The sequence below is a fragment of the Pedobacter sp. SG908 genome (assembly GCF_011759615.1).
Taxonomy (GTDB): Bacteria; Bacteroidota; Bacteroidia; order Sphingobacteriales; family Sphingobacteriaceae; genus Pedobacter; species Pedobacter riviphilus.
The window spans coordinates 576,716-987,296 of the sequence record NZ_JAAOYY010000003.1; the positions used below are offsets into that span (position 1 = coordinate 576,716).

329 protein-coding genes and 5 tRNA genes (1 of these 334 only partly in view) are annotated in these 410,581 nt (G+C 38.1%); 155 read left to right on the forward strand and 179 right to left on the reverse strand.

Features of this window, described 5'->3' with window-relative positions:
• From FHT21_RS23135 to FHT21_RS23155, 5 genes are all read left to right on the forward strand, one after another.
• On the forward strand, nt 1-505 hold the 3' portion of the coding sequence (locus FHT21_RS23135) for a hypothetical protein (RefSeq protein ID WP_167297073.1). It extends 470 nt beyond the left edge of the window; 505 of the gene's 975 nt are visible here — the last part of the coding sequence; the start codon falls outside the window, past its left edge; it ends in the stop codon at nt 503-505.
• Nucleotides 506-516: 11 nt separating this feature from the next.
• Entirely contained in the window at nt 517-867 is a 351-nt protein-coding gene (locus FHT21_RS23140; protein WP_167297074.1) for a glyoxalase/bleomycin resistance/extradiol dioxygenase family protein, read from the forward strand.
• An 87-nt stretch (nt 868-954) separates the two neighbouring features.
• Nucleotides 955-1,572 (forward strand): hypothetical protein, encoded by a 618-nt coding sequence (locus FHT21_RS23145; protein ID WP_167297075.1) that lies wholly within the window; start codon nt 955-957, stop codon nt 1,570-1,572.
• 37 nt (nt 1,573-1,609) lie between these two features.
• Nucleotides 1,610-2,164 carry a hypothetical protein gene (locus FHT21_RS23150; RefSeq protein WP_167297076.1) on the forward strand — a complete coding sequence of 185 codons (555 nt, stop codon included), beginning with the start codon at nt 1,610-1,612 and terminating at the stop codon, nt 2,162-2,164.
• Nucleotides 2,165-2,192: 28 nt separating this feature from the next.
• Nucleotides 2,193-2,474: a hypothetical protein gene (locus FHT21_RS23155; protein WP_167297077.1), complete on the forward strand. Its 282-nt coding sequence runs from the start codon at nt 2,193-2,195 to the stop codon at nt 2,472-2,474.
• 363 nt (nt 2,475-2,837) lie between these two features.
• Here FHT21_RS23155 and FHT21_RS23160 read toward each other — a convergent pair whose 3' ends face one another.
• The 5 genes from FHT21_RS23160 to FHT21_RS23180 form a co-directional block, all read right to left on the reverse strand.
• Nucleotides 2,838-3,200: a hypothetical protein gene (locus FHT21_RS23160; protein WP_167297078.1), complete on the reverse strand. Its 363-nt coding sequence runs from the start codon at nt 3,198-3,200 to the stop codon at nt 2,838-2,840.
• A gap of 106 nt (nt 3,201-3,306) precedes the next feature.
• Nucleotides 3,307-5,754: an outer membrane beta-barrel family protein gene (locus FHT21_RS23165; RefSeq protein WP_167297079.1), complete on the reverse strand. Its 2,448-nt coding sequence runs from the start codon at nt 5,752-5,754 to the stop codon at nt 3,307-3,309.
• A gap of 137 nt (nt 5,755-5,891) precedes the next feature.
• Complete coding sequence (locus FHT21_RS23170) at nt 5,892-8,345, reverse strand: outer membrane beta-barrel family protein (protein ID WP_167297080.1); 2,454 nt, start codon at nt 8,343-8,345, stop codon at nt 5,892-5,894.
• 169 nt (nt 8,346-8,514) lie between these two features.
• Nucleotides 8,515-10,257 carry a PspC domain-containing protein gene (locus tag FHT21_RS23175; RefSeq protein WP_167297081.1) on the reverse strand — a complete coding sequence of 581 codons (1,743 nt, stop codon included), beginning with the start codon at nt 10,255-10,257 and terminating at the stop codon, nt 8,515-8,517.
• A 17-nt stretch (nt 10,258-10,274) separates the two neighbouring features.
• Nucleotides 10,275-10,610 (reverse strand): PadR family transcriptional regulator, encoded by a 336-nt coding sequence (locus FHT21_RS23180; protein WP_029275299.1) that lies wholly within the window; start codon nt 10,608-10,610, stop codon nt 10,275-10,277.
• Nucleotides 10,611-11,148: 538 nt separating this feature from the next.
• Between FHT21_RS23180 and FHT21_RS23185 the strand changes: the two genes are divergently transcribed.
• Together FHT21_RS23185 and FHT21_RS23190 are read left to right on the forward strand one after the other, a co-directional pair.
• Complete coding sequence (locus FHT21_RS23185; protein ID WP_167297082.1) at nt 11,149-12,597, forward strand: amino acid permease; 1,449 nt, start codon at nt 11,149-11,151, stop codon at nt 12,595-12,597.
• 213 nt (nt 12,598-12,810) lie between these two features.
• Nucleotides 12,811-12,975 (forward strand): hypothetical protein, encoded by a 165-nt coding sequence (locus FHT21_RS23190; protein WP_167297083.1) that lies wholly within the window; start codon nt 12,811-12,813, stop codon nt 12,973-12,975.
• A 15-nt stretch (nt 12,976-12,990) separates the two neighbouring features.
• On the opposite strand, the gene FHT21_RS23195 is transcribed toward FHT21_RS23190, so the two are convergent.
• The 3 genes from FHT21_RS23195 to FHT21_RS23205 all read right to left on the reverse strand — a co-directional run bounded on the left by FHT21_RS23195 (nt 12,991) and on the right by FHT21_RS23205 (nt 15,572).
• Nucleotides 12,991-13,887 (reverse strand): NAD(P)/FAD-dependent oxidoreductase, encoded by an 897-nt coding sequence (locus FHT21_RS23195; RefSeq protein ID WP_167297084.1) that lies wholly within the window; start codon nt 13,885-13,887, stop codon nt 12,991-12,993.
• 74 nt (nt 13,888-13,961) lie between these two features.
• Nucleotides 13,962-14,588, reverse strand: a complete 627-nt coding sequence (locus tag FHT21_RS23200) for a class I SAM-dependent methyltransferase (RefSeq protein WP_167297085.1) — start codon at nt 14,586-14,588, stop codon at nt 13,962-13,964.
• Nucleotides 14,589-14,672: 84 nt separating this feature from the next.
• Nucleotides 14,673-15,572, reverse strand: coding sequence for a hypothetical protein (locus FHT21_RS23205; protein WP_223833420.1), 900 nt, complete (start codon nt 15,570-15,572; stop codon nt 14,673-14,675).
• A 167-nt stretch (nt 15,573-15,739) separates the two neighbouring features.
• On the opposite strand from FHT21_RS23205, the gene FHT21_RS23210 reads away from it, so the two are divergent.
• Nucleotides 15,740-16,156, forward strand: coding sequence for a VOC family protein (locus FHT21_RS23210; RefSeq protein WP_167297087.1), 417 nt, complete (start codon nt 15,740-15,742; stop codon nt 16,154-16,156).
• A 205-nt stretch (nt 16,157-16,361) separates the two neighbouring features.
• On the opposite strand, the gene FHT21_RS23215 is transcribed toward FHT21_RS23210, so the two are convergent.
• From FHT21_RS23215 to recO, 3 genes are all read right to left on the reverse strand, one after another.
• Nucleotides 16,362-16,439, reverse strand: a tRNA-Val gene (locus FHT21_RS23215).
• Between the two features lie 52 nt (nt 16,440-16,491).
• Nucleotides 16,492-16,569: transfer RNA gene (locus FHT21_RS23220), tRNA-Val, on the reverse strand.
• A 94-nt stretch (nt 16,570-16,663) separates the two neighbouring features.
• Nucleotides 16,664-17,389, reverse strand: a complete 726-nt coding sequence (gene recO, locus FHT21_RS23225; RefSeq protein ID WP_167297088.1) for a DNA repair protein RecO — start codon at nt 17,387-17,389, stop codon at nt 16,664-16,666.
• Nucleotides 17,390-17,508: 119 nt separating this feature from the next.
• Between recO and FHT21_RS23230 the strand changes: the two genes are divergently transcribed.
• Together FHT21_RS23230 and FHT21_RS23235 are read left to right on the forward strand one after the other, a co-directional pair.
• On the forward strand, nt 17,509-19,860 hold the full coding sequence (locus FHT21_RS23230; RefSeq protein WP_243854082.1) for an MMPL family transporter: 2,352 nt from the start codon (nt 17,509-17,511) through the stop codon (nt 19,858-19,860).
• 65 nt (nt 19,861-19,925) lie between these two features.
• A complete protein-coding gene (locus FHT21_RS23235) occupies nt 19,926-20,321 on the forward strand; it encodes a hypothetical protein (protein ID WP_208399021.1) in 396 nt (131 codons plus the stop codon).
• A 239-nt stretch (nt 20,322-20,560) separates the two neighbouring features.
• Here the strand turns inward: FHT21_RS23235 and FHT21_RS23240 are convergent, their stop codons facing one another.
• The 8 genes from FHT21_RS23240 to FHT21_RS23275 form a co-directional block, all read right to left on the reverse strand.
• A complete protein-coding gene (locus FHT21_RS23240; RefSeq protein WP_167297089.1) occupies nt 20,561-22,417 on the reverse strand; it encodes an STN and carboxypeptidase regulatory-like domain-containing protein in 1,857 nt (618 codons plus the stop codon).
• A 6-nt stretch (nt 22,418-22,423) separates the two neighbouring features.
• Complete coding sequence (locus FHT21_RS23245; RefSeq protein ID WP_167297090.1) at nt 22,424-23,374, reverse strand: FecR domain-containing protein; 951 nt, start codon at nt 23,372-23,374, stop codon at nt 22,424-22,426.
• 4 nt (nt 23,375-23,378) lie between these two features.
• Nucleotides 23,379-23,945: an RNA polymerase sigma-70 factor gene (locus tag FHT21_RS23250; protein ID WP_167297091.1), complete on the reverse strand. Its 567-nt coding sequence runs from the start codon at nt 23,943-23,945 to the stop codon at nt 23,379-23,381.
• Nucleotides 23,946-23,994: 49 nt separating this feature from the next.
• Nucleotides 23,995-24,786, reverse strand: coding sequence for an SDR family NAD(P)-dependent oxidoreductase (locus tag FHT21_RS23255; RefSeq protein ID WP_167297092.1), 792 nt, complete (start codon nt 24,784-24,786; stop codon nt 23,995-23,997).
• A gap of 143 nt (nt 24,787-24,929) precedes the next feature.
• Nucleotides 24,930-25,934, reverse strand: a complete 1,005-nt coding sequence (locus FHT21_RS23260) for an NAD-dependent epimerase/dehydratase family protein (protein ID WP_167297093.1) — start codon at nt 25,932-25,934, stop codon at nt 24,930-24,932.
• A gap of 1 nt (nt 25,935) precedes the next feature.
• Nucleotides 25,936-26,601: a DUF6134 family protein gene (locus FHT21_RS23265; protein WP_167297094.1), complete on the reverse strand. Its 666-nt coding sequence runs from the start codon at nt 26,599-26,601 to the stop codon at nt 25,936-25,938.
• Nucleotides 26,602-26,938: 337 nt separating this feature from the next.
• Complete coding sequence (locus tag FHT21_RS23270; RefSeq protein ID WP_190326640.1) at nt 26,939-27,211, reverse strand: isoleucyl-tRNA synthetase; 273 nt, start codon at nt 27,209-27,211, stop codon at nt 26,939-26,941.
• A complete protein-coding gene (locus FHT21_RS23275; RefSeq protein ID WP_113947778.1) occupies nt 27,208-27,396 on the reverse strand; it encodes a hypothetical protein in 189 nt (62 codons plus the stop codon). Before FHT21_RS23275 ends, FHT21_RS23270 begins: the two co-directional genes overlap by 4 nt.
• Before the next feature lie 84 nt (nt 27,397-27,480).
• Between FHT21_RS23275 and ileS the strand changes: the two genes are divergently transcribed.
• From ileS to FHT21_RS23295, 4 genes are all read left to right on the forward strand, one after another.
• Nucleotides 27,481-30,882 (forward strand): isoleucine--tRNA ligase, encoded by a 3,402-nt coding sequence (ileS, locus tag FHT21_RS23280; RefSeq protein ID WP_167297095.1) that lies wholly within the window; start codon nt 27,481-27,483, stop codon nt 30,880-30,882.
• 30 nt (nt 30,883-30,912) lie between these two features.
• Nucleotides 30,913-31,296 (forward strand): TraR/DksA C4-type zinc finger protein, encoded by a 384-nt coding sequence (locus FHT21_RS23285; RefSeq protein WP_025144123.1) that lies wholly within the window; start codon nt 30,913-30,915, stop codon nt 31,294-31,296.
• Complete coding sequence (locus FHT21_RS23290) at nt 31,296-31,898, forward strand: lipoprotein signal peptidase (protein ID WP_167297096.1); 603 nt, start codon at nt 31,296-31,298, stop codon at nt 31,896-31,898. Before FHT21_RS23285 ends, FHT21_RS23290 begins: the two co-directional genes overlap by 1 nt.
• A gap of 487 nt (nt 31,899-32,385) precedes the next feature.
• The gene (locus tag FHT21_RS23295) at nt 32,386-33,066 is read left to right on the forward strand and encodes a DUF1080 domain-containing protein (RefSeq protein ID WP_167297097.1); all 681 of its coding nucleotides are present in this window, start codon (nt 32,386-32,388) and stop codon (nt 33,064-33,066) included.
• A 58-nt stretch (nt 33,067-33,124) separates the two neighbouring features.
• Here FHT21_RS23295 and FHT21_RS23300 read toward each other — a convergent pair whose 3' ends face one another.
• From FHT21_RS23300 to FHT21_RS23315, 4 genes are all read right to left on the reverse strand, one after another.
• Complete coding sequence (locus tag FHT21_RS23300) at nt 33,125-33,514, reverse strand: DUF2809 domain-containing protein (RefSeq protein ID WP_167297098.1); 390 nt, start codon at nt 33,512-33,514, stop codon at nt 33,125-33,127.
• Nucleotides 33,515-33,613: 99 nt separating this feature from the next.
• Nucleotides 33,614-34,843, reverse strand: a complete 1,230-nt coding sequence (gene odhB, locus FHT21_RS23305; RefSeq protein ID WP_167297099.1) for a 2-oxoglutarate dehydrogenase complex dihydrolipoyllysine-residue succinyltransferase — start codon at nt 34,841-34,843, stop codon at nt 33,614-33,616.
• Nucleotides 34,844-34,918: 75 nt separating this feature from the next.
• Nucleotides 34,919-37,714: a 2-oxoglutarate dehydrogenase E1 component gene (locus tag FHT21_RS23310; protein WP_167297100.1), complete on the reverse strand. Its 2,796-nt coding sequence runs from the start codon at nt 37,712-37,714 to the stop codon at nt 34,919-34,921.
• A gap of 187 nt (nt 37,715-37,901) precedes the next feature.
• Nucleotides 37,902-39,176 (reverse strand): DASH family cryptochrome, encoded by a 1,275-nt coding sequence (locus tag FHT21_RS23315; protein WP_167297101.1) that lies wholly within the window; start codon nt 39,174-39,176, stop codon nt 37,902-37,904.
• A 170-nt stretch (nt 39,177-39,346) separates the two neighbouring features.
• Here FHT21_RS23315 and FHT21_RS23320 point away from each other — a divergent pair, with 170 nt between their 5' ends.
• Nucleotides 39,347-40,249: a TIGR01777 family oxidoreductase gene (locus FHT21_RS23320; protein WP_167297102.1), complete on the forward strand. Its 903-nt coding sequence runs from the start codon at nt 39,347-39,349 to the stop codon at nt 40,247-40,249.
• Nucleotides 40,250-40,375: 126 nt separating this feature from the next.
• Nucleotides 40,376-41,677, forward strand: coding sequence for a deoxyribodipyrimidine photo-lyase (locus FHT21_RS23325; RefSeq protein ID WP_167297103.1), 1,302 nt, complete (start codon nt 40,376-40,378; stop codon nt 41,675-41,677).
• On the opposite strand, the gene FHT21_RS23330 is transcribed toward FHT21_RS23325, so the two are convergent.
• The 8 genes from FHT21_RS23330 to FHT21_RS23365 all read right to left on the reverse strand — a co-directional run bounded on the left by FHT21_RS23330 (nt 41,667) and on the right by FHT21_RS23365 (nt 50,456).
• Nucleotides 41,667-42,533 (reverse strand): FKBP-type peptidyl-prolyl cis-trans isomerase, encoded by an 867-nt coding sequence (locus FHT21_RS23330; RefSeq protein ID WP_167297104.1) that lies wholly within the window; start codon nt 42,531-42,533, stop codon nt 41,667-41,669. The two genes, FHT21_RS23325 and FHT21_RS23330, sit on opposite strands and share 11 nt — an antisense overlap.
• Before the next feature lie 3 nt (nt 42,534-42,536).
• Nucleotides 42,537-43,025: an FKBP-type peptidyl-prolyl cis-trans isomerase gene (locus FHT21_RS23335; protein ID WP_243854083.1), complete on the reverse strand. Its 489-nt coding sequence runs from the start codon at nt 43,023-43,025 to the stop codon at nt 42,537-42,539.
• Nucleotides 43,026-43,085: 60 nt separating this feature from the next.
• A complete protein-coding gene (locus tag FHT21_RS23340) occupies nt 43,086-43,532 on the reverse strand; it encodes an FKBP-type peptidyl-prolyl cis-trans isomerase (protein WP_167297105.1) in 447 nt (148 codons plus the stop codon).
• A 298-nt stretch (nt 43,533-43,830) separates the two neighbouring features.
• Nucleotides 43,831-45,624, reverse strand: coding sequence for an acyl-CoA dehydrogenase family protein (locus FHT21_RS23345; protein ID WP_167297106.1), 1,794 nt, complete (start codon nt 45,622-45,624; stop codon nt 43,831-43,833).
• Between the two features lie 133 nt (nt 45,625-45,757).
• Nucleotides 45,758-46,108, reverse strand: coding sequence for a four helix bundle protein (locus FHT21_RS23350; protein ID WP_167297107.1), 351 nt, complete (start codon nt 46,106-46,108; stop codon nt 45,758-45,760).
• Nucleotides 46,109-46,213: 105 nt separating this feature from the next.
• Nucleotides 46,214-47,389: an acetyl-CoA C-acyltransferase gene (locus FHT21_RS23355; RefSeq protein ID WP_108198048.1), complete on the reverse strand. Its 1,176-nt coding sequence runs from the start codon at nt 47,387-47,389 to the stop codon at nt 46,214-46,216.
• Between the two features lie 152 nt (nt 47,390-47,541).
• Nucleotides 47,542-49,947, reverse strand: a complete 2,406-nt coding sequence (locus tag FHT21_RS23360) for a 3-hydroxyacyl-CoA dehydrogenase/enoyl-CoA hydratase family protein (RefSeq protein ID WP_167297108.1) — start codon at nt 49,945-49,947, stop codon at nt 47,542-47,544.
• A 74-nt stretch (nt 49,948-50,021) separates the two neighbouring features.
• Nucleotides 50,022-50,456 (reverse strand): MarR family transcriptional regulator, encoded by a 435-nt coding sequence (locus FHT21_RS23365; protein WP_167297109.1) that lies wholly within the window; start codon nt 50,454-50,456, stop codon nt 50,022-50,024.
• A gap of 110 nt (nt 50,457-50,566) precedes the next feature.
• Here FHT21_RS23365 and FHT21_RS23370 point away from each other — a divergent pair, with 110 nt between their 5' ends.
• Nucleotides 50,567-51,544 carry a hypothetical protein gene (locus FHT21_RS23370; RefSeq protein WP_167297110.1) on the forward strand — a complete coding sequence of 326 codons (978 nt, stop codon included), beginning with the start codon at nt 50,567-50,569 and terminating at the stop codon, nt 51,542-51,544.
• A gap of 236 nt (nt 51,545-51,780) precedes the next feature.
• Here FHT21_RS23370 and FHT21_RS23375 read toward each other — a convergent pair whose 3' ends face one another.
• The 5 genes from FHT21_RS23375 to FHT21_RS23395 all read right to left on the reverse strand — a co-directional run bounded on the left by FHT21_RS23375 (nt 51,781) and on the right by FHT21_RS23395 (nt 61,195).
• The gene (locus FHT21_RS23375; protein ID WP_167297111.1) at nt 51,781-53,103 is read right to left on the reverse strand and encodes an OmpA family protein; all 1,323 of its coding nucleotides are present in this window, start codon (nt 53,101-53,103) and stop codon (nt 51,781-51,783) included.
• Between the two features lie 385 nt (nt 53,104-53,488).
• Nucleotides 53,489-55,198, reverse strand: coding sequence for a DUF885 family protein (locus tag FHT21_RS23380; protein WP_208399022.1), 1,710 nt, complete (start codon nt 55,196-55,198; stop codon nt 53,489-53,491).
• Nucleotides 55,199-55,306: 108 nt separating this feature from the next.
• Nucleotides 55,307-57,643 (reverse strand): GAF domain-containing protein, encoded by a 2,337-nt coding sequence (locus FHT21_RS23385; RefSeq protein WP_167297112.1) that lies wholly within the window; start codon nt 57,641-57,643, stop codon nt 55,307-55,309.
• Nucleotides 57,644-57,726: 83 nt separating this feature from the next.
• Complete coding sequence (ggt, locus tag FHT21_RS23390) at nt 57,727-59,448, reverse strand: gamma-glutamyltransferase (protein WP_167297113.1); 1,722 nt, start codon at nt 59,446-59,448, stop codon at nt 57,727-57,729.
• Entirely contained in the window at nt 59,420-61,195 is a 1,776-nt protein-coding gene (locus tag FHT21_RS23395; RefSeq protein WP_167297114.1) for a long-chain fatty acid--CoA ligase, read from the reverse strand. The genes ggt and FHT21_RS23395 overlap by 29 nt, the downstream gene beginning before the upstream one ends.
• Before the next feature lie 254 nt (nt 61,196-61,449).
• Here FHT21_RS23395 and FHT21_RS23400 point away from each other — a divergent pair, with 254 nt between their 5' ends.
• A complete protein-coding gene (locus tag FHT21_RS23400; RefSeq protein ID WP_167297115.1) occupies nt 61,450-61,914 on the forward strand; it encodes a hypothetical protein in 465 nt (154 codons plus the stop codon).
• A 131-nt stretch (nt 61,915-62,045) separates the two neighbouring features.
• Here the strand turns inward: FHT21_RS23400 and FHT21_RS23405 are convergent, their stop codons facing one another.
• On the reverse strand, nt 62,046-63,824 hold the full coding sequence (locus tag FHT21_RS23405) for a PDZ domain-containing protein (RefSeq protein ID WP_243854084.1): 1,779 nt from the start codon (nt 63,822-63,824) through the stop codon (nt 62,046-62,048).
• Nucleotides 63,825-64,249: 425 nt separating this feature from the next.
• Between FHT21_RS23405 and FHT21_RS23410 the strand changes: the two genes are divergently transcribed.
• The 8 genes from FHT21_RS23410 (at nt 64,250) to htpG (ending at nt 74,423) form a co-directional block, all read left to right on the forward strand.
• Entirely contained in the window at nt 64,250-65,347 is a 1,098-nt protein-coding gene (locus FHT21_RS23410) for an efflux RND transporter periplasmic adaptor subunit (protein ID WP_167297117.1), read from the forward strand.
• Nucleotides 65,348-65,358: 11 nt separating this feature from the next.
• Nucleotides 65,359-65,739 (forward strand): efflux RND transporter permease subunit, encoded by a 381-nt coding sequence (locus tag FHT21_RS23415; RefSeq protein ID WP_167297118.1) that lies wholly within the window; start codon nt 65,359-65,361, stop codon nt 65,737-65,739.
• Nucleotides 65,739-68,849, forward strand: a complete 3,111-nt coding sequence (locus FHT21_RS23420) for an efflux RND transporter permease subunit (RefSeq protein WP_167297119.1) — start codon at nt 65,739-65,741, stop codon at nt 68,847-68,849. Before FHT21_RS23415 ends, FHT21_RS23420 begins: the two co-directional genes overlap by 1 nt.
• 1 nt (nt 68,850) lies before the next feature.
• On the forward strand, nt 68,851-70,161 hold the full coding sequence (locus tag FHT21_RS23425; protein WP_167297120.1) for a TolC family protein: 1,311 nt from the start codon (nt 68,851-68,853) through the stop codon (nt 70,159-70,161).
• Nucleotides 70,162-70,177: 16 nt separating this feature from the next.
• Entirely contained in the window at nt 70,178-71,062 is an 885-nt protein-coding gene (locus FHT21_RS23430) for an N-acetylglucosamine kinase (RefSeq protein WP_223833426.1), read from the forward strand.
• Nucleotides 71,063-71,157: 95 nt separating this feature from the next.
• Nucleotides 71,158-71,550, forward strand: a complete 393-nt coding sequence (locus FHT21_RS23435) for a response regulator (RefSeq protein ID WP_167297121.1) — start codon at nt 71,158-71,160, stop codon at nt 71,548-71,550.
• 104 nt (nt 71,551-71,654) lie between these two features.
• Nucleotides 71,655-72,392 carry a DUF4241 domain-containing protein gene (locus FHT21_RS23440; protein WP_167297122.1) on the forward strand — a complete coding sequence of 246 codons (738 nt, stop codon included), beginning with the start codon at nt 71,655-71,657 and terminating at the stop codon, nt 72,390-72,392.
• 144 nt (nt 72,393-72,536) lie between these two features.
• On the forward strand, nt 72,537-74,423 hold the full coding sequence (gene htpG / locus FHT21_RS23445; RefSeq protein ID WP_208399023.1) for a molecular chaperone HtpG: 1,887 nt from the start codon (nt 72,537-72,539) through the stop codon (nt 74,421-74,423).
• Between the two features lie 161 nt (nt 74,424-74,584).
• On the opposite strand, the gene FHT21_RS23450 is transcribed toward htpG, so the two are convergent.
• The gene (locus tag FHT21_RS23450) at nt 74,585-75,061 is read right to left on the reverse strand and encodes a type I restriction enzyme HsdR N-terminal domain-containing protein (protein WP_167297123.1); all 477 of its coding nucleotides are present in this window, start codon (nt 75,059-75,061) and stop codon (nt 74,585-74,587) included.
• Nucleotides 75,062-75,089: 28 nt separating this feature from the next.
• Nucleotides 75,090-75,464, reverse strand: coding sequence for a hypothetical protein (locus FHT21_RS23455; protein WP_167297124.1), 375 nt, complete (start codon nt 75,462-75,464; stop codon nt 75,090-75,092).
• A 379-nt stretch (nt 75,465-75,843) separates the two neighbouring features.
• Here FHT21_RS23455 and FHT21_RS23460 point away from each other — a divergent pair, with 379 nt between their 5' ends.
• The gene (locus FHT21_RS23460; RefSeq protein ID WP_167297125.1) at nt 75,844-76,587 is read left to right on the forward strand and encodes a LytTR family DNA-binding domain-containing protein; all 744 of its coding nucleotides are present in this window, start codon (nt 75,844-75,846) and stop codon (nt 76,585-76,587) included.
• A 54-nt stretch (nt 76,588-76,641) separates the two neighbouring features.
• Here the strand turns inward: FHT21_RS23460 and FHT21_RS23465 are convergent, their stop codons facing one another.
• A complete protein-coding gene (locus tag FHT21_RS23465) occupies nt 76,642-76,782 on the reverse strand; it encodes a hypothetical protein (RefSeq protein ID WP_167297126.1) in 141 nt (46 codons plus the stop codon).
• Between the two features lie 50 nt (nt 76,783-76,832).
• A complete protein-coding gene (locus FHT21_RS23470) occupies nt 76,833-76,982 on the reverse strand; it encodes a hypothetical protein (RefSeq protein WP_167297127.1) in 150 nt (49 codons plus the stop codon).
• 145 nt (nt 76,983-77,127) lie between these two features.
• On the opposite strand from FHT21_RS23470, the gene FHT21_RS23475 reads away from it, so the two are divergent.
• Nucleotides 77,128-78,243 carry a sensor histidine kinase gene (locus tag FHT21_RS23475; protein ID WP_167297128.1) on the forward strand — a complete coding sequence of 372 codons (1,116 nt, stop codon included), beginning with the start codon at nt 77,128-77,130 and terminating at the stop codon, nt 78,241-78,243.
• Here FHT21_RS23475 and FHT21_RS23480 read toward each other — a convergent pair.
• The 4 genes from FHT21_RS23480 to FHT21_RS23495 all read right to left on the reverse strand — a co-directional run bounded on the left by FHT21_RS23480 (nt 78,232) and on the right by FHT21_RS23495 (nt 97,810).
• The gene (locus FHT21_RS23480; protein ID WP_167297129.1) at nt 78,232-81,036 is read right to left on the reverse strand and encodes a lantibiotic dehydratase; all 2,805 of its coding nucleotides are present in this window, start codon (nt 81,034-81,036) and stop codon (nt 78,232-78,234) included. The genes FHT21_RS23475 and FHT21_RS23480 overlap by 12 nt on opposite strands.
• A 268-nt stretch (nt 81,037-81,304) precedes the next feature.
• A complete protein-coding gene (locus FHT21_RS23485) occupies nt 81,305-83,305 on the reverse strand; it encodes an OmpA family protein (RefSeq protein ID WP_167297130.1) in 2,001 nt (666 codons plus the stop codon).
• 8 nt (nt 83,306-83,313) lie between these two features.
• Nucleotides 83,314-84,315: a PorP/SprF family type IX secretion system membrane protein gene (locus FHT21_RS23490; RefSeq protein ID WP_167297131.1), complete on the reverse strand. Its 1,002-nt coding sequence runs from the start codon at nt 84,313-84,315 to the stop codon at nt 83,314-83,316.
• A gap of 37 nt (nt 84,316-84,352) precedes the next feature.
• Nucleotides 84,353-97,810 carry a putative Ig domain-containing protein gene (locus FHT21_RS23495; protein WP_167297132.1) on the reverse strand — a complete coding sequence of 4,486 codons (13,458 nt, stop codon included), beginning with the start codon at nt 97,808-97,810 and terminating at the stop codon, nt 84,353-84,355.
• Nucleotides 97,811-98,049: 239 nt separating this feature from the next.
• On the opposite strand from FHT21_RS23495, the gene FHT21_RS23500 reads away from it, so the two are divergent.
• Complete coding sequence (locus FHT21_RS23500) at nt 98,050-100,641, forward strand: hypothetical protein (RefSeq protein ID WP_167297133.1); 2,592 nt, start codon at nt 98,050-98,052, stop codon at nt 100,639-100,641.
• 479 nt (nt 100,642-101,120) lie between these two features.
• Here FHT21_RS23500 and FHT21_RS23505 read toward each other — a convergent pair whose 3' ends face one another.
• The 26 genes from FHT21_RS23505 to FHT21_RS23630 form a co-directional block, all read right to left on the reverse strand.
• Nucleotides 101,121-101,960: an OmpA family protein gene (locus FHT21_RS23505; RefSeq protein WP_167297134.1), complete on the reverse strand. Its 840-nt coding sequence runs from the start codon at nt 101,958-101,960 to the stop codon at nt 101,121-101,123.
• Between the two features lie 107 nt (nt 101,961-102,067).
• The gene (locus FHT21_RS23510) at nt 102,068-102,727 is read right to left on the reverse strand and encodes a DUF2461 domain-containing protein (protein ID WP_167297135.1); all 660 of its coding nucleotides are present in this window, start codon (nt 102,725-102,727) and stop codon (nt 102,068-102,070) included.
• Between the two features lie 143 nt (nt 102,728-102,870).
• Nucleotides 102,871-103,272, reverse strand: coding sequence for a DUF983 domain-containing protein (locus FHT21_RS23515; RefSeq protein ID WP_167297136.1), 402 nt, complete (start codon nt 103,270-103,272; stop codon nt 102,871-102,873).
• 4 nt (nt 103,273-103,276) lie between these two features.
• Nucleotides 103,277-103,549 carry a hypothetical protein gene (locus FHT21_RS23520; protein WP_167297137.1) on the reverse strand — a complete coding sequence of 91 codons (273 nt, stop codon included), beginning with the start codon at nt 103,547-103,549 and terminating at the stop codon, nt 103,277-103,279.
• A gap of 117 nt (nt 103,550-103,666) precedes the next feature.
• Complete coding sequence (locus FHT21_RS23525) at nt 103,667-105,019, reverse strand: DUF4302 domain-containing protein (protein ID WP_167297138.1); 1,353 nt, start codon at nt 105,017-105,019, stop codon at nt 103,667-103,669.
• 10 nt (nt 105,020-105,029) lie between these two features.
• A complete protein-coding gene (locus FHT21_RS23530) occupies nt 105,030-106,415 on the reverse strand; it encodes a substrate import-associated zinc metallohydrolase lipoprotein (RefSeq protein WP_167297139.1) in 1,386 nt (461 codons plus the stop codon).
• A gap of 5 nt (nt 106,416-106,420) precedes the next feature.
• Nucleotides 106,421-107,890, reverse strand: coding sequence for a RagB/SusD family nutrient uptake outer membrane protein (locus tag FHT21_RS23535; RefSeq protein WP_167297140.1), 1,470 nt, complete (start codon nt 107,888-107,890; stop codon nt 106,421-106,423).
• A gap of 12 nt (nt 107,891-107,902) precedes the next feature.
• Nucleotides 107,903-111,526: a SusC/RagA family TonB-linked outer membrane protein gene (locus FHT21_RS23540; protein WP_167297141.1), complete on the reverse strand. Its 3,624-nt coding sequence runs from the start codon at nt 111,524-111,526 to the stop codon at nt 107,903-107,905.
• 349 nt (nt 111,527-111,875) lie between these two features.
• Nucleotides 111,876-113,036 (reverse strand): FecR family protein, encoded by a 1,161-nt coding sequence (locus FHT21_RS23545; RefSeq protein ID WP_167297142.1) that lies wholly within the window; start codon nt 113,034-113,036, stop codon nt 111,876-111,878.
• A 61-nt stretch (nt 113,037-113,097) separates the two neighbouring features.
• On the reverse strand, nt 113,098-113,697 hold the full coding sequence (locus tag FHT21_RS23550) for an RNA polymerase sigma-70 factor (RefSeq protein WP_167297143.1): 600 nt from the start codon (nt 113,695-113,697) through the stop codon (nt 113,098-113,100).
• A 208-nt stretch (nt 113,698-113,905) separates the two neighbouring features.
• Nucleotides 113,906-114,451 (reverse strand): DUF420 domain-containing protein, encoded by a 546-nt coding sequence (locus FHT21_RS23555; RefSeq protein ID WP_167297144.1) that lies wholly within the window; start codon nt 114,449-114,451, stop codon nt 113,906-113,908.
• 66 nt (nt 114,452-114,517) lie between these two features.
• Nucleotides 114,518-115,213, reverse strand: coding sequence for an SCO family protein (locus FHT21_RS23560; RefSeq protein ID WP_167297145.1), 696 nt, complete (start codon nt 115,211-115,213; stop codon nt 114,518-114,520).
• Nucleotides 115,213-115,566: a cytochrome C oxidase subunit IV family protein gene (locus tag FHT21_RS23565; protein WP_167297146.1), complete on the reverse strand. Its 354-nt coding sequence runs from the start codon at nt 115,564-115,566 to the stop codon at nt 115,213-115,215. The genes FHT21_RS23560 and FHT21_RS23565 overlap by 1 nt, the downstream gene beginning before the upstream one ends.
• A 25-nt stretch (nt 115,567-115,591) precedes the next feature.
• Nucleotides 115,592-116,305 carry a cytochrome c oxidase subunit 3 gene (locus FHT21_RS23570; protein ID WP_167297147.1) on the reverse strand — a complete coding sequence of 238 codons (714 nt, stop codon included), beginning with the start codon at nt 116,303-116,305 and terminating at the stop codon, nt 115,592-115,594.
• Nucleotides 116,306-116,336: 31 nt separating this feature from the next.
• The gene (locus FHT21_RS23575; RefSeq protein ID WP_167297148.1) at nt 116,337-116,903 is read right to left on the reverse strand and encodes a cytochrome c oxidase subunit 3; all 567 of its coding nucleotides are present in this window, start codon (nt 116,901-116,903) and stop codon (nt 116,337-116,339) included.
• A gap of 15 nt (nt 116,904-116,918) precedes the next feature.
• Nucleotides 116,919-117,827 (reverse strand): heme o synthase, encoded by a 909-nt coding sequence (cyoE, locus tag FHT21_RS23580; RefSeq protein WP_167297149.1) that lies wholly within the window; start codon nt 117,825-117,827, stop codon nt 116,919-116,921.
• Between the two features lie 12 nt (nt 117,828-117,839).
• Complete coding sequence (locus FHT21_RS23585; RefSeq protein WP_167297150.1) at nt 117,840-118,898, reverse strand: COX15/CtaA family protein; 1,059 nt, start codon at nt 118,896-118,898, stop codon at nt 117,840-117,842.
• A gap of 81 nt (nt 118,899-118,979) precedes the next feature.
• Nucleotides 118,980-120,860, reverse strand: a complete 1,881-nt coding sequence (locus tag FHT21_RS23590; protein WP_190326685.1) for a cbb3-type cytochrome c oxidase subunit I — start codon at nt 120,858-120,860, stop codon at nt 118,980-118,982.
• 23 nt (nt 120,861-120,883) lie between these two features.
• The gene (locus FHT21_RS23595) at nt 120,884-122,113 is read right to left on the reverse strand and encodes a cytochrome c oxidase subunit II (protein ID WP_167297151.1); all 1,230 of its coding nucleotides are present in this window, start codon (nt 122,111-122,113) and stop codon (nt 120,884-120,886) included.
• Between the two features lie 69 nt (nt 122,114-122,182).
• A complete protein-coding gene (locus FHT21_RS23600) occupies nt 122,183-123,406 on the reverse strand; it encodes a quinol:cytochrome C oxidoreductase (RefSeq protein ID WP_167297152.1) in 1,224 nt (407 codons plus the stop codon).
• 14 nt (nt 123,407-123,420) lie between these two features.
• Nucleotides 123,421-124,026: a cytochrome c gene (locus FHT21_RS23605; protein WP_167297153.1), complete on the reverse strand. Its 606-nt coding sequence runs from the start codon at nt 124,024-124,026 to the stop codon at nt 123,421-123,423.
• On the reverse strand, nt 123,998-124,534 hold the full coding sequence (locus tag FHT21_RS23610) for a DUF3341 domain-containing protein (protein WP_090498415.1): 537 nt from the start codon (nt 124,532-124,534) through the stop codon (nt 123,998-124,000). The genes FHT21_RS23605 and FHT21_RS23610 overlap by 29 nt, the downstream gene beginning before the upstream one ends.
• 2 nt (nt 124,535-124,536) lie before the next feature.
• A complete protein-coding gene (gene nrfD / locus FHT21_RS23615) occupies nt 124,537-126,009 on the reverse strand; it encodes an NrfD/PsrC family molybdoenzyme membrane anchor subunit (RefSeq protein ID WP_167297154.1) in 1,473 nt (490 codons plus the stop codon).
• A 26-nt stretch (nt 126,010-126,035) separates the two neighbouring features.
• Complete coding sequence (locus FHT21_RS23620; protein ID WP_167297155.1) at nt 126,036-129,068, reverse strand: TAT-variant-translocated molybdopterin oxidoreductase; 3,033 nt, start codon at nt 129,066-129,068, stop codon at nt 126,036-126,038.
• 48 nt (nt 129,069-129,116) lie between these two features.
• Entirely contained in the window at nt 129,117-130,412 is a 1,296-nt protein-coding gene (locus tag FHT21_RS23625; RefSeq protein ID WP_167297156.1) for a c-type cytochrome, read from the reverse strand.
• A gap of 255 nt (nt 130,413-130,667) precedes the next feature.
• On the reverse strand, nt 130,668-131,648 hold the full coding sequence (locus FHT21_RS23630; RefSeq protein WP_167297157.1) for a deoxyhypusine synthase family protein: 981 nt from the start codon (nt 131,646-131,648) through the stop codon (nt 130,668-130,670).
• A 621-nt stretch (nt 131,649-132,269) separates the two neighbouring features.
• Between FHT21_RS23630 and FHT21_RS23635 the strand changes: the two genes are divergently transcribed.
• Nucleotides 132,270-133,400 carry a BamA/TamA family outer membrane protein gene (locus FHT21_RS23635; protein WP_167297158.1) on the forward strand — a complete coding sequence of 377 codons (1,131 nt, stop codon included), beginning with the start codon at nt 132,270-132,272 and terminating at the stop codon, nt 133,398-133,400.
• A gap of 285 nt (nt 133,401-133,685) precedes the next feature.
• Here FHT21_RS23635 and FHT21_RS23640 read toward each other — a convergent pair whose 3' ends face one another.
• The 6 genes from FHT21_RS23640 to FHT21_RS23665 form a co-directional block, all read right to left on the reverse strand.
• Complete coding sequence (locus FHT21_RS23640; protein ID WP_167297159.1) at nt 133,686-136,061, reverse strand: outer membrane beta-barrel family protein; 2,376 nt, start codon at nt 136,059-136,061, stop codon at nt 133,686-133,688.
• 5 nt (nt 136,062-136,066) lie between these two features.
• The gene (locus FHT21_RS23645; protein ID WP_167297160.1) at nt 136,067-138,331 is read right to left on the reverse strand and encodes a M56 family metallopeptidase; all 2,265 of its coding nucleotides are present in this window, start codon (nt 138,329-138,331) and stop codon (nt 136,067-136,069) included.
• 12 nt (nt 138,332-138,343) lie between these two features.
• Nucleotides 138,344-139,903 (reverse strand): N-acetylmuramoyl-L-alanine amidase, encoded by a 1,560-nt coding sequence (locus tag FHT21_RS23650; protein WP_167297161.1) that lies wholly within the window; start codon nt 139,901-139,903, stop codon nt 138,344-138,346.
• Nucleotides 139,900-140,268, reverse strand: a complete 369-nt coding sequence (locus FHT21_RS23655; RefSeq protein ID WP_167297162.1) for a BlaI/MecI/CopY family transcriptional regulator — start codon at nt 140,266-140,268, stop codon at nt 139,900-139,902. The genes FHT21_RS23650 and FHT21_RS23655 overlap by 4 nt, the downstream gene beginning before the upstream one ends.
• Before the next feature lie 688 nt (nt 140,269-140,956).
• Complete coding sequence (locus FHT21_RS23660; RefSeq protein WP_167297163.1) at nt 140,957-141,628, reverse strand: DUF1345 domain-containing protein; 672 nt, start codon at nt 141,626-141,628, stop codon at nt 140,957-140,959.
• A 3-nt stretch (nt 141,629-141,631) separates the two neighbouring features.
• Nucleotides 141,632-142,414 carry a class I SAM-dependent methyltransferase gene (locus FHT21_RS23665; RefSeq protein WP_167297164.1) on the reverse strand — a complete coding sequence of 261 codons (783 nt, stop codon included), beginning with the start codon at nt 142,412-142,414 and terminating at the stop codon, nt 141,632-141,634.
• A 44-nt stretch (nt 142,415-142,458) separates the two neighbouring features.
• Between FHT21_RS23665 and FHT21_RS23670 the strand changes: the two genes are divergently transcribed.
• Both FHT21_RS23670 and FHT21_RS23675 read left to right on the forward strand, forming a co-directional pair.
• Nucleotides 142,459-143,322 (forward strand): transglutaminase-like domain-containing protein, encoded by an 864-nt coding sequence (locus tag FHT21_RS23670; protein WP_167297165.1) that lies wholly within the window; start codon nt 142,459-142,461, stop codon nt 143,320-143,322.
• 18 nt (nt 143,323-143,340) lie between these two features.
• Complete coding sequence (locus tag FHT21_RS23675) at nt 143,341-144,465, forward strand: glycosyl hydrolase family 18 protein (RefSeq protein ID WP_167297166.1); 1,125 nt, start codon at nt 143,341-143,343, stop codon at nt 144,463-144,465.
• On the opposite strand, the gene FHT21_RS23680 is transcribed toward FHT21_RS23675, so the two are convergent.
• From FHT21_RS23680 to prfB, 5 genes are all read right to left on the reverse strand, one after another.
• Nucleotides 144,460-144,942: a CAP domain-containing protein gene (locus FHT21_RS23680; RefSeq protein WP_167297167.1), complete on the reverse strand. Its 483-nt coding sequence runs from the start codon at nt 144,940-144,942 to the stop codon at nt 144,460-144,462. The two genes, FHT21_RS23675 and FHT21_RS23680, sit on opposite strands and share 6 nt — an antisense overlap.
• A gap of 68 nt (nt 144,943-145,010) precedes the next feature.
• Complete coding sequence (locus FHT21_RS23685) at nt 145,011-145,838, reverse strand: glycoside hydrolase (RefSeq protein WP_208399024.1); 828 nt, start codon at nt 145,836-145,838, stop codon at nt 145,011-145,013.
• A gap of 343 nt (nt 145,839-146,181) precedes the next feature.
• Nucleotides 146,182-146,982 carry a DUF4595 domain-containing protein gene (locus tag FHT21_RS23690; RefSeq protein ID WP_167297168.1) on the reverse strand — a complete coding sequence of 267 codons (801 nt, stop codon included), beginning with the start codon at nt 146,980-146,982 and terminating at the stop codon, nt 146,182-146,184.
• Nucleotides 146,983-147,023: 41 nt separating this feature from the next.
• Entirely contained in the window at nt 147,024-147,938 is a 915-nt protein-coding gene (locus tag FHT21_RS23695) for an alpha/beta hydrolase (protein ID WP_167297169.1), read from the reverse strand.
• A gap of 10 nt (nt 147,939-147,948) precedes the next feature.
• Nucleotides 147,949-149,023, reverse strand: a protein-coding gene (gene prfB / locus FHT21_RS23700; RefSeq protein WP_167297170.1) for a peptide chain release factor 2 whose coding sequence is annotated in 2 segments (ribosomal slippage) — nt 147,949-148,962 and nt 148,964-149,023 — 1,074 coding nt in all. Because the reading frame shifts where the segments join, the coding sequence is not laid out codon by codon here.
• A 275-nt stretch (nt 149,024-149,298) separates the two neighbouring features.
• Here prfB and FHT21_RS23705 point away from each other — a divergent pair.
• Both FHT21_RS23705 and FHT21_RS23710 read left to right on the forward strand, forming a co-directional pair.
• Nucleotides 149,299-150,561: a 6-bladed beta-propeller gene (locus FHT21_RS23705; protein WP_167297171.1), complete on the forward strand. Its 1,263-nt coding sequence runs from the start codon at nt 149,299-149,301 to the stop codon at nt 150,559-150,561.
• 13 nt (nt 150,562-150,574) lie between these two features.
• On the forward strand, nt 150,575-153,400 hold the full coding sequence (locus FHT21_RS23710; protein WP_167297172.1) for a TonB-dependent receptor: 2,826 nt from the start codon (nt 150,575-150,577) through the stop codon (nt 153,398-153,400).
• 18 nt (nt 153,401-153,418) lie between these two features.
• Here the strand turns inward: FHT21_RS23710 and FHT21_RS23715 are convergent, their stop codons facing one another.
• Nucleotides 153,419-154,723 carry an amidohydrolase gene (locus tag FHT21_RS23715; RefSeq protein WP_167297173.1) on the reverse strand — a complete coding sequence of 435 codons (1,305 nt, stop codon included), beginning with the start codon at nt 154,721-154,723 and terminating at the stop codon, nt 153,419-153,421.
• A gap of 50 nt (nt 154,724-154,773) precedes the next feature.
• On the opposite strand from FHT21_RS23715, the gene FHT21_RS25090 reads away from it, so the two are divergent.
• Nucleotides 154,774-154,905, forward strand: coding sequence for a hypothetical protein (locus FHT21_RS25090; RefSeq protein ID WP_279590029.1), 132 nt, complete (start codon nt 154,774-154,776; stop codon nt 154,903-154,905).
• A 54-nt stretch (nt 154,906-154,959) separates the two neighbouring features.
• On the opposite strand, the gene FHT21_RS23720 is transcribed toward FHT21_RS25090, so the two are convergent.
• On the reverse strand, nt 154,960-155,466 hold the full coding sequence (locus tag FHT21_RS23720; RefSeq protein ID WP_167297174.1) for a hypothetical protein: 507 nt from the start codon (nt 155,464-155,466) through the stop codon (nt 154,960-154,962).
• Between the two features lie 156 nt (nt 155,467-155,622).
• Here FHT21_RS23720 and pgi point away from each other — a divergent pair, with 156 nt between their 5' ends.
• From pgi to FHT21_RS23755, 7 genes are all read left to right on the forward strand, one after another.
• The gene (gene pgi / locus FHT21_RS23725) at nt 155,623-157,269 is read left to right on the forward strand and encodes a glucose-6-phosphate isomerase (protein WP_167297175.1); all 1,647 of its coding nucleotides are present in this window, start codon (nt 155,623-155,625) and stop codon (nt 157,267-157,269) included.
• A gap of 258 nt (nt 157,270-157,527) precedes the next feature.
• Nucleotides 157,528-158,841, forward strand: coding sequence for a pitrilysin family protein (locus FHT21_RS23730; RefSeq protein ID WP_167297176.1), 1,314 nt, complete (start codon nt 157,528-157,530; stop codon nt 158,839-158,841).
• Nucleotides 158,842-158,874: 33 nt separating this feature from the next.
• Nucleotides 158,875-160,953: an insulinase family protein gene (locus tag FHT21_RS23735; RefSeq protein WP_167297177.1), complete on the forward strand. Its 2,079-nt coding sequence runs from the start codon at nt 158,875-158,877 to the stop codon at nt 160,951-160,953.
• A gap of 286 nt (nt 160,954-161,239) precedes the next feature.
• Complete coding sequence (locus FHT21_RS23740) at nt 161,240-161,608, forward strand: cytochrome c (RefSeq protein ID WP_167297178.1); 369 nt, start codon at nt 161,240-161,242, stop codon at nt 161,606-161,608.
• 48 nt (nt 161,609-161,656) lie between these two features.
• On the forward strand, nt 161,657-162,199 hold the full coding sequence (locus tag FHT21_RS23745) for a YceI family protein (RefSeq protein ID WP_167297179.1): 543 nt from the start codon (nt 161,657-161,659) through the stop codon (nt 162,197-162,199).
• A gap of 6 nt (nt 162,200-162,205) precedes the next feature.
• Nucleotides 162,206-163,153 (forward strand): DUF5777 family beta-barrel protein, encoded by a 948-nt coding sequence (locus FHT21_RS23750; RefSeq protein ID WP_167297180.1) that lies wholly within the window; start codon nt 162,206-162,208, stop codon nt 163,151-163,153.
• Between the two features lie 32 nt (nt 163,154-163,185).
• Nucleotides 163,186-163,638 carry a Rieske (2Fe-2S) protein gene (locus tag FHT21_RS23755; RefSeq protein ID WP_167297181.1) on the forward strand — a complete coding sequence of 151 codons (453 nt, stop codon included), beginning with the start codon at nt 163,186-163,188 and terminating at the stop codon, nt 163,636-163,638.
• A 60-nt stretch (nt 163,639-163,698) separates the two neighbouring features.
• On the opposite strand, the gene FHT21_RS23760 is transcribed toward FHT21_RS23755, so the two are convergent.
• Genes FHT21_RS23760 through FHT21_RS23770 form a run of 3 tightly spaced genes read right to left on the reverse strand, consistent with a single transcriptional unit; the run spans nt 163,699 to nt 166,932 of the window.
• Nucleotides 163,699-164,841: an ABC transporter permease gene (locus FHT21_RS23760; protein WP_167297182.1), complete on the reverse strand. Its 1,143-nt coding sequence runs from the start codon at nt 164,839-164,841 to the stop codon at nt 163,699-163,701.
• Nucleotides 164,841-165,977, reverse strand: a complete 1,137-nt coding sequence (locus FHT21_RS23765) for a glycosyltransferase (RefSeq protein ID WP_167297183.1) — start codon at nt 165,975-165,977, stop codon at nt 164,841-164,843. Before FHT21_RS23765 ends, FHT21_RS23760 begins: the two co-directional genes overlap by 1 nt.
• A complete protein-coding gene (locus tag FHT21_RS23770) occupies nt 165,955-166,932 on the reverse strand; it encodes a lysylphosphatidylglycerol synthase domain-containing protein (protein WP_167297184.1) in 978 nt (325 codons plus the stop codon). Before FHT21_RS23770 ends, FHT21_RS23765 begins: the two co-directional genes overlap by 23 nt.
• A gap of 41 nt (nt 166,933-166,973) precedes the next feature.
• Between FHT21_RS23770 and ruvC the strand changes: the two genes are divergently transcribed.
• Nucleotides 166,974-167,561, forward strand: coding sequence for a crossover junction endodeoxyribonuclease RuvC (gene ruvC / locus FHT21_RS23775; RefSeq protein WP_167297185.1), 588 nt, complete (start codon nt 166,974-166,976; stop codon nt 167,559-167,561).
• 404 nt (nt 167,562-167,965) lie between these two features.
• Here the strand turns inward: ruvC and FHT21_RS23780 are convergent, their stop codons facing one another.
• The 3 genes from FHT21_RS23780 to FHT21_RS23790 form a co-directional block, all read right to left on the reverse strand.
• Nucleotides 167,966-168,856 (reverse strand): DUF4349 domain-containing protein, encoded by an 891-nt coding sequence (locus tag FHT21_RS23780; protein ID WP_167297186.1) that lies wholly within the window; start codon nt 168,854-168,856, stop codon nt 167,966-167,968.
• 1,014 nt (nt 168,857-169,870) lie between these two features.
• Nucleotides 169,871-170,089 (reverse strand): hypothetical protein, encoded by a 219-nt coding sequence (locus FHT21_RS23785; RefSeq protein ID WP_029278686.1) that lies wholly within the window; start codon nt 170,087-170,089, stop codon nt 169,871-169,873.
• 57 nt (nt 170,090-170,146) lie between these two features.
• Nucleotides 170,147-170,914: a 5'-nucleotidase, lipoprotein e(P4) family gene (locus FHT21_RS23790; RefSeq protein WP_167297187.1), complete on the reverse strand. Its 768-nt coding sequence runs from the start codon at nt 170,912-170,914 to the stop codon at nt 170,147-170,149.
• 172 nt (nt 170,915-171,086) lie between these two features.
• Here FHT21_RS23790 and FHT21_RS23795 point away from each other — a divergent pair, with 172 nt between their 5' ends.
• Entirely contained in the window at nt 171,087-171,794 is a 708-nt protein-coding gene (locus FHT21_RS23795) for a hypothetical protein (protein ID WP_167297188.1), read from the forward strand.
• Between the two features lie 290 nt (nt 171,795-172,084).
• Here FHT21_RS23795 and atpG read toward each other — a convergent pair whose 3' ends face one another.
• The 8 genes from atpG to FHT21_RS23835 all read right to left on the reverse strand — a co-directional run bounded on the left by atpG (nt 172,085) and on the right by FHT21_RS23835 (nt 178,203).
• On the reverse strand, nt 172,085-172,981 hold the full coding sequence (atpG, locus tag FHT21_RS23800) for an ATP synthase F1 subunit gamma (protein WP_167297189.1): 897 nt from the start codon (nt 172,979-172,981) through the stop codon (nt 172,085-172,087).
• An 87-nt stretch (nt 172,982-173,068) separates the two neighbouring features.
• Nucleotides 173,069-174,643, reverse strand: a complete 1,575-nt coding sequence (atpA, locus tag FHT21_RS23805) for a F0F1 ATP synthase subunit alpha (protein WP_167297190.1) — start codon at nt 174,641-174,643, stop codon at nt 173,069-173,071.
• A 141-nt stretch (nt 174,644-174,784) separates the two neighbouring features.
• Entirely contained in the window at nt 174,785-175,324 is a 540-nt protein-coding gene (gene atpH / locus FHT21_RS23810; protein WP_167297191.1) for an ATP synthase F1 subunit delta, read from the reverse strand.
• Nucleotides 175,325-175,385: 61 nt separating this feature from the next.
• Entirely contained in the window at nt 175,386-175,880 is a 495-nt protein-coding gene (locus FHT21_RS23815) for a F0F1 ATP synthase subunit B (protein ID WP_086547936.1), read from the reverse strand.
• An 87-nt stretch (nt 175,881-175,967) separates the two neighbouring features.
• Nucleotides 175,968-176,180 carry an ATP synthase F0 subunit C gene (gene atpE, locus FHT21_RS23820; protein WP_025144011.1) on the reverse strand — a complete coding sequence of 71 codons (213 nt, stop codon included), beginning with the start codon at nt 176,178-176,180 and terminating at the stop codon, nt 175,968-175,970.
• A 42-nt stretch (nt 176,181-176,222) separates the two neighbouring features.
• The gene (atpB, locus tag FHT21_RS23825) at nt 176,223-177,356 is read right to left on the reverse strand and encodes a F0F1 ATP synthase subunit A (RefSeq protein ID WP_167297192.1); all 1,134 of its coding nucleotides are present in this window, start codon (nt 177,354-177,356) and stop codon (nt 176,223-176,225) included.
• 14 nt (nt 177,357-177,370) lie between these two features.
• Nucleotides 177,371-177,601: a hypothetical protein gene (locus FHT21_RS24995; protein WP_243854085.1), complete on the reverse strand. Its 231-nt coding sequence runs from the start codon at nt 177,599-177,601 to the stop codon at nt 177,371-177,373.
• 377 nt (nt 177,602-177,978) lie between these two features.
• A complete protein-coding gene (locus tag FHT21_RS23835) occupies nt 177,979-178,203 on the reverse strand; it encodes an AtpZ/AtpI family protein (protein ID WP_167297194.1) in 225 nt (74 codons plus the stop codon).
• A gap of 110 nt (nt 178,204-178,313) precedes the next feature.
• Here FHT21_RS23835 and FHT21_RS23840 point away from each other — a divergent pair, with 110 nt between their 5' ends.
• The 3 genes from FHT21_RS23840 (at nt 178,314) to uvrC (ending at nt 185,399) form a co-directional block, all read left to right on the forward strand.
• The gene (locus tag FHT21_RS23840) at nt 178,314-181,079 is read left to right on the forward strand and encodes a gliding motility protein (protein WP_167297195.1); all 2,766 of its coding nucleotides are present in this window, start codon (nt 178,314-178,316) and stop codon (nt 181,077-181,079) included.
• Between the two features lie 104 nt (nt 181,080-181,183).
• On the forward strand, nt 181,184-183,403 hold the full coding sequence (locus tag FHT21_RS23845; RefSeq protein WP_167297196.1) for a transglycosylase domain-containing protein: 2,220 nt from the start codon (nt 181,184-181,186) through the stop codon (nt 183,401-183,403).
• A 193-nt stretch (nt 183,404-183,596) separates the two neighbouring features.
• Nucleotides 183,597-185,399: an excinuclease ABC subunit UvrC gene (uvrC, locus tag FHT21_RS23850; RefSeq protein WP_167297197.1), complete on the forward strand. Its 1,803-nt coding sequence runs from the start codon at nt 183,597-183,599 to the stop codon at nt 185,397-185,399.
• 103 nt (nt 185,400-185,502) lie between these two features.
• Here uvrC and gldN read toward each other — a convergent pair whose 3' ends face one another.
• From gldN to FHT21_RS23880, 6 genes are all read right to left on the reverse strand, one after another.
• On the reverse strand, nt 185,503-186,417 hold the full coding sequence (gene gldN / locus FHT21_RS23855; protein ID WP_167297198.1) for a gliding motility protein GldN: 915 nt from the start codon (nt 186,415-186,417) through the stop codon (nt 185,503-185,505).
• A 7-nt stretch (nt 186,418-186,424) separates the two neighbouring features.
• Nucleotides 186,425-187,957, reverse strand: coding sequence for a gliding motility protein GldM (gldM, locus tag FHT21_RS23860; protein WP_167297199.1), 1,533 nt, complete (start codon nt 187,955-187,957; stop codon nt 186,425-186,427).
• A gap of 42 nt (nt 187,958-187,999) precedes the next feature.
• Complete coding sequence (gene gldL, locus FHT21_RS23865; RefSeq protein ID WP_167297200.1) at nt 188,000-188,803, reverse strand: gliding motility protein GldL; 804 nt, start codon at nt 188,801-188,803, stop codon at nt 188,000-188,002.
• A 40-nt stretch (nt 188,804-188,843) separates the two neighbouring features.
• Nucleotides 188,844-190,169, reverse strand: coding sequence for an SUMF1/EgtB/PvdO family nonheme iron enzyme (locus FHT21_RS23870; RefSeq protein WP_167297201.1), 1,326 nt, complete (start codon nt 190,167-190,169; stop codon nt 188,844-188,846).
• A 224-nt stretch (nt 190,170-190,393) separates the two neighbouring features.
• The gene (locus tag FHT21_RS23875; protein WP_167297202.1) at nt 190,394-191,164 is read right to left on the reverse strand and encodes a uroporphyrinogen-III synthase; all 771 of its coding nucleotides are present in this window, start codon (nt 191,162-191,164) and stop codon (nt 190,394-190,396) included.
• A gap of 14 nt (nt 191,165-191,178) precedes the next feature.
• Nucleotides 191,179-192,156: a DUF4271 domain-containing protein gene (locus FHT21_RS23880; RefSeq protein ID WP_167297203.1), complete on the reverse strand. Its 978-nt coding sequence runs from the start codon at nt 192,154-192,156 to the stop codon at nt 191,179-191,181.
• Nucleotides 192,157-192,337: 181 nt separating this feature from the next.
• On the opposite strand from FHT21_RS23880, the gene FHT21_RS23885 reads away from it, so the two are divergent.
• The 9 genes from FHT21_RS23885 (at nt 192,338) to FHT21_RS23925 (ending at nt 200,657) form a co-directional block, all read left to right on the forward strand.
• Nucleotides 192,338-192,592 (forward strand): hypothetical protein, encoded by a 255-nt coding sequence (locus tag FHT21_RS23885; protein ID WP_167297204.1) that lies wholly within the window; start codon nt 192,338-192,340, stop codon nt 192,590-192,592.
• A 72-nt stretch (nt 192,593-192,664) separates the two neighbouring features.
• Nucleotides 192,665-193,798: a radical SAM family heme chaperone HemW gene (gene hemW / locus FHT21_RS23890; RefSeq protein WP_167297205.1), complete on the forward strand. Its 1,134-nt coding sequence runs from the start codon at nt 192,665-192,667 to the stop codon at nt 193,796-193,798.
• 78 nt (nt 193,799-193,876) lie between these two features.
• Complete coding sequence (locus FHT21_RS23895) at nt 193,877-194,659, forward strand: SDR family oxidoreductase (RefSeq protein ID WP_167297206.1); 783 nt, start codon at nt 193,877-193,879, stop codon at nt 194,657-194,659.
• A gap of 316 nt (nt 194,660-194,975) precedes the next feature.
• Complete coding sequence (locus FHT21_RS23900) at nt 194,976-195,527, forward strand: fasciclin domain-containing protein (protein WP_167297207.1); 552 nt, start codon at nt 194,976-194,978, stop codon at nt 195,525-195,527.
• Between the two features lie 257 nt (nt 195,528-195,784).
• Nucleotides 195,785-196,666 carry a cupin-like domain-containing protein gene (locus FHT21_RS23905; RefSeq protein ID WP_167297208.1) on the forward strand — a complete coding sequence of 294 codons (882 nt, stop codon included), beginning with the start codon at nt 195,785-195,787 and terminating at the stop codon, nt 196,664-196,666.
• 58 nt (nt 196,667-196,724) lie between these two features.
• Nucleotides 196,725-197,510 (forward strand): DUF3050 domain-containing protein, encoded by a 786-nt coding sequence (locus FHT21_RS23910; protein WP_167297209.1) that lies wholly within the window; start codon nt 196,725-196,727, stop codon nt 197,508-197,510.
• Between the two features lie 128 nt (nt 197,511-197,638).
• The gene (locus tag FHT21_RS23915; RefSeq protein ID WP_167297210.1) at nt 197,639-198,517 is read left to right on the forward strand and encodes a cupin-like domain-containing protein; all 879 of its coding nucleotides are present in this window, start codon (nt 197,639-197,641) and stop codon (nt 198,515-198,517) included.
• Between the two features lie 103 nt (nt 198,518-198,620).
• Nucleotides 198,621-199,235, forward strand: coding sequence for a sugar O-acetyltransferase (locus FHT21_RS23920; protein ID WP_208399025.1), 615 nt, complete (start codon nt 198,621-198,623; stop codon nt 199,233-199,235).
• Between the two features lie 54 nt (nt 199,236-199,289).
• Complete coding sequence (locus FHT21_RS23925; RefSeq protein WP_167297211.1) at nt 199,290-200,657, forward strand: S41 family peptidase; 1,368 nt, start codon at nt 199,290-199,292, stop codon at nt 200,655-200,657.
• Nucleotide 200,658: 1 nt separating this feature from the next.
• Here the strand turns inward: FHT21_RS23925 and FHT21_RS23930 are convergent, their stop codons facing one another.
• Nucleotides 200,659-201,084, reverse strand: coding sequence for a nuclear transport factor 2 family protein (locus FHT21_RS23930; protein ID WP_167297212.1), 426 nt, complete (start codon nt 201,082-201,084; stop codon nt 200,659-200,661).
• A gap of 93 nt (nt 201,085-201,177) precedes the next feature.
• Here FHT21_RS23930 and FHT21_RS23935 point away from each other — a divergent pair, with 93 nt between their 5' ends.
• The 5 genes from FHT21_RS23935 (at nt 201,178) to FHT21_RS23955 (ending at nt 207,178) form a co-directional block, all read left to right on the forward strand.
• Complete coding sequence (locus FHT21_RS23935) at nt 201,178-202,059, forward strand: carbohydrate kinase (RefSeq protein ID WP_167297213.1); 882 nt, start codon at nt 201,178-201,180, stop codon at nt 202,057-202,059.
• Nucleotides 202,060-202,368: 309 nt separating this feature from the next.
• Complete coding sequence (locus tag FHT21_RS23940) at nt 202,369-203,466, forward strand: VWA domain-containing protein (RefSeq protein WP_131030386.1); 1,098 nt, start codon at nt 202,369-202,371, stop codon at nt 203,464-203,466.
• 153 nt (nt 203,467-203,619) lie between these two features.
• The gene (locus tag FHT21_RS23945) at nt 203,620-205,107 is read left to right on the forward strand and encodes a magnesium chelatase (protein WP_167297214.1); all 1,488 of its coding nucleotides are present in this window, start codon (nt 203,620-203,622) and stop codon (nt 205,105-205,107) included.
• 6 nt (nt 205,108-205,113) lie between these two features.
• Nucleotides 205,114-205,860: an AAA family ATPase gene (locus FHT21_RS23950; protein WP_167297215.1), complete on the forward strand. Its 747-nt coding sequence runs from the start codon at nt 205,114-205,116 to the stop codon at nt 205,858-205,860.
• 55 nt (nt 205,861-205,915) lie between these two features.
• Nucleotides 205,916-207,178 carry a metallophosphoesterase gene (locus FHT21_RS23955; protein ID WP_167297216.1) on the forward strand — a complete coding sequence of 421 codons (1,263 nt, stop codon included), beginning with the start codon at nt 205,916-205,918 and terminating at the stop codon, nt 207,176-207,178.
• A gap of 99 nt (nt 207,179-207,277) precedes the next feature.
• Here FHT21_RS23955 and FHT21_RS23960 read toward each other — a convergent pair whose 3' ends face one another.
• From FHT21_RS23960 to FHT21_RS23970, 3 genes are all read right to left on the reverse strand, one after another.
• A complete protein-coding gene (locus FHT21_RS23960; protein WP_086547960.1) occupies nt 207,278-207,967 on the reverse strand; it encodes a response regulator transcription factor in 690 nt (229 codons plus the stop codon).
• An 89-nt stretch (nt 207,968-208,056) separates the two neighbouring features.
• Nucleotides 208,057-209,730, reverse strand: coding sequence for a HAMP domain-containing sensor histidine kinase (locus tag FHT21_RS23965; protein WP_167297217.1), 1,674 nt, complete (start codon nt 209,728-209,730; stop codon nt 208,057-208,059).
• Nucleotides 209,731-209,733: 3 nt separating this feature from the next.
• Nucleotides 209,734-211,617 carry a prolyl oligopeptidase family serine peptidase gene (locus FHT21_RS23970; protein ID WP_167297218.1) on the reverse strand — a complete coding sequence of 628 codons (1,884 nt, stop codon included), beginning with the start codon at nt 211,615-211,617 and terminating at the stop codon, nt 209,734-209,736.
• 228 nt (nt 211,618-211,845) lie between these two features.
• On the opposite strand from FHT21_RS23970, the gene FHT21_RS23975 reads away from it, so the two are divergent.
• Nucleotides 211,846-213,669 (forward strand): tetratricopeptide repeat protein, encoded by a 1,824-nt coding sequence (locus tag FHT21_RS23975; RefSeq protein ID WP_167297219.1) that lies wholly within the window; start codon nt 211,846-211,848, stop codon nt 213,667-213,669.
• A gap of 221 nt (nt 213,670-213,890) precedes the next feature.
• Here FHT21_RS23975 and FHT21_RS23980 read toward each other — a convergent pair whose 3' ends face one another.
• Together FHT21_RS23980 and FHT21_RS23985 are read right to left on the reverse strand one after the other, a co-directional pair.
• The gene (locus tag FHT21_RS23980; RefSeq protein WP_167297220.1) at nt 213,891-214,547 is read right to left on the reverse strand and encodes a hypothetical protein; all 657 of its coding nucleotides are present in this window, start codon (nt 214,545-214,547) and stop codon (nt 213,891-213,893) included.
• A gap of 31 nt (nt 214,548-214,578) precedes the next feature.
• Nucleotides 214,579-215,142, reverse strand: a complete 564-nt coding sequence (locus FHT21_RS23985; protein WP_167297221.1) for a GNAT family N-acetyltransferase — start codon at nt 215,140-215,142, stop codon at nt 214,579-214,581.
• 390 nt (nt 215,143-215,532) lie between these two features.
• On the opposite strand from FHT21_RS23985, the gene FHT21_RS23990 reads away from it, so the two are divergent.
• Complete coding sequence (locus FHT21_RS23990; RefSeq protein WP_167297222.1) at nt 215,533-215,844, forward strand: DUF4286 family protein; 312 nt, start codon at nt 215,533-215,535, stop codon at nt 215,842-215,844.
• A 45-nt stretch (nt 215,845-215,889) separates the two neighbouring features.
• On the opposite strand, the gene FHT21_RS23995 is transcribed toward FHT21_RS23990, so the two are convergent.
• The 3 genes from FHT21_RS23995 to dtd form a co-directional block, all read right to left on the reverse strand.
• Nucleotides 215,890-216,219: a nucleotide pyrophosphohydrolase gene (locus tag FHT21_RS23995; RefSeq protein WP_167297223.1), complete on the reverse strand. Its 330-nt coding sequence runs from the start codon at nt 216,217-216,219 to the stop codon at nt 215,890-215,892.
• Nucleotides 216,209-217,750 carry a glycosyltransferase family 39 protein gene (locus FHT21_RS24000; RefSeq protein WP_167297224.1) on the reverse strand — a complete coding sequence of 514 codons (1,542 nt, stop codon included), beginning with the start codon at nt 217,748-217,750 and terminating at the stop codon, nt 216,209-216,211. Before FHT21_RS24000 ends, FHT21_RS23995 begins: the two co-directional genes overlap by 11 nt.
• 89 nt (nt 217,751-217,839) lie before the next feature.
• The gene (gene dtd / locus FHT21_RS24005; RefSeq protein WP_167297225.1) at nt 217,840-218,292 is read right to left on the reverse strand and encodes a D-aminoacyl-tRNA deacylase; all 453 of its coding nucleotides are present in this window, start codon (nt 218,290-218,292) and stop codon (nt 217,840-217,842) included.
• Between the two features lie 30 nt (nt 218,293-218,322).
• On the opposite strand from dtd, the gene FHT21_RS24010 reads away from it, so the two are divergent.
• Together FHT21_RS24010 and FHT21_RS24015 are read left to right on the forward strand one after the other, a co-directional pair.
• Complete coding sequence (locus tag FHT21_RS24010) at nt 218,323-219,348, forward strand: hypothetical protein (protein ID WP_243854086.1); 1,026 nt, start codon at nt 218,323-218,325, stop codon at nt 219,346-219,348.
• Nucleotides 219,314-221,770 (forward strand): hypothetical protein, encoded by a 2,457-nt coding sequence (locus FHT21_RS24015; RefSeq protein ID WP_167297227.1) that lies wholly within the window; start codon nt 219,314-219,316, stop codon nt 221,768-221,770. Before FHT21_RS24010 ends, FHT21_RS24015 begins: the two co-directional genes overlap by 35 nt.
• A gap of 237 nt (nt 221,771-222,007) precedes the next feature.
• Here FHT21_RS24015 and FHT21_RS24020 read toward each other — a convergent pair whose 3' ends face one another.
• Nucleotides 222,008-223,054 (reverse strand): beta-ketoacyl-ACP synthase III, encoded by a 1,047-nt coding sequence (locus tag FHT21_RS24020; RefSeq protein ID WP_167297228.1) that lies wholly within the window; start codon nt 223,052-223,054, stop codon nt 222,008-222,010.
• Between the two features lie 159 nt (nt 223,055-223,213).
• Between FHT21_RS24020 and FHT21_RS24025 the strand changes: the two genes are divergently transcribed.
• Nucleotides 223,214-223,495 carry an ATP-dependent Clp protease adaptor ClpS gene (locus tag FHT21_RS24025; RefSeq protein WP_029274160.1) on the forward strand — a complete coding sequence of 94 codons (282 nt, stop codon included), beginning with the start codon at nt 223,214-223,216 and terminating at the stop codon, nt 223,493-223,495.
• Between the two features lie 172 nt (nt 223,496-223,667).
• On the opposite strand, the gene FHT21_RS24030 is transcribed toward FHT21_RS24025, so the two are convergent.
• The gene (locus FHT21_RS24030) at nt 223,668-224,267 is read right to left on the reverse strand and encodes a thioredoxin family protein (RefSeq protein WP_167297229.1); all 600 of its coding nucleotides are present in this window, start codon (nt 224,265-224,267) and stop codon (nt 223,668-223,670) included.
• Nucleotides 224,268-224,584: 317 nt separating this feature from the next.
• On the reverse strand, nt 224,585-225,370 hold the full coding sequence (rsmA, locus tag FHT21_RS24035) for a 16S rRNA (adenine(1518)-N(6)/adenine(1519)-N(6))-dimethyltransferase RsmA (protein ID WP_167297230.1): 786 nt from the start codon (nt 225,368-225,370) through the stop codon (nt 224,585-224,587).
• A gap of 157 nt (nt 225,371-225,527) precedes the next feature.
• Here rsmA and pdxA point away from each other — a divergent pair, with 157 nt between their 5' ends.
• The 15 genes from pdxA (at nt 225,528) to ade (ending at nt 242,424) form a co-directional block, all read left to right on the forward strand.
• Nucleotides 225,528-226,607, forward strand: coding sequence for a 4-hydroxythreonine-4-phosphate dehydrogenase PdxA (gene pdxA, locus FHT21_RS24040; protein WP_167297231.1), 1,080 nt, complete (start codon nt 225,528-225,530; stop codon nt 226,605-226,607).
• Between the two features lie 220 nt (nt 226,608-226,827).
• Complete coding sequence (locus FHT21_RS24045; RefSeq protein WP_167297232.1) at nt 226,828-228,009, forward strand: MFS transporter; 1,182 nt, start codon at nt 226,828-226,830, stop codon at nt 228,007-228,009.
• A 59-nt stretch (nt 228,010-228,068) separates the two neighbouring features.
• A complete protein-coding gene (locus tag FHT21_RS24050; protein ID WP_167297233.1) occupies nt 228,069-228,914 on the forward strand; it encodes a sulfurtransferase in 846 nt (281 codons plus the stop codon).
• A 244-nt stretch (nt 228,915-229,158) separates the two neighbouring features.
• On the forward strand, nt 229,159-229,689 hold the full coding sequence (locus FHT21_RS24055) for a DUF177 domain-containing protein (protein WP_167297234.1): 531 nt from the start codon (nt 229,159-229,161) through the stop codon (nt 229,687-229,689).
• 15 nt (nt 229,690-229,704) lie between these two features.
• On the forward strand, nt 229,705-229,896 hold the full coding sequence (gene rpmF / locus FHT21_RS24060; protein ID WP_025143959.1) for a 50S ribosomal protein L32: 192 nt from the start codon (nt 229,705-229,707) through the stop codon (nt 229,894-229,896).
• A 101-nt stretch (nt 229,897-229,997) separates the two neighbouring features.
• Nucleotides 229,998-230,936, forward strand: coding sequence for a phosphate acyltransferase PlsX (gene plsX, locus FHT21_RS24065; protein ID WP_167297235.1), 939 nt, complete (start codon nt 229,998-230,000; stop codon nt 230,934-230,936).
• Between the two features lie 18 nt (nt 230,937-230,954).
• A complete protein-coding gene (locus FHT21_RS24070) occupies nt 230,955-231,953 on the forward strand; it encodes a beta-ketoacyl-ACP synthase III (protein WP_167297236.1) in 999 nt (332 codons plus the stop codon).
• 172 nt (nt 231,954-232,125) lie between these two features.
• Complete coding sequence (accB, locus tag FHT21_RS24075; RefSeq protein ID WP_167297237.1) at nt 232,126-232,602, forward strand: acetyl-CoA carboxylase biotin carboxyl carrier protein; 477 nt, start codon at nt 232,126-232,128, stop codon at nt 232,600-232,602.
• A 136-nt stretch (nt 232,603-232,738) separates the two neighbouring features.
• A complete protein-coding gene (gene accC / locus FHT21_RS24080) occupies nt 232,739-234,079 on the forward strand; it encodes an acetyl-CoA carboxylase biotin carboxylase subunit (protein ID WP_167297238.1) in 1,341 nt (446 codons plus the stop codon).
• A 70-nt stretch (nt 234,080-234,149) separates the two neighbouring features.
• Nucleotides 234,150-235,031, forward strand: a complete 882-nt coding sequence (gene tatC / locus FHT21_RS24085; protein WP_167297239.1) for a twin-arginine translocase subunit TatC — start codon at nt 234,150-234,152, stop codon at nt 235,029-235,031.
• Nucleotides 235,032-235,076: 45 nt separating this feature from the next.
• Nucleotides 235,077-235,514 (forward strand): ribose 5-phosphate isomerase B, encoded by a 438-nt coding sequence (gene rpiB / locus FHT21_RS24090; RefSeq protein ID WP_167297240.1) that lies wholly within the window; start codon nt 235,077-235,079, stop codon nt 235,512-235,514.
• 27 nt (nt 235,515-235,541) lie between these two features.
• Nucleotides 235,542-237,176: a M28 family peptidase gene (locus FHT21_RS24095; RefSeq protein WP_167297241.1), complete on the forward strand. Its 1,635-nt coding sequence runs from the start codon at nt 235,542-235,544 to the stop codon at nt 237,174-237,176.
• Between the two features lie 151 nt (nt 237,177-237,327).
• Nucleotides 237,328-238,716 carry a LutB/LldF family L-lactate oxidation iron-sulfur protein gene (locus FHT21_RS24100; RefSeq protein WP_208399026.1) on the forward strand — a complete coding sequence of 463 codons (1,389 nt, stop codon included), beginning with the start codon at nt 237,328-237,330 and terminating at the stop codon, nt 238,714-238,716.
• 30 nt (nt 238,717-238,746) lie between these two features.
• Complete coding sequence (locus FHT21_RS24105; RefSeq protein WP_167297243.1) at nt 238,747-240,723, forward strand: alpha-ketoacid dehydrogenase subunit alpha/beta; 1,977 nt, start codon at nt 238,747-238,749, stop codon at nt 240,721-240,723.
• 63 nt (nt 240,724-240,786) lie between these two features.
• The gene (gene ade, locus FHT21_RS24110; protein WP_167297244.1) at nt 240,787-242,424 is read left to right on the forward strand and encodes an adenine deaminase; all 1,638 of its coding nucleotides are present in this window, start codon (nt 240,787-240,789) and stop codon (nt 242,422-242,424) included.
• A gap of 165 nt (nt 242,425-242,589) precedes the next feature.
• On the opposite strand, the gene FHT21_RS24115 is transcribed toward ade, so the two are convergent.
• The 3 genes from FHT21_RS24115 to FHT21_RS25095 form a co-directional block, all read right to left on the reverse strand.
• Nucleotides 242,590-243,198 (reverse strand): SprT-like domain-containing protein, encoded by a 609-nt coding sequence (locus FHT21_RS24115; protein WP_167297245.1) that lies wholly within the window; start codon nt 243,196-243,198, stop codon nt 242,590-242,592.
• A gap of 46 nt (nt 243,199-243,244) precedes the next feature.
• Nucleotides 243,245-243,622 carry a GxxExxY protein gene (locus tag FHT21_RS24120; RefSeq protein WP_167297246.1) on the reverse strand — a complete coding sequence of 126 codons (378 nt, stop codon included), beginning with the start codon at nt 243,620-243,622 and terminating at the stop codon, nt 243,245-243,247.
• A gap of 67 nt (nt 243,623-243,689) precedes the next feature.
• Nucleotides 243,690-245,957, reverse strand: coding sequence for a helix-turn-helix domain-containing protein (locus FHT21_RS25095; RefSeq protein ID WP_167297247.1), 2,268 nt, complete (start codon nt 245,955-245,957; stop codon nt 243,690-243,692).
• 463 nt (nt 245,958-246,420) lie between these two features.
• Between FHT21_RS25095 and FHT21_RS24130 the strand changes: the two genes are divergently transcribed.
• Nucleotides 246,421-248,004 (forward strand): peptide chain release factor 3, encoded by a 1,584-nt coding sequence (locus tag FHT21_RS24130; protein WP_167297248.1) that lies wholly within the window; start codon nt 246,421-246,423, stop codon nt 248,002-248,004.
• Between the two features lie 129 nt (nt 248,005-248,133).
• Here the strand turns inward: FHT21_RS24130 and FHT21_RS24135 are convergent, their stop codons facing one another.
• Together FHT21_RS24135 and FHT21_RS24140 are read right to left on the reverse strand one after the other, a co-directional pair.
• Nucleotides 248,134-249,648 carry a glycoside hydrolase family 32 protein gene (locus tag FHT21_RS24135; protein WP_167297249.1) on the reverse strand — a complete coding sequence of 505 codons (1,515 nt, stop codon included), beginning with the start codon at nt 249,646-249,648 and terminating at the stop codon, nt 248,134-248,136.
• 47 nt (nt 249,649-249,695) lie between these two features.
• Nucleotides 249,696-250,748 carry a WYL domain-containing protein gene (locus tag FHT21_RS24140; protein WP_167297250.1) on the reverse strand — a complete coding sequence of 351 codons (1,053 nt, stop codon included), beginning with the start codon at nt 250,746-250,748 and terminating at the stop codon, nt 249,696-249,698.
• Between the two features lie 1,063 nt (nt 250,749-251,811).
• Here FHT21_RS24140 and FHT21_RS24145 point away from each other — a divergent pair.
• The 4 genes from FHT21_RS24145 (at nt 251,812) to FHT21_RS24160 (ending at nt 256,218) form a co-directional block, all read left to right on the forward strand.
• Entirely contained in the window at nt 251,812-252,909 is a 1,098-nt protein-coding gene (locus FHT21_RS24145) for a slipin family protein (protein WP_167297251.1), read from the forward strand.
• A 118-nt stretch (nt 252,910-253,027) separates the two neighbouring features.
• On the forward strand, nt 253,028-253,732 hold the full coding sequence (locus FHT21_RS24150) for a nucleotidyltransferase domain-containing protein (protein WP_347878505.1): 705 nt from the start codon (nt 253,028-253,030) through the stop codon (nt 253,730-253,732).
• Entirely contained in the window at nt 253,722-254,783 is a 1,062-nt protein-coding gene (locus FHT21_RS24155; protein WP_167297252.1) for a nucleotidyltransferase domain-containing protein, read from the forward strand. The genes FHT21_RS24150 and FHT21_RS24155 overlap by 11 nt, the downstream gene beginning before the upstream one ends.
• Before the next feature lie 10 nt (nt 254,784-254,793).
• Nucleotides 254,794-256,218, forward strand: coding sequence for an RtcB family protein (locus tag FHT21_RS24160; RefSeq protein WP_167297253.1), 1,425 nt, complete (start codon nt 254,794-254,796; stop codon nt 256,216-256,218).
• Between the two features lie 365 nt (nt 256,219-256,583).
• On the opposite strand, the gene FHT21_RS24165 is transcribed toward FHT21_RS24160, so the two are convergent.
• From FHT21_RS24165 to argH, 3 genes are all read right to left on the reverse strand, one after another.
• Nucleotides 256,584-256,790, reverse strand: a complete 207-nt coding sequence (locus tag FHT21_RS24165) for a DUF2683 family protein (protein ID WP_167297254.1) — start codon at nt 256,788-256,790, stop codon at nt 256,584-256,586.
• Nucleotides 256,791-256,931: 141 nt separating this feature from the next.
• Nucleotides 256,932-258,185 (reverse strand): aminotransferase class I/II-fold pyridoxal phosphate-dependent enzyme, encoded by a 1,254-nt coding sequence (locus tag FHT21_RS24170; RefSeq protein WP_167297255.1) that lies wholly within the window; start codon nt 258,183-258,185, stop codon nt 256,932-256,934.
• 1 nt (nt 258,186) lies between these two features.
• Nucleotides 258,187-259,518, reverse strand: a complete 1,332-nt coding sequence (gene argH / locus FHT21_RS24175; protein ID WP_167297256.1) for an argininosuccinate lyase — start codon at nt 259,516-259,518, stop codon at nt 258,187-258,189.
• Between the two features lie 189 nt (nt 259,519-259,707).
• On the opposite strand from argH, the gene FHT21_RS24180 reads away from it, so the two are divergent.
• Complete coding sequence (locus FHT21_RS24180) at nt 259,708-262,551, forward strand: prolyl oligopeptidase family serine peptidase (RefSeq protein ID WP_167297257.1); 2,844 nt, start codon at nt 259,708-259,710, stop codon at nt 262,549-262,551.
• A gap of 45 nt (nt 262,552-262,596) precedes the next feature.
• Here the strand turns inward: FHT21_RS24180 and FHT21_RS24185 are convergent, their stop codons facing one another.
• The 9 genes from FHT21_RS24185 to FHT21_RS24225 all read right to left on the reverse strand — a co-directional run bounded on the left by FHT21_RS24185 (nt 262,597) and on the right by FHT21_RS24225 (nt 271,596).
• Nucleotides 262,597-263,667, reverse strand: a complete 1,071-nt coding sequence (locus FHT21_RS24185; protein WP_167297258.1) for a M20 family metallo-hydrolase — start codon at nt 263,665-263,667, stop codon at nt 262,597-262,599.
• A gap of 118 nt (nt 263,668-263,785) precedes the next feature.
• Nucleotides 263,786-264,598, reverse strand: coding sequence for a pyrroline-5-carboxylate reductase (gene proC, locus FHT21_RS24190; protein WP_167297259.1), 813 nt, complete (start codon nt 264,596-264,598; stop codon nt 263,786-263,788).
• Nucleotides 264,599-264,959: 361 nt separating this feature from the next.
• The gene (gene argB, locus FHT21_RS24195; RefSeq protein WP_167297260.1) at nt 264,960-265,790 is read right to left on the reverse strand and encodes an acetylglutamate kinase; all 831 of its coding nucleotides are present in this window, start codon (nt 265,788-265,790) and stop codon (nt 264,960-264,962) included.
• Between the two features lie 106 nt (nt 265,791-265,896).
• On the reverse strand, nt 265,897-266,871 hold the full coding sequence (locus FHT21_RS24200; RefSeq protein WP_167297261.1) for an acetylornithine carbamoyltransferase: 975 nt from the start codon (nt 266,869-266,871) through the stop codon (nt 265,897-265,899).
• Between the two features lie 111 nt (nt 266,872-266,982).
• On the reverse strand, nt 266,983-268,113 hold the full coding sequence (locus FHT21_RS24205; RefSeq protein WP_167297262.1) for an aminotransferase class III-fold pyridoxal phosphate-dependent enzyme: 1,131 nt from the start codon (nt 268,111-268,113) through the stop codon (nt 266,983-266,985).
• Between the two features lie 93 nt (nt 268,114-268,206).
• On the reverse strand, nt 268,207-268,563 hold the full coding sequence (locus FHT21_RS24210) for a four helix bundle protein (protein ID WP_167297263.1): 357 nt from the start codon (nt 268,561-268,563) through the stop codon (nt 268,207-268,209).
• Nucleotides 268,564-268,633: 70 nt separating this feature from the next.
• Entirely contained in the window at nt 268,634-269,614 is a 981-nt protein-coding gene (gene argC, locus FHT21_RS24215) for an N-acetyl-gamma-glutamyl-phosphate reductase (protein WP_167297264.1), read from the reverse strand.
• Between the two features lie 94 nt (nt 269,615-269,708).
• Nucleotides 269,709-270,896 (reverse strand): argininosuccinate synthase, encoded by a 1,188-nt coding sequence (argG, locus tag FHT21_RS24220; protein ID WP_167297265.1) that lies wholly within the window; start codon nt 270,894-270,896, stop codon nt 269,709-269,711.
• A 1-nt stretch (nt 270,897) separates the two neighbouring features.
• Nucleotides 270,898-271,596 carry a GNAT family N-acetyltransferase gene (locus FHT21_RS24225; RefSeq protein ID WP_167297266.1) on the reverse strand — a complete coding sequence of 233 codons (699 nt, stop codon included), beginning with the start codon at nt 271,594-271,596 and terminating at the stop codon, nt 270,898-270,900.
• Between the two features lie 581 nt (nt 271,597-272,177).
• On the opposite strand from FHT21_RS24225, the gene FHT21_RS24230 reads away from it, so the two are divergent.
• The gene (locus FHT21_RS24230; RefSeq protein ID WP_167297267.1) at nt 272,178-272,879 is read left to right on the forward strand and encodes a DUF4397 domain-containing protein; all 702 of its coding nucleotides are present in this window, start codon (nt 272,178-272,180) and stop codon (nt 272,877-272,879) included.
• A gap of 118 nt (nt 272,880-272,997) precedes the next feature.
• Here FHT21_RS24230 and FHT21_RS24235 read toward each other — a convergent pair whose 3' ends face one another.
• Genes FHT21_RS24235 through FHT21_RS24250 form a run of 4 tightly spaced genes read right to left on the reverse strand, consistent with a single transcriptional unit; the run spans nt 272,998 to nt 279,421 of the window.
• The gene (locus FHT21_RS24235; RefSeq protein ID WP_167297268.1) at nt 272,998-273,981 is read right to left on the reverse strand and encodes a DUF5007 domain-containing protein; all 984 of its coding nucleotides are present in this window, start codon (nt 273,979-273,981) and stop codon (nt 272,998-273,000) included.
• Between the two features lie 17 nt (nt 273,982-273,998).
• The gene (locus FHT21_RS24240) at nt 273,999-274,685 is read right to left on the reverse strand and encodes a hypothetical protein (protein WP_167297269.1); all 687 of its coding nucleotides are present in this window, start codon (nt 274,683-274,685) and stop codon (nt 273,999-274,001) included.
• Nucleotides 274,686-274,711: 26 nt separating this feature from the next.
• Nucleotides 274,712-276,229, reverse strand: coding sequence for a RagB/SusD family nutrient uptake outer membrane protein (locus FHT21_RS24245; RefSeq protein ID WP_167297270.1), 1,518 nt, complete (start codon nt 276,227-276,229; stop codon nt 274,712-274,714).
• Nucleotides 276,230-276,241: 12 nt separating this feature from the next.
• Nucleotides 276,242-279,421, reverse strand: a complete 3,180-nt coding sequence (locus FHT21_RS24250) for a SusC/RagA family TonB-linked outer membrane protein (protein WP_167297271.1) — start codon at nt 279,419-279,421, stop codon at nt 276,242-276,244.
• Nucleotides 279,422-279,882: 461 nt separating this feature from the next.
• On the opposite strand from FHT21_RS24250, the gene FHT21_RS24255 reads away from it, so the two are divergent.
• From FHT21_RS24255 to FHT21_RS24285, 7 genes are all read left to right on the forward strand, one after another.
• Nucleotides 279,883-282,321 carry a TonB-dependent receptor gene (locus tag FHT21_RS24255; protein ID WP_167297272.1) on the forward strand — a complete coding sequence of 813 codons (2,439 nt, stop codon included), beginning with the start codon at nt 279,883-279,885 and terminating at the stop codon, nt 282,319-282,321.
• A 65-nt stretch (nt 282,322-282,386) separates the two neighbouring features.
• Complete coding sequence (locus tag FHT21_RS24260; protein ID WP_167297273.1) at nt 282,387-283,115, forward strand: DUF4198 domain-containing protein; 729 nt, start codon at nt 282,387-282,389, stop codon at nt 283,113-283,115.
• A gap of 75 nt (nt 283,116-283,190) precedes the next feature.
• Nucleotides 283,191-284,396 (forward strand): PepSY-associated TM helix domain-containing protein, encoded by a 1,206-nt coding sequence (locus FHT21_RS24265; RefSeq protein WP_167297274.1) that lies wholly within the window; start codon nt 283,191-283,193, stop codon nt 284,394-284,396.
• 23 nt (nt 284,397-284,419) lie between these two features.
• Nucleotides 284,420-285,358 (forward strand): DUF6607 family protein, encoded by a 939-nt coding sequence (locus tag FHT21_RS24270; protein ID WP_167297275.1) that lies wholly within the window; start codon nt 284,420-284,422, stop codon nt 285,356-285,358.
• Nucleotides 285,359-285,747: 389 nt separating this feature from the next.
• Nucleotides 285,748-286,887 (forward strand): M28 family peptidase, encoded by a 1,140-nt coding sequence (locus tag FHT21_RS24275; protein ID WP_167297276.1) that lies wholly within the window; start codon nt 285,748-285,750, stop codon nt 286,885-286,887.
• Nucleotides 286,888-287,043: 156 nt separating this feature from the next.
• The gene (locus FHT21_RS24280) at nt 287,044-288,120 is read left to right on the forward strand and encodes a DUF5694 domain-containing protein (protein ID WP_167297277.1); all 1,077 of its coding nucleotides are present in this window, start codon (nt 287,044-287,046) and stop codon (nt 288,118-288,120) included.
• A gap of 283 nt (nt 288,121-288,403) precedes the next feature.
• Nucleotides 288,404-291,178: an outer membrane beta-barrel protein gene (locus FHT21_RS24285; protein ID WP_167297278.1), complete on the forward strand. Its 2,775-nt coding sequence runs from the start codon at nt 288,404-288,406 to the stop codon at nt 291,176-291,178.
• A 120-nt stretch (nt 291,179-291,298) separates the two neighbouring features.
• Here FHT21_RS24285 and FHT21_RS24290 read toward each other — a convergent pair whose 3' ends face one another.
• The 4 genes from FHT21_RS24290 to FHT21_RS24305 form a co-directional block, all read right to left on the reverse strand.
• Nucleotides 291,299-292,300 (reverse strand): LLM class flavin-dependent oxidoreductase, encoded by a 1,002-nt coding sequence (locus FHT21_RS24290; protein ID WP_167297279.1) that lies wholly within the window; start codon nt 292,298-292,300, stop codon nt 291,299-291,301.
• A 71-nt stretch (nt 292,301-292,371) separates the two neighbouring features.
• A complete protein-coding gene (locus FHT21_RS24295) occupies nt 292,372-293,058 on the reverse strand; it encodes a methyltransferase domain-containing protein (RefSeq protein WP_167297280.1) in 687 nt (228 codons plus the stop codon).
• 101 nt (nt 293,059-293,159) lie between these two features.
• Nucleotides 293,160-294,560 (reverse strand): MBL fold metallo-hydrolase, encoded by a 1,401-nt coding sequence (locus FHT21_RS24300; protein WP_167297281.1) that lies wholly within the window; start codon nt 294,558-294,560, stop codon nt 293,160-293,162.
• A gap of 63 nt (nt 294,561-294,623) precedes the next feature.
• Nucleotides 294,624-294,851 carry a YtxH domain-containing protein gene (locus FHT21_RS24305; RefSeq protein ID WP_167297282.1) on the reverse strand — a complete coding sequence of 76 codons (228 nt, stop codon included), beginning with the start codon at nt 294,849-294,851 and terminating at the stop codon, nt 294,624-294,626.
• 225 nt (nt 294,852-295,076) lie between these two features.
• Here FHT21_RS24305 and FHT21_RS24310 point away from each other — a divergent pair, with 225 nt between their 5' ends.
• From FHT21_RS24310 to FHT21_RS24330, 5 genes are all read left to right on the forward strand, one after another.
• Nucleotides 295,077-295,661, forward strand: a complete 585-nt coding sequence (locus tag FHT21_RS24310) for a sigma-70 family RNA polymerase sigma factor (RefSeq protein ID WP_167297283.1) — start codon at nt 295,077-295,079, stop codon at nt 295,659-295,661.
• 87 nt (nt 295,662-295,748) lie between these two features.
• A complete protein-coding gene (locus FHT21_RS24315) occupies nt 295,749-296,921 on the forward strand; it encodes a FecR family protein (RefSeq protein WP_167297284.1) in 1,173 nt (390 codons plus the stop codon).
• Nucleotides 296,922-297,180: 259 nt separating this feature from the next.
• A complete protein-coding gene (locus tag FHT21_RS24320; protein WP_167297285.1) occupies nt 297,181-300,501 on the forward strand; it encodes a TonB-dependent receptor in 3,321 nt (1,106 codons plus the stop codon).
• A 2-nt stretch (nt 300,502-300,503) separates the two neighbouring features.
• Complete coding sequence (locus tag FHT21_RS24325; RefSeq protein WP_167297286.1) at nt 300,504-302,345, forward strand: RagB/SusD family nutrient uptake outer membrane protein; 1,842 nt, start codon at nt 300,504-300,506, stop codon at nt 302,343-302,345.
• 16 nt (nt 302,346-302,361) lie between these two features.
• Nucleotides 302,362-303,318, forward strand: a complete 957-nt coding sequence (locus FHT21_RS24330) for a discoidin domain-containing protein (RefSeq protein ID WP_167297287.1) — start codon at nt 302,362-302,364, stop codon at nt 303,316-303,318.
• Nucleotides 303,319-303,416: 98 nt separating this feature from the next.
• Here the strand turns inward: FHT21_RS24330 and FHT21_RS24335 are convergent, their stop codons facing one another.
• Nucleotides 303,417-305,087, reverse strand: coding sequence for a DUF6600 domain-containing protein (locus FHT21_RS24335; RefSeq protein ID WP_167297288.1), 1,671 nt, complete (start codon nt 305,085-305,087; stop codon nt 303,417-303,419).
• A 278-nt stretch (nt 305,088-305,365) separates the two neighbouring features.
• On the opposite strand from FHT21_RS24335, the gene FHT21_RS24340 reads away from it, so the two are divergent.
• Both FHT21_RS24340 and FHT21_RS24345 read left to right on the forward strand, forming a co-directional pair.
• Nucleotides 305,366-306,067, forward strand: a complete 702-nt coding sequence (locus FHT21_RS24340; RefSeq protein WP_029274984.1) for an SAM-dependent methyltransferase — start codon at nt 305,366-305,368, stop codon at nt 306,065-306,067.
• A 239-nt stretch (nt 306,068-306,306) separates the two neighbouring features.
• Nucleotides 306,307-306,486, forward strand: coding sequence for a hypothetical protein (locus FHT21_RS24345; protein ID WP_086548038.1), 180 nt, complete (start codon nt 306,307-306,309; stop codon nt 306,484-306,486).
• Nucleotides 306,487-306,576: 90 nt separating this feature from the next.
• On the opposite strand, the gene FHT21_RS24350 is transcribed toward FHT21_RS24345, so the two are convergent.
• Nucleotides 306,577-307,101, reverse strand: coding sequence for a DinB family protein (locus FHT21_RS24350; RefSeq protein ID WP_208399027.1), 525 nt, complete (start codon nt 307,099-307,101; stop codon nt 306,577-306,579).
• 345 nt (nt 307,102-307,446) lie between these two features.
• Between FHT21_RS24350 and FHT21_RS24355 the strand changes: the two genes are divergently transcribed.
• A complete protein-coding gene (locus FHT21_RS24355) occupies nt 307,447-308,208 on the forward strand; it encodes a M57 family metalloprotease (RefSeq protein WP_167297289.1) in 762 nt (253 codons plus the stop codon).
• A gap of 79 nt (nt 308,209-308,287) precedes the next feature.
• Here the strand turns inward: FHT21_RS24355 and FHT21_RS24360 are convergent, their stop codons facing one another.
• Nucleotides 308,288-308,959, reverse strand: a complete 672-nt coding sequence (locus tag FHT21_RS24360; protein ID WP_167297290.1) for an NAD-dependent epimerase/dehydratase family protein — start codon at nt 308,957-308,959, stop codon at nt 308,288-308,290.
• Between the two features lie 102 nt (nt 308,960-309,061).
• Entirely contained in the window at nt 309,062-311,194 is a 2,133-nt protein-coding gene (locus FHT21_RS24365; RefSeq protein ID WP_243854087.1) for a S9 family peptidase, read from the reverse strand.
• Nucleotides 311,195-311,566: 372 nt separating this feature from the next.
• Here FHT21_RS24365 and FHT21_RS24370 point away from each other — a divergent pair, with 372 nt between their 5' ends.
• Complete coding sequence (locus FHT21_RS24370) at nt 311,567-312,430, forward strand: DMT family transporter (protein WP_167297291.1); 864 nt, start codon at nt 311,567-311,569, stop codon at nt 312,428-312,430.
• A 48-nt stretch (nt 312,431-312,478) separates the two neighbouring features.
• Here FHT21_RS24370 and ppsA read toward each other — a convergent pair whose 3' ends face one another.
• On the reverse strand, nt 312,479-315,100 hold the full coding sequence (ppsA, locus tag FHT21_RS24375) for a phosphoenolpyruvate synthase (RefSeq protein ID WP_167297292.1): 2,622 nt from the start codon (nt 315,098-315,100) through the stop codon (nt 312,479-312,481).
• Nucleotides 315,101-315,397: 297 nt separating this feature from the next.
• Here ppsA and FHT21_RS24380 point away from each other — a divergent pair, with 297 nt between their 5' ends.
• Both FHT21_RS24380 and FHT21_RS24385 read left to right on the forward strand, forming a co-directional pair.
• Entirely contained in the window at nt 315,398-316,201 is an 804-nt protein-coding gene (locus FHT21_RS24380; protein ID WP_167297293.1) for an SDR family oxidoreductase, read from the forward strand.
• A 60-nt stretch (nt 316,202-316,261) separates the two neighbouring features.
• Entirely contained in the window at nt 316,262-317,170 is a 909-nt protein-coding gene (locus FHT21_RS24385) for a helix-turn-helix domain-containing protein (protein ID WP_167297294.1), read from the forward strand.
• A gap of 20 nt (nt 317,171-317,190) precedes the next feature.
• Here the strand turns inward: FHT21_RS24385 and FHT21_RS24390 are convergent.
• From FHT21_RS24390 to FHT21_RS24405, 3 genes are all read right to left on the reverse strand, one after another.
• A tRNA-Ser gene (locus tag FHT21_RS24390) sits at nt 317,191-317,275 on the reverse strand.
• Between the two features lie 437 nt (nt 317,276-317,712).
• Complete coding sequence (gene pyk / locus FHT21_RS24400) at nt 317,713-319,143, reverse strand: pyruvate kinase (RefSeq protein WP_167297295.1); 1,431 nt, start codon at nt 319,141-319,143, stop codon at nt 317,713-317,715.
• A 151-nt stretch (nt 319,144-319,294) separates the two neighbouring features.
• Nucleotides 319,295-319,714 carry an IPExxxVDY family protein gene (locus FHT21_RS24405; protein ID WP_057931852.1) on the reverse strand — a complete coding sequence of 140 codons (420 nt, stop codon included), beginning with the start codon at nt 319,712-319,714 and terminating at the stop codon, nt 319,295-319,297.
• A 158-nt stretch (nt 319,715-319,872) separates the two neighbouring features.
• On the opposite strand from FHT21_RS24405, the gene FHT21_RS24410 reads away from it, so the two are divergent.
• From FHT21_RS24410 to rnc, 3 genes are all read left to right on the forward strand, one after another.
• Nucleotides 319,873-320,109, forward strand: coding sequence for an acyl carrier protein (locus FHT21_RS24410; RefSeq protein WP_008508386.1), 237 nt, complete (start codon nt 319,873-319,875; stop codon nt 320,107-320,109).
• Between the two features lie 21 nt (nt 320,110-320,130).
• On the forward strand, nt 320,131-321,384 hold the full coding sequence (gene fabF / locus FHT21_RS24415) for a beta-ketoacyl-ACP synthase II (protein WP_167297296.1): 1,254 nt from the start codon (nt 320,131-320,133) through the stop codon (nt 321,382-321,384).
• Nucleotides 321,385-321,478: 94 nt separating this feature from the next.
• Entirely contained in the window at nt 321,479-322,207 is a 729-nt protein-coding gene (rnc, locus tag FHT21_RS24420; protein WP_086548051.1) for a ribonuclease III, read from the forward strand.
• Nucleotides 322,208-322,343: 136 nt separating this feature from the next.
• Here the strand turns inward: rnc and FHT21_RS24425 are convergent, their stop codons facing one another.
• Together FHT21_RS24425 and FHT21_RS24430 are read right to left on the reverse strand one after the other, a co-directional pair.
• Entirely contained in the window at nt 322,344-323,054 is a 711-nt protein-coding gene (locus FHT21_RS24425; RefSeq protein WP_167297297.1) for a hypothetical protein, read from the reverse strand.
• Between the two features lie 6 nt (nt 323,055-323,060).
• Complete coding sequence (locus tag FHT21_RS24430) at nt 323,061-323,777, reverse strand: hypothetical protein (protein ID WP_167297298.1); 717 nt, start codon at nt 323,775-323,777, stop codon at nt 323,061-323,063.
• A gap of 224 nt (nt 323,778-324,001) precedes the next feature.
• Between FHT21_RS24430 and FHT21_RS24435 the strand changes: the two genes are divergently transcribed.
• The 8 genes from FHT21_RS24435 (at nt 324,002) to FHT21_RS24470 (ending at nt 330,043) form a co-directional block, all read left to right on the forward strand.
• Nucleotides 324,002-324,730: a lysophospholipid acyltransferase family protein gene (locus FHT21_RS24435; RefSeq protein WP_167297299.1), complete on the forward strand. Its 729-nt coding sequence runs from the start codon at nt 324,002-324,004 to the stop codon at nt 324,728-324,730.
• A gap of 362 nt (nt 324,731-325,092) precedes the next feature.
• Nucleotides 325,093-325,956, forward strand: coding sequence for a YicC/YloC family endoribonuclease (locus FHT21_RS24440; protein ID WP_167297390.1), 864 nt, complete (start codon nt 325,093-325,095; stop codon nt 325,954-325,956).
• A gap of 58 nt (nt 325,957-326,014) precedes the next feature.
• Nucleotides 326,015-326,581 (forward strand): guanylate kinase, encoded by a 567-nt coding sequence (gene gmk, locus FHT21_RS24445; protein WP_167297300.1) that lies wholly within the window; start codon nt 326,015-326,017, stop codon nt 326,579-326,581.
• 36 nt (nt 326,582-326,617) lie between these two features.
• Nucleotides 326,618-326,821 carry a DUF2281 domain-containing protein gene (locus FHT21_RS24450; RefSeq protein WP_167297301.1) on the forward strand — a complete coding sequence of 68 codons (204 nt, stop codon included), beginning with the start codon at nt 326,618-326,620 and terminating at the stop codon, nt 326,819-326,821.
• On the forward strand, nt 326,821-327,204 hold the full coding sequence (locus FHT21_RS24455; protein ID WP_167297302.1) for a type II toxin-antitoxin system VapC family toxin: 384 nt from the start codon (nt 326,821-326,823) through the stop codon (nt 327,202-327,204). The genes FHT21_RS24450 and FHT21_RS24455 overlap by 1 nt, the downstream gene beginning before the upstream one ends.
• A 9-nt stretch (nt 327,205-327,213) precedes the next feature.
• The gene (gene nadD / locus FHT21_RS24460) at nt 327,214-327,786 is read left to right on the forward strand and encodes a nicotinate (nicotinamide) nucleotide adenylyltransferase (RefSeq protein ID WP_167297303.1); all 573 of its coding nucleotides are present in this window, start codon (nt 327,214-327,216) and stop codon (nt 327,784-327,786) included.
• Between the two features lie 139 nt (nt 327,787-327,925).
• Nucleotides 327,926-329,626, forward strand: a complete 1,701-nt coding sequence (locus tag FHT21_RS24465) for a glycoside hydrolase family 3 protein (RefSeq protein ID WP_167297304.1) — start codon at nt 327,926-327,928, stop codon at nt 329,624-329,626.
• Nucleotides 329,627-329,839: 213 nt separating this feature from the next.
• Complete coding sequence (locus FHT21_RS24470; RefSeq protein WP_167297305.1) at nt 329,840-330,043, forward strand: hypothetical protein; 204 nt, start codon at nt 329,840-329,842, stop codon at nt 330,041-330,043.
• A gap of 83 nt (nt 330,044-330,126) precedes the next feature.
• On the opposite strand, the gene FHT21_RS24475 is transcribed toward FHT21_RS24470, so the two are convergent.
• Nucleotides 330,127-330,660, reverse strand: coding sequence for a thioredoxin family protein (locus FHT21_RS24475; protein WP_167297306.1), 534 nt, complete (start codon nt 330,658-330,660; stop codon nt 330,127-330,129).
• Between the two features lie 192 nt (nt 330,661-330,852).
• Here FHT21_RS24475 and FHT21_RS24480 point away from each other — a divergent pair, with 192 nt between their 5' ends.
• From FHT21_RS24480 to FHT21_RS24540, 13 genes are all read left to right on the forward strand, one after another.
• A complete protein-coding gene (locus tag FHT21_RS24480) occupies nt 330,853-331,512 on the forward strand; it encodes a TatD family hydrolase (protein ID WP_147224512.1) in 660 nt (219 codons plus the stop codon).
• Between the two features lie 119 nt (nt 331,513-331,631).
• Entirely contained in the window at nt 331,632-332,426 is a 795-nt protein-coding gene (locus tag FHT21_RS24485; protein WP_167297307.1) for a tRNA threonylcarbamoyladenosine dehydratase, read from the forward strand.
• Between the two features lie 79 nt (nt 332,427-332,505).
• Nucleotides 332,506-335,724: a UvrD-helicase domain-containing protein gene (locus FHT21_RS24490; RefSeq protein ID WP_167297308.1), complete on the forward strand. Its 3,219-nt coding sequence runs from the start codon at nt 332,506-332,508 to the stop codon at nt 335,722-335,724.
• A gap of 7 nt (nt 335,725-335,731) precedes the next feature.
• Complete coding sequence (locus tag FHT21_RS24495; protein WP_167297309.1) at nt 335,732-338,587, forward strand: PD-(D/E)XK nuclease family protein; 2,856 nt, start codon at nt 335,732-335,734, stop codon at nt 338,585-338,587.
• Nucleotides 338,588-338,808: 221 nt separating this feature from the next.
• Nucleotides 338,809-339,366 carry a GNAT family N-acetyltransferase gene (locus tag FHT21_RS24500; RefSeq protein ID WP_167297310.1) on the forward strand — a complete coding sequence of 186 codons (558 nt, stop codon included), beginning with the start codon at nt 338,809-338,811 and terminating at the stop codon, nt 339,364-339,366.
• Nucleotides 339,367-339,389: 23 nt separating this feature from the next.
• Nucleotides 339,390-339,746 carry a VOC family protein gene (locus FHT21_RS24505; protein WP_167297311.1) on the forward strand — a complete coding sequence of 119 codons (357 nt, stop codon included), beginning with the start codon at nt 339,390-339,392 and terminating at the stop codon, nt 339,744-339,746.
• A gap of 196 nt (nt 339,747-339,942) precedes the next feature.
• Nucleotides 339,943-340,929 carry a pyruvate dehydrogenase complex E1 component subunit beta gene (locus tag FHT21_RS24510; protein ID WP_167297312.1) on the forward strand — a complete coding sequence of 329 codons (987 nt, stop codon included), beginning with the start codon at nt 339,943-339,945 and terminating at the stop codon, nt 340,927-340,929.
• Between the two features lie 487 nt (nt 340,930-341,416).
• Nucleotides 341,417-341,836: a hypothetical protein gene (locus FHT21_RS24515; protein ID WP_167297313.1), complete on the forward strand. Its 420-nt coding sequence runs from the start codon at nt 341,417-341,419 to the stop codon at nt 341,834-341,836.
• Between the two features lie 78 nt (nt 341,837-341,914).
• Nucleotides 341,915-342,289, forward strand: coding sequence for a DUF1801 domain-containing protein (locus FHT21_RS24520; protein ID WP_167297314.1), 375 nt, complete (start codon nt 341,915-341,917; stop codon nt 342,287-342,289).
• A 91-nt stretch (nt 342,290-342,380) separates the two neighbouring features.
• Complete coding sequence (locus FHT21_RS24525; RefSeq protein WP_167297315.1) at nt 342,381-343,721, forward strand: DUF4419 domain-containing protein; 1,341 nt, start codon at nt 342,381-342,383, stop codon at nt 343,719-343,721.
• 112 nt (nt 343,722-343,833) lie between these two features.
• Nucleotides 343,834-346,122 (forward strand): Tex family protein, encoded by a 2,289-nt coding sequence (locus tag FHT21_RS24530; RefSeq protein ID WP_167297316.1) that lies wholly within the window; start codon nt 343,834-343,836, stop codon nt 346,120-346,122.
• Nucleotides 346,123-346,350: 228 nt separating this feature from the next.
• Nucleotides 346,351-346,962: a nicotinamide riboside transporter PnuC gene (gene pnuC, locus FHT21_RS24535; RefSeq protein WP_243854088.1), complete on the forward strand. Its 612-nt coding sequence runs from the start codon at nt 346,351-346,353 to the stop codon at nt 346,960-346,962.
• A 78-nt stretch (nt 346,963-347,040) separates the two neighbouring features.
• The gene (locus tag FHT21_RS24540) at nt 347,041-347,574 is read left to right on the forward strand and encodes an ORF6N domain-containing protein (protein WP_167297318.1); all 534 of its coding nucleotides are present in this window, start codon (nt 347,041-347,043) and stop codon (nt 347,572-347,574) included.
• A 41-nt stretch (nt 347,575-347,615) separates the two neighbouring features.
• Here FHT21_RS24540 and FHT21_RS24545 read toward each other — a convergent pair whose 3' ends face one another.
• Entirely contained in the window at nt 347,616-348,410 is a 795-nt protein-coding gene (locus tag FHT21_RS24545; RefSeq protein WP_167297319.1) for a DUF4595 domain-containing protein, read from the reverse strand.
• A 403-nt stretch (nt 348,411-348,813) separates the two neighbouring features.
• Between FHT21_RS24545 and rplM the strand changes: the two genes are divergently transcribed.
• The 4 genes from rplM (at nt 348,814) to tsf (ending at nt 351,474) form a co-directional block, all read left to right on the forward strand.
• Entirely contained in the window at nt 348,814-349,257 is a 444-nt protein-coding gene (rplM, locus tag FHT21_RS24550) for a 50S ribosomal protein L13 (protein ID WP_010602007.1), read from the forward strand.
• A gap of 3 nt (nt 349,258-349,260) precedes the next feature.
• Nucleotides 349,261-349,647, forward strand: a complete 387-nt coding sequence (rpsI, locus tag FHT21_RS24555) for a 30S ribosomal protein S9 (RefSeq protein WP_167297320.1) — start codon at nt 349,261-349,263, stop codon at nt 349,645-349,647.
• 18 nt (nt 349,648-349,665) lie between these two features.
• On the forward strand, nt 349,666-350,499 hold the full coding sequence (gene rpsB / locus FHT21_RS24560) for a 30S ribosomal protein S2 (RefSeq protein WP_057931874.1): 834 nt from the start codon (nt 349,666-349,668) through the stop codon (nt 350,497-350,499).
• A gap of 129 nt (nt 350,500-350,628) precedes the next feature.
• Nucleotides 350,629-351,474, forward strand: a complete 846-nt coding sequence (gene tsf, locus FHT21_RS24565; RefSeq protein WP_167297321.1) for a translation elongation factor Ts — start codon at nt 350,629-350,631, stop codon at nt 351,472-351,474.
• A gap of 142 nt (nt 351,475-351,616) precedes the next feature.
• On the opposite strand, the gene FHT21_RS24570 is transcribed toward tsf, so the two are convergent.
• Complete coding sequence (locus tag FHT21_RS24570; RefSeq protein WP_167297322.1) at nt 351,617-352,822, reverse strand: metallophosphoesterase; 1,206 nt, start codon at nt 352,820-352,822, stop codon at nt 351,617-351,619.
• An 85-nt stretch (nt 352,823-352,907) separates the two neighbouring features.
• On the opposite strand from FHT21_RS24570, the gene nagA reads away from it, so the two are divergent.
• The 6 genes from nagA (at nt 352,908) to frr (ending at nt 361,532) form a co-directional block, all read left to right on the forward strand.
• A complete protein-coding gene (gene nagA / locus FHT21_RS24575; protein WP_167297323.1) occupies nt 352,908-353,999 on the forward strand; it encodes an N-acetylglucosamine-6-phosphate deacetylase in 1,092 nt (363 codons plus the stop codon).
• 10 nt (nt 354,000-354,009) lie between these two features.
• Nucleotides 354,010-354,972 carry a 3',5'-cyclic-nucleotide phosphodiesterase gene (locus FHT21_RS24580; RefSeq protein ID WP_167297324.1) on the forward strand — a complete coding sequence of 321 codons (963 nt, stop codon included), beginning with the start codon at nt 354,010-354,012 and terminating at the stop codon, nt 354,970-354,972.
• A gap of 55 nt (nt 354,973-355,027) precedes the next feature.
• Nucleotides 355,028-358,300: a TonB-dependent receptor gene (locus tag FHT21_RS24585; protein ID WP_167297325.1), complete on the forward strand. Its 3,273-nt coding sequence runs from the start codon at nt 355,028-355,030 to the stop codon at nt 358,298-358,300.
• A gap of 166 nt (nt 358,301-358,466) precedes the next feature.
• Nucleotides 358,467-360,089, forward strand: coding sequence for a hypothetical protein (locus FHT21_RS24590; protein ID WP_208399030.1), 1,623 nt, complete (start codon nt 358,467-358,469; stop codon nt 360,087-360,089).
• 135 nt (nt 360,090-360,224) lie between these two features.
• On the forward strand, nt 360,225-360,929 hold the full coding sequence (pyrH, locus tag FHT21_RS24595; RefSeq protein ID WP_167297326.1) for a UMP kinase: 705 nt from the start codon (nt 360,225-360,227) through the stop codon (nt 360,927-360,929).
• A gap of 39 nt (nt 360,930-360,968) precedes the next feature.
• Nucleotides 360,969-361,532 (forward strand): ribosome recycling factor, encoded by a 564-nt coding sequence (gene frr / locus FHT21_RS24600; RefSeq protein ID WP_167297327.1) that lies wholly within the window; start codon nt 360,969-360,971, stop codon nt 361,530-361,532.
• A 59-nt stretch (nt 361,533-361,591) separates the two neighbouring features.
• Here frr and FHT21_RS24605 read toward each other — a convergent pair whose 3' ends face one another.
• Together FHT21_RS24605 and FHT21_RS24610 are read right to left on the reverse strand one after the other, a co-directional pair.
• Entirely contained in the window at nt 361,592-362,608 is a 1,017-nt protein-coding gene (locus FHT21_RS24605; RefSeq protein WP_167297328.1) for a LacI family DNA-binding transcriptional regulator, read from the reverse strand.
• Nucleotides 362,609-362,756: 148 nt separating this feature from the next.
• Nucleotides 362,757-362,901: transfer RNA gene (locus FHT21_RS24610), tRNA-Asp, on the reverse strand.
• Between the two features lie 346 nt (nt 362,902-363,247).
• On the opposite strand from FHT21_RS24610, the gene FHT21_RS24615 reads away from it, so the two are divergent.
• The gene (locus tag FHT21_RS24615) at nt 363,248-363,724 is read left to right on the forward strand and encodes an Lrp/AsnC ligand binding domain-containing protein (protein ID WP_025145395.1); all 477 of its coding nucleotides are present in this window, start codon (nt 363,248-363,250) and stop codon (nt 363,722-363,724) included.
• A gap of 461 nt (nt 363,725-364,185) precedes the next feature.
• On the opposite strand, the gene feoB is transcribed toward FHT21_RS24615, so the two are convergent.
• The 6 genes from feoB to gcvH form a co-directional block, all read right to left on the reverse strand.
• Nucleotides 364,186-366,300 (reverse strand): ferrous iron transport protein B, encoded by a 2,115-nt coding sequence (gene feoB, locus FHT21_RS24620; RefSeq protein WP_167297391.1) that lies wholly within the window; start codon nt 366,298-366,300, stop codon nt 364,186-364,188.
• Nucleotides 366,301-366,305: 5 nt separating this feature from the next.
• Nucleotides 366,306-366,521 (reverse strand): FeoA family protein, encoded by a 216-nt coding sequence (locus tag FHT21_RS24625; protein WP_167297329.1) that lies wholly within the window; start codon nt 366,519-366,521, stop codon nt 366,306-366,308.
• Between the two features lie 97 nt (nt 366,522-366,618).
• The gene (locus FHT21_RS24630; protein WP_167297330.1) at nt 366,619-369,390 is read right to left on the reverse strand and encodes a TonB-dependent receptor; all 2,772 of its coding nucleotides are present in this window, start codon (nt 369,388-369,390) and stop codon (nt 366,619-366,621) included.
• Nucleotides 369,391-369,564: 174 nt separating this feature from the next.
• A complete protein-coding gene (locus FHT21_RS24635; protein WP_167297331.1) occupies nt 369,565-372,375 on the reverse strand; it encodes an outer membrane beta-barrel protein in 2,811 nt (936 codons plus the stop codon).
• Between the two features lie 323 nt (nt 372,376-372,698).
• On the reverse strand, nt 372,699-373,124 hold the full coding sequence (locus FHT21_RS24640) for a VanZ family protein (RefSeq protein ID WP_167297332.1): 426 nt from the start codon (nt 373,122-373,124) through the stop codon (nt 372,699-372,701).
• Nucleotides 373,125-373,134: 10 nt separating this feature from the next.
• Nucleotides 373,135-373,515 (reverse strand): glycine cleavage system protein GcvH, encoded by a 381-nt coding sequence (gcvH, locus tag FHT21_RS24645; RefSeq protein WP_167297333.1) that lies wholly within the window; start codon nt 373,513-373,515, stop codon nt 373,135-373,137.
• 252 nt (nt 373,516-373,767) lie between these two features.
• Here gcvH and FHT21_RS24650 point away from each other — a divergent pair, with 252 nt between their 5' ends.
• Nucleotides 373,768-374,232 carry a hypothetical protein gene (locus FHT21_RS24650; RefSeq protein WP_167297334.1) on the forward strand — a complete coding sequence of 155 codons (465 nt, stop codon included), beginning with the start codon at nt 373,768-373,770 and terminating at the stop codon, nt 374,230-374,232.
• A gap of 226 nt (nt 374,233-374,458) precedes the next feature.
• Here FHT21_RS24650 and sprA read toward each other — a convergent pair whose 3' ends face one another.
• From sprA to FHT21_RS24715, 13 genes are all read right to left on the reverse strand, one after another.
• Nucleotides 374,459-381,658 (reverse strand): cell surface protein SprA, encoded by a 7,200-nt coding sequence (gene sprA, locus FHT21_RS24655; protein ID WP_167297335.1) that lies wholly within the window; start codon nt 381,656-381,658, stop codon nt 374,459-374,461.
• Nucleotides 381,659-381,669: 11 nt separating this feature from the next.
• A complete protein-coding gene (ruvA, locus tag FHT21_RS24660) occupies nt 381,670-382,254 on the reverse strand; it encodes a Holliday junction branch migration protein RuvA (protein WP_167297336.1) in 585 nt (194 codons plus the stop codon).
• 6 nt (nt 382,255-382,260) lie between these two features.
• Nucleotides 382,261-384,582 carry an NADP-dependent malic enzyme gene (locus tag FHT21_RS24665; protein ID WP_167297337.1) on the reverse strand — a complete coding sequence of 774 codons (2,322 nt, stop codon included), beginning with the start codon at nt 384,580-384,582 and terminating at the stop codon, nt 382,261-382,263.
• A gap of 270 nt (nt 384,583-384,852) precedes the next feature.
• Entirely contained in the window at nt 384,853-386,256 is a 1,404-nt protein-coding gene (locus FHT21_RS24670) for a lytic transglycosylase domain-containing protein (RefSeq protein ID WP_167297338.1), read from the reverse strand.
• 211 nt (nt 386,257-386,467) lie between these two features.
• Nucleotides 386,468-387,886 carry an Asp-tRNA(Asn)/Glu-tRNA(Gln) amidotransferase subunit GatA gene (gene gatA / locus FHT21_RS24675; RefSeq protein WP_167297339.1) on the reverse strand — a complete coding sequence of 473 codons (1,419 nt, stop codon included), beginning with the start codon at nt 387,884-387,886 and terminating at the stop codon, nt 386,468-386,470.
• 18 nt (nt 387,887-387,904) lie between these two features.
• On the reverse strand, nt 387,905-388,105 hold the full coding sequence (locus tag FHT21_RS24680) for a twin-arginine translocase TatA/TatE family subunit (protein ID WP_029986031.1): 201 nt from the start codon (nt 388,103-388,105) through the stop codon (nt 387,905-387,907).
• Between the two features lie 10 nt (nt 388,106-388,115).
• Entirely contained in the window at nt 388,116-388,475 is a 360-nt protein-coding gene (gene tatA, locus FHT21_RS25015; protein WP_243854089.1) for a twin-arginine translocase TatA/TatE family subunit, read from the reverse strand.
• Between the two features lie 47 nt (nt 388,476-388,522).
• A complete protein-coding gene (locus FHT21_RS24690) occupies nt 388,523-389,818 on the reverse strand; it encodes a peptidoglycan DD-metalloendopeptidase family protein (RefSeq protein ID WP_167297340.1) in 1,296 nt (431 codons plus the stop codon).
• Nucleotides 389,819-390,004: 186 nt separating this feature from the next.
• Nucleotides 390,005-390,796: a DUF4292 domain-containing protein gene (locus tag FHT21_RS24695; protein WP_167297341.1), complete on the reverse strand. Its 792-nt coding sequence runs from the start codon at nt 390,794-390,796 to the stop codon at nt 390,005-390,007.
• The gene (locus tag FHT21_RS24700) at nt 390,774-392,471 is read right to left on the reverse strand and encodes a tetratricopeptide repeat protein (RefSeq protein WP_167297342.1); all 1,698 of its coding nucleotides are present in this window, start codon (nt 392,469-392,471) and stop codon (nt 390,774-390,776) included. The genes FHT21_RS24695 and FHT21_RS24700 overlap by 23 nt, the downstream gene beginning before the upstream one ends.
• A gap of 53 nt (nt 392,472-392,524) precedes the next feature.
• Nucleotides 392,525-392,956 carry a dUTP diphosphatase gene (gene dut, locus FHT21_RS24705; protein ID WP_167297343.1) on the reverse strand — a complete coding sequence of 144 codons (432 nt, stop codon included), beginning with the start codon at nt 392,954-392,956 and terminating at the stop codon, nt 392,525-392,527.
• Nucleotides 392,957-392,989: 33 nt separating this feature from the next.
• Nucleotides 392,990-394,471 carry an oligosaccharide flippase family protein gene (locus FHT21_RS24710; protein ID WP_167297344.1) on the reverse strand — a complete coding sequence of 494 codons (1,482 nt, stop codon included), beginning with the start codon at nt 394,469-394,471 and terminating at the stop codon, nt 392,990-392,992.
• Between the two features lie 77 nt (nt 394,472-394,548).
• Complete coding sequence (locus tag FHT21_RS24715; RefSeq protein ID WP_167297345.1) at nt 394,549-394,821, reverse strand: acylphosphatase; 273 nt, start codon at nt 394,819-394,821, stop codon at nt 394,549-394,551.
• A 341-nt stretch (nt 394,822-395,162) separates the two neighbouring features.
• Between FHT21_RS24715 and FHT21_RS24720 the strand changes: the two genes are divergently transcribed.
• The 3 genes from FHT21_RS24720 (at nt 395,163) to FHT21_RS24730 (ending at nt 397,797) form a co-directional block, all read left to right on the forward strand.
• Nucleotides 395,163-395,528 (forward strand): hypothetical protein, encoded by a 366-nt coding sequence (locus tag FHT21_RS24720; protein WP_167297346.1) that lies wholly within the window; start codon nt 395,163-395,165, stop codon nt 395,526-395,528.
• 283 nt (nt 395,529-395,811) lie between these two features.
• Nucleotides 395,812-396,714 carry a helix-turn-helix domain-containing protein gene (locus tag FHT21_RS24725; protein ID WP_243854090.1) on the forward strand — a complete coding sequence of 301 codons (903 nt, stop codon included), beginning with the start codon at nt 395,812-395,814 and terminating at the stop codon, nt 396,712-396,714.
• Nucleotides 396,715-396,795: 81 nt separating this feature from the next.
• The gene (locus tag FHT21_RS24730) at nt 396,796-397,797 is read left to right on the forward strand and encodes an aldo/keto reductase (RefSeq protein ID WP_167297348.1); all 1,002 of its coding nucleotides are present in this window, start codon (nt 396,796-396,798) and stop codon (nt 397,795-397,797) included.
• Nucleotides 397,798-397,919: 122 nt separating this feature from the next.
• On the opposite strand, the gene FHT21_RS24735 is transcribed toward FHT21_RS24730, so the two are convergent.
• The 3 genes from FHT21_RS24735 to FHT21_RS24745 all read right to left on the reverse strand — a co-directional run bounded on the left by FHT21_RS24735 (nt 397,920) and on the right by FHT21_RS24745 (nt 400,243).
• Entirely contained in the window at nt 397,920-398,876 is a 957-nt protein-coding gene (locus FHT21_RS24735; RefSeq protein ID WP_167297349.1) for a nitronate monooxygenase, read from the reverse strand.
• A 4-nt stretch (nt 398,877-398,880) separates the two neighbouring features.
• A complete protein-coding gene (locus tag FHT21_RS24740) occupies nt 398,881-400,047 on the reverse strand; it encodes an amidohydrolase family protein (protein WP_167297350.1) in 1,167 nt (388 codons plus the stop codon).
• 123 nt (nt 400,048-400,170) lie between these two features.
• Nucleotides 400,171-400,243 (reverse strand) — tRNA-Thr (locus tag FHT21_RS24745).
• Nucleotides 400,244-400,537: 294 nt separating this feature from the next.
• On the opposite strand from FHT21_RS24745, the gene FHT21_RS24750 reads away from it, so the two are divergent.
• From FHT21_RS24750 to FHT21_RS24765, 4 genes are all read left to right on the forward strand, one after another.
• Nucleotides 400,538-400,852, forward strand: a complete 315-nt coding sequence (locus FHT21_RS24750; RefSeq protein ID WP_167297351.1) for a hypothetical protein — start codon at nt 400,538-400,540, stop codon at nt 400,850-400,852.
• A 79-nt stretch (nt 400,853-400,931) separates the two neighbouring features.
• Entirely contained in the window at nt 400,932-401,243 is a 312-nt protein-coding gene (locus tag FHT21_RS24755) for a hypothetical protein (RefSeq protein WP_167297352.1), read from the forward strand.
• A gap of 79 nt (nt 401,244-401,322) precedes the next feature.
• Nucleotides 401,323-401,637, forward strand: coding sequence for a hypothetical protein (locus FHT21_RS24760; protein ID WP_057931901.1), 315 nt, complete (start codon nt 401,323-401,325; stop codon nt 401,635-401,637).
• 70 nt (nt 401,638-401,707) lie between these two features.
• Nucleotides 401,708-403,039 (forward strand): sigma-54 dependent transcriptional regulator, encoded by a 1,332-nt coding sequence (locus FHT21_RS24765; RefSeq protein ID WP_167297353.1) that lies wholly within the window; start codon nt 401,708-401,710, stop codon nt 403,037-403,039.
• A gap of 2 nt (nt 403,040-403,041) precedes the next feature.
• Here the strand turns inward: FHT21_RS24765 and FHT21_RS24770 are convergent, their stop codons facing one another.
• Complete coding sequence (locus FHT21_RS24770; RefSeq protein ID WP_167297354.1) at nt 403,042-405,516, reverse strand: ATP-binding protein; 2,475 nt, start codon at nt 405,514-405,516, stop codon at nt 403,042-403,044.
• Between the two features lie 139 nt (nt 405,517-405,655).
• On the opposite strand from FHT21_RS24770, the gene FHT21_RS24775 reads away from it, so the two are divergent.
• The 6 genes from FHT21_RS24775 (at nt 405,656) to FHT21_RS24800 (ending at nt 410,504) form a co-directional block, all read left to right on the forward strand.
• A complete protein-coding gene (locus FHT21_RS24775; protein ID WP_167297355.1) occupies nt 405,656-406,345 on the forward strand; it encodes a YafY family protein in 690 nt (229 codons plus the stop codon).
• Between the two features lie 72 nt (nt 406,346-406,417).
• Nucleotides 406,418-406,978, forward strand: coding sequence for a DinB family protein (locus FHT21_RS24780; RefSeq protein ID WP_223833434.1), 561 nt, complete (start codon nt 406,418-406,420; stop codon nt 406,976-406,978).
• Between the two features lie 119 nt (nt 406,979-407,097).
• A complete protein-coding gene (locus FHT21_RS24785) occupies nt 407,098-407,619 on the forward strand; it encodes an NADPH-dependent FMN reductase (RefSeq protein ID WP_167297356.1) in 522 nt (173 codons plus the stop codon).
• A 27-nt stretch (nt 407,620-407,646) separates the two neighbouring features.
• Nucleotides 407,647-408,621 carry a 23S rRNA pseudouridine(2604) synthase RluF gene (gene rluF, locus FHT21_RS24790; protein WP_167297357.1) on the forward strand — a complete coding sequence of 325 codons (975 nt, stop codon included), beginning with the start codon at nt 407,647-407,649 and terminating at the stop codon, nt 408,619-408,621.
• 89 nt (nt 408,622-408,710) lie between these two features.
• Complete coding sequence (gene rlmN / locus FHT21_RS24795; protein ID WP_167297358.1) at nt 408,711-409,766, forward strand: 23S rRNA (adenine(2503)-C(2))-methyltransferase RlmN; 1,056 nt, start codon at nt 408,711-408,713, stop codon at nt 409,764-409,766.
• Nucleotides 409,767-410,327: 561 nt separating this feature from the next.
• Entirely contained in the window at nt 410,328-410,504 is a 177-nt protein-coding gene (locus FHT21_RS24800) for a hypothetical protein (protein ID WP_167297359.1), read from the forward strand.
• Nucleotides 410,505-410,581 lie beyond the last annotated feature (77 nt).

The following is a 410,581-nucleotide window of genomic DNA, read 5'->3' on the forward strand; positions in this document are numbered from 1 at the left end:
TTGGTTTTGGCATCCTTGGGACGCTATCAAAGTATTCGATATTGAGAAATGTATTCAAATACCCAAATTACTCGATGAATCTGAAATTTATCCAAACGTTGGGGTAGAAATCGCTACCGCAAGTTTTATTGACGATCACAAAGTGTTATTGGGTTCTTCTGATGAGGAAGCAGTTAATGATGAACTATTGGAAAATCTGCCACCAAAACACATTGCCATTTGGGACATCACCTTAAACCAAATTTCTAAACCAGTTAAAATGAATGTTGAGTTTGGAAATCTTTTTGCAGTTAATGATCAGTATGCCTGGGACATATATGCTTTCCCGAAAATTATAAATCTGGTAACAGGAGAAGTGATTGACCAAGACGAGACTCTACCAAGCGGATTACAAAATTCATCAATCATTCATCACCTTAAAGAGCTTCCGAAAGTAGCTTTTAACCAACAGACTAAACAACTGGCAATAACGAACGGTGATAACGTTGAGATTATCGGGCAATAAAAGATAAAAACATGGATATCCGATTACTGGTACTACGAACTAGGGATACAAAACTTCTGGCTGATTTTTACAGTTTACTTGGAATTCAATTTAAATATCACAAACATGGTAATTCACCGTACCATTATTCGGCTACAATTGGGGTAACTGTTCTTGAAATCTATCCCTTAGCTAAAAACCAGATTGAAGCAGACAAGAACTTACGTTTAGGGTTTGGTATAGAAAATTTTGAAAAAGTAATGTATGAATTAAATATATTGCAAACTGGTTTTGTTCAAGAGCCAACCCAAACAGCATTTGGTTTTATGGCAATAATCATTGATCCCGATGGCCGGAAAATTGAATTGTATAAAAACAGTTAATTGGTTTTCTTTAAAAGAAATGGATTAATTAACAGCATGTTTTTATTTTGTCTAAAACAAAGTTTGTAAACATAAAATTCAATCTAAATGACTTCTCCTTTACAAATATTAAATTGGCTAACCATTGGCTTCGAACAGCCAACTGGTAGTTTGACTGAGCATTTTTACTACGATAAGCAAGATTCAGAATTTTTCTCAATCTTATTTACCGACTATTTTATGCTTGATGAAGATTTTAATTTAGCTAGTAATGTAACAACCAATTACTCAAAACAAGAAGAAGATTATGTTGTTAGCAAAATAAAAAGAATTGAAGAAAATGATCCCACCATAATTTCAATTCCAAGGATTACACTAGAAGATAGGAAAAATTTCATGCAACAATTCGCAGATACATTGTCTGACGAAAAATTAGTTGCCGTATTAAATCAAAGAATTAAAAATCACGACTATAACAATAAGTTCGACTTTTATTTTGGAAATGAGGTAGATGAATTGACAAAGGTGAAATGGGAAGAGACTAAGAATATGTTTTTACTGCAGCAGGTCGAAACATTTTTAAATCTTAATAACATAAATCTCAACAAAACATCCCTGTGGCTTGCAGACGCAAATGGTTCTGTTTCAATAGACTTAAGAAATGAAAATAACACTAAAAATTTTAAAAAGATCAAATCGAAAAAATCATGGTGGAAACTTTGGTAGTCGTGTAGCACGCTAAGTACATTCAGAATTTATAAATATGGAAATAACTATCGATAGCCTATCCATTCAAGAATTGGAGCTATACAACTATACTATGTCTCTACAAGAAATGACAGATATAGATAATATAGACAAGAAACTCAAAGAGGATGGCATTTTCAGCCAATATCGACACATCCACAAAAGCTATCTCGATTTATTCTTTAATACAGAACATAAAGAAACGAAACTTGAAATCCTGAAACGCCTCGTGTTTTTGAACTGGTACGGCATAATTGAGCCGAGTTGTTTCACTGGTATTCAAGACCTAGACAGTTCAATTATTTCCGAGTCGTACTCAATTTTAAATGAGTACCTAGTCAGAAATAAAATCGATGAAGAATTTAAGTGGATGTTATCCTATTATTCAAGTTGGGATTTCGCCATACTTCCCTTTTCAGAAGACAATTTGAGTGCATTAACAAAATTTGTCAAAGAAGTAGATACAACCATTTCTGCGTGCCAAAAAAAACAATTGCCCAAAGGAATAATGAATAACAGAGGTCAAATGGGTCTTTATTGGACAAGCTGTTCGGTTAAAAAAGATGAATAAATAAAACATAAATTATTGAAATAGTACAATGGATAAGCATCAAATAAAATATTTTATAGAAACACACAATATATCCGATACTTTCATCAAATCTTTCAGCTCATTATTGGATCAAAATACGTGTGCAGATTTAGACATTAGTAACAAGAATATTTCTATAGAAATCGAAAAACTTGATTTTGAACTGCTTGATGGAGATGCGATTGCTTTCAAAAGCCAAATCGATCAGGATGGAAATAAAATAGGTTATTACAGATTGGTTTTTGCCTTGAATGGGGCATTAATAGATGATTTTTTTGTGATTTACTAATATAACAAAGACAACATTACAACTTTTGTTCTGCTCTCCAACTTTGCGTCCTCTGCGACTTTCTCTTTGTGTACTTTGCGGTTAAAAAGCCATGGAAGCGCACTGAAACAACTAAAACTAACATTAGCTTCGCTGAACACTACAGGGTTCCCACCTGCTCAGAAATAACCATCGCCTTTAACCTCTGCACCCATCACCCTAAATCTGCGGGAGAAAAACCAAGAACATCTTAATCATTTCCCGCAGATCACACAGATATCCGCAGATATTTCTTTATAAATTGTCAGGATGAGCGTAGTAGAAAACCATCCAGCTTTGCACGCTCTGCGTCTTCTCTCTGTGATCTTTGCGGTTAAAACACGATTATTCTGTTAATTTCTGCTTAATCCCTTCCGTAAGTTTTTTCACTTTCATATAACCTGCCAAAGAGCTGTTCCGTTTATCAAAGTCGATCACTAACCAGCCTTTTTTGGCTTTAAGGTTAAACTTATCGCTGCCATTTAAGTTCACAAAAAGGTCGATATTCTGATCCAGTGGTAGTTCATTGTTTAAAGCACTGTCCAGGTATTTTTCCAGCTTGCTTGTTTTAGCTTCAGCATACTTTGCTTCAAATTTGAAGTCGCTATTGGTATCTGTAGCACTTATTGATAAATAACCGCCACTATTATGGCATCCATAACCTAAAGTGGTAAATAAAATCGCGATACTGTATACTATATTTTTCATTGTTTTTTGGTTAATTGTTTGAAATGGTTAACTGTATAAACTGGTTATAATTGGGGATTTACCACCCAGACCTCGGACTTCTGACTCTAGACTGAGGACTAAAAAACTACCCCCCTGCTCTACCTTTAATATCATCGGTAGCTGTATTCCTTGACCGGGCCGATTTCACATTCTGGTTTCCGAAATTGTAGCTAATGCTGAAATTTGCTCTTCGGCTGGTGTAACGGTTCACTACGTTCATATTAATGTTCTGATAAACCAGTTTCCCTTCCCAATGGTTGGTGAGTAAAATATCATCCATGTTTAAACGCAATTTAAGCTTTTTATCCATTAAAGTTTTCTGGATTCCGGCATTTAAAGCACCTTGATAAATGGTGGTTTGTTCTACTCCTGAAATCCTTGGTGAGTTTAGCCATGCACTAATTTCGATGCTAAAATTTTGAGGCAAGGTAAAAGAGTTGGAAGTAAAAATATTTACCGCAGCTTTACCTGCATTATAAGCAGCCCCTTCGATGTTACCGTCATTAAATTTACTGTAATAAACGCTTACATTGTTCTGCAGGTTCCACCACTTTGCAATCTTTACCGGAAAATACAAGTCGGCAGAATAGTTCTGGAAACGGCCCAGGTTCTGGCGGATTACACTGATCACCCGGGTAGCATCATCCTGCTTACTAATTTGTGTAATCATATCACGGGTATTCGAATAGCTCAACGACAAAGAAGCTTGTTTATAACTGTAACTGATCTGATAATTATCAGTAAACTGAGGCTTCAGATAAGGATTTCCCTGATCGACCGCCAAAGGGTCCATATAAAATACAAATGGATTAAGCTGTTGATAATTCGGACGGTCTACCCTTCTGCCATAAGAGTAACGGATATTATGGTTTTCACTGATCTTTTGGTTTACAAAAACAGTTGGGAATACCGAAAGGTAATTACGGTCTACTTCTTTCTGGTCGGTTACAGAAGTGCCATTAGAGTGTGTATGTTCCGCCCTTAAGCCCAGCTGAATCTGCCACACCTTCCATTCTTTAGAGAAGCTACCATAAATGGCGTTAATATTCTCTTTGTACACAAAATTGTTCGATTTACCCAGATCATTTTGCCACAGCCCTCCAATCAGCTGTTCAGAAATAAAATCGTTTTTCGTAACTACGTAGCTGCTTTTTAAACCGGTTTCAATCTTCATTGTTTTAGAAATTGGCAAAGTGAAATCCGTTCTGGCGGCATACACGTTAATCTCAGCATCCGTATTATTTCTTAAACTGGTTTTGTTGGTCGAACTGCCACCTGCATTTAAATAATTGGCTAAAAAATTTTCATCTTTTTTATTGCTGAAACCCGAATAATCTACATCGAAAGTAAGGCCCTTGCCTTTTTTATCGAAATCGTGTTTAATGTTAAAGTTTGCCGTTAAATTACCCACAGGAGAGCTCGAATTGGCATCCTGCAGAATATAACTCAGATTGGAAGCACCATTTTGCACCGCATTAATATTGGTATTGCTAAAGTTCGTCAGCCTGGTATTTACCGTATTGGCATCTAACATTACCCCAAAAACGGTTTTCTCAGAAGCATAATAATCTGCACCTAATTTTCCCTGAAAACCGACCCCTTTATTTTTGCGGTCGAAATTTTGCGTAAGTGTACTGGCCAAACCTTCAGATAAGGTGGTACGGGTTAAAAAGGTATTGTTAAACTGGGCCTTGCGTGCCACAGCACCATTACCGAAAATATTCCATTTCCCCTGTCTGTGGTTTAAGTTCAGGTTTACCCCAGCGCGGAATAAATCGCTGGGCGAATCGGGCATAATACCCTGCCCGGTGTTTAATGAAACTGTACCATTAGTGCCATAAGCCTTATTACGTTTTAGTTTGATGTTGATGATCCCGGCATTTCCGGCAGCATCGTACTTGGCAGATGGATTGGTAATGAGTTCGATGGTAGCAATCTGATCGCTGCTCATATTACTCAACAAAGTGGTAACATCAGCACCAGAGAGGAAATTCGATTTCCCGTCAATCATTACCATTACACCGCTTTTGTTATTCAGTTTAATCTTATCGTTTTGGCGGTCGATCTGCACGCCTGGGGCTTTCTCCAATACTTCTAAAGCTGTTCCCCCAGTTGCTATAATGCTATTTTCTACATTCAGTACCGTCTTATCAATCTGATGTTCAATAAAAGGTTTTTTGCCCTGAATGCTCACTTCTTTTAATTGTTTGCTTAAACTTTCGATGGTGATAGTCGGCAATTTTAAATCGCCATTGACTGAAAGGTGATCCGTCTTTTTACTTTTAAAACCAACAATCGAGATCGACAGTATATACTCGCCACTTTTTAACTGGTCGATTGTAAAAGTACCTTCGATATTGGTGGATACACTTTTAACCACAGTGGTATCAGGATAATTTAAAACCCGAACAATGGCAAACGATACCGGAACAGTCTTTTCATCGACGATTTTCCCCGTCAATGTATTTAATTTTTGGGCAAAAGAAGCCCCACATGCTATTAAGCATGCAACTAGCGTAAGTAATGTTTTCATGGTTTCTTCTTTTTAGGCGTTCTATTTTTAATACTGAGACAAATCTGTTATCGCAAGGCACAGTCTTTCCGGAACTTCTGCCTCCAAGCTTAGCCCCTGGACTCTGGACTGATGACTTTAGACTGAGGACTAAAAAATTACCCTCCAGCTCTTCCCTTCACATCATCAGCCGCCGTTTTCCTGTCCTGGTTTGATTTTAAATTCTGATTACCAAAACTATAACTGATGCTGAATGTCGCTCTTCTGCTTATATAATTGTTCTGCACCCTTAAATTCACATTCTGATAGTCGAGCGTTCCTTTCCAGTAGTTGCTTTGGAAGATATCATCAACATTTAATCTAAGTTTTAAAGCTTTGTTTAAGAAACTTTTTTGTACGCCCATATTTAAGGCCTTTTGGTAAATTATGGTGCGTTCTATCCCGCGCACACGCGGCGAATTTAGCCAGAAATTGGTTTCTAAAGTCCAGTTATCGGGTAAAGTTATAGAACTGTTAATGTTAAAATTGTACATTACTTTACTCAATGTAAAAGGGGCTCCTTCCAGGTTATCGTCTTTAAATTTATTATAAAAAAGATTAAAATTGTTTTGAAGGCTCCACCATTTAGCAATGGTAAGCGGAAAATATAAGCCTGCTGTATAATATTGTCCGCTGCCTATATTGCCCTGTCCAACCGTAACAATCCTGGTGCTATCGTTTTGTGCAGTTTTACTGTCTAAAATAAGATCTTTAGTTTTTGAATAACTTAAAGAAAATGACAATCCACTTTTATAATTATAACTCACTTCGAAATTATTGGTAAACTGAGGCTTTAAATAAGGGTTTCCTTGCGCAATGGTATAAGGATCCATATAAAAATTAAATGGATTTAATTGCTGGTAATTTGGCCGATCTATCCTCCTGCCGTAGGAATAACGTAAATTACTGCTCTCCGAAATTTTCTGACTAACAAAAACAGTTGGAAATAACGATAAATAATGCTGTTTTACCGATGTATTATTGGTTACCGATGTTCCTGTAGATTGGGTATATTCTGCCCGTAAACCTGCCTGAACTTGCCACTTATCCCAATCTTTTGATAAATTGGCATAAGCTGCATTTACGTTTTCTTTATAAATAAAGTTATTGCTTTGCCCTACAACATTTTGCCATTCATTATTGACCAATGCCGATGATAAAAAATCGTTATTGGTTTTAACATAAGCGCTTTTCAAACCGGTTTCTATCTTTGCAGTTTTCGAAATCGGCCAGGTAAAATCAGTTTTTGCGGCATAAATATCAATAACTGTTTTACTATTATTTTTAATCACTGTATTATTATAAACAGCACCTTTATCATCGTAAAAATTGGTGTTAAAATTTTCCAGTCCCGAATAATCAAAGCCAGAGTAATCGGCATCAAAGTTTAAACTTGCGCCTTCTTTTTTAAAATCATGTCTGATATTAAAATTTGCACTATAATTTTTGTTTGGGGTATTCGCATCCGAATATTGGATTAACGAATTATTGCCGGCAACTGCCCCCTTAATTTCGCTTATAAACGTTTGAGAGAAATTATCCAACTTACGCGTATTCGTACTGCCATCAAGCATAATACCAATGGTTGTTTTTTCACCTGCGTAATAATCGGCCCCGAGTTTTGCGGCTAACCGCGATCCTGTATATATTTTCCGAAAATTCTGATTAAAGTTACTCTGTAAACCATTGGCATTGGTACTCCGTTCTAAAAATAAATTCGAAAAATTATTGTTCTTTGAAGCGTTGGCATTGGTGAAAAAATTCCACTTTTCTACACGGTGATTTAGGTTGAAGTTAAGCTCCGATCCGTAAATATTGGTGGGTAAGTTAGCCCTTATTGCATTACGATAGGTTGATGAAACACTTCCGTTAGTACCAAATGCCTTATTCTTTTTTAGTTTGATATTGATGATACCAGCATTGCCAGCAGCATCATATTTAGCCGATGGGTTAGTGATAATTTCAATGGTAGCAATCTGGCTGCTGCTTAAGCCATTTAGATAAACCGTTAAATCGGCACTCGATAAAAAGTTGTTCTTTCCATCAATCATTACCATTACACCCGATTTATTGTTCAATAAAATCTGGTCATTTTGCCTGTCTAACTGTACACCTGGCGCCTTCTCTAAAATTTCGAGCGCCGTACCGCCTGTTGCAATAATGCTGTTCTCTACGTTAAGTACCATTTTATCAATCTGATGTTCAATAAAAGGTTTTTTGCCCTGAACGCTCACTTCTTTTAATTGTTTGCTTAAACTTTCGATCGTGATGGCCGGTAATTTCAAGTCTTCGCTAAGCGCAAAGTGATTAGTCTTTTTACTTTTAAAACCCACTATTGAGATAGATAACACATATTCACCACTTTTCAACTGATCGATTGCAAACTCCCCTTCAATATTGGTCGATACACTTTTAATCATCGTGCTATCAGAATAATTTAAAACCCGAACAATGGCAAACGACACCGGAACAGTCTTTTCATCAACAATTTTCCCTGTAAGTTTATTTAATTTTTGGGCAAAAGAAGCCCCACACACCATTAGGCATGCAATTAGCGTAAATAATGTTTTCATGGCTTCTTCTTTTTTAGGCGTTATTTTTTACGGAGATAAAATCAGTGATTGTCAGCTTTTTCACAGCAACGTGATCGTCTTTCCCGCGCAGGCGGGAACCACGTAGTGTTCAGCGAAGCTAATCTTAATGCCAATTTGCATGGGAATGATTAGGCTTCGCCGTTCAGGATTATTGCTCAGGCTCAATACCCAACTCTTTTCTAACTTCCTTAATCCGGTTTGAAACAGAATCCTGATAAAGGGTATCATTAGGTTTATCTTTGTGCAAATGGTCTAAATCACGTAACTCTTGCTCTAACTGTTCCTTTTTTAGCGCCTCTTCTTTCAATTTTGCAACACATTTCAAACCATCATCTGTCATCACCCATATACTAGAATCGTTATGATCATTTTCGCTGTCGTTACATTCCCAGGTCCAATAATTATTAACGTAACGGTAAGCATCCTGCTTTAAAATTAATTTTGTACCCACCGGAATTTCAAGATTTAACCTTACTTCCTGGTTTCGCCAGATGGTTCCCTTTCTCAATTGAAACCTCGGACTAAAAATCAGTTCCGAATCTTTCATTACATAATTGTAGCTAATGTTCTGTGCATTTTGTAAGGCACTTTGAAAGGTTTTGCCCTGCGATTCATATTTCTGTGTTAAACGGGTAACACCAGTTTCGCTTTTATTAATATCAATACGGATACGGTTCGGCGAAACAAACGGTCCGTCTTCAAAATCATCAACTACAATCTGGTGGCGGTTGTTCGCATCAATGTGGTAAGCCACGCTATCCTCTTTACTGAAATATTTACTTTTATCGATATTGATGGTGTACACCGGATAAGCTTTCAGGTCAGTGGTTTGTGTTAACTCTGCGTGTTGTTTAAATTCTGATGATATTTTTGCTGCCTGATAGCCTGTTATAGCTACACCGGCCAACCAAATAATTAACAGGGCAAAAGAAAGTGTTTTGTTAATGGCCTGTTTGTTAAAAGCTACCCTGATCGAGAATAATACTAAGGCTAAAATCGGTACAAAAAGCACCACAAATGCGCCAAATAAAATTATCCCTCTATTGCCTTCATTAATAATAGAAAAAGGGAAATATTCGTAAATACTGGCATCCCAAAATCCCTGAAAAGCAGCAGTACCAATGATTAAAGTAATTAAAAAGAGTACACCAAACACAACAATGAAACCCGCAATAATCTTAAAAATAACCTTTCCGGCGCCTGAAATAAACCGGCCAAGCCATTCGAAAAACTCACCGATAAAATTCCCCAAACGGGCAAATATCGGTTGCGCATGTTTATTTACTTCTCCCAAACGCTCCTTAACTGCCAGCAATTCTTCATCCAGGTTCTTTTGAAAACCCTGAAGGTTGGCCGGCTCGCCTTTCATTTCCATACGCTCAATACGCGATTTGGCCTTCGGCATGATGATCCAAAGTAAGGCATACACTAAAATACCCGATCCACCTAAGAAAAAAGTAAGCACCGTTGCCACCCTGATCCATTTTGGATCGGCGTTTACATAATGTGCTATACCTGCACAAACGCCTGCTACTACGCGGTCGTCCATATCGCGGTATAATTTTTTCTCGGCATACTGGTGCTGATAAGTATTATTGATTACAGGCTCTTCTTCACCTTCTTCTACTGTATCAAAATCCTTTACCTTGCCCATTTGCGCAATAACAGAATTTACGTTGGCCGAATCTACCACTTGTTTTTTCTGCTCTTCCAATTGCTCGGTTAATAGTTCGGCAATCCGGTTTTCAATATCCGTTACAATTTCAAGATCGTCTGCATGGTTGGCAAAATATTGCTTTACTTCGTTTAGGTAAGCCTTTAAGAGCTCGTAAGCACTTTCTTCAATGTGAATAATCGTGTTTCCTATATTGATGATGATGGTCTTTTCCATTTCCTTTTTACTAATGATTATGAATTGGCTCCTTTTTGTGAAATACCTACAGCATAAGCCAGCTCCTGCCAGGTTTGATCTAGTTGAGATAAAATGCCCCGACCATCTTCGGTTAAGGTATAATATTTACGCGGCGGGCCTGAGGTAGATTCTACCCAGTTGTAGCTTAACAAACCGTTGTTTTTAAGCCTTGTTAATAATGGATATAATGTGCCCTCAACCACCAATAGCTTTGCCGTCCTTAATTCGGCAATAATATCCGAAGCATATATTTCGCCCCGGGAGATGATTGATAAAACACAGTATTCCAGAATTCCCTTCCGCATTTGTGTTTGCGTATTTTCTGCTATCATAATACAAAGATATATGTTTTATATACTACCATGCAATACATAGTACTAAAATAAATCAAAGTAAATTTATAAATCACTGATTATCAACGCAATAATTTTAAATAAAATTTTGTATTTTGGAAATAATTCCTTAAAAGCTGAAAATTTTTGATGTTTTTTTAGAAAAGCAAGGCTTTGTAATGCTTCGGTTCCGATAGTCCTGCTATCACCTATAGTCCCGATTTAGATAACCTTTAAATATAAAATATTCGATAAAATCGGGAGCTATTTGGTTCTATCAGGTTTAAGATGGAGCGGGTTGGTATTACTATTTATGGTTTTGGAACAGTCCCCTGTAAATAAACCCCACAGAGCGGGACTGCTGTACCCATGAAAAGCAGCACGTGGGTTTCCTAAAAAGAAGAAATTCATCTAACCGTTTAGATTTTTGAAATCGGCCCGTACACACGATACCTAAACTTTATATTATCCTCTATAATATATAAATACTATAGATTTAATATATTTTAATAATTTTGCAGCGTCTTAACTTATTTTCATGAAAAAATCTATTGCCAGCATTGTTGCTGAGACAAACGAAAGCGGCGAAGGAACGCTCAAAAGAACTTTAGGCCCTATCAATCTTATTTTAATTGGCGTAGGCCTAACGCTTGGTGCAGGTTTATTTTCGATTACAGGCTTGGCAGCGGCCAATCACTCTGGGCCAGCAGTTACATTATCTTTTGTAATCGCGGCATTGGGCTGTGGTTTTGCGGCCCTATGTTACGCTGAATTTGCATCCATGATTCCGGTTGCGGGCAGTGCCTATACCTATTCTTATGCAACCATGGGCGAACTTTTCGCCTGGATTATAGGCTGGGATTTAGTATTGGAATATTCTGTAGGCTGTGCTACTGTCGCCATTAGCTGGTCACAGTATTTAACCAAGTTTTTAGCCAGCTTGCATATTTATCTCCCTCCACAATTAACCTTATCCCCTTTCGAAACTGCTAAACTTGCCGATGGCTCTACCGTTAATGGTATTATTAACATCCCCGCAGCATTGGTGGTGGTATTAATGACGGCCATATTAATCCGTGGTACCAAAGGATCAGCCATTGTAAATGGAATTATTGTATTTCTTAAAGTTGGTGTAGTATTGGTTTTTATTGCGCTGGGCTGGCAATATATCGATCCGGCAAACTACCATCCATACATCCCCGAAAATACCGGAACGTTTGGTCAGTTTGGATGGAGTGGTGTTCTACGTGGTGCGGGTTTAGTGTTTTTTGTATTTATAGGCTTCGATGCTGTAGCAGCTTCGGCACAGGAAACAAAGAATCCAGCGAGAGATTTACCAATCGGTATTATTGGATCATTAGTTGTTTGTACGGTTTTATTCGGGCTGTTTGGGCATGTAATGACGGGCCTTGCCAATTATAAAGAATTTGCCAACAGCGGTGCCCCGGTAGCCATTGCCATCGAAAAAACACCTTACGCCTGGTTAAGTCAGGCTATTATTCTGGCTATTTTGATCGGTTATACTTCAGTAATTTTAATTGATTTAATGGCACAGTCGCGAATGTTCTACTCCATTAGTAAGGATGGCCTACTGCCAAAAATGTTTTCTGATGTACACGCAAAATTTAAAACGCCGTACAAATCGAACATTATACTTTGTGTATTTATTGGACTTTTTGCGGCATTTGTCCCCATGAATGTGGTCGGCGAAATGACAAGCATTGGTACATTGTTGGCTTTTTTAATGGTTTGTATTGGCATCTTGATCTTAAGAAAAACAAATCCCGAAGCTAAACGCCCATTTAAAGTTCCTTTTGTACCATTAATCCCTATTTTAGGCATTTTAACCTGTATTGCCATGATGGTATTCCTACCTTGGGAAACCTGGTTGAGGCTGGCCGTATGGTTAATTATTGGCTTAGCCATTTACTTTTGGTACGGTAAAAAGAATAGCAAATTAACAGCACTGAAAGATAAGACAGAATAACAGGTAATAAACTCATTATTAAATACATAGCATGATTAAACTGTTTGATTTTCTAGACAGCTTAACCATCTGTTTCTCCTCTAAATTGTATTGATAAACTTATAAATATCAGTTGAATAACAGAAAAATGTAAGTTATTAACAATTCAACATTTTTCTTGATTTTTGGCTTGGGATTTGTCTTAAGAAAATTAACCTTATTAAACTCATCTCTATGCTTATTAAATTAGACACATCCGTTTTCAGGCTTTCCAGGCACAAAGCAGAAACGATAAAAAAAAGTGTTACACCACTTACTAGAGCGCAATGGATCACGGCCGATAGAATTGTGATTGCAGCTATATTTATTGCTACTATTGTTGGTGCGATCTTATTTTAAATTTCCGATGATTGATCAAAAATCTTCAGAAATCATTTCCTTATTCATGACCACTGCAGCCATTGTTCCTGCAGCTGTTACGATAGATAGCGACCTGAATAAGGTTGCACAATCTCCTGCGGCATAAACGCCTTTGGCAGTGCTTTGCTGCTGCTCATCTACTTTTATTGTTTTAAAATCTGTTAATTCAAATCCAAGCTGCTCGCTGAAGTTGTAATGTTGTTCAACATCCGATTTAACGTATATCGCCCTTAAGGCTATTTTTTCACCATTTTTAAAAACAACATGGTCGAGATAACCATTGTTGTGCAGTAGTTCAACAACTTCATCTTCTATAATGATGATGGATTTAGATCGCAGTTTTTCAGTCTGTTCGGCACTTAACTGCGATTTACCATTAGTTAAAATTGTTAAGTCTTTATTCCAAAGATGTAAATTTTTGGCCATCTCAAACGCATGGTCACCATTCATTAACAGGCCTATTTTTTCATTCTTCACCTCGTAGCCGTGGCAATAAGGACAGTGTATTGCAGAAATGGCCCAACAATCAGCTAACCCCTTAATATTAGGCAATACATCTTTTAAACCAGTAGCCAATAATATTTTCCGTGCCGTAAAACTTCCGGTATTTTCTACACCAATACTAAAACCTCCATCTATTTGCCTGGCCAAAATAGCTTTTCCTTCCAAAAACCGCGCTGTTGGATATTTTAGTACTTCTGCTTTTGCAGTATTAGCAATATCGGCAGGTTTATCGCCATCGTGCGTTAAAAAATTATGTGAATGTGGGGTCTGCCTGTTGCATGGTTTGCCAGCATCAATTATCAAAACGCTTCTGGTGGCCCTACTCAAAGCTAAAGCAGCAGATAAACCAGCGTAGCTCCCACCAATTATGATTACATCAAAATCCATATCTAAATCTTTTCATGCAAAGATCTAAAACGAATTATTAAACGCAACATTATTGCATTAAAATAAAGTCATTTTTATTTCCTGAAAATTGTTGCCTTGATAAAACCGCTATAATAGAGCCTTTCCTCAACAATCTGATAATTAGCTTTGAAAAAATAAGGGGGCATATCGATCAGTTTATCTGCCTCTACAATACCCAGCAATTTAAAAAAGCTATACATCAATCCGAACATCAGTCTCTTCCACCAGTTTCCATTGACTTTATTGAGCGAAAAATCGACCAGAAACCATAGTCCGTCTTTCTTTAAATATTCATTTAACTGTCTAAACACCTTTGCAGCACGTTGCTCAGCAAAATTATCAAATAGAAAAGGTGTTAAAATTATATCAAATAACATGTCAGTTTTAAAATCCTCTATGCCGACATTCATAAATTCGACCTGGTTGTCTTTATAGTTACGTTTTTGAGAAAGCGCAATCATTTTAGCAGATATTTCTACATAAACGATCTTTAAGCCATTGGTATAAATCTTCGCGAGTTCTTCCAAGATCCACCCGGTTCCACCACCTACAATTAGTACACGGCTATTTTCCTGAATGTACGGGAGTTGATTGATCTGTGCATTAACCTGGGATTTAAAAAACACCAAACGACTTAAAGTATCGTAATGATTGGCTATTTTATCGTAGTTGTTAAGCATAGTATCGGGTATTGAGTATCAAGTATTCAGAATTAGGTATCAAGACAGAGCTTTCAAATATAAAATTTGCTTAGGTCTTTCAACCTACTGTACAAACTGCATCCCGATTATTCCACAGATGGCCTTAAACAGGATCAATCCATCAATTACCATCAGATAATAAAGGATATTTTTTCTGCGGTGCATGGAATAGGCCACGTAAATGGTCAGGATGAATGGTAACACATTAAATAAAACCTGTGGCACCCCAAATCCTTTGTAACTGGCAAATATACCTAAAGAAACTAAACCTATAATCAGCAATGGAATGAGGATACTGAAAATTGTTCTGCGCAAACCATAACGTACTACAAAGGTTCTTAAATGTTTATTCGCATCGGTCGGGTAATCTTTAATATCAAAAATGATTGCATTAACCGTGCAGAACATCCAATTTTTAATAAATAGCCAAGTCCACAATACAGAATCATGGTAACCCACTCCTGTCTCAATTTTAAGCATAATTAGCGGTAACACATTGGCACAACAGGCCCATACAAAACCGATTACAAAAGCTTTTAACCAGCCCGTATTCCGAAGATTAAATTTGAGGAAAGATCTGGGCAATAAACCGTAGTATAACCCTCCTGCAGTGATGATAATCAATATCGCTATCCAATAACTGAGCGGAAGGGCCAGAATATGCTGAAAGTTTTGGTAGAGCAGATTAATAGCCAACAGCATACAGCTTACAAAAAGTATTGCCTGGCTCCAATTGATAAATTGCTTATGCTTGAAATACCATTGGTTGCGGGGATTGGTTGAGGATGGTGCTGTAGAAACTTTATTGTAGGCGTAAGTATAATAGATGGTTGGAGCCAGAAAAAGCAATAGATAGTAATTTAATGAATTAAATGGTAGCCTTAGTTGGAAGGTAGCTTCGAGTGTTAAGGCAACAGCCAGAATACCCACGAAGTAGTTTCCAAAAAAAACGAATCTGATCATTTTACCCAACATTTGCTACTGTTTATCGACAGGCAATTTCGGATATATAATTGAATAAGGTAAATAATAAAGTTGATTTTCTATTATCTTAGAGTTAACAACAAAAGCGATTAATAAATAGCTATTGCCAATTGGTTAAATTTATAATTCAAAAAGCTAACAACGATATGGAAGATTTAAAAAACTCAACTTCAACTGCCGATACCACCCCAAAAGTAACAGGGATTGGTGGCATTTTCTTTTTCTCAGACAATCCAAAAGAAACAAAAGACTGGTATGCGAAAAACTTAGGGGTAGAAGTTAACGCATGGGGATCAGTGAGTTTTGACTCCAGGAATATCAACAGCCCTGATGAAGTTGAAACCTTGCAGTGGAGTCCGTTTAAAAAAGGGGATGAATATTTTTCGCCATCAAAAAAGGAATTCATGATCAATTATCGTGTTCAAAATCTTGAGGCGCTATTGGAGAAACTTAAAGAAAACGGTATAACCATACTCGATGAAGTTGCCACTTATGATTTTGGAAAATTTGTCCATATTATGGATGCAGAAGGCAATAAAATTGAGTTATGGGAGCCTAGATAACGCATTTAATCCATTTTGTCCTCTGATTGGATAGCTATCTGTTAAACCCAGCATTGCAAATAGGGAGTGAATGTATGTTGAACTATTGGCTTTGAGTGGAAAATGATCACAATCTGAACAACGCTCCATGCGTAACTCAGCACTCGTAAACAAACTCAGTTAATTTTTTGGATATAAAAAAAGTCTTCCAATAAATTGAAAGACTTGGTGGGAAATGAGGGGTTCGAACCCCCGACCCCCTCGGTGTAAACGAGGTGCTCTGAACCAGCTGAGCTAATTTCCCTTTTTTGTATATGTAAGTTTGATAAAAAAGCCCTTCAGTTTCCTGAAAGGCTTGGTGGGAAATGAGGGGTTCGAACCCCCGACCCCCTCGGTGTAAACGAGGTGCTCTGAACCAGCTGAGCTAATTTCCCTTTTTATATTTGTCAAACTTAATGCCCCATCCTCCGTTTGGGAATGCAAATATAGCGCTATAAAACTGTTCTGCAAATCTTTTTTTCTTTTTTTTCAACTTAACAAAGTTTCGAGGATTTTATGCGATTGTACTACCCCGAATGAGGCAGTATGTAAGGTATAGAATACCAACACCTTATCTAACAAAAACCGGCGTTGTGTATTGCTCATTTTTATTTCGGAAATTTTTTCGAGTGGTGTATGAAAAAGCGAAATAAACCCGATAGCATCTTCCAGTTGAAGGTAATTGGAATGAATGGGCAGTCTGGAGGTAAACTCTCCCTCCTGCAGATCGAAATAAATCTGGTCATTTCTTCTTTTCTCATTAGGAGAAAAACCTAAAAACCGGGTAAGTTTCAATAAAAACGACAGGTGAAAATTCGGATTGATCTCTTCAACTTCATCAAACCAGGCGATAGAATTAAAAATATAATCGAATAAATGCTCATCGGCCGATTGTTGCCTGATACTTTTATACAGTACCTCATTTAAAAAAATAACGATACTGGTTTTAATCATATCATAAGGGATACTTTTAAAAACTGGCGTTTGCCTAACTTCGGATACCCTTTGAATGTTGGTATTTGCTTTATGATAAACTACCATATCCAACAAATGGAGCGATTGCAGCATATTCATCTTAATCTTCGCCTTTGGTTTTTTAACACCATTAATGAGGTAAGACTGCATACCAAATTTATCGGTAAGCACCTGCACTACCACACTGCTTTCGCTGTAGTTTGTAGTCTTTAAAACAATGCCCCTAACTTTGTGCAACATCCAATCAAAACAATTTTTTCAAAAGTATGTTATTTGTGCAAATTTAATTGTGCAAAAAGTAATCACGTTTTACAAATAAGATTAGTTTTGCCATTAATATTATTAAAACTAAGCTGCACATGTGGGTTAAGCTATCGAGATTTATTCTTCAGAACCGTATCGCAATCATCGTATTTTTCGTATTAGGAACAATTTTTATGGCTTATCAGGCCAAAAATGTAAAACTCTCCTACACCGGGAGCAAAATCCTGCCTGTTACCGATAGCGCTTTCATCAAATACAACGCCTTTAAAAAAACTTTCGGAGAAGATGGAAGTGTGATGGTGTTAGGGATACAATCGCCTGATATTTTTAAAAAAGAAGTTTACAACCAATGGGTTCAGCTTTCGAACGAGATCCAGAAATTAAAAGGCATTAAGCAGGTTTTATCTTCAGGAAGGATTTTTCAACTGGAAAAAGACACTGTAAACCAAAAATTTATTTTAAAACCTTTACCTGGTGGCCTGGTTAAAACCAATACTGAGATGGATTCGATTAAGAATACCATTTATAGCAATCCTTTTTTTGAGGGGCTGGTTTACAACCGTCAGAATGCCACTTTAATGGCCATCACTTTCGATACTAAAATTTTAAATACTGCTGAGCGTAACCCTATTTTAAAAGAGATTGAGGCAAAGGCAAAGGCTTTTCAAACGACTACAAAAATTCAGGTGCATATTTCGGGCCTACCTTATATCCGCACTGCTGTAAGTAAACTGGTAAGTAACGAATTTGTGTTGTTCTTAGGTTTATCAATCTTGGTTTCTGCCCTGATCTTATTGTTTTTCTTCAAGAAATTCTATGCGGTGTTCTTTCCTATTTTAGTGGTAGTAATGGGGGTAATCTGGAGTATTGGCTCATTGGTACTGTTTGGTTTCGAACTTACTATTTTAACAGGGTTGATTCCACCACTTATTGTAATTATCGGTATTCCAAACAGTATTTTGTTGCTAAATAAATATCAGAATGAGCTCAGAAAGCATGGCGATAAACAAAAAGCTTTAAGCATAACCATCGAACGGATTGCTATTACCACGCTGATTGCGAACATTACTGCGGCTATCGGATTTGGGGTATTATATTTTACCGGAAGTGAACTTTTGATGCAATTTGGTAGTGTAGCCTCTATTAACGTAATGGTTACCTGGTTAATGTGTTTATGTTTGATCCCGATTATTTTTAGCTACTTACCAGCGCCCAAACTTAAGGCGCAAAACCACGTTGAAGAAGGCTTTTTGCATAAATTATTAGTCAAAACCGACACGCTTGTTCAGCACAAAAGTGGATTGATCTATATCGGAACGATTATCATCTCTATCATTGCTTTTATTGGCGTGATGAAGATCAATGTTAATGGCTATGTGGTTGATGACCTCCCTAAAAACTCGGAGATTTTAACGGATTTGAAATTCTTTGAGAAAAATTTCGAGGGCATTTTACCCTTAGAAGTAAGCGTAGATACCAAGAAAAAGAATGGTGTTTTCAATTTAACCAATCTGAAAAGAATGGAAAAACTGGAAAAAATGATTTCTTCCTATCCGGAGTTTTCGCGTTCTATTTCGGTAAACATGGGCTTAAAATATGCCACTCAAGCCTTCTACAATAACGATTCTACCTTTTTCCGTTTGCCAGATAATTTAGAAAAGAATTTTATTTTGGCCTATATTGCCAATGGCGGCAAAGGAAATGCAAGTTTGTTAACCAACTTTATCAGTAAAGGAAATCAAAGTACGAGGATCAGTTTTCAAATGGCTGATGTTGGCTCGAAACGTTTAGACGCCATAATGGCCGAGTTAAAACCGCGTATCGATAGTATCTTACCTCCATCTAAATTTGACGTAGAGCTTACTGGCTCGAGCATTATCTTCTCGAAAGGGACTGATTATATGTTAAGGCATTTAGTAGAAAGCATTGCACTTGCCATTGTATTAATCTCTCTTTTAAGACTGGCACAGTTTAAGAGTTTGGGCATCATGTTTATTTCGCTATTGCCCAACATTGTTCCTTTAATTATTACCGCAGGGATTATGGGTTATTTTGGAATCTCCTTAAAACCTTCTACTATATTAATTTTTACCATCGCCTTTGGTTTAGCGTCCGATCAGACCATTTATTTCTTAACCCGTTATCAGCAAGAATTAAACCTGACCAATTTCAGTGTACCAAAAGTAATTACCGATACCATTACCGAAACAGGCGTAAGTATGACGCACATCGCCTTAATTTTATTCTTCGGCTTCGGAATATTCACCGCCTCTACTTTCGGAGGAACGGTAGTACTGGGCCTGCTCCTATCCATAACCCTATTGGTGGCCTTAATTTTCAATTTAACTTTATTGCCAGCACTGGTATTATGGTTAGACAAAAAGAAAGTAAGGAAACTGGTATCTGATGAAGAATCCGCAAAAAATATTGGTGAGTTTGACCACTAGGTGATTTTAAATCCTATAAGGTTTCGAAAACCTTATAGGATTGTTATATTTATAAAAAAATTGCCATGAAATATTTTGATAAATTTCATCCCGACAATTTTTACCATATTTATAATCACGCTGTAGGAAACGAGAATCTGTTTAGAAAACATGATAATTTTATTTTTTTCTTAAGCAGATATGATAAATACATATTCCCTATTGCAAAAACATTTAGCTACTGTTTGATGCCTAATCATTTTCATATATTGATGCAAGTGAGAGACGAGAAGGCAATTAGATTCTTAGCAAAAAACGATGATGATGAATTTGATTTCCATAAATTCATTATGCAACAACTCAGCAATTTTCTAAATAGTTATGCCAAAGCATTCAACAAACAACATAATAGAAGAGGGGCTTTATTTTTAGATTTCACGCGAAGAAAACAAATTAAGGATGAATTTATTTTTCTAAATTAATTAACTATATCCACCAAAATCCAGTGCATCATGGCTTTTGCAAAGCTGCATCAGAGTGGGATTATTCTTCTTATAACTCAATAATTTCAGTTAATAAAACTTCAAAAATTGAGAGAAATACTATTTTTAATTGGTTCGGAGGAATTGAAGAATTTGTAGAATTTCATAAAAAAGAAAAGTTTATAGATTTAGAAATCTAGACCTATAGGGTTTTGAAAACCTTATAGGTCTGTTAGGATTTACAAAACCAACAAGCCCACATTCCATCCTAGCCATCCTGTATATCTCGAATCGTTGAACGTGAAATCTTTATGTTTTTCCTGCAATAGTCCAAAATCACCAATTTTCGTATTTTGTTTGGTATGGTAAACATTAACCGATGGGCCACCCTGAATGGCTATCCATTTATTTAACCTGATGTTTATCGGGAATTCAAATTTGTTGAGCAGATTAATATAATCCCAGCTGCCTTGGTATACAAATTGGCAGCTGATTTCGGGATTTAAGGAAACACTATTGAACAATTTCATTTCTTTTCCAAAACCCAGTCCACCGGTGTATATTTTTTCGACAGATTTTTTGTTCATACCGAACATCAGCATATTGTACAAACGTTTACTACCTCCTTTGTAGGTAAAGTTGTAAGTGGTACTTTCATTGGTGCCAACACTAAATTTGTGATAGCCCTTTAATGCAACATTAATGAGCCCAATTGAATAGCCATCATTTTGATTTGAAATATTAAAAACTCCAAGCTGAACACCTTTTAAATTTTTAGCGTAATTGATTGCACCTGTTTGTAATCCACTTGCGGTATTTGCAGTATAATTTCCGAGTCCTGCTATATTTAATCCATTAGATTCTTTATTCAAGTTGACTATTCCGGCAATCTGCATACCATGCGATTCTCCGTTCACGATATTGCTGGCAAGCCCAATTTGAACGCCTTCCTGTTTTTCAGGGATAAGGTTTAGCGTCCCAATCTGAAAGCCATTAAAGTTTTTGCCAATATCATTTAAACCTAATGACACCTGCATCCCCCTGAAATCCTGATTCACTTTATTATAAATCCCACCTATCTGAAAGCCTTCAAAACTCTTGCCTACACGGTTATAAGCTAAAGCAATCTGAGCGGCCTGGACATCGCCTATTACATCATTAAAAAAACCAGCAATCTGCACTCCACGAACATTTCCACCAACCAAATTAAAAGCTCCGGCAAACTGAAAATACTGCACATTGCTTTTGTTGATATTGAAAATAAAACCAATTTCCCCTCCGTCTACCCCTGCGCTGTAAGCACCAAGAACATTAAGCGAAAATTTATTTACCACCTGACCGCTCAATGAGCCATGTGAATTTAAACTAGGAATAAGCGAAAACTGAAACGGGGCTTTAGAGATAAAACCACCGATATTAATCGACTGGATTTTCTGTTGTGCCGTAACCAAAGTATTACCCAACCAGGTCCTTTCTACATCGCCCAAATTGCCACTCAAAAATCTTTCGTCAGGGTCTTCCTTTCTATTGGTAATGTTCACTTCAGCCAGGAAATGAGTAACAGTAGACTTATAATTTTCTTTACTTACCGTTAATGATATAGGCTGTGTGATGTTTTTTAACCGCATCAAAAAATAACCGTTCCCATCCGATATTTCGGAAACCAACAGATTTCGCTCGTAAATACTAGCATCTCGGATTGGTTTATTGGTCTGTTTATCTACCACCTGGCCCGTAATGGTATAATGCTCGGGGTTACCAACCGATTCGTTAACCAACAAAACCAGTTCGAGCGGCGCATACCTGATAATCACAAAATTACCAGATTGGCGGTATTCGAACTTATGATTTAATATTTTATCGAGCGTTTCGGCAATATTTAAGTTGTTTTCGTGAATACTGATTAAACTGTCTACAGGTAATATATTACTGTTGTAAGAAAATCTGAATCCGCCTCTCTCCTCTATCATCGCCAATACTGAACCTAGTTTTTGCTGCTCGATATTGAGGGAGATATTTCTGGATAAATTGGATTGTGCTTTTATATTGGAACTGAAAAAAAGGAGAAAAATAACAGTGATTTTGAGCGTACGCATTGGTTTTTACTTAAGTTTAATTATGCCCTGTCCGTATTCTATCTTAATCTTAAAAGTTTCGGCAATTACATTCAGGATTTCTTTAAGCGATTCGTTTTTAAATGTTGTACTGATTGGAAGCGACTTTAATGCAGGATTTACAATAACAATATTGGATTTAAATTTTTCATTAAGCACAGCCACAAGATCGTTAAGCGGCGTTCCATCGCAAACCAATTCATTCGAATAATAGTAATTGTACAATTTGCCCTGATTTTCTCCCTTAGATAAATGCCGTTGATCTTCACTAACCTCTACCCGCTCTCCGGCAGTTAAACGTACACTATCATTTTGATTATTTACCTTAACGATCCCACTTTCTACAATTACTATAACATCTTTTCCGTTACTTTTCACATTAAACGCCGTACCTACAACAGTTACCTGAACATCGTTAACGCTGATGATAAAAGGCTTCGATTTGTCGGCACTGACCTTAAAAAAAGCCTCTCCTTTTAATTTCACGTCACGGGTTTTATTAAAAAATCCACCTACAAAAGAAAGTGCAGATTGTTTATTCAGTATTGCGGTAGAACCGTCAGGCAGCGCTTGCGTTAAAGTGCTTTCTCCACTATTTACATTTATTTTATTAGCGATTAAATTGTTGTAGAAAAATAAGCCGGCACTAAAAAATATAAATACCACAGCCACCCAACGTAAAATAAATGTATAACTGATTGTTTTTTTTTCGGTTTCTAAACGAGCATTTAATCGCGCTAAAGCCTGCTGTTCGTCAATTTCAGGATCGATCTGAAGTTTGCTTTTCTCCAGTATTGTCTTAAAATCCTCTAGCTGCTTACGGTTATCCAGATTTGATGCTGCCCAAGCTTCAACCTGCTCAATTTCGGACACAGTAGCTTCTCCGAGCAAGTATTTTGCCAGTAAATCATCATTAATATTTGTATAATTTTTATCCATAAGCTTATTTCAATAAAATAAAAATGAGGATCAGAAAATCTACTACCCTAAGGCGCAAAATCTTTAAGGCTTTCCCCATCTGGTTTTCTACCGTTTTGATAGAAATATTTAGTGCATCGGCGATTTCCTGATATTTCATCTGGTCGAACCTGCTTAACTGAAATACATTTCTGCATTTTTCGGGCAGCTCGTTTATTGCCGAATGGATATTCTTTTCCAGTTCTGTAGCCACAATCTCTGTATTTAAGTTTCCTATATCGTTTTTCACAGCATCGGCATAATGAATGTTAAAATTTGATCTTACTTTTTGATGTTTCAAATAATTTAGGCTTTCGTTATGCACCGAACGGTAGAGAAATGATTTTAAAAACCCATCTGTTTTAAGTTGCGCTCTTTTTGTCCATATGCGCACAAACACGTTTTGAACGATCTCTTCAGCATCATCTTTTTCTTTAATTATGGTAAAAGCATAGGCATGCAGGCTTTTGAAATGCTTCAAAAACACTTCGTCGAAAGCCTGTTTATTACCGCTTTTAATTAATCCGATAAGATGGGTATCGTTACTCTCCATAAAGCTAAACCTGCAAGATTTTTAAACCTTACAGATTTGGGGTTAAAATCTAAGTTATTAAAATCGATTTCAATTTACGTCTAATTATAATTTCTTTTAAAAAGGCTGGTATAATTTTATCCAACACCAATAAAAAACGATTGGCCAACCCCGGTATAATTTCTTTCTTGCCTTTCAGCATACCATCCATGGCTATCTGGGCTACATAATCGGCTTCCAAAATTGTAGCTTTGGCAAAACCTTTCAGCTCATTGTTCATTACCAATAATTCTGGCTTGGTATTAATTCCGCCAGGACTAAGCAAACTGATGTGCACATTAGTGCCACTTAATTCAAGTTGTAAACAACGGGTAAAATAACCTATAAAAGATTTGGTAGCTCCGTAAACCTGTTTTTTTGGAACGATAAAATGTCCACCTAAACTACCTACATTTAAAATATAGCTTGCCTCACTTTTATCGATATGGTTTAAAAATAACCGTGTAAGCAAAACTGTATTGGTAATATTAAGCTCGATCTGTGTTCTATAAAAATCGACATTTTTATCTTCAAACCAGCTCCAGTTTCCTAAACCTGCATTGTTGATCAAAACATTAACCTCGATGTTGTTTACCTTTAATTTCTCAAATATTTCGGCAGCAGAAGTACTTTTAGTTAAATCTATTTCGATACAGAATACCTTACTGTTAAAGTTTACACGCAGATAATTTGCTAAATGTTCCAGTCCACTATTGGGCAAAGAGACTAATACCAAGCCAAGTCCGCGTCTGGCAGATTCGATGGCGAAAGACTTACCCAACCCCTCACTTGCACCGGTAATTAATGCTGTTAATTGTTTCATTTTTATATTTTCTATATATCGTCCCCCTTTGTAATGGGGATGTAGGAGAATGTCGATTGTATCGACTTTTAATAATCCTATAATCCACATTACAAATGTGGCTCTCAACCACCCTCGTTACAAACGAGGATGATAATTTTAACCTAATTAGATTTAAAGTGATTAATGGTTTTACCTAAACCTATTGCAAAAGGTGTTATCCGATAATTTAGTTCAGTAATGGCTTTATTGCTCGAATATTGTTGATTGCATTTCAACCTATCGGCAAACTCTGGCAGAAAAAATGGACTAAGATTAAAGAGTTTCGATTTTAAATATTCAAGCAAACTATACGTTTTAATAATGCTTACGGGAATTTTATACAAATTTCTTTTTTTACCCGTGATCTGTCTTAACATGCCGAAAAACCCATTAAAGGAAACATCAGCACCACCCAAAATGTATCGTTCGCCATTCCTGCCATATTGCATGGCTGCAATGTGCCCATCCACCACATCATCTACAAAAGCATAGTTGGCAATTGCTTTTCCATCGCCCGGAATAAAATGCCACGTACCCTTTATATAACCCGTAACCATTTTACTCACCGTATTACTATCCGTAATTGGTCCATCACCATATACTCTTGATGGGTTTACAATTACCACTTCCAATCCCTTTTTCACAAATTCTTTCACCTCTAACTCAGCCAGGTATTTTGTACGTTCATAACTGATGGGAAAACCAACTGCCCTTGGGTCGTTCTCCGAAATCGGTAAATTTAATGTTGGGCCCCATACACCACAGGTTGAGGTATGCACTACCCTTTCTACGCCTACTTTCAATGCACAATTGAGTACATTTCTTGTCCCAATTACATTTACATCGTAGAAATCCTGTTCGTTTCTGCACCACATTTTAGCCATCGCCGCGGTATGATAAACCTGATAACAATCTTTCATTGCTTTTTCTAAGCTTTCAGGATTTAAAACATCACCTTTTACAAACTGGATATTTCTGTGCTGAATAAGAAACGGATGATTGATATCTCTACAAAGGGCCACTACATCGTAACCCATTTCTGCCAGGGCAAAACTTAATTTACGGCCGATAAAGCCTGATGCACCCGTAACCAAAACCTTAAGGTATTTATTTGCTACTGTTTCCATACTAAACCCTTTCCATTCTAATGGTGTACAATGAATGATTTACAACGACCAGTTTGCATATTCCGTTTTCGAAATAGTAATCGTTATAATTCCCGTCCGGAAGATTGACCCTGTACTGGTGGGCTCCATTTTTTTGAATGGGAATAAAACACTGAAAATTATCTGAATAAATTTCGGGGATATTAACTGGTTCTTTAACATATAAAAGCATCATATTATAACTGATGGGTTGGGTTATTATACTTGCTTTATCGCCTGTTTTAAGCTGATAAACATTATTTACCCAACTTGTTTTCTTAGCTTCTTTGGTATTGCCATTTACCACTCTATTTACATTTGAGCTGAGCAGCTTGCCATTCTTAAAATGTGCCAAATCTTCTGTTTCTACATTAATTTTGATTAGAAATCGGGTTTGAACCTTTGAAGTTATTTTTAGATAAACATCATCTCCCTCATCTTTCTGCTGAAAATGCATCTGACCAATTACTTCGCCATTGCGCTTAATGTTAAATTTACTTTGCTGTGCAAAAGCCGATGAAAATGAACAGATAAGAAAGAGCACCGAAGCAACACTTTTTGGATTGATTAGGCTTTTGGAGGAGAATGTTTTGTAGGTTTTTGGAGCAAAATATTTCTTGCAAAGCCAAATAATTAATGCAGGAATCATAGTTATCTCTATTTGTTATTTAGAGCTAATACAACTCACAGGAAATTTACCCCTACGTGGATTTTATTTTTTTTTAAAACATTTAATTGGCTTTGGAAAGGAGTACCTTTATTTCTTACACAGGCCCAAGTTCCCTAACCTGATGGTAGCGACAACCCCGAAGCATGAGGGCTACAGCGTACAGCAGGGCGAACATCAAAATAAATGCAGGCCTTGCTTTACAAAACCTCTCTCTATCCAAGTTAGTGGTTAAACGCAGAAACTACATCTCCTTCTCCTTGAGGAGAGGGCTGTAAGAGATAGATGATAAAGCAAAAAAGCGTAGATAGGGTGAGGTTTATTCTGTAGCAGGTTTTTTCTCCTCTTCATCTACCGGAACTTCTACTGTTGGATCGGTAATGATTTCTGCATTGCCATCGTTATCTTTTTTGGCAAATAAAATTGGATATAACAGCCACAACGCACCAATAATAATCAGCACGCCCGCCAGCATTTGAAAATAGATACTTCCTTTTACCTCATTTGCATCTAAAATCTTGTAGGCGATAAAAGAAAGTACGCCAGCGATGAGGATGAAAACGGCTTTCTGCAATTTTAAGAGCTTAATCATGGGTTCTTTCTTTTAAGTGTAACAATATGTACTAAAACAAAGATGAGCCCGATTAGTTCGAGCAGGCCGCAGAAATAAAATGCATAAAGTACAAAATCGCGGTTTGCCGGACTGATCACCGCAACAATTGGCAGCGCAATTACGGCCACAATCATCAATGCAAGCCCGATATTAAATAATTTCACGTTAAAAGTATTTACATCAAAACTACCAAAATTCAGGCAAATCTGTTAACTTTGCAACCTTTAATTTTTTGAGGTACTTGATTGATGTATAGCGAATTTAAACAATTGGAACTTGCCAAAATAGGGCAAGAAATACTGGATTTTTGGAAAAAGGAAAATATCTTTGAAAAAAGTATTTCATCCCGTCCTAAATCTAATCCGTTTACTTTTTACGAAGGACCACCGTCTGCTAATGGCATGCCGGGCATCCACCACGTAATGGCGCGTGCAATTAAGGATATTTTTTGCCGCTATAAAACAATTAAGGGTTATCAGGTTAAAAGAAAAGCTGGCTGGGATACCCATGGTTTACCTGTTGAGCTTGGCACTGAAAAGGAATTAGGAATTACTAAAGAAGATATTGGTAGAACCATTTCAATTGAAGACTATAACGAAGCCTGTAAAAAAACAGTAATGCGCTACACTGACGTGTGGAACGACCTGACTGAAAAAATGGGCTATTGGGTAGATATGGATGATCCGTATATTACCTACAAATCGAAATATATGGAGTCGGTTTGGTGGCTTCTGAAACAGATTTACGATAAAGGGTTAATCTATAAAGGTTACACAATCCAGCCCTATTCTCCAAAAGCCGGGACAGGGTTGAGCTCGCATGAGGTAAACCAGCCTGGAGCTTACCGGGATGTTACAGATACAACGATTGTTGCTCAATTTAAAGCACTAGCCGATACGCTACCAAGTTTCTTACAGGGATTTGATGATATTTATTTATTGGCCTGGACAACAACACCCTGGACTTTACCATCAAACACTGCTTTAACGGTTGGACCAAAAATTGACTATGTTTTAATCAAAACGTTTAACCAATATACATTCTTGCCAACAAATGTAATTTTGGCAAAAAACCTGGTTGGAAAGCAGTTTAGTAAAACTTTCTTCGAAAGCAATGAAGCTGAAGATTTTACAAATTTTAAAGCTGGCGATAAAAAAATCCCTTATCAAATACTTGCCGAATGCAAAGGAAGTGAGTTGGTTGGAATTAAATATGAACAACTATTAACTTATGCATTGCCATATCAAAATGCTGAAAATGCATTTAGAGTAATTTCCGGAGATTTCGTAACTACTGAAGATGGTACCGGTATTGTTCATACCGCCCCTACTTTTGGTGCAGATGATGCTAAAGTAGCTAAAGAGGCCATTCCGGAAGTACCGCCAATGTTGGTATTAGATGAGAATGATACCCCCGTTCCATTAGTAGATTTACAGGGTAAATTCACTAAACATGTTGGTCCTTTTGCAGGCAAATATGTGAAAAACGAATATTACAATGCTGGCGAAGCACCTGAAAAATCGGTTGATGTAGAAATTGCTATTTTATTAAAAGAAGAGAACAAAGCTTTTAAAGTAGAAAAATATGTTCACAGTTACCCACACAGTTGGAGAACTGATGAACCACTTTTATATTATCCTTTAGATTCGTGGTTTATTAAAGTTACAGATGTTAAAGACAGAATGTTCGACCTTAATGAAACCATTAACTGGAAACCAAAATCAACTGGTGAAGGGCGCTTTGGAAACTGGCTAAAAAACGCTAACGATTGGAATTTATCACGTTCGAGATACTGGGGAATTCCTTTGCCGATCTGGAGAACTGAAGATAAAAAAGAGGAAGTGTTAATTGGTTCTGTTGAGGAACTTTATAACGCCATTGAAAAATCTATAGCAGCAGGTTTCCAGAAAGAAAATCCTTTTAAGGGATTTGAAATCGGGAACATGTCTGAAGAGAACTATGATTTGATCGACTTACATAAAAATGTAGTCGATAAGATTGTTTTGGTATCTCCATCAGGCAAACCGATGAGCCGCGAAAGTGATTTAATTGATGTTTGGTTCGACTCTGGTGCTATGCCTTATGCGCAGTGGCACTATCCTTTTGAAAACAAAGAAACCATCGACGGAAATGAAGATTTTCCGGCAGATTTTATTGCAGAAGGTGTTGACCAAACCCGTGGTTGGTTTTATACCCTACATGCGATCTCTACATTGGTTTTTGATAAAGTAGCGTACAAGAATGTAGTGTCTAATGGACTGGTACTAGACAAAAACGGACAAAAAATGTCTAAACGTTTGGGCAATGCAGCCGATCCGTTCCAGACCATTAATGAATATGGTGCTGATGCAACGCGTTGGTACATGATTTCTAATGCAAATCCTTGGGATAACTTAAAATTTGATATTGATGGTATTGCTGAAGTGCGCCGTAAATTCTTCGGAACACTTTACAACACCTACGCTTTCTTTGCCCTGTATGCCAATATCGATAAATTCGAGATCGATAAAAACAACCTGAGCAAAGTTGAAGACAGGACTGAATTAGACCGCTGGATTTTATCGTTATTGCAAACCTTAATCAACGAAGTTGATGAAAGTTACAATACTTACGAACCAACGAAAGCTACCCGCGCTATTCAGGCTTTTGTTGATGAACATTTGAGTAACTGGTACATCAGGTTAAGCCGCCGTCGTTTCTGGAAAGGCGAAATGACTGATGATAAACGTGCAGCTTACGAAACATTATATACTTGTTTAGAAACCTTAGCACAGTTGATGAGTCCGGTGGCGCCTTTCTTTGCCGACTGGTTATACAGAAACTTAACGATTACCGATGCACATGCGGAACAATCTGTCCACTTAACCTTATGGAAAGAGGCTGATCAAAGTTTGATTGATACCGATTTGAATGAGCGTATGGTTTACGCCCAGGATATTTCATCGATGGTTTTATCGCTGCGTAAAAAATCGGGCATCAACGTGCGTCAACCACTTGAGAAAATCTTAATCCCATCTTTAAGTGGCGATTTCGAACAAAAAATCTCAAAAGTTGCCGATTATATCCTTTCTGAAACGAATGTAAAACATATCGAGTTCATTACCGATACACATGGCATTGTGAAGAAAAAGTTGAAACCGAACTTTAAATCGTTGGGTAAAAAAGTTGGAAAAGATATGAGCCTGGTTAAAGCGGCTTTAGAAAATTCAAATCAGGATGATATCCAACGTTTAGAAAATGATGGCTTCATCATCGTAGTTGGCAATAATGGTGAAGAATTTACCATCAATTTAAATGATGATGTAGAAGTTTTTGCGGAAGATATTCCCGGATGGCAGGTAACTAACCTAGGCAGCTTAACCGTTGCTTTGGATGTTACCATTACCGAAGAGCTGAAACAGGAAGGTATTTCGCGCGAACTGGTTAACCGTATCCAAAATTTAAGGAAAGAATTAAATTTTGAGGTGACCGATAGGATTAAAGTTTCGTTACAAAATGATAACTTGGTGGCCGATGCAGTTGCAAAAAACAAGGGTTACATTTGCGCCGAAATATTAGCCGACGAATTTGAATTAACAGATACTGTAAATAATGCAAACAAAATCGTGATCGATGATGTTGAGTTAAGCATTTCAGTAACTAAAATATAAATCCATATATTAGAAAATTAGAAAAAGAACATGGAAAACAGCAACAAAACACGCTACTCAGACAGTGAATTACAAGAATTTAAAGAATTAATTCAAGATAAATTACGCATGGCGAAAGAGGAACTGAACTCTTTAACCACTTCTTTAAGTAATCCAAATGCCAATGGAACAGAAGATACTTCAGGTGCATACAAAACCTTAGAAGACGGTTCTGCAACAATGGAAAAAGAGCAAATCAATCAATTAGCTGCCCGTCAGAAAAAATTTATTGATAACCTGGAGAATGCATTAGTACGTATCGAGAACAAAACTTATGGTATTTGCCGTGAAACAGGTAAATTAATTCAAAAAGAGCGTTTACGTGCTGTACCTCATGCAACGTTAAGCATGGAAGCTAAATTAAAGCAAAGTTAATGAAAGGCTATACAAAACCTTTAATTGTTATCTTTTTAGTTTTACTGGCCGACCAGCTGGTTAAAACCTGGGTTAAAACACATATGTACCTTGGCCAGGAGTTTCATATCATTGGTAAATGGTTTATCATCCATTTTACCGAAAATAATGGGATGGCTTTTGGGATGGAGTTTGGTGGTGAATTTGGTAAATTAGCTTTATCACTTTTTCGTATTGCCGCCGTTGCAGGAATTGGTTATGGCTTACATTATCTAATTAAGCATAAATATCACCGGGGTTTAATTCTAAATGTTGCACTGATCTTTTCTGGCGCACTTGGAAACATTATAGATTCTGTATTTTACGGAAAGATTTATGGTTACGAAAGCTGGTTTCATGGGCGTGTGGTAGATATGTTCTATTTTCCAATTGCAGAAGGCCACTTCCCTACTTGGGTACCAATTTGGGGAGGCGAAGAGTTTGTTTTTTTCAGACCTGTTTTTAACCTTGCAGATGCTGCCATTTCAGTTGGCGTGATACTCATACTCATTTTCCAGAAAAACTACTTTAAAGAAGATGTAAAGGATGATGTAAGCATCAACAGTGAGATTGTAGAAGATTAAATAAACACTTCGTCATGCTGACTTGTTTCAAGCGGCCTTTGTACGAACAGATCTCTCCATTCTATAGTGTTCCAGTAGAGATGACGATGCTTCTTATTAAACACTGTCATTCTGAGCTTATTGAAGGACAATAAAACTTCATAAAACATGACCCATTTCTTAACTGAAATGGGCTTTTTTTTGTAAGATTATTACTGAAATTTGATTCCTACTGTTATTTTGAACGCAGTGAAGAATATACCTATCTATCCGTAGAGTTCCGAAGGGCTCTACGGATTACAGCATGGAAAAGAGTCTCCGACTCGCTGTTGAGTTGCAAAATTTAATTCAACAATCCTCATTCTGAACGTAGTTTAGAATACAAGATAAAGAAAATACAAGCATCCGAAGTATAGAATAAAGATCATTCATTCCTTCAAGATCACAACCATCACTATGGTTTTCTAATTTTTTAAAATATATTTGGATACGAAAAACCAAATATATCATGAAACGCTATTATGCCTTTTTACTGCTATTTATGATTAGCAGCTCAACATTTGCACAAAAAAGCCTTTTTAACGGAAAAAATCTAAACGGCTGGCATGTAGATGTACCTGCAATGGACAAAAAGCCTGATACCATTAATCCGTTTATTGTACGCAATGGTATGCTGGTGAGTTTAGGTACACCAGGCGGGCACTTAATAACCGATAAAATTTATAAAAATTACCAATTAACTGTACAATACCGTTTTGCTGGTAAACCAGGTAATTGTGGCGTTTTAGTTCATGCATCAACACCAAGAGCATTGTATGGCATGTTTCCAAAATCGCTGGAAGTTCAGATGCAACATAAAGATGCTGGCGATTTCTGGTGTATCGAAGAAGATATTACAGTACCCGATATGCTTGCCAGACGCGGACCTCAAGAAAACTGGGGTATAAATGGGAATAAACTCCGCAGGATAAAAAATTTAACAGACGACAGTGAAAAACCTGTTGGCGAATGGAATACCATGATCATACAATGCCTAAATAACGAAGTTAAAGTTTGGGTAAACGGTACATTGGTAAACTATGGCACCAATTGTACAGCAAGTAGCGGGCAGATTGCCTTACAGGCAGAAGGTAGCGAGGTAGAGTTTAAACAGCTGGATCTAAAACCAATTAAAGCGTTGTCTAAATAGCTTTATTTCTTTTAATTTATACTTATTTAGTCCAATGCGATCGTCATGCTAAATTTATTTAAGCATCTTTCCTGCTAGATAGCCCCTGAAATGAATTCAGCATGACGACCACTAAATAGCCTACAAAATAAGCGAGCAGATCATAAGCGCTAAAGGAAGTACCCAATATGGTGCGCATTAATTTGTTGTTTTCCCAACCAAACCAGGAAACATAATTTGCCTTTTGGAGAAACTCGATTGCGAAAGAAAAAATTAAGATGCCTAAAGCTAACTTCTTATTATCTGTTTTAAGGAAAATCCTAAAAAATACGTAAATCAAGATAACAACCAATACGTCGCCACCAAATGGGCGAATAAATGCATCATGAAGATATTTTGCGATTAAGATCTCAGTTAAGAATATCGCAAGAAAAATAAAGAGGAATTTTGAGTTAAACGTTAATTTCATTTTTCGGGTATAAAAAAGAAGTCAAGTTTTTATAGCACTGGCCATTAAAACTTGACTTCTTTAATAAATATATCTAAGTCCCTTTAGGGATTTAGGAGTCTAGACACCTAATAATAATCTAGCTGGATCTTCTAATAGTTGTTTTACACGAACCAAGAAACCAACCGACTCACGTCCATCAATAATTCTGTGATCGTAAGATAAGGCAACGTACATCATCGGACGGATTACCACTTCACCTTTTTCAGCTACCGGACGCTCAACGATGTTGTGCATACCTAAAATAGCCGATTGTGGCGCATTAATAATCGGTGTAGACATCATCGACCCAAATACACCACCATTAGTGATGGTGAATGTTCCGCCAGTCATTTCTTCGATAGTTAATTTGCTATCACGTGCTTTCAAAGCCAATTCTAAAACTGATTTTTCAATCTGAGCTAAAGTCATGCTTTCTGCATTACGGATTACCGGAACGACTAAACCTTTTGGTGCAGAAACAGCAATCGAAATATCAGCAAAATCATTGTAAACCAATTCTTCGCCTTCAATACGGCCGTTAACCGCAGGAAAATCTTTCAGAGCTTCGGTAACTGCTTTAGTGAAAAAGCTCATAAAACCTAAACCAACACCAAATTTTTCTTTAAACTGATCTTTATATTTTCCGCGTAAATCCATAATCGGCTTCATGTTAACCTCATTAAAAGTGGTTAACATTGCTGTTTCATTTTTAACAGCAACTAAACGTTTTGCAACCGTTCTACGTAGTGGAGACATTTTCTCACGACGCTCGCCACGGCTACCTGCAGGAGCAGCTGCTGCTGCAACCGGAGCACTCGCTTTTGGTGCTTCTGCTTTTTTACCAGCCTCTGCTTTAACAGCATCATCTTTGGTAATTCGGCCATCAACGCCAGTACCTTTTACAGCGCTAGCTTCAATCCCTTTTTCTGCAAGAATTTTACCGGCAGCAGGAGAAGGAGTTCCTGTAGCATAGCTTTCGCCTGATTTTTCGGCAACCGGAGCTGCAGTTTTATCTTCAGCAACAACAGCCTTTTCTTCAGTTTTTGGTGCATCAGCTTTCGCTGGAGCAGCGCCACCATCTTCAATTTTACAAACTACTGCACCAATGGCTAAAGTATCGCCTTCGGCTGCTATGGTTTTTAAAGTTCCAGCTTGTTCTGCAGTTAATTCGAATGTCGCTTTATCCGATTCTAATTCGGCAATAACTTCATCCATTTCAACAACATCGCCATCGTTTTTTATCCAACGTGATAAAACAACTTCGGTTATTGACTCACCTACAGGTGGAACTTTTATCTCTAAACTCATTTTTGTAATGTTATGTTTTTTATCTTCTAATAATCAATATCAAACGCTATGCGTCAAACGCTTAGCACAATGCACTTAATCGATCTGAACTAATTTTTTTGTTGCTTTTTTGGCAATATCCTTTACATCATCCGTTACCGAAATCTCTAAAGCTTTTGCTAAAATATAAGCCTGTTGGTTAGCATGTTGTTTTGCAAAACCTGTTGCGGTACTGCTGCTTTCTCTCCTCGAAATTACATCAATGCCCTTTAAAGCCGTTTTGTACAACTTGCGGAACAGATATGGCCATGCCCCCATGTTTTCTGGCTCTTCTTGTACCCAGAAAACTTCTTTAGCGTTTTTATATTTCTTCTGGATGGCCTCCATCTGATCAACCGGAGTTGGGTACAACTGCTCTACACGAACCAAGGCTACGTGTTTCAATTTATCAGCCTGTTGTTTCTCTAATAACTCGTAGTAAATTTTACCGCTACAGAAGACAATACGTGTTACATCTGTAACTTTAACATTTACATCGTCAATTACTTCTTTAAAGCCACCTTCAGTAAATTCCTCTAATTTAGAAACACAGGCCGGGTGGCGCAATAAACTTTTAGGAGTAAATACAACCAATGGTTTACGGAAATCACGTTTAAACTGGCGACGTAAAACGTGGAAGAAGTTTGCCGGAGTTGTACAGTTGGTTACCTGCATGTTGTAATCGGCACAAAGCTCCATAAAACGCTCAATACGTGCTGATGAGTGCTCTGGTCCCTGGCCTTCGTAACCGTGAGGCAATAACATAACCAAACCGTTTTCGCGTTGCCATTTGGTTTCGGCACTTGCAATATACTGATCGACAACAATCTGTGCTCCGTTAAAGAAATCGCCAAATTGTGCTTCCCAAATGGTTAATGCGTTTGGATTTGCCATAGCATAGCCATACTCGAAACCTAAAACGCCGTATTCTGATAAGTGTGAATTGTAAATATCGAAAGCAGCTTGTTGATCTGAAATGTTTGCCAACGGTACATATTCTTCCTCACTATCTTCTAACGTTAGTACCGCATGACGGTGAGAGAATGTTCCTCTTTCTACATCCTGACCGCTTAAACGAACACGTTTACCTTCTGATAACAAAGTACCATAAGCCAACTGCTCGCCCATTGCCCAGTCGAAAACATGTGTTTCGTTAACCATTTTGGTCCGCTCAAGAAATAATTTTTCAATTTTCTTGAAGAACTTTTTATTTGATGGTAAAGTAGTAATGCGTTTACCGATTTCTAATAAAGTAGATTTTTTAACCGCAGTAACCGGTGAAGATTCGAAATCTTTAGGTGTAGCCATACGCAAATCTGCCCATGCACCGCCAAATTTAACTTCGGCATTACCTGCAACAAATTCTTTAGCTTCGTTTAAACGTTCCTGCAAAATATTACGGAAATCTTTTTCCATTTCTTTTGCCAAACCAGCTTCTAATTTACCTTCTTTGGTTAACTGATCGATATAGATTTCCCTTGGATTAGGGTGTTTTTCGATGGTTTTGTATAATAATGGCTGCGTGAACTTAGGTTCATCAGACTCATTGTGCCCGAAACGACGGTAACAAAGAATATCAATAAAAACATCATTTTTATATTTCTGACGGTATTCCATTGCCAGGTTAATTGCATAAACCAAAGCCTCAGGATCATCACCATTTACGTGGAAAACCGGAGATAAAGTTACTTTAGCAATATCGGTACAATAGGTACTGGTACGGGCATCTTTATAATTGGTGGTAAAGCCAATCTGGTTATTAATTACCAAGTGAATAGTTCCACCAGTTTTATAACCTTCAAGACCTGCCATCTGAATTACCTCGTAAACAATACCTTGTCCGGCAACTGATGCATCGCCATGAATCAAAATTGGTGCTAAACGACTATTATCGCCACCATATTTGAAATCGATTTTCGAGCGGCTCATTCCTTCTACCACACCGTCAACCGTTTCTAAGTGTGATGGATTAGGGCATAAACTTAAGTGAACGCTTTTGCCCGAAACGGTAGCAACATCTGTAGAATAACCTAAGTGATATTTCACATCGCCACCAAATGGGGTATCTGGATTGTAGCTTTTACCTTCAAACTCAGCAAAAATATCTTTGTATGTTTTCTGCATGATATTGGCCAACACGTTTAAACGACCACGGTGTGCCATACCAATTACAAATTCTTCAATTCCCAGTTCAGCACCTTTTTCAATTACTGAATCTAAAGCAGGAATTAAAGCTTCTGCACCTTCTAATGAAAAACGTTTTTGGCCCAGAAATTTTGTACCCAAGAAATTTTCAAAACTTACTGCTTCGTTTAATTTCCGAAGAATACGTTTTTTCTCATCGATCGAGAAATTAGGGGTATTACGCGCACTTTCCATTTTTTGCTGAATCCAGTTCAACACTTCAGGTGTACGTAAAAACTTAAATTCGGCTCCGATAGAACCTGCGTATGTTTGTTTTAAAAAGGCTACAATATCTTTCAATTTTGCTGCACCGATACCAATTTCCACACCAGAGTTGAAAACGGTTTCCAAATCGGCATCAGATAATCCAAAATTTGCCAGATCTAATGTTGGTAAATGTTTACGTCTTTCGCGAACCGGATTGGTATGTGTAAATAAGTGACCGCGGCTGCGATAGCCATCAATCAGATTTAAAACATTAACCTCTTTTAAAAATTGTTCAGGAGTTTCTGCTGTTACTGCAGGGGCTTCCGATCCTCTTCCAAAATCGAAACCTTCGAAAAATTTCTGCCAACCAAATTCAACAGACTCAGGATCTTGTTGATAGGATTGATATAAAGATTCTATATATTCGGCGTTTGCGCCATTAAGATAAGATAATTTATCCATTATTAACTGTTTACTATAAGCATTACAAAATTAGAATTTTACCTTATATAAATGGCAAAAATCTCGATTAAAATGAGAATTATTGAGTGAGAGAATTATTGAATAAGAGAATGATAAAAATATGACTTGTATTAATCGATAAAATTTCAAATTCATTCATTCAGTGCTCAATCATCAATCATTACAACTATGATGCCCAAGTTAAGGAGTAATTGCCTTTTGGGTCGAGATTTTTGATATTTTTATCAAGGTCGAAAACACTTTTTGATTTCTGATCGTTACCTACACCGGCTACATTAGCCCAGTTCCCCCAATTACTTGCCGGGTTGTAATCGATCAGTTTTTCTTCGAAATATGCTGCACCAAAAACCCAGCTTACCTCTAAATTATTGATCAGATATAAAGCTGCTGTTTGCCTGGCGATATTCGAGATGAAACCGGTTTGATTTAGCTCTGTCATCACCGCATCTACCACAGCAAAACCTGTTTGCGCATTCTTCCATTTACTAAAGTTATCCTGCTCATTTACAACATCAATAAGCCCCTGGCTACCAAATCCATCCGGACTAAAAAACGTATTACCATATTTCTTAAACATGAAACGGAAGTAATCTCTCCAAAGCAGACCTAATAAAATATGATTGAACATGGCCTTGGTATTGGGCACACCTTCCATTTTTTTAATTTCCCAGTACACTTTTCGTGGCGATAAACTGCCCATGGCCAGCCATGCCGATAGTTTTGAAGCCAGAATTAAATTCTTGGTTGTTGCAGCCTGTTGCATGGCTACAATCACTTTTTGAAGATGAGCCAAACCCTCGGCCTCGCCACCAACAAATTCAAAATCAGCACGCTGATCTTTTTGTTGTGGCAAAAGGTTAAGTTCTTCTAGCGATGACAATACCCCCCAATCAATCACTTCGGCTACATTAATGCGGTCGGGCGCAGCAAAACAAGGTTTGATAATCGAATCGCGCTCAATCTTTTTCTTAAACTGATTAAAGGCATCTGGAATATCCTTAATTGGAAAAGGTAAATCTTCTTTATTATATAAGGTATGACCGATAAAATGTTTCAGGTTGATGCGTAATTTCCAAAGTGCATTCTCTACCAAAGTTGAAACATGCGTTTCTTCCCTTGCAACTTCGCGGTGATGGTAAACTTCGGTAATTTCATATTCCTGAGCAAGTTGCGGAATAATATCTTCAGGATTACCTTCGGCGATAAGCAAGTTACCCCCAATCTGCTTTAACGAACTGCGTAAACTTAAAACACTTTCTATAATAAACTGCGCTCTAATATTACCCGTTTTTAGCGTACCGTATTTTGTTTCGCCAAAAGAACGGCGATCGAGAATGTAAACAGGTAAAATCGAATCAGACTTAGCAATCGCCTCAACCAGCATTTCGTTATCATGCAAGCGAAGATCATTTCTAAACCAGACTAAAATTTTTTTGGACATCTTTTATCGAAAAGGGTGTAAGAACGCGTTTACAAATTTATCTTATTTTTCTTCTTCATCAAACCCCTAAATAATTCTTTACAAATAGGTAACAAAAAAATTAGAACCGAATTAATATCGTTTTAAATGATAGCATAAAAACCCTTTTGTATCTTTGGTGTTTTAAAAAGATGGCAAAGAAGATTCTGATTACCGGGGCTACAGGACTTGTGGGTACTGCGCTGAAAAAACATCTGCTAAGCAAAGGTTATGAGGTGAATACACTTTCGCGAAAGAAAGACAACAATCCGAATAATTTTGTGTGGGATGTTTACAAAGGAACGATTGATGCTGATTGTTTGAATGGTGTAGATGCCATTATCCATTTAGCGGGAGAACCAGTAGTCGATAAAAAATGGACCGATGAACGCAAAAAACAGATCATCGATAGTCGCGTAAAATCAACCGAATTACTCTTTAAAATCATAAAATCTAAACCCGACCATCAGCTAAAATCGTTCATTTCTGCCTCGGCAGTTGGTTTTTATGGCGATTGCGGCGATGAAATTTTAACAGAAGAAAGTTTAAACGGTTACGGATTTTTAGCCGAATGCTGTAAACTTTGGGAAGATGCAGTAGATCAGGGCAAAAAACTAAGCCTCCGGATTGTAAAACTCCGTACGGGAATCGTTTTAAGTAATCATGGAGGGGCTTTACCACAGCTTGATAAACCGGTAAGGTTATTTACTGGAGCCGCTTTAGGTACGGGCAAACAATGGACGCCCTGGCTGCATATCGATGATATGGTAGAAATGTACATTGAGGCCATTGAAAATCTTAAAATGGAGAATTCATATAATGCTTGCGCGCCTTTTCCCGTAACCAATAAAGCGTTAACCAAAGCCATTGCCAAAAGGCTACACCGACCTTTTTGGCCTGTTAAGGTACCCAAAAAAGCATTGGAATTGTTATTAGGAGAGCGTGTTGAGGCCGTATTAATGAGCAATAATACTTCAGCCCAAAAAATTCTAGATGCGGGATTCAAATTTAAATTCACACATCTGGAGGATGCGTTGAAAGATTTATACAAATAGCTTAAATTGGATAACTGGCCGTCATCCTGAACTTATTTCAGAATCTTATCTCTATAACTGTACTATTATAAAAGATGCTGAAACAAGTTCAGCATGATGTAAATCATTAATTTGTAATCCCCCTCAATGACTTCAATATCAATTCTATGGTTCCGTCGCGATTTACGTTTAGCAGATCATGCTGCATTATATCATGCCCTTAAAAGCGATTATCCTGTTCTTCCGCTTTTCATTTTTGACCAGCATATATTAGATAAACTCCCAAAAGATGATGCCCGCGTAACTTTCATTTATCAAACCATTGAAGATTTAAAGAGAGAACTTCAGCAATATGGATCAGATTTATTGGTGAGATATGGCAAGCCCGAAAAAATATGGCCTGAAATTTTAAAGGAATACGATGTTAAGGGCGTATATACCAATCATGACTATGAGCCTTATGCCTGCGAACGTGATGATAACATGGCCGAATTTTTAACCAGCGAAAAAATAATATTCAAAACATATAAGGATCAGGTTATTTTTGAAAAAAACGAAATTTTAAAAGCCGATAAAACACCCTACACTGTTTTTACTCCTTTTTACAAACAATGGCATGCCAAGTTAAACGATTTTTATGTAAAGGCCTATCCGACTAAAAAATATCTCAAAAATTTATTGCAAATCAAACATCTACCTTACCCAGGTTTGTATGAAATGGGCTTTGAAAAGAGTAAGCTGGATTTTCCGAAAATCAGTTATCAAAACAAACTTGATGATTATGCAAAAAAACGTGATTTCCCTGGACTTGATGGCACCACCCATATCGGACTGCATTTACGTTTTGGAACGTTAAGCATTAGGAAAGCGGTTAAGGATGCATTGGAAGCTAAATCGGATGTCTGGCTTTCTGAATTGGCATGGCGCGAATTTTATATGACCATACTTTGGCATTTCCCTCACTCAGCTTCCAATTCGTTCAAAAAGCAATATGATAAAATTAAATGGCGAAACAACGAAGATGAATTTAAAGCCTGGTGCGAAGGCAATACTGGTTACCCTATTGTAGATGCCGGCATGAGGCAGCTTAACCAAACCGGCTGGATGCACAACCGTGTACGCATGATTGTGGGCAGTTTTTTAACCAAACATTTACTCATCGACTGGCGTTGGGGAGAAGCTTATTTTGCAGAAAAGTTATTGGACTACGAAATGGCAAGCAACGTGGGCGGCTGGCAATGGGCTGCAGGATCAGGGAATGATGCCGCACCTTATTTTAGGGTTTTTAACCCTGAACTCCAGACTAAAAAATTCGACCCTAAGTTCGAATATATTAAAAAGTGGGTGCCAGAATTTGGAACAAAAAAATATGCCCAACCAATAGTTGAGCATACTTTTGCAAGGGAAAGGGTTTTAAAAGTTTTTAAAGAGGCTTTATCTAATTTGTAACCTTTACAATTTCTATGTCGAAGTCTAAAGGAGTTCCGTTAGCTAAATCAGAAGGAATAACCAAACGAAGTTTTCCCCCAGCAGTTACCTTTCCTGGTAATATTAACTGCCAACCTTTATATAAATTACTCAAAACATCGCTAAAAGTTCCATCTGTACTACTTTGTAAAACCGTTCCGTCTAAATGACGCACAGTGTAGTTTGCAACGATTGTAGAATTCAGGTTAATCACATCTGTTCCTGTTCCAGGAGTAGTAATGCTATAGCGCGCTCTTGAAGGATCTTTAATTAGTGTTAAATTATTATTGCTAATGAATTTATTGATTTCAAATTCATCTATTTCGTGTCTTTTCGATTCAGCGTAAATACCCAAATCAACAAGAATATTTTCATTTGATCCAATATTCAAAAAACTAACCCCATTCTTACCAAAAGCCATACTAGAAGGCATAATTAATGTTGCCTTGCCACCTCTTTTTAATTTGGTTAACACTTCTCTAATTGGCGTAAATACATACGATACGTTATTAATGGTAAATCGATCAGTATAACCCAAAAAGGTACCTGGAATCATTAAATCAGATGTTTGATTTAACACCTGGCCAGACAAGGTTTTAAAGGTATACGAATAATAAACCGAATCTTGGTTTTTAACAACATCACCAGTGCCAGATGTAATGATTTTATAGTAGTAGCCTTTTGGATCCTTATCGAAGCTAAGATTATTCTTTTTAAGATAAGCTTGGATAGCGGCATCATCTACACTTTCAATAGACTCATATTCCTTTTTACATGAGCTGAAGATTGTAGTAGCCAGTAAAAGTGCAAACAGGCTAAGTTGAGTAAATTTGTTCATTTATTATTGTACGTCTGTAAGTGTTATGGTAAAATCAAGCACTGAATTTGCCGGAATTAATGCGGATGGCGACTGTGTTCCGTAAGCGAAGTAAGATGGGATAATTAACCTGATCTTTCCTCCTTTTTGTATTTTTTGAATCCCAAACTGCCATCCTAAAATTACATTTCCTAATTTAAAAGAGGTTGGGGTTCCTTTGGTGCTATCGAAAATAGTACCGTTTAATAATCTGCCTTCATAATCTGCAGTAATCACTGTAGAGGTGAGATAACTTACGTTTCCCGTCCCAGGAGCTATAATCTGATAAAAAATACCACTAGCATCTTTTGTTGCCGGGATATTATTGGTCTTAACAAAAGCGCTTATTGCAGCAGTATCGGCCTTAAATTGTGGAGTAGGATCGTAATCATCTACCGGCACATTTTTTTTACAGGCTGCTAAACATCCTGCAAGGCATATTATAAGTATAAAATATTTAAACTTAACCATCATCCGCAAAAATAAGCTTTTAATACGGATGCTACAATTTTTAACCTATTTTAACAAATAAGCCTATTGTGTATTCGAAAGCTGAATTGTAAAATCCAATACCGAATTACCTGGAATAGAGCCTACAGCACCACTTACATAACCCAAGCTAGGCGGAACGATCAACCTGATTTCGCCACCTTTTTGAATTTTAGGAATACCGATTCTCCAGCCTGAAATTAGTTCGGCAAGATTGAAGGTCTGCTCTTTGCCATCGCCATTATCAAATATAGTTCCGTCTAACAACCTGCCTTCATATTTAATGGTTATTTTGGTATTATTTGGATAAGTGAACGACCCCGAACCCGGTTTAATGATCTGATAGTATAAACCAGAGTTATCTCTAACTGCATTAATATTATTTTGTTTGATGAAATCGGCAATCTGTTTTTCAGGATCCTCATCCTTTTTACAAGATGAAAACGCAGCTAAACATAAAAAGAGTATGGTAAGAAATCTAAATTTAAACATGTGCGAAAATAGGATTTTAATAACATAAAGCTAATGGGTTATGTTTTTTTTGAAGCGCAATCTTCTACTGCTTGGGATGCGGTAGTCCTGCTTTGCACTTTTATCTTTTTTGTAGAATTATGTATAAAGAAAATTTCCATCTACAAAAAAGGATAACGTTTCAATCAGGGCTAATTAGGCAAGTTCCGTGGTGCTGTTAACTTACATCGCCCAAACCTCATTTCACAAAACAAGAAAAGGGTTTAAAATCTGGATTATACACCCAAACCTTAAACCCTCAACTTTTTAAGCTTTACGCTTAAAAAATATACTTATTTGCCTCAATAAGCTGTTGGGCAACTCTTTGACGGGCATCTTTAACATTAAACGGTTCCACTTTTGTAAAACGGCGTAAACCAACCAACATCATACGCTGCTCATCTCCTTCTGCGAAAGCCCAAAGTACTTCTTTACCAGCTTTAGCAATACCATCAACCGCCTCTACCAAATAAATGCGTAATAAATCCAGCTGACCTGCTGATGCTTCTTCTCCACGGGTGTGCACTAACTTTTCTGTCCTTAATAAAGCCGATTCAAGCACATAAACATAACTGGCCATATCGGCGATGTTCATTAAAATTTCCTGTTCTTTACTTAAGGTCATCATCAATTTTTGAACCGCAGCCCCAGCCACCATTAAAGTCGCTTTTTTCAAATTCGAGAGTACCTTTTTCTCTGCAGCAAATAAGGTGGTATCTTCTTCGCCAAAATCAGGAATGCTCATCAGTTCAGCTGCAACTGCTGTAGCAGGGGTCATTAAATCCAGTTCGCCTTTCATCGCACGTTTCAGCATCATATCAACGGTTAACAAACGGTTAATTTCGTTTGTACCTTCGAAAATCCGGTTAATACGCGCATCACGATACGCCCTATCCATTGGTGCATCGGCACTAAAGCCCATACCACCGTAAATCTGTACACCTTCATCTACAGTATAATCTAAAGCTTCTGAGCCCCATACTTTTAAAATGGCACACTCTACTGCGAATTGTTCAACAGACTTTAATCTCGCTTTACCAGATTCCATTCCACCTGCAACCAGTTGATCGTAAGTATCATCAATATTTTGTCCCGCACGATAGTTCGCTGAATCAACAGCGTAAAGTTTAGCGGCAATTTCTGCAATTTTAAAACGGATAGCACCATATTTGGAAATCGGGCGGCCAAACTGGATCCGTTCATTCGAATAATTAATCGCCGTATTTAGAGTTGCTTTTGAAGCGCCAATAGCTGCTGCTGATAATTTAATACGGCCGATATTTAAAATATTAACCGCGATTTTGAAACCATTTTCCCTATCACTCAACATGTTCTCAACGGGTACTGGGCAATCGTTAAAGAAAACCTGACGGGTTGAAGAGCCTTTAATACCCATTTTATGCTCTTCCGGATTCATGGTGATGCCACCGAAATCTTTCTCTACAATAAATGCGGTTAAGTTTTTATCATCATCAATTTTCGCAAAAACAATAAAAACATCGGCAAAGCCGCCATTGGTAATCCACATTTTCTGACCAGTGATGATGTAGTGTTTACCATCATCGCTCAGCTTAGCTTTGGTTTTACCAGAGTTGGCATCCGAACCGGAGTTTGGTTCGGTTAAGCAATAAGCAGCCTTCCATTCACCCGAACCGAGTTTAGGAATATACTTTGCTTTTTGTGCTTCGTTACCATAATATAAAATTGGCAATGTACCAATTCCAGTATGGGCAGAAAGCGCAACAGCAAAAGAGTGGCCTGCACCTACCACATCTGCAACCAGCATGGAAGTATTGAAGTTTTTGCCAAAACCTCCGTATTCTTCAGGAACCGAAACGCCTAAGATACCCAGTTCGCCAGCTTTGGTTAAAAGTGTTGGCATGAGCTCTGGGTCTTCCTGCTTATCAATTTTATCTAAATTAGGATAAACTTCAGCCGCCAGAAAATCGCGACAGGTTTGCGCAATCATCTGCTGTTCTTCATCAAATTCTTCAGGGATAAATACTTCCTGATAAGTGGTATCCTTAATTAAGAATTCACCACCTTTAATTGTCTTTTTTTCAGTTGTTTCCATTTTAATAGTATCTAGTAGCGAGTATTAAGATTTGAGTATCAAGACATCAGTATCAAGACAAAGTCTATATCAAAAAAATTTACTATTGTATAATCCAATCTTGATACTCACATCTTTCTTCCTAATACCCACATCAAATTAATTTTCTTTCCAGGGCATAAATCATTTTTTGAACTTCAGTAACTTTCTCAATTAATCCCGTTGACAAGATGTCCTCTAATAACCCAAGTTGATTTGATATAATTAGCTGTGTTTCCAACTCGAATGCTGAACCTTGACTAATCGTTAAAAAATATTTAAACTGGGGACCACTCCCTCTACCAGCCCCCTCAGCAATATTCGAGGCAATTGAAACTGAACATCTTTTCATTTGTGAAATCAGCCCAAATCTTTCATCACCAGGCAAAAACGATGTCGCTTTATAAACTTCAACAGCTAAGTCGATTGATTTTTGCCAAACTTTTAGTTCTTTAAAATTATGCATATATATTAGTATTAGTGACTGAGTAATATGTCGGGATGATTTTATAAACTGGTTTATTCGCCTGCTATTAAATCTTGATACTATATACTCATATCTCGATACTAATTAAAGTAACTCAAAAATCCCCGCTGCACCCTGCCCTGTTCCTACACACATGGTTACCATTCCGTACTTTTTGTTCTGTCTTTTAAGTTCGTTCATGATTTGCACCGTAAGTTTTGCACCTGTACAGCCCAGCGGATGCCCTAATGCAATTGCACCTCCGTTTACATTAATTACATCCGGATTTAAATCCAATGTTCTGATTACAGCTAACGATTGTGAGGCAAAAGCTTCGTTCAGTTCGATTAAATCGATATCTTCTTTTTTCAAACCCGCTTGTTTCAATGCTTTTGGAATCGCCTCAATCGGACCAATACCCATAATGCGCGGCGGAACACCTGCAATGCCATAACTTACCAACCTGGCAATCGGTTCTGCATTTAATTCTTTCATTTTCTTTTCAGACACCACCAAAACAAAAGCTGCTCCATCAGATGTTTGCGATGAGTTACCCGCTGTTACACTTCCAACCGCATCGAATACGGGTTTCAGTTTCGCCAATTTATCTAAGGTAGTATCTGCACGGGGACCTTCATCGGTATCAACCACGTAAGAACGGGTTTTCTTTTTCAGGTTGGCATCAAGATAATTTTCGTTTACCGTGATTGGCAGAACACCATCTTTTAAGTGACCATTTTTTATAGCATGAATGGCTTTCTCGTGAGATTTTAACGAAAAAGCATCCTGATCTTCACGGCTCACATTATACTCTTTAGCTACTGCTTCTGCGGTTAAGCCCATGCCCCAATACCAATCTGGATTGTTTTTTGCAACTTCTGCATTTGGCACGAGTTTCCATCCGCCAAAAGGCATTCCGCTCATAACCTCTACGCCACCGGCGATAATACAATCGGCCATGCCTGCTTTAATTTTAGCAACTGCAGTGGCAATGGTATCTAAACCCGATGCACAATAGCGGTTTACGGTAACCCCTGGTACTTTATCGGTATCCAAGCCCATTAATGAGATCATACGGCCAATATTCAGCCCCTGTTCTGCTTCTGGTGTAGCGTTACCCACAATTACATCATCAATTTGTTCGTTATCTAAATTCGGAACCGATGCCACTAAAGCCCTGATTACTTCTGCGGCTAAATCATCAGCTCTTGTAAAACGGAATACGCCCCGGGGTGCTTTGCCCACTGCTGTACGATATCCGGCTATAATATATGCTTCCATTCTTTTAGTATCTAGTAGTTAGAATCAAGTATCGAGACTTAATTCTAGCATTATTATTTTATTTGTTATTTACTATGAGTCATTTTTTTCGACAATCATATCTTGATACTTGATACTCTTATCTTGATACTCATATCTAAATATTTAACTCACTAATTCCTCAACGGTTTCCCCTTTGTAATAATACTTTGAATCCTTTCTAAACTCTTCCGCTCACCAGCAAGTGATAAAAATGCTTCTCTTTCCAGATCCAATAAATATTGTTCGGTTACTTCTGTTGGATAAGATAAATCGCCGCCACACATTACATAACCTAATTTTTCAGAGATTTTTTTATCATGCTCGGAGATGAAATGCCCCGCATACATGCTATTTGCACCTGCATAAACAATTCCCAATCCTTGCTTGCCTAAAACCTTGATGTCGTTACGCTGAACGGGTTTGGTATATCCTGCATCGGCCAGTTCAATAGCTTTGGCTTTTGCATCGGCCAATAAACGGTTGCGGTTCATCGAAATCGAGAATTTATCTTTTTGCAGATAACCCAGTTCGTAAGCCTCGTAACCTGACGTAGAAACTTTGGCCATTCCGATAGTTAAGAAACGGTCTTTCAGTGCATTTTGCACAATCTGATCATCCTTAAATTCATCAGATGCGCGCAAAGCAAATTCTTTAGTACCGCCGCCACCAGGGATTACACCTACACCAAACTCTACCAAGCCCATGTAAGTTTCGGCAGAAAGCTGTACATGATCGGCATGTAAGCTAAACTCGCAACCACCACCTAATGTTAAATTATGCGGAGCTACTACAACCGGGATAGAAGAATAACGGATGCGCATCGAAGTATTCTGGAACATACGGATCGCCATGTTCAATTCATCCCACTCCTGTTCTACGGCCATCATAAAAATCATTCCCACATTTGCGCCGGCAGAGAAATTTGCACCATCGTTGCCGATTACCAAACCACGGTAATCTTTTTCGGCCATATCAATTGCTTTATTAATGCCCGAAATCACATCACCGCCAATAGTATTCATTTTGGTGTGGAATTCTACATTTAGAATGCCGTCGCCCAGATCGATAATCGAAACACCTGAATTTTTCCAAAGGGTTTTATTTTCTCGAAGGTTATCCAAGATGATGAACTCATTGGTTCCAGGTAAAGCTTTATAACTTTTAGAAGGGATGTCGTAATATTTTTTAACGCCGTTTTCTACTTTATAGAATGAAGTATTTCCAGCATCGAGCATTTCATGCACCCAAGCCGCAGCTTTATTGCCATACTGCTCCATTCCTTCAATGGCTTCTTTTACGCCAACAGCATCCCATAATTCGAAGGGACCAAGTTCCCAACCAAAGCCTGCACGCATCGCATCATCAATACGGTACAGCTCATCAGAAATTTCAGGGATTCTATCTGATACATATTCAAATAAACCAAATGAAGAATGGCGGAACAATTCGCCTGCCTTATCTTTTCCTTTGGCAAAAATCTTCATACGCTCGCGAAGGTTCTCCACCGGCTTAGTCATTTCTAAGGTAGCCGATTTCACTTTTTGCTGAGGTTTATATTCCAGGGTTTTTAAATCTAACGCCAAGATTTCGGTTTTACCGTCGGCTGTTTTCGTTTTTTTATAGAAACCCTGCTTCGTTTTATCGCCAAGCCATTTGTTCTCTTCCATTTTTTGCACATATGCAGGAAGTTTAAACAAATCGTGTGCTTTATCATCTGGGCAGTTATCATAAAGCCCTTTAGCCACTTTAATCATGGTGTCTAAACCTACCACATCGGATGTGCGGAAAGTAGCCGATTTTGGTCTACCCAATGCTGGCCCTGTAAATTTATCAACCTCCTCTACAGTTAAATCTAATTTTTCGACCAAATGCAAAAGTGCCATAATCGAATAAACCCCTACCCTATTTGCAATAAAAGCCGGGGTATCTTTACATAAAACGGTTGTTTTTCCTAAAAATTTATCGCCATAGTGCATCAGGAAATCAACAATTTCTGGCTGCGTATGCGGCGTAGGAATAATTTCCAATAATTTTAAATAACGCGGTGGATTAAAAAAATGTGTTCCACAGAAATGTGATTTAAAATCATCACTTCTTCCCTCAGCCATTAAATGAATAGGAATACCAGAAGTATTTGAAGTGATTAAAGTACCAGGCTTACGGAATTGCTCTACCTGCTCGAAAACTTTTTTCTTGATATCAAGATTCTCGACCACGACTTCAATTACCCAATCATAACCGGCAATTTTCGACATATCATCGTCGAAGTTTCCGGTTTTGATTTTATTTAATACTTTTTTGGTATAAACCGGCGATGGATTTGTTTTCACAGCCGTTTGCAAAGCTGTATTCACAATCCGGTTTTTTACAGCTGGGTTATCCAGTGTTAATCCTTTTGCCTGCTCTTCAGGGCTTAAGTCTTTTGGGGCAATATCCAACAGCAAAACCTCTACGCCAATATTGGCGAAGTGGCATGCAATACGCGACCCCATAATACCTGAACCTAAAACAGCAACTTTATTAATGCTTCGTTTCATTACTTTATATATTTTTCTTTAGGCCTGATTAAACCTGTACAAAGTGAATTTATTTTGCCTCAGATTACATCCTGTTAATCAACAGTATAGGCTACCGTGATCTCATTTAGTTTTATCAATAGATTAATGAATGTTTCTTTTTCTTTTTTGGTAAAGTGCTCATCCAGGTATTCATTAAATTTTCGAACAACCCCTTTGGCCAATTGTTTTTTCTCTTTACCAAAATCAGTCAGGAAAACTTTTACCGAACGTTTATCGCCTGCAGATGTTTCACGGTAAATGAGGTTGGCCTCTTCCATATTATTTAACATACGGGATAAACTGGTTGCCTTAACTCCAAGCAAGCCAGCTAAATTTGAAACCGCAGTTCCCTCAGCATCATCTATATTAATAAGCATGTAACCAATAGCCTGTGTAATCCCAAAACCGGATGCCATTTGATTGTACTTATTAAACATATTTTGCCAGGCAAACTTAACGTGGTAATCTATGGTTTGTTGTTGTTTCATTTTCACTAATTTATTATGCTTGCATAACAAAGCTAACGAATGTATTTTGTTAATGCAATAGAAAAATTCAAAATATTTGTCAAATTTTTCTTATCATAGTCATACACAAAATGAAAACACTCGATATGTTAACAGTAAAACAAATACTCTTGTTTAGTCTATTTATTTTATGGGCTACGATTTGCCAAAGTCAGGTATCGTATTTCGGGGCTGCTCTTTTAAACAGTCAAAAATTAGCAGTTTTCAAAAAAACAACTACCTTATTTACATTACAATATACTGATTATGCCGAATTGGAGAAATTTGATCAGGCTATTAAAAAAAGCTGGACAGTTACACCTTATAAAATTATTAAGCCCGAAGAGCTTGCGCGCTACGACACAGTAAAAAACTATTCTTTTTTTTATTTCGACAGTTATGCAGAGAAGTTAGACAGTACAACTAACGTAAATGTGGTTTATGCACTAAAATTAATAACGCCATCTAAAAACCCTAAGCTAAAAGAAGAAAGTATATTGGCAACAGTTGCACTTTTTGCTGATCCTAACACCAATCTGTTGGTCAGAACGCAAGATCAACAATATGGCAGCAAAAGAAGTGTAAGAAATAATATTTTATCATATTTCTATAACAAGTCTAATTTCTTCAACTGGTCGCCCGGCTTTTTAACAGGTTATTTAAAACAGATTAATGATGGATTGCTTGCAAATGAAAATTGCAATATAGACTACCAATTTTATAATAAGGTACGCCTACCCGAGATGGCTAAGGAAACGCTATACATACCTGAATACATTAAGCAGGTGTTTTCTTCGAGATTAGCGCTTCTGCCACAATCGGGCATAATTTCTGAACCTTATAATTACAAACTCAAATTTGTATCATACAAAGTACTCGATAGTTTAATTCTAAACAAATCCACTAATGTTAAATATGTGGTTTACACGCAACGATCTGGAGATAAAATAATCAGTGTATACGATAGTAAAGACGATAAAATTATTTATCAACGGTTTTATCCTCAATCACTAAATTTTGAGATGAATGACTTAAGTGAGATTAAAAAGGTAATTGTTTCACTTAAATAAGCGGAGTTAGAATTATAACTATTGCACTGTCATTCTCAACGCAAGATCAATTGGTCTGGTCATTTTAGAAGCCTATTGCACCAAAATCAATCTAACAAAGATCCTTCACTGTGTTCAGGATAACAAATCCGCTTTATGAATATTAGCTAAATAGTAGTCAGCTTTTAGAACAAAACCTCTTAAACTAAAAAAGTCCCGATTTTCATCGGGACTTTTTATAATATGATTAAAACAGACTAGTAAAGTGTAAACTCTACACGACGGTTTTGTTGACGACCAGCCGCTGTTTTGTTAGTAGCAATTGGTTGGCCCATGCCATAACCTGTAGCTTCAATACGTGATGCATTTGCACCTTGAGAAACTAAATAAGCTTTTACCGATTCTGCTCTATCTTTTGATAAACGCAAGTTTAATTCTTTTGAACCTGTATTATCTGTATGACCAGCTAATTTTAAGCTAAAGTTTTTCTGAATCAACAATGCTGCAACTCTATTTAAAGAAGCATAAGATTTAGAACGGATAGTTGCTTTACCTAAATCGAATTCTAAGTTTTTAATCGCTTCGTTAACAACTTTACGATCTTCTTCTGTTACGATTACTTTTTCTACAACTTTTTCAGGAGTTTTTAATGGACAACCAGAACCATCAACAACAGTACCTGCTGGTGTATCAGGGCATTTATCTAATTTATCTGCAACACCATCACCATCTGAATCTTTTAAGATATCATTTAGTTCTGAACGTAATTTTGCATTATCAGCTTTTTGGGCATTTAATTCAGATTTTAAACCTTCTGCAGTTTGTTTTGCTTTTAAAGCTTCATCATAAGTTAAAGCTACCGGATTATGGAAAGCCAATTGTTTTCCGCTACCTAAGGCAAACTCTAGACCAGCATAAGCATAATTGTATTTATCGTTTCCATTTTTGTAATAACCATCTAAATTATCACCATCAACAAAATTGATGGTCCAACCTAAATCGAAATTAACCGCATCAGAAATTTTAAATTTTGCACCTAAACCTACAGGAATAATTAATTCGTGGATGTTATCGCCACCACCAAATGTTGAAGTTCCTGCTGCTGTAGTAATAGTCGGTTTATAGGCTGCAATACCTGCTCCGGCAGAAGCATAAAGCTGCAAAGTATTCTCTTTTTTAAACATATCAATGTTGAACATGTTTACCACGGCATTTAAACTTCCTGAATAAGACAAATCTGTATCGAAGGATTTTACAGGAGAGTTGTTTACCAAACCACTTTTATAAGGCTCGGTATTATCTCCTTTTAATTTACCACGAACTCCATCTAAACGAAGAGAGAAATAAGGTGTAAATTGTTTTTTAATGTAAAGGCCGTAACCTAAACTTGATTTGTTATTACTGAAATCATTTTTTCCACCCAATGGAGACAGTGGAGTAAGTACACCGGCGTTTACACCGATAGACCATGTTCTTAATGTTGTTGATGAAGTTGCCGGGCTTTCCTGAGCTGAAGCAACCGACCCGATGAGTAAACCAGCGAGTGCAACTGGGAGTGTTTTAAATAGCTGTAATTTCATAAATTTTCTATTAACGTTGAATAAGCGTTTTCCAAGTATTACAATAGCCATACCAAAAATACAGGCTTGTAAAAATACTTATCAACTTTTCAACACTAATACCTAACGTAATACATCAGACAAACTAAAAAATACGTTAGAACATAGTGAGCGCATCTCTTTCAATCCGTTTAAGCTAATTCTTCCAAAATCAGATTTTTAAGTTTGGGCTTCAATATACTTTTTCATGTTAATATTTGCGAATGAAAAAATTGTCAGTATTGCTCTTTAAAATAGGTCAATGCCAACTTATCAGGTGGATAAGCTCTTCTTGCGAATCATGGAAAAAGCCCCGTTTTGGATCATTCATTTCATAAAGTTATAAATACATCTGCCAAATATTCTACTATTTAATATCGCCGGCAAATTTCCATCGGGTGCCGAAATTTTCGGGCAATATTTGGTTGGTTAACAAAGCTCTTACCATTTCTACTGGCATGTTGTTTTCGTGTAATATACGATCGTGAAACTGAATATTAGTCATCTTGCCGCTTTCTACCAGCTCTTTGTGCAATGCTCTAAACTGCAATCCACCCAACATGTACCCGATTTGATACAATGGGCCATAACCTCCGGTAAACGATCTACGTACCTCAGCTTCTGCATTGGCACGTTCAAATCCCACACGGTCTACTAAAAAGTCTATACACTGCTTGGGCGTCCAATTCCCCAAATGGTAGTTCATTGAAAAAATAATACGTGCACAACGGTGCATACGCCAAAAAAGCATACCAATTTTATCTTCCGGAGATTTCGCGAAATTTTGGTCCCACAATAACATCTCCCAATACAACGACCAACCTTCCGTCCAGAAAGGTGTACCAAATACTTTTCGGTAAGGTTTGTAACGGCTTTGCATAAAATATTGAAGGTTGTGTCCCGGAATAAGTTCATGAAAAACTACAGCTCTAGAAAAATGCCTGTTATTGCCGCGAAGGGTCATCATTTTGGCATCCTCGGTCATGTCTTCTGTCGGATAGGCAATTAATACCGATTCACCACCCAGAAAAAATGGTGCAAACAATTGTTCCTGCGGGCTTAACATGCGCATACGCCAGCCTTCTTTGGCCAGGGACGGAATAGCGATGAGTTTATTTTTCTCTACAAAATCTATGGCCTCATTGGCCAATTCATAAACCAGTTCGGGCTGTTTTCCCAATTCAGGATAATCGGTTTTAACCTTTTCCAATGCTTTTTTCCAATCGTTGCCAAAGCCCATTTGTTGCGAGGCTTTAAGCATTTCGGCATCACACCAGGCAAACTCCCTCATGGCAATAGCCTCAATCTGCTCAGGTGTATAGGCAATCATCTCATCATTTAAATTGCTCAGCAAAGCAGTTCTCCCAATCGGATTACCAATAATACCACTTCCATCGTCTTTCGCATTTGAGGGTTTAGCTATTTTGCCCAGTACAGCAGCATAATCTTTTATTGCATCTACTACATCGGGGTAAACTGCTTTTGTGGCTTTGGTAAATTGCGGATCGTAGCCATCATAAAATTTATAGGCTTCAGTAAATACAGATAAGTACTGATTAACAGTTTTCTGTGCCCAAGAAGCCTGTACCGGTGTAACAGCTAAATCTTTGTTTTCCACTGCCTTTGTGGTTTTCTGAATATTCGCTTTAAGTTGTTCGAATTGTTCTTGGGTGGTTTTACCGTCTTGCTGTTGGCCAATTCTGCGCTTCGCCTCAAAATCTAATAATGTTTTGGCAAAAGGCAACATAAAAATACTGCTTTTAAATTCGGAATATTGCTGTTGTAAACTTGCAGAATCTGACCGAATATCGCGTTTAAGCAAAATATAATCTACCCTTTCATTTACAGTTAGCTTGTTAAAAGTCAAGTCCTTTAATTGTTTTTGCCAGTCTGTATAAAATCGTTCCATCCGTTTAAAATATTCCTCAGATCGCTTGAGTGCATATTTTCGGTTAAGCATGGTCTCGTCTGATTGGTATTGATTAATCAGCGGACTCACGAGGCTGGCTTCATTAGTTTGAGCGTGTAATTGTACTGTAACTGTTAGCAACAAAAACAGATAAAATAGTTTGCGCATAGCGATTGGGGCATTTTGAATTAGTTGACGCAATATAGCTAACCATTAAGTATTTGCTGTAGGGTACCTGTGTAACTTATTGAAGATATTAGATTAAAGGTAGCACATTTATAAAATAGTTAAGCGCAATGCCTTTAATCCGCTTAGTCCCTGTAAATCTTCCAAATCAAGATCCTCGGTTTCTGGCTTCAACACCCCTGTTTCCTGCAAATATTTTACAAATGGAAGGTAATCGTCAATATCCCTTTTATTGAAATAGATTAATGCCAGTTTATCGGGTTGGGTAAGGCGCTCCTGCGAATTGCGAATGAGTATCTTATCGATCCTTTTTTTGATCATCTGATACCTGATATTGTAAGCTCCTTCTACATCGAACTTTCGCTCATCGATCCTAAAGCTAATGTCTATTGGATGGTTGTGAATAAAGATAAGTTGTGTAGTGGCCAGCTTAACGGCCAAATCGGGCTGGAGTTGCTGAACCATTTTGGCAATCTCAGCCATTGACGATAGTTGCCATAACCTTAAGTTTTTAAGATGGAAGTGATTAAAAATCCGATCTGGCGCAATAGACTGCCCAATATAAATATCGTATTCAACACCATCCGTCCTGAACTTCTCAAAATAACAGGGATAAGAATCTTGTAGTTTTTCGCGTTCGGTTTCAAAATAATTGTTAATGGCAGTATTAATTAGCTGCATGGATGTTTCCAAAGCCTGGCGATGCTTATATACCTCGCCATGAGGTGCTGAAATGCAATCTAGATATTTATTGATTATCTTTTGAGTATTAGGGTGCGATTGGGAAATGAGCCTTAGGTAATCACTGGTTTCTTCTTTAAGGAAAATATTGAGGCTGTTTTCATCAGTTGTATTTAGTTCGTCGCCCTGTAAAATATCGCTCCATTTATTGCAGTTAAAAATGATTTCCACCAACAATGCATCGCTATAAGTTTTGCCCAGCTCTTCTAGCGTTTCACGAAACAGGCTTAGGTGAAAGCTTAAATCGGCTTTACTGGCTACATTGCGTTCTGCTGTAGAATTTCTAATATCTATTGCGCCATAAAAAGGGTAAACATCTGCAAAACTTATATCCTCATTACGCTGTGGCAAATTCTTTTTCTTATTGTAAAGATGATGCCAGGCTGCTTCATTAAACTTCCACTGTACCGCTGGTTGGATAGAGGTATATTTTTCTTTAATGATATTTTCGATTTCGAGATTAAACTCATCTATATATACCTGTAAGAGTTGAGCAATAGGTGCTAAAACAGGCTCCAATAAGGTAATTTTCTTTTCATCGAAAGTTTCGCCAACCCAGGTATGCATGCCCAATACGCCAACTAAGATCTGGTTATGAAATACTGGTATAAGCGCCATCGATTTTACGTTTAACTCCCTAAATCTGTCTAACCAGGGAAACATCTCTTTGCTTTCTGCCCAAATATCGGGCGAGTAAAAAGAATTAGGGTTCGCGGCATAACCTTCGGCAATCTGCTGAAAGGCTTCGGGGCTCAAGGTTTCTTCGCCCCACACCGAAAACAGTAGGCCACTGCCTCCTTTTACATAGCCATAAACCATTTTGTTGTTTACCCTTACGAAAGGGAAAAGATCGAATTGGATATTGGCATTTTGCACCAGCACTTTTAACGATTGTATCACTTCTCCATAAGCGACACTCTCGCTGCCTGGTATGCGGCTCAACCTTACATTTTTAATATTTTCTACTGCCTGTTTAGCGGTAACATCAGTAATGGTAAGCACAGAAATACCGTTAAGCTCAAAAAGCGACAATGGCAACACCTGTTGAAGTTTATCCAATCCAGATTCTTCACTCAAATATTGTTGTAACTCGCGGTAGCTAAGATCTGGTAACGGCTGTTTCACCTTAACTTCGATGAAACTGGCATTTACGCCAATATGGAAATAACCCGGCAAACCAGTATCTGCATTGATACCCGAATGGTATTTTTCTTTTAAAGGTGAGTGGAACGCATATAATTCGTTAAGAATGAAGGAATAGATAAAATAAAGGTGATCATGTTCACGTTGTTCCAACGTTTTTGAACCAACAAAACTGTTCTGGTCTTTTTCTTCGTGCTCGAGCAGCTCGTACATCAGCTCCGTTCCATAAAAAGTAATGGGCTGCATTGGTGCACAAAGCCCCCAAGCCTGATGCTCTTCTGTCAAAAGCGCAGGCGAAAGACAGGCATACATATGCTCCAACAGTAACTCGTGCTGGTAAATATCATCTATAGCGATAGCCTGGTCATCAATTCCCTGTTTTTTAAATTCTTTTAAGGCATTCTTATAAAGGATAGATTTTACAGTCTGTTCTTCTTTAATTTTTCGCTGCAGGTATTTGATAAAAGGACCAAAAGAGATTGCTGAATTTACCTTTGGTAAATCTGGATAATTTTGGGCAAGATTAAATATGCGCTTCTCCATCTCTTTAAACTTTGAATTAGAAAAACTAATTGAATGGCAAAAGATTGACTACTGCTAAGATAAAAAAATAGATTGAGAAGTTGCTACCAGCCGATGGCCTTATCATCTCCCCTAGGATCGGCGCCCCCCTGATAATTGCCCCACTTGGTTTTTAAGATGGCATCTACCCGGCCAATTGGGCCTCTAGGCACGATTTTATAGCCTTTTGCTTTTAATTTTTCTATTGTTAAACTATCGATGGCATCTTTTTCTACATACACCTCATCTGGTAACCATTGGTGATGAAACTTTTTAGCAGCTACAGCCGATTGCATAGACATATCGAAATCGATTACATTAATAATAGTTTGAAATACAGATGTAATGATGGTTGAGCCGCCCGGTGTACCTACCACCATAAATAATTTTCCATCTTTCTCTACAATACTCGGTGTCATAGAGCTTAACATTCGTTTATTGGGTGCAATGGCATTGGCTTCGCCACCAACTAAGCCATACATATTGGGCGCTCCAGGTTTAACAGAAAAGTCATCCATTTCGTTGTTCAACAGAAATCCAGCTCCTTTCACTGCAACTAACGATCCGTAAGAACCATTTAAAGTAGTAGTAATTGAAACGGCATTCCCATCGCGGTCTACAATAGAGAAATGTGTGGTTTCTTCGTGCTCTGCTCCTTTTATTTCGCCGGCCAAAACAGCACTACTTGGTGTTGCTGCTGCCCAGCTAAAGTTTGCCATGCGGTTTTTGTTATAATCGGCATTCAACAGCTGTTGTTGTGGAACAGCATAAAAATCAGGGTCGCCTAAATGTGTTGCCCGGTCGGCATACACTCTTCTTTCGGCTTCTACAATTACCTGAACTGTAGAATCTGCATTATGTCCCCATTTTTTTAAAGGATAAGGCGCTACAGATTGGAGCAATTGGATCAGGGCAATACCTCCACTCGAAGTAGGTGGCATGGTAATAATTTTGTAGCCCCTATAGTTACCTGTTATGGGTTTACGCCAGGTTGCGTGGTAATTTTTTAAATCTGCTCTTGTAATGAGTCCTTTGCCCCGCTGCATTTCGGCCACCAGCGAATCGGCTACGGCGCCTTCATAAAAACCTGCCCTACCTTTTTCCTGTATTAGTTTTAACGTATTGGCCAACTCTTTTTGAACAAGCACATCATTTTCCTGCCAGGTGCTTTCCAAATTTACAAAAGCAGTTCCACCAGGGTTAAATTCCATAAATTTACGATGCAAACTATTCAACTCCCCAGCTTGTCGCTTGGTGATCTTGAAACCGTTTTGAGCGAGGTTTATCGCTGGTTGCAATACCTGTGCCCAGGAAAGCTTTCCATATTTTTTGTGAGCCTCTACCATGCCATCTACTGATCCTGGCACGCCTGCAGCTAAATGGCCATAAAGGCTTTTATCAACAATTGGATTGCCAACAGCATCCAGATACATATCTCTGCTGGCTGCCGCAGCTGCTTTTTCTCTAAAATCTAAGGCATTTATTTCGCCGTTTGTACCACGATATACCATAAAACCACCCCCACCAATGTTCCCCGCGTTAGGGTAAACTACGGCAAGCGCAAACTGAACCGCAACAGCAGCATCAACGGCATTCCCCCCCTTTTTTAAAATATCTATTCCTACTTGCGACGCTTCTGGATGGGCAGAAACCACCATCCCATTTTTATATTCGCCACTGTTGTTTTTACCCAATTGTCCGGTTACGCAACCAGCCAATAACAGTACAACACTTAAGTATATTAACGATTTTTTAAGGTTATTGAGGGGCTTTATAGCTTTCTGCATCTTTATATATTTTTTCGATTACCTCGTTATTTTTTTCGGTTATCACTTTTCTTTTCAAACTTAATTTTGGGGTAAGCTCACCGCCATCTATGCTCCACTCTTTAGGTAACAATGCAAATCTTTTTACCTGTTCCCACTTACCAAAGCCCACATTTGCAGCTTCGATAACCTCGTTGTATTTAGCGAGCACCTGTTCATTTTTAATAATCTCTTCGTTCGAGTTAAAAGTAATGCCTTTTCTGCCTGCCCAGGTTTTTAAGGTTTCGAAATTTGGAACAATCAGTGCAGACGGGAATTTCCTGTTCTCGCCCAAAACCATAATCTGTTCAATAAAAATCGATTCTTTATATTTATTCTCGAGCATTTGTGGGGCAACGTATTTACCACCAGCAGTTTTAAACATTTCTTTTTTACGGTCGGTAATTCTTAAAAAGCGGCCATCAACCAATTCACCAATGTCTCCGGTATGAAACCACCCTTCTTTATCTACCGCCTCATCGGTTAAATCAGGTCGGTTATAATAACCTTTCATTACCTGATGTCCCCGGGTTAAAACTTCGCCATCTGGTGCAATTTTAACTTCTACACCTTTAATTACCTCGCCAACAGTACCGAACATGGTTCCGCCGAAATGATTAACAGTAATTACCGGTGAGGTTTCTGTTAGTCCATATCCTTCAAAAACAGGCATACCCGCAGCCCAGAAAATTCTGGCCAAACGCGGATTTAGCGCTGCTCCTCCTGATACGATCACTACAATTTCGCCGCCCAGCGCTTCCTGCCATTTTTTAAAAACCAGTTTACGGGCAATTCCGAGTTTGAAGTTATACCAGGCGCCCGCATTAATTGTATATTTCTCAGCTAAAGCTACCGACCAGAAGAAAATACCTTTTTTAATTCCTGTTAATGCTTTTCCTTTCTCCATGATCTTATCGTACACTTTTTCGAGAAGCCTTGGAACGGTAGAAAACACATTGGGTTTTACATGCTGAATATCGGCTACAATGGTTTCCATACTTTCGGCATAATAAATTCCGGTATAATTAAACAGATATAAATAAATGATCATCCGCTCGAAAATGTGCGAAAGCGGCAAAAAGCTTAAGCCTTTTTTAACGCCTTCGGGTATTACCACAGCAGAGTTAACAAAATTTGCAACCAGGTTATTATGCGTTAGCATTACACCTTTTGGCGTACCCGTAGTGCCAGATGTATAAATTAGGGTTAATATATCTTCGGGGGCAACTTTAGCACGATGTTCTTCCAAATCAATGTCTGTACTCGCTTTGCCTAATTCAATTAATGTATTCCAGTTTTCGGCTTCTGCAATTTCATTAAAACTGTAAATCTTAATGGCTGAATTAATTGCATCAGCACAAGGCTTAATTTTTCTATACAAATCTTCGTCGGCTACAAAAATAATGGCGATTTCTGCATCTTTCAGGATAAACTGAATATCGTGTTCAGCTAAGGTTGGATATAAAGGAATCTGATAAGCGCCAATCTGGTTGGCCGCAAAATCGGCAATATTCCATTCAGGCCGGTTATGCGACATTACAGCAACCCTGCCTCCTTTGCCTATGCCTTGTTTAATTAATCCACGGCTTAGGTTATCTACAGCGGCACAAAAATCGGCTGTACTATAATTTATCCATTTTCCGTTAATTTTTCCGCTGATGAATTCTTGCTTAGGATTTTCGAGGCTGTATTTCAAAAGATCAAAAACCCGTTTAATTTCTGCCGCCATATGAATTGTATATTATTTGGTTAAGTTAAAAAATCAAACATAAAGATTAACATCTATATGCCTTTTTAATGAAAATAATACCACGTAGTTAATAAAACGCTGTATTTACTTTCTGTAAAAAATATTTAAATAAACTTAGCAATTACAAAATTACTATGCAAGCATTGTTTTTTATCCTAACGGATTTTTACCAAAAAAACAGAAACGGCATTAAAGTTGTTAAGCTGATAATTATTTTACAAAACATTTAAATTATGAAAAAGTTATTTACAATTTTAGGATGCATTGCATTGTTTGCCCTTACTACAACAACCGTTAAAGCTCAAAACTATAAAACCGGACTTGGTTTAGGTATTGACTTTGGAGATGGCGCTACATTGGTAGGTCCATCTATCAGACACCACTTTAGCCCAAAAGCAGCTATTCAAGGCGATGTATTATTTGGTGGAAACTCTACTATTATCCAAGGCTTCCTTCAATACAATTCATCAATTCCAGGTGCCAGAGGTTTAGATTGGTATCTTGGTGGTGGTCCGTCAATCCAATTGTATGATGGAGGTTCTAACTTTTTCCTGGTTCCGATGGTTGGTTTGGATTATAAATTTAGCGGTGCGCCATTGGCTTTGGCTTTAGACTGGAGACCAAGAATTTATTTGGGCAGCAACGACAGCGATTTTAACGCTGGAAGATTCGGCCTAGGTTTTAGATATACCTTCTAGACAAAGCGTATGGCGCTCGGCGCGAAGCGTAAACTTAAAAAACATAAAAAATCCCATAAGATTAATCTTATGGGATTTTTTATGGAGTTTTAAAATTAACTGCAAATTGAAAATTTTTAACTGCGAACTGACTAAACGCCCGTCCATTTTTTTAACACTGCTTTTTGAGCTGGTGTTGCATTTTCGCTTACAGTTGCTTTTAAGCGTACATTTGGATTTTCTTTCAGACTTAAAGAAATTTCTTTTTCAAGTCCATCGCGAATCACCCTAACGGTTAGCTGATCGCCAATTTTTTTATCGGTAATGATGGGTAAAATATCTAATGAAAATTTCGGTTCTTTTAGTTTCACATTTTTCAGCACATCACTCAATGATGAGCCATCAATCAGAACAATTACATCGTTAACATTTAAACCACTTACCCAAGCGGCTGAGTTTCTGGCAACCGAAGTTACTTCTAAACCCTTAGTAGCCAATTGAACCGCTGCACCAGTAACCGGTTTACCAGGAGTTGCATTTTCTGTAGAAACATCAACACCTGCATACGCGAAATATTTTACATAATCTACGTCATCTACGCCGTTAACATATTTTGCCCAAAAGTTAGTAAAGCTAATTCCTGATATCTTTTCAACCATGGCTTTAAATTCTGCATCAGTATAACCACGTTTTAAGGTTTTGCACTGCAAATACATGGCTTTCATTACATCGTCTAAACTTTTGGCACCTTTAGTGGCATTTATGATTTCGAGATCCATTAGAATACCAATCACTTCTCCTTTATTGTAGTAAGAAATGGAATTGTTTTTTGAGTTTTCATTCGGGCGGTAACCAATAATCCATGCATCATAACTGGATGAAGCAGCCGACTGATATTTCGCACCAGGCGTATTCAACACCGTACCTACACCGTCAGCAAGATCTTTCAAAAATTCATTTACATCAGTAAAACCTGCTCTATGCAAATACTTATTTTCGTAATACGAAGTAAATCCTTCAGCCACCCAGAGGTTGGTCGTGTAATTTTCGTTGTCATAATCAAAAGGGCCTAGTGCTATCGGACGTAAGCGCTTAACATTCCAAAGGTGGTGATACTCATGAGCAACCAGGCCTAAAAAGCCTTTATAACCTTCAGCTGTATTGTATGCATTTCTGGTTGCACCTAAGGTTGTAGAGTTTAAGTGTTCTAAACCACCGCCACCTTTTAAGAAATTATGGACAATAAAGAGATAATATTTATTAGGATTTTCGCCATAAACTGCAGTTTCTTTTTCTACAATTTTAGCCATATCTACTTTTAGTTTTTCCTTATCGTAATTACCGCCACCGTACATGGCTACCTCATGGCGAACACCAGCAGCTGTAAATTCGAAAATATCCTGATTACCCACCTCAATAGGGCTATCATAAAGAATGTCAAAATCGGTAGCTTTATAGGTAAACTGCTCACCCACAACCGGAGTTAACCCGGTAGAAACTTTGGTCCAGGTATTAAAAGGAACAATTTTTACAGTACTTGGCGATTTGATCATGCCATCAGGATGCATAAAAATTCCTGTTGGAGATAAGAATGCGTGAGATTCGTCGATAAAAGGCGTACGCACCGAGATTTCGAATGCATAAACACGGTAATTGATCTGGATATTGGCAGCCTTAGCTGAGAAAATCCTCCAGGTGTTTTTCCTTACTTTTTCAACTTTTACGGCTTTACCAGCTGCAGTAGCCTTAAATTCTTCTACACTTTTTTCAAACTCGCGAACCAAATAAGAACCCGGTGTCCAAACTGGCATTTTTACATCTACATAATCTTTTGCCAAGCCAGAAATATTCATCTGAACTTCGGCATAGTGTGCCTGTGGCTCTTTAAAAGAAACCTCAAAGCCTATTTTTACCTGCGCCTTCGCTGCCATAATACACGTTAGTAGTAAAACTAAACTTAAAATTGATTTTTTGTTAAACATATTGATATTGACTGTGTTTTGCTGCAAATTTAGATTTATTGATGGGGTTTTAGAACAAAATAGCTAAATGTGGTGTAAAATAGTTGTTTCCGTTTCATTGGTTCATGGCTGATGGCTGATGGTTTTTACGCTAACTAAACCCAAAAATAAATTTGCTTTCGCATCTTTAATTGAGTTATGAGGATATAAAAGCTAGTAATATTATATCTTCAGACAGATTTACTCAAAACTGAAAGCTGTCCGTTCCAAACTGAAAATCGGTAACATCCTTAATACAACAAATTTAGGACTAAACTATTTGAATATTTTTACGCTCTAATTCTAAACATTAATTTCGTTTTAATGTTGGAATACGCACAACACAAATAATAAACATGAAGAAAAGGTATATTATCTATGCTGTTTTAGCTATAGGCTTGGCTTATTTGGTCTATTACAGAATTAACGCAAATAAAAAACTCGAAGGGAAAGGCGGTGCATCTGGGGCGGGAAAAGGCAAAGGTGATGGTAAGGGAAGTGCTTCTGCTCCATTGGTAGTTGATGGAATTGTGGTAAAACCAGTATCGTTTGATAACGATTTGGAAGTAACCGGCGCCATTGATGCCAACGAATCGGTTGTATTGAAAAGTGAAGTATCGGGATTGGTTACCGGAATTTATTTTCAGGAAGGTACAACAGTATCAAAAGGAAGTGTATTGGTAAAAGTAAACGACAGAGATATACAGGCACAATTACAGGATGCACTAACCAAGCAAAAACTTTCATCAACAAATGAAAACCGTGCAAAACAGCTTTTGGCCAAAGGCGCTATTAGCCAGGAGGAGTACGATACTGCTCTGGCCGATTTAAAATCCCTACAGGCGCAAGCACAATTAATTCGGGCGCAACTCGCCAAAACCACTATCCGTGCACCTTTTACCGGTAGAGTAGGCTTGCGTAGCATCTCGGCCGGAACCTATTTAACACCAGCAACTGTAATAGCCAACCTAGTAAGTACCAATCCGGTTAAAATTACTTTTTCCGTTCCGGAGAAATATGCGGGACAGATTAAAGTAAATTCAGAAATTATATTTACGACCGATGGCTCTTCCAAAGAAAATAAAGGAAAAGTTTACGCAATAGAACCGGGGATTAATGCGGCTACCAGAACGTTACAGATTAGGGCTTTGGCACCTAATGCAGATAATGCTTTATTACCAGGTTCTTTTGCCAAAATTAAACTGGCTTTAAATACGGTACAAAATGCCATATTAATTCCTAACGAAGCCGTAATACCTGTGTTAAAAGGCAAAATTGTTTATGTACAAAAAGACGGAAAAGCGCAGGAAGTAAAAGTAGAAGCAGGTACCCGTACCGATGAAAATATTGTAATTACGTCAGGATTAAAAGTTGGCGATACGGTTTTGACAACCGGGTCGATGGCATTGAAGAAAGATGCCCCGGTAAAAGTTCATTTGGTTAAACAATTATGAGTATCTCAACCATGGGTTTAAAAAAAGTAACCTTTATTGCCGTCGCGACTATAGTCTTTGGCTTCGTTGGCTGCAAGCAAAGCCCTAAAGAGCGTGCCGTGATGCAGGTATATGTATCCTATAAAGAAGCCGATTCGGCTACAGTAATGAAAGTTTTAGATCCTTTGCAAAAAGAAATTTCAAAGATCAGCAATATCCATAAAATATCAACATCATCCCAAAAAGGTGCTGGCAATATTATAGTTGAATTTAATATGGATAAAAATATAGATAGTGCGGCTATTGAAGTACAAAACAGACTAACTATAGCTAACACCGGTTTACCAAAAGAAGCCAAAATATATTGTTTTAGAGTGAACAACGAGCATAAAAAAAATAAATACAATCAATAATGAGTATTTCAACCACGAGTATAAAAAGGCCGGTTTTGGCCATTGTGATGAACTTATTGATTGTCCTTTTCGGGATAATCGGCTATACCTTTTTAGGTGTGCGCGAGTACCCATCTATCGACCCAACGGTGGTTTCGGTAAGAACTTCCTATCCTGGTGCCAACTCAGATATTATCGAATCGCAAATTACCGAACCTTTAGAAAAATCGATCAACTCCATTGATGGGATCAGGAATATTTCTTCATCAAGCAACCAGGGAACGAGTAACATTACCATAGAGTTTAACCTTGATAAAAATATAGAAGAGGCCGCCAATGATGTGCGTGACAAAGTATCGCAGGCTGCCCGTACCTTACCTAAAGATATTGACGGTTTACCGGTAGTAAGTAAGGCTGATGCCAACTCTGACCCTATTTTATCGATGACGATCCAGAGCGATAAACGCAATACACTGGAATTAAGTGATTTTGCTGAAAACGTAATTGCCGACCGCATCCAAACCATTCCGGGGGTAAGTAGTGTACAAATCCAGGGCCAAAGGAAATATGCCATGCGTATCTGGATGGATCCAAATAAACTAAGTGCTTACGGCTTAACCTCGCAGGATATTGTTACTGCATTAGACAATGAAAACGTAGAGCTTCCATCAGGAAAAATCACCGGCGCTACTACCGAACTAACAGTTAAAACCCTGGGGAAATTAACCAACGAAAGCGAGTTTAATAACTTAATCTTAAAAGCCGACAGCAATCAGGTAGTTAAACTAAAAGATGTTGGTTATGCGGTTTTAGGACCAGAAAACGAAGAAACCATTCTACGTGAATCGGGCAGACCGATGGTGGCCATTGCCATTATCCCTCAGCCCGGAGCCAATTACCTCGATATCAGTAAAGAGTTTTACAAACGTTTTGATAAATTAAAAGCCGATATCCCACAGGATATTAAATTGAAAGTTGCATTAGACAACACCCTTTTCATCAAGCGTTCGGTAACCGAAGTTGCCGAGACTATTGGTTTATCACTGGTATTGGTAATTTTGATCATATATCTCTTTTTCAGAGATTGGGCCATTGCTTTTAGACCTTTAATCGATATCCCGGTATCTTTAATTTTTACTTTCTTCATCATGTACGCCTTCGGCTTTTCAATCAATGTATTGAGTTTATTGGCCATTGTACTGGCTACAGGATTGGTGGTAGATGATGGTATTGTGGTTACCGAAAATATATTTAAAAAGGTTGAAGAAGGCATGTCGCCTTTCGAGGCAGCCATTAAAGGATCAAATGAAATCTTTTTTGCTGTAATTTCGATTTCCATTACCCTTGCGGCCGTATTTTTACCAGTAATTTTCTTACAGGGCTTTGTGGGCCGTTTATTTAGAGAGTTTGGCGTGGTAATAGGTGCCGCGGTACTGGTATCTGCCTTTGTATCACTTACTTTAACACCGATGTTAAATGCCTACCTGATGAAAAAGGGTGGACATAAACCATCCAGGTTTTACAACTGGACAGAACCCTATTTTATAAAATTAAATGATGCATACGAATCTAACCTGAACAAATTTTTGGATAAAAGATGGCTTTCCATTCCAATTATTATAGTGTGTATGGGGCTTATTTTCTTATTCTGGAAGGTTTTACCAAAAGAAACCGCCCCTTATGACGATAGAAGTGCAATCAATATCAGTGCAAGCACTCCTGAAGGTGCCTCCTTTGCCTATACGGATCAGTTTATTATGAAACTGAATCAGTTGGTAATTGATTCAGTTCCCGAAAAAAACGTAAACATTACCATTACTTCGCCAAGTTTTGGTGGTTCGGGTGCGGTAAACTCTGGTTTTGTAAGAATGGGTTTAACAGATCCCGAAACGCGTAAACGTTCGCAAAAAGACATTGCCGATATGCTCACCCGGGTAACCAAAAAATATACCGAAGGTAAAACCATTGTGAGCCAACAGCCAACCATTTCAGTAGGTCGCCGTGGCGGATTACCCATCAGTTATATTATCCAGGCCCAAAATTTCGAAAAACTAAGAGAGAAAATCCCTTTGTTTATGGATGCGGTTTCGAAAGACCCAACATTCACCGTATCAGACGTAAACCTGAAATTTAACAAGCCTGAAATTAACTTGACCATCGACAGGGATAAGGCCAAAAATTTAGGTGTTTCTATATCTGCTATTGCACAAACCTTAAATTTAGGATTAAGTGGTCAAAGGTTTTCGTATTTCTTCATGAATGGAAAACAATACCAGGTAATTGGTCAGTTCGATCGTGGAGACCGGAAGGATCCATTAGATTTAAGTTCTGTTTATGTACGTAATGATAAGGGTGAGTTGGTTCAGCTAGACAATGTGGTTACGGCTAAAGAAGAAAGTAGTCCGCCACAGCTGTACAGGAACAACCGCTTTATTGCGGCAACTGTTTCGGCAGGTTTAGCACCGGGAAAAAGTATTGGCGAAGGTATAGATGCCATGGATGCTATTTCTAAAAAAGTATTAGACGAAACTTTCTCTACCGATTTAAGTGGAGAATCGCGGGATTTTAAAGAAAGCTCTTCAAATACCTTCTTTGCATTCGGTTTGGCGCTCCTTCTGGTTTATTTAATTCTTTCGGCACAGTTTGAGAGCTTTAAAGATCCCATTATCATCATTTTAACTGTACCCATGGCCGTTGCCGGTGCATTTTTATCGCTCTGGTTATGTGGACAAAGCTGGAATATCTTCAGCCAGATCGGTACCATTATGCTTATTGGTTTGGTAACCAAAAATGGTATTTTAATTGTTGAGTTTGCTAACCAGCTAAAAGAAAAAGGGATTGCGATTCCCCAAGCTATACGTGAAGCTGCTGTTTCGCGTTTGCGCCCAATTTTAATGACCAGCTTAGCCATTGCGATTGGAGCTTTACCAATTGCCCTTGCTTTAGGTGCCGCTGCAAAAAGCAGAATGAGTATGGGAACCGTAATTGTAGGTGGAACATTGTTCTCTTTGGTTTTAACCTTATTTGTAATCCCAGCCATTTACTCTTACTGGGCCAAACCGTACAAACCGAATAAAGAATTAAAAGAAGCCCATCGTTTTGAACAAGAAGCTTTACATACAGAAGAATAAGATGAGCAGGAAATTAAAAATATTTATCCTGTTGGTAAGTTTATCTCTTTCGGGCTTTGCTCAGGAAAAACTGAGCTTACAGGAGGCGATAACTGTTGCTTTACAGAACAATTACGATATCAAAATCAGTAAAAACCAGATCGATATCGCAAAAAACAATGCCAATATTGGCAACGCGGGTATGTTACCTAATTTAACGGGAAGTTATACCAATGGTGGAAGTATCCAGAATACCAGGCAAACCCCTGCAACTGGTCCTGATCGGGTAATTACAGGTGCAAAAAGTACCAATAACAGTTATGGTACGGAATTAAACTGGACTATTTTTAATGGTTTTAGCATGTTTGCCAATTATGATCGCTTAAAAGAGTTGCAAAAACAAGGCGAGTTAAACGCCCGGTTAACCATTTTAACTACAGTTGCTGATGTAATTACGGCTTATTACGACATTGTAAGGCAACAACAATTGGTTATTGCAGCCGATAGTGCAATGGACGTTTCTGTATTGCGTACCAATATTGCGAAAACAAAATTACAACTTGGCCGTGGCTCTAAATTGGATGTGTTAACCGCACAGGTTGATTACAATACCGATACATCAAACTATCTGCAAACCAAAAATGCCTTACAGGTAGCTAAAGTGCACTTAAACCAATTGATGGTGAGAGATATCGGTACTTCGTTTTCTGTAGACAACCACATTGATGTAGATAAAGGTATCCTGTTCAGTAAAATGGCCGAAATGGCTGAGCAGCAGAATCCTAATGTGCAGAATGCATTTATTAATCAACGTATTGCTTCCTTAAATTTAAAATCTATCCGTGGGGCAAGGTATCCATCTGTAAGTTTAAACTCTGGCTACAGCAGGGCAAACAGTACCAGCCCTACCGGCTTTAACCAAAAATTTGCTGCGAATGGATTTACTTATGGCGTTACGGCAAGTATAAATTTATTTAATGGTTTTTTACAGCGCCAACAAGAGCGTAATGCAAAAATAGAGATCGACAACTCGGCTCTTAATCTGAACAAAACCAAGCTGGATGTAAATTCGCAATTGCTTACTGCTTATCAAAATTACAGCACCTACCTGGATCTGATTAAATTAGAGCAGCGAAATGTAGATATTGCAAAAGAAAACTTAGATATTACTCTAGCAAAATACCGTTTAGGCAGCATAGCCCCTTTAGAACTAAGAGAAGCACAGCGTAATGCTATTGATGCACAAAACCGTTTCATCGAAATGCAATATCAAGCAAAAATAGCCGAAACTACACTGAAAGAAATCAGTGGAAATATAAATTTATCTAATTAATTTTTATATTTAGTCCATGATACTTGTTGCAGATAGTGGCTCATCGAAAACCGATTGGATGGGCTATCATAATGGCGAAACCATTAAATTTAGCACTCCTGGAATAAACCCTTATTTCTTAAGTGAGCAAGAAATTACAAAGCTGATTTCTAAAAATGAATCCTTATTACAATACGCTAATGAGGTAAAAGAAATCTACTTTTTTGGAGCTGGTTGCTCTTCACCTGATAAACATGAAGTAGTCTCAAATGGCTTGTCGGCCGTTTTTGGTAATGCTTTTATTTCAGTAGACCACGATCTTCTGGGCTCGGTATATGCTACCTGCGGAAATGCAGAAGGCTTAAACTGTATTTTAGGCACCGGATCTAATATCTGTTATTTCGATGGAAAGAAAATCCACGATGGGCATCATGGCTTAGGCTACGTTCTTGGCGATGAAGGTTCTGGTACTTTCTTTGGAAAGAAAGTACTTCTAAGTTATTTGTACAATAAAATGCCATCAACCCTAGCTGCAGAATTTAAAAAGTCTTTCCCGGCAGAAAAAGAACAGATTATTACCAATGTTTATCAAAAACCTTTCCCAAATATCTATTTAGCAGGCTTTAGCCGCTTCATGGCCAGCCATAAAGACCATCCATTTATTCAGGACATTTTAAGAACAGGCTTTCAGGAGTTTGTAGATACCAATGTTAAAGATTATCCTAAACACAAAAGTGTTCCATGCCACTTTGTAGGCTCTATAGCCTATTATTATCAGGAAACATTAATTTCAGTGTTATTAGAAAATGGCATTGAACCCGGAAAAATATTACAGAAACCTATTGAAGAGCTATTTAATTTTATTTTAAACAAAGAAGGGATAGTACCAACAAGTGAATTAAAATCGAAGTCTATTTTTTAGCTACTATAAATTTATTGTTAAAATATTCTTAAGATTGTAAACATAACAACATAAACTTTTGTTATATTCTTAATGGCATATAAATGCACACACATATGAAGAGAATACTGGTAGTAGATGACGATATTGAGGTTTTAGAAACCATACAATTAATACTGGAAATCGGAGGATTTAAAGTTTCTGCACTGAATGATGGTGAGGAGATTTTTAACAGAATTGAAAAATTTAGGCCTGATTTAATCTTACTAGACATTTCTCTGGGACACATCGATGGGCGTGTATTATGCGAACAGTTAAAATCGATTGAAAGCACCTCTAAAATTCCAATTTTGCTTATTTCTGGTTTATATGATCCAAAAGATTTTACAACCTTAAACTACGGACAGGACGATTTCTTATCGAAACCATTCCAAATGGACGTGTTACTTAAAAAGATCACTAAAATTCTTTCACTGGAAGAAGATAAACCAAGTTTTCTTTTAAATTAATTAAGCTGACATTAAAATAACGAGCCAAGAAGACCTTTAAATTTTCTTGGCTTTTTTATTTTCATAAGAATAAAAAAGCCTCTCTATCGAATAAATTAATGATAATGATACCAAGCACTGAATGGTTAAAAACCTGGAACGAGAAACGTGCTTTATTGGCCTGCCCCAATAACTTGAATGATTATTTTGAGGAAACAGCAGTAGCTGGTAAAAAGATAGATCACTTAGAACTAGGAAGTGTTTCTATTCCAACAGGAGAAATTTTGGTTAGAGATCCGCTTGTATATATCCAAAAAGATGCCGAGCCCTATTTAATTAAAGTTCCTAAAGGCGAATTCCCGGTAACTACAGCTGTAGTAGTTCCTGACGATGAAGATGGTGCCAGATACGCCGCTGTTAAAGTGCAATTTACAGCTTATGATGCCATACGCTTTGAAGAAGCGTTAATCGGCACAGAAGACCTTATTGATTTTAACGAAGGAGAGTTTTTTGGTTTCAATGTAGATGCAGGCTTAGCTTGCGTGCTGGATAAAGAAACCTTAAATCATTTTTGTGCATTTCAAGAGTCATTTAATAAAGAACATCCAGGCAAAAATTTATACGATGATTATTTCGCGGCACTTTTTGCAAGTAATTATGCTGAAAACCCCGATTATCAACGTGAAGGTGGCGATTGGATTAACTGGAAAATACCTGGAACCGATTACCATATTCCATTTTTTCAAAGTGGTTTTGGCGATGGCACCTACCCGGTTTATTATGGCTTTGATATTGAAGGCAATATCTGCTCTCTAATTATTCAGTTTATCGATATTGAACTAGCCTACGGAGCAGGGGAATAGATAATGATTATCGGATGTCCTGCTAGAACACAGACCACGGAATCACACAGCCAATAACAACTCACACATCTGTCATTTTGGCAAACAAATTCTTTTGGAACAACCCTTGTTATGCAGGATGTAGATTAAACAATTTATTTACATATGAGCATACAGGAAAAAGGAAATATTTCCATACACACTGAGAATATTTTCCCGATAATTAAGAAGTTTTTATACTCTGATAACGAAATTTTTCTTCGCGAGTTGGTTTCTAACGCAGTAGATGCAGTCCAGAAAATTAAAAGACTAGGTTCATTAGGTCAGTTTAATGGCGAAGTTGGTCAACCATTGGTGCAAGTTGCGGTTGATAAGGATGCAAAAACCATTACCATTAGCGATAACGGTTTGGGGATGACTGCCGAAGAAATTAAAAAATACATTAACCAGGTTGCCTTTTCTGGCGCAAGTGAGTTTGTAGAGAAATTTAAAGATGCTAAAGATGCCAATGAAATCATCGGTAAATTCGGTTTAGGTTTCTATTCGGCCTTTATGGTTGCAGATTTAGTGGAAATTCAAACCTTATCATACCAGGATGGCGCTGAGCCTGCACGCTGGGTTTGCGATGGCAGTACAGAATTTGAAATTACTGAAGGCACTAAAACCACACGTGGTACCGATATTATCCTCCATGTAAACAAAGATTCGGAAGAGTTTTTAGAAGAAAGCAAACTGCAGGACATCCTTGATAAATACGCTAAGTTTTTACCTGTTCCGATTAAGTTTGGTACGAAAACAGAATCAGTTGAAGATGGCGTAGATGAAGAAGGTAAAACAAAATATAAAGATGTTGAAGTTGATAACATTGTTAACACCACCAACCCGATCTGGACAAAAGCCCCTGCAGATTTGTCAGACGAGGATTATTTAAACTTTTACCGTGAATTGTATCCATTTAGTGAAGAACCATTATTCTGGATCCACTTAAATGTTGATTACCCTTTTAATTTAACAGGTGTATTGTATTTCCCTAAGTTGAAAAACGACTTCGAAATGCAGCGCAACAAAATCAAATTATACTCACGCCAGGTATTTATTACCGACGAGGTTAAAGATATTGTTCCTGAATTTTTGATGTTATTACATGGTGTAATCGACTCTCCTGATATTCCTTTAAATGTATCGCGTAGTTTCTTACAGGCCGATAGTAACGTTAAAAAGATCAACAATTACATTACTAAAAAGGTTGCTGATAAATTAGGTGAGTTATTTGCTAAAGACCGTAAAGCTTACGAAGATAAATGGAAAGACATTGGTCTTTTTGTTAAATATGGCATGATCAGTGAAGAGAAGTTTTACGATAAAGCCAAAGATTTTGCTTTAGTAGGCAATACTAAAAATGAGCTTTTTACACTTCCTGAGTACAAAGAGAAGGTAAAGGCTTTACAAACGGATAAAAATGGCACTGTGGTTTATTTATATACCAATGATGCTGCTAAACAAGATGCCTTTATCCAATCGGCCAATAAAAAAGATTACGATGTTTTAGTACTGGATTCGCCAATTGACAATCACTTTATTAATCAATTGGAGCAAAAATTAGAGAAAACATCAATTAAACGTGTTGATTCGAGCGTTGCGGATAAATTAATTGAGAAAGATGAGCAGAACGAGCATGTTTTAACTGAAGATCAGGTAAAAGAAGTAACTGCGATTTTTGAAAAAGCCATTACCAAACCGGGTATGCATGTAGAAATTGTGGCTTTACATCCGGAGGAATTACCAGTTACTATTACCATGGATGAATTTATGCGCCGGATGAAAGATATGGCTGCAATGGGTGGTGGAATGGGCTTTTACGGTCAAATGCCCGACAATTATAAAGTTGCCATTAATGGAAACCATAAATTGGTAAGTAAAATTTTAAAAGCTGAAGGAGAAGAGCAAAGCAACCTGGCTAAACAAGCAGTAGATTTAGCGCTTTTAGCGCAAGGCATGTTAACTGGTGCAGAATTAACAGCTTTTGTAAGCAGAAGTGTAGAATTAATTTAATCAGGAGAAATCCTGTTATAGTTTAAAGGGAGAAACCGAATTGGTTTCTCCCTTTTTCTTTTGCGAGAGGGCATAAAAAAAGTCTTGATCAGATCAAGACTTTTAGATAAGAATTTTTCGGGAACTCTTAGATCAAAATTAATATTATTAGCCTATTGCTACTATATGGTTTTATGATCTACATTGAAATAATCTTTGTGATCTTCAATCATTTTAGCAATGGTAGCAGCTTTGGTATCGGTTATTTTAAACTCGAATAATGGCTCTTGGTTTTTCTTTGATCTCACCATTTTCTCTGTGTAAAAGCGGTATACTAAGCCATTGGTTAATAAACCATATTTAGCTTTTGTTTTACGGAAGTATTTAGATAGGCGTGAATCATGAATATCTAAATTATCGTTGTGGTGTTTACATTCAACAAGGATTGTTGGTTCGCCATCTTTCATAATGGTGTAATCAACTTTTTTACTTTTTTTAACCCCGAAGTCTAGAACAGCTTCAGATTGAACTTCAGAAGGGTCAAATCCTAAGATTTGGATAAAAGGCATAACCAACGCATTCCTTGTTAAATCCTCAGATTGAACTTGTGGAAGCATTTTCTTAATTCTTACGGCAAACTGCCCGATTTCGTCTTTCAATTCCATGTTGTTATCTATTATTAGGTCGTTAGTTTTTTAAATTGTATTGGTTAAACACCGAATTTGCAGTGATAATAATTTGATCTAAACTTTGTTTATCAAAAAAGTTTCTGTTCAACATATCAACCATATAAGTTAATTTGTTGATATCAGTAGCGCGCATAGTAAACTGGAAACTTTTCATACCATCTTTAATAGCTTGCTGAACATAATTACGCACAACTAAAAAAGATTTTCTGAATGCGTATTCGCCATCTAATTGGCCTTTAACAGGATTCTGTCCATCAAGATTGCTATATTCATTTTGCATTCTCTGATACATATCAGCGTTGATTCCTTGATTTTTTAGAACTCCCTTGTAGTAGATTTTATTAAGTAAATATTCGTATTCGTTGTTTTTCATGTTGAGGCTTGGTAGATGTAGGGGAATATTTCTTTGCTTTTCGGTATTTTTTGTTTTTTTAGTTTTTGTAATCTTACCCAGTATTGTATGGCCTGTTTTTAATTTTATTTATCTACAGGCTACACAAGATTGGGCAGGCAGATGTTTTTCACAATTAGTAGTTTTCACTGCTAATTATTTTGTTTTTGGCAAACAGTATAAAGATTATAAAAAGAAGGGGATCAGATAATTTTTTTACATCAACTACCCAGAATATTACACGAAACCCTGGTTTTTTTTAGACGAAACCTGAGATAAGTTTTTTTTGATGCAATTGTTAATTCAATTCATTTTTATTTAACTTGCATTCAAATCAAATAAAACAAACATATTTATACTCATGAATCTAAAATGCGTTGTTATAGACGACGAGCAGCATGCAATTGAAGTATTAACTGACCACATTGCGGAAATGCCTGGTTTAACAGTTTTTAAAACTTTTACCAGTCCGGTCCAGGCACTTACTGAGATAAGTACCGAAGACGAAATTGATTTATTGTTTATGGATATTGATATGCCAGGCATAAATGGATTGGAACTGGCTAAAAATATCAGAGAAAAAGCAAAATATTTGATTTTTACTACTGCACATCCTGATTATGCCTTGCAAGCATTTGATGTACAATCGGATCAATATCTACTTAAACCTATTTCATTTGCAAAATTCGCATTGGGCATAGACCGAATTTTAAAGAAAGAGGCCAATGCAACAAAAGCGACTCCTAAAGAAACTGACCAGGTTGCGGCACTTTATATTAAAGGCGACCATAAATATGCTTTTTCTAACATCGCTATTGATGAAATACTTTACATCAAAGCATTACAGAATTATATACAGATTATTACTAAATCCGAAATCCACACTACCTACCTTACACTTAAGGAAATTGAAAAGGCCTTAGAAAACCACGCATTTATCCGTGTTAATAAATCGAACATTGTGGCTAAAGCGGCAATTAAAAAAGTAGATGGGAATATAATCCGTTTGGTAAATAACGAGATGATCCAAATTGGCGAAGGTTATAAAGAAGCCTTCTTCAACTATGTACAGAGCAGTTTATTAAAATCGAACCGGAATCACTAATTGATAATATCGAGCCGACTTTTCGTTACCCAGAGTAATAATGAGTTCAAAAAACTACAATCCAAAAATAAAGCTGGTCATTACAGTGTGACTTTGATCTCCTGTTGGATTAGTTTCATAGCTGCTTTGAGCTTTAATGTTTTTATAAACAAAAACAGTTTTTTTGGCAAGTTTGGTTGTATGTTGCGCTTTCATTATAATTATGTTTAAATATGATGATATAATATTAAAATAAGTTATACGAATTAAAACTCCATAATAAAACTGGTCATTACGGTGTGGCTTTGATCTCCTGTTGGATTAGTTTGATAGCTGCTTTGAGCTTTAATATTTTTATAAACAAAAACAGTTTTTTTAGCAAGTTTTGTAGCAGGATTTGTGTGTTGAGCTTTCATAATATATAGTATTAAATTTTTTGTTATTATCGTTATAATTAATTTTCTGTAAAGATGCACCTCAAAATTAGACTCGACCACTTTTTTACACAAACCCCTGCTTTTGGGAGATAAAAACCCCATTTTAATAGATTAAAAGAAAAAAATGAGCTTTTTACATTTAAAAAAATTCTACGAAAGGTATAAGTTTCACTTATTGGTATGGAGTCTTTACATCATTTATGAGGTATTTATTCTAGGTTTAGCTACCCATAAATTTCGAGAACCCGGAGCTTACCTGCTGGTTTATATTGTTAATATCCTGACCTTCTACATATATGGTTTTTTTCTTAAAAAAATAATCAAAACCGGGTCTATACCTATAAAAATCTTAAAGATCGTTGCACTCATTGCCATAATGATTTTTGCATACGTAATTTCTACATTTCTTCTTATTCTCCTATTCGAGCAAATTAGATTACTTGAAATAAACTCATCCAGATCTTTCGATAGAGAATTCATATTGCCTTGTATCTATCGCTCAATACTATATATTGGTTATTCTACTGGCTACATATACGTCGTTAAATCATTTCAAGACCAGAAGAAAGTAGAAGCGTTAGAACGGCAGAACCTGGTTACCCAAATAGAAAAACAGGCTTTAGAAAACGATCTGGTTCAATCGCAAAACAATTATCTACGCAGCCAGATCAATCCACACTTTCTATTTAATACGTTAAACTTTATTTATAACGATGCCCGCAAAAAGGCACCCATGGCAGCAGATGCAATTATGAATCTGGCTGAAATGATGCGTTACGCACTAAAACGTCCTGAAGCATCAGAAATGGTTCCGCTAAGTGAAGAAATTGAGCAGATTGAGCACTTGATCAACCTCCATAAACTCCGAACGGCGAACAACATTAATCTGGAACTTGAAGTAACGGGCGATATGTTCGGATTAAGATTTCCACCGCTTATATTACTAACTTTGGTTGAAAACATCTTTAAACACGGAAATGTTTCGCACTCTACGCAACCGGCGTTTATTAAAATTGCTTACGAAAAAGACAAGCTTAATATCAGCACCATAAACATGATTAATGATAATAAAGGCAAACAAACTGAAAGCCATCATGTAGGGATTGATAATATTGGCAAGCGCCTTAATAGTTTTTATGGTAACGACTATATATTCAAATATTACAAAGATCCGCTAAACCGCTATATTACTGAAATAGACGTAACTGTTGTTAATCCATTGGCCAGGTTAAACCGCTAAATTCGTTGCATTTTGACGCTGAATATCTTTTAGCAGAAAATAGTACATTACCATTTCATTCGTTCGCTGATCTTTGTTAAAGAGTCGGTTTACGTGCATATGTATTAAATCGGTTAATAGCTTTAGTGCATTTTCTGGAGCGCATTGTTTAAGAATTTTGATAAACGAGGCCGAAAACAAGCTAAACCCTTGCTCCTGCTCTACAGTTAACGTTGCCCATTCTGTTTTTCGGAATTCCTGATAATGAATATTTAATTGTTTAAAGTCAGCTGGATCTAATCGATGCTCTTCATTAAAATTATCAGACATTAATCTCACGATCTTATTAACAGCCAGCTTATCTATAACGCCAGATCCGATAATCTTTGAAACCAAAAGACTACACAGCTTATATTTATTGAAATCGTCGGTCTGGGTTTCTAAAAGCGATAATACAAATTCACTATCTGTAGCAAAATGCTGTTCAACATCTTCGATCAAGTTGCTGCCATAACGCTCTAACTCGCGTTTATAGGTTTTAATCTGCACATCTGATACCAAACCTGAATTTAAAAACAATTCTAGCTCATTCATGAGTTCAGATATTAACAACTGCCCATCCCTTGGGTTGTTTAGCTGAATCCTAAACCGAATGTGGTTTCCATTTTCATTGTAACGGATAAAAAACCATGTTTTTACCTGATCTGTATGAGTGGTTAGAAAGGGTGCAATTACTTCTGTCAAAATCTGATCGCTCCGTTGCTGGTGACAATAAATTTCGAAATACAGCCATTCTTTACCTGGCAGGAAAGATCGCGTTACCCCGGTTTCTGTTGGTGTTTTAGCTAAACCGCGATAAATTTGTTCGTTATGACCGATGCTTAAAACAAACTGCGCTAAATAAGGCTTAGCTGTTTCATCAACTACGATACTATTTTGTGGCATTAACATCTCTTCAATGTAAGTATTGCCATGTTTTTGCACGTATTGGAGAAAAGCATTTATATCATCGTCGTTTTGTAGGGCAAAGCATAAAGTTTGATCGGACATACCTGCTTTAAAATATTCGCTAACACCTAAATTGTTTAGGTATGATCTACATTCGGCGATGGATAACAACTTTTGACCAGGCCCTAAAAGGGCTTCCTTTTTAATTTTCCATTTACTCCTACTTAGAATTATATTTTGATATTGTAACCTTGGATAATAATCCAGATCAGGAAAAATAGAATCTAGCGAAAAGGAAAGATTTGTTTGTAAGCCTTGATGTTGTAAATCGCAAAGTAACCTAAATACAGAAAGATCTGAGCGAATATAGTTGTAGGCAGAAGCCATTCTTGGCACCAACCGCTTATTTAAGTGCTTAGAACGAAGGATAATCTCTATGCCCCGAACTGAAATCTGTATATCATTTAAGGCAAGTGGCGATGCTGAGGTATCAAAATTTAAGATTGACAATTGATGCCCATAAATCAGTTTGCGCCTGTTTACATTATCTACATTCGCCTCTACCATATAGGCCACATCAAAAAACAGAACCTCTGGATTTGCTTGTTGTTCTGCCTCTGCAATATCTTTAGCATATTGTGCTACATCATCGGCTGCCATTGTAAACCTTCCGCTTAATGCATTTGATGTTGCTCCACCGATCTGTTCGATAAAAATCAAATCGTCATGAACAGACATTACCATGCTAAATGAATTAGGTAAGGCGGCTAATTTCTGATTCGGCGTCAAGGTAAGTTTGTTCAGATAAACAGTTTTACCTTTTTCGAATTTTTGTTCCCTCAGGAAGGTTTTTAATGCCGTTTTAATATTTTCTGTCTCCGCTTTTTTAGGCGGCTTATTATTGAAGCGTGTGATAAACTCGCTGTTTTGACCGGCTTGTTCCAACTCATCATAGCCTATACCCATTTCTGGATCTAATGCCAATAGAAGCGGTACTTCCTGATCTTCAAATTTCTTCTTAAACCTAGCACTGAATTGGCTAAGGGCATCACGATCTTTCGCAGGCATTATAGCATGGAGTGTATTGATCAAGCCTGGAATAGCCTGAAGCGAGCGTTCATTAATATTACCTGATAAAACCGTACGTTGCGCAATAAGATATTTTGGTAGCTCAGCGGTAACAGGGAGGCCTAAACGTTCAAAATAATCATCTCCTATAATATTGGGATCGTAGTTCGTAAAAACAAGCTGTAAATCGTGCATATCCTGCAGCAAACCAAACAGATTCCCGGTTTCAGCATCATTTAATTCTAATTGTTTTACCAGATCGTTAAACCTAATCGGTTTTAAGCAGGCGGCTAATATTTGTTGTACAAAATCATCTTGATCTAACTCGGCCAGTTCGAAAACACCATCGGTACAGGCTATATAACGGATACTATTGGGTGTTAAATAATAACTGCTATTACTAAATAAGAGACAGTTTTTTTGCAACAGATCTGCCAATGGCAATTGAATATTATTTTTATAAGGCCAATCAACCAGTTGGCGTACGCTTTGGGCTTCTTCAATTACTATTCTGCTTTCAGCTGGCTTAATGGCATTATTTAACAAACTAAAACCAGCAAAGGTACCATAAGGGGTTGACCGAAATTTCGCACGGTTAAAATATTTCCAGATGGTAAAATAAACCTTAGGTGGAAGATCTTTGAGTTCGCTTGCCTTTACTTCTTTTATGGTTTCATAAAAAGCAGCGGAAGATATTGAAATGGCTAGCTTTAGTTCCTCCCAACAATCTACAAGTTCGGATTGATATGAAAATTTAGGTGTTCTAAAAATTACGGTTGGTTGGATATTCAGCTTCATTGCATTTATATGAGAAGCGAAAATTACAAAGATTAATTTAAAAAAATTATCAATTGGCAGTTTTCAGTTTTCAGCAGCCAATTTCATGCATGCAATGCTGCGGTGACCTGGGATTTGTAATCCGGTCTAAATGAACTAAGGGTTTTCAATCCTTTAATCGTAGATTAAAAATCCCCAGTATAATAGCTCGGGATTACAGACCTGGCCAACATACAAAAAAAGCCATCTTCCTAAAAAGAAGATGGCTCACCGGGATGTTAATTGTATTTTATTTTTTGGTTACTTTAAATTCAGTTCTTCTATTTTTTGCTCTTCCTTCCGGATTATCTTTTTTCTTGCGTTTTACTATGATTTCGTTTGGTGCAATTGGCATCGATTCTCCATAACCTTTTGAAGTTAACCTGGCAGCAGCAATCCCTTTACTTTCTAAATAATCGGTACAAGATTTTGCTCTTCTGTTCGATAGATCTAAGTTATACTCATCTGTTCCGATGTTATCGGTATGAGAGCCCAATTCGATTTCCATTTCAGGATTATCTTCCATAATAGGGATCAGGAAGTCTAATACTTTTTTAGAAGGCTCGGTAAGTTCGGCACTATTAAATTCATAATAAACATTCTCTAAAGCTATTGGAATACCCAATTTGAAAGGACTTAAGCAATAATCTTTATAAATTAAGGTATCTGCTTTTGCCAGTTCTTCGTAAGGATAGTTTTTGGTAATTGCGAAATAATTATCTTTTGCAAAAAGCAATTTGATCGGTCTTTTCGAGTCTACTTTAAATCTGTAAATACCATCCGTACCTGTAGTCATTTTCTGTGGTCCTTCGGCATTGGTTAAAGTTACATCGGCACCTGCTAAAGGCAATTTAGTTTTACAATCTGTTAAAAGCCCTGCAATAGAAAGGTATTCTTTTTTCACTTCAAACAATTCTAAACAGCAAGATGATTCGCGATCAGAACTAATGTATCCTTTTGTTCCTTTATCATCAGTTGCAGTAAAGTAAAGGTCATCTTTTGATGAGTTGAATGGATAACCCAGATTTTTAGGGCTAGACCAATTTACTAAATCGCCTTCTGACTCAAAGAAATCGAGGCCACCAAAACCTATTCTGCCATCGGTACTAAACAATAATTTTTTGGTTAGTGTGTTGTAGTAAGGTGCACGCTCATCATCTTCGGTATTAATTGCTGGGCCAAAATTTACTGCCTGACCTAATGATCCATCTTCCCGCACGGCACAATACCAAAGATCGTACTTACCATAACCACCGCTTCTATCAGAGGAGAAAAGCAGGAATTTACCATCGCTGGTTACAAATGGTTGAGTTGAATTAAAATCTTTACTATTTACCTGTAAACCAACAGGCTGTGGATCTGACCATTTATCGCCAGTTTTTTTAGAAGAATAAATGGCATATTTTTCTTTATTCTTCCAGGCCGTAAAGTAAACTGTATTTCCATCTGGAGTAAAAGTAGCAGCAGCAACTTCCATACTTTTAGGGAAAATAATATCGATTTTTCTTACTGCAATATCAGCTGACGTTAATTCGCCTTTGGCTGCATAAATATTATTAATGAATGGATTTGTTTTAGTTGATACCTGAACCTCTCCAGCATCGGTTTTAACCATATCTTTTTTACTCCCTACAGCAATCGGACGAGATGAAGTAAAATACAACTCGTTGTTGATTTTAACAGGAGCATAATTAGATCCTAATCCATTTACGTTAGCTGGCATTTTTTTAACTTGAACCATACGTGGGAAACGCATTTCTTCGATCGCAAATTTGCACGACTCAATTTCTTTTTGCGCATCTTTAGCTAAAGCATCGCCTGGATTTCTCTGGATAAACTGCTGAAAAGCATCGATAGCCAGGTTAAATTTTTTATTTGCTCTTAAGCTTTCTCCGTAATAAAATAGCGCCTTTCTAAAACGTGTATTGGTAAAGGTGATCGCTATGCCATAATATTTTTCGGCCTCGTTAAATTCCCTATACAACCTACTAGATTCAGCAAGGTTATAAATCGATCCTTCATAATCGTCTATCACTTTATCATCAGTCGCTGATTTCCTTTCCATACCGTAAGGTAAAATGGCCTGGGTACTGTCTCCAGTAATTTTTAAGGCTTTTTTATAAAAAGTAGATGCTGCGTAGTAATCCTTATTTTCGAAATAAGTATCTGCTACTTTTTTATAATTCACCACATACTGTGCGTTTGCAAAACCGCCAAATGCCACTAACAAAAAGAGTAATATTTTTTTCATTTGATTAATTATAAACGTGGACAAAAGAAGTTTGGACCAATAAGACCGTTACGGCCAATTAAGGAAATCGAAAGCTCTAAACCACCGTTACTGTTAGAAGCGCGATTAAAAGTAGAGGTATTAATATCGTAACTTAATCCGAACACCATATTCTTTAACTGTAGGCCAACAAAGGCAATTGCAGCATCTTTATTACGGTAGTTACCACCAAACAAAATGTTGGCAGATGGATTAACGTTAAGCTGTGCATAAGCACCTAACGATAGCTCGTTTGTGTTACCCTGGTACATAAACAATGCATTGGGTACAATATCCAATAACTCCGAAGCCTTAATCCGCGCACCGCCATGTGCAGTAAAACGAACAGGGATACGTGAATTTGAACCAGAGAAACGATCCATAGGCCTGGTTAAATGCGCTGCACTTGCGCCTAAGAAAACATTTACGCTCTTATTGGGATTACCATCAAAAAACATGATACCAGCATTTACATCAGGAACCAAAGATGATTGAGATGAAACTGTTTCGCCGCTCATCATACCGCCATCATAACCTGAAATTGGATTAAACTGGTTACCAAACCTGGCCTGAGAGAAATCGAAACTACGGTTAATTATGCCGGCCTGTAAACCAAAGCTCACCATCTGCAAGCCTTCGGCACCAAACCTCAAACGGTACGAGCCCGATACTAGGGCAGACAGGTAGTTAAAATCTAACTCCCCTGCCCTTTGGTTTAAAATGGTTGCACCAAATGCGAAGTTCTTTTTGGGAGCCATATCGAACGATGCTCCACCTGTTAAGAAAGAACTGTTTAATGCACTCCATTGCTGTTTAAAGTTTACAGTTGCACGGTAATCGCCGTCTATTACCCCTGTTAAAGCCGGGTTAAGATATAACGGGTTTGCATAATACTGCGAAAAATGCGGATCAGTTTGTGCAAAGGACTTAGCTGTACACAGCAGTAGCCCTAACACTGCAACATATATTTTTAAAGCCGATAGTATTTTCATGGTCTTTGATTTTATCTGTTTATTATTAATCCTCTTCTTATCTAATCAGCGTTACTGTGCCTTTTCTTAATGATGTTGTTCCATTTGTGAATGTAATATCAACCATGTACACATATACACCGATCGGTTGATTTACACCTTTAAAGGTTCCATCCCATCCATTTGCCACATTATCTGATTGGAATATCAATTGACCCCATTGCGTGTAAATACTCATTTTCGCACTTGATATGGTATTACCATAGATTAAGAAGGTATCATTCTTACCGTCGTTATTCGGTGTAAATGCATTTGGTATGTAAACTTGATCTCCAAAAGGATTAGCTGCTTTACCCGTTACCGGAGTAGAATTTGCGCTGGTTTGGCACTCAAGCTGTCCTCTGGCTCTTACAACAATGGTTACACTTTGATCTGGTTTCAAGCCTGTTGCTAAGTAGGTTGTTCCAGTTGATCCGCTTGTTGGATTGATCCAGGTTAAACCGTTGTCTAACGAAACTTCGTAAGCTGTAGCACCTGTAACCGCAGCCCATGCAAAGGTTACACTGTTTGGCGTTGTGCTTTGTACTACAACTACTGGTTTTTCTAATACTGGCAGTACATTAACTGTTACGCTTGTTCTTGTTGGACTTGCACAACCGCCCACTGCTATTGCCTCTACGTAATAGATTGTGGTAGCAGTTAAGTTTGGTGTAGTAAAGGTTATACCTTCTGCCAATACAGAACCACCAGAGCTTGCAGCATACCATCTGTAAACTAATCCTGTTACCGGATTATTAACCGTTAATATAGTTGAGCTACCTGAGCAAAGCGTTCCATTTGCTGCTGTTACCGATGCTGGCGCAACTGGTACTGGCAGTGCAATTACATTTACTGGTGTTCTGGATGATGAGATACAAGTTCCGTTTGCTCCTTCAACATAGTAAGTGATGTTTGCATTAACTGCAGGTGTTGTAAAGCTTACACCTGTTCCTGCTAACGTTCCACCTACTGCTGCAGTGTACCAATTGTATGTTACACCTGTTTGGGGACTTGTTACTGTTAATACAGCTGAACTTCCTGTACAAACATTAACAGATGTTGCTGCTACTGTTGGCACTGTAGGTTTCGCATTTACAGTTACTGTTACTTTAACACGACCACCGTTGTTGTTACAACCACCTGTTCCGATTGCTAAAATGTAGTAATCTGTTGAGGCACTTAAAGCAGTAGTATTATATGTTGTACCAGTGAATAATAAATTACCAGCAACTGCTGCATTGTACCATTCGTAGGTAACTCCAACCTGTGCATTAGTTACAGTTAGTGTAGCTCCATCGCCTGCACAAATACCACCATTCGGACCAGACACTACTGGATTGTTTGGTAATGCATTTACCGTAACGGCAACGGCCCTTGCTGTTGCAGCGCTATTTTCGCATTTGTTATCACCTTTAACTGTTACATAATAGGTTGCGTTTGCGGTTAATACCGGTGTAGTAAACACTGAACCAGTAAATACAACTGTATTTAAAGTAGCATCACTATACCAGGTAAATATTGGGTTGGTAACTGTTGTGCTTGTTGCAGCCAATGTTGCGGCTGTACTTGCACAAACTGAAGTTGATCCATTTACAGTAATATCTGACGCTACAGCACTTGGATTAACAGTAACCGTTACTGTTTTCGCATTAGCTGCAGTGTTTTCACACTTGTTGGTTCCTTTAACAGTTACATAATAAGTTTTAGTAGCTGTTAATATTGGTGTGGTAAATATTGGTCCGGTAAAGGCCACGCTAGTTAATGAAGCATCGTTATACCAGGTAAATACCGGATTAGTTACGGTTGTTGAGCTTGCATTGATTACTGCAGTTCCAGAACCACACACCTTAGCTGGAGTAGATAATGTGATATCCGCTGCTGTTGCAACTGCATTTACATTAACGGTAACTACTTTAGCATTTGCAGCAGAACTCTCACATCTGTTATCACCTTTTACAGTTAGGTAATATTTGGTGGTTGCAGTTAATGCTGGTGTGTTAAAGGTTGCTCCAGTAAATACAGGTGTTGTTAAAGCAGCATCACTGTACCAGGTAAATATTGGATTGGTTACGGTTGTGGTGCTGGCCACTAAGCTGGCCGATGATCCTGCACAAATGTTTGCATCTGCCGCTGTAACATCAGTTGCCGAAGCTACAGAGTTCACTACAATGTTAACAGATTTAGCTGTGGCAGCACTGCTTTCACATTTGTTATCGCCTTTTACAGTAACGTAATAAGTGGTGTTTGCTGTTAATGTTGGGGTGGTAAATACTGCACCAACAAAAGCTACATTGGTTAAGGTTGCATTGGTGTACCAGGTAAATACCGGGTTAGTAACTGTTGTGCTACTTGCTGTTAGTACAGCTGCAGATCCGCCACAAATATTTGTTGATCCATTTACAACAATATCACTTGCAACTGCTATCGGATTAACTTTAATGGTTACTGTTGCTGCATTTACCGCAGAGCTTTCGCATTTATTGGTTCCTTTAACAGTTACGTAATAAGTTGTAGTAGCTGTTAATACTGGTGTGGTAAATATTGGTCCAGTAAAGGCCACGCTGGTTAATGAAGCATCGTTATACCAGGTAAATACCGGATTAGTTACGGTTGTTGAGCTTGCATTGATTATAGCTGTACCCGATCCACACACCAGTGTTGGTGTAGATAAAGTAACATCTGCAGCTGTTGCACCCTGGTTCACATTAACCGTTACCACTTTAGCTGTAATACCCGAGTTTTCACATTTGTTATCGCCTTTAACCGTAACATAGTATTTAGTTGTTGCAGTTAATACAGGTGTAACGAATGATGTACCTACGTAAGCTACTGAAGTTAAAGCAGCATCGTTGTACCAGGTAAATGTTGGATTAGTAACTGTTGTTGTACTTGCGACCAAGGTAGTACCAGATCCAGAGCAGATTGTTGCATCAGCAGCAGTTATGTCAGCAGCAGTAGAAACAGGGCTAACCGTTATGGTAATTGCCCTGGCAGTACCTGGTGCATTCTCACATTTATTATCTCCTTTTACGGTTACATAATAAGTTGTGGTACTGGTTAAGGCCGGTGTAGTATATGTTGCGCCAATGAAACTTACATTGGTTAATGCCGCATCACTATACCAGGTAAATACTGGGTTGGTTACTGTTGAAGATGTTGCAGTTAATACTGCTGATGATCCTGCACAAGCAGTTGTGCTTCCGTTAAGAATAATATCAGTACTAGTTGCCAACGGATTAACAGTTACTGTTACCGCTTTGGCATCTGCAGCACTGTTTTCACATTTGTTGGCACCTTTAACACTTACATAATAAGTAGTGGTGGCAGTTAAACCAGTTACTGTGAAAGTTGGACCGGTAAATACCACACTTGTTAATGATGCATCGCTATACCAAGTAAATACCGGTTGAGTAACCGTAGTACTCGAAGCCATTAACATTACGGTAGAACCTGAACAAATTTGAGCATTGCTTACTGTAATATCTGCAGATGTTGCAAAATCTTTAACTGTTACCGTAACAACCTTAGCATTTGCAGCTAAACTCTCACATTTATTATCACCTCTTACGGTTACATAATAAGTAGTGGTTGCGCTAAGTGCAGGCGTAGTAAAGCTAGCACCTACATGAGCAACTGTAGTTAAAGCAGCGTTGCTGTACCAGGTAAATACAGGGTTAATTACTGTTGTTGTTGACGCAGACAGTGTAGCTGTAGATCCTTTGCAAATAGAGGTAATACCATTAACGGCAATATCTGAATCAGTAGCAGCAGGATTAACCGTAATGGTAATCGATTTTGCGCTTGCTGCCGTATTCTCACATTTATTATCGCCTTTAACAGTTACATAATAAGTGGTTGTTACATTAAGTGCAGGAGTAATAAAGTTGGCTCCTGTAAAAGCTACTGTAGTTAAAGCCGCATCGCTGTACCAGGTAAATACCGGGTTGGTTACGGTTGTACTTGTTGCATTTAAAGTAACAGAAGAGCCACCGCAAATAGTACTTGTTCCTGCTAAGTTAATATCAGCTGAGGTAGCAACCGGATTTACCGTTACAGTAACCTCTTTTGCATTACCTGCTGTATTTGCACATTTATTTGTTCCGCTAACGGTAACATAGTATTTGGTAGTTGCGGTAATGGCTGGTGTATTAAATACTGCACCAACAAAAGCAACTTGTGTTAAAGCAGCATCGCTGTACCAGGTAAATACCGGACTAGTTACTGTTGTACTGGCTGCCGTAAGTACTGCTGTACCTGAAGCACATAATGATGTTGTTCCAGTTACAGTTAAATCAGTTGCTAATGATGATGGATTAACAGTGATCGAAACTTTGGTACGTGTTGGGTTTGAACAACCTGTTCCACTTACCGCTTCAACGTAATAATCGTATGTTCCTGCTGCAAGTGATGCCGGCGTAGTAAAGCTACTATTGTTGGTTACCAACATGTTTCCGCCAGAAGCAGCATCGTACCAGTTATAAGTGATACCTGCTACTGCCTGTACACTTAAGGTAGCAGGTGAGCCTATACAGGTTGTAACCGGATTGGTTGTTGATGGAACCGGTACTACTGCTGGAGGTAAAATAGTTACCACTACTTTGGTTCCTAAAGTCTCACAACCATTAGCTGTTGCCGTTACCGAATATGTATAAGTGCCCGCTGTTAAAGCTGGATCTGTTGTGAAAGTTGCTCCATCTTTTCCTGCCTGATAAGTTGAGCCTAAGTACCATTTGTACACTACGCCTGCTTGTGGGTTCTGTACATTTAATGTTGCAGATGAACCTTGACAAGCACTTGCTGTAGCAGCTGTAACAGTTGGTGTGGTGATTACACGCTGTGCATAATCTAAATTAACAGATGTTAATGCCCCTAAAAGACCTGAGCTTAATCTCAATTCTGCTCCATCAAATTTACTGGTTGGAACGAAAGTTAATATAGCAGAAGTACCGCCAGATAATAATTTTAAGCTGATTAATGGGTTAGATATAGAAACCGCATCGTTATTGCTGGTCGTGCCTTGGAAAGTAGTTACCGTTAAATTGTTTAACACCCCTACCGAAAGCAGTACACCTGGGGTGGTAATTTTCACTCTTAGCGTATCGCCAACATTTGATAATCCTGTAAAACCAACCTGGTGATAAACAGATGCACCAAGTAATCCCACTGGGATAACTAAACTAGATCCTGTGTTGATATCGTTATCAACCGCAAAAGTTGGGTTGTAAACTCCGGCCAATACAGCTACTCCAGTTACGCCGCTCGCCACTGTTGTTGTAGCCGCTCCACAAGGTGTAGTTACTGGGGTACCGTTAGGAATTACCGTAACCGTTACGGTTGCCCTGCTTGTTGCAGTACACCCTCCCGGAACAGTTGCTTCTACATAATAAGTAGTAGTTGCGGTTAATTGTGGCGTTACATAAGTTTCGCCAGTAAATACCGGAGTTACTCCATTTGGAGTAGTGTACCAGTTAATGGTTGCACCAGCAGTACTTGATGTTGCTTTTAATACCGCAACAGAACCTTCACTAATGGTAATTGACGGTGGTGTAATAACCGGAACATCAATGGTTCCCAATATAATTTTACCTTCTGTTCTGGTTGATGACGAACCACAGCCATTAACTGCTGCTACAAAATAACTGGTATTTGCAGTAATTAAAGGTGTTGTAAAATTATCGCCTGTAAATACTAAGTTCCCACCTGTTGCAGCATCGTACCAGTTATAAGTTGTACCCACAATTGGGTTTTTAACCTGGAAAGTAACAGATGTATTCGGACAAGTATTAACAGATGCTGATAATAGATCTGGTGCTACCGGTGCTGGGTTTGTAGTTACATTAACTACTGTTTTATAGCTCACACAACCAGTTGCAGAAACTGCGGCAACATAGAATTTAGTATCACCTGTTAATACTGGTGTGGTAAATATGATACCGTCTTTACCGGTTAAATAAGTGCCTGTAGCATCGTACCATCTGTAAGTTAAACTTGCCGATGGATTACTTACTTCAAGCTGGGCAGTCTGGCCTACACACGCTGTAACATTTGCTGATACTACAGTTGGTGCCACCAAAATACGTTGTGCGTAATTTAAGTTGATCGATGTTAAAGCACCCAATAAACCAGAATTTAACCTTACTTCTACCCCATCGAAAACATTCGTTGGTACAAAAGTGATCAGCGCCTGGGTATTACCGCTTAATAATTGAATATTGATTAAGTTATCATTTAACAATCTCGAATCACCATTGCTGTTGGTTCCAACATAAGTAGTAATTGAAGCGTTTCCTAATAGTGAAAGTGATAACAGTTTTCCTGGCGACGAGACTAAAACACGTACGGTATCGCCAACTTTAGATAATGAACCAAAACCAACCCTCTGATAAACAGATGCACCAAGCGCTCCAACTGGCATTACCAATGAAGATGCAGTTTGTGTATCGTTATCAATAGCTAATGTTGGATTAAATACGCCTGATAATAAAGCTACACCCGTAACGCCATTAACTTGTGTTGTTGCCGCCTCGCATGGTACGGGATTTGGAGATCCATTTCCATCAACTGTGATGGTAACCTGAACTCGGCTTGCTGAAGTACAACCATTAGTAGAAACAGACTCTACATAATAAGTTGTAGTAGCCAATAGTGGCGGTGTAACATAAGTAGCACCTACATAAACAGGAGTAGTTGATGTGTTAGAAGTATACCAATTGAAAGTATTGGTTGGATCTGCTGAACTAGCTGTTAAAATTGCAGTTTGTCCTGCACTTACTGTTGATGAACTTGCAGTTACTACAGGTAAAACCGGACGAGGATTTACAGATACTGCCGCAGCAGCACGTGCAGTACTTGTACAATTTCCTTGAGAGGCCTCTACATAATAAGTAGTAGCTGCCGTTAATACTGGTGTTGGGAATACTGCGCCTGTGAAAACCAGGTTTCCACCTACTGCAGCATCATACCATTTATAAGTTACTGCAGCATCTGGATTAGCAACCGATAAAGTTGCTGATGATCCCTCGCAAACATTGGCAATTGTTGCCAATACTGGCGTTGGTAATGCTGGGGTAACGGTTACTGTTACCGGAACTCTTGTTGTATTCGGGCAACCCGCTTTGCTTACCTGAATATAATAAGTTGTAGTAGCTGTTAAAGCTGGTGTAGTAAATGTTTCGCCAGCGGCCAATTGCGTACCACCTGTTGCTGCATCGTACCAGGCCAATGTTGTACCGCCGTTTGCAGTTGCGGTTAATGTTGCCGTGCTTCCTGCACAAATAGTCTGAGAACCAGCAGTTACTGTTGGGTTAGGATAAATTACGGTTGCGCCATAAACATCCAAGCTGGTTAAAACTGTAGCTAATGCACCGAAACTAACCTGCACCCTATCGTATGCACCACCTGCCAATATAGTTGCAGTGAAACGGTTACCTGATAACAACCGCAGATTTAATAGTCCGCCGTTTAACTGTACTGTTTTTACAACTGTAGTACCGTTTAATACAGTAACTGTTACATTGTTTAATAAACCAACATCTGCTAAACCCGTTGGTAATGCTAAGTCTAAACGAAGACTATCTGTAGCTGTTCCAGCAGTAGGGAAAATTAATTGTTGGTAACCCGATCCGCCTACACCTACTGCAAGAGATATTCTTGTAAAGTTAGAAGGATCAGCATCGGTAGAATTTCCTGCGCCAGTTATACCGCACAATAAACAAATTCCGTTTATACCAGAGTTTTGCGAGTTAGCAGCGTTACATGCCGTACCACCACCATTATTTAATACAGTTACGGTTACTGGTACACGGCTTGCACTTTTACAACCGCTTGCATTTGTAGTTTCTACATAATAAGTTGTAGTAGCCGATAATGTTGGGGTAGTAAATGAAGTTCCTGCCCCTACCTGTGTTCCACCTGTAGCAGCATCGTACCATTGAATGGTATTTCCAGCATCAGCCGTTGCCAATAAAGTGGTAGACTGTCCGGCGTTAATTACCTGGCTGTTGGTGGTTACCGTGGCTGCTGTTGCTGGTGGGTTAACCGAAACATTAACTGCAGTTCTTGAACTTACAGCCGTTCCTGATACCGCTTCAACATAAAATACTGTTGGAGCAGTTACAGCAGGCGTTACAAAAACACCTGTATTATTCGTAGCCAATGGTGTACTTCCGGTAGAAGCATACCAATTATACGTTACACCAGCTTGCAAATTGCTAACGCTTAATGTAGCTGGGCTTCCAGAACATACCGTAGCTGCTGCAACCACTGGTGCATCAACCGTTACAGTTAAGTTATAAGCTGTTGTTGCTTTATTTCCGTTTGCGTCTGTTGCAGTTAAAGAGATGGTAAAAGTTCCACCTAAAGTTGGTGTTCCTGTAATTTCTCTTGTTGCCGTATTAAAACTCAATCCTGGAGGAAGGTTTGTAGCTAAATAAGTGTATGGCGCTGTTCCACCCGTTACCGCTGGCAAAGTTTGCGTTGGGTAAGGTGTACCTACAGTGCCGTTTGGTAAAGTTGCACCAGGTAATGATAATACCCCTATCACTTTAAGGGCATAAGTATTACTTGCTGTTCTGCCCTCACTATCAGTTGCAGTTACACCAATCGAATAATTACCGGCCTGTGTAGGTGTGCCCGAAATTCCCCTTGTTGCCGGATCAAAAGTTAGTCCCGCAGGAAGATTAGTTGCTACATAAGTATATGGACCAACACCACCAGTTGCCGAAGGCAAAATTTGAGTGGCGTAAACCGTTCCTTCTGTTCCATCTGGCAAGGTTGCTGCTGGTAACAATAAAGGATCAACCACTATAATTGTATAGTTATTAGTTGCTGTTTTTCCGTCAGCATCAGTAACCGTAACCGGTACAGTAAATGTTCCAGCCTGTGTTGGTGTACCTGAAATTGCTCTTGTAGCCGGATCAAAAGTTAATCCTGGAGGAAGACCAGTTGCGGCATAAGTATAAGGTGTTGATCCACCTGTTGCAGAAGGAATAGTTTGTGTAGGATAAACAGTTCCTGTAGTTCCATTAGCTAAAGTTGCCGCAGGTAAAACCAAAGGATCGGTTACTTTAAGCGTATAGTTAGCTGTAATGGTATTGCCATTAGCGTCTGTTACGGTTACCGGAATAGTAAAGGTTCCGATTTGTGTTGGCGTACCAGTGATTTCTCTTGTTGCAGGATTAAAGGTTAATCCTGGAGGAACACCTGTAGCCGAATAAGTATATGGACCTGTTCCACCTGTTGCAGCTGGAATTCCGTTTGTAGTATAAGGAGTGCCTGTTACACCGTTAGGCAATGCACCAGGTGCTAAAGCTAAAGCAGGCGTTACGGTTAATGTAAAAGTTGAAGTTGTACTACAGCCTTTAGTATCGGTTGCCACAACATCGAACGTTGGGCTACCAGTTGCAGTTGGTGTTCCGCTTACCAAACCACTTGATGATAAAGTTAAACCAGCTGGTAAAGTACTACCAGCAGCTAAAGCATAAGTATAACCTGGTGTACCGCCAGTAGCTACAGGAAGCTGTTTGCTATAAGGAGATGCAATGGTTGCATTGGTTAAAGTTGTTCCTGCAAATACAATTGCCGGGTTAACGGTAATAACCACCGGAACCCTTGTTGTATTTGAACAAGTTCCCTTAGTTACCTGAACATAATAAGTTGTTGTTGTTGTTAATGCCGGAGTAGTGAAGTTTGCTCCTGTACCCACCTGTGTTCCACCTGTTGGTGCATCGAACCAGGTTAAGGTTGTACCACCATTTGCGGTTGCACTTAATGTAGCTGTACTGCCTGCACAAATAGATTGGGCACCAGCAATAAATGTTGGATTAGGATAAACTACGGTTGCACCATAAATATCTAAGCTAGTTAAAGCAGAAACTAATGCGCCAAAGCTAACCTGAACCCTATCGTATGCACCACCTGCTAAAACAGTTGCAGCAAAACGGTTACCCGATAAAAGTTGAAGATTTAATAATCCACCGTTCAATTGTACTGTTCTTACTACTGTAGTACCATTTAATACGGTTACGGTTACATTGTTTAAAAGACCAACATCAGCTAAACCAGTTGGTAAAGCTAAATCTAAACGGATGCTATCAGTTGCAACACCTGTAGATGGGAAAATTAATTGTTGGTAACCTGTTGCTGCAACACCTACAGCTAGAGAAATTCTGGTGAAGTTGTTCGCATCAGCATCAGTTGAGTTACCTGCACCATTTATACCGCATAATAAACAGATACCATTAATACCTGTATTCTGGCTATTAGCTGCATTACAAGCGGTTGCTCCTCCACCGTTAATTACGGTTACAGTTACAGGAACGCGACTTGCGCTTTTACAGCCATTGCTGCTTGTAGTTTCTATATAGTAAATTTTGGTTGCTGTTAAAGCTGGTGTAGTAAATGATGTTCCTGTCCCAACTTGTGTTCCAGCTGTTGCGGCATCAAACCAGGCAATGGTATTTCCAGCATCAGCGGTTGCAGTTAATGTTGTGCTTTGTCCGGAATTAATTACCTGGTTGTTGGTTGTAACCGTAGCTAAAGTTGCAGGTGGGTTAACCGAAACACTAACCGATGTTCTCGAACTAATTGCTGTTCCAGAAACAGCCTCAACATAAAACACCGTTGCCGAATTTACAGCAGGTGTTACAAAAGTACCGTTGTTACCGGTTGCTAATGGAGTGCTTCCTGTTGATGCATACCAGTTATAAGTTACACCAGCCTGAAGATTGCTTACTGTTAAAGTAGCAGTGCTTCCGGCACATACTGTAGCTGAAGCCACAACCGGGGCATTAACCGTTACAGTTATTGCATAAGTGGTAGTAGCTTTATTATTGTTAGCATCTGTAGCTGTTACAGAAACATTATAGGTACCACCTTGCGTTGGTGTTCCGGTAATTTCTCTTGTAGTTGGGTTAAACGATAATCCCGGAGGAAGATTCGTAGCGGCATAAGTATATGGAGACGTTCCGCCAGTTACCGCAGGTAAAGTTTGTACCGGATAAGCAGTACCAACAATTCCGTTAGGTAAAGTTTTGGTTGGCAAGGTTAGCGTACCATTTACTTTAATTGGATAAGTGTTGCTTGCTGTTTTACCTTGACTATCGGTAACTGTAACATTTATCGAATAATTACCTGCCTGAGTTGGTGTACCAGTAACTTCTCTTGTTGTTGGATTAAATGATAATCCTGCAGGAAGGTCAGTAGCTACATAAGTATAAGGACCAACACCGCCTGTTGCGGCTGGTAGAACTTGTGTAGCGTAAGCCACATTTTCAGTTCCATCTGGCAAAGTTGCCGCTGGCAATACCAATGGGTTATTTATGGTGATGCTATAATTTGTAGTTGCCGTTTTTCCATCAGCATCTGTAACCGTAACTGGTACGGTATAAGTTCCCGGTGTTGTTGGTGTACCAGTAATGGCTCTGGTTGACGGATTAAATGTTAAACCCGGAGGAAGACCTGTTGCAGAATAAGTATAAGGTGTTGTTCCACCGGTTGCACTAGGAATAATCTGCGTTGGATAAGCTGTTCCCGTGGTGCCATCAGCCAGGGTGGCGGTTGGTAACAATAAAGGATCAGTAATTTTTATAGTATAATTTGAAGTAATAGTATTACCGTTTGCATCAACAACAGTAACTGGTATAGTATATATTCCAGGTTGCGTTGGTGTTCCGGTAATTTCTCTTGTTGTTGGATTAAAGGTTAAGCCTGGAGGAACACCGGTTGCAGTATAAGTATACGGCCCAGTTCCACCAGTTGCTGCTGGAATAGTCTGTGTTGGATAAACCGTTCCTGTTAAACCATCAGGAAGTGTACCTGGCGTAAGCACCAATGAAGCTGTTACCGTTAAACTATAAGTTGCAGTTGCCTTACAACCTTTACTATCAGTGGCTACAACATCGAATGTTGAATTACCAGTTACAGTTGGTGTTCCGGTAATTGCACCGGCTGATGATAAAGTTAAACCTGCTGGTAAGGTACTGCCCGCAGCCAAAGCATAAGTATAACCAGCCGTTCCACCTGTGGCTACATCCAATTGTTTAGAGTAGGCAAAACCTGGTGTGGCGTTGGGCAATGTTGCACCGTTAAAAATAATTTGTGGGTTAACTGTAATTACAACAGGAACCCTTGCCGATTCTGCCGTACAGCCTAATCTTCTCGCAGAAACATAATAAGTTTTAGTTGCGGTTAATGCTGGCGTAGTATAGGTGCCATTGTAGGCAACCGTTTGTAGTGCTGTGCCACCTTCTACTGCATCATACCAAATAAGCTCGTTGGTATTGGGCGTAGTTGCGTTTAGAGCTACTGTACTATTATAACATGCAGCAATTGCAGTGTTTGCTGGCGTTGGCCTGCCTGCTGAGCGGGTTACACCATAAACATTAATAGTTTGTGTGAGGTTTAAAGTAAGTACCGAACCGAGGGTAACCTTAACGCGATCGAAAGGTACACCCGGAGAAAATGGTATCGATGCGGCTTGTCCGCTATTTAATAAGCCGAGTAAATCTAAATTTAATAAGTTTGATACCGATGAGGTGTAAACCTGGGTGCCGCCGTTATAAGCTGTTACTGAAATATTTTGTAAAACACCAGCGGTTAAAAGTGCTGGAGTAGAACTCAGTCTTAGGTTGAAATCATCACCGGCATTTGATGGTGTTGTAAAATAAAAATTTTGGCTAATGGACGAAGTCACGCCAAGTATACCTAAACTTAGTTGAGAATAATTATTTGGATCTGCATCAATAGCTCTTTCACTATTGGTAACGCCCGAACTGCCCAATTGCAATGCATCGAGTGTAATACCTGTGCCCTCATAACCTGTAGTAAATGCCTGCGCACAAGGATCAGTTCCTGAAGTATAAAATGAATAATAAACCTTTGTACTATTAGCAACTGAAAGCAAAAGCGCATTGGTTACATCTTTTATAAACACCCTATCGTAAGCCTGTGTAGGGGTTATTGCAATGTAAAAGAAACCATTTGCATCTTTTACTAGTCGTAAATTATCTGAAGAAAATCCGTCTACACTATTTCCGCCTGTTGGGGGTACTGCAGTAGCACCGTTTCTGGCTCCAACCTGGAACGAATGGTTTCCAAGAACTACGGTTCCGCCTACATTAGCCAATAAAGTACCCAAACTCCCCCCCAGTAACCTGTTTAGGATATCTCCATCAAAATCTATCCTGATATAGGAGGTAACTCCCGCAGCAACTGAAGCCGGATATTTTAATTCCAACTCACCACTAAACGACCCTATACCAACAGCAATTCCACCATACGAATTAACTGTAGCAAAGCTATTGTTGTTTAATGTTGCATTTGTTGCATTATCAACATGATCTGATTTAGTAACAGTATTTGCAAAAATTTTAGTTTGCGCATACGATTTAGCGGAGAAGAGCGTTAATACAATGATGATTGCAATACAAGCATTGCGAATTATCCCTATTCGGGACGAGGAAGTATGAGTTTTCATCATGTCAGGCGTTATTTAGGAGACTTACTATGTGTAATGCTGCTGTGGTAAATGTTTTTCAGGGGCATTATATAATTATGACAAATCTAAATCTAGATTAGCATCCTATCCTATCCATTACTATTCATTTTTATGCAATCCATTTCATTCATTTTATTCATACAGGGCTTTCTTCATGAATAGATTTCCTCAATTGTGAAATTATGATGACATTAGCGCTAGTCATCCCCATCTGTTAATTAATGAATGCTAACGATCTCCTTATCGAACTCAGGAAGTTTGTCCTCATAAAATCTGGTTTGAGAAATATCGACCCTGCTCATTGTAAGATTATTTCTGAATATGTATTTCAAGAAACCAAAAATTATGTAAGTGAAACAACTATCAAGCGATTCTTTGGCTTTGCGAACACTCTACATAAATTCTCTTTATTTACTTTAAATAGCCTATCACAATATATAGGTTATAACGATTGGGACACATTTTGTAAAGACAAAGAAAATCAGACAATCTCTGTTCAAAGTATCTGGCAGGATTTAAAGCTAAAAGCACATGCCATTACAGAAGTATCGTTAATTGCCAGTAAAAATAATTCGGGCGTTCCGTTTAATGCTACCGCCAACAGAAGTTTTTTTTACCCTGATTTTGATTATTTCCTAAAAAACAATTATCAGTTTACAACTATAAGCGCGCAGCCAGGCCAGGGGAAATCGATATTACTGGCACATATGGTAGAGTATTTTTTCTTTTCAGAAAATGCCCTCTACAAAAACGATATAGTTTTATTGATTAACTCTACCAGTATCAATACCATTATCCAAAATGGAAATACTTTAAAAGACTGGTTTTTAAAAGAATTTAAATTCGGAAGCCTTACCGAGTTAATCAGTTTTTTTAAAAAAAATCCCGAAAAGAGAGAAGGGCGTTTTATTGTTATTGTTGATGGTATTGATGAACATTTAGCAAGAAGTAATTATTTTAAAACTTTTATCGACTTTTTATATAGCATAGAAGAAAACAATTTTGTTAAGCTTGTATTTGGATTGCGGACTGATAGCTGGATCAATCTTCAGCCTGCTATTTATGGTTCTGCATCTTTAACTAAAGCCTGGTATACGGGCTTGTTTTATGATGAAGAAACCCTAAGTAATGTACCATCCCTAAATGTTGATGAGGTACTCTATACCTTAAGCCATATAGAAAATAAAATTATCAACCGGACAGATGTAAGTCCGCCGCTGTTAACCCAGTTTAAAACACCATTCTGGTTACAGGTTTATTTCAAGCTCAAAGATGAGCACCACCATCTTGAGCTGAATAATCCCCTGTTATGTTATGAATTAATTAGCTATTTCTTAGAAAGGCGCGTATTTCTGGCAAAAAAAAGCACCGAGAAAATATTCCTCCTCAAAAAAATAAGCGATTGCATTTCAGAAGGAAACAAAAAATTAAGGGTTTCTAAAGAAAAAATTCTGAGCTATATCAATTGCTATCCCGATGCATACGAAGAACTTTTACATGCAGGTATTATCATCGAAGAAAAAAGGTTAAGTACAACCATTCCTACAGAAATTGTCCGTTTTTTAAACGACGATATTTATACCTATTTCCTATTTATACAGATCACCGATAAATTTGAATATAGACCCTGTAAATCATTTTTCGAACACATCTTAAACAGTTTCCCTGGTCAAACCTCCCGAAGAGATCATATTCTTAACTGGTCGATCAGATTCTGCATCAACCGGAACGAAATTGCTGCTTTAAAAAACATTTTCAGACTGCCATTTTCCAACCGTGAAAAAAACAGTGCTTTCGATTTTATCTGTTATGTATCGAAATACGAGCTGGGCAAACCCAATTCCAACTTCAATAAATTGAGCATCGGTATAGATTTTATCGATATTATGGCTACAGGGCGAACCATGAGCAGCCTATATAAAGAAACCATCAAAACCATATCTGAGAATGTACTAAATGAAGACGTTCAAATTATGCTGCACGTAATTGAATGTAATGTTAATCTTATTGACGTAGATAAAGTGGCTTTAGCCAATACCATGCAGCTGTTAAAGAGAAATTATAAAAGATTAAACGAACTGTTTCCTATTAACCCTTACGATTTACTCCTTTATTTTCACAATAACCTGATTAACAAACCTAACGAGAGCAAAAGCCTTGAAGATAAAATAATAAAACTCTGCCAGGAGATTGATCGGAGTAAACCACAGAAAAACGAAGAAATCACGTCAGCCGAAATACTCTCTTACAGATTGGTACTGATTACTTTATTTTCTCAAAAAAATTACGCAGAATGCCATCGTTTTATTATGGCTATACTGACTAAATACCCCAATATCTTTTACGTAAGACATTCGGTTTTCTCTCCTTTTTTGTTGCTTCATTTAGGTCAAACCTACATCAAACTCAATTATTTTAAAAAGGCGCAGCGCATTATACAATTCGTAGATAAAATCATCAGCAGCGATTATACCTATTATACCAATTTTATATCGGCTAGCTTTAGTATTTTTAAAGCCAACTTTTACAATGCCACAAATAATTACGAACAGGCGCTTATAGAAACCAATATTGGTTTGGATATTACTAAAAAGAATGATTTTAAGATATTCGAAATAGCCTTATTATTAAGTAAGATCGATACCCTAAAACATACCGAAGAATCGGAAGAAGTATCAAACGTGATTAAAGAACTGCTAAACTTTTTAACAGTGCATAAACTTTCTATGCCCGATTATTCTAATCTAAGCAGCCATGAGTTCGAGCATACCTTTAAGATTTTAAAATCTTATCGCCGGCATCAAAACCTGTAAAAGAGGTTGTATTTTTTAAATTCGATTCGTCTTGGTTACATTAAGCCATTTTTAGGGTTTGCCAGGTGCAGAAACCTTTGTTCCTAAACCCGATTGCAATGGAAAGCCCGCAGTGCAACGAGGACTTGTAATGGAAAGCGGGACCAACGGCCTCGAAGAACCACAGGCCGCTCATTTCCAAATTTTCACGCTTTTACGCTTCGCTGCCTTGTTGCTGCAGGGTAATGCCGCAACTGCCCGCCGGCAAGGGACTAGGTGGCACAGCTTTATTTCATTTTTAGGGCTTGCCAGGTGCAGAAACCCTTGTTCCTAAACCCGCTGAAATGTAAAGTCCCCAGCGCAGTGAGGAATTGTTAGGCGAAGCGGAACCGAAGCTGCCAAGAATTACAGAACGCTCATTTCCCAATACTAAAAAACTTTCTGCTTTTGGGAGCAGGCCTGTAAAAAATAAGCCAGTCCCTTTACCTAAACATTGTTATTTATTTAATCAGATTATAAAGTTCATCCAACTTAGGCGAAAGTACAATCTCTATCCTTCTGTTTTTGCTTCTTCCGTCTGCATTTGCGTTGGTGCCCAATGGTTGAAATTCTCCTTTGCCTGTAGCCGTCATCCTTACACTTTCTACCTTCTCATTCTCTGTTAAATAACGTACAACCGAAGTAGCCCTTAACACACTTAAATCCCAGTTATCTTTAATCTGCCCCAGGTTATTTATTTTCTGGTTATCGGTATGGCCCTCAACAGCAATATTAATTTCAGGCTGCTGTTTTAGTACATTTGCCAATTGAGTAAGGGCCTGTTTTCCTTTTTCATCAATAATAATACTTCCTGAAGGGAATAACAGTTTATCGGTTAGCGAAACATAAACCTTACCATTTTTAATTTCTACGGTTAAACCACTTTTGGTAAAGCCCAATAAGGCCTGTTGTAGTTTTTCTTTGAGTGAGTTGGTGGCTTCATCGCGTTTGCGCAGCACCTCTTCTACTTCTTTTAAACGTTTCTCGCGGGCAGCTAAATCGCCTGATAATTTGGTGATCTCACTTGAAGAATTGTTTTTAAGTTTTTTGTAGTTTGCATCAACGGTATTGTAACTATTTTGCAGGTCGCGAAGCTCTTCTGCCATTAATGTGGTATCTTTTTTAAGTTTACTGACCTCCTTTTCTAGGTTTTCAATCTTAATTAAGCCTTCGTTAAAAGCAGTATACAGCGAATCTTTAGTGCCCAATAAAGCTTTGTATTTTTTAGGCGAAAGAACAACACAAGAGCTAATTGAAGAGATAAACAAGAGAAGCGCAAATGCAAAAAAGGTATTTTTCATATTTATTGTCAAGATTTGAGTATCAAGTATCAAGACCTTTATAGTCTGAACATTGACTATCGGTTATTGATTATTTTGGGTATTGGTCATTGAAAATTAACAGTTGGTTATTGCTCAATGGCATTCCGTAAAAATGCAACTAAAGGTTGTACTGTTTTAAAAGAACTTATCAACTTATTAACGAGGTTTGGTTTTAAAAATTCTTCATCGTCGATTTTTGTAGTAGCCTCGAAGCTTTTCAACTTTAAAAATTCGATGTTTGGATCAGCCGGATCATAACCTTTAGGTGCATTTTTAAGTGCGTTATCAACACCTAATTTAAAGTTTTTCTTAAAATCCTTTCCGTTGATAATTTCTTTAAAATCGCTTATATTATAATCAATCTCTTGTCTAATCAATTTTAAATGCGGTGCATCCGGCATCCAATATCCGCCGGCAATAAAGCTTTTCTCTGGTTGAATATGCAGATAATAACCAGGCTCGTTTCCTCCTTTTTTAGTAGAGAACCATATACCGAAATTATTTTTATAAGGGTCTTTGTTTTTACTGAAGCGCACATCGCGATAAATGCGTAAAAGACACTTTTTTGGATCCATTTCTGCCGGAAGCATTGGGTCTACCTTAGCTAACTCTGGGATAATACGGGCTACAAGTTCAAGTACATCAGCCTTTGCATTTTCATAAACTTCTTTGTTGGCGGCAAACCATTCGCGGTTGTTATTTTCGGCAACGTTTTTTATAAAATTTAAGGTTTCTTTTTTTAACATATCCTGAGGTTCATTCGTTCACTGAGCATTAGTTTATTGGTAATTGTAAACTACAAATTGGTTCATTGTTTAATCGTCGCCAAACACGTATCGTTAAACACCAAACCAACAGTTAACCGATTTATACAGTTTATACAGTTAACCTAATTCTTATCGTAATATGGCTTATACTTAATGTTCGGCGATAAAACATGGAGTAGTATAATTCTCGAATATCGATAGTTAAATGGGTACAGGATAAAACAACCTGCAAAAATAACAATCAGATAAGGCCAGAATGTTTCATCGGTAAGCGGTCCGAAAACTAAATAGGTGATAAAACTGGCGATTAGCATCTCTATCACATTCATGGCATAGCTCACGTACATGGCTGCGTAAAAATAACCGGGCTCAATCTCGATCCGCTGTGCACAATGGCCACAAATTTCTTTGGTATGCTGTATATTCCAGCCATACATGCTACCTGTAAAAATATCACCCCTACGACAATGCGGACATTTACAATGCACAATGGCGTAAACCTTTGAGGTAGTTTGATCAGACATGCTTTTAATTTAAATTAAAAGGTTCTTTTTTCATATTGAGGTGAATATTCTTTTTGCGGTATTTTTTATACCATACCACACCTACAATAACAGCCATTAAATAAGGAAGAGATAAAAGATACAATACGCCTGTATTTAAACCTGCTGTTTGTGTATTACCATTTTTAACACCTTGCTCGGCATTAATGGTACACATAGAACATTGGGCATTAACATTGGGGCTTACTGCAAATGTTAGTACCAATACAAACAGGATAAAAATTGTTTTCTTTTTCATTCGTCACAAATATAAGCATAAACGCTTGGAGGGGTTTAAAAATTATGTCATAAAAAAACCCTTGCTTTTTAGGGCAAGGGTTACGGGAGAGATGGATTAAAATTTAGATTCTAATAATTATAATGTTCCATATATAAACGAACTGGCATCAGCGGTGCGATAAAGGCCGCCAAGTGTAGGGCTATTCGGGTTAGTACTGGAAACCCAATCAATTTTAAATGGCCCGGAGACTATATAATCTGCTAATGGTTTTACCTGAACCGCTCTTGTTGTCCAGTTATTGTCAGATGTTACCACAGGTATATTATCTAGGGTAATCACATCCCCGTTGCGTGTATAATTAAAATTAACTGTAGCTGTAAAAGCCGATGTTCCAGACATATATGCCACAGCTACCGAAAATGTAGTGTTACTAGCCAAAGAAAATGTAGTAGAAACAACAGATCTTCCGCTTGCAGTAAACAATGCCAGCATTTGATTATATGCCGCATTAAATCCAGAGGTAACCCCTGTAGCCAAGCCTGAAGTAGGTATGGTTATTTTTTTATATGGGAAAGTAGTTGGAAACCCGAACAACAATGATAGTGGCGTTAACGGAATCGGGCTCGATTTAATAATGTATTCTTTTCCGGTATTATCGTAAAATGCCAATGTATTTGCGTCTTTCCAACCCATTTTTACAAAGGTTGTTCCGTTATATACTAAACCAGCGCCCAGTAAATCAGCTCCATCGAGCTTAAACGCAAATTTTGCAGTACCCGACGCGGTAGAAGTACCATCGGCTAAAACCCCTGTAAAACTAACTCTTTTACCTGCGGCTAAATTATTAGAGAAGTTTAAAGACATACCGGCTTTTAACGTATTACTTCCATCAGCAACCTCAACATACGGATTTTTGATATTTGCAAAAAAGGCTTTTATTTTATCCATAGATGCCTTTAAACCAGCGGCTTCATATGCCGTTTTTTGTGCAGCAGTAGCTTTAACCAATTTAAATGGCTGCCTATATTTTTTCCCAATAAAAACAATACTGTCGCCGCTCATTCTATCGTATGTAAATTCTATATCACTACTATATCCTATTTTAGAAGCACCTCCAAGTATTGCCGCATTTGGATCGTCTAGCATTGAGATATAGTTATAGGTATCGAAAACAAGCTCTGTACCAATATCCTGCTTAACCCGGTAATTTGATGTGCCTACTACCGATGCCGATTGATCTGTCAAATCACCATACATTGTCGTATTTTGCTGATTATCAAAAGTTATATAAAAAGAATAACCACCGCCTGCTAATGTTGGTAACGTTGCGATCCAACCATTAGTAGCTGATGTAAGGGTCGATGAAACCAAAGCTATCTGCTCACCAGTCCTTTCTTGGGGAGTTTTCTCAAACACCGCTACATATGATGTCTTTTTGCAGCCTATAAGCGTTGCCAACACTGCAATTAAAAATAATATTTTTTTCATTTTCAATAATTTAGTAGGCTAATGATCCATAAAAATAATTTGTTGCAGCATTTTTTACTGAAAAACCACCATATTTCATGTAGTTGGCTGCATTTATACCAGTAGGCATCCAATCTGCAATAAAAGTTTTACCCGTTAGGTACGCTTGCAACGAATTCGTAAAAGCTGTTGTAAAGAGAGCCGCATTTGCATAGGTCCCTGTTGTACCTGCCTGTGCTACCTTAGTAAAGGTTACCTCACCGGTTGCAGCGTTTACTGTATAAGTAAAAGTATAATCAGCATTAAATTGAGTTCCTCCAGCTGCAGCCGTAAAAGGAATTCTTACAGTAGCCCCCGTTTGTGAATCGAAGAGAATCTGCATGTTATCCATATGATATTTTGCACTGCTACTATAGGCTAAAATTGCTGCTTTCATTTGATTGTAAGGAGTCTTAAAATCATCAGAAATTCCGTAATTAGCGTAAAGATCAGATTCTAAATTAATTGTTAACGACGAAAATTGCTTTCTTCCTAACCAATATGGGAATCTTGATTCATTCAGGTTAATTCCTTTCATATACAATTGAATCTCTCTTTGTAACTCTTTAAAATTTACGCCCAAATTATTGAAGTAATTAATTACATTAAGTTCTTTTTGTATCAATCTGTTTTTTCCGTCTGCCGATGCGGTATTAGCCCAGTTATCGTACCACACCTGTCCGTTTATTAATAACCAGCTAATGGTTTCTGCGTAATCTTCTGTTGGCTGTCCACTTGCATAACTGGTAACAAATCCATTCTGATGAGCGGTTTCTGTTGGTGTATCAGTATAAGGTTGTTTATAAAAACCTTTTGAGATACTTTCCCAATCAGTTGGAATCGGAATGATTTGATTTAAGATATGTCCAAATTCATGGTGCATAATCCTCTGCCTGTCCCAGGCAAAAAACTGACCAGCCGGAAGCGGCTGATATTCATTTACCCCATATAGCGTGATTCTACGTCCTCCTGAGGCTGTACCCGCTACTCCGGGATCACTAGTATTCGCATAAGAATAAGATCCAAACAAAACCCACTCCTTAGGCATGTAAGTTTTGGAGAATGTTGAGCCAGCCACTTTCCGGTAAGGGCCAATAAATCCATCCAAAACGATCTGCATAGTTGGCTGGATATTTTCAATTTTGCTTGGCACTACATTAGCAGTATTCCCATGATAATACCGATTGTAACGATAAATTACATCAATATTATATTCATCCAAAAAATTCGATTTTAACCACTGATCCAACGCTGTGTTGGTTCTTGGATCGTCAGCATTAAAGCTGCTATAATCTACATTGAGTGTTTCAGTTTTACGACAAGAAAAGGACACACAAATAAGAAGAATAAGTATGTTAATTTTAAATATATTTTTCATCTTAATTATCTTGGATTTTGTTCAACGCCTGACAATTTAACTTCTACCGGTAACTGAAAAATTCGATGCGGATCCCCAGGCTTTAGTTCTGCAAAAGTTTCAACAGCAGTAATATCTATTGTATTATGAACAACAGTTAAATCACGACGGATAATATCAAACCATCTTAAGCCTTCCTGTAAAAATTCGGCTTTTTTAGCGTCTAAAATAGTCTTAATCAGGCCTTGTTTTGGACTGGAAATACTTGGATAATAATTAGCAATTTTTGTTAAGTTAATTGCATCGTTAGCCGGGCTATATCCCACTATTCGCACACTGTAAAAATCGTTGATATCCTTCAATGCCTGATCATTCATACCCAGTTCAGCATAAGCCTCAGCTCTGTTCATCAAAGCTTCATCTGTTGTAAATGCTGCAAATGTGAGATAAGGGTAACCTATATCAGGGCTTGTATAAAAGAAATTTTCTTTAAATTTATACATGGTATAGTTTGGTACACTATACTGTAATATAGAATTGGCCAACGTTTTACCTGTAATATTCCCTGCCGCAGAAAACATTTTCTGCAATTTTGCACCAAAGCCATGGCGTGGACTAGTAAAACGGGCATAGGTAGAGTAAGTCCCAATTAACAACAGATTATATTTCTGTCCGCTACCCATATAATTTGTCCTGTGTTCTTCAGCTGTATAGGTTCTTAATGTAGTAGAAACCGGGCGTATATTGTTTACGAAATCATTAGCAGGCACACACAAAGTAGCGTGATCAATAACTTGTTGCCATTTGCCCATAAACAAATAGAAACGAGCAGCAAAAGCATGTGCAGCGGCTGGTGTAAAATGGTATTTTGGAACTTTATAAGCTGATGCTGAAAGTAATTTCATTCCAGTTTCCAAATCTTCCTTAATCCTCGCGTAAGTAGTGGCAACAGTACCTCTGCTATAGGGCTGTATTACTTTTGTTTCTGGCTTGTCAACATAAGGAATACCCGGAGAATCATTTGCTCCATCAATTTGATAAGGCTTCGCAAACAAATTAACCAGCATAAAATGTGCGTAAGCTCTACAAACTAAAGCTTCACCTTTATAAGGTAATGCTCCTGCACCAAGATTATTAGTTTCAATAGACTCCAAAGCCTGATTAGCAGATGCAATTGCTTCATAACATGCATTCCAATATGCAGTAGATGTATTGGTCCCATCACCAATTAAATCTTGCCAAGCATAAGGGATATCAATAGCATCATTAGTAGTACCAATACCAGCTCCCTTATCTTCAGCATTATCTGAGGAAGCTTCTGTAAATGTCAAATAATCTCTTGATGGATAGGCAGTTGAAACCAACTGAGACAGCTTCTCAACAGTATTAATTTCTGCACGATTATCTGGGACTTGTTCTAAATATTTTTTGCACGATGGCATTGAGAACAACAATGCAAGGGCAACTATACTGAGTGATATTTTATTTAATTTCATAATTTCCTTCAATTAAAACCCAACTTTTAATGATAAGGTGTATTGTCTGGCAACTGGTAAGGCTACACCACCTGAATTATAGAATTCAGGATCCTGACCATTTAATTTTTTATCTGAATAAAGCAGCAATAGGTTATTACCTACAAGCGAAACTGAAGCTGCAGACATGCCGAGTTTAGAATAAATACTCTTAGGCAGGTTATAACTTAAAGATATTTGTCTTAGTTTGATATAATCTCCTTTTGCTACACGCTCGGTCGAAAAGTTATATAAATTATAAGGGTATCTTACATCAACTACAGCACCTTTAGAATCTACAATTTTAGAAGCAGAAAGCGGATCTAAGATGGCAGGAACAGTAGTAAACTTTTCATCGCCTGGCATTACCCATCTGTTCAGTTCATCACGGCTCATCGCAGATATATCGTTAAAATTGCTTTTTACATTAGGATTTAACCTGATCACATTTCCGGCAGAAAATCCAAGTAAAGCTGATAATGTTAAATTCTTATAAGAAAACTGGTTATAAAAACCTCCTGCAAATGTCGCATCTAAAGGTCCTTCATATTTTAGCTGAAGTAAGTTATCATCCTGTAAATTCACATAAGTTGTAGGTTTACCATCGGTGCCCAAAAACATTGGATAACCATAATCATGGTTTAAACCAGCAAACTGGATAGAGAACAAACTGCGTTGCGGGTAGTTAAGTACCGCCGAACCATTATTAGAGACAGATTTGAAAATACTTGGATCGATCTCCAGGTCTTTTACTTTGTTTTTGTTGATACCGAAATTAAAATTGGTTGTCCATTTAAAATTTGGATGATCTATTGCCTTACCCATAATGGCCAATTCAAAACCTTGGCCAGACATGGCTCCATAGTTAGCAATTTTGGTGTACTCCCCCCCAATACCCGAGGTTTGTATCGCACCGATTAAATCATAAATATTCCTTTTATAATATTCGACAGTGAAATTAATTCTGCTTTTTAACAAAGCTAAATCTAAACCGATATTTAAATCCTTAGCTTTTTCCCAGGTTAACTCTGAGTTTTCCAAATTAGAAATAAAAATCTGCGCTTCCTGATCTCCTAAACTAGGTCTTCTTGAAACCTGATTATAAAACACTGCTGCAGAGTTTGTGGCATTACCAATACTCGCTACTAAACCATATGATCCGCGTAATTTAGCACCTGATAGGATATCGCCTTTTGGCCAAAACTTCTCATCGCTAATATTCCAGCTGGCCGATACATTCCAGGTTGGTAACCATCTTGCTGTAGCTGTCCTACCCAACTTATTTGAACCATCATACCTTCCTGAAAATTTTACGGTGTATTTTTCATCATAGGTGTAAGCTGCATTACCGAAAAAAGCACTATATCTTTCAAATTCGTTGCCCATACTAAAGTAAGGTTTACCTTCTTCGGCAGCCTCTTTAAAATATTTGTAATATGGCGTTACCAAACCCCCGTTATCAAACTGATAGCCCACCCCATCAAAAGCTTCTCTTTGACGATCGATATAACGAACTTCCATGGCACCAAAAGCTACAAAATTATGCTTGGCGTTAAAGGTTTTATTAAACAAAAGGTTTTGTCTGAAATAATAACTTTTTAAGTTGTCGGTTGAAGTTTTGTAAAAACCACCACTCGGTAAAACACTAATTGGTAAACTTCCTGGTAAATCCGGGTCCGTATAAAGATTTCCATTACTTTGCGAAGAGGTAGCATCATCAACAGTTCTAAAAGAGGTAGCCATATTTGAGCTTTCCAAAATAGAAATCTGCGATTCAGACTTTACAAAGCGGTAAGCACCATTAACCGAATAGGTTAAGCTAGGAAGGATTTTATAATCGATATTTCCCTGAACTTTAAAATCTAATACACCTAGTTTTAGGTAATTGGTATTTAATTCGTTTAGTATGCTAAAAGGAGCGCTGTTTTGTCTAAAATATTCATAATTACCATTTTCATCAAAAGCCGTAAGCATCCTACTGGTATTTAAAGCGTATGAATAAGGATTAATATCAAAATTGCGGAAATAATTACCATAAACAGGGTCAGATTGTAGCGCTGTTGCGCCCGGTGCTTGTTGATTACGTACCGAACCAGTACTTAAAAGCTCTGCACTCAATTTATCTGTTAAATTAAAGTTTGCACGATAGTTTCCTGTAAACCTACTTACACTATTACCAATTGTTACGCCATTATCTTTCGTAAAAGAGGTAGAAGCATAACTTTTAAACTTTTCGGTACCTGAGTTTATACTTAAAGAATGTTCTTGTTGCAGTGAATTTTTAAACAATACATCAAACCAATCAGTATTGGCATTAGCATACCTGCTTAAAAAAGCGATCTTATCGGCACTGGTATTTTTTAAGGCAAATGAATTGGTTGCCGGATTATAATCATACAACATGTTGTACATTTTATAAAATGGACCACCGTTAACTCCTCTCGATGCCTCTGGTATCTGATAATACCCTTTATTTTGCATCTCAATTAGAACAGCCATCTGATCGGCTGAATTCAGGATATCAAAATCAGCATAACTTGGTTTTGCATAGGTTGTGAAGTTACCTCTATAGCTGATTTTTGCTGCTCCTTCGGTTAACTTACCTTTTTTAGTCGTTACTACAATCACCCCATTCATAGCCCGGGCACCGTACATACCAGTTGCAGCTGCATCCTTCAGAATGTTGAAACTTTCAATATCATCAGGGTTTAAACCTGCCACAGATGATCCGATTAGTGTACTTGCATCTCCTGTAGTCAAAGCTTCGTTTGAAATATTAACCACATCTTCTAAAATAATCCCATCAACCACCCAAAGCGGCTTATTATCACCTGAAAATGAGGTTGCGCCACGAACACGGATTTTAGGGGCGGCTCCAAAAGTACCGGAAACATTTTGTATCGTTACCCCAGCTACCTGGCCCTCCAGCATCCGGCTTACATCTGTAACCCCGGCTCTTTCGGCATCTGCAGCTTTGATTAGTGTTGAAGCTCCGGTAAAAGTTTTCTTCTCAAGCGTTTGGTAACCGGTTGAAACTACATTTACCTCCTTAAGCTGAGCAGCATCCTCCTCCAAAGTAACATTGATAACGGTTTTGGAACCGATCGGTACCTCAAGCGTTTTATAGCCAATATAATTGAAGGTTAAAACAGCCCCCTCTTTTACCGAAATGGTATAATCACCCGCCGCATTAGTTGATACCGCATTGGCCGCACCTTTTTCTCTAACACTTACGCCCGGAATCACAGCACCACTTTTATCACGTACCTTACCCGAAACTTTTACCGCAACAAAATACCCAATCACTTTATCTATTAACGATTTGTCTTTGGGCTTAATTAAAATGGTTTTATCTTCAATGGTATAGGTTAAATCATTTCCTGCAATAATTTTGGCCATTACTTCCTCAATGGTCGAATTGCTAAAATTTGCATTAAAGGTAGTGCTACTGCTTATTTTATTGGTAGAGAGCAGTACATCATAACCAGATTGCTGTCTGATTTCCCTGAACATTTTCTCTAATGTCACATTTTTTTCCTTTAATGTAACCAGCTGGCCAAATGAAGCTGCACTTACCTGCATTAACGAGGCAAGCAATATGACCGTAACTAACTTCATAAGCAATAGCAATTTAGGTATGTAGCGTCGATGCGTACATAAAATTCTAATATAAATTTTGTACATTTAATAGTCTGTTTTTGTGCGAAGCGCAATAAAGTTTAGACGCCAAAAAGCGTTTCGCGGTTATCCAAGAAATAATTGATTTTTAATCGATTCCGGTTTACGGAATAGCTAAACAGATAATAAAGGGGGTGTTGCAAGCACTCCTTTTTTATTTATTCAACTTTTGATCGTCAGGAGTTTTGTCGAAGTATATTCATTAGTTGTTAGTGGTTTTTAGGTTATTGTTGATTAATTAGTTTTGTTTTTAGAGATAAAGGTTAGTTACGTCTTCATCTTTTTTCGGTTATTCTTTATAGACAATAACTTTATTGCCTTTAATATCAAAGCGTACTTCACCAGTTTGTTCAAATTTGGTTAGCACTTTCGATATTTTCTCGAAACGGCTTACCGTTCCGTAGTACATTACATTTTTTGCATCTGCATCTGCATATTCTATTTCTACATTATACCAACGGGCAACTTTACGTAAAATACTTTCTTGCCTTTCATTGTTAAACATAAAATAGCCTTTTTTCCATGCTATTGCTTCATCAACATTTACTTCTTTTATCGCTATCCCCGAAACAGATACCAGCGATTGTTCTCCAGGTTTAAGCACCTCATGCTCATTGGTCGCATTATGCGAAACACGTACACTTCCTTCGAGCAAAGTGGTTTTAGTTACCTTTTCATCTTTATAGCTATTAATATTAAAGTGCGTACCCAATACCTCAACAGACTGTTTATCGGTTTCTACAATAAAAGGATGTGTTGCATTTTTAGCTACTTCGAAATAAGCTTCTCCATCTAATTTAACTACACGCTGTTTAGCGGTTCCGATATTTAACGAATATTGGATAGAAGATGCTGCATTTAACCAAACCGTAGAACCATCGGGTAACTGAATCTGCCACTCGCCACCATTTGGAGTCGAAATGGTATTTAATCTGGTATCATTCACATTTTCTGATCCGGCAACATTATACACCAATTGTCCATCGGCAGTTTTAGTAATAGAGAAACCAGCCTCTTTAACCACATCGCCTTTCATCGCGTCTGAAAGTGAAATTTTCTTTCCATCTGCCAGGGTGAGAATAGCTTTATTTTTTCCCGGCGCCACGTCGGTAGCAAAAACATGCTCTTTCTTTTTCTGTAGAGAGAGGTAAGCCGTAAATGAAAACACAATAAAAACAACTGCAGCTGCAGCCCATTTTAAGCTGTTCATTAAAATCCGTTTAGGCGATGCGGTTGGTTTGTCTACCGCCAGAATTTTATTTAGAACCGGATTCCATTTTTCATCAACAACATTAACCGCATGTTCTTCCTCCTCGATAATCATTTTCACGATTTCGTCAGAAAGCAATGAAGTGCTATCTTCCGCCAAAACTAAAAGTTCTTCCCTTTCGGCCTGGCTTAAGGTCTTAGCGGTAAACTGTTGTAAGAGATAATGTATACGTTCTTCCATAAAGATTCTGATACTAAGAAGCAGCAAAAGAAAATTAGGACTACTCGGATATTATTTTTTTTTATTTTATTTTCAAAAAGAAAAAAACAATTGGGAAAAAGAATACGATTCCGTGTTGATCGAGGTGTATACGTATCGATTTCAATGCAATTACAAGGGCATTTTTAACCGTATTAGGTGAGATATTGAGTATTTCTGCAATTTCAGGTATAGTTTTACCATCGCGCCTGCTCAATTGGTATATATTTTTACGTTGATCAGGCAGTTTTTCGACAGCAATAGCAATAATTTTCGTTACCTCATTTAAATTAATCGTTTCTACAGTATTGTTATGGCTATTTTGTTGCTTGGCCACAAATACATCAACAACTCTATCTTCTTTTAATTTTTTGCGTAGGTAGCTTAAACATTCGTTAGAAACATATTTATATAGATAAGCTTTCACATTATCCACTTCTGCTAGTTTATCGCGATTTAGCCAAACCCTTAAAAATGAATCTTGAATAATTTCCTCTGCTGCATCATCAGATTTAGTAAACTTAGTAGCAAAGACCTGGAGTACAGGAAGGTATTTAAAGAAAAGAACAGAAAAAGCCTGCTCATCACCTCCTACGATTTTATCAATCAGGGCACGTTCTTTATCCACATTGCTTACTGCCATAAATTAGTTTCATCATAATTGCCTTGTATTTCATTTTCCGAGGCGTAATAGATAAATTAATAGAAAACTAAAACTATTTAGTTTAACCATAATACAACTTTATAACCAAATATACAGATTAAGAAATTTTGCGCGCCAAAAAAATGTATTAAAAATAAAAGCCTTACTTTTAAGATAAGGCTTCATTTATTGTTTAATGCTTCTAAAGCTATTGGTATTGATAATACGGCGAAATCATCAGATAAACCACTACACCGGTTACTGCAACATAAAGCCATAGTGGAAAAGTAATCCTGGCAATTTTTCTATGACGGTCGAAACGCGCTGCCAGTGCTCTTACATAAGTAACCAATACCAATGGAATAATGGCTATCGACAACAGGATGTGCGTTAACAAAATAAAGAAATATACGTATTTAATTGTACCCTCTCCACCGAATTTGGTAGATGGGGTAGTCATGTGATAAGCAATGTACATCACCAAAAATAACAAAGAGCAAGCAATAGCTGTTTTCATTAAATTTTGATGCAGGTTTATTTTGCCGTTTTTAATTGCCCATACGGCCACTACTAATAAAACGGCTGTTATCCCATTAATGGTAGCATATATAGGCGGCAAAAAAGGCAGGGGTGGCGCATCGATACCAAGATCTTTTAGCTTTACCACAAATAAAAATGCTACTGCAACAGGAATAAAAATGGATAGGATAATGATCCATTTACTGTATTTTTTCTCAATCGGGCTATTTTCCATGAGTTTTTTAATCTCTCTTATATTATTATTTTATGTATCGACTTCGGAGTCTGAACGCTAAACCAATTACCTACCGTCTTTAACATTCCTTAGATATTCGGCTATAAGCACTTTTATTTCATCTTCCAACCTAGCATTTGCTTCAGCACTATCTGCATCATAAATACCCCTTATACGGTGTAAATTATCGATAAGCACTATTTTATTGCTAAAGATGAAATTTGTTTTATCTTTCGTTTCATCTGCAACTACATCGAGTAACAAACCTTTTCTAATTAGCGGATAGGTTTGAATGGTATCACCTACCAAAAAATCCCATTTTCCAGCTTTTGCCTTAAACTGTTCGGCAAAATCCCTTATTCTACTTCCATCAAGTGGATCAACAGACAGACTTAAAAACTTAACCAAAGGTTTCTGCTCATAGCCATCAGCTAGTTTTTTAAGGTAGTTACTTGTTCCTTGATTGTTTGCGCCGGTATAAAATATATTCAGCACCACTATCTTGTTCTCCAGCGATTTCCAGGTAACAGTATCCTTATGCTGGTTTACAAGTTTAAAATCAGGAACCAGGTGATAAATGGTATCAGGAATTTTCTTCCCTTTTACACTATGGAAAGTTGACGCTACTATCTTTTCACCAAAGATTGGTAAACTCTTATACCGGTTTTTAGCGAAGTGTGGCAATAAGTAAAAAAACAAAAATCCCGGTATAGCTAAAATGCTTACCAGGATTATTACCTTTTTTATAGGACTTCTTTTCATTAATGATTCATCATGTGGATATTTAAGAACCCACCTTCTGTTAACATTAAAACAATAAAGTAAATAATGAAAATAAATGATACCGTTAATGCAAGCTGTAAGCCTAATTTCTCATATTTTAAGTGCATAAAGTATGCTACGATATAAAATGCTTTTAATAGGGTTAATACGATATATACATAGTTACCAATATGCTGGGTCATATATCCTTTTGGGATTAATACGAGTGCAATGATAAACTCAATTACGGTGATTAATAAAAGTATACCGAAAACTTTCCAGATTTTACCTTTTGATAAACCTGCGTGATCGTCGTGCCCGTGTTCTTCTGTTGTGTGTGTGTGCTCTGACATAAAAATATTTTTATAATATGATAAATTAAACCAAATAGAAGAATGTAAATACGAACACCCATACTAAATCTACGAAGTGCCAGTATAAACCAACTTTTTCTACCATTAAATAATGTCCTCTCTTCTCGAAAGTTCCATTAATAGTCATGATTAAGATAATGATGTTAATGATTACTCCACTAAATACGTGGAAACCGTGGAAACCTGTAATGGTAAAAAATAAGTTTGCAAATTGTTGTGCAGCAACTAAAGATACATCTTCTGGCTTAAGGAAAAAGTGTTTTAATTCTTCTGCCGAAGGAATATGTCCCCACCAGAAACCATCGTGGTGTAAGTGAGTCCACTCAATTGCCTGACAGCCTAAGAACATGAAACCACCAATGATGGTTGCAATCATCCAGCCGATAACTTCTTTTTTAGAACGTCTGTGACCTGCCTCTACAGCTAAAACCATAGTTACCGAACTCATGATTAAGATAAACGTCATGATACCTACGAAAACCAATGGAGCGCCATGTTCTGCAATACCTGGGATAGATTGGAAAACCTTATCTGGAGCTGGCCATGTTAATTTAGAAAAACGCTGAGCGCCGTAGTAGATCAATAAAGATGAAAAGGTAAAAGCATCTGACAAAAGGAAAAACCACATCATGATTTTACCATATTCTACCGACCACGGAGAACGACCACCATTCCATGGTCCGGTTTTAACTTGATCTAATTGTGATACTGCATTCATTTGGAAATAGTATAATAGTTTGTTAACAAATTTAACGGTTCAAAAGTAAAAAAACATACAGATATATCCATAATATATCTATAAAATGCCAAAAAATAGAAGCGATTTGCATTCTATACTGGACTTTGGCAACAGGAAGGCCTTTATAGCTACCTGCTAAAGCATTAATAATAAGGCCAACCCCTGCAATAATATGCAATAAGTGCATACCCGATACCACATAAATAAAAGAAATGGCGGCATTATTACCTACTAAGGTAGCCCCTGTTCTTACCATGCTTCCCCATGCATTAAACTGCATTACGCCAAAAGCTATGGCCAATATAACGGTAACCCAAAGCAGGTTACGCTGTAAGCTAAAATTAAGTTTGCGTAGCGCCTTAGCCGCTAAAAACAGGGGTATACTGCTTGCTATAATCACCATGCTCGAGTAAATAAATGCGTCGGGCAATACTAAACCATGCCCTTTACCTTTAGATGCGGCAAACACCAGGTAATAACTGGTAAAGCCCCCAAACATAATGCTAGATGATACTACAAATAGCCAAACAATAAACTTTCTGGGTTTTGGATCAAATGTATCCTGGATTTTTTCCATTGTGATAACCATAAGTTATTTTGCTATAAAATTTAATAATAAACCCAACTGTACGGCCGGGATGTAAAAAAACGAACAGAACATCACTTTCTTTGCATCAATCAGTTCTCTGTTCATTAAAAGTTTAAAAGCCAGCCAGCTAAATATCAATCCGGCTATTAAGGATAAACCTGCAATGTAATAACCGCCAAAACCATAAATGGTTGGCAATAAACTTACCGGAATTAAAATCAGCGTACTTAAAAAAGTAAGCAATGCCGATGTTTTATCTCTTTTTTTGGTTGGTAACAACCTGAAACCAGCTTTTTTATAATCATCATCCAACACCCAGGCAATGGCCCAAAAATGAGGGAACTGCCATACAAACTGGATCAGGAATAAAATAACGGCAATATTGTAGTCGATTGCATAAAACATTTCAGACTTTAAACTACCAAAGGCAGCTAAATAACCGATAAGTGGTGGCAAAGCTCCGGGTATTGCACCTACAAAAACAGCAATCGGCGATTTTCTTTTCAATGGTGTATAGGCAAAAGCATATAACAGGATCGAAAATACGGATAACAGACCGGTTTCGAGGTTTAAATGTCCCAATAACCAGGTACCTAAAAATGCCATAAACACGCCTAAAATTAATCCTTGTCCAGTAGTCATTCTACCTGCTGGCATAGGACGGTCTTTAGTCCGCGACATTAACTTATCCAGGTCTTTCTCTATAATTTCGTTAAAGCAGTTTGCAGCAGCGGTTACTAAAAAACCACCAGCAATTAAGATTAACCAGTTTCCCCAATCAATAGTAGGAATATGACCTCTCCCTACCTGCATTTTCTGTCCGATCAAAAAAGAGATGGATGCCGAAAACACTACCGTAAACGATAGCCTGAATTTGATAAGTTTAGAAAAATCTGAAAGATATTGTTTCAATTTTCTTAAATATTATTGTTTATATGTACTTGTTCGGTAAACCAATAAGTACAGGTAAAACTGTAAACTAAATAACAGCGTAGAGAACAAAATATGCAATGCCTGCGCTGCCGATGGAAAAGCTATATATGCTAATGCAAAACCACTTAATAACTGTATGAGGAGCGTTATTAACATAAACCTTGCGGTTAACAACGGTGCAGCTTTACCACTAAAACGGTCGATAACCATTTTATACACTACTGCATTGGCAATTACTACGAGAATAGCTAAATCACGGTGATAAGAGAATACTTCTCCTACTTTCGAAATCCATGTATGCTTGCTTCCGTAAGAAAGCGATTTTGCAATCACATCTACCGCTTCTCTAACCTCGGTTCCTAAAACAATTTGAACGATACTAATTACAAGGGTAAAGAACAAAAATCCCTTTAGCCACGCTATACGGTACATAATTACAGAAGGCGCTTTGTTTAATTGCTTTGCGTAATTATAGGTATAAATAGATATCGCTAAAATAACTAATGCCAATAACATGTGTACAGTTACCACCCATTGCGTTAGGTTGGTAGAAACTACTATCGAACCTAACCAACCTTGGTAGCCTACTACAAAAAGATTTAAAATACTGAGTACAATAATGCGTTTGGCTGTTTTACGGTAGGCAAAAGAATAAACTACTGTTAAAAACAGGAATATTCCAGCTGCTACCCCAGCCAATCTGTTCAAGTATTCAGTCCAGGTTTTAGTTGGATTAAACTCTTCAGGTACGGTTATACTTTTATCGTGCCTAATACTATCAGCTAAGGCTACTTTACCCATACTTTCCAAGTATTTGGCAAATTTCTCATTCTTTTTTAACCTACCTGCAACGTATTTTTCTTTATAGTTAGCAGGAAGCTGCGATACATCAGTTGGCGGGATATAACGATCGAAACATTTTGGCCAATCCGGACAACCCATACCTGATCCGGTACTGCGTACAATACCACCGGCAAGTATAACCAATAGTGTAACTACGATGGTTATCAGATTAATGCTAATGAAACGTTGTTCTGATCTGCTGACCATATATCTATTAAGATGAAAAGGGTATCCGGATAAGCAGAAACTTAATCAGATACCCCTTTTAAAATTTTATTTTAGCTTAAACTAGCCTTTGTTTTCTGCAACAGGGTTAGCTAATTCCCAATCCTGCTGTATTTTTTCCGCTTCTTCATTTCCTTCAAAATCGTGAGGTAAATTAGAGCTCATCGTTTGAGAGAAAGGAACAGTTTGAGGGATAAAGTCTGCATCATGTCCTGGTTTACTATAATCGTAAGGCCATCTGTAAACAGTTGGGATTTCTCCTGGCCAGTTACCATGTAAGTGTTCAACTGGTGCAGTCCATTCTAATGTATTAGCTTCCCAAGGGTTTTGAGGAGATACTTTTCCTTTGAATATTGAGTAAAAGAAGTTAAATAAGAACGCTACCTGAGCAAGTGCTGCCATAATAGCTGCCCATGTTACAAATACGTTAACCGTTAACCATTTTTTCATAAACTCAAATTCGGTAAATGCATAGTAACGACGAGGTACACCATCTAAACCTAAGAAGTGAAGTGGGAAGAATACCAGGTAAGCTGCAATAAAAGTTAACCAGAAGTGTAAATATCCTAATTTAGCATTCATCATTCTACCGAACATTTTAGGGAACCAGTGATAAACACCTGCAAGCATACCGAAGATTGCTGCAGATCCCATTACCAGGTGGAAGTGAGCAACAACAAAATAGGTATCGTGTAAGTTAATATCTAACGATGCATTTCCTAAGAAGATACCAGTTAAACCACCAGAGATAAAGAATGATACCAAACCGATAGCGAATAACATTGCTGGAGTGAAACGGATGTTACCACGCCATAATGTTGCTAAATAATTAAAGGTTTTTACTGCCGATGGTACTGCAATGATCAACGTAGTAATCATAAACACACCTCCCAACAATGGGTTCATACCGGTTACAAACATGTGGTGACCCCAAACGATGAACGATAATACTGTAATACCAATTAATGAGTAAACCATTGCATGGTAACCGAAGATCGGTTTACGCGAGTTTACAGAGATAACCTCAGATGAAATACCCAATGCCGGCATAATTACGATATATACCTCAGGGTGACCTAAGAACCAGAATAAGTGTTGCCATAAAATTGGAGAACCACCTTCGTTTGGTAAAATATCAGTACCCATTACAATATCCGACAAATAGAAACTAGTTCCAAAACTACGGTCGAATACCATTAATACCACACCAGCTACAAGAACAGGGAATGATAAAATACCTAAAATAGCAGTCAAAAAGAAAGCCCAGATGGTTAATGGCATTTTCCAAAGGTCCATACCTTTAGTACGCATGTTTAAAACTGTACTTACATAGTTAATACCACCCATTAAAGATGATGCTACGAAAAGTACCATACTCACTAACCACAAAGTCATACCCAATCCCGATCCTGGCATTGCCTTGGCAACAACAGATAACGGTGGATAAACCGTCCAACCACCAGATGCAGGACCTGTTTGGATAAAGAATGATGACATCATGATCACACAGGCCATAAAAAAGAACCAGTATGAAAGCATGTTTAAGAATGGCGAAGCCATATCTCTTGCCCCAATTTGAAGTGGAATAAGTAAGTTACTAAATGTACCACTCAACCCGGCGGTTAGTACAAAGAATACCATAATGGTACCATGAATGGTTACCAAAGCAAGGTAGAAATCGGGTTTAATACGACCACCTTCAGCCCATTTACCTAAAAATGTTTCTAAGAATGGGAAGTTTTGATCTGGCCATGCCAATTGAATACGGAATAAAATTGATAAGCCCATTGCTATTACCGCCATGATAATACCGGTAATCAAAAATTGCTTAGCAATCATTTTATGATCCATACTAAAGATATACTTTGAAATCAAAGTCTCTTTATGATGCCCATGATCAGCGTGATCGTGATTGTGTTCGTCGTGTAATGCTATTGTTGACATAATTCGTTCGCTCCTGCTTAATATTATTTATTTAAAGCCATTTGGTTAGTTTTTACAGCTGCTGAATCTTTAGCTGCTGAATCTGCTACTGATTTTACAGCTGCAGGTGCCACTGGCAAATTAAATTGTTTTCTTAAATCATCGTTTAAGTATGTTTTCTGTTCAGCTATCCAAGTTTTATACTCGGCCTCAGAAACTACACGTACAACCTTTTGCATATTGTAGTGACCAGATCCACAGATTTTAGCACAGAAGAAAAGGTACTTGAAGTTAGGATCGTTAGTTTCTTGCTGCATTTCTGCAGTAGTTTTTGTAGGCGTAAACTCAAAGAAAACCCGCATACCCGGTACTGTGTTTAACTGTACTCTGAAGTGTGGCATGTAAAAACTGTGAATTACATCTTTACTGGTTAAAATCAGTTTAACCGGTTTACCAACAGGAATCACCATCTCATCAGCCATTTCGTCATCACGAGAGTTGATATCTTTAAAATCAATACCCAATGGGTTAGTAGCTGTAGTTAATTTGTAGTTTTTGTTCCCAACTATACCATCTGCTCCAGGGTAACGGATAGACCATTTAAACTGCTCAGAAGTAACTTCTATCTGTAAAGGCTTGTGGTTTGGATCTTCGACTTTGAAGAAAATAGATCTCCAGGTTAAGAAACCCATTAATACCAAAACAGTTAATACTAAAGCCGGAATAATCGTCCAGATTTTTTCAATTGTATTATTGTGTGGATAGTAGTAAGCTTTTCTTTTAGCAGAATATTTATAGATATAAGAAAATCCGAACAATAAGATATGTGTAACGACAAATACAATAGTGGTAATGATTAATGTTAAATTAAACATCTTATCAATTTTCTTTCCGTGCTCAGATGCTGCATCAGGAAGTAACATTGACCCATGCACTGTATATTCCCAATATACACCATACAAACCGATCACCAAAAACAGCGCAAATAAACTTGCGTGAACCCTGTTCCAGTTAATGCCAACAGGTTTGCCTTGTGCTTCGCGGCTTAACTCATACACTTTTATTGCTTTACCAATAATTGCAATGAATAAGCATACAGCAAGGAAAACCAGAATATAAAATATTACCGATTTATAAACCTCGCCCATATCAACTTTCGGTGCCGCGGCAGCACCTGCTGCATCTTGCGCAAATACGCTAGTGTTTGCAAAAACAGTAATCAATACTGCTAAAGCTGCGGTCGTTTTATTCGTTATAAACTTTCTTAAACTCATTTTCTTAAAAGTAGTACGCTGTACTGCTAATTATAATAATAATTAAATATTTGCTTTATCTTATCACCTCTACAGTTGATGATGCAAACTTTCTTGTAATAATGGGTGGTTCTTTGCAATTAAAGGTTTTTTGCTTAATGATGTTAAAACCGTAAAGGTAAACAATCCTACGAAACCTAATGCAGTACCTATTTCAATGATACCGAAACCATTATGCCCTTCTTCTACCGTTCCTGGCATAATCATTTGGTAATAATCTACCCAGTGACCTAACAATACCACGATAGCAACGAACAATAATTTTGCATCTGTTCTTTTGTTATCTCTATCCATTAATAATAATACTGGTGCTAAGAAGTTCATGGCAAGGTTTAAGAAAAACCAAAACTTGTAGTACTCAAAGCGCTTGTAGAAATATACCGTTTCTTCAGGCATGTTTGCATAGTAGATCAATAAGAATTGAGCAAACCATACATATGTCCAAAAGATAGAGAAACCAAAAATAAACTGGCCTAAATTGTGCAAGTGGCTATTGTTAACCCATTGCATATAACCCGCTCTTCTTAATAAAATAAGAATAATTGCAATAGTAGCTAAACTGCTTACCCACATAGCGGCGAAGTTATACCAACCGAACATGGTTGAGAACCAGTGTGCTTCTAACGACATGATAGTATCAAAGGCAAATACTGGAGTGGTAAAACCATAAATTACCAGGAAGATACAAGCGTTTTTAAAGCTTTTTCTGTACGAATTTAAACCACCTGCTAAATCTTCATTATAAGAAAACTTAACAAACATGATCGAAAATATACTGTAGATACCTAAGAACACCACTTGGCGGCCTAAGAAGAAAGGCACATTTAAGAATACCGATTTACCAGCAATAATGGCATCGTAATTAGGGCTACCCTCTACGGTTAAACCCTCTGCATGCCAGTGGTGGTATAAGTTATGTGTGTACAAACCTGCCGAAATTACGACAATGAGTATTACAGCTGCAATAGGCAAAGTTTTTGCCATAGCCTGCGGTACACGTAAAATTGATGCAGACCAACCTGCCTGAGCTACATATTGAACAGCCAGGAAAAATGTACCCGACATACAAACGCATGCAAAGTAATATGCCATAAGCAACAGGTTAGCAAAAGTACGCTCGTGCATCACTTTATCCCCAGCTAAAAACCCATAAGCAATAGCTGCGATACCTAGTGCGATACCAACGATGCTTAATGTTTTTACTTTACCTGTAAACTCAAACTGTTCACTAAAATTAATATTGTGAGTTCCCATTTATATTTGCTTTACTATTGTCCTTTTTGTAATTGTTGAACATACATCACCACTTTCCAACGATCTGTTGGTGAGATTTGCGAAGCATGCGAGCCCATGTTATTTACACCATAAGTAATGGTATGGTAAATTTTACCTGCGGTAAGATCGGCCATGTTACCACCTCTAGATGAGGAACCTGTCTGATAAGCAGGTACACCACTAAATTTCTCAATTTTAACTAAGTGTCCCTGTCCATCGCCTTTTTCTCCGTGGCAAGGGCTACAGAAAACGGTAAATAAGTGTTTACCCTGAGCTAAATTAACAGTATCTACTGGTAAAGGGTTAACCATGCTCACACCTGCTGCCTCATATCCTTCTTTTGTATTAGGATACTCATCATATTCAGTAAAACCTACCGGTTTAGTATGTGCAGGTGGCAACTGGGCTGTTTTACCATCTTTAAAATTTTTGTTTGGTTGGTCCGGATTGTAAGCAATCGGATCATACATGTTTCTGGCATATTCTAAGCCAGTACTGCGTTTATCTTTACAAGCAGAAAAGGTAGCTGCAAAAGCGATAGCTAAAAACGCTGTGTAAACAAATTTATTCTTATTCATAGCTAATGTACTTCCTTTCATTATACTTTATTTCTAAAGCACCTGCATCTTTTAATAATCCATCAATTACAGTATGTTCTACATTGTCTTTTGCATCAACTGCAATAACAAAACGATCATCAGTAGCACGTAAATCCATTACTCTTGGTGCTCTTCCTGGAAATAAGTGAGTAGATGCATAATAAGTTAACACCATACCGAAAGCACAGAATAATACTGTAAGCTCGAACATTATCGGAATAAAATCCGGTAATGCAAATGATGGTTTACCGCCTATGTTTACTCTCCAATCGATAACTGCGCAGAAATAAATCAAAGCGAATGCACAGCAAGTACCGGTAATACCAAAGCAAAATGCTGCGATATCGATTCTAGATCTTTTAATTCCTAATTTGGCTTCTATTCCGTGTATAGGCATTGGTGTGTATACATCATAAATGCTGATGTTATTTTCCTGAAGTTTTTCGATGCCATGCATCATTTCGTCAGGATCGCCAAAGCTGCCTAAAATATATTTGATATCACTCATTGTTATATTTTTGCGTAATCTTCTTGTTTAACACTATCAAATTTTTCTAAAGACTCTACGTATTCTGCAACGTATTCTTTATTCTCATGCCCTTCTTTAATCTGTTTCATTTTGGCTTGCTCACTTGCAGTTTTTAATAATAATTTAACCTCTGCTATAGCGATTGATGGCAATACTCTTAAGAATAATAAGAATAAGGTAAAGAATAAACCAATTGAACCTACGAATACACTGATATCAACCCATGTTGGATAGAACATTGCCCAACTTGATGGAATGTAATCGCGGTGTAATGAAGTAACGATAATTACGAAACGCTCAAACCACATACCTACGTTTACTACGATTGATAAAATCCAGGTAGCTTTAATGCTTAAACGGATCTTTTTGAACCATAACAACTGTGGAGAGATTACGTTACAAGTCATCATCATCCAGTACGACCACCAGTAAGGACCAGTAGATCTGTTGATAAATGCGTATTGCTCATACTCAGAACCTGAATACCAAGCGATGAAGAACTCAGTTAAATAAGCCACACCTACGATTGATCCGGTTAAGATGATGATTTTATTCATCGACTCGATGTGGAACATGGTGATGTAGTTTTCTAATCCCAATACTTTACGTGCAACCAACAATAAAGTTAATACCATCGCAAATCCTGAGAAGATCGCTCCCGCCACGAAGTATGGAGGGAAGATGGTAGTGTGCCATCCTGGAATTACCGATGTTGCAAAGTCCATTGATACAATGGTGTGTACCGAAAGTACAAGTGGCGTAGAGATACCTGCTAAGATTAACGACACCGCTTCGAAACGTTGCCAGGTTTTAACACTTCCACTCCATCCAAAAGAGAAGATAGAATAGATTTTTCTACGTGTACCCACTGCACGGTCGCGGATGGTAGCGATATCTGGTAATAAACCTGTGTACCAGAATAATAATGATACAGAGAAGTAAGTAGAGATCGCAAACATATCCCATACCAATGGCGAGTTAAAGTTTACCCAAAGTGAGCCGAATTGGTTTGGTAAAGGTAAAACCCAATAAGCTAACCATGGACGGCCCATGTGCGATACCACATAAGTAGCGGCACAGATAACGGCGAAGATAGTCATCGCCTCTGCCGAACGGTTGATGGAGTTACGCCAGTTCTGACGGAAAAGTAATAGTACTGCCGAAATTAGTGTTCCAGCGTGACCGATACCTACCCACCATACGAAACCGGTGATATCCCAAGCCCAACCAACTGTTTTATTTAAACCCCATGATCCGATACCATTCCAGAAAGTGTAGCTTACTGCTACTACCCAAAGTAAAGCACCTAATGCGGCAACGATGAAACCAATCCACCAAGCCTTGTTTGGCTTGTTCTCTACCGGACTTAAAATATCATCTGTAATTTTTGCATACGTGATGTTATCTCCGGTAATTAATGGTTCTCTAAGTATTGATTCGTTATGTCCTGACATAATTTGTATTTTCTTTATACTAAAGCTTACGCTTGCACTGTTGTATCTGTATTTCTAATTTTTGTCATGTAGCCGATACCCGGTTTCACATTGATCTCTTCTAATACGTAGTAGATACGCTCAGAACGTAATGCTTTTGAAACCTCTGAATTTGGATCGTTTGCATCACCAAATACAATTGCATTTGCTGAACAAGCTTCCTGACAAGCCATTTTAATATCGCCATCTTTTAATGGACGTTTCTCCAATTTAGCTTGTAATTTGCCACCTTGTATACGTTGAATACACATAGAGCATTTTTCCATTACCCCTCTAGAACGTGTAGTTACATCAGGGTTTAAAACTAATTGAGTAAACTCGTTATTTAAATAGTTATCGAAACGTGAATCGTTCCAGTAGTTAAACCAGTTGAAACGACGCACTTTGTACGGACAGTTATTTGCACAGTAACGTGTACCTACGCAACGGTTATAAGCCATGTGGTTTAAACCATCACTTGAGTGTACAGTTGCCAATACCGGACAAACTGTTTCGCAAGGTGCGTGATCACAGTGTTGGCACAACATTGGTTGGTGAACAACAGAAACGTGATCTAAGTCTTCTAACTTAGCAATTTCTTTCTCTCTCGTTACATCACCATCCTTAGTTTCGTAGCTATAGTAACGGTCGATACGGATCCAGTGCATTTCGCGACGACGGCGAACCTCATCACGGCCTACAACAGGAATGTTATTTTCTACGTTACAAGCAACAATACAAGAACCACAACCTGTACAGGCATTCAAATCGATTGCCATAACCCAGTTGTTACCTGGTTTTTCATATTGATCCCAAAGATCGTAATCTTTATGCTCGCCCTTTTCGTTGCCCGCTCCAGGATTTTTCAGGTACTCCTTAAAGGTAGCCTCTTTAATCACTGCACGACCTTCGAAAGAGTGGTGAGTTTGTGTTTGAGCCAATTCGTAGTATCCACCTGTTGGAGTGATGGTTACCGAAGTAGCGTATTGCATTGTTCCATTAACAAAAGAAACAAAAGGGAAAGCATTTTTACCTACATCGTTACCGGCTTTACCAGTTTTGGTACGGCCATAACCTACGGCGATAGATGCAGTTCCTTGTGCTTGTCCTGGTTGGATCAATACCGGAAGATCTACTGAATATCCGTTGCTGGCTTTAACAGTTACAACATCAAATTCTTTAACCTTTAATTTTTCAGCAAATTTTGGTGCAATGGCAACAAAGTTATCCCAGGTTACTTTAGAAACTGGATCAGGTAACTCTTGCAGGAACGCGTTGTTGGCATTCTTACCATCACGCATCGGGATGTTTTCGTAAACCTGTAACTCTACTTCTTTAGCCAAAGCTTTGCTGCTATTGGTAATTGAAGTAGCTACTGCAGCTAACGATAAAGTGAAGCTGTAAGCAGCAGCAGCTTTTGCAGCTGTTGTAACCACACCTTTCTCTAACACCTCTTCCCATTTCAAACCTGCAGCTGGTAATACTTTAGCTTCCCAGTTGCTGCGAACAAACTGATAGTAATCTTTAACAGGAGCATCAGCCCAGGTTAATAAACTTTCTTCTGCCTGACGGCTATTGAAAACTGGGTTAATGGTTGGCTGAACGATAGAATAATATCCTTCGTAAGCGTTTGCATCACCCCATGATTCTAAGTAGTTGTGGTTAATGGCAATTGCATCACAAAGCGTAGCCGTTTCATCAGCACGGTCTGAGAATGAAATTTTTGCCGGAACTTTAGCTAAAGCATCAGTAAATGCTTTCGGGTTTGCAGCATCGTAAGCAGGGTTGCTGTTTAAGAATAAAACTGCACCAACTTCGCCACGACCCATTTCAGCAACTAAACCATTAAATTCGGCATCGTTACCAGCATATAAGTAGCAAGGATTATCTAAATCGATAGTAATACCATAACTTCCGATAGCGGCGTTAATGGCATTTACTAAAATTTGTGTAGAAACATCGTTCGAACCACAAACTACAAGGCCTTTACCTTTAGCTTGCAATAATTCTTTAGCAACCAATTTAATTACTTTATCAGCTGTAGCATTATTACCTAATGTTCCTCCAGGTAAAGCCTGACCAGTAATTGCGTTGTATAAAGCGATTAATGCAGGACCTTCTTCTGATAATTTAACCGGAATACGGGTATCTGCATTGGTACCTGTTAAGCTCATTCCACTTTCGAACTGAATGTGGCGGCTCATTTTTTTATTTGCTAACGATTTGTAGTTACGGTTAGCTGTATATTGAGCAGTAAACTCTTCTCCGCTAATCCATGTACCTAAGAAATCGGCACTGAAACTTACAATTAAATCGGCCTTATCAAAATTGTATTTAGGTAAAACGGCTTTACCAAAACTGTTTTGGTTAGCCTGGATAATACCAGTATAAGAAACCGCATCATACTGAACCAATTTAGCAGCAGGGTATTTGGTCACAAACTGTGCAATTACTGCATTAGTTGATGGGCTATTTACCGTTGATGCTACAATACGGATTTTCTTTCCACCAGCCTGTGCTTTTGCCAACTCGCCTTTTACATAGCTGTCGATTTTTGCCCAGGTAGTTTCTTCAACCTGCCCACCTTTTACTGTAGCAGGTGCTTTTAGTTTAGATACATCGTATAAATCTAATACAGAAGCCTGCGCTCTTGCATCGGTACCGCAGTTAAACTGACCCGCATTAGGATTTGGTTCAATTTTAATCGGACGGCCTTCTCTTGTTTTAACCAAAATACTCTGGCCATTAAAGCTAGAAGTATAATAGTTAGGAATACCTGGAGTTACTTCTTCAGGTTTTACCAGATAAGGAATTGATTTTTTTAACGGTGTACTTTGGCAGGCAGCTAATGTAACCGCACCTAAACCAAAACCTAACGCCTTTAAAAAGTCGCGGCGTGGGGTAACGGTACTTAACCCTGCTTCATTTAAAACATCTTCTATTGGAAGTGGCTCGGCGAATTCGTTTTTGTTATTCTTAACAAAATCGGGTGTATTGTTATACTCCTCTAAGCCTTTCCAGTATTTTTTATTGCTTTCCATTTAAGCTATATTACTGTTTATCGAACGTTCTTACTAAACTCTAATCTATTAATAGTGGCATTTACCACACTCTAAACCACCCAATAAAGCTGGTGTAATTTTCTCGCCTTTTTTAATTTTTTCGTGCGCTTGGATAACCTTAGCGTAGAAAGCATTGTTTTTCTGACCAGAAATATCTGTTTCTTTATGGCAGTTAATACACCATTTCATGGTTAATGGAGAATATTGGTAAATTTCTTCCATGGTATTAACCGGACCGTGACAAGCGAAACACACAGGCTCGTTTGGTTGTAATCCTTTTGCTTTACGGATTGCATCTTCAGCAACAACTACGTGCTGAGAGTGGTTGAAGTAAGCAAAATCAGGTAGATTGTGTACACGTACCCACTCCATTGGTTTAGCTTTACTTTCATCATATTTCTGTGTTTCCGGATCGTAACCTAAAGCATTGTAGATTTTTTTGATCTCAGGAGAAATCTCACCATCATATTTATCTCTTGCCTGTACCGCTTTATGGCAGTTCATACAAACATTTAATGATGGAATAGATGCATTTTTAGATTTGAATGCTCCAGAGTGGCAATACTGACAATCGATCTGATTGATACCTGCGTGCAACTCGTGCGAGAATTTAATTGGCTGAACTGGTTGGTAACCGGTATGAACACCAGTATTCCACATGCCCATCCAACCGAACGAACCTAAACAGATGATCAAACACAAAATAAAGAACATTACGAACTTCTTGTTTTTGAACATTTTGCGCACACCAACTTTTAATGGCACATCTTCTTCAATCTCGATACCTTGTTTTTGTAGAATTAAACGCTCTAATAATTTAGATGCACGACCTAAAATTACTAAAATAACAATCGCTAATACAACAATGGCTACAATACCAGCAATTGATAAACCCGAAGTTTTATCCTCTTTTGGTGCTGCAGAAACTGCTGCATCGCCAGCTGGCTTTGGCTCGCCTTCTTTAATGTAAGCTAAGATATCTTTTACTTTCGCCTCATCTAACTCAGGGAAGGTAGTCATTGCTACTTTACCATTATCGTTAAATAATTTAACAGCAGCCGGATCACCTGCAGCAATCATTGCCGCGTTGTTCGGGATCCATTTTAACAAGAATGCTTCAGGGTGACGATCGCTTACTCCAGTTAATGCCGGACCAACAACTTTGTGATCTAACGCGTGACACGAAGAACATTTTGCTTTGAAAAGCGTTCTTCCTTCTTTAGCATCCTGCGCATTTACGGTAGAAACCGCTATTACGGAAATTGCTGAAAACACGAATAACGACTTCCAAACGCTTTTTAAAATCATCGAGATATCTCTCATAATGAACACTTTATACTTATTTAATTTACTTTTTGTTGTGAAATTGATGCTGAACTAGGGGTAGCTCCACCAAAACTTGAACAAAAGTATAACTTATTAATAAATCCCATGACATAATAGTGACTGGAAATACAATTTATAATCATTCTAAACAAATGTTATTTCAAGCCACTAAACCAATAAAAATGCCCATTTTTGATAGGTTATCTCAAATGGGCATACCAAAAACCAATTTGGTTTATTTATTTCTTGCAATTATTGTTTTAATATCCACGCAAACATTAGCGGTGCTACAATTGTTGCATCACTTTCTACGATAAATTTTGGCGTGTGGATATCCAGCTTACCCCAGGTAATCTTTTCGTTCGGTACGGCACCAGAGTATGAGCCATAAGAAGTAGTCGAATCTGAGATCTGACAGAAATAACTCCAGAAAGGAATATTTTCCATTTCCATATCCTGATAAAGCATTGGTACCACACAGATCGGGAAATCGCCGGCAATACCACCACCAATCTGGAAGAAACCAATTCCTTTCCCTCCACTGTTTGCAATATACCAATCGGCCAACCAGCCCATATATTCGATACCGCTTTTCATTGTACTGGCTTTCAATTCATTTTTCATTACATATGAGGCAAAAATATTACCCATAGTAGAATCTTCCCATCCAGGTACCACAATTGGTAAATTCTTTTCTGCCGCAGCAAGCATCCATGAGTTTTTAGGATCGATTTCGTAATATTGCTCCAAATCGCCGCTTAAAAGCATTTTGTACATAAACTCATGCGGAAAATATCTTTCGCCAGCAGTGTCTGCATCTTTCCATATTTTATGGATATGTTTCTGTAAACGACGGAAAGCCTCTTCTTCAGGGATACAAGTATCTGTAACACGGTTGTAATGGTTCTCTAAAAGGTCCCATTCGTCTTGCGGACTTAAATCGCGATAGTTTGGTACACGTTTATAATGTGAATGTGCTACCAGGTTCATAATATCTTCTTCAAGGTTTGCACCAGTACAAGAAATAATGGCCACTTTATCCTGGCGAATCATCTCTGCAAGTGAAATTCCCAATTCTGCAGTACTCATAGCACCAGCAAGTGTGATCATCATTTTACCACCCTCGTCTAAATGCGTTTCGTATCCTTTAGCTGCATCCATCATTGCCGCTGCATTAAAATGGAGGTAATTACGCTCCATAAACTGAGATATTGGTCCTCTTGTATTGCTCATTTCGTTTTGTATTATTTGCCGCAAAAATAGGTATTTAGGCCGAAAGGTGAAAACGTAAAAGCGATTGTATTAGTCCACCGTCCCGAGTCGGCATCCCTTAGTTAGTTATACCAGATAAATTTTCTCCCACGATTGTCATCCTGAGCATAGTCGAAGGATCTTCATGCAAATAAACAATCACATCTATTTTTTTGAAAAGCAATAACAGTAGCTATTATTAAAGGTAGTCCGGCTTTCTGGTACAAGTCCTCGGTTCGTGCCTCACCTGTGGGCTTTTCCCGTCAATCCGGTTTAGGTGGGCCATGTTGTGTTACTACTAAACTTCCCTTACCCCATCCTCAATAAGCTGTATCATGATACGCTACAAGCTCCAATAGCATGAACAAGCCAAGCCACCTAAACCCAACAGTAGCGAGATGCTCCCTGTCTGTTTTATTTTTTACTGTGTACCTGCTTGTTTTACAGGTTTCATTGGAGCAGAAGCGGAGGCGGGACTGTATAACCCCAAATGTTACTGTACCCGCATAAACACTAACCATAATTAATATAGTTGGCAGTTACCAATGAACAAATGACCAGTGAACGAATGAACTATAACTAAATTTCCCTTTCTTTGCCTTGATGAAAAAATACTGTCTAATTATTTTACTTGCGCTCATTTCAGGAAGTTCATTCGCACAGATGAAACTGATCAGGAAAATGCTCTCAAACGAAAAAGATACTACACGTAAAGCGAGCTTTTTACCATTACCGGCCTTTGGTTATAGTCAGGAAACAGGATTTGAATTTGGTGTCGGGGCTATTTATTCATTCTATATAGACCGGAAAGATACATTGAACCGCAGTTCCAATTTCGCTTTAAACACAACTTATTCTACTAAAAAGACGGCTAATTTTATGCTTAAGGGCGATATGTGGACAAAAGGGAACAAATACCACTTTATCGGTGATATCCGCTTTAAAAACCAGCCCTTTAATTTTTATGGCATTGGCAACAGCGCTACAAAGTCTGATGAAAACAAATTAGATCAAAGGGTTTTTAAAACACTTTTCGATGCCGAAATGAATACTTTGCCCAAAGCTTATACAGGTATTTCATTAGGTTTTGAGAATTATCATTTTATAGACAGACAGCCTGGAGGTATTTATTCCACTAGCCCACAAATTTTAGATAAAGACGGTGGCTCGGTAGCATGGATCGGCGCATCTCAAAGTTACGATACTCGTAACAGCAATAACTATCCCACCAAAGGTTTTTTCGGTAGGGCAACCTATCAATATGCACCAGATTTTTTTGGCGGGGAAAATTTCAATGGCTCACAGATTAAGCTCGATCTTCGTGGTTTCTTTAGTTTAGCCCCGAAAGTGGTTTTGGGTATACAGGGAATTTATTATACCATACAGAGCAAAAGCACACCATTTTATTTATTGCAGCAATTAGGGAACGACCAAATGATGCGTGGTTATTATAGTGGCCGCTACCGCGATGAAAACTTAATGGCTGCGCAGGCCGAAATCCGTTACCGTTTTATGAACCGCTTTGGCATTGTAGCTTTTGCGGGTACCGGCAAAGTATTTGCAAACAGCCAGTTTAATGGCGATGGATTAAAACCAAATTTTGGGCTTGGCGGCCGCTACTTTTTCGATCCGGCAAAAGGTTTGAGCGTTCGGTTAGATTATGGTATAGGAGAAAAATTGCCAAATGAAAAACGCCAGGCAGGATTTTACATCAGTTTAGCAGAAGCGTTTTAGCGGATGGGTGATTGAACATTCGCCCAGGCTTGTCAATCTGAACGCAGTGAAAAATCTTTATAATAAGATAGGTGCTGAAAAACAAGTTACCAATAACAGAGTACAAGGAATGGTCGTCTTTACCGCACAGGCGGGAATCTTAATGCAAGCGACAAACCCTACTAAGGCATTACGATTCCCAATCAAGTTGGGAACGACGATTCACCAAGCACCTTTTCTCCTAAAAATCATCTGGTGTATTAACAGATTGCCCCTATTCCATCATACATTTCACATCCTCCATCCCTAATTACTCCTCTTCCGCTCCTCTTCATTCCCAGGTTTCCTATCCTGCTGTTTAATTTTTTCATTTCCGAAATTATAACGGAAAGTAATCCGCAGCTGCCGACTATCGTAATAATTATTATACTCCTGCCTGATGTTATTAACCAAACTGCTAGAACGGTATCGGTTTGTTTTTAGAATATCGCTGGTAGTAATGGCCAATTGTATTTTTTTATGGAGTAACAAAGCTTTAATGCCCAAATCGAGATTATACTGTTTTTTATTTTTATTCAATCCATCAACTGTTGGAAATTGGTACCAGAAACTTACTTCACCCAAAATGGTTTTCGACGGGTTAAAAACGAATTGGTTAAGCGTAGAAAAATAAGCGCCAAATCCATTTAAACTGCCCAGGGTTTGGGCGATGCTGGAATTGGATGCATTGTAAAAAACATCAAACTGGTTAATCGTTTCCCACCCCTTCGCGATGTTAAAATTAATGGCATTACTTAACTGATAATGATAGCCTGTTATAAAATTAACCGGTTGAGCAGCCTGGGTATTCGTAGCCGCATCAATAAAATTCACATCATTAAATCCATTTGTGGTTTTGCTGAAAGATAGCGATGTAGTATATATATTATAGGTGTACGAGAGTTCGACGTTATCGTTATAGGATGGCTGCAAAAATGGATTACCCTCGGTATAAGCATATTGGTTACTGTACCAACGGAAAGGATTTAATTTACGGTAGGCAGGACGGTTGATCCGGCGGCCATAATTAACCAAAAAAGTGCTTTTATCATTTGTACGATAAATAATGTAAAGTGTAGGGAAAAGACGAAAATACTCATTCCGATTTTGTTCATTAACCGATAATCCATCAATCTGTGTATACTCTCCCCTTAGTCCTACCTGAAAATCCCACTGTTTTATTGTCTTGCCGAAATTAACATATAAAGCCTGGGTATTTTCCTGATAGTTGAAAAGGTTGGTTTGGCCGGGGTCTAATTCGTAAACCGCATTACGGGCTTTGTAAAAAGCAAGATCACTTTGGTTGTTGATAAAGCTCAGTTTTATACCGAAGGATAGTTTAAAGGTTTTATAGGGCAAGTCTACATCAGCCTTTAAGGTAAAAAAATCTATATTTTGTTTGCTGGTTGATAGGTATTCAGCAAAGGAGTGCGGAATAATCTCTCCATTTTGAAAATAGCTCGTATTGTTAAAAAATCTGTTTTTATCATCACTATATTTAAACCAATCGCCGTTAATGGTCAGTTGTTTCCCTGTAGAATCTAAGGCTTGTTTTAAATAAACATTGGCTGAATGATAATGAGACCTGATTTTGGCATTGGCATCAGAATTTAAAACCGAATCTAAATTACCTGTTTTGCTATAAACTGTGGTTTTAATATTTTCTTCAGAATGGAAGCTGGTTAGGCCACCATTGTACGATAAACCCAATACTGTTTTTTTGGTGGCCTGATAATCAATTCCGATCTGCCCACTGGGCACCGTTCTAAAATTCCGGTCCTTATTTACAATATTCCAGGTTTGTGCGGGATAAAAAACATCACTTTGTTCAAACGGTACAAGAGATCCTTTTCTAATGTTGAAATTAGAAGAAAGTGTGATCTTGTTCCTGCGATAATTTAAGTTTCCACCTGCAGATGCGGTTATATAATTTGCCTGCGTTAAAGCCGTATTTACCGAACCTTTAAAACCTTCGGCAGTAGCTTTCTTCAATACAATATTAATCAAGCCATTATTTCCCTGGGCATCATATTTTGCCGGCGGATTGGTAATCACTTCAATCTTGGCAATGATGCCTGATGGAATTGATTTTAAATAATTCGCCAATTCATCTACCGACAAAGGCACCAGTTTATCGTTAATCATCACATTAACCTCACCTTTGCCCACCAGCGAAACCTTATCGTTCAAAACGCGTACACCAGGAACTTTTGAAAGCAGTTCCAAAGCATCTGTCCCGATTGCGGAAATACTATTTTCTACATTAAAAACAGTTCTGTCGATCTTTTTTTCGATCAATGCTTTTTTGGCATTAATCTGAATGTCGGCAAGGGTATTCGGGTTACCCAGGAGTTGAACATTGATTGTAGTATCTTTTATTAAGGTAAATAACTGATTAATGGCTTTAAAATTGAGCGCAGAGAAAACAACAGAATGTTTTCCGGCTTGTAGATTTTTAAAAGTGTAAAAACCTAAACTATCTGTTTGGGTATAATTTACCCGGTTTTGAGGACCAGAAATTTTAACCGTAACAAAAGGCAAAGCTTTATACTCTTGATCGGCTACCTTGCCTGAGACACTAAACTGTGCTTTGCAATTGATGATAATAAAAAAGAGAGCGAGAAAGCCTAATGTCTTTATCATTCAAACTATTTATTGTCCTGCCAAACCTCAGCTTTTCCATTAATATCAAATTCACCATAAGAACCAAGCATTGTTATTCCAGTTACTTTATTACGGAGGGTAAGATTTTTTGCTGTTATTTTTTCTGTATTTCTATTATAGGTAGCTTCATCTGCTGAGATGCTAAAATTCTTATAATCCAATTTTGCTTTCCCATAAAGCGTAACAATTGATTTATCCCTACTCATTTTAATAGAATCCCGGGCACTATAACTTACACTTGTTTCCACTTTATTATCTGTCTTTGTTAAAGAGTCTCTCATTCTCTGCAACATCTGGTGGTCAGAACCAAGTCCTTTAGAAACTTTAGTCGCCCCAGTACTATTTTCTGCACTATAGCTTCCATTTCTCAAATTAAAAACAATTATTTTAGCAGTTACAGATCCGCCCTCATTGGCTTTTAATACTGCATTTTTGGCGATCATTTTACCATTAAGCTGATCCAATTCTACATATTCAGCTTCTAATCTACAGTTTACAATATCAATAACTGCATTTTCCAGGTAAGAAACCTTATGCTTTACATCACCCGTTATTTTTTTGAAGGAAATGATTTTGGGCTTAACGGGGCTATCTACTTTTTTTGTAGAATCCGTTATTCCAGTTATACCATTATTCTGGTATTTGGCGTAAAGTGTTTTAGCTTTAAAAGCGTATTTATTTTGGCGCGAATGTAATTCGACTACCTGATTGGAAAAGTAGGTATCCGGTGCAATCAACTTTTCGCCTATAAACTGCACACTGATTTCGTCGCCAACTCGGATGTTGTTACTTACAAATTTCTCTATTGCAACATCAAGTATTATGGTGTAGCTATTGTGCTTTAAAGTAATTCTTTTGATATGGTTTGCATCCTGATCAATGTTCGCGATTCTCGAAAAAATAAATCTAAGGCCATTCGTACCATATAAAAATGGTGGTTTTTTAAATGATCTTTCATAAAGCACACGTCCTTCGGAAGTAGAAATTTTATTTGTCCACAACCTCATTTCATTATAGGGTTCAGGCACAGAAAATCCATTAATTTTTATTTTTAAACTGTCTCCTATTTTAACAGCAGAGAGCTTACCTAAATTTATAGCTGCATCAAATGAATAAACTTTATTATGATAGCTAATATCTCCCAAAACTCCTTTTTTTGAATCCCGAAAACCAAGAAACTTAACATTAAGTTGTTTACCAATCATTGCGTTATCCATATTAATATTTTCAGCATACCTTGCTCTTAAATCTTTGGCAACATTAATGGTATCATCTAACAATGATTGTCCAGGCTTGATAAAACCCTTTTGAGCTTTCTGAAATGTACTTTCAGGAGAAATCTGCTTACCTGCATACACAAACTTAACGGCAAATATCCACAATAGACTCAAAGCCATAGGTAAAACCAGAAAATAGGCATTTTTTTTCCTGTTGTCAGATTTTGAACTAAACAACATTTTTATCCGGTCTTTAATGGGGCTTTTCAAAAAGTTATGAATCAGTGCATTGTTGGTTTTGGTTACCGCAAGCTGAAGTAATAGACTGGCATAAGCCCGATTACCAAAACTGGCCGAAGTAATTTCATCGGCTTCGTATTCATGCACCTGCTCTAAAGCTTTATCATATAGGTAAACTATGGGGTTAAACCATAAAACAGCTTTAAAAACCATTAAAATAATTTTATCTATCGAATGGTATTGCTTAACATGCACCTGCTCATGTTTAAGCAAAACGGATAAATCCGCCGTGCTTAAATCGTTGTGATTTATAAAAACATAATTAAAAAAGGAACAATTGGTAAAGCCTTCGGTTTTGCTGATCAGCTTTAGACCATCGCCATTTTTGGTGTAGCTACCGGTATACTTAAGCAAACCCAACAGTTGCCATAGGCAGGCCAACAATAAAAGTGAAGCAGTGCCACCATAAATAAAATACATCACCACCATCCAATCGATTTTAGACTCTACTTCTGGCTGGTACTCCAACATCATGGGCCGAATAAGTTGAACAGGTTCTTGAGCAGCGGGTTTTATTTCAGGTATTCTAACCGGAGCCTCAGTTTCCACTACTGTTATTTCGCGCTTAATTTCAAGATGCAAAGCCGGAATAATAAAACTCAACAATAACGTAACCAGCAAATAAAATCGGTTGATTTTAAAAAAAGTGAGCTTCCTTAAAACCACCAAGTAAAACCCAAAGAACAACACCGTACAGGCGGTAACTTTAAGCAGGTAGGTTAACCATTCCATAGCTATAATTTATTAGCAACCACGTTTCGAAAAAGCTACAAATCCATCTAAAATCAAATTACTGATCCTTCGGATATTTTTCTCCTGATTGATATATTCCAGTGTTTTACCATCCGAAATATTTCCAAGTTCGATTAAAACAGCAGGCACTTTAGATTCGCGGAGCAATAACAGGTTTGCGTTTTTTAACGAATCTCTTACTTCAAGCCCATTTAGCTGTTTCAGCTTGCTTAAAATACCAGCACCTAGATCTTCCGCTGTTTTAATATTACTGTTCTGTTTCGAAACATAAATTTCAATTCCGCCGAAAGGCACAACTGCATTTGCAAGTGTTGCATTATGGTGAATGGAAATAAATGCCATGGCTTCTTGTTTAGGCAAGCGATCTCTAAGTGAAATGAACTGGTCAGCATTTCTTGTTAATATTATTTTAATCCCTCTTTTTGCGGCCTCTTCTTTCAGTATTTTCACCGCTCTTAAGTTCAGGTCTTTTTCTTTTTGTCCATCAAGTGCCGCAACCGTTCCATCTTTTCCTCCATGACCGGCATCAACAACCAATACAGGTTCTATTTCTCTAAATGCAGGCTTTGCATTTGGGTTAAACTTAATATCACTGCTTAAATACCTCATGGCATAAACATTCGGTTTAATTGGCGCATCTGCCGAAGCCTGGTTTCCAGCTAATGTTTTCTCAACAATAATTTCTTTGCGGTTTATAAATGCCATACAGCAAATCATTAACACCGGAATAATAGCTAAATAAGCAAGCTTTTGTAGCTTTGTATTGGGTTCTTTGTACAACATCATGATTCTATTTTTTAGTGGAAGTTTACTAAAACTATTAATGGCTAAATTTTGGAATGGCATAGCCAGATCTAAAAGTAAAGAAGCATAAATCTTCTTATCTACAGCTTTTGAAGTCTCGCGATCGGCCAGAAATTCATGATTATGATCAATGGCATTCCGCCAGAAATAAATAATGGGGTTAAACCAAAGGACGGCAGTAACGAAATTGACTAAAAGTTTGTCGACAGCATGCAGTTGCTCAACGTGAACCGATTCATGTTTTATGACCAGATTCTTTTCTTCATACTGCAAAGAGGAGTCGACAATAATCTGGTTAAAAAAAGAACAGTTTTTTATGCTTGATTTCGCATCCACCAAGATAATGCCACCACATCTATCAATAGCATGTTTACGCAATTGCATCTGAATGCGCGCCATCATAAAAAGCATTCTAAAAATAAGGGTCGCTAAAATGGCGCAATAACTGTATATGAGCAATTCATCCAAGTTTAGGTTATGGTTAACAGAGCTGCCTTTGTCTACAAAATCCTGCTCAACAAAACCATCATTGCTATATGCTATTTTTGAGGGAATCTCTTTGGTGGCTACCGTTACTTCGTGACGGTTTTCGATGGTAACCGCCGGGATACCAAAACTCAGCACCAGCATCATTAATAAATAAGCACGGTTCAGGTTAAAAAATGTGAGCTTAGCCAACAATAACTGATACGCAGCAAAAAATATCAGCGTACAGGCAGAAACCTTTAACAAATAGATTAAAATCATGGCTTCGAATCTTGATTAATGATTTTCTTAATTTCTTCGATATCCTTTTCACTCAACTTTTCTTCTTTTACCATAAAGGATAAAAGACTGCTTGGAGAGTTATCAAAATAACCTGAGAACAATTTGGAGAAAGTGGTTTTGGCATATTCATCTTTGCTAATGGCCGGAAAGTACTCGTATGTTTTTCCATAAGCCTTGTACTTAACATAACCTTTCTTTTCTAAAAGCCTAACGATTGATGAAATGGTGTTATAGGGCGGTTTAGGCTCCTCTTCCAGTTCATCAATAATATCTTTCACAAATGCTTTTTGCAGTTTCCATAAAATCTGCATAATGCGTTCTTCTGCTTTAGTTAATTCTTCCATACTCAAATCTATAACTTACTTTTCAGTTTTACAACTAAAAAACAAGTTATATTACTGAAAAATCAGTTTAAAATCATAAGAGTCTGATTATAATATAAATATATTTATTTAAAATACAGTATTGCTTGGTAATTGAGATCCTGTCATACGCTTTACTTCGTTACATTACGTGCTTGCTGCTGTAGATTTATGACCGAACAGCTTGCTCCAGGCATGTGCCCAAAAGCATTTAACCTTTGTTACTAAACCCGATCGAAGTGGTTCCGGTTCTTCACCGGAAGGAACGAAGAGCGGGACGGAAGCCCGCCAAAAGTAACGAACTGTTCATTTTCTAATTCTTAAAAACATTAACCTTTTTTTGAAAACGAACGGCTTGTGGTGCTTGGCCATTGTAGCCTCGCCATCCGCTTTACTCCGTTGCACTCCGTGTTCGCTGCTGTCAGGTTTATAACCGAAGGGCCTGCTCCCGGCATGTAGCCAAAGGCGCTTATCCACTGTAACTAAACCCGATCGGAGCGAGATGCAACCGATTTTTCATCGGGTGCAGAAGCGGGAGCGGGACTGAAGCCTGCCAAAAGAAATGGAACGCTCATTTTCAAAAAGCCACTATTACTAAAGAATCAACCAAACTTATGAAGTTCTCGTTCGCTCAGGCCTTTCTAAGCTTTGTAAGTTTTCCAAAAAGAAATTATTTGCTTAGTCCTGCTAATGCATTAATGGTTAATGCCACAATTACGGTATTAAATATAAAGGCGATTAAACTGTGTAAAAGGGAAAGCCTTCTAATCTCCCTGCTCGAAATTTCGACATCCGAAACCTGGAAAGTCATGCCCAGAACAAAAGAAAAGTACGCAAAGTCGATAAAATCGGGTTCATCGTTACCTGGAAACTCCAATCCCGAACCACGTTTTTCCGATTTTTCTTTCCGCTTGTCGCCATAATACAAATGGGCATAACGCATGGTAAAGGTGGTATGCACTAAAAACCACGATAAAAACATGCCCAGTATGGCAACGATTAAATCGATCGGCTCTATATCTTTATTAATTAATAGTAGAATTACCGCAAGCAAGCCCGCAAAGGTAGATACTACAACAATGGCAAAAATTTCGCCACGGGTTTCATCCTGCATTTTGGCTTTAAGATGCGTTTCAGCGGGAGAGGTATGAAAAAACATATACCAATGTAGAGTAATCAGCGCTAAACAAAACGCATCCCAACCTAACATGATATGCGTAAGCACATCCATTTCAATAAAAAGCGACACCAAATAAAAAGCAACTCCAAAAAATAAACTAACCAACAAAATAAACAACGCCGATCGTTTCTGAATACCTTCTAACTTGGGTTCTACATTCATCTTTTAAAATTTAAGTTTAAAGTGCTCTTTAGCTTGCCCTTTTTTAAAATAAACCAAACCAATCCAGAATAAATCTACTGTTACGGTAACATCAGGATGGTTTTTAATTTCTGCCCAGGCTTCTTTCATCCCTTCGCTCCAGTAAATATCGTCAAAAATCAGCAGCGAATTTTCATTAACTTTTGGCAAACACCATTTAAAATAATTCAGTGTTGCATCTTTACGGTGGTTACCGTCAATATAAACGAAATCTAAACTGGGCTGTCTGGCAATAATATCGGGCAGGATTAAATCAAAGTTGCCTACATGAAGTTCAATATTCTCTAAATTTAGATCCTGGAAATTTTTTCTAGCTACTTCCGCTGTTTGCGGACAGCCTTCTATAGTAATAACCTCAGTCTCAGGATCTGTTTTTGCTAAATAAGCAGTAGTAATCCCCAAACAGGTACCCAACTCGATCGCACTTTTCGCTCGGGTATTTTTAGCTAACCGATAAATAAGCTTGGCTAACCTTGGGCTTTTTAACGCATTCTTGGCAATCTGACTGACCTTCTTTATGCGGTTTTTATTAAGGTGAGACCCTGCTCCAAGGTCTGTAACAGTGATTATCGAATCGTCATTAAAAAGTTTTTTTCGCTGTTCTTCTATGTTTTTGTATTCAGATTTGTCGGTAAAATCGTAAATTACCTCATCAGCGAGCTTGTACACGAATGGTGAGTGCGTTCCATGTCGGCTTTTTGCTGTTAAACGGTGTTTAAGGTAATCTGTAATAAATTGAAATAGCATAATATTGCAAAAGTAATTAAACACGGCAAACGTAGGTATGTTTTATGGAAAATAACGCAGAGATAAGTGCTTTAGTAAAACTGTTGGATGATCCAGACGAGGAAGTATTCCATCATGTAGAGAAAAAGCTGCTTGAATATGGCGGCGAGGTAGTACATTTTTTAGAAAATGCCTGGGAACAGTCTTTTGATGGCTTGTTGCAGGAGCGAATTGAAAATATTGTTCATCAGATCCAGTTTAAAACGGTTAAAGAAGATTTAAACTTATGGTATTTAAGTGGTGCTTTTGATTTATTGCAGGGTGCATTAATTATTAACCGGTACCAATATCCTGATTTAGATGAGCAAAAGGTAATTAACCAACTGGAAGAAATTAAAAGAGATATCTGGTTGGGCCTTCAATATGAAATGAGTTCGGTTGAAAAAGTAAAACTGATCAACCACGTTTTGTATCAACAGTATGGTTTTGGCGGCAATACCAAAAACCACCACGATCCGCAGAATTCTTATTTAAACCAGGTACTGGAAAGCAAAAAAGGCAACCAGATTTCGCTGGCCATTATCTATTCTACCCTGGCCCAGAAATTAGACCTGCCCGTTTATGGCATCAATTTACCGCAACATTTTATTTTAGGTTATATCGATGATAGCAAACAGGAAGGAACCGAATACGGTGTACTTTTTTACATCAATGCCTTTAACCGTGGTAATATTTTCGGTAAACATGATGTTGATCAGTTTCTTCGTCAGCTTAATTTAGAGGCCCTGCCCGAATACTATAGACCATGTAGTAATACCGATATTATCCGCCGTGTAATCAGGAACCTGATTTCGGCATACGAAAACGCTGGTGCAACGGAAAAAGTGGCAGAACTAACCGAATTACAAAATATTATTGCCGAAAAATAACCGTTTTAATTTTAGTCCGTGCATAAAAGGAATATCTACTACACCACCGCTACATTCAGAATTATTGCTTTTGTAATACTGGGCCAGCTATTAAGTTTTAATGTAAAAGCACAAAAAACAATAAAACCCAATGTAATTGCATATTATACAGGGCAAAATACAGTGATAGACAGCTTCCCAATTGAAAAATTGAGCCACCTGATTTACAGCTTTGGGCACTTAAAGGGCGATAGTCTGAATATCCGATCGGCTAAGGATTCTGCACTGATTTCGAAAATGATCAGTTTAAAAAAGCGTAATCCCGATTTAAAGGTAATGATTGCCATGGGCGGCTGGAGTGCTTGCCAAAACTGTTCTGAAGTATTCAGCAGGGCTAACGGGCGGAAAACATTTGCTAAAACCACTAAAGAAATACTCAACTTTTTCCATGCCGACGGAATAGATATTGATTGGGAGTACCCGGCGGTGTTAGGCTTTCCAGGGCACAGGTATACGGTAGAGGACAAACACAATTTCACTTTATTAATTAAAGAATTACGTAAAAAATTGGGCAAAAAGGCAGAAATTAGCTTTGCTGCCGGTGGTACAAAAAACTGCATCGATTCTTGTTTCGAATGGGACAAAGTCATGCCTCTGGTAAACCGGGTTAATGTAATGAGTTACGATCTGGTAAGCGGGTACGCAACACTAAGCGGTCATCACACCCCATTGTATGCTACCGCAAAACAACCTTTATCAGGCGATTATGCAGTAAAAACACTAATCGATTTAGGCGTACCCACTCAAAAAATTGCACTGGGCGCAGCATTTTATGCCCGTATTTTCGAAAATACTACGGATGCAGGCCAGGGCTTGTATCAGCCAACAAAATTTTTAAAAGGTGTTTCTTTTAAGGATTTCAGCAAACAGTTTGCAGCAGAAAATGGCTATACCTATTATTGGGATGAGACAGCCAAAGCGCCATATTACTATAATCCACAAACAAGGTATCTTGCTACTTTTGATGATGCTAAATCAATTTCATTAAAAACCAAATATGTAATTGATCAAAAATTAAATGGCATCATGTTCTGGGAATTAACTGATGATGCTTATAATAATGGCTTACTGGATGTGATTGACAAAACAATTAAAGGATTATAAGGAGCCACCAAAGGTTACTACCCAATAATTTTGTGCTGTACCTGCACCTGCCGCTTTACTTTTAGCATCCATCATGGCTTTACAATGGCTTACACTATTTTTCCACGCGGTAATAACCAGATCAACCTCACTATATCCCTTGGCCAAATTTTCGCCCCTAAAATCGCCTGTGTAACCCGCACCCAATGCGCGCTCGGCAGGGGTACCACCATCAGGAGATAAATGATCAAAATAGTTTTGTTGTGCCATATCTTTCGCATGGCTTATTGCAGCATTTTGCAATTGGATATTTAAAGATAAATCAGGCACTGGCGGCATATATTCAGTACCACAATTACATCCGCGCTGTCTTAGTAAATTAATCTTATCAATCAGTAAACTAGCATTACTTTCTGGTACCGTTATTTCATCCTTTTTGCACTGCACCAATAAAACGCAGAGCAACATACAGGCTAGCATGATTAGGTATTTTTTCATATTTTATTTTACACTGCAAATGGAGGCAGCTATAATGCTACCCCCAAATTAAATATCTGTTTAATAAACTAGAAAGCCCTTTCTCTACCCAGGTAAATGTTTTTACCTGTATAAAAAGTATTACCAGATGGACCAGGCGAACCGCTATCACCTTCCATTTGCATGTTGATGATCAGCCACATGGGTTTGTTTACAGAATTGCTCATGGTATGCTTAGCCACCCAAACATTATCAATATAATAATGGCAGTCTACATCCGTTGCACTTACTTTATTGTACCAGCATTTGTAGTTATGATACGAGCCCGCATTAGAAACCGCTGTAAGTTTATTCTCCCAGCCGCCATCGTAAGTATTCTGCCAATTGGTGTTGTTGCCTTTAAACTCCATAATATCACTTTCAGGTGGCCACGAATTAACGCCGGTAATCCAGAATGCAGGCCAGGTGCCTTTACTCGTTGGTACGGCAAAATCGCCTGAAATGGTATAACTAGGAAACTGATCGTTAATTAGCACCTGTTGCTTGGCATGGCATGCGCCAGAATTATACCAAATAGCCACATTGGTAAAGCCGTTAGCTGTACTATTTCCAGGGGATGAAGCTAAGCGGGTAGCTTTAATGGTTAATACTCCTCCGCTCAACGAGATCTGGTTATGATTGGTACTACTGCCCACCATACGGGCAGATCCGTTATGATCGGTGCCCCAGGGATAATTATAATTCCATTGTGCCTCGAAATTAGTGTAATCGGCGAAAGAGGCGCCATCAATCAATGTTTCCCAGGCTTTAACCTGACCTTTTTCTGCTTTAACTTCAGTCTTATCTTTCTTACAAGATAAAAGCCCGATAAATAGGCATACCAATAGCAGAGACCATTTCATTGTTTCTTTTCTCATTTTTTTGATTTTAGGTAAATATTTGGTTAATTGTAAAAGCTTTATGCTTGATCTTAACTTCATAAAAACCCGAAATACAACCACATTTACAATCAAAAAACTGTAAACCGACTTGTACTTAATTAGGTAATTTGGTTAGATCACTTGCAGCACATCAAGATTAAAACCGACATGCATGTAAGCAAATTTATACATACCTTTACTAAAAAATAAGGGGCTAAATCGTAAAAATAGAGTGGTAAAATGGGAGTTGTATTTCGTTTCCTGAAAAAACTGTAAAAACCATATAAAGCAAAAGCCTGGTCACAAAATTGTGATCAGGCTTTTGCTAGTTGTTTAGAATCTATTTACAGTTATAAACTAAACTCAAAGTAGTTGTAGTTGTATCGTTTGCACTTCCACCGTTATTAATGTGGCTTTTGATCACGATCGAAGTTGCATTGCCTTTAGCATCAAAAACATAAGAATATTCCTCTGTCTCTACATTAATCAAGTCGCTCGAAATTGTAACTGATTTTTTAAGTACGTTTTTGGATGCTTTTCCAAAATAATTACCCGGAATGTAATCCACTATAGTAGAAATTGGATCAACCATCTGGCAAGCATTTACCGCAATCTCGCTCGAATATTCATAATTGGTTGTTTCTATACTTCCATCTTCGGCATAGGTTACTTTGATCTGTGTTAAATTACCCCCTGTATAGCTAAGTTCGGCAGTAGAATTCAGTTTATTCAGTAAATAGCTTTTAATTACTGTTACATAACCATCAGCATTATAAGTGTAAGTTCTTGTTGCGCTTACACCCGGAAAAAAGTCAGATAAATAACTGGATACCGCCTTTCCATTCGCCAGGGTAAGTTCTGTTTTTTCACCACTTGGGAGCATACCCGTAATTTTTGTAGCAGAGTAGGTATAAACCATCGTTTCATTATCGCTGGTTGCACTCACTAACTTACCAGAAGCATCATATTTATAGCTGATGGCAACTTCGCCCAATGCACCGAAATTAGTCTTTAAGCTCATGAGCTTACAGCCATTTCCATCAGGATCAGGCTTGGCATTCCAATTAATTTCTTTTTTACAACCCGCTATTGCAATGATTGCAACCAAGGTTACCATAACATGTTTAATTGTTTTTTGCATTAAAATTTCCGGTTAAGAGGTTAAAATATTTATCAAAGATATTAAAATTTCTCTTTTTTCATCCAGGCTGCCAACAAGTTAAACCAATCTACATCAGAAGTTTTGTTAATTAAACCAAAACCATGACCACCTTTTTCGTAAAGGTAAATATCGGTATCTACCTTATTCTTTTTCAGTGCCTCGTTCATGAGTACACTATTTTCATAAGGCACGGTTTTATCATCTTTAGCATGTACTAAGAAAGTAGGAGGCGTTTTTTTGTTCACATTTTTATTGGCAGAGAAATAATGTTTTAAACTATCAGCAGGATTTGGTCCCAACAAATTCTTCATGGTACCAGTATGTACTGATTCTTCAAAACTGATTACAGGATAAATTAATGCAGCAAAATTTGGCCTCAGCGCTATCTTTTCAGGATCGGCAATTTTAAGATCGTTATAATGTGCAACCAAAGTAGAAGCAAAATGCCCTCCGGCAGAAAAACCCATAATTCCGATCCTATTGGCTTTAATTCCATATTTTTTTGCATTTTTTCTAATCAGATAAATGGCTTGTTGCGCATCCTGTAAGGGGCCATAAGTTTTATCAACCATAATCTGATCGCTTGGTAACCGGTACTTCAATACAAAAGCAGTAACCCCAATCGCATTAAATCTTTTGGCTACATCGGTTCCTTCATGACTAAATGCCAAAGCACCATAACCTCCACCTGGGCAAATGATTACCGCGGTTCCTGTAGCGATATTTTTAGGTGCTTCGAAAACCGTAAACGTAGGTACCGATACTTTGGTAACACTCAAGGTCCCATTTGCACGTACTTCTGTATTTTCTACATAATCAGCAGGTGTGGTTTTAGCTCCGGGAATTTCTCCTGAATACAAGGGCACAACTTCTTGTGCATTAACATAATGAATTGCCATAAGCAACAAAATTACAATGATGGATGATTTTGCCATTATTTTTATTTTAAAATTCCATTAAATATGCTTTTAAAAACCCGTTAATATCGCCATTTAAAACCGCATCAGGATTGGAGGTTTGATAATTGGTCCGGTGATCTTTTACCCTTCTATCGTCGAGCACGTAACTTCTGATCTGCGAGCCCCATTCAATTTTCTTTTTCGATCCCTCTACCGCAGCAATAGCTTCATTACGTTTCCGTTCTTCAATTTCATATAATTGAGATTTTAATAAACGAATGGCATTCTCTTTATTCTGCAACTGCGATCGCGACTCCTGGTTTTTAATAATAATGCCCGAAGGTTTGTGGTATAAACGCACAGCTGTTTCAACTTTGTTTACGTTTTGTCCGCCTGCTCCACCAGCCCTAAATGTTTCGAATTCTATATCAGCAGGATTAATATCAATCTGTATGCTGTCGTCAACCAAGGGGTAAACATAAACAGAAGCGAAAGATGTATGCCTGCGGGCATTCGAATCGAATGGAGAAATCCGAACCAAACGATGCACCCCATTTTCGCCTTTTAGGTAACCATAAGAAAAATCGCCATCAAACTGGAGTGTTACCGATTTTATGCCCGCAACCTCCCCTTCCTGGCTGTCCTGTTCGGTAATTTTATAACCGTTCTTTTCGCCCCACATCATATACATGCGCATTAACATATAAGCCCAATCACAGCTTTCAGTTCCACCGGCTCCGGCAGTAATCTGTAAAACGGCAGAAAGCTGGTCTTCTTTGCTACGGAGCATATTTTTAAGTTCCAGCTCTTCTACGGCAGTTTTACTGATTTCGAACTGGTCTTGTAATTCTTTTTCAGAAGCATCTCCCGATTGAAAAAATTCGAACATTACTGCAGCATCTTCAACCGCATTATTGGTTTGGTTAAAGCCATCCGTCCATTTTTTCTTTGAACTGATTTCGGCAAGAATTTTTTCTGCTTTTTTAGGGTCATCCCAGAAATCGGGCGCCATTGTTAATTTTTCTTCTTCGCGGATGGCGTAAAGTAGCTCATCAACGTCAAAGATACCTCCTCAGCGACGTTACTCTGTCCCTTAAATCTTGAATATTTTCTTTGGTCATGGCAACAAATATAGCAATAATGAGATACTCCGAGGGCTAAAACTAAATTACTTGTATTTTAACCATAGGCACTTATAAATTAACTCATCTTGTAACTTAGCTGTTAAAACTTGTTAAAATCAAAAAACGAACCATCAACTAACTATTTAATTGATTAATTTTCGAGAATATTTATCAGATCGACCGGAATTTAAATTGTAGGCTATTAATGGAGTAGCGCAGTTCAAATCAATCTGTTTATATCCAAACTAATATTAACATCTTAACCAACACAAATGAAAATGCTCTTTTTTATTTTGGGGTATTTGTTTTTCTGTACGGCAACATTTGCTCAAACAGGTAAAATAGATAGCTCTAAAATGGTTACTCTGCGTATTGATCCTCAAACTGCACGCGGCGCAGCTGTTTCTCAGGTTTTTAGCGAAGTAGAATTTATCCCCCTCGAAACTACTAAAGAAAGTCTTTTTGGCAATATTAGCCAGCTAAAAATCGTAGATGATAATTATGTAATTTTTGACTATGATACCAAGGCAATCTTGATTTTTACTAAAGATGGCAAGTTTCGCTCAAAAATTAACGCTAGTAAAATAGAACAAGAAGATAAAAGCAACAAAGACAAGACAGTTTTTTATGGCTTTACCACCAGAAAGGAGAATAATGCCGAATTTATAGTTATTTCCGCACGTCCCAATGCCTTTTACTTCGATCTAAATGGCAAGCAGATCAAAAAGATACCACTCAAAGAGCATAATAAACAGGGCAATAACCGAGACATCAAACTGGCCAATCAAACTACTCTAGTAAGACCCGATTTTATTGTAAAAACGGGGAAGGATAGTACTTATTACGAAGTGGGAATAATTAACAAGGGTAAAGATTCAATTGGTTATTTCCCTTATAGCCCAAAAAGGTACGAAACAGATGAATTTATAGGTTCGGGTTCATCGTTATATCAATATGGATCAGAAAATGAATTGTTTTTTTTAACCTATTATTCATACGATATCTTCAAGGCCAGTCCCACTAAGCTATCGCTTGCCTACCATATCATACTTCCTGCAGTAAATTCCTTTCCTTCTGATTTCAAAACCAATCCCATTTACGTTAAAAAGCGATTAGAGTATTTTAGAAACAATCCAAAGGTTTTTTACGATTTAAGTAAGCCTTATTTGGTAGGTGATAATCTTTACCTCCAAATGAACAATTTTGGCTGGGATCCAAGCGTTAAAAAAGCGATTATTTACAACCTAAAAACCAGTGAACTAACCTCGATACAAGATCTGGAACCTGATTCGCTTTCCTCTTTTTTACCCGTTACTGATGCCAGTGGTAATTTTTATGATTTTAAAAACCGTGGCTTTCATATGTACGAAAACGGTTATTTATACACCAACTATTCTTCGTTGGCCATGTTCACCTTTAAAGAGCAAAGCGAAGGCAAAACGACAAAATACCCGCCTAATTTAGAAGCTTACTTTAAAACCCAAAATAAAAAGAGTAACCCCATTATTATTAAACTTAAACCTAAACAAAATTAATTTCCCCATCTAAATGCGCCATACCTTACGCTACCTCATCGTATTTTTAATCTTATTCAGTTCTTACAATTCAAAAGCCCAGCAAGCTAATCCTACTCAAATTGGTGCAGTAAAGGGCGTCATTAGAGATACTACACACAACTACAATTTAAAATCGGCAACAGTATCGTTATTTAAAGGCGATAGCACTTTAGTTAGTTACCAATTGAGTAATAATTATGGCGAGTTTAGCTTTAAAAGCTTACCCCTTAATGCTAAAATGTATATCGAAATAAGTCATGTTGGCTACCAGCTACTTCGAAAAAGCTTCACCATTATTGACGGGAAAAGTACGCTGGATTTAAAAACCTTGATTATTGCGACAAAAGACAACAATTTACAGGATGTAGAAATTAGAGTGGCACCTATTACCATGAATGGTGATACCTTAGAATTTAATGCTGCTGCTTTTAAACTGGATAGCAATGCTGTTGTGGAAGATCTTTTACGCAAAATACCCAACGTAACTCTGTGGGGCGATGGACAGATTACGGTTAACGGCCGTGAAGTAAAAAGTTTACTGGTTAACGGAAAGCAGTTTTTTGGTGGTGATTTTAAAATGGCTACCCAGAACATTGCTAAAAATGCATTAGATAAAGTACAGGTTTACCGGGAACGGAATGAGAGCAATCCCTTAGATAGTACCTTAACTGTGAATTTAAAATTAAAAAAAGGCAAGGACATTGGCTACTTTGGTAAAATTGGAGCAGGCTACGGTACAACCAAAAAATACGAATCAGATGCAAATTTTAATATGTTTTCGCCCAAAATGCAGCTGGGTATTATAGGTGCGAGTAACAATATTAATAAAACAGCAAATAGCATAAGATCATTAACTGCGAACAGCACTTTTAAAGGCCTAAACACTAATGTAGAGTATCAGCCTGATTTTAGACAGACCGGCATTAACCAATCTAACGTGGGTGGCTTAACCTTTAATTATAATTTTATCGAAAAGCCTGTTTATGATAAAAAAAGTACCCTTGGTGCCAACTATTTTTTGCAGAATAAAAATTTCGATAATTTAAGTGAGATACAAACTACCACCTCTATCAATTCAACCGAAAAAATATTTGAAAAAAACATCTCCAATAACAGTTCTGTATCAACCAATCAAAATTTCGATTCGAGTTTCGAATTTGCCAGAAAGAATCACCGTTTAAATATTAACCAGTCGATGTCTTTAAATAATGGTACAACTGATAATGATATACAAAGAAGTGCCTATAACAGTCAAAATGTGTTAACCAGTACCAATAATACCAAAGGCCAAAATTATTTTAACAATAAGGGATTTAACCTGGCAATCAGGTATAACCTATCGCCCAATTATATTACCCAAAGAAAACATCGCTTCAATGGCTTTAACGCTAACTATATGCTTTCTATAAATGATAACGATAGCCAAAGATCAGATTTAACATCATTTAGATCTTTTGTAAACGCAGCATCAAATACCGATTATAATAGAAGATATAATACGCAAATGCAAGCCTATAGCCAGACTTTACAACTTGAAATACCCAACTTGAGATCTTTATTGTTTGGTTACAAAAGACTTACTGGTTTCGATCTGTCCATTAAAAACAATCTGCAGCTTAAAAACAACACGAATAATAATCAGGTAGAGGATTTAAAAGGAAATATTTATGCTCCAAACACCTATCTGAGCAACCATACTAAAACCGATATAATTGATGAAACCCCTGGTCTAACCTTAAGCAAATCTTTCCGTAAAAGTTTATCAAACCGATTTGACAAGGTCTTGAGGATTGAAGCTTCAGCAAAACAGCGTTTCATTTTGCAGGACAATAAGTCAGATAGGGCTTTGCAGAACATTTATAGAACATATAACAGATTTGTACCAGAATTTAGTATGAACTATAGCAATTACCAATATGGCGAATTCTATAGATCAATGATATTAACCTACAAAACCAATATAATAATCCCGAGTTTACAACAACTGGCCCCTTTAACAGATAGTACCAATTTATACAATCTGCAGATGGGCAATATTAAATTACGAGAGGCTATAGACCGGTCTATCAATTTTAGCCTCAACCATGATGACCAAAAAAGCAAAAACACTTTAAATTACAACTTTAACTTAGCTGTAGGGATAGTTGATGATGGGATAGTTGATAGTATTTATATCGATAGCCAGAATAAACGCACCATTTATTTAACCAATGCAAATGGCAATAAATATCTTAATGCTAATGGCCATTTAAAAAAGGCATTAAAACTGAAAACTTCGGAGCTCCAATTTACGCTAGGTGGTGGCATAAATATAGCTAAAAGCGCAGGTTATTTAAATAGCGTATTTAGTTTTTCCAATACTTTAAACACAAATTCGCAGCTTAGTGTAAATTATACTTATAAAGATAAGCTTGCCACCGAAGTGGAGCAAGAATTTAATACCTATCGATCAGAGCAGCAGGCTTTCAACACTAAATATAGTGGGATAAATTTAGCTACCACGGTAAGTACCATTTATAACATCACCAAAAAATTCACTTTAAGCAGCAATATTAGTTTTAATTCTAGCAAATCTAATAACGCTGATAATATTAATTTTGCCATCTGGAATGCCAGTGCTACCTATCGGTTTTTGAAGGGGAACAACGCAGAGTTTAAGTTCTCTGCTATGGATCTTCTTCACCAAAATACCAATATCGTTAACTATGGCGGTGCCAATAGCTTTACTTTGGGTAGGCAAAATGTATTACAGCAATATTTTATGGCCACTATCTCATACTACCCTAGGCAGTTTGGCAAAAAGCCAGTGAAGAAATAAGATGATTATTAAATCATCTTATTTCTTCATCGACATATAATCTAAAGTAAGATTAGAAAGTAATTTAACACCCAATACGAAGCCACTTTCATCAAGATAAAAATCGGGGGTATGGTGCGATGGCGCTTTTAAAGGATCTTTACCCTTTGGCATTCCTCCTAAAAATACAAATAAGCCTGGTACCTTTTCCTGAAAGAAAGAGAAATCTTCTGCGCCAGTAACGGGAGGTTTTAATTTCACATGGTCCTTACCTGCTGTAGCCTCCATACTTGGCAACATTTTTTCGGTTAGCGCAATATTATTAAAGGTAACGGGATAATGATTACTGTAGGGGATTTTAACTTCGGCTGTAGCTCCACCTGCTTCGGCCGTTTTGGTAGCAATGGTTTTTATACGTTCGATAAACATGGCCTCATCTTCTTTACTAAAGTTGCGTACCGTGCCTAACATTTCTACCTTTTCGGGAATAATATTCGACCGTACACCACCATTAATAGCGCCTATGGTAACTACACCCGGGTTTTCGGTCACATTTAAATTTCTACTTACAATGGTTTGAAGGTTATTGATAATCTGGGCCGAAACCACCACTGGGTCGATACTGCTCCATGGGTAAGCTCCATGTGCCTGTCGGCCGGTAACGGTAATTTTCATATCGTTTACAGCAGCCATTGTTCCGCCCGGACGGTAAGTTACGTCGCCAACCTCGGTTTGAGAATTGATGTGTAAGCCAAAAATTACATCAACCTTAGGGTTTTCAAGTACGCCCTCCTTAATCATTAACGCTGCCCCACCTTCATCTCCAGCAGGTACGCCCTCTTCAGCAGGTTGAAATATGAATTTCACCGTGCCTTGAATATCTTTTTGCATTGAAGCCAGCACTTCTGCTACACCCATTAAAATAGCCACGTGGCTATCGTGCCCACAGGCATGCATTACGCCTACCTCTTGTCCGTTGTACTGTGTTCTCACTTTCGATGCAAATGGAACATCTACCCGCTCGGTAACCGGCAAACCATCCATATCGGCACGCAAAGCCACTACAGGTCCAGGTTTCCCTCCTTTTAGCACACCAACTACTCCTGTTTTGGCTACACCTGTTTTTACCTGTATACCCAACGATTCTAAGTGTTTTGCAATAATACCAGCTGTTCTTACTTCAGTATTTCCCAATTCAGGGTGTTCGTGAAAATCGCGTCTCCAGTTAATTACTTTTTGTTCTATGGCATCAGCTTTGTTCGAAACCAATGGTCTTAAATCTGATTTTTGGGCAAAAGAATTTAATGCCAGTAGCGAAAAACCGATCAGGAATATTTTCTTCATAAATGAATGATTTAGTTTAGGTGCCCTAAGCTAAACAATTTTAAGGAGAGATGGAATTTGATCTTACCGGAACAGATAATAACAGTAACTCTGCAGGTATCGAAGCTAAAGTTTACAAAATAGATTTTAGAGTTGTCAACTTTAATGGCCTTTTGCTATTAAAAGTCGACAACTCTTCTTAAGTATATATTTACTGGTAAATCTGAAGGAAATAAATCCTAGAAGTCAGTAAATATTTAATTGAACATTCCCTTCAGCTTATCCATAATGCCACCACCTGTTTGGCCAGGTTGTTGCGCTTGTCCGCCGCCATTAAACATCCCGATTATATCACCAACATCAAATTTACCATCATCGCCGCCCAAACTTCCCAAAACATCTTTAAGATTAAAAGAGCTATCGTTCGGATCGTTTGTTTTTTGGGTAAACTTGGCAATCAAACCCGGAATAATGCTTGCAGCCAAAGACTTTGCCGTATCGGCATTAATGCCCAAGCCACTCAATTTATCCACAAAACTCCCCGAAGCCTGCTCAGCAACCTGGGTACCTTCCGCTTTGTTACCATTAAATATATCGGTTAATGCACCAATATTACCTGATGATACCTGATCTTTCAGCGTATCGAAAATAGAACCAGATGCAGCCTGGATTACGGCCTCATTTTGTTCATTCGGAATAGCTGTATTGTTTACAACACTTTCCTGTACGTTTTCACGCACCATTTCATTTAAATTTTCTAACATGACGTAGAATTAAAGGTTAAAATAATCAATGTACTAACAGGGACGTTGTATTAAAGTTACAGTGTTTAATCGACATTAAAAATTCTTATTGATTTAGAACATTAAAAAGACCATTTTAAATTTTTGCTTTATTACTTTTACAAAAAAACAAAGATTATGTTACCTAAAGTAAATTTCACAGAAACTAAGGCCTACAAGTATTTAGCCGATCATTTTATAGATATTAATCAAAAAAGCATTAAAGATCTTTTTGCTGAGGATGCAGATCGTTTCAATAAGTTTTCTGTTTTTTTTGAAGACATTCTGCTGGATTACAGCAAAAACCGCGTCAGCGATGAAACATTAGCACTATTAATTCAACTGGCACGCGAGTGTAAATTAGATGAAGCGATAAAGTCGATGTATAATGGCGATAAAATTAATGAAACCGAAGACCGTTCGGTGCTTCATATTGCCTTACGTAATTTAAGCAATACCCCGATTTTAGTTGATGGTAAGGATGTAATGCCAGAAGTAAATGCAGTATTGGCTAAAATGGAGAAATTTAGCAATAGCATCATTAGCGGTGAATGGAAAGGTTATACCGGCAAAGCTATTACAGATGTGGTCAATATTGGTATCGGTGGATCAGACTTAGGTCCGGTAATGGTTACCGAAGCTTTAAAACACTATAAAAACCATTTAAATATTCACTTTGTTTCGAATATTGATGGCACACACATCGCCGAAACATTAGCAGATTTAAATGCAGAAACAACATTATTCCTGGTAGCTTCAAAAACTTTTACTACACAAGAAACTATGACGAATGCACACTCTGCCCGTACATGGTTTTTAGAAAAAGGCGGTAAAGAAAGTGATATTGCTAAACACTTTGCAGCATTATCTACCAATGCTAAAGATGTTTCTGCTTTTGGTATCGATACCGAAAACATGTTTGAGTTTTGGGATTGGGTTGGCGGCCGTTACTCTCTATGGAGTGCAATCGGCTTATCTATCTCATTAAGTATAGGTTTCGACAATTTTAAACAACTATTGGCTGGTGCACACGCAACAGATAACCACTTTAAAGCTGCCGAATTTGAAAGTAACCTGCCTGTAATTTTAGGTTTGTTAGGCGTTTGGTATATCAATTTCTATAATGCAGAAACACAGGTTATTTTACCTTACGACCAATACTTGCACCGCTTTGCTGCTTATTTCCAACAGGGAGACATGGAAAGCAATGGTAAACATGTTGATAGAAACGGTAATGAGGTTGATTATGAAACCGGGCCGATTATCTGGGGCGAACCAGGTACAAATGGTCAACATGCCTTTTATCAATTAATTCATCAGGGTACCCGGATCACTCCTGCCGATTTTATTGCTCCGGCACAGAGCTTAAACCCATTGGGCGATCATCATCCAATTTTGCTATCAAACTTCTTCGCACAAACAGAAGCTTTAATGAATGGTAAAACAGAAGAAGAAGTAACAGCCGAATTAAAGAAGGAAGGTAAATCTGATTCAGAGATTAAAAAAATTGCGCCGTTTAAAGTATTCGAAGGCAATCGTCCGACTAACTCAATATTATTAAAAAAAGTAACCCCATATACTTTAGGCAGCTTAGTAGCCATTTATGAGCATAAAATATTTGTTCAGGGAATTATCTGGAACATCTTTAGTTTCGACCAGTGGGGAGTAGAACTGGGCAAGCAATTGGCCAAAAAGATTCTTCCAGAGCTGGCGGGCAACGAAAAAGTTTCGAGCCACGACAGTTCTACCAACGGCTTAATTAACCAATACAAGGCCTGGAGATAAAATATTATTAAAAAAGCGAGTGTAAATACTCGCTTTTTTTGTTTAAATCTTATATTTTAGGCCATTCTTATTATTCTTCACGCTAGTGAAAAATCCAAATTAACTTATTAATGAAATAATTGCCCGCTTTCGCCTTTGATTATTTCTAATCATTAAAAACAAATTATCTATGAAACCATCATAAGCATGTTAATTATAAATAACAAAAAAATATGCTAATGATAGCTTCATAAACCATTAAAAAACAATTATAAACTTATGAAAAAAAGAATTCTTTTTGCTTTGGCCATCTCCGGTCTGTGCTTAAGTGCTTCTGCCCAAAAAGTACAGTTTACCGAATTCGACCTGGACAATGGTCTCCATGTTATCCTCCACCAAGACAAAACCGCTCCCGTTGTTGCCGTTTCAGTAATGTACCATGTTGGCTCTAAAGACGAAGAAACTCAACGCACAGGCTTTGCTCACTTTTTCGAGCATTTGTTATTTGAAGGTTCTGAAAATATTAAAAAAGGAGAGTTTATGAAGCTGGTGAGCAGTAATGGTGGACAAAACAATGCCAATACTACTCAAGACCGTACTTTTTATTATGAACTTTTTCCATCAAACCAATTAGAACTCGGTTTATGGTTAGAAAGCGAAAGAATGTTGCATCCGGTAATTAACGAAAGTGGAGTAAAAACGCAAAATGAAGTCGTAAAAGAAGAAAAACGTTTACGCATAGACAACGCGCCGTATGGAAAATTTACCGAGAAAATTTTCGCTCATTTGTTTGATGGTCATCCATACCGTTGGCAACCGATTGGATCAATGGAGCACTTAGATGCTGCAAAACTGAGCGAGTTTATTGCTTTCTTTAAAAAATACTACGTACCTAATAATGCAGTTTTAACCATTGCCGGCGATTTAGATATAGACAAGACTAAAGCTTTGGTAAAATCTTACTTTGCCGAAGTGCCTAAAGGTGCACCAGTTGTTCGTCAAGAATTCAAATTACCAGAAATCACCAAAGAAATTATCGATACTGCATACGATGCCAATATCCAGATCCCCGCTATCTTTGCAGCTTACCGCGTACCAGGTATGAAAAGCAGAGAGAGCAAGGTTTTAGGGATGATCAGCTCTATTTTATCAGAAGGCGGAAGCTCGAGGTTAAGTACCAAAATGGTTGATCAAAAAAAGACAGCATTACAGGTTGCTGCTTTTAACTATTCGCTTGAAGATTACGGTGCTTATATCACCCTGGCCTTACCCAATAAAAATACTCCGCTTAACGATTTATTAAAAGATATTGACGAAGAAGTTTTACGCCTTCAAACCGATTTAATTAGCGAAAGCGACTATAAAAAACTTCAGAATAAATTCGAAAACAACTATGTAAGTGCAAACAGTAAAATGCTGGGCGTTGCAGAAAACCTGGCGAATGGATATACTTTCCATGATAAGGATGCAAACGATATTAACAAGGAGTTAGAGGTAATTAGATCTATTACCCGCGAGGAGATCAGAGACGTTGCTAAAAAGTACCTGAACAAAAACCAAAGAGTTGTATTGTATTACTTACCTAAGAAATAAGCAGATTGCTTTTTCATTTTAATTATTAAAAACATGAAGAAATTATTTATTATAGCTGCAATTTCCTTATTGGCTCAAGGTATTTCAGCACAAACAATAGATCGAAGCCACAAGCCAAAACCGGGTCCAGCACCTGTTATTACCGTTGGCGATCCTGTTATTTATAAGTTAGCGAATGGCATCACTGTTTTGGTTGTAGAAAACCATAAATTGCCAAAAGTATCAGCAAGTTATAGTATCGATGCAGGTCCTATTACCGAAGGTGCAAAAGCGGGCGTTGTTGGTTTGATGGGCAATATGCTAAACGAAGGAACCACAACTAAGACCAAAGCACAATTTGATGAGGCAGTAGATCAGTTAGGTGCCGATGTAGGTGCTGGTTCTTATGGCGGCAGTGCTTCTGCTTTAACCCGTTATTTCCCTCAGGCATTCGCTTTAATGGCCGAGAGTATCCGTAAACCTGCTTTTCCGGCAGAATCTTTCGAAAAACTAAAATCGCAAACCATTACTGGGTTAAAATCTAACGAGAAAAGTGCAAAAGCTATTTCAGCACGTGTGGTAAATGCATTGGCTTATGGCAAAAACCATCCTTATGGAGAATTTGAAACCGAGGCTTCTATTACGGGCATTACTTTAGACGATGTAAAAGCGGCTTACAAGAAATACATTACCCCATCAAGGGGTTATTTAACTTTTGTAGGCGATATTAAACCAGAAGCTGCCAAAGCTTTGGCAGAGAAAGCCTTTGGCGATTGGAAAGGCACTGCCTTAACTTTACCAGTACTTACTAAAGTTGCTAATCCTGCCAAAACAGAAGTAGACATCGTTAATGTGAGCAACGCAGTTCAATCTGAAATTACGGTTGTGAACTTAATCGACCTGCCAATGAGCAGCCCTGATTATTTTCCAATATTATTGGCGAACCAGATTTTAGGTGGTGGCTCTGAATCGAGATTATTTGATAACCTCCGCGAGAAACATGGCTTTACTTACGGTGCATACTCAAGCACAGGCTCAGGCCGTTTCCAATCTAAATTTTCGGCTACCGCAGCAGTTAGAAATGAGAAAGTTGATAGTGCAGTAGTAGAATTTTTAAGAGAAATTAACACCATCCGCACGACAAAGGTTACTGCTGATGAATTACAGAATGCCAAAAATCTTTTTAATGGATCGTTTGCGCTAGGCTTAGAAAACCCGGCACGTACTGCAGGCTTCGCTAGTAATATCTTAATTAACAACTTACCAAAGGATTTTTACCGCACTTATTTACAAAAGATTAATGCCGTAACTACCGACGATATTTTAAGAGTAACTAAAAAATACTTTAACCATGATAATACACGTATTGTAATTGTGGGCAAAACGGATGCATTTGCAGCTGGCTTAGCCAAAGCAGGTTTTAAAACACAGGTTTATGATAACTATGCAAATCCGGTTAAAGCAACCGAAACTGCTACTGTGCAAACAGCTGCACCTGCAGAAATTATCAAAAACTACATCAAAGCCATTGGCGGTGAAGAGGCTATTAAAAAAATAACTTCATTACAGCAAAATGGTGAAATGGAAATGCAAGGTCAAAAGCTTGCGGTCACCATTAAAAACATGGCGCCTAACTTAAGCAGCATGGAAATTTCTATGGGGGGCCAAACCGCTATGAAACAGGTTTATAATGGCAAAACAGGTTATACCTTGCAAATGGGCCAAAAGGCTGAATTAACTGGCGATGACCTGGCTGAAAAGAAAGATGATAAAGGCTATGGAGCTCAAGTGTATTATGCAACAGATGGAACGAAAATTGAAGCAGCTGGAACAGCAAAGGTAGGTACTGCTGATGCCTTTAAATTAAATATCACCTCTCCCTCAGGCAAAAAGAAAACTGAATATTACGACACCAAATCAGGCTTACTTTTAAAAGACGAGAGTACCACGACCAAAGGTGGAACAGAAATAAGTCAATCTACTGAATATTCAAACTACAAGAAAGTTGGCGATGTTTTATTTCCGTTTACTTTAACTCAATCGGTGGCAACCCCACAAGGTTCTCAGGAGTTTTCAGTTGTAATTATAGATATTAAAGTTAATCCGCCATTAAAGGCCGAAGATTTCAACTAGGTTTTAGATATAATCTATCTCGAAAGCCGTTCCGATGTAAAATCGGAACGGCTTTTTTATTTTTTTTTTTATTGCGGGCAACCATTACCGATAAAACTACGTAACGATTAAGATTTCAGTAGAAATTACATAACCATGATTATTAAAAAAACTGTTATGCTTTCAAATAAACAGAACATACATTGAAAAAATCGGCCATCGCCACAAAAAATTTCAGTTGCACCGCAATCAGACATGAGGATATAGAAATGAATCTATCACCAATTTTAATCTTAATTAAATACCTATGAAAAAACAAAATTCAATCTTTTTATTAGCCGCTATTACCGCCTTGCTTTTTGCCTGCTCTAAAAAACAAGCAGAAGAATTAAAGCCAGAAACACCAACACCCAATGGCCCAGCGCCTGTAACCACAACGAATGTAACCTACTCAAATTTTGCCGGGGCATTGTTTCAAACCAAATGCAACAGCTGCCATGGGCCTAATGGAGGAGTGAAAGGGGTATGGGCATTAAATGGTTTAGCTTCTATAAAAAATGATGCACGTGTAGCTAATTCTGTCCTGGTTACCAAAACAATGCCAAAAGGCGGATCACTAACTGTTAGCGAAAGAGAGTTATTACAAGCCTGGGTTGATAAAGGCATGCCAGAATAAGCAATCGAAATTGACGCCGGTTTTATTAAGGACTTAAATACATTACAGATGCAAAAATTATTTTTCACATTAACAGCCCTATTTTTATGCACAGGCATAAAAGCCCAGATTTGGGTAAGTAAAAGCGTTAATTCTTCGTTTTTTTCTTCAACACCTGTAGAAGATATCGATGCACAGAGTAAAACAGGTGCTTCGGCACTTAATACCAAAACCAACGATATCATTTTCAAAATCAATAATACTTCTTTTCAATTTAAGAAAAAACTGATGCAGGAGCATTTTAACGAAAATTATATGGAAAGTGATAAGTTCCCTACTTCTGATTTTAAAGGGAAAATTGTAGAACAGATCGATTTTTCGAAACCAGGTACTTATCCTGTTACGGTTAAGGGCAACCTGCAGATCCATGGCGTAACCAAAGAGTATACGACAAAAGGATCCTTGGTAATTACCGGCGATGAAGCAAAAGCCACTTCTACATTCAATGTAAAACTGGCCGATCATGATATCAAAATCCCAACGATCGTTTTTAAACAGATTGCAGAAATCATACAGGTAAAAATGACTGCTATTTATCAACCTAAAAAATAAAATTTCATGAAATATCATCTAAAATCTCTGTTATACCTATTTGCGATCTGTTTGCCGTATTTGGCATCTGCACAAGATTCGCTTGAGAATGCTTTACAGCTACCCGCCGAAAAAAAGAATGTACAGGCTACTTTTAAGGCTACCAAACTGATCAACATCCAAACCAATGAAACCATTTATAAAAATGAACTTGATTTTAGGGTAGATCACCGTTTTGGCGATATTGCAGGTAGCGCAGGTGGTACCAAAAACTTTTTTGGACTGGATCAGTCAACAGATATCCGTATTGGTTTTGAATACGGAATCAGTGATAGACTTTCGGTAGGTTTATCAAGGGCAAAAGGAGCCGGTGTAGTAACACAGCTTTACGAAGGAAACTTAAAATATCGTTTGCTGGAGCAAACCGCTGATGATAAGGTACCTGTTGCGGTAACTTTATTTGGCAGTACTACCCTTTCGGCAGCGAAAGCCTCAACAGACCCTACTGCAGCAAATGCATTCAGCGAATTCCAGGACCGTTTGACCTACGTGGTGCAAGCCGTAATTGCCCGTAAATTTAATTCAAACTTCTCGGTATTGTTAATGCCATCGTACGTACACCGCAACTTTACTGTTTTTGGCGATCAGAACGACATGCTCGCGCTGTCGGTTGGTGGTCGTATCAAAATTACCAAACGTATGGCCTTTGTGGCCGATTATACCATTCCGTTCAGGGATAAAAATAAAGAGGCTTATCTCGAAAGCACATTAGGGACACAGTATTATAAGACACTTGGTGCCGGACTGGAGTTTGAAACTGGAGGCCATATTTTCCACCTTAATTTCACCAACGCCACAGCTATACAGGAGTCGCAATTTATTACCGATACTAATACTTCCTGGCTTAAGGGACAATACCGTTGGGGCTTTAGTATTGCCCGAAGGTTCTCTTTCGATAAGAAGAAAGCAAAGTAGATCAAAAACCAACCAATAAAAACTAAATCATTATGGAACGTAACGAATTTATCAAATCATTGGGACTAGGTGTTGCTATGGTTTGTACCGGAGCTTGTTTTTCTGCTTGCGGTAAAAAAAGTGATGCACCAGAACCCAGCAAACCAAACGGTGGCGGTGTTCCTTCCGGAACTACTGCTAGCGTAGATCTGAGCACACAATTACTAACAATTGGTGCATCGCTCACCGTAAACAGCATATTGTTTATCCGTACCGCTGCAGGGAATACCACTACCTCATTTGTAGCCACACAAGCGGTTTGCCCACACCAGGGCGGTGCATTAAGTTTCATCCAGGCCAGCAACTACATTCAATGTGGCTTGCATAGTTCGAGGTATAGCACTTCGGGAAGCATTTTAGCCCAACCAAATGATGGTGGCACCACGAGTGCACTAAAAGTTTATCCGCTTACTGTTTCAGGAAATACACTAACCGCAACAGCCTAAGCTTTTGTTTTTAAGGGTAAAGCAGTATCGTAATTGGTACTGCTTTTTTTATGATACTGATTAAACCGTTACATTTTGCCCTTTTACATCGAAGGCATCTCGTAAGCCTATGGCCAGTACATTAAAAGCATAAACGGTAAGCATAATAGCTAAACCAGGCAAAATGGCAAGATAAGCGGCGTCCATAATGATATAACCATAATGTTCTTTAATCATACTCCCCCAACTTGGCATGGGTGGCTGCGCACCAAAACCTAAAAAGCTTAGTCCGGTTTCTAGCAATATGGCCGAAGCAAAATTAGATGAGGCTACCACTAAAATTGGCCCTGCAATGTTCGGTAATATATGTTTGATAATGGTTCTGCTTGTACTAAAACCCAGGGCTCTTGCTGCTTCTACAAATTCGACCTCTTTTAAAGCCATTACCTGCCCACGCACCAATCTGGCAACATCTACCCAGGTAGATAAACCTACCGCAATAAATATCTGCCAAAAACCTTTACCCAAAGCAAACGATATAGCAATAACGAGCAGTAGGGATGGTAGCGACCAAACAACATTCATAAACCAGCTAATTGTAGCATCTACACGCCCGCCAAAATAGCCAGCTATTGCACCCAAACTTACACCAATAAAAAGGGAGATCAGAACAGCCATTAAACCTACAGATAACGAAACTCTGATACCTAAAATTAACCGGCTTAATAAATCGCGCCCATAAATATCAGTTCCCAGCATATAGCTTTGTTTATAAATATTGTTTTTCTCGAAAAGAATCTGCGGAGTGCCGGCTTTTGAAGGTAAAACACAACTGGGGCATAAATCTTTTAATCTGTATACTGTTTCTTTGGCTTTTTCGTCGTCGCCAATATATTCTTGCACAAAAACTGCCTGATCTTTGATCTTGTAAGAAGTTATCGGGATACTTTTAAAAGTAGGTGTTTGCCCATGGAGCATTCTCTCGAAAAAGTTAACTTTTTCTACATTGGGGTTCCGGTTGATGATTAAGAAAATAAAAGTACTGCCAGGTTTCTTTTTGTTTAACTGGAGGGTTTGCACATTCGCATTTGGAGAATCATCAGGCATAATTAAATAACCCAAAATACCCATTACCATCAAAAGTAAAATAAAGGCCAATCCGCCAAAAGCAAATTTATTCCGCTTAAATTTTAACCATACTTTTTTCGATGGGCTACTATCCATTATCTAACCATTCTGCCTTTCCAATTGTATTTTCCACTGTTTCCAGCAATGCCGATGTACACCATATAAAGCACATGCAACACATTTAAAACAGGGATTAAAATGAGTAAACTGCGCCTTTTTGCAAAGCCGGTTACATCCCATAAAAATAAGGTTTCTAAAACCATTTTAACCAATAATTGATAAAATGTGATCGCTAAAAACCCTGGAATAAAAAGTCCGGTGATAAAGTTTGCCAGAATAGTGAGGTTAAAGATCCAAATCAGTACCCCCAACACAATAATGGCTTTGTTTTTATAACGGGTGCTCTTCGAGGCCCAGCGTTTACGCTGTTGTATAAATGCACTTAAAGTTTCTTTTGCATGGGTGTATACAATGGCTTCCCTATTTTTGAGGAAACCGATCTGATCTGGATATTTGGCTGCAATTTTATGCAACAGTAGCTCATCATCGCCCGATGCCAGATCATCTATTCCCTGGAAACCACCAACCTCATAAAAAGTTATTTTTTCATAGGCCAGATTTGCACCGTTACAAGTTGACGGTTGCTTGTTTCCAATGGTAGAAGCCCCTAAACCAATAAGATAAAGAAATTCTAAAGATTGCAATCTTTCAAAGAAACTTTTCTCCTGAAAATAAGCTACTGGCGAAGAGATCATTTTATAGTTTTTCTGTTCGTATAAATTTACAATGGTTGCCAGCCAAGCGGGGCCCATCCTGCAATCTGCATCAGTGGTAATAATCAGATCGCCAGAGCAGCTACCTATTGCTGTTTGAATAGCTTTCTTTTTGTATGAATTTAAGGCCCTGTCTTCATTTAGTTTGATCAGTTTCACATTCCTATCCGCGTAACTCAATACAATTTCACTAGTACGATCAGTAGAGTGATCATCAATAATAATAATCTCTGTTAAAGCTTTAGGATATTGCTGTGCAATCAGATCATCAATGGTTTTGGCGATATTCGCTTCCTCATCCCTTGCCGCAACAATAATAGAAACTTTGGTTTGGGGATCTGACTTTTGTGGCCTAAAATAGACCAGGTTATGCCATCCTCTAATGAAATTAAGCACCAAAAAACCATAAATTAAGGTTAGAGCAGCAGATATAAGACTAATTAGATTTAAGATTTCCAAAAAAATTGAGTTTAAAAACGAAATAAGTGCCTAAGATAGCAGGAATTATAATATTTATGAGCCATATACTTGCAGTACATGCAATAACAGCCACATGTTGATCGGTTACATGTTTAAATAATTCAACGGCGGTAACACTCCGTATACCAACATCAAAAAGATCTAAAGATGGCAATGCCGATTGAACCAAAAAGAGCAAACAGGTCATCATAATGATATCTGCATAATGCAAACCTGGTATCAACCAGATAAACAGAATGAAATATTGCGAGCTAAATACCAGATAACGGGCAAAACAATAAGTGATGATTTTAAACAACTCTCTTTTTCGGTAACGACCTAAAATGCTGTAAAACTTCTTGTATTTCCTGGTGAATTTAATAGAGAGCAGAATCCCGTTTAACCAACGGATATTAAAGTAGAAGATCAGAAAAAAAAGGCAAAAAATTACCGCAAAAAATACAAGAGCAATAAATAGTACAGGATCGATAGGGATAAAACGGTATACAAAAAAGCAGACTGCAATGGCTCCAAAAACATTGGTCAGCACTAACTGACCGATACTGCCTACACTCATGGCCACAATACCCACAATCCTTCTTTTGGGCGAAAGGAAAAATACCCTCCCTCCATACTCTCCTAATCTGTTAGGCGTAAAAATGGCCAATGTTAATCCGCAAAATACCGATTCGATAGCACGATAAAAGCTGATAGGCTCGATGTGGCTCATTAAGTATTTCCATTTACCCGCCTCTAAAAACCAGTTTACAAACATAAGGAGCACTACTATCCCGATTATTGTGATAATTTCTATCTGAGGGATATCTTTTAATAAAGTACTGAAATCGTGCAGATTTTTATTCGCAACCAGCTTATGGTAAATAAACCAAAAAGCAAATATTACAATTGCAGCTTTGATGAAGATTGATAATATTTTTTTGTTCTTGCCTGTCAAGATTATCTTTTTAGTTTGCAAATATGCTTAATATTGCTGTAATGTTGAACGAAAAAAAGGAACGGGTTATTATGGGCATAGACCCCGGCACTGCGGTGATGGGTTATGGCGTAATTTTAGAGAAGGGAAATAAAACAGAACTGATCAGTTTAGGCGTGGTAAAGATGACCCATTTAGATGATCCATTCCTAAAACTTCAGCGGATATTCGAAAAAACAGTGGTTTTGATCGATCAGTACAAGCCCGATGTTCTGGCCATCGAAGCACCGTTTTATGGAAAAAATATTCAGGTATTGTTAAAACTGGGTCGGGCGCAGGGCATTGCCATTGCAGCTGCACTCTCCAGAAATATCTCGGTGACTGAATATTCTCCACGTAAGATCAAACAATCGATTACGGGTAGCGGAAATGCCACTAAAGAGCAAGTGGCAGCCATGTTGCAACGCTTGTTAAATTTTAAAGAAACGCCAGAATTTTTAGATGCTACTGATGGGTTGGCTGTAGCCGTTTGCCATTCCTTTCAAAAAATTACCTCAGGAGGGAAATCCAAAACCTATTCGGGCTGGGAATCTTTTGTAAGTGATAACAAAACCAAGGTTAAAGGTACCACGGTTAAGGCAAAAAAATAGTTCTCATTTCCAAGTTCCCGTTACCCTGAATTTATTTCAGAGTCTATTTAGCAGGAAAGATGCTGAAATAAATTCAGCATGACGATTGCGTTAGTCAGTTGCCCATAAATAAAAAAACTTTATAAAAAAATGGTTCGTGCGAACACGAACCATGGAGAGCGTTGGTGAGCCACCATAATGTTATTGAGTAGATAAATTAAAAACGATGTCATCCTGGGGTACCGGGGTATCGTCATTCCCAACTTGATTGGGAATCCTAATGCTATAAGCTTTAAGATTCCTTCATACGCGGGAATGACGCCCAATTTTAGAATCTATCATTGATAGCCTCGAAAGACGGTGTTGATCTACTACACGTAATGGCCTTCGACTAGGCCCAGACTGACAATTGATAGAACAGATGATTATTGCCGAGCCCGATCAATCATATTTTTAGTCGCTTCATCCATTGCTAATTTATTCTTACGGATAAAATATTTTATAGTAAAGAAGATTACAATCCCTATCAATATCAACATCCATAAATTGGAAATTGCGATGATGATTTCTTTAAAAATTGTCCAGCCATTTACAATACCCAACCAAAGTCTGTTCATAAATGCCGGACGGTAGTCGTACAGATTGTCATTGGCAACAATCATCGTTTTAACGGTATTATCCTGATAAAAATTAAGGGTAATGGTACTGAATTTTACGCGATTATCGATTTGCATATTCTCGATTCTCTTGTCTACATAATCGTCTTTGATGTAAAGAGAAGATTCCACATTGGCACTTTTCTTCGAGGCTACTTTATTGATCTTTTCAATCGCATCGACCCGATTCTGTGCTTTTAGCTTATTGGATAAATAGGCGATACTTTGATCGTCCATCTTCATCGATTGGTTATCCACAAAAACCGCCATTTTTGCAATGGTATTCGTAAATTCATCCAATTTCTCCGACGGAACTTTTGCTACCAGATAACCCTGAGTGCGATAAGAAGTAATTTCTTTAAGCGAATCGGTAGATTGTTTAACCTTATCAGTTTCTTGGATGGTACTTTCGATCGAGAATTCGGCAACAGTCCCCCCTTCGACTTTAATGGTTTTACTGAGCTGTTCTTTGGTATTTTGAACATCTTTTACCCTAAAACGCATATCTGCAGTTTTGATAATCTTAGCTGTACTTGTACTATCTGTAAGCACTCTTAATTCATTCGCGACGATAGCTTCGGAGCTGGCATACTTTTCATTCGATTTTTGGCAGCCAAAAATTGTTAAAACTATGGCTATAGCAATTATATTCCTTTTCATGATTCAGTGGTTCTAAAAAATTAATCATTTTAAATATCTGCTTCAAATGGCCATTAGAAGTTTTGCGTTTTGGGTTGGTTTGTAACGCTCTTTTCACTTAATACTACAAAGTGATTTAGGTAACCCAAAAAACAAATTGTTTATATAGAGATGTTATATAGCCTACATTTCCATAAAGTAAAAAGGCAAAAACAAAAATGGCAGTCACAATGTAAAACCGAAAGCCGCAGAACTGTCGGGTTTTGGATAGGAAAGGTTTGCCTAAGTAATTTAAACCTGGCAGTAGCGGGCACCGAACGAAGGGAGGTAAAGCGGATGGCAGGACTATCGGAACCGATAACTACAGGACCCTACTTTTCAAAAAAAGAAGGCTACATTTCCAGCAAAACAGCCATTGGTACCAGAAAACCTATTTTATTTTTTTGAAAAGCAAATACAGAAGCAGTTGGGTTATAGCAGCCCCGCCATTTGCTTTAGCCCCGATGAAGAATCGGGGGCTGCCGCGGCTGTCGGGTTTAGGATAGAAAGGCCTGCCTAAGTAATTTAAACCTAACAGGAGCGAGCACCGAACGCAGGGAGGTAAAGCGGATGGCAGGACTATCGGAACCGATAACCACAGGACCCCTGCTTTTCAAAAAAAGAAGGTTACATTTCCAGCAAAACAGCCATTGGTACCAGAAAACCTATTTTATTTTTTTGAAAAGCAAATACAGAAGCGGTCGGGTTTAGTGCGGAAAGGTTGACCCAAGTAACTTAAACCGCGTAGAAAGTTTGTAACACAGAACTGCTGGTATTAAACCTGATAAAGCGAAAAGCCCACAGCGAGGCACGAGTGAGGACTTGAAGCGATAGCAGGACTACAGGCCGCCATTAACAGATTACCGAACGTTTCCAAAAAAATATTTTATTCTTTATCCTAACCATGTAAACTTCTCAGATTTTGACAGGGCAGATAAAACAGAAAAGCCGGTGATGAATGAACATAACCGGCTTTATATTTTGATAGTAGAACGCTTAAGCGTCTAATATTTTGAATACACCTTTAATGGCAATAATTGCACCGATGAACAAAACAATCCAGGATGCTAAAGATACTTGCCACGAATCGTAAGCGAAACGCGCGTAAGTACCTACCATGCAAACCAGTACACCAAAAATCATTAATTTATAAATTCCTGGCTGGTTAGCCGTTTTCATACTTTCTGTATTGTGCTTTAATTCGTTGTTCTCCATAATATTTATTTTTATGATGTTGCAAAAGTAATACTTATTGCTGAATAATTATAAAACTTAGTAACTTTTTAATCGTTCTAATCTTTGTTTCGCTTTATCTTTATCACTAAGTTTTTCTCCCTGATACAAAGGCTTTTCCCAATCGCCATACATGGGGTTTGGCAATACGATATACTTTGTCCCAAATAGGTTCTGATTTGCATTTACCTCTTCAAAGGTATTTTTATTTTCTCGATAAAAAATGTTGTTGAAATCGCTTAAATTATCGCCACATAACAGAAGGATATTATGCGTTTCCGTAATTTTTTGGCGGCGAGGTTCTTTATTTGAGGTTCCTTTCGAGACTACCAAATGTGCATCATCTGCATAAGGAAAGCCAAAGTGTTGCAGGTTTTTCAATGTTGCTGTATAATCTTTTTCATCGCGGTTACTCACATAAAAGGTTTCGATATGCTTTGATGCTGCAAACTTTAAAAAAGCCAAAGCCCCAGGAACGGTATCGGCCTGGGCCAGATTCGTCCATTCGGTCCAATCTTCTGGCACATAACTTAATCCTTTTTTAATTTTATGCCCCTGAAAAGCCGAGTTGTCCAAAACCGTCTCGTCTATATCAACGATCACACAATTTGGCTTCTTACTCGTATCAGCCCATAAAGCTTCCTTTAATGATAAACGGGCAAAGTTGTAAGCTTGGAAACATAAGGCCCTGTATTCGCCCGAGCTTTGTTGCCAAAGCACAGCATTGGTATAGTCTCTCGCAGGATTTTGGGCCACAGCAGCAAATGGCAGCACAAACGATATAATGATGAATAGGTATTTTTTCATGATTTGGAATTAAAATTCAAAGATATAAACTCTTATGATGCAGAATTCATTTAAACATCATTTAAATCATATTACGATAAATTCACAACAAAAAATCACTAATAGCTCACCTATTAATTTTTTAGTTATAGAAATTTATTAGTTTTGAGTACACACAAATAAAATCATTATTATGAAATCTAAAAGCTTATTAGGGCTAGCTATTGCCCTATTTTTTCTTGCAGCCTGCAAGAAGGATAACCCGATTATTGAACCTCCGGTAGTTATCGAAAAAGAAGACCCTTTAGAATATGCTCACGACAGCATTTCTTACAGTATTGATGGAATCACTTATAAGCTGTCTAAATATTCCAGTTTATCTGGAGCCAGTAACAGACAGCCGTATTCAAAAGTAGATTCAATTGTCAACTACGGTTATTATATATCTGGTATTAAAGATTCGGTTTTATATTCAAGGATATATGGAATATATAGTGACCAGCAAAAAGTAAACGTAATATTTATTAAAACTTATAACAAAGCATCAATGTTGCAATCACTTGTTTTGAGGCCAAAAGATATTATGGATTTATTTACAGTCGGGCAGAGAAATTATGCGTTGGATTATGGTAGAGATAATATACAAAATGGTGTTGCAATAAGCATCTCTGATGGATTTAAGACATATGGTTCAGATTCATTTAGAACACCACCACAATTAAGTGCTGATGCTCAAAAGAATTCAAAATTTGAAATCACAAGCTTAAAGAAATTAAAGTCTGGCACATATGTTTTAGAAGCTAAATTTAATGCAATGGTTTACAACGAAAAGAATGTGAGTAAAAAATTAGAAAATGGATATCTGAGATTAGTTATGAGTAAATATGACTTAATCTTATAAATAACCAGGATGTCCATTGCAATTTAAGAATGCCCCTATCCGCTTTAGATAAGATCAGTGTTTCTGCTTCAGGATAAGCTTGTATAAAAAGTTAAATGGATTTATTTTTACCCCTTTCCACTTAGATTCAGCGGCCAAAAATTCTTGCTTCTTTTTTTCAATAATCCATAAAAAACATAATTATTCTGGATTAATATTAACAACAAAAAGCCCATTTCAGTTAAGAAATGGGCTTTGTATTTTATATAACCAGTACTGCTAACTCAAAACTGTGAGCTGCAAACTAAATGTTATCCGTTCAATGCTGCTGCACCACTTACAATCTCAGTTAACTCCGTTGTAATTGCTGCCTGACGTGCCTGGTTATATGAGAGTTTTAAGGCTTTCAATAATTCGCCAGCATTTTCAGTTGCTTTATCCATTGATGTCATACGTGCACCATGCTCAGAAGCATGAGAATCTAACACGGCTTTGTACAACTGGATTTTAATTGATTTAGGAATTAACTGCTCTACAATTTCTTCTTGAGAAGGTTCTAAAATATAATCAACGTTTGTTGTTTTCTTATCAGTTTTTAGATCCGCTGGCGTTTCTTCTGCTTTAGGCAGAGGCAACAACTGCTCAGTAGTAATAAATTGCACTGCTGCGTTTCTAAAACGGTTATAAACTACTTCTACTTTATCAAACTCACCTTTAATAAAACCGGCCATAATCGCATCCGTAATTTTGGTTACGTTTTCGAAAGTTAAAGCCGAATACACTTCGTTATTGTTGCCAATAACGTTGTATTTACGCTTTTCATAAAAGTCTTGAGTTTTCTTACCGATAGAAATAATGCTCACATTACCGTTTTTCAACTGTTCGCTATATTTTTCGGCAATTAAATTGTTGGCCGCTTTAATTACGTTCATGTTAAAAGCACCAGCCAAACCACGATTTGATGATACAGTAACAATTAAAACCTTATTGGGCTCACGTTCCTGGATAAAAGGTGATGAAGAGCCTTCTAAACTTGCTGATAGATTACCTAAAATCTCTTTCAGTTTAGTTGCATAAGGGCGTAAAGCGATAATTGCGTTGGTAGCACGTTTCAACTTAGCCGCCGAAACCATTTTCATAGCTTTGGTGATTTGCTGTGTTGATTGTACCGATGCAATCCGGTTTCTTACTTCTTTTAAATTAGCCATTTTTTAAGTATCGAGTATTAAGTGTCAAGTATCAAGAATGGATTCGTTTATCTGTCTTGATACTTGATACTCATTACTTGTATCTAATTAGTATTTACTTGAAATCTCTTTTGCTACTGTATCTAAAACACCAGTAATGCTATCATCAAATTTACCAGCTTTTAATGCCGCTAAAGTTTCTGGATGACGTAATTCCAATTGGGTCAAAAATTCAGTTTCAAATTCTTTAACCTTGTTAACCGGAACACTACGCATTAAGTTTTTAGTACCAGCGTAAACAATTGCAACTTGTTTCTCAACAGTAAACGGAGAGAACTGTGCTTGTTTCAACATTTCTACGTTACGTGCACCTTTATCTAATACCGATTTAGTTGCAGCATCTAAGTCAGAACCGAATTTAGAGAAAGCCTCTAACTCGCGGTATTGAGCCTGATCTAATTTTAAAGTACCTGCTACTTTTTTCATCGATTTGATCTGCGCATTACCACCCACACGTGATACCGAGATACCTACGTTAATAGCCGGACGGATACCTGAGTTAAACAAGTTAGACTCTAAGAAGATCTGACCATCGGTAATCGAAATTACGTTGGTTGGGATATACGCTGATACGTCACCTGCCTGAGTTTCGATAATTGGTAAAGCTGTTAATGAACCACCACCTTTAACGATGTGTTTAATCGACTCAGGTAAATCGTTCATGTTTTTAGCGATATCATCGTTAGCGTTGATTTTTGCAGCTCTTTCTAACAAACGACTGTGTAAGTAGAAAACGTCTCCTGGATAAGCTTCACGGCCCGGTGGACGACGAAGTAATAAAGATACCTCACGATAAGCAACAGCTTGTTTAGATAAATCATCATAAACAATTAAAGCTGGTTTACCAGTATCGCGGAAAAATTCGCCAATTGCAGCACCTGCAAACGGCGCATAGAACTGCATTGGAGCAGGATCTGCAGCTGAAGCAGCAACAACAACTGTATATGGTAAAGCACCGTTTTCCTCCAGTGTACGTACAATGTTAGCTACAGTAGAGTTTTTCTGACCGATAGCTACATAAATACAGAACACAGGCTGCCCTGCTTCATAAAATTCTTTTTGGTTGATAATGGTATCGATACAAACGGCAGTTTTACCAATCTGACGGTCGCCGATAACCAACTCACGTTGACCACGACCGATTGGAATCATTGCATCAATTGCTTTAATACCAGTTTGTAAAGGCTCGTTTACCGGCTGACGGTAAATTACACCTGGTGCTTTGCGCTCTAAAGGCATTTCGTAAGTTTCACCTAAGATTGGACCTTTACCATCTAAAGGCTCACCTAAAGTGTTCACTACGCGGCCAAGCATACCTTCACCAACTTTAATAGAGGCAATTTTTTTGGTACGTTTAATGGTATCTCCTTCTTTGATCTCGTCTGAAGCACCCAAAAGTACCACACCAACGTTATCTTCTTCAAGGTTTAATACAATACCTTGCAGGCCGTTTGCAAATTCAACTAATTCTCCCGATTGAACTTTAGTTAAACCGTAAACACGGGCAATACCGTCGCCCACTTGCAACACGGTACCAACTTCTTCCAGTTCGGTTTCTGATTTGAAGCCCGCCAATTGCTGTCTGATAATTGCCGATACTTCGTCTGGTCTTACCTCTACCATAATTTTACTTTATATCTTTTTGTAAATGTTTAGTGCTTAGCGCATGGCGCTTGGCATTTATTTGCCATCCGCTTATCGCAATATTTTTTTGTTTGGCGTTTGTCGCATGGCGTTTTCCGCTATACGCTTATGGCCTCGCGCTTACTGCGCAAATTCTTTTTTTAGTTTACTTAAACCGCTGGCAATACTTGCATCAAATTGCTTATCGCCAACTTTTAATATAAAACCACCGATTAATTTTTCGTTAATTTTTTCGTTAACAATAACCTGATTGGCGTTTAATTCTCTTTTTACAATTGCAACAATCTGCTCTTTAGCAGCAGGGCTTAGTGCACTTGCAGTAGTTACATCAGCAGTAACAATACCCTTAATTAAGTTATATTGTTGAACGAACTGTTTAGCGGTGGCAAATAAAATCGCCGAACGGCCTTTGTTTACTACAATCTTGAAAAACGAGATGGTTAGTTTATTTACTTTATCAGCAAAAATACCGTTCAAAATACCAGTCTTTTTATCTAAAGGTACAATCGGGTTTTTTAATATTGCTTCTAGTTCAGGGGTTTCATCAACCACTTTCTCAAACAAAACCATATCATTATAAGAAGCTTCTAACGCATTGTTTTCAACGGCTAGGTCTATTAATGATTTGGCGTATCTGCTTGCAACTTTAATTTCTGACATATCTTTTGGGTTGGCGTTTAGCGGCTGGCGTTTAACATGCTTATCGCTTTACGCAATACGCTTAGTTTAATTCAACGTCTTTTAACAAGTTAGCTACTAAAGTTTCTTGTTTTGCTTTATCATCTAATTGCGTACGTAAAACACGCTCTGCAATTTCTAATGATAAAGAAGAAACCTGGTCTTTAACTTCAGCTAAAGCTGCTTTCTTTTGGTTCTCGATTTCGATTTTAGCTTTCTCGATCAATTTAGCACCCTCAACCTGAGCTTGTTTTTTAGCTTCGTTTAAGATACCATCCTTTAAGGTTTTCGCTTCCTTTAAAATCTCATCGCGTTCTGCACGGGCCTGTTGCATCAAATCCTGGTTCTGGCTGGTTAAACGAGCCATTTCCTGCTTCGCTAATTCAGCTTTGTTAAGGGCCTCATCAATGCTTTGCTCACGTTCGTGGATTGCACCTAAAATTGGTTTCCATGCAAATTTCCTAAGTAAGATCAATAAGCAAATGAATGCTAACGACGTCCAAAAAACCAATCCTATGCTTGGGGTTACTAATTCCATTTTTATCTAATTTTTAAAACAATCTTTTTAATAGGGCTGGGTAAATAACCAATCGTTAAATACCCAACCTAATTTCTTCAGTGATTATTAACCGTTTAAGCCTAATAATGCAACTACTACACCGAATAAGGCAGCACCCTCAATAAGGGCAGCAGCGATAATCATTGCAGTCTGAATTTTTGATGCAGCTTCTGGTTGACGAGCAATACCTTCCATTGCTTTACCACCTACTTGACCGATACCGATACCTGCACCGATTACTGCTAAACCGGCACCAATTGCCGCGATTGAACCTACCATAACTAATTTAATTTATATTAATTTGTAAAAAATAGTTTTCTATTAATGATGTTCTTCAACTGCCATACCAATAAATAAGGCAGTTAATAATGTAAAAATAAAGGCTTGTAAAAACGCTACCAGTAACTCCAATACATCCATAAACAATACGAACGCAACTGAAACTGGAGCAATAGCCAATGTTTCGAAAATAAATATTAAGGAAATTAAACTCAATACGATAATGTGACCTGCAGTAATGTTTGCGAACAAACGAACCATTAAAGCGAACGGCTTAGAAATGATACCAATTAATTCAACAGGGATCATAATCGGATACAACCAAAAAGGAACATCTGGTTTAAAAATGTGTTTCCAGTAGTATTTGTTACCATTAATATTTACGATGATTAAAGTTCCAAGTGCCATTACAAAAGTCAAGGCAATATTACCCGTAACGTTAGCGCCACCTGGGAAAATTGGAATTAAACCAAATAAGTTGTTGAATAAGATAAAGAAAAACGTAGTCAATAAATAAGGCATAAACTTAGCATATTTATGACCGATGTTCGGTTTGGCAATATCATCTCTTACAAAAACAATAATTGGTTCTACAAAAGATTGCAAACCTTTTGGTGCCTTACCTACACGTTTACGATAAGAAGCTGCCACTGAAATAAATATTACAAGTATTACAAAAATCGCAACGAACATTGCCGCAACGTTTTTAGTAATAGAGAAATCTAAAACAGATTTACTCGCTTCCTCGTCGATTTTTCCATCAGCACCAACCACTTTAATGTGATCTTCCTCTAAACGATAGTTATTGTATTTACCGTTATAATCATGTTCTCCATGATGGAAATGACCTGAAGAGAATACCTCTAAACCATTAGCCGTATATAAAATTACTGGAAGAGGCAATGAAGTATGCCCCCAAAGGTGCCACATATGTGAATCGGCAATGTGCTCCATGATCACTTTAGTTGGCTCGAATTTTTCTTCACCATGTTTAGCATCAGCTCCGTGCTCGCCAGAAACTGCATGAGCAGACTCGGCAACAGCACTATCAACAGGTACAACAGCGCTATCAACCTGAGCGAAAGTATCAATTTTGATAGATAAAAACGCGATTAAAAGCGTAAAAACAATAGTTAGCCTTTTAACTTTAGACACAAAAACTCGGTTACAATCCATTTATTGGCAGTTTTTTACTTTAAATTTTGGTGGCGCAAGTTACGTAACAAACAGTAAACTTCAAAGACCGAAAACAATAAATATAAAGAAAAAAAATTAAGCAGAAATACAAGCCCAATTCCCTTTGCTTTTATACTGTAAATCAGCACAAAACCCATACAAAATAACATCTTCACTGCAATTGATCCCATAATAGCCATAATACCCACTTCAGGATCTCGTTTTATCCCTATATCGACAACCATGTAGGCTATATAAGTAATACCAGCCAAAAAGCCGAACATTACCCAAAAGTTATTTACAAAAAGCTGTGTATTGGGGAATAATAAAGGTAAAACGGCGATAACGCCTATTAATAAGCCTACGAAAATGAAATAGATACTGGTAAATTTGGCTAGAGTCAATGGAATAATTTCTTAGCAAATGAAAACTTTTGCAAAGATAAGGTTTTTAGTATCAAGTAACTAATGAAGATTGCTTAATTGTTATTATTGTTTTATTGCTAGATTGTTAGGCGCTTTCGACCAATAATAAAACCATTGAGCAATTTAACAATTGTTTGAAAGTTGCCCTATACATTATTTAATCTTACTTGGGTTAACTGAAAACTGCCAACTAAAAACTAATCCCTCGTAGCTTGCCTAATGGCCTGGTACAATGCAATTCCTACCCCTGCCAAAGCAAAAGCAGCAGTAATTAAATTGGTTTTACTGTTTCTATGCTCATCGATCTTGTAACCTATAAAAGTAAGCAAACCAATGGTAGCAATCATTTGGAAGCCAATAGCAGAATATTTAGCAGCGGCATTTACCTTTTTCTTTGTATCTTCTTCTTTCTGATTTTCCATTTTTTAATGCAATAATTAAATTAACTTTGAATAATTAAAATTTGTTGCCAAATAAAATATTTTTCTACATATATTGTTTATTGTATATCCACCTAAGAGATTTATCATACTTGAAAAATTACGCTAACAAAAACTTAAATCCCTTCTTCATCTTTTTTAGTGCCCTCCTTATATATGGCTGTGTCGCAAATAAAGATACAGCAATAGATCGTAGGTTTCAGAACTTAACGGCACGGTATAACTATATTTATAACGCTAATGTTTTATTAACCGAGTATAATGAGAGCCTATTGCAAAGTTATGCAGATAATTATGAAAAAACCCTGTCTGTTTACCTCGATCCTGAGCCCCAGATAAACTTAGTGCTTACACCAGGAATAGCGAATAAACAGCTTGATGATGTGATTGCCAAAGGGCAAACCGTTATAAACGATAAAAGTTTTAGTAATTATATTGATGATGCCTATATGCTTTTGGGCAAGGCTAATTACTTAAAAGGCAACTATTTTATCGCAACAGAATACTTTGATTATACAGCTAAAACCTATAACAATGATCTAAAAACATTTATTATGGCCATGAACTGGAAAGTACGTAGCCAAATGCAATTAAACAATATGGTGCTGGCCGATAAAATTCTCGATACCATGTTGCGTGCTTCTGATGAATTAAAAAAAGACCTGGCAGAACCTTTGGCTACTGCTGCTCAGATGCGCATTTATCAGAAACGGAATAAAGAAGCTATTTTATTTTTAGAGTCGGCCATTGCACTCCCAGCCGAAAAACAGCTTCGTATTCGCTGGCGCTTTATTTTGGCTCAGTTACAGGAAAAAGAAAAGAATCTTCAGGATGCCTATGCTAACTTCACCAAGGTAGAAAAAAGCAATGCCCCTTTCGAAATGTATTTTCATGCCAATTTAAACCGTATTAAACTACGTGCACTTTTAAGCGGCGTAAAACTGAACAAGGAAGAACAGCTTCTGGCTTTATTAAAAGATGATAAAAATTTCGATTATACTGATCAGATCTATTATCAGGTTGGTGAGCTTTTCTCTGCGGAAGGAAATTTTGTAAAAGCCGAAGAAAACTACCATAAATCAGTTGCAAAGAGTACAAGAAACCAAACCCAGAAAGCATTGTCTTATTTAAAGATTGCAGATTTAAACTTTAAAGAGTTTAACAACTACATTAAGGCAAAACTGTACTATGATAGCACAGTAATGATTTTACCTAAAAATTTTCCTGATTACGATAACATTGTTAAAAAAGCCAACAATCTTCAATATTTAACCGATCGATATACTATTATCGCCAAAGAAGATACTGCGCAAGCCATAGCAAAACTTCCGGCAGGTGAGCGTGAGGCCAAGGTTAAAGCTTACTTAACACCAAAAGTTGAGGTTAGCAGTATCGGAGGAGTAATTAGCAACCAGTATTTAAACGACCCTGATTTCCCTAATCAATCGTTAAATGCTTCGAACAAAATTGCCGGAAATACCTTCTATTTTAACAATAACACAGCAATTAGTAACGGTTTTGGTGATTTTAAAAAGCGCTGGGGCAATAGGCAGCTCGAAGATAACTGGAGGCAAAGTACCCGATCTTCCGCTCAGGAAACCAATCAGGTTTTGGCAGGAGGAAATGTAGCTACTGAAATAAAACCTGCAAATGGAGCACCCAATCAAGCAGCTACTGACCAGACATCATTGGAAAAACAGTTTTTAGATGCCTTGCCTACCACACCAGCACTATTGGCTATATCTGATCAAAAGATTATTGACGCTTATTTCGAGATCGCAAGCTTTTATCAACAGGAGCTGAACGATAAATCAGAAGCAAACAAGATATATCTCGAACTGATTAAAAGATATCCTGAAAATAATCACCTGGTCGCCATTTATTACAGTTTATATCTCAATTATAAAGGTATTGATGAAGCAAAATCAGATCAGTACAAACAGTTGGTACTAACAAAATTCCCTGAATCTAATTTTGCGAAAAACATTTTAGATCCGTCCTACTCTGCCAAACAGACCCAGATGGAGAACATTGCTATTAACAATTACAATGTGGCCTTTGATGCCTATGCGAAAAAAGATTATGCTAATGTGATAAAACAAGCAGATGATAACATTGCTGCTTTTCCTAATAATGATCTGGCACCTCAATACGCCTATTTAAAAGCAATTGCTATTGGCCGTACAGCAAAGGTTGATCCCCTGCTTAACGAATTTAACCAGATTACCACACTTTATCCAAATGATAAAATTATTACCCCATTGGTGCGCGATCATTTAAAATATATAGAAGCAAACCTTGAGGAATTTAAACAAAGACCGCTTGCCCTTATCGATTTCGATGCCAACGCACCACGTTTTGTAGGCCAGGCCACACCGATTGCCGTTACAACAAAACCTTTAGTAACAGATAATGCTGCTAAAAAAACTGTTGAATCTGCCCCTGTTGCTAAACCCGTTGAAGTTAAGCCAGTTGATCCGACAAAGCCTGTCAGTATTTTTAGTGCAGCAAAATCAGAAGAATATTATTACGTAATCGACGTGGCCGATGCCACTTTAACCCTGAGTTCATCACGTTTCGGTATAGGCCAATTTAACCGCGGAAATTATCCTGACAATGATTTGGTACATAAATTGGTAGAACTGGATAATGATCAACTGATTTACATCACAAGTTTTGTCGATCTTGAAGATGCAAAAATTTATGAAGCAAGTATTATCGGCCAATTAAAGAACATTATGAAAGTTCCGGCCAGCTTATATAAAGGTTTTATCATCAGCAAAGAAAACTTCGAAAAGCTAACAGACCGTTCGCGTATTAACGAATATCTGGAGTTTTTAAAAGACAATTACAAATAAGGAACATGGTTTAAGCTTGCTGCAAAAAACCTATTCTATAAAAAATTAATAAATTTGCATCCAAAATCTTCTATTCTGGAGATTAATGGAAAATACAACACAAAATGAATAAGTCTCTTTCTGCACAAGAAACAAAAAGATATAGTTTAATCATCTGGAAAATACTGATTGGGGGAATAGCCTTATTTGCGATTTTCATTTCGATGATCGGTTTGGGCCTTTTTGGTGCACTACCTTCTTTCAGGGATATTGAACACCCGAAAAGTAATCAGGCTTCAGAAATTATTGCCGAAGATGGTCGTCCACTAGGAACTTATTTTGTTCAGAACAGATCGAATGTTACTTATAAAGATATTTCCGAAAATGTAATTAACGGTTTAATTGCAACAGAAGATACCCGTTTTAAAGAGCACTCCGGTATAGATTTTAAACGTACTTTTTCTATTATCGGCTACAATTTAATCGGCAAAAAACAAGGGGCAAGTACCATTACCCAACAATTGGCTAAAAATCTTTTCCCGAGGGAATCGAATCTTAATTTTTTCTCGTTGGTGCTAACCAAGTTTAAAGAGTGGATTGTTGCGGTTAAATTAGAACGCAATTACACCAAGGAGGAAATTATTACCATGTATTTAAATACGGTCGATTTTGGTAACCAGGCTTATGGTATTAAATCGGCAGCAAGGGTTTATTTCAATACCACTCCCGATAAATTAACTTTAACACAGGCAGCAACCTTAGTGGGTATGCAAAAAGGGATCACCATGTATTCGCCAACACGCCACCCTGAGCGATCCAGAGACCGCAGAAATACAGTAATGGCCATGATGGTTAAATCTGATCTTTTAACTCAGCAACAGTTTGATGAAGAAAAAGACAAACCTTTAAACCTGCACTTTAATGCCGCAACCGTTAACGATGGTATTGCACCATATTTCCGTTCGGTGTTGAAAAATGATATCAAAAATATTTTTCAGGAGCAATCGATTACCAAACCTGATGGTACACCTTACGATTTAGACCGAGATGGTTTGAAAATTTATACCACGTTGAATTATGACATGCAGATATATGCAGAAGAGGCACAAAAGGAATACATGAAGATTCTACAGGCGCAGTTTATTGCCAGCTGGAAAGGCAGAAATCCTTTCAAGGACAAAGCTTTACAGATTGAACAAGGCATTAAACGATCAGACCGTTATAAATCGTTAAAACTGGAAGGTAAATCGGAGGATGAAATTAAGGACGATTTTAACACCAAAACCGAAATGACCATTTTTACCTGGAAAGGTAATATTGATACAGTAATGAAGCCGATTGACTCTGTTCGTTACTACAAAATGTTGTTGCGCAATGCCATGATGACGATGGATCCAACAAACGGACATGTGAAAGCATGGGTTGGGGGGATTAATTATGAGCATTTTAAATACGACCAGGTTAAAATGGGAACCAGGCAGGTAGGATCTACAGCAAAACCATTTACCTATGCCGTAGCCATTGAAAATGGTTATTCGCCATGTTACACCGTACCAAATGTACCTGTAACGATAGAAGGTTATGGCGAACCATGGACGCCTAGAAATTCTGGTAAACCATTACCAGGAAGCATTACCTTACAAAAAGCCCTTGCTTACTCTCAAAATTATGTTACCGCCTATTTAATGAAACAGGTTGGTCCGGTTGCCGTATCTACTTTAGCGACCAAAATGGGCATCCCTAATGTTCCGGCATTTCCATCTATTTGTTTGGGAACATTCGATTCATCAGTTTATAATATGGTGGGTGCTTACGGTGCTTTCGCGAATAAAGGAACTTACACCAAACCGATTTATTTATTAAGAATTGAAGATAAAAATGGCGTAGTATTGTTTTCTCAAAAGGAAATACCGAAACCAATTATGAGTGAAGAAGTTGCATATGTAATGACCAGAATGCTAAAGGGAGTAGTAATCAACGGAACCGGATCGAGATTGAATTATAAATACCATGTAAATGCACCGATAGGTGCCAAAACAGGAACCACTCAAAATAACTCAGATGGTTGGTTTATGGCCATTACGCCACAGTTAGTAACAGGTATCTGGACTGGTTGCGAAGATAGGGCATTCCACTTTATCAGTACTAACCAGGGTGAGGGTGCCAATACCGCGCTACCAATTTTTGCAGGTTTTATCAAAAGGGTATATGCCAATCCAGCTTTAAAGATTAGTCATGCGGATTTTGAGCCGCCAAAATCTGGTGTTTCGATTACCTATGATTGTAACCAATACCAACAACAGGAAGAAGGCAGCAGCGAATTGGATGAGAAGCTAGGGTTTTAATACACGAGGGTTTATGTGAAGGATAGCAGTGAAAATCCTTTTGTTGCAAAGTCCAGCGCAGCCGAGACGTAACAAAAGATTGTAACGGAAAGCCTAGCCTTTCGAGCAGCTTAGGGGGCAAGCCTAAATTATAAATACAGCAAATCGGAACATTTAATCAGAATTTCCATCTCGAATATTATTTTTGTTAATAATGAGCAGTTTCGACCATAAAACAGCATTAACCGCAATTCCACATAAACCCGGTGTTTACCAATATTGGGATGCTGATGGGAAGCTCATGTATATTGGAAAGGCAAAAGACCTCCGCAACCGCGTGGGTTCTTATTTTAATAGCGACAGAAATCAGTTTAATGGCAAAACAAGGGTGCTGGTATCCAAGATCCGTAAAATTACTTTCACTATTGTTGATACGGAGATTGATGCCTGGCTACTTGAAAATAGTTTAATTAAAAAACATCAGCCTAAATTTAACATCAACCTAAAGGACGACAAAACGTATCCCTGGATTATTGTTAAAAATGAGAATTATCCCCGCATTTACTGGACGAGGAAAGTGATTAAAGATGGCTCTACCTATTTTGGCCCTTATGGTTCGATAGGCATGATGCATACTATTTTGGATCTGATTAAGGAAACCTATCCGCTGCGTACCTGCAGTTTGCCCTTAACAGAGAAAAATATAGCCGAAGGAAAATTTAAAGTTTGTTTGGAGTATCAGATCGGTAACTGCAAGGGGCCTTGTCAAAATTACCAGACCGAAACCGATTACGATAAAAACATAGGTGAGATCAAAGAGATCCTGAATGGTAAAATCGGAAATGTAATCCGCGAGGTTAAAGGGATTATTAAATCGGCATCAGAAAACCTGAATTTCGAACTGGCGCATCAATACGCAAGGAGATTGGAAGTACTTGAAAAGTACCAGAGCAAATCGACCGTGGTAAATAGCGCCATTACCAATGTGGATGTTGTAAGTATTGCATCAGATGAGCGTTATGCTTTTGTAAATTACCTGAAGGTGATGAACGGAACGATTATCCAAACGCAGACTATTGAGGTTAAAAAACAACTGGATGAGAGCGACGACGAGATTTTAACCCTGGCGATGTTAGAGTTCAGAACAAAATTCAGCAGTACATCAAAAGAAATTATTGTTCCTTTTGAACCTTCATTGGAAGATGAAAGTTTAAAATTTACAGTACCTAAGCTGGGCGAAAAGAAAAAACTCTTAGAACTTTCGCAGAAAAATGTATTGTTCTTCAAAAAAGAGAAACTAAATCAATACGAAAAGTTAAATCCCGATTTACGCACCGACCGCATTTTAACGACCATGCAGAAGGACCTTCGTTTAACGCAGCTTCCAAAACACATAGAATGCTTTGATAACTCCAACTTTCAAGGAAAATATCCGGTTTCGGCAATAGTTGTCTTTAAAGATGCTAAACCTTCTAAAAAGGACTACCGCCACTTTAATGTGAAAACAGTTGAGGGTCCTAACGATTTTGCTACTATGGAAGAGGCCGTTTTCCGTCGTTATAGGAGAATGTTAGATGAAAACCAAACCTTACCTCAACTCATTATCATTGATGGCGGTAAAGGGCAGCTTTCGTCGGCTGTGAAGAGTTTGAAGTTATTGGGCATAGAAAACAAAGTTACCGTAATTGGCATTGCTAAACGTTTGGAAGAACTGTTTTATCCAGGTGATTCCTATCCTTTGTATCTGGATAAAAAATCGGAAACCTTAAAAGTAATACAACAGTTACGTGATGAGGCCCACCGTTTTGGAATTACCTTCCACCGTAAAAAACGCGATCAAGGGACACTTAAAACAGAACTCGAACAGATTGAAGGTATCGGTAAAACTACTGCGGATAAATTGCTAACCCATTTTAAATCGGTTAAAAAAATTAAAGAAGCAACAGAAAAAGAGCTGGCAGAAGTACTGAATAAAAAACAGATAGTTACACTTCAAGCTTATTTTAGCCAGGAATAAGAGGAATTAAGATTTCTACTCCGAAAGAGTTCCTTTGCAAGACCAGGGTAAAAATGACGATATAGCAAAAAGGCTCCGATAAAATCGAAGCCTTTTAATAAGGTTAGTATTCCCAAAGACCTTGTTCGTAATCAAGAACAGATTTTTTAATCCTTTCTGATTCGTACAACCTTTCTCTAGGATCGGTAATAATATCTCTGATTTTATTGTCTCCAGGATTTGACTCTTTTACAATATAGCTGCTAAATAAGCGGCGGATAAAGAAATCATCAAAACTCAAAGAAGAAGCATCGTTATTGGTATTAATTAAACGTTTCTTCGTTAAAATCTCTCTAGCCTCCGGATAATAAACCCAAAATACCGGTTGCCATTGTTTAGAAACTTCATTGTATTTTAATGGTGCAATACCTACAATACGTGGTTCGAAAACAGAGCGTTTGGTATCAAAAATCCAGTCTTCCTTAATTCTGAATTTCAAGAATAACTCTGGGTTAAAATCATTCACTACAGTAGTAACCGTTCCGGTTTTATTGTTCGAAACCTCTGCTGTTCCCAAAGCCGATTTAGAAGCAGAATCTGCCGACATAGGATTAAGAAAAGCATCATCTTCGTTCAATGCACTATCAATTGGCGAGTATGCGGTTAGTTCGTCTTTCTTAATTGCTGCAATTAGTACATCAATTAGTCGCGATTTAGGCGATTTTAAGACTGAGTTAACCGTATCACGTAAATCAATCTCTCTCCAGATCCGTTTGGCATAAAAAACATCTTCTTCTCTCACATCAGCCAAAGGAACCATCTCAGTACTGTCAATATCCTTACGGGCATAGAAACCGTCTTTAGGTGGTACCTTAAGCTTCTTTTTAGCTGTTTTAACAGGCGCTTTAACCGTATCTGCCACAGGAGGTGCGGCAACTACTGGTGCAGCTTTCTTTGGTGCTAACTTGGTTGGCTTTTTTTGTGCAAAAGCAAATGTGGTTAACAAAACTAAAATGGCAATACTTAAAATCCTTTTCATCTTCTTTTTATTTTACACTAAACGCTAATGAAGGCAAAATTTTCTGACGGCCGTCTGGTCCTACAGAAACAATATCTTCAAAAAACACTCTTGTACCAGGTGTAATCGAGTTTATTGCACCTTTAACCGCACCAGCGAAACTTCCACCACTGCCCGGAATGGTAACGGCATCAGAACGCGGTTTGATAATTGTTAATTTATAACGCAGTATTTTAAACTTAACATCGAAAGGGAAATCATCCAGATCGGCTTCAATTTCGGTTTCGCTTTTTAGCTGTACCGAAGCCACATCTCCTCCAGCGCGACCACCAACTTTAGCTACCGGAGCAGGGATACCTTTCACTCTGAATTTTTGCGAGCCTAAGCTAACGGTTTTGCCAGCATTACTTGCCGATACATTGATGGATACTTCCTGACCAACCATACTTCCTGGAACATTAACATTATAGTTTCCGTTACCACCAGACATTGAACCCCCAGAAATGGAAGCACGAATACTTTCTAACGGGAAACCTGCTGCTGATACTGTAAATGGATTAGGAATACCCGCATAAATTACATTCAGTTTTGTTGAAGAAACAGATGCTGACGGTTTTGCAACTTGATAAGTTTGTGGTTGAGTTTTGTATTCCTTTACCTGACCATCAGTTTGGCGAACACGAACCGTACCAACCCATGTAAACTGACCAACACTACTTGTACCACCGGTATAAGTTCCTTTACCATCTTTAACGGATAATTTACTTCCATTAACAGTAATATCAGGAGTTGATCTCGAATCGCTGGCTGTTAAAAATACTTCAGCAGTATAAGGTTGCCCTTGAATTACATAAGAAGTAGGTGCTACTGCAACTGCCGCAAACTGATCCAAATTAACCTGTGCTTTATCCATATTTCCGAATAATTTCTTAACCACCTCTGCTTCAGCATTTTTAGTATCTGTTTGCAGTTTTGTTAAAATCGTCATTGCAGCAGTTAATGGCGTGCCCTCACCAAAGTAAGTTTCTTGCCAGTTTCCTTTTCTTTTTCTTGCAGGATCTTTAGCTTCAAGAGAGAATGAAACATTCGCTCTATCATTTTTGTCTAACAAAGAGATTAATTTTTCGCGTGTGGCATTAATTCTCTTTTTTAATTCATCTGCTTTTTTTTGATTAATCATGATATTCTGTGCAATATCCTGATTTGATCTATTTACCAAATCTTCAGTTTCTGGATCAATTCCATCACCTGCCTTGGTAAATTCTTTTTTAATGCTTTCAATATAATTATTTAAGTCATCAGCGGCCTTCTGTGCTTCTTTTGCCTTATCGTAAATTGGCTGTGCACGGGCTGGCTCTTCTTTCAACTTCGAATTTTCGAAGGCAGAAAATAACTGATTAATGCTTGTATTTACATTGTTTTTAGAAGTATCCAAACTATCATTGATATTTTTGAATGCATCTAAAATGGTATCTGATACGTTTAAGGCGAGCATGGCCAACAATACCAAATACATGATATTGATCATCCGCTGCCTTGTTGTTTCTTTTCCGCCTGCCATGTTTGATGTAGCTTTTCCTTTAAAAATTAAAAACTAAACAAATTATACACGTGGGCCGTTCATAGCCGATAACATATTGCCATAAATTGCATTAAGCGATGATAGGTTTTTAGCCAACTTATTCACCTCTTCTTTAAACTGTTTCGAATCTTCCATCGATTCGTTAAAGTTTTGCATGGTTAATGATAAGTTTGAATAAAATTTATTCATCGATTTTAGATGCGCGCTAGAATCTTGCAATTCTAATTCATATACGGCATTTAATGCTGATAAATTTTTAGCTAAATTACTAACCTGATCATGGTAGGCCTGAGAATCTACACTGCTCTCGCCCATTGCTTTCAAATTAGCTGTAGCTTTATCAAAAGATGCACTTAAATTATCGAAACCAGCAGAAGCAGTTTTAATTTTTCCTGTAAATTCGTTGGTTGCTGTAGATGCATCTGCAACATTAGAAATTGTTGCTACTTTATCGCCAAAAGTACGCAAACCAGAGCCTAAACTTTCGATCAATTCAGGACCGATTTTAGCATCTGATAACATTTTATCTAAAGCAGCTGTATTAGATGCTGTTGCTGCAACTGGTCTTGCTGATGCAGTTGGCAATTCCCCTTTAAAATCTGCTTTTAGTTCAGGATAAACTCTTTCCCAAGCTGGTTCTGGCTCTGGCGGAAAAAATCCTGTTAAAAAGAATAAAAATGCCTCTACACCAAGACCAAGACCGATCATATAGTTACCCATAATTCCACCAATGTGTAGAATTTTAAATAACGCTCCAATAATTACAATACTTGCTCCCCATGAAATCGCTACGTGTAACCAGCCTGGTTGTTTCTTTGCTGCCATAAAATTTTGATGTTTTTCTTTAGTTTTTAGTTTGTTTGGTTTAATGTCTTAAGTCGGTACCAGGATAAGATGAAACGCATCTGAAACCAATATATGATCTTTGTGTATCCTGATATTCGTATGTTGATACTGCATTTTGTAGAAAATAGCCAGTATCTTTCCATGAACCGCCTTTTACTACTTTACGCTTTTTGTATTTGCTATCAGTTGCACCGGCATCATAAGTAAAATTCGGGTTTAAATCATGCAATAATGGGCTTGCACCTTTATTATAAGCCGTTAATGTCCATTCGGAAACATTACCTGCCATGTTGTACAAACCATAATCATTAGGGAAATACGACCTTACACCTACTGTATAAATACCACCATCGCTCGAATAATCGCCACGGCCTGGCTTAAAGTTAGCCTGTAAACATCCTTTGGTATTTCTGATATAAGGACCTCCCCAAGGATATTTGGTTTTGGTATTGCCACCTCTTGCAGCATATTCAAATTCAGTTTCAGCTGGTAGTCTATAATCTGATCTAGATCCTGCAGGCAATTTTCTTGCTGTAGCAACACCATCATATAACCTTGTTCTCCAATGCGAGAATGCTTTTGCCTGCTCCCAGCTTACACCAACTACAGGATAATCGTCATACGAAGGGTGGTTATAATAACCACGCACCATTGGATCGTTTTGTGAATAAGAATAATCTGTTTTCCATACCATTGTATCAGGATAAATAGCAATGGTATAACGATCGATATAATCCTGGCGTTTGCTGTTCGGATCTTTATGTCCGGCAGCAGCTTTCTCCATGTTTAATTCGGCATAAGAGTATACGAATTTACGTACGTCAAGTTCTTTTTTCCCCGGAAGTGCATCAAGGCCCGAATAATACATGCCATCTAACTGGCTTACCTGAGCGGCAGCGGCACCTTTACCCTTATTTCTCCAGATATTTGCACCATTAGGTCCAACTTTCTTCCAGTCGATGTATTTATCTCCGCCAACGGCATTTGCAGCATTTCCCTTTGGTGTAATCATAAATTGTTGCGGGTTGCCCATCATTCCGATGGCAATCGAATCACGTACCCAGTTGGTAAACTGGCGGTATTCTGCATTGGAAATCTCGGTCTGGTCCATAAAGAACGCACTGATCGTAACCATTTTACTTGGCCCATTCTGCGAGAAAGTAATATCTTCATCCGATCCTCCCAGCGGCGTATGCCCTGGTGGCACATAAACCATTCCTAGTGGGATTCTATCGTTTTTAAATTTTCGGTTATAAGCACCAACCAGCTCGCCTTGGCCGCCATGGCCACAGCTTGCTAGCATTACAGTTATACCTACAATAGCTAGAAAGTAGATTTTCTTCATATTTTTATAGTGTGCACAGCACGATTAGGAGCAATTTTATCAAAAATCACTGAAATTATCTACAAAAGCAAATATTTTACGTTAAATCATTACTTAAAGGCAATTAAAGTTAGATTAACAATTTTCTAACAACCTTATATTTTGTTCAACAATATGCGTAACTCTCTTACTAACAGTAAAGTTACGCATTTATTGTATTGACTTAGAATAAATTATTTATCGTATTATTTATTAGATATTTTGATATAATTTTCGATGGCCATCGTCATCGATGGAACGCCTGGGGTTGGCGCCGCAATATCCACTATCAGATCCATATCGGTACAAGCCTTACTCGTGTTGGTTCCAAAAGCAGCAATTCGGGTATTATTTTGTTTAAAGTCGGGGAAATTTTTAAATAACGACTGGATACTTGACGGACTAAAAAATGCGATAACATCATAGAACACCTCTGCTAGATCAGAAAGATCGCTCACTACTGTTCTAAACAAAACGGCAGGAGTAAAATTATATCCACTTTTTTCCAAAAACTTCATTGTATCTTCGGTAGCCATATCAGAGCAAGGGTATAAAAACTTCTCGTTTGCATGTTTCTTTAGCACCTCTGCTAAATCTGCTGCAGTTTGCTTACCAAAAAAGATTTTACGCTTCCTATACTGAATATACTTCTGTAGGTACAAAGCAATGGTCTCAGACAGACAGAAATATTTCAGCTCTGCTGGCACTTCATAACGCATTTCCTCACAGATTCTAAAAAAATGATCTGCTGCATTGCGGCTGGTAAAAATTACTGCTGTAAAATCGGCCAGGTTAATCTTATCCTTTCTAAAGTCTCTTGCTGGTACACCTTCAACGTGAATAAAAGACCTAAAATCAACTTTTAAATTGTGTTTTTTGGCCAAATCGTAATAAGGAGATTTTTCTGTTTCAGGTTTTGGTAGAGTAACCAAAATACTTTTTACTTTGCGGATTCTAGAGTCGTTCGTTTCTTGCATTTTCCTTTTTCCTGCTACAGCCCTATCGTTTTAATTAGTATTAGAATAGGGCATATTTCGAGGGCGCAAAAGTACAAAATTAAATGCATTCTAGAAAACTTATTATTAGAAAGTATTGTAATTCCTGCCCTTAATAATTGAAATGCAAAAATTATGCCTAACAGTAAGAATGCCAACACGATATATATTGCACCATATTTAAGTGGCGATAGCGCAAAAGCAACAACCAGGGGGATAAATAGCAGTGAAGCATTGAAGTAACTGAGGTACAATATAGAGATGTATTCGCCCACTGGTTTCTGTACATTAAACAAGTATCCCAAAAAGCGCAAAAGAACCAGTTTTAGAGCATAAAAAACAATTATAGTAATGGATATACTGAAAAAAAACTTAAACCCATCTTTAGCCTGATACATATCATTCCACTGCGCAACCAGAAAAAAGAACATTCCAAAAACGAAACCAAACTGCACAAAAAGCAACAAAAATGGCCACGAACTAAACAAGTTATCCTCTTTGTTAATATTATTCAAAATCCTGTTGCTAAAAAACGATTGAACGATTGCCGATAATTGCTTAGAAAAAGCATTTTTTAGAATCGCAAAGATGATGAGCATACCAAAAATAAATCCCAGCAAACCAACATTGCCTTTTGGGATTTTTGTACCAAGCTGATACGGATTCGCCTTTTTCTTTAGGTGCTGGTATTTCTTTTGCCAAGCCAGTAAATCGAGTTTAGGAAAAAGATATTCCTTTTCAATGGTATCGAGCAAAGCCCCCTTATTAATTAAGCTATCAGGAAGCACCCAGGTGTGATGAACAAGCGAATCGGTCGAAAATTTCTGTCTGGCAAGTGTTGCCGAATCGGGCCGGTACCTTCGATACTGATATTGATTTACAGCTACGCTATCTGTTTGAACAGGAATTTCTTGTGCCGCTACAAAATGAGCAGACCATATAAACGCGAACAAGAAGAAAATAAATTTCGGCATGCTGTAAATCAAAACTTAAGGATGCAAAAGTAGTTGAATAATCATTGTTTACCTAAAGAAAATAAATGGATTGATGAATAACTTTAGCAACTATGGAAAAATAGCACGCATTCAATAATGTCCAATTCAAAAAAGAAAACGTCAATATTTGGAATAACAACTGTAACTTCAGAAAAGTTAGATGAAAGGCGATGGAATAAAACCTTTAGAAGGAACGCAAAAATCCAGATTGCTAAACAGAAAGAGTTTCCGCATAAAATTTCGGCTGTTACAAAAGTTTGGGATGGAGATAAAGATGAAAAAAGATATTAAAAAAACTATAGCAGCAAAGAAATGCGAAAGTAATTTCATTCATTTAAGCATTACCGCAAGTAAAGCAATAGCTTTACCTTATCAACTAAAAAGTAAAGCTATTACTTTACTATATTTAAAATAACCTACGCACGCTGGCTAACTCATATTTTATTTATAACAATAAAGAAAATTTAACTTCGCTATCTTTGCTCCAATGTCTGGTATCTATATCCATATCCCTTTTTGTAAAAAGGCCTGCCACTATTGCGATTTTCATTTCAGCACTTCTTTAAAATATGCTGATGAAATGGTTGATGCGATCTGCAAGGAGATCAAAATGAAAAAAGATCGGATCAGCGGACAGGTTGGAAGCATTTATTTTGGCGGTGGAACACCTTCTATTTTATCGCAGACGGCTTTGCAAAAGATTTTCGATGCCATTAACCACACTTTTTCGGTTGATGCAAATGCTGAAATTACCATCGAAACCAATCCTGATGATTTAACGGCTCAGAAATTAAAAGAACTGAAACAATTGCCCGTTAACCGCTTTAGCGTGGGTATTCAATCTTTTTATGATGAAGATCTGATCTGGATGAACCGGGCACACCAGGCCCAAGAAGCGGAAGATGGCATCAGAAGAAGTCAGGATGCCGGTTTTGAAAACTTAACCCTCGATTTAATTTATGGCTATCCTTTACTTACCGATCAAAAATGGCTAAACAATATCCAAAAAGCAATTGAGCTTGAGGTTCCACACATTTCGGCCTACGCCCTAACAGTAGAACCCCGGACAGCTTTAGCTCATGCCATTAAAAACAAAAAACAAACTCCGGTAAACGATAACCAAAGTGCTGCTCAGTTTGTAATTTTGATGGAGAAACTGATGGATGCCGGATTTGAACACTATGAAATTTCAAATTTCGCCAAGCCAGATCATTATGCAGTGCATAATACCAACTACTGGAAAGGAATAGATTATATTGGTATTGGCCCATCAGCCCATGGCTTTAATGGCCAGAACCGCTATATGAACCCCGCCAATAACGCCATGTATATGGAAACATTAGGCCATAACAAACTTCCGGAAATTGTTGAAGAACTCAGCCTGAACGATCGGTTTAACGAATATATAATGACTTCGCTCAGAACGATGTGGGGAACTGATTTACAAAAAATAAATACCGATTTCGGGAAAGACTTTTTAACAGAAACAAAACACAACCTTAAAAATTTCGAAGATAAAGATTGGCTAGTGGCTGACGGAGATAACATTTGTCTAAGTCAAAACGGAAAATTATTTGCCGATCATATTGCTTCGGAATTGTTTATTATTGAGAATGATTAAAGGAACGAATTAGAGAATGAGTGGATGCTTTTTAAGAGTTTATCATTCAATCATTCTCTAATTCAATAATTATATATTATGTCGAAAATTGTATGGATTACAGGCGCATCATCAGGTATTGGCGAGGCCTTGGTATATGAATATTTTAAAGCTGGTAACAAACTGATCATCTCGGGAAGGAATCGCGATGAACTGTTCAGGGTAAAAGGAAATTGCCAAAACTCTTTTAATATACATGTTTTACCATTCGATTTGAGCGAAACAACTACACTGGACAACAAAGCTGCTGACGCGATCCGTATTTTTGGAAAAATAGATTTACTGATCAATAGCGGTGGTGTAAGTCAGCGGAGTTTAGCATTAGAAACCAATCTGCAAACGGAGCAACAGATTATGGATACCAATTTCTGGGGAACGGTTGTACTGAGCAAAGCAGTTTTACCTTTGATGATTGCCAATGGCGGTGGGCAGATCGTTGTAATTAGTAGTCTTGTTGGGAAATTTGGCACAAAATTCCGTTCCACCTATGCAGCATCAAAACATGCGCTGCATGGTTATTTCGATTCGCTCCGATCGGAAGTTTACGATAAAAACATCGACATCACCATCATCTGCCCAGGTTTTATCAAAACAAATGTAACCTACAATGCACTTACTGCAGATGGTAAGCCCTTAAATAAAATGGGTGATGCACATGAAAATGCCATGACACCTGCTGAATGTGCAAAACAAATTGTACTGGCTGTTAGCAACAAAAAAGAAGAGGTTTATATTGGCGGAAAAGAAACCAGGGCAGTATTATTGAAACGCTTTTTCCCTAAAATTTTTTCTAAAAAGGTAAGAACGGCGAAGGTGAACTAGCACTGCGTTTTGAGGTTGGCGTTAAGCTTAAAACACAAAGTTTATGAAGGATGCAACTAAGGGACGAGCCCAATTTATCTAAACCCGGTTGCAGCGATATCCTTTTGGCATAATTCTGAGCGTAGTCGAAGAACAGCCAAAAGATTAAGCGAAAAACGGGACTAGCCGACCCGAAGTAACACTACCGTATCTTTACAAATAAAAAAATAAAACACTAACAATCAGAACATTGCAATTTTTTTTTAATTTCTAAAAACCAAGTATCTGTAAGCCATCGTAAATGGAACCAAATAACAGAAACTTAAAATTAGAAATAATGAAAAATTTAATCTTATCCGCATTTGCCGTAATTACAATGGCATTCACTACTCAAGTTTACGCTCAAAAAAACCCGATGGTTGGAGGAGCAGCAATGTATGCAACTAAAGATATTGTAGACAATGCCGTAAATTCAAAAGACCACACTACATTGGTGGCAGCAGTAAAAGCCGCAGGCTTAGTAGAAACCTTAAAAAGTGCAGGTCCTTTTACCGTTTTTGCACCAACCAATGCTGCATTCGATAAACTTCCTGCCGGAACGGTAGACAATCTTGTTAAACCAGAAAATAAAGCAACTTTAACAACTATTTTAACTTACCATGTTGTTGCCGGTAAAATGGACAGCAAAGCAATTGCAAAAGCAATTAAAGCTGGCGGTGGCAAAGCTGAACTTAAAACTGTGCAAGGTGGTAAACTTTGGGCTTGGATGGAAGGCAAAAAATTAGTGTTAAAAGATGAAAAGGGCGGAACAAGCACCGTAACCATTGCAGATGTTTACCAAAAAAATGGGGTAATCCATGTTGTTGACACCGTTTTAATGCCAAAATAAAATTTATTAGATATCCTTTTAATCAGTATAAAACGTTCTGGCAAAAGTCAGAACGTTTTTTCTTTTATAAAAAATCATCTTTTAAAAATCAGGGATTATAATACAAATCTCCATTCACAAACTTGGTAGCATTTTTTTTAATTAAACGTACTTTCTGACTTTTTCTGATGAATTGTCAGTTTTTTCTCAAGTTTTCGCATTTGTAATGTATAGTGTTTTTTAACTATTTAATTTTACTGCATTAATAGTTTTTTAACATGAAATTCAATTTATCTCCGATAGATGTAGTTGAAGACATATCTAAATCAGATTTCGAACTGAACTACCTTAAACCACGTAAACCTTTGGTAATAAAAAATATGGCCAAAAAATGGCCTGCTTACCAAAAATGGACAATGGAATACTTGAAAGAAGTTGTTGGCGATAAAACTGTTCCGCTTTACGACAGTTCTAAAGCCGATCCTTCTAAACCGATAAATGCATCTGCAGCCGAAATGAAATTTGGCGATTATATAGACCTGATTAAAGAAACACCAACCGATCTGCGTATCTTTTTGTTCGATCCAATAAAATTTGCCCCGAAGATACTCGAAGATTACATCGCACCAAAAGATTTAATGGGTGGTTTTTTGGATAGCTACCCCAATATGTTCTTCGGCGGTAAAGGTTCGGTAACCTTTTTACACTACGACATTGATTTGGCGCACATTTTCCATACGCACTTTAATGGACGAAAACATGTGATCTTATTTGATTATAAATGGAAAGAACGTTTGTATCAAATTCCATATGCCACTTATGCCTTAGAAGATTATGATGTGGAAAACCCCGATTTTGATAAATTCCCTGCATTAAAAGGCGTTCAGGGCGTTGAAGCTTTTTTAGAACATGGCGATACCTTATTTATGCCAACCGGATACTGGCATTGGATGAAATACCTGGATGGTTCTTTTTCTATTAGCTTAAGGGCATGGGACAAAAGCTGGGCGGTAAAAGCAAAAAGCTTGTATAACTTAACTTTACAGCGTAAATTTGACGACTTTATGAAAGCAAACTACCGTGAAAAGTATATGCACTGGAAAGAAGAACTTGCAGTTAAAAGAGCGAGCAGAGCACTAGAGAAGAATTTACCAAAATAAGAATAAAAACTAACGATAGGATGAGGTTTGAAAGCCAATGCCCTAACGCAAAATCAATATGCACCATAACATTATAAAAATTCAGCAAGAGATAGAACCACTAAGGCAAGAAATTATTAGCCATAAAGTTTATTCGGCCATTAGTGAAATAGAAGATCTTCGGATTTTTATGGAACATCATATTTTTGCTGTTTGGGATTTCATGTCGCTGCTTAAAGCCTTACAAATTAATTTAACCTGCACTACCTTGCCTTGGTTTCCGGTAGGCGATCCTGTTACCCGACAATTGATCAATGAAATTGTGGCAGGTGAAGAATCGGATGTGGATGCTAATGGAGCCATAAAGAGCCACTTTGAACTCTATCTGGATGCAATGGAGCAATGTGGCGCAAACACAAAACCTATCAATATCTTTTTACAGGAACTAAAAAACGGGAAAAGCTTTAATGAGGCTTTCGAAATTGCAAAGGTACCTGCAACTGCAAAAGATTTTGTTAATGCTACTTTCGAAACCATTAACAGTGGAAAAACACATTTACAGGCAGCAAGTTTTACTTTTGGTCGCGAGGATTTAATTCCAAACATGTTTTTTAGCATGGTAAACGACCTGAATAGCGCCCAGGCTGATAAAGTTTCGATCTTTAAATACTACCTAGAGCGCCATATCGAAGTAGATGGCGATCACCATAGCCATTTAGCGCTCTCCATGACGGAGAAACTTTGCGAAAAAGATGAAACCTTTTGGGCCGAAGCAGAAAAAACCGCAAAGCAGGCGCTACAAAAAAGGATAGACCTGTGGGACGCTGCCTATGCCGAAATTGTTAAAAATAAAGTTGAGGCGTAATTATTAAATTGTTAAGTATTTACTAATTTTAGATTACGTGATTTTAGTCACATTTACCTGTTAGCATCAATTTTATAAAATAAAATTTACACATTTGTTGTTCGGCACAAATAACCGATTTTAAGCGCATGAGTTTCATTTTAAAACCTGTTGATATCGTTGAGAGCATTACTCCCGAAGATTTTAAGAAAAATTATCTGAAAACTAAACGTCCTTTAGTAATCAGGGGCCTAACCAAAGACTGGCCTGCCAGAGAAAAATGGACGACTGAATATTTAAAGGAAATTGGAGGCGAGCTTGAAGTTCCACTTTACGACAACTCTAAAGCTGATCCATCAAAACCGATTAATGCAGCTACGGCGCATATGAAATTTGGCGATTACCTTGACCTAATTAAACGCGAGCCAACGGAACTGCGCATATTCTTTTTTAATCTGTTTAAAAAAGTACCGAGTTTAATCAATGATGTAAAAATCCCGAAAGATTTAATGGGCGGCTTCATCGAAAGCATGCCTGCAATGTTCTTTGGCGGCTCTAACTCCGTAACCTTTTTACATTACGATATTGATTTACCGCATATTTTCCATACACACTTTGGCGGCAGAAAACATATTGTTTTATTCGACAATAAATGGAAAGACAGATTGTATTGCCTGCCAAATGCAACTTATGCTTTAGAAGATTATGATGTGGCCAACCCTGATTTTGAAAAATTCCCGGCGCTGAATGGCGTAGAAGGTTATGAAGTTTTCTTAGAGCATGGCGATACTTTATTTATGCCAACCGGAATGTGGCACTGGATGAAATACCTGGATGGTTCATTCTCTTTAAGCTTAAGGGCATGGGACCAATCGATTTCGCGTAAAGTGGCCAGTGTTTGGAGCTTATTTACCCATGGCGCAATAGATAGCCTGATAAAAATGACCTTCAAAGAAAAATATGCCAACTGGAGAGAGAAAAAAGCAGTTAAAATTGCCGAAAGGGCTTTAGCCAAAGGCAGGCCGTAAAATTTAAAAAGATAAAAATACAACGGGGCATCGGTTACGATAGCCCCGTTTTTTATTATTATTGCGTTTAAACACCGAAAATTAAAAAATCAGATAACTAAAGATGGAAAACAATATCCTTAGCGAAAAACAAAAAATGCTGGCAGGAAAAGCATACCAGGCAGGTGATGCAGAGCTGGCAAAAGAAAGACTGAAAGCCCGCGAAATTGTTTTCGAGTTTAATAACCTGGCTCCAAAATTTATTAAACAGCGCAAGGAATTACTGAAAAGACTTTTCGGCAAAACAGAGAAGATGTTTTATGTAGAACCTCCATTTAGATGCGACTATGGTTACAATATCGAAATCGGCGATAATTTTTACGCAAATTTTAACCTCGTTATTTTAGATTGTGCCAAAGTGAGTATTGGTAACAACGTTTTTATTGCACCAAACGTAGCCATTTATACGGCAGGACATCCTATCCATGCACATTTACGTGATCAGGAGTATGAGTGGGCGCAGGAAATTACTATTGGCAACAGCGTTTGGATTGGGGGCAACGTGGTAGTTAATCCGGGAGTAAAAATAGGCTCAAATGTGGTCATCGGGTCGGGAAGCGTGGTTACAAGGGATATTCCGGATAATGTTTTCGCAGCTGGAAACCCATGCAGGGTAATCCGCCAGTTAACCGATGCAGATAAAGATTATTATTATAAGGATTTTAAACTGGGCGAATAGTTTTTCAATGCAACCTTAACTATTTTTATTCCGTCTTTGTTATAAATTAATGTAATGAAGACCGCCTTACCTTTTTTATTTCTGTTTTTTCTTTTCTCTTCAGTCTTTGCACAGCGAATTTCTAAAGCAGAAGCAATTGAAGATATAGAACTTCTTGATAAAACGATAAGGGCGGTTCATTATAATCCGTTTTTATTTACTTCATCATTCAAATACCTGCAAAAAGTAAATGAGCTAAAACGTTCACTTCCTGATTCGATTGAGACAAGACTTCTCACTTTAAAACTTGGAGAAATTACAGGCATTATTAATGATGCCCATACGGCACCAAGCATTATACAATCTATTTTTCAGGCAGATTTCAGGAAACCAGTCTTTTTACCGCTGACCTTTGTTGCCGATAAAAATGGTAAAGCTTATTCAGATGGAAAATCTTCTCGGGATATTATTCCTGCAGGTGCTGAAATCATTTCGGTAAATGGAATATCGGTTTCAGAATTTTATAAGGCAAGTGCATTGCGCGTAGGCGGGCTTCAAACTTACCGAAATGAGATTGCAGTTAAAATGATGGGCTACAACCTTTATCTTTCAGGAATAAGGCCACCTTTCAAAGTTGTTTATCGGCATCAGCAGAAAAAAGTGATCAAAGAAATAGAAAAAGGTGCGATTTTACGTGATATAATAGGTGATGCATTCCCAAATCTGGTTAATAAACCTTATGCTTTTAACGTATTGAATAATAAAGTTGCACATATCGAATTAAATACCCTGGCTGGCGATTATCACCCCTACCTCAAATTTTTCGATTCATGCTTTACTATAATAAAACAAAAAAACATTAAGGCTGTTGCCATCGATATTAGAAAAAACACGGGAGGCAATTCCATCAACGCAGATTTACTTTTAGGCTTTTTTAACTCAAAGAGATATATGCTCTCTACCGGAAAAAACTGGAAAATAAGCCAGTTGTATAAAGATAAACTGATGAAACAGGGTGATAGCAGCAATCAATATCTGAAAGAGCAAAACAACAGCATTTGGCAGATCAAAACCTGCGAACCTTATGCACCGAAATACACTAGTGAAGATGCATTTTTTAAAGGCCAGGTTTACCTAATTACTGGCCCGATGACATTCTCCAGCGCGAACAGGTTTGCTGATGGCGTAAAACAATTTAAGCTGGCTACTTTGGTGGGAGAATCTACCGGCGAAAATACAAACGACTTTGGTGAAGGCTATCGCTTCCAATTACCAAACAGCAAAATCAGTGTCAGCGTTTCTACCAGTTTAGATTTTGGGGCAAATTGTAACGACAAAACCAAACACCCGGTAATACCCGACCGATATATTGAAACAAGCTATCTTGATCAGATCAAGGGTATTGATCCTGTTCTTCAATATATTAAGGCATTAAACAATTAAATTAACTGCTATGATCGGCGATCACCTTCCATTCGCCCTTAATTTTTTTGATCAAAAGCGTAAAATATCCTTTTAATTCGTCCTTTTCACGCTTAACATTCCAGCTGCCCAGCACAAAAGCCAGATCGGGTTTCAAAAATTCGACCTTTTTTATACCAAACACCAAAAATCCCATGGCAGATTTATCGGGGTAACCTTTTTTATAATTATCCAATGTTTTTTGCCAGCCATAAGTTGGTCCGTTTTTACCTACAAAAAGTAAACTGTCTGATTTTTCATAACCCTGCATAAAGGCTTCAACATCACCTTTGTTCCAATCTGTTCGTTGTTTTTCGAGTAAATTAAGTATGGCTTGCTTCTCTTTCGCATTTTGAGCAAAAGCGCTAAAGGAAGTTAAAAATAATGCAATTACGAGTATTCTTTTCATGGTTATTTAAGTTGAGGTAAAAATTAAAGATATGAAACAAATTATTTTGTTCCATGCGTAAAAATTCTTTATTTACATATCTATAAATCTGCTATGCAAAATAAAGTAATCACTATTGGCGAAATACTCTGGGATGTTTTCCCGGAAGGTAAAAAAGCTGGCGGCTCGAGCATGAACGTTGCCCTTAATTTACACAAACAAAGTATAGAGAGCAGCTTTATTAGCGCCATAGGCAATGATGAAAACGGAAAAGAGTTATTCAATTTTCTAGCCAGCAATCATTTTGCCACTAATTTGATTCAAGTAAATACCGAATTACCAACCAGTACTGTTGTTGTGCAGCTAGACGAAAATCATCAGGCCACTTATACCATTAAACAACCTGTGGCATGGGATAGTATCAAAATCACCGACGAAAATATAGCAGCCGTAAAACAGGCAGATGCATTGGTATATTGTAGTTTAACCTGCAGGGAAGAAAAATCTAAAAAAACCATTCTTGCGCTTTTAGAAAATGCGAAGATTAAAATATTCGACATTAACCTCCGCGCCCCATTTTATAGCAAAGAATTAATTGATGAGCTTTTGGCCAAAGCGGATATCTTAAAAATAAATGAAGACGAAATTTTATGGGTGAAAGAATCTTTTGGCTTAAGCGGCAATACAGATGAACAACTTTTAAAGCAACTTTCTAATCGGTTTAACATTGAAATGATCTGCCTTACACTTGGCGATAAGGGTGCCTGTATTTTAAAAGACGGAAAGTTATTTAAACACGCTGGCTATAAGGTACAGGTAGCCGATACCGTTGGTGCAGGAGATGCCTTTTTAGCCACATTTATTGCGTGTTACCTACAAGGTTACCCCATGGAAACCACTTTGGATAATGCCTGTAAGGTTGGTGCTTTTGTAGCTTCGCAAGCTGGTGCAAACCCTGATTATAATAAGAAAATTTACCATATGGCACTGGGGTAATTATCTCTGACCTTATAGGTTTTAAAAACCTATAAGGTCTTATAAATTTATTTTTAAACGGAGGGTTTTGCGTTAGGGATTGTAAGGGTTCAGTGCCGATCCTTCATCGGCACCGGAGCGCAGCGCAGCCCTGAAAAGCCCGCCCCTTGCGCAGCTTGGGGAACGCCCAGATCAATTTGACAGTTTGCAATTGGCAATTTTCACTTCAATCCGTTTCCTGTTTTGGTCGCTCGGTCCTTAAATATGACACCGCGCTTAAATTTATACAAAGCGAAACTTTTATCTTCGATAAATCGTTAATACAAACACATGAGAGGTTTTCGTTTTTCTGATTATAAGCCGGGCGATACGCCAAAGGGTGGGTTCGATGAGTTGCTGAAATTATTTAGCGAACTGCTGAATTATACAGCTGGAGATGCGGCAGAGGCTTTAAGCTGGCTGAACGAGCTCGACAAACAATATAAATTAACCAATAACGATTATGGTATTGGTAATTTTATCGATGACCTGAAAGACAAAGGTTACCTAACTGAAGATAATCAATCGGGAGAATTTAAAATTACAGCCAAAACTGAACAGACGATCCGTAAATCGGCCCTTGATGAAATTTTCGGAAAACTAAAAAAATCAGGGCGCGGAAATCACAATAGTAATCAATCAGGCGTTGGTGAAGAAAAAAATGCCGACAGACGTGAATACAGTTTTGGAGATAGTTTGGATCAGATTGATATGACAGCCTCTATCCACAATGCGCAGATTAACCATGGTATTGGCGACTTCACTTTAACAGACCGCGATCTGGAAGTAGAGGAAAAGGATTTTAAAACTTTAACCTCTACTGTATTGATGATTGATATTTCGCACTCGATGATTCTGTATGGTGAAGACCGGATTACCCCTGCCAAAAAAGTTGCCATGGCTTTGGCCGAACTGATTAAAACGAAATACCCTAAAGACACTTTAGACATTGTGGTTTTCGGAAATGATGCCTGGCCAATTAGCGTAAAAGACCTGCCTTATTTACAGGTTGGCCCTTACCATACCAATACTTATGCAGGATTAGAATTGGCTGCAGATTTACTCCGTCGACGGAAAACGCATAATAAGCAGATTTTCATGATTACCGACGGAAAACCGACCTGCTTAAAGGAAAATGGCAAATACTATAAAAACAGCATGGGTTTGGATAGGAAGGTAATTAACAAAACCTTAAACATGGCTGCCCAATGTAAGCGACTGAAGATTCCGATTACGACATTTATGATTGCCAAAGATCCTTACCTGCAACAATTTGTTCGCCAGTTTACCGAAATTAATGGCGGCAGGGCTTTTTATAGCTCCTTAAATGGTTTGGGCGAATACATTTTCGAAGATTATATTAAAAACAGAAGAAAAACAGTAAAATAAGGTGGAAGGTAAAAGGCTTAAGGTAAAACCCATTGCCAACCCTACCCAAATCAACCGTAAAAACATTAAAAAGAGGGATAGATGTATAGAAGAGGCTTGTGCACTTTGCAAACCTTACATCTTAAACCCTATGCCTTAAACCCAATTTAAAAGATGCAAAACACCACATTAGGCGAATTAAAAACCACAGGATATAAATCGAGATCTGTAAAAGAAGAGCTTAGGGAAAATCTGATTAAAGTGCTCCGTGATAAAAAAACCGAATTTGAAGGCATTATTGGCTATGATGAAACGGTGATTCCGGAACTGCAAACAGCCATTTTATCTCGTCATAATATTTTATTACTGGGATTACGCGGACAGGCTAAAACACGTATTGCCCGTTTAATGGTAAACCTACTGGATGAGTATGTGCCATATGTTGCCGGAAGTGAGATTTTTGATGATCCCCTGAATCCAATTTCATGGTATGCTAAAAACGAAATTGCTATAAAAGGCGATGATACCGAAATTGCCTGGTTACACCGCAGCGAAAGGTATACCGAAAAATTGGCTACACCCGATGTTACGGTTGCAGATTTAATTGGCGATGTTGACCCCATTAAGGCCGCTACATTGAAATTAACCTATAATGATGAGCGTGTAATCCACTTTGGCTTAATTCCCCGTGCACACCGAAGCATTTTTGTGATTAATGAGCTTCCAGATTTACAAGCACGTATACAGGTTGCGTTGTTTAACATGTTACAGGAGAAAGATATTCAAATTCGTGGTTTTAAACTGCGCTTAGCTTTAGATATCCAGTTCGTATTTACCGCAAACCCTGAAGATTATACCAACCGCGGAAGCATCGTTACACCTTTGAAAGATAGGATTGAAAGTCAGATTTTAACCCACTATCCTAAAACCATCGAAATTTCGCGCAAAATTACTTTTCAGGAGGCCAAATTAACGGCTGATCAAAAAGCAAATATAGAAGCCGATGGACTGGTGAAAGACCTGATAGAGCAAATTGCTTTTGAAGCCCGTAAAAGTGAGTACATCGATCAAAAATCTGGCGTATCGGCCAGGCTGACCATCTCCGCATACGAAAATTTAATTAGCACCGCAGAAAGAAGAATGTTGATCTCTGGCGAGAAAAATACGTTTGTACGTTTATCTGATCTAGCTGGAATTATCCCAGCCATTACGGGTAAAATAGAATTGGTTTACGAAGGCGAATTAGAAGGGCCTGCACATGTGGCCACTACCTTAATCGGCAAAGCGGTTAAAACTTTGTTTGCACGGTATTTCCCCGATCCAGAAAAAGCTAAAAAAAGCAAAACGGCTAATCCTTATACCGAAGTAACCGAATGGTTTACAGAAGGTAATAATGTTGATGTTACCGATACCTTAACCAATGCACAGTATAAAAAAGCGCTGATGCTGGTGCCAAGTTTATACGATCTGGTAAAGAAATTTCATCCTAAATTAAGTGAGAACCAAACTTTACTTTTAATGGAATTTGTATTACATGGTTTAGCTGAATATTCACAATTGAGCAAAAACTATTTAAATGGCGGCTTCGGTTTCGCTGATATGTTTGGCAGTTTATTTAACGCCGAATTTGACGAGGAAGAGGATGAAGACGATTTCAGATAAAAATTAATGGATTTTAACGGATATCTTTTATCATTAAGGTTAAAACAAGAGTACCTTCCTAACGGATATCCGTTTAATATTCCATGCTTAAAATCTTTTGAAAAGTTAGACTTTCACCCTAATGTTACCTTTTTTACAGGCGAAAATGGCATTGGAAAGTCGACCCTGATTGAAGCTATAGCAGTTTATCTTGGTTTTAACGCAGAAGGTGGGGGTAAGAATTTCAACTTTAAAAGTACAGCAACACATTCTGCTTTGCATGATTACCTAATTATAACGAAGGGGTATAAAAAAATTAAAGATGGCTACTTTTTAAGGGGAGAAAGTTTCTATAACGTTGCCAGCGAAATTGATAAGCTAGACGAGGAACCTGGCGCACCAAAAATTATAGATTCTTATGGCGGTATTTCCTTACACGAACAATCGCACGGGGAATCCTTTTGGTCGGTATTTATGAACCGTTTTGGTGGTAATGGTGTTTATATCCTCGATGAGCCCGAATCGGCACTTTCTGCGACGAAACAAATTGCCATGTTATCCAAAATCAATAATTTGGTCGGCAAAAATGCGCAATTTATTATCGCAACACACTCTCCCATCTTATTATCCTACCCCAATGCCTGGATATACGAAATGACTGAAAATAAAATAGCCAGGGTTAAATATGAAGAATCTGAGGTTTATAGAGTTTATAAATCTTTTTTAGATCATCCTCAACGAATATTAGATAATATATTTACTTCAAATACTTAATTTAGGCAGATTAAATCTGCCTTGTTTTTATACTTAAATCGAATAACCCGATCATATGGGAAGATTACCTTTCATCATTGCCGCCTGCATTTTCATTATTGCATTTGATATTTACTGCTTTAAAGCCATTATTGCTGTTTTTAAAAAATGGAAACCAAATACGAAAAAGGTATTTACTATTACCTATTGGAGCTATAGCACCTTACTGATCATCGGTGTTTTTTGTGGCATTTACCTCAATCTTTTCCTTACACTGAGGGCTATTATCTTAGTGGCCTTCTTTTTAACCGTAGCTTGTAAACTGGCCATGTTGCCCTTTTTGTTACTTGATGATTTACGCAGGTTATTCATTAAAATTTTCAGGAAAAATAAAAAAACTGAAATTTCAACCGTACCACAAATAGCACAATCTACAGCTGCAGAGCCCATTTCACGATCGGAATTTTTGGTTAAAGCCGGATTGGTGGCAGCAGCAGTGCCGTTAACTTCCCTAAGTTGGGGTATTATTTCTGGCGCATACGATTACCAGGTGCGACGGGTAAATTTAATCCTCCCTAACCTACCCAAGGCTTTTGATGGTATTACCATGGGTCAGATTTCTGACATCCACTCTGGTAGCTTTTATAACAAAACGGCTGTAAAAGGCGGTGTAGAAATGTTATTGGGTGAAAAGCCCGATTTTATTTTTTTTACAGGCGATTTGGTAAACAACCTCACCAACGAAGTAAGAGATTACCAGGATATATTTTCGAAAGTAAAAGCACCACTTGGTGTATATTCATCATTAGGCAACCACGATTATGGTGATTATTATTTTGGAAAGGAATCATCTCCTGCCAAGGTAAAAAACCTGAAAGATATGGTTGATGTGCATAAAGTAATGGGTTACGACTTACTCATGAACGAAAACCGGAGATTAAAAGTAGATGGAGAAGAAATCGGGATTTTAGGGATTGAAAACTGGGGTATGGGCCGCTTTCCAAAATATGGAAAAATGGAACTGGCCGTTCAAAATACGGATGATTTACCGGTTAAACTTTTACTCAGTCACGATCCTTCACACTGGCGCGGAGAGGTTTTGAAAAAATACCCACAAATAGATGCCATGTTTAGTGGGCATACGCACGGAATGCAGTTTGGTGTTCGTTTTAAAGAGGCGCAATGGAGCCCCGTGCAATACATTTACAAAGAATGGGCAGGTTTGTACCAGGAGCAAAAACAACAGCTTTATGTTAATGTGGGCTATGGCTTTTTAGGTTATCCGGGTAGAGTTGGTATTTTACCTGAGATTACAATATTTACTTTGAAGAGGGCTTAGACTAAACATGAGTGAGTTTCGAATGATTGAATGAGAGAATATCGGCATCAGGCCTAAAACATTCGCTAATTCAATCATTCTCTCATTCAAGAATTATATTTATCCCGCGTTAAAGCGATAACCTACTCCCCTCACCGTTTGTAACAACTGCGGATTATCAGGATTCAATTCTATCTTTTTACGTAAGCGTACAATGTGCATATCGAGCGTACGGGTATTTACATCAGAGTTATACCCCCACACCACCAACATCAATTCATCGCGGTTAATTACCTTACCAGGGTTGCGTAAGAAATAAAGCAGAATACGGTTTTCCAATATCGTTAATTCGATTTTCTTTCCATCTCTGAATAATGTGTGGATGTTTGGATGATGTTCCATATTACCAAAACGGTGAATTTCGGCAGTATCTTTATTCACAATAAACTTCACCTTACTCTCCAACATCGCAACTAAAACATCCATATTAAATGGTTTGGTAATATAATCAGATGCACCAAAGTTGTAGGCATCAATTTTATCCACATCCTGTGCTTTAGCCGTCATCATAATGATCAGGTTTTCGAAACCTTGCTTGCGCACATTCTCACAAACTTCGGCACCCTGTTTACCAGGCATCATCCAATCCAATAAAACAATATCAGGCTGATCGGCTAAAATCATTCTTTCACCCGCTTCTCCATCATTTGCTTCGAGCACAGTATAACCTTCAGCCTTTAAACGGTGGGCTACAAGAAAGCGAAGATTTTCATCATCTTCTACGATTAATATTTTTACTTCTTTAGACATTTATGTGTGTGTTACATTGTAATGTTGAAACGCTGCAATGTTTGAAGGTTAATTAACTTTCCAACCTTTAACTTTTCAACCGCTAAAAATTAACTATTATATGGCAGTACAATTTTAAATTCAGTACCACTCCCTACTTTGCTTTTTACAGAGATTTCTCCCTCCATAAAGTTAACCAGTTCTTTGCAGAATGCCAAACCCAGGCCTACACTGCCCATTTGGTTATATTCATTCTGTATCCTGAAAAACTTCTTAAATATATTGTTTAATTCTGACGATGCGATACCTATCCCTTTATCGGCAAACCGGAAAACCAATACCCCTTTAATCAGCTTTGCACTAATGTGCAACTTCTTCTGTTCCGGTTTCGAGTATTTGTAGGCATTCTCTGCCAGATTATCGAATAAACTACCCAATAATACCGGATCTGTAATAAAGGTTTTAAAGCCTACCACCTCATAGGTAATCTTAAAATCGGGATGTTTTAAGGTATGCGATTCAATTGTACTTTCAATAAAATCTACAATATTAACTTCTTCCTGGTTCAGTTTAATGGCTTTATTTTCGATCTGCGTAAAGGCCAGGAGTTTGTTCATTAAACCATTCAGTTTATCAGCTTCTTCATCCAGTATCTTACCATAAAGCTGCTGTTCCCTTTGGCTTAATGTGGTAGCACTTTTAATATTGTTTCCTGCAATCTTAATTACACTTACGGGCGTTTTAAACTCATGCGTAAGGTTATTCACAAAATCGTACTGCAGCTTAAACATTTTACGGTTGATGTTCAGGTTACGGTAAATCAAAAAAGCAACCAATAAAAGCACCCCATATACCAGCAATAGCACCAAGGCTATTGGCATGAAGTAAATAAAAATTTCTTTCTTGATGTAAGATTTTGATGAAATGAGGTATAACTTAAAATCAGAAAATGCGCCAGGCAGGGCAATTTCGGTATTAATGCTCTCATCAGAAGTATCAATCGGATCATAAGTTAGTGGTTCAATCCTGATCGTTTGGTACAATAATGGCCGCGTATTGATGATCTTGATTTTATGTGCATCGAGATTAAAAACCAGTACATCCTGTTGATAAACAGGTGCCGGATTTAACTTCCGCCTGATCATATCTTTATAGGTCCTTAAATCTTCCCGACGGGGAATATTTAAGTAAGTGATTTTGTTTTCGTTCGAATTAACGATAGAAAAGTTGGTAAACAGTTCTTCTTGCGTAGGTACTGATGCAGTATCCAGATCTTCAACAAAAGTGGCAAGTTTAATGGCGATTGCATTAAAATCACTCCCTACATTAAAAGATCTCGTATCATCTTCTGAATACAGCTTTACCGAATCGGGTTTTACGCCTTTACCAAACTGGAAAATAGATTTTGGGCCAATACCCAGGTGATTTGCATTAATCCCATCTTTAACAGGCACATTCTTTACCTCTGTATCGTAAAAAGTAACCTTGGAGATAAAAGGATATTTTAACATCACGGTATCAACAAACTTTGCTGCTGTAGAAGAATCTAAAAAGCCACTATAATACGAAATCTCGGGCATTTTATTCTGAAAGAAATCGTTATAAGGTTTAATACTTTGCTCGAGTACATTTACTTTCTCGGAGACAAAATCGTTCTCAATCGATTTTTTGCTATAGTTAAACGCTAAAAAAAGCGATAGGATAAAAAGAATGGAAATGAGTACAATGAAGGTTACGCCGAGCGAGAAATTTTTACGATAACCACTTTTTTTATCTAAGGCCATACCCTATTTCTTACCTAGATTTTCCTGTAAAAATTCTTCTAAGGCTTTGTATAATGCCGTTCTGCTCTGTTGGCGTACAATTGGGTTTGGTCCCTCTTCTTTTTCGATATAGGTAACCTGAACATTCCGTTTTTTCAGTTCCTTAATAAACTGAACACCCTCTGCTACATTAACACGTGGATCTTTAGGGTTCTGTGCGATAAAAACAGGCGATTTAAAGCGATCGGCATGGAAAACAGGCGATGCAAACCGCATATAATCGGTATCGGTTACCGGATTGCCAACAATTTCATAATACATCTGCAGATTCGCTTTTAAAAACGGTGGAATAGTTTTCAGGTAACTGAATAAATTGATTACACCTGAATTTGATCCACCACATTTATAAAGATCGGGATTTTTATACAAACAATTTAATGCAATATAACCTCCAAAACCGTTGCCATAAATAGCGATTTTTTTAGGATTGGCAATTTTTTTGGCAATTAACCATTTTACTCCATCATTAACATCTTCCTGGATTTTATCGCTCCACTGCTTAAAACCAGCGGCATAAAAAGATTTTCCATAGCCCGTAGATCCACGGTAGTTTACCTGCAAAACAGCATAACCACGGTTAGCCAGAAACTGTACTTCGGCATTATAGCCCCAACTATTTCTCCCCGCTGGGCCGTTATGCGGCAAAACTACTACAGGCAAATTAACAGCCTTTTTATTTTTTGGCAAGGTTAAATAACCGTTAATGGTTAAATTATCGGCACTCTTAAAACAGATTGGTTTCATGGCACTCATATCGCCCTGTTTAATAGATGGGCTAATATCAGTTAGTTTTTTAAGTTTATTCTCACTAACGGTATAGAGGTAATAAGAACCCGGATTTTTATCGGTAAAGGTTCTTACCACAAAAACTTTATCCATTTTGTCTTTATCCATAATTTTCCATTCGGTACCTGGCAAAAGCCGGTCTATTTTCGAATAGGTAATCCTAGTGCTATCATCAAGGTAATATTTTTCCTTTTTCCAGGTTTCGCATGTTACAAAAAGCATTTTCTTTTGTAGGCGTGAGTATTTTGCATCTACTACATTTAAGGTATCATTTGCAAAAAGCACCTGTTTTTCTTTCCCATTTTTTAAATCGAGTGCCACTAATGCATTCTTATCTCTGTTTACATTAGAAATGGCATAAAGTATATTCGGCTGGTTTTCTGAGAAAGCAATGGGCTGTAAAGTGGTTTCGAAATTATTGGTAATTACCGGGGCAAAGGCCTGGTTTTCGTTTTCGCGATACATTAAAGTTTCGTTCACTCCATCGCTTGCTACAGCAATTTTCAATACTCCTCTATTATCTGTCATCCATTCGGTAATATTACCCGGGTTTTTGGCCGCAATATCCATCTTACCGTTCCGAACATTTAAACGATAAACATCGAAAACTGTCGAGTCGCGCTTGTTGGATGCCACAATAATGTATTTATCATCAATTAACTGATCTTCTATTACCCTTAGCCTGCTTTTCTCGTTGGCACTCAGCTGAACCTGCCTGCTTCCATCTTTATTGATGACGAAAATATCCGATTTACGCTCTTTAGATTCGTCTTCAGTATAATAAATCAGCTCATTATTGCTGGTCCAGAAATGGAAACTGATATTCTTCCCATTCAAATGCGTTAACTGAATGCTATTTCCAGTGGTAAGATCTTCAGCAAAAAGATCAAGTTTTTTATCATGAAGCTTTAAATAAGAAAGACTTTTCCCATCTGGAGAAATGCGATAGTAGGCTTTATCCTGCGTTTTAAAAAAATCGTCTACAGGAATAGTATCATTGTTAGTGCCTTTACAAGCCCAAATCAATGCAACCAATAACAATAGAAAAATCCTTTTTAGCATAAATAAATCCTTTACAGGATGACAAAAATAAGTATCACAACAACTTAACCGTGATTTACACCAACAATGTTACTTATGCAATCAATAATAAGTCGTGGGTCAATTTAGTATTTATAAAATATCTACAAAATAAAATACAGGTAACATTTAAAATACGTTTAATATCACTTAACGGTTTAGCTAAAGATTTATTAAAATGTTACATTTAAAACTTATAATTTAGGGTTTATGAACCGCTTTTTTTTCATCATATTTTTATTTCTATCGCTTGGAGCAAAGGCACAAATCTTTCGCCCCAATCAGCAGATTGCACCTGATGAAAGTAGTCTGGCTATTCAATATTACCAGGATGGAGAATATGAAAAGGCAGTTGTGTTACTGGAAAAACTCTATGCCATTCCCAATAACGAAGCCTATTTCGATATCTATTTTAATACATTGTTAAAATTGAAACGCTATGACGTTGCAGAGAAAGTGGTTAAAAGAGAAGTTAAAAAAAATCCGCAGAACGATGTTTATCCAATAGCACTGGGTAAGCTTTATCAGGAGAAAGGCGATACACAAAGTTCTAATAAAATTTTCAGCGATGTGATTAGCAATCTTCCTAAGGATGAGTTTAAGATCCGAAATTTAGCCAATAGCTTTTATCGGTTCGAAAATTATGATTTTGCGGTACAAACCTTTAAACAGGGCAGAAAACTATTGGGCAACGATCAAATGTTTACTTTCGAGTTGTTAAACATCTATCGTTTTAAAAAGGATAAACCCATGCTCATGCAAGAGTATCTTGATGCACTTGGTACAATGCCACAGCTTTTGCCACAGGCCGAAGCAGTGTTATCATCTATTTTTGAAGACAAAAATGATTATCAAACCTTTCAGACGGCCATTTTAAGAAAAGTACAGAAAGAGCCCGATGCCGAAATTTATATTCAGTTACTTACCTGGAACTATATTCAACAACAGGAATTTGATATGGCCCTGCGCCAGCTTATCGCATACGATAAACGCACCAAAGCTGATGGGGGTACCTTGTTTAATGCCATTTATACCTTTGTTGATAATGGTGCTTACGAAACAGCGATTAAAGCCTACGATTATCTATTAACCAAAGGGAAAGATAACCAGTATTATCTTCCTTCAAAAATAGAAATGCTGAATACCAAGTATAACCTACGTACCAACGGGAAATATACTGTTGCCGACCTTGATCTGTTGGCGAAAGATTATCAGGCATTATTGGACGAAAACGGCAAGAACAGGAACACGCTTTTTGCCATAAAAAAACTGGCAAACCTACAGGCGTATTATTTAAATCAACCCGGCAGCGCAGAAAAAGAGCTTGAAGAAGCAATAAAAATGCCCGGCATTAATGATCAGGACCTAGGCCAGCTAAAACTCGATTTAGGCGACATTTATATTTTAACCAACCAGCCCTGGGAAGCTTTTTTAGTATATGAGCAGGTGAGCAAACAGTTTGAAGGACAACCCGTAGGAAATGAGGCCCGCTTTAGAAGTGCTAAACTTTCCTTTTACCAGGGTAATTTCGAATACAGCAACGCCCAATGCCTCGTTTTAAAGGCTGCAACTTCGCAGCTCATTGCAAATGATGCCCTGAACCTGAGTTTACTGATCAACGATAATATTCAAACCCCTGCAGATAGTAACGCGCTAAAAATGTATGCTGATGCAGAAATGCTTTTATTCAGAAATCTCCCCGAACGTGCAGTTAAAAAAATGGATAGTATTGCGATAGCCTTCCCGCAAAATAGTTTAACCGATGCGATAATGATGAGCAAAGCAAGGATTCTTATCAAAGCCAACGATTTCCAAAAAGCTGCAGACATCTTAAAAAAAGTAACTGAAGATTTTAAAGATGGAATTTGGACAGATGATGCACTATTTACATTAGGTGATCTGTACGAAAAGAAACTGAACGACATTGCGCAGGCCAAAATCTACTTCCAGAAACTGATTACTGATTATCCAGGGAGCATGTTCAGTGCCGAAGCCAGAAAAAGATTTAGGAATTTACGTGGAGATGGGGTTTAGTTGGTTCGTTAGTTATTGGTGTGTTTAATCGGTTAACTGCATAAATTGATTAATTAAGCGCAAAAAGGACTAATCAATTAATGTAGAAATCGGCTTAACTGACTCCAAACGTTTATCGCTAAACGCCAAACTAAATATTATCGTCATCCACTGAAGCATAGCGGAACGGAGAGATCTGCATCAACAAAAACCATTAATTTTCTTAGCAAATTCAACTTCCTCTAGGCATATTTAGAGAATTCATATATAGCTGAAAGAATCAGCACAAGAATGCCGATAATCAAAATTCTTTCACCATGTGCCCTATCTGAAGCGGCGTAACCAAAAACCCGTTCTCCATTAGGCAATGTTTTTTTATGACTCCTTAAATAAGCTCCGATTATGATGGCTATAAGACGACCTATAATAGCGGTAATATAACCGGCTACAATTAGCAGTTTTGGACTTTTTTCAGGTTGGGACAATGCCTCTATCCTTTTTAATTTAAGTGCTTGAATTTGATCAGCATTTACATCCACACCACGTTCCTTTAATATTTTGGTAGCCAGTAAAAAATCTAAACTGCTCCACTCATCTTGTTTTTCAATAACTTCCTTCAATTCGTCATCACTGAAATCAAAGATGTAATAATTTGGGTCTATACCAACTAAATCTTTCTCAGCTTCGTTCCGTAATAATATATTAGCTCGTTCAAAATCTTCAGGTTTTAATTTAATCCTGTAATCTTTATCAATCTCGTTATTGGCAAATGTAACGTCAAAATTTGCTGAAGCATCCTCTAGCTCCACCTCAATTTTATTTTCTTTGAATATTTCCGCTAGCGTTAAGGCTGCTGCTCGGTCATTAAATCTTTGGAAGGTTACAAAATCGGTGGGCATAATGTTTTAATTAAGCGTTTGGATGAAGATACTAATTAAAATCTTCCCAATCCCAAATCACAACATTCCATTCTACATCGCTACTATCGGTATAGGTATGAATAATTTTGAAGCCAATACGTTTATGTGCACTCATCGATCGAAGATTGATGCTCGCAATTTCAGTGATCGCGAAATCGTATTTAGATTTAAAATAATCTTTATAAGCACAATAGCATTGATCGAACAAACCGTTACCACGATAAGCCTGACTAACGCAAACCTGGCCTACAACAATATAAGAATAAGAAGAAACGGATTTACCTTGATATTGGATATGATCGAAACTTTCGTACATTTCAACCAGTCTCGGGATATCGTTTTTAGACTGCTTGGTCATTGCCAACACATAGGCTACAACTAATTCTCCATCTTTTGCAATAATGTTAGACTCATATTGATGCATTTTCTCTAAATCTTCAAGCGAATGCGAAACGGTAACAAAACCCTGTTCTTTTATTTGTGCAGGAGTTAAATCTTTTTTTAGGTTTTGTTTTTGGAGTTCAAGAATTCCTTCAAGCTCCTCCATGTTAGAAGAATTGGTAATGGTAATCATTTCTGAATTGCAGATGACTTAGACATCCATTGCAATAATAGTTAACGTTAGCAACAAAATGAAGCAAATTCCCGCTAAAATTAAAATCCTAGCACCGTGTTGTCTATCTGTTAGGGAATAAGAAAACACTTTTTCACCAGTGCTCAGTATTCTCCTTTTCTTCATTATATCCCAACCAATAACCAGTCCCAAAATGCCGCCGAAAATTGCAGTTAGGTAACCAGTATAAATATAATTACGCGTGGAATTGTCTATTTTTTGAGAGTCGTTAGTTCGTATCATGCTTAAAAACAATGGGAATCATCAAATTTAACAGATTAACACAACTTTAAAGAATAAAATCTGCACTCATCAATTTTTTAACATTTATATATTATTTACCTTTGTGCCATGTTTTTATATAATGTTACGCTCATCTTGGATGATGCAATAGCCGAAGAATGGTTACAATGGATGCAGGATATTCATATCCCTGAGGTTATGGCTACTGGGATGTTTGTTTCTAACCGTTTATTGAAGGTGATAGATTCGCCTAACGAAGGGGTAACTTATTGTACGCAGTATGTAGCAGAAACACTCGAACAATACAATAAATACCAGGAAGAATTTGCTCCAGCCCTACAGGCAGATTTAAATGAAAGATATAAAAACCGTTTTGTAGCTTACCGTAGTTTGATGGAGTTTGTACCTCCAACCTCCTAAAAGGAGTCTTAAACCATTAAAAATCTAAAGTCTCCTTTAGGAGATTTAGGGGTTTAGCTTCTCATTATTCTTATGCCTGTCCGCATCGCGGATACTTTTTTTCTCGAGGTTCTTTTCTAAAGCATCGGTTAGGTTTATACCGGTCTGATTGGCTAAACAGATTAAAACAAACATCACATCGGCCATTTCATCGGCAAGGTTTACCGCTTCATCACTCTTTTTAAACGACTGTTCACCGTATTTACGGGCCATAATACGGGCCACTTCCCCTACTTCTTCCATTAAAATGGCGGTATTGGTTAATTCATTAAAATAACGGATACCTGTGGTATTAATCCAGCGGTCTACCGTTTCCTGTGCTTCGTTAATGGTCATTTTTTTCTTCCTCTATTTCTGATTTTATAATGCTACTCACTTCGGGCTTGGCATCTTCGAGCAAAAACACACCTACTCCTTCTTCCCGTACATAAGGCGTTTTTATTTCCCCAATTTTAGTAATCTTGCTAAAATATGGTTGCTCTCTCTTTCTTTGCGGATCTTCATCCCTCCATCCGGTAATTATAATTAAACTTTTGATCGGTTTATCCATTTTAAACCAATACAAATAATCAGCATTATACGATACAGCGTTTATATTTTTATATTTCGAATAATAGTTGATTGCACCAGCCTGTCCATAATTATCGGCACGTACCAACAGGGTAGATTTATCCTTAACCTTTCCGTAAGCAACATCAACAATTGCGGCCAACTCTTTCCAGCCCCGCATATCGGCATAATCCTGTGGCAACTGGTGATTCTTACCATCTTCCCAGCGCAATGCCCCCACCCGCTCAAACCTTTTATGGTGGGCAATAATTTCATCAGGACTATAAACCGGCATCAAAAGTGGCAACAGATAAATAAATGAACCAATATTAAAGGCAAACAGCAATCCTGTTAATACATATTTCTTTGCTAAAACCCGGCTTAAATAAACAGCGCCGAAAGCCAGTACTATGGGATATAAACCTAGGGCATAATAATCTTTTGCTTTAAAATAGCTAAATATAATTAGGGTAGTGAAGTAAGTAAGTATAATCCAGCTGTATTTCCTGAAATCTTTATAAAAAATCAAACTACCGATCCCAGCCAGGAGAACAAATATCGAACTGATAAAAAAGAGAAACTGTCCGATAAAAAAATCGATCCGGTTTACATGTACCAATTGGGTAGCCTGCAAGGTTTTCATATGGGTAAGTACCGGAAAGTGATGGTTAATCTGCCAGATTATATTGGGCGAAATAATTACAATTACCAATAAAATAGCCAGATAAAGATGTTTGTCAGCAAATATTTTCCGGTTTGGCGTAATAATTATGGCGGGTAACAGGCCGAGAATCAAAAAAAGGATATTATACTTATTTAAAAAGCCAAAAGCCACAAAAATGGCAAAAGCATAAAGGTATTTGGCTTCGTTTTTATCGAAATATTTTAACAGATAATAAAAAATGGCTGTCCAGGCTAAAACATCAAAAGAATTGGGCTGGTAAAGTATGTTTAACCTAAGCAAAGAAGAACAAATACAAGCCACGGCAACCAGGCATTTGGCCAGTAAATTCCCTTTTAAAAAACCGACAATTTTCCAACAATACAATATCGTAAGTGCCCCTATTAATGCAGGAACAAGTTTTACCATAAAAATACCGTTACCGAAAGCCTTAATCAGCCATGAAAATAGAGAGGTTAAAGGTGGAACAGAGGTAAAGCCCGCAGCCAGGTGATTAGCCTGATCTAAATGCAGAAATTCGTCGCGGTGTAATTCATAAACCGAATTTACCAATACAAAAGATAAAACTACTTTTAAGATCAGAAAAAATACCAGATAACCATATTCAGTTAACCTGTTCAGATTTTTATCATTCATATTAGTTATTGCAAATTTTATTGAAATAGATTAATTATGAATTTTGACAGCCTTTAGCCCAATAAGTTACGCCGTACGTTTAATTTTAACTATTCCTTATCTTTTGTGTCGATCAATATCGTAACTGGCCCATCATTTAGTAGCGCAATTTTCATGTCAGCTCCAAAAATTCCGGTTTTTACTTTTTTACCCAATAAAGCTGATAGCTTTTCGATCATTTTTTCGTAAAGCGGAATGGCCACATCTGGTCGTGCGGCCCTTGTAAAACCCGGGCGGTTTCCCTTTTTTGTAGATGCGAATAAGGTAAACTGGCTAATCAGTAAGATATCGCCACCAACATCGGCAAGCGCTTTATTCATCATCCCGTTTTCATCACCAAAAACACGCATACCGATAATTTTCTGTGCCAGCCAATCCAAATCCTCTAAAGCATCGGCCTCCTCTATGCCTAACAATACTAGAAATCCGGTATCAATCGCTCCCGTTACCTCGCCGTCAACCGTGCAACTTGCCTGTGTAACTCTTTGTAAAACTGCTCGCATTTTATACTACTTTTGCTCAATAAAATTGATATGCGCAAGATAAGTATTTTAGTGATTTCTGTGTTTCTCTTCCTTGGTTGTAAGCAAAAATCAATTGTTCACCCTACTTTTTATTATTGGAAAACGGATTATCAGAACAAAAAGGAGGAAACCAGTTATCTTGATCAATTTAAATCTAAATCTTTGTACGTGCGGATTATGGATGTAGATTTTAACCCCGATCTTCAGCTGCCTGTACCCATTTCGCCGGTTAAATTTTCGGACCCTATACCTAAGCAAACCGGCATTATACCTGTCGTATTTATTGTTAACCAGGTTTTTAATAAGATTGACACCACGCAAACTATGGTGATGGCCGATCGCATTGCCAAATTTGTTTCCGCAAAGGTAAAACAAGCCGGAAAACAAAATTATCATGAACTTCAGATTGATTGCGATTGGACAAAAGGCACACGAAACAGGTATTTCAAATTTCTTGAACAATTAAAGGCCAATCCGCTTTTAAAAGGTAAAACGATATCAGTAACTCTCCGCCTGCATCAGGTTAAAAATATTGTATCAAGCGGCGTACCGCCAGTAGAAAAGGCCATTTTAATGTGTTATAATATGGGCAACCTACGTAAATATGGCAGACAAAATTCCATATTGGATCAGCATGAAATGGATCTTTACCTAAAAGATTACCTTGAGCAATATCCTTTACCACTTGATGTTGCCTTACCCATTTTCGAATGGGCGGTGGTATTTAGGAACGGGCAATATGCAGGTATCTCCAAGCGGATCGGCAATACACAGATTGCAGATAAAAAGCTTTTCAAACAGCGGGAGAACTCCATCCTTTACGATCTGCTTAAAGATGATCCTGCCGCAGGGTTAAAACAGGGTGATGTGGTAAGATGGGAACGGATTTCTTCAAAAGATTTACTTGCTACCTCTAAATTTTTATCCCGATATTTAGCCCCCAGAGACCGGAATCTTGTTTTCTACCATTTAGACACCGACCTATTAAAACATTTTACCTATGACGACGTTCAAAAAATTATCGCTAATTTTTAGTGTATTCCTGATTACTTTTTTCAGCGAGATTGCTATAAATCTTGCCTGTGGAGGTGAGATAGACCCCTACGATTATTACGTTTCTTATTTCCACAACAATATTGAAGGTGATGAATATTCGCCATTCGCCTACAACCAGCTGGTTTACCTTAACAGTGAAACGGATATAGAAAGTGAGCCCGATATCAACAGTAATGAATGGGCAAAATACCTCAATGTTAAAAAAGAGGATGTGCTAAAAGTAATGTACAAAACAGATAGTGCCACTGATGTAAAATTGGTAAATTTTGATGGCAACATTTCGCAATTACCCGATAGCTTACAACAAAACAGTTTTATCCAGGCGTTGGGCAAACGTAAAGCATCTTTAAAATACTATCAATTCGCCAAAAGCTGCGAACCTTTAGCCAATGTGGATTTTAGTCTTTGGGACCCAAAACCACGCGATACCACAGCGATGGAATTAAAGGCAAAAGAGGCCCTAAGATTAACGGAAGCTGAAAAAGATGATTTCCTTAAACTCCGTTATGCATATCAATCAGAACGGATGTTCCATTTTGCTGGTAATCATACTGAAAGTAAATCAACTTACGAGAAGTACTTTAAAAACAGCAAGTTAAACAGTGCCGTTAAGGGTTGGGCCTTGGCACTCTATGCCGGATCGACCCGCCGGTTGGGCAACCCTGAAGAATCGGCCTTTTTATTCTCCAAGGTTTTTGCAAGTAACCCTGAGCGGAGAGTACAGGCCTATAAAAATTATTACTATACCAGCTCACCTGTTAATGGTGCATTAAAATATGCCAAAACCAATAGCGAGAAAGCCAATATATGGGCGATAAACGGATTTGGCAATGCAGATTCGGGCATAGAAAGCTTAAATAAAGTCTACCAGTACGAACCAAAAAGCCAGCTCAACGGTACACTATTGGTACGCGAAGTAAATAAATTAGAGCAAGATCTTATCGAGGCAAACGACATTGCCAAAATTGGTTATAATTATTATTTTTCGGATAACGGCAATGCTAAATATAAAGACAGTTTAAAAAACGTAAACTTAAAACACCTGAATGAAATCAGGAATTTTGCGGTAAAACTGGCTACTGAGAAGAAATACCCACAACCTGAACTGGGTACTTTAACTGCAGCTTATTTATCGTGGATGGAGAATAAAGATTTCTTGGCCACCAATTACCTGGCTATATTAAAACCCGATAAATTACCAGAAAGATTACGCGACCAATACCGTATTATCGATCTATTGATCAAGGCAAAAAACATCAAAAAAGGCAATCCGTTTAATGAAAACGATTTATTGCCGACCTTAAAATGGCTTGACGAAAAACGTTTCGCTGAAAACAGTAGCCAACCAAAAGGCCCCTATTATTATGATGCCGATCGCGCCAGTAAACGTTTTAGCAGAACGACCAGAAACTTTTACCAGCAGATATTGGCTCCTGCTTATTTGAATATGGGTGATACGGCAAAAGCAGCTCTAGCAATGGTTAAAGGCGACCTGGAATACAAAACGTTAAAAGAGAATTCGCTTTTCCAGAATATGAGCTACCAAAGCATCGCTTTTTGGCAGAACAACTTGAGTCCGAAAAGTATGCAGGGCTTAGCGGTTTATAAAACAAAAGCAACAGGCAATGATGTCTCCGCTTTGTTGGCTTCGGCTTTAAACCAACTTAAAAATGATGATTTTTACGAACTTTTTGGTACAACTTATTTGCGTACACATCAATACGATAAGGCTGTTCAAATGTTCGCAAAAGTTTCGGCAGGCTACAAATATTTCAATCCAGAGAACTGGTACGGAGATGAATCCAATGCAAAACTTTATGCTAATCCCTTCATCGAAACGATAAATGACTATCCCAAAAAATATGTAACCGCTAAAGCATCAATTACCAAAAAGGCTTTTGCAGCAGAAATGCTCCGTTTGCAGAAATTATCCATTAGTGATAAAAAGAATGCAGCGCTTTATTATTATAAAATGGCCAATGCGGTTTATCAAACAGGTTATTTTGGCAACAGCTGGTTCCTGATCAGCTACGATTGGTCATCGTACGACAATGGCAGCCCAGCAAAATATGTATATGATGGCGACTATAAAAAAGCACAAACGGCAAAAGCCTGGTATTTAAAAGCCAGAGCATTAAGTACCAATGCCGACTTTAAGGCAAAATGTACCTTTATGCTGGCTAAATGTTTGCAGAAACAGATCATTATGAATGCTAACCCACTATCATTTTATTATTACGATAAAAAAGATGTGAAATGGAGAAACTTCATCAAGGCCAATTACAACAATCCTTATCTTAAAGAATTAAGGTTTAGCTATGCCAAAACGCCTTTTTATGCCGTTGCAGCGGGTGAATGTAGTTATCTAGGGGATTTTATTAAGCCAAAAGTACAAAACTAGTTATCCGTGACCATTAAGGAATTAAGGTAGTTAAGAAAAGCCTAATGAAGCCCTTAATGTCTTTAATTCCTTAATGGTCTAATCATATAAAATCGTCATCTCCCTTTGGAATATATCGCTGAACTATTTATTTAAATAGATTTTTTCGACTTCGCTACGCTCGACGAACTTATCGTATTGAGTTAACCTTTATTATTTTATCTCAACTTACTTGGCTATTTTCCCTAAACCCTAAACCTACCACCTAATCAGCGCACTGGCCCAGGTAAAGCCAGATCCGAATGCGGCGAGGCAAACCAGATCGCCGTCTTTAATTTTGCCCGCCTCCCAAGCTTCACATAAAGCAATAGGAACAGAAGCGGCCGTAGTATTGCCATATTTTTGGATATTATTAAAAACCTGGTCATCATTTAGTCCCAACAACTGTTGCACATACTGGCTGATACGCAAATTGGCCTGATGTGGCACCAGCATATCAATATCTTTCTCGGTTAAATTATTTGCAGCTAAAGCTTCTTTAATTACTTCAGGAAATTTTACAACTGCCTTTTTAAAAACTGCGGGTCCATCCATATATGGCAAAGCTGCGCCACTTTCTAAAATTTCGGGTGTCATAAACAAGCCACCCAATTCCTGCTCAGGATAGGCTGGTTTATCTTTCAACCACTTATTGGCATGAGAACCCGGATAGTACATGGCCAGAATTTCGGCATCGGCGCCATCGCTATGTAAATGTGTACTTAAAATCCCTTTCCCGGGTTCATCCGTAGGCTGTAATACAACAGCACCGGCACCATCGCCAAAAATGACCGATACATTACGGCTGCGGGTTTCAAAATCCATCGCGAAAGAATGTTTCTCGCTCCCCACTACCAGTACATTTTTATACATGCCTGTTTTGACAAACTGATCGGCCACCGAAAGTGCGTATACAAAACCAGAACATTGGTTGCGAATATCTAAAGCACCGATCTCGCCCATGCCCATTTCTCGCTGTAGCAATACACCACATCCAGGGAAATAATAATCAGGGCTGAGCGTGGCAAAAACAATAAAATCGACATCCTTAGCGGTAATCCCTGCCCTCTCTATCGCAATTTTAGCGGCCTCGATACCCATTGTAGTGGTAGTTTCTTCGTTCCGGTCGGCAAAACGGCGTTCCTTAATACCAGTGCGCTCCTGAATCCATGCATCGCTGGTATCCATAAAACGGCTTAAATCATCATTGGTATATATATTTTTCGGAACGTAGTAACCTATTCCGGCTATTTTAGACTGGTGCATACTCGCTGTTTATTATAATTTGGTTAAACAAAGTTAGTTAATTAAAAAAAGATATGGGCGGTGCAATTTGAGACATAGAGATTTCATCGCAATATCCTAAAATCTAATATCTCTGGTTTAATAGATCAAATCTTCTAAATTATTGTTTATTTTTGCACCATGTCTACAGAAACCAAAGAAGAGACCTTTACGCTCGAAGAAATTTTAACTTCCTTAAAAACCGTACATCGCCTTATTTTGTGGAATGATGATATCAACACTTTCGATCATGTAATATACTGCATGATGAAATATCTGGATTATAACGAATCGCAAGCTGAAAAAATTGCCTGGAAAGTACATAATGATGGAAAATGCCCTGTTTTAGAAGGATCATTTACCGAGATGGAAGTTTACCGCAAAATTTTACAGCAGGAAGGGTTAACTGTTTCTGTTGATTAAACCAGAGCAGTTTTTATTTTGTCGTAACGCCATGCTGAATTCATTTCAGCATCTATTTAAGAAGACCCTAAAATAAATTACCTTTAGTGAGCTCGCTTAAGGCTCGGTTTACTGCGTAGTTTTCCGCTGCGCTACAGGTCAGGATGACGACTGCCTAAAATGAACTATAAGATTATAACTCCAAGCCCTTCAAAAGTTCATTTAATCCGGCTTGTGTGGTCTGCGTTTTATCTTTAGCGTACCAGCCATGAAGTTTTTCTGCCAAAATTGGCATATCAGTAATTTCTTTTCTCCACTCTTTTAAAAGCTCCTGCAAAATTTGTGGTCTTGGCCCCCAGGTTCCTAAAACTTGGTCTGCAGATTCATTTAACACAATTAAAACCGGAATAGCCCTTCCGCCATTGGTTAAATGCGCATCAATTAATGGCAAATTTTTATCTCTAAGCACAAATTTCAGATCAATTTTACCTAGTGAAGCAGTTGCGATTTTATTGAATATTGGAACAATCTGTGCAGCATCGCCACACCAGCCTTCGGTAATCACTAAAAACTTATAATTTTCCTTAAGATGACCAATGGTTGAAGTCAACTCATCATTTAAGCTGATCGTCTTATCCACGCGATTCATCCTTTGCACATTCATTTTAGTATAGTGCAAATCGTAAGTTACGTCACCAGTAGCCTTTCCCTCTAACAGAAGTTGATCAATCAATGCACGATAGGTTTGATAATCCATTCCTTGTTCGCTGAAAATTTCGCTGTAATTAACCATGATGTTTAAAATTATGTCGCAAAGGAAAGGAGAAATTAGCTTAAAATAATCATGATTTTGCAAGAAAAAGCATGCGTACGATTGCGCAGATTTTGATATTGCGTGGCTTTACGGCCAATAACAAATTGGCAAATTCACCAATCTATCACCCTAAAACTTGCATTGTTTCCCGTTAATTAAACCCGATTGGAATGTAAAGCCCGTAAACGAGGTACGAGTGCGGACTTGGAATGAAAAGCGGGGCTAAAGGAACCGAAGACAACAGAAACCTGCTTTCCATATCTAGAAATTAAGTACAAGCCCAAATGGAATATTAGCTAAGCTCCCATTAACTTACTCACATGCTGTGTTAAAGCCACAAAATCTGCAACAGTTAGCTGCTCGGCACGCTTCTCAAAATAAATATGATCGTCCATTTTATCTTTAGGCATCACCGCAGAAACAGCATTACGCAAAGTTTTTCTCCGCTGGTTAAAACCTGCCTTAACCACCCGCCAAAATAATTTTTCATCGCAATCTAAAGCTTCCACTTCATTTCTGGTTAAACGGATCACTGCTGAGTGCACTTTTGGTGGTGGGTTAAATGTACCCGGTTTAACCGTAAACAGGTATTCAATTTTATAATAGGCCTGAAGAAACACACTCAAAATACCATACTCTTTGTTACCTGCTGGGGCTGCGCAACGTTGGGCAACTTCTTTCTGAAACATACCCACCATTTCTACAACCTTGTGGCGGTTATCTAAAATCTTAAATAAAATCTGTGATGAGATATTGTATGGAAAATTACCAATAATGGCAAATTGTCCTGGAAAAATGGCGTCGAAATCGAGTTTTAAAAAATCGCCATTAATTAACCGATCGCCAAGCTGCGGGTATTTTTCATTTAAAAAATGGAAAGACTCAGTATCAATATCGACAAGATAAGTTTCTAAGTCTTTGCGCTGCAGCAAAAAATCAGATAAGATTCCCATCCCCGGCCCTACCTCTAAAACCTGATTATATTTATCGGTATTCACCAAAGCCTCAACAATGCGGTTAGCTATGCCTTTATCGGTTAAAAAATGTTGCCCTAAATGTTTTTTCGCTTTTACTAAACTCATAACCCCAAACCCCTAACTGGGGCTTTTAAAAATTAAAATTGTTAGCAAAGATAGGCTTATTATTTCTTTGCAAATCACTTTCAATACTTTGCGGTTTCATTTTTTTTAAAGGGTTTAAACGAAAATCAGTAATTTGCGCTAAAATTTTCAGGTAATTATGAGCAATAAACTTAAAATTGGCATCAGTATAGGCGACGTAAACGGCATAGGTTTAGAGGTAATTATTAAAACATTATCTAATCCTGCCATTTTAAATTATTGCACTCCAATTGTTTATGGCCATACCAAGGTTTCATCTTTTCATAGAAAAGCGAATAACCTGGGCGATTTCAGTTTTAATGTAGTTAGCCATGCTAACCAGGCACAGCCCAAAAAGGCAAACATGATCAATTGCTGGGAAGAAGATGTAAAAATCGAATTGGGTCAGGTTACGGCAACGGGAGGAAAGTATGCTCTTTTATCACTAGAGCGTGCAACAACCGATCTGGTAAACGGCGATATCGACGCCCTGGTTACTGCTCCGATTAACAAACATAACATTCAATCAGAAACCTTTGCTTTTCCTGGTCATACCGAGTATCTACAGGAAAAAAGTGGAAGTAAAGATGTACTGATGTTTTTGATCAGCGAAAATTTACGCGTAGGTGTTGTAACAGGTCACATTCCCGTGAAAGACGTTCCAACGGCGATTACCAAAGAAAAAATTACCAGCAAATTAAAACTGATTAACGAAAGTTTAAAAAAAGACTTTTGGATCGAAAAACCAAAAATTGCTGTTCTAGGCTTAAACCCACACGCCAGCGATAATGGCTTATTGGGCACCGAAGAGGCTGAAATTATTACACCTGCTATCCAAGAAGCCTACGATAAAGGTATCATTTGCTTTGGTCCATACCCTGCTGATGGCTTTTTCGGCAACGGCAGTTACAAACAATTCGATGCAGTTTTGGCGATGTACCACGACCAGGGTTTGATTCCTTTTAAAACTTTAGCTTTCCATAATGGCGTAAACTATACCGCCGGTTTAAATTTCGTTCGCACTTCTCCCGATCATGGAACAGGTTACGATATTGCGGGTAAAGATCTAGCGGATCCGACTTCATTTACTGAAGCTTTGTTTTCGGCCATCCACATTGTAAAAAACCGCCGTGAGCAAGAAGAAATGCTGGGCAACCAATTACGCACAGGCGGAAAAGTGGTTGAAACACAGTTTGATATTAAAGATGATGCTTCTTAGGAGATGGAAGGTTTTTAGAGCAGAAAGACTAAAGCTGAAAGAACAAAGGTGTATTAAACTTAGATGTATTTAGGTGTCTTAGGTAGTCGATTTTTTTTGCAAAGCAAGGCCTGTTTTTCATCGGTTTCGAAAGCCCTGCTTTCCCTACAAGCCCAATGAAGAATTGGGGCTTTTCGTCCAATCAGGTTTATTTTAGTTAAAATTGTGCACCAAACTAAAAATGAACAGCACTAAAAAAACCAGTTACATATTACCTATAATCGTCATTGCGCAGTTTCTTTGTACATCACTGTGGTTTGCAGGCAATGCAGTATTGCCCGATATTGTTAAAAGCTTCCCGACTGAAACGAATCTATTAGCTAATCTCACCAGTATGGTACAGTTTGGTTTCATCAGCGGCACTTTAGTCTTTGCGTTTTTTGCCATTTCTGATATTTTTTCACCCTCGAAAGTGTTCTTTATCTGTGGCATTGCAGCTGCGTTGTTTAATCTGGGCATCTGTTTACAGTTACCCGATGTCCGTTTATTGTTGCTTTTTCGTTTTTTAACTGGTTTTATGCTGGCTGGAATCTATCCTGTTGGCATGAAAATAGCCTCCGACTACTTTAAAGATGGATTAGGGAAATCCTTAGGTTTTTTAGTTGGCGCTTTGGTTTTTGGCACCGCATTTCCTCATTTATTAAAAAACTTTACTACAGATTTCGCCTGGCAATATGTAATTTTTGGCACATCTGCTTTATCGCTGACCAGTGCGTTTGCTATTTTGTTGCTGGTTCCAAACGGTCCATTTAGAACTGCAGGGCAAAAATTCAATTTCCGTTCTTGTTTTAATGGCTTCAAAAATCCGCATTTTCGATCTGCCGCTTTCGCTTATTTCGGCCACATGTGGGAACTTTATACCTTTTGGGCTTTTTTACCAGGCATGCTGTTGCTTTACAATACTAAACATGTACATGCAACTTTAAATATCCCGTTGTTTTCGTTCTTAATTATAGCATCAGGAGGTTTATCCTGCATGATTGGCGGTTTGCTCTCGCAAAAATTTGGTGCAAAGCGGATTGCCACTATTGCCTTAACAATATCGGGCCTATGCTGCCTGCTCACTCCTGTTTTTCTATTCAGTGGCTCAGTTTATCCTTTTCTTATATTCTTATTTTGCTGGGGTTTATCCGGCACAGCCGATTCGCCTTTGTTTTCTTCTTTGATTGCCAAAAATGCGCCCGAAAGTTTAAGGGGAACATCATTAACACTGGTAAATTGCATCGGTTTTGCCATCACAATTATCAGCATTCAGGCAGTTAATCTTTTATCAAAACAACTTAATGTTCAATATCTTTATATGGTATTAGCTATTGGTCCGGTTTTGGGATTATGGGCCTTGGTTGGCAAGAAAACAGATTAGGCCAGATTTTCCAAAATCTCTTATATTGCAAAAGCTTTAAGCAAAAACAGTATTAGATTATGGAAAATAAATTATCACCGATCATAAAACCCGAGGAATTAACCTGGCTAAACCAGGACGAAGAAATTGTAATTATCGATGCGAGCGCTGGCTCAAAAGCCAGGTATGATGAGCAGCATTTAGCGGGTGCGCTTTTCGCAGATGTAAATAACGATTTAGCCAAAATAGGCGATTTTGCCATTGGCGGGAGGCATCCTTTACCTACTTTCGAGCAATTTTCAATTGTTTTACAGAAATTCGGTATCACAAAAGACAGCCATGTACTTATTTACGACGATAAAAATGGCGGTAACGCAGCTGCAAGGTTTTGGTGGATGTTGAAAGCCATTGGTCATGAAAAAGTACAGGTTATTGACGGTGGCTTTCAGGCGGCTCTAAAAGCGGGTTTCCCAACTACAAATAAAGTGGAAATTCCAAAATCTGTTGATCCTTATGAAGTAAAAGCATGGAATTTACCGCTGTCGGATATCAACGAAGTAGAAAAAGTTGCCAAAACCGACGATTACATTGTGATTGATGTACGCGATGCCAACCGTTTTGCTGGCCTCACTGAGCCTATCGATTTAATTGCAGGGCATATTCCAGGAGCGGCAAACATCCCCTATACCGAAAATTTAGATGCTACGGGCGCTTTCTTGGCCCCAGAAATATTAAAAGAAAAATATGCTGAAGCTTTGGCGCATGTTAAACCCGAAAATGTAATTGTACATTGTGGCTCGGGCATTACCGCCTGCCATACCTTATTGGCTATGGATTATGCTGGCCTACCTATTCCAAAACTTTATGTAGGCTCATGGAGCGAATGGAGTAGGAATAACAAAGAAATGGTATTGGCCGATTCATAATTTTCGTTAGTCGAGATTTGAAATCCCGACTCGATGGACAGTGGATTTACAATCCACATAATGAGTAAAAATCCTTTATTCTAAGTCGGGATTACAAATCCCGACTAACAAGAAAACTAAAAGGTCTTGCAGTATTTCAATTAACATTCTGAAAACCTGTCCGATTAACATCAACAATTTTTAAAAAACATTTTTAATCTAATTATTTTATCCCTACATTTGCAGGCTAAAATTTTACAGTACTTTGAACCCACTAAAACAATTTTCATTACCGTTTACCGGATTAAAATTGGGAACTCATCAGTTTGATTATGAGCTTGATGATCGCTTTTTTAACGCATTTGAGTATTCGTTAATTAAAAGCGGGAATTTAAAAGTAGACCTGGAACTTGAGAAACAAGAGACCATGTTGCTTTTAAAATTCAAAGTTATAGGTACAGTTAATTTAGATTGCGATAAATGTTTATCTGAGTTTCCGCTACCTATAAATCTTTATGAAAGGCAGATTGTAAAATTTGCTGAAGATGAACTGGAGAGCGATGATGAAGAAATTATTTCGCTAAGCCGTAAAGATACCGAGATTGATATATCTGGTCCTTTATACGAAATGATTAACGTTGCGGTACCTTATATCAAAAACTGCGAGCAGGCAGATAAAGATTGCGATCAGGAGATGATTGACCGTTTAAATCAGTTATCGATCGAAAAGCAGGCTGAAGAAAATGAACAAACAAGCGACCCACGTTGGGAAGCCCTTAATAAGTTAAAAAAATAATTAGATTATACACCAATGGCACATCCAAAACGGAAAATCTCGAAACAGAGAAAAAATAAAAGAAGAACACACTATAAAGCTGTTACTCCTTCTTTAGCAACATGCTCGGCAACAGGTGCTATTCACGTACCTCACCGTGCTTACAACGTTGATGGTAACTTATACTACAACGGCAAACTGGTTATCGAAAATACTCAGATAGGGTAATTTTCTTAAAAAATTGTTTGTGTTTTCAGCGGCTTTAGTCATACCTTAGTCAACTGAAAAATTCAGGATTACACCTGACTTAACACAAACAGATTTTTTCTATGAAAATAGGCCTCGACATAATGGGCGGAGACTATGCTCCCAAAGCAATTGTTTTGGGAGCAATAGCTGCTCATCAATCGCTTAACGCTGGAGAGCATTTAGTTCTTATTGGCGATACCGAACAGATTAAACCCATTCTTGCAGAAGAAGGTTTTAATCCAGATCATTTTGAATACGTTCATACTGATGAAGTAATTGGTATGGGCGAACATCCCACCAAAGCAATCGTTCAGAAACCAAATTCGAGCATAGCAGTTGGTTTCAACCTTTTAAAAGAAGGTAAAATCGATTCTTTCGCAAGTGCTGGTAACTCTGGGGCCATGTTGGTTGGCGCAGTCTTTAGCGTTAAAACCATCCAGGGCATTATCCGCCCTTGTTTATGTACAATTCTTCCAAAAATTAAAGGCGGTACTGGCTTACTGTTAGATGTAGGTGCAAATGCCGACTGTAAACCTGATATTTTATTACAATTTGGCGTTTTAGGCAGTTTATATGCAGAAAATCTTTTGCAGATAAACGATCCGAAAGTTGCCCTGATGAATATTGGTGAGGAAGATGAGAAAGGAAATATGCTAAGCATGGCTACTTTCCCGTTAATGAAAGAAACCAGCCTCTTCAACTTTGTTGGAAATGTGGAAGGAAGAGATTTGTTTAACGATAAAGCTGATGTAATTGTGTGTGATGGTTTTACCGGAAATGTAATGCTAAAATTAGCAGAATCGTTTTACGTGCTTACCATCAAAAAGGGACTTAAAGATGAGTTCTTCGATCGTTTTAATTACGAACAATACGGCGGAAGTCCGGTTCTAGGTGTTAACGCCCCTGTTGTTATCGGGCATGGAATTTCTAGTCCGCTGGCTGTTAAAAATATGGTTCTACAATCCAGAGAAATGATCACTACGGGATTGGTAGAAAAAATTAGAATGGCATTTAAATAATTTATTAAAATTCTTAAAATGAGTAAAATTCACGCTGCTATTACAGCAGTAAATGGTTACGTTCCCGACTATGTGCTTACAAACGCAGAGTTAGAAACCATGGTTGATACTTCGGATGAATGGATTACCAGCAGAACGGGAATTAAAGAACGTAGAATTTTAAAGGGTGAAGGTTTAGGTACTTCTGATATGGCTGTTCATGCTGTAAACGGTTTACTTAAAAAGAGAGGAATTGATGCAAAAGAAATTGAACTGATTATCTTTTGCACCACTACACCAGATTTCACTTTCCCTGCAACTGCAAACGTTTTAGCCGATAAAATTGGCGCTACAAATGCCTGGGGTTACGATTTACAGGCCGCTTGTTCGGGCTTTATTTTCGGACTTTCGACTGGAGCATCATTCATTGAATCAGGAAGGCATAAAAAAGTTTTAGTGGTTGGTGGCGATAAAATGTCGTCGATTATCAACTACGAAGACCGTACAACCTGTATCATTTTTGGTGATGGTTGTGGCTGTGCCTTATTAGAGCCAAATGAAGAAGGTTTTGGCATTCAGGATTCTATCTTAAGAACAGATGGTTCAGGTAGAGATTTCTTAGGAATGAAAGCCGGAGGTTCAGTTAAACCTGCAACCCACGAAACCATTGATGCCAGAGAGCATTTTGCGCACCAAGAGGGGCCAACGGTATTTAAATTTGCCGTAACCAATATGGCAGATGTTGCTGCCGAAATTATGGAACGCAACAGCTTAACTGCTGATGATGTTGCATGGTTGGTACCACACCAGGCCAACAAACGCATCATCGATGCCACAGCAAACCGCATGGGGGTTACAACCGATAAGGTAATGATCAACATTGAACGTTATGGAAATACAACCAACGGAACCATTCCTTTATGTTTATGGGAGTGGGAAAGCAGGTTGAAAAAAGGCGATAACATCGTTTTAGCTGCATTCGGTGGCGGCTTTACCTGGGGTTCGGTATACCTTAAATGGGCTTACGACTCTGAATAATTGAGTTGAACGCCTGGAGTTGGGAGTTAATCAGTTGCACGATAAAACATCATAGCCATTAACTATCAACCATTAAACCATCAACCTTAAGCGGTTGCAAAGAAAAATAAAACAAAAAAAGTATAACTTAGTTAATTCAATAAACACTATTTTTTACATAAAAGCCTAAAAAATGGATATCAAACAAATACAGGAACTGATTAAATTTGTTTCTCGTTCTGGAGTAAATGAAGTTGCTATTGAGCAAGAAAATTTCAAAATCACGATCAAAACAAACCAAGCACCAACAGTTGTGCATGCTACAGTACCTCAAGCTCCGCTTGTACAGGCTGCTGCCCCTGTTGCCACAGCTCCTACTGCTCCAAATGCAGCAACACCTGCTGTACCAGTTGCAGAAGACACTTCAAAATACATTACTATTAAATCGCCAATGATCGGTACTTTCTATCGTTCAGCTAGTCCAGAAAAACCAATGTTTGTTAATGTTGGCGATGAGATTAGCACAGGTAAAGTAGTTTGTATTATTGAAGCAATGAAACTTTTCAACGAGATTGAAAGTGAAGTTTCAGGCCGTATCGTTAAAATATTGGTTGATAATGCATCACCTGTAGAATACGATCAACCGTTATTTTTAGTAGAACCTATTTAAAGATTGACGTCACCCTGACCTGTAGCGCAGCGAAAAGCTACGAAGTAAATTTATTTCAGGGTCTTCTTTTTAAATGGATGCTGAAATGAATTCAGCATGACGATTATTTTAGAACAGAGACGAAACGTAAAAAATTATGTTTAAAAAAATACTAATTGCCAACAGGGGTGAAATCGCTTTGCGTATTATCCGTACCTGTAAGGAAATGGGCATCAAAACGGTTGCTGTTTACTCTACTGCAGATCGCGAGAGTTTACACGTACGTTTTGCTGATGAGGCTGTTTGTATTGGCCCCCCACCTAGTAAAGATTCTTATTTAAATATCCCAAATATTATCTCGGCTGCAGAATTAACTAATGCCGATGCCATACACCCAGGTTATGGTTTCTTATCAGAAAATGCTAAGTTTTCTAACATTTGCCGTGAGTATAACATCAAATTTATTGGTGCTACCCCAGAGCAGATTAATGGCATGGGCGATAAAGCTTCTGCAAAAGAGACCATGAAAATTGCCGGTGTTCCAACCATCCCAGGATCTGAAGGCTTGCTTACCAGCGTTAAAGAAGGTATTGCAATTGCCAATGAAATGGGCTACCCGGTTATCTTAAAAGCTACTGCGGGCGGCGGTGGACGTGGTATGCGTGTAGTTTGGAAAGATGAAGATTTCGAAAATGCCTGGGACAGTGCACGTCAGGAATCTGGTGCAGCATTTGGTAACGATGGTTTATATTTAGAAAAATACATTGAAGATCCACGTCACATTGAAATCCAGATTATCGGAGATCAGTTTGGCAAAGCCTGCCACTTATCAGAACGCGATTGTTCAATCCAGCGCCGTCACCAGAAATTGGTAGAAGAATCTCCTTCTCCTTTCATGACTGACGAACTCCGCCAGAGAATGGGTGAAGCAGCAATTAAAGGAGCAATGGCTGTAAATTATGAAGGAGCAGGTACAATCGAATTTTTGGTTGATAAACACCGTAACTTCTACTTTATGGAAATGAACACCCGTATCCAGGTAGAGCACCCAGTTACCGAAGAGGTAATCAACTTCGATTTAATTAAAGAACAGATTAAAGTGGCTGCCGGAATTCCGATTTCAGGTAAAAACTATACCCCTGAAATGCACGCTATTGAGTGCCGTATCAATGCAGAAGATCCGGCAAATAACTTCCGTCCTTCTCCAGGTAAAATTACGAATTTCCATTCGCCAGGTGGCCATGGTGTTCGTGTTGATACCCACGTTTATGCTGGTTATTCAATTCCTTCGAATTATGATTCGATGATTGCAAAATTAATCTGCGTGGCCCAAACCCGCGAAGAGGCCATTTGTACCATGGAGCGTGCGCTTAGCGAATTTGTAATTGAAGGGATTAAAACGACCATTCCTTTCCATTTACAGTTGATGAAAGATCCTAACTTCAGGGCAGGTAATTTCACTACGAAATTTATGGAAACATTTGAATTTTCGGAATAATATAAACTATTTCTATATTTAACACGTAAATACCATTCTATTCAAATAGAATGGTATTTTTGTTTTCAACATGAGCGACACTAAAAAAACTTCACTTACAAAAGCTATCGGGCAAAGGAGCACCACTTTAGAGGCAGAAATGTCTTTTTTCGATCACCTGGATGTTCTCCGTAAACATTTAATCAGAGCCGTAATTGCCATTGCCGTTTTTACGGGTATCGCTTTTTACTTCAATGAAGAGATTCTTGATAAAATAATTTTTGGCCCGAAAAAACCTGATTTCTGGACATATCGCATGATGTGTAAGCTGGTAGAACACTTCCCGTCATTAGGCAAGGATATGTGTATTACCAAAATTAATGGTGAAATTATCAATACCGAGATGGCCGGCCAGTTTAACCTGCAATTAAATGTTTGTGTAATGTGCGGTATTGTGGTTGGCTTTCCTTATTTATTGTGGGAAATCTGGCGTTTTATTAAACCGGCATTACATGAAAACGAACGTAAATCGGCCAGTGGTTTTGTATTCTTCGCCTCGATACTCTTCATTATTGGTATCTTTTTCGGATACTTTGTGGTATGCCCACTATCAGTTAACTTTTTAACAGGTTATACGGTAAGTGCCGAAATTAAAAATACATTCACAGTTGATTCGTATCTGTCATCTGTTGCAACTTTAACTTTAGGCACAGGGATTATCTTCGAACTTCCGGTTATTATTTTCATTTTGTCGAAACTTGGGTTGATGACACCAAAACTGATGAGATCGAGCAGAAGGTATGCTGCAGTTATCATCTTAATCATTGCCGCTATCGTTACGCCAACACCTGATATTATGACAATGCTAATTGTAGCTACGCCATTGTTCTTGCTTTATGAGCTGAGTATTTTTGTTTCGGCCTACATAGAAAAAAAGAAGAAAAAGGCTGATGCTGCTTTCTACGCTAACTAACAAAAACATTACGAATAGATTTTATAATTCTCTATAAATTTGACAATGTCTGATACAAAAATTAAAATTGCTATTGGAGCGGATCACGCTGGGTTTGAATACAAAGAAATATTAAAAGATTTTTTACGGGATTACGAAGTAAAAGATTTTGGTACTTACTCAGAAAATTCTGTTGATTACCCAGATTTCGCCCATCCGGTTGCCGCTGCTGTAGAAAATGGAGAATTTACCTATGGGATTTTACTTTGCGGATCGGCAAACGGTGTAGCCATCACCGCAAACAAACATCAGCACATCAGAGCAGGTTTATGTTGGGAGAATGAAGTTGCTTCTTTAGTCCGCAAGCACAACAACGCAAACGTTTTGTGTATACCTGCCAGATTTGTTTCGGAAGAACTGGCTAAAGAGATTACCACAACTTTTTTAACTACTGAATTTGAGGGTGGTCGTCACCAGAACAGAGTTGAAAAGATTTCGTGTTAACAAGAAACTTAACTAACTATTATCATAATGAACAAAAAGTTTTTAACCCTTGGCTTGGTATCGCTTGTTACCGCAAGTTGCTTCAGCCAAATTAAGCCGCTTAAACCTAATCCTGATGCGATAAGGTTTAGCAAGGCCATTAACTCAGAGAACGCTTACAAACATCTTTCTGTTTTAGCATCTGATGAATATGAAGGCCGCGAAACAGGTACAAAAGGTGCCTGGATGGCCGCAGATTATATCCGTGATTATTTTAAATCTTTAGGTTTAAAAGCACCTGTAAATGGCAGCTATTTTCAAAAAATCGATTTGGTAAATGTTACCTTAAAAGAAAGCCATTTAACGGTTAACGGTCAGCCTAAAGAATATCAGAAAGATTATGTTGTTCTACCAAACTTAATCAGCGATAACGGTTTCACTTTTTCAACCGATCAGATTGTATTTATTGGTTACGGAATCAAAAAAGACGGCTATAACGATTTTGCCGGAACTGATATTAAAGGCAAAGTGGTAATGATGTTCAACGGCGGCGATCCGACAATTAAACCGGGCACCAGAATTGATAGGGCCGCTTACCGTGCTATGCTTGAGGCAAAGGCTAAGTATTTTGCAGAAAATAACGTTAAAGCCATTATCCTGATCGATCCGGCTGTTGATAGAATTACCGAAGATACCAAACAATCCCAAAATAAAGGTCGTGTAATCGTAAAAACAAACGCCGCTATCGAAGCACAAAAACAAAACGATATTCCGCGCATTTCGATATCTGTCGCTTTGGCAAACGAGCTGTTAAAAGCCTCGAACACTACGGTAGCCGATCTGCAAAAGAAAATAGTCGATAGTCAGGCGCCTGCCTCGCAAGTATTAAATGTACCTTTTTCTGCAAGTGCTGCAAAAACAGAAACACCAGTTAGATGCGAAAACGTGCTCGGTTATCTAGAAGGTTCTGATCCTGTACTTAAAAAAGAAGTATTGATCTTAACCGGCCATTATGACCATATTGGCCTGGTAACTGATCCAGATGCAAAAGATAAAGTAAACAACGGAGCAGATGATGATGGCTCAGGAACTACGGGCGTATTATTAATGGCAAAAGCATTTACAGATGCAAAAAAAGCCGGAAAAGGCTCTAAACGCAGCATCTTATTTATGACTGTTGTTGGTGAAGAAAAAGGACTTTGGGGTTCTGAATGGTATTCTGAGCATCCGGTTTTTCCTGTAGAAAATACCATTGCTGATTTAAATACCGATATGATTGGCCGTACTGGTGAAGAATATTTAGGCAAACCAGATTCGGCAAACTATATATATTCGGTAGGTTCGAAAATGTTGAGCAGCGATTTGGCCAACATCAGCGAGCAGGTTAATGCCACTTATACTAAAATGAAACTGGATTATAAATACGATGATCCAAAAGATCCTGAGCAGATTTATTACCGTTCAGATCATTACAACTTTGCTAAATTGGGCATTCCTATTATCTTCTATTATGACGGCATGTTGCAGCAGGATTACCACAAACCAGGCGATGAAGTAAGTAAGATTAATTTCCCACTTTTGGCGAAAAGAGCAAAACTAACCTACTTTACCGCATGGGAATTGGCCAACAGAGCTAAACGCCCGGCCGTAGATATGGACGGAAAAGGAAATCCAAAGAAATAATAATTCAAAATACTTAGCCTCGACAAAATGTCGGGGCTTTTTTATGCACAATAGCTTTTCGCGCCTGCATAAATTCCTATCTTTGATGTGATAACGAAATAGCTAAAAACTAAAATCAGTTAATATTCGTTACCCTATTACAAAATAACTATTGATGAATATTGCCGAGGAATTTTTAGAGAAATCTGACGAGAAAGCTTTCGATCTGCCGCATCGTAAAACCATAAATTATAATATTGGGAAATACAATGCAGCTGTTGAACGGGGTTTATCAAAATTCGAAAATTTAGAGGCATCCAAAAAAAAGGCACACGTAATTAAATGGCGTGTAATGGAAAACCTTGACAAATTCTTGCCAGAGTTCGAATCAAATTTCCAACGCCGCGGCGGTAAGGTAATCTGGGCCAATGATGCTGAGGAAGCTCAACAGGAAATCCTCAACATCATCAAAAGAAACAACGGCAAAACAGTTATCAAATCAAAATCGATGACTACCGAGGAAATCCACTTAAACGATTTTCTGGAAAAAAACGATATCGAATCTTTAGAAAGTGATTTGGGCGAATATATCGTTCAACTGCTTGGTCAGGCTCCATACCATATTGTTACTCCCGCCATGCACTTAAGTGCAACAGATATTGCACAGTTATTTCACGATAAATTTGGCACACCTATCGATGCCACTCCCCCTCAGCTGGTACAAAAAGCAAGGGAATTACTCCGCGATAAATACTTAAATGCTGATATCGGTATCAGTGGTGGCAATTTTTTAATAGCCGATACCGGAAGTATTGCCTTGACGGAGAATGAAGGTAATGCGCGTTTAAGTACCACTTTCCCAAAAATCCATATTGCCATAGTAGGCATCGAAAAGGTAATTCCTTCTATAACAGATCTTGATCTTTTCTGGCCTTTACTGGCATCACATGGAACCGGTCAGAACTTAACGGTTTACAATACCATTTTAAGTGGTCCACGCCAACCTAATGAAACAGACGGGCCAGAAGAAATGTATGTGATTTTGCTGGATAATGGCCGAACCAATTTATTGGCACAAAAAGATCAAAGACAAGGCTTGTATTGCATCCGTTGCGGTGCGTGTTTAAATGCTTGTCCGGTTTATAAAAATATCGGTGGCCACACTTATAACACAACCTATAGCGGGCCAATCGGCTCGGTAATCACCCCTCATTTAAAGGGCATGGAAGAATTTAAACACTTAAGTTATGCTTCTAGTCTTTGTGGTAAATGTTCTGAGGTGTGCCCGGTAAAAATCGACATCCACAAAATGCTCCTGCTAAACCGAAGAGATGCCGCCTCAGGACATGAAAACGGCAAAAAAGAGGAAATTGGTTGGAGCATGTTTAGCAGAATGATGCAAAAACGCAAGTGGATGGATTTCTTTGGTGGGAAATTTAAAAATTTTATGCTTAGCACTTTCTTTAAAAAGAGTTGGGGCAAATACCGCGAAATGCCAAAAGTTGCCGATAAATCTTTTGCTAAACAATGGGAAGAATTGAAAAAAAATAAGGAGTCTTAAATCAGGACTCATTAGTCAAAATAACCAGATATGCAATTTAACAGAGGAGATAAAGACAACGAGTTCCTACTGAACTTATATAGAAGATTGCTTTACCCTCGGATGGTTGAAGAAAAAATGCTCAAGCTTTTGCGCCAGGGCAGAATTGGCAAGTGGTTTTCGGGTATTGGCCAAGAAGCAATAGCGGTTGGCAGCACCCTAGCCATGCAAAGCGATGAGTACATTTTACCCATGCACCGTAATTTGGGCGTTTTTACTTCACGCGATATTCCTTTAAAAAAATTAATGGCCCAATGGCAAGGCAAAATTACTGGCTTCACCAAAGGCCGCGACCGCTCTTTTCATTTCGGCACGCAAGAATATAAAATTATTGGGATGATATCCCACCTTGGCCCCCAAATGGCCTTAGCCGATGGTATCGCACTGGCAGATGTTTTACGCAATCAGCCTCACGCTACTTTGGTTTATACCGGAGAAGGGGCAACCAGCGAAGGCGATTTTCATGAGGCAGTAAATGTTGCCGCAGTTTGGAACCTTCCCGTTATTTTTCTGATCGAAAATAATGGATATGGCCTGTCTACTCCAAAATCAGAACAGTTTAGGTGCAAAAACCTGGTGGATAAAGCCATTGGTTATGGCGTAGAAGGCATTCAGATAGATGGAAATAATATTCTGGAAGTTTATAACACCATTAATCAACTGGCCATGGAAATCCGGAAAGATCCAAGGCCTGTTTTAGTAGAGTGCTTAACTTTCAGAATGCGCGGACATGAAGAAGCATCTGGTACCAAATATGTCCCACAAGAACTTTTTGATGAGTGGGGCAAGAAAGATCCGTTAAGTAATTACGAAACCTATTTAATTGAGCAGGGTGTTTTAACATCGGATTCAATTATCGACATCAAAATCCAGGTTAAAAGAGATATTGAGCTGGAAGTTGAAGAAGCTTTTAACGAGGATGAGCCTATTGCTAATGCCAATCAGGAAGAGGTTGACATGTATTTCCCTTACACACAACAGGTTATCCAGCCTAATCCATCTTCTATTGAAAAAAGATATCTGGATGCGATAACCGATGGTTTGGATCTGGCTATGCAGAAATACCCCAATCTGGTTTTAATGGGACAGGATATTGCCGATTATGGTGGGGCTTTCAAAATTACAGATGGTTTTACCACTAAATATGGAAAAGACAGAGTGCGTAATACCCCTATTTGCGAATCAGCCATCGTAGGTGCAGGTTTGGGTCTATCCATAAATGGTTATAAAGCAGTTGTAGAAATGCAATTTGCCGATTTTGTGACTGTAGGCTTTAATCAGATCGTGAATAACCTGGCCAAAACGCATTATCGTTGGGGCGAAAAGGCCGATGTAGTGGTACGCATGCCCACAGGCGCCGGAACAAGTGCTGGGCCATTTCATTCACAAAGCAACGAAGCCTGGTTTACCAAAACCCCTGGTCTTAAGATTGTTTATCCTGCTTTCCCCGAAGATGCAAAAGGTTTGCTATTGGCAGCGATTGAAGATCCGAACCCAGTGCTTTACTTTGAACATAAATACCTCTATAGAAGTTTAATTGCTCCAGTTCCTGATGGCTATTATACTACAGAGATTGGTAAAGCAGTTCAGCTTGCCGAAGGAAATAAATTCGCAATCATTACCTATGGGCTAGGTGTACACTGGGCTTTAGATTACTTAAAACAGTACCCTGAAAGCGGTGCTACATTAATTGATCTCCGTACATTACAGCCCTGGGATAAAGAAGCTGTAAGGGCCGCTGTTAAAGCAACCGGAAGGGTTTTAATTTTGCACGAAGACACCTTAACAAATGGTTTTGGTGCTGAATTATCGGCCTGGATCGGAGAACATTGTTTCTCTTACCTCGATGCACCAGTAATGCGCTGTGCGAGCTTAGATACCGCAATTCCTATGAGCAAAGTACTAGAAGAAGATTTTTTAGCTAAAGCAAGATTAGCAGAAACGATTAATAAATTATTGAAATATTGAGAGCGGTTTAGAACGCAATCGTCATGTTGAATTTATTTCAGCATCTTTAAAAACAAAAAATACATGGGCACTTTCAAAGTCGAAGGGAATATCATCAACATCACCAAGCGAAATATTTTTTTTGGCGAAGTAGCAGTTGAAGGTGGAAAAATAAAATCAATCACCAAAATTTCTGAACAGAAAGAAGGGGCGCATTTTATCTCACCAGGCTTTATCGATAGCCACGTGCACATCGAAAGCAGTATGCTAATCCCAAGTGAATTTGCGCGATTGGCGGTTGTTCATGGAACGGTATCAACCATTAGTGACCCACACGAAATTGCCAATGTTTGTGGAATGGAAGGCGTAGAGTTTATGATTGAAAATGGCAATACCGTGCCTTTTAAATTTAACTTCGGTGCCCCAAGCTGTGTTCCAGCTACCATTTTTGAGACGGCTGGAGCTGAATTGGATCATGATGATGTAAAGTCACTTCTAGAACGTCCGGAAATAAAATATCTGAGCGAAATGATGAATTTCCCTGGTGTGCTTTACAAAGATGAAGAAGTTTTAAAAAAGATCGCGGCTGCACACCACCTAGGTAAACCTGTTGATGGACATGCCCCGGGTTTACGTGGCGACGCTGTTCAACAATACATCAACGCCGGAATTTCTACCGATCATGAATGTTTTACCGCCGAAGAAGCATTGGATAAATTACAGCGCGGTATGAAAATACTAATCCGCGAAGGAAGCGCGGCCAAAAATTTTGAGGCGTTGATTGATCTACTAAACGATTGGCCGGAAATGATGATGTTCTGTAGCGACGATAAACATCCGGACAGTTTAGTCGAAAATCATATTAATCAACTCTGTGCAAGAGCAGTAGAAAAGGGAATTGATATTTTTAATGTATTGCAGGCAGCCTGTATCAATCCTATTCTTCACTACAAATTAGATGTTGGCTCACTCCAGATCAATGATGATGCAGATTTTATTATAATAGAAGATTTAAAAACATTCAAGGTTAAACAAACCTATATCAATGGCTTATTGCTAGCCGAAAATGGAAAAACAGTTGGCAATTGGGTAAAACATGTAGAAGATCGCGAATCGGTAAACCATTTCGATTGCAGCTTGAAAAAGGAAGAAGATTTTATTTATCCGTTTACCGGACAAAAAGAAATTCCAGTTATTGAAGCATTAGATGGGCAATTGATTACCAACAAAATATCTGCTAAACCGAAAATTTTAAATCAAAATGTTATTAGTGATCTGGAGAACGATGTTTTGAAAATGGTGGTAGTAAACCGCTACCACGATGCACCTATTGCAATATCCTTCGTAAAAAACTTTGGCTTAAAACAGGGTGCCATAGCCTCAAGTGTTGCACACGATAGTCATAATATTATTGCAGTTGGAGCCGATGATAAAAGCATCTGCGAAGCTGTAAATTTAGTGATCAAAGAAACCGGAGGTGTGGTGGCACTGGGAAATGGGAAAGAAGAAGTTTTGGCTTTACCAGTTGCCGGGTTAATGAGCAATCAAAATGGCTACAAAGTGGCAGAAAGTTATACTTCAATAGATCAGTTTGCGAAAGATTTAGGCTCTACTTTGCTTGCCCCTTTTATGACGCTTTCTTTTATGGCCTTATTGGTAATTCCACATTTAAAGCTTAGCGATAAAGGTTTATTTGATGGGGATGAGTTTAAGTTTGTGTAAGGCGTTCGTCACCCTGACCTGTAGCGCAGCGAAAAGCTACGAAGTAAATTTATTTCAGGGTCTTATTTGTTAACCAAAAGATGCTGACCATCAAGTAGCTACAAGGCAATTGAAAAACACTATTTCCACTTGTACAACAAGTTCAGCTGAACGGTCGCGAAAAAATTATTCCACTACAAAAACCTCGGCCAAAGGGTTAAACAGGTAAACCCGTTTGTCATCTAAACAAATACATCGGTACCGCTTCCTAATCCGTTCGCCTTTGGTAAAACGCCTGCCATCTTTAATTTTAAAAGTGGTATTAATCGGCAATTGCTCTAAATGTAAAGTCTCGGTTTTATTGCTGTCGTATTTTTTTAAGGCACGTGATAAATGCAGGTCAGAACAACTGGATGCCGCAGGATTCGACATATAATTATCAATTGCTTTGTGGATATCGGCTGGAAAGATATTCATATCAAAAAAGGGAATCATCATCCGCTGGAAGTTCTTTTTCCATTCTGTTCCATGCGGTTTTACTTTATTCTTGAAATCGTTCCAGGTGAGCAAATGCGCAAACTCATGTACTGTGGTAACCAGAAAAGCATAATGATTGAGATTGAAATTCACCGAAATACGATGGCCTTTGCCTTGATAAGGATGGCGGTAATCGCCCAGTTTTGTAGAACGGGTTTTGGCTATCTTAAATTCACATTGAAAATAATCAATCCACTTTGCAATTAACGGTGCCGCTGGTTCGGGCATGTACTGTGCTAAAACTTTAACCTTTTCCATTTAACCGCAAAGTTCGCAAAGTTTTCCCCAAAGAAACAAAGAAAAATTATAAGCCATTCACTACACGTTTTAATCCATCCTTTAACCTAATTACGTTAAAATTCATCAAAAGACCTAATTTGTAATTACCTAACTTCATATAAGTTAATGTTTGAGCCAAATGAATCTCGTTAAATGCTTCTATACTTTTCAATTCTAAAACCAATTTGTGTTCTACTAAAATATCAATTCGATATCCACAGTCTAGTTTTACCTCATCGAAAATTAAAGGCATTATCTTTTCCTTTTCAACAAATAATCCTGCCTTGAGAATTTTATAATACAGACATTCTTTATAGGCGCTTTCCAACAGACCAGGACGTAAAGCACTATGAACTTCTATTGCTAATCCGATTACAATTCTTGATAATTCATTCTCATCCATGTCCTTGAGTTTGCTTTTGCGCCCTTTGCGTTTTTGTCCTTAGCGATCTTTGCGGTTAAACCTAAGGTTATTCCTCTGATGGAAACAACGATGCCAGCACGAGCTTGATCTCACCGAAAGAATAATCTTTACCTAAAAATTCCCTTATCGTAGCCATCGATTTTGTTTTTTGGCTCTCCACCGCATCGCTGATGTTTCTGATTTTATTGGCCTTTACCAGTTTGGTCACATCCAATTGTTGCGTAGAAACGTAATAAGCCAAATGCCCCTCAATGGTACCGGCAGAAAAGCCACGTTCCTTTGCAATTTCGTCGATGGTTTTCCCTTGCTCATAAAGCTCGAAGCTCACTAACTTGGTATCAATCTTTGGCTCTTTTTTCTTTTTCTCTGCTGCAGATTTTACTTTGAGCGTTTCTCCTTTTAACTGGATCGCTTTTTGGAGCTGATTGTTTCTTTCTACCGTATTCAACAGTGCATCCGTATCGGCTTTGCTAAATTCTTTACCGGCAATAAGTGCTTGCAACAATGCTTTACTTTTATGCATTTTTTTTAGTTGCTCATATACCAAAATTTCGAGTTCCAACAGTTCTGTAACGTATGTTTTAATTTGTTTTTCTTCTTTTATCACTTCAATTTGAGCCAGAAAACGGTCTGAAATCTCTTTTACCAGCGGATTAAAATATTTTAAGGCAGCCTCTACCCTTTTCGATACATTAAATAAAGTGTGTTCAGTTTGCTGTGCAAACAGGTTTTTCAGCTGATTTACAAATGTATCGGCCGTAGCCGTTATTTTTTGAAAGTCGGTATAAATGGTATCGGTCCAATCTTCATGCCTTTGCTTGGCCGATTTTTCACTTTTATCAAATGTCTGACGGTGTTCTTTTAAGTAATAGCGGATCAGATTCAGATCGAATGCCGCAAGCAAATAGCTGCGGATAAAAGTATAACTCTCTATACTGATCTGCTCGTTGAGTACCTCTGAGGGCTGTTTTGTTTTAGAGAAATAATGCACATTCTGATCCTGTTGCAAACCACTATCGCGTAGGTGAGAAGTCAAAACCAAACCCTTTAACGAACGTAAGCGCGATAAGGCTACATAGGCCTGACCAGGCGCAAAGGCATCCCCGACATCAATAATGGCCTTATCAAAGGTTAAACCCTGACTTTTATGTACGGTTATTGCCCAGGCCAGTTTTATGGGGTATTGAATAAACGAACCAGCTACATTTTCCTTAATCTCATTGGTCGCTTCATCCAGTTTATACTTGACGTTCTCCCAGGTATAACGAGAAATCTCAATAACTGTCCTATCCTCAGGAAGTTCAATTTCGATTATATCTTTCTCAATATGGTGCACTACCCCTATTTTGCCATTGTAATACCTTTTCTCGGCAGTCATATCATTTTTAATGAACATGACCTGTGCGCCAACCTTTAACTCTAAACTTTTATCATTCGGGTAAGCATATTCATTAAATTCGCCTTGAATTTTTGCCTCAAAAAAGTAAGATTTGGTCTTTAACTGGGCCAACCTTTCGCGGTTTATACTATCGGCCTTATTGTTGTGTGTAGTTAAAGTGATGTAATTTTCATCGGCCGCAGGTTTAAAATCCTGTTTGAAATGCTGTCTGAGTAATGCTGTATCTTCTGCGGTGATTTTATTGTTCCGCAGGTTATTGAGCAGATCAATAAAAACAGTGTCATCCTGACGATAAATTTTATCCAGTTCGATATAAACCGGTGGATTATCCTGCAATGCTAGTGCATCGAAGAAATAAATGCTTTTATAAAATTTGGCCATAATGCGCCATTCATCATTTTTTACTACTGGCGGCAATTGGTGCAGATCGCCGATAAACAAGAGTTGTACTCCTCCAAAAGGAACATTTCTGTTCCGGCGGACATACCGCAAAGCAAAATCGATCGCATCGAGCATATCTGCGCGCAGCATACTTACCTCATCAATCACCAATAACTCTAATTCCTGCAACATGCGGCGTTTATTGCCCTGCATGTTTAAATGTTTTACTAAAGTTTTAGGCGTATTAAAGTTGAAGTTGATATTTTCATTGATCAAGCTTCCGGCTGCATCTGGGAAGAAAGCCCCAAAAGGGAGCTGAAAAAGCGAGTGAATGGTTACTCCTGATGCATTGATTGCAGCGATACCTGTTGGTGCTACAATTAAGGCTTTTTTATGCGTAAGTTTAATCAGTTTCCGTAAAAAGGTGGTTTTACCCGTACCTGCTTTTCCGGTCAAAAAAACATGTTTTGAGGTATAATTAACAAATTTAGCCGCAATTTCTGCAGGCATAGAAGTTTCTTCCAAAGTGGGCATCGGCAGTAAAATTTTAGTTTACAATAAACGGAGGGATGAATAAAGCTAAACATTTTAGCACAAAATTAAACAATGATTGGGGAGAAATTTTAAATTTTATTGGATAATTTTCGGTTTAAGCCCTGTTTAGCCGATAAAGTATTTAATCAACGGAAATAAAACCCTCAATAGAATTACTAAAGAAGCAACCTAAACCTGACACGAATGGTAGCCTCCATCCCGATTTACATCGGGATTCAATCGGGACTATAGTGTATGGCAGGGCTGCAATAAGAAAAGAACAATTGCCACTGCTTTTCAAAAACAATAAACATGCAACCTATTTTCAATTAAACAATTAACCTATTCAAACTTTAAGCAAATTCCTTATCTTTGCGGCCTGATGAAACAACAATATTCAAATCTTATCGCTGTTAAATTCCTTTAACAAGGTTTCATCATCTTTTATATCCAAAATTTTATTATGCTTAACCCTGAAATAGAAAAACGTAAAACCTTTGCCATTATTAGTCACCCAGATGCGGGCAAAACCACACTGACAGAAAAATTTCTGCTTTTTGGTGGTGCTATTAATACTGCTGGTGCGGTAAAAAGGAACAAAGCGAACCAAAGTAATACCTCCGATTTTATGGAAATCGAAAAGCAGCGTGGTATCTCAGTTGCAACTTCGGTAATGGGTTTCGAATACAGTGGCAAACGCATCAATATTCTGGATACGCCTGGTCACAAGGATTTTGCTGAAGATACCTATAGAACTTTATCGGCGGTAGATAGTGTAATTCTGGTGGTAGACTGTGTAAAGGGTGTAGAGGAACAGACTGAGAAACTAATGTCGGTTTGCCGTATGCGTAATACACCAGTAATTATCTTCATTAACAAAATGGACCGTGAAGGTAAAGAGGCTTACGATTTATTGGATGAAATTGAAGAGAAACTAAACATCAGCCTTTGTCCACTTTCGTGGCCTATCGGCCAGGGGCATACCTTTAAAGGCGTGTACAGCATTTACAACAAACATTTAAATTTATTTAATTCTGATAAAACCAAAGTAACCGATTCGGTTGTGGCAGCGAGTGATTTAAATGATCCTTCTTTATTAAATTACCTAAAAGAAAACGAAATCAATACGTTGAAAGATGATGTTGAATTGGTTGACGGTATTTATGGTAAAATTGATAAGGATTTATATACCGATGGTTTGGTTGCACCTGTATTTTTTGGGAGTGCGATTAATAATTTCGGGATCAAGGAGCTTTTGGATACCTTTATCGATATCGCACCAAGTCCGAAACACCGGGAAGCTGAAGAACGTGATGTACTGGTTGAAGAGAAAAATTTCAGTGGCTTTGTATTTAAGATCCACGCTAACTTAGATCCAAAACACCGCGATAGGATTGCCTTTTTAAGGATCTGTTCTGGCAAGTTTGAACGCAATAAATTTTATTACCATACCCGCCAGGATAAGAAACTGAAATTCTCTAACCCGATGGACTTTATGGCGAACGAAAAAAGTATTGTTGAAGAAGCCTGGCCAGGTGATGTAGTAGGTTTATATGATAGTGGCAACTTTAAAATCGGCGATACTTTAACCGAAGGTGAAAAACTGCAGTTCAAAGGAATTCCTAGTTTCTCTCCCTCTATTTTTAAAGAGGTTGAAAATATGGACCCAATGCGCACCAAACAATTGGAAAAAGGTATTGAGCAGTTAACGGATGAAGGTGTTGCACAGTTATTCGTAATGCAACCTGGAAACAGGAAAGTAATCGGTGCGGTTGGTGAGCTCCAGTTCGAGGTAATCAATTTCAGATTAGAGCACGAATATGGTGCAAAATGCCGTTTCCGTACTTTAAGTTATACCCGTTCGAGCTGGGTAACTTCTACCGACAGAAAGAAATTGGATGAATTTGTGAAACGTAAGCAACAGCACATCGGTTTCGATAAAGAAGCCAATCCAGTTTATTTGGCTGATAGTGAATATATGATTAATTTAACCAAACAGGATTATCCAGATATCGAATTCCATAAAACGAGCGAATTTAAAAGTTAATCTATAGTCTAGAGTCAGAAGTCCGGAGTCGGAAGTCGGAAGTCCAAAACACATAAAAAAGCCTCACCAGATTTCAATTCGGTGAGGCTTTTTAGCAGATGATTGCTCTTGTCAATCATGTTTTAACTATTACTTGCTCAAATCCCAAATCTTTAAACTGCTTAAAGCACTTTTACCTTCTTTTGAGAAAACAGTAATTCCAGTTGCTTTTTCATCCGGAAAAATCATGGTCGAGATTACCTTTTCACCACCATTACCGAAGACTTCAAGCGATGATTTATCAATCAGAATCTGAATTTTCAATTTAGAACCCACAGCATTCAACTTAGCAGTTTGAATAATATTCTTATCGTTCTTCACGCCTTTTTCTGAGCGCGAGCAATCTACATACAGCTCATTTTTATCGGCCAGGTATCCTACTTCAATTTCTTTGATCACCTTTCCTTCGCCGTCTTTTAATTGTGCTAATTTGATACCTGCACTTTTCGAATTACTTAAATCAAATTCGGCTTCAATCCAATTTGCATTGCTAATATCATCCAGTTTCAGTTCACCATCAACAAGCAGATGCTGTTTGGAAACTACCCGGTTTTGGGCAATTTTTTTAAGGTTACCTGCAATAACCGAACTCGGCTGTTGAAACAACCTTACACCATCAGGCGTAGTTTTTAAAGCTAAATCTCTGGGGATAGACATCTGTCCTTTCCATGGGAAGGTTTCTTTACCACCCGGCTGCAACCAACCCAAAAGAATGCGTTTATCGTTTGGTGCATTGTTCCATGGAATGGCGGCATAAAACGAATCGCCATCATCTACCAGCAAAGTTAACTGGCCATCATTGTCATTCTTAAAAGTTTTACCATCAAAATTGCCTACAAAATATTGCATGGTTGGCCCTTTTGGCCCAAATAACGAAATCATTAGTACCCATTTCGTGTTATCCTTATTTCCATCCACTGCCAGTGGAATCATAAAAGGGCATTCCCAGCCGCTACCCTGATTACCTTGTTTACCGAAATCACTCAGCATGGTCCAATCTTTCAAGTTTTTTGAGCCATAAAACCTCGCCTGATGCTCATCAACCATTGCAACAGTCATAATCCATTGCTTAGAGGCCTCATGCCACCATACATTAGGATCTCTGAAATCTTTTTTGTTTAAATCGATAATGGGATTTTTAGCATAATTGGTAAAAGTTAGCCCACCATCATTACTATAGGCCATGTATTGAGATTCATTCCGTTGTTTGGGTAGATCTGCGGTATAAAAAGCTACAACGGGTGCCTGTCCTTTCCCCAATCCACTTACATTATGTTTATCCAGCACAGCCGAACCTGAAAAAATCATAGTGGTGGTGTCATTTGTAATTTTTTCCGGAATAGCAACCGGAAGGTGCTCCCAGTTTATCAGATCTTTACTGGTGGCATGGCCCCAGCTCATATGGCCCCATTTATTTTCGAACGGATTGTACTGATAATAAAGATGATATTCCCCATTCAGATAAATTAACCCGTTTGGATCGTTTAACCAATTTGATGGTGCAGTGAAATGATAATTTGGCCTCCATTGAGGCGTAGGCTGTTGAGCGAAAGCACTTATCGAACAGCACATTAGAAAAGCTAGGATATATTTGGTCTTGAACATAATTAAATTCAAATTACACATAAGAATTCAATTACTAAAACGTTTAACTAGTTTCTTGAGGACTTTATAAAAACTTTTTCTTCATCAGCGCTTTCGTATTGCTCATAAGTTTGGGCCAATCTCTTTTTGATTTTAGCGATCAACAATCGTGGCGATAGCACTTTAACGCATTCTCCAAAACCTAAAATTTCGCGCTCCAGTTCGTAATTTAATACCACATCAATCCTGAAAACGGTCGTTTTATCATTTTTCGCTAGTATAATCTGCGAGGTATGCAAAGGTTTGGTAATCACGTAAGGTGCGTGGTCGTTGGTAAATTCGAGGATTACTTTTTGTGCACGGTCCCGCTCATTTTTTGTTACACCGATCAGATCTTCGTAATAACGGTCAAAATCTACTCCCTGGTAAGCAAAAAATTCTTCGTTGGGCAGCTCCTGAAATTCGACGATCCTATCTAAGGCTAAATTTAATATTCCAGGTCGCTTTTTTGCCTTACAGATCAAAAACCAACGGTTTCTATATTCTTTTAGGAGATATGGATAATAAATCCCCTGTTGAGACTGCTGTGCTTTAAAAGATTTATATTCGATCAAGAGCGATTGTTTATTTAAAACTGCCTGGTATAAAGGAGGAATACATTCCAACCCCCTAACGAGCTTATTACTTTCCAATTGGATATTATTGCCACTTTGTTTGGTCGATTTATAGAGGTTGTTCTCCAAACGGGCAATCATATCGCTCATCTCGTCGAAATAATTGAAGGCATTAAATTGTTTCAGTACACCAACAATTTCTTTCATCTTATCTACATCAGCATTATTGATTGGTGCTTTGGTTATACTGAAACTAGAATCTTCGTAAGCATAAAAGCGTTTATCCTTCACTACAATTGGTGCATTGTAACCCAGCTTGTCACTCCGCATTAATTGAATATCTGCCTGAATGGTTCGCTTGCTTACACCTGTTGTAATCCCCTCCAGCTCGTAAAGGGTTTCTGATACCTTTTCAATAAGATCTTCCAATGTCCATTTTCGGAAACGGTTTTTCAAACAATCGTCGATGGTTTTATACCTGATGAGCGCTAATTTATTTACTGCCATTTTTAATCAATTTGAGTTTCAAGCTAAAAATCTGATCATAAAGCTTACTTAAATATAGCGAAGTGTTCTTCATCTACGCAATACAATTGCGCAATTACTGATAAAAAGAAATGATTTCAAGGAAAAATAAAATTTATTAATCTAATTATCAAACACTTAAATGTTTAATTACAGAATAATTCCCACTGCGCAAATCAGCCGCGCAGTGGTAGTGGCATCTTTGTAATGTCGCCAGTCGATAAAGTTCTTTGATAAATATTAATAACAACAATCTGATTGATAAGAAACAGTTTTACTGTTCTAAATGATACGCGCTCTCGTTTATGCTGCTCCGGTTTTAACAGGATCAGCATTCACTATCATGAAACCCCTGTTCGGGATACGCCGGACAGGGTTACGTTAGTAGTGGTTATCATAATCAGATTGATATAAAGAAATCCCGAAAGGGATGGCAATACTAAATAAAACTTATCCAATGTTGTGGGTTTCAGAATAGCCCCAAAGTATTCGGTCACATTGTCTGGAATATACTGATAAGAATTGTGATAGACTGTCTAAACACGTTGTGTGTCGTGGGTTCGAATCCCACTTCCGATATATCGGAATAACTCAGGGGTTAGAGTAACAACCACCAATGCAGGTTCGAATCCTGCTTCCAAACATCACTTGGAATAGCAAAATGGTAATGCAATGGACTTAGGATCCATCTTAAAAGAAGGGCAACTTTTCAAACCGCTCACCAGAATCAGCGTTGTGCAACTGCATTTGGCTTCAGGATTTTTCGGAATCCAGCAAGCAAATCTGTGTTTTGCTCAGTAAGCATCAGCGCAGCAAGAAAGATTTAAAAATCAAATGAGTTAAGCCAAAAGGCAAAATGCTTCATGAGCTTAAGCCTGAGTAGAAAAGCAAAGTTTCATTTTTAAACAAACTTGACAAACTTTTGCTTCCGCAGAAAACAGGTAAATGTTCTTGTGCAACGCTTTTAAAAGAATAAATAATTAACCATAATCATTTAAGTCCTCCATTTTAGGGGAGGATTTAGGTGGGGCTAACATCATAAAACATGAAAAGAGTAACGATTAACACCAATTATGTTGGATTGGTGTTTAAAAAAGGAAAATTAAAAAACGTTTTAACTGCAGGAACTTACTGGTTAGGTTTTGGCGAAAGCATGACATTATACGATATGGCTAAAGAGTACTATTACTCGGTTGCCGAATTGGATATTTTGTTGGAAAATGCAGATTTTGTGAATTTGATTCACTTAGTAAGCGTTGCCGACAACGAATTGGCCTTGGTTTACCAAAACAAAAACTTCAAATCTGTTTTAACCGCTGGCAGGCATGCCATCTGGAAAGGTTTATCAGAATACAACTTTGTTAAGGTAAACATCAGTAACATTAATATTGACGAAGCAATTGATAAAAACTTGTTGGAGAAAGCGCCATTATTAAATTACATCAGAGCCTATAAAGTAGAATCCTTCGAAAAGGCCTTGTTATTTATCGATGGTAAATTTGAAAGCGTATTGGAAGCAGGAAACTATGTTTACTGGAAAAACAGCACTACTGTTCAAGTATTGAAAACTGATATGCGGCAATTGAATATGGAAATTATTGGTCAAGAAATCTTAACAAAAGATAAAGCACAATTGAGGGTAAACTTCAGCATTCAATATAAAGTTGATGACATCATCAAAGCGTTATTGGAGAACAAAGAATTTGAAAAACAATTGTACATCACCATGCAATTGGCATTAAGAGAATGCATTGGCTTAATGACTTTTGACGAATTGATGGAAAGCAAGGAAAAAATTGCTGAAATGGTAATGGCCATCACCTTGGATAAGGTTGAAAATTTGGGCGTAAAATTAACCAACTGCGGTGTTAAAGACATCGTTTTACCAGGTGATGTTAAGGAAATTATGAATCAGGTTTTAGTCGCTGAAAAAAGAGCACAAGCCAATATCATTACCCGGAGAGAAGAAACTGCATCGACCAGAAGTTTGTTGAATACGGCCAAATTGATGGAAGACAACGCTATGTTGTATAAGTTGAAAGAGATGGAGTATGTAGAGAAAATTGCAGAAAAAATCAACAACATCAGCTTATCTGGCAGTGGACAAATTGTTGACCAATTGAAGCAGATCTTCGTAAAATAAATTAAATTTAGAAACCCCTCGGCCAGGCGAATGTTGCCAGCCGGGGATTAATAAAGAACAAAATGAAAACAACCATCATAAACAGACTTACAGAAATAGAAAGGCAAACGATATCAAAATATTATTTGCCTGTGAATCGGGAAGCCGTGGATGGGAATTTTCATCACCAGACAGCGATTTCGATGTCCGTTTTATCTATGTACGCCCACTCAATTATTACCTTTCTGTTTCTGAGAAAAATGACCAATTGGCTTTCCCGATCAACGATGAACTCGATATATATGGCTGGGATATAAAAAAGGTGCTTAAATTGATCCGGAAATCGAATACCACTCCATTCGAATGGCTACAATCGCCTATTGTTTATGTAGAACAGGCTCATTTCAGGGACGAATTATGGACATTGTGCCAATCTTATTTCTACAGGAAAACGAATATCAATCATTACCTGGGAATAGCTCATAGCGCATTGGAGACCGTAATAAATGGTGACGAAATCAAAATCAAAAAGCTTTTTTACGTACTCCGCCCTTTACTTTCGGCGAAATGGTGTTTAGAGAAAAATACGATAGCTCCAATGACCATTGGACTACTTTCGAACTTAATGCCAGAACATCTTCAAAAGTTGGTAAAAGACCTGATTACACTAAAGTCAACCTCTGCAGAAGGATATATTGTTAAAATACATCCTGAGCTAAGTAGCTATATTGATAATGAATTTAAAAAGTGTACTGAAGGAGCTAAAGATTTACCAAAAGAAAGTTTTGATACGGAAAGGCTCGATATCTTTTTTAGAAATACAATAAACCGTTATGACGATTAAAGATATAAAGGATAAAAACCTACTCTTATTTGAGTGCTTAAGTGGTAGCAAAGCTTATGGATTGGATACTCCACAATCAGATACTGATATTAAAGGGATTTACTATATGCCAAAAGAGATGTTTTTTGGTTTAAAGTATATTCCTCAAATCAGCAATGAAAGTAATGATGAGGTTTATTATGAAATTGGCCGTTTTATTGAACTACTGATCAAGAACAACCCGAATATTGTGGAAATTTTAGCTGCTCCGAAAGACTGTATCCTATATAAGCACACCATAATGAACAAGCTTAGAATCGAGATGATTTTATCAAAGTTATGTAAGGATACTTTTGGTGGCTATGCTTTAACACAGATTAGAAAAGCAAAAGGATTAAACAAAAAAATATTAAATCCTATGCCTAAAACCCGGAAAACAGTATTGGATTTTTGTTTCATCACAGTAAACTATTCATCTGTAAAAGCGAAAACCTGGCTTGCAAAAAATGGTATTTCGAAAGATGACTGTGGATTGTCCAAAATACCTAATGCTAAAGATCTGTATGCTTTGTTTCATGATGCAGAGAAGAAATTGAATTATAAAGGGATCACGAACAAAGAAGCGGCAAATGAGGTTTCGGTCTCGTCAATACCTGCAGGAGAACAAGAAATTGCCTATTTATTTTTTAACAAGGATAGCTATTCATCTTATTGCAAGGAGCACAATGACTATTGGGAATGGGTAGAAAAACGCAATGAAGAACGTTACAGGTTAAACAAAAACCACGGCAAAGATTATGATGCCAAAAACATGATGCATACCATTAGATTGCTACAGGTCGCCCTTGAAATCGTACGGGATGGAGAATTAAATGTAAAACGATCAAATAGGCGCGAGCTTTTATCAATAAAAAGAGGAGAACTAGACTACGAGGAAGTATTAAAAATGGCAGAAGACCTTATGCTAAAAATAGAACAGGAAACGATTAAAAGCAAGCTTCAGGATAAACCAGATGCTAAGTTGATTGAGTCGTTACTGGTTGAGATGAGAACTGAGCTGTATGCCGATTAAAACAGAAACAATGAACAACAACATAACAGGTAATAACCTATTCGAAATAGGCTATTCCGAAGGGAAAATAGTAGGTCTGGCTTTGGATATCCTGAAAACAAACTTTGCAGATACGGAAGAAAAAGAATTATTGGCCTTATTTAAAAAAGTAAAAGAATATCCAGAAAGTTTTTTGGATGACGAGGTATTAAGTGTATTGGCAACAGCCGTGATTGAGGAAGCCAATCCAAAATCAGACGGGACCATTGAACTGATCAACAATGCCAAGGATTATTCAATTTTCGGTGTCGATTATATTGAAGAGGGTGCCAGAAATCAAATGGATATCGCAATGAAGCTACCGGTTTCGGTAGCCGGAGCATTAATGCCCGATGCGCACCAAGGATATGGTTTGCCGATTGGTGGTGTTTTAGCGACCAAAAATGCAATTATCCCTTACGGTGTAGGTGTAGATATCGGTTGCAGAATGGCTTTGAGTATTTTCGATATCCCGGAGAAACATTATTTCGGGAAAGATGCGATGTACAAACGCGAATTAATTGCTTTTACCAAATTTGGTGCAGGTAGAGAGTTTAGGGGTTTGGAAAGAGCCGAACACGAAGTATTGGATAACGAAGCTTTCAACTCAACTACGTTCCTTAAAAACTTACATGGAAAAGCCTGGGCTCAATTGGGTACATCGGGCGGTGGTAACCACTTTGTAGAATGGGGGATTATTGATTTTGCCGAACGCGACGAGGTTTTAAATATCGACAAAGACCGTTATGTGGCTTTATTAACCCACTCAGGTTCTCGTGGCTTAGGTGCTACCATTGCCGGTCATTACACCAAACTGGCTAAAGAGATCTGTAAGCTGCCTAAAGAAGCCGCAAACCTGGCTTATTTAGACCTTAATACAGCCGAAGGACAAGAGTATTGGATTGCCATGAATTTAGCCGGCGATTATGCTTCTGCTTGTCATGAGGTGATCCATAAAAGGTTGACTAAAGCCATCGGTGCAAAAGTTTTAGCCAAGGTAGAAAACCATCATAATTTTGCCTGGAAAGAAATACTTGATGGTGAAGAAGTAATTGTTCACCGAAAAGGCGCTACGCCTGCAGGTAAGGGCGTGATGGGAATTATCCCGGGAAGCATGACTGCTCCAGGATTTTTGGTGAGAGGAAAAGGTGAAACCAGTGCAATCAATTCGGCTTCGCATGGAGCGGGTAGACAAATGAGCAGGACCAAAGCGATTCAATCGATCACTAAATCGGAGATGAAAGCGATTTTGAAAGACCACAACGTCACCTTAATTGGTGCGGGTTTAGACGAAGCCCCAATGGCTTATAAAGACATCCATAAAGTAATGTCCGCGCAAACCGAACTGGTCGACGTGGTGGCTAAATTTGAACCCAAAATGGTGCGGATGGCCGATGATGGAAGTAGGGAGGATTAATTGGGAGTCTTGAGTCCTCAGTCTTGGGGCCTGGAGTAGAATACCTCGCAGGCTTTAAACTTTCGGGGTATTCTATTAGAAAAACATGGGTTCCTGTCTATTGTCCCAAAAGAACAGTATCTCTATCCGATCTGGTTTAATTTCATAAAATACAGAGGAGATCTTCTTAATTAATCCTTGGCGTATATTAGGGTCGAATTCAGTCTCTTTAAAAATGAAAGGCGACTGACCAATTAGTTCTAAGATCTTAATCGTATTCTTTTTAAAATCATTTAACGATTTAGCTCCAAGCCTTTCACTTATTTGAGCACAAATTGATTCGAAAGTTATATAAGCGGTTTCAGATATAATTACAGGCAAACTCATCAAATAGTTGAGATTTTTTCTTTAAATGCTTCTAAAGAAAAGCTCTTGCCTGCTTTGATATCTTCTTGTCCTTTTTTTATTCCTGAAATGACGTGTGCTGGTAAAGAATTATCTTTTTTTATTTCATAAGGAACTTCTAAAGCTTTAAGAAATGCCTTTAAAGCTTTTTCTTGTATTTTATCGGGATGTACAAGGTAAGTTTCCATATTAATATGATTTTAAACTAATATACAAATTTAAAGATTATTAAATAAAACCTTTGCAAACTAAACATTGTTTCTATCAATAAGTTAAAATCAAAAACCCCTCTTCAAAGCAAATTGAAGAGAGGTTTCATTAGTTAACACCTATTTCAACTTACTCAATGCCACTTTAATCCTCGGCAACATGTCTTTAATATCCTGCAAGGTACAAGCACCAACCGATGCCCTGAACCAAGGCATGCTATCTTCATTTCCGAAAGCAGAGAATGGTACTAATGCTGCTCCTGCTTCTTTGATCAAGTAGAAATTTACATCTGCACTGTCTTTTAAAAGCTGCCCATCTTCAGTAGTTTTACCGATATAATCGATTTTAATGGTTAAATAAATGGCACCCATTGGCTCAACGGCATCAACATTAAAACCTTCGTTCTTTAATTCGTTAAAACCGTTATAAAGCGCATTTAAACTATCCTGGATCTGCGCTTTGAAGCTGGTCAAAAAAGTATCAACCTGTGTTTTATCGTTAAAATAATTAGACATAGCCACTTGCTCGGCTTTTGGTGCCCAGGCCCCCATGTGGCCAACCAATGCTTTCATTCTATTGATAATATCCTCAGGACCGAAACCCCATCCTACACGCACGCCGGTTGCCGCCAGACATTTCGAACTGCCATCCACAAAAATAGTAAAGGGTCTCATCGCTGGGCGTAAAGAAACTGGATTTACGTGCTCCTTACCAAAAGTTAAAAGCGAATAAATCTGATCGTACATCATGTACAACGGTTTTTCATCTGCACCACGAGAGGCATTTTCTTCTAAAACCGCATCACAGATTTCAGCTAAGGAATCAGCATCGAACATCGTTCCGGTTGGGTTTAATGGCGAACATAAAGCCAATAAAGTTGCCCCTTTTAAATGTGGTTTTAATTGCGCTGCCGTTGGCATAAAATTATGCGCAGCATCGGTTTCTACCGCAATTGTTTTTGCAGATGTTAAATGAGAGTAGTGGTTATTGTTCCAGGATGGAGCGGGGAAAACCACGGTATCTCCCGGATCGATCAACGCCAGGTAAGTAGCATAAATTAACGGACGTGAACCACCAGAAACTAAAATGCTGTTGGTGTTGTATTCCAATCCAAATCTATCCTTTAATAATTCAGAAACCGTTTCTCTTAAAGGCAAAACCCCATCAGCAGGTGGATAATTGGTTTGATTGGCATTGTACGCCTCCACAATTCCAGCTTTTAATTCGGTTGGGATTGGGTAAATGTTTGCGTCAAAATCGCCTATGGTTAAGTTAGCAATCGAAGCACCTTTACGCTTCATTTCGTTAACTTCGTTACCGATTTTTATAATTTCTGAGCCAATTAATGAATTGGCTAATATTGAAACTTTCATATTATGCTATTAAATCTTCTATTGCTTTATTCACTTTTCCGAAACCAAACTGAGATAAAACATTGTGCATTGCTGCAGAAATTTGCTCGTTACAAAGGTTGCCGATGCTTCCTTCGTGTGTATGATGTATTTGGCCAGACGGTGCAAAAGTACCATTTTCTATCTGTTCGCCAACAATTTTATAAGCCTCTCTAAATGGAACACCTTGGCGTGCTAAATCATTCACAACCTCAACGCTAAACAGATAATCATATTTTTTATCTTTCAGAATATCATCTTTTATGGTAATGTTCTGAAACATAAAAGTAGCGATCTCCAAACATTCGTTTAATGACGTGATTGCCGGAAAAAGGTTTTCTTTTAACAATTGTAAATCGCGGTGATAACCCGATGGCAAATTGGTAATCATCATGGCAATTTCGTTCGGTAAAGCCTGAATTTTATTGCAGCGCGAACGGATCAGCTCGAAAACATCAGGGTTTTTTTTGTGTGGCATAATGCTCGAACCTGTGGTAAGTTCTGCCGGAAAACTGATAAATCCAAAATTCTGATTAATAAACAAGCAAACATCCATCGCCATTTTAGCTAAAGTTGCAGCAACTGCGCTCATGGCCTGCGCCAAAATTCTTTCTGTTTTACCACGCCCCATCTGCGCATAAACCACATTATAATTTAAGCTTTCAAAACCCAACAATTCAGTCGTTAAAGTTCTGTTTAAGGGGAACGAAGAACCATAACCAGCGGCAGAACCTAATGGGTTTTTATTGCAGATTTTCCATGCAGCCAGCATCAGCTCCATATCATCTGCCAGGCTTTCGGCATAGGCGCCAAACCATAAACCAAAAGACGATGGCATAGCAATCTGCAAATGTGTATAACCTGGCATCAATTTATCTTTATGCGTATTGCTCAGCTCAATTAACTGATTAAACAAAGTTGAGGTTTGGCCAACCATATCTTCTATGCAGGCCCTGAAAAACAATTTTAAATCAACCAACACCTGATCGTTACGCGACCGGCCACTATGGATTTTCTTACCCGCTTCGCCAATGCGCTGGGTAAGCAACCACTCTACCTGCGAGTGCACGTCTTCTACACTATCTTCGATGGTGAAATTTCCGGCTTCAATTTCGGAGTAAATATTTTTCAATTCTTGCTGAACCGTTTCCAGTTCTTCAGCTGTTAGCAAATTAATGGTCTCTAACATTTGGGTATGTGCCAAAGAGCCCAATACATCAAATTTCGCCATCTGCAGATCCAGTTCACGGTCTTTACCAACTGTGAAACGCTCTACAAACTGATTTACATCTATATTTTTTTGCCAGATTTTCATGCTTATGATTGCTCTATTTTATACCTGCACAAAGGCAGTCGAAATACCCGCAAAAGTACAATAAATAGATTAGAAATCAGGAATGAGATTGATCTGTAATGCACATTTAAAGGTCAATAAACTCAATTTTATGTGGCCTCTCCTAATTCTTGGTTTAAAAGCTTATTTTCGTATAAACTTAAACTTATTATGAAATCCCTAAAACTGTTCTCCACCGTTTTTTTCATGCTTGTTATATATCAGCTACAGGCACAGGAAAAACCAGCATTAGGCTGGAAAGATGTTTCTAAATGGACCTTTAATAGACCTGCTACTTTATCGCCTAACGGTGAATGGATTGCTCTAGCCAGCGGACCGGTTGAGGGAGATCTAAAGATGACGATTAGAAAAACCAATGATACTTTAAGCCGCAATTACCCAATTGGAGCAACGGCCAATAGCATCTCATTTTCAAACGATTCAAAATTTGCTGCTTTTAAAGTTACACTTAAGGATAGCGAAGCTAAAGCGGCAAAAAAAACAAACAAACCAGTTTATGATAAACTCTTGCTGGTTTCATTGAGTGATAATAAACAGACAGCTTTCGAAAAGGTAAAAAGTTTTAGCTTTTCTGAGAAATCACCTGAGTGGATTGCCATCCAGTTTGCGCCTGCAGAAAATGCTTCGAAAGAGAAAGATGCACCGAAGGGTACCGACGTACTGCTTTATAACCTTATCTCAAAAAAAAGTTACAACCTTGGTAATGTTTCAGAATTTGCCTTCAACAAAACAGGAAGCCAGTTTGCTTATGTTATCGATGCTGCCGGGCAAAATGGAAACGGTATTTTTTTACGTGATATGAAAACAGGCATTACCACAGCGCTTGATAATGATAAAGCCGTTTATCAAAAACTTGGGTGGAATGAACAGGGAACTGCATTTGCCTTGCTTAAAGCTAATAAAAATGATAAATACAAAGATGATGTATACAGCATGCTTGGTTTTAACAAAATCAATGGAGATTTAACAAACAAGGTAATATATAATGGTATTGACGACAAAATATTCCCGGCCAATATGGGTATCAACACCAACGCCACTCCATTCTGGTCTGACGATCAAACGGTTTTGTTCCTTGGCGTTAATACATTGACCAAAAAAGAAGAAAAGAAAGAGGAAAAAAAGGAAGATAAGAAATCAGACACTTTAGCTAAGGCCAAACCAGAAGTTAAGAAAGATGATATCGAGAAACCTGATATGATTATCTGGAATTGGCAGGATAAGAGACTACAGTCAGCACAACAAACGCAAGAAATGCGTGATAAAAACTTTAGTTATCTAAGTGCTTACCGCATTGCGGATAAAAAATTCATCCAACTTGCAGATAGCAACATGCGCTCAGTTAGTGTAAACCCAAAAAGTTTATACGCGATTGGCTACGATAATTCAAAGTATGAGCTGATGGGAAATTTAGATGGGCAAAGTTATGTGGACGTTTATCTGATCAATCTTAAAACCTTTGGCAAGAAATTACTATTTGAAAAAATGTATGCCTCTAACGGAGGAAGACTTGTGGTTGCCCCAAACGGAACTTTAGCCAGTTATTATGTTGACGGTGTATTTTATAGTATTAATTTAGAAAGTGGAAAAACGGCGAACCTTACCAGTAAGATTAAATCTTCTTTTGTTGATGAATTAGATGACCATAATGTAGTTAAACCTGCAACACAAAACCTTGGCTGGTCGGCCGATTCTAAGTACGCATTAATTAAAGACAATTACGATTTATGGAAAATCTCTGCTGACGGAAATAGTATTACACCACTATCCGATAATTGGAAAAGCAAGAAAACCGAAGTGGCTACTCGTTTCCGTATTGATGCTGATGAGAAAGGTGTTGATTTAAGCAAAGACCAGTATTTTGCGGTATTTAACACCAAAAACAAGAAAAACGGTATCGGGATTTTACCTGCAGGTAAATCTAAGATCAACATTTTATTCCTAGACGACAATGCTTACCAAAGTTTTGCAAAAGCAGAACAAGCTAAAGTTTTTACTTATACCAAAAGTAATTTTCAGCAATCTCCAGATTATTATGTAAGTACAGCTGGTGATTTAAGTGCTGCCAAGAAAGTAACCACAAATACTCCAGATCAGGCTAAATATGCCTGGTCTTCGGGTGTAAAATTAATTGACTATGTGAGTGCAAATGGCGATAGCCTGCAAGCGGCCATTTATTTGCCGGCCAATTATGTTCCCGGAAAAGCTTATCCTACCATTACATACATTTATGAAAGGTTAACTGATGACCTGAATACCTATACCATGCCTACGTTTCCTGGTGGAGGTTTCAACAAAGCGATGTACACCAGTAATGGATACGCTGTTTTAATGCCAGATATTAAATACAAGTTGAATGATCCGGGCATGTCGGCCGTTGCCTGTGTAGTGCCTGCAGTAAAGACAGCCATTGCTACCGGAATTGTTGATGAAAAAAATGTGGCCATACATGGTCACTCCTGGGGAGGTTATCAAACTTCATTTTTAATTACCCAAACCAATATTTTTAAAGCTGCCGCAGCTGGAGCACCTTTAACCAACATGATAAGCATGTATAGCCTAATTTACTGGAATAGCGGTGGCACCAACCAGGCTATTTTCGAAGCCAGTCAAGGCAGGTTAACGCCTGGTTATTGGGATAACTGGGATGCTTTCGCCCGCAACTCGCCAGTATATCACATCAAAAAAGTACAAACGCCATTATTGCTTTTACACAATGATAAAGATGGAGCTGTAGATTTTACCCAAGGCATTGAATATTACAATGGTTTAAGAAGGTTGAACAAACCTGTGGTGATGATTACCTATCGTGGCGAAAACCACGGAATTGCAAAATTGCCAAACCGTAAAGATTATGCTGTACGGATGATGGAGTATTTCGATTATATGCTTAAAGGGAAACCTGCTCCTGAATGGTGGAGCAAAGGGGTAAACCGATTAGATATGGAAAAACACTTAGAGGCGAGGGCCTTTGATGGAGGCGAAGAGAATTAACTATTTTGAGGAAGCCTCAGATCTAATGGATCTGAGGCTTTCTTACTATTTACCGTTGATTACCGGTTTTAACATATTAACATATCCTTCAACACCCTCAGCTACTTCTCTAACATATAAAAATTCATCGGCCATGTGCGAACGGCCAGAAAAACCCGGACCACATTTTACCGATGGAATATCTAATAGTGCCTGATCAGAAGTAGTAGGCGAACCATAGGTGGTTTTTCCAAGTGCTACTCCTGCCTGAACAACCGGGTGGTTTTTATCAATCGACGATGGTTTTAAACGGATAGAGCGTGGGGTAACATCACAATCAACATTTGCCCTGATAATCTCTAAAACCTCTTCGTTGGTGTAGGCATCTGTTACACGTACATCAACCGTAAAAGTACAATTTGCCGGAACAACATTATGTTGCGAACCTGCATTGATGATGGTAACCGTCATTTTTAACGGACCGAAAACCTCCGATACTTTAGGGAACTGATAATTTCTAAACCACTCAATATCTTTTAGGGCTTTGTAAATGGCATTCTCTCCCTCTTCACGGGCCGCATGACCGGCTTTTCCATGAGACACACAATCTAATACCAACAAGCCTCGTTCAGCAATGGCTAAATTCATTTCTGTTGGCTCGCCAACGATACCAAACTCCAGTTCGCCCAAATCTGGAAGAACCAATTCTAAGCCATTATTGCCCGAAATTTCTTCCTCGGCAGTTGCTGCCAAACAGATGTTGTATTTTAAATCTTCCTGCTCGTAATAATATAAAAACGTTCCGATCAGCGAAACTAAACAACCACCGGCATCGTTACTGCCCAAACCAAACAGTTTATCACCTTCAATTGCTGCATCATACGGATCGCGGGTATAACCAGAATTTGGCTTAACCGTATCGTGGTGCGAGTTTAGCAACAAGGTTGGCTTATTAGCATCAAAATGTTTATTGTAAGCCCAAACGTTGTTCATTTTACGCTGGGTCTTAATCCCTCTCTCTTCCAAAAACTGGGCAATTAAATTCGCAGTTCTGTCTTCTTCTTTACTAAAAGACTGGATACGGATTAACTGCCGCAATAAATCCAGACTTTCTTTTTGTATATTTTCTAGTAACATAGTATCAAGTAATTAGTAGTAAGTATCAAGAATAAACACATCTTTAAACTTTCTACCTTTTATTTTGCTTTCGGCTTATTCTTTTGATGCCGTAGTTAAGACCTTAAGCCTTACACCTCTAGCCCTCTTTAGTATATAAATTTCCGGCTTTTAAGGCCGAAAGTTTAATACCTTTTATCAGCGATGAGCTAAAACCGTTATGCTCCATTTCATTTAAGCCAGCAATAGTGCAACCTTTCGGCGAAGTTACCTTATCTATCTCTGATTCTGGGTGTGTTCCGTGTAATAAAAGCAAATCGGCCGCTCCTTTAGCCGTTTGAACAGCCATTTTTAAAGCTTCATCAGCATGAAAACCGATTTCTACCCCACCTTGCGAGGCTGCCCTTATTGCCCTCAGGAAAAATGCAATACCACAAGCACAAAGTGCTGTTGCTGAAGTCATTAAATCTTCATTTATTTTCACAACAGATCCTACAGTTTCGAACATTTTGGTTACATCAGCAATGTTCTCTGCTGATGCGTTATCGCTGGCTATGCAAGTCATAGATTGACCAATGGCGATTGCCGTATTTGGCATTACACGAACCACTTCAACTTTATCACCTAATTTTTCTCTAACAGCAGCACAACTCACACCCGAAATTACCGAAATAACCAGATGTTTAGCCTGAACGATTGAAGTTTGAATTTCGTCTAAAACAGTGTTTAATTGTTGGGGCAGAACGCCCAAAATTACAATATCAGCATCGGCTACAGCCTGTTTATTGTTATTGCTAATGTTAAAACCAACTTCAGCAAAAGATTTTAAGTGGTCGGTGTTTCTACGGGTAAGCGTAATGTCGGTAGCTTGGGCAAAGTTGGCTTTCACCAAACCTTTTGCTAAAGATAAACCGATATTTCCACTACCAATTATAGCTATTTTTTTTGACATGATTTCTAATTTTCCTTCCTGCGGCTTGATTACACAGATTATTTGATTACAGATTTATATTTTTTTCTACGGTTTTTGAAAAGCAATTTCAGTAATTCTATTGATATTTCAGTCCCGCTATCCATTACAAGTCCCGATGAAAAATCGGGAGCTTTTCATTACTATCAGGTTTAGTTTGCAAAAGCAGTAGTTAATCGGTTTCTTTTTCCCCTCTAAATGCCTACAAAATCTACATTCAGAAAGCTAACACAAGAAAGAATTACAAATGTAAATCGGTGCCTTTGCATCTTGGTGGTTAAAATTTTTAGTGCTGAGTTTATGTACATCGCCAAAACTTCCTTCAACCATCCTGCCTTCTACCTCATTTCAACATCTTTGTTCCAAAAGTTCCCTCAGCAAGTTCAGCCAACTCATCGGCTTTACCGATATATACCGCTGATACTCCCTTTTTAATCGCTTCAAAGGCATTATGCAATTTAGGGATCATTCCACCTTGTACTGTTCCATTTGCTTTTAAATCTTCAAATTCATCCGCTTTGATTTCTCTTACCACAGAACCATCATCATTCACATCTTTAAGTACCCCCTTTTTCTCAAAGCAATATACCAAACGTGTTTCGTATAAAGCCGACATCGCCACCGCAACTGAAGAAGCGATAGTATCGGCATTGGTATTGAGTAACTGCGAATTTCCATCGTGGGTAATAGCACAAAATACCGGAACCAAGCCTGCCTTCAGCAAGCTGTCTAAAGTATTTGAAGACACAGAGTTTTCATCTAAATCGCCAACATAACCATAATCGATTACCGCACCCGCCAACGGTCCGGGAGCAGCGCCGTATGTTACCGTTTTTACCGGACGCTTTGTTGCTTTGATCACATTTCCATCTGCACCGCTCAAACCTATGGCATTGCTGCCTTTTGCCTGTAGTTGGGCAACCATGTTTTTATTGATCAAACCTGCATAAACCATGGTTACAATCCGAAGGGTTTCGATATCGGTAATCCGTCGGCCTTCAATCATTTTAGCCTCAATACCTAGCGATTCGCCCAATTCGGTTGCAATTTTACCCCCCCCATGAACCAGTATCTTATCTCCGGGCAAAGCCGTAAAATCCAATAAAAACTGATGTAGGTTTTCTGAATTATCGATTACGTTTCCGCCGATTTTTATGATAGTAAGTTGTTTCATAATTTCACATTTTCGTCATTGCGAGGCACGAAGCAATCTTACAACTGTAGGTATGTTATTTTCTACCGCATTAAGATTGCTTCGTGCCTCGCAATGACGAGTTTTTTTATTTCAATTCTTCCAACATCGCTTTAATTACCGCTTGTGCGGCCCATAAACGGTTTCCGGCTTCGTGAATAACCAATGAATTTGGTCCATCCAAAATCTCTGATGATAATTCCAGATCCCGGCGTACAGGCAAGCAATGCATTACTTTAGCATCATTTGTAAATTTTAATTTCTCATTATTCATCATCCAGCCGTCAGGATAAGTTAATACTTTTCCGTACTCCTTATAACTACTCCAGTTCTTCACATACACATAATCGGCACCGGCTAAAGCTTCTTCCAAATTATACTGAATATCGGCATTAGGCGTAAAATCTTCCGAAAGTTCGTAACCTTCTGGCTGAGCGATTGTAAAATCGATCATACCTTCTGCCTGAGCTTTGCACATCCACTCTGCAAAAGAATTCGGCACAGCTTGAGGTAATGCCTTAACATGAGGTGCCCAGGCTAAAACTACTTTTGGCTTGCGGCCATCTGGTTTCTTTGTCCAGGTTTCATGAATGGTAATAATATCGGCAAAGCTTTGTAAAGGATGACGTGTTGCACTCTCTAAACTTACTACCGGTACAGCACAATATTTCACAAACTTATTGAAAAAATCTTCGCTATAATCTTCCTCACGGTTATTCAGTTTTGGGAAAGAACGCAGGCCTAAAATATCGCAATATTGCCCCATTACAGCTGCAGCTTCACGGATATGTTCAACGGTCGAACCATTCATTACCACGCCATCCTGAGTTTCTAAAGCCCAACCTTCTTTATCCATATTCATCACCATTACGTTCATACCCAAATTTAAGGCCGCTTTTTGCGTACTTAACCGGGTACGTAAGCTCGGATTCATAAAAACCAGCCCTAAGGTTTTGTTTTTACCTAAATCCTGGTGTGCATAAGGATTTGCCTTTAATGCAAGTGCATCATTTACAAATTGTTTGATGCTTGGAACATCGTGTACGGAAGTGAAAAGTTTCATTTTTTAATCTAAATTAATTTATCCCGATCCGTCACCCTGAACTTATTTCAAGGCCTCAAGCAGGAGATACTGAAATAAATTCAGCATGATGATCGACCTATTACACAATATCTATTTTACTAATTTACCAAAAGCTGCCAAAAACTCATCAGCATGTGCTTTCGTTAAATTTAATGCTGGCAATAAACGGATTACATTCGGTTTTGCCTCGCCGGTAAAAATATGGTGTGTAAACAATAATTCTTTTTTAACATGTGCCAGCTCGGCAGGTAGCTCAATACCAATCATTAACCCACGGCCACGCACTTCTACTACCTGCTCAAATTTCTTCAGTTCGGCTATCAAGTAATTTCCAACTTCTTCGGCATTTTTGATGAGGTTATCTTTTTCCATTACTTCCAAAACAGCTAAAGCCGCAGCACAAGCTAAATGGTTACCACCGAAAGTTGTACCCAACTCTCCATGCCAAGGTTTAAATTTAGGTGCAATAGAGATTCCAGCTACCGGAAATCCATTACCCATTCCTTTTGCCATGCTGTACACATCTGCTTCAACACCTGAATAGTCGTGCGAATAAAACGACCCTGTACGCCCGTAACCACATTGTACACTATCGGCAATGTAAACGGCATTATATTCATCGCAAAGTGAGCGGATTTTCTGCAAGAAACTTTTCGACGCTTCTTTAATCCCGCCAACACCTTGGATACCTTCAATAATAACAGCCGAAATTTCATTGCCTTGTGCTTTAAAAGTTTCTTCTAAAGCAACCTCGTTATTAAAAGGCAAAAAGATTACATTTTCGGTCTGATTAACCGGCGCTACAATTTTAGGGTTATCAGTTACGGCAACAGCCAAAGACGTACGTCCGTGGAAAGCACCCGTAAAAGCAATTACCTTTTTTCTTCCGTTATAAAACGAAGCTAACTTTAAAGCATTTTCATTTGCCTCAGCTCCAGAATTACACAAAAACAATTGGTAATCTTTTTTGCCAGAAACTTCACCAAGTTTCGCTGCAAGCTGAACCTGTAAAGGAATTTTAACTGAATTAGAGTAAAAGCCAACTTTATTTAATTGATCGGTTAAACGGTTTACATAATGTGGATTAGTATGCCCAATTGAAATTACAGCATGACCGCCATATAAATCTAAATATTGTTGTCCGTTAGCAGCCCAAACATTGCTGCCTGCCGCTTTTGTTATTTCTATATCGTTAAGTGGGTAAACGTCGAATAAGTTCATTTTGAATAAGTTTAAAGACTAAAGACCAAAGACCAAAGCTTCCTGTAACATTTCATATAGCAGCAAGCCCAATCCGATAGTATTTAATCTTGGTTATTGTCGAAGGTGTTTAATTAAGCCAATTAACATTGCTTTAACTTCACCGGCCATTTTATAAATTTCTAAATATTTGCTTTCTTCTAGATATTCTAAATCCTTCGCTAGAAAACAAGCATATTCCATTTCTTGTACTGAGCCCAACGCATTATCGAGAAAGTGGGCAAAATCTTTTTCGGTCCGCCGTCCTGCTCCCTCAACAATATTTAGTGGGACAGAATATGCCGCTCTTTTAACCTGACTTTGCAAATCGTATTTCTCATGAGGAGGAAAAGCAGGCAAAATAACTTTATACACATGTAAAACCATTAGATGTGATTTTTTCCAAACTTCTAATTTTTGATAGTCTCTCATTTGATGTTTTAGTTATTCTTCATGCTACCTTCGCTTTAGACTTTAGTCTTTCAGCTTTGGTCCCTTCTACCTAAAAATTCGCGGCTTTTAACTTAAGTCCCGCTGTTTCATCCAAGCCGAACATTAAATTCATATTCTGAACCGCTTGTCCGCTGGCACCTTTTAACAGGTTATCAATGATACTGATGATAAATAATTTACCACCATGTTTTTCTATATGTACCAGTGCCTTATTTGTGTTCACAACCTGTTTTAAATCGATGTTTTTCCGACTTACATGCGTAAAAGGATGAGTACTGTAATATGCTTCGTAGATGTTTTGTGCTTCTTCCAAACTTAAATCACTTTCTAGGTACATGGCTGCTAAAATACCTCTGGTAAATGCCCCGCGTTGTGGGATAAAACTTAAAGCTTCAGAAAGCGAAGGCTGCAATTGCAACAAACTCTCGCTAATCTCGTTCAGATGCTGGTGTTCAAATGCTTTATAAATGGAAAGGTTATTATTTCTCCAACTGAAATGAGAAGTAGCAGATAAACCCTGTCCTGCACCTGTTGACCCCGTAGTTGCATTAATATGAACCTCATTCTTGATCAAGCCTTTAGCGGCCAATGGCAACAAGCCCAATTGAATACAAGTTGCGAAACAACCAGGGTTAGCAATATTTTTAGCCGATTTAATTTTATCGCGGTTTAACTCAGGGAGTCCGTAAACGAATTCTCGCTTCTCGAATGTAGATTTTTCATGCAACCTGAAATCCTGAGACAAATCGATGATTTTAATGTTATCTCTAATCGGATTAGCAGCTAAAAACTTTTTCGCATCACCATGGCCAACACACAAAAACAATACATCGATATCTTGAGAAATATCACTCACGAATTTTAAATCAGTATCACCGATCAGATCGGTGTGTACATCAGAAATTAAGTTTCCAGCGTTACTTGTGCTATTTACGAAAGCAATTTCAACATTTGGGTGGTTAATCAAAATACGTAGCATTTCGCCTCCGGTATAACCTGCGCCGCCAATTATTCCTGCTTTAATTTTCATATTTAAAAAGGTTTAGGGTTTGAGGCCTAAGGGCTTAAGGTTTAAATGCTAATGCAGCCTTAAACCTTAAACCATCTGTCATCTGCCTTTGAGACTATGCCTCGTTATTTACTTTATGCCAGATCATTACCTGGTTACCGAATATTTTAGAGAACCCTTTAACGTCCTCTCCGCTCCAGGCATTGTTCATTTCGCCGTAACTACCAAATTTATTGCTCATTAAATCGTGGTCAGATTCAATTCCGATAATCTGGAAACGGTAGGGCAATAGTTCTACAAACACTTTGCCGCTCACAAATTTTTGTGTATCAGTTAAAAAAGCCTCAATATTCCGCATAATTGGATCGTGGAACTGACCTTCGTGTAACCAATTACCATAGAAAGATGAAAGTTGTTCTTTCCAGCTTAACTGCCATTTGGTTAAGGTGTGTTTTTCCAAAGTATGGTGCGCCTTGATAATGATAATGGGACCAGCGGCCTCAAAACCTACACGGCCTTTAATACCAATAATGGTATCACCAACGTGGATATCTCTACCGATACCGAAAGGTTGAGCAATTGCCTGTAATTTTTGGATTGCCCTAACAGGTGCTAATTTTTCACCATCAATAGCAACCAGTTCGCCTTTTTCGAAGGTTAATTCTACCTTACGCGATTCTGTTTCCGAAACCTGTGTAGGCCAGGCACTTTCTGGCAAGGTTTCGTGAGAAGTTAAAGTTTCTTTTCCACCTACTGAAGTTCCCCATAAACCTTTGTTAATCGAATATCTTGCTTTTTCGGCACTATACTCAATACCATGACTTGCCAAATATTCGATTTCCGCCTCGCGTGATAATTTTAAATCTCTAATTGGCGTAATGATTTCAACCTCTGGGATAAGGATATTGAAGATCATATCGAAACGTACCTGATCGTTACCTGCACCGGTACTTCCATGAGCTACATAGTCTGCACCAATTTTTTTCACATAGTTAGCAATAGCAGTTGCCTGACTAACACGTTCTGCACTTACCGATAGTGGATAAGTAGCATTTTTTAATACGTTACCAAAAACCAGGTACTTAATGCATCCTTCATAGTAACTTTCAGTTTCATCTACAACAGCATGCGATTTTACACCTAAAGCATATGCTCTTTTCTCGATTTCCTGTAATTCTTCATCAGAAAAACCACCAGTATTTACAATTACTGAGTGAACTTCCAATCCACGGTCTTGTGCCAGGTAAATACAACAAAATGAGGTATCTAAGCCTCCGCTAAATGCTAAAACAACTTTTTTCATGCTATTTAAATAAAAAGGTAAATAAAAATAAAAGGGCTTTTAAGCCATTTTTTGGTTTAGGTTTAACAACTAAACGCTGTTTAATGCGCATAAAACGCTCGTATAATTTGGGTTTCTTTTGCAGTTCTTCGGCAAATTGCTTGGCTACTTCGTGTTTTTTTTCAGCCGGATCGTAAAGCATAGCCGTACACATACAGTTTTTGCGTTCCTTCATTTTTAAAATTTCGAAGTTTACGCAGCTCTGGCAGCCTTTCCAAAATTCTTCATCCTGGGTAAGTTCGCTGTAAGTTACAGGCTCATAGCCTAGGTCTGAATTTATTTTCATCACCGCTAAGCCAGTTGTTAAACCAAAAATTTTTGCCTTGGGGTACAACCTTCTCGATAAACCGAAAATTTCATTCTTAATGGCTTTTGCCAATCCCGCTTTGCGGTATTTGGGGCTTACTACCAAACCACTATTGGCCACAAACTGTCCGTGGCTCCAGGTTTCTATATAGCAAAATCCTGCCCAAGAGCCATCCTTATGGAAAGCAATAACCGATTTGCCCTCTTGCATTTTATTAGAAATATATTCTGGTGAACGCTTGGCAATGCCTGTTCCACGAGCTTTTGCCGATTCTGCCATTTCGGTTACTATTTCTTCTGCAAATACACGATGTTCAGGAAGTGCAACCTGCACTATAAATTCGTTAATATCCATTCGTTTTCTAACGAAAAATTATAAGTATTCTTGTTAATTGGGTTTTTAGAGAGGATCAATTCCTCGTTACGTTTAGTGCGGGTACTAAATACGTGGAGTGAAATTTTGCCGGCTTGTGGGATAATAAAATACGGGTTGAAAATGATTAATAAACAAACCTTTCCCAGACACAGTTTGTGCTGTGGAAATTGAAAGTTTATATAAAATTTGTTTAATCATTTCTTGCGTATTAAAACGGCTTTAACTCTATTGAGGTGCAAAGGTTTAAATAAAAATCGAGTTACACAATAATATCTCGTTTTTTTTATGTTAAGCTTTTCATTTTATTGGATTAACCTGACTTAAACAAGTATTATAGGCTACTTATAAATTTAAAAAATTTTGAGTATTGTACATTTTGGCTATAGGTTCTATTGACAATTTTAACATTGTTAAAAAAAGGAGGTAAACTTTAACACCTGCTTAACATCATTTAACATCCTGCAATACTGCTTAAACCCAATATTTGTATGTCTGTAGCGAATGCGATCTGACTACCGTTTTATGGGTACCCCTTAAATATTAAATCAAATTTTAACCGTATGAAGAATTTTACGTCATTTCATTTCAAATCGATCACTTTATTTGCTCTAATTGCTTTTACAGCATTCACTTCATGTAAAAAAACCGAAACTACTGATCCTAATATATCTTATTTAAGAGTAATCAATACATCACCTTCTTTGGCTACTTACAACGCTTACTTTAATGGCAACATGGTTAATTCGGCCGCCTTACCATTTGGGGGCTCTGCTGCTTATCTTTCTTCTACCTCGGGCACTTACAGTTTAAAATTTACGACAGCCAGCAGTACAGAGAGTTTGTTAACCAAAACCATTACTTTAAATACAAGTACCTATTATTCTGTTTATTTAATTAATAAGCCGGCTGCATTAGATATTTATACCATTAGTGATGATCTTTCAATTCCGTCAACCGATAAAGCTTACATCCGTTTTATCAATTTATCGCCTGATGCTCCTGCTTTAGACCTGGCAAAAACCGGTTCAACTTCCATGCTGGCTACCAATAAGGCCTATAAGAACGCGAGTAGCTTCATTGCTGTAGATGCAGGGGCTTATACATTGGATGCAAAAGAAACTTCATCAGGAACAGTTAAGGCTACCTCCGCCAGCACTAGTTTTACAGCGGGTTATCATTATGACATTATTTGTGGCGGTTTGGTAACACCTGCAAATGAAACTGAACGCCCATTAAGTTTACAGGTTATATTGATCAAATAAAAAGAAGCTTTTGTGCTTGCCCTTTATAAAAAACGGCAATTTTCAATATGAAAATTGCCGTTTTTGCTTTGTATTAAAAAAAGAAAGTATCTTCCTGTTAAGGAGATGGCATTCTTTTCTATTTTTTAATTACATCAGGAAATTTCACCTGTATTACATAAGTACCTTCTAATTTGAGTCTCCAAGACCACCTTGGGTTTACAGAGAAACCTGGTGATGATGGAAAGCCATCTATTGATTTTATAAAGGTACTCGGTATTCTATAATACATTAAAAAACCCCAATCGGTAGTTGGTGTAACATATTTTGTTAAAGGAAAAGGTGCTAACTCAAAATCGCAGATCATAGCGGTGTCCGTTTGAATAACCGGGTTGAATTTAGCATAGTTTTCAAAAATTGGCCTATCTCCCCTTGCTATGATTTCTTTTGCTTTAGGATTAAAGACATTTCCATTTTTATCCACCATTTTCAGTATAGCTCTTGCACCTAAAGATGAAATTTTTGTACAGGTAATGATTGGGTTTTTCATTGGCGTTACTGCACCTGTAACATCATTAAAGCCGTTAGCTACATTATCTGTAATTTCAAACAAATCATCTATAGTGGGATCCACCACATTAATTGTTGCTAATTTAGGAAATAGCTTGGTACCAGTACCATTAGTCATTTCTACATCATATACATATCTTCCCAAGGGTAAGAAACCAGATGCTCTGTTAAAGGTAAGCTGTCCGCTCAATTCATTAAACTCCATTGGTTTCTTTTTAACCACCTCTCTTTTCTTATTCAAAAGCTCGAGGGTTACATCTGTTTCAGGATCAAAATTGGCACCTGTCTTAAAAACAGTAATTTCATATTCCTTCGAAAACTCTGCAGGCGCAGGAGAACCATCTTCTTTTCTCAAATTGAGTAATTTATAGGTAAAAGGCGGTGTAGAACCATCTGCATTAATTCTATCTGATTGAAAAAGAGGCAAGCCTCTTTTCACGTAAATATTATTGTCTTTATATCGAATGGAATCACTTAGAAAACCATTCTGTATTTTTTTACAGGCCACTGCACTTAACAAGAGTAATAAGCCTAAAATATATTTCATTTTCATAATTAATTGCGATTAAATTAATTGCCCAAAGACTGTGCATTAAAAAATAACCTGTGGTTTCCATTTAATACATGAACAATACCATTTGTGGTAATGATTCCTGACGTTTGGCAATCCACAGCCTTATCTTTTTGTGAATCAGGAATAGTACTTTGATCCGCCTCCTGATCATCGCGGGTTCCGATTACTTTAGTATACGTTACATAATCCACATAATTAACATACTGTGTATACTCGTAAGAACGTCTTAATTTGATCAAATATTGAACATTTGGAATAGCTCCGAGTAAACTATTATAAAGCTTACCGCTAACGGTCATCTGGTCTCTGTTGATCTTGCCCGCAAATAAATAGGTCTTTAATGAATCATTTAATTCCTGTGCCGGAATATCTTTGATACCGAAGTCAAAGTTTTCTGTTCCAAGCTGGATAGATTTCTGATATTTTTTGGCTTTCACATACGTAGCTATGCCATAATTTGTAGTTGCAAAAAGGGTTACATTACCATTTACCGCATCTTTTAAACCTGCCCTGTCTATCACTTTCACTAAGGAATCGAAATTGCGGTTAGACTTTAAGTAATCGTAAGTACTTAAGTTTACATTGGGGTCACTTGGGCCGCCATCCCTTTTATAATCATTTTTTTTACAAGCCGTTAGCGCCAGTAATATTAATGAAAGATATACTAATATATTATTTTTCATATTTTTAATCTCTTAATAAAAACAACTTATACTTTACCCAACCAATATGGTGTTTGTTTCAATAACGGATTGTTTCTAAACAATGCAGGGTCTACAGGCCAATAAAAACCTTCTCTTCTAAACCTGCTTTCTGTAAGCCAATCTACGATAAGACCGTATCTTCTGGTCCTAAGCAAATCATAGAATAAATGTCCTTCCAGATACATTTCTTTACCACGCTCATAAGCATATTCATCCATTACCTGATCTACGGAGCTTCCAGCAGGAATTAATACCGGATTTGGGTCATTTCTTTTTCTGAAATCATTGATAATACCAATAGCTGTTGCTGCATCCTTCTTATAAAGTGCAATTTCCGCCTTAAGTAGTTTCATATCGCCCAGTCTGAAAATGATAATGTTATTGCTTAGATAAGGGTCTAATTTTTGCCCAGGATTTCTGTACGTTACATTACTGTACTTTATACTCATTGGTTTATCTGGGTTAGCAAGGTCAAAGCCCTTTTTATAACGGATATCAGTAGTTGTTTCGAAATGATTATTAAGATACAGAAGCGTGGTATAAAAACGTGGATTGTTTCCATTACCTTTAATATAATTCTCATTTAAAAAATAAGAACCTATGGAACTATTAGAACCTTCCAATGTATTCTCGCTAATGTTAATTTCGAATATGCCTTCAGAAGAACGACCAATAAAAGTATTTTTATAATTAGCGGTATCTGTTAAAGCATAGCCTCCTTTGCTAATTAATGTATTTATGGTCGTATCGGCATTGTTCACATCAGTCAAATTAGGCGCATCAACTGAAACGTCAGACATGGTTGCTCTCCAAAGATACAAATGCGCTAAAAGGGCATACACTGAACCTTTATTTGCAGTAACCTTTGCGTCTCCGGTATTGGCATAATTCCAGCTTAATAGATTAATGGCTTTGTGACAATCATTTTCAACTAATTTCATTACCTCAGATTTCGAACTTCTAGGTAGTTGAGGCGCATTGATCGGATCATCGTAAGATTCTGTAACTAAAGGTACATCGCCCCATACCCTTACCATCATAAAGTAACTTAATGCACGAAGGAAATATGCCTGACCAATCGCTGAATTCCGGAATTGTGCAGGATCGTCTTCAGCAGACAATTGCGCATCGCTCATGGCATTAACTTTTTTCAAAATCAGATTAGACATGGCAATACTTTTATAATATAAAGTATAATTTGCCAGCGTATTAAGATTGTATTGAAAGGTAAAATCTCCACCCTGAATTCCTTCTAAACCATCCCCTGTATACTGGATCGTAAAATAGTTTTTGGCAATAGCATCACCATACATAAAATAACGATTGTTTTTATTAGTAATCGCACTACGCATCATGGCATAATTACCAGCGATGGCACTTCTTACATCCCTTGATGACTGCCAGAAGGTTTGTTCGTAAGGCGCGTCCTTAGGTTCCTCATATAATAATTTTTTACAGGAACTTACGGTAACCGCTGTAGCCACTACGATAAGTACACCGATTTTTGTGATTATATTTTTCATTTATTGACGATATTAAAATTGAACTTGTACACCTAAAGTATATTTTCTTGGAATAGGATATCCGGTTCCATTATACTCCCCATATCCGCTAACAGCTTCTGCATCTGGTAATTTTTTTGACTGCTGGAACATATATACGTTATCAGCAATAGCGTATAATTTCAGCTGACTTAAGCCTAATTTTCTTACGATTTTAGGGCTGAAATCATAACCAAGATTGATACTTTTGATCCTTGCATAGCCACCTTTTTCGAGGAAAAAGGATTGTGCAGCCGTATAATAATATCGATAGGATCCCAAATCGAGTTTTGCATATTCAGCCTGATCTCCAGGGTTTCTCCAGATGTTCAGGCGACTTAAATCCGGTGAAGAGACACTGGCAAAGTTATATACCGCATTAGCATCAGTTGAGTTCGTAAAACGATCTGAATCAAATAGATTTAATACGTCACGCTTTAGAGTGAATGTTACGAAAATCCCCAAAGAGAAATTTTTATAAGAAAAGTTATTGGTCCAACCACCGGTAAAACGTGGGTTAGGATCTCCAATTGGCGCTTTATCCGGATTGATACCATCATTAAAAATATCTATAAAATAATCTCCATCCAAATCTGCCAGATAAAAATCACCTGCACTAAATGTTCCGTTACTGTTTCTATATCTTTCTCCGGTATAAGGATTCTGGGGAATATCTGCTGAAGTAGAAAATACGCCTTTTGTACGATATAAATAGAAAGCATTTAGTGGACTACCTACAGAAAGCACGTGGTTTTTATCAAAACGATCTCCGCTCAAAATAATATCACGGCCACCATTCGGCAAACTCATGATCTGATTTTTATTATAAGAGATATTAAAAGAGCTATTCCACTTAAATTCCTTGCGGAAAGGATTTGCAGTTAAAGTCAACTCCATACCCGCATTACGAACCGCAAATGCATTGGTGAAAGCATTGTCATAGCCTGATGTAACCGGCAAATCAACATTAAAAAGTTTTTGTTTTACTTCTTTGTTATACACATCAAATGAAATGGCATATCTACCGTTATCAATTTCCATGTCGGTACCAATATTCCATTGGGTAGATTTCTCCCAGCTTAAATCCTTTTGTGCAACACCATTTACAAAATTAGGGGTAATTGCGGTTACACCATTATATGATGTTGCTCCGCCATTTCCACTAAAATAGCCATTGTTAACTTGGTAGGTATTATATTGCACATAAGCATTTCTTTTATCTTCGTTACCTGTCACGCCATAACTTCCTCTAATTTTAATCAGTGTAAAAGGGTTATTGGTTAAGTTTTTCATAAAGTTTTCTTCGGAAAGAAGCCATCCTGCAGAAATGGAAGGGAACACGCCATATTTATTATTTTCTCCAAAACCAGAAGAACCGTCCGTTCTCATCGTTCCTGATAAAAGGTACTTTCCATCATAATCATAATTAAAACGACCATAATAAGCTACCAATCCATGCGCGAGGTAATTTGAATAAGCATAAATATTCTGTTGCTTAAAACCAGTAACGGTCTGAATATTATCCGATGCACCACCATAACCAGATGCCTGGGTAGATTGAAACAGACTATACTCTATATCCTGACCCGCTACTGCACTAAAAGAATGTTTTTTAATAGAACCGTTATAAGCCAAATAATTCGATGTTCTTAAGCCCATATCTGTTGAGGAGAAACTGGAAGAGCTGTTGCCAAAACCATTATTTAACAAATTGCTCATACTTACATCCCTACGGTTATTGTTACTAGTATAGGAAGATTGTGAATTTAAGGTAAAGTGTTTATTAAATTCATAGGCCAGGTTGAGGTTGGCTCCAAATTGGTTCGACACATTCCTGTTTAAGTTTTCACCATCTTTACTGACGAAATAATCCAATTTTTCTGGAGATACATTTAATAATGAGGAAGGTAAATTCCCTGAACCAACTTTTGTAGGCTTAGATGGATCGTTTGGATCTTCGTTTCCTCTGCCCCTGCTAGCACTTGAATAAGAAAATATGGGGTTGATCATCAATTTTTTATTCATTGCCCTCGAGGTAAGATTTAAGCGCGTAGTATAACGTTTAAAGCCTGTTCCTTTTACAATACCATCTTCATCATAATACCCTCCACTGAAACGATAAGTTGTTCCATTATCAGTACCACCGCTTATGCTTAAATTATTATCATTGATTTTACCTGTCTGATAAAATAAATCCTGCCAATCGGTATGGCCATTAAAAGCTGGGTTTAAACTATCTGTAAGTATATAAGGCAATTGTACACGCTGATCATAACTTAGCTGTCTTTGAAGTACCTCCATTTTTTGCCTGCGCTCCGTAGTACCCATAGTTGCCTGCCTTAAGTTAGGTCGTTGCACCATACCATAATAAGAGTTAAAGCTTACTCTCGTATCACCGCCAACACCCTTTTTTGTTGTAATTAAAATTACACCATTGGCTGCTCTTGAACCATAAATGGCTGCTGCTGAAGCATCTTTTAACACATCAATAGATTCTATATCATTCGGATTAAGGCCGGCCATGTAGTTGGTGCCCGTACCAGTTCCTGGTGGAACATAATCGTCAGATGATTGCGGAACACCATCTACCACATAAAGCGGTGATCTGATCACATTAAACTGATCATAACTTGTGCTACCTGTAGAGTTACCCCTTACAGATACGGTAGGTGCCACACCTGGCTGGCCAGTAAAGTTTTGAACGTTTACTCCGGATAAACGACCTTGCAACAACTGATCAAAACTTGCCGCAGGTAAGTTAGCCAATTCTTTCCCTGAAATACTGGAAATCGCAGCTGTAGTTTTCTTTCTGGTAATTTTTTGATAACCGATAGTAACCACTTCATTTAGTGTATTATTATCTTCTTCCAAAGAAAAGTTTAATGTGCCGCTTGCCGAAACCGTTTTCTCTGCTGAACGATAGCCCACAATTCTAGCTACAATAATTACACCTTCTTTTTGAACTGTTAAGCTGAATTTTCCGTCGGCGTTTGTAGCGGTACCATTCTTAGTACCTTTTTCGATAATCGAAACCCCTGGTATGGGTTTGTTAGTTTCATCTACAACTGTTCCCTTAATGGTTTTCTGGGCAAAAGCCAGCCAGGGAATCAGTAAATAAAAGAATGTTGCCGTTAAAAATTTCACATAGGAATGTCTTGTAGAATTTTTTTCCATTGATGATTAGTTAGTTAGGTTTGATTTTAAACTAAAGTATCAACTTTTTTACCTGCCATTTAACTGCTTTTTAGCTAAATGAAACCATATTTTAACCGAAAAATTTAACATTATTTAACATTTGCCACTTCGACACCGAACTTTTAAAAGCCAGAACATGTCACTATTGCGCGCAAATGGCACTTTTAGTCCAAATAAGTCATATTTTGTATCATTTTTCGAACAGATCAAGCTCATTAATTAGCGAATAGATTTTTATAAGAAAAATCAGGAAAATCTAGTTATAGGAGCGGCTAAAACGTTAAACTAATCTTTTAGTACATTAGCAAATCTTAAATTAAAAATTTCGATAAATACGCATTATTTTAGTCTATTTAGAATAATTCAAAATAATTTGGATAATACAATTCTGTAACGTTATTTTGCAACTGTTTAGAATTAATCCAAATAAAAATACAATAATGTTTAAAACCAGACTTTTTATTTTAACAACACTCCTGTCTTTTATAGGTTTATTTTCCTTTGCCCAACAGTTTTCAATCATAAGCGGTACAGTAACCACCTCTGATGGTAAACCAGCCGCATACATTTCGGTAGGTTTGAAAGGAAAAGGCTTAGGAAATGTAACCAACGAAAAGGGTGTTTTCGAAATCCAAAGAATTAAACCAGGTGCTTATATCTTAAGGGTGTCAGCCGTTGGTATTCAAAATATAGAAAAACCAGTAGTTATTTCAGCTGGCGAAAACAAAACTGTGGATTTTGTAATCAACCAAAATTCAAATCAGCTCAACGAAGTAAATATTAACCAGGGTGTAAATAAATATATCGCTAAGAAAAGTGAATTTGTTTCGAAAATGCCACTTAACAACTTAGAAAATCCACAGGTATATACTACAATTACAAAAGAAACAATGGCAGACCAGTTGGTGTTTTCGGTTGATGATGCTGCCCGTAATGCTACTGGTGTTCAAAAAATGTGGGAAGCAACCTCTCGTGGAGGTGATGGTGGTGCTTATTACGCATCAAGAGGTTTTATTGTACAGGCTAAACTGAGAAACGGAATTGCCGGTAACGTAACTGGCCGTAACGATGCTGCAAACTTAGAAAATGTAGAGTTTATTAAAGGCCCATCTGCTACCTTGTTCGGTAGTACATTAACCTCCTATGGTGGCTTAATTAACCGCATAACCAAAAAACCTTTTGAAGGAATAGGAGGCGCTGTAAGCTTTTCGACGGGTAGCTACGATTTTAACCGGGTGAGTACCGATTTCAATTTTCCTGTTGATAAAGACAACCACATTTACGCCCGATTAAATACTTCTTACAATTACAAAGGTTCTTTCCAGCAGAATGTTTACGATAAAGGTTTCTTCATTGCCCCTAGCTTATCATATAAAGTAAACGATAAATTAGACTTTGTTTTCGATGCCGAAATTTCCAATGGAAATAGTACGCTAAAACCTTTCGTTTTCTTCTATTTCCCTGTAAAAGACCTTGGTTTTGATAGGGCTGATCAATCTGGAATAGCTTACGACAAATCATTTACCGGAGATGCTATGAAACAGAAATACAATAGCTCAAATTTCTTCGGACAGGCTAATTACAAGTTTAACGATAATTGGTCATCACATACCAGCTTTTCAAGCAACTATAGTTTCTCTAACGGCCGTGGTACTTATTTGTTCTTAGTTCCAAACAACTATCCTCCATTGGGTAATCCAACGGCTGCACCAGGTGCCGATTTGATATCAAGAGCAGATCAATCAACCGATAATAGTAAAATCTTTACCTACGAAATACAACAAAATTTTAACGGGGCATTTAATTTAGGCTCAATTAAGAACAGAATGGTTTTAGGATTAGATTATTTACGCCAGAACTCAGATCAACTGTTTTATTCGATCGATACTTTTGATCTGACCAAAAAAGACGGAACCGGTGCCAACTACAATAATTTTACCGAAGCCAATTTAGCGGCATTTTATGCAGCACTTCCTAGTGTTCCTAAATATCCATATAACTTCAAAACCAATACATACAGTGCTTATGTTTCTGATATAATTAATTTAACAGACAGATTAATTGCCTTAGCCGCTTTAAGAGTAGACAGGTTTGATAACAAAGGCAATTCTGATCGTGCAGGTTCAGCTCCAAAAGGTGCTTACAAACAAACTGTTTTCTCACCAAAATTCGGCTTGGTATTTCAGCCAATTAAAGATCAGCTATCGTTATTTGCCAACTACCAGAATGGCTTTAATAACATTAATGGTATAGATTATAAAGGTGATCCTTTTAAAGCAGAACAGGCGAACCAAATTGAGGGTGGTGTTAAAACCAACATCCTTAACGGCAAGCTAACAGGATCTATATCATATTACTACATTAAGGTTAAGGATATTGTTAGGGGTTATAATCAAGATGCGAGCAATCCTAATGCACGAATCCAGGATGGTAATAAAATTAGCAAGGGTATCGAAGCCGAAATCGTGGCCAATCCTGCTAAAGGTTTAAATATCATTGCAGGTTTCGCTTATAACGATAACCGCATGGTAAATGCTTCGCCTGATGTAGAAGGAAGAAGAGATGCCTATTCAGCAGCACCCTACTCTGCAAACTTATGGATCAGCTATAAATTTATTAATGGTTCACTTAAAGGTTTTGGTTTAGGTGCAGGTGGTAATTATGCCAGCGACAATAAAATTGTAAATAGTGTTAGCCAAGGGGTATTTATATTACCTGCTTATGAGGTTTTCAATGCCTCCATATTTTACGATCATTCAAGATTCAGGATTGGAGTAAAAGCTGACAACTTTACCAATCAAAAATACTGGACAGGTTATAGCACCATGAACCCTCAGGACCTGAGAACCTATACTGGAAGTGTTACTTATAAATTTTAATTAAATCAATCAGGAGAAGCTGGATCAGATCAGTCTCTCCTGGTTTTAAAACTCAACCCAGAAACATGAAAACTAAAATTTCATTACTATTTTTCTTTCTAGTCTTTAGCATTTCGAGTGTATTTGCTCATGCTTTATGGATAGAAACAGCCTCAACAGGCAAAAAAGGACAAGCACAGGAAGTAAAAGTTTTCTTCGGCGAATACGAAAGCAACGAACCCGACTCTGCTGCCAAGTGGTTTAGCAACTTAAAGGATTTTAAATTGATCTTAACTGCTCCAAATGGTACAACAAAGGTTTTAACAAGTACACCAGACATAAATTTCTTTAAAGCTAATTTTACACCAGATGAGGGAGGTTTTTACAGATTATCTATTGTTCATGAGGTTGCAGCAATTTACGAGCACGCAAAAATCGAATATTATACGTATGCTAATGTTTTTGTAACCGATGGTGAGGTTATTGGAGATGGACCAAAATATTCGCCACCATTCCCGTCAAATGCTTTATTTACGGTGCATTTAGATTCGGCACCTGAGTTCGGCAAATTGGCTTCGCCAGAATTTGTATTTCATAAATCAGCATTTGCAAATCAAAGCGTAAGTATTATCGATCCCGGCCGAAAAAAACAGGAGCTTAAAACAGATGAATCAGGGAAATGTAACTTTAAGGCCGAAAAAAATGGCAGATATTTTATAGAAGCTTTTAAAGAAGATAAAACACCGGGAAAATTAAACGGAAAAAACTACGATAAAGTTTGGCATTTAGTAACCTACACTACTGAAGTTAAATAATCGAAAATTTTATAAAATTTAAAGCCAATTAGCTCTTTTAAGGCTAATTGGTTCTTTTATTCATACAGCTTGCTAATGGCACCAACAAAACCATCAATAAAATCAAAAAATAAAAAATCGCGCCTGCGACGGATCAGTGACTGGCTGCATCTATGGCTCGGCATCGCATCAGGGTTAATCGTATTTATGTTGGGCATTACAGGATGCATTTATGTTTTTCAAAAAGAAATTACCCAGTTCATTCACCGTAAGGAGATTTTTATCGAAGTTCCATCAAACCCTAAAACCCTACCATTAAGCGTATTACAAGCCAATGCAGAAAAAGCACTGGGAAATAAAAAGAAAATCAATTTTATATCTGCTTATAACGCACCGGAAAGGGCATGGGAACTTGGTGTTTTTAAACCGGGCAACCCAAAAGCATTCTGGTATTTCGATTCTATAGATTATTATGATGTTGTGCTGATTAATCCTTATACGGGAAAAGTAACTTTGGTTGCCGATTATAAATATGAGTTTTTTGGTGTAGTTAAAATGATCCATTGGAGTTTACTGATCAATCACCCTATTGGTCAACAGATTATCGGATGGTCTACCTTCATTTTTGTGTTCCTGCTCATTTCGGGCATGGTGATGTGGTGGCCTAAAAACCTCAAAAAATCGAACTTCGATAAGAGTTTTAAAGTAAAATGGAAGGCCAAATTTAAACGCATTAATTACGACTTGCACAATGTACTGGGCTTTTATGCAATGTTAATCTGCTTAATGTTGGCTTTAACGGGCTTAGTTTGGGCATTCCAATGGTTCCAGACAACAGTTTATGTAGTGTCGTCGGGAACCACCAAACGCCCAAAAATGGTAGAAGTTAAATCAGATTCAACCAAAACCATTGCTTCAATTCCTTTTGATATTGCTTTTGAGCAAGCAAAAAAAATATTTAAAAATGAAGATCGCATTGCCATGTCGCCCGCGGGAGGCGGTACAGCAACCATTTATGCCACGGGATACCGAGGCAAAGAAACGTTTTGGAATTACGACGTACTTCAGTTCGATCAGTATTCGGGCAAGTTATTACATCGCACAAACCACTCAGAAAAAAATGGTGGTGAAACTGTAATTGGCATGAACTACGATATCCATGTGGGCGCCATTTTAGGATTAACCGGAAAAATTATGGCTTTTTTTGCCAGTTTAATTGCAGCAAGCTTACCCATGACCGGATTTATTATCTGGTGGGGAAAGAGAAAAAAGAAAAAAAAATCCGCGGTGGCGGAAAACTAAGCACCCTCTAATTGATCATAAAAATGAAATTTTTAAACCTAATTTTAGTGTTAACCGGTATGATTACCCTTAATGCTGATGCACAAACAAAAGTTGATTCGCCGGAAGAAAAACTGGAAAAGGATAGAAAGGCAATAAAATCTTTAGCTGGTTTTTATGAAGTTAATTTTAACTACGGGGAAGTTACCGCTCCAGATCCAAACTACAAATTCAGTAAACCTTATGAAAGCCATGGTAACGAATGGGCAGAGATTATTGTAGATGAACCTAAAAGAATTGTAATTCAACACATGCTGGCCATTAACGATACAACGGTTATTAAACACTGGCGTCAAGACTGGACTTATGAAGATACCGACATGATGCTTTACACCGAAGGGAATGCATGGAAAAAAGGTAATTTAACACCAGCCGATGTAAAAGGAAAATGGACGCAAAAAGTTTATCAGGTTGACGATAGTCCACGTTATCAAGGTTACGGAACCTGGAGCCACGTTGGTGGTCACGATTCTTGGTCGAGCGAAACCGACTCGCCATTGCCAAGAAGGGAATCTACTGTGCGTAAAGATTACAATGTATTAAACCGTGGCAGCAGAATTACCATTACTAAAAATGGTTGGATGTTTGAGCAAGACAATAAAAAAATTGTGCGTTCTGCTAGTGGCGATAAACTTTTAGCTGTTGAAAAAGGTTATGAAGAATTTACGAAAATAGATCCTAAAACTTTTGCATATGCGCAAAAATGGTGGGCCAGCCAGCATACCTATTGGGCAGATGTACGTGGCATTTGGGCTGATATTATTGGTTCGCAAAACACATTCAAAGTACAAACTATGGCAAATGGCAAATTGCTTTACGAAACACTTTTTAACCTGGGCGATCAATCTATTAAAGAAAAATGGACGGCAAGCCAGAATAAAGAAAAAATTAAAACTGCTTTACAGCCTTATCTGGTAAAGTAAAACAATTGTTTTTATAGTGAATGGTTGATGGTTAATCGCGGTAGCTTGTTAACTGTCAACCATTTTTATGTTAAACGATGCCGTATCACTTGAGTGTGTAGATAATATTATTATGAAATCAAAGTCTGGCGCACTTCGGCTGCTAAAGTCCTGCTATCGCTGCAAGTCCTCACTCGTGCCTCGTTCCGGGCTTTACGCTTTATCAGGTTTATTTAACTTGGGTCTGTAGTTCTTTGGATTAAAGACCAAACATAATGTTAGTCGAGATTTGCAATTTCGGCTTGATGAATTGTGGATTTGTAATCCACCTAAGAGATTAAAAATCCTTAACTCCAATATCGGGATTACAAATCCCGACCAACAACTACATTATTTTACTAAATTTCGGGATGAAAAAATTTGGCTTCATCATCTTTTTATTTTTGGCTGTTAGCAGTTTCGCTCAGGATTCTACTTATACCAGAAATATAATAAATACCCTTACCTCTAAAGAATTTTGGGGCAGAGGTTATACCAAAGATGGGATGAAAAAATCTGCAGCTTACCTGGCAACTGCCTATCAAAAAATTGGTTTGTTACCAATGGGTACTGCATATAAACAGGCTTTTAACTTCCCTGTAAATACTTTTCCAGGAAAAATGCGGGTAGCCATTAATGGCCAAAAACTCATTCCCGGTAAAGATTTCATAGTGAACAATGAAAGTCCAGGTATTAAACAAACGGCAGGTTTAACACCAATTGATAGCCTTAACTATCACGCTTCATCATCGTTACAAGTTTTATTAAAAGATAAATTAACCTGGTCTGTAGCTACTGACGTTGGAGATGTAACCACCATTCAGCTCAATAAAAAGAGCTTTCGCGCAATACCGAAAGAAATCAGCGTTGATATCGAAAACAAATTTATCCCCGATTTCCAGGCTGCCAATATTTGCGGCCTGGTTAAAGGAACTAAATATCCTGATTCACTTTTAGTCATTACCGCGCATTACGATCATTTAGGCGGTATGGGTGCTGACACCTATTTCCCTGGTGCAAACGACAACGCAGCTGGTGTAGCCACTTTATTAAGTCTTGCCAAATATTATGCTGCCAATCCCCAGCCCTACTCCATTGGCTTTATCTGTTTTGCTGGCGAAGAAGCCGGATTATTGGGATCGAGATTTTTTGTAGAAAACCCTTTAATTCCCTTAAGTAAAATAAAATTTCTAATCAATTTAGATTTAGTTGGCACGGGCGAAGCCGGGATGACGGTTGTTAATGCATCTGTTTACCCTAAAGCATTTGCTTTGCTCAACGAAATCAACAACCAAAATCATTATATCTCGAAAATAAACTCCAGAGGTAAAGCAGCCAACAGCGATCACTATTTCTTTACCGAAAAAGGTGTTCCGGCGTTCTTCATTTATACCCAAGGAGGCCCATCTGCCTATCATGATATATTCGATAAACCTGAAACATTACCACTTACCGAGTATAAAGACCTGTTTAAATTGATCGTCGGATTTAACCAAAAACTGATGGAATAAGTTCATTTCTATGACGAAAGCCTTAAATCACGATGCAAACCGTTAATTCTCAATTTCTCCGATTGGGATAATATAATAAGGCGTTGGGATAATTAAATATAGCAGCCAATTGTGTATGCTCATCTTTGAATCACCAAAACGAAAACAAGATTCATTATGAAAGCTGTACAAAAACTTAGTCTCGCATTATTAATGTTAATGGTATTTGCCATTAAATCTAATGCCCAGAACCAAATCGAAATTGTTATAGTAGGCTCTGCCCACAACAATTCTAAATCGACACAAAACTTCCAGGCGATCATTGATAAACTTAAAAACTTTAAGCCCGATATGGTTTTTGGCGAATACCTGCCCCAGGGCGATTACGCTAAACTAGAAGAAAGCAACTGGGCAAAAGAATTGTTCAAAAAAGAACGCGATTATCTGGAAAAATTAAATCCTGAATCACCTAAAAATATTGATGCACAAATTAAAAAAGATCAAAAAGCGCTCGCAAAATTCGCCTATTACCATAAAACGAGGATGAATTTAGCCGTTAATTATGCAAAAAACTGGGATAGAGGAAATGCTGATTACCAAATTTTTGTACTTGAAAATTATATGAAACAGAGCTTCGGCAAAGAAGAACAAGTAATCTACACTAAGATGTTCGGTGGTATAGATTCGTTAAAAAAGATAGGTTTTTATAGGCCAGGAAGCGAATATGTTAAAATCTATTTTCCATTGATTTATCAGTTAAAACAAGATCGAATTTACAACATGGATTGCCAAACCTATGATAAACCATGGAGCATAGCCTGGGCAAAAACAGATTCTTTATACAAAATTTTAATCAACAAAGCGAAAGCCGATAGCACCTCGCAGGAAGCAGCTACCGTTAAAGCCATAGAAAAATATTGGGCTTACAATGAAGATGAAGCGAAGGTTTTCAATGCCGATCCTTATGCTGGTATGAATACCGTAAAATATGGCGTTCTAGATGAAGCCTGGAACTTTTATGGCGGCCCTCATTTTTATGGTTATGCGGGTTTCCCTACTGAAACGGTAAAAGAAATGATTGCACAGTGGACCTTAAGAAACGAAGGCATGTGTAAAAACATCGTCGAGCAGGCAAAGGCGAAAAAAGCAAAAAGGGTTGTGGTTGGTGTTGGTGCGTCACACCGCAAATGGATGGAAGAAATTTTAGCCAAAAACCCAGCAGTTAAAATCATCAATTATAACGACTTGCACTAAACTAATGATATGCGCTTTCTCAGCCCCATTGCATAAGCTTGGGGCTTTTTCATTTTAGCCCTATGTAATTTTTTCGTTTAGTATTTGCAAAAACACCTTAAGGCGATTACTTTTACCTAAAAGATTAGTTGTTTTCGGCTAGGTGCAACGTTTAATCAGCTTGTACGTCTATTAAAGAACTAAGCCAGTTTTTTAGTCTGTCACATTTTTTATATCGTTCGTCACATTTATCTATACTATAAAAACAGAGCACCTAATTTTAGTTTGCTTATTTAAAATATACATGAAGAAACTCTTACTTTCAATCGGCCTTAGCTTAGCTATTTTTAATTTATTTGCACAAAAAAACGGGAGCATTACCGGAATTTTAGCCGATAGTGCCAATCACAAAACCACTTTAAATTATTCAACAGTTTCAGTATACAAAGTTGGCGATAGTATATTAAGCAGTTATAAATTATCGGATGACAAAGGCGTTTTTAAAATCGGTGGTTTAACCATAGGCATAAAATACCGCTTGGTGGTAACCGCATGGCAATATGGAACATACCGAAAAGAGGTAGAACTAACGGCAGCCAACCCTACATTAAATTTGGGCACTCTTTATCTTTCTGTTAAGGCAAATGACCTAAGTGAAGTTGTAATTTCAGGAGAAAGACCACCCGTAATTGTACGGAAAGATACCATCGAATTTAATGCTGAATCTTTTAAAACCTTACCATCAGCAGTAGTAGAAGATCTGCTAAAAAAACTTCCGGGCGTTGCCATTGCAGCCGATGGTTCTATACAGGTTAATGGAAAAACAGTTAGTAAAATTTTAGTAGACGGAAAGGAGTTTTTTGGTGGTGATCAGCAGATTGCGACTAAAAACCTGCCGGCTAATATTATAGACAAGGTGCAGGTGGTTGATGATAAACAGGCCAAAAGGCGTGATCCGGATTTAACGGCAGCAGAAATACCCCAAATTATCAATTTAAAACTAAAAAAAGCGATTAAAAAAGGAGCTTTTGGTAAATTATATGCTGGCGGAGGTTTAAAAGACCTCTATCAGGCAGGTGGATTAATGAACTTCTTTAGAGACACCACACAGGTAAGTATATTAGCTTACGGCAACAATATCAACCAGCCAGGCTTTAACCCCAATGATGTGCAACGTATAGGTGGCTTTAACAGAAGCGGTGTAAACTCTATGATGATGACCTCCGGAGGTTATTTCGAGTTCAATGGCATTAGTTTTGGAGGAAGTTATAATGGTGTTCAGACTTCATCCGGAGGCGGTTTTAATTTTAACACTTTAACCAAAAAAGGAATCAAAATTAATACCCAATATTTCTTTGGCCGATCTGATAATCTTCTGGAGAAACTCACCAACACCAACCAAACACTGGGTACCGACAGGCTGATTACCAACGCCAATGAAAACACCAATTCCCTTATTCTAAAACACAATATCGGTGGAAAATTAGATTGGCAAATCGATTCCTTAACGCAACTGACCATCGAACCGGCAATCGTGCTCAGCTCCAACAATTCAGTAAGCAAAGTTTCTTCAAGCAATAATAATGCGAATAATCAGCTCATCAACACACTCGAAAGTTTGAATGACCTGAATACTTCGAGCAACCAATATCAGTTAAGAGCCGATTTTAGTAAAGATTTTAAAAAGGCAGGAAGATCTTTTAATATTGGCACCGATATTTCTGTAACCCCGAATCCTGTTATCAATTACAACAGGAGCACCAGTGTTTTTTATATCACACCATCTACTTCAGAGATCGATCAGTTAAGGAACAATACCATTGATAACTTTAGGTCTTACCTCTATAGCAACTATACCGAACCAATCAGCAAAAAACTGAATTTTAAAGCAGATATAAGCGGCAACCTCATCAATAACGAAAACGCATTAAGCACTTTTTACCGCAATCCGGCTAACCAGCTATACGATATTGTAATTCCGAATTTGTCGCAAACAGTTAAACAGGCTGGCTTCAAAACCAACACAAATATCAGCCTTGGGTACAAAGTAACAAAAGATCTCTACCTTCAACCAGGATTGGTGCACAACTACATTTCGTTAAACAACCGCTTTACCAATAGCGCTAGCATCGATCAGCGTTATAACTTCGTATGGCCAACATTTCAATTGAAGTACAAAATATTCCGTTTTAACTATTCTGCCAGATTTACAGAGCCTAATGTAAGTTATCTTCAGCCAGTAGCCGACAATACCAATGCATTTTACATCAGAAATGGAAACCCAAATCTACTGCCCGCCCGAATGCAGAGTTTAAGCATGAATATGTACAAATATGACCCTAAAAGCCTGATCAATTACAACTTATATGGTTACGGTAATTTCACAAAAAATGGCATTGTTAATTCAATTACCATAAAAGACGGCGTACAAACGGTTAATCCTGTTAACAAAAGCGGTATATATAATTTTAGTGGCGGGGCCAATATTTCGAAAGATTTCAAAAAAGATAAAACAAGTTTAAAAGTGGGTTTAGGTTTCTGGGCCAATTTTGATCATAGTCCTGTTATTGTGAACAACATTGAGAGTAATGCTAATGTATTTTATGTAGGACCAAATGGAAGTGTGAGGTTAAACCTGAACGATAAGGTTGAGATTAACCAGTCGTATTCGGTAAACCTAAACAGAAGTAGATACGATGATAGTTTTTACACCAATATCAGCTACAATACCCACAGAAGTACATCTGAACTGATTATCCGTTATCCTAAAAAACTGGTTTTCGAAACCAGCTATTCTTTAACCATTAATGACCAAAAAATTGCGGGATATAACAACAATATCAAATTCTGGAATGCCGCCCTTACATACCTATTCATGAAAAACGACAGGGCGCAATTAAAGTTCTCTGTTAATGATATTTTGCAGAGTAATGTACGTAGGAACATCGAGATTACGGGTAACCGCGTTATTGATACACAGAGTAATAACCTCGGTAGATATGGTATGCTTACCCTTACTTATAATATCCAAAACTTTGGACAAAAAGTTGGCGGCCGACAAACGTTTTTTAATTTTTAAAGTGCGCTGTCGTCCTGAACGTTAAACTCCAAGGCCTGTGTCTCCGCAGGCCTCTGCAAAAATTCTTCTTTTCAAACTTTTTATAAGGGTCTGTGGAGACACAGACCATAGAATACTTCATTAAAACATCTCCGCCAGCAACTCATAAGATTTTATCCGATCTTCAAAATGTTCGGTAATAGTAACCGCCATTAGTTCATCCACATCATAATCAGCAGCCAGTTTGGAAAGCCGCTCTTTTATTACTGTTGGCGTGCCATAAATCATCCGCGGTTTATTGGCCTTAATCCGTTCCCGCTCTGCAGCGTTATAACTGATGTCTTTAATATCGTTCCAACCTACAGAAGTTAAGCCACCGCCCTTTTCAAGCTGGAGAAAACGATAAGCCATTAAAGCTTCCTGTTGTTTTACCTTTTCTTCATCTTCTGAGCAGAAAACAAAAAGCGCCACGTTTTCGACTGGTTTTGCCAAATCAACCGAAGGTTTGAAATGTTCCCGGTAGTATTGAACAGCCTGTGGGCCTCCATGCGGATTAATAAAATGTGCAAAAGAAAAGCCCATTCCAAAGTGGGCCGAAAATAGGGCACTTTGTCCGCTGCTGCTTAAAAGCCATTGTTGAGGAACGGTTTCTGCAATGGGAATGGCTTTTATTTTGGCCTGGATACCTCCATCAGAGGTATCATGCAAGTAATGTTGCAGCTCGCGCAGTTGTTCTACAAAATCCTGCTCACTCCAATTGTTTGAGGGGTTAAGCATCGAAGCCGTAATGCGGTCGGTACCAGGTGCCCGGCCCATCCCCAGATCGATCCGGTTAGGATGCATCACTTCCAGCAAACGAAAACTTTCTGCAACTTTTAATGCACTATGGTTAGGCAGCATAATACCACCAGAACCAATCCTTAATGTTTTGGTATGATTGGCCAAATGGGCAATTAAGATCTCAGGCGTTGAACCCGCTAAACTGGTGGTATTGTGATGTTCTGAAACCCAAAAACGGTGGTACCCTAACCTTTCGGTTTCTTGTGCAAGAATAGTGGTTTCTTCAATGGCACGACGGGCAGTAACACCCTTGCGAACCGGTGATTGATCTAAGACACTTAGCTTTATTTTTGTATTGCTCATAATTCGTATATAACAAATGTATGAGCCAACTAATTTAAAATATGGGCATGAAAAGCTTTATGACTTTAAGATTATTGCGCTAAAGTCAATTTGACCAAATACTGATCTTCGCCATCATCAAAAATCAATTCAGCATCCCATCCTGTTTCTTTCGCAACCTGTTTAATGGTTTCTTCATCTATATAAATCCAATTAAACCAGTTGCCTTTTTCGCCTTTATATTCGTACTGATAAGATACCTCTCCATAATATTTATTTTGCGGTTTAGGTAGATCTTCATATAAATAAGCAATATCAGAAGAATCGAAAATCACTTGTCCGTTAGGATTGATGAGCTCTTTTAATTTGATCAGAAAATCTTTAAACCCGGGCAAAGTTCCTGTTAAACCTATACCGTTCATGAGCATAATAATGGTATCAAATTTCTCCTGATAGGTAAAAATATCCTGTATGAATGCTTTTTTTACACCACGGTCTTTCATAATATTCACCGCTGCTTCTGAAATATCAATAGCCGTAACATCGATATTAAAGGCCTGTAAAAGTAAAGCATGGCTTCCAACACCGGCACCAATGTCCAATACCCTGCCATTGCACATGTGTAATGCCTGAAGCTCTAGAACGGGCATATCTTCATCATCCCTGAAAAAGAATTCTAAAGGCATTTCTTCAGGCTCTCCGTACGAATTGTGTAACCAAAGCGTATCAGCCTCACCTGTTCTGTAAATATCAGTTAACGCTTTACCAAAAACATCCATGTGGCAAAGATAGGGAGGAAAGCTGAAAGACTAAAGCTTAAAGAAAATGAGCAATAAAAAAACATCATAACAACAAATAAGTTATAAGTTAGTCAACAATTTTACTCCAACTCAAATACCTGATGGTATTCAGGAATAGCAACATGTTCAAAGCCTGCATCTTTCAATTTGCTGGCAAAATGTTGTTGTACTTCGTATTCTCCATGTACCAAAAACAGCTGTTTAACTTTAGTAGGATCCTGGCCCGATAAAAAATGTAATAAATCTTCGTAATCGCCATGTGCACTCATCGATTTTATCGATTGTACTTCGGCTTTAACTTCATATTCGTCACGGAAAATCTCAACTACTTTTTGTCCGGCAATTAACTTGCCACCAAGCGAATTTGGTTCACAGTAACCCACCATTAAAATCGTATTTTTGGGATTACCGATATTATTACGGATATGATGCTTTACCCGGCCAGCCTCTGCCATACCTGATGCAGAAATAATTACACAAGGTCTTGGATCGGCATTTAAAGCTTTAGATTCTTCTACACTTTCAATAAAACGCAGGCCTTTAAAAGCAAATACATCATGATCAATTTTTAAAGTTTCCTTAACGCCATTATTATATACTTCAGGGTGGTTTTTAAGAATTTGGGTTGCTTTCGAAGATAAAGGACTATCTACGTAATATGGAACATCAGGCAATTTACCCTTTAGTTCAAGCCCATTTAACGCATAAAGTAATTCCTGAGTACGGCCAACGGCAAAAGCTGGAATAATTACTTTGCCTTTTTTAATTTTGCAGGTATTGTTAATGATCTCAAAAAGCATGTTTTCGATCGGATCGAGGTCTTTATGTAATGAATCGCCATAGGTTGATTCCATTAAGATATAATCGGCCTGATCAAACTGCTGCGGACTTTTTAAAAGCAGATCACCGTAACGCCCAACATCGCCAGAAAAAGTAATCCGCGTAGGTTTTCCATCTTCCATAATGGTAAGATGTACCGCAGCACTGCCTAAAATATGCCCTGCATCAGTAAACTTTAACCGAATTCCCGTCTCAATCTCGAAATCTTCTTCATACTCCACAATTTTCATCAGACTAAGCGTTTTGGTAACGTCTTCATCGGTGTAAAGTGGTTCTTCCATTTCTTCGCCTTCGCGCAGATGGCGGTTAGAAAACTCTGCATCCTGCATCTGGATTTTGGCAGAATCCATCATTAAAATACGGGCCAGATCCATAGTTGCCGAAGTACAAAAAATCTCACCTTCAAATCCTTCAGCAACCAATTTAGGCAATAAGCCACAATGGTCTATATGTGCATGTGATAAAACCATGTAAGTAACCTTTTTGGCATCGAAACCAAAAAAGTCATTTAATTTATCCGTAATGCGGCCCATCCCCTGGAATAAACCACAATCTAATAAAATCTGAGTGCCGTTTTTTAAGATAATAAGGTGCTTACTCCCCGTAACCGTACGGGCGGCACCATGAAAAGCAATGTTCATCAAGATGGTGGTTAGAATATATATAGCATAAAAATGCCGGATATTTCCGGCACTTCCAATTCTTTACGCATTTATTTCTGCTATTTTATCTTTTACCTTATCGGCTACACTGCTCGCTTTATCGGCCAAACCTGCTAATTTACCTTTTGAGGTATCTAAAATATCAGCTAACCAGTCTGATACTTTACCTTTTAAATCGTTACCAGAATCTGAAGATAATGCCAACGCGATTGTTGCGCCAAGTGCAGCTCCAGCTAATACGCCTACTATAATTTTTGTCTCTTTTTTCATGTTCTTAGTGATTTACTTATTAAACATATTTAACCCACAGGTGTTTTTATTTTTTTCATCTCGCAAAAACCAATCCACAATGAAGCGTATATTTTTTATAGCCCTAGATAATACCATTTATTTTACCAAGGCATTATTTATAGTTGATCATTACCATATTAACCTAAATTTATTCTTTGCACTTAATTAAAAATACTTAGTTTTATCTTACAGCGAAACTAAACAATGGCGATTAAACCTCTTCCAAACGAAAAAGAGTTGCTACTGGAAATAGCAAATGGCGATGGGATTGCCTTTGCCGAATTGTTTCGTGCATACCATAGTCCTTTAATCAAATATATTTACACCATGCTCGAATCTGTAGAAAGCTGTGAAGAGATGGTACAGGATATATTCTTGAAAGTATGGGAAAACAGAGAAATATTACCTAAACTGGATAAGTTCACCGCTTATCTTTTTATTTTAACACGTAACTATACCATCAGTGCTATTCGCCGAATGGTTAAAGACAAAAAACATAGCCAGTTGTATGCAGAAGAAGTATTAAGCCTTAATGAAAGTGAAGAAATTTTTAATGTAGATCAGGAATATCAGAATATTCTGATCAAGGCTATTGCAGAATTGCCGCCCTCGCAACAAAGGGTATTACAACTTCGCCAGCAGGGACTAAAAAGCAGGCAAATTGCAGGAGAAATGGGAATATCTATTGAATCTGTTAAAAAATACCAGCAATGGGCAACCAAATCGGTATCCAAGTTTCTAAAATTACATACAGCAATAACCATTTCTGTTATCCTGAGTATGAATTAAGCTTTTTTTCTTATTTTATTTCTTTTTATATCCCGTTTTCTATTTCTCTGCGTCTTTAGTAATGATTCGCTAGAATCCTAACCAGATATGACTGAAAACCAGAGATTGAATTTTTTATTCGATCGGCAATTGCAGCACTTAAATTCTACTGAAGAAAAGGAAGAATTTCTATTGCTGATGGCCGACCCCTGTAATAAAGAACAGGTTAAACGATTGCTTAAGGGCTATTGGGAGGCGTTTGATGAAAATCAATTTAGTCCGGCTGTTTTCCTGTTTGGCGATGGCGAAGAAATCCGTACTAAAATACAAAGTGAAAATATTTATCCCTTGCCACAACCTCAGCGAAAGCCGAAACGTTGGATAGGAATTGCTGCTGCATTAGTTATCATAATATTCGGTGCCAGCCTTTTTTATTTAAAGCGAAATGCCGGTTTGGCCAGTTTGGCCGATACAAACACGCACATTACGCCTGGCTCAACAGGAGCAACACTTAAACTGGCCAACGGCAAAACAATCAAATTATCTGACGCGGTAAATGGCGAACTCGCAAGTGAGGCTGGTGTAACCATTACCAAAACTAAAAATGGCTTATTGATTTATGAGATAAAAGGAACAACACTTCCGGATCAAATCAATACGCTCTCTACCAACAATGGAGAAACCTATCAGGTTCGTTTGCCTGATGGGTCCCTGGTTTGGTTAAACGCTGCATCCAGTCTTTCTTATAGCACGGCTTTGGTTCATTCCGGGAAACGCTCGGTTAACCTGGTTGGCGAAGCCTATTTTGAAATCGCTAAAGATAAAAACCATCCTTTTATTGTTAAAACAGGCACGCAGGAAGTGGAGGTATTGGGTACACATTTTAATGTAAACGCTTACCAAGATGAATCAATAGCAAAAACCACCTTACTCGAAGGAAGTGTTAAAATTAAAAATAAGGCGAATCAAAAAATTATTTCCCCCGGAGAACAGGCAACAGTCAACGGGGATAACATTTCAATTGATAAAGTAAATACTGAATATGCTATAGCGTGGAAAAATGGCGTTTTCCGTTTCACTGATAAAACCCTGGAGGCCGGTATGCTCGAAGTTGCCAGATGGTATAATGTGCAGGTTATTTATAAGCGGCCAGAACTGAAAAATGAGTTATTGGGCGGGCGGATTTCCAAATACGCAAACATTAATCAGGTATTGAAGAAAATGGAATTGGCCAAAGCCTTCAAGTTTACAGTAAAAGGGCGCGAAATCATTGTAGAATAACAAAAACCAATTAATTATTATATCAACTAAACTAATCAAAAACAGACATGAAAAAATCAGATTACGATTAACAGAAAGCTGCTTTCAGGTGAGGTTAAAATAAAAACTGGAAGTGCGACCAACACTTCCAGCAAACGACTTGCCTGAGTAAAACTAGTTTGCACACTATTTTTTAACCTAAAACAAGACAAACCAAATGTATAAATTTTACCTAAGAATATTAGGGGGCTATTCCTTTATACCTAAAATCCTGCGATTTATGAAATTAACGACGTTATTACTCTTTGTAACGATCATGCAGGTCAGTGCTGTCAGCTACGCACAAAGACTAACATTTAAACAGCAAAACGTGAGTATTGCCAGGGTATTTGAAGAGATTGAGAAACAAACGGGCTACGATGTTTTCTATCTTCCGAGAGTATTAAAAACCAGCCGCACCCTCGATGCTGATTTTAACAATACTCCATTAGATCAGGTAATGAAAATTTGCCTGATGAACCAGCCACTCGTATTTACGATTGATGAGCGAACAATCGTGATCACAAAAAAAGAACAACCAGTACCCGATCAAAGTTCCGCAATACCCAAACCCATTCTTGTACAGGCAAAATATAAGGTTAGCGGAACTGTGAAGGATGAACTAGGCTTGCCCATTTCAAGTGTTACTGTACGGGTACGACACACCAGAAATGGCGTTTTAACAGATTTAAACGGAAAATATGCCATAGATGTTGAAGCTACAGACTCGCTTGAATTTATTTATGTTGGGTATAAGCGTGTTGAAGTAGCTGTTCGGAACAGGGTAGATATTGACGTTATCATGGAGCCTGAATCAGGAAGTTTGAACGAAATTGCCGTTATTGGCTTTGGACGACAGAAAAAGGTAAGTGTGGTAGGTGCCCAGGCTACTATTAAACCTGAAGAGCTAAAACTCCCTGTAAGGGATTTAACCTCCGCACTGGCCGGACGTTTGGCAGGTGTAATCTCTACGCAACGTGGTGGGGCACCGGGGGCAGATGGAGCCGATATTTTTATCCGGGGTATTGCAACTTTTGCCAGTAGCCCTCAATCGCCGTTACTAGTTGTAGATGGTGTTCCAGACAGGCCGATCAACAACATTGACCCTGAGGATGTAGAAAGTTTCACGATATTAAAAGATGCAACAGCTACCGCAGTATACGGTACAAGGGGTGCCAATGGCGTAATCCTCATTAATACCAAAAAAGGTAAAATAGGTAAACCCAATATCAATGTGGAGCTAAACAGTTCGCGCTCAAAATTTACGGAGCTTCCGGAATTTATAGATGCGCCTACCTTTATGACTTTGTATAATGAAAGCTTATCAACCAGGGGAAGAACGCCACAATATGATCCGGCTGTTATAGCGAAACATGCAAGCGGAGAAGATCCCGATTTATATCCTAATGTAAACTGGTACGATTATCTGTTTAATGATTTTTCGAGTGCCAGCAGAGCCAATCTGAATGTAAGTGGTGGTGTAGATGCTGCAAAATATTATGTATCGGCCGGTTATTACACAGAGGAAGGAATGTTTAAACAGGCCGAAGCACAATCTTTTAACTCGACCTTAAAGCTTGAAAGATTTAATTTTAACAGTAATGTAAGCGTTAAGGTAACCAAAAGTACCAATCTTGAACTCGGAGTTAACGGATTTATTACTAATTACAATACGCCATCAGCTGGTGTAAATGCAATTTTTGATTATGCCACACAGCAGGCGCCACATGTGGTACCTCCTATTTATTCGAACGGCCAGTGGCCCAAATATCCTGGTGTTCCATTTAACCCCTACTACTACCTAGTTGCCAACGGTTATTCAAACACCTATTCAAATACTGTTAGAAGTAACATCAAAGTAATTCAGGAACTGGACTTCCTAACCAAAGGATTATCCTTTTCAACCATGTTTGCTTTCGATGCTGTTAACGGAAGCAGCTTAACCCGGTCGAGAACCTTGCAATCTTATTTGGCTACTGGCCGGGATGCTAGCGGCAAACTTATTACCAGAATTGCTGAAACTGGTTCAGATGTATTGGGCTTTTCGGCCGACCGGAACAGTAACAGAAGATTTTATACAGAAACTTCCCTTAACTATTCGAGAAAATACGGTAATCATGATGTTTCAGGTTTGTTGCTTTTCAATCAATCCGACTATGTGAATGGAAATGCTACCGACTTGATCAGCTCTATACCCTTCAGGCAGCGTTCGCTGGTTGGTAGGGCAAATTATGGTTATAAAGACAAGTATTTTATTGAGACCAATTTTGGTTATTCAGGATCTGAAAACTTTGTTCCGAGCAAACGTTTTGGTTTCTTCCCTTCAGTTGGTGCGGGCTGGGTAGCTTCGAAAGAGAAGTTTTTTGAACCTGTTAAAGATATTGTATCTTATCTGAAATTCCGCTATACCTATGGCCTAACGGGTAACAGCAATACCAATTCCCGCTTTTTATTCTTATCAACTTTAGGTGACGCATTTTCATATACTTTCGGTATTCCGGGAGCAGACAGGGCTTATACTGGCTATCAGGAAAACAGAATCGGTAGCGACGTACAATGGGAAACCGGTTTCAGACACAACCTCGGTATTGAAATCAATTTCTTAAAAGATGATCTTCAACTGATTGTGGAGTTATTTAAAGAAAAAAGAAACGGCATCTTACTTCAAAATTACACCATTCCATACATTTCCGGATTCACGAACACCAATATCCCTTATGTAAATGTGGGTAAAACAGCAAACCGTGGTATCGATCTGACTTTAAACTACAATAAGAGCTTCAGAGATGGCTTTGTAACTTTCAGGGGAACCTTCAACATGAATGAGAACAAGAATATTTTTGATGGTTTACCACCATGGCAATACCCATGGCTTAACCGCACCGGACACGCTATTGGCCAGCGTTTTGGTTATGTAGCCATGGGATTATTTAAAGACCAGAATGAAATCGACAATGCACCTATACAAGCAGGAAATGTACGTCCTGGCGATATCCGTTATAAAGATTTGAATGGAGATGGTATCATCTCCACATTTGACCAACAAGCCATTGGTTATGGCAGTATCCCAAGAATTTTATATGGACTAAACATTGGGGCAGGCTATAAAGGATTTGATTTTGTGCTCTTTTTCCAGGGCGCTGGTCAGGTTGATTTCAGCTATAACGGCGGTACGGGAACAACGCCTTTCTCTCAGGGCGCTACTTTTGGAAATATGTATACCAAAATAACTGATCGCTGGACGGTAGAAAACCCTAATCCAAACGCATTTTATCCGCGCTTATCTACCAACCAGGATGTTACTACAAACTATGATTCCAGTACCTGGTGGGTTAAACGTGCAGATTACATCCGCTTGAAAAGCGCAGAGGTGGGTTATACTTTTGGTATAAAGGCATTGAGCAAAGTTGCCGTTAAAAAGCTGAGAGTTTATGCCAATGGCACCAATCTGTTAACTTTTTCAAAATGGAAATTCTGGGATCCTGAACTGGGCGATGGCCGCGGGGCATCTTATCCAAACATTTCAACTTTCAATTTAGGTTTACGTGCTAATTTTAACTGATTATGAAAAACAGATTCGCAAAAAAATTAATTCTGGCGCTATTAATACCGTTCCTATTTATACCCACAAGCTGTAAAAAAGGATATTTTGATACCGTACCAGATAATATCAATACCATAGATAAAGTATTTTCGAACCGGGCCAATACCGAACGCTGGTTCTTTAGCCTGTATGCAGGTATACAGGATATATGGGATCAACCTTATGGCTATCAATATGCCGGCATCAGCGATGAGCTGGAGTATGCCAACTGGGGAACAGGCAATGCCTTAACCATCAATTCTGGAGCGGTTACCAGCGATAATTCGCCTACACGTTTCGAAACCTATTACCAATTGATTCGGAACATTAACATTTTCCTGGAGCGGGTTGATGAGTGTAAGGAACTTTTAGACCAACAGAACGGCGAATCCATTGTAAAAGAATACAAAGGAGAAGCACGCTTTTTAAGGGCCTACTATCACTGGTTGCTGATGAAAGAAGTAGGTCCGGCAGCCATAGCCCCCTTGGTTTCGGGTTTGCCAAATAATAATTTTCAAATTCCAAGAAGTTCGTGGGATGAATGCGTAAAGTTTGTGTTGAATGAAATGCGTGCATCGGAAGCCAGCCTAACGAGCTTACACCTTACAGGCTCCAATACCGTTGATGATTATCAGGTAGGCCGGATTACATTACCAATAGCAGCAGCAATTGAAGCCCAGATTTTACTGGCGCATGCCAGCCCGCTGTTTAACGGAAATTCAGAATTTGCAGACTGGAAGAACTTTGATGGAAAGCAATTATTTAACCAAACTTACGATCCTACCCGTTGGGCGGCTGCGGCCGAAGCAATGAAAAGAGCCATTGATCTGAATGTAGCCCAGGGCCATAAACTTTTTATAAAACAAAATGCCAACTTATTTCTTCAGGGATTTAATTCAACCAGGGATATGTTTTGGGATGGCTGGAAAGAAGAAGGTATTTGGCTAAGAAGGGCAACCAATATACAGTCTGGTTGGTCTCAGCACTGTGCACCAAAAAATTCCTTATCTGGCAATGGCTGGAATGGCATTGGTGTATTACAGGAACTTGTTGATGATTTCAGAATGGCAGATGGGCGTACAATTAAAGAAACGCCTTCATATAACGAAACAACTTTCACCAACACTGCAACACCTTATTATTCTGCAGGCACAAATAATATGTATGTTGGAAGAGAACCCCGTTTTTATGTTGACGTAACCTTTAGCGGCGCCGTAATACCGGTGGTTCCTGCAGCAGGGCAAACCTATGTTACTTATTATTCTACAGCGGCGTCGGGCAAAAAAGCAAATGCACGTGATTATCCAAAAACAGGGTATACAGCCAGAAAAAACATTCATCCCAATACCAACTTAAGCACAGGAAGTAATCCCGCCCGCCCTGCTATGCTGATAAGAATGGCCGAACTATATTTAAGTTATGCAGAGGCTTTAAACGAATCGCAGCCAGGTAATGCCGATGTATTAAAATACCTGAATGATGTACGTACACGGGGAGGGATACCAGCAATCCCTGCAGACCTCGGCCAGATAGAAATGCGGAAGCAAATCCGCCTGGAAAGGCGAATCGAACTCTGCTACGAATCAGGTCTCAGGTTCTGGGATGTACGCCGATGGAAAATCCCTGATGAAACCGGTTCGAAACAAGGTGGCGATTTTTATGGCATGAACATGGATGCTGGCACTTCTTTGTCTGACCCGACTTTTTACAAGCGGGTAGTTGCAACCTCCAGAGTACTATGGCAACGTAAATTTTATTTCCTCCCTTATCGTCAGAATGAAATGGACAGGAACAAACAAATTGTTCAGCTTCCAGGATACTAACTTAAAACGATATTATATGAAACTATATAAAATATTATCCTGTATCATAGCTGTTCTTACAGCTATGAGTGCATGTAAGAAAGAAGAGGCATACCTTGAAAAATCAGACACTAAAGAAAATGCATTGGTGTATGTGTCCAGACAAGCCAATGCACAAAAAATAACCGTCTATCCGACAAAGGATACTGTTGTATCCTATGATTTTGGTGCATCTTTCGCTGCTGTAGGTTTGCCTCTAAACAATATTACGGTGAAATTTAAGATAGATGATAAAGCCTTTGATAGCGTAAATGTTGTACGTACCAGTCAAAACCTTACACCCTATTTTAAACTCCCCGAAAGTGCTTATACTATTAGCGGGCTAGATGTAACCATATTAAGCGGAGCAATTACTTCCAACCTGGTTTCCTTAAAATACAATTCTAAAAACCTGGATCCCAACAAAGTATATATGTTGCCGATCAGTATTATTGATGCTTCTGGATATAAGATCAATCCTTTGTTAAAAACAATGTTTATTACTTCTGTGACGTATAAGGCACCAGAGATTCTTGCAGATAGAACGGGGTGGGCGCTTACCGCATCAAGCACCCAGGCTGGCGATGGATCACTTGCTAGTGTAATTGATGGCGACCTGGCAACTTTTTGGCATTCGCAATATTCACCCACCGTCTTACTATACCCACATTGGATCCAGGTGGATATGCTTGCACTAACCAATGTAACAAGTATATCTATGGCTCCCCGCAACAACAACAATACAGGGTTTACCAAATTTAACCTGAAAGGAAGTGTTGATGGCACCGTTTGGACTAATCTTTTAACAGCAAAAGCCATGGACCCCAATTTAAAAGCTTTACAGAACTATGAGCTCGATGCCCCCACTAAAATAAGATTCCTGAAGTTAGAAATGACCGAAGGGCCACAGGATTATACACATTTAGCCGAATTTCAGGTTTTTAAAGTAAAATAAATATTAACGAATAATATAGCGATCTTCTTAAAATCCATCCGAACCAGGAATAAGTCCTAACAATAAAAAAGTCCCGATTTTCATCGGGACTTTTCAATTTATCCCCTACCACCTCTTGAAGGTCTTCCACCTTCACCGCCACCTCTTTGTTGTGGCGCTTCCGATCTTCTTTGTTCTTGTCTCTGTTGCTGTTCCTGAGCTCTTTGTTGTTGAGCTTGAGCATCACGTTGTGCCCTTTCTTGCTGTTGTTGCTGGGCTTGTTGCGCACGTTGCTGTTGCATTTGCTCATTGCGCTGTTGTTGCATCTGTGCATTGCGTTGAGCCCTTTCTTGTTGCTGAGCCTGAGCCTGTTGTGCACGTTGTTGCTGCATTTGCTCATTGCGTTGTTGCTGCATCTGTGCATCGCGCTGAGCCCTTTCTTGTTGCTGAGCCTGAGCCTGTTGTGCACGCTGCTGTTGCATCTGCTCATTACGTTGTTGCTGTACCTGAGCATCGCGTTGTGTGCGTTGTTGTTGCAATTGCTCGTTACGCTGCGCTCTTTGTTGCTCCATTTGGGCCGCACGTTGTTGCTGATCTATCTGACCACGTTGTTGTGTCTGCATATCGCGCTGTGCACGTTGCTGATCTTGACTCATACGGTCTTGTTGCATACGTTGTTGCCTCATCTGCTCAAAACGTTGCTGATCTTGACCACGATTTACGTTTTCTTGTCCGTTTCTTCCGTCAACTCCATTGGCATTGCCACGGCTCGCACGTCCATTAGCATCTCTGTTATAAACTTCTCCTCTGTTACTAGGCTGATTATTATCTCTGCTTATGGTACCGTTATTCCTATCAGGTTGTGCATTACGGTTATCTCCTCTCGATCCAAAACGGTTATCGTTGTTACTACCGTCTCTTTGATCGCGATTGGTATAACCTTCATTCCTTCCACCTCTGCTAATACCGGCATTACCTTGTTCAAATCTTCTTGGCGCCGCATTACGGTTATCTACTGAATTACGTTCAGGCCTTGGTCTGTAGATAGAAACTTCTCTACCACCAACCCTGCTTGCGCCAGGTCTTGAACTTTGGGCATAACGATAAACAGTTACGTCCCTATTGGTTGCACGTCTGATATCTTCAACCCTTGGCCCACCATAATATGTTCTTCTGTTATAAACGTAAGTATTATTGATGATGGTGGTGTTTCGGATATATACATTGTTGCGACCATAATCGTACCTTGGGAAGGTATGGATATAAATATTACGCTGTGGAATAAAGTTCCAGCAAAATTCTGGTACCACATAACGGCGGCCAAAACTTAAATTGATACTAATGCTTGGTGCCATTGGTGCCCAGCCGTAGTAACCGTCACCGCTTCTCCAATCTACCCATGCTGGTCCCCAATTGGTATCTGGCAACCAGATCCATTGCCTGTAACTGTTAATTACCCAACGGCCGTAGTGGAAAGGTGCCCAGCCCCAATCGTAATTGGAAACCCAAGTATTACCGTATTCGGTCATTGCCCAACGTCCATTTGTATAATATGGGCGAAATTCGCTTTGATCTACATCAGGGCGCCAAACATATCCATATTGTGGGTCTTGTATCCAGGTGCCATAAGGCGAAAGTTCATCGTAAAAAGTCTGTAAAGAAATATTGCCAGTGCTGTAACCATCATCCTGGTAATCATTTTGGTAGTCTTGTGCCCTGACAAGGGTTGTGGTTCCGGCAAGGAGCGCAAATAGCCCCAGCACAAGTGCCGTAGATTTCAGTGTTTTCATTTGTGTGTTTATTTTAATAACCTAATCTGTATGTATCAATTAGAGAACCAAAATTATCGAGGGTTTAATATGCAAGCATAGTTTTTGCATTTTCCCTCAAATATTGCCATACAAGGCATATTTAACTAATATTTAACGTTTTAAGCCAAGTTTAATTGTGCAGAAAATAAGTCAGTCAGAAATAAAATTTGCTACACCTTTGCTTACAAAAGAGATTATATTGCCAGTTCTATCAACTTTAGAACTTAAATTCTATTTATTGTGAGTATTTTTGTAACATGCAAAAAGGCACTTTATACCTTATTCCCGTACCATTGGCTGAAGAGGTAGCACACAAAACTTTTACCCCTTATTTGGTTGATACCATTAACCAGATTGATACCTACATTGTAGAAAATAGTAAAACAGCCCGTCGCTTTTTAAAAGAGGCAGGTTTAAAAACGCCGCAGAAAGATTTAATTGTGCACGATTATGGTAAACATAACCGAACAGATTTGGGTCAGTTTTTTGTTGAGCTTGCTGCCGGAAAAGACGTAGGCTTAATGAGCGAAGCTGGTTGCCCTGGTATTGCCGATCCTGGTGCAGATATTGTTGCCGAAGCACATAAACGTGGTATTAAAGTAGTGCCACTGGTAGGGCCAAGCTCGATTTTACTGGCCCTTATGGCCTCAGGTTTTAACGGACAGAGTTTCGCTTTTTGGGGTTATTTACCAATAGATAAAGAACAACGTACCAAGCGGATTAAAGATTTAGATTTATCGGCAAGCCGTTACAAACAAACACAGATATTTATCGAAACACCTTTTCGCAATAATCAGCTTTTTGAAGAAGTGCTAAAAAGCTGCAAGCCCAATACACAGGTTTGCGTAGCCAGCAACCTCACCGCAGAGGATGAATTTATTAAAACCCAAAGCGTTTACAATTGGCGCAAAGAAGAAATAGACCTGCATAAGCAACCAACTATATTTTTGTTGTACTAGGTTTCCTTAGTCGAGCGTCATTCTCTCGAAGGAGGAATCTTAAAGCTTATTGCATTACGATTATTCATAAGCTTTCTTCTCTTCAAAGGCATTCATGAGCACTACGTGGTTCCCAATCAAGTTGGGAATGACGGACTACGCCATGAGAAATATTAGAATTTCAAAAAATCAAAACATATCCAATCCCACATTGGTTGTTATTATAGCGCTCTGCAATTTATTCACTAAATCTTTGCGTTATGAAAAATACGATCACACCAAAAAACAATCCAACGGTTCAAGGCAGTTCAATAGCCGATCGAGCTAACCACGATGTTAAAACGGATAAAAAAATTCAGGGAATAACCAATGGTGGCGGCCAGCGGTCAGATCAAACTTCCAACAAGGACAATCAAAGAAAATACGACAATAAAAAATAATAGAAGGTAGCCTAATATACCAAAACAGCTTGTCGGAAGATCCATATTGAATAAGATTTTCCAACAAGCCATTATTTAACGAATGGTATTTTATTTTGCCATTACATTATAGAAATTATAATCCGTCATAGGAGCACCTGTTATTCCTAAATTATGGCAAATGGTAATGATCTGGCCACGGTGGTAGGTGCTGTGGTTAAAAACATGTAACACATATTCAAAATTCTGAAAATCTGAAGTAAACCAAGGACTTTGAATTTCAGTTTTCTCGTTAAATCTATCTTCACTGATTGCAGTAATATAAACGGCTAAGTTTTCTGACTGTTTCAACAGCGCATGAAAAATATCATTCAAGCTTCCATATTCGCGAAATTCGAATTCAGTTTTAGTGAGAATTGAATACCAATACTCCTGTGCCTGTAAAATATGGGCGAGCGTTAACTTTACACTTTTAAAACTCGATAATACTTCTTGCTCCAATAATTCTTCCGGATGATTTTTTAACCAATTTACCAAGGTTAAATTTGCCCAGAAATTATAGTTAGCATAATTTTTCATTAAATACACAAGGGAAGTTTCTTCCATTGTTTCTGCGAATAATTGTTCCTGTACCATGTCTTTTTGTTTTAGTTAAACAAAGTAAATACAGGCCACTGACAACCCTATGGCAGTGTAAAATCAGAACAGAAATTATTTTTTATCAAGCTTAATATTTGATATTGCCATGATTTAAAATTCATTTATCGCAGCAAAAACACATAACAATTTCTGTATATCTAAAATATTACCTATAAAAATAGATTGTTCGTGTAAATTTTTAAATACAATAACAGCTTTAAACAGCCACACTAAATGCCAGTTAAGTTTTCGTGTAAAATTCGCGGCTTGCTTAAAATTCATGTAACACGTTCTGTTACATTTGTTTCATCAGCTCTTAAGGATTAACTAACCTCTTTACCAATGAAAAAAAACCTAAAAAAAATCGCAATCGTAGCGATGGTTGCAGTTGTAATTGCTGCATGTAAAAAAAACCAAGAAACATCAACAACAGAACCACAAGAAACTGTAAAAAATGCCGATAAGGTTTTACAGCACATTAAAAATCTAGGATTCCCCGAATCGAGTATTGTAGATAATGGAAACGAATATATCGTTGAAGAAGATATTATATTTCCTAAAAACATGGTAATTACGACTAATGGCGCTGGACCAAAAACAGAGCAGTATTATACCGGAAGTATTGTAAACAGCACTAATAAGCTAAATATCAGAGTTTTTGTAGACCCGTCTATGACTTCAATGAGCAGCGAAATTAATAATGCCATTGCACAATGGAATGGTGTATCTGGTTCTACACTACGCCTTAATATTGTAACCTCGGCACCTTATGACATCCTGATCAAAGATGAAAATTTAGGTTCGGGTGTTTGTGGCCAGGGGCAGTTTCCATCGGGCGGAAGCGCAGGTGCTTTAATCAAAATCAATAAAAGTTACATTGCGGGTAATTCATTTGCTCAACGTGCCAGAACCATTTGTCATGAATTTGGTCACTGCATCTCATTCAGACATACCAACTGGGCAGCCCAAGGCGAGTCAACTGCAACAAATGTTCCTGGTGTTACCGGAACAGATTCCCAGTCGCTCATGAACGGTGGCCAATGCGGCTCGGGTGCAACCGTATTATCTCAAAAAGATAAAGACGCAACCGCTGTTTTATATTAAACCCAAAATAATCAATTAACCTAAACTAAATCCTTAAACCTGCTGAAGATGAGCTCGGGTACCTAAGCGGTGCCTGAGCTTATTCTTTAGCTAAAGCAATGATGTCTTTGCCCTCCAAAATCCGCCTTTCACCATTATGGCTCAAGGTATTGATCATCGCCTGTGCCAGTTCGGCCATGGTACAGAAACCACTTGGGTAAATAGCCCTTCCAATAGGAAATAACCAATTGATATAAGCATAAAATTTATGAGCGTATTTCTGTCCTGGCAACGGTTTAATAAAACCCGGGCGAAAATTAAACACCTGAGCGAAAGGTAATCTCATCAGATCGTTTTCAGTTTTCCCCTTTACCTGGGCCCATTTTAAACGGCCATTCTCATTCGTTCCACCTCCAGAAACATAACAAAAAGTCATATCAGCATTCAGCTTGCTTAACGTTTCGGCAACATGCATGGTTAGGGTATAAGTCATTTTATAATAAGTATCGGCATCAACACCTACTGAGGTAATTCCCAAACAAAAAAAACAGGCATTGTAACCCGAAAGCTGATTTTCAATCTGCGAAAAATCGAAAAAATCAGGATGGATGATCTCCTTAAGCTTTGGATGGCTATAACCACACGGTTTGCGGTTAATCACTAAAACAGTATCAATCTTAGGGCTGTTTAAGCATTGCATCAATACCCCTTCACCTACCATTCCTGTAGCACCGGTGATGATTACATTATTCTGACCTTTGGTTTTTCCCATAATATGATTTGCTTAATTAACAAAAACTTAAAAAGCACTTTTTTTAACTGCGAAGGTAATATAAATAAAAAAGAGCAACTGATTAGGTTGCTCTTGTAAACGTTATTTTGTACTAGCTTTCATTTGATAATCTTTAGGCGGCTCTGCTCCTAAAAGATGTTGTACAAAGTAATCCCAACGGCGGCGTGTCATGTAAGGCGAGTAATCGCCATAACCGTGTGCACTATTTGGAAAAATCACCAGATCGAAAGATTTGTTTGCTTTTTCTAATGCCTCAACTACTAATAATGTATTGTAAGGTGGTACATTGTCGTCCATCATACCATGTACCAACATCAGTTTTCCTTTTAGGTTTTTGGCGTAGTTTTGGTTGGCCTGTGCTTCATAATCCGAATTTTCTACCAAGCCATTATAACGTTCGCCCCAGTCGTCCTCATAGTTTCTGTTGTCGTGATTACCTGATTCAGAAATTCCTACTTTAAAGAAATCCGGATAGCGGAACATGGCCGCAGCAGTGGCAAAGCCTCCGCCTGAGTGTCCCCAGATACCTACTTTAGTTGTATCAATAGGATAATTGGCAGAAAGCTGTCTGATGGCTGCAATCTGATCAGGCAAGGTATTCTCGGCCATATTGCCATAGCTCATATCATGGAAACTTTTAGAGCGGTCGGGATTACTGGTTCCTTCTATTACGACTACAATAAAGCCCAGCTCGGCTAAAGCCTGATTATCTCCACGTGAAGCCGCAAAAGACCAACTGCCTACACTACCACCCTGAGGGCCCGGATAAATATAATCGATAACCGGATATTTCTGCCTGGCATCCATTTTGGTTGGTGTAAAAACCAGTCCATAGATATCTGTTTTACCATCTTTGGCCTTAACAGTAACCGGAATAGGTACTTTCCAACCTGCGGCGGCCAACCTCGATACATCTGTTTTCTCTAAGGTATTGATTAGTTTACCGTTGATACTTCTTAAAACGGTAACGCCAGGTACATCAGGCTTCGAGTAACTATCTACAAAATATTCGAAAGATGGAGAAAATACGACCTGGTGATTACCAGCTTCTGGCGTTAAAAGGGTTAAATTTTTCCCATCGAAACCAATTTTATATAGGTAACTGAAATAAGGATTACCTTTTTCGCGACCGTTAGCCATGAAATAAAGCGTACGTGTTTTTTCGTCTACTTTAACCAAACGTGAAACCACAAAATCGCCTTTGGTAATCTGGTTTTTTAGTTTGCCGTTGCTTGAATCATATAAATATAAATGTCCCCAGTTATCCCTTTCAGAATACCAGATAATTTCGTTAGAGGCAGGAAGATAACGCCAGTTGATAGCGCCCTGACCAGATTCGTACTGTGTTTTTACGGTTTCTTCGAAAACTTCGCGAACGGCACCTGTTGTGGCATTGGCAATGCGGAATTTTTCATTTTTATGATCGCGGGAAGTAGACAGAAATGCGACTTCAGTGCCATCGGCTTTCCAATCGATATCATCAAAGGTACCACTGCTCGAAATATCATCGCTTAAGGTAGCACGGTGTTGATCTGCAGGAATGTTAAGCGAAATTATCTTTGGATTTTCAACATCAATAATCACCCTTCTGATGGTCGCGATCTGTTTATCACCAGGCAAAGGATATTTCCAGGCTTTTAACGTTGGGGCTCCAACATTAGTAGTTACCAGGTACATATCTTTCGAATTACGCTGATCTTGCTGAAAAGTGGCTATCTTTTTCGAATCAGGCGACCAGCGCAAAATTGGCGCATCACTATGTTTCCATCCCGCATTATCAGTAGCATAACCATAATCTTTAATACCGTCAGTGGTTAGTTGGGTTAATTTCCCTGTAGCTACATCTTTAACAAAGAGGTTATAATCTTTAATTAAAATAGCTTTTTTTCTATCGGGAGATAAAACTTCATTGCGGCCAGCCCCACCACGTGATGGTGTTGCACTGCTTTTATAATCGGTAGTTAGCGTTTTGGTTTTCTTTACCGGATCTACCAAAAAAGTTTGTTCAGCACCATTCGCTTTAGTAGTATACCAAAATTTATCACCTTCGAGCCAGTTAGGTTGCACAGTGGAATGGTCGATGTACTTCGCTGTATTGTAGCTCATAAAACTTTCCGCTCTTTCGTAATCTTTAACGGTTAAAGCTTTCTGCTGAGCATTTGCTGTAATGGCCAAAGTACAAGCCGTTACGGTAAGCCAATATCTATTCATCATGTTAGTTAATCTTGCGCTAAAAATAAGACTGTTTTAGGAAATGATGGGTATCAATCTTGATATAAATTCATGCGACGTATCCTTTATTAACTACAAAGGGCATATAGGGAAGGCATAGAGTGCACAAATTTGTGGGCTATTTATTTACAACTTAACTTCTGACATCGGGCTTTTGACTATATAACATTTTTATTATCTTTATCTCAAACAATAGATATGAACAAAAAGAGCATTATTTCGCCACCAAAATTTTAATAAATAGTGTAGTTGTATGCAATAGTCAAGCTGTCGGGTTATTTTATTGGCAGTTGATATTGCGTTTATTTATTAATTTTTAATTCTTGTCCTTTTCAGGACGGCAGATAACTCTTTATGAAAAAATCATATTTGGTATTACACTTTGCTGTAATACTTGCAGGCTTTACCGGCATATTCGGTAAGCTTATATCCCTCAATGAAGGTCTTTTAGTTTGGTACAGGGTCCTTTTCTCCGCAATTATTTTATGGTTGGTTTTAAAACTATTTAAGGTAAAAACCGACATTAAACTAAACGAGAAATTTAACATTTCAAAAATAGGGATGTTTATTACGGTGCACTGGGTGTTTTTCTATGCCAGCATTAAGTATTCAAATATCTCAGTCGGAGTGGTATGCTACTGTTTAACCAGCTTTTTCACGGCAATTTTTGCGCCCCTTATTAACCGATATCGGTTTAATCTGTCAGAAATATTGTTAAGCTTGCTTACCTTGTTCGGCATCGCTTTGATTTTCCACTTCGATTCGTCCTATCAGCTTGGCATTGGTTTAGGTGTAATCTCTTCTGCCTTTGCCGCACTTTATACCATTTATAACGAAAGATTGGTAAAAATTTACGACAGTAGGCTTATCAACTATTATCAGATGTTTGGCGGAACAGTAGGTTTGGGCATTTTACTTCCTATGTATCTACATTTCTTTCCTGTCGAAACCATAATCCCAAGCATGAAAGATACAGGCTACCTCATTTTACTGGCCTCTTTTTGTACTGTTGGTCTGTATGTCTTGTTTGCCGAATCTTTAAAGCGTATTTCTGCTTTTACGGTGAACCTTAGTTTTAATCTGGAACCTGTTTATGCAATAATACTTGCCTTTATATTTTTTAACGAGGGTAAAGAATTGAACCTGTCATTTTATATCGGTTTGGCTTTCGTAATGACTTCAGTCATTTTACAAACAGTGATTTCGATAAGAAAATAATTGACGTTATCAATAAAAATAGGCCGTCTTATATGATGGCCTATTTATTTAATGTTTTAATATTTCCACATACCCATCTGTTCCGTTCAACCTAATATGCTGCCCGTCTTTAATCAGTTTGGTGGCATTTTCTACACCAACCACAGCTGGCAGGCCATATTCTCTTGCAATTACAGCACCATGCGTCATTAATCCACCAACTTCTGTAATCAGACCTTTTATTGAAACGAACAATGGGGTCCAGCTGGGATCTGTAAATGGGGTGACCAATATATCTCCATCTTCCAGGTCAGCATCTTCCATGTTTAGGATTACCCGTGCCCGCCCCTCAATCATTCCTGAAGAGACCGCTAAACCTACAATGGCCTCTGCCGGAAGGTTCTTGCGATTGTACTTACCCATAATAACTTCGCCATCAGAGGTAATTACCCGTGGAGGCGTAAGTTTCTCGTATTTGCTGTACTCTTCTTTTCGTTCAACAATAAGCTGGTAATCAATTTGATGCGTGCGTACCACTTCACAAAGTTCTTCAAAAGTGAGGTAATAGCTATCTTCCTTTTCATGAAAAACATGAGCATCTACGAGTTTTTCGACTTCTTTTAGTAAAGCCTGCTTATAAACAAAAAAGCGGTTAACAATACCGTATTTTGGATATTCACGATAACCGGCAAAATTTCGGAGCAGACTGATCATTTGTTTTGTTTCCAGAGCTTTTTGTTCACCATCTGGTAAATGAGTCAATCTACCTAATAATTCATTTTCCTTTTTTAAAGCTTCCTGTTTCCCCTGCTCAAATTTCCGCTTACCAGCATTGGGCTCAAAGTTTTTGATATTGCTGAGGATTAAGGGAATTAATATGGATGGTTTTTCGCACCAGCGTGTGTTCGTAATATCAATTTCTCCCGCACACCGCATTCCGTATTTTTCGAGATAAGCGTAGATTGCATTCCGGGTTTCCTTTCCACCATCAAATTGAATCAGGTCATCTAAAAAATCATTCTTTTTTGTCTCTTGCAAATAATTAATTAGCTCTGGATAAGGACGGATTATATCTGCAACATCCAATAGTGCCAAGCCCATTTCTGAAGTAATATTGTTGGGTGCCGACTGAGACAGTGTGTCTGCTGGATTTTTTTCACCCAACCATTCTTCCATCTTTTCATTGATCCAGGATGAAGCATTCATTGCGGCGATAATCACTCCCATATGTTGCGAATCAAATATCATCTTCTTTGATTGCTCGATGTCTTCCAGGATAAAATCAAATAGATCCTGTCCTGATTTCGTTTGGATATTTTGTTTTAATGTTTCTACTGATGCCTCATTAGTTTTAATCAGGCCAGCAACGATAGCAGGGTCGTTTCCTATTTGCGCTAAAATATCGGCAGCCGACAGGCCCTTAGTACTCTTGACCAACACGGGGCCTTTTCCGTCATCTGGTAGTTGTTTTATAAAGTCGCCTCTTTCTGTGATGGTAATCAATGCATCTTTGATGAGCGGATCATGTTGCCCCATCGCATCTAATAGATTCTCCCTCCCAGCTGGGGTAGACAAACTATCCGTTACATCAACAAACAATCTTCCCCCAGCTTTAAACATTGGCCTTGCTGCCCTTAACTGCCACAATGATAACCCTAGTGGTTTCATGGCATCAGTCATCATTTGTTGATGGCCTACAGATATATACACATGATTTTCAGTATCGTTTGTTTCTGGAATGGGATATAAAGTAGTAATTGGCCTGCTTTGAACGATATAAAAGATATCGTCGACCAAGCACCATTCAATATCCTGGGGACTACCAAAATGTGCTTCGATCTTCCGCCCCAACTGCTCAAGCTGCAAAATCTGTTCATCGGTTAGCACTTGCTTATTTTGCTCTTCCGCTGAAAGTGCATGAGATTTTGTACCGCCATCCTTTAAGGCATAAATGGCCAGCTTCTTGGTTAATATTTTTTTATTGATAATACGGCCATTGCTCACCTGATAATTATCGGCATTTACCAGACCCGAAACCAGTGCTTCCCCCAGCCCAAAGCTGGCATCAATGGATAATATTTTCCGATTCCCGGAAACCGGGTCAGCAGTAAACAAAATCCCCGCCGCTTGCGGAAAGACCATTTGCTGCACCACTACACACAATTGCACCTTACGGTGATCGAAACCGTTTTGAATACGATAAATTACCGCCCTATCGGTAAATAATGATGCCCAGCACTTGCTGATATGTTTTTGGACAGCTGCTTCTCCGATAATGTTCAGGTAGGTGTCCTGCTGACCGGCAAAAGATGCTGATGGAAGGTCTTCAGCGGTAGCACTGGACCGCACAGCAAAGGCTTCATATTTGTGAAAATTGGCAAGATGCTTTCCGATCTCTTGGGCAATATCATCCGGAATGGATATGTTTTCAATAAGTGTCCTGATTTTGGCGCTGGTTTTACTAACGGCATGCAGATCTGCTGCTTTAAGCTGGCTTAATTCGTCCAGCAAGCCATTAAGCTGCTTATTGTTTGCCATTATTTTTTCATAGGCCCTGGTTGTAATGCAAAAGCCATCGGGCACTTTTATCCCTTCAATTTTGGATAGCTCGCCAAGGTTGGCGCCTTTGCCGCCTGCTTCTAAAATTTCAGACCTGCCGATTTCGTGAAAACCAATTACATAATTACCCATATTCTTACTGTTTTAATTTGGAGGACAAGCCCAAAAATATAGGCTATAACACATGAAAACAACGTTTTTTAACTATATTTTTCCAAGCGCAATAATGGTGCAAATATTGGCGTTATCCTTACAACAAAGCGGCAATAATTAAGGTAAAATTACCTGGATTTTCTCTCAAATAAGGCGCTTTAGCTTCCCCCCTTTCAAAAAAACAGCTGTCATTTAGACTACAAGCAAACTCAATTTGGCTACATCAGCATCTGCTCTTTGCCGCAACTTTGTATTGTTAATTTAAAACAATAGAAAATGCAAAAGACAATTTTTATTACAGGAGCTTCTACAGGTTTGGGAAATGCTGCTGCCAAATTATTTCAGCGCAAAGGTTGGAATGTAATTGCTACCATGCGCAACCCTGAAAAAGATACAGAATTAAGTGCATTAAACAACGTTACCGTACTTCCTTTGGATGTGACCAACCTTGCTCAGATTCAATCGACTACAAAAAAAGCAATTGAACAAGGTGTAGATGTAGTATTTAACAATGCTGGCTATGGCTTAATTGGGCCATTAGAAGCACTGAGCGACGAACAGATCGTAAAACAGCTTAACACAAATCTGTTGGGTGTAATCCGTGTTACGCAGGCATTCATTCCTTATTTCAGAGCAAAGAAAGAAGGTTTGTTTATCTCAACAACTTCTATAGGCGGATTAATCGCTTTCCCACTAGGCTCAACCTATCATGCTACAAAATGGGCATTGGAAGGCTGGAGCGAAAGCATGGCTTTTGAGCTGAACACTTTTGGTGTAAACATCAAAACCGTATCGCCAGGAGGAATTGCAACAGATTTTTTGGGCCGTTCTTTAGAACTGGCAAGCAACGAAGATTATGATCCGATGGTACAATCAATGATGGCAGGTTTTGGTTCAATGATGGAAACGGCTTCTTCTCCTGAGCAAATTGCTGCAGTTGTATACGAAGCGGCTACAGATGGCAAAAACAAACTGCGTTATGTAGCTGGCGAAGATGCCAAGGCCTTATATGCACAGCGACTGGCACAGGGTGATGAAGCTTTCAGAGCCGATTTTGTCAAGGTATTTTTGGGTAATTAATTACCGAGGGCAATGCAAACCCAGTATTTTGTGTTGCCCTAATATTTGTACTTTTATATTATGGAAAAGAAAGCCCCTTTACGCATTTCAACAATCTCTGAAATACATGCGTTGCTGCAGGTTCCTAGACCCACGCATCCGCTGATCAGTTTGGTCGATAATTCGCTGATGGCCACCAATACAGAAATGTTAGACCGCCCGTTTTTTTTCAACTTTTATAAGATTTCCTATAAATATTCAACAACAGGCCGAATGGGCTATGGGCAGGGTTATTATGACTTTAACGAGGGCGGTATGATGTTTACTTCACCAAACCAGTTGATTTATGCAGATAATGAGGCTAAATATTATGGGACGACACTTCTGTTCCATCCCGACCTCATCCGTAACTATCCGCTAGGTTCGACCATAAAGAAATATGGTTTCTTCTCTTACGAAACCAATGAAGCATTATTTCTGTCAGACAAGGAGAAGAAAATAATTTTAGGACTATTCGATAATATTAATGAAGAACTGAACACTTCAATAGATGAAATTAGCCAGGATGTGCTGGTGTCTTACATCGAAGTGTTGCTCAATTATAGCAACCGTTTTTACAAACGTCAGTTTATTACCCGAAAGGTGGTAAATAATGATGTATTAACTAAAATAGAACACTTATTGGAGAATTATTTTACTGATGAAAAATCTTTGCTTAGCGGATTGCCAACAGTTGAATACCTAGCCGCAGAAGCAAACCTTTCGCCACGTTATTTAAGCGATATGCTCAGGGCTTTGACTGGACAGAATACCCAGCAACTTATTCACGAAAAGTTAGTTGAAAAAGCAAAAGAAAAACTTTCGACGACTGAATTATCAGTAAGTGAAATTGCCTACCAACTGGGTTTTGAGCATCCACAATCATTCAGTAAGTTCTTTAAAACAAAAACGCATTTATCTCCCTTGGAGTTTAGGCATTCTTTTAATTAGAACTTGGGATAGATCTAAAGCGGAGAGGGCGGGATTCGAACCCGCGGTACCTTGCAGTACACACGCTTTCCAAGCGTGCTCGATCGACCACTCTGACACCTCTCCGGTTATATGATTTTATTTTGTTTCAAATAAATGTAGCCATTTACAGACTTATAATATTGTTCTCTTCTAAAAGCTTCACTTCTTGAATTAAATTCTTCAAAAAAGTGAATGATTAAAGGACGCCTAGCTTTCGTCGATTTTACATCTCCCCTATTATGCTTGATTAATCTTATTTCCAGGTTTTCAGTACTCCCATAATAAATAGTACTTCCCATCTTTCTCGCTTTTCAAAATATAACTATAAAACATAATTATCTTTTATTGCACAAAGATTAATTTATTGGTCACTACTTTCCAAGCCTGCTCGATCAACACTCCCCATAGGGGTCCTTCGGACTGACACCTCTCCGTGCTGGATTGCAAAAGTATATTTTTTATTGATAAAAAAAATGCTCCCGATCAAAATCAGAAGCATTTTATAAATATGATATTAGAAATTAATCTATCACCGTAATTTTTAACATATTGGTTTTACCTTTTGCTTCCATTGGGATAGCGGCAGTATTGATAATGATATCACCTTGTTTAACCAATTTCTTGCTTTTTAAGAATTCGTTAACCTCGATAATGGTGTTATCGGTACTTTCCCACTTATCGTAGTAGAAACCTCTTACACCCCAAAGTAAACTTACTGCATTTAATAATGCCCTGTTACTGGTAAAAATAAAGGTTAAAGCTTCCGGACGGTGACTTGAGATTTCGAAAGCAGTGTAACCGCTTAAAGTCATCGATACAATACCTACGGCGTTAGTTTGTTTCGCTAAGAAACAAGCTGAATCGCAAATGGCATCGCTTAAGAAAGATGGCGATTTTGGTTTTAAAAACTTATCAGGATTGAAAGGATAATTGTTCTGCTCAATGTTCTGGATAATTTTTTGCATGGTTTCGATTACAATAAGCGGAAATTCTCCAACTGAAGTTTCGCCGCTTAACATCACTGCATCAGCACCATCTAAAACAGAGTTGGCCACATCATTTACCTCTGCACGTGTTGGGCGAGGGGTAGTGATCATGCTCTCTAACATTTGTGTAGCTACAATTACAGGTTTAGAAGCTGCTCTACATTTAGCAACAATCATTTTCTGTAACAATGGAACCTCTTCCATCGGACATTCAACACCCAAATCGCCACGGGCAACCATAATACCATCTGTTGCAGCAATAATTTCGTCGATGTTCGCAATAGCCTCTGGTTTTTCTATTTTAGCAATTACGCGTGCTGTTTTACCACGCTCAGCAATAATCTTTTTAAGTTCGATAATATCTTCTGCCTTCCGCACAAAAGATAAACCGATCCATTCCACATCGTTTTCTAAAACAAACTCTAAGTTTTCGCGGTCTTCTGGTGTCAATGAAGGAATAGAAACTTTAGTATTTGGAAGGTTTACACCTTTTCTTGAAGTTAAAATACCACCGTGAACAACCTCACAAACTACTTCATCCTTTAAATTGGTAGAAATCACTTTCATCTGAAGCTTTCCATCATCCAAAAGTATAATTTCGCCAGCCTGAACATCCTGAGGGAAGTTTTGGTAAGTGATGTAAATACGTTCTTCGTTACCAATACATTCGGTAGTTGTAATTACGGTAGTTTTACCATTGATCAGGTTAATGCCACCTTCTTTCACTAAACCGATGCGGATTTTAGGACCTTGTAAATCGGCAAGGATACCTACATTATAATCGTATTTCTGGTTTAAATCGCGGATGGTATCCAAAACCGCCTGGTGATCTGCTTGTGATCCGTGTGAAAAATTTAACCGGCAAACATCTAAACCTGCGTTAAACATACTATATAATACATCTGGTTTTGCTGATGCAGGCCCAAGCGTGGCAACAATTTTAGTTCTCGAATGAAAAGGTTTCATTTAATTAATTGATTTTAGCAATGCAGTTTAAAGAAAGCATTAATTATTATCTAAAATAATCAAACTGCATTAAAATTTATATATTTTGTTTTTTTGTTCTTTGTTTGTAACCGTCAAATATAGTGTATTTAATACACCAAGTATATAATTTTTATATTACCAAATTCTCACGGCTCTTTAACTTGGTCGGATCTATCTTTGCAGCCACCTGTATATCAGGCAGTTTATTTAAACCATTGATTAAATAATCCAAATCTTCCTTATCAATAAATTCTTTAATAATAATAAAAAAATCTACTTTGTTCATCTCCGGAATTAGAAAACCGTCGCTGCTTTTATTGCAAATTAAGTAGTATTCTACCTCACCTTGCTCTACAAAAAAGTAATATTTGGAGAAAGACCAGGCTGGTTCGTCGATATTAAAAAATATTTCATGGTCTTCTATTTTTTCAAATTGTGTATTTAGCCGGGTATTAATTTTGTGGCAAAGTACATAGTCTTTTAAGGGTGCTGTGATCGCAATTAGTATAAAATCAAGGTCTAAGGTAAGTTTTAGGTAAGTCTTATTCAAAGCGAAATAAATTATTTACAGAACGAAATTAAAAAACTAATTCTATATTCGCTGTGTTATTGAGATACCAAAATTACGTATCGAAATAAAAACATTTGAAAATTGTAAGAATTTATTTTTCTTTGCACAGAATTATTTAACCATTAAATTATAAAATTATGTCTGATATTGCTTCAAGAGTTAAGGCTATTATCGTAGAAAAACTAGGTGTTGACGAAAGCGAAGTTACGCCAGAGGCTTCATTCACCAACGATTTAGGTGCAGATTCTTTAGATACCGTAGAATTGATTATGGAATTTGAAAAAGAATTCAATGTAGCTATTCCTGATGATCAGGCTGAAACCATCGGTACAGTTGGCCAAGCGATTGCTTATTTGGAAAAAAACGTTAAATAGAATTACGCTTTTTCAGTATAAATGGAATTAAAAAGAGTAGTAGTAACAGGGTTGGGTGCGCTCACTCCTATAGGCAATAATGTTCCTGATTTTTGGGAAGGATTGACTAACGGGGTGAGTGGCGCTGCTCCTATTAAGGGTTTTGACACTGAAAAGTTCAAGACCAAATTCGCATGCGAGGTTAAAAATTTTAATCCTGAAGACTTTTTGGAGAAAAAAGAAGCCCGCAAGCTAGATCCGTTTGTACAATATGCTCTTGTAGCAACAGATGAGGCTGTTAAGGATGGTGGTTTTGATTTTGAAAAATTAGATACCAACCGGATCGGAGTAATCTGGGGTGCGGGCATAGGTGGATTGAAAACTTTCCTGGATGAAATTTCTAATTTCGCTAAAGGAGATGGTACACCAAGATACAATCCATTTTTTATCCCTAAAATGATCGTGGATATCGCTCCAGGGCATATCTCTATCAGATACGGCCTGCGTGGGCCAAATTTTGCAACTGTTTCGGCATGTGCTTCTTCAACAAACGCCATGATTGATGCATTTAACTATATCCGTTTGGGTATGGCTGATGTAATTATTAGTGGCGGTTCAGAAGCCATCATCAATGAGGCAGGTATGGGTGGTTTTAATGCCATGCATGCATTATCAACACGTAACGAAGATCCGGCAACAGCATCACGTCCTTTTGATAAGGATCGCGATGGCTTCGTAGCTGGAGAAGGTGCAGGGACAATTATTTTAGAAGAACTCGAACATGCAAAAGCAAGAGGTGCAAAAATTTATGCAGAGCTTGTGGGCGGTGGAATGAGTGCCGATGCCAATCACATCACGGCACCGCATCCAGAAGGTTTGGGCGCTAGAATGGTAATGACCAACGCACTTAAAGATGCTGGTTTAACAACTGCTGATATAGATTATATCAATGTACACGGTACTTCTACACCACTGGGTGATATTAGCGAAACCAAAGCCATTGGTACATTATTTGGTGAAGATGCTTATCGATTAAACATCAGCTCAACCAAATCGATGACTGGCCACCTTTTGGGTGCTGCCGGAGCTATTGAGGCTATTGCAGCAATTCTTTCTGTTAAAAATGATATTGTTCCTCCAACAATCAATCACTTTACTGATGATCCTGCATTTGACCCTAAATTGAATTTTACTTTTAACAAGGCGCAAAAACGTACTGTTAGAGCCGCTTTAAGTAATACATTCGGTTTTGGTGGCCATAATGCTTCTGTTATTTTTAAAAAATACGAGGATTAATTTAAGACAGCCTGCTATATAATTTTGTATGCTAATTAAAAATAGATAACTTAGTTAAATATGCTAATTAGCCGTTAATTGTGTTATTTATTTAATGCCGATATTAAAATTATATAAACTTTATCTCTCTCCCGAAAAGGAGTTTGTTAAAAAGCTGAAAAACATCTTAGGCTTTGTTCCAGGCAATGTTACGCTCTATAAAATGGCGTTCAGACATCGATCTGTAGCAAAAGTGCTAAAAAATGGAAGCAGGAGCAGCAACGAACGCTTAGAATTTTTAGGCGATGCTGTTCTGGGTTCGGTAATAGCAGAGCTACTTTTTAAACATTATCCCTACAAAGAAGAAGGTTTTTTAACCGAAATGCGCTCGAAGATTGTAAACCGGGCTAATTTAAACCAGTTGGCAAAAAAAATTGGTTTTGATAAGCTTATTCAGTTCGATCAGCGTTCGGTTAGCATACAAACCAAACACAATTCGATGCTGGGCGATGCTTTTGAAGCCATTGTCGGTGCCATTTATATGGATAAAGGATACAATTTTACCAAAGAGTTTTTGTTGCGTAGAATTGTAAAACCGCATATCGATATTCATACCCTGGAACTTACAGAAACCAATTTTAAAAGTAAATTGATCGAGTGGTGCCAACGCCATGGCAAAGACGTAATGTTCGAACTGGCAGAGAATAGTGAAGGCGAAAGTGCCAAGTTATTTACCATCAGTGCGATTGTTGAGGGCGAAAAATATGGAACCGGTAGGGATTACAATAAGAAAAACGCCGAAAAATTAGCAGCTGAAAAAGCGTGCGAAGCGTTGAGTATATAAAAAGTACACTGGTTCAATAGTTTTTTTGGTTCATTGGACAGGAGCGCTACTGCTTAATTGTATAAACTGTTTAATCAATTAACTGCCCGAATGAGTTAGCGCTTCGGATGTCGGACTACGGACTCCCGACTAAAAGCTACTTCCCCTTCCCCAACGTATCTGTAAATTTCTTTGAAGACTCTTTAATGTATTTAATATAATCGTAACTGTTCCAGTACTGTGCTTTATCAAATTCAGGACGGCAGTTCAGCATGTATTTCTCCAAGGTATCACCTCTCAATTCGGTATTGTTTTTAATAATGCTCTGATTAAAATATACATCAATCTGCGATTGTTTAATTTCATTGTCGGCATACCGACCAAATCTCCGCGCATTTTTAGGATCTGTGCCGATGAGGTTATATAGTGCATTTAAGGGACTAAATATGGCCGATAAGAATGTCGTCTTACCACCATTGTATACCCCCTTGTTTTTAAATTCGCGCTTAATTTCGTCTAAATCCTCTTTTTTTGTATTTCCTCTAATGGTTACATCGGCAAGTGTAGTACTTCCCCTAACTAGGTAAATTACGAGATCCTTTTCGCTGTTTACCACAACACGCTGATCAATCAGATCCCTTTTAATTACCAGTAGTGTATCGCCAATTCTGGCTTTTAACTGAAACATACCAATATCATTACTCCCCACACCAATTCCAGTACGTAGGTTAGTAATCTCTGATAATGCAATCCTGATATTTGAGCCTTTCTCAATTACCACCCCTTTCACTATAAAATCCTGTGCCTTTGCAAAAAAGCTGATTGAGGTAAAAACGAAGAGTATAAAGACAAATTTAAAGTTTCTCATGGCGTGTTAATTTGTGTGCTTCAAAGTATCAGTGTATTTTTTAGCCGATTCTTTGATGTATTTAACAGCATCGTAATTGCTCCAATTAATGGTCATGCTGCGTGTCGGGTAATAATCGAGCAGAAATTTATCAAGATCTTTCCCTGTTAATGTAGTATTGTTCGAGACTAAACTCTTATTAAAAAATTTATCTACCTCGATCAAACTTAGCTCCTTTTTATAATAACGGCTAAAATTACGTGCTCTTGCTGGTGTTTTCCCAAAAAGCTCATAAAAAAAAGTTATCGGACTTCCTCCAAATGGGTTTAACAGAATTAACGGCGGTTTGCCAGCATAAAACGAACCATTTCTTTTCAGATCTCTTTTTATACTTTCCATTTCCTGCTTTTTGGTTTGTCCTTTAACCGTAACCTCCGCTAACATTGTACTCCCTCTAACCAAATAAACAAGTAGGTCGTCATCTGTTTTAACCACCACTTTTTGCTCATTCAGGTTTCTTTTTTGAATGAGCAGCGTATCGCCAATTCTGGCTTTTAACTGAAACATGCCAATATCGTTGCTGGTTGCGCCCATTTTACTACGTATATTGGTAATGCCAGCCAAAGCAACCCGTACATTTGAACCTTTTTCAATCACTACACCTTTAAGTACAAAATCCTGGGCATTTATTTTTAAGCCCTGTATTAAAATGATCAGTAAAAGAATAATTTTCAAATGCTTCATTGCGTTAAAATGGCAAGTTAAATTATCTGATAGCGCTGATTAGGTTTCTATTTAACAGCAGATTGGTTTTCTTGTTTGTTTTCTGCCTTAATTGTTACATCTTGAAAGGGAAAGCATTTATCTCCCGTAATAAAAAAGGATTAAAAATACTTTCCTGTCTATCAATATTTTTGTAAAATTAACATTTGTTAACCTTGCAAACTGTTAAATAAACGTTAATAATCATGAGAAAACTACTGGGAGGGTTTTATTTACTCTATTCGGCAATTGTATTTTTTATACTCATGCTTATTGTTTGCCCCTTTATTCTCTTCAGTACTGGTATTTTTAAAGAGAAAACAGGAAGAAAAATTTCATTCTATTTTTTAAAATTCTGGGCATGGAGCTTTAGTCTTATCACTTTTCTATGGTTTTCAGCCAACGGAGAAAGAATTGACACTTCTCGGGCTTATATTTACGTAGGTAACCATAGTTCGTTTTTAGATGCGGTTGCCATTGTAATCTGTATTCCGCAGGCTTTCAGTCCGCTGGGAAAGATAGAAATGCTTAAAATACCGGTATTTGGCTGGATTTACAAACGTTTGGTGGTGATGATTGATCGAAGTAGCCGAGAAAGCCGCGACCATTCTGTAGCCGAGCTGCGGAAAGACCTGGCCGACGGGCAATCGATTTTGATTTTTCCCGAAGGCACGATGAATAAATCTGATCAACCTTTAAATCCATTTTATGATGGGGCATTCCGCTTGGCGATAGAAACACAGACACCCGTTTTACCTTTTGCCATATTGAACAGCCGGGCACATTTACCGCGTACAGCCCCACTTATGCTAAATCCCGGATTGATTAAAACGGTATTTGGCGAAGCTATCGAGGTAAAAGGTTTAGTGGCTGAGGATTTGGAAGAATTGAAAGCAAAAACTTTTAAGGCTATATTAAGCATGTTGGAAAAGTAACCTCACTTATTATTAGGAAATGAATACTCCGGTATTTTGGCTGAATCAGTCCTGCTGTCCGTTTTATTCCAATGAAGGATCGGAATGTTCACTCTTCCATCAGGTTTAGGAATAAAGGTTCTGCATCATGTAGTCAACAGCCCCTGCCAAAAACTACTCCACTTTGTACATAAACCCGATTGCAGCGGGCACGTAGTGTAACGAAGTAAAGCGTAAAGCGGGGCTGCAATCCCCGAAGAAATACTGAACGCTGATTTTCTAAATGTAAAAGTATTTTATCAGCTAGTCTATAGCTATGACTCCTTACCCATTATTATTTCTCCTTTCGGCTTAAAACCCTATCTTTGCGCATGATAAAATCCATGACAGGATACGGCTTAGCAACAGCCGATTATGCAAATGCGAAGTATAGTGTCGAAATCAAATCGCTCAACAGTAAATTCCTGGAGCTGAATTTAAAATATCCTAAAGCTTTTTCTGATAAAGAGCTGATTCTGCGTAACATCTGCAGTAAAGACATTGAAAGGGGAAAAGTAAGTTTAAGCATCAACGTAGAACGTACCAATGGTGAAGTTACGGGTGCTACCATCAATACTGCTTTATTAAGCCACTACTACAAACAACTTATTGCGGTTAATGACGAATTAGGTGCCGACAGCAGCAATTTACTGCAAACTGCTTTAACTTTTCCGGATGTGATCAGCTATAAAGAGGAAAGTGTGAGTGAAGATGAGTGGAACCATTTATTCCAGATTTTCAATTCGGCTTTAACCAATTTCAATAAATTCAGAGAAGATGAAGGAGCTGTTTTAAAGGCAGATTTAGAGCTAAGAATTAAAAACATTCTTTCATACTTCAAATCTGTTGAGGAATTAGAGCCTAAAAGAATTACCGCAATACGTGATAAATTTACTCAGTTTCTAGACGATGCTGTAGGTAAAGTAAATATCGATCAGAACCGTTTCGAACAGGAGTTGATTTATTATATCGATAAAATTGATATTACTGAAGAAAAAACACGGTTAAAAAGCCATTGTGATTATTTCTTGCAAACTTTAGCAAGCAAAGAAGCAAATGGTAAAAAAATGGGTTTTATTTCCCAGGAAATAGGAAGAGAAATCAATACCATGGGTGCTAAAGCAAATGATGCCCAGATGCAACAATTTGTTGTAGGTATGAAAGAAGAATTAGAAAAGATAAAAGAACAATTACTGAATGTGTTGTAACGTTAGGCGGCAAGCGATAAGCGCTTAACGCCAGACGCCAATCGCAAAATTTTTAAAAATGCAAGGCAAATTAATCATATTTTCGGCACCATCAGGAGCAGGTAAAACCACTATAGTACATCATTTGTTAACGAAATTTCCTGAGCTGAGCTTTTCTATTTCTGCAACTACCCGCGAATTGAGAGGCGCTGAAACACACGAAAACGATTACTATTTTATTAGCAAAGAAGAGTTTTTACACAAAGTTGCCCGCCAGGAATTTGTAGAATTCGAAGAGGTTTATAACGGAACCTTTTACGGCACCTTGCGTTCAGAAATAGAACGTATCTGGAACGAAGGCAAACATGTAATTTTCGATATTGATGTAGAGGGCGGTTTACGTTTAAAAAGAAAATACGAAGACGATGCGTTGGCGATTTTTGTTCAGCCACCATCGCTGGAAGTATTAAAAGAACGTTTAAGCGGCCGTGGAACAGATAGCCCTGAAAAATTGCAGGAACGTTTTATCAAAGCCGAAAAAGAACTGCTTTATGCCGACAAATTCGATGTGGTCTTAAAAAATTTCGATCTTAATACAGCCTGTGCAGAAGCGGAACAATTGGTAGGGGATTTCTTGAAGAAATAATTCTATTAAGAGCGCAGAAATTTTTATATTTGATTGATGACTGATATTCAATTATATAGCCAAATATCCTCATTGCCTTCAGATCTGAAGAAGCAAGTGTCTGATTTTGTCTCATCCCTAAAGAAAAAGTCGAAAGCCAGTAAAAAACTGAAAGAAAGACAATTTGGCTATGCCAAAGATTTCTTTAAAATGGCTGCTGATTTTGATGAACCATTAGAAGACTTTAAAGATTATATGTAATGCAGCTTCTGTTGGATACGCATACATTTATCTGGTTTATAAATGGAGATTCATCCTTGCCAAAGAAGGTAGTTAATGAAATTAAAAACCTCAATAATCAATGTTTTATTAGCATTGCTAGTATTTGGGAAATTGCAATTAAATCTAAATTAAACAAACTTTCTTTAAGCGCAGATTTCGAAAAAATTTTAGATTTTCTGGATCAAAATCAAATAGAAATATTGCCAATTTCGTTCGATCATATTATTACGCTGAATGAATTAGATTTTCATCATCGCGATCCATTTGATCGGATTTTAATTGCTCAGGGCATCTCTGAAAACTTAACGATTTTAACAAAAGACCAAAATTTTAGCTTTTATAAGGTTAAAGCGCTTTGGTAAATCACAAACATGAAAACGGGTCTTTTCTTCGGTTCATATAACCCCATCCATACGGGCCATTTAATTATTGCTAATTATATGGCTAACCATACCGAGCTTGATGAAGTATGGTTAGTTGTGTCGCCACATAATCCCTTAAAAGACAAAAGTGCTTTAACCAACATGTACGACCGTTTGGAAATGGCCAAATTGGCTACAGAAAATGCAGAACATATCCGTGTGAGCGATATCGAATTTGCATTGCCGCAGCCATCTTACACTATTGATACCTTAACTTATCTTCATGAGAAATATCCTGAAAAGGAATTTGTGCTGATTATGGGGGCTGATAATCTGGTTTCATTCAAAAAGTGGAAAAACTACGAGGTGCTTTTAAAAAACTATCAGATTTATGTTTATCCACGCCCTGAAGTGAATGTGAGCGAATGGGAAAATCATCCTTCCATCACTTTTACCAAAACCCCTTTAATGGAAATTTCCTCAACTTTTATCCGCAAAGCCATTAAAGAGAAAAAGAATGTTCAGTTTTTTCTGCCCGATAAAGTGATCGATTTCATTGAAGGCAAGGGAATGTATAAATAGGAGCTCAATATTTCTAACCTATACGCAACTAAAAAAGAACAGGCTTACAACGCATTGTATTAAATCGATTACTTGGATTGGTTTTTGTTTAATTCAGTTTTTGATTACTAATTTAGCCGCAGCAGATACGACAAAACACGTGAAAAAAAACTTATTTATACTCATTGCCCTTTGTGGCGCTGCATTTTCGACAAGCGCACAACAGAAAACCTATTTAGAATTATTGGCGAATCAACCTAAATGGGTCGATTCGGTTTTTAATAAACTTAATCGTAGAGAGCGTATTGCACAGATGTTCTTTGTTAGGGCGCATACCAATCTGGGTAAAAAATATACCGATTCAGTTGGTCAGGTAATTAAAAAGGAACAATTGGGTGGGGTTATCTTTTTTCAGGGAGGCCCCGGCCGACAGGTTTTAGCCACCAATGCCTATCAGAAATTAAGCCGCGTGCCCCTTATTGTAGCAAATGATGGAGAATGGGGCCTGGGCATGCGTTTGGATAGTACCGTTTCTTATCCTTACCAAATGACTTTAGGCGCCATTCAAAACAAAGAACTTTTGTATAAAATGGGCCTGGAAATAGCTAAAGATTACAAACGTATGGGCATGCAAATGAATTTAGCTCCTGATGCCGATATTAATAACAACCCCAAAAACCCAGTTATCAATTACCGTTCTTTTGGCGAAAACAAATACAATGTAGCCAGTAAGGTTGCCGCTTATATGAAAGGCATGCAAGATGGCGGCTTATTAACCACATTGAAGCACTTTCCTGGTCATGGCGATACTGATGTAGATTCGCATTACGATTTGCCTCAGCTTACTTTTTCCGCCACACGTTTGGATACTTTAGAAATGTATCCATTCAAAGAACTGATTAAACAAGGGGCCACCGGAGTGATGATTGCGCACATGAATATTCCCTCTTTAGATAATACTCCAAATTTGCCTTCTACACTTTCCAAGCCGATTGTTACGGGCATTTTAAAGCAGAAATTAGGCTTTAAAGGGCTGATTATTTCGGATGCAATGGACATGAAAGGCGTGGTAAAATACTTTAAAGATGGAGAAGCTGATTTGATGGGTATCATTGCCGGAAACGATATTATTGAGCTATCTGAAAACAGCGATAGGGCCATCAAATTGGTGCGTAAAGCAGTAAGACAAGATCGTGTAAGCATGGCCGAAATAGATCAGAGCGTGCGCAAAATATTGACTGCCAAATACTGGGCTGGCCTGGCCAGACGCGATACCATTGTAACCCAGGGCATTGTTTCCGGGGTTAACCGAAATGCGAGCAATGCTTTAGTACAAGAGCTGGCCAATGCATCGGTAACTTTGCTAAAAGGTAAAGATTATATAAAACGTCTTATTCCAATCAGAAGAACAGCCATTATCAGTATTGGTGTACCTTCGGTAACCACTTTCCAAAAAGAGATTTCAAAAGGTTACTATAACTCTGTTTATTATGTATTGGATAAAGATGCAAGCGCTACGCAGATTTCGAACATTGCCCGCGAAATCGGTGCATTTGATCAGGTGATTGTTGGTATTCACGATAGCCGCGCAAGACCTGCAAATAATATACCGCTAAATGCAGGAGTAAAGAACTTTATTAAAGAATTATCAGCCAAAAATGCGGTTTTCGCTTTGTTTGCAAACCCATATAATCTGGCTGGCTTATCGGGCTTAGAAAACAGTAAAGGTTTGGTTGTTGCCTACCAAAAAGAAGATTATATGCAAATTTCAGCTGCTGCTGTAATTAATAACAGATTGATGCCAACGGGCAAATTACCCGTTAGTATCGCTCCATTTTATAAATTCGGGGAAGGATTGTAATTATTGACCACGAAGACATAAAGAATAAGCATTTCAGCCACAGAAACGCAGATTTATACGGATTAGCATCTTTCATTAGCTTCACTCATGCCGTCACCCTGAATTTATTTCAGGGTCTATAATGTTATCTTTGGTCTTTCAGCTTTAGTCTTTTAGCTTTCCTTAAAACAATTTCATGCTCAAAACGATTATCTAATATAAAACCTTAATGTTATGATAGATCCAGAAGATGACAATTATTCGAACGATCCGAACGATGCCTTACGGAGGGAGGATGATGTAGAAAATATCAACGAAATTAATGGCGACGACACCAGCATTGAGCACGATAAAGATCTGCTGCAACAAGCCGATGAAGCATCAAGAGCCTCTTATGAGTTAAACCTCGATGATGAGGATGATGATTTGGATGATTAAAAAGAAAGCCGTCTCAATTTTTACTTTTGGACGGCTTTTAATATGCTATGCTAGGTTTAACATAAACCTTACGTCTTAAACTTCTATCTGGCCTTCGGCTTATAAGTTTCGGGATTAACCGCAGTGGTTGTCCATCCCTTTAAAAACGAGGTAATTTTTTTAACATCATGTCCAACTTTCTTTTTACCATTGGCAGCAACTTCATCTGTTTCTAAATAAGAAGAATTTTCGATGTGTAATACTTTGCCTTTGCCATCAAGGATTAAAAATACCGGAAAGCCGAAGCGTTGAGGATACCCTAAGCTGGCCAAAACACTTTCGTTTTTATTTTCGGGGCTGTAATTAACCAGAACGGTTTCAAAATTATCATTAATGTATTTTTTTAATGTTGCTGTGCTGTCAACCAAATTATGGAATGCAATACACCAGCTACACCAGTTACCACCAACCTGTAACAAAACATGTTTATTCTCTTTGGCCGCTTTTGCAACTGCCGTAGCAATTTCTGCTTTGGCATCTGCCTGTGGATTATAGATATGAACGCCTTCTTTTTTTGCCTGGCTAAAAGCTGAGGTCGAAATTAATACAGCCGCAAATAAAATGACTAATCTTTTCATGTTTTTTTTTAATAATAATGAGGCAAATTTAATAAAGTATAGTGTTACAATGGATTATTCGCAAATTCTTTACAGAATGGAAACATTGGATATTAATGGCCCCCTCTTAACAAGAGAAGCTTAATTCAACATGTTTCTTCTATTTTCCATCCTCCTCCCTCATCTTCCATTTTTACCTATCTTTGCCCTGCGATGGATTTTTTAGACATACATACTCACAAAGTTGCTACCCAACCTGGTGTAATCAGTATTCAAAGTTTATCATTAACCAGCGATATCTTTTTAGCAATGCCTAAAACCAAGCCAATTTCCGTTGGACTGCATCCCTGGTTTGCTAAAATTGATCAACTCGAACTGCAGATGAAATATCTAAGCGTTGTAGCCAATCAAACAAACGTAAAACAGATTGGAGAGTGTGGATTAGATAGGTTAAGGGGCGAAAATTTAGAAAATCAGATCATAATCTTGAAAAATCAGATCGAATTGGCAGAAAAGATCAATAAACCTTTGATTTTACATTGCGTTAAATGTTTCGCTGAATTAATTGCTATTAAGGACCAGTTGAAAGTTAAAGTACCCATGGTTATTCATGGTTTTAATAAAAACGAAGAACTTGGCGAACAGTTATTGGATAAAGGATTTCTACTTTCTTTTGGTTTGATCGCCTTGAAGGAAAATTCGGGAGCAGCAAAACTGATTCAAAGTACCAATAATTTTTTCCTGGAAACAGATGATGCTGATATTTCCATTGAGGAAATTTACCGGGCAGCAGCCATTTTAAAAAAATGTACTGTAGATGAACTCAAAGCTCGTATTTTTACCGACTGGAATAAATTGAATTTAAAAAACTAGCCACGGAGACACAGAAAACACGTAAAGTTTTACTTCTTAGCTAAAGCAAGATAAAAACGAATAACATTAACTAAATCTGTGTGCATCCTTTTCATCTGTGGTTAAATACAAAAATTGATATGTCTGACGTTAGCTGGCTTTCGCGCTCTGCCCTCCTTGTTGGGAATGATGGAATAGATAAACTCCAATCGAAACATGTTTTAGTGATCGGTTTAGGTGGTGTAGGCTCTTTTGCCGCCGAATTTATTTGCCGCTCAGGAATTGGAGAAATGACCATTGTTGATGGTGATGTAGTGGACCCAACCAACCGGAACAGGCAATTACCCGCTTTAGCAACCAATCACGGTGTGAGCAAGGCCGCAATTATGCAAGAGCGTTTATTGTCTATTAATCCCGAATTAAAACTCCACGTAGTAAATACTTTCCTCACACCAGAGAAATGTCGGGAAATTTTAGAGGCCGATTTCGATTACATTATGGATTGTATTGATAGTGTAATGCCAAAAATCACTTTGTTAGGAACAGCATTGGAAAAGAATATTCCTATTGTAAGTTCAATGGGTGCTGGCGGTAAAATGGATCCCACACGCTTAAGGATTACGATGCTCCCTGATACTTATCAATGTGTTTTTGCCAGTTATGTACGCAAAAGATTAAATAAACTTGCCAATGCGGCAAAAATAAAAGCTGTTTTCTCCACAGAAGAAATGGATAAAAAATCTATGATCATGACTGATGGAAGCAATTTCAAACGCTCTGCTTATGGTACAGTTTCTTACCTGCCCGCAGCATTTGGTGGTGCTTGTGCATCGGTGGTAATCCGCGATTTGCTTGGCCTTCCCATCGAAATGTCCGAACGTCCGGCAAGGATAAGCCATAAAACACTCAATAAACGAAAAAGTAAAAAAGCCTGATCCTGATGAATTGTTGATATCATGATTTCCGGAAAATTTTAAATTGTTGTAAGTTTAAATTTCCGAGAGATATCAAATTATGCCCCAGCCCCTCAAAATTCTTCAAGCCTCTGCAGGTTCCGGTAAAACGTTCAGTTTAACTGCACATTACCTTACATTGCTATTTAGTGGCGATAATAAATATCGCGAAATTTTAGCAGTAACCTTTACCAATAAGGCTACCGAAGAAATGAAAACCAGGATCCTCGAAGTATTACTTGGGCTGGCAAAAGGTAATCCATCAAAAAAAATCGACGACTATCAGAAGCTTATTCTACTCGCCTATCCGATATTAAGCCCACAGGAATTACAATTTAAAGCAGATAAGATATACCGTAAGATCCTGCATGACTATAGTCGTTTTTCTGTAAGTACCATTGATGGCTTTGTTCAAAAAGTAATTCGTGGTTTTGCTTTTGAACTTGGCCTAAATGCCGATTATAATTTAGAAATGAATTATGATAAGGTGAAAGATGATCTCGTAAATAAACTGGATGAAGCTTTAGACCATAACAAACAGCTTTTGCAATGGATTATCGACCTGGCCATCGAACGCATCAGCGACAATAAAAGCTGGAACTATAAATTCGAACTCTATAACCTCATCGGAGAAATATTTTCTGAACGTTTCCAGATTTTTGAAGATGCGGTTAGTGTTTTAGGTTTAGAAAACATTGATGAATTATTTAAAAAATACATTAGTGTTACCAAAGCCGAAATCAAAAACTTTGAAGAAGAGCTGATTTCGCTGGCTACCGAAGCGAACGAAGCTTTGAATGTGATCGGGGTAGAAACCGAACACCTCAAAGGGAAATCGAGAAGCCCGCTGGCTAAAGTTATCCTGGTCGCCAGAGGCGATTTTTCGAAGATTGAACCACTTTTCAGTTTAATCAACGAGCCAGATGAGTGGTTTCAGAAGAATACAAATTTCCCAGAAGCTTATGATACGGTAAATCCGATACTACTAAAGTTAAAAGCGCATTATTTAGCGCATTTGCCAAACTACAGTCTGGCTATTGCCTTTAATAAAAACCTTTATTATTTAAGGTTAATGCAGGAAATTGCAGTGCTTTTGAAAGAATACAGGGCCGAAAACGATAACTTGCTCATCAGCGATGCTCAAAAACTGATTTCGGGAATTACAGAAGATGCCGGCGACAACCCTTCGTTTATCTGGGAAAAGGTGGGCAACAGGTATCGCAATTTTTTATTCGACGAATTTCAGGATACTTCCACTAGTCAATGGGGAAGTTTTAAATCATTGTTGACCAATGCTATGGCCACGCCAAGTCAGGATTTGATTGACCACCTGATTGTTGGCGATACTAAACAGTCTATTTACCGCTGGCGCAATGGCGATTGGAACATTCTGCATAAACAGGCCAAGCTTGATGTTGGTGCAGAAAATGTACTCGAAGAAAGTTTAGAAGAAAATTACCGCAGTGCAGAAAACATCATTACTTTTAATAATTTCCTTTATAAAGCTATTCCGCTTACTTTACAAAATGAGCTGAATGAAAATCTGGCTACCAAACCTGAAAGTATTTCCAAATGGTGGCAAGAACAGCACTATCAACAGATTATTACAGATATTTATAGTGGATCGACCCAAAATTTCGCCACCAATACGTTAAAAGGAGGAACTATAAAAATCAAAAAATTCGGTAAAGATCATGCACCAAATGAAGCGCGCTTTACTGAAACTGTTTTTAGGGATATTGCCCTGGATGATGTCGTTGAAGAAATAAACTACCTCAAAAATGAGCAGAAATATGCACTAAAAGATATCGCCATTTTGGTACGTTCGAACAGCGAAGCTTTATTAGCTGTTAAAAAATTAATGGAGCACAAGCTGCCTGTTTTATCGGGCGATGCCTTACTCATTTCGAATAACTCAGCCATTCAACTCATCATTAATACCTTAAAAGTGCTGATCGGTTTAGAAGCTCAAACGGCCCTTTATAAGGCCAATTGTATTGCTCTTTATCATTCTTTGCACGATAAAGAGATTGATGCCAATTATTACCTCAACCTCACCAATAAACCTTTAAGCACGCTTACCGCCGTTTTACCCGTTGCTTTGTGCGAGAACTGGCAAAGCTGGCTGCAACTTCCACTGCCCGAGCTGGTAGAGATATTAATTGAAAGTTATGGATTAAAAAATCTCACCAACAATTTACCTTACCTACTCGCTTTTAGAGACTTGACGGGCTCTGCTGCAAAACTAGGTGAAAAAGGTATTATTTCATTTTTAACCTGGTGGGAAGAAGACGGTATTAAAAAATCATTGCCTTCACCAGAGGGTGCCGATGCCATACAGATCATTACCATCCACAAATCAAAAGGTTTAGCATTTAGGGCCGTTTTTGTACCTTTTTGCAATTGGGAAATTAAAGGTAAACCCAATGGCACTTTCTGGGTTTCATCAGAAGAAACGGTTTATAAGGAATTAAAAGGTATTCCTTTAAAATATAATGAGGCATTGGCCGATTCGGCAATTGCAAAGGCATATTACGAAGAGCTGCTTTATAATAATATGGACGCCCTTAACATGCTTTATGTAGCCACCACACGTTCTAAAGATTACCTCTACATTGCTACAATGGCTAAAAAGGAATTGAAATTATCCAATATGGGCGATGTAATCAATTTCACTTTCGATGAGCAATTTGATGAAAATGGCGTGTACGAAATCGTTGATCATGTAATGGTTGAAAGTAAAACTGAAGAATCGAAGTTCATTAGTTTAAATAGTTATCCAACCACTACGCGCTTATCAGAGCTTTATATCCCTTCTGAAGACAAACATTTAAAACACCTGGTTAATATTGAGAAATCAGGTAGAAAAGGTTCCTTATTACACGATATCCTGGCCAGTGCCAGTAATACAAAAGAAGTAGAAGATTATACCATAAACCTGGTTTTGCAGGGCATTATCAAAGAAGAAGAAAAGCAGAAATTAATCGATTCGGCATTGGAAGTATTAAACAATCCCGAACTTCAGGTCATTTTGGGTAAAGCGAGCGAAAGTATAGTAGAAAAAAATATTATTGATGCCAATGGAAAACTGCATCGCCCTGACCGCGTTTTGATTAACGCCGACGAGGTAATCATCCTTGACTATAAATTTACCCTCGAAGAAAGCGATAAACACATCGAACAGGTAAATAATTACAGAATCTTACTTACTGAAATGGGTTATCAGAATATCAAAACCTATCTTTTCTACGCTGTTAAAGGCAAATTGAAATTAGTATAATATGCAGATGAAACCATTTTTACAGGAAGTTGCCGAAGATCTAGTTGCCCGATTTGGAAATCAGCTGCAAAACTGTGCCATCGTTTTTAACAACAAACGTCCATCTGCATATTTGCAGAAACACTTTGCTGATATTATTGGGAAACCTTTTTTTAGTCCCGCATTTTTTACCATACAAGAATTCTTTGCCAGTTCTACCAGTTATAAAATAGCCGATTTTTACCTGCAGTTTTTCACCCTTCATAAAATTTATAACCAACTGCTTGCAGAAGAGAAGCTGGAAAATATATCAAGCCACAAGTTTTTTCCTTTAGCAAAGATCATCTTAAGCGATTTTAACCAGATTGATGCTGATCTGGTAGATGCAGAAAAATTATACCGCGACCTGGAAGATATTTCGATGATCAATAAAGATTTCGATTATTTAAGTCCAGAGCAATACGAGTTTCTTGCACAGTTCTGGACTTCCTATTCTGAAGGAAAACATAAAAAACAGCAGGAACTCTTCATCAAGATGTGGCGCCGGATGCCCAAGCTTTACCATAAATATCACACTACGCTTAAAGAGCAGGGTTATTTAACAAATGGTTCGGTTTACCGTTATCTGGCGGATGATATTACCAACCATCAGGAGTTTATCTCCAATTTTGATAAAGGGAAGATTATTTTCGTTGGTTTTAATGCGTTGAGCAGTGCCGAGGCTAAAATATTTACACAGTTACAGGAAGCCGGCAAAGCATTGTTTTATTTTGATGCCGACACGTATTATTTAGATGATGTTTCGCAGGAGGCAGGTTTGTTTTTGCGTAAAAACATCAACCAGCTTGGATTGAAAAATGAATTTGCAGGGCAAGAAAGCTTAATGAAATCAGCACAGCACCATGTAAATGTTTTTAAGGTTCAGGGACAATCGGCACAGGCCAAAATCCTAAACAATATTTTAGCAGAAGATTATACCGCAGCCGAAACCGTTGGAAAAACAGTGGTGGTTTTAGCAGATGAGAGCCTGTTGATCCCAACTTTACAGACGATTCCAGCTACATTTAACGGAAAAGAAATCGACCTCAACGTAACCATGGGCTTTGCGCTATCAACCTCGAGTATTTTTGGGCTGGTTGATTTATGGTTAAGTAGTCAGCTGGAAATTTTACAGCGGGATAAAGTAAGTTATAAAAATGTAGAAGCTTTTTTAACCCACCCCTTAACAGGCCTTACCCAAAAAATGCGGGATAAAATCTTAACCGCATTATTGGAAGAAAACAAAGTAGAGATCGATCATAAACGATTATTGCGCCAAAGTGGGCTGTTTGAAACTTTTTATAAAAAAATCGATGATCCGCAACATGTGGTCACCAATCTTTTGGATGTACTCGATTATGTGCTCATGCGTTTATCGAACGCTAAAACACTAAAAAAGATAGACGCTGAACTCTTTGTAAAAACCATACAGGAATTAAACCGGTTACACGATACCTTTAGCAACCATATCGGTAAAGAAGAAATTCCTTTTGTAATTTACCTCGTTCAAAAATCGTTGCAGGCCATTGCAGTACCACTTTCCGGCGATCCGCTCAACGGTATACAGATAATGGGCTTACTCGAAACCCGGAACCTAAATTTCGATAAAGTAGTGATTTTGGGTTTTAACGAGGGTATTATTCCAAAATCATCCATTGGCAATAGCTTCATTCCTGATTCTATCCGCCGTGTTTATGGACTTCCGGTTCTTGAAAATCTCGATGCTATTTCCTCTTACATGGTATACCGTCTATTACAACGGGCAAAGAATATCAATTTTGTCTATAATAGCTTAACAGATGAATCTACCTCTGGCGAGGCTAGCAGGATTTTAAAGCAGCTTGAGTACGAAAGCGGCTTTGAATTCACCTACAACGAGCTTAACCTGGAGGTAAAAACCGAGCCATTTAAAGAAGTAAAGATCGAGAAAACCAATAATGCCTTTATCCAGGAAACACTTCAAAAATACCTCGATAAAAAAAAGGTGCTTTCGCCCTCGGCACTTACTCAATACATTTCCAATCCGATAGATTTCTTTTTCAATTACATTGCAGGCATTAAAGAGCCTAAAGAGATCAGTGCAGTGGTAGAAGCCAACGAAATCGGTTCGATTTTGCACAAAGTGATGGAGTATTTTTACGAGGATTTAAGGTCGGCTGAAATTACTGCAGCGCGGATTAAAGAGAAACGGAAACAGATTCCCACGCTGATACAAAAGGGTTTTAATGCCGTGATGTTTAAAAATCCCGATACAGTGATGGAATATAAGGGGATGCAAAAGGTAATTTTATCAATTGTTGATGCCTATGTAAACATCATTTTAAATCAGGATGAAGCACAAACGCCATTCAATATCATTAGTCTCGAACAAAAAGTAGAAGCCGAAATCAGTTTCTCGCTTAAAGGAAGAGAGGCCAGCGTTAAGATATTTGGTTTTATAGATCGTGTTGATGTAAAAGACGGGGTAACTAAAATTATTGATTATAAAACCGGTAGTGACAAGTTAACTTTTAAAGATATTCCAGAGCTATTTAATTCTGATGGCAAGTACATTAACAAAGCGCTGGTCCAAACCTTATTATACACTTATGCCTATGAACAATTTTCGGGAAAGAGCTTTGTAGAACCGAATCTATATGTAGTAAAAACCATGAGCATAGATGGTGTTTGGTTTAAATCGGGCAGGCAAAATCTATCTGGCGCCTATTTAGAAGAAATTAAACCGGAATTCCTTACCGAATTAAGAAAAAAACTGACCGAGCTTTTCGAGGCCCCCTATTTTGTAACCAGCGCTGTTGAGGATAACTACAAATATTCTATTTACAAAACTTTGTTTGGGAAATAGTTTCAACCGCAAAGAAATAAAGTAAATCGCAAAGAGCGCCAAGTGCTTAGTAAAATAAACACAGAGCACACAAAGTAAGCCACAGAGTACTCGGAGCCGGATTGAAAAATATCAGCTTCGTGTCCTGCGTGAAAATCTCCGTGTGCTCTGTGGTAAAACAAAACTTTGTGTTCTTTGCGAAAAACTTTGCGTGCTTTGCGGTTAATCTCTTAAATTTAAAAATGCTAACCTTAAATTTCACAAAATTTCCTGTACTGGAAACCGAACGCTTAATCCTTCGAGAACACGATCTTGCTGATGCCGAAACACTTTTTGCCATGCGTACCAATGAAACGGTAATGAAATATATTGACAGAGAAAGGCCCAAAGATATTTTTGAGATCAAAGATTTTATCTCACGTTTTAGAAATGGTTACGAAAATGGCGATAATCTGGCTTGGGTAATTGCCTTAAAAGAAAATCCTAAACAAATGATCGGATCCGTAGGATATTGGCGGACAGATTTTGCTAACCACAGGGCCGAAATTGGTTACATGCTCCATCCCGATTATTGGAGAAAAGGAATTATTTCCGAGGCGCTGAAAAAATCAATTGCTTTTGGCTTCGAAGAAGTTAACCTACACACCATCAGTGCCAATATTAACGTAGAAAATGATGCATCAAGGCAAATGCTGATCAAACATGGCTTTGTAAAAGAAGCACATTTTAAACAAGATTATTATTTTAGGGGTCAGTTTCTTGACAGTGAGATTTATGGATTATTGAACCCAAACCATTAAATTGATATAATAGCTTAGGTAAAATGCTTAAAACCGCTACACCAATTCTCGCTTCCCTAAATGCCGAAGAAACCATAAAATTTTATACGGAAAAATTGGGTTTTACTTTCCATGACAACTGGGATGGTTACGTTATTTTTAGTAAGGACGATATCAGCATCCACCTGTGGCCAACCGATGATGAAAGCATCCCTAAAAACACGGGCTGTTATATTTACGTTACTGCTGTTGATGAGCTTTATGCTGCCTATACCAAGCAGGGCGTAGTTCATCCAAATGGGAAATTAAAAAATATGCCTTGGGGCATGAGGCAGTTTTCCATTCTGGACAACAGCGGCAATATCATCCATTTTGGAGAAGATATTTCGGAAAAAGCGTAAGCTTTAATACAAAAAGCTTAATAAAAACACAATTACCCAATAATATTTCCCCTTTAAACGGATAAGCAAAAAATATAGTCGAAAAAGTGCGAAATAATGAATCAAAACATCCATAATTATTACAAAACATAGGCATTTTAGCCTTTGGTTTCAAAGCGATTAATAATTATATTTGCCACCGTTATTAAAATTTACAATGAGAGAAATCCAATTTAGAGAAGCACTACGCGAAGCCATGAGCGAAGAAATGCGTAAAGATGACCGCGTTTTTTTATTAGGTGAAGAAGTAGCAGAATATAACGGTGCGTACAAAGTAAGTCAGGGTATGCTTGATGAATTTGGTGCAAAACGCATTATCGATACCCCGATTGCCGAATTAGGTTTCGCAGGTATTGCAACTGGTGCCGCAACAGCAGGCCTTATTCCAATTGTGGAATTTATGACCTTTAACTTCTCATTAGTAGCTATCGATCAGATTATCAATGGTGCTGCTAAAATTTTATCAATGAGCGGTGGTCAGTTCTCATGTCCTATGGTTTTCCGTGGCCCAACAGGTAACGCAGGTCAATTAGGCGCACAACACTCTCAAAATTTCGAAAACTGGTTTGCAAATACGCCTGGATTAAAGGTGGTAGTTCCGGCTACACCTTATGATGCAAAAGGTTTATTAAAACAATCAATCCTTGATCCTGATCCAGTTATTTTCATGGAATCGGAGGTAATGTATGGCGATAAAGGCGACGTTCCTGCAGAAGAATATTATATTGAACTAGGAAAAGCAAACGTAACCAAGCAAGGTACTGATGTAACCATTGTTACTTTCGGTAAAATGTTAACCCGTGTTGTAAATCCAGCCGTAGAAGAATTAACTAAAGAAGGAATCAATGTTGAAGTGATCGATTTACGTACCGTACGCCCTATTGATTACGATACTATTATTGCTTCTGTTAAAAAAACAAACCGTTTGGTTGTTGTAGAAGAGGCATGGCCTTTGGCATCTCTTTCTGGCGAAATTGCTTTCATGGTACAAAAACATGCATTCGATTATTTAGATGCACCAGTTTTACGTATCACTTGTGCCGACGTTCCACTTCCATATTCACCAACTTTAATCGCCGCAAGCTTACCAAATGCTGAGCGTGTGATTAAAGCAGTAAAAGAAGTAATGTACGTTAAAAAGTAATTACAAATTGTTAGTCTGAGCCTGGGCAAAGACCAAAAGATATAAATCCTCCAAAGCAATTTGGGGGATTTTTTTATTCCCATTTCTATGCCTTCTGTGCTTCCGTGGCAAATATTTGAAAACTTATGTTCAGTAATTCTTCGTTTTCATCAGCCCCGCCATTCATTGCAATCTTTTTGGACCATTACCTACTCTAATTATCGTCATTGCTGGGGAGGAAGGACGAAGCAATCTATTTTCGTAAAAGCATCAAAAAGTATTTCCATTTCTGTCTGGTTTAGTTAACCATGGTCTGTACAAGAAACACAATTCAGTTCCTTACCTAAGCGCAAAACTGCGCCCATAATTTGATTTAATTAATCTCAAAGTTGGTGGCCGACATAATTTTCTATAATTTAATATCAGAATGTGGGAAAAGTTAAAGGACATTATTACGATTATCATTTTGGTCTCGATCGGATTGGTTCTATTATTAATCTGTTCACCAATGATTATTATCTCAATGATCAGCGATCATATTGAAAAGAAAAAAAATGATAAATTATATCTCGAGTATCTTTTAGAAATTGACGGACATAAACTCTTTTGTTATAATAACAGAAGAGATTGCCAAGAATTTATCGAGAAATACATTATCCCAACCTTACCAAGCGAGGTAAAATTGATTTTCCTTGATGGAAGATCTCCAAAATCAGACTATTCGCAAAGGTTTGCTTCAACTGTATTATATAAAATTGAAAATCAGGTAGGCTTCCCTTATCTTTTGAAAGTTCAAAACGGTATTGTTCTGGAAAAATCAGTCAATAACGAACTTTACAATAGTTTAAATCAAGGACATGATATTCAAGTCTTATTTAATGTGATGAATAAATTTTATCAAGAAGAACATGACACTCAAATTCCTTAGCTGCGATTTTTCCAGTCATCAGGATCAGCGAATAGCTTTTAAGAAATTTTGTAAATTCAGCTTACAAAACCACCGACCATGGAACAGCCCAAACCAGAAAACATCGATCAATACATTGCAAATTTCCCAATAGAAACGCAAAAGCTATTACAGCAAATCCGTGAAACTATACACAAAGCCGTACCAAAAGCCAACGAAGTAATCAGTTATGGTATGCCGGCCTTTAAACAAAACTCGGTGCTGGTTTATTTTGCTGGCTATGCTAAACACATTGGCTTTTATCCAACCGGTTCAGGAATTGAAGCATTTAAAGAAGAATTTACCCAGTATAAATGGAGCAAAGGAGCTGTACAGTTTCCCTTAAATAAACCTTTGCCTTTAGATCTGATTACCAGAATCACCAAATTTAAAGCAGAAAGGGACTCAGAGAAAGTTAAAAAGAAGAAATCATAATATCCCTAGTTTCCTATCTGGGTATAAATTATGGAAAATAGTTCTAAAAAGCATCTGTTTAGTAAAAACTTACTAAAGCGACGCTAACCAGATGAAAAAATTACTTTTACTCCTAGTCATCTTTATCTCTACCAAATCATTTTGCCAGAAAGCAACAGTTGTAGAAATTGAAACACTTTCGAAACCTGAAAAACTTATCCCCGTTGTTCCTACCCAGGAAATACTTAAAGTATTGAAAGCAGATGTTGAAAAAAACGTCGATAATTTACCAGATAGTTTAGTCTATTATGGTGAACATCCATTTTTAACAGGCATTTTAAATTCCTACATCAATCATAGGCCGTTTACCATCTCTCCGGACATCTTCTGGTTACTCATCAGTCAGGGTTTTGCCCGGCATATCACTCAAAATGCTGAAGAACTCAGGTCGCAGATGGTCGACTTTGAGGGCAGGAAAACCTTAACCGTAGTTTCAGATAAAATTGCGATCGGTAATCCCAAATCAGATTGGACATCCATTTTCCCGCAGTTTAACGAACAGATTAACGATTATACCGGTAAAAAATTGGTGGGCATTTTAACTTCCGATTTTAGCACCACCACACCTACCTCGAAGATTGTAAGCCAGGTTACGATAATGGAAACCGTGAAATCTTATTTCGAATTTAAGGTGATTATGATTGGTTGTGGCATCCCGAAAATCACTATCGAGGGAACTACTCAGGATTGGAAAAAATTACTGGAGAAAACAAAATATCTCTCTCAGTATAAATTAGAATGGTGGACAAAGGAGCTCATCCCAATTATAGAAGAAATTATAGCGGCGAAAAAAGGAAAAGCGAATAAAGATTTCTGGATGAATATGGTAAAATACCATACCGAGAAGAAATGTGGCACGGTAAATACAATCGACGGTTGGATCGTAAAGTTCTTCCCTTATACCAAGGAAGGAAATAAAACAGACTTAAAACCCATTACCAGTGTAAATAATCTGGCTTCAGAAATTGTAAAAGTTCCTTTTATCCTCGAAGACGCACAGGCTCACACAAAACATAACATGGAAATCTGGGCAGGATTTATCGGCTTATCCCAAAACAGCAGAGATTTTACTGTAAAACCTGAAATGAGCTGGGCTATTGTAAATAAAGACCGTGCACCATCCGAAGCTTCCGTTTTTGGCAATAAAACCAACACCGATGATCTTTCAATGAGCAACATTAACGAAATTCCAAAAGAGCTCTATGCTTTAAAAAGCATCGGCACACTGCGGATCAAATTCACTAAAAACATTAATGTCCCTGATGATCTGGGTAAAATTGAAATCAGGAGATTAGAACTTACTGGGCAGATTACAGCGGCTGAAAAGCAAAGACTTGTAAAACTGTTCCCCAACAGCTGGCTGATCATAAATGGGAAAATGATCGAACGCTGATTGCTTTTTTCAAAAACTTACTCACAAATTTCGGTGGAAAACTTCATTCTAAAAATCCTTAAATCCCGCAAATCCTGATTAGCTTTGCTTCTTTAATTTTTACCTTTAGGATATGTTAACCCACCATAAAATAATTGCAACCGAATTAAAAGTTGCAGAAAAACAAGTAATCGCAACCGTAAACCTATTAGATGAAGGTGCAACTGTACCCTTTATTTCACGCTATCGCAAAGAAGCAACAGGCAGCTTAGATGAGGTTGAGGTAGCAGCAATCCGCGATCGGGTTTTGCAGCTACGCGATTTAGACAAGCGCCGAGAAGCGATTTTGAAATCGATGACTGAGCTTGGCAAGTTAACACCCGAACTGGAAAAAAAGATTAATGAGGCCGAAACCATTTCGCTTTTAGAAGACATTTACCTGCCATTTAAACCTAAGCGTAAAACACGTGCATCAGTTGCAAAAGAAAAAGGATTAGAGCCCTTGGCTTTGCAGATATTTGAGCAGAATGCTTTTGATTTAGATGCATCAGCAGAGAAATTTATTGATGCAGAGAAAGGTGTTAATTCGCTTGATGAGGCTTTAGCTGGTGCAAGGGATATTATTGCTGAAATGATTTCTGAAAATGCCGAAGCCCGCACAAAAATGCGCACTTATTTTCAGGAAAAAGCTGTCTTTAAATCAGAAGTGATCAAAGGAAAAGAAGAAGAGGGCATTAAATACAAAGATTATTTCGAATGGACCGAGCCAGTTAAAACGGCTGCATCGCACCGTGTTTTAGCCATGCGCCGTGGTGAGAAAGAACTGATTTTAAGATTAGATGCACTTCCTCCTGCAGAAGATGCCATTGCCATTCTAGAGAACCAGTTTATTTTAGGCAATAACGCAGCTTCAAAACAGGTACAACAAGCCTTGGAAGATGGTTATAAACGTTTGCTGGAACCGGCAATGGAAACCGAACTCCGCGTGTTCACCAAACAAAAAGCAGATGAAGAAGCCATTCGGGTTTTTGCCGAAAATGCGCGTCAATTGTTATTGGCAGCGCCAATGGGGCAAAAAAATGTATTGGCCATCGACCCTGGTTTCCGTACTGGCTGTAAAGTGGTTTGTTTAGATAAACAGGGTCAGTTGTTAGAAAATACGGCGATTTATCCGCATACTGGACAAGGCAATGTAAAAAATGCAGAATTCACCATCCAACAGCTTTGTGAAAAGTATGATATTGAAGCTATTGCCATTGGTAATGGTACCGCAGGAAGGGAAACCGAAACTTTTGTTCGAGCTTTAAACTTGCCACACATCACCATAGTAATGGTTAACGAAAGTGGCGCTTCGATTTATTCGGCATCAGAAGTAGCCAGAGAGGAATTCCCTACACAGGATATTACCGTGCGTGGAGCCGTTTCAATCGGTCGCCGTTTAATGGATCCATTGGCCGAACTGGTAAAAATTGACCCAAAATCTATTGGTGTTGGTCAATATCAGCACGATGTTGATCAAAATAAATTACAAGCAAGTTTAGATGATACTGTAATCAGTGCTGTTAACGCTGTAGGTGTTGAATTAAATACTGCTTCAAAGCAGATATTAGCCTATGTTTCTGGCTTAGGGCCAACTTTAGCGCAGAATATTGTAGACTATAGAAATACACATGGCGCATTTAAAAACCGCGAAAGCTTAAAAAAAGTTCCTCGCTTAGGCGACAAAGCTTACGAACAGGCAGCGGGTTTCTTGCGTATCCGCAATGCAGAAAATATATTGGATACCAGTGGCGTACACCCGGAGCGCTATGCTGTTGTCGATCAAATGGCTAAAGATCTGGGCACCACTGTTTCAGCCTTGATGAAAGATACCCAGTTGCAAAAACAGATTAAACCACAACAATATGTTACGGATGAAATTGGTTTACCTACCCTTAACGACATTCTAAAAGAGCTAGCCAAACCAGGCCGCGATCCGCGTGAGCAGTTTGAAGCTTTTAGCTTTACAGAAGGGGTTAATGAAATTGCAGATTTAAGAACAGGCATGAAATTGCCAGGCATTGTAACCAATATTACCAACTTTGGTGCCTTTGTTGATATCGGTGTACACCAGGATGGATTGGTACACACCAGTCAGCTGGCAAACCGCTTTGTGGCCAATCCTAATGATGTGGTAAAAGTGCATCAAAAGGTAGAGGTTACAGTGATGGAGGTGGATGTAACCCGCAAAAGGATTTCGTTGTCAATGAAAACTGAAGCTAGTCCGAAGTCGGAAGTCCGCAATCGGGAATCCAGAGAGCAAAAACCTAAGCATGACTTTAAAAACAACAATAAGCAAAACTTTAAGCCACGTAATGAGCCAAAAAATGCTGATGGCGATTTACAAGAAAAGTTAGCCAAGCTTAAAGGCATGTTTAAATAATATCATTTAAACGGGACCGTCATTTCCTGTACTCCTGGAAATGACGGTCTATCTATTCTCTAATCTACAGTATTTTCTTCTGTAAGCTTCGATATCATCTTTTGTATGATATGAAAATCATTGGCTACAAATAAATTATATACATTAGCATTTTGTAGATTTTCCAAAAAGAAAAAGATGGATTTTTTCGATGCCCATAGTATATTTTTCACGGTTCTTGGCTATAAAATGAGCTATTTAGAATTCTTTGCTGTAATTACCGGGATTATTTCCGTTATACTTTCAGCAAAAGCTAGTGTTTGGAGCTGGCCCATGGGTATTGTTAATGTATTTTTATCTGCTTTTTTATATTATCAAAGCCAGCTTTACCCGGATATGTTTTTAATGGTTTTCTTTTTTGTAACCAACATTATGGGTTGGTGGCGATGGACAAATCCAAAACCCGGGGAAGAAGATAAAAATAAGGAGCTTAAAATCAGTTTTATGCCGCTAAGACAATTTCTAGTCCTACTGGCCATTGGCATTGTTGGCACGTTATTAATGGGCACTTTGGCCAGTCAACTCCACAACTGGCTACCACTATTGTTTAATTTACCCAGCGCCTACCCCTTTATTGATTCATTTATTTTTGTAATGAGTGTGATTACCACTTTTTTAATGATCCAGAAAAGAGTGGAATGTTGGATTATCTGGTTGATTATCGATGTTGTAGCCACTTACCTTTATTTTCTAAAAGGAATTAAATTTATGGGTGTCGAATATTTTATTTTCACCATTATTGCTGGCTTTGCGTTGTGGAACTGGATTAAAGAATATAGGAGCTACGCTAGAACTGTATAAGTGAATTTAAATATTGTAGCCCCAATGTAGGTGTAAATAAATCTATTTTTGTATCTTCAATTTAAATCCAAAAATGATATGACAGCGAAAACACTGCTTCCTATCATCCCTGATAATATTGTAGTTAATAAAATTTACGAGCTGAGAGGCCTCAAAGTGATGCTAGATAGTGATCTGGCAGAGCTGTATGGTGTAGAGACTAAGCGACTCAATGAGCAAGTGGGGAGAAACCCTGATCGATTTCCTAAAGACTTCATGTTTCAGCTTACTGATGACGAATGGTTAAACTTGAAGTCGCAATTTGCGACTTCAAGTTGGGGTGGTAGAAGAAAACTTCCTTATGTTTTTACTGAACATGGTATACTAATGCTTTCGAGTGTATTAAACAGCAAACAAGCTATTCAGGTAAATATCCAGATTGTTAAAATTTTCTCTCGTATCCGTCAATTTATTTTTGACAATGGCGAGCTCAAACTGGAAATCGAAGAGATTAAAAAGACGCTGAATAATCATGATAAAAACATCGAGTTGGTTTTTACCTATCTGGATAGACTCATCGATAAGAAAATTGGGCCAAGGAAAAGGATTGGCTATATGCCGGATGATTTGTAGCATCAAGATTTGATAATCACCATCTCAAATAATCGAATTAATTAGTTACAATTATATATAAAGCTATAATTAGTCAGAAATCCAGACCTTGTAATATCAACTGAATTTATATTCCCTTTAGCATCCTTTTTATAAACATAGGAAGTATAATTGCTTTCCACATATCCGGTTGAACCAACTCTTGTAACTTTAGCAGATTCCATTAGATTCTTATTAGTCTTTCCGTAAAAGCCCAACAGAAGTGGCTGATAACCGTAAGAACCTACAAAAGATAATGGATCTGTCTCTTCAATTAATAAAGCTGCCATTTCAGTTTTGAGATAAGTATATATTATTTCCGTATTTGTAGTATATCCCCCGATAGATTCACTAAAAGTTACCTTTACCAGATTCCCATCAGAATAATAAAAATTGAAATTAGTTGGTACAGGCCAATTTGAAAAACTCTGAACCATAGAAGAAATATAACCGTTTGCACTGTATGTAAATTCAAATTTCCCGCCCCAATCACCTATGGTTGCTTTTATAACTCTATTATTTCCATCTAAATCGTAAACGTAATTGCCATCGTATTTTGTTACTAAAATAATTTTATTCGGTTCCTTTTTTACTACGAAACTTCTAAATGCAGAATCTTGCGAACTAACCAAACTTGCTATATCCCCCTTACTATCATAAGTTATACTAGCATTATCTACATATTTGCCACTTGTCCTTTTTACCGTAACAATTTTACATTTTTCATCTGTATTATCAGAAAAACCTTCTTTGTTACAGGCGGAAAATAATACTGCTGCGAAAAGCAGCATACAGAAAGTATATTTTATTTTAAGCACGAGAGTTTAATTTGGAACGCAAAATATCACTTTTTTATTAGAAATTATAATTACTGTTTTATTAATCCTAACTGGCATCAATAGCCAAATAAATAAATGGAATTGCAGCGATATCCTTTTTGTTTTTTGCTTTGACAAATTAATAGCACTGAAGCAAGGAATTTGTCAAAGTTTAAAAAAGTAAAAAAGATTGAGCCCGGCCGAAACAACCTGAAGAGCCACAGGTTTTGCATTCCAAATAATCACAACTGAGATTGCCACATCGCGGCGCTCTTCGCAATGACGATAATTTTATATCAAAATTTTTCTCTTCAACTATTTGATAATAAAAGTTTTCTACCTATCTTTGCAGTCCCAAATTTAATGGGAATAATAAATTGTTTAATAAATTAAATACAAGCAAGTGAATACGTTAAGTTACAAAACTGTCTCGGCCAATGCGAAAACTGTTAACAAACAGTGGATTGTTGTTGATGCGCAAGGCGAGATTTTGGGGCGCTTGTCATCGAAGATCGCTATGATCATCCGTGGTAAAAACAAGCCTGAGTACACCCCACACGTAGACTGCGGTGATAATGTTATCGTTATCAATGCAGACAAGGTTAAATTGACAGGAAACAAATTCAGCGAAAAGCAATATGTTTCTTATACTGGTTATCCAGGTGGTCAACGTTTTATTTCTCCTAAGGAGTTAATGGCGAAACACCCTCAACGTGTAATCGAGAAAGCGGTACGTGGTATGTTACCGAAAACTAAATTGGGTAAAAAACTTTACACCAATCTTTTTGTGTATGCTGGTGAAACTCATCCTCATGCAGCTCAATCTCCAAAAACCATTAAACTTTAAGAAATGTCAGTTACTAACACTTCAGGAAGAAGAAAAACAGCTGTTGCACGTATCTACTTAAAAGATGGTGCTGGCGCAATTACCGTTAACGGTAAAGATCACAAAGTATATTTCCCAACTTTACCTTTGCAATATATCGTAAACCAAAGTTTAGAAGTTTCTGAACTTGTAGGTCGTTATGATATCACTGTAAATGTACAAGGTGGTGGAATAAAAGGACAAGCAGAAGCTGTTCGTTTAGCTATTGCTAAAGCGATTGTTGAACTAGATGCGGAGAAAAAACCTGCATTACGTGCTAAAGGCCTAATGACGCGTGATATGCGTATGGTTGAGCGTAAAAAACCAGGACGTGCTAAAGCTCGTAAGAAATTCCAATTCAGTAAACGTTAATCACAGGAGGCAAAGACAATGGCAAGAACAACTTATCAAGACTTATTGGATGCAGGTGTACACTTTGGTCACCTTACCCGTAAATGGAATCCAAAAATGGCTCCTTACATTTTCATGGAGCGTAATGGAATTCACATTATAGATTTAAATAAAACTTTAACTAAAACTGAAGAAGCTGCGGCTGCGATTAAACAAATCGTAAAATCAGGACGTAAAGTATTATTTGTTTCAACAAAAAAACAAGCAAAAGGAATCGTAGCTGAACAAGCTAAAAAAGTAAACATGCCTTTCGTAACCGAGCGTTGGTTAGGTGGTATGTTAACTAACTTTGCTACTGTTCGCAAGTCAATCAAAAAGATGTCTAACATCGATAAAATGACTAAAGACGGTACTTATTCGATCTTATCTAAAAAAGAGCGTTTAATGATTCAGCGTGAGCGTATTAAATTAGAATCACTTTTAGGTGGTATTGCTGATTTAAACCGTTTACCTGCAGCTTTATTCTTAATTGATGTTAAGAAAGAACACATTGCAGTTACTGAAGCGTTAAAATTAAACATCCCTACTTTTGCGATGGTTGATACTAACTCTGATCCTTCTAACATCGATTTCCCTATCCCGGCGAATGATGATGCTACAAAATCAATCTCTTTAATTACTGATGTAATTATCAAAGCTATTGAAGAAGGTTTAGATGAGCGTAAACGCGAAAAAGATGATGAGGCTGAAAAAGAAGCAGTAGCTGCTAAAGCTGCCGCTGATGCTCCAGAAGCAAAAGAGCCAAGACGTAAAAAAGCTGCTGAGGCAGAAGTTGAAGCGTCAGCATCAGAAGAAACTAAAACAGAAGAATAGTAATATTTTTTAATTGCAGGTTACTGGTTTCAGGTTTTAAGTTGGCTTAACATGAGTTTAACTTGGCGCTTGTAACTTGTAACCTGTAATTGTTATAACAAGATTGTAAAATTTAAAAAAGGAAATAAAATGTCTACAGTACAAATTACTGCCGCAGATGTAAATAAACTACGCCAACAAACTGGTGCTGGTATGATGGATTGCAAAAAAGCACTATTAGAAGCTAATGGCGATTTCGAAGCTGCTGTTGATTTATTGCGCAAAAAAGGTCAAAAAGTATCTGCTGCTCGTTCTGGCAATGCAACTTCTGAAGGTCTGGTATCTATCAATGTTTCGGCTGATGGCACAAATGGTAAATTAGTTGCTTTAGCTTGTGAAACTGAGCCAGTTTCTAAAGTTGAAGATTTCCGTAACCTTGCTCAGGCTGTTTTAGCTGCAGCAGTTGCCAACAATCCTGCTACTACTGAAGAATTATCAGCAATTACTTTGGAAGATGGCCGTACAGTTGCCGAAACCATCACTGAATTAACCGGTAAAATCGGAGAGAAAATCGTTATCCAGGAGTATGTAAATATCTCTGGTGAAAAAATCGTTTCATATATCCACTCAAATGGTAAAATGGGCGTTTTAGTGGTATTTGAAGGCGCTAATGGTGTAGATATTACTGAAGCTGGTAAAGATGTTGCTATGCAGATTGCGGCAATGAACCCAGTTGCTGTTGATAAAGACGGTGTTGATCCTGCGACTATTGAGCGTGAAATCGAGATTGCTAAAGACGTTATCCGTCAAGAAGGTAAACCAGAAGAAATGGTTGAAAAAATCGCTGCTGGTAAATTGAACAAATTCTACAAAGACAGCACTTTATTAAACCAGGAGTTTGTTAAAGATAGTTCGGTAGATGTTCGTAAATTTTTAGATAACACAGCTAAAGGTTTAACTGTAACTGCTTTCAAACGCGTACAATTAGGTGCATAAGCATCTATAAGTCATAAAAAAAGTCCCGATGAAAATCGGGACTTTTTTTTATGACTTATATTTCAAGGAACAGCCTTCATCGACTGAAGCACAGCAAAATGGAGAGATCTTTAGATAGATTTCTCGACTGCGTGTGGCTTGTCTACTTTCTCAATGCAGTATAAGCACCAACTTCTTTTCCCGAATCATCAAGCATACTCGCCACTAATTTATTTCTATCTGCTTTTATCTTGGTAATGGTTCTCGTTCCTGTCCTTGGTCCGCCACCAATAATTAAAGGATAATGGTTTAGTGTTTTATCATGTTGGTGCACCATGTACTTATGGGTATGTCCACTCAAAACCAAATCTACTTTCCCCTGATTCAACAATGGTTCAAATAGCTCAGTACAATGTTTTGGCCCATGTGCATCGCCCGAAAAGCGAGGCGGGATGTGCATCAATACTACTCTAAACGGCGCTTTTTTAAATTCCTTTGAATTTATTTCTTTTTTAAACCATTCAGCCTGCTGAACTCTGTAATCGTCAAAATCTACGATACCTGCGTACACCGGATGCGCATCTTCTTTATCTTCACCAGTATCTAAAATTACAAAGCGAACAGGGCCCAATGTAAAAGCAGCATAGCCAACATGCATATAATATTGTGGAAATTCGCGCGCAAATTTACCACGTGTTTCATGATTACCCCTTACGTAGATAAAAGGTGTATGCTTTGCGAAATTTTCTACACAAGGCTGGAGCATGTGTTCAATTATCTGTTTTTCATCAGTTTGATAATCAAATATATCACCATTAAAGAAAATAAAATCTTGCTTTTTATCTGGAACAAACCCTAACAATTGAGAGATTGATTCTGGGCGATCGTGTATATCATTCATCATTAAGAACGAAACCTCTTCCTTAGCCACATCGGCATTCACAAATTCTTCAACAGCACTACTTACCGTTACACCGTAGGTTAGTTTGTAGGGTTGGAAATCTTTAATTTCCTTCGAAACGATTTTATAATAATATTTTGTTCCTGGTTTTAAATTTTTTAACGTTACTGCATTCAGCTTGCTATTGGCTTGCATTAAACCCAATTCAGCTTTTCCATAAGCTTTTTGATTCAGCTGATCTGCCTGTTCGCCATACTCTACCCAACCTGCAGCAGTTTTATTGGTTAACCAAAGAATGGTCATCGAGTTATTAAAGTTGGTTTGTAAATAAGGTCCAACTGCAATCTTAAATTCATCTTCACTAAGGGGTACGCTTGCAATGGTTGCAGATGGCGCTACTAAAGTAGCAGCGCTTAAAGTTAGGCTGGCCTTTAAAAAACTCCTCCTATTTGACTGATTTTCATTCATTTGGTTATTTTATCTTATTACCCAAATATATAGCCACAATATTTAACTTTGACCATGTAAGATTAAATTTACTCAAACGTTTGATATGCCTAAAGTAATTTCCAATACCTCCTATTTTCAGGGCAACGATTTAAAAAAGAATCAGAATATCTCAATCGACGGTGCTATCATTTCAGATATTATCAAAAGCAGCAACAGAGAAAACGGCCAGTCGCTTGTTGTGCCAGGCCTTATAGACTTACAGATTTATGGTGCAGGTGGCCGATTATTTTCTGCCGATCCAACTGTCGAATCATTAACCATAATGGAAGATGATCTGCTTAAAAAAGGTACCACAGGCTTTTTGGCTTGTATGGCCACAAATTCTCCGGAAGTTTTTAACGAATGTATCAAAGTAGCTAAAGAACATCGTTCAGCGGCCAAGAATTGCCTGGGTTTGCATCTAGAAGGACCATTTTTAAACCCTAAACGCCTCGGCGCGCATGTACCTGCTTTTGTACGTAAGGCTTCTTTGGATGAGGTTAAAAAACTGATCGATTTTGGTGACGGCGTAATTAAAATGATGACCATTGCCCCAGAACTTCAGGATGAAGGGGTAATTGAATACCTATTGGATAACGGTGTGGTTATTTCATTAGGCCATAGCAATGCCACTTTTGAGGAAGCTACTGCGGCCTATAACAAAGGCATTCAAACCACCACACATCTCTTTAATGCCATGAGCCCCATCCATCATCGCGAGCCTGGTATACCAACGGCGGTTTTTAATCATAACAAGGCTATGGCCAGTATTATTGCCGATGGGCAGCATGTAGATTTCGAAGTGATTAAATTTGCGCAGAAAATATTAAAAGAACGTTTGTTTCTCATTACTGATGCAGTTACGGCCTGTTCCACAGGGCCATATCAACATATTGAAAAAGAAAACAAATTTGTTATGCCCGATGGCACACTATCTGGTTCATCGCTTACTATGTTAGAAGCCGTTAAAAACTGTGTATTACATTGCGGTATTGCCCTAAATGATGCGATTAAAATGGGAACCCTGTACCCTGCGAAATTAATTGGGATTGAAAACCTGACAGCGAGTATAGAAATTGGTCACCAGGCAAATTTATTGATTATTGATGATAACTTAAATTTAAAAGAGGTCGTATTTAAAGGCGAAACGATATAACTCATTCAACATGTTAAAAAAAATATTTTCCGTTCTATTGCTATTGTCCCTTTGTGCCATTCATTCTTCGGGACAGAGAATAAATACCGCGTTTAAAATAATACCGCTTGGCGTAAAAGGCGGCGATGACGAGAGTAATTTATCTTCTTATATGATTGCACCGAAGGGCAGCGAAAAATATGTCTGTCTTGATGCTGGTACAATAAATGCAGGTATCCAAAGAGCGATTGATCATCAATCGCTAAAAGGAATAAGTGAAGAAATTCAACGTAAACAGATTAAAGGATATTTGATTTCACATGCGCATTTAGATCACGTAGCAGGTTTAATAATCAACTCGCCAGCCGATACGGCAAAAAACATCTATGGTATGCCTTCCGTGCTCAACACGTTAAGGGATAAATATTTTACATGGGATGCCTGGGCCAATTTTGCCAATGAAGGTGAAAAACCTCAACTTAAAAAATATACTTATTTCCCATTGATTGAAGGCAATACTTATCCGTTAGAGGGCACAGAAATGAAGGTAAAAGCTTTTGAACTAAGCCACGGAAATCCTTTTAAAAGCACTGCTTTTCTGATCAGCCATGGTGAAAGTTATGTATTGTACCTCGGAGATACCGGCGCAGATGAAATTGAAAAATCAGATAAACTCGCCAACCTGTGGCAAAATATAGCACCACTCATTAATTCAGGGCAGTTAAAAGCCATATTAATGGAGGTATCTTTCCCAAATGAACAGCCGGAGAAACAATTATTTGGACACCTTACACCAAAACTTTTTTACAGTGAACTCTCCAAATTACAAAGTTTAACCAATGAAAAAGCTTTAAAGAAAATCTCTCTTATTGTAACCCATATTAAACCTCCCCAACATAATGCAGAAAAAATAAAACAACAACTGCTCTTAGGAAATATACTTAATTTAAACTTAATATTTCCTGAACAAGGGAAACTGTTAACGATTAATTAATATAAATAAAACATTAGCTACAGCAAGTCAGAGTATTTTTGTTAAAAAATTACTCATGAAAAAAACCTTACTATTGTTTACAACATTTTTATTTTTAATTCTCTTAAAAATTGATGCTGTAGCACAAAATGAAACAACAGCCTCTATAAATGGTATGGTGGCCGATAGCAAAGGCCCAATTAGCGGGGCTACTGTTATTGCTATACACGAACCATCCGGTTCAAGATATGCTACATCTACCAGAACAGACGGTCGTTACAATTTACCTGCTATGCGTATTGGTGGCCCTTACTCCATTACGGTCTCTTTTATTGGTTTTAAAAATCAAACACAACGAATTGAAAAATTAGCGCTTGGCCAAAGTTCTACTTTAAATGTAACGCTAAGTGAAGATGCCAGTAATTTATCGGAAGTTACGGTATCAGGAAAACAAAGCAAAGTTTTTAATTCAGGCAGAACAGGTGCATCGCAGAATATCTCGAGAACTGCAATCCAAAATTTACCCACTTTAAACAGAAGTTTTACCGATTTTGTTAAGCTAACGCCACAGTTTTCGTTACAGTTCGGAAGTCCAAGTATTGCAGGAAGAAGTAACCTGGCCAACAATTTTACTGTAGATGGAGCTTTGTTTAATAATGCATTCGGCCTGCAAGGCACCATCGGTAGCCAAACGAGCTCGCAACCGATTAATATGGATGCCTTCGAAGAAATTACTGTAAATATTGCACCTTACGATATTCGTCAAAGTGGTTTTACAGGTGCAGCAATAAACGCAGTAACCAGAAGTGGTACAAACGAGTTTCAAGGTTCATTAAATACTTACTACAGAAATCAGGATTTGGTAAGTGATTACAATTATGCTGGATTAAAAGCACCAGTAACCAATTTTAGCCTTAAAGGTTATGGTTTTACCTTAGGTGGACCAATCATTAAAAACAAATTATTCTTTTTTGCCAGTGGAGAATTAGAAAGAAGATCGGATCCAGGAACCGGATTTGTAGCTTCAAGGGGCGGAAGTACCGGCCCAAATATTTCTCAAGCAAAAGGAGAAGATTTAGATAAATTAAGTTCATTCTTGCAAACGCTTGGTTACACTCCAGGTGCTTATGAGAACTATGCTTTAAAAACAAGAAGTGACAAATTATCGGCTAAATTAGATTACAACATTGATGATAAAAACACTTTAAGTTTAAAATATTTCTATTTCAGATCTTACAAAGATATTTTACCAAGCAATAGCGGGGCACCAAAAAATAACCGCCAGCCATCGCAGCTAGGCCTTCCATTCCAATCAGCCGGATATGGTATCAACAACAATATGGATAACGTTAACCTGGAATTCAGAACCCGTTTTAACAATAAATTCTCTAATCAGTTAACAGTTGGCTACAACAACATGAACGATTTCAGAGAGTCTAAGGGTAACAAACCGTTTCCTCTTGTTGATATTATGAATCCTGACGGAAGTTCGTACACTGCTTTTGGTTACGAACCCTTTACAGCATTTAACTCTCTAAAAACTAAAGTTTATCAAGTTACCGATAACTTTAATATCTATGCAGGTCGCCACGAAATAACATTGGGCGCTAATTATGAAGGTTATAGAACGCTTAATGGCTTTGCCCCAAACTACTATGGAGCCTATACTTTTAACAGTCTTGCCGATTTCTATAATAGTGCAAATAATGGTGTATCAAATGCAACAAAATACCAGATTCAATATTCGGTTTTGCCTGATGGATCATTCCCTTATGCAGAAATACATTCAAATATGTACGGCCTGTATGTGCAGGATGCTTTTACAGTGAGCGATCAATTAAAATTAACAGCAGGATTACGTGCAGATTTAACTGATGTTTCTTCGCCAGCATCATTAAGCAATCCAAATGTAGAAAAGTTAACCTTCGAAAATGGAGAAAAAATTGATGTGAGCAGGTTCCCTAAAAGTGCTATTTTATGGTCACCACGTTTAGGTTTTAACTGGGATGTAAACCACGAAGGAAAAACACAGGTACGAGGCGGTACAGGATTATTCACCGGAAGACCTCCGCTAGTTTGGGTTTCTAACCAAGCCAGCAATAACGGTGTTCAATTTGGTTCAGAATCCATTACCAATCCAACGAACAGACCATTTAGTCCGAATGTTGATGCCTACAGAAACGTAAATAAAGCTACTGCAGCAAATAATACAGCCTATAACCTTGCCGTTACTCAACAGGATTTTAAATTCATGCAGGTTTGGCGTTCTAACTTAGCTGTCGATCAGAAATTACCTGGTGGCATTACCGGAACTATCGAAGCATTGTATTCAAAAGATATCAATTCTGTTTATTTCCGCAATGTGAACTTAAATACTTCTGCTTATACACTTTTAAAAGGTGCTGATAACCGTCCGAGATATACTGGTTCAAGAATTTACGGATCATCAACCCCTACCCCTGCAAACCCGAATATTTCTGATGCAATTGTAATGACCAACACCGATAAAGGTCATAGCTTATCCATTACAGGAACATTATCAAAAGAATTTGCAGGCGGCCTTTTTGCAACTGCTGGTTATACTTATACAGATTCAAGATCAGTTAATGATGGTGGTTCTATCGCTCAGTCTATGTGGAGAGATCGTCAGGTTTCAGGTAGCCCGAATACCGATGCGCTTTCATACTCAAGCTACATGGTTAAAAACCGCTTTATTGCATCTGTTGTTTACAGAAAAGAATACATTAACCATTTAGGAACAACATTCTCTATGTTTTACCAGTTACAAGATGGTTTCAGATACTCTTACACTTATGGAAACGATTTAAATAACGACGGTTTAAGTGGTAATGATCTGATTTTTGTTCCGGCAAATAAATCTGATATTGTTCTGGTACCAGAAAATGCTGCAGATACCCGTACACCTGATCAACTTTGGGCTCAACTAAACAGCTACATCAGTCAGGATAGTTATTTGAACAAAAGAAGAGGCCAGTATGCAGAGCGAAATGGCCTTGTTGGTAATGTAATCGGCACGCTTGATATTCGTCTTGCACAAGATTTGTTCGCAAACCTTAAAGGCAAAAAACATTCTCTTCAACTAACTTTTGATATTTTCAATTTTGGAAATATGATTAATAAAACCTGGGGAGTTCCAAAATTTGCTAATAGAGCTAATGGACTACTTAACTTTAAAGGAATTGATGCTGCAACAGGAAATCCTACGTTTTCTTTCCCTTACTTAAATGCAGAGAACAACGTACCTCTTGTTAATACCTTTTCAAACAGTATTGATGAAACCGCACGCTGGAGAATCCAGCTTGGGTTAAGATATAGATTTAATCAATAATCTTTTTAGACTATATAAACAATTAAAAAAAAGGCCTGATTGATTAATCAATCAGGCCTTTTTTTAATCAAAACGAATAATCTAAAATGTAATAAGAGCGCAACAATTGCTTAACATAATTAAGGTAGGTTTAAAACACGATATATCTTCAATCTATTAATCTATTATGAAAAAACAATTAAAATTAACTGGCATTGCTGTTATTGCACTTGCAACACTACTAAGCTTTAATAGCTGTAAGAAACAAGAAACTGAAAACAGTCAAACCGCATTACTTAAAACAAAACCGTTAGGCCTTGCTGCTTCAAACGCTGCACTTACCGTACAAACTTTAGAAAATTTTGAGGTGGGTTCTACCAGCCCTAAAACTGCTTACGATGTTTCGCCTGCAGGCTCTGCAAGTGGAGATAACATTACACTCAATGGAAAATCGTGGAATTTATTTGATGCTTTAATCGGAAATCTCGCTGCAGATAAAAGAAATGGCTCATGGTCTGCCCGTATTCGTAATTCGGGGAAAATTACCATGCAGTTTGACATTACAACAGGCATTAATACAGTAAGCATTCAGCATGCTATTTACGGCAGCGATACAGCTAGTCAGTGGGGTTTATGGTACTCAACCAACGGTGGCAGCACCTGGTCGCAATCAGGTTCCGATGTAACCAGTACATCAACCCTTCAAACGCAATCATTCACACTAAATGTTACAGGAAACGTCCGTTTAGAAATTAGAAAACTTACAGGTGCATCCAACAGAATTAATATTGATGACATCACAATCAATAGTGATGGAGGTACTGACCCCAACCCAGGTACCGTATTAACCGGAAAGAAATTTCTGTTTGATGCATCTAAGTTTGAAAACGCAGGCAGCGCAGACTGGCAAATAGATGCTGATGGAACAGAAAGTGTTCCTATGTATACTGGAGGCACAACCGTTGAGCTAAAGGCACAAAGATTTCCAACCCCATCGTACACGGGCATAACAGCTTCTACTCCAGAAACATACTGGAAAGGCGCAATGTCTGCTTGGGCTATAGAATTGGTAAAACGTGGTGAATTGGTAGAAACTTTACCTGCTGGTACCGCAATTACCTATGGAGATACTTCTAACCCACAGGATTTAAAAAACTACGATGTGTATGTGGTAATTGAACCGAATAAATTATTTACAGCATCAGAAAAAACAGCTATCATGAACTTTGTGGCCAATGGCGGCGGTTTAATGATGGTTGCAGATCATACCGCAGCAACTACTGCCGGAACAGATGCAAATGGCTACAACCCTTCTGATAGAGATGGCGATGGTTACGATTCGCCAAGGGTATGGAACGATTTAATGAGCAACAACGGCATCAACAACAACAAACCATTCGGCTTTAATATAGATTATGTAGATATTAGTGAAAAACCAACAACTAAAGTTTATACTGGCACCAGTACTGATGCAAATATCGTATTAAACGGCGCAGCAGGCAATGCTACTAAACTTGCCTTTTACAATGGTACAACAGCTACATTATTTCCATCACAAAATACTAATGTACAAGGCTTATTTTGGAGAATGAGCAGCACATTAGGGGGCAATAACGGCGTAATGGCATTAATTTCTACTTACGGAAGCGGAAGAGTAGCCTTTGTTGGCGATAGTTCTCCTTCTGACGACGGAACTGGAGATACAAACGATAATTTATTTAATGGTTGGTCTGGCGATGCACCATCTGGTTATACCTCACACCCGGCATTACACTTAAATGCATCTTTATGGCTTGCTAAAGCACAATAAAAATAACAAAGCAAAAGGAGCAATATTTTAAACAATTGCTCCTTTTGCTTTAAATAAGTATTTCTATTTAAATATTTACATCAATTATTAAAAAGCATAGCTTGGTATTAAAAAAATGTTAATATTTTTGAGGTCATGAAATATAAACGCATCCTACTTAAGCTTAGTGGAGAATCGCTAATGGGCGACAAACAATACGGTATTGATAATGAACGCGTTAAACAATACGCTGAAGACATTAAAGCGGTACACGATAAAGGCTTAGAAATCGCAATCGTAATTGGAGGAGGAAATATTTTTAGAGGCTTGAGTGCCGAAAAAAGTGGGATGGACAGAGCACAAGCCGATTACATGGGCATGTTGGCTACGGTAATCAACTCCATGGCCCTGCAAGATGCTTTAGAAAAAGTTGGTATTAAAACACGCTTACTTACTGCAATTAAAATGGAACAGATCTGCGAACCGTTTATCCGCAGAAGAGCTGTTCGACATTTAGAAAAAGGCCGTGTAGTTATTTTTGGTGCAGGAACCGGTAACCCGTACTTCACAACCGATTCTGCAGCAGCTTTACGTGCTATCGAAATTAAAGCCGATGTTGTTTTAAAAGGAACACGCGTTGATGGAATTTATACCGCAGATCCTGAAAAAGATCCATTGGCCACTAAATATGAAGAAATTTCTTTTAGAGAAGTTTACGATAAAGGCCTTAATGTAATGGATATGACAGCCTTTACCCTTTGCGAAGAAAACCAAGTGCCTATTATTGTGTTTGATATGAACAAACACGGCAATTTCATGAAAATCGCTAGCGGCGAACCTATTGGAACCCTGGTTAAATAAGGAATAAAAATTATTATTTTTGTAGAAATACACACAATTATGAACGACCTCATACAATTACAATTAATGGATACTCAATCTGCAATGGAAAGAGCTATCGATCATTGTGAATCTGAATTAACTAAAATCAGAGCTGGTAAAGCATCAGCTGGAATGTTGGATGGTATTTTCGTGGATTATTATGGCGCAGCTACAGCATTATCGCAAGTAGCCAGTATTAATACGCCCGATGCCAGAACAATCGTAATCCAGCCTTGGGAAAAATCACTTTTAACTGCAATCGAAAAAGCTATTCAAGTGGCTAATATTGGTATCAATCCACAAAATGATGGTATTGTTATCCGCCTGGTTGTGCCGCCTTTAACAGAAGAACGTAGAAAAGACTTGGTGAAAAAGGTTAAGGAAGAAGCCGAAAGAGGCCGCATTACCGTTCGTAATATCCGTAAGGATGCTAATACCAAAATTCAAAAATTAAAAGGCGAAGGTGTTTCTGATGATGAAATTAAAACAGGCGAAGGCGAAGTACAAAAATTAACCGATGCTTATATCATTAAGGTTGACAAACATGCTGAAGCGAAAGAAAAAGATGTAATGACAGTTTAATCTGTATAAAATACAATCGGAACGGGAATGGACATAAATCTATTCCCTTTTTTATTGTCTTATTTCTTTGCGCTTGAGCCTCTAATGTGTAAGATGGTAGGTAACGATACCTGCGTGTTTTCGATAGACTTTCCGGCCTTTTTAAGCTTGTTTAATAAAATTTTCATCACGTTTTCTGCAATGGCTTCAAGAGGTTGCGCAATAGCCGTAACCGGAGGTTCACAAAATTCTAAGATTTCGAAATCATCAAATGAAACAACAGCTATATCCTTATGGATCTGAATACCTAGTTTTCTAAAAGTTCTCAAGCCATCCAAACAAATATAGTTGGCCGCAAAAACTACCGCATCTAGCTGTTTCTCTGCCTTAAAAAACTTGATCATCTCCTCAATCGATTCGGCAGAGTTCACATATTTTATCTTCTTTACAATTGCCGGCAAGTTATATTTTTCTACAGCACTTTCATAACCGGCCAGGCGGTCTACCATCTGTTGCTGTGCTGTATCGATGGTTACAAAACCTATTCTTTTATAATTATTTTTAATGAGGTGTTCAGTGGCTGCGTAGGTACTGCTCTGATTATCGATTATTACATAATCTGTTTTAACATCCTGTACGTACCGATCAAACAGTACCACAGGAGCATCTGTTTGGATCAATTTTTTAACTTCTTCTTCCAAGCCCTCTGGTAAGGCCATAATATAGCCATCAACATGCCTGTCTTTAAAAATCTGCAGCAGTTCTATTGCTTTTTCGGTATCGTTTCTGGTGCTGCTAAAAAGGATTTTATAACCAAGGCTCGAAGCAATTTCATCAATTCGACGTGCTATACCAGAGAAAAAAGGCTCAGAAATGTCATCAACTAAAAAACCTATAATTTTTGTTTTACCTGTTCTTAAACTTGTAGCAAGGGTATTAGGCTGGTAATTTAATTCAGCCACAAGGTCTAAAACCTTTTTAGTAAGCGATTCGCTAATGTTTTTTTCTCTTGCTTTTCCATTAATTACAAACGATACGGTTGTAATGGAAATATCTAATTGTTTAGCGATATCTTTAATTGAAACACGTTTCTTCATCACGGACATTGAACGGATAAAATTTAATTGGTAATATAACAATATATCTATAAATATAGGATGGATATGAAAAAAACTAGCCTAAAAAAGAAAAAGAGCAACCTATCCAGGATTGCTCGATTAACTAACTTATTATTCATAAAAAATGCTGTTGGGGAAGGAGTCGAACCTTCAAGGGGTAGTTAGCTACAGTTCAAAAAATTAATTTGTGGTCAACCCAATAAACTGCGTTTGTCCCATTATTCCCCACCACCGAGACAAGGAGGCGTGTCTGCCAATTTCACCACCCAACAATTTTAGTCATTAGTCCAAAGCCTGCAGTCGCAAGTCTACTAAAGACTATGGACTCTTGACTTAGGACTAAAGCCGCTGTAGGGGAAGGAATCGAACCTTCAAGGAGTGGTTAGTACCGAAACCGGTATATTCCCATTATTCTCCACCACCGAGACAAGGAGGTGTGTCTGCCTGTTTCACCACCCTACATTATGTTATGCAATTCTGAAAGAACGTTTCCTTTTTGTTAATTGCTTGATACAAATGTAAAGGAACAACCAATACCTTGCAAATATTTTAAACATTTAATTTTATTTTTATAATATTGATAAATATTTGTAAATTCGCTTATCATAATTCAAAAATATGCTTAAAAAAGACAATTCCAATTTAGAAATTGACAACCTCGACATCGATATATTGAAGCAATTGATGCAGGATGCCACCAAACCTTATACAGAAATCGCTAAAGATCTGATTGTTTCGGGTGGAACGATACACGTTAGGATGAAAAAACTGCAAGAAATGGGCATTATAAAGGGCTCTCATCTCATCATTGATCCGCAAAAGGCCGGATATGATATCTGCGCCTTTTTAGGTATTTACCTGGAGAAAGGAATCCAGTACAAAGATGCGGTTGCGCAGTTGAGCAAAATTAAAGAAGTGGTAGAATTGCATTACACTACAGGAGCATACAGTATGTTTGCCAAAATTATTTGTAGAGACACCAATCATTTACGCCATGTTTTAAACGAAGAAATACAGGCCGTGAACGGCATTCAGCGTACAGAGACTTTAATCTCGTTAGAAGAGAGCATTAAGCGTCAGATTGAACTAGGATAGAGCAGAAAGACTGAAGGTGAAAGACTAAAGTCAATATCGCTTTGTAACCATCTTATATGATAAAATGCTTTTAGTTATTCTTAATTATTATTAGGAAATGAACGTTCAGTAGGATTTCGGGAACAGCAGTCCCGTTATCCGCTATAGCCCCGAATTGCAATCGGGGGCTGCCGCTTCTACCGGGTTTAGAAACAAAAGTCTGTGCAATCAATAGCAAATTGCCTAATTGCTCCCTTCGACTCCATTCAGAGTGGCAAATGCATGCTCCCAATCAAAAATAGCAGTATTGTATTGACCTCTTAGACCCGATTGAAGTGAACACGAAGCCGTAGGCGAAGTAAAACGCAAAGCGGGAGAGAACATCAATAGTTGTACAGGCACTGCTCTCCTAACCTTAATAATTACATTTTAAATGAGCTCCCTCGAGTACGCCCTGGGCGGACAGCTGAGAAAAGATTAAGCTATTTCAACAGCTGGTAAGCAACAAGCGCAGCAACATAAGCCATAGCCGTCATATATGCCAATTGGATTACCGGCCATTTCCAGCCTTTGGTTTCGCGGTAAACTATAGCAACCGTACTCATACATTGCATGGCAAAGGCATAAAAAAGCATTAATGAAATACCTGTAGCAAAAGTATAAACAGGCAAGCCAGTGCGGTTATTAACCGAGGCCGACATGCGTTCTCTAATGGTAGTAGTATCTTCATCACCACCATCAACGCTATAAATAGTGGCCATCGTGCCAACAAAAGCTTCTCGGGCAGCAAATGAAGTAATTAAACCAATACCAATCTTCCAATCGTAACCCAAAGGGCTGATTGCCGGCTCGATCCAATGACCAAGAATACCCACATATGAATTTTCTAACTTCTCGGTAGCCACCAGCGTTTTAATATGATCAGTATTTTTTGTCGTATCAGCCAGAGCAGACTCGTATTTTTTATCGATACTTTCAAAACGGTTTCCTGGTCCGAATGAAGCCATTACCCAAAGGATGATGGAAATGGCGATGATTACTTTACCGGCTTCGAACACAAAGGTTTTCGATTTCTCGTACATGGTGTAGAACACGTTTTTCCACCTTGGCATGCGGTAAACCGGTAACTCCATGATAAAATAAGACCTTTCTTTAGTTTTGATAATGAATTTCATTACCCATGCTACTAATACCGCAGCAATAATACCCACCAGGTACATCACCATTAATGCCAGTCCCTGCAGGTTAAAAACACCTAGAACGGTTTTAGAAGGAATGATTAACGAAATAATCAAAATATATACGGGAAGTCTTGCCGAACAGCTTACCAATGGAGTAACCATAATCGTAATCATTCTATCCTTCCAGTTTTCGATATTTCGGGCAGCCATAATAGATGGAACAGCACAGGCCAAACCGCCAATCATCGGTACTACCGATTTACCGTTAAGCCCAACTTTACTCATAACTTTATCCATCATAAAGGTAACACGGGCCATATAACCCGTATCTTCTAAAATGGATATGAATGCGAAAAGAATTGCAATCTGTGGAATAAAAACAAAAATACCTCCTAAACCTGCAATTACACCATCCAACAACAGATCGCTAAGCATACCTGCGGGCAAATATTTATGCCCAATGTTGGTAATAAAACCAAAACCAGTCTCAATCCAGTCCATCGGATAGGACGACCAGGCAAATATAGCATTGAAAATTACAAAAAGGATAAGCAAGAAAATGGCAAATCCCCATACTTTATGGGTTAAAATAGCATCTAATTTATCGCTGAAAGAAAATTTCTTTTCGGTCCCTTTGTCAATAACTACATCAGATAAAATCGTACTGAGATGTTTATATCTCGCAATAGTTTCTGCAGCCTGAATTTTAGAAGATTCGAAATGGTGAGATTGTTCTATATGCTCAATTTCTTCCTGCTCTTTTTCGGTAAAGAAAGTTAAATGTTCATGCTGATGCAGCACCTGGAGTGCATAATAATCGTTGTCGGAATTGAGTTTCGATTTTATAGCATTAATTGCTTCCGGAGCCAGGAAATTCACATCTACATCCTGATATTGTGTGGCAATTTTATTGGTATTGGCAATGGCTTGTTTCAGTTTATCAATTCCGATATTATTCCTTGCCGAAATGGAAACCACCTGAATACCCAACTTTTCTGCCAGTTTATCCAGCTTAATCTCAATCCCCTGCTTGGCAGAAAGGTCGATCATATTAAGGGCCAAAATAATCGGGATACCTAAATCTGCCACCTGCGAATACAAAAGCATATTACGCTTTAAATTCGAAGCATCGGCAATGAGTACAATAACATCAGGATGGCTATCGTTTTCTTTATCGGCAAGCACCTGAAAAACGATGCTTTCATCAGCACTTTTCGGATATAAGCTATACGTTCCCGGTAAATCGATGATCTCGGCTTCTTTACCGCTGGCAAGTTTTGTAAAACCTGTTTTCTTATCGACAGTAATGCCTGGAAAATTTCCAATTTTTTGATTTAACCCTGTTAAACGATTAAATAAAGTAGATTTACCTGTATTGGGATTACCAACTAATGCAACTTTAATATCCAAACCCAGTTCTTTTATTGAATAATGATAACATCAGCTTCACTTTTACGCAAACAAAGCTGATAGCCAGCAACACGGATAGCCATAGGGTCGCCCAGAGGCGCAAAACGCTCTACCTCTACCTCCTCACCCGGCAAGCAGCCCATCTCCATTAACTTTACAGACATATCTAAATCTGTAAAAGCTACAATTGTTCCCTTTTCTCCAACTTTTAGGTGCGACAGTTTCATGTGCTAAATTTGGCGCAAGTTAACCTTTCTTTAGATTTATTCCAAATAAGATAATAGGGTATGGGATATAAATTACATAGCTTTACCCTAAAATGATCTAGTTTCGTTGCCTGCCCCCGCCAAAGCCTCCCCCAGCGTTACCGCCACGTCCCCTGCCACCTTCTTCGCCTCCTCTGATGCGGTTTTTACCACCCATACGATTTAACGAATAGGTAAATGAAAACATAAAATAACGCCGCAATACATTGTAGCTTTCGTCACGGATAGTATTGTTGTTGGCCGTACGGCTTACGCCCTGGTTTTCGTTCAGCAAATCGTTTACTGCTGCTTTAAAAGTGCCCCGGTTTTTAAAAAACTGTTTGCTAAGGTACGAGTTCACCAGAGTAAAGTGGGTATCGAAATTCTCTCCTCTGCCTGTATTCTGGTTATAATCGGCATCAACCGACCAGCGGATATCGCCAGGAAACATATAACTGATGCTGATATTGGGACTAAAAGTGTAATAACGCGTGTTTGAATTGGGCTGAACGGAATAGGTAGCCCTATTAATTGAACCATTAACGCCGGCAGTTAAATCGAGTTTATCTAAATTGGAAACCAGACGGTAACCATTGCTAATCGACCAGCTGTTGGTGATATTTTTTAAGGTATTGGTAAAGTTTACATCGCGATCGTAGTTGCCGCCTATATTGATGTGGAAATTAAGCTTATTTTCTGCCATAATGGGCAAACTCAATGAAGAGGATAATGAACCTGAGTAAACACCGTTTACGTTTACGGGCAATACGGCAAATTTACCCTGGTTAACACCTTTTTCTATTAAACTGCTGCTATTGGCAATTTTATTGGAAGTTTGGGTTAGGTTTACATTCACAAATAACGATCTGTTTTTTCCGACTGTAAAAGTGTTGTAGGCAATGCGTAGGGTATTATTAAACTCGGGCTTTAAATCGGGGTTCCCCAGCGGGATGCTTTGTGTGTTGGTATTGTTAGGAATAGGCTGCAACTGTTGTATGGTAGGCTGATTGGTACTGCCACGGTAATTGAAGACCAAGCGCTTGTTATTACTAAAATTGTACCTGAACATGGCAGAAGGTGTATAGTTAAATACGTTTTGTTTTAATATAAATCCACGGGTAATGTTATTATTTTTACGATCGGTATTTTGAACGGCCATCCCCACATTCCAGTTGTATTTTTTAGCCATTTTATTAAAACTGAAACCAGCTGTATTGGTTAAAATGGTGTTTTCGTAAACGTTACTTAATGAATCATTCAGCAAATCGTAGTTTAGTGTAACCGGATTAAAGTCGTAAGTAAAACGATCAGAAGTATTATGGTTATAGCCGTTCTGATAGTTAAACTCCAGGCTCAGGGTTTTATCTAAAGGTTCAGTATAAACCAGTCGGGTATTCTGACTGATAGATTCGCTTTCCTGATCATTGAGCTGGTTAATAATCTTTTCCGTTTTAACATTATCTTTTTCACGCGTTTCGGGATTGTAATTATAATTATCGGCGTCGTTATTGTTAATGTTGGTATTAAAATTCAGCGACAATGTTCTTCCACGGCGCATAAACTTTTTGCGCAACAAAATATTATTACTGATAGATGGGGCAGTATTATGATTGGTTAATCGCTGGGAGCCGCTTGTATTATAGGTGCCAAAATCGCGGGTGTAAATACTGTTGTTTACGCTTTCGTTGTTGGTATAACTTAAATTCGGCTGGATGCGCAATGAGGTAAGCGAATCTAGCTTGGTATCGACCATAAAGTTTAAACGGTGGTTTAGGCGATCGGAAGTATTGGTCTGGTTATTATTGAAAACCGTAGTCACATTGCCCAAAAGGTTTTGGGTAACGCTGTTTCTTAAAATCAGGTTATCAGATTTATTAACGAAATAGCTGAAATTAATTTCGGTTTGATCAGCATATATATCAGAGAAGTTAAATCCACCGGCTTTAGTATCGGTAATCCCGCCCCGGCCACCATTACTGCCGCCATTTCCTCCTCCCAGGCCGCCGCCAAAATTTTGTTTGTTTACATTATTGAATTGGGCAATTACACTCAATCGCTTGTCCTGATTAAAATGGTTAATGTTCGCATTTACATCGTAACGGTCGTTAGAACCATAACCGCCCGTGCTATTTCCGAAGTAGCCGTTTTTCTTATCTTTTCTGGTGGTGATATTAATGATCTTGGTTCTCGAACCATCATCGATTCCGGTAAACTGTGCCTGGTCTGACAGTTCATCGATAATCTGAATTTTATCGATCATATCGGCCGGAAGGTTTTTAGTGGCCAATAAAGGATCATTCCCAAAAAACTCTTTTCCATCTACCTTAACTTTGGTAATGGTTTCACCCTGGGCTTTTACTGTTCCGGCTTTATCTACCTCTACTCCTGGCAATTTCTTTAACAAATCTTCTACTACAGCATTCTCTACCACCTTAAACGAGCTTGCATTAAACTCAAGGGTATCTTTTTTTACCACAATTGGCGGAATTTCTGCTTTAATATCAACCGTCTGAAGATCTATTGCGCCGCCTTCTAAAACAATATCTGCTAAGGTTATATCTGCTTTATCCACAGTAATAGTAAAATCTTTTGTGGCGTTCTTTAAACCTAAAAACGCTGCATATAACCTGTAGGTCCCAGGCTTTAGATTTTTAAAAACGAACTTCCCATCTTCTGTAGTGCTTACCGCACCTACCATGCTCGAATCTGTGAGGTTTTTAACAGCCAAAGAAGCATAGTCAATTGGCTTTTTATCTTTTGATTGAATAACCCGTCCGCTAACTGAACCTGTTTTCTGGGCGTAAACATAAAAAGATGATAAAATTAGAAGGAGCGTAAAAATTCGTTTCATTCGGTTAGTTTGGTTTATAGCATAGAGACTGCAGGCTTTTATAAAGGTTTATTTTACTTAGGTAACATTTGAAATACATAAATGTCAACAATACATTTAATCATAAACCGGGTGGATATAAAACAAAAAAGTCCCGGTTAAAACCGAGACTTTCTTTATTTTAATCTAACCGTTTTACATTCTTATACGGCGACCGCCATCACCTCCCTGACCAGGCATTTGCATATCTCCACTCATATTTCTTCCTCCAATGCGGGTTAGAGAATAAGTGAAAGAGAACATGTAATAACGTTTTAACACATTATAGTTTAAATCTGTAATTGAAGTACCTGATGTCGTTCTCGAAATACCTGTATTTTGATTCAATGCATCATTTACAGAGAATTTAAAAGTAGCCCGGTTTTTAAAGAACTGACGGCTGATATAAGGGTTAATAATGGTATATTCCTGGTTATACAAATCGCCACCACCAAAATTTCTGAAATAATCGATATCCATAGCCAGCCTGATGTTTGCCGGAAATACGTAGCTCACATTAAAGCTCGGGTTAATGGTGTAATACTGGGTATTTGCCGATTGCTGTGCCGAAAACGTAGAGTTAGTATAACTACCGGTTATACCACCGGTTAAATCAAATTTATCAACGTTGGTAACCAGTTTATAACCATTAGATATGGTATAACTATTGGTCACATTTTTTACCAGTTGAGTGCTCGCGTTAGGCGCAATAAAGTTTACGTTTCTGCTATACGAACCATTACCCGAAATATTTAAGGTAAGCTTCCGCTCAGCCATTAAAGGTAAAGACCAGGTAGCATTGGCATTACCAGCATAAACGCCATTAACATTAATGTAACTAACCTGCTGAAGGCCGCCACCTATTGGAACAACCGTATTTCCAATACTGTTAAATGTCTGCGTAAGGTTTAATCCAGCAAAGAAGAAACGACCACTTTCGATATTGAAATTATTGAAGTTAATCCTCAACTGGTTATTAAATGAAGGTTTCAAGTCCGGGTTACCTACGTAACGGGTTTGCGAATTTGTATTATCTGGGATAGGCTGAATCTGATCGATGCTTGGCTGCGTAGTAGAACCACGATAATTGATAAATAGTCGTTTACGATTACTGAAATTATATCTGAACTGCGCAGATGGCGTAATGTTAATGAAGTTCTGTGTACGTTTTAAACCTGTAGTTAAATTGGTATTCACCCTATTGGTCTGCTGTGCGGCTACACCAATGTTCCAGTTGTATTTTTTCTCTGTTGTAGTAAAACTAAAACCAGCCGCATTGGTTAAAGTACGGTTATTATAAATATTCGAAAAGGTATTATCTACTAAATCGAATTGCAACGTAAGGGGATTATAGTTAAACACGTCTCTCTGCGAATCGCTGTTTGAGTAACCGTTCTGATAATTAAACTCTACGCTTAAGGTTTTATTTAAAGGCTCGGTATATACCACTCTTGTGGTATTGCTTATCGCATGGCTATTGGTGTTGTTTAACTGATTGGTTAGCGAATCTCTTTTTACTCCGTTTTCTGTAATATGATCTAAACGGTAATTTTGATTGGTCCCGTCGTTATCATTTATGCTGGTGTTTACATTTAATGATAGCGTGCGGCCCCTACGCTTAAAACTTTTACGCACCAATAAATTATTGCTAATGGTAGGTGTAGCAGCAGTCGTGGTGTTGTGTTGTTCACCTATAGTGGAGCCGTCACTAAGTATTCTGGTATAACTATTAAAGTTATTTCCATCTGTTTCGGTATAGGCCAGGTTTGGCTGTATTTTAATAGATAATGAAGGATTGATCTTCGTATCCACCATAAAGTTGAAACGGTGGTTGGTACGGTCGGTTGTATTGTTTAAATTCTGCGTAACATCAGTCGTACTACCCCCAAAAAGATTTTGGATATGTGAGTCCTGAATGATATCAGCAGTCGATTTATTGAAGAAATAACTGGCCTGAAACTGTGTGCCATCTTTGTAAGTATCGGCAAAGTTTAAACCCGCAGCATTGGTTGTAGTGATACCACCTCCGCCACCGCCGGAGTTACCTCCACCGCCGCCGCCAAAACCGCCACGGCCGCCGCCACCACCACCAAATCCGTTTCCTACGCCACCACCCTGGCCAAAGTTTTGTTTATTTACGTTATTAAACTGACCGATGAAGCTGATCTGACGGTCATCATCAAACTTGTTTACATTTAAACTGGCATCGTAACGGTCGTTAGAACCATAGCCTACAGTACTGTTACCGAAATAACCGTGTTTCATGCCGTTTTTAGTGGTAATGTTCAGGATTTTATTTCTGGTTCCATCATCAATACCGGTAAATTGTGCCTGTTCAGAAAGCTCATCAATTACCTGTATTTTATCAACCATATCTGCTGGTAAGTTTTTGGTTGCCAGTAAAGGATCGTTACCAAAAAACTCTTTTCCATCTACCTTTACTTTGGTAACGGTTTCACCCTGTGCTTTGATACTCCCATCTTTAGCTACCTCAATTCCAGGCACTTTCTGCAACAAGTCTTCAACTACTGCATTTTCGCGTACTTTGATCGATTTGGCATCAAACTCTACTGTATCCTTTTTCACCACAATCGGAATTGTAGCGGTAACATTTACGGTTTTTAAATCAACGCCGTCGTCGCTCATGGCAATTTCGCCGGCATTTACTGCTGCTTTAGCCACTTCTATATCTTTAGTAGCTGTTTTTAAACCTAAAAAGGCAGAATAAATCCTATACTTACCTGGAGCTATGGCCTTAAAGCTAAAACTTCCATCAGGATTGGTTTGACCGGATGCCACAACACTCGAATCTTTTAAGCTCTTAACTGCTATTGTAGCAAAATCAACCGGCTTTTTATCTTTCGCGTTAATTACTTTTCCACTTATCGAACCAGTATTTTGAGCCTGAGCAATATATCCACAAAATAGGAGTACAATGAATATTGCACTCTGAACGTTTCTTTTCATCAAAAAAAATTAGATATTAAATGTAAAACTAAGCTATCAGACTGTAGAAAAGTCGAAAGGTTTGTTAAGGTGTGTTAAAAGCTTGGTAACATTTTAAATACAGCCAAAAGAAGGTAGTCAGATCGAAAAGGAAGATCGATCAGTAAAAGGGGATTATTTTTGTGGCGAGGGATAACTTTTGTAATATACTTTTGGGCAGTTACAGTTCTTTTTAAAGATACTGCATCCACTTAAACATATGGCCACAATCACACAAATGATGCTAACTTTTGTTTTCATTGATTTTATTTTATTTCAATTGCAATGAAGCCATTTAGAATACACTAACTGTTTTTGGTAAGTGTGGTATTCGCCATAGTTTCATTGAAGTTTAATTTATGGAGCAACACATAACTAAAAACAGCCATTGATGCACCTAACATATCGCAACCAAAATCCCACCATTCTGCAGATCGGTAGGTAAAAACTTTCCATTGCAACAATTCAATTCCGCCACCAATGATCGCATTGATGAGCAATATTTTAAAAATGGTTAATGTTCTGAAAGCAAAAGTATGCTGGTATCTGATTTTACCGTAGAAGAGCAGCACCGATAAAACAAAGAAAAAACCCATATGGGTCATTTTATCAAAGCCTTTAAAGAAAAAACCGCTGTTACCAACAGAATCGGAAATTTTCATATTACAAAGCACTAAAACCACCACGGCCCATAATACGGCCCATTTTTGATGTTTTAGTGCTTTGTACAAAATATAATAATTAAGCGCCTACCAATTCCTGGTAAGCTTCTGCAGTTAATAAACCTTCTACTTCAGCTAAATCAGCTAAAGAAACTTTTACCATCCAGCCTTTTCCGTATGGATCAGAGTTTACCAATTCCGGATTATCATTTAATTCAGCATTAACCTCTAATACCGTACCCGTAACCGGCATATATAAATCAGAAACGGTTTTAACAGCTTCAACAGTACCAAAAACTTCTTCTTTTGCTACTTCGCTACCTACCGTATTGATATCAACATAAACAATATCACCTAATTCGCGCTGCGCAAAATCAGTTACGCCAATATAAGCTTCGTTACCTTCAACTCTAACCCACTCGTGGTCTTTAGTGTATTTTAATTCTGATGGAAAATTCATGGTTTGTATTTATTGAATATAAGTTATATTAATTTTCTTGTTTTATTAAAGCTTGTATAGATTAAACGTTTGCTAGCGTTTACCCGCCAAAAATACAATTTAGTTTAACATATCGCAATGCCTGGCAAATTAACTTATTAGAATTGCGCTAATTTAATCAGTTGATGCTTCCACGCGGAGATATTAAATCATTATACTCACCAAACAGATTCAGGAAAAATATTTATATTCACTTCACAATTAACGCTCAACATGAAATCTGCACTATTTTATACTTTAAAAGTGTGCCTGGCGACCTTGCTCACCTCTGCACCTGTAACCATGGCCATTGGATTTGCTTATATCGGATTGATTACGCTCATCAAACCACTGAATTACATTTTTAATTTTCACCTCTCCTTCAGTCATGTATTTTTATTTGTCGCTATACTTGCAGCACTAATCATGTTAAATAGATATCTGATCGCAAAAGTGGGTTATAAAAGATTTATAAATGACAGGCCGGTAGCACATTCAATTGTTATCTTTCTGCTCTATCTGGTTATCAGTGGCTCCGTGCGTTTCATCAGTTTTGATTATCTCCTGTTCAGTTATGCTCCTATGTTCTTAACTGCATATGTATTTAGCAGAATATTCTCTGAAACAGCTAAGAAGGAATTTTGGAATCTGCTGAATGAACGGCATGATGATGGTTTAAAACCTTTAAGCGATCAATAGTTTTTCAATATTGATCACTGATCTGATCAGCTTTTTGATCTTATCAAACCCAAAAAGAGGCCGCATTATATTTATGGATTGTTATCCTTACCTTGTCGAAAGACCTACCATACCTCGTCTAAAACGTTTCGATACTTTGTCAAGCTCCCTACAGGCAGAGCTCAACGCGGCAAAATTTAGAGAAACCTTTTATGACACAGTCTTTTTTCTATGTAACGGAAATCGATTAATTCAGTGTAAACCTTAAGCTGAACCCAAAATTACTGAAAGAAGTATTAAAGGTTTGCGAAGTATATGGCTTAGTAATATTCGAATCGTAAAACAATTTGATGTTAAATTTCTGATTCAACACATAATCTACACTTGGCCTTAAGGTAATGTTCTTTGCTCCGGAAGATACTTCTGCCTCTGTCACATCAGCCCGGTAAATAACGGTTTTATTATCGCGGATAGCTACATCTAACTTGAAATCCATATTGTTATCCATTTTCAAGCTTTTAAACCACCCGAATGGGAAACGGAACTTATTGGTACGGTAACCCAATCCTAAAACCATATTATTTTCTGATAGCTGCGCCAACTGACTGTTAGATAAACTTAGTCCCAATAAACGAGACCGGTTTAATTCGAATGAAGCAGTCAGGTTATTTTTAAACCTGGTATCAACACCAACCAATGGAGAAAAATATTCTGAAATGGTTACCTGAGCAAATTGGTATTCTGGTAAAAAGTTATTATTTACATCTCTACTGCTCACCGCACCATTGGTTTCCTGGTAACGCAGTAATGAGTTAAAACCATTAATATTATAGGCCGAACGATAGCCATGACGGATATCTACAGATGAAAACTTATCGGCGATAAAAGGAATACGTGTTAACCCGCTATAGGTTAAACTCCAGTTTGGAAGCGGAATTTTAGGGAAGGCATTCATTTTTGTTTTCCCTGCATCTTTGCCCGAATAGGCAGCCATAAAGGCCGATATAATTACATCCTGACTTTCTTTACTGTAACCATCAGCATAACCGCCATTTACGCCCGCTGAATTTGGATTCTGAGCGCCCAATCTTCTCGATATAATGGTCCTATTGGCCATAAACTGATTAAACAGACCCGAAATTACAGTTGAGTTATTTTCTTTGAAAGCTGTACCCAAAGCAATATATGATACACTATAATCGCCCGTGGTAATGGCGCTTAAATTTTCAAAGGATGATACACTGGCCACGTACCTAAAATTGGTAGAAAAGTTTCTTGTTTGCGCCTTATTGGCTTTTAACGTAATCCGTAAATCTTTAAATGGCTCTATCTGCCCGGTAAGCTGAAAATCTTCCCTGAGTGTGTTTACATACAGCTGATTCTGTAAGGTATCGGTAGTTAGCCATCCATTGTTTAATGCCATTTCACGAATATCACGCTGACTTCCAAAAACAAAACCTAAACCCGGTGCCCCAGTTGCATTATCGATACCAAAATACTTGGTAGTTGGCAGATAACCTGGCAAGAAAATACCTTTGGTTTGTACATAGCTGGCATTAACATTTTTTACACTCGTTAATAAATTAATAAAAAATTTCTTAGCGCCGCTTCCTTCCTGGTCATTGCTTGCATTTCTGATAAAACCGAACTTATTGTATAAAGTGGTTAGGTTTAAGGTTGGATTTACCTGTACCGTTCTGCTATTCTGTATCGTATTACCCAAATTAATATTCGGATCGCGTAAGGTAGAAAGCGGCTCGGTTTGCCAATTAAAGTTGGTACCGTAGCGGGTTTTTACGGTAATCCAGTTTAATCCGGGTATTTTATCAATGGGCAGGTTATAGGTAACGTTTAAATTGTGGTTATAATCGGTTGTACGTCCTAATCGTTTTAAGTTTTGCCAAACGGTATCACGTTTTAAACCATCAATTCTTCCATCCGGCTCATCAATGATCGAATAATTTGTGGCATTAAAATCTAGCTGTAGCGAACGGGTAAGGTTCCAGGCAATACCATAAATCCGGCTCATGGTAAAGTTTTTGTTAAAGGTGGTACCGTAGCCACTCGGGTAAACACCAATGGTATTATTCGGATCGTTATTCCGCAACGTATTTTCTGAATATAAACGGTCTACATCAATTCTGAAATTAATGGCACTTGGAAAAATACTGAAGTTAAAATCTTTCAATAAAGCCAGCATGTTAGATTTTATAATTTTTTCAAACGGCGCTATCGTTTTGGCTTCTTTAGAATAACTGTACTGTAGCGAAGCCCTATAGGTATTCTGAATACTGTTCTGATTAATAAAATCGCGATGATTATATTGGGTATAAGCATAACTTGCTGCAAAATTCTCTATATCCCAAAGATGAACAGGCTTACTGTTATTGGTCCGTTCTTTTCTAACATTGGTAAAGTTTATGCCTCTTCTAACGGTATAATCCTGTGCAAAATTTAAAATCGAATCTTTTTGTTGTTTTGTCGATTGCTCTAAAGCATTTTTGAGTTCAATATCTGGCGTTCTGGGATTGTACTGTGGGGTAGAAACCTGTTTAGAGTAACTCACAAACATCGGAATTTTCACTCCCGATTTTTGCGGCAGAAACTTGCCTAATTCCATGGCAGAAGAAACATCAAGCAACACATTGTCTGCACGGTTCCGCTCGCTCACTTTCGAATCGATAGATCCGAAACCGATGGTAGATTTACTTCCAGAAATATTTACATCTGCAAAATCGGCCAATTTTAAGTTCAATCTTCCGGTAGCTGCCCAACCGCCTTTTTCGTCAAATTCAGTTAATCTTAATTCGTTAAACCAAACCACTGCATTTTTATCAAGGCCATCATCTTTGCGATCATCATTAGCAGCACGGAGCGGATTTTTAACACCCACCATATATACCCTAACCTTGCTCATATCAGGCTGCCCTTTAACTACAATGGTTCTGGTTCCATCGGTATAGGTAAATGGAACATTTGTAGGCCATGGTTGGCCGTTGGCTTGTTTAGCTACGTTACGGGCCAGCTTGGCATTTTGAAAAAGTGTTAAATCGATATCCATTCTATTGGCTTCTGGCCAAATGGCATCAGGATCGCTTGTACCCGGATTGGTAACCTTTAATGGGATTACATATTCATAATAATTATCCTGGTTATCCGTCCCGATCCGCAAGAATGCCGAAACATCATTATCATTTAAAATTTGATTATTAACAGCCTCGGCATGAATAAACATTTCTAAATGTTTATAAGATCTGAAATCGCTGTAGGCTGTTTTAAATGCCCCTCTACCGTAGCCATCTCTTAACGATTTTACGATAACCGATAGCGATTGCTCATTTAAACGCGTATCGCCACGATAGTTGCTATAGTCGCGCTCGCGAAGAATACCAGGAGGGGTAACGTACGGAATTGGTAAACGTTTTCCATTTTCTTCAATGTTTACCGTCGAAACTTCAATGGTAGAATTATCAGGAGTAAGTGCAGGCAGCGATGGATCGACGATTACTTGTGCAGCTTGGTTCGAAGCATTATATTCTCTCCATTCCCCACGGATCAATTGTAACTTCGCGAAGCGCATTACGGCCGTATCAGCGAAATTGGTCATAAACATCCTGAAAAAACGGATCGATTTAAAATCCTGGATCCCGCCTACTTTCTCCTGGTACTGACCAATTGGGATTCTGAATTGATACCATGAAACAGCCTGGGTATTTCCGTTGGCCAATTTTACCTGCGAGGTAACCTTATCGGTAATAAAATTCTGACCAACATTTAAATCGCCCGGGCGCATCGAAACTTTATACTGAAAATACTCATCACTTTGCGTCATGTTATTATCGCGGTTGATGTCTTCCCCATCCGGCAGAGAAGTGGAAGCGGAGTTTTCAAGTCCTAATTCTTCTTGCGACTGCTGTGAGGTTTTAGAGTTCCCTTCAGTTCCGTTATATTTTTCGTAGCGTTTAAGAATACCCGCATTGATCTGATCTAGCGCCGGTCCCCTGAAATAAGTATAATTATCTGATGATGGGTCGGCATCAATTGCGGCAGAAGCAGTGGCATTTAATTGCGATTTAATCTGCGTAATTGCCGCGGCAAATTTTACTTTTTCGTCTGCATCCGATAGTCCGTCCAAACCCACATCCTGCACCCTACGCGAATTGGCATTGTTATCGAAAGCCTGTATAACAGGTTGCAATTTAGGTACACGCCCCCATACGGTTTCATCGTACTTGCTTGGGTCGTTTGTAACTGGCAAACCATTTTCTAACGATTTTCTACCATCTTTAAGAATATCTTCCGAAATATTCCCCAAGTTGAAATAAATATCTCCACCTGCCGAATTTGGCTTATAAATAAATGGGTCCATTAGCCAAAACTCGATAAAGCCCACATTTAAAGCTTCAAAATCGTTGGTTTCGATTTTTCGCTGAAAACCTCCCCAATTATTCTTAGGCTGCAATAAAGATCCATCTGGCTTAAAGTTGGTCGTACGGAAATTATAAGGCCCCCTAACAGTTGGGTAATAGGCCACATCAAAAGTGGTAATGTTCAAAGCCTGTCCGGTAGCCGTTTCTTTAAACGGAAAAACCTCCTGCTCAATTACCTCTCTTACGTAGTGATTGGAAAGTTCTGACCGGTTGCCTCTGATATTGGCCGGAGTGGTAGAAGCCGCCGAATTATAAAAAGTAGGATCGATGTTGTAAAAGGCAATTCTTGCCCGGTTATAACCGTATGATAAATCGTTAGACTTATCGTATTCGGCGAAAAGTTGAGGAGTACCAGATAACTGCCAGGCAATGGCACTCTTTAAATCGATTACCGATCTCGAGGCCTCGAAATCATCTAAATAACTTACCCCATTTTTACTGCCCGCAAAATTCAGTGCCCTCGGGTGGCCAGGAATTAGTTGAGCAAATTCGCCGTAAAATGTTACACTCGATGGTGCTTTAGTTGAAATGAATGGAAGTTTATCAACCAGTTTTGTTAAAAACCGTGATGGCGAACTATAGTTAATGTCTGCCCCCCAAATGGTGTTCGAGATGGGTTCTTCGCCGATGTTCACCTTTTGAGTTAAAGGTTTTTCGGTCAGGTTCATGATGGTACCCCCAAGATTTAGCTTATTGTTTACACGATAATCTAAACGGGTTCCAAAAAGTGAGCGTTGCTGCAAACCAAAGGTTTCGCTGTTTTCTGTGGTAATCCTAATCGGTTGACCGGATACCAAAAGTGCCTGGTTAATGATACTCACACGGCCGCCCTGGTAATCGACAGTAAAATCTACTCCTTCGGTCAGTGGCATTGTTCCTGCAAAAACCTTTACCGATCCTTCTGGAACGTTAATGGCATTTAAGCTAAATTCAGAAGAGATATCCGACTGGTAATTTACCTTAATGGTATACCTGTTCTGGTTTTGAAATAACTGCTTGGCGATGGTTTGTGTTGAATCGTAAAGCGCTGTAAAAGTATATTTATTGATCAATGCCTGTTCGCTTGGCAAAAATTTTGCCGCCAGATCTTTACCAAATGGTTCAATTACAGGAAAAATAATCCTTCCATTTGCAGGATCGATGGTGATATAACCCGAATTGGTATTGGTAACCAACGAAGTTTGCCCATTGCTGCCAACACCGAACATACTGGCCTGATTGGCATTGCTTGCCGTAGAATAAGATCCAAACGCATTGTTTGCAGCCACAAAATCGAAAATCCCATCGGGTTTCCGCTCATTTTGCTGGTTCAATCGATCGAATTCGGTCAGGGCAATCCACTGCTTATTAGCCGTATTCTGACCTTCGGTCATTACGGGATTATCCACCCCGGTTTCGTTATCAATACGGTAAATATCCAGTTTAAAATTCTGACTGCTGATCTGGTACCCGCCAATAGAGTAAATATTTTTCATCATCAGATCCCACGTTGGCAGCTGGATCTTAGTGGTTTCGTTCTTTAACAATTTGGCATATAGCACTTTTGGGTTAGCCGCATCAAAAGAAACATCGGTAGAAAATTCACCCACCTGATACTCCACCCCGTTATAGGTATAACGGTAGGCAACTGCTAAAACCTCATCGGCATTTAGCGGGTTGTTTAACGATAAATAACCCAGTTGTGGCTGAAAAGTAAATTCGCGATCTGTTAACTTCCTGGCATAAACCAATTTAGCAAAATTATCGGTATTACTGCTATTAGCCGGCGTTGTTTGGAAGAAAGAAAGAACGGCATTAGAATTTGTCTGTCTTATGGCACCACCCTGATAAGCGTTTAACTGCGAGATCAGGTTGTTTGATTGCTGTGGGAAACCTGTAGCGGTAGTTCCTGCCGGCAAGCCAGAAGTTCCACCGGTAATTAAATTATTGTTAAAAGGAATGTTTTCACCCAAATCCATCAAGCCCAGTACATCTCTGGAGTCGGTTGTATTTCCTGCTTTATTGGTAATCCAAACTTCAATTTTGGTAATCTGGATCGGAGAGGTAATGATGGGTGCGTTAGCCAGGTTCTTATTATAGTTATTTCTGAAATACTGCGACAGGAAATAGTGTTTATTTGCTTCGTAGCTATCAACATTCACGGTGGTGGTATTTTGCTGCGCCCCGTTGGTAATTTTAATTTCTCTCGATTGTGATTTTTGTTGGGTATAAACACTCGTTACGTTTAAACGCCCGAATTTTAGTTGCGTTTTTATACCAAAAAGAGCCTGTGTTCCAGTAATCAATGAGGTATTTAAAGGCAAGCTCACGTTACCAGCTTCTATTTTTTGAATAATATCGTCTACGCCACCTGTATAATCCAATTTGATTTGATTTTCAAAATCAAACTGTGCCTCTGTATTGTAATTACTTTTAATTTTTAGCTTGGTACCAATATTTCCAACGAGGTCCATCTGGATCCTTTGGTTAAAATCGAAATTTGTTTGCACCCTTTGCCTTTCGTTAAAAAGCGGGTTTTCATTTTTATTTACACGCCCTAAAAAAGTAAGTTCAGCCTCTCCACGTGGCTGAATGTCGATGGTTGTTCCACCGAATAATTTTTCGAAAGCCTTACTATTTACCTGAATCTGAGGGATTATACCTGTGCTTCTATAATCACTTACCTCTGCATTTGAAATACTGCGCCAGTTGCCACGTTTTATCTCACTGTTCACCAATCGCTGGTATTCATCAATCGTTAAGTATTGCGTATTTAAAACAAATTTTTCGCCGATCAATTCCTTCACCACATAACGTTTGTTCTTAGCATCGTATTCTACAACACGTTTTAAATTATTGGGTGCCGGATAAAATGGATTAACAGCAGGACTGAGTCCTAAACGTTCTTTCTCGCGTAATCCAAAGTTATTTTTGGGGGTAATAGTATCCGCTTTGCTTGGAACAACTTGAGAGAAAGTGTTTTGAGAAGCAATTAAAAAAAGAGGGATGAGAAACAGAAATGTAGATATTCTCTTCAAAGGCGTTAGATCTATAAAGTTTTCAAAGCTTGTTTAATTAAATGCTCTACCGAAAGGTTTCCCTCTGTCACTTTTAAAATCTGGTCTATAGTTTTTTCGGCGGTTTGTTTGGCGAATCCGAGCATTACCAATGCTGATAACGCTTCATCTTTAACAGTATTGTGTTGAGGCATAGAAATTAATGAATCTGCCCCTTCTTTTTTTAATTTATCCTGTAGTTCTAAAACCAGGCGTTGTGCGGTTTTTGCACCCAAACCCTTAATCCGTTGAATGAGCGGCAAATCTGCCTTAACAATTGCAGTTTGAATCTCAATAGGAGTAATGGACGATAAAATCATCCTGCCTGTATTCGGTCCGATACCCGATACCGAAATTAAATGTAAAAATAAACGGCGTTCGCCTTCATCAGCGAAGCCGTATAATGTATGTGCATCTTCTTTTACATGCAGCCAGGTATATAATTTGCACCTTTCTGCATCGCCCAAAGCGCTGTATGTATTTAAAGAAATGTTTATATGATAGCCTATACCTCCGGCTTCAACCACAACGTAAGCTGGGTTTTTGAATGTCAATCTACCATCAATATAGGCGTACATGTAATTCTACTTTTTAGTTGTTTTCCCAAATATACCTTTTCGTTTTGATGTTGCAATTTCTTCTTTTGCTTGCACATCTACAACAGCAATGGTAACCATATTGACGATTTCGCGTACAGAACTGCCTAACTGAACAATATGAACAGGTTTATTCAGTCCTAACAGGATCGGACCAACTGCTTCGGCACCACCAAGCTCTTGTAACAATTTGTATGCAATGTTTCCCGATTCCAGATTTGGGAACACTAAAGTGTTCGCTGGGGCATCAGCCAAAGTGCTAAATGGAAAATTATCTTGCAACAGTTCGTTGTTGATGGCAAAGTTCCCCTGCATTTCTCCATCAACCACAATTTCTGGATGATTTTTATGAAGAAGCCTCACCGTTTCTCTTACCTTATTTGGGGTTACCCCATCATTAGAACCAAAGTTTGAATACGATAATAAGGCAATGCGCGGTTTGATATTAAACTGTTTAACAGATTTATCGATCAACAGTGTGATATCTACCAACTCTTCTGCAGTTGGATCTACGTTTACTGTGGTATCGCCAAAGAAAACAGGGCCTTTTTTGGTCATCATCATGTACATACCTGCAACACGCTTAACGCCTGGCTCTACACCGATTACCTGCAGAGCAGGTTTAATGGTAGCGCCATAATTTTTGGTCAAGCCCGAAATCATGGCATCAGCCTCCCCAAATTCAACCATCGAAGCGCCATAATAGTTACGGTCTCTCAATAGCTTTGTAGCATCACGCATCGAAGAAACTCCCTTACGCTGGCGTTTTTTGAAAAGCGCTTCTGCATATTGCTGGGTCTTGTCAGGATTCTGCATCTGATCGATAATCTCTACTCCCTCAAGCTCCAGCGCATGCTCATCAATAATGGCTTGTATCTTCTCTTTATTTCCCAAAAGAATAGGAATGGCAATATTCTCATCTTTTACAATCTGGGCAGCCTTTAAAATTTTATAATTATCAGCCTCTGCAAATACCACACGTTTAGGCTCCATTTTCGCTTTGGTAGTTACCGCCCTCATGATGGCATCATCCAGGCCTAAACGTTTTCTTAATTCTTCATTATAGGCATCCCAATCGGTAATGATTTTTCTGGCCACACCGCTTTCAATTGCAGCTTTTGCTACTGCAGTTGATACTTCGGTAATTAACCTAAAATCAACAGGTTTAGGGATGATATAATCCCGTCCAAATTTTAAGTTACGCGCATTGTAGGCTAGGTTAACTGCTTCGGGAACTGATTTTTTGGCCAGTTCGGCAATCGCCCTAACCGCAGCTATTTTCATGGCTTCGTTGATACTGGTTGCCCGAACATCAAGCGCCCCACGGAAAATATATGGGAAACCCAGTACATTGTTCACCTGATTAGGATAATCAGAACGGCCCGTAGCCATGATCAGATCTTTACGGGTTTTGATTGCCAGTTCATAGGCAATTTCAGGGTTTGGATTCGCCATTGCGAAAACAATTGGATTTTTGGCCATCCCCATTAACATATCTGGAGAAATGACGTTTGCCGCTGAAAGTCCGATAAAAACATCAGCCCCTTTCATTGCTTCTCCAATATTGGAAATCCCTTTTCTGGTAGTTGCAAAGCTCATGCGGATATCATCCAGATCGGTACGGTGGATATCAATTAATCCATTGATATCGAACATCACCAAATTCTCTTTTTTAACCCCTAAGCTCAGGTACATTTTAGAGCAGGAAACTGCAGCAGCACCTGCGCCACTTACCACAACCTGGATTTTATCTATTTTCTTTTTTTGGATTTCGCAGGCATTCAATAATGCTGCACCAGAAATAATGGCTGTTCCATGCTGATCATCGTGCATCACAGGAATATTCATCTCCTGTTTTAAACGGCGCTCAATCTCGAAACACTCAGGGGCCTTAATATCTTCCAGATTGATCCCTCCGAAAGTTGGCTCCAGAGCTTTAACAATTTTTACAAAATCATCTACATTCTCGGTATCCAGCTCCAGATCGAATACATCGATGTCGGAGAATATTTTAAATAAAAGGCCTTTACCTTCCATTACCGGTTTACCCGCTTCGGGACCGATGTTGCCCAGCCCTAAAACAGCTGTTCCATTACTGATTACTGCAACTAAATTACCTTTAGCGGTATATTTATAAACATCCTCTGTATTGTTTGCTATTTTTAAACAAGGCTCTGCAACTCCTGGAGAGTATGCCAGGGTTAAATCCCTTTGCGATGTTGTTGGTTTAGTAGGTACTACTTGTATCTTTCCGGGGCGGCCTTGCGAGTGGTAATCCAGCGCATCTTGCTTTCTATTCGTATTACTCATTAAGTAACTTATTAGTGACGGCGCAAAGGTACAATTCTTTTTATGAGGCATAAAATAAAAAGCCGTTCAAAAAAGTTAAATATACCTTGGTCAATTTCAGCCCATAAGCATAATGAGTTGTATTTTCATACTGAAATTCAACTCATCATTATTGGTTTGAATAATTTTCAGCTATGAAGATATTGAATTGCCTTGGCTACTTAGTATGGACTGACTTATGATTCAGAAATTAAAATTCAATACCTTTCTGGTACCCCTATTAAGAAGAAATTATCCCTTGCTAATCTTCAGCACCATACCAACTTGCAAACCTGCTTTTGATAAACGGTTGTCTCTTCTGATACTTTGAACGGTTGCACCGTCAAATTTCTCTGCAATTTCCGAAAGGGTATCGCCCGTTTTTACTTTGTAACTTAAAAACGATGATGGTGCTTTTAATGGCGTATGGGTTTTAGCATAGATCTTTAATCTTTGTCCGGGCACCAGGGTTTTGCTTTTTAGTCCGTTCCAAACCCTCAGATCCTGTACCTCCACACCGTATTTATCAGCCACCGTAGTCAGGTTCTGTCCGGCGGTAACCTTATGGTATACGATTGAGGACGTAGCTACACTTTTAGCTTTTTTCTTTCTTAAATCTCTTACATCATCAGTACTGGCAGCCACCACTTTCATGTTCACATCAACTTCCTGATTGTTTAACACATCGTAAATACCGGCGTAATCGATATCCCTTAACTTGGGCATCACTATACGCTTGGGTTCATCATCTGTACCGTTTACAATCTTTTTCTTATAAGATGGGTTTAGGGCCATTATGGCCTGTTCGTCAATATTAAGTGCTTTGGCCAAGGTAGCTAAGGATACAAAACGGGTAGTTTGAACGGTGTCGGTTTTCAGGAACATGTTCGAAGCCTGTGCCGTAATCTGATGTTTGTGGGAATAGTTCATCACATAAACAGCAGCAATAAATGCAGGTACATAATTTCTGGTTTCTTTTGGCAGAAACTGTCTGATTACCCAAAAATCCCTCGATCCCGCTTTATCAATAGCCCGGTTCACATTTCCCTTTCCGCAGTTATAGGCTGCAATGGCCAACAGCCAATCGCCAAGCTCTTCAAAAGCATCTCTAAAATAAGCTGCCGCAGCATAACTAGCCTGGATCGGATCTTTGCGTTCATCCACAAAGTTATCCATCTTTAGTCCATAGGCCTTCCCAGTGCCGAACATAAACTGCCAGATACCTGTTGCACCTACTCTCGAAATAGCATGCGGATTCATCTGCGATTCAACAATAGTTAAATATTTTATTTCCTGCGGAATGTTATAATCCTTTAAGGCCTTATCAAAAATGGGGAAGTAATAGCTCGATAAGCCGATCATTTTACCGAACATATCTTTACGCTTGGCATAAATATCGATATACTGCTGAACGTATTCGTTGTATGGAAGGGGTACCGTTTTAGCGATAGAATCTAGCCTGAGCTTGTAGATAAAGTTCTGCCCCATACTCAATGGGTTCTCAGAAACAACCGGTACAGCAACGGTATCGGTATTGATAAAAATGTTGTTATGAATCTTCGGAAGACTATCCAGTTTGAGTGTTTGTTGCGCGGAAGCGGAAGAAATGTATCCTAAGCAAGCACAAATTGAAGCAAAAAGTATTTTTTTAATCATGGGCTATTGGTTCAAATTTTCATTAACCTTGGTTGATGCACGCACAAACCTTTATACAGATTCCTTTTTCTTTCCATAACAAGGAACAAGAGTAAGAACCTGCGAACCTCCCAGACTACACCTGGGAAACAGTTAATAAAATGCCATTGCTATACTTAACTATGATGCTTTTTTGCATTAAATTGCTTCGTACCTCGCAATGACGATAAAACTATGATAAAAATGCCTGAGAAAAAGCCAAAAGCTTATCTTCCTCAAAATGTTTGGCTGTAAATTGTATACTTAACGGTAATCCTGCTGCATTATTGCCTATTGGCAAAGCAATAGCCGGATTTCCGCTTAAAGAAGGCAACACGGTAAAAATATCGGCCATATACATCACAATTGCATCCTGCACGTTATCGCCGATTTTGAAGGCAGCTGTAGGCGCTACAGGCGATAAAACAAAATCATATTCTTCTAAAAGCTGATCCATTTTTTCACGGATTAAGCGACGAACCTGCTGCGCTTTTTGATAATAAGCATCGTAATATCCGGCACTTAAAACAAAAGTACCCAAAAGGATACGGCGTTTCACCTCTTCGCCAAAACCTTCGGCGCGGGATAATTTATAAAGTTCATTTAACGATTTCGCCTCCAGGTTACGATGTCCGTAATGAACACCATCATAACGCGAAAGATTTGATGAAGCTTCGGCCGTTGTTAAGATATAATAGGCCGGAACCAGATAATCTAACAGATCAAAAGAAACATACTCAACAGTATGCCCATCGGCCTTGAGCTGCTCGATTGATTTTAAAATAGCAGATTTGATTTCGGGATCGAGGGCTTCGCTCTCAATAGTTTCTTTTAATACCGCTATTTTGTGTTTTTTACGCTCACCTAAATGAGCAGGATAATTGGGCACTGCAACCGGAGAAACCGTAGAATCATAGTCGTCTGCACCAGCCAAAACCTGTAAAAGCAAAGCAGCGTCTTCTACCGAAGATGTAATGGGTCCAACCTGATCGAAAGAGGAAGCATATGCAATAACACCATACCTTGAAATACGTCCATAGGTAGGCTTAAGCCCAATCTGGCCGCAAAATGCAGCTGGCTGTCTTACAGATCCACCGGTATCTGTACCTAGTGCCGACAAACACATATCGGCCTGAACTGCTACAGCTGAGCCTCCCGAAGATCCGCCCGGAACAAGGTCGGGATTTGCGGCATTTTTAGCAACCCCATAGTATGAAGTTTCATTAGAGCCGCCCATAGCAAACTCGTCACAGTTTAAACGGCCGATAATAACGGCATCTTCTTGTAACAAACGTTGCACAACTGTAGAAGAATATGGAGATACGAAGCCTTCGAGCATTTTTGACGATGCAGTAACGATATGGCCTTCATAACAGATATTATCTTTAATACCAATTACCATACCTGCCAGTTTACCCGCAGTACCTGCTTCTATTTTTTGCTGTACCGCTTTCGCTTGAACTTCGGCCGATAAAAAAAACACCTCATTAAATGCATTGAGGTGTTCATTATTTTCAATTTGCTTAAAATAATAAGCCAATAAATCGGGTAAAGTTAATTGCTTTTGCGAAATGAGTGTTTGAATCTCCTTAAGAGAGCTGTATTTCTTCAAAACTAAAAATTATTGCAATTAAACGGTTTTATCACGGTTAGATGGATCTACCTGATCGCCATCAACACCATCTTTACCATCTTTAAATTCTTTAACACCTTTACCTAAACCTCTCATCAGTTCAGGAATTTTTTTACCACCAAATAATAACAGTACCACTACCGCAATAATGATAATTTCTGGTGTTCCAAGCATTGCTGCTATTGTTGTATTTAACATAACTTTTTGTTTAAACTTTTTCTTTGTCAGTTATAATTTTTTCGTCAGCAGGCTTACTGGTTTCAGTATGTGCCGCACTTTCAGCTACCTTTTCATCAACATGCGATTCTTCTGTTGGATGATGGCGCTGGCTATGGTTTACCGCTGTTTCTTCTGCTTCCTCTTTATCTAAATCCATTGCGTTAATATTCCTATGGATTTCACGCTTAACACCGTCAGAGGCATCTTTGAACTCTCTGATCCCCTTCCCTAGCCCTCTTGCAAGTTCGGGTAATTTTTTACCTCCGAACAACAATAGAACCACTACTAAAATGAGCACGATCTCCGATCCACCCATGTTTAAAAACTCTAATAACGTGCCTTGATACATCACTAATATAATTTATACAAATATAGACATTTTAACTTGTCTTAAGTTTATTTACTAATCCAAGCTTCAGGATTTAAAGTTCCCTGGCCTCTTCTAATTTGGAATTTTAAAATGGCGTCGTCACCAGTATTTGCCACAATCCCAATAGCCTGTTTGGTTTCAACTAAATTACCTACACTCACACTAACCGATCTTAAGTTTTGGTACACTGTAAAGTACTCACCATGGTTAATTACTACGGCGGTTCTACCCATAATGTTTTGTACCATAACAACCTTACCTGCAAATATACTTCTAACAGTTGCCCCATCAGTTGTAGTGATATCTACTCCATCGTTGGTATAACTTGCCTGGTCTAACTTATGTAAACCAAACCTTTCAGTTATTGTTCCTGTTGCTACCGGCCAAGGTAACCTTCCTCTGTTATTTTCAAAGCCTGCCGATAGTCTGGCGGCCTCTGGTGTAGCAGTAAGCAATTCTCCAGTCGATTTTGCTTTGGCAGTTGGTGCAGTAGGTGCGGTTGGTACAGGCTTATTTTCAGCCTTGGCTTTTGCTGCCGCAATCCTTGCCTCTTCAGCGGCTTTCCTTCTTGCCTCTTCGGCGGCCTTTCTTCTCGCTTCTTCAATAGCGCGCTGAATTGCAGCACTAATGGCCCTGTCTATCTGCGCCTGTTGCTTTTTACGGCTGGTAATATCCTGTTTAAACTGTTTTTCGTCCTTGCTCAGCTTGTTTAATTCTACTGATTGTTTACTTTTATCTTTACTTAAACGCTCACGCTCCCTTTCCTGCTCTTTCAACAGATCACTTTTTTCCCTCAACGTTTTATCCAGAACTTTAATCTTTCCGTTCAGGTCCTGCTGTGTATTTTCAATGTATCCAGCCTGTTTTTTACGGTATTGACTAAACTGCTGTAAATACTTTATCCTTTTATATGCCTGGTTAAAGTCCTTCGCCGCAAAAATGAACATCATTTTGTCGTACGAATTTCTGTTGCGCTGGGCAAAGCGGATCATTCCGGCATACTCTTTTTTAAGATCGCCTAACTGACCTTGTAATGTATGTACGGTATTTGTGTTCTGAGAGATTTGGTTATCCAGATTTTTTATTTCAGAGTTGATTGTACCAATTTTATCCTGGCGCAACCTAATCTGGGCATTTATGGTATTAATCTGCTGTATGGTAAGTTTTTTACCGCTGGCAGTTTTATTCAAATTCTTTTGAAGCTGTTCGATTTCGCGTTGTATAGCTTCTTTTTTCCTTCTGAGCTGGCTTTCAGTTTGTGCAACCGCCGAAAAGGTTAACACGCTTAAAAAAAGGATAAATAGGAATTTTTGTAGCTTCATTAAGCCAAAAGTATAAAAATTTTGCAGTAAAAAATATTAAAATCGAGATGCTAAAGTCATAATTGCTTATTACAGAACTGTCTTCACTCAATCTTCATATACAGTCAAGATTGCCAAAGCCTCTGTACCAACCAGTATATATACTTGGCAAATCATTTATAGCATACAATAAGGAAGTTTTTAAGTTTACTTTACAACTGTAAATCTCTTTGGTACATTAAACGGAAAATCGACCGGAACATTGCCATCAATTTTTACAAATTGAAGGTCGATATTTATTTTTTTCGCTTTAGATAGCGTTTTGATCTGCAATGCACTTGGGAATAAAGATTCGTTTAATTTTTGATAATCGGTATAAGTAACTTTTAAAGCCTGACCATTTTTAGCGTCATTTAAATTAGTTTCCGATACTTTTAAAAGTGTATTAAAAAGCAGTTTGTAATCTAACTCCGATTTACTTCCAGAAACAACCCAAACGCCATTTTCCTGTTTAACATCAGATTCTGGTGTTAAAAATTCGCCCATGGCATTACCTGTTAAAATAGCCTGTAGTGTATTAAAGTTAACTTGTTTGTTGGTGAAATTGTAAATATAATTAAACGGTTTTTTTAGGTATTCACTTTTCATCCGGTTCATAATCTTGATGCTATCAGGCGTAATCAAAGCCCTTGCCACCTCTGCCATTCCACCTAAGGCTGTAACGCTTACCCAAATGGTTTCCTTGTCTTTCATTTTGAAATTCATGGTTACATCGTTTGCATCGCCGGCAATATCTAAAGTTGCTTTTGCTTTTAGAGAAAGTGTATTAAATTTAAGTTGTTTGCTATTTAATAAGTCTAAGGCTTCTGCTTTCGAATTATCTGTTTTGGTTTCTGTTTTGGCAGGAGGGGCTACTACAATTTCTTTTTTAGGTTTACATGCTGAAACACAAATTACAGCTCCTAACAGGAATGCGCTATTTAAAATACTTCTTTTCATTTATCTTTTTAATTAATACTTCTGATCCGTTTCCGGCCTCTTTTGCCTTTTGCCATTGGATTAATGCTGCATCCTTTTCACCTTTCATAAAAAGTATATCGCCATATCGCTCCAAGTAAACACCATTTTTGCTGCTATTGTTTTGCAAAGCCTTTTCAATCCACGTTTTCGCCAGATCGTATTTTTGCTGTTTAAACAGAATAAAGGCATAGGTATCTACAATTGAGGGATTATTGGGCATTGCATTGGCCGCTGTTTCTGCATATTTTGCGGCCTTTGTTAAATCGTCATTTCTTAACGCCAGATAGTAAGCATAATTATTCATGATGAGATAATTATCGGGTTCTATCGAAATGGCTTTTTCGAAAGCTGTTTTAGCCTGTGCAAAATTATTCTGGTTGATGTAGATATCGCCCTGTAGTGCATAAATCTGTGCCTGCAGGCTTTTATTCTCCACATCCAACTGTAACGAGGTTTTTAAATTGTTTTGAGCAGGCTCGTATTTGCCGGTTTTAAACAGGGCATAAGCCATATAATAATATAAACTGGCCTGATTGGGATAAATACTTAAGGCCTCATCGCCAACCTTTATGGCTTCCTCGTAGTGGCCAAGTAATGTTTGGATATTAATGACCTGTTCCCAAACGGCATAAACCTGTTCGTTAAGTTTCAAAGCAGCTTGATATTGTACCAATGCCTCTTTTAAATTATTCTGCTGATAAAGCACATCGCCATAAAGTGCCAACGCTTTTGCTTCAGCCGGATTTTTTTCTGCAACTAACTTACTCAGCTCAGTTACATTTTTGGCAACAACGGGCTGGCTAAGGCTGGGAAAAAGTGCAGCAATAATCTTCACCTTTTCAGCAAGTGGCATTTCATTGCTTTCAAAAGCCAATTTTAAGGAAGAAAATGCAGCTTCATCATTTTTCTGCTTGCGATAAATATCTGCCAAAGCCAGGTTTACTTCAAAGCTATTCGGTTCCAGTTGCTGTGCTTTGGTTAATACCTTTAATGCTTCCGGATCATTTCCCTTTTGTAAAAGTAAACCTGCAGCATATAAATAGTTCTTTACATCGGCCTGATTGCCTTCCAATAATTTTACAATATCACTTTCAGTGGCATTGCCGTTAGATTGCAATCGCTTTCTGGCATTTACCAGATCCCTGGAATCGCCAAATTTACCCTGAATTTCATCGTAGGTCTTTTTTGCAGCATCTAGCTGATTGCCTAAGAACTGTGCATTGGCTTTATCAAAATAATAGGCATCGTTTTCGGGATCCAGGCGGATCAGCTGGTTAAACACTTCAATCAGCTCGGGCATTTTATTGGTGCGTTTATATACCTCTCCGAGTAAGCGCCAGTACCATAAATTGCCAGCGTTTAATTTAATTGCCTGTTTTATATTCTGTTCAGCTTCGGGGAGCTTGTCTAAACGTAGGTTTGCATTGGCCAGCTCGAAGTAGGCCGCGTGGTTATTCGGATCTAAGCCAACAATTTTATTGAAATTGGTAGAGGCAACAACATAATTTTCAGACATTTTCTCCCGTAAACCTGCAAAAAACAATTGTTTCACCATATTGCTATCGCGATTGGTACTTGGCGTAACCGTTCCCTGCCCAAAAGCCCGGAAGCTCACCAAAGTAGCGCCGATAAGAAAATGTGCTTTGTATTTCATATCATTTTATCCATCCAAAAATTAACTCAAAACTGAAAACTGCTAACTCCAAACTATTTACCGGTATGCCCGTAGCCACCCGCTCCGCGCGCTGTTTCCCCTAATTGTTCAACAGTTTGCCAGCTAACGGTTTCGTGTTTTGCGACAACCATTTGTGCAATTCTATCACCATCAACGATTTTAAAATCTGTATCTGATAAATTTACCAATAAAACTTTTATTTCACCACGGTAATCGGCATCAATTGTACCAGGTGCGTTTACAATGCTAATACCGTGCTTATAGGCCAATCCGCTTCTCGGTCTGATCTGTGCTTCAAAGCCAATCGGCAATTCAATAAACAAGCCTGTTGGCACCAATAATCTTTGCAAAGGTTTCAATATCATTTCTTCAGTTATTGATGCCCTCAGATCCATACCGGCTGCATGTGCAGTTTCATATTGTGGAAGCGGATGTGCGGATGTATTGATAATTTTTATTTCCATTTTTTGTGAGATGTGAGATTGGAGAAAATGAGGTTATTTTTTTAACATTTTTATTATGTTATTTTTCTCAAAATAGAAAATACCCAAGAGGAATAGCGCTAAAATGCCATTTCCGATATAAATGTTGCGTTCAAATATCCAAAAAGAAAGATAGACCAAAAATACAGAAACTAACAGATAAGCAACCATACGTTTCAAATTGTAAGGAATTGGATAATGTTTTTGCCCCAGCACATACGAAATAACCATAATGATAAGGTAGGCAAACATTGATACCCATGCCGAGCCAATATAACTATATTTTGGTATTAAAATAATATTCATTATAATAGTAAAAATAGCTCCAACGGAAGATATATATAAACCGAAGCGAGTTTGATCTGATAAACGGTACCAAACCGATAAGTTCATATAAATACCGAGACAAACATAGCCAAACAATAAGTATGGCACGGCACCAAGGCCTACCCAGTAAGGTGGTGAAATAAAATGTTTTATAAGCTCAATATTTGCAGTTAAGCCAACGAAGAGTACGGATAATGCTAATACAAAATAATATAAAATGGTGGCATAAGTTTGCTTGGCATTGGCATTTTTAGCATGACTAAAAAAGAAAGGCTCTGCACCTAACCTAAATGCGGTATTAAAAATACTAATAAAAATGGCCAGTTTACTCACAGCGCCATATATGCCAATGTCATGATCGGCAATACTAGTTGGCAAATATTTACTTAATAAAATTTTGTCGAGTGTTTCGTTAATGATAAACGATAGATTAGCTACAAGCACAGGCCAGCTATAACCAAACATTTTGTTAAATAACGCTCTATTAAACTTAAACCGGATTTCTAAAAACTGTGGAAATAACATTACAAACGTAATGATACTTGCAATTAAGTTGGAAACAAAAACATAACCAACCCATTTGCTTTTATACCAAGAAGCTAGCCAGTGACTTAGAGAACCATCATTTTTAATTAACCACGGAATAACAAAGATAAATAGGAGGTTAAAGCCTACAAAGATGCCAATATTTAAGAACTTAATCAGGCTATAACGAAACGGCTTCCCGTCAGCCCTAAGTTTAGCAAAAGGAATTACGCTAATTGCATCAACAAATAAAATCCATACAAAGTACTTTACATATAATTTCTGGTTAGCTAGTTCAGAAATACTTCCGTTTAAGGTAAACCTGGCTAAATAATCTGAAAAAACTAATCCAGTTATCAGGAAAAGCGTGGAGATAAAAGCTATAACCAAAAAGCTATTATTATACACTTCCTGTTTTTTATCCTCGTGTTTATTTAGATATCGGAAAAATGTGGTTTCCATTCCAAACGCCAAAATCGGATTGATGGTGGAGGCATAACTAAACATCTTGGTAAATATCCCATACACACTTGTTGGATAAACTCTTGTGTAAATTGGGGTTAAGATGAAATTGAATAAACGCGAAAAGATGGTACTTAAACCGTAAATCAGCGTTTGTCCAGCGAATTTTTTATATACAGACATTTATATTGAGATTTGAGTACTGCGTATTGAGATAAGCTCCTTAACAGAACAATATAGCAATCCAACAATTCAGCAATTTATTTTCTTAAAATTTCAAAATTACGATAGTTTTTTACTTCGGCTTCACTTACCACAACATTTTCTACGCGCGAACGATCGGGACCTTCGTGGCACCAGTTTACAAATTCTTCCAGAAAAATTGCTTCGCCTTCTGCTTCGATATATACTGAGCCGTCTTTTTCGTTTCTCACAAAACCATTTACCATCATTTGGTTGGCAATAATCTTAGTAGTTTCCCTAAAACCAACGCCCTGCACTTTACCCGTTACTATTATATTGAGATGTTTCATTTATTGCCCTAAAGTTGAAATGTTTAAAGCTGCAAAGGTAAATGAATTATCACAATTCTTTAGTACTTGTTAACAACGGCATTGAGCTGATTTAACGAAGCCCTGCACAATTATTTGGTTAAATTGTTCTAAAATTCACCGACATAAGTATAAATTAAAGTCGAAAGTATCTGCTACGCTATTTTACAGACTGGCTTCGTGCTTTATAAAGCAAAATCCTCCTAAAAAACGGCAAAATTACCAGTTAAAGCAAAGTTATAATTAGACTGGTTATCATTAACACTATTTTTTCCTGAATAGACTAACATTTAGGTAATTTGAACTTTAAAACGGAGACGATAATGAGTGTACATATAGGATTGATGATCTGGAAAGAAATGAAGACCAAAGAAATTTCTGTTTCCACATTCGCAGAAAAAATGGCCATTAGCAAAACCAAGGCGCAGGAAATCATCAATAGTTCTACCCTGGATGTTTCCTTACTCGCAACTGTGAGTGAAATACTGGGCTACAATTTTTTCAGCTATTACGAAAAGGGGAAGCTATTTTCCGAGCTCAGTCAAAAAGAAACACAAGCATCTGCAGAAGAGATCAAAAGGCTAAAAAGCCTGCTAAGTGAGAAGAACAAAACCATCGAACTTAAAGATAAAATGATCCAAAACCTCTCACACACCGTCTCTTTACTCGAAAAAGTCCAATACCGCTAATTTGAAGGGTGAAACAAAATCGCCTGGAAAAATAATTTTATCCCACACGTTTTGCGATATTAGTGATGGCACGTCTCAATTATATTAAAAGGTTTTTGCTTGTCAATGTTCAAATCGTTCCAATCAATAATTTATCCTCAGATTTCTGATCCTTTTTTAAGCCTTTTGAAATAAATGCACCATAACAGTGTACATTTAAACCGCAAAACAGGAATTGTCCATCGTCTAAGAAAAAAATTAAGATCTTCAGTAGATTTATTTGATTTTTATAAATTTGTGATTGATGCAAGTTGAAAGCGTAAGCGATTTTTATGGCAGGCTTCCCAGCCATGCGCCAACAGAGGTTCCGTTAAACAATGCGGGCATCGGGCATATCAATGTATTCTCGAGGGAGAGCTGTGCTGTGCTGAGCCCCTATAGCCGCCGGGATTTTTATAAGGTGTCTCTAATCATAGGCAGGGGTAAGATCTATTACGCAGATAAATGGATACAGATCGACCGCCCGGCATTACTGTTCTCTAACCCCATTGTACCTTACTCATGGGAGGCAGAATCAGAAGAACAATCGGGCTGGTATTGCCTTTTTACAGAGGAATTCATTCAACATAGCGAACGGGTTTATTACCTGCGCGACTCACCTTTGTTCAAGATTGGCTGTAACCCTATATTTTTTCCTGATGAGGTGCAATTGGCCGAAATTTCGGCTATATTTAAAAAAATGCAGGCAGAAATGTGCTCTATTTATCCATATAAATACGATGTACTGCGCAGCTTTCTCCACCTGTTGATACATGAGGCCATGAAAAATAATCCGGCCACGAATTTCCATAAGTATGTCAATGCCTCCTCAAGGGTTTCTGATCTGTTTTTTGAATTATTAGAAAGGCAATTTCCCATTGATTCGCCCGCATCTATACTCAAATTCAAAAATCCAACCGATTATGCCACTGCCCTCTCTGTACACATCAATCACCTCAACCGCTCAGTAAAAGAGGTGACTGGAAAAACCACTAGCACCCATATTGCTGCCCGGATTATTAAAGAAGCTAAAGCTTTATTGCAGTATACCGATTGGAACATAGCCGATATTGCCTACAGCCTCGGTTTTGAATATCCTTCTTATTTCACTTTGTTCTTTAAAAAACATACCGGTTTGGCCCCCACTCGTTCGCGGCAGGCTGTTTGATTATTATAACGATCTGTTTGATGGTTATAAGTGGTGATTTTATTGCAATATCTACATTTGAGAAAACAAAATATAACAACTATGAAATACAGAAAACTTGGAACAACAAACGAACAGCTCTCTGCACTTGGCCTTGGCTGCATGGGCATGAGCTTTGCCTATGGCCCTACAAATGATAAAGAAAGTTTGGCAACCCTGGAAAAAGCCCTTGACCTTGGCATCAATTTCTGGGATACGGCTGATATGTATGCCAATGGTGCCAATGAAGAATTGATCTCCAAAATACTGGCACCCAACCGCAACAAGGTATTTATCGCAACGAAATTCGGTTTTCGTTTTAAGGATGGTATAGCGGGACCTATTAGCGCTGTAGGAACATATTTTGATGGCTCTCCGGCCTGGATAAAAATTGCAGTTGAACAGAGCCTGAAACGTCTGAAAATTGACACCATTGATCTTTACTATGCCCATAGGGTTGACCCAAATGTGCCTATTGAAGAAACCGTTGGTGCTATGGCCGATCTGGTAAAAGAAGGCAAGGTGCGCTATCTCGGACTAAGCGAGGCTTCTGCTGCTTCCATCAGAAAGGCTCATGCCGTGCACCCAATTGCGGCTCTGCAAAGTGAATATTCGCTGTTGAGTAGGGATGTTGAAAATGGCATATTGCAAACAACCCGCGAACTTGGCATTTCACTTGTGCCCTACTCTCCATTGGCAAGGGGCCTGGTTACCAATACGCTTGATGTAAATATTCTAGCCGATGACGATTTTAGGAGAACTTTGCCACGTTACCAACAAGAAAATGTAGCGAACAACAATAAATTAATAATGGAATTTGCCGCATTTGCAGAGTCAAAAAGCTGTACACCTGCACAACTTGCACTAGCCTGGGTTTTGGCCCAAGGTGAGGACATCATTCCTATTCCAGGAACCAAGAAAAGAAAATACCTGGAAGAGAATGTGGGTGCGATTGAAGTTGAATTAACCGGCACCGACCTTACAGAAATTAATGGGTTAATTAAAAAATATCCTGTAATAGGTGAGCGGTACAGTGAAGCTGCAATGAAAATGGTTAACCATTAGGTGATAAAGCAAAGTAAAATGACTTCTTATAACTCATCATAATTCCGGTTATGAGGGGTCATTTTACTTTGTAAAATTATTTCGGTTGAAAAGATGAGATAAGCCGTTAAATGTATGTTGATTTAGCTATCGAATTCGTTTTGCACTTGAGTAAGGCGGGCAATTTCTACTTTAAATTCCTGCCATATTTCTTCGAGTATAGCCCTTGCAGGTTTAATCTCCTTCAGCATTGCCGAAACCTGACCGATTTCGAGTTCGCCTTTTTCCATATCACCTTCAAACATCCCCAGTTTCGCCCGGGCATGTCCTAAAAGTGCTGCCAGCTCGTTCCGGCTTGCTCCTTCAGCTTCAGCATTGGCTATAGCATTGGCAAATTCATTCTTCAGTAACCTTACCGGAACCAATTTTTTCATGGCTAACTTAGTATCGCCTTCAGTGGCCGCAACAATTTTATGTTTAAATGCCTCGTGAGCAGACGATTCTTCGGCCACAGCAAAAGCCGAACCGATTTGAACCGCATCAGCACCCAAGGCAAATGCAGCAAGCATAGCCTTACCACTCCCGATACCACCAGCAGCGATGACCGGAATTTTAACAACCCCTTTTATCATCGGGATTAAACACATGGTGGTGGTTTCTTCTCTGCCGTTATGCCCACCCGCTTCAAAGCCTTCTGCAACAATGGCATCAACACCAGCATCCTGAGCTTTTATGGCAAATTTTGTATTCGCAATTACGTGAACAACAGTAATACCCTTTTCTTTTAAAAAACTGGTCCATGTTGCAGGATTACCAGCAGAAGAAAATACAATTTTTACCTTTTCTTCAACTACTACATCAATAATTTCCTGAATATTAGGATAGAGCAATGGAATGTTAACGCCAAATGGCAGTTGGGTTGCTAATTTGCATTTTTGAATGTGCGCTCTTAAAACATCAGGATACATCGAACCCGCTCCAATAATACCAAGTCCCCCTGCGTTAGAAACCGCTGAGGCCAATCTCCAGCCACTGCACCAAACCATTCCGGCCTGTATAATAGGATATTTAATATTGAAAAGTTTACAGATGGGATTCATATAATTAAATTAGCCTTTTTACCTGGTCATTTTCAATTTTAAAATCAGCCGACAATTGGATTAAATTCAATCCTGGCTTTTTACCAATTTCTATTGTTCCAATTTGTTGGTCAAGCTCCAAAAATTCTGCGCCGTTTATGGTTGCCCAACTCAACAATTTTTCAAAAGAAACCTGTTTGCATTTTTGTAAGGTGAGCATTTCTGATAGAATATTAAGTTGATGATTGCTAGCCAAACTATCTGTTCCGAGGGTAATCTTTACATTTTCTTCAATTAACAGATCTACATCAGGTAAAGCATTTTCGATATATAAATTGGCCTGCGGGCAAAGGCACCAATACAGGTTGTTGTTGTTTTCCTTCGCAAAGGCTATATCAGCTTTATTCGAAACAGTATTATGCACCAACAAAGTCTTCTGTTCCTTAATATAGGGTAACCAGGTTTGTAGGGATGTTTTTTTTGTGGGAGCAAAAAAAGAAATATCCAGTCCTAAGAATTGATATAGATCTAAAAATTCACCTGTTTTATTTTCAAAGAAAGCATTTTCATCGTCGGTTTCCTGATTGTGAACACTAATAAAAATATTATCTTTTTCTGCTTCCGCTTTTATTAATTTGAATAATTCCGGAGATACCGAATAAGGCGCATGTGGTACAATTGAATTGGGTAAAGTTCCAAAAGCTTGCTTAATGCCTTTAACGTAATCCATTATTGCATCAGCCCGTTCCGGATTAAAGCCCATAGCTTCGATAAAGGTATGGTAGTATATTTTGCTCTGCTCTTTTACTTCTTTTGAGGAAATTTGATTGGAAATATCGCCAACAGCTACAATCCCGTTTTCAAACATTTTCTTCTCGGCAGCGTACATAGCCGCTTTAATCTCTTCTATATCTCCCTGTCTGCTTTTAATAATGTGCTGTACAAATTCTACCAAACCCGTTTGCTCGGGAATTTGGCCCAGTAGGTGTGATAGTTCTAAATGGCAATGGGTATTGATAAAGCCTGGAACGATTGCGCCTTTATATGCTATGATATCCAAATCAAGACTCCCAGCCTCTTCTTTGGTTAACACTTCTTCAATTTCGCCATCTGGATTTACAACTACCACCCCATTTTTAATTGGTGGAGATGAAACAGGAAAGATCCAATCGGCTGAAAAGTATTTTAACATATCGCAAATTAGCGGAATAACCGGATCAAATAAAAATATTTTTCTATACCTGGCTTATTTTGATAGTAAAATGATTTCTTAAATTACTTTTCTAAAGAAATTAGAAAAATGGGGAAGAAAAAGAGCCTCCTATCGGAATCGAACCAATGACCTACTGATTACAAGTCAGTTGCTCTACCAGCTGAGCTAAGGAGGCTTTCAATCGGGCTGCAATGATAGAAAAAAATCTTCTTTTTTAAAAATTGAAAATTATTTTTTTGAAAATATTTCGTGTGCCGTCAGATGTTACCATCTGACGGCACACGAATTTGTTATTAATCATAAAATTTGTAGTCATTCACCCCAAAATGTGGAGGAACTCCACAGCACCAAAATTCCGGCACACACATAAACAGCTATAAAACAACAAATTAAGTATAAAAGTGAATTTGGCATCATTGTGAAACATTAGCAAGTATTGTTACACAAATTAAATTTTTAAATATATACTATGAAAAAGTTCGTTTTAGCAGCTACAGTATTAGCATTAGCAGGATTCTCAACAGTAAAAGCAAGTGAAGCAAAAGATTTTAAAACTACAGCAATTGTTGCAGTTCAAGACAGTGCAGTGAAAACTCCAGTTAAATTGGAAGAGCTTCCTGCTCCAGTTACAACAGCATTAAAATCTGATGCTTATAAAGGATGGACCGCTACTGAAGCTTGGTCAGTAAAAGAAGGTGCCAAAGAGTATTATTTAATCAACGTTAAAAAAGAAGCAGAAACTGGCTCAGTTAAAATCGACAAAGACGGTAAACCTGTTCAATAAATAAAAATCGGTTAGCGCTTCATCATTAACAAGTATTTAACGTAACACGAGTTACAAACCATATTTAAAAACAGATATCATGAAAAAGATCATTTTAGCCGCTACGTTAGCATTCGCAGGATTCACAGCAGTTCAAGCAAGTGAAGTAAATACAATCAAAACCGCTGCAATCGTTGCAGTTCAAGATAGTGCGGTAAAAACTCCAGTTAAATTGGAAGAATTACCAGAACCAGTAACAACCGCGTTAAAATCGGATACATACAAAGGCTGGACAGCTACTGAAGCTTTCTCTGTTAAAGAAGGTACTAAAGAATATTACTTAATCAATGTTAAAAAAGAAACAGAAACTGGTTCAGTTAAAATTGATAAAGACGGTAAACCTGTTCAATAATTTCAAATAAATACGCCGTACAGGCATTAATCAATATAAGCGGGCCTTCGGGCTGCGCATTAAACTAAAAAAAGATACCATGAAAAAATTAATTTTATCAGCTGCGTTCTTAGCTTTTGCAGGATTCTCAGCAGTACAAGCAAGTGAAGTAAATACAATCAAAAATGCGGCAATTGTTGCCGTTCAAGATAGCGCAGTAAAAACTCCGGTTAAATTGGAAGAGCTTCCTGCTCCAGTTACAACAGCATTAAAGTCTGATGCTTATAAAGGATGGACCGCTACTGAGGCTTGGTCAGTAAAAGAAGGTACCAAAGAATATTACCTAATCAATGTTAAAAAAGAAGCAGAAACTGGTTCGGTTAAAATTGATAAAGACGGTAAGCCAGTACAATAAAAACCCAAATAATTACATCTACCTATTACAAGAAAGCCGGATTATGTCCGGCTTTTCTTATTTTTGTTATATGGCGAGAATCCTGATTTTAGAAGACGATACCACATTTGCTCAATTACTGGAGGGCTTTTTAACAAAAAATGGTCATGAGATTACTCTTGTAACCCAGGTAAAGCAATCATTTAAGCAAGTTGAAAACAATGAATTCGACTTACTTTTAATCGATTACCGTCTGCCAGATGGGACAGGGCTCGAAGTACTTACCCACATCCGTAATTTGGGGCTGTTTATACCTGTAATCGTAATGACCAGTTTTAATGATGTAAGAACTGCAGTTAGATCTATTCAATTGGGTGCTTTTGATTACATTACCAAGCCCGTTAACCCTGACGAGTTATTAATGGTGATCAAAAATTCTTTGGCTAAAAAGGATTTAAAAAGCGTTGAACCAAAAGAAACAAACAGTGACTTTATAAAAGGGAAAAGTGCAATTGCAGATAAACTATATGAACATATTAATTTGGTAGCCCCAACAGATATGTCGGTAATTATACAAGGCGAGAGTGGCACAGGGAAAGAATTTGCAGCCAGAACGCTGCACCAGCAGAGTAAACGTTCTGATAAACCTTTCGTTGCAATCGATTGCGGTGCATTATCGAAAGATTTAGCCGCCAGCGAGTTATTCGGGCACGTAAAAGGAGCATTTACAGGGGCCGTAAATGATAAAAAAGGCCAGTTTGAGGCTGCCAACGGCGGAACTTTGTTTTTAGATGAGGTGGGTAACCTGAGTTACGAAGTGCAGGTTAAATTACTCAGGGCATTACAAGAAAGAGTAATTCAGCCTTTAGGCAGCACCAAACAGATTCCTGTTAATGTTCGCATCATTACGGCTACGAATGATGATCTGGCCAATAGTATGCAACAAGGTGAGTTTAGAGAAGATTTATATCATCGGTTAAATGAGTTCAAAATCCAGCTTCCGCCATTGAGAGATAGGGGCGGAGATTTAGAACTGTTTATCAACCACTTTATACAACTATCAAACCGCGATTTAGAACGGAATGTAAAAAGTGTTTCTAATGAGGCAAAAACACTTTTGCTTAATTACGATTGGCCAGGAAATCTGCGCGAGCTTAGCAATGTGATTAAACGCATGGTTTTATTGAGCCCGGGAGATGTTGCACAGATTAGCGCGTTACCTGATGAAATGGTAATTTCTGTCCGCCACCAGTCAGCTCCAGGTAATTCATCCGACCTTAAAGCAGTAAACGAACAGAATGAAAAAGCGTTGATTACTGAAACGCTGATCAAAGTGAGACATAACAAGTCAAAAGCCGCTAAGATTTTAAACATCGACCGTAAAACATTGTATGCAAAAATGGAGCGTTACGGCATAGAATAATGTTACCCGGCATTGGCGTAGTCGATTTCCTCCATAAAGGCAATTAAGCTATCCAGTTTTCTGATCTGTAATAAAACTTCAGATTTGATATCAGCAGTTAAGCCTTTTTCGGCAATTTCTAATTCCAGGGTGCGGAATGCGCTTGCCAAAGTCTTCGAACCCATCTGCGCCGTGCGTCCTGCAAGGCGGTGAACCAGTAACCTGGCCTGATCTGGATCATTATCGATTAAATGTTTTTTCAACGCTGCAGCGTCATCTATAGAATCTTGTTTAAAACGGTTCAATATTTTCTCCAGCATTTGTTGGTCGCCAAAGGTCATTTTCTCAATGGAAGAGAAATCGAATTCAGGCTGCTGGGTTAAAATTTCGGTTCTATCAAATATAGATAGGATATCTACAGCCCTAAATGGTTTCATTATCAGTCCATCAAAGCCCTCGCTCAAAACCATTTCGCGTTCTTCGGGTAAAACCTGTGCAGTAATGGCATAAAATTTAATGTGCGCAGGGAGTTTCTTTTTTAATAAATGACAAAGTTCGAAACCTGTCATTTCGGGCATGCGCATATCAATCAATATGTATTTTAAATCTGGTTCAGGTGCTGCGTGCAGGATATCGGCTACCTGGGTAAAGCTTCTAAACGGGATTTTGTTTTTCTGAAAAATCATTCCACATAAATCCAGAATGAGCTTATCATCATCAATTACCCAAACCGTACCTGGGTTTACAATCGCATAATGTTCTAAATCTAAAGTATCGGTTACACGCTCAGTGGTATTTTCATATTTCATGTAAATATTAAATGTGGTACCAATGCCGGGTTTACTCTTCACATAAATCCTCCCGCCTTGTGTTTCGATCAAAGATTTAACAATAGGTAGCCCTAAACCTGTACCAGCCTGGTTGATAATATATTTTTCAGGAGATTCTATCTGCTCAAATTCATTAAAGATTTTAGGGATATCTTTTTCTTCAAACCCGATTCCGGTATCTTTTATGGTAAAATGAAAATGCAGATCATCACCTTGCTTTTTATACGATACCGAAAGCTTAATTTCACCTTTTAACGTAAATTTTACGGCGTTACCCAATAAGTTAAATAAAATCTGCTTTAGCCTAAAAGCATCACCATTTACAAATTCCAAATCGGCAAGATCAAGTACTGTATTTAACTGAAGTGATTTCTGTTCTGCCAATGGCCGCATTACCGAAACCACTTCATCCAATGCCTTCCGGATATTAAATACTTGGTTATTGAAGCTAAATTCGCCCGAAATAATCCGGTTGTAGTCTAATACCTCGTTAACAATTTGAAGTAAATGAATGGAAGACTGATAAATAGCATCCACATCTTTCTTATCAGGAATATCTTGTTGGGTAATCAGCTCTGCATAGCCTAAAATAGACTGTAGCGGCGTTCTGATCTCATGGCTCATATTGGACAGGAACCGTTGCTTTGCTTTACCATGGTATTCTGCCTCATCTTTAGCAAGTTCCAATGCCCGTCTATACCTGTTGCTCTTTGTAATATCGGCCAAAATTAGATACAGCAGAATAACCGTTAACAGAAAAAAGATAATGATAATGGTTGTAATCTGTGTAATCCCATCGTTAACCACTTCTTTAGCCTGTATACCATTCAAATCTACCTGAGCCACCGCTTCACCTTCAACCTCTCTTAAAATCTGCAACATCTGGGCCGTTAAAGCATTGCTGGCATTTGATAGATCTGCTTCACGTTTTAAAAACTTCTGGCTTTTCTGACGCTGCTCCAGTTCGATATTTTTTAACGAACCCGTCATACTCTTCATAATGCTGTCTTCAGCCTTTGCATTTAAAGTATCGCGCTTTACTTTAAATTCCTCATTAATAATTTTATACACCTCTGATTTCTTCTTTCCAAAAAGTTTACTCAAAAAACCTCTCGATTTCTGTTCTCCCTCAGGCGCAACTGTAGTGGTTGATGTAGTTGTCTCGGTGGTCAGTATCGCACTGTCCGTCTGTCTGGTACGCGTAGCAACAAGCTCATTTAATTTCTGAACCTCATCAGAGAATGATTTGGTGTTCACCAACGTTTCTCTCACCTTTAAGTAATTGATAAATTGTTTGTCGCGGTCGGTTAACAGATTTTTTATCGACTTTATCCGCGCCAACTGGGCAGAATCACCCCTGTACAATTTACGTAACGTATCTAAACTATTCCTTAACTTACGTGATTCCTTAAGAAAACTATAAGTACCTTGTTTATTGAAGGCTTCATCTCTTTGTAACTGATCTAAACGGGCAATTTTATGTGAAAGGTCATTTACGATCCTTAAGCGATCATTTGGGGCCGAAATTTCTTCAACGGTATCCAGCATCCGAGTAAAAGCAAACTTACTGATGCCCCAGGCCAATAGCAATGCAAAACAGGCAAACAGAAAACCTATAATTACTTTACTTTTTATTGCCCGGAAGAAACGCTTTTGTATAACAGCCATTTAATTCAGATTATGCATGATAAACCCTAGTTATAACGGTTTAACTGTAGAAATGATATGTATTTATCTTTTACAAATAACGTACCACAAGAAAAATTGATTAAAAAACTTTAATTTTAATTGCCTAAAAAAACAAACTATGAACCGTATCGACCGACTTTTCGGAATTTTGACCCTGCTTCAATCCAGAAAATACATTAGCGCAGAAAAAATTGCGGAAAGATTTGATATGAGCATACGCACGGTTTACCGAGACATTAAAGCCTTAGGCGAACAAGGCATACCGGTAAGTTTTGAGCAGCATAAAGGCTATTATCTGGTGCAGGGTTATTTTCTGCCACCGGTTTCTTTTAACATGGATGAAGCCAATGCGCTGCTATTGGTTGAAAGTTTAGTAAGTGGATTTGCCGATAACTCTATCCGTAGCCATTATTCTACAGCATTAACTAAAGTAAAGGCGGTATTAAAAACAGGTCAGAAAGAAAAGCTTGAAACCTTAAATCAACATATTAAATTACAGATTCCGGAAAGGTTAAATTTTAATTTCGAATATCTATCACTTATTCAGCACGCCATTGCCGAAAAACACCTCATTGAGCTCGATTACAAAAACAATAAAGAAGAAGTGAGTAAAAGAGAAGTAGAACCAATTGGCTTGATTTTCTATGCCTTTAGCTGGCATTTAATTGCCTGGTGCCACTACCGTAACGAATACCGTGATTTTAACCTCATCCGGATTATCTGCCTTAAAAACTTAGGTATTCCCTTTAAAAAAACACAACACATGCCGCTGAGCGAATACATGCATCTGCTTCCTGTAAATTATTAAAAAAATATTTTTCGCACTGCCATAGGGTTGTCAGTAGGCGCTATTTTCTTTGTGTAACTAAACATCAAAATCATGAGTATAGCCGATTTATTACTAATGGATTTAAACACTTTAGAAAAAACAAAACAGAAGAATATGGATATTATTAAATTATTATTGAAAGAGCTGGAAGCAGAATTTAATACAACAAAAAAATTCCTGGCTATTGTACCTGCAGATAAATTTGACTGGGCACCACACGAAAAAAGTATGAAAATGAAATCGCTTGCAGTTCATATTGCTGATCTGCCAAGTTGGGTTTCGCTGGCTTTAACTACTGATGGACTGGATTTTGAAACAGCACCTTATGTAGAACAACCTGCAGAAAGTGCCGATGATCTGGTTAAAATTCTAGAGAAAAATTATGCACTCGGAAAAGCAGAATTAGAAAAAGCCACGGAAGAAGACCTAAATGGCCGTTGGGTATTAAGTATGGGCAAACAGGTTTTGGCCGATTATTCTAAATACGAAACCATCCGCCATTCACTTAGCCAAACCACTCACCACAGGGCACAGTTAGGTGTTTACTTAAGATTACTCGATATCCCAATCCCTGGCAGTTATGGTCCAAGTGCAGATGATCAAAACTTTTAGTTGTTAATAAGTTCAGAATAGGCTGTCGAAACCTGGTGCGTTTCGATGGCCCGTTTTGAAATGACTTCGCGATTACCAGCCCACCTTGATATTCCATTTTCGCTTTGCTATTTTTAGCAATGAAAAAAATATTGGCAATCTCAGGAAGCACGAAAGCGCTATCAACCAATGCACTGTACATAACAGCTATCTCTAGGCTTTTAGGTGAAGATTTTGAGGTAACAAGCTTTCCATCTATTGCAGATATTCCACATTTCAACCCTGATTTAGATCAGAAAAATCCGTCAAAGGCCATCGAAGCGCTTCGGTCAAGCATCCGGCAGGCAGATGGTATCATTATTTCTACGCCTGAATATGCTATGGGCTTACCCGGCTCGTTAAAAAACCTACTCGATTGGACCGTAAGTTCAGCATCATTTTCTAAGAAGCCAGTTTTAGCGCTGGTTGCCTCAACCCAAGGGGAGAAAGCCTATCAATCTATCATCGATATTTTAACGGTAATTGAAGCAAGGGTGTCGCCCCTACTCATCTCATTTGCAAAAGCTAAAATCACTAGCGAAGCGGTAATTATCGAAAATGAAACTTTAGCTACGCTTAAAAGTATCGTTCATTCATTTGTTGCCAATATGGAGAATGGATAACACAATTTATTTCCGTAAAATTGCAGCATGAACAATAACTCTGCAACCCGTTTAAATAAATTCATCAGCGAAAGTGGATTATGTTCACGCCGCGAAGCAGATCGTTATATCGAAAAAGGTACAGTTTTTATCAATGGAAAAAGAGCTAAAGTAGGCGATCAGGTTTTTGCAGGAGATAAAGTGATGGTTAACGGCCATAATATCGAACCCAAAGAAGAAAGTAATTTCATCCTATTAGCATTTAACAAGCCTGTTGGTATTACCAGTACGACTGAAGGCAGCGTACGCGATAATATTGTTGATTACGTAAACCATAGTGAAAGAATATTTCCCATTGGCAGATTGGACAAAGATTCGTCAGGTCTGATCTTCCTGACCAACAACGGCGATATCGTGAACAAAATTTTAAGGGCAGGGAATAAGCACGAAAAGGAATACGTCGTTACGGTTAATAAACCTATTACCGAAGATTTTATTTTCGAAATGAGTAATGGCGTTCCTATCTTGGGGGTAAATACACGTAAATGTAAGGTGCGCCAAATCAGCACATTTGTATTCAATATTATCTTAATTCAGGGGTTAAATAGACAGATCCGTAGAATGTGTGAGCATTTTGGTTACGAAGTGACTAAACTAGAGCGTACACGTATCATGAATATCAATTTAAAGGGTATTCCGACTGGAGAATTTAGAGAACTTACAGAAGATGAGATGAAAAGCATCACCAAAAGTGTTGAAAATTCATCTTCTGAAGCTAAATCAAAGCCCAAAAGCACTACTAAGAAAAAAGCAAATGCCTGGGAAGAAATCCCTGAACTTAGGGAAGAACAACCAAAAAAATCATTTAAAGCGAAATCATCAGGCCAAAAATCTTCGGGCAAAAAACAGGTTGGTCACGCAGGCTCAAAACCTACCGGTAAAAGTAACACCGGAAACAGAAATTCCAGACCTGCCAAAGGTAAGGCTATCAGCAAGTCAAACTCAAGAGGCAGAGGAAGATAAGCCAACTAATTGTAAAATTTGGCATCTTACAGGCCCCCTCAACTCTCTACCTTTCTGCCTTACACCTTTTTTAAGTACCTTTGCAACAAATGGTAACAGCAAAAAAAACCGATATCCGTGCATTGGATCTACCTCAATTGCAGCAGCACCTTGTAGCAATGCAACAGCCCGCATTTAGGGCTAAGCAGATTTACCAATGGCTTTGGGAGAAATCGGCTACGAGTTTCGAGCAGATGAGTAATCTTTCTAAAGATCTTCGTAAGGTATTGGATGAAACTTTTACCATTAATGCGGTTCAGGTTAATAATTCACAGTTCAGTAACGACCATACCATTAAAAATACTTTTAGGTTAGCAGACGGTAATATTGTAGAGGGGGTTTTAATCCCTTTAGAGGATCGTATGACAGCTTGTGTGAGTTCACAGGTAGGCTGCAGTTTAACCTGTAAATTCTGTGCAACGGGTTACATGGACCGCAAGCGTAATTTAAATGCTGATGAGATTTATGATCAGGTCGTATTAATAGATAAACAAGCGAAACAGAACTACAACAATCCCCTTACCAACATTGTGTATATGGGCATGGGAGAACCGCTTTTAAACTATGCGAATGTATTGAAGTCTATTGAGCGTATCACTGCTCCAGACGGTTTAAATATGAGCTATAAGCGCATTACAGTTTCTACTGCTGGTATTGCTAAAATGATCAAGAAATTAGGTGATGATGGTGCAAAATTTAATTTGGCACTTTCGCTTCATGCTGCTGATGATAAAAAGCGCAATGAGATCATGCCCATTAATGAGGCCAATTCCCTAAAAGCATTGGCAGATGCGCTTAAATACTATTTTGCTAAAACCAAAAACCCGGTAACTTACGAGTATATCGTTTTTAATCATTTTAACGATGAAATTTCTGATGCTATGGATTTAGCTAAATTCTGTAAACATATTCCTTGTAAGGTAAACCTGATTGAATATAACCCCATTTCTTTCGCAGATTTCACCAATGCAGAAGGAGATAAGATAGACGCTTTTTCCAATTATCTAAAAAGCCAGGGAATCAATACCAATATCCGCCGTAGCCGTGGTAAAGATATTGATGCGGCCTGTGGGCAATTAGCGGTTAAAGAAGAAGCAAATTCTTAGTCCTATCATTTGAATCTTCTTTTCACTTAAGTATAGTCTCCAATCTTTTTTTGGAGCGAAGTGGCAGTAACCATTAGTTTGGTTTCTGTCCTGCTGTCCGTTTTACTCCGCCAATGAAGGATCGGCTCCCTGCCCACTCCCATCAGGGCTACAGCACTTAGGGCGGAGGTGTAAAGGGGAAGATGGATCAAGGTTCTGCGGAGATCAGTGTAACCTGCGGGAACAAGCCCCTTAACTTATCTTCACCCCTTAATGGTAGAAATAACAGGAGTTTTAGGAGCGCAGTGGCAGTAGCCTTTAGTTTGGGTTCCGTCCTGCTGTCCGTTCTACTCCGCCAATGAAGGATCGGCTCCGTGCCCACTCCCATCAGGGCTATAGTACTTAGGGCGGAAGTGTAAAGGGAAGATGGATCAAGGTTCTGCGGAGATCAGTGTTACATGCAGGAACAAGCCCCTCTGACTTTTCTTCATCCCTTAATGGTAGAAATAACAGGAGTTTTTGAAGCGCAGTGGCAGTAGCCTTTAGTTTGGGTCCCGTCCTGCTGTCCGTTCTACTCCGCCAATGAAGGATCGGCTCCGTGCCCACTCCCATCAGGGCTATAGCACCCAGGGCGGAAGTGCAAAGGGAAGATGGAATATGCGCTGCGAAGATCAATGTAACCTGCGGGAACAATTCCTTAACTTTTCTCCGCTGCTTAATGCTGAAACGGGGACAGGTACAGCTACAGAAAGGCCTTAAACAAAGAAAACCCTTCCGCATTTCTGCTGAAGGGTTTCTTTTAAGATTTGGCACCGACCTACTCTCCCACGTGTTAC

What these genes read in the sequence shown, in the direction of transcription:
- FHT21_RS23550 (WP_167297143.1), bottom strand. Translation starts at nt 113,697, where the DNA reads ATGGCAGTAAGCAATGTGGATAAAGAACGTGCCCTGATTGATAAAATC.
- FHT21_RS23870 (WP_167297201.1), bottom strand. Translation starts at nt 190,169, where the DNA reads ATGAAGAAAATCTACTTTCTAGCTATTGTAGGTATAACTGTAATGCTA.
- FHT21_RS24735 (WP_167297349.1), bottom strand. Translation starts at nt 398,876, where the DNA reads ATGAATCCCATCTGTAAACTTTTCAATATTAAATATCCTATTATACAG.
- FHT21_RS24045 (WP_167297232.1), top strand. Translation starts at nt 226,828, where the DNA reads ATGAACAGCACTAAAAAAACCAGTTACATATTACCTATAATCGTCATT.
- FHT21_RS24440 (WP_167297390.1), top strand. Translation starts at nt 325,093, where the DNA reads ATGACAGGATACGGCTTAGCAACAGCCGATTATGCAAATGCGAAGTAT.
- FHT21_RS23260 (WP_167297093.1), bottom strand. Translation starts at nt 25,934, where the DNA reads ATGGAAACAGTAGCAAATAAATACCTTAAGGTTTTGGTTACGGGTGCA.
- FHT21_RS23350 (WP_167297107.1), bottom strand. Translation starts at nt 46,108, where the DNA reads ATGCATAATTTTAAAGAACTAAAAGTTTGGCAAAAATCAATCGACTTA.
- FHT21_RS23185 (WP_167297082.1), top strand. Translation starts at nt 11,149, where the DNA reads ATGAAAAAATCTATTGCCAGCATTGTTGCTGAGACAAACGAAAGCGGC.
- FHT21_RS24370 (WP_167297291.1), top strand. Translation starts at nt 311,567, where the DNA reads ATGAAAAAATCATATTTGGTATTACACTTTGCTGTAATACTTGCAGGC.
- FHT21_RS23620 (WP_167297155.1), bottom strand. Translation starts at nt 129,068, where the DNA reads ATGGAAAGCAATAAAAAATACTGGAAAGGCTTAGAGGAGTATAACAAT.
- FHT21_RS23530 (WP_167297139.1), bottom strand. Translation starts at nt 106,415, where the DNA reads ATGAAAAATATATTTAAAATTAACATACTTATTCTTCTTATTTGTGTG.
- FHT21_RS23425 (WP_167297120.1), top strand. Translation starts at nt 68,851, where the DNA reads ATGAGCAGGAAATTAAAAATATTTATCCTGTTGGTAAGTTTATCTCTT.
- FHT21_RS24630 (WP_167297330.1), bottom strand. Translation starts at nt 369,390, where the DNA reads ATGAAACGAATTTTTACGCTCCTTCTAATTTTATCATCTTTTTATGTT.
- FHT21_RS24155 (WP_167297252.1), top strand. Translation starts at nt 253,722, where the DNA reads ATGACGATTAAAGATATAAAGGATAAAAACCTACTCTTATTTGAGTGC.
- FHT21_RS24525 (WP_167297315.1), top strand. Translation starts at nt 342,381, where the DNA reads ATGAAAAAATTACTTTTACTCCTAGTCATCTTTATCTCTACCAAATCA.
- FHT21_RS24380 (WP_167297293.1), top strand. Translation starts at nt 315,398, where the DNA reads ATGCAAAAGACAATTTTTATTACAGGAGCTTCTACAGGTTTGGGAAAT.
- FHT21_RS24430 (WP_167297298.1), bottom strand. Translation starts at nt 323,777, where the DNA reads ATGAAGCATTTGAAAATTATTCTTTTACTGATCATTTTAATACAGGGC.
- FHT21_RS24070 (WP_167297236.1), top strand. Translation starts at nt 230,955, where the DNA reads ATGAGTAAAATTCACGCTGCTATTACAGCAGTAAATGGTTACGTTCCC.
- FHT21_RS24270 (WP_167297275.1), top strand. Translation starts at nt 284,420, where the DNA reads ATGAAATTTTTAAACCTAATTTTAGTGTTAACCGGTATGATTACCCTT.
- FHT21_RS23470 (WP_167297127.1), bottom strand. Translation starts at nt 76,982, where the DNA reads ATGAAAGCTCAACACACAAATCCTGCTACAAAACTTGCTAAAAAAACT.
- FHT21_RS24120 (WP_167297246.1), bottom strand. Translation starts at nt 243,622, where the DNA reads ATGGATGAGAATGAATTATCAAGAATTGTAATCGGATTAGCAATAGAA.
- FHT21_RS24520 (WP_167297314.1), top strand. Translation starts at nt 341,915, where the DNA reads ATGGAACAGCCCAAACCAGAAAACATCGATCAATACATTGCAAATTTC.
- FHT21_RS24490 (WP_167297308.1), top strand. Translation starts at nt 332,506, where the DNA reads ATGCCCCAGCCCCTCAAAATTCTTCAAGCCTCTGCAGGTTCCGGTAAA.
- FHT21_RS23755 (WP_167297181.1), top strand. Translation starts at nt 163,186, where the DNA reads ATGGAACGTAACGAATTTATCAAATCATTGGGACTAGGTGTTGCTATG.
- FHT21_RS24730 (WP_167297348.1), top strand. Translation starts at nt 396,796, where the DNA reads ATGAAATACAGAAAACTTGGAACAACAAACGAACAGCTCTCTGCACTT.
- FHT21_RS23570 (WP_167297147.1), bottom strand. Translation starts at nt 116,305, where the DNA reads ATGAATGCAGTATCACAATTAGATCAAGTTAAAACCGGACCATGGAAT.
- FHT21_RS23605 (WP_167297153.1), bottom strand. Translation starts at nt 124,026, where the DNA reads ATGAAAGGAAGTACATTAGCTATGAATAAGAATAAATTTGTTTACACA.
- FHT21_RS23685 (WP_208399024.1), bottom strand. Translation starts at nt 145,838, where the DNA reads ATGAGAAAAGAAACAATGAAATGGTCTCTGCTATTGGTATGCCTATTT.
- FHT21_RS23730 (WP_167297176.1), top strand. Translation starts at nt 157,528, where the DNA reads ATGAAAAAAAGAATTCTTTTTGCTTTGGCCATCTCCGGTCTGTGCTTA.
- pdxA (WP_167297231.1), top strand. Translation starts at nt 225,528, where the DNA reads ATGAGCAATAAACTTAAAATTGGCATCAGTATAGGCGACGTAAACGGC.
- FHT21_RS24475 (WP_167297306.1), bottom strand. Translation starts at nt 330,660, where the DNA reads ATGAAAAGATTAGTCATTTTATTTGCGGCTGTATTAATTTCGACCTCA.
- FHT21_RS24020 (WP_167297228.1), bottom strand. Translation starts at nt 223,054, where the DNA reads ATGCACCAGTCTAAAATAGCCGGAATAGGTTACTACGTTCCGAAAAAT.
- FHT21_RS23905 (WP_167297208.1), top strand. Translation starts at nt 195,785, where the DNA reads ATGAAATTCAATTTATCTCCGATAGATGTAGTTGAAGACATATCTAAA.
- FHT21_RS24510 (WP_167297312.1), top strand. Translation starts at nt 339,943, where the DNA reads ATGAGAGAAATCCAATTTAGAGAAGCACTACGCGAAGCCATGAGCGAA.
- FHT21_RS23780 (WP_167297186.1), bottom strand. Translation starts at nt 168,856, where the DNA reads ATGAAAAGGAATATAATTGCTATAGCCATAGTTTTAACAATTTTTGGC.
- FHT21_RS23460 (WP_167297125.1), top strand. Translation starts at nt 75,844, where the DNA reads ATGAATCTAAAATGCGTTGTTATAGACGACGAGCAGCATGCAATTGAA.
- plsX (WP_167297235.1), top strand. Translation starts at nt 229,998, where the DNA reads ATGAAAATAGGCCTCGACATAATGGGCGGAGACTATGCTCCCAAAGCA.
- FHT21_RS24255 (WP_167297272.1), top strand. Translation starts at nt 279,883, where the DNA reads ATGTTTAAAACCAGACTTTTTATTTTAACAACACTCCTGTCTTTTATA.
- FHT21_RS23670 (WP_167297165.1), top strand. Translation starts at nt 142,459, where the DNA reads ATGGAAAATAACGCAGAGATAAGTGCTTTAGTAAAACTGTTGGATGAT.
- FHT21_RS23815 (WP_086547936.1), bottom strand. Translation starts at nt 175,880, where the DNA reads ATGGAATTAGTAACCCCAAGCATAGGATTGGTTTTTTGGACGTCGTTA.
- FHT21_RS24135 (WP_167297249.1), bottom strand. Translation starts at nt 249,648, where the DNA reads ATGTTCAAGACCAAATATATCCTAGCTTTTCTAATGTGCTGTTCGATA.
- rpiB (WP_167297240.1), top strand. Translation starts at nt 235,077, where the DNA reads ATGTCTGATACAAAAATTAAAATTGCTATTGGAGCGGATCACGCTGGG.
- FHT21_RS23175 (WP_167297081.1), bottom strand. Translation starts at nt 10,257, where the DNA reads ATGGAAAAGACCATCATCATCAATATAGGAAACACGATTATTCACATT.
- accC (WP_167297238.1), top strand. Translation starts at nt 232,739, where the DNA reads ATGTTTAAAAAAATACTAATTGCCAACAGGGGTGAAATCGCTTTGCGT.
- gldM (WP_167297199.1), bottom strand. Translation starts at nt 187,957, where the DNA reads ATGGCAGGCGGAAAAGAAACAACAAGGCAGCGGATGATCAATATCATG.
- FHT21_RS23585 (WP_167297150.1), bottom strand. Translation starts at nt 118,898, where the DNA reads ATGGTCAGCAGATCAGAACAACGTTTCATTAGCATTAATCTGATAACC.
- FHT21_RS24530 (WP_167297316.1), top strand. Translation starts at nt 343,834, where the DNA reads ATGTTAACCCACCATAAAATAATTGCAACCGAATTAAAAGTTGCAGAA.
- FHT21_RS23150 (WP_167297076.1), top strand. Translation starts at nt 1,610, where the DNA reads ATGGAAATAACTATCGATAGCCTATCCATTCAAGAATTGGAGCTATAC.
- FHT21_RS24180 (WP_167297257.1), top strand. Translation starts at nt 259,708, where the DNA reads ATGAAATCCCTAAAACTGTTCTCCACCGTTTTTTTCATGCTTGTTATA.
- FHT21_RS23385 (WP_167297112.1), bottom strand. Translation starts at nt 57,643, where the DNA reads ATGGAGAAGCGCATATTTAATCTTGCCCAAAATTATCCAGATTTACCA.
- FHT21_RS23910 (WP_167297209.1), top strand. Translation starts at nt 196,725, where the DNA reads ATGCACCATAACATTATAAAAATTCAGCAAGAGATAGAACCACTAAGG.
- FHT21_RS23555 (WP_167297144.1), bottom strand. Translation starts at nt 114,451, where the DNA reads ATGGAAAATAGCCCGATTGAGAAAAAATACAGTAAATGGATCATTATC.
- FHT21_RS24030 (WP_167297229.1), bottom strand. Translation starts at nt 224,267, where the DNA reads ATGGTTAATTACAGCGAAATTTTCAGCGAACAAGGAATGGATTATCAA.
- FHT21_RS24310 (WP_167297283.1), top strand. Translation starts at nt 295,077, where the DNA reads ATGGCGATTAAACCTCTTCCAAACGAAAAAGAGTTGCTACTGGAAATA.
- FHT21_RS23205 (WP_223833420.1), bottom strand. Translation starts at nt 15,572, where the DNA reads ATGATCAGATTCGTTTTTTTTGGAAACTACTTCGTGGGTATTCTGGCT.
- atpA (WP_167297190.1), bottom strand. Translation starts at nt 174,643, where the DNA reads ATGGTAGAGGTAAGACCAGACGAAGTATCGGCAATTATCAGACAGCAA.
- FHT21_RS24695 (WP_167297341.1), bottom strand. Translation starts at nt 390,796, where the DNA reads ATGAAAAGAAGTATTTTAAATAGCGCATTCCTGTTAGGAGCTGTAATT.
- FHT21_RS24625 (WP_167297329.1), bottom strand. Translation starts at nt 366,521, where the DNA reads ATGAAACTGTCGCACCTAAAAGTTGGAGAAAAGGGAACAATTGTAGCT.
- FHT21_RS23900 (WP_167297207.1), top strand. Translation starts at nt 194,976, where the DNA reads ATGAAAAATTTAATCTTATCCGCATTTGCCGTAATTACAATGGCATTC.
- FHT21_RS24590 (WP_208399030.1), top strand. Translation starts at nt 358,467, where the DNA reads ATGAAAAAACAATTAAAATTAACTGGCATTGCTGTTATTGCACTTGCA.
- FHT21_RS23520 (WP_167297137.1), bottom strand. Translation starts at nt 103,549, where the DNA reads ATGAAAAAGAAAACAATTTTTATCCTGTTTGTATTGGTACTAACATTT.
- FHT21_RS23465 (WP_167297126.1), bottom strand. Translation starts at nt 76,782, where the DNA reads ATGAAAGCGCAACATACAACCAAACTTGCCAAAAAAACTGTTTTTGTT.
- nagA (WP_167297323.1), top strand. Translation starts at nt 352,908, where the DNA reads ATGCCTAAAGTAATTTCCAATACCTCCTATTTTCAGGGCAACGATTTA.
- atpB (WP_167297192.1), bottom strand. Translation starts at nt 177,356, where the DNA reads ATGGATTGTAACCGAGTTTTTGTGTCTAAAGTTAAAAGGCTAACTATT.
- rpsI (WP_167297320.1), top strand. Translation starts at nt 349,261, where the DNA reads ATGTCAGTTACTAACACTTCAGGAAGAAGAAAAACAGCTGTTGCACGT.
- FHT21_RS24295 (WP_167297280.1), bottom strand. Translation starts at nt 293,058, where the DNA reads ATGGATGTTTTTGGTAAAGCGTTAACTGATATTTACAGAACAGGTGAG.
- FHT21_RS24245 (WP_167297270.1), bottom strand. Translation starts at nt 276,229, where the DNA reads ATGAAAAATATAATCACAAAAATCGGTGTACTTATCGTAGTGGCTACA.
- FHT21_RS23975 (WP_167297219.1), top strand. Translation starts at nt 211,846, where the DNA reads ATGAACCGCTTTTTTTTCATCATATTTTTATTTCTATCGCTTGGAGCA.
- FHT21_RS23995 (WP_167297223.1), bottom strand. Translation starts at nt 216,219, where the DNA reads ATGACCATTAACGAAGCACAGGAAACGGTAGACCGCTGGATTAATACC.
- FHT21_RS23895 (WP_167297206.1), top strand. Translation starts at nt 193,877, where the DNA reads ATGTCGAAAATTGTATGGATTACAGGCGCATCATCAGGTATTGGCGAG.
- ggt (WP_167297113.1), bottom strand. Translation starts at nt 59,448, where the DNA reads ATGCAGAAAGCTATAAAGCCCCTCAATAACCTTAAAAAATCGTTAATA.
- FHT21_RS23210 (WP_167297087.1), top strand. Translation starts at nt 15,740, where the DNA reads ATGGAAGATTTAAAAAACTCAACTTCAACTGCCGATACCACCCCAAAA.
- FHT21_RS23955 (WP_167297216.1), top strand. Translation starts at nt 205,916, where the DNA reads ATGGGAAGATTACCTTTCATCATTGCCGCCTGCATTTTCATTATTGCA.
- FHT21_RS24495 (WP_167297309.1), top strand. Translation starts at nt 335,732, where the DNA reads ATGAAACCATTTTTACAGGAAGTTGCCGAAGATCTAGTTGCCCGATTT.
- FHT21_RS24700 (WP_167297342.1), bottom strand. Translation starts at nt 392,471, where the DNA reads ATGAAATACAAAGCACATTTTCTTATCGGCGCTACTTTGGTGAGCTTC.
- FHT21_RS23300 (WP_167297098.1), bottom strand. Translation starts at nt 33,514, where the DNA reads ATGAAATTAACGTTTAACTCAAAATTCCTCTTTATTTTTCTTGCGATA.
- FHT21_RS23600 (WP_167297152.1), bottom strand. Translation starts at nt 123,406, where the DNA reads ATGGGAACTCACAATATTAATTTTAGTGAACAGTTTGAGTTTACAGGT.
- FHT21_RS24225 (WP_167297266.1), bottom strand. Translation starts at nt 271,596, where the DNA reads ATGGATATTAACGAATTTATAGTGCAGGTTGCACTTCCTGAACATCGT.
- FHT21_RS23480 (WP_167297129.1), bottom strand. Translation starts at nt 81,036, where the DNA reads ATGAAGCTGAATATCCAACCAACCGTAATTTTTAGAACACCTAAATTT.
- FHT21_RS25090 (WP_279590029.1), top strand. Translation starts at nt 154,774, where the DNA reads ATGGAATTTGATCTTACCGGAACAGATAATAACAGTAACTCTGCAGGT.
- FHT21_RS24050 (WP_167297233.1), top strand. Translation starts at nt 228,069, where the DNA reads ATGGAAAATAAATTATCACCGATCATAAAACCCGAGGAATTAACCTGG.
- FHT21_RS23190 (WP_167297083.1), top strand. Translation starts at nt 12,811, where the DNA reads ATGCTTATTAAATTAGACACATCCGTTTTCAGGCTTTCCAGGCACAAA.
- FHT21_RS23945 (WP_167297214.1), top strand. Translation starts at nt 203,620, where the DNA reads ATGCAAAACACCACATTAGGCGAATTAAAAACCACAGGATATAAATCG.
- FHT21_RS23920 (WP_208399025.1), top strand. Translation starts at nt 198,621, where the DNA reads ATGGAAAACAATATCCTTAGCGAAAAACAAAAAATGCTGGCAGGAAAA.
- dtd (WP_167297225.1), bottom strand. Translation starts at nt 218,292, where the DNA reads ATGCGAGCAGTTTTACAAAGAGTTACACAGGCAAGTTGCACGGTTGAC.
- hemW (WP_167297205.1), top strand. Translation starts at nt 192,665, where the DNA reads ATGTCTGGTATCTATATCCATATCCCTTTTTGTAAAAAGGCCTGCCAC.
- FHT21_RS24315 (WP_167297284.1), top strand. Translation starts at nt 295,749, where the DNA reads ATGACTGAAAACCAGAGATTGAATTTTTTATTCGATCGGCAATTGCAG.
- FHT21_RS24015 (WP_167297227.1), top strand. Translation starts at nt 219,314, where the DNA reads ATGACGACGTTCAAAAAATTATCGCTAATTTTTAGTGTATTCCTGATT.
- FHT21_RS23680 (WP_167297167.1), bottom strand. Translation starts at nt 144,942, where the DNA reads ATGAAAAAATACCTAATCATGCTAGCCTGTATGTTGCTCTGCGTTTTA.
- FHT21_RS24450 (WP_167297301.1), top strand. Translation starts at nt 326,618, where the DNA reads ATGACTGATATTCAATTATATAGCCAAATATCCTCATTGCCTTCAGAT.
- ade (WP_167297244.1), top strand. Translation starts at nt 240,787, where the DNA reads ATGGGCACTTTCAAAGTCGAAGGGAATATCATCAACATCACCAAGCGA.
- FHT21_RS24000 (WP_167297224.1), bottom strand. Translation starts at nt 217,750, where the DNA reads ATGAATGATAAAAATCTGAACAGGTTAACTGAATATGGTTATCTGGTA.
- fabF (WP_167297296.1), top strand. Translation starts at nt 320,131, where the DNA reads ATGGAATTAAAAAGAGTAGTAGTAACAGGGTTGGGTGCGCTCACTCCT.
- FHT21_RS23720 (WP_167297174.1), bottom strand. Translation starts at nt 155,466, where the DNA reads ATGTTAGAAAATTTAAATGAAATGGTGCGTGAAAACGTACAGGAAAGT.
- FHT21_RS24755 (WP_167297352.1), top strand. Translation starts at nt 400,932, where the DNA reads ATGAAAAAGATCATTTTAGCCGCTACGTTAGCATTCGCAGGATTCACA.
- FHT21_RS23510 (WP_167297135.1), bottom strand. Translation starts at nt 102,727, where the DNA reads ATGTTAAAAAAAGAAACCTTAAATTTTATAAAAAACGTTGCCGAAAAT.
- FHT21_RS24280 (WP_167297277.1), top strand. Translation starts at nt 287,044, where the DNA reads ATGAAAGCTGTACAAAAACTTAGTCTCGCATTATTAATGTTAATGGTA.
- FHT21_RS24130 (WP_167297248.1), top strand. Translation starts at nt 246,421, where the DNA reads ATGCTTAACCCTGAAATAGAAAAACGTAAAACCTTTGCCATTATTAGT.
- FHT21_RS23760 (WP_167297182.1), bottom strand. Translation starts at nt 164,841, where the DNA reads ATGGATAGTAGCCCATCGAAAAAAGTATGGTTAAAATTTAAGCGGAAT.
- FHT21_RS23245 (WP_167297090.1), bottom strand. Translation starts at nt 23,374, where the DNA reads ATGGATAAAAATTATACAAATATTAATGATGATTTACTGGCAAAATAC.
- FHT21_RS24185 (WP_167297258.1), bottom strand. Translation starts at nt 263,667, where the DNA reads ATGTTACTAGAAAATATACAAAAAGAAAGTCTGGATTTATTGCGGCAG.
- FHT21_RS24160 (WP_167297253.1), top strand. Translation starts at nt 254,794, where the DNA reads ATGAACAACAACATAACAGGTAATAACCTATTCGAAATAGGCTATTCC.
- FHT21_RS23595 (WP_167297151.1), bottom strand. Translation starts at nt 122,113, where the DNA reads ATGAGTTTAAGAAAGTTTATAACGAATAAAACGACCGCAGCTTTAGCA.
- FHT21_RS24300 (WP_167297281.1), bottom strand. Translation starts at nt 294,560, where the DNA reads ATGAACATTGCTTTTCATGGTGCCGCCCGTACGGTTACGGGGAGTAAG.
- FHT21_RS23635 (WP_167297158.1), top strand. Translation starts at nt 132,270, where the DNA reads ATGAAAAAATACTGTCTAATTATTTTACTTGCGCTCATTTCAGGAAGT.
- proC (WP_167297259.1), bottom strand. Translation starts at nt 264,598, where the DNA reads ATGTCAAAAAAAATAGCTATAATTGGTAGTGGAAATATCGGTTTATCT.
- FHT21_RS23490 (WP_167297131.1), bottom strand. Translation starts at nt 84,315, where the DNA reads ATGAAAATACTATCGGCTTTAAAAATATATGTTGCAGTGTTAGGGCTA.
- FHT21_RS24115 (WP_167297245.1), bottom strand. Translation starts at nt 243,198, where the DNA reads ATGGAAAAGGTTAAAGTTTTAGCACAGTACATGCCCGAACCAGCGGCA.
- FHT21_RS23750 (WP_167297180.1), top strand. Translation starts at nt 162,206, where the DNA reads ATGAAATATCATCTAAAATCTCTGTTATACCTATTTGCGATCTGTTTG.
- FHT21_RS24235 (WP_167297268.1), bottom strand. Translation starts at nt 273,981, where the DNA reads ATGAAAATGAAATATATTTTAGGCTTATTACTCTTGTTAAGTGCAGTG.
- FHT21_RS23650 (WP_167297161.1), bottom strand. Translation starts at nt 139,903, where the DNA reads ATGATTTTAATCTATTTGTTAAAGGTTTCTGCCTGTACGCTGATATTT.
- FHT21_RS23395 (WP_167297114.1), bottom strand. Translation starts at nt 61,195, where the DNA reads ATGGCGGCAGAAATTAAACGGGTTTTTGATCTTTTGAAATACAGCCTC.
- FHT21_RS23360 (WP_167297108.1), bottom strand. Translation starts at nt 49,947, where the DNA reads ATGAAACGAAGCATTAATAAAGTTGCTGTTTTAGGTTCAGGTATTATG.
- FHT21_RS23795 (WP_167297188.1), top strand. Translation starts at nt 171,087, where the DNA reads ATGAAATCTAAAAGCTTATTAGGGCTAGCTATTGCCCTATTTTTTCTT.
- FHT21_RS24210 (WP_167297263.1), bottom strand. Translation starts at nt 268,563, where the DNA reads ATGAGAGACTATCAAAAATTAGAAGTTTGGAAAAAATCACATCTAATG.
- FHT21_RS23420 (WP_167297119.1), top strand. Translation starts at nt 65,739, where the DNA reads ATGAGTATTTCAACCACGAGTATAAAAAGGCCGGTTTTGGCCATTGTG.
- FHT21_RS24250 (WP_167297271.1), bottom strand. Translation starts at nt 279,421, where the DNA reads ATGGAAAAAAATTCTACAAGACATTCCTATGTGAAATTTTTAACGGCA.
- FHT21_RS23405 (WP_243854084.1), bottom strand. Translation starts at nt 63,824, where the DNA reads ATGGCAGCGAAGGCGCAGGTAAAAATAGGCTTTGAGGTTTCTTTTAAA.
- FHT21_RS23930 (WP_167297212.1), bottom strand. Translation starts at nt 201,084, where the DNA reads ATGAAAAGAATACTCGTAATTGCATTATTTTTAACTTCCTTTAGCGCT.
- FHT21_RS23315 (WP_167297101.1), bottom strand. Translation starts at nt 39,176, where the DNA reads ATGTCCAAAAAAATTTTAGTCTGGTTTAGAAATGATCTTCGCTTGCAT.
- FHT21_RS23285 (WP_025144123.1), top strand. Translation starts at nt 30,913, where the DNA reads ATGGAAAACAGCAACAAAACACGCTACTCAGACAGTGAATTACAAGAA.
- FHT21_RS23310 (WP_167297100.1), bottom strand. Translation starts at nt 37,714, where the DNA reads ATGGATAAATTATCTTATCTTAATGGCGCAAACGCCGAATATATAGAA.
- FHT21_RS24670 (WP_167297338.1), bottom strand. Translation starts at nt 386,256, where the DNA reads ATGATTAAAAAAATACTTTTTGCTTCAATTTGTGCTTGCTTAGGATAC.
- FHT21_RS24265 (WP_167297274.1), top strand. Translation starts at nt 283,191, where the DNA reads ATGGCACCAACAAAACCATCAATAAAATCAAAAAATAAAAAATCGCGC.
- FHT21_RS24725 (WP_243854090.1), top strand. Translation starts at nt 395,812, where the DNA reads ATGCAAGTTGAAAGCGTAAGCGATTTTTATGGCAGGCTTCCCAGCCAT.
- FHT21_RS23950 (WP_167297215.1), top strand. Translation starts at nt 205,114, where the DNA reads ATGGATTTTAACGGATATCTTTTATCATTAAGGTTAAAACAAGAGTAC.
- rnc (WP_086548051.1), top strand. Translation starts at nt 321,479, where the DNA reads ATGCCGATATTAAAATTATATAAACTTTATCTCTCTCCCGAAAAGGAG.
- FHT21_RS24425 (WP_167297297.1), bottom strand. Translation starts at nt 323,054, where the DNA reads ATGAGAAACTTTAAATTTGTCTTTATACTCTTCGTTTTTACCTCAATC.
- FHT21_RS23455 (WP_167297124.1), bottom strand. Translation starts at nt 75,464, where the DNA reads ATGAAAAACAACGAATACGAATATTTACTTAATAAAATCTACTACAAG.
- FHT21_RS24995 (WP_243854085.1), bottom strand. Translation starts at nt 177,601, where the DNA reads ATGGTTGTCGATATAGGGATAAAACGAGATCCTGAAGTGGGTATTATG.
- FHT21_RS23475 (WP_167297128.1), top strand. Translation starts at nt 77,128, where the DNA reads ATGAGCTTTTTACATTTAAAAAAATTCTACGAAAGGTATAAGTTTCAC.
- FHT21_RS23325 (WP_167297103.1), top strand. Translation starts at nt 40,376, where the DNA reads ATGACTTCAATATCAATTCTATGGTTCCGTCGCGATTTACGTTTAGCA.
- FHT21_RS23295 (WP_167297097.1), top strand. Translation starts at nt 32,386, where the DNA reads ATGAAACGCTATTATGCCTTTTTACTGCTATTTATGATTAGCAGCTCA.
- pnuC (WP_243854088.1), top strand. Translation starts at nt 346,351, where the DNA reads ATGAGCTATTTAGAATTCTTTGCTGTAATTACCGGGATTATTTCCGTT.
- FHT21_RS23495 (WP_167297132.1), bottom strand. Translation starts at nt 97,810, where the DNA reads ATGATGAAAACTCATACTTCCTCGTCCCGAATAGGGATAATTCGCAAT.
- FHT21_RS24605 (WP_167297328.1), bottom strand. Translation starts at nt 362,608, where the DNA reads ATGAAGAAACGTGTTTCAATTAAAGATATCGCTAAACAATTAGATATT.
- FHT21_RS23165 (WP_167297079.1), bottom strand. Translation starts at nt 5,754, where the DNA reads ATGAAAACATTACTTACGCTAGTTGCATGCTTAATAGCATGTGGGGCT.
- FHT21_RS24140 (WP_167297250.1), bottom strand. Translation starts at nt 250,748, where the DNA reads ATGGCAGTAAATAAATTAGCGCTCATCAGGTATAAAACCATCGACGAT.
- FHT21_RS24585 (WP_167297325.1), top strand. Translation starts at nt 355,028, where the DNA reads ATGAAAAAAACCTTACTATTGTTTACAACATTTTTATTTTTAATTCTC.
- FHT21_RS24770 (WP_167297354.1), bottom strand. Translation starts at nt 405,516, where the DNA reads ATGGCTGTTATACAAAAGCGTTTCTTCCGGGCAATAAAAAGTAAAGTA.
- FHT21_RS23430 (WP_223833426.1), top strand. Translation starts at nt 70,178, where the DNA reads ATGATACTTGTTGCAGATAGTGGCTCATCGAAAACCGATTGGATGGGC.
- FHT21_RS23535 (WP_167297140.1), bottom strand. Translation starts at nt 107,890, where the DNA reads ATGAAATTAAATAAAATATCACTCAGTATAGTTGCCCTTGCATTGTTG.
- FHT21_RS24480 (WP_147224512.1), top strand. Translation starts at nt 330,853, where the DNA reads ATGGATTTTTTAGACATACATACTCACAAAGTTGCTACCCAACCTGGT.
- FHT21_RS24500 (WP_167297310.1), top strand. Translation starts at nt 338,809, where the DNA reads ATGCTAACCTTAAATTTCACAAAATTTCCTGTACTGGAAACCGAACGC.
- tsf (WP_167297321.1), top strand. Translation starts at nt 350,629, where the DNA reads ATGTCTACAGTACAAATTACTGCCGCAGATGTAAATAAACTACGCCAA.
- FHT21_RS24665 (WP_167297337.1), bottom strand. Translation starts at nt 384,582, where the DNA reads ATGAGTAATACGAATAGAAAGCAAGATGCGCTGGATTACCACTCGCAA.
- rlmN (WP_167297358.1), top strand. Translation starts at nt 408,711, where the DNA reads ATGGTAACAGCAAAAAAAACCGATATCCGTGCATTGGATCTACCTCAA.
- FHT21_RS23435 (WP_167297121.1), top strand. Translation starts at nt 71,158, where the DNA reads ATGAAGAGAATACTGGTAGTAGATGACGATATTGAGGTTTTAGAAACC.
- FHT21_RS23440 (WP_167297122.1), top strand. Translation starts at nt 71,655, where the DNA reads ATGATACCAAGCACTGAATGGTTAAAAACCTGGAACGAGAAACGTGCT.
- FHT21_RS23925 (WP_167297211.1), top strand. Translation starts at nt 199,290, where the DNA reads ATGAAGACCGCCTTACCTTTTTTATTTCTGTTTTTTCTTTTCTCTTCA.
- atpE (WP_025144011.1), bottom strand. Translation starts at nt 176,180, where the DNA reads ATGGTAGGTTCAATCGCGGCAATTGGTGCCGGTTTAGCAGTAATCGGT.
- FHT21_RS23200 (WP_167297085.1), bottom strand. Translation starts at nt 14,588, where the DNA reads ATGCTTAACAACTACGATAAAATAGCCAATCATTACGATACTTTAAGT.
- FHT21_RS23560 (WP_167297145.1), bottom strand. Translation starts at nt 115,213, where the DNA reads ATGAAAAGAAGTCCTATAAAAAAGGTAATAATCCTGGTAAGCATTTTA.
- FHT21_RS24340 (WP_029274984.1), top strand. Translation starts at nt 305,366, where the DNA reads ATGCAAAAAGGCACTTTATACCTTATTCCCGTACCATTGGCTGAAGAG.
- FHT21_RS23915 (WP_167297210.1), top strand. Translation starts at nt 197,639, where the DNA reads ATGAGTTTCATTTTAAAACCTGTTGATATCGTTGAGAGCATTACTCCC.
- FHT21_RS24240 (WP_167297269.1), bottom strand. Translation starts at nt 274,685, where the DNA reads ATGAAAAATAATATATTAGTATATCTTTCATTAATATTACTGGCGCTA.
- FHT21_RS24780 (WP_223833434.1), top strand. Translation starts at nt 406,418, where the DNA reads ATGAGTATAGCCGATTTATTACTAATGGATTTAAACACTTTAGAAAAA.
- FHT21_RS23525 (WP_167297138.1), bottom strand. Translation starts at nt 105,019, where the DNA reads ATGAAAAAAATATTATTTTTAATTGCAGTGTTGGCAACGCTTATAGGC.
- FHT21_RS23240 (WP_167297089.1), bottom strand. Translation starts at nt 22,417, where the DNA reads ATGCGTACGCTCAAAATCACTGTTATTTTTCTCCTTTTTTTCAGTTCC.
- FHT21_RS23380 (WP_208399022.1), bottom strand. Translation starts at nt 55,198, where the DNA reads ATGCGCAAACTATTTTATCTGTTTTTGTTGCTAACAGTTACAGTACAA.
- FHT21_RS23690 (WP_167297168.1), bottom strand. Translation starts at nt 146,982, where the DNA reads ATGCAAAAAACAATTAAACATGTTATGGTAACCTTGGTTGCAATCATT.
- FHT21_RS24365 (WP_243854087.1), bottom strand. Translation starts at nt 311,194, where the DNA reads ATGATGAATAGATATTGGCTTACCGTAACGGCTTGTACTTTGGCCATT.
- nrfD (WP_167297154.1), bottom strand. Translation starts at nt 126,009, where the DNA reads ATGTCAGGACATAACGAATCAATACTTAGAGAACCATTAATTACCGGA.
- FHT21_RS24775 (WP_167297355.1), top strand. Translation starts at nt 405,656, where the DNA reads ATGAACCGTATCGACCGACTTTTCGGAATTTTGACCCTGCTTCAATCC.
- FHT21_RS24715 (WP_167297345.1), bottom strand. Translation starts at nt 394,821, where the DNA reads ATGAAACATCTCAATATAATAGTAACGGGTAAAGTGCAGGGCGTTGGT.
- FHT21_RS23740 (WP_167297178.1), top strand. Translation starts at nt 161,240, where the DNA reads ATGAAAAAACAAAATTCAATCTTTTTATTAGCCGCTATTACCGCCTTG.
- FHT21_RS23940 (WP_131030386.1), top strand. Translation starts at nt 202,369, where the DNA reads ATGAGAGGTTTTCGTTTTTCTGATTATAAGCCGGGCGATACGCCAAAG.
- FHT21_RS24680 (WP_029986031.1), bottom strand. Translation starts at nt 388,105, where the DNA reads ATGTTAAATACAACAATAGCAGCAATGCTTGGAACACCAGAAATTATC.
- FHT21_RS24615 (WP_025145395.1), top strand. Translation starts at nt 363,248, where the DNA reads ATGCTTAAAAAAGACAATTCCAATTTAGAAATTGACAACCTCGACATC.
- rsmA (WP_167297230.1), bottom strand. Translation starts at nt 225,370, where the DNA reads ATGAGTTTAGTAAAAGCGAAAAAACATTTAGGGCAACATTTTTTAACC.
- FHT21_RS24230 (WP_167297267.1), top strand. Translation starts at nt 272,178, where the DNA reads ATGAAGAATTTTACGTCATTTCATTTCAAATCGATCACTTTATTTGCT.
- FHT21_RS23655 (WP_167297162.1), bottom strand. Translation starts at nt 140,268, where the DNA reads ATGGAAGAATTAACTAAAGCAGAAGAACGCATTATGCAGATTTTATGG.
- FHT21_RS23265 (WP_167297094.1), bottom strand. Translation starts at nt 26,601, where the DNA reads ATGATTCCTGCATTAATTATTTGGCTTTGCAAGAAATATTTTGCTCCA.
- FHT21_RS23735 (WP_167297177.1), top strand. Translation starts at nt 158,875, where the DNA reads ATGAAGAAATTATTTATTATAGCTGCAATTTCCTTATTGGCTCAAGGT.
- atpH (WP_167297191.1), bottom strand. Translation starts at nt 175,324, where the DNA reads ATGTCAGAAATTAAAGTTGCAAGCAGATACGCCAAATCATTAATAGAC.
- FHT21_RS23965 (WP_167297217.1), bottom strand. Translation starts at nt 209,730, where the DNA reads ATGGCCTTAGATAAAAAAAGTGGTTATCGTAAAAATTTCTCGCTCGGC.
- FHT21_RS24650 (WP_167297334.1), top strand. Translation starts at nt 373,768, where the DNA reads ATGAAATCTGCACTATTTTATACTTTAAAAGTGTGCCTGGCGACCTTG.
- FHT21_RS24540 (WP_167297318.1), top strand. Translation starts at nt 347,041, where the DNA reads ATGACAGCGAAAACACTGCTTCCTATCATCCCTGATAATATTGTAGTT.
- FHT21_RS23320 (WP_167297102.1), top strand. Translation starts at nt 39,347, where the DNA reads ATGGCAAAGAAGATTCTGATTACCGGGGCTACAGGACTTGTGGGTACT.
- FHT21_RS24275 (WP_167297276.1), top strand. Translation starts at nt 285,748, where the DNA reads ATGAAAAAATTTGGCTTCATCATCTTTTTATTTTTGGCTGTTAGCAGT.
- FHT21_RS23415 (WP_167297118.1), top strand. Translation starts at nt 65,359, where the DNA reads ATGGGTTTAAAAAAAGTAACCTTTATTGCCGTCGCGACTATAGTCTTT.
- FHT21_RS23970 (WP_167297218.1), bottom strand. Translation starts at nt 211,617, where the DNA reads ATGCTAAAAAGGATTTTTCTATTGTTATTGGTTGCATTGATTTGGGCT.
- FHT21_RS24485 (WP_167297307.1), top strand. Translation starts at nt 331,632, where the DNA reads ATGTCTGACGTTAGCTGGCTTTCGCGCTCTGCCCTCCTTGTTGGGAAT.
- FHT21_RS24305 (WP_167297282.1), bottom strand. Translation starts at nt 294,851, where the DNA reads ATGAAAAAAGAGACAAAAATTATAGTAGGCGTATTAGCTGGAGCTGCA.
- FHT21_RS24785 (WP_167297356.1), top strand. Translation starts at nt 407,098, where the DNA reads ATGAAAAAAATATTGGCAATCTCAGGAAGCACGAAAGCGCTATCAACC.
- FHT21_RS24345 (WP_086548038.1), top strand. Translation starts at nt 306,307, where the DNA reads ATGAAAAATACGATCACACCAAAAAACAATCCAACGGTTCAAGGCAGT.
- FHT21_RS23960 (WP_086547960.1), bottom strand. Translation starts at nt 207,967, where the DNA reads ATGTCTAAAGAAGTAAAAATATTAATCGTAGAAGATGATGAAAATCTT.
- FHT21_RS24740 (WP_167297350.1), bottom strand. Translation starts at nt 400,047, where the DNA reads ATGTTAAAATACTTTTCAGCCGATTGGATCTTTCCTGTTTCATCTCCA.
- FHT21_RS24205 (WP_167297262.1), bottom strand. Translation starts at nt 268,113, where the DNA reads ATGAACTTATTCGACGTTTACCCACTTAACGATATAGAAATAACAAAA.
- FHT21_RS24710 (WP_167297344.1), bottom strand. Translation starts at nt 394,471, where the DNA reads ATGTCTGTATATAAAAAATTCGCTGGACAAACGCTGATTTACGGTTTA.
- pgi (WP_167297175.1), top strand. Translation starts at nt 155,623, where the DNA reads ATGTTACCTAAAGTAAATTTCACAGAAACTAAGGCCTACAAGTATTTA.
- gldL (WP_167297200.1), bottom strand. Translation starts at nt 188,803, where the DNA reads ATGGCAGCAAAGAAACAACCAGGCTGGTTACACGTAGCGATTTCATGG.
- FHT21_RS23515 (WP_167297136.1), bottom strand. Translation starts at nt 103,272, where the DNA reads ATGTCTGATCAAACTACCTCAAAGGTTTACGCCATTGTGCATTGTAAA.
- FHT21_RS23705 (WP_167297171.1), top strand. Translation starts at nt 149,299, where the DNA reads ATGAAAATGCTCTTTTTTATTTTGGGGTATTTGTTTTTCTGTACGGCA.
- FHT21_RS23665 (WP_167297164.1), bottom strand. Translation starts at nt 142,414, where the DNA reads ATGCTATTTCAATTTATTACAGATTACCTTAAACACCGTTTAACAGCA.
- FHT21_RS24470 (WP_167297305.1), top strand. Translation starts at nt 329,840, where the DNA reads ATGATAGATCCAGAAGATGACAATTATTCGAACGATCCGAACGATGCC.
- FHT21_RS24145 (WP_167297251.1), top strand. Translation starts at nt 251,812, where the DNA reads ATGAAAAGAGTAACGATTAACACCAATTATGTTGGATTGGTGTTTAAA.
- argB (WP_167297260.1), bottom strand. Translation starts at nt 265,790, where the DNA reads ATGAAACAACTTACTATCATAAAAATCGGCGGAAACGTAATCGATAAT.
- FHT21_RS23835 (WP_167297194.1), bottom strand. Translation starts at nt 178,203, where the DNA reads ATGGAAAATCAGAAAGAAGAAGATACAAAGAAAAAGGTAAATGCCGCT.
- FHT21_RS24165 (WP_167297254.1), bottom strand. Translation starts at nt 256,790, where the DNA reads ATGGAAACTTACCTTGTACATCCCGATAAAATACAAGAAAAAGCTTTA.
- ruvC (WP_167297185.1), top strand. Translation starts at nt 166,974, where the DNA reads ATGTTGAACGAAAAAAAGGAACGGGTTATTATGGGCATAGACCCCGGC.
- FHT21_RS23645 (WP_167297160.1), bottom strand. Translation starts at nt 138,331, where the DNA reads ATGGAATGGTTAACCTACCTGCTTAAAGTTACCGCCTGTACGGTGTTG.
- odhB (WP_167297099.1), bottom strand. Translation starts at nt 34,843, where the DNA reads ATGAGTTTAGAGATAAAAGTTCCACCTGTAGGTGAGTCAATAACCGAA.
- FHT21_RS23985 (WP_167297221.1), bottom strand. Translation starts at nt 215,142, where the DNA reads ATGATTACCATTACCAATTCTTCTAACATGGAGGAGCTTGAAGGAATT.
- FHT21_RS24410 (WP_008508386.1), top strand. Translation starts at nt 319,873, where the DNA reads ATGTCTGATATTGCTTCAAGAGTTAAGGCTATTATCGTAGAAAAACTA.
- FHT21_RS24570 (WP_167297322.1), bottom strand. Translation starts at nt 352,822, where the DNA reads ATGAATGAAAATCAGTCAAATAGGAGGAGTTTTTTAAAGGCCAGCCTA.
- rpsB (WP_057931874.1), top strand. Translation starts at nt 349,666, where the DNA reads ATGGCAAGAACAACTTATCAAGACTTATTGGATGCAGGTGTACACTTT.
- gcvH (WP_167297333.1), bottom strand. Translation starts at nt 373,515, where the DNA reads ATGAATTTTCCATCAGAATTAAAATACACTAAAGACCACGAGTGGGTT.
- FHT21_RS24355 (WP_167297289.1), top strand. Translation starts at nt 307,447, where the DNA reads ATGAAAAAAAACCTAAAAAAAATCGCAATCGTAGCGATGGTTGCAGTT.
- FHT21_RS24170 (WP_167297255.1), bottom strand. Translation starts at nt 258,185, where the DNA reads ATGAAAGTTTCAATATTAGCCAATTCATTAATTGGCTCAGAAATTATA.
- gmk (WP_167297300.1), top strand. Translation starts at nt 326,015, where the DNA reads ATGCAAGGCAAATTAATCATATTTTCGGCACCATCAGGAGCAGGTAAA.
- FHT21_RS23715 (WP_167297173.1), bottom strand. Translation starts at nt 154,723, where the DNA reads ATGAAGAAAATATTCCTGATCGGTTTTTCGCTACTGGCATTAAATTCT.
- FHT21_RS23660 (WP_167297163.1), bottom strand. Translation starts at nt 141,628, where the DNA reads ATGAATGTAGAACCCAAGTTAGAAGGTATTCAGAAACGATCGGCGTTG.
- FHT21_RS23140 (WP_167297074.1), top strand. Translation starts at nt 517, where the DNA reads ATGGATATCCGATTACTGGTACTACGAACTAGGGATACAAAACTTCTG.
- FHT21_RS24350 (WP_208399027.1), bottom strand. Translation starts at nt 307,101, where the DNA reads ATGGTACAGGAACAATTATTCGCAGAAACAATGGAAGAAACTTCCCTT.
- FHT21_RS24435 (WP_167297299.1), top strand. Translation starts at nt 324,002, where the DNA reads ATGAGAAAACTACTGGGAGGGTTTTATTTACTCTATTCGGCAATTGTA.
- FHT21_RS24515 (WP_167297313.1), top strand. Translation starts at nt 341,417, where the DNA reads ATGATTATTATCTCAATGATCAGCGATCATATTGAAAAGAAAAAAAAT.
- FHT21_RS23710 (WP_167297172.1), top strand. Translation starts at nt 150,575, where the DNA reads ATGCGCCATACCTTACGCTACCTCATCGTATTTTTAATCTTATTCAGT.
- FHT21_RS24635 (WP_167297331.1), bottom strand. Translation starts at nt 372,375, where the DNA reads ATGAAAAGAAACGTTCAGAGTGCAATATTCATTGTACTCCTATTTTGT.
- FHT21_RS24765 (WP_167297353.1), top strand. Translation starts at nt 401,708, where the DNA reads ATGGCGAGAATCCTGATTTTAGAAGACGATACCACATTTGCTCAATTA.
- FHT21_RS23695 (WP_167297169.1), bottom strand. Translation starts at nt 147,938, where the DNA reads ATGGCAAAATCATCCATCATTGTAATTTTGTTGCTTATGGCAATTCAT.
- FHT21_RS23505 (WP_167297134.1), bottom strand. Translation starts at nt 101,960, where the DNA reads ATGAAAAATACCTTTTTTGCATTTGCGCTTCTCTTGTTTATCTCTTCA.
- recO (WP_167297088.1), bottom strand. Translation starts at nt 17,389, where the DNA reads ATGTTGCACAAAGTTAGGGGCATTGTTTTAAAGACTACAAACTACAGC.
- tatA (WP_243854089.1), bottom strand. Translation starts at nt 388,475, where the DNA reads ATGTATCAAGGCACGTTATTAGAGTTTTTAAACATGGGTGGATCGGAG.
- rluF (WP_167297357.1), top strand. Translation starts at nt 407,647, where the DNA reads ATGAACAATAACTCTGCAACCCGTTTAAATAAATTCATCAGCGAAAGT.
- FHT21_RS23565 (WP_167297146.1), bottom strand. Translation starts at nt 115,566, where the DNA reads ATGTCAGAGCACACACACACAACAGAAGAACACGGGCACGACGATCAC.
- FHT21_RS24800 (WP_167297359.1), top strand. Translation starts at nt 410,328, where the DNA reads ATGAAGGATCGGCTCCGTGCCCACTCCCATCAGGGCTATAGCACCCAG.
- FHT21_RS23990 (WP_167297222.1), top strand. Translation starts at nt 215,533, where the DNA reads ATGTTTTTATATAATGTTACGCTCATCTTGGATGATGCAATAGCCGAA.
- FHT21_RS23575 (WP_167297148.1), bottom strand. Translation starts at nt 116,903, where the DNA reads ATGGAAAAAATCCAGGATACATTTGATCCAAAACCCAGAAAGTTTATT.
- FHT21_RS24760 (WP_057931901.1), top strand. Translation starts at nt 401,323, where the DNA reads ATGAAAAAATTAATTTTATCAGCTGCGTTCTTAGCTTTTGCAGGATTC.
- FHT21_RS24580 (WP_167297324.1), top strand. Translation starts at nt 354,010, where the DNA reads ATGTTAAAAAAAATATTTTCCGTTCTATTGCTATTGTCCCTTTGTGCC.
- htpG (WP_208399023.1), top strand. Translation starts at nt 72,537, where the DNA reads ATGAGCATACAGGAAAAAGGAAATATTTCCATACACACTGAGAATATT.
- FHT21_RS23345 (WP_167297106.1), bottom strand. Translation starts at nt 45,624, where the DNA reads ATGGAAACAACTGAAAAAAAGACAATTAAAGGTGGTGAATTCTTAATT.
- pyrH (WP_167297326.1), top strand. Translation starts at nt 360,225, where the DNA reads ATGAAATATAAACGCATCCTACTTAAGCTTAGTGGAGAATCGCTAATG.
- FHT21_RS23230 (WP_243854082.1), top strand. Translation starts at nt 17,509, where the DNA reads ATGTGGGTTAAGCTATCGAGATTTATTCTTCAGAACCGTATCGCAATC.
- FHT21_RS24385 (WP_167297294.1), top strand. Translation starts at nt 316,262, where the DNA reads ATGGAAAAGAAAGCCCCTTTACGCATTTCAACAATCTCTGAAATACAT.
- FHT21_RS23790 (WP_167297187.1), bottom strand. Translation starts at nt 170,914, where the DNA reads ATGAAAAAATACCTATTCATCATTATATCGTTTGTGCTGCCATTTGCT.
- uvrC (WP_167297197.1), top strand. Translation starts at nt 183,597, where the DNA reads ATGAGCAGTTTCGACCATAAAACAGCATTAACCGCAATTCCACATAAA.
- FHT21_RS24025 (WP_029274160.1), top strand. Translation starts at nt 223,214, where the DNA reads ATGTCTACAGAAACCAAAGAAGAGACCTTTACGCTCGAAGAAATTTTA.
- argC (WP_167297264.1), bottom strand. Translation starts at nt 269,614, where the DNA reads ATGAAAATTAAAGCAGGAATAATTGGCGGCGCAGGTTATACCGGAGGC.
- dut (WP_167297343.1), bottom strand. Translation starts at nt 392,956, where the DNA reads ATGGAAATAAAAATTATCAATACATCCGCACATCCGCTTCCACAATAT.
- FHT21_RS23980 (WP_167297220.1), bottom strand. Translation starts at nt 214,547, where the DNA reads ATGCCCACCGATTTTGTAACCTTCCAAAGATTTAATGACCGAGCAGCA.
- FHT21_RS23885 (WP_167297204.1), top strand. Translation starts at nt 192,338, where the DNA reads ATGAAAGGCGATGGAATAAAACCTTTAGAAGGAACGCAAAAATCCAGA.
- FHT21_RS23545 (WP_167297142.1), bottom strand. Translation starts at nt 113,036, where the DNA reads ATGGAAGAACGTATACATTATCTCTTACAACAGTTTACCGCTAAGACC.
- FHT21_RS23625 (WP_167297156.1), bottom strand. Translation starts at nt 130,412, where the DNA reads ATGAGAGATATCTCGATGATTTTAAAAAGCGTTTGGAAGTCGTTATTC.
- FHT21_RS23355 (WP_108198048.1), bottom strand. Translation starts at nt 47,389, where the DNA reads ATGGAAGCATATATTATAGCCGGATATCGTACAGCAGTGGGCAAAGCA.
- FHT21_RS24720 (WP_167297346.1), top strand. Translation starts at nt 395,163, where the DNA reads ATGAGTGTACATATAGGATTGATGATCTGGAAAGAAATGAAGACCAAA.
- FHT21_RS23145 (WP_167297075.1), top strand. Translation starts at nt 955, where the DNA reads ATGACTTCTCCTTTACAAATATTAAATTGGCTAACCATTGGCTTCGAA.
- FHT21_RS24010 (WP_243854086.1), top strand. Translation starts at nt 218,323, where the DNA reads ATGCGCAAGATAAGTATTTTAGTGATTTCTGTGTTTCTCTTCCTTGGT.
- FHT21_RS23410 (WP_167297117.1), top strand. Translation starts at nt 64,250, where the DNA reads ATGAAGAAAAGGTATATTATCTATGCTGTTTTAGCTATAGGCTTGGCT.
- FHT21_RS23375 (WP_167297111.1), bottom strand. Translation starts at nt 53,103, where the DNA reads ATGAAATTACAGCTATTTAAAACACTCCCAGTTGCACTCGCTGGTTTA.
- FHT21_RS23500 (WP_167297133.1), top strand. Translation starts at nt 98,050, where the DNA reads ATGAATGCTAACGATCTCCTTATCGAACTCAGGAAGTTTGTCCTCATA.
- FHT21_RS24335 (WP_167297288.1), bottom strand. Translation starts at nt 305,087, where the DNA reads ATGAAAACACTGAAATCTACGGCACTTGTGCTGGGGCTATTTGCGCTC.
- ppsA (WP_167297292.1), bottom strand. Translation starts at nt 315,100, where the DNA reads ATGGGTAATTATGTAATTGGTTTTCACGAAATCGGCAGGTCTGAAATT.
- nadD (WP_167297303.1), top strand. Translation starts at nt 327,214, where the DNA reads ATGAAAACGGGTCTTTTCTTCGGTTCATATAACCCCATCCATACGGGC.
- FHT21_RS24455 (WP_167297302.1), top strand. Translation starts at nt 326,821, where the DNA reads ATGCAGCTTCTGTTGGATACGCATACATTTATCTGGTTTATAAATGGA.
- FHT21_RS24260 (WP_167297273.1), top strand. Translation starts at nt 282,387, where the DNA reads ATGAAAACTAAAATTTCATTACTATTTTTCTTTCTAGTCTTTAGCATT.
- FHT21_RS23235 (WP_208399021.1), top strand. Translation starts at nt 19,926, where the DNA reads ATGAAATATTTTGATAAATTTCATCCCGACAATTTTTACCATATTTAT.
- FHT21_RS23180 (WP_029275299.1), bottom strand. Translation starts at nt 10,610, where the DNA reads ATGATAGCAGAAAATACGCAAACACAAATGCGGAAGGGAATTCTGGAA.
- FHT21_RS24285 (WP_167297278.1), top strand. Translation starts at nt 288,404, where the DNA reads ATGAAGAAACTCTTACTTTCAATCGGCCTTAGCTTAGCTATTTTTAAT.
- FHT21_RS24095 (WP_167297241.1), top strand. Translation starts at nt 235,542, where the DNA reads ATGAACAAAAAGTTTTTAACCCTTGGCTTGGTATCGCTTGTTACCGCA.
- ruvA (WP_167297336.1), bottom strand. Translation starts at nt 382,254, where the DNA reads ATGTACGCCTATATTGATGGTAGATTGACATTCAAAAACCCAGCTTAC.
- FHT21_RS23330 (WP_167297104.1), bottom strand. Translation starts at nt 42,533, where the DNA reads ATGAACAAATTTACTCAACTTAGCCTGTTTGCACTTTTACTGGCTACT.
- FHT21_RS23845 (WP_167297196.1), top strand. Translation starts at nt 181,184, where the DNA reads ATGAATAAGTCTCTTTCTGCACAAGAAACAAAAAGATATAGTTTAATC.
- FHT21_RS23745 (WP_167297179.1), top strand. Translation starts at nt 161,657, where the DNA reads ATGCAAAAATTATTTTTCACATTAACAGCCCTATTTTTATGCACAGGC.
- FHT21_RS23195 (WP_167297084.1), bottom strand. Translation starts at nt 13,887, where the DNA reads ATGGATTTTGATGTAATCATAATTGGTGGGAGCTACGCTGGTTTATCT.
- atpG (WP_167297189.1), bottom strand. Translation starts at nt 172,981, where the DNA reads ATGGCTAATTTAAAAGAAGTAAGAAACCGGATTGCATCGGTACAATCA.
- FHT21_RS24320 (WP_167297285.1), top strand. Translation starts at nt 297,181, where the DNA reads ATGAAATTAACGACGTTATTACTCTTTGTAACGATCATGCAGGTCAGT.
- FHT21_RS23630 (WP_167297157.1), bottom strand. Translation starts at nt 131,648, where the DNA reads ATGAGCAATACAAGAGGACCAATATCTCAGTTTATGGAGCGTAATTAC.
- FHT21_RS23290 (WP_167297096.1), top strand. Translation starts at nt 31,296, where the DNA reads ATGAAAGGCTATACAAAACCTTTAATTGTTATCTTTTTAGTTTTACTG.
- FHT21_RS23335 (WP_243854083.1), bottom strand. Translation starts at nt 43,025, where the DNA reads ATGATGGTTAAGTTTAAATATTTTATACTTATAATATGCCTTGCAGGA.
- argG (WP_167297265.1), bottom strand. Translation starts at nt 270,896, where the DNA reads ATGAAAAAAGTTGTTTTAGCATTTAGCGGAGGCTTAGATACCTCATTT.
- FHT21_RS24200 (WP_167297261.1), bottom strand. Translation starts at nt 266,871, where the DNA reads ATGAAACTTTTCACTTCCGTACACGATGTTCCAAGCATCAAACAATTT.
- FHT21_RS24330 (WP_167297287.1), top strand. Translation starts at nt 302,362, where the DNA reads ATGAAACTATATAAAATATTATCCTGTATCATAGCTGTTCTTACAGCT.
- FHT21_RS25095 (WP_167297247.1), bottom strand. Translation starts at nt 245,957, where the DNA reads ATGCCCACTTTGGAAGAAACTTCTATGCCTGCAGAAATTGCGGCTAAA.
- FHT21_RS23250 (WP_167297091.1), bottom strand. Translation starts at nt 23,945, where the DNA reads ATGGAGAGTAACGATACCCATCTTATCGGATTAATTAAAAGCGGTAAT.
- FHT21_RS23935 (WP_167297213.1), top strand. Translation starts at nt 201,178, where the DNA reads ATGCAAAATAAAGTAATCACTATTGGCGAAATACTCTGGGATGTTTTC.
- pyk (WP_167297295.1), bottom strand. Translation starts at nt 319,143, where the DNA reads ATGAAACCTTTTCATTCGAGAACTAAAATTGTTGCCACGCTTGGGCCT.
- FHT21_RS23590 (WP_190326685.1), bottom strand. Translation starts at nt 120,860, where the DNA reads ATGTCAACAATAGCATTACACGACGAACACAATCACGATCACGCTGAT.
- FHT21_RS24290 (WP_167297279.1), bottom strand. Translation starts at nt 292,300, where the DNA reads ATGAGCAATACAAAAATAAAGCTAAGTGTCTTAGATCAATCACCGGTT.
- FHT21_RS24360 (WP_167297290.1), bottom strand. Translation starts at nt 308,959, where the DNA reads ATGGGAAAAACCAAAGGTCAGAATAATGTAATCATCACCGGTGCTACA.
- FHT21_RS23875 (WP_167297202.1), bottom strand. Translation starts at nt 191,164, where the DNA reads ATGCAAGAAACGAACGACTCTAGAATCCGCAAAGTAAAAAGTATTTTG.
- FHT21_RS23640 (WP_167297159.1), bottom strand. Translation starts at nt 136,061, where the DNA reads ATGATAAAGACATTAGGCTTTCTCGCTCTCTTTTTTATTATCATCAAT.
- ileS (WP_167297095.1), top strand. Translation starts at nt 27,481, where the DNA reads ATGTATAGCGAATTTAAACAATTGGAACTTGCCAAAATAGGGCAAGAA.
- FHT21_RS23365 (WP_167297109.1), bottom strand. Translation starts at nt 50,456, where the DNA reads ATGAAACAACAACAAACCATAGATTACCACGTTAAGTTTGCCTGGCAA.
- gldN (WP_167297198.1), bottom strand. Translation starts at nt 186,417, where the DNA reads ATGAAAAGGATTTTAAGTATTGCCATTTTAGTTTTGTTAACCACATTT.
- argH (WP_167297256.1), bottom strand. Translation starts at nt 259,518, where the DNA reads ATGAAAATCTGGCAAAAAAATATAGATGTAAATCAGTTTGTAGAGCGT.
- FHT21_RS23270 (WP_190326640.1), bottom strand. Translation starts at nt 27,211, where the DNA reads ATGATTAAGCTCTTAAAATTGCAGAAAGCCGTTTTCATCCTCATCGCT.
- FHT21_RS24325 (WP_167297286.1), top strand. Translation starts at nt 300,504, where the DNA reads ATGAAAAACAGATTCGCAAAAAAATTAATTCTGGCGCTATTAATACCG.
- frr (WP_167297327.1), top strand. Translation starts at nt 360,969, where the DNA reads ATGAACGACCTCATACAATTACAATTAATGGATACTCAATCTGCAATG.
- FHT21_RS23880 (WP_167297203.1), bottom strand. Translation starts at nt 192,156, where the DNA reads ATGCCGAAATTTATTTTCTTCTTGTTCGCGTTTATATGGTCTGCTCAT.
- tatC (WP_167297239.1), top strand. Translation starts at nt 234,150, where the DNA reads ATGAGCGACACTAAAAAAACTTCACTTACAAAAGCTATCGGGCAAAGG.
- FHT21_RS23610 (WP_090498415.1), bottom strand. Translation starts at nt 124,534, where the DNA reads ATGAGTGATATCAAATATATTTTAGGCAGCTTTGGCGATCCTGACGAA.
- FHT21_RS24750 (WP_167297351.1), top strand. Translation starts at nt 400,538, where the DNA reads ATGAAAAAGTTCGTTTTAGCAGCTACAGTATTAGCATTAGCAGGATTC.
- FHT21_RS23170 (WP_167297080.1), bottom strand. Translation starts at nt 8,345, where the DNA reads ATGAAAACATTATTTACGCTAATTGCATGCCTAATGGTGTGTGGGGCT.
- FHT21_RS23370 (WP_167297110.1), top strand. Translation starts at nt 50,567, where the DNA reads ATGAAAACACTCGATATGTTAACAGTAAAACAAATACTCTTGTTTAGT.
- FHT21_RS23255 (WP_167297092.1), bottom strand. Translation starts at nt 24,786, where the DNA reads ATGAAACAATTAACAGCATTAATTACCGGTGCAAGTGAGGGGTTGGGT.
- FHT21_RS23785 (WP_029278686.1), bottom strand. Translation starts at nt 170,089, where the DNA reads ATGGAGAACAACGAATTAAAGCACAATACAGAAAGTATGAAAACGGCT.
- FHT21_RS23485 (WP_167297130.1), bottom strand. Translation starts at nt 83,305, where the DNA reads ATGAAAAAAATATTACTCTTTTTGTTAGTGGCATTTGGCGGTTTTGCA.
- FHT21_RS24505 (WP_167297311.1), top strand. Translation starts at nt 339,390, where the DNA reads ATGCTTAAAACCGCTACACCAATTCTCGCTTCCCTAAATGCCGAAGAA.
- FHT21_RS24105 (WP_167297243.1), top strand. Translation starts at nt 238,747, where the DNA reads ATGCAATTTAACAGAGGAGATAAAGACAACGAGTTCCTACTGAACTTA.
- FHT21_RS23540 (WP_167297141.1), bottom strand. Translation starts at nt 111,526, where the DNA reads ATGAAGTTAGTTACGGTCATATTGCTTGCCTCGTTAATGCAGGTAAGT.
- FHT21_RS23400 (WP_167297115.1), top strand. Translation starts at nt 61,450, where the DNA reads ATGAAAAAGTTATTTACAATTTTAGGATGCATTGCATTGTTTGCCCTT.
- FHT21_RS23160 (WP_167297078.1), bottom strand. Translation starts at nt 3,200, where the DNA reads ATGAAAAATATAGTATACAGTATCGCGATTTTATTTACCACTTTAGGT.
- rpmF (WP_025143959.1), top strand. Translation starts at nt 229,705, where the DNA reads ATGGCACATCCAAAACGGAAAATCTCGAAACAGAGAAAAAATAAAAGA.
- FHT21_RS23155 (WP_167297077.1), top strand. Translation starts at nt 2,193, where the DNA reads ATGGATAAGCATCAAATAAAATATTTTATAGAAACACACAATATATCC.
- FHT21_RS23340 (WP_167297105.1), bottom strand. Translation starts at nt 43,532, where the DNA reads ATGTTTAAATTTAGATTTCTTACCATACTCTTTTTATGTTTAGCTGCG.
- FHT21_RS24690 (WP_167297340.1), bottom strand. Translation starts at nt 389,818, where the DNA reads ATGAAGCTACAAAAATTCCTATTTATCCTTTTTTTAAGCGTGTTAACC.
- accB (WP_167297237.1), top strand. Translation starts at nt 232,126, where the DNA reads ATGGATATCAAACAAATACAGGAACTGATTAAATTTGTTTCTCGTTCT.